Raw genomic sequence first — 458,543 nt, 5'->3', positions numbered from 1 at the left:
GGCGGCCTCGTGCCGGAGGGAGTGGGGGTCGTCCTCGTTGACGAACTCCTCCGGGTCCCGGCCGTCGCGGTACAGGGTGAACCGTTCGGGGAAGAAGAAGCCGCGCGGCAGCTCGATCCGGCCGAGCGTGCCCGTCACGGACGCGGTCAGCGGGGTGTCCGCGACCAGCGAGCAGGACAGCAGCGCCGACGCCCCCGTGTCCCAGCCGAGCAGCATGCCCGTGTTGAGGTCGACGCCCTCCGGCGAGAGCAGCGCGTGGGCCTGGACGGTGTCCGGCTCGCCCAGGAGCAGCTGCGCGAACGACACGGGGTACACGCCCAGGTCGAGCAGCGCCCCGCCGCCCACCGCGGGGTCCCGCAGCCGGTGGTCCGCCGTGAACGGGCCGACGAGCCCGAAGTCCGCCTGGACGGACCTGATCTCACCGATCACCCCGCCGCGGACCAGCTCCACGAGCCGCCGGACGAGCGGGTTGCAGTACATCCACATGGCCTCCATGAGGAAGAGGCCACGGTCCCGGGCGCTGGTGACCAGCTCCTCCGCCTCGCGGGCGTTGAGGGTGAGAGCCTTCTCGCAGAGGACCGCCTTGCCCGCCTCCAGGGCGCGGCCGGCCGCCTCCCGGTGCGCGTGGTGCGGCGTCGCCACGTACACCACGTCGACGTCCTCGTCGGCGAAGAGCCCTGCCCAGTCCCCGTACGCCCTCGGGATCCCGAACCGGTCGGCGAAGGCCTTCGCCGACGCCTCCGTCCGGGAGGCCACCGCGACCACCTCCGCGCCGTCGAGCGTCAGCAGGTCCGTCGTGAACCGCTCCGCTATGCCGCCGGTCGCCAGGATTCCCCAGCGCACCTTCTCGCTCATGTTCCCCACCCATCAAGAGAGGCCTCGACCATGCCGGTCGAGCTGAGAGCATAGGCAAGGTTTCAACGAAATGGAGCGGTCGATGCCGGAAAGCGGCCAGAAAACAACACAAGAACACATAACCGAAACCGCCCCCGGCGAGGCCGCCCGGCGGACCGGGCTGCTGGTCACCCTCGTCCTGGGCGGACTGACCGCCCTGCCGCCGCTCTCCATGGACATGTACCTGCCGGCGCTGCCGGAGGTCACCGGCGCCCTGCACGCCCCCGCGGCCACCATCCAGCTCACCCTCACCGCCTGCCTCGCCGGCATGGCCCTCGGCCAGCTCGTCGTCGGCCCCATGAGCGACCGGTGGGGCCGCCGCCGCCCCCTGCTCATCGGCATGATCGTGTACGCCCTCGCCACCGCCGTCTGCGCGCTCGCGCCCACCGCCGAACTGCTCATCGGCTTCCGGCTGCTCCAGGGACTCGCGGGCGCCGCCGGCATCGTCATCGCCCGCGCCGTCGTCCGTGACCTCTACGACGGCGTGGAGATGGCCCGCTTCTTCTCCACCCTGATGCTGATCTCCGGCGTCGCCCCGATCATCGCGCCCCTCATCGGCGGCCAGATCCTGCGGATCACCGACTGGCGGGGCGTCTTCCACGTCCTGACCGTGATCGGCGTCCTCCTCACCGTCGTCGTCTGGCGCTTCCTCGACGAGACGCTGCCCCCCGAGCGGCGCCACGAGGGCGGGGTCGGCCAGGCCCTGCGGACCATGCGGGGCCTGCTGGCCGACCGGGTCTTCGCCGGCTACATGCTGACCGGCGGGCTCGCCTTCGCGGCCCTCTTCGCGTACATCTCGGCCTCCCCGTTCGTCGTCCAGGAGATCTACGGCGCCTCGCCGCAGACCTTCAGCCTGCTCTTCGGGCTCAACTCGATCGGCCTCGTCGCCGTCGGCCAGATCAACGGCAAGCTGCTCGTCGGCCGCGTCAGCCTCGACAAGGCGCTCGGCTGGGGCCTCGGCACCATCGTCCTCGCGTCGCTCGCGCTGCTCCTCATGACCAGCGGTGTCTTCGGCGAGGTCGGGCTCGTGCCCGTCGCCGCCGGACTGTTCGTCCTCATGTCCGCGATGGGCCTCGCCATGCCGAACACCAACGCCCAGGCTCTGATGCGCACCCCGCACGCCGCCGGGTCGGCCTCCGCGCTCCTCGGCACCACGTCGTTCCTCGTCGGCGCCGTCGCCTCCCCGCTCGTCGGCATGGCGGGCGAGCACACGGCCGTTCCCATGGCGGTCGTCCAGCTCTCCTGCGCCGTCCTCGCCGTCGCCTGCTTCCTCGGTCTGTGCCGCCCGTGGCAGGCCGCCCCGGGAGCCGAAGGGGCCCGGCGTACGGCGGCCTAGACTGTCTCGGTGAACGCCTCGCTCCCCTCCGCCGACTCGCTGCGCGCCGCCCTCGCCGGGCTCCTCGACGGGCTGCCGCCCACCCGGGCCGCGCAGGCCGTCGAGCGGCTGATCGCCAACTACCGGGGCACCACCCCGACGGACGCCCCCGTGCTGCGCGACCGCTCCGACGTCGCCGCGTACGCCGCGTACCGGATGCCGGCGACCTTCGAGGCGGTACGGGGCGCCCTCGGCGCCCTGCGCGAGGCCGCGCCCGACTGGGAGCCGCGTACCCACACCGACGTCGGCGGCGGTACGGGCGCGGCGAGCTGGGCCGTCGCCGAGGCCTGGGAGGAGCGGCCGCCCCGCACCCTGGTCCTCGACTGGGCCGAGCCGGCCCTCGCGCTCGGACGCGAGCTCGCCGGCGGGACCCTGGACGCCGAGTGGCGCACGGCCAGGATCGGCGGCGCGCTGCGGCTCGCGGACACCGACCTCGTCACCGTCTCGTACGTGCTCAAGGAGCTCACCGAGGCCGACCGGGCGGCCCTCGTGACCGAGGCGGCGCGCGCCGCGCGGACGGTGGTGATCGTGGAGCCCGGCACCCCCGACGGCTACGAGCGGATCATCGCCGCCCGCACCCTCCTGATCGACGCCGGGTTCACCGTCGCCGCGCCCTGCCCCCACAGCGGGGCCTGCCCGATCGCGCCGGGCACGGACTGGTGCCACTTCTCGGCCCGGGTGAGCCGCTCCTCGCTGCACCGGCAGGTGAAGGGCGGCTCGCTGCCGTACGAGGACGAGAAGTACAGCTACGTGGCGGCGACCAGGGAGCCGGCGACCCCGGCGGTCTCCCGCGTCACCCGCCGGCCGCAGATCCGCAAGGGTCTGGTCCTCCTCGACCTCTGCGGACCCGACGGGCTCGCCCGCGAGACGGTCACCAAGCGCCACGGGCCCCTGTACAAGCAGGCCCGCGACGCCGAGTGGGGCGACTCCTGGCCGCCGGCGGACGCTCAGGCCTGACGGCGGTCCTTTCCAGGCTGGCGGAGGTACTTTCCGGACCCGGCCTAGGGCCGCAGCTCCTGGGTGCAGCACTTCACGCTGCCGCCGCCCTTGAGGAGCTCGCCCAGGTCCATGCCGATCGGCTCGAAGCCGCGACGGCGCAGCGGCTCGTAGAGACCCACCGCCGCCTGCGGCAGCAGCACGTGACGCCCGTCGCTCACCGCGTTCAGACCGAGGGCCGCCGCGTCCTCGGCCGTCGCGATCAGGGCGTCGGGGAAGAGCCGGGCGAGGACGCGACGGCTGCCGGGCGAGAAGGCGTCCGGGTAGTACATGACCTCGTCGCCGGCGTCGTCCAGGACGCACAGCGCGGTGTCCAGGTGGTAGTAGCGCGGGTCCACCAGTTCGAGGCCGATCACCGGGCGGCCGAAGAACTCCTGCGCCTCGTCGTGGGAGAGCGGGCTGGAGCGGAAACCGCGCCCGGCGAGGATCCAGGAGGCGGTGACGGCGAAGTCGCCCTCGCCCTCGTTCACGTGCTCCGGGGCCCGCACGTCCTCGTCCGCCCAGCCGTTCCCGCGGAACCAGGCCAGGTGCGCCTCGGCCTCGGCCGCGCGCTCCGCGTGGGCGAACCGCGCGCCGAGGACCCGGCCCTCGACGACTGTGGCGCCGTTCGCCGCGAAGACCATGTCCGGCAGCGCCGGGTCGGGGGTGAGCAGCTCGACGGTGTGGCCGAGCGCGCGGTAGCGGTCGCGCAGGTCCTCCCACTGGGCGAGGGCGAGCGGCAGGTCGACCGGTTTCGTGGGGTCCATCCACGGGTTGATGGAGTACGTCACCGTGAAGTGCGCGGGTGGGCACATCAGGTAACGGCGGGGCGAGGACGAGCGCGGAGTGGGGCGCAATGAGGGCTCCTCACGGACGGGTGGGCGGAAGAACCGAAGAACGGTGGACCCCATGGTCCGCCTTCGGAGCCCCGCACGCTGTGGACCGTTCGGGTGGTTCGGAATCAGCCACCTCAGACGAGACGTGACGTCTCGCTGGCTGTTAGATTGGGCGCATGTCCGAGACCAAGGCCCCCGACGCCTCCCGCCGCAGCGAACGCTCCCGCCGCGCCATCTTCGACGCCGCCCTCGCCCTCGTCACCGAGACCGGCTACGCGAAGACCACCATCGAGGGCATCGCCGCCCGCGCCGGCGTCGGCAAGCAGACCATCTACCGCTGGTGGCCCTCCAAGGCGGCCGTCCTCCTCGACGCCTTCCTCGACCTCCAGACCCGCACCGCCGAAGCCCAGGGCGGCGACCCCGACAGCGGGATCCCCGACACCGGCGACCTCGCCGCCGACCTCAAGCTCGTCCTGCGCGCCACCGTCGACGAGCTGAACGACCCCGCCGTCGACGGCCCCACCCGCGCCCTCGCCGCCGAGGGGGTCGTCGACCCCGAGCTCGGCGCCCGCTTCACCGCCGCGCTCCTCGAACCCCAGCTCCAGTACTACGCCCGCCGTATCGAGGCCGCCCAGGCCGCCGGTGACGTCGACCCGGACATCGACCCCCGCACCGCCCTCGAACTGCTGGTCGGCCCCCTCCACCACCGGTGGATCCACCGCACCCTGCCCCTCACCCACGCCTACGCCGACACCCTCGTCGACCTCGCCCTGCGCGGCCTCGCCCCGAGACGCCCCTGAGGCACCGAGGGGCACCCCGGTTCCGCACTCCGGTCACCCGAGGCGCAGGATGGTGGGACCATGGGAAGAGCCGAACGGGCGAGCATGAGGTGTGAGGGGATAGATGGGCGACGGCATCGGCCGCTACCGCGGCACGGAGAGCAAACTCGCACAGTGGCTGCGCAGGCGCCCCAAACGCACCGCGGCCGAAGACGAGAACGACCGCGAGAAGCTGCTCCTGGCCACCGCCGCCGCCGGGCTGCCCCTCGCCCCCGCCGCGTATCCCGTCGGCTACAGCTGTTCCTGTGAGCGGATCGGCTGTCCCACCCCCGGCCGGCACCCCGTCTCCTTCGCCTGGCAGACCCAGTCGACCACCGACCGCGCCCAGATCGAGCGCTGGGCGCGGAACGCGCCGGAGGCGAACTTCATCACCGCCACCGGCATGGTCCACGACGTCCTCGACGTACCGCTGGCCGCCGGCCGCGCCGCCCTCGACCGTCTCCTCGCCGAGGGCGTCGAGGTCGGGCCGGTCGCCGAGTCCGCCGACGCCGACCCCCAGGCCGGGCGGATGCTCTTCTTCACCGCCACCCGTGGCACCCCCGAGGACGAGGACGAGTGGTGGCCGTGTGAGCTCGACTGCCACCCCGAGACCATGGACGAGCACCCGGGGCTCCGCTGGCACTGCCGCGGCAGCTACGTCCTCGTACCGCCCGCCCGCCTCCCCGGCGACGAGAGCGCCCACCCGGTCGTCTCCTGGCTCCGCGGCCCCGAGCACCCCCTGCCCGACCCGCTGAACCTCCTGGAGACCCTCCAGGACGTCTGCGCGCGCCACGTGGCCGAGCGCCAGGCGGACGGCGACGGGGAGCACCCGGCCCACGAGATCGCCTGGCCGCTCACCCGCTGACCGGCCGCGCATGGACCGGCGTACCCGCTGACCGGCCCCGCGTGCCCGCCCACGTACCGGCGGACCCGCTGATCGACCGGCCGCCCGCGCCCGCGTATGGGCCGGCGGACCCGCTGATCGGCCGCGCGTGCCCGCCCGAAGGCGCGCGCCGGGCGGCCGACTCCCGCGGCTCGTGCGCTACGAGCCCTGTGCGCCGACCACGCCCTGGAGCCGGCCCGTGATCGTGACGCCGTCGCCGGCCGCGCCGGCCGGCGGCACCAGGGCCACCTGGTTCGACACCCACTCCCGGGTGACCGTGTTCTTGACCTCGCCGGTCAGCAGCGCCTTGACGCCGGGGTCGACCTTGGGCCGGTAGCCCGGCGCCGCCGTCTGCCGCTCGAAGAACCGGGTGGCGAAGAAGACGAACGCGCCACCGTCCTTCGTCCGCAGCCCGAGCGGCGCGAAATCGCCCTGGTTCGCGGACCGGTCGAGGTACTGCGTGGCGAGTCCCGGCCGCTTGGCCGACTTCTGCCGCTGCTCCCGCCACTGCGAGGTGTGCGGCCCCGCCGCGAACGTCTCCGGCTGCCCGTCCTTCAGATACGAGACGTACCGCTCGCCGAGGTCCGCGGGCGCGACCGCGAGGGCCCCGGCGTCCGCGGCGACCGGCACCGCGTACCCGTCCTCCTCGGCGAACTCCGGTACCGCCGACGGGCCGAGGACCACCAGATGCGCGACCTCCCACAGCTGCTGCGGTCCGTTGCGGACGAAGACGAGGAGCCAGCGCTGGTCACCCGCGCCCTCGTCGTCGTCCCGGTTGGGGTCGGTGTCCGCGAGGAACCAGCGCGGCCAGCCCGCCTTCCGGGGCAGGACGAAGCGCGCGTCCGTCAGTTCGAGGGGCTTGTGGTCCGGGTTGCCCCCGGGGGTGGTGATCGCGCGTGCGCGCAGACCCGCCTGGTTGATCTCCCCCAGCGGACCCGTGACCCTGGCGGCGTCCAGGGCCGGGTCGTGGGCCTTGTCGGCCCGGTTGTAGGCGCTCGTGAAGTCCGCGAGGGCCTGCGCCGCCTCGGCCTCCGTCGCCGGCGGCAGCAGGGCGAGTTCGCCGTGCACCGTCACGCAGCCGCTCGCCGTCAGCGCCAGGACGGTCGCCGCCGCCGTGGCCGCGAGGAGCCTCGCCGGCCGTGCCGACAGCCGCTCAAGCGGTCTCGGCGTTCGCCTCAGCCTCAGCCTTCTCATCGGTCGCCTTCTGCTTCTTCACCCGCACGGACGGACCCGACCCTATCGGGGCGAGGAACAGCGCGAGCGTCGGGACCAGATACAGCGCCCACACCGTGACCTGAAGCACCGTCGGGTTCGGCTGGAAGTTGAAGACGCCCTTGAGGAGGGTGCCGTACCAGCTGTCCGGCGGGATCGTCGCCGAGACGTCGAAGGCCTTGTCCGCGAGGCCGCCGAGGAAGCGGGCCTCCTGGAGGTCGTGCACGCCGTACGCGAGGACGCCCGCCGCCACCACGACCAGCATCCCGCCGGTCCAGGTGAAGAACCTCGCCAGGTCGATCCTCAGCGCCCCCCGGTAGAACAGCCAGCCGAGCAGCACCGCGGTGAGCAGACCGAGCAGGACCCCGGTCAGCGGCGCGTACGTGCCGTCGGACGAGGCCCGGACCGACGCCCACACGAACAGCGCCGTCTCCAGGCCCTCCCGGCCCACCGCGAGGAAGGCGGTGGCGACCAGGGCGCCCGTCCCCATCCGCAGGGCCTCGTCCAGCCTGCCGTGCAGCTCCGCCCTCAGGTGCCGGGCCGTGCGCCGCATCCAGAACACCATCCAGGTCACCAGGACCACCGCGACGACCGACAGCGAACCGCCGAGCAGCTCCTGCGCCTCGAAGGTCAGCTCCTGGGAGCCGAACTCGAGACCGGCGCCGAAGGCCAGGGCGACGCCGACGGCCACGCCGATGCCGGTCCAGATCGGCCGGAGCGCGTCCCGGCGCCCGGTCTTCACCAGGTACGCGATGAGGATGCAGACGACCAGACTGGCCTCGAGGCCCTCGCGCAGGCCGATCAGATAGTTGCCGAACACGTCGGCTCCCTCCCTGGGATCCGTGAAGAGCTACGAGAACAGCGCCCGGCCCCACCAGTCGTCCTTGTCCCGGACGCCCGGCGGGATCGCGAACAGCGCCGAACCCACGTGCTGGATGTACTCGTTGAGGGCGTCGGCGCGGCCGAGCGAGGTCTGCACCGGGATGAAGCCGGTGCGGACGTCCCTCTGGTACGCCAGGAAGAACAGCCCCGCCTCCAGGCGCCCGAGCCCGTCCGTGCCGTCGGTGAAGGAGTAGCCGCGCCGCAGGAGCGTCGCCCCGCCGTTGGTGTCGGGGTGGGCGAGCCGGACGTGCGAGTCCGGCTTCATCGCCTTCAGGAACGGCTCGTCGTGCTCCCCGGCCTTGCCGACGGGGGCGCCCACGCGCTTGTCGCGGCCGAAGATGTCCTCCTGCTCGGCGAGCGGCGTACGGTCCCAGGTCTCGATGTTCATCCGGATGCGGCGGGCGACGAGGTACGAGCCGCCGTCCATCCAGGCCGCGCCGCCCTCGGCGTCCTTGCCGGACACCCACACGTGCCGGGCGAGCCGCTCGGTCTCGGTGCCCGCGATGTTGCGGGTGCCGTCCTTGAAACCGAACAGGTTGCGCGGGGTCTGGGCGTCCGGGGTCGTCGACGAGGTCTTGCCGAAGCCCAGCTGCGACCAGCGCACCGCGACCGTGCCGAAGCCGATCCGCGCGAGGTTCCGGATGGCGTGCACGGCGACCTGCGGGTCGTCCGCGCAGGCCTGGACGCACAGGTCGCCGCCGCTGCGCGCCGGATCCAGGTTGTCGCCCGGGAACCTGGGCAGCTCCACCAGGGCCCCGGGACGCCTGTCCTTCAGCCCGAACCGCCCGTCGAAGAGCGTGGGGCCGAAGCCGATCGTGAGGGTGAGGCGGGACGGCTTGAGGCCCAGGGCCTCGCCGGTGTCGTCGGGCGGCGCCTCCGGCAGTCCGCCGTAGGCGCCCTCACCGACCTCGGCGCCGGCCGTCATGCGCTCGGCGGCCCGTGTCCAGTCCTTGAGGAGTTGCACCAGCTCGGCGCGGTCCTCGGTGCGTACGTCGAAGGCGGCGAAGTGCAGCCGGTCCTGGACGGGGGTGGCGATGCCGGCCTGGTGCGGGCCGTGGAACGGCACGGCCGCGCCGCTGTCCCCGGCCGGGACCGGGGCCGCGCTGTCCCGGGCCAGCAGGGCGGCGCCACCGGCCGCGGCGGCCCCGAGCGCGAGCCCGGCTCCACCCCAGCCGATGACCGTACGACGGGAGGGCGTGACGCTCTCCGGCACGGCGTTCTCCGGTGCGGCGGCCTCCGCCACGGCCGGCTCCGGCGCGGGCGACTCCGGCACGGCGGTCTCGTCGGCGGGCTCGCTCATGTCGGGGGTCCCGTCCCTTACTTGACGACGGCGGCGGCGAGCTTGGAGAGCGGCTCGGCCAGCGCGTTGACGCCGTCCGACAGCTCCTTGCGCTCGGCCTTGCCGACCTTCTCGTACGAGGTGAAGACGTAGCCGCTCTTGTCCGTGCGGTACTTGTCGAGCAGCGCGTTCAGGGCGGCGAACTGCTTGTCCAGTTCGGCGACGAGCTTCGGGTCGTTCTTCGAGGCGACCGGCTTCAGCAGGTCGAAGGACTTGTGGGCGCCCTCGACGTTCGCCTTGAAGTCGACGAGGTCGGTGTGCGAGTAGCGCTCCTCCTCGCCGGTGACCTTGCCGGTGGCGACCTCGTCCAGGAGTTCCTTGGCGCCGTTGGCCATGGAGGTCGGGGTGATCTCGGCCTTGCCGACCCGCTTCACCCAGTCCGCGAGGTCCTTGTCCAGGGTGTCGGCGAGGGCCTTCTCGGCGGCGCCGATCTTCTTGTCCTGCCAGAGCGCCTTCTCCAGGCGGTGCCAGCCCGTCCAGTCCTTCGCCGGGTCCTGGCCCGCTTCCAGGCCGTCCTCGCGGACGTCGACCTTGGGGTCGATGTCGCCGAAGGACTCGGCGACCGGCTCGGTGCGCTCCCAGCCGATCCGGGACTCGGCGTAGGCCTTCTTCGCGGCCTCGACGTCACCGGCGCGGACGGCGTCGGTGAAGACCTTCGCCTTGGGGAGGGTCGCGTCCGCCTGCGCCTGGACGTACTGGCGGTAGGCGGCGACGGCTGCGTCCATCTCGGGGGAGCGCTTCGGGCCGGCGGCGCCGGCGCCGGTGACCTCCACCTCCTGCCGGATGCCCGCGCCGGTCATGCCGGGCTTGCAGACGATCGCGTAGGCACCGGCCTTGATCTCGGCGGTGACGGTGGCCTTGGTGCTGGGGCCGATGTTCTCGCGCTCGGTGACGATCCGGTCGTCCGGGTAGAGGACGTAGACCTCGGTGACCTTGGAGCCGCGGTTCTCGACGGCCAGCTTCACGTGGCCGGCCGGGAACCGCTTCTGCGACACCTCGCAGGAGTCGTCCTTGGCGACGACGGTGATCGCGCCGTCCCCCGCCTTGGCGTCGCTCTTCTCGGTGCAGCCCGTGACGGCGGTCAGAGCGGCCGCGGTCGCGGCGGCGGTGACGACGGAGAAGCGGACGGCGCGCATGAGTACTCCAGGAGCGGGGGAACGGGGCTGAGGCGGACCTAACTTAACCGAGGCTTACCTCAGTCATACCGGCCCGTCCAGTGATTCGGCTCTCACATCCGGCGACCGGACACGGTCAGGTCACAGGGACTCCACGGGGCCCTCATCACCTGGTCAAGTCCCGGTCAAGGAGGAGGATTCGCCCCGCTTCCGGTGACCGTCGGGCAGGCGGCCCGACGACGGTCCGGTACGACGCGGGGGACCCCGGTCCGCGGGCCGTACGAGGGCCCGGGACTCGGTGACCGTCGGCCACGGCCCCCTCGTTCCCGCGCGGTCGGCACACCGACCCGGCTTCGAATGCTTCAATTCCGCCATGAACACGACCGCCACTGACATCGACGTCCTCCGGGTCTTCTGTGCGGGCGACGGCCGCCACGGCAACGCCCTCGGCGTCGTCAGGGACGCCCGCGACCACCCCGACGAGGCCTCCCGGCAGGCGCTGGCCAAGGAGCTCGGCTTCAGCGAGACGGTGTTCGTGGACGACCCGGAGCGCGGTCACGTCGACATCTACACCCCGGGCCTGCGGCTGCCGTTCGCCGGACACCCGCTCGTCGGCGCCGCCTGGCTGCTCGACCTGGAGGTCGTCTGCCCGCCCGCCGGCGAGGTGTGGGTGCGCGGCGACGGGGAGTTCACCTGGATCGAGGCGCGCGCCGAGTGGGCGCCGCCGCGGACCCTCCGGCAGTACGGCTCCGCCGCCGAGGTGGACGCGCTCGACGTGCCCGAGCCGGGGGAGTGGATCTACGCCTGGGCCTGGGAGGAGGAGGCCGCGGGCCGGGTCAGGGCGCGGGCGTTCCCGGGGCGCGGCGACGGCATCGACGAGGACGAGGCGACCGGCGCGGCGGCGCTGCTGCTCACGGCGGAGCTGGGCCGGGCCCTGAACATCACGCAGGGCCGGGGTTCGCAGCTGCTCACCGCCCCCGGCCCCGACGGCATCGTGGAGTTGGGCGGACGGGTCCGCCTGGAGCGCACGCTCACGCGCTGAGCGGGAACTCGCCTCCCAACTGCTGGAAGACCGCGCTGTTGAAGGCGAAGGCGCGCTTGCACTCGTCGACGATCCGCTGCTTCTCCAGGTCGTCGGCGTTCACCCCGTCCAGCAGCTCCCGGTACGCCCGCTTGAACGCGGCCGGGTTGGAGATCTCCTCGAAGACGTAGAAGCGGACGCCGTCGCCCTTGCGCGAGAAGCCCCAGGTGCGCTCCGCCTTGTCGCGGATGATCTGGCCGCCCGACAGGTCGCCCAGGTAGCGCGTGTAGTGGTGGGCCACGTACCCGGCGGGCCAGTCACGGGCGCACTCCGCGACCCGCTCGGCGTACGCGGCGGTGGCGGACAGCGGTGAGAGTCCGACGCGCCAGTCGGGACCCCGCAGATGGGCGAGGTCCTGTTCGAGCGCGGCCGTGCGGAACAGCTCGGGCTGGACGAACGGTCCGGCGACGGGGTCCCCGCGCAGCGCCTCCGCGCCCTCCTCCAGGGCCTGGTACACGAACCAGAGCTGCTCGGTGTACCGCGCGTAGGCGTCGACGCCCAGGCGCCCGCCCAGGAGGTCGCCCATGAACGACGAGGTCTCCGCCTCGGAGTGCTGCTCGTGCGAGGCCGTGCGGATGAGCGTCGAGAAGGGCGTGTCCAAGGTAGGCCTCCGGGACCGATGGGACGGGAACCAGTGACGATCGTGCCAAGTAAGGCTTACCTAAGTCAACTGGTTCCCGACGTCCTGTCGGTAAGAACGTACCCAGCGGGAGGGTCAGGGCAACGTGAGGATCTCGGCCCCGCTCTCCGTCACCACGAGCGTGTGCTCGAACTGCGCGGTCCGCTTCCGGTCCTTGGTGACGACGGTCCAGCCGTCGTCCCACATGTCGTAGTCGTGCGTGCCGAGCGTCAGCATCGGCTCGATGGTGAAGGTCATGCCGGTCTTGATCTCGGTGGTGTGGTGGGGCGAGTCGTAGTGCGGGACGATCAGGCCCGAGTGGAAGGACGAGTTGATGCCGTGCCCGGTGAAGTCACGGACGACGCCGTAGCCGAAGCGCTTGGCGTACGACTCGATGACCCGCCCGATGATGTTGATCTGACGGCCGGGCTTCACCGCCTTGATGGCTCGGTTCAGGGACTCCCGGGTCCGCTCGACGAGCAGCCGCGACTCCTCGTCGACGTCACCGCAGAGGTAGGTGGCGTTGTTGTCGCCGTGCACGCCGTTGATGTACGCCGTGACGTCCAGGTTCACGATGTCGCCGTCCCGCAGGACGGTGGAGTCCGGGATGCCGTGGCAGATGACCTCGTTGACCGAGGCGCACAGCGACTTCGGGAACCCGCGGTAGCCGAGGGTGGAGGGGTACGCGCCGTGGTCGCACATGAACTCGTGCGCGACCCGGTCGAGCTCGTCGGTGGTGACGCCCGGGGCGATGTGCTTGGCGGCCTCCTCCATCGCCCGAGCGGCGATGCGGCCCGCGATCCGCATGCGTTCGACGGTGTCGGAGTCCTGCACCTCGGGCCCGGTGTACGGGGTCGGGGCGGGCTTCCCGACGTACTCGGGGCGGCGGATGGAACCCGGAACGGAGCGATGGGGGGAGAGCTCCCCCGGTACGAGAAGCGACTGGCCAGACATGACAGCGAGTCTAACGACCGGGTCTGGGGCAGCATGGTTCTCGGAGGAAGGAGCCGACCACGATGGCCCTGTTCAAGAAGCGCACGGTGGGCAAACCGGGCGAGTGGTACTACTGCCTGGAGCACAAGAAGGTCGAAGAGGGCCCCGATTGCCCGGCGAAGAACCGCTTCGGCCCGTACACCAGCCGCGAGGAGGCCGCCCACGCCATGGAGACCGCCCGCGAGCGGAACCTGGAGTGGGAGACCGACCCGCGCTGGCACGACGAAGGCAGGAAGCAGGAGCCTCCGGACTAGGGGGCACCCGCCGGGCCCGCGTCCGGAACGGGTGCGCCCGCCGGAACGGGTGTCCGCCGGACCGGGTACGTCCGCGGACCACGGCCGGGACCGTTCACACGGTCCCGGCCGTGTCCTGTCGCGCCGCGTCCCGCTGGGCTTCCTGCTGGGCCTTGCGGCGCAGGGAGTCCTCGTCGGTGTCGGCGTCGTACGTGAGGAGCTTGGGCAGCGCCAGGCAGAGCAGGCCCACCGAGGCGACGCAGACCACGCCGCCCGTCCAGACCGCCGCCCTGGTGCCGGTCCAGCCGGCCATCGCACCCGCGCGGACCTGGCCCAGTTGCGGGCCGACGCTGTAGGAGAGCACCTCGATGCCGGCGAGCCGGCCGCGCAGCTCCTCGGGGATCGTCTGGTTCCAGATCGTGGCGCGGCCCAGCCCGCTCAGCATGTCGCCCGCCCCCGCGAAGGCCAGACAGAGCAGCACCGCCCAGATGTTCCCGAACCAGCCCGCCGCCGCGATGGCGAGACCCCAGCCGGCCGCGCCCCCGACCACGAGCAGTCCGTGCCGCCGCACCTTCGAGGTCCAGCCGCTGGTCAGCCCGAGCACCAGGGAGCCGACCGAGCCCGCCGCGTACATCAGGCCGAGCGACCAGTCCGCGTCCAGCTCGTCCGCGAGGAACGGGAAGATCGTGTTCGGGAACGCGAAGAACATCGCCGCGAGGTCGATCGCGTACGTGCCGAGCAGCACCGGCCGCGACCAGGCGTACCGCGCCCCCTCCGCGATGCCCCGCAGCGAGGGCTTCTCCGCGTCGTGCGCGGGCGGCGCGGGGGAGAGCCGGCGGCACATCAGCACCGAGGCCGCGAATCCGGCGATCGTCACCCCGTACGCGGGCGCGTGACCCGCGTACGCCACGACCAGACCCGCGAGGGCCGGGCCCGCGATCGAGCCCATCTGCCAGCGCAGCGAGTTCAGCGCGGCCGCCGCCGTCTGCTGCTCGTGCGGCACGATCCGGGCCAGCAGCGAGTCGAGGGCGGGACGCTGGAGCCCGGCGAGCGCCGAGACACCGGCCGCGACCACGTACAGCGGCCAGAGCATCGGCTCCGGCAGCAGCGCGTTGACCAGCAGGATCAGGGCGAGGACGCCGAGGCCCGCCTCGGTCGCGAGGATCACCTTCCGCCGGTCGACGGCGTCGGCGAGCGCCCCGCCGTACAGGCCGAACACCACGAGCGGCACCAGCTCGACCGCGCCCATCGCACCGACCGCGAGCGGCGAGCCCGTCATCTCCTTGATCTGCAACGGCAGGGCGATCATCGCCATCGCGCTGCTGAAATACGTGACGAGCCCCTGGACCCACAGGAGCCGGAAGTCGGGGGACGAGCGCCACGGCGCCAGATCCGGAAGCAGGGCGGAGAACTTCGCCGAGGGAGAGGCCACGAGGGGCCATGCTCCGTCGGCGGGGTGACGCGGGCAACCGAATTTGCGCGGAGCCGGCCCGGATCGGCCGGGGTGCGCGGACCGGGGAGGCCCGGGCGCCCCGCCCCTACCAGCGGGCCGGCGGTGGCGCCGTCAGGCGGTCCGCGAGGCCTGCGAGACGGTCGCGGAGGCGTCGGTTCCCTCGCGGTGACGGCAGGCTGTTCTCCCCGGCCGCCGCGCTCACCAGGTGCTGCACCGTGTCCAGGTCCACCTCCGCCGCCTCCGGCACCGAGAGTGTCTCGTGCGCGAGCCCCCGCACCTCCTCGTCGCCCCCGTCGAGCGAGAGCACCGTCGCCCCCGCCCGCCGGGCGTCGTGCACCCGCTGGAGCAGGCCCGCGTCCGGCCGCTCAGGCGCCACCATCAGGAGCGTGGCCCCGCGCCCCGCCGACCGCAGCCGGCCGAGGCCGACCGCCAGATGCGCCGGGTCCCCCGGCCGCACCCGGTGCCGTACCAGCGTCGGCGCCAGCTCCGGCAGCCCCGACCACGCCGACTCGTCGACCAGGTGCGCCGCCAGGTGCCAGGGCTCGTACTCCTCCGTGCCCACCAGGAGCAGCCCGTCCCGGTGCCGGACGACCGAGGACCGGAGCGCGCCCGCGAAGCGGCGGGCCGCCCCCGGCCACTCCGTCCCGGCGAGCACTTCCCGCAGCGACGCGACCCGTACGGCATCCATGAGCCCGCATCATGCACCAGCCGGAGGCGGCGCGAGGCCGGTCGGGACGGATCCACCCGTACGGGAGCCCTCGCGCCCCGACCGGTCGGTAATGTCGGGGCCATGACTTCCTCCAGCGACTCCACCGCCGCCCCCGCCGCGCCCGCCACGCCCAAGGCGGCGGCCAAGGACCCGTGGGACCTCCCCGACGTCTCCGGCCTCGTCGTCGGCGTCCTCGGCGGCACCGGCGAGCAGGGCCGCGGCCTGGCCTACCGGCTCGCCAAGGCCGGCCAGCAGGTGATCATCGGCTCCCGGGCCGCCGACCGCGCGCGGGACGCGGCCGGGGAGATCGGCCACGGCGTCGAGGGCGCCGACAACGCCGAGTGCGCCCGGCGCAGCGACGTCGTGATCGTCGCCGTGCCGTGGGACGGTCACGCCAAGACCCTGGAGTCCCTGCGTGAGGAGCTCGCCGGCAAGCTCGTCGTCGACTGCGTCAACCCGCTCGGCTTCGACAAGAAGGGCGCCTACGCGCTCAAGCCCGAGGAGGGCTCCGCCGCCGAGCAGGCCGCCGCGCTCCTGCCGGACTCCCGGGTCGCCGCCGCCTTCCACCACCTCTCCGCCGTCCTCCTCCAGGACACCTCCCTGGAGGAGATCGACACGGACGTGATGGTCCTCGGCGAGGAGCGCGCCGACGTCGAGCTGGTGCAGGCCCTCGCCGGCCGCATCCCGGGCATGCGGGGCGTCTTCGCCGGCCGGCTGCGCAACGCCCACCAGGTCGAGTCGCTCGTCGCCAACCTGATCTCCGTCAACCGCCGCTACAAGGCCCACGCCGGGCTCCGCGTCACCGACATCTGAGCCGGTCCCGGCCGGGCGGCCGGCATGGGGGACACTGGACGGGCACAGCAGCCGTACCCGGACAGGAGCCGACCCCCATGCCCCGCCTCGCCCTCTACGCCCTCGTGGTCTGCGCCCTGGCCGTCGCCGCGGCCGTCGTCTCCTTCGTCGAGGGCAGCTTCCTCGGCGTCGTCTGGGTCCTGATCGCCGGCCTCTCCTCCAACATGGCCTGGTACTACCTCCGCCGCGCGAAGGTCGAGAAGGCGGCCGCGGCCGAGGGCTAGCCGGAACGCCGGCCCCGGCCGAGGGCTAGACCTGGCAGAACTCCGGCGTCTCCTGCCAGAACCGGAACAGCTGCGAGCCGCAGTAGCGGGTCGCCTCCGGCACCCCGAGCGACCGCATCAGCGCGTCGATCGCGTCGAAGAAGGCCCCGTTGACCGCGGGCACGAAGAGCAGCGCGATCACGATGAAGAAGCCGTACGGCGCGTACGGCTCGATCTGCCGCTTCACCTTGTACGACAGCCAGGGCTCCACCACTCCGTACCCGTCGAGCCCCGGCACCGGCAGGAGGTTCAGGAGCGCGGCCGTCACCTGGAGGAACGCCAGGAACGCCAGCGCGAACCGGAACGCGGGCGGCACGCCGTCCAGCGCGTCCAGCCAGAACGGGGCCGTGCACACCAGGGCGAACAGCACGTTCGCCAGCGGTCCCGCCGCCGAGACCAGGCTGTGCTTCCAGCGGCCCTTGATCCGCCCCTGCTCGATGAAGACCGCGCCGCCGGGCAGACCGATCCCGCCCATGATCACGAACAGCACCGGAAGCACGATGCTCAGGACGGCATGGGTGTACGCGAGCGGGTTCAGGGTCAGATAGCCCTTCGCGCCGACCGTGATGTCCCCGCCGTGCAGGGCGGTGCGGGCGTGCGCGTACTCGTGCAGACAGAGCGACACCACCCACGCCGAGGTCACGAACAGGAAGACGGCCAGACCGGGCGAGGCGGCGAAGTCCGTCCACACCGCCCAGCCGGTGACGGCCATGACGGCGAGGATCGCCAGAAAGACGGGACTGATCCGTCGTTCGTGGCGCCGGGTGGTGGCCGTGGTCATCGCAGAAGCTCCCAGGGGGGCGGGTACGGAGGGCCGACAGAGGTGTCTGACGGGGTGTTGCCGGTCCTGATGTGCGGGAAACGTACCGGGAGCCGGGGCGAGTTCCGGAGTCGGGGACCTTCTCACGGAGAATGGGCCCGTGCGCTACTCCGTCCTCGGCCCCACCCTCGCCCACGCGCCCGACGGCACCGACGTGGCCGTCGGCGGCCCCCGGGTCCGTGCGCTGCTGACCGTCCTCGCCCTCCGGGCCGGCCGGACCGTGCCCGTGGCCGACCTGGTCGACGAGGTCTGGCACGGCGACCAGCCGCCCGCCGACGCCGTCGCCGCGCTCCAGGCCCTCGTCGGCCGGCTCCGCAAGGCCCTCGGGCGGGACCGGGTGATCTCCGCCGAGGGCGGCTACCGGCTCGACGCCCGACCCGGGGACGTCGACGTCCGCCGCTTCGAACGCCTCGCCGCCGAGGGCACGGCCGCGCTCGGCGCCGCGGACCCGGCCCGGGCCGCCGCCCTCCTCGACGAGGCCCTCGGGCTCTGGCGCGGCCCCGCCCTCGTCGACCTCCCGGACCGGGACGCCGAGGCCGCCCGCTGGGAGGCCCGCCGCCTCGACGCCCGGCGGGCCAGGCTCGACGCGGCCCTCGCGCTCGGCGAGGCCCCCGCCGCCCTCCCCGAGCTGACCGCCCTCTGCGCGGCCCACCCCCTGGACGAGCCGCTCCAGGCCCTGCGGATCCGCGCCCTGCGGGACACCGGCCGCGCGGCCGAGGCCCTCGCCGCGTACGAGGCGGTCCGCCGCTCCTTCGCCACCCGCCTCGGCACGGACCCCTCCCCGGCCCTCCGGGCCCTGCACGCGGAGCTGCTGTCCCCGGAGCGGCCCGCGCCCGTGCCCTCGCCTGCGGCCGCGCCGGGGCCGACGGCCGGTCCGGCAGCGGCGCCACGGGCGGCCGCGGGACAGGGCGCCGGCCCCGCACCGGCGCCACGGGCGGCCACCGGACCGGGCGCCGGCCCCGCGACGGAGCCCGCGTCCGGCCCCATGCCGCTCACGACGGTCCCCGCGACGGAGCCCGCGCCCGGCCCCGGCCCCGTCCCCGGCCCCGCGCCCGGCTTCGTGCCGCCCCCGACGGTCCCCGTGCCCGGCAACCTGCGCGCCCGGCTCACCAGCTTCGTCGGACGGGACGCGGAGATCACCGCACTCCAGGACGACCTGCGGACCGCCCGGCTCGTCACCCTGCTCGGGCCCGGGGGAGCCGGCAAGACCCGGCTCTCGCAGGAGGCCGCCGAGCGCGGGGCCGACGCCTGGCCGGACGGCGTCTGGGTCGCCGAGCTCGCCCCCGTCACCGACCCGGAGGCCGTCCCCGAGGCGGTACTCGCCGCCGTCGGCGCCCGCGAGACCGTGCTGCGCGGCGCGGGAGCCGAGGAGCTGCGGGCCGGCGACGACCCGCTCGTCCGGCTCGCCGAGCACTGCGCCGGGCGCCGGATGCTGCTGCTCCTCGACAACTGCGAGCACCTCGTCGCGGCCGCCGCCGAACTCGCCGAGGCCCTCCTCGCCCGCTGCCCCGGGGTGCGGGTCCTGGCGACGAGCCGGGAGCCCCTCGGGGTGCCGGGGGAGAGGGTGCGGCCGGTGGGACCGCTCCTCACGGAGCCGGCCCTGCGCCTGCTCGGCGAGCGCGGCGCCGCGGTCCGGCCCGGGTTCCGGACCGAGGAGGACCCGGAGGCGGCCGCAGAGATCGTGCGCCGCCTGGACGGCCTGCCCCTGGCGATCGAGCTCGCGGCGGCGAGGCTGCGGATGCTGACCCTGCGCCAGATCGCGGAGCGGCTCGACGACCGCTTCCGGCTGCTCACCTCCGGCGCGCGGACGGTACTGCCCCGTCAGCAGACCCTGCGCGCCGTCGTCGACTGGTCCTGGGACCTGCTCGACGACGCCGAACGCGCCGTCCTGCGCCGCCTCTCCGTGTTCACCGGCGGCACCGACCTGGAAGCGGCGGAGGCGGTGTGCGCGGTCCCGGACGGCGGGGGAGCACCCACCCCGTCCGGCCCCGCCCCCGCCGACGTGCTCGATCTCCTCGGGTCCCTCGTCGACAAGTCGCTCGTCGTCGCCGCGCCCGGCGAGGCCGGGATGCGGTACCGGCTCCTGGAGACCGTGGCCGAGTACGCGGGGGAGCGGCTCGACGAGGCCGGGGAGCGGGACGCCGTCGAGCGGCGCCACCTCACGTACTACCGGGAGCTGGCCCGCCGCACCGACCCCGAGCTGCGCGGGCCGAAGCAGGTCGCCGCCATCGCCCGCTTCGAGACCGAGTACGGCAACCTCCGCACCGCCCTGCGCCGGGCCGTCGACGCCCGCGACGAGGACGAGGCGCTCGTCCTCGTCCACTCCGTGCTCTGGTACTGGCAGATGCGCGACCTGCGCACCGACGCCCTGCACTGGTCCATGGCCGCCGCCGCCCTCGGGCCCGACCCGTTCGCGCAGCCCTCCGCCCCCGTCGTACCGCTGTACGAGCCGTGCACGGCCGGGCCGCCGCCGCTCTCCGAGGAGCAGCGCTGGGAGGCCCGGCGCGGGGTGCGGCTGGTCGAGCTGATCAACATGAACCACGAGACCAGCCGCTGGACCAGCCCCGAAGGCATGCGGCGGCTGCGCGAGATGACCGCGGGCTACGAGCCCGGCCTGCCCCAGACCTGCCGGGTGCCCGGCTCCTTCGCGTTCTTCGCGGTCCTCCTCATCGGCGAGGCAGGCCGGCTCAACGAACTCCTCGACACGACCGTCGAGGCCTGCCGCCGCTACCACTACGACTGGGACCTCGCCAACGCCCTCCAGCTGCGCGCCAACATGCTCGCCAACCGGGGCGACCTGGCGAGCGAGGCGATCCGCGACGCCGACGAGAGCCTGGAGATCTTCGTCCGGCTCGGGGACGCCTGGGGCGCGGCCGAGGCGCTCTCCTCCCGCGCGGAGGCCCGGGAGCGGCGGCTCGAGTTCGAGGAGTCGGCCGCGGACTTCGCCGCCGCCATCGGTTACGCCGAACAGATCGGCGCCCAGGCGCAGATGGCGCTCCTCCGGGTCCGGTACGCCGGCACGCTCGTCGAGACCGGACGGTTCGCGGAGGGCGAGGCGATCCTGCGCGCGGTCCTGGACGGCGCCCATGGCCGGGGGCACGAACCGCAGCTCGGCACCCGCTTGTTCCTCGGTCTCGCGCTCGGGCGCAGCGGCCGCACCGCCGAGGCCCGCGAGCACCTGCTCGCGCTGCGGCGGGAGTTCGACTCCGAGACCCTCTCCCTCTTCGAGGGCTTCACCCTCGGCTGCCTCGGCTGGCTGGACGACCTGGACGGCCGGTACGGCTCCGCGCTCGCCCTCGCCGCGCAGGCGTACGAACGCTCCCTCGCCTCGTTGTCCATGACGGTCGCCCCGCAGATGCCCGCGGTCCATCTGGTCACCGCCGCCTGGGCGCTCGCCGGGCTCGGAGGTCCGCGGGCGCGGACCGGGGCGGTGCTGCTCGGCGCCCGGGAGGGGCTGCTGCCGCCGGGCCACCTGTCGCCGCCGATGGAGCGGGAGAACCTGGAACGGGCCACCGAGCTGGTCCGCTCCGTCCTCGGCGAGGAGGTGTTCGCCGCGGCGTACGCCGAAGGCGACGGCCTCTCCTTGGAAGAGGCCGCCGCCCTGCTCGGTCGCGCCGCCGACGCGATCAGTGAGCGCGCCGAGTCCTGACCCCCGTCGTGGTCCCCCGTACCGGACTCAGGTCTTCTTGCGGAACTTGGTCACGGCCAGCGGGGCGGTGACGACCGTGATGACGAGGGCCCAGCCGAGGGTCATCCACACGGAGTGGGCGACCGGACCGCCGTTGATGAGGTTCCGTGCGGCGTCGGCGAGGTTCGACAGCGGGTTGTAGTCGGTGAAGGACTTCAGCCAGCCGGGCATCGACGTCGGCGGCGCGAAGATCGACGAGCCGAACTGCAGCGGCATCAGGACGAGCATGGCCATGCCCTGGACGGCCTGCGCGGTCTTCAGGGTGAGCCCGAGCAGGATGAAGATCCACATCAGCGACGCTCCGAAGACCATCGACAGGCCGATCGCGGCGAGCAGGTGGAAGAACGAGGTGTGGATCTCCAGGCCGAGCAGGAAGCCCATGCCGAGGAGGATCGCGGTGGCGATCAGCATCCGGCCGACCTCGACGACGATCTTCGCGATGAGGACGGAGGACCGGGCGATCGGCATCGTCCGGAACCGGTCCATGACCCCCTTCTTGAAGTCGTCGTTGATGCCCACGCCGACGGCCATGGCGATGTTCATGCCCATCATCGCCATCAGGCCCGGGGTCACGTAGTTGACGTAGACCTCGTTGTTGCCCTTGCCGGCGATGGCTCCGCCGAAGACGTACACGAACAGCAGGATGAAGATGATCGGCATCAGGACGGCGTCGAACATCGACTCCGGGTCCTGCTTGATCTGCAGGGCGTTGCGCCGGGCCAGGGCGCCGATGTGGCGCAGATTGCCGCGGAGGCCGATCCGGCCCTCGTCGACGGGCGCGACCCGCGCCGGGGCCGCACCAGGACCGGGAGCGCCGACGGGGGACTTGGTGACCGTGGTCGTGCTCATGCGGCGACCTCCTCGTTGATCTCGTCGGAGACGGCGGTCTTCTGGCCGGTGATCGCCAGGAACACCTCGTCCAGGCTGGGCAGGTGGGTGCCGATGTGGGCGAGGCCGAAGCCGCGCGCCCCGAGCAGGGCGACGACGGCCGTCAGCTGCTGGTCGGTGAGGATCGGCACGTACAGCGCGCCCTCGTCGGGCACGACCGTCGCGCCGGCGACACCGTCGAGCCCGGTCTCGCGGAGCGCCGCGGCCATCGCCGACAGCTGGTCCGGGTCCACCGGGCGGACCTTCAGGGTCCGGCCGCCGACCTTGGCCTTCAGCTCGTCGACCCCGCCCTTGGCGATGACCTTGCCCCGGTCGATGACGGTCAGCTCGCTCGCGAGCTGCTCCGCCTCCTCCATGTACTGGGTGGTGAGGAGGACGGTGACGCCCTCGGAGACCATCCGCTGGACCTCGTCCCACACCTCGTTGCGGGTGCGGGGGTCGAGACCGGTGGTCGGCTCGTCCAGGTAGAGGACGGCGGGCTGCCCGATCATCGAGGCGGCGAGGTCGAGGCGCCGCCGCATACCGCCGGAGTACGTCATGGCGGGCCGCTTGGCGGCGTCGGTGAGGGAGAAGCGCTCCAGCATCTCGTCGGCCCGGCGGCGGGCGTCGGCGCGGGAGAGATCGAGCAGCCGCCCGATCATGTACAGGTTCTCCCAGCCGGACAGCTTCTCGTCGACCGAGGCGTACTGGCCGGTGAGCCCTATGGTGCGGCGCAGCTGGCGGGGGTGCTTCACCACGTCGTACCCGGCGACGGTGGCGGTCCCGGAGTCCGGGACGAGGAGGGTGGACAGACAGCGGACGAGGGTGGTCTTCCCGGCGCCGTTGGGGCCGAGCACCCCGAGGACCGTGCCCTCCCGTACGTCCAGGTCGACCCCGTCGAGGGCCTTGGTGGCGCCGAAGTGCTTCACGAGGCCCCGGACCTCGACGGCGTTGGTGTGTGATCGCGTCATGGCCACCACTAGACCAGGTGCCACCGACAATCCCCCGACAGACGACCGACAGCCCGCCGATGGGGGATGTCGGCGGGCTGTCGGCCTTCTCGGTGGAACCGCGGTGGACTAGTGGAAGGTGTGCTCCTCGGCGGGGAACACACCGCCGCCGACGTCCTCGGCGAAGGCGCGCGCGGCGTCGCCGAGCGTCTCGCGGAGGTTGGCGTACTGCTTGGTGAAGCGCGGGACCTTGCCGCCGGTCAGACCGGCCATGTCGGTCCAGACGAGGACCTGGGCGTCGGTGCCGGCGCCCGCGCCGATGCCGATGGTCGGGATGTGCAGCGAGCGGGTGACCTCGGCGGCCAGCTCGGCCGGCACGAGCTCCAGGACGACCGCGAACGCGCCCGCGTCCTGCGCCGCCTTCGCGTCGCGGAGCAGCTTGTGCGCGGCCTCGTCGGAGCGGCCCTGCACCCGGTAGCCCATGGTGTTCACGGACTGCGGGGTCAGACCCAGGTGGGACATGACGGGGATGCCGGCCTGGACGAGCAGCTCGGTCTGCGGCAGCGAGCGCTCGCCGCCCTCCAGCTTGATCGCGCCGACGCCCGCGTCCTTGACCAGCCGGGTGGCGTTGCGCAGGGCCTGGACGGGCCCCTCCTGGTACGAGCCGAACGGCAGGTCGCCGACGACGAGGGCGCGCCGGGTGCCCCGTACGACGGCGGCGGAGAGCAGCGTCATCTCGTCCATCGTGACGGGCACGGTGGTGTCGTAGCCGAGGTGACAGTTGCCCATGGAGTCGCCGACGAGGATCACCGGGATGCCGGCCTCGTCGAAGACGGAGGCGGTCATCGCGTCGTAGGCGGTGAGCATGGGCCACTTCTCGCCGCGGGCCTTGGCGGCGGCGATGTCGTGGACGGTGATGCGGCGGGTCCCCTTGCCGCCGTACAGCGCCTTGCTGCTGTCGGCGGGCGGCTTCTGGGCAGCCTGAAGCGTCATGGTGAAGCTCCTTGTGTCATCTCGAGGCGCCCTGACGGCGTCCCCGGACCACATCCATGGTGGCACTTCGCCGGGCGGGCGGGGAAGTGGGCCGGAGTGGCGCTGTTCACACCGGCGCGTCGCGGGCGCCTCCGCCCTCGCGGGGCGTCCGTACGGGCACTGGCCTGAACCCGTCGAATGTGCGCGTTCTGTCACAGCCCGCCCGCCCGCGTCACCAGCAGGAACCCGCCACGCCGTCGGTGTCGTCCTTCAGGCGTACGCGGGACCCGGCATCCCCTAGTGTCGACGTCGGGTCAGGAGCAGGACCGCAAGGCAGCACGGCAGCAAGGCAGTGAGGACGGACGATGGCGCGGGTGGACATGACGGAGACCGAGCAGGGCCGCCAGGAGAACGAACGCTCCGGCTCCCGCTTCCGGACCACCCTCGACGGGCTCCGCCGCGACCGCGGGATCTGGCGCCGCGGCATCCTGATCGCCCTGTGCGCGGTGGGCCTCACCCTGCTGATGGTCCTCCACGCCGACATCCCCAACCGGATCGGCAACCTGGGCAGCCTGACCGAGACGTTCCTGCCCTGGCTGGGCCTCTTCGTGCCGCTGCTGCTCGTCCTCGCCCTGCTGCGCCGCTCCGCCACCGCCCTGATCGCGCTGCTGCTGCCCGCCGTGGTGTGGCTCAATCTCTTCGGTGGCCTCGTCGCCGACAAATCCGCCGCGGGCGGTGACCTGACCGTCGCCACGCACAACGTGAACGCCGACAACCCGGACCCCGAGGGCACGGCCCGCTCGCTCGCCGCGTCCGGCGCCGACGTGCTGGCCCTGGAGGAGCTGAAGGGCGACGTGGTCCCGGCGTACGAGCGCGGTCTCGCGGAGACGTACCCGTACCACTCCGTCCAGGGCACGGTCGGTCTGTGGAGCAAGCTGCCGCTGCGGGCCGCGCAGCCCGTCGACATCCGGATGGGCTGGACCCGTGCCATGCGGGCCACCGTCGTCACGCCGAAGGGCGAGATGGCCGTGTACGTCGCCCACCTGCCGTCCGTGCGGGTCAAGATGAACGCCGGGTTCACCGCCAACCAGCGTGACGTCAGCGCCGACGCCCTCGGCGAGGCCATCTCCGACGACCCGCACGAGCGGCTCGTCCTCCTCGGCGACCTCAACGGCACCATGAACGACCGCGCGCTCAACGCCGTCACCTCCCAGCTCCGCTCCACCCAGGGCGCGGCCGGAGACGGCTTCGGCTTCAGCTGGCCGGCCTCCTTCCCGATGGCCCGCATCGACCAGATCATGGTCAAGGGCGTCGAGCCGATGTCCTCCTGGGCCCTCCCCGAGACCAGGAGCGACCACCTCCCGGTCGCCGCCCGCGTGAGGCTCGACGCCTCGTAGGGCGCGTCTCGGCAGTGGCGTCGACGAGGGCCGGGTGACGCGGAGGGCCGCCGGGCCGAAACCCTCCCGTCACCCCCCGGAAGCCGCCGGGAAGAAAACACCTGAGAGTCTTTGTTCCGACGAAGAACTTACTTCTGGAAGGCTCTCCCATGCCCCTGGCGCTGCTCGCGCTCGCCGTGTCCGCCTTCGGTATCGGCACCACCGAATTCGTCATGATGGGCCTGCTCCCCCAGGTCGCCGACGACCTCGGCACCTCCGTCCCCACCGCGGGACACCTCGTCTCGGCGTACGCGATCGGCGTCGTCGTCGGCGCCCCGCTGCTCACCGCCCTCGGCTCCCGCATCCCGCGCAAGCGGATGCTGCTCCTCCTGATGGCCCTGTTCACGGTCGGCAACCTCGCCTCCGCGTTCGCCCCCGGCTTCGGCTGGCTGATCGCGGGCCGGGTCCTCGCCGGGCTCCCGCACGGCGCGTTCTTCGGCCTCGGCGCGGTCGTCGCCGCCCGGCTCGTGCGGGAGGACCGGCAGGCGCGGGCGGTCGCCACCATGTTCCTCGGTCTCACCGTCGCCAACATCCTCGGCGTACCGGCCGCGACCCTGCTCGGACAGCACCTCGGCTGGCGGGCCACCTTCCTCGTCGTCTCCGTCATCGGCCTCGTCGCCGTCGCCGCCCTCGCCCGGCTCGTGCCGCACATCCCGGTGGACGGGCGGCAGGGCCTCGGCCGCGAGGTGCGCGCCCTCGGCCGGCCCCAGGTGCTGCTCGGGCTCCTCACCGCCGTCTTCGGATTCGCGGGCGTCTTCGCCGTCTACTCGTACCTGGCCTCGATGACCACCGAGGTGATGGGCTTCGGCGACTCCACCGTGACGATCGTCCTCGCCCTCTTCGGCCTCGGCATGACCGGCGGGGCGCTCGCCGCGGGCCCGCTGACCGACCGGGCGCTCCGTCCCACCCTGTACGGCTCGCTCGCCGCCCTCGTCCTGGCCCTGGTCGCCTTCCGCTTCACCGTCCACGTGCCCTGGCTGGCCCTGGTCACGGTCGTGGTGCTCGGCGCGGTCGGCTTCATGACGACCACCCCGCTCCAGATGCTGGTCATGAACAAGGCCAAGGACGCGCCCACGCTCGCCTCCGCCTCCAACCACTCCGCCTTCAACCTGGCCAACGCGGGCGGCGCCTGGGCGGGCGGCGCCGCCGTCGCCGCCGGCTGGGGCTGGACCTCGCCGACCCTCGTCGGTGCGGGCCTCACGGTGGTGGGCCTGGCGATCGCGGCCGTCGCGGGCCTGCTCGACCGCCGTACGCCGGAGGGGACCTCCCGCGTCGTCGCGGGAAGCCCCCTCAAGCAGACCGGCGCGGAGGTCACTCCGACACCGGCGTCTCCCGCCAGCGGTTCGTGATCGGCAGCCGGCGGTCCTTGCCGAAACCCTTCGCCGAGATCTTCGTGCCCGGCGGGTACTGGCGCCGCTTGTACTCCGCCGTGTCCACCATCCGCAGCGTCCGCGTCACGAGCTCCTCGTCGAACCCGGCCGCCACGATCGCGTCCCGGCCCTGGTCCTGGTCCACGTACAGGGCGAGGATCGCGTCCAGGACGCCGTAGTCCGGCAGCGAGTCCGTGTCGACCTGGCCGGGGCGCAGCTCGGCGCTGGGCGGCTTGGTGATCGAGCTCTCCGGGATCGGCGGGGTCTGGCCGCGCTCCTCGGCCGCCCGGTTCCGCCAGCGCGCGAGCCGGAACACGGTCGACTTGTACACGTCCTTGATGGGCCCGAACGCGCCGACGGAGTCGCCGTACAGCGTCGAGTACCCCACCGCCAGCTCGGACTTGTTGCCGGGCGCGAGGACGATGTGGCCCTCCTGGTTGGAGATCGCCATCAGCGTCGTGCCGCGCAGCCGCGACTGGAGGTTCTCCTCCGCGAGCCCGGTGAGACCGAGCGCACCCATGTACGCGTCGAACATCGGCTCGATCGACACGGTACGGAAGTTGAGCCCGGTGCGGCGGGCCAGCTCGGCCGCGTCGCCGCGCGAGTGCTCGGAGGAGTACTTCGACGGCATCGACACCCCGTGGACGTTCTCCGCCCCGAGCGCGTCGCAGGCGATGGCCGCGACGAGCGCCGAGTCGATACCGCCGGAGAGGCCGACGAGCACCGAGCGGAAACCGTTCTTCGCGACGTACGCCCGCACCCCGATCACCAGGGCCGAGTACACCTCCTCGTCGTCGTCGAGGCGGTGCGCGTACCCGCCCGCCAGCTCCGGCTCGTAGGCGGGCAGCGGCTTCTCGGAGAGCACCACCCGGTCGATCCGCAGCCCGTCGTCGACGACGCCCTCGGGAGCGTCGGGGGCCGCGGCGGGCAGCTCCAGATCGAGGATCACGCTGCCCTCGACGAACTGCGGGGCCCGCGCGATCACCTCGCCGTCCGCGTCCACGACGATCGAGTCCCCGTCGAAGACCAGCTCGTCCTGACCGCCCGTCATCGCCAGATAGGCCGTGACGCAGCCGGCCTCCCGGGCCCGGGCGCGGACCAGTTCGAGCCGCGTGTCGTCCTTGTCCCGCTCGTACGGCGAGGCGTTGACCGACAGGAGCAGCCCGGCCGCCGCGCTGCGCGCCGCCGGCACCCGGCCGCCGTCCTGCCACAGGTCCTCGCAGATCGCCAGGGCCACGTCGACCCCGTGGACGCGGACGACCGGCAGGGTGTCGCCCTGCACGAAGTAGCGGTACTCGTCGAACACGCCGTAGTTGGGGAGGTGGTGCTTGGCGAAGCGCAGCACCACCTCGCCGTGGTGCAGCACGGCGGCGGCGTTCTCCGGGGAACCGGCCGGCCTGCCGAGCCGCGGCTCGGCCCGCTCGGAGCGGTCCAGATAGCCGACGACGACCGGCAGCTCGCCGAAGCCCTCGTCCGCGAGCCGGCGGGCGAGGCCGCGCAGGGCATCCCGGGACGCCTCGACGAACGAGGAGCGCAGCGCGAGGTCCTCGACGGGGTATCCGGTCAGCGCCATCTCGGGGAACGCGACGAGATGCGCGCCCTGTCCGGCGGCGTGCCGGGTCCAGTGCACGATCGCCTCGGCGTTCCCGGCGATGTCTCCGACGGTCGAGTCGATCTGATTGAGGGCGAGGCGTAGTTGAGGCACGCGCCCAGTGTAATCGTCAGACCGACGCTATGTCCTGGGATACGCGGCCCGAGTCCCGGAGCGCCTCCGTGCGGGGCGGTCACGCCCCTCTGATCATGTCCCCATGACGACCCTCGACGACCCGGCGGGGCCACACCCGGCCCGCCCCGCCCCGGGCCCCGGCAACCCTCCGGCACGCCGTGGCGTCTGACCCACCGTGCCCCGGACGGTGACACGCGCCTCGGCCGCCCTGACGGCCCTCGGCGCGGCCGCGTACACCGCCTGGGTCCTCGAAGTCCTCGTCGACACCGGACTCGACCCGGTCCGGACATACGTCTCCGAACTCGCCGCGTCGGACCAGCCGCTCGGCGGCCTCTTCCGTGCGACGGACCTGGCGGCGGGACTCCTCGTCCTGGCGGGCGCGACGGTCCGGCTGCTCCAGCGGAGGAACACGCGGACGGGCAGCCGCGGAGCCCGGGCCCGTGCCCCCTGGGACCTCGTCGGATGGATCGCGCTCCTCGTCTTCGGCGCCGCCACCGCCGTCGACTCGCGGCTGCCGCTGAGCTGCGCCCCGACCGCCGACCCCGTCTGCGCGGCGCGCGAGACCGCCGGGCTCGTGCCCGCCACCCATACGGCCCACGCGGTCAGCTCCACCCTCGCCATGACCGGCGCGCTCGTCGCGATGACCGCCCTCACCGCGGCCGCCCGCCGCCACGGCCACCCGCGGCCCCTCGCCCGTACCGGCCCGGTCCTCGTCGCCCTGGAGCTCGCCGCGACCGGCTGGACCCTGGCCGCCGTCGCCGCGTTCGAGGCCGGGAAGGGCACCTGGGCCCTCGGCGCGGGCCAGCGCCTCCAGGTGCTCCTGGTCGCGCTGTGGCTCGCGGTCCTGGCGTACTCCCTGGCCACCACCGAGGAGGAACGATGACCTTCGTACGGATCGGGGGAGTGGCCCACCACGTCACCGTCGACGGCTCGGGCCCCGTCTGCGTCCTGAGCGCGGGACTCGGCCTGAGCTGGTTCGACTGGGACCCGCTCGTCCCGCTCCTCGCCCCGCACCGTACGGTCGTCCGCTTCGACCGGCCCGGCCACGGCCTCTCCGCGCCCGCCGCCGTCCCGCCCACCGCCGCCGGCGAGGCCCACCGGATCGCCGGCCTCCTCTACGCGCTCGGGCTCCCCGGGCCCGTCACCGTCGTCGGGCACTCCCTCGCCGGGTTCCACGCGGAGGCCTTCGCCCGGCTCCACCCCGCCAGGACCGCCGCCCTCGTCCTCGTCGACTCCTCGGTGGAGGAGCACCCGCGCCCCGGCCGCACGACCGCCCTGGCCGGGCTCCTCGGGGCCGCCCTGGGCGCCGCCGGGGTGCCGGCCGCCCTCGGCCCGCTGGTCCGCCGCGCGACCGTACGCCACCACCCGGCCCCCGCCGAGCTCGTCCGCCGCGTCTACCGCACCTCACGCGTGCTGCGCGGCGCCCTCCTGGAGAACGCCCGCTACGGGGCCGTCGCCGCCGAGCTCCTCGCCCTGCGCGAGCGCCACCCCCTCCCGCCGGACCTCCCCGTCACCGTCCTCGCCGCCCCCGACGGCTCCGCCCGCTGGGAACGGCGCCAACGCGCGCTGGCCCGGCGGCTCGGCGCCCGCTACGAGGCGGCCGTGCCGTCGGGCCATCTGGTCATGCTCGACCGCCCGGACGCGGTGGCCCACGCGGTCCTGCACCCGGGTCAGGAAGCGGCGTAGACGCTCGTACAGAACGCCTTGATCTGCTCGTCCGACAGATGCGCGGCCAGATCCGCCTCGCTGATCATGCCGACGAGCCGCTTGTCCTCGATGACGGGGAGGCGCCGGATCTGGTGGCTCTGCATCTCCTCCAGGACGGCGCCCACGTCCGCGCCCGCCTCGACCCAGCGCGGGGTGCCCTTCGCCATCTCGCCACAGGTGATCCGGGACGGGTCGTGGCCCATGGCCACGCAGCCGATCACGATGTCACGGTCCGTGAGGATGCCGCAGAGCCGTTCGTTCTCGTCGGCGATGGGCAGGGCGCCCACGTTCATGTCGCGCATCATCTGCGCGGCGCGGTCGAGCGTCTCGTGAGCCGGGATCCACCGGGCTCCGGGGTGCATGATGTCCTTCGCCGTGGTCATGAGCTGCGTACCTTTCGTCGAGGTGGTCACGCCTACGTCCCCGAGCAGACCCATTCTCGGCGCACGGAGAGGCCCCCGCGACCGCACGGGGTCACGGGGGCCGGAGGTCCGCCGGCTCACCGGCCGTCAGGCCGTGGCACCACGCTTCCGCAGCATGTCCGCCATCAGCAGGATCTCGGACTCCTGCGCGTCCACCATGCCCTGGGCGAGGCCGCGCTCGACCTCCACGGAGCACTTCCGGACACAGCCCTCGGCCATGTGCACCCCGCCCCTGTGGTGCTCGGTCATGAGCTTCAGGTACAGGACCTCGGCCTCGCGGCCGCTCGCCTTCCGCAACGCGTCCAGCTGCGCGTTGGTCGCCATGCCCGGCATGAGCGCCCCGTCGAGCGGACCGGTGTCCCCGGAGCCGCCCATGCCCATCCAGGTCATCGGCTCGACACCGGACTCGACCTTGGGCAGATCCCACAGGTCGAGCCAGCCGAGCATCATGCCCCGCTGGTTGGCCTGGGTGTTCGCGATGTCGTACGCGAGGCGGCGCACCTCCTCGTCCTCGGTTCGGTCCCGGACGATGAACGACATCTCGACGGCCTGCTGGTGGTGGACGGACATGTCCCGGGCGAAACCGGCGTCGGCCGACGCGGTGGACGGCGTACGCGGCGCCTCCTCGCGCTCGGCGGAGGCGACGGTGACGGCGCCCCCGGCGAAGAGCAGGGCGAGCGCGACGGCGGTGACCGCCGCCCACCGCGTCCGGTTCGGCCGCCGCGCCGGGGAAGGCGTCGGGACGTCCTCGTCCCCGCTCACTTGTCGAGCCCGCCGGTGCAGGCCGCGCCGGGCTCGGGGGTCTGCTTCCCCTGGACGTACTTCGTGAAGAAGGCGTCGATCCGCGGGTCCTCGGCGTCGTCCACGGTCACCTGCTTGCCCCAGGCGGACAGCATGATGGCGCCGGCCTGGTCGTCGACCGGGCTCATCAGCGTGTACTTGGTCTTGCCGACCTTCTCCTCCAGCGCCTTCACGTCGTCGGCGGCGGCCTTCTTGCTGTACGTCACCCAGACGGCGCCGTGCTCCAGCGAGTGCACGGCGTTCACCTCGGGGATGGCCTTCTTGTAGACCACACCGTCGCAGTTCATCCAGACCGGGTGGTGGTCACCGCCGACCGGCGGCTTCATGTCGTACTTCACGGCCGTCTCGACGTGGTTGCGGCCGAGCTTCGCCGCGTCCCAGGACTTCTCGGCGGCGATCGGCGCCTTCGCGGCGGCGTCCTTCCGGTCCTGCTCGTCGGACTTCTTCATCAGCACGAAGGTGCCGAAGCCGACGAGACCGAGGACGACGACCCCGGAGACGCCGATGGTGATCAGACGGTTGCGGCGCTCACGGGCCTGCTCGGCGCGGCGCATCTCCTCTATTCGGGCGCGGCGGTCGGCGTTGGCGGAGCGGTTGGCGGCCATGGTGATGTCGTCCTTCTTCGGGGGTGGGGTGGAGTTCGGGGGTGGACGTGCGGGGGCGGGAGGACCGCCGCCCGCTACGTCCGGAGAACTTGAAGGACGTGCAGGTCCGGTGCGCGCGGCTCGGCGCCGGAACGCCGCGCCGGCCCGTCACCGGACGGCGCGCCGGGGCGCGGCGCCCCGCCCTCCGCGTGCAGCGGCGGGTCGAGCGGGGGCGCGCTGAGCACCGCCGGGGAGAGGGAGGGGAAGAGGGAGCAGCCGCCCCGGTCGTACGGGCAGACGTACTCGCTCACGGAGGCGGCGCTCTCGGCGGTCGCGCGCGGGTGCGGGCCCGGCTGCGGAGCGGCCTCGTGATGCCCTTCGGGCCCGGCGCCCAGACAGAAGAAGAGCGCGGCGAGGAGCGTCGCCACGGCACTCACCAGTGCCATGGGACGCACGTGCCGGGACGGGCGTACGAGCCGTGGGGCCCCCATGGGCGCAGATCGTAGTGTGCGCGGGGCCTCCGTGGGCCGAACGGGGTACCACACGGTACCGAGACGGAGGGGCCCACCGGGTGGACGGACCCCGGATCGAGGCGCTCCCGCGTTACCTGAGTCACACCCGAGCAGGCACTATGGGTGTGCAACGTGCGCGAAACCATGTGGTGGGATGCTCAGGTGCCCCCCGATGTACCCGAGGCGGTGGGAGCAGGCGGCCTGACCAGCGAGGATGGGTGTGGAAATGGACAAGCAGCAGGAATTTGTGCTCCGTACGCTCGAGGAGCGCGACATCCGCTTCGTACGTCTGTGGTTCACCGACGTGCTCGGCTTCCTCAAGTCGGTGGCCGTGGCGCCCGCCGAACTGGAGCAGGCCTTCGACGAGGGCATCGGTTTCGACGGCTCCGCGATCGAGGGCTTCGCCCGCGTCTACGAGTCGGACATGATCGCCAAGCCGGACCCGGGAACCTTCCAGATCCTGCCGTGGCGCGCCGAGGCCCCCGGTACGGCGCGGATGTTCTGCGACATCCTGATGCCGGACGGCTCGCCGTCCTTCGCCGACCCGCGTTACGTCCTGAAGCGGGCCCTGGCCAAGACCTCGGACCTGGGCTTCACCTTCTACACCCACCCCGAGATCGAGTTCTTCCTCCTGAAGGACAAGCCGCTCGACGGCTCGCGGCCGACGCCCGCCGACAACTCGGGGTACTTCGACCACACCCCGCAGAACGTGGGCATGGACTTCCGCCGGCAGGCGATCACCATGCTCGAATCGATGGGCATCTCGGTGGAGTTCAGCCACCACGAGGGCGCCCCGGGCCAGCAGGAGATCGACCTCCGCTACGCCGACGCCCTCTCCACGGCCGACAACATCATGACCTTCCGCCTCGTCATGAAGCAGGTCGCGCTCGAACAGGGCGTGCAGGCCACCTTCATGCCGAAGCCGTTCTCGGACTACCCGGGCTCGGGCATGCACACCCACCTGTCCCTCTTCGAGGGCGATCGGAACGCGTTCTACGAGTCGGGAGCCGAGTACCAGCTCTCGAAGGTCGGCCGCTCCTTCATCGCGGGCCTCCTGAAGCACGCGGGCGAGATCTCCGCCGTCACCAACCAGTGGGTCAACTCGTACAAGCGCATCTGGGGCGGCTCCTCCCGCACGGCCGGCTCGGGCGGCGAGGCCCCCTCGTACATCTGCTGGGGCCACAACAACCGCTCCGCGCTCATCCGCGTCCCCATGTACAAGCCGGGCAAGACGGGTTCCTCCCGCGTCGAGGTCCGCTCCATCGACTCGGGCGCCAACCCCTACCTGACGTACGCGGTCCTCCTGGCCGCCGGCCTCAAGGGCATCGAGGAGGGCTACGAACTCCCGGCGGGCGCCGACGACGACGTCTGGGCCCTCTCCGACTCGGAACGCCGCGCGATGGGCATCGAACCGCTCCCGCAGAACCTCGGCGAGGCGATCTCCCTGATGGAGAAGAGCGAACTGGTCGCGGAGACCCTCGGCGAGCACGTCTTCGACTTCTTCCTCCGCAACAAGAAGCAGGAGTGGGAGGAGTACCGCTCCGAAGTCACCGCCTTCGAGCTCCGCAAGAACCTGCCGGTCTTGTAGTCGCAGGTCAGGCTCAGTAAAGTCCTGGAGCAGTACTCAGGGCCGACGTTCGCAAACCGTCGGCCCTGAGTCGTCCCGCCCGCGTCTCCGGCGAGGTGCTCCCGGCCCTGGTCCCGGAGGCCGGTGGGGGGCGGGAAATGCGTTGCCCCAGTACGAGGGGCCGTTCAGACTGCCCCGGTGAAGATCCCTTACGCCGCCACCGCGCGGCTTCTGTTGCATCCGTTGAGCGTGGACGAGGCCGAGCGGGTCGTCGCCCGGGAGCCCGGGGGCGGTGACCGGTGGGCGGAGGGGTATCCGCAGGACGGGGACGTCCGTGGGGTCACCGGGTTTCTGCGGGGAGTCGCCGAGCGCGGCGATCCCGGGGTGTACCGGGCGTACGAGATACGGCTCCGGGAGAGTGGCGTCGTCGTCGGCGGGATCGGGTTCCACGGGCCGCCGGACGACCTCGGGGTGGCGACCGTCGGCTACGGGGTCGTGCCGGGGGAGCGGGGCAGGGGGTACGCCTCCGAGGCGCTGCGGGCGCTCGTCGAGATCGCCCGGGTGGCCGGCGCCGCCGGGCTGAAGGGCGACGCCGACCTGGACAACGTGGCCTCGCACCGCGTGATGGAGGCCGCCGGGATGCGGTGCGTGGCGGAGGACGAGCGGCTCCGCCACTTCTACGTGGAGTTCTGAGCCCCGCCCTCAGCGCTCCGACAGGTCCGACGGGGCCTCCTGGACGACCCAGCCGTTGCCGTCCGGGTCCTCGAAGGCCATGAACGAGTTCCACGTCTCGCCCTTGCCGTCCTCCCAGCCCGTCGCGCCGACGTGCCGGATCGGGGTGACGTCGACGCCCCGGTCGACCAGGTCCCGGCGGGCCGCCTCGATGTCCGTGACGCAGATCTGGAGGCCCTGGAGGCTGCCCGGCGTCATCGTCTTCGTGCCGGGCATCGGCGGCATCCCGCTCAGCATCGCGATCGAACAGCGCGAGCCCGGCGGGGTCGCCTGGACGATGCGCACGCCCGGCGCCACCTCGTCGTCCAGGTCGATCTTGAAACCGCACTTGTCGCCGTAGAACTCCTTCGCCCGGTCCATGTCGGTGACCGGTACGGGGACGACTTCCAGGGTCCAGTTCACGGGGGTTCTCCTCAGAAACGCCAGCGGGTCTGACCGAAGGGATCGCCCTTGGCGAAGCCGAAGACCGTACGAGGCGCGACCGCGAACACCAGGGCCGTACCACCGTCGCCCACGAACGCCCCCTCGCGCACCTCGAACCGCCATTCCGGCCCGTACTTCCCCACGTACGCCTCCGCGAGCACCGCCAGCCGGCCCTCGTCCTCCACCCGCGCCGCCTCGCCCTCGACCACCAGGTCGAAGCCCTCGCCGAGCGTGGGCGTGCCCGTGGTGAGGACGACCGCCGGGTTGCCCGTCAGATTGCGCGCCTTGCGTTCGTCGGGGCCGGTGCAGAAGCAGAGTTCGTGGTCCGACCAGACCGCGATCAGCGGGGTGACATGGGGGCGGCCGTCCGGACGTACGGTCGTCAGCCAGTAGACCTCGGCCGCCGCGAGCCGGCCGGCGGCGTCGGGCCAGGACGCCGGGGCCGCCTTCGGGTCGCTGTAGCGGGGGTCGAGGGATGTCCGCGGGTCCATCGCCGTTCCTTTCGCCGGGCCGGGAGGCGTACCCGCCTCTCCCTTACGACCGGTCCGCGCTCAGGAACTCATCGGCCCGCCGGCGTCCAGTGCAGCCTGCCGTCCAGACCGATCGCCGCCACCCCGTCCGTCCCCGCGTCCGGCGCCCCCGCGAACAGGAACCGCTCCAGCCGCCACACCGGCCGCGCCCCCGCCCTGCCGTGCGGCGCCGTCGCCAGGAACCCGGCGCGCGACCGGACCGCGAGCAGGCCGTCGCCGCCGCTCACCGGGCCGAAGCCGGCGACACCGGCGCCCGGCAGCTCCGTGACCAGCGAGACCGGCCCCGCGCCCGAGAAGTCGGCGCTCCGCAGGTCGCCGGAGGCCGGCTTGCGGAACCAGAGCCGTACGCCGTCGCCGTCCGGGGCCGCGCTCGCGCTCAGCGCCAGCGTCGTCGCCGGCAGCCCGGTCGGCGCCGGCCCGGCGAGCGGCCCGCCGGGGCGCTGCTGCGCCCACGTCAGGACGGTGCTCGGGGTGCTCGCGAAGACGTAGCCGCGCCCGGCCGCGTCCGTCGCCGCCACCGGGTCGCCGAACACGTCCCCGCCGCCGAGCGTCCGCCACGGGCCCCAGCCGCCGTCCGCGCGCTGCTCACGGGCGGTGAGCCGGTGGCGGCTGTCCCGCAGGACGAGGGTGGCCCGCCCGTCGGCGGCGACGGTCACTGCGGGCGCGCTGATGTCCGAGGTGCCCCGGTCGTCGTCCCGCTCGGGCGTCCCGAGCGAGGACCACGGGCCGAAGGCGCCGCCCGGCGCCGTCTGCGCGGTGGTCACCACCTCGCGGCCGTAGTCGGCGGGCCCGCCTCCGAACACCGTGCGGGTGCCGAAGACGGCGATGCGTCCGTCGGGCAGCGTCACGGAGGTGACGCCGCTGTCCAGGCCGCCGCCGGGCAGCAGCACCGGGCCGCGCCAGGCGCTGCCGGCCGCCGGCTTCCGCCAGGCGGCGAGGTGTCCGTCGAGCACGGAGAAGGCGTGGAGCCCGCCGTCCCGGTCCCGCTGCACCCACGAGGTGGAGGTGCCACGGGCGTACCGCACGGTCCGGGTCCAGCCCCGCCCGGCGGGCCGCGCCGCCACCTTCAGGTCACCGCAGCCCGCGGCCGTCCCGCAGTCGTTGACGCCGTCCAGCCAGGCGTACGTCTCCAGCGTCTTCAGCTTCGCGCCGGCCGTCTCCGGGTCCAGGGTGTGCGGCAGGACGCTGGTGGGGTAGCCGAGGTAGTTCTGCACGCCCACGTGGGGCCGCCCGGGGACGTCCGTGTACCGGGCGAGCGCGGCCTGGGTGAACCTCGCCCCGTACAGGTGGTCCTGGTGGTCCCGGAGCTTCCCGCTCCGCGGGTCCTTGCCGGGGCTCGGGTCCTGCATCCGGACGAAGGTCGGCCGGAAGCGGTCGAGGAGCCCCGCGACCGTGTCGACGACCTGGTCCTTCGTGTACGTGAAGTCGGCGCCGACCGGGGTGTCGGAGGAGCGCTGGGACTCCAGGGCGGTGATCCGCCCGTTCCAGAGGCCGTTGAGGCTGTGCGGGCGGTCGCCGTTGATCGAACCGGCCTCGCGTATCTGCAGCCACACCAGCTTCACCTGCGGCTGTGCGCGCAGGGTGTCCAGTTCGGCCGTGGCCCCGCCGGCCGTGGGTATCGCGACCCGCTCCCAGGGGCTGGTGCGGCTGCCGGTCGCCATCTCGGCGTACGCGGCGCGGATGCCGTTCTGCCGGGCCTCGGCGTACCGCGCCTTGTCGGGCTCGGCCGCCGCCGCGTCGCTCGGGCGCGCGTTGACACCGTCCGACTCGCCGGCCGTGAGGTAGACCGAGGTCAGGGGGTGGCCGGAGCGGATCGACTGGGAGATGTCCGGGTTCATGAAGAACAGGTCGTCGTCCGGGTGCGCCACGACCTGCACCACGGAGGTGGGAGCCTTCCCGCCCCGCGCGGGCACGGACGGCGCGACGGACACCGCCGCCGGAGCCTTCGCCTTCGGCTGCGCCGCGTGGGCCGTCGGCGTCCGTGGCGCTCCCGTCACCGACAGCAGCCCGGCGAACGTGCCGCCCACCAGGGCGGCCGTCACCGCCACGGAGGCGGCCCTGCGACGGGACGGAAGGGGACGGCGGCGGGGGCGGACGGGCATGTTCGGCGGCGCGCTTTCAACGGGGACGGACAGGCGGAGGAGGCCCGTCCCGGGCGGGACGGACCTTCGGAGCAGCAAGACGGTCTTTCAAGAAATACGGTTCATCGGGCCCGAAAAGCGATGGATGTGCGAGACATCACGTGTGATCCTCTGCGAACCGAAGGCCCCGACGCCCCTGCTCACCACTCCGGATAGGCTCGATCCGCCCGGGCCCGAACCCGGGCGGACCAGCTCGGAGGGAGCGGCGGAATGACGGTGCCCGGTCGTAGGAGCAGCACCTTCTCCCGTCTGCTCCGGCACGGATTCACCGACCCCTCCGGCGCCGAACGGCTCCTCGACGTGCCCGAGCTGTCCGCCCTGCGCGGCGACTCCGTCCTCCTCGACGCCCTCGGCGCCACCGCCGACCCCGATCTGGCCCTGCGCGGCCTGGTGCGTCTGGCCGAGGCACAGGGCGAGACCGAGCGGCAGACCTTCACGACCACGCTGCTCTCCGCGAAGCCCTTCCGGGACCGGCTCCTCGGGGTGCTCGGCGCCTCGGAGGCGCTCGCCGACCACCTGGCCCGCCACCCCCGCGACTGGGAGTCCCTCGTCACGTACGAGGCGGTGGACCTGCACCCGGGGGTCCCCGAGTTCGAGCGGGGGCTCGCCGGGGCCGCCGACGCGGTCTCGCTGCGGGTCGCCTACCGCCGCTGCCTCCTCGCCATCGCCGCCCGTGACGTGTGCGGCACCATCGACGTCGCCGAGACCGCCGCCGAGCTCGCGGATCTGGCGACGGCGACCCTGCGCGCCGCGCTCCGCATCGCCCGTACCGCCGCGCCCGACGACGACGCCCTGTGCCGGCTCGCCGTCATCGCGATGGGCAAGTGTGGCGGCCACGAGCTGAACTACGTCTCGGACGTCGACGTGATCTTCGTCGGGGAGCCGGTGAAAGAGGCCGGCGACCGGGAAGGAGACGAAGGCAAGGCGCTCCAGGCGGCGACCCGGCTGGCCTCCCATCTGATGCGGATCTGCTCGGAGACCACGGTCGAGGGCACCATCTGGCCGGTCGACGCCAACCTGCGCCCCGAGGGCCGCAACGGCCCCCTCGTCCGCACCCTCTCCTCCCACCTCGCCTACTACCAGCGCTGGGCGAAGACCTGGGAGTTCCAGGCGCTCCTGAAGGCGCGCGCCGTCGCGGGCGACCCCGAGCTCGGCGCCCAGTACATCGAGGCCGTCTCCCCGCTCGTCTGGCAGGCCGCCGAGCGGGACAACTTCGTCCCCGACGTGCAGAAGATGCGCCGCCGGGTCGTCGACAACATCCCCGCCGCCCAGGTCGACCGCGAGCTGAAGCTCGGCCCCGGCGGTCTGCGGGACGTCGAGTTCGCCGTCCAGCTCCTCCAGCTCGTGCACGGCCGCAGCGACGCCGGACTGCACAGCGGCACCACCCTCGACGCGCTCGCCGCCCTCGCCGCCGGCGGCTACGTCGGCCGGGCCGACGCGGCCCAGCTCGACGAGGCCTACCGCTTCCTGCGGGCCATGGAGCACCGGATCCAGCTGTACCGGCTGCGCCGCACCCACCTCGTCCCCGAGGACGAGGCCGACCTGCGGCGCCTCGGCCGCTCGCTCGGCCTGCGCACCGACCCGGTCGCCGAGCTGAACAAGGAGTGGAGGCGGCACGCGGCCGTCGTCCGCCGCCTGCACGAGAAGATCTTCTACCGGCCGCTGCTCGACGCGGTGGCCCAGCTCGCCCCCGGCGAGATCCGGCTCAGCCCGAAGGCGGCCGGGCAGCGGCTCGAAGCGCTGGGGTACGAGGACCCCGCCGCCGCCCTGCGGCACCTGGAGGCGCTGGCCTCCGGGGTGAGCCGGAAGGCCGCGATCCAGCGGACGCTGCTGCCGGTGCTGCTCGGCTGGTTCGCGGACTCGGCGGACCCGGACGCCGGGCTGCTGGGCTTCCGCAAGGTCTCGGACGCCCTCGGCAAGACCCCCTGGTACCTGCGGCTCCTGCGCGACGAGGGCGCCGCCGCCGAGAACCTGGCTCGGGTGCTGTCCGCCGGGCGGCTCGCCCCCGACCTGCTGCTCCGCGCCCCCGAGGCGGTCGCGCTGCTCGGCGACCCGGAGGGGCTGAAGCCGCGCGGCCGGGACCATCTGGAGCAGGAGGTCCTGGCGGCGGTGGGCCGCGCGGGCGACGCCGAGCAGGCCGTGGCGGCGGCCCGCGGGGTGCGCCGCAGGGAGCTCTTCCGTACCGCCGCGGCCGACCTGATCGGCTCGTACGGCACCGAGGACAGCCCCCGCGAGCTCGATCCGGGTGAGCTGGTCGACCGGGTGGGGGAGTCCGTCACCGACCTCAACGCGGTGACGATCGCGGGCGCCCTGCGGGCCGCCGTGCGCGCCGAGTGGGGCGAGGAGCTGCCGACCCGCTTCGCGGTCATCGGCATGGGCCGCTTCGGGGGCCACGAGCTGGGATACGGCTCCGACGCCGACGTCCTGTTCGTGCACGAGCCGCGCGAGGGCGTCGACGAGCAGGAGGCCGCGCGGGCCGCGAACCGGGTGGTCACGGAGATGCGCCGGCTCCTCCAGCTGCCGACCGCCGACCCGCCGCTGCTGATCGACGCGGATCTCAGGCCGGAGGGCAAGAGCGGCCCCATGGTCCGCACCCTGAAGTCGTACGCGGCCTACTACCACCGCTGGTCGCTCGTCTGGGAGAGCCAGGCGCTGCTGCGCGCCGAGCCCATGGCGGGAGACCTGGAGCTGGCAGGCCGGTTCATCGAGCTCGTCGACCCGCTGCGCTATCCGGCCGAGGGCCTCGGTGAGGACGCGGTCCGCGAGATCCGCCGCCTCAAGGCCCGGATGGAGTCGGAGCGGCTGCCGCGCGGCGCCGATCCGACGCTCCACGCGAAGCTGGGGCGCGGCGGTCTCAGCGACGTGGAGTGGACGGTCCAGCTGTTCCAGATGCGGCACGGCTGGGCGGAGCCGGGGCTGCGGACCCCCCGTACCCGTGAGGCGCTCCGGGCGGCGCACTCCGCCGGTCTGATCCCGACGGAGGAGGCGCAGACCCTGGACGAGGCGTGGGTCCTCGCCAGCCGGGTCCGCAACGCGGTGATGCTGGTACGCGGCCGGCCCGGCGACACCTTCCCCTCGGACCCGCGCGAGCTCGCGGCGGTGGGCCGCTACCTGGGGTACGGCCCGGGCCGCGTCGGCGAGATGGTTGACGACTACCGGCGGATCACCCGCCGGGCCAGGGCGGTCGTCGAGGAGCTGTTCTACGGGGCGTAGGGCCGGCCCGAAGGCGTTGCCCGCGCGGCCTCGCGGGCGGCCGGAGTCATCTGCCGGAGCTGACGCGCGGCTGCTCGGTCGTCTCGTCGGCCGAGCCGGCAGTCTCCGTCCCGTCGGCCGTCCTGGTCGCGGACGCCGTCCCCGCCGCCCGGGACGACCCGCCCCGGGCCACCGCGCCGGGCGCGGGTTCCACCAGCTTGGGCAGGTGGTGCGGCCGGGAGCCGTACCAGAAGTACGAGACGAGGAAGCCGAAGGCGAGGCAGATCATGCCGCCGACCGCGTCCAGCCAGAAGTGGTTCGCGGTGGCGACGATCACGACCAGCGTCGCCATCGGGTAGAGCAGGCCCAGGATCTTCGCCCACGGCGCCTTGGCGAGGAGGAAGATCGTCAGACCGCACCAGAGCGACCAGCCGATGTGCATCGACGGCATCGCCGCGTACTGGTTCGACACGTGCTTGAGGTTGCCCGAGGCCATCGAGCCCCACGTCTGGTGGACGAGGACCGTGTCGATGAAGTTCTGGCCGTTCATCAGCCGGGGCGGCGCGAGCGGGTACAGGTAGTAGCCGACCAGGGCCACACCGGTGGTCGCGAACAGCACGGTGCGGAACGCCGCGTAGCGGCCCGGGTGCCCTCGGTACAGCCACACGAGCACACCGATGGTCACGATGAAGTGCAAGGTGGCGTAGTAGTAGTTCATCGACACGATCAGCCAGGTCACCGAGTTCACGGCGTGGTTGACGGCGTGCTCGAAGGCGAGGCCGAGGGACTCCTCCGCCTGCCAGATCCAGTCGGCGTTCCTGAGCGCCTGGGACTTCTGCTCCGGCACCGCGTTGCGGATGAGGGAGTACGTCCAGTAGCTCACCGCGATGAGCAGGATCTCGAACCAGATCGTGGGTCGCCGCGGTGTGCCCGCGCGCAGGCGCGCGAGCCTTCCGTCGGCCACGATGGGTGACGACGGGGTCGTCCGGTCGTCCAAACTCTTCACGGTCGTTTCACCCATAGGGAGAGAGTCTGCCAGATCCCGTCCCCCCGACCGATCATCCCCCGGACGGGTTCGGGGCGCACCTGGTCCCCCTCAGGAATGACGTCCTGGGGCGGGTCGCTTCGGGGGTGTGGGTCAGGCAGAGGGGCGGACGGCGGGCGGGGCCGAGGCGGTCGACCCACGGACGACCAGCTCGGGCATGAACACGAACTCGGAGTGCGGGGCGGGGGTGCCGCCCACCTCTTCGAGCAGCGCACGGACCGCGGCCTGCCCCATCGCCTGCACGGGCTGGCGGATGGTGGTCAGCGGCGGATCGGTGAACGCTATGAGGGGCGAGTCGTCGAAACCGACGACGGAGACGTCCCGGGGGACGTCGAGCCCCTGCTGCCGGGCGGCCCGGATCGCGCCGAGCGCCATCATGTCGCTCGCGCAGACGACCGCGGTGCAGCCCCGGGAGATCAGCGCCCCGGCGGCGGCCTGGCCGCCCTCCAGGGTGTACAGGGAGTGCTGGATCAGCTCCTCGGACTCCTCGGGGCCGAGACCGAGCCGCTCCTCCATGCCCTTCTGGAAGCCCTCTATCTTGCGGAGCACCGGCACGAACCGCTTCGGTCCGACGGCCAGCCCGATCCGGGTGTGCCCGAGCGCGGCCAGGTGCGTCACCGCGAGACGCATCGCGGCCCGGTCGTCGGGGGAGACGAAGGGCGCCTGGACCTTGGGGGAGAAGCCGTTGAGCAGGACGTACGGGACGCCCTTGCCGCGCAGCTGGTCGTAGCGCGTCATGTCGGCGGTGGTGTCGGCGTGCAGTCCGGAGACGAAGATGATGCCGGCGACGCCCCGCTCCACCAGCATGTCGGTGAGCTCGTCCTCGGTGGACCCGCCGGGGGTCTGGGTGGCGAGGACCGGCGTGTACCCCTGCCGGGTCAGGGCCTGCCCGATGACCTGCGCGAGCGCGGGGAAGATCGGGTTGTCGAGCTCGGGGGTGATGAGGCCGACGAGCCCCGCGCTGCGCTGGCGCAGTCGTACGGGCCGCTCGTAGCCGAGCACGTCGAGCGCGGCAAGGACGGACTCGCGGGTGGCCCCGGCCACACCGGGCTTGCCGTTGAGCACGCGGCTGACTGTGGCCTCACTGACCCCCGCCTGGGCTGCGATGTCGGAGAGCCGCGCGGTCATGAGGATGGACTGTACCGGTCACGGGGCGTATTGCCCACCGGCCTGGTGATGCAAGCCACCTCGCAAGGTCTTGCAGGTCTTGCGGGGCGCACGAAGGGTGGATGAGGCGCGCGCGAGGGGCCGCGCGCCCTCCGAGAGCCCTGTGTCAGCCGCTGTCAAGCGATCCGATGGCAACCTTAGGGACACGTGGATGTAACGATCCCCCGGTCTTGCAGAAAGTTCCCGCAAGCTCTTTCGGCTCGTTTTCATCCCTGTTACGTTCCTGGCAACCCGGAGCGCCGCGAGGGAGCGGTCGCATGAGGAAGGTTCCAGCCCCTCGTCCCCCCGGGATCATTGAAGGAGTTCACATGCGGCGTGGCATAGCGGCCACCGCGCTGGTCGCGGCCCTGGGCGTGACCCTGGCGGCGTGCGGGAGCGACAGCGGTTCGGACGGCGGCTCGAAGAGCTCGGGCGAGCTTTCCGGCACCGTGACCTGGTGGGACACCTCCACGGTCGGTTCCGAGGACAAGGTCTTCAAGAAGGTCGCCGAGGACTTCAAGAAGAAGCACCCGAAGGTCACCGTCAAGTACGTGAACGTGCCGTTCGGTGAGGCGCAGAACAAGTTCAAGAACGCCGCGCAGTCCGGCTCCGGCGCGCCCGACGTCATCCGCTCCGAGGTCGCCTGGACCCCCGAGTTCGCCGACCTCGGCTACCTGGCCCCGCTCGACGGCACCCCGGCCCTCAAGGGCGCCGAGGACTTCCTGGAGCAGGCCGCGGCCTCCACCAAGTACAACGGCAAGACGTACGCGGTGCCGCAGGTCATCGACTCCATGGGCATCTTCTACAACAAGAAGATCTTCAAGGAGGCCGGCGTCACGGTCCCCAAGACCATCGACGAGCTGAAGACCGTCTCCGCCAAGATCAAGCAGAAGACCGGCAAGCCCGGCCTGTACCTGCGCGGCGACGACGCCTACTGGTTCCTCTCCTTCCTGTACGGCGAGGGCGGCGACCTCGTCGACGCGGAGAAGAAGACGATCACCGTCGACAACCCCGCCGGTGTGAAGGCGTTCAAGGTCGTCAAGGACCTGGTCGACTCGGGCGCGGCCAAGACCGACGCGACCGACGGCTGGAACAACATGCAGACGGCCTTCAAGGACGGCAAGGTCGCCATGATGATCAACGGCCCGTGGGCCGTCTCCGACACGTACGCCGGCAAGGAGTTCACGAACAAGGCCAACCTGGGCATCGCCCCGGTCCCGGCCGGTTCGGCCGGCCAGGGTGCCCCGCAGGGCGGTCACAACCTCGCCGTCTACGCGGGCTCCAAGAACCTCGACGCCTCCTACGCCTTCGCCGAGTACATGACCTCGGCCGAGACGCAGGCGACGGTCGCGAAGGAGCTGAGCCTCCTCCCGACCCGTCAGTCCGTCTACATCAAGCCGGACGTGGCGACCAACGAGATGATCACCTTCTTCAAGCCGGTCGTCGACAAGGCCGTCGAGCGCCCCTGGATCCCGGAGACCGGCAGCCTCTTCGCGCCGCTCGTCACCGAGTACACCAAGGTCCTGACCGGCCAGACCACCCCGGACGCGGGAGCCAAGGCGACGGGTGACTCCTACCGCAAGCTCCTGAAGGACTGGAAGTAGCAATGGGAAGGCAGGCCGGCTGATGGCTGTGGACACCCCCAGCCAGTCGGTGGTGAAGGCCGCGGGCGACCACGTCGCCCGCGGCCGGAGCCGCGGAACTGGTAAGCCCCGGGGCGCGGCGAAGCGCTCCCGCTCCACCCACTGGTACGCCTGGGCGATGATCGCCCCGGTGACCGTGGTGATCGCCGTGATCATCGGCTACCCGCTGGTCCGCGGCATCTACCTGTCCCTCACCGACGCCAACGAGCGCAACGTGGCGCGGTCGATCGGTGTCAACGAGATCCCGGCCACCTATGAGTTCGTCGGACTCGACAACTACGCCGACGCGCTCACCGGCGGCCAGTTCCTCGGGACGCTCGGCTGGACGATCGTGTGGACCGTGTCCTGTGTGGCGATCACCTTCGCCCTCGGTCTCGGACTCGCCAACATCCTCAACCGCAGGATCGCCGGCCGCTCCGTCTACCGGATGCTGCTGATCCTGCCCTGGGCCGTGCCCGGCTTCGTCTCCGTCTTCGCCTGGCGCTTCCTCTACAACCAGGACAACGGTCTCCTCAACAAGCTTCTCGCGGGCGGCGGCATCGACGCCGTGCCGTGGCTGAACGACCCCACCTGGGCCAAGTTCTCGGTCATCCTCGTGAACGTCTGGCTCGGCGTCCCCTTCATGATGGTCGCCCTCCTCGGCGGGCTCCAGTCCATCCCCGGCGAGCTGTACGAGGCCGCCGAGATGGACGGCGCCAACGCGTGGCAGCGCTTCCGGCACATCACCATGCCCGGGCTCAGCTCGGTGTCGACGACGGTGATCCTGCTCTCCACCATCTGGACCTTCAACATGTTCCCGGTGATCTTCCTGCTCACCCGGGGCGGACCCGGCGAGGCCACCCAGATCCTCGTCACCCAGGCGTACAAGTTCTCCTTCGAGATCAGCCCGCGCGACTTCGCCCAGTCGTCCACGTGGGGCGTCCTCATCCTGGTCCTGCTGATGATCTTCGCCGCGATCTACCAGCGCGTCCTCCGCAAGCAGGGAGAAGTCTGGTGACCACCACGACCCCCACCCCGCCGACCGCGAACCTCCCGGTCCGCGGCCGCCGTTCGCCGCTCGCCTCGGTCGCGCTGCACGTCACGCTCGTCGTGGCGTCGGTGATCGCCGTCTTCCCGGTCCTCTGGGTCCTGCTGACCTCGCTGAAGCCCGCGAAGTTCGCGACCACCACGGACTTCTTCAAGGAGACGACGGTCGAGAACTACACGAACCTGCTGAACGACACCCCGTTCCTCACCTGGTTCGCGAACTCGCTGCTCGTCGCCGGTCTCACCACCGTCATCGGCGTCTTCATCTCCGCCACGACGGGCTACGCCGTCAGCCGCTTCCGCTTCCCCGGAAAGCGCGGCCTGATGTGGACGCTGCTCATCACCCAGATGTTCCCGGTCGCCGTCCTCATCGTGCCGATCTACAACATCATGGCGTCGATGGGCCTGCTCAACCAGCCGGTCGGCCTGGTCATCACGTACCTGACCATCGCCGTCCCCTTCTGCGCGTGGATGATGAAGGGCTTCTTCGACACCATCCCGCGCGAGATCGACGAGTCCGGCTACGTCGACGGCCTCACCCCGTTCGGCACGTTCTGGCGGCTGATCCTGCCGCTGGCCAAGCCGGGCATCGCCGTCACCGCCTTCTACTCCTTCATCACCGCATGGGGCGAGGTCGCCTACGCCTCCGCCTTCATGGTCGGCGACGAGAACCTCACCCTGGCCGGCGGACTGCAGAAGTTCGTCAACCAGTACGGCGCCCAGTGGGGCCCGATGGCGGCGGCCTCCGTGCTCATCGCCATCCCCGCCGCCCTGGTGTTCCTCTTCGCCCAGCGGCACCTGGTCACCGGCATGTCCGCCGGTGCCGTCAAGGGCTGACGGCCCTGAGCGCCCCTCCCGTACGCACCTCCTTACCTCCCAGGGAAGACATGACCCAGCATCTCGCCACCCCGGCCGACGCCCCGACCACCGGCACGCACACGGGCTGGTGGAGAGACGCCGTGATCTACCAGGTCTACCCGCGCAGCTTCGCCGACGGCAACGGCGACGGCATGGGCGACCTGGAGGGTGTCCGCAGCCGGCTGCCGTACCTCAAGGAGCTCGGCGTCGACGCCGTCTGGCTCTCCCCGTTCTACGCCTCGCCGCAGGCCGACGCCGGCTACGACGTCGCCGACTACCGGGCCATCGACCCCATGTTCGGCTCGCTCCTCGACGCCGACGCGCTGATCCGCGAGGCCCACGCCCTGGGCCTGCGCATCATCGTCGACCTGGTGCCGAACCACTCCTCCGACCAGCACGAGTGGTTCCAGCGCGCGCTGCGCGAGGGCCCCGGGTCGCCGCTGCGCGAGCGCTACCACTTCCTCCCCGGCAAGGGGAAGAACGGTGAACTGCCGCCCAACGACTGGGAGTCGATCTTCGGCGGCCCGGCCTGGACCCGTACCGAGAACCCGGACGGCACCCCCGGCGACTGGTACCTCCACCTCTTCGCCCCGGAGCAGCCCGACTTCAACTGGGAGCACCCCGCCGTCCGGGACGAGTTCCGGTCGATCCTCCGCTTCTGGCTCGACATGGGCGTCGACGGCTTCCGCGTCGACGTCGCCCACGGTCTCGTCAAGGCCGAGGGCCTGCCCGACCTCGGCGCCCACGACCAGCTGAAGCTGCTCGGCAACGACGTCATGCCCTTCTTCGACCAGGACGGCGTCCACGAGGTCTACCGCTCCTGGCGGAAGGTCCTCTCCGAGTACGACGGCGAGCGCGTCCTCGTCGCCGAGGCCTGGACCCCCACCGTCGCGCGCACCGCGAACTACGTGCGCCCCGACGAGATGCACCAGGCCTTCAACTTCCAGTACCTGGGCACCCACTGGGACGCCGCCGAGCTGCGCCGCGTCATCGACGAGTCGCTGGAGGCGATGCTCCCCGTCGGCGCGCCCACCACCTGGGTCCTCTCCAACCACGACGTCACCCGGCACGCCACCCGCTTCGCCAACCCGGCGGGCCTCGGCACCCAGCTGCGGACCCCCGGCGACCGCGAACTCGGCCTGCGACGGGCCCGCGCCGCGACGCTCCTGATGCTGGCGCTGCCCGGCTCGGCCTACGTCTACCAGGGCGAGGAGCTCGGTCTGCCGGACGTCACCGACCTGCCCGACGAGGTGCGCCAGGACCCGTCGTTCTGGCGGGCCAGCGGCCAGGACGGCTTCCGCGACGGCTGCCGGGTCCCGATCCCGTGGACCGTCGAGGGCTCCTCGTACGGCTTCGGCGGCGGCGGCTCCTGGCTGCCGCAGCCGGCGAGCTGGGGCGCGCTGAGCGTCGAGGCGCAGACCGGCGACCCCGGCTCCACCCTGGAGCTGTACCGCAGCGCCCTCGCCGTACGGCGGGAGCGTCCCGAGCTCGGTGCGGGCGAGGCCGTCGAGTGGCTGGAGGCGCCCGAGGGTGTGCTCTCCTTCCGCCGCGACGGATTCGTCTGCACCGCCAACACCACCGGCCGGGCCATCTCCGTCCCGCTGCCCGGCCGGTATCTCCTCTCCAACGAGGACGTCAAGATCGTCGCCGCCGACGGCGAGGGCACAGCCGAGGTGCCCGCCGACACCACCGTCTGGTGGGCGGTGTGACGATCCCCCTGCCGCGGGGCGCCGGGAACGGCGCCCCGCGGCTCGCGGACATCGCGGCCCAGTCCGGCGTCAGCGAGGCCACCGTCAGCCGTGTCCTCAACGGCAAGGCGGGCGTGGCCGGCGCGACCCGGCACAAGGTGCTCGCGGCGCTCGACGTCCTCGGCTACGAGCGTCCCGTACGGCTCAAACGCCGCAGCGCGGGCCTCGTCGGACTCGTCGTGCCCGAGCTGACCAACCCGATCTTCCCGGCCTTCGCCCAGGTCGTCGAACAGGTCCTCGCCGGCCACGGCTACACCCCGGTGCTCTGCACCCAGATGCCAGGCGGCGCCACCGAGGACGAGCTCGTCGAGCAGCTCGTGGAGCGCGGGGTGGCCGGCATCGTCTTCCTCTCCGGGCTGCACGCGGACGCCTCCGCCGACCCGGCCCGCTACGCCCGGCTGACCGCCCGGGGCGTGCCGTACGTCCTCATCAACGGCTACAACGAGAACATCGACGCCAACTTCGTCTCCCCGGACGACCGGGCCGCCGCCCGCATGGCCGTACGCCACCTGGTCGAGCTGGGCCACGAGCGCATCGGCCTCGCCATCGGCCCCACCCGCTACGTCCCCTCACGCCGCAAGGCCGAGGGCTTCACCGCCGAGCTGTACGAACTCCTCGGCGTCGAACGGGCCGAGGCGGAGCGGTTCATCAGACCCACGCTCTTCGGCGTCGAGGGCGGCCACGCAGCCGCCGACATCCTGCTCCGCGAGGGCTGCACGGGCATCGTCTGCGGCTCCGACCTGATGGCGCTCGGCGTCATCCGCGCCGTCCGCGCCCGGGGCCTCGACGTGCCGGGGGACGTCTCCGTCGTCGGCTTCGACGACTCGCCCCTCATCGCCTTCACCAGCCCCCCGCTCTCCACCGTGCGCCAGCCCGTCCAGGCCATGGCGACGGCGGCGGTCGGCGCGCTCCTGGAGGAGATCGAAGGCAATCCGGTGCAGCGCACGGAGTTCGTGTTCCAGCCGGAGCTGGTGGTGCGCGGCTCCACGGCGCAGCCTCCCGCCCCCGCTCACCCCGAGCCGCAAGTCCTTTCGTAACAACTTGCGTTGGGGTGTCCGGAGGGTTGACCGGGCGCCGGGGCACTCGTACGGTCACGGCTGAAAACAGTTGCTGAAGTTTTCGGCAACTTCTTGCGACACCGACGTCGTACAGGAGGAAGCATGGCCAGTAGAACCGTGGCCGCTGCACTCGCCCTCGTGGCGGGAGCCGCCGCTGTGGCCGTCACGGGAAACTCCCCCGCACAGGCCACCCCGCCCGGCGAGAAGGACGTCACCGCGGTGATGTTCGAATGGAACTTCGCCTCGGTCGCCCGTGAGTGCACCACCCGCCTCGGCCCCGCCGGATACGGATACGTCCAGGTCTCCCCGCCCCAGGAACACCTCCAGGGCGGCCAGTGGTGGACCTCCTACCAGCCGGTCAGCTACAAGATCGCCGGACGCCTCGGCGACCGCGCCGCCTTCAAGAGCATGATCGACACCTGCCACGCGGCAGGCGTCAAGGTCGTCGCCGACTCCGTCATCAACCACATGGCGAACGGCTCCGGCACGGGAACGGGCGGGACCCCGTTCTCCAAGTACGACTACCCGGGCCTGTACTCCGGCTCCGACATGGACGACTGCCGGTCCACCATCAGCAACTACCAGGACCGCGGCAACGTCCAGAACTGCGAACTGGTCCAGCTGCCCGACCTCGACACCGGCGAGGAGTACGTCCGCGGCAAGATAGCCGGCTACCTCAACGACCTCCTCTCCCTGGGTGTCGACGGCTTCCGCGTCGACGCCGCCAAGCACATGCCGGCCGCCGACCTCGCGAACATCAAGTCGCGGCTGACCAACCCGAACGCGTACTGGAAGCTGGAGGCCATCCACGGCGCCGGCGAGGCCGTCTCCCCGAGCGAGTACCTCGGCAGCGGAGACGTCCAGGAGTTCCGCTACGCCCGCGACCTCAAGCGCGTCCTCCAGAACGAGAAGCTCGCCCACCTGAAGAACTTCGGCGAGGCCTGGGGCTACATGCCCTCCGCCCAGTCCGGCGTCTTCGTCGACAACCACGACACCGAGCGCGGCGGGGACACCCTCTCCTACAAGGACGGCGCGAACTACACCCTCGCCTCCGTCTTCGCGCTCGCCTGGCCCTACGGCTCCCCGGACGTCCACTCCGGCTACGAGTGGACCGACAAGGACGCCGGCCCGCCCAACGGCGGCCAGGTCAACGCCTGTTACACCGACGGCTGGAAGTGCCAGCACGCCTGGCGCGAGATCTCCTCCATGGTCGCCTTCCGCAACACCGCACGCGGCCAGGCCGTCACCAACTGGTGGGACAACGGCAACAACGCCATCGCGTTCGGCCGCGGCTCCAAGGCGTACGTGGCCATCAACCACGAGTCCTCGGCGCTCACCCGCACCTTCCAGACCTCCCTGCCCGGCGGCGCCTACTGCGACGTCCAGTCGAACACGCCCGTGACGGTGAACGCGTCCGGCCAGTTCACGGCCACCCTCGGCGCCAACACCGCCCTGGCCCTGCACGTCAACGCCACCGGCTGCGGCACCACCCCGACGACGCCGCCGACCACGCCGCCCGCCACCTCGGGCGCCTCGTTCAACGTCACCGCCACCACCGTGGTCGGCCAGAACATCTACGTCACCGGCAACCGCGCCGAACTCGGCAACTGGAACCCGGCCGCCGCCCTGAAGCTCGACCCGGCCACGTACCCGGTCTGGAAGCTCACCCTCGGCCTCCCCGCCGGAACGTCCTTCGAGTACAAGTACGTCCGCAAGGACGCCGCCGGAAACGTCACCTGGGAGTCCGGCGCCAACCGCACCGCGACCGTCCCCGCCTCCGGCCAGACCGTCCTGAACGACACCTTCCGCAGCTGAGCCTCCTCCCTCCGCAGGGCCGCCCCGACCGGGGCGGCCCCCTCTTCCCGTACCTCCAGGGAGCACCCCCGTGACACGCAAGAGAACGGCGGTCGCGCTCGCCGCCGCCCTGTGCGCCGCCCTCGTGCCCGGCGTCCCCGCGGCCGCCGCGCCCCGGCCCCCCGCCCCGCCGTCCGACCGCGCCCTCGCCGCCGAGCCCGCCCGGCAGGACCTCACGCGCGAGCAGTTCTACTTCGTCCTGCCCGACCGCTTCGCCAACGGCGACACCTCCAACGACCGGGGCGGCCTCACCGGCAGCCGCACCCAGACCGGCTTCGACCCCACCGACAAGGGCTTCTACCAGGGCGGCGACCTCAAGGGCCTGACCCAGCGGCTCGACTACATCAAGGGCCTCGGCACCACCGCCATCTGGATGGCGCCGATCTTCAAGAACCGGCCCGTGCAGGGCACCGGCAAGGACGCCTCGGCCGGCTACCACGGCTACTGGATCACCGACTTCACCCAGGTCGACCCGCACTTCGGGACCAACGAGGACCTGGAGAAGCTGATCGCCGCCGCCCACGCCAAGGGCATGAAGGTCTTCTTCGACGTCATCACCAACCACACCGCCGACACCGTCGACTACGCCGAGCAGACCTACGGCTACCGCCCCAAGGGCGCCCACCCCTACCTCGACACCGCGGGCCGTCCCTTCGACGACCGGACGAGGATGGGGAAGGTGGACGCGGACTCCTTCCCGTACACCCCCGTCGAGAAGGCGAACACCAAGGTCCCGGCCTGGCTCAACGACCCCACGATGTACCACAACCGGGGCGACTCCACCTGGGCCGGCGAGTCCGCCGAGTACGGCGACTTCGTCGGCCTCGACGACCTGTGGACCGAGCGCCCCGAGGTCGTCGAGGGCATGAAGAGGATCTACGAGACCTGGGTCCGCGACTTCAAGATCGACGGCTTCCGCATCGACACCGTCAAACACGTCGACCTGGACTTCTGGACGCAGTGGGCCACCGCCCTCGACGCCTACGCCAAGAAGCGCGGCCGCGAGGACTTCTTCATGTTCGGCGAGGTGTACTCCGCCGACACCACCGTCACCTCCCCCTACGTCACCCGGGGCCGGCTCGACGCCACCCTCGACTTCCCCTTCCAGGACGCCGCCCGCGCCTTCGCCTCCCAGGGCGCCGGAGCCGACCGCCTCGCCAAGGTCTTCGCCGACGACTACCGGTACACCACCGACAAGGCCAACGCCTACGAGCAGGTCACCTTCCTCGGCAACCACGACATGGGCCGCATCGGCACCTTCCTCAAGCAGGACAACCCGAACGCGACCGACGCCGAACTCGTCCAGCGGGCCCGGCTCGCCAACGAGCTGATGTTCCTCTCCCGGGGCAACCCGGTGATCTACTCCGGCGACGAGCAGGGCTTCACCGGCGCGGGCGGCGACAAGGACGCCCGCCAGCCCCTCTTCGCCGCGCAGTCCGCCGACTACCTCGACGACGACCAGCTCGGCACCGACCGCACCCACGCCACCGACGCGTACGACACCACGCACCCCGTGTACCGGTCCGTCGCCGCCCTGTCGAAGCTGACCCGCGAGCACCCGGCCCTCCGCGACGGCGTCCAGCAGGAACGGTACGCCGAGGGCTCCGTCTACGCCTTCTCCCGTACGGACGCGGCCAGGCGCACCGAATACCTGGTGGCCTCCAACAGCGCCACCACCGCGAAGACCGTGACCGTGCCCGTCGACTCCGCCGACTTCCGCTTCCTGTACGGGGGTCAGGGCGCCGTCGCGGCGAAGGACGGCAAGGTCACCGTCACCGTCCCGGCCCTCTCCTCCCTCGTCCTCAGGGCCGCGGCGCCCCTGGCGGCCCCCGCCGCGAAGCCCGCCGTGTCCCTGAAGGCCCCGGCCGCCGGAGCCACCGGCACCGTGGAACTCACCGCCGACGTCACCGGCGGCGGCCTCAACCGCGTCGTCTTCGCCGCGCAGACCGGCAACGGCCGCTGGCAGACCCTCGGCACCGCCGACCACGCCCCCTACAAGGTCACCCAGCACGTGACCGCACCCGCCGGCACCGCCCTGCGCTACAAGGCCGTCGTCGTCGACAGCACGGGCCGCACCGCGAGCGCCACCGCCGCGAGCACCGCGGGCCGGACCCCCGCCCCCGAGAAGCCCGTGGCCGTCGAGCGCACCCACGCGATCGTCCACTACAAGCGCGAGGACGGGAACTACGCCGGCTGGACCCTGAAGGCCGCGGGCCAGGAGGCCGCGTTCACCGGCCGCGACGCCCACGGCGCCTTCGCCTGGGTCAAGGTCCCCGAAGGCGCCTCCACCGTCACGTACACCGTCGAGAAGGACGGCGCCGCCGACGGTCCCCAGCGCAGCATCATCCTCGGCCGCACCGGCGAGGTCTGGATCACGCAGGGCCAGGACGGCCAGTCCGACACCAACCCGGCCCCCGCCACCCCCGACAAGACCAAGGCCGTCATCCACTACCAGCGCCCGGACGGGAACTACGACGGCTGGGGCCTCCACACCTGGACCGGCGCGGCCCAGCCCACCGACTGGTCCAAGCCGCTGATGCCGGTCCGCGTCGACGCCTACGGCGCCGTCTACGAGGTGCCGCTCACCGAGGGCGCCGGCTCCCTCTCGTACATCCTCCACAAGGGCGACGAGAAGGACCTGCCCACCGACCAGTCCCTCGACCTCGCCACCTACGGCCACGAGGTCTGGCTGCTCTCCGGACAGCAGAAGTACCTGCTCCCGACCGTCGGCGGAGCCCCGAACCTCGACCTCGGCAAGGCCGAGGCCCAGTGGATCGACCGGAACACCGTCGTCTGGAAGGTCAAGGCCACCGACGCCACCAGCCAGCAGCTGGTGTACGCCAGGTACGGCGGGATCACCGTCACCGACGGCGCCCTGAACACCGAGGGCCAGTGGCTCCGGCTGAACCGGACCGCGCTCACCGACGCCCAGAAGGCGGCGTTCCCCCACCTCCGGGAGTACCCGGCCTTCACCGTCGACCCGCGCGACGCCGACCGCGTCCGCGACTCCCTGCGCGGCCAGCTCATCGCCACCCAGCGCGCCGCCAACGGCGCCCTGCTCGCCGCCACCGGCGTCCAGACCGCCGGCGTCCTCGACGACCTGTACGCGAAGAAGGCCACCGGCGCGAACCTGGGGCCGACGTTCCGCGCGGGCCGCACCACGCTCTCCGTCTGGGCCCCCACCGCCCAGTCCGTCGCCCTCGAACTCGACGGCAGGACCGTCCCCATGCGGCGCGACGACACCTCCGGCGTCTGGTCCGTCACCGGCCCCACGTCCTGGAAGGGCAAGCCCTACCGGTACGCCGTGAAGGTCTGGGCCCCCACCGTCCAGCAGATCGTCACCAACAAGGTCACCGACCCGTACTCCACCGCCCTCACCACCGACTCCGCCCGCAGCCTCGCCGTCGACCTCACCGACACCCGGCTCGCGCCCAAGGGCTGGACCTCGCTGAAGAAGCCGGCCGCCGTACCGCTGCGTGACGCCCAGATCCAGGAGCTGCACGTCCGCGACTTCTCGATCGCCGACCCGACGGCGAAGGCCGACCACAAGGGCACCTACCTCGCCTTCACCGACAAGGCCAGCAAGGGCTCGAAGCACCTCAAGGCCCTCGCCGACTCCGGCACCTCCTACGTCCACCTCCTGCCGGCCTTCGACATCGGCACCATCCCCGAGAAGAAGTCCGCGCAGACCACCCCCGCCTGCGACCTGAAGGTCTACGCCCCCGACTCCGAGGAGCAGCAGGCCTGCGTTGCCGCCGCCGCGGCCAAGGACGCCTACAACTGGGGCTACGACCCCCTGCACTACACCGTCCCCGAGGGCTCCTACGCCACCGACCCGAACGGCACCCGCCGCACGGTCGAGTTCCGGCAGATGGTCCAGGCCCTCAACGGCCAGGGCCTGCGCACGGTCATGGACGTCGTCTACAACCACACCGTCGCCGCGGGACAGTCCGACAAGTCCGTCCTCGACCGGATCGTGCCCGGCTACTACCAGCGCCTCCAGGCAGACGGCTCCGTCGCCACCTCCACCTGCTGCGCCAACACCGCGCCCGAGAACGCCATGATGGGCAAGCTCGTCGTCGACTCCGTCGTCACCTGGGCGCGCGACTACAAGGTCGACGGCTTCCGCTTCGACCTCATGGGCCACCACCCCAAGGAGAACATCCTCGCCGTCCGCAAGGCCCTCGACGCCCTGACGGTCGAGAAGGACGGCGTCGACGGCAAGGCGATCGTCCTCTACGGCGAAGGCTGGAACTTCGGCGAGATCGCCGACGACTCCCGTTTCGTCCAGGCCACCCAGAAGAACATGGCCGGCACCGGCGTCGCGACCTTCTCCGACCGGGCCCGCGACGCCGTCCGCGGCGGCGGCCCCTTCGACGAGGACCCCGGCGTCCAGGGCTTCGCCTCGGGCCTCTACACCGACCCCAACACCTCCACCGCCAACGGCACCCCGGAGCAGCAGAAGGCCCGCCTCCTCCACTACCAGGACCTGATCAAGGTCGGCCTGACCGGCAACCTCGCCGCGTACACCTTCACCGACACCTCGGGCCGCACGGTCAAGGGCTCCGAGGTCGACTACAACGGCGCCCCCGCCGGATACGCCGCCGCCCCCGGCGACGCCCTGGCCTACGCCGACGCCCACGACAACGAGACCCTCTACGACGCGCTCGCCTTCAAGCTCCCGGCGGGCACGTCCCCGGCCGACCGGTCGAGGATGCAGGTCCTCGCCATGGCGACCGCGACCCTCTCGCAGGGCCCCGCGCTCTCCCAGGCCGGCTCCGACCTGCTCCGCTCCAAGTCCCTCGACCGCAACTCGTACGACAGCGGCGACTGGTTCAACGCGATCCACTGGGACTGCCGCGACGGCAACGGCTTCGGCATCGGCCTCCCGCCCGCCCCCGACAACAAGGCCAAGTGGGGATACGGCAAGCCGCTGCTCACCCAGCCGTCGCTGAAGGTCGGCTGCGCGGAGATCGACGGCGCCTCCGCCGCCTACCGCGACCTCCAGAAGATCCGTACCACCGAGCCGGTGTTCTCCCTCGCCACCACCGGACAGGTGCAGTCCGCCCTGTCCTTCCCGCTCTCCGGCCGCGACGAGACCCCCGGCGTGATCACCATGCGCCTCGGCGACCTGGTCGTCGTCCTCAACGCGACCCCGAGCGGCACCACGCAGAAGATCACCGACCTGGCGGGCAGGGGCTACGGCCTCCACCCGGTCCAGGCGGCCGGCTCCGACCCCGTCGTCAAGTCCGCCTCCTACGAGGCCGGTTCGGGCACCTTCACGGTCCCGGCGCGGACGGTGGCGGTGTTCAAGGCCGGGTGATCACCCGCTCCATCAGGGTGACCCCGTAACGCGTGCCGTCGGCGGCGAGCTTTCCCGGCTCCTCGCCGACGGCACGGTAGCCCGCGGCCTCGTAGTACGTACGGAGCCGCGGGTTCCCCGTCAGACAGTCCAGACGGACGACCGCCCGCCCACCGGCCGCGATCCGCCCCTCCGCGTGCGAGAGCAACGCCCGCCCGGTCCCCGCGGGCGCCGCGCCCCGGACCGTCATCAGCCGGTGGACGTACCCGGCCACCGGAGGCTGCGGGCCCCACGCCTCCTCGTCCTCCCACCAGAGCTCGTACGCGCCGACGGCCAGGCCCTCCCCGTCCGTCGCGAGCCACACCTCACCGGCGGCGACACGCGCCCCGAAATGCTCCGCGCTCTTCCCGCCGGGCTTCCACTGGTCGATCCCGTTCCGCGCCATCCAGCGCGCCGCCCCGTCGTACATTCCCACCAGCAGGTCCAGGTCGCCCGTGTCCGCCTGCCGAAAGGTCACTTGTGCCGTCATGGCGATCACCGTAAAGGTGTGGCCAGACATCCGACAGCCGTATCCCTCTGGCCGGGAGTGACCCATGCCGCAGATCACCGTCGACTACTCCGCCCCCCTCGACCGGCGCGGCTTCGCGCTGGCCCTGCACCCGTTCGTCGTGGAGACGGTCGACACGGCGCTCGACGCCTGCAAGACCCGCTTCCGCGAGGTCGAGGAACTCGTCGCAGGCGACGGCACGGACCACGACGTCATCGTGCACGTCGAGATCGCCCTGCTGCCCGGCCGCACCGACGAGCTCAAGGGCCGGCTCTCGGAAGGCGTGCTCGACCTGCTGCCCGCGCACCTCAAGACGACCGACGGCGTACGCCTCTCCGTCGAGGTCCGTGACCTCGAACCGTCCTACCGCAAGCGCTGATCGGGCACCTGGAGCACGAACGCGGAGAGCCGGGCCACCAGCTCCCCGAACGGGCCGTCCGCCGGCTCGTCCGCCAGGATCCGGACCAGGGTCTCCGCCATCTCCTCGTCGTACGCGGCACTCACCGCCGCCAGCGCCGCGAAGTCGTGCACCAGCTGCAACTCCAGCTCCGCGCGCGGCACCCTGCGCCCGTCCAGCCAGAGCAGCGCCGTCGACTCGGCGAGCGACACCCAGGAACGGACGACCAGTTCGAGCCGGGCGGACGGCTGTTCGACCTCCAGATGGGCCACGATCTGCTCGTACGCGGCCTGCCGCACCTCGTCGATCATCGCGTTCGTCGTGGACGAACCCACCGCCGGCCCGCCCCGCATCAGCGCCGCGAACCCCGGACCGTGCTCGTCCACGAAGTCGAAGAACCGGCCCATCACCCGTAGCAGCCGCGCCCCGAGGGGTCCCTGTGGCGGCTCCACGAACCGCGCCGCCAGCTCGTCGGCCGCCCGCCGCAGCGCCGCCTCGTAGAGGCTCTGCTTGCCGGGGAAGTAGTGGTAGACCAGCGGCCGCGAGATGCCGGCGGCCGCGGCGATCTCGTCGATGGACACCTCGTCGGGAGAGCGATGGCTGAAGAGTTCGAGGGCGACCCCGATCAACTGCTGCTTGCGCTCCTCGACGCCCATCCTGCGGCGCACCCCGGTCGTCATACGAACAGCCTAACGGGGTCCGTTACGCTGCTGCCTCATGAGCGCTTCCGACCAGGACACCAAGGCCGCCGAGACCGCCGGGGCCCCGGAGGCCCCAGAGGCCGGCGAGACCTCCGGGGAGGAAGCCGAAGAGGAAGCCGCAGAGGACGGCGAAGACGAAGCCGCAGAGGACGGCGAGGTCGCCGTCGAGGTCTGCGTGGACGAGGACGAAGCCCCCTCGACGGGTCTCACCCCCAAGCAGGCGCGCCGGCTGCGGGTCGCCGTCGCCTCCGTCCTGCTCGTGGCGATGGCCGTGGTGCTCGCCGTCCGCCTCGCGAGCCGGACGTCGGTCCTGGTCGTCGGGGTGTACGGCCTCGCCATGATCCTGTGCGGGATCGTGATCGAGCTGTCCCGCAACGGCCGTACGCGGCTCGGCACCTGGCTCCTCGTGGGAGGCCTCCTCGCCGCGCTGGCCTTCGACTGGCTGATCCTGCCCTGACCGTCAGAGGTCGAGTACGAGCCGCTCTCCCGCGCAGCGCGAGACGCAGATCAGCATCGAGTCCTCCCGCTCGGCGTCGGTGAGCAGCTCGTCCCGGTGATCGACCTCGCCCTCCAGGACCCGCTGCCGGCAGGTCCCGCAGAACCCCTGCCGGCAGGAGTACATGAGGCCGGGGACCTCCTCGCGCACCGCCGCCAGGACCGACTGGTCGGCCGCCACGGTGACCGTGCGCCCGGAGCGGCGCAGTTCGAGCGCGAAGGCGGTGCCGCCGGTCGTCGCCGCCGCCGAGAAGCGTTCGAGACGCGGTGCACGTCCCTCCGGCATCGCGGCCGCCACCGCGTCCATCAGACCGTCGGGGCCGCAGCAGTACACGAGGGCCTCGGCGGGGGTGTCCGCGAGGAAGTCGAGGTCGGGGCGGCCCGACTCGTCCTCCGCGACGACCGTCACCCGGTCGCCGCCCAGCGCCTCGACCTCCGCCAGATACGGCAGGGTGGCCCGGCTCCGCCCGCAGTACACCAGCCGCCAGTCCGCCCCGGCCGCCTCGACGGCACGCAGCATCGGCAGGACGGGCGTGATGCCGATGCCACCGGCGACGAAGACGTACGCGGGGGCCTCGACCAGCGGGAAACGGTTGCGGGGGCCCCGGATCTCGATCTCCGCGCCCGCGTGCAGCTGCTCGTGGACCTCGCGCGACCCGCCCCGGCCGCCCCGCTCCTCCTCGATCAGCCGGGTCGCCACGGTGTACGCGGTCGGGTCGGCCGGATCGCCGCAGAGCGAGTACTGCCGTACGAGGCCGGAGGGCAGGACGAGGTCGACATGGGCGCCCGGCTGCCAGGCGGGCAACCCGCGCCCCTCCAGGCGCAGTTCGACGACGCCCTCGGCGGGCGTGGTGCGCGCGGCCACCAGGACCTTGCGGGGGACGGTGCTGCCCCGGCCGTACCCGGACACGGGCTCGTCGAGGGCGGGCATCGGCCACAGGGGGGCGGTGGACATGCGGCGGCGGACGGCGCGGCGGGCGAGCAGGGCGGCGCCCGCCGCGAGGGCGACGGTGGTGAACCGGGGCATCAGCGGCCTCCGTTGGTGCCGGGGGAGGAGGCCAGATAGGCCATCGCCTGCGCGGTGTCGCCCTCCTGGGAGGGGTGGTAGGAGCGGCTCAGATAGCGGGGTATCGAGCGCAGCATGGCGGGCGTGGAGGGCAGCACGCCCTGCCGGCCCTTGCGGACGAACTGGGCGAAGGAGGCCTTGCCGTCGACGAGGCTCGGGTCGTTCTCCATGAAGAAGCGGACGCCCCGCTGCCAGAGGAAGACGAGGGCGGAGAAGGCGAGGGCCCAGGTGCGGGCGCGGCGCCGGTAACCGCCGTCGAGGTGCATGAACAGCTCGAAGGCGACCGAGCGGTGCTCGACCTCCTCCGCGCCGTGCCAGCGCAGCAGGTCCAGCATCGTCGGGTCGGCGCCGACCCGGTCGAGCGCGTCGGCGTTGAGGACCCAGTCGCCGAGGAACGCGGTGTAGTGCTCGATGGCGGCGATCATCGCGACCCGCTCCATCAGCCACCAGCGGCGCGGCCGCCCCGGCGGCAGGGTCCGGTCCCCGAGGAGCTTCTCGAAGAACCAGTCGACCTGGGCGGTGTACGGGGTGGGGTCGAGGCCCTGCTCGCGGAGATGGGGGAGGACGTCGTCATGGGCCTGGGAGTGGACGGCCTCCTGGCCGATGAAGCCGATGACGTCCGTGCGCAGCCGGTCGTCGGTGATGTACGGCAGCGCCTGCTTGTAGACGTGTACGAACCAGCGTTCACCGGCCGGGAGCAGCAGGTGCAGCACGTTGATGGTGTGCGTGGTGAAGGGATCGCCGGGCACCCAGTGGAGCGGGGTCGCCTCCCAGTCGAAGGAGACCTTGCGGGCTCTGAGCTCGACGTGCTCCGACGCCACCGGTGCGGGCTGCGTATTAGACATGTCGTCAATGTACTGAGGGGTAGGCGAGGGGAACAGGTGTCTGCGGGCTCTTTCTGCGGGTGAAGGCGGAGACGGGGGAGCGGGAGACGGTCGCCGTGGGGAAGGGCTCGGCGTGGGGGAGGGCTCGGTGTGGGGGAGGGTTCGGCGCGGGGGAGCAGGAGCGCGACGGAGCGGGTCCTTGGCCGGGCCCCGCACCGATCAGCGCAAGGCGCCCACGCGCCTCCCGTCCCGGAGGGTGCCGTCGAGGTCCGCGCGGGCCCCGGGCGCGGCCTTCACCGCGAGCACCGGCCCCTCGGACCGGCCCTTCACCCCGCCGGAGGTCTCCAGGGCGGCGAAGTCGGGACTCCCCGCCGCCAGGACGTACCACCCGCCGCTCGGCGCCTGCCACAGCACGCCCGCCAGGACCCGGGGATCGCGCACGCCGCAGGCCGGTGAGCCCTCGGAGCGGGCCGCGAGCGCGGCCGGGACCGTGGGCGACGGGACCAGGAACTGGGCGAGGACCCTGCTCCCCGTGCCCCGCCAGGTCTCCGCGCGGGTGCACAGCCAGGTCCCCCGCCCGGCGCCCTCGGGGAGCGGCTGCGACGCGAACCGCCAGGCGTTCACCGACCGCACGCCGTGCGCCCGTACCGCCGTCAGCCGGCACCCCGTCCTGGCCCACGCCTCCCGCGCCTCCTGCCCCGTCGCGTCGACCGGCGCGTCCGGCGGGCCCCACAGGAGCCGGGCGGGGGTCAACTCGCCCAGGTCGGAGAGGACTCGTACGTCCGAGCCGTCCCGCACCTCAAGGGCGTTCCAGCGCGTGCAGCCCTTCGCCAGCGCGGGACTCGCGAACGGCTCGGTCGCCCCGTGCGCGTCCCGGGCCAGCGGCCAGGGCTCCTTCGCGGGCCTGAGGAGATCCCGTACCGCCGTCCCCGTCACCCAGGGGGCGGTCAGGTAGCGGACGTTGCCGGCCGCGCGGGACAGGACGAGCGCGGCCGAGCCGGCCGAGTCGGCCCCGTCGGTCCGCGCGAAGTCGAGCGCCGCGCCCGCCGTGCCCTCCACCGGCTCCGCGTACCGCACCGCCCGCAACCCGTCATGGAGGAGCACCACCCGGGCCCCGTCCACCACACCGGCGAACAGCAGTTGCGGGGGCCCCATCGGCGGGCCCACCGGCGTGCCGGGCGTGGCCGACGACCGCACGGAGGCGCCGGGCCTGGCCCACACGGCGAGCGCCCGCCGCAGCAGCGCGCTGTCCCCGGTCAGACCGCCGCGCGCGGGCCACACGGAGAAGTCTCGCCGCGTCGAACCCGGCCAGGCCGCCGGGGCGACCCGCTTGAGCGCGCCGGGGTCGAGCGCGGCCTCGGCCGCGGGGTTACGGGCGTACGAGGGCGCCGCCGCACCGTTTCTGCCCCAGCCGTCCCCCGGCAGCCCGAGCAGCGTCCCGCACACGACGAGCGCGGCGACGGCGACCGCCGCGGCCCGGGCGTGCTGCCGTCGCCGCAGCAGATCGGTGGGCCGCGCCTGCAACGCACACGGATCGAACTCGTCGGACTCGAGCAGACCGACCCCACCCAGCCGCCGCGCGGCGCCGGGTCGCTCGGCCCCCGCCCCGCTCCCCGCCCCGGACTCCAGCTCCTCCAGCTCCTCCAGCGCGTCCGCCTCCGCCAGCGCCGCCGAGGGGTCCTCCACACCGACCGACGCGAGCACCCGCAGCACCTCCGGGTCACCCTGGCGTTCCAGGCCCCGCAGGACGTAGGCCGCGCGGCCAGGGCCCGAGAGCCGGGCCAGCCGCTGGTCCAGGGCGAGTTCGTCGGCGCCGCCCACCCGGGGGAACAACCGCAGCCCCCACACGTGCGGGAGCAGCGGCGGAAGCTGCGCCCGGCGCGGCAGCGCGAGCCGCCGCAACGGCAGCCCGGCGACGAGCGCCTGCCGCAACACCTCGCCCCGTACGTACGCGTAACCGGGATCGACCGCGTCCTCCGCGAGCCGCTGCTCCGGTACCGCCGGGCCCGCCACCCGCCGGCGCGGCAGCGACCGCTGGACGAGCGCGTGCGCGGTCAGCACCCGGCGGTTCCGGCCGAGCGACGGCGGCAGCACGAGGTACGCGATGCGGACGAGACGCGGATACCGCTCGACGAGCGCCGCCTCGGCCTGCTCGACGTCGACGGGGCCCACGGGCGAGGGAACGAGATCCTGGGTGCTCACGTTCAGCAGAACGAGCGATTCTTCCGATGGTCACCCCGGCACCCGGCACCGGCACCCGGCACTCCGGGCCGCCCCGCCCCGCCCGGCACGGTTCAGGCGCGGCCGGCCGTCAGCCGCTCCCGGATCACCGCCGTCACCTCGTCCGGAACGCCGAGACCCTCCCGTACGTACTTCTCCATCGACCCGTGCCGGACCGCCACCTCGTCCAGCGCCGCCTCCAGGTACTCCGGCAGGACCCCGATCAGGTCGAGCGCGAGGTCGGGGTCGCCGCCCTGGGCCGTGAAACCCTCGATCATGGGCGCGAACGCCTGCCGTACCGCCGCGTTGACCGACAGGTACTCGCTCCGCACGGTCTCCTCGTCCGCGCCGAGCAGGCACAGGACGACCGTCGCCGCCCAGCCCGTCCGGTCCTTGCCCGCCGTGCAGTGGAAGAGCAGCGGCCCGGCGCCGGGAGCCCCCAGCTCGGTGAGGAGCGCGCGGTACGAGGCACGGCCCGAGTCGCTGGAGACGAAGGTCCGGTAGGTCTGGGCGAACGCCGTCCGGACCTGGCCCCCGCCGAGATACTCCTCGGCGAGCGCCGGGTCCGTGAGCAGCTCCTTGAGCCGGGCGGCGGGCGGCAGCCCGCTGATGGCCAGGTGGTCGGCGAGGACGTCCGCGACGAGCTGCCGCGCCCCGGTGGGCAGCCGGTCGGGCCGCTCGCCGCGCTCGGTCTCCGTACGGAGGTCGACGACCGTACGGATGCCGAGACCGGCCACGACCGGTTCGTCCGGGTCGAGCCGGTCGAGCTGGGCGGAGCGCAGGACCAGGCCGGGGCGGACGGACCGCCCGCCGCCGAGCGGCAGACCGCCGAGGTCGCGGAGGTTGGCGACGGAGGCGGCGGGGATGGCGGGCATGCGGCGACTCCTCCGGTTCGTACGCTCCTCGGCGGCGCGTTCGTCTCGACCGTGTTCGTCTCGACCGTAAGGGATCACCCTGCTTCGGGCAGGTCCGGGCGATTCGTCACCCTGCCGGAAAGCCCCCGAGCCGCCCGCACCCCGCCGCGCCTCCCGCGAGCCGCCCGCACCCTGCCGCGCCTCCCGCCTACCGCGAGACGCCCGGCCCCGGGAACACCCGCCCCCCGGACGCCCCCTACAGCTTCGCGACGAGCTCCGCCTCGCGTGCCGCGGAGAGTCCCACCTCCGGCCGGTCCGGGCGACGCGGCGCGACTCCGCCGAGCGACGCGAGCCACGCCCACGTGTCGGCGACCGTCTCCTCCGCGGGCCGGCACCGCAGCCCGGCCGCGAGGGCCCGGGACACGTCGGCGGTGTGCATCGCGTCGTACATCTCGCCCGGCGGCAGCCACACCGGCAGCTCCGACCACGGCTCCGCCCCGGCCGCGAGCAGCGCCTCGGGTGCGGTCCAGCGGAGCTCGGCGTCCGATCCCGTGACCCGCACGCACGCGTCGAGCAGCTCGCCCATGGTCGTGTGCCCGGGCGGCGAGACGAGGTTGTACGGACCGGAGAGCCCGGCGGCCACCGCGTCGAGCGTCCACTCGGCCAGGTCGCGGACGTCGATGTACTGGATCGGCAGGGCGGCGGGCCCCGGGGCCAGGACCGGGCCGCCGCGAGCGATCCGGCCGAGCCACCAGGGCAGCCGGCCCACGTTCTCGTACGGACCGATGATCAGGCCCGCGCGGACGAACAGCGCCCGGTCCGCGCCGAACGCGTCCGTGACGGCGAGCTCCCCGCCCCGCTTGGCCTCCGCGTACGGCACGTCCCCGGCGTCCGGCGAACCCTCCACCAGCGGCCCGTCCTCCGCCAGTCCGGCGGCGGGCGGCCACGCGTACACGGAACGGCTCGACACGTACGCGTACCGCCCGGCCCGCCCGGCGAGCAGCCGTGCCGCGTCCCGCACCGCCGAGGGCGCGGCCGACCAGGTGTCCACGACGACGTCCCACGAACCCTCGGCGAGCGCGGCGAGACCGTCGGGACCGGTGGTGCGGTCGCCGAGCAGCGAGGTCACCCCCGCCGGCGCCGCGTGCCGGCCCCGGTGGAAGACGGTCACCTCCCAGCCGCGTCCGAGCGCCGCGTCGACGATCGCGCGGCCGACGAACTCCGTACCCCCGAGCATCAGTAGCTTCATGATCCGATCCTCTCCGGCGCCATGGCGCGCGGCCAGGAATTTCCGCTCCCGGAGGATTCCGCCACGGGAGGAACGCCACCGTCGGCGCGGAGAACGCCATCGGACCAGGTGCGGGTCTCGTGCCCCGCGCGACGGGATGACACCATGACGGACGATGACGGATGTCCGGTCGCCTCTGCGCGCGTTGCGAGCCGCCTTGTTCGCGGTGGTGTGCGTGACCTTGGCCGCCGTGGGGCATTCGTCCATGTCTGCCCACCAGCTTCCGGCCCTCGCCCTGCTCGCCGCCTTCGCCGGCACGGCGGCGGCCGCCTGGGCCGCGGCGGGCCGCCGCAGGGGCGCGCCGACGATCGCGGGCGCGCTGTTCGCCCTCCAGGGCGGCCTGCACCTGCTCTTCTCGGCGGCGGGATCCCACGTCGGGGACACGGGCCACCGGCCGACGACCCACCCGCACCACACCACCACGACCGGCTCGACCGGCATGCACGCGACGCACGGCGCGGCCACGACGCCGGGCGCGACCACGGCCCAGGCCGCCGGACACGCACCCGCCCTGCCCGCCCCCGCCGGACACACCGCGGCGCTCCCCGACGCACCCCTCCCCGACCCGTCCCCGCTCGACCTCGTCCTCGCCCCGGCCCTCGCGCCCGGCGCCGGGATGCTCGCCGGGCACCTGCTCGCCGCGCTGCTCTGCGGGCTCTGGCTGGCCCACGGCGAGGCCGCGTTCTTCACGCTGGCCCGCGCCGCCCTCGCGTACGCCTTCACCCCGCTGCGCCTGCTGTCCGCACGCGTCCGCGTGCCCGACGCCCCGCGCCTCCCGGTCCGCGGGGCCCGGCGCGCCGCCCACCGGCCGCACACCGTCGTCCTCGCGCACGCCCTCTCCCGGCGCGGCCCGCCCCGGCCGTCCCCGTCCCACGCCACGGCCCTCGGAGCGCACGTCTGACACCGGGGGTCCTTTCCCCCTGTCTGCACCGAGTCCTAGGACAGCCATGACCATCGACGATCCCGCCCGCCCGGAGACGTCCGAGGCGCCACCGTCGGAGACCACCCCCGACACGGCCGCCCCCACCCCTCAGAAGGCCGGAACCTGGAGCGCCCTGCGCCCCCTCGTCCTCCGCCTCCACTTCTACGCGGGCGTCCTCGTCGCCCCCTTCCTCCTCGTGGCCGCCGCCAGCGGTCTGCTCTACGCGCTCTCCTTCCAGGCCGAGAAGGTGGTGTACGCGCACGAGCTGGAGGTCCCCGTCGGCGAGACGACCCTGCCGCTGTCGCAGCAGGTGACCATCGCCCGCAAGGTCAACCCGAACGGCACCGTCACCGCCGTCTGGCCCGGCGCCGAACCCGGGGCGACCACCCGGGTCCTGATGGCCGACCCCGACGTCCCCGAAGGCACCTCGCTGGCCGTCTTCGTGGACCCGTACACCGGGGACGTACGCGGTCAGCTGCCCAGCTACGGCAGCTCGGGCGCACTCCCGCTGCGCACCTGGATCGACGGCCTCCACCGCGACCTGCACCTCGGCGACCTCGGCCGCAACTACAGCGAACTCGCCGCGAGCTGGCTGTGGGTCATCGCGCTCGGCGGCCTGCTGCTCTGGCTGGGCCGCCGCAGGAAGAGCCGCCGCGCCCTGTTCGTCCCCGAGGGCGGCCCGGCCTCCCGCCGCCGCACCCTGTCCTGGCACGGGTCGGTCGGCCTGTGGGCGGTGACGGGACTCGTCCTGCTCTCGGCGACGGGTCTGACCTGGTCGCGGTACGCGGGCGAGAACATCGGCGCCGTCCAGGACGGACTCGGCGGCGCCACCCCCACGCTCTCCGCGACCGTCGGCGGAGCGGCCGGCGGCTCCTCGGAGCACGAGGGCCACGGCGCGGCCCACACCGGGGGCGGCACCGGCGTCCAGGGCCCGGACATCGGCCTCGACCGGGCGCTCGAAGCGGCCCGCGCGGCCGGCGTGGACAGCCCGCGGATCTCGGTGGTCCTGCCCGCCGAGGGCAAGGGGTACGTGGTCAAGGAGACCGACACGCAGTTCCCGCTCCAGCTGGACTCGGTCGCCGTCGATCCGGCCGACGGCGCGGTCCTCGACCGGCTCGCCTTCGCCGACCACCCGCTGCTCGCGAAGCTCACCCGGATAGGCATCGACGCCCACACCGGCGTCTTCCTGGGCCTGTTCAACCAGGTGGCCCTCGCGGTCCTGGCGCTCGCCCTGATCCTGCTCATCCTCTGGGGCTACCGCATGTGGTGGCTGCGCCGCCCGGGCCGCCCCGTGGCGCGCGGGACGTGGCGGCGTGTCCCGGTGACCCTGCTGCTGCCCCTCGCCGCGGGCGCGGCGGTCGTGGCCTGGTTCGTGCCGCTGCTCGGCCTCAGCCTGCTGCTGTTCCTGGCGGCCGACCTCGTCCTGGCCCTGGTGGCGCGGGCGCGGACGAGGTCGCGAACCGTCTGATCAGGGCGTGTACTTGTAGCCGACCCGCCGCACGGTCTGGATCGTGTGGCGGTGCTCGGCGCCCAGCTTGCGGCGCAGCCGGGCCACGTGCACGTCGACCGTACGCCCGTCGCCGACGTGTCCGTACCCCCACACGGTGGTGACCAGCTGGTCGCGGGTGTGCACCCGGTGGGGGTTCGCCACGAGATGGGCGAGGAGCTCGAACTCCAGGTACGTCAGGTCGAGCGCCCGCCCGTCGACGACGGCGATCCGCCGCACGTCGTCGATGGCCACGGGCCCCTGCTCCTCCACCGGGTCGGCGACGGGCGCGGGAGCGGCGACGGGCAGCGGCGGCTGCTGATCGGCCGGCAGGAGCACCAGGTAGCCGACCATCGGCGGACGCCCCGGCAGCGTCGGCAGGGTGTGCGGGGGAGCGGGCAGCAGGGTCGCGCCGGGCGGCAGGAAGTCCGCGACCCGGGAGAAGTCGACGGATTCGTCGGGATCGACGGCGCGCAGTCGGTGGCGGCCGGGACGGACGGCGGTGAGGGAAGCAGTCTGGGTGTGGGCCATGAGAGGTCAGCTCTTTCGCGCGGAGAAACGGACGGACAGGAGTCGTACGTCGTGCGCGTCGGCCGAAGGCCGCTGGATCGGACCGTACCGATCGGGGCGTTAGAGGGCCGACGCGTTCCTCGCGCGGCAACACACCCGGTCGAAGTCGTGATGCTGCCGGGAAGGCCAGAACGGCTCGAGGTCATGGCGACCTGTCGCGCTGTCGTTCCGTGTGAAGGCCATATCCCTATTGAACCAGAAGGGAATAGCGCTGAGCAGCCCTTGCGCGCCAAATCCCGTGTCGCTTTCCCCACATGACGGAAGGGGCGCCCACCGTGAGAAACGGTGGGCGCCCCTTCCGGAGAGCTGCGGATCAGACCTGGCCGGCCTTCTCCAGGGCCTCGCAGCAGGTGTCCACCAGGAGGCGGGTCACCACGTACGGGTCCACGTTCGCGTTCGGGCGACGGTCCTCGATGTAGCCCTTCTGGTCCTGCTCGACCTGCCACGGGATGCGGACCGAGGCGCCGCGGTCCGAGACGCCGTAGGAGTACTGGTCCCACGGGGCGGTCTCGTGCAGGCCGGTGAGGCGGTCGTCGATGCCGGCGCCGTAGTTCTTGACGTGGTCGAGCGGCTTCGAGCCCTCGCCGAGGGACTCGGCGGCGGTGATGATCGCGTCGTAGCCCTCGCGCATCGCCTTCGTGGAGAAGTTGGTGTGCGCGCCCGCGCCGTTCCAGTCGCCCTTCACCGGCTTCGGGTCCAGCGTCGCCGAGATGTCGAAGTCCTCGGCCGTGCGGTAGAGCAGCCAACGGGCGATCCACAGCTGGTCGGAGACCTCCAGCGGCGCCAGCGGGCCGACCTGGAACTCCCACTGGCCGGGCATGACCTCGGCGTTGATGCCGGAGATGCCCAGGCCCGCCGTGAGGCAGTTCTCCAGGTGCGCCTCGACGACGTCACGGCCGAAGATCTCGTCGGCGCCGACACCGCAGTAGTAGCCGCCCTGCGCGGCCGGGAAGCCGGCCTCGGGGAAGCCCAGGGGGCGCGAGCCCTTGAAGAAGGTGTACTCCTGCTCGATGCCGAAGATCGGCTCCTGAGCGGCGTACTTCGCGGCGACCTCGGCCAGCGCGGCGCGGGTGTTGGACTCGTGCGGCGTCATGTCCGTGTTGAGGACCTCGCACAGCACCAGGATGTCGTCGCCGCCGCGGATCGGGTCCGGGCAGGAGAAGACCGGCTTGAGAACGCGGTCGGAGGCGTGGCCCTTGGCCTGGTTCGTGCTGGAACCGTCGAAGCCCCAGATCGGCAGCTCGTCGAGCGCGAGCGCTCCACCCGTGATGATCTTCGTCTTCGAACGAAGCTTCGCGGTCGGCTCGGTGCCGTCGATCCAGATGTACTCAGCCTTGAAGGTCACTGGCCTCATCCTTTGAGCGTGCTGCTGCGGGAGTCGCAACGGCTCGCGGCGCTGCGAGAAGCTGCGGTGTCTGTGTCCGGTCGCAGCTTCGCAACACGGGATTTCCCGTCGGTTGCCCGAATGTGAACCCCGTGTTACTCAGCTTTCCTGTGGATGCCGCGGCCGCTGTGCGAGCGCACCCGCGCGCGCCCCCCGTTCCGCGCGGCACCAGGCTCTCCGGTCGACCGGCACACCGAACGGGCGACCTCGCGAGGCCCGCCCGCATCCGCGCGATCCGGGAGCCGGGACGCGCGCGGGGTGGGCCGGCGCGGTGGATTCCCCGCGTCGTATACGGGGTCCGGTGTCGTCCGGCGGCAGCCCGGCGGGCCGGGAAGCGGGCGCGCGCGGGGGCCCGGGACGGCGGCCGGCACCGCCGTGGAGCCGGTTGTCACCGCCGCCCGGCAGACTGGGGGCATGGCGAAGAACCCGGGCGCGAAGCCCCGTATCGGACTCCTCGGCACCGGCCCCTGGGCCGGTCGCACGCACGCGCCCGCGCTGGCCCGGCATCCGGGGATCGAGTTCAGCGGGGTGTGGGGCAGGCGCCCCGAGGCGGCGGCCGCGCTCGCCGCCGCGTCCGGCACGCGCGCGTACGACGACGTGGACGCCCTCTTCGCCGCCAGCGACGCCGTCGCCCTCGCGCTCCCGCCGGACGTGCAGGCCCCGCTGGCGGTGCGGGCGGCGGAGGCCGGGTGTCACGTCCTCCTCGACAAGCCGGTCGCGACGACGGTCGCGGGGGCGCGCGAGGTGGCCGACGCGGTCGAGGCGGCGGGGGTCGCCTCGGTGGTCTTCTGCACGCTGCGGTTCGCGGAGCCGACGGCCCGCTGGATCGAGGACCAGGCCGCGAAGGACGGCTGGTTCCTGGGCGAGGCGCACTGGCTGGGCTCGCTGTACGGGACCGGTTCGTCCAGTGCGTACGCGGCCTCCCCCTGGCGGAGGGAGAAGGGCGGCCTGTGGGACGTGGGCCCGCACGTCCTCTCCGTCTACCTGCCGGTCCTCGGCGACGTCACGGCGATCACCGCCGTGCCGGGCCAGGGCGACACCCACCACCTGGTCCTGCGGCACACCTCGGGCGCGAGCAGCACCGCCACGCTCACCCTCAGCGCCCCGCCGGAGGCGGCGGAGGCGGCCCTCACGCTGTACGGCACCGGTGGCAGAGCCGAACTGCCCCGCTGGGACGGGGCGGTGGACGCCTTCGGCGCGGCCGTGGACGCGCTCGTCACGGCGGCCCGCACGGGCCGGCCCCACCCCTGCGACGCCCGCTTCGGCCTCCGCCTCACGGAGATCCTGACGCAGGCGGAGACGGAGGCGGCCCGGGGCGCGGAGGAACGGATCTAGGCCGTGGCCGGAGAGTCCCGCCTGGCTCGCGACGCCTGGCACGCACGCTCGCCGCGTCATCGGGATCGCCCGGGTACGCCCGGTACGAGGGCGTCCCCCGGCCGTGCGATCGCGCGCACCGGACGCCGCGAGCCCCGCCCTGCGGGCGGACGGCGCTACGTTCCGGACACGGCCCGGGCCGTGTCCGGCAGAGCGTCGCCCAACGCGTCGCACAGCGCGCCGAGCGCCGCCCCGTACAGCCGTTCCGGCGGGGTGGCGTAGCCGACGACCAGTCCGGCCGGGTGGGCCGGGCCCCGGGCGTCGGGGTGGCGGTAGGAGGCCAGGCCCTCCACGGCGACCCCGTGCCGGGCCGCCGCCGCCAGGGCCGTCCGCTCCGTGCCGGGCGGGAGTTCCAGCACGGCGTGCAGCCCGGCGGCGATCCCCGTCACCCGCACCCCCGGCGCCCGCTCCGCGAGCACCGCCGTCAGCCGGTCGCGGCGCGCCCGGTGCCGCTGGCGCATCCGCCGGACGTGCCGGTCGTACCCGCCGGAGGCGAGGAAGTCGGCGAGGGTGAGCTGCTCGGTCGCGGCGGCGTACGGCTCGCGCTCGCCCTTCGCCGTGACGACCCCGTCGACGAGCGCGGCCGGCAGGCACATCCAGCCGATCCGGAGCGCGGGGGAGAGGCTCTTGCTGACCGAGCCGATGAGGACGGTCTGTTCGGGGTCGAGGCCCTGGACGGCGCCGACCGGCCGCCGGTCATAGCGGAACTCGCCGTCGTAGTCGTCCTCGACGACCAGGCCGCCGGAGGTCCGCGCCCACTCCAGGACGCCGGCCCGGCGCTCGGGGTGCAGCGGCCCGCCGGTGGGGAACTGGTGGGCGGGGGTGAGCAGCACGGCCGACGCGGGGCGGGGGATATCCGCGACCCGGGCCCCGTCCTCGTCGACGGCCACCGGCACGGTGACGACCCCGGCCTCGGCGAGGAGACCGCGGTGGAACGGCAGTCCGTACGCCTCGACCGCCCAGGGCCCCGCCGTGCCGAGCACGCGCGCGAGCAGCCGCAGGGCGTGCGCGGCGCCGGAGCAGATCACGATCCGGTCGGGCGAGGTCCGCACGCCCCGCGCCCGGGCGAGGTATTCGACGAGTGCCCGGCGCAGTTCGATCCGGCCGTGCGGGTCGCCGATGCCGAACGCCTCGTGCGGCGCGGCGGTCAGCGCCCGCCGGGCCGACGCCAGCCAGGTGGCGCGGGGGAAGGCTCCCGGGTCGGGCTTGCCCTGGACGAGGTCGTACGGGAGCGGTGGCGGCGCGGTCGGCCGCACGGGCCCGGGGGCGGGCGCGGCGACGCGGTCGGCGACCCGGGTCCCGGAGCCCTGGCGGGAGGTGAGCCAGCCTTCGGCGACGAGTTCGGCGTACGCGTCGGCGACGGTGTTGCGGGCGATCCCGAGGTCGGCGGCGAGCGTGCGGTAGGGCGGCAGCCGCGTCCCGGGCGCGAGCCGCCCGCCGCGGACGGCGTCGCGCAGCGCCCCGATGAGCGCGGCCCGCCGCCCGCCTCCGGCACCGAGTTCCAGGTGCAGGTCGTTCCCGAGGTCCATGCCCTGGCTCCGTGTCAGCGGGACAGCGCGTCCCGTACGGCCTCCTCCGACCGGCCGACGACGGCGGTGCCGTCCTCGGCGGTGATGATCGGGCGCTGGATCAGCTTGGGGTGCGCGGCGAGCGCCTCGATCCACCGGTCGCGGTTCCCGGCGTCTCGGGGCCAGTCCTTCACGCCGAGTTCCTTGGCGACGGCCTCCTGGGTCCGGGTGATGTCCCACGGTTCGAGGCCGAGCCGTTCGAGGACGCGCGCGATCTCCTCGGGCGAGGGCACGTCCTCCAGGTACCGCCGGACGGTGTAGTCGGCGCCCTCGGCGTCGAGAAGGGTGAGGGCGCTGCGGCACTTGGAACAGGCGGGATTGATCCAGATCTCCATGCGCACCACGGTACCCGCCAGACCGCGCTCCACCACCCCCCAAACCCTGCCTGGCCAGGGGCGATTGTCAGTGCGGGCCACTAAAATGGGGGGTGAAGGTGAGGGTCCCGGGGAGGGCCCGCACCCCACCGTTCGCCAGGAGGTAGCCCATGGCTCTCGCCGTGATCCGGACGCCGTCCATCGAACCCTGGAAGCCCCTCCAGAGGAAGCCGCTTCCCGCGGGCCGGCCGCGCGAGTGGTACGTGACGCACAACCGGCGCCTGAAGGCGATGCGCCTCGCGATCGCCCTCCTCGACGCCGGCGTCTACGTCCCGTCGAAGGCGACGAACGCGACGATACGCACCACCGCCACCCAACTCGGCATCCACCCGCCCTCGGACACCACCTGCCGCATGGTCCGCACGTTCATCCGCCACGGCCGCTGACCGGACGACAGACCGCGTCGCGGGTACGGCGAAGGCCGCCACCCCGAGAGGGATGGCGGCCTTCACGCGGAATCCGCGGCTTAGAGGTCGAAGTACAGCTCGAACTCGTGCGGGTGCGGGCGCAGCTGGATCGGGGCGATCTCGTTCGTGCGCTTGTAGTCGATCCACGTCTCGATCAGGTCGGAGGTGAAGACACCGCCGGCCTGGAGGTACTCGTTGTCCGCCTCCAGGGCGGAGAGGACGGCCTCGAGGTTGGTGGGGACCTGCGGGACGTTGGCGTGCTCCTCGGGAGCCAGCTCGTACAGGTCCTTGTCGATCGGCTCCATCGGCTCGATCTTGTTCTTGATGCCGTCGAGGCCCGCGAGGAGCAGCGCCGAGAAGGCGAGGTACGGGTTCGAGGACGGGTCCGGCGCGCGGAACTCGACGCGCTTGGCCTTCGGGTTCGAGCCCGTGATCGGGATGCGCATGGCCGCGGAGCGGTTGCGCTGCGAGTACACCATGTTGACCGGCGCCTCGAAGCCCGGGACCAGGCGGTGGTACGAGTTCACCGTCGGGTTGGTGAAGGCGAGCAGCGACGGCGCGTGCTTGAGGATGCCGCCGATGTAGTAGCGGGCGGTGTCCGAGAGGCCCGCGTAGCCCGTCTCGTCGTAGAACAGCGGGTCGCCGTTCGACCACAGCGACTGGTGGACGTGCATGCCCGAGCCGTTGTCGCCGAAGATCGGCTTCGGCATGAAGGTCGCGGTCTTGCCGTTGCGCCAGGCGACGTTCTTCACGATGTACTTGAAGAGCATCAGGTCGTCGGCCGCGGCGAGCAGCGTGTTGAACTTGTAGTTGATCTCGGCCTGGCCGGCGGTGCCGACCTCGTGGTGCTGGCGCTCGACCTGGAGGCCGACGTTCTCCAGCTCCAGGGAGATCTCGGAGCGCAGGTCGGCGAAGTGGTCGACCGGCGGGGCCGGGAAGTAGCCGCCCTTGTAGCGGACCTTGTAACCGCGGTTGTTCTCCTCCGCACCGGTGTTCCAGGCGCCGGCCTCGGAGTCGATGTGGTAGAAGCCCTGGTTCGCGGAGGTCTCGAAGCGCACCGAGTCGAAGACGTAGAACTCCGCCTCGGGGCCGAAGTACGCGGTGTCGGCGATGCCGGTGGAGGCGAGGTACGCCTCGGCCTTCTTCGCGATGTTCCGCGGGTCACGGCTGTACTGCTCGCCCGTGATCGGGTCGTGGATGAAGAAGTTGATGTTCAGCGTCTTGTCGCGGCGGAAGGGGTCCACGCGGGCCGTCGACAGGTCGGCGCGGAGCGCCATGTCGGACTCGTGGATCGCCTGGAAGCCGCGGATCGACGAGCCGTCGAAGGCGAGCTCCTCCGCCGGGTCGAAGGCCGTCGCCGGGATCGTGAAGTGCTGCATCACGCCCGGGAGGTCACAGAAGCGGACGTCGACCATCTTGACGTCGTTGTCCTTGATGAACTTCTGGACCTCGTCGGCGTTCTGGAACCCGTGCTTCTCGGACATCCAACTCCTCCTACTCCCGGCCCGGGGAGGGGCGGGGTTGCAGCTCGGTCGTGCGGCCAGTGCGGTGGCACACGCTGGACCCGACCATAGGCAGACGGGATTTCTCAAGCATGACCCATTTGTTTCGTCCAAGTTAACCGGGCTGGGTGGCGCCGCGCAGTCCGGCGCTCCGCGCCGACGGGTCCGGCGCGTCTTCGCCGACCCGGGCCGAAGTGATCAAAATCGGGCGCAGTACCGTGGTCGGGTGGACAACAGGCAAGCACTCGGATCTTGGCTCTCCGGCCCCCGCGCGGCGGCCGAGGACGCAGGCGTCGACTTCGGCTACCGCGGTCAGCAGCTGGGGCTGCCCGAGGAGGGCCCCGGTTCCATCGCCCGCCCCGGGCGGCGCCTCGGCGCGCTGGCCGTCGACTGGGCCCTCTGCACGCTGATCGCATACGGCTTGATCACCGACGGCTACAACCAGGCGACGGGCAACTGGGCCCTCGGCATCCTGCTCGTCCTGAGCGTGCTGACCGTCGGCACCATCGGCTCGACGCCCGGCAAGCGCCTCTTCGGCCTCGCGGTCGTCTCGGCGCGCGGCGGCCGCCTCGGCCTGCCCCGCGTGGCGCTGCGCTCCCTGCTGGTCTGCCTGGCGATCCCGGCCCTCATCTGGGACCGCGACGGCCGCGGCCTCCACGACCGCCTCTCCGGCGCCGTCCAGGTCCGTATCTGACCCGTACCGGCGGGCGAGGCCCGTACGGCAGATGCGCGAGGGGCCCCGGACCGTTGTCACGGTCCGGGGCCCCTCGCGTTCGAGCGTTCGATCGGTCGGGCGCGTCAGCGCATCTTTCCGCCCCGCGGCATCCGCATGCCCTTCGGCATCGGACCCTTCGGCAGCGGCATGTTGCTCATCAGGTCGCCCATCGCCCGCAGCCGGTCGTTGGCCGCCGTCACCTGCGGGCCGGTGAGCACCCGAGGCAGCTTGAGCATGGTCGTACGGACCTTCTTGAGCGGCACCTGGCCCTCGCCGTCGCCGACGACGATGTCGTGCACCGGCACGTCCACCACGACGCGGCCCATCCGCTTCTTCTCGGCCGCGAGCAGCGTCTTGACCCGGTTCGGGTTGCCCTCGGCCACCAGCACGATGCCGGCCCGGCCGACCGCCCGGTGCACGACGTCCTGGCTGCGGTTCATCGCGACCGCGGGGGTCGTGGTCCAGCCGCGTCCGACGTTCTGCAGGACCGCCGCCGCCGCGCCCGGCTGGCCTTCCATCTGCCCGAAGGCCGCGCGCTCGGCGCGCCGCCCGAACACGATGGCCGCCGCCAGGAGCCCCAGGACGAAGCCCAGGATGCCCAGGTAGACCGGGTGACCGATCAGGAAGCCGATCGCGAGGAGGACACCGAGTACGACGATGCCCACGCCTGCGACGACAAGTCCGACCTTAGGGTCGGCCTTTCGGGTCATCTTGTACGTGAGGGCGATCTGCTTGAGCCGCCCCTGGTTCGCAGCGTCAGCGCTGCCCGTGTTTGCCTTCCTCGCCATGTCCTGAAGTTTACGTGGCCCGGGAAGTCCGGCCCGACGCGACCTCCATCACGTGCTGGGCCTCGACCCTGTCCTTGGCGCGGCGGCGGTCCTCCAGGACGGAGTTCCAGGCGTTGCGCCGTGCGGTGCGCTGCCCGGAGCCGAGGAGCAGCGACTCGACGGCCTTCAGGGCGTCGGTGACGGACGGGATCGCGGTGACGCGGACGTGCGTCGATGCGGGCGGCATGGCGGGGTCCTCCCTCGATTGCGGGTGAGACGAGGCGGGGGTGTGAGCAGGTGATGGCGGTGAGTGAAACCAGGCTCACAGATCGGTGTTACCAGGGCGTGACCCGGTGGTCAAACACTGATGAAAGGTCGATGCGGCCGAGCGGGCGTACGCACGACGTCGGCGCGGCCCGTACGTCCCCGCTGAGCTGCGGGAGCGTACGGGCCGCGCCGGATCAGGCCACTACTGGCCAGTAACTACTTGTGCTTGGATTCACACGGCCTGGGTGGCGTTGTCCACGGCGCCGCGCTTCTCGATCGCCTGCTGGTACAGCCGTCCCGCGCGGTACGAGGAACGGACCAGCGGGCCCGACATCACGCCGGAGAAACCGATCTCGTCGGCCTCCTCCTTCAGCTCCACGAACTCCTGCGGCTTCACCCAGCGCTCCACGGGGTGGTGCCGGACCGAGGGGCGCAGGTACTGGGTGATCGTGATCAGCTCGCAGCCCGCGTCGTGCAGCTGCTGGAGCGCCTCGCTGATCTCCTCGCGGGTCTCGCCCATGCCGAGGATCAGGTTCGACTTCGTGATCAGACCGTAGTCCCGCGCCTGGGTGATGACGTCGAGCGAGCGCTCGTAGCGGAAGCCGGGGCGGATCCGCTTGAAGATCCGCGGCACCGTCTCCACGTTGTGCGCGAAGACCTCGGGACGGGAGGCGAAGACCTCCGCGAGGAGCTCCGGCACGGCGTTGAAGTCGGGCGCGAGCAGCTCGACCTTCGTCCGGCCGTCGGCGCGGTCCGCCGTCTGCTGGTGGATCTGGCGCACGGTCTCCGCGTACAGCCAGGCGCCGCCGTCCTCCAGGTCGTCGCGGGCGACGCCGGTGATGGTGGCGTAGTTCAGGTCCATCGTGACGACGGACTCGCCCACACGGCGCGGCTCGTCACGGTCGAGCGCCTCGGGCTTGCCCGTGTCGATCTGGCAGAAGTCACAGCGCCGGGTGCACTGGTCGCCGCCGATGAGGAAGGTCGCCTCGCGGTCCTCCCAGCACTCGAAGATGTTGGGACAGCCCGCCTCCTGGCAGACCGTGTGCAGGCCCTCGCTCTTCACGAGACCCTGCATCTTCGTGTACTCGGGCCCCATCTTCGCCCGGGTCTTGATCCACTCGGGCTTGCGCTCGATGGGGGTCTGGGCGTTCCGGACCTCCAGGCGCAGCATCTTGCGTCCGTCGGGTGCGACTGCGGACACATCGGCTCCTGTAGCTTCGATTCTTCGGCGCACACCAGGGTACGCCGTTGCTTCCCATGCCTTACTACCTCTGGCCAACCTCTGGCCAGCGCCCCGCATTCCTCGGGACGCCTCAGGCCGAGGCCGTCTCCGCCGGACGCTCGATCTCGCGCGGCTTCAGTTCCGCGCCCTCGAGGACGTCCCGCAGGTGGCGCTCCACCACCGGCAGCACCTCCGCGATCGAGATGTCCCGGCCCAGCTCGTTGGCGAGCGAGGTCACCCCCGCGTCGCGGATGCCGCACGGGATGATCCGGTCGAACCACGCGTTGTCCGGGTTCACGTTGAGCGAGAAGCCGTGCATGGTGACGCCCTTGGCGACCCGGATGCCGATGGCGGCCAGCTTGCGGTCCTCGCGGCGCTGGCCGGCGTTGGACGGCGCGTACTCCGGACCGTTCAGGCGGGCGTCGAACTCCTCGTCGTGCAGACGGGGGTCGAAGTCGAGCGACAGACCGCCGAGGAACGGCCGCTGCTCCACCGGGTCACCGAGGACCCAGACGCCGCTGCGCCCCTCGATCCTGGTCGTCTCGAGACCGAACTCGGCGGCCGTGAGGATCAGCGCGTCCTCCAGCCTGCGGACGTGCGCCACGACGTCCACCGGGCGCGGCAGCTTCATGATCGGGTAGCCGACGAGCTGGCCGGGTCCGTGCCAGGTGATCTTGCCGCCGCGGTCGACGTCCACCACCGGCGTCCCGTCGAGGGGGCGCTCGCTCTCCGCCGTGCGCCGGCCGGCCGTGTAGACCGGCGGGTGCTCCAGCAGCAGGCAGGTGTCGTCGATCTCGTCCGCGAACCGCGCGGCGTGCACCTGGCGCTGCTTGTCCCAGGCCACCTGGTAGTCGACGGCTTCCTCGCCGAATCCAAGGCGGACGAATCGCAGCTCACTCACGGCCATGCCTCCTCCTGGGTACCGGGCCGGGAACCGGGGATCATCCCGGGCCGACTCGGCGCCGAATGGGTCATTCGCGCCCATGCCACTGTACGGCGGTGCCCGGGACACACCTCCGGCAGGTGGACGGGGGCGCCTACGTCAGCGGTGCCGTCAATCCTCACACGATCGGATGAATGTGGGGCGAAGGTGGCGGTACGGGCCGTGAGGACCGCTAAATTCACGCCGTTCCATGAGGGTCCTACGGGGCTGCCGCCCGGACCCGGAAGGCAGGAGACCGCACAGCTGATGACGGAACGACCACCGCAGCGCATCCCGAACCGCCAGCTCGCCGCGCTCATCGCCGAAGCCGGGTTCTCCCACGCCGGGCTCGCGAGACGGGTGGACCAGCTCGGTCTGGAACACGGTCTCGACCTGCGGTACGACAAGACCTCCGTGACCCGCTGGCTCCGCGGGCAGCAGCCGCGCGGCACCACGCCCGCCCTCATCGCCGAGGTCTTCACCCGCCGTCTCGGCCGACGCCTCTCCGCCCAGGACCTCGGCCTCGACGCCTGCGCGCCCGTCTACGCGGGCCTGGAGTTCGCCGCGACCCCCGAGGAGGCCGTCGACATCGTCAGCGGTCTGTGGCGCAAGGACTCCGGCAGCCACGCCGAGCTCCGGAAGATCGCCTTCACCCCGGCGGGCCTGGTCGTCCCCAGCCGCGACTGGCTGATCGGACGGGCGGACGACCGGGTGGCGCGCGGGGACCACCCGTCGCCCGGCCACCGCACCTCCGCCGTGACGGCGACCGCGACCGCGACCGTGCCCGCCGAGGGCCGGCTCGGGCACGATCCCCGGGTCCCGCCGCAGGGCCGCTTCTCCGTGCCCCGGCAGCGCGGTACGGACCGCGGCCCCGGCCAGCGGGTCTCCAGCGGCGACATCGCCGCGCTCCGCTCCGTCGGCGAGCTCTTCCGCACCCTCGACCACGCCTACGGCGGCGGCCACGCCCGCCAGGCCCTCGTCCGCTACCTGGAGCACGAGGCCGAGCCGATGCTCCGCGGGACGTACGGGGAGGCCGTCGGGCGCCGCCTCTTCGCCGCCGCCGCCGACCTCACCCGGCTCGCCGGCTGGACCTCGTACGACATCGCCGCCCACGGCCTCGCCCAGCGCTACTTCGTCCAGGCGCTGCGTCTCGCCCAGGCCGCCGGGGACCGGGCCTACGGCTCGTACGTGCTCCTCACCATGAGCTGCCAGGCCGTCTACCTCGGCCACGGCAGGGAGGCCGTCCAGCTCGCCCGGGTCGCCCAGCAGGGCGTCGGGCCCGCCGCGCCGCCCGTCGTCCAGGCGATGCTGCACGCGGTGGAGGCACGGGGGCACGCGGTCCTCGGCGAGGCGCGCGCGTGCAGTGCCTCGCTCGTCCGGGCCGAGCGGGCCCTGGAGGCGGCCCGGCCGGGCGACGAGGTGCCGTACTGGGCCCGGATGTTCGACGAGGCCCAGCTCGCCGACGAGCTCGGGCACTGCCACCGCGACCTCCAGCAGTACCGGCCCGCCGCCCAGCACGCCGAACGCGCCCTCCAGCTCCGCGCCCCCGGCTTCGCCCGCAGCCGGCTCTTCTGCCGGGTCGTCCTGGCCACGTCCCGGCTCGCCCTCGGCGAACTCGACCAGGCGTGCGCGCTGGGGGCGGAGGCGGCGCAGCAGGCGTCGGAGATGCGGTCGGCGCGGGCGGTGGAGTACGTACGGGACTTCGAGCGTCGCCTGGAGCCGTACCGCGACGCGGCGGCGGCCCGCACCTACCGCGACCGAGTAGCAGCCATCGGCTGACCCCCACGGGCCGCGCCCACCGCTGCCCGGAGCCCAGGTCTCGCGCCCGTCGCCCCTGACGCCCGGTGCCCGTGGGTTGGGCCCGGAACGTCTGACCGCGACGGGCGGGCCCAGACCCGGGGCGCCGTCCAGATGGGGCCACGTCTCAGGCCGCCTCGTCGTGCGCCTCCTCGCCTCCGGGGACCCGGACGCCCAGGTCCGTCAGGAGGGAGCGGGCGGCTCGGTGGCCCGAGGAGAGGGCGCCCCGGGGGGTGGCCGTCGCGCGGTGGTCGCCGCAGACGTAGAGGCCCGACAGCACCCGGACCGAGCGCCGCGCGTCGTGCGGCGGCGTCATCGCCGGGAAGGCGTCCCGGGTGTGGTGGAGCCCGAGCAGCTCCCACTCGTCGGTCGACGTGCCGTACAGCGTGGCGAGGTGCTTGCGGACCCGCCGTTCCGTGTCGTCCGGCGGCGTCCCCAGCACCGTCGAGGTGATGAGCGCCCGCCCCTCCGGCGCCCGGCGCGGGTCGACCGCGCTCATCACGGCGGTGTGCGCCACCGGCCCTCCCGGGTCGGACTCCAGGAGCAGCGTCGGGTCCCCGGCGGGCGCCACGGGCGCCGTGTGGTGCAGCACCGTCACGGAGTGGAAGGCGGGCGTCCGCAGGCCGGGAAGCAGCGCGGCCGCCGTCCGCGCCCCCGTCGCGAGGACCACCGAACGGCACCGGAACACCCCGTGCTCCGCCGTGGTGACCCGCGCGATCGACGCCTCCGTGACCCGTACGCCGGTACGGACCGTGCCCACCGGCAGCGCGGCGGCGAGCCGCTCCGGCAGCGCCCCCGCGCCGCCCTCGGGGACGGCCGCCCAGCCCCGGGCGAAGGCGCGGAGCGCCAGGTCCGCCTGGCGGCTGGACATGCCGAGGTCCGGGTCGCCGAGGAGCGCCGCGAGCAGCGGCCGCAGCACCCCCTGCACGGTCCTGGCGGGCAGCCGGGCGGTGAGCGCCTCGCGCGCCGTCCGCTCCGGCCGGGCCAGGAGGCGCTGCGACGGGGTCGCGGCGAGCCGGACGAGCGACGCGCCGAGCCGCGCCTGGTCGAGCGAGGCCGCCGGATGCCGGGGGGCGCTCGCGAGGGCGCGTGCCACGCTGAACGCTCCCCCCACGCTCCGGGGGCCCCCGCCCCGGACGGCGACGGCGGCCCGGCGCGGATGCGGTGCGCCCCACCGCGCGTACCGGCCGTCGCTGTGCACGAGCACCCCCGGGGCGAAGGGGCGCAGGACGAGGCCGTCGAGCCCCGGGGTGGCCCGCAGCTCCTCCGGCGACAGGGTGAGCACGGGCCCGACCCGGTCGAGGAGGAAACCGTCGACGGCCTCGGTCGCCATCCGGCCCCCGATCCGGGGCTCCGCCTCCAGGACGGCGACGGAGAGCCCCGCGCCGGTCAGCCGGTGTGCGGCCGCGAGCCCCGCGACCCCGGCTCCCACGATCACGACGTCGACGGCCTCCACGACGTCCGTACGCTGTGCGGTCCTTGCGCTGTCTGCGCTGCTGAGCACGTGCCCCTCCCCAGGTCGGCGCGGCCGGTGGGAGGCCTATGCCCCCAACGGGCCCCCGGAATGCCCGAGTTCGCGGTTCGGGTCGAGCCTAGGCAGCGCTCCCACGGGTGCCAGCCGCGCGCACCGGGGGTGCGTGCGGCACGGGGGAGCGCAGAGGCGCGGGGCCCGGCGGCCCACGGGGTGCGCGGGGAGCGCCGCGCTCAGCCGGCCGCCGCCCTGATCGAGTCGTCGATCGTCGGGAACGCGAAGTCGAAACCGGTCTCCAACAGGCGCCCCGGCAGCACCCGCTGACTGCCCAGCACGTCCTGCGCGAAGTCCCCGAGCACCGCCTTCAGGGCCGGCGCCGGCACGGCGAAGAGGGTCGGTCGGCGCAGGACCCGTCCCATCGCCGCCGTCACCTCGCGGTTGGTGACCGGTTCGGGGGCCGTCAGGTTCACCGGGCCCGAGAGTGACGGGGTGTCGACGAGATGGCGCAGGGCGGCCACCTCGTCGTGGAGGGAGATGAACGACCAGTACTGGCGGCCGTCGCCCATCCGCCCGCCGAGCCCGGCACGGAAGAGCGGGAAGAGCCGGCCCCAGGCCCCGCCCTCGCTCGCCACCACCAGGCCGGTCCGGGCGTAGGTGACCCGGATCCCCGCCTCCTCCGCGGGAGCGGCCGCCGCCTCCCACTCCACGCACACCGAGGGCAGGAAGCCCGTTCCCGCGGGGGCGCTCTCGTCGACCGCCCGGCTGCCGGTGTCCCCGTACCAGCCGAGCGCCGTGCCGCACACCAGGCTCTCCGGGGGCTGCGCGAGCGAGGCGAGGGCCTGGGAGATCGCTGTCGTGCCGAGCACCCGGCTCTCCCGGATCTCCCGCTTGTACGTCTCGCTCCACCGGCGTTCGCCGACGCCGGCGCCCGCCAGGTGCACGACCGAGTCGACGCCGACGAGGCCGGCGGCGTCGACGTACAGCCGCTTGGGGTCCCATTCGACCTCGTCGGCCGCCCTGGCCGGGCGGCGGACGAGCCGGAGGACGTCATGGCCGTCGGCGCGCAGGGAGCGGACGAGGGCCGAGCCGATGAGCCCGGAGGCGCCGGTGACGGCGACACGCTTGCGGGTGGCGGAACGCTGCATGGGGCCATCCTGCCCCCCTCCGCCCCTCACATGGCACAGTGGGCGGCATGAGGGTGTCGGAGACGTACATACGCGCGGCCGGGGCCGCTGACGACGACGCCCTGGGCGCGCTCGACCGCGCCACCTGGTCGCCCCTCCACGCGGTGCTGCCCCCGCCCGTCCCGCCGTACGGGCCGTTCTTCGACGAGCGCCACCGGGCCGAGGACTACCTCGTGGCCGTGTGCGAGGGAGCCGTCGTGGGCTACGTACGCGTGGTGCCGCCGACCCCGCTCGCGTCCAACGCCCACGTACGCCAGATCCAGGGCCTCGTCGTGGCCGAGTCCGTCCGGGGGAGGGGCGTGGCGCGGGCGCTGCTGCGGGCCGCGATGGACAAGGCGTGGGCGGACGGGGCGGTCCGGATCACGCTCCGGGTGCTCGGCCACAACGCCCCCGCCCGCGCGCTCTACGCCTCCGCGGGCTTCGCGGTCGAGGGCGTGCTGCCGGGCGAGTTCCTGTTCGACGGCGTACCCGTGGACGACGTCCTCATGGGCCGCTCACTGACCGGCCCTGCCGGGACGGCGTAGCCGAAGGCGCGTCGCTCCCACGCCCCGGTCTACGGGAGCGCGCCCGCCCCCGGTCGACGAGCCCGCCGCTCACCCGTCCCCCTCCCCCCGCAACAGCCTCATCCCGCCCATCAGTTCCCGCAGGCAGCGGACGGCGAGCTCCGCCGGCGCGCCCGCGCCGCGTACCGGGGCGTCCGTCTCCGACCAGGTCTCCAGGGCGATCCGGATGGCGTCCGTGGCCGCCGCCGCCGCGAGCCGTACCTCCAGCAGGTCGGCGTCCGGCCCCGCGAGCCCGGCGACGACCTCGCGCAGCCGCTCCTCCGACTCCTGGTTCACCCGGTACCAGACGGCCCGCAGCGCGGGGTCCTCGGCGGCCGCCCGCAGCAGGCCGCGCGTCCACCGCAGACCCTCCTCCATCGACTCGTCCGCCGGGGTCAGCGACGCGGCGATCGAGCGCTCCAGGGCCTCGGGCAGGCCGGCGCCCGGCTCCGTCGCGGCCAGGGTCCGCCGCCAGCGGTCGGCTCCGCCCGCGAGGAGCGGGGCCACGGCGTCCTGCTTGGAGCGGAAGTACCGGTAGAAGGTGCGCAGCGCGACCCCGGCCCGCAGGGCGATGTCCTCTGCCGTGGTGCCGTCGGGGCCGTGCTCGGTGAAGAGCTCGGCGGCGGCGCGCGCGATGTCCAGCTGCGTGGCGGCCTTGCGCCGCTCCGTCAGCGTCGGGGTGGGGGGCGTGCCGCCCTCGGGCTTGGTGCTCACCGTACGAAGCGTACGCCCGCGGTCGCCGGATGTGCACGATGTGCAGCGATGGCAAAACGTGCCACCTAGGCGTACGGTGGCAGCATTCCGCACCGCATGACCACGAGAGGTTGCCGCCATGAACCAGCTGACCCGTTACGAAGGACGCCGCGCCCTCATCACCGGTGGCGGCTCCGGCATCGGCCAGGCCACCGTGCTCCGCCTGCTCGCCGAGGGCGGCCGGGTCGTCGCCGCCGACATCAGCGAGGACGGGCTCAAGGACACCGTCGCCAGGGCGGGCGACGCCGCCGACCGCCTCGGCACCGTCGTCCTGGACGTCGCCGACGAGACCTCCGTCCGTGCTGGCGTCGCCGCCGCCGTCGAGGCGCTCGGCGGCCTGGACGTCCTGGTCAACGCGGCCGGGGTGCTGCGCTCCTCGCACACCCACGAGACGAGCCTCGACGCCTTCGAGCAGGTCGTACGGATCAACCTCACCGGCACCTTCCTCGTGATCCGCGAGGCGATCCCGGCGCTCCTGGAGGGGGAGGGCCCGGCCGTCGTGAACTTCTCCTCCACCTCCGCGATGTTCGCCCACCCCTACATGGCGGCCTACGCGGCCAGCAAGGGCGGCATCCAGTCCATGACCCACGCGCTCGCCGCCGAGTACGCCAAGCAGGGCATCCGGTTCACGGCCGTCCAGCCCGGCTCCATCTCCTCGGGCATGACCGACGGCTCCGGCGCCAGCCGGCAGAGCGTCGGACCCGGCCTGCCCGAGGACACCGACTGGACCCTCTTCGCGAAGCTCGCCCCCGCCCTCGGCCAGGGCTTCGCGGGCGCCGAGACCGTCGCGGGCGTCGTCGCGATGCTGGCGAGCGAGGACGGCGCGTTCATCACCGGCACCGAGATCCGCGTCGACGGCGGCACGCACTTCTGACGAGCACCGGGGCGGCCCGCCGCCCCGACCCGGTCCGCCCCTCTGCCCGGTCCACCCCCCAGCCCGGCCTATCCGGCGCCGAACCGCTCCCAGAGCCGCGGGAAACGGCTCGCGAGCACGTCGTCGTCCGCCAGGTCGAAGGGAGTGCCGAGCGGCTCACCGCCCGGCACGGGGATGCCCAGATCGGGGGTCTCGGCGCCGGTCAGCCGCTCGTACGCCTCGTCCGCCGCGAAACCGATCTCCTCACCGTCCCCGTCGATCTCCACGTCGAAGTCGCCGAGCAGCTCCGCCAGCGCGTCCGGATCGTGCACCGCGCCCTCGTAGACCTCCCGGCCCTGGCCGATGAGCCAGCAGCGGAACGAGTCGAAGGTCTCGTCCCCCGCCCCGTCGAACAGCACGGCCGCCGCGCCCCACAGGTCCCACAGATACGCGCGGTTGAAGCGGGCCTCGAAGTGGCGCGCGTAGTCGAGGACGGAGTCGGGGTCGAGACGGGTCAGCCGTTCCACGAGCAGATCGGCCTGCTCCTCGGGGTCGCCCTCGGCTTCCTCGCGGCTGGTGTCGATGATCTGCCAGAACTCCGTCTCGTCCATCACGGGACCAAGCATCGTGGCTCGGAGGACGCGACGCACCCGGAAAGCCCGAAATCAATCCGGACAGAAGGTGTCGTACTTTCCTGCCAGGGTGATCCCATGACGACTGAGACGAAGCCCCTGCACGGACGGATCTGCCTGGTCGCGGGCGCCACCCGAGGAGCCGGACGGGCCATCGCCGTCCAGCTGGGAGCCGCCGGCGCCACCGTGTACGTCACCGGACGCACCACCCGCGAGAAGCTCAGCGAGGTCGGCCGGGCGACCGAGACCATCGAGGAGACCGCCGAACTGGTGACGGCCGCGGGCGGCGAGGGCATCGCCGTCCCCACCGACCACCTGGAGCCGGATCAGGTCCGGGCCCTCGTCGACCGGATCGACCGGGAGCGGGGACGGCTCGACGTCCTCGTCAACGACATCTGGGGCGGCGAGCACCTGGTCGTCGCCGGCTTCGGCAAGAAGATCTGGGAGATGGAACTCGCCGACGGCCTGCGCATGCTGGAGCTGGGTGTGAAGAGCCACCTCGTCACCAGCGCGGCCGCGACCCCGCTGCTCGTCCGGCACCCCGGGAGCCTCCTCGTCGAGGTCACCGACGGCACGGCCGAGTACAACGGCACCCGGTACCGCGAGAACCTCTACTACGACCTCGCCAAGAACGCCCCGATCCGGATGGCGTTCGGCCTCGCGCGCGACCTGGAGCCGTCCGGCGGCACGGCGGTCGCGATCACCCCCGGCTGGCTCCGCTCGGAACAGATGCTGGACCACTTCGGCGTGACCGAGGACAACTGGCGCGACGCGGCGGAGAAACTGCCCGACTTCGCCGTCGCCGAGTCCCCGGTCTACGTCGGCCGCGCCGTCGCCGCCCTCGCCGCCGACCCCGACCGGGCCCGCTGGAACGGCCGGTCCCTCTCCAGCGGACAACTGGCGAAGGAGTACGGCTTCACCGACGCGGACGGCTCACGGCCGGACGCCTGGGGCTTCATCATCGCGAAGGAGACGGACGAGAACGCGTCGGTGGACGACTACCGCTAGGAGCCCCCCGCCGAACCCGCCCTACGGCAGGTCCTCCCCGTACAGCTCTCCCAGGCCCCGGGCCGCCTCCGCGAACCGCTTCCGGAGCGTGTCCGGGGCCAGGACCTCCGCCTCCGGGCCCAGGCCCAGGAGCTGGCCGAAGGCGACCTCCTCGTTCTCGACGCGGAGAACCACCCGGAGGCGGCCGTCGGCGTCGGTGGTGCCCGCCGCGATGGCCTCCTCGGCCGCCGCCCGGTCCGTCACGTACGGCAGCCGCCGGGCTCCCGCCGCCGTGAGGCGCAGGACCGTCTCGGCCCGCAGGAGGGAGCGCGCGAACTCGTGGGAGCGGTCGGACCAGAACGCGGCCAGGTCGAAGTCCGGATCCCGCTCGAAGCGGTCCTCGCCCACCGCCACCGCCGTGAAGCGGTCCACCCGGTACGTACGGAAGGCGTCGGCCGCACCCGCGCACACGTACCAGACGCCGGCCTTCAGGACGAGCCCGTACGGCCGCAGTTCCCGCTCCACCTCCGTGCCGTCCCCGCGCCGGTAGCGGGCGGCGATCATCCGGTCGTCCCAGACCGCCTCCGCGATCGGCGCCAGCATCTCCGGCGTCTCCGGCTCCTGGTACCAGCCCGGCGCGTCCAGCAGAAAGCGCCGCGCCACCGAGTCCGGGGCGTCCCGCAGCGAGGGCAGCAGAGCCGCCGACACCTTGAGCCGGGCCGCCGACGCCGCGTCCTCCAGACCCATGTCCCGGAGCGCGCCGGGCAGTCCGGACAGGAACAGCGCCTCGGCCTCGCCGCGCGCCAGGCCCGTGAGACGGGTGCGGTAGCCGCCGACGAGGCGGTACCCACCGGCCCTGCCCCGGTCCGCGTACACCGGAACCCCCGCCTCGGAGAGGGCGAGGGCGTCACGGGTGACGGTCCGTTCGGACACCTCCAGCTCCACGGCCAGTTCGGCCGCCGTCATCGAGGGACGGGACTGGAGCAGCAGGACCATCTTGATCAGCCGGGCGGCACGCATGACCCCATCATGCGTGCCGTCACCGACAGTCGGGCCTCAGAGGCCGTAGCGCTCGCGCGCCTCCTTCACGGCCGAGGCCGGGACCTCGCCGCGACGGGCGAGCTGCGCGAGGGCCGCGACGACGATCGACTGGGCGTCGACGCCGAAGTGGCGGCGGGCCGCGTCACGGGTGTCCGACAGGCCGAAGCCGTCGGCGCCCAGCGAGGACCAGTCCTGCTCGACCCACTGCGCGATCTGGTCCGGGACCTGGCGCATGTAGTCGGAGACGGCGAGGACCGGGGAGTCGACGCCCTCCAGGGCGGTGCGGATGTACGGCACCTGCTCCTCGCCGCGCAGCAACGCCGCGTCCGCCTCCAGGGCGTCGCGCCGCAGCTCCGTCCAGGAGGTCGCGGACCACACGTCGGCGCCCACGCCCCACTCGGCGGCGAGCAGCTTCTGCGCCTCCAGGGCCCAGTGGATGGCCGTACCGGAGGAGAGGAGCTGGATGCGCGAGGCGTTCGCGGGCAGGTCGAGGCCCGCGGACTCCGCCGTGTTGAAGCGGTAGAGGCCCTTGACGATGCCCTCGTCGACGCCGGCCGGCTTGGCGGGCTGCGGCATCGGCTCGTTGTAGACGGTGAGGTAGTAGAAGACGTTCTGGTCCTCGCCCTCGGCGGCCTCGCCGTACATCCGGCGCAGCCCCTCCTTGACGATGACCGCGACCTCGTAGGCGAACGCCGGGTCGTACGTCAGCGCCGCCGGGTTGGTCGCCGCGATCACCGGCGAGTGGCCGTCGGCGTGCTGGAGGCCCTCACCGGTCAGGGTGGTGCGGCCCGCGGTGGCGCCGACGAGGAAGCCGCGGCCGAGCTGGTCGCCGAGCTGCCACATCTGGTCGGCGGTCCGCTGCCAGCCGAACATCGAGTAGAAGATGTAGAACGGGATCATCGCCTCGCCGTGCGTGGAGTACGCGGTGGAAGCGGCGATGAAGTCGGCCATCGAACCGGCCTCGGTGATCCCCTCGTTGAGGATCTGGCCGTTGACGGCCTCCTTGTAGTACATCAGCTGGTCGCGGTCGACCGGCTCGTACGTCTGGCCCTTCGGCGAGTAGATGCCGAGCGACGGGAACAGCGACTCCATACCGAAGGTACGGGCCTCGTCCGGGACGATCGGGACCCAGCGCTTGCCGGTCTCCTTGTCGCGGATCAGGTCCTTGACCAGGCGGACGAACGCCATCGTCGTCGCCATCGACTGCGCGCCGGAGCCCTTGTCGAAGGCGGTGAAGGCCTTCTCGGCCGGGGCCGGCAGCGGGGCGATCGCGTGGGTACGGCGGGCCGGGGCCGGGCCACCGAGGGCCGCGCGGCGCTCCTGCAGGTAACGGACCTCGGGGGAGTCGGCGCCGGGGTGGCCGTAGGGCACCTGGCCGTCGACGAACTGCGCGTCCGAGATGGGCAGGTCGAGCAGGTCCCGCATGTTCTTGAACTCGTCGTTCGAGAGCTTCTTCATCTGGTGGTTCGCGTTCTTCGACGCGAAGCCCTCACCGAGGGTGAAGCCCTTGACGGTCTGCGCGAGGATGACCGTCGGCGCGCCCTTGAACTCCACGGCGGCCTTGTACGCGGCGTACACCTTGCGCGGCTCGTGGCCACCGCGGGAGAGGTGGAAGCACTCAAGGATCTTGTCGTCGCTCAGCAGCTGCGCCATCGCGACGAGCGCCGGGTCCTTGCCGAAGAAGTCCTGGCGGATGTAGGCGGCGTCGCGGGTCTGGTACGTCTGGACCTGCGCGTCCGGCACCTCGCGGAGGCGGCGGACGAGGGCGCCGGTGGTGTCGAGCGCGAACAGCTCGTCCCAGGCGTTGCCCCACAGCGACTTCACGACGTTCCAGCCGGCGCCGCGGAACTGGGCCTCCAGCTCCTGCACGATCTTGAAGTTGGCGCGGACCGGGCCGTCGAGGCGCTGCAGGTTGCAGTTGATGACGAAGGTCAGGTTGTCCAGACCCTCGCGGGCGGCCAGGGCGAGGGCCGCGGTCGACTCGGGCTCGTCCATCTCGCCGTCACCGAGGAACGCCCACACGTGCGAGGCGGAGACGTCCTTGATGGCGCGGTTGGTCAGGTAGCGGTTGAAGCGCGCCTGGTAGATCGCGGAGAGCGGGCCCAGACCCATGGAGACGGTGGGGAACTCCCACAGCCAGGGGAGACGGCGCGGGTGCGGGTAGGAGGGCAGGCCGTTGCCGCCGGACTCCTGCCGGAAGTTGTCGAGGTGGGCCTCGTTCAGGCGCCCGTCCAGGAACGCGCGGGCGTAGATGCCGGGGGCGGCGTGACCCTGGATGTAGAGCTGGTCGCCGGAACCGTCGGCTTCCTTGCCCTTGAAGAAGTGGTTGAAGCCGGTCTCGTACAGCCAGGCGGCCGACGCGAAGGTGGCGATGTGGCCGCCGACGCCGTACTTGGAGCCGCGGGTGACCATCGCGGCCGCGTTCCAGCGGTTCCAGGCGGTGATCCGGCGCTCCATGTCCTCGTCGCCGTCGAAGTCGGCGCCCGTCGGCTCGGCGGAGGTCGGGATGGTGTTGACGTAGTCCGTCTCCAGGAGCTTGGGCAGGGCCAGGCCCGCGCCCTCGGCGTGCTGGAGCGTGCGGCGCATCAGGTAGGCGGCCCGGTGGGGGCCGGCGGCCTTGGTGACGGCGTCCAGGGAGGCCGCCCACTCGGCGGTCTCCTCGGTGTCACGGTCCGGGAGCTGGTCGAGCTCGCTCGGAATCTTGCCTACGGGATCGGTCATGATCGCCGCCTTCCGGACAGGTGGGGGTGGAGAAGGGGTGCCTTGTCGGGCAGGACAGGGCGAAGGGCCGGGTAGCGGCCCGCCGAAGACTGTAAGCCGCCGATCGATGATCGATCAAAGGGTTGAAGGGGAAAACCTCTTCAGATCGAGAAAGTCGGCACAGGGTGCCGCGAAACAGGGCACCCGGTGCCTCGTTTTCACCCTGTTTTCGCAGGTGGGAGCCGCTTTATGAGAGGGTGCCCGCACGAATGAGCGGGCCCACCGGACGGTGGACCCGCTCACTGTGCGTCAAGCCGGGGGTCAGGCTCTCGGTGCGCAGCCCAGCACGTGCGCCTTCACCAGCGCACCGATGTTCGGGTCGCCCCGGCGGAAGGCCTCCACCAGCTCCTGGTGCTCCTCCGCGTACGACTTCTGGACCGTGCCGAGCCAGCGGATCGACAGGGCCGTGAAGACCTCGATGCCCAGCGTCTCCCAGGTGTGGAGCAGCACGCCGTTCCCCGCGGCCTTCACCAGCTCCCGGTGGAACGCCACCGTGTGCCGCACCTGCGCGGTCCCGTCGGAGGTCGCGTCCGCCTCGTACAGCGCCGCCACGTGCGGCTCCAGGGCCGAGCAGTCCGCCGCGAGACGCCGGGCCGCAAGCTCGGCCGCGATCTGCTCCAGACCGGCGCGGACGGGGTAGCTCTCCTCCAGGTCCGCCGCGGTCAGGTTGCGGACCCGGACGCCCTTGTTCGGCGCCGACTCGATCAGGCGCAGCGACTCCAGCTCACGCAGCGCCTCGCGGACGGGGGTCTGGGAGACCTCCAGCTCCGTCGCGATCCGGCGCTCCACGATCCGCTCTCCCGGCTTCCAGCGGCCGCTGACGATCCCCTCCACGATGTGCTCGCGGATCTGTTCGCGCAGCGAGTGGACGACGGGGACGGTCATGAAGGCTCCTCGGGGAGTGTTGACCCTTAGACAATACGGCGGCGCCCCCGCCCGGAAACACTTCCGGACGGGGGCGCCGCAGGTGAGGCTCGTTACGTTGCCACTCGGCGTACGGGCCTCACAGGGCCTTACAGACCGAGGTCGACCTCGAACTCGCCGGCCTCCAGGATCGCCTTGACCGCCGTCAGGTAGCGGGCGGCGTCGGCGCCGTCCACCAGACGGTGGTCGTAGGACAGCGCGACGTACGTCATGTCGCGGATCGCGATCGTCTCACCCAGGTCCGGGTGGTTGATGACGACCGGACGGCGCACGGTGGCGCCGATGCCCAGGATGGCGACCTGGTTCGGGGGCACGATGATCGTGTCGAACAGCGCGCCGCGCGAACCGGTGTTGGAGATGGTGAAGGTCGCGCCGGCCAGGTCGTCCGGCGTGATCTTGCTGGCGCGCACGGCGCCGGCCAGCTCCGCGGTCTTCTTCGAGATGCCGGCGATGTTGAGGTCGCCCGCACCCTTGATGACCGGGGTCATCAGACCCTTCTCGGAGTCCACCGCGATACCGATGTTCTCGGTGTCGAAGTAGGTGATCGTGCCCTCGTCCTCGTTGATCCGGGCGTTGATGACCGGGTGGGCCTTCAGCGCCTGGGCCGCGGCCTTGACGAAGAACGGCATCGGGGACAGCTTGACGCCCTCACGGGCGGCGAAGGCGTCCTTGGCGCGGCCGCGCAGCTTCATCAGCTTGGTGATGTCGACCTCGACGACCGAGGTCAGCTGGGCCTGGCCGTGCAGCGCCTTCATCATGTTGTCGCCGATGACCTTGCGCATGCGGGTCATCTTGACGGTCTGACCGCGCAGCGGGGAGGTCTCCAGGGCCGGAGCCTTCGCGGCGGCGGCCGGGGCGGCGGGGGCCGGGGCGGCCTTCTTGGCCTCGGCGGCCGCGATGACGTCCTGCTTGCGGATACGGCCACCGACGCCCGAACCCTTGACGGCCGCCAGGTCGACACCGTTCTCGGTGGCGAGCTTGCGGACCAGCGGGGTCACGTACGCGCCGTCCTCGGCCGGAGCCGCGGGCGCCGCAGGGGCGGGAGCCGGAGCCTGGGCGGCCGGGGCCGGGGCCGGAGCGGCGGCCGGAGCCGGCGCCTGGGCGGGCGCGGCCGGAGCCGCCGGGGCGGGAGCCGGCGCGGGGGCCGCGGGGGCGGCCGGGGCCGGGGCGGCAGCAGCCGGGGCCGGAGCCGGGGCGGCGGCGGGGGCGGCCGGAGCCGGGGCGGCCGGAGCGGCCGGAGCGGCACCCGCGGCGCCGATGACGGCCAGCTTGGCGCCGACCTCGGCGGTCTCGTCCTCGGCGACGACGATCTCCAGGAGCACACCGGAGGCCGGGGCCGGGATCTCGGTGTCGACCTTGTCCGTGGAGACCTCGAGCAGCGGCTCGTCCTCCGTGACCTCCTCGCCGACCGACTTCAGCCAGCGGGTGACGGTGCCCTCGGTGACGGACTCGCCCAGCGCGGGCAGCACGACGTCGGTGCCCTCGGCGGAACCGCCACCGGCGGCGGCCTCGGCCGTCGGGGCCGGAGCCGGGGCCTCGGCCTCGGTGGACGGGGCGGCGGCCTGCGGCGCGGGGGCCGGGGCCTCCTGCTGCGGGGCGGCGGGGGCCGGGGCGGCCTCGGCGGCCGGGGCGGCGGTCTCGGCCGGGGCGCCGGAGCCGTCGTCGATGATGGCCAGCTCGGCGCCGACCTCGACCGTCTCGTCCTCGGCGACCTTGATGGAGGCCAGGATGCCCGAGGCGGGGGCGGGGATCTCGGTGTCGACCTTGTCGGTCGAGACCTCGAGCAGCGGCTCGTCGGCCTCGACACGCTCACCCTCGGCCTTGAGCCAGCGGGTGACGGTGCCCTCGGTGACGCTCTCGCCGAGCGCCGGCAGGGTTACGGAAACCGACATGGTTTCAGTTGCTCCTAACGAATTGCGGGAAGTGGTCGTCGCGCCCTGTGATGACGTGAGCGTCAGTCGTGGGAGTGCAGCGGCTTGCCGGCCAGGGCCAGGTGGGCCTCGCCGAGCGCCTCGTTCTGCGTCGGGTGGGCGTGGATGAGCTGCGCGACCTCGGCCGGCAGCGCCTCCCAGTTGTAGATCAGCTGCGCTTCGCCGACCTGCTCGCCCATGCGGTCACCGACCATGTGGACGCCGACCACGGCACCGTCCTTGACCTGGACGAGCTTGATCTCGCCCGCGGTCTTGAGGATCTTGCTCTTGCCGTTGCCCGCGAGGTTGTACTTCAGGGCGACGACCTTGTCCGCGCCGTAGATCTCCTTGGCCTTCGCCTCGGTGATGCCGACGGAGGCGACCTCGGGGTGGCAGTACGTCACCCGGGGCACGCCGTCGTAGTCGATCGGGACGGCCTTGAGGCCGGCCAGGCGCTCCGCGACGAGGATGCCCTCGGCGAAGCCGACGTGCGCGAGCTGGAGCGTCGGGACGAGGTCGCCCACGGCCGAGATCGTCGGCACGTTGGTGCGCATGTACTCGTCGACCAGGACGTAGCCGCGGTCCATCGCGACGCCCTGCTCCTCGTAACCGAGACCGGCGGAGACCGGGCCGCGGCCGATCGCGACGAGCAGCACCTCGGCCTCGAAGGTCTTGCCGTCGGCGAGGGTGACCTTGACGCCGTTGTCGGTGTACTCGGCGGACTGGAAGAAGGTGCCGAGGTTGAACTTGATGCCGCGCTTGCGGAACGCGCGCTCAAGAAGCTTCGAGCTGTTCTCGTCCTCGACGGGGACGAGGTGCTTCATGCCCTCGATCACCGTCACGTCGGTGCCGAAGGACTTCCACGCGGAGGCGAACTCGACGCCGATGACACCGCCGCCGAGGATGATCGCGGACTCCGGGACCCGGTCCAGGGTCAGCGCGTGGTCCGAGGTGATGATCCGGTTGCCGTCGATCTCCAGGCCGGGCAGCGACTTAGGTACGGAGCCCGTGGCGAGGAGGACGTGACGGCCCTCGACGCGACGGCCGTCCACGTCGACGGAGGTCGGGGAGGACAGGTGACCCGCGCCCTCGATGTAGGTCACCTTGCGGGAGGCGACGAGACCCTGCAGGCCCTTGTACAGGCCCGAGATCACGTCGTCCTTGTACTTGTGCACGCCCTTGATGTCGATGCCCTCGAAGGAGGCCTTGACACCGAACTGCTCGGCCTCGCGAGCCTGGTCGGCGATCTCGCCGGCGTGGAGCAGGGCCTTCGTCGGGATGCAGCCGTTGTGCAGGCAGGTGCCGCCGAGCTTGTTCTTCTCGATCAGTGCGACGTCCAGGCCCAGCTGCGCTCCGCGCAGCGCCGCGGCGTAACCGCCGCTACCGCCGCCGAGGATCACTAGGTCGAAAACGGTGCTGGCGTCGTTCGCCACGTCACGTCCTCCATGCATGTGCGCTCGTCGCCGGTCCTCGATGACCGGGCGGCGGCTGGTGTTCGGCCGCTTATTTTCGGCCCTGTGGTGGGGGCCCTGTCCTGCCGAGAACCCATCTTCGCACTTGTTGACGGATGGCGGGACGCGGGGCCGGGCTCTGAGACGGCCGATCGTCCGTACGGAGGGCGGACCCGGGCGTACGAACCTACGGATTTCGTCGCGAGCGGAGGTCGGGGACGGGGGACGGCCCCGGGCGCGAGGCCCGGGGCCGTCCCCGTCACGGTGTGCGCGGAGCGGCGGCTCAGAGCTCGCCGGTGGCCGTGCGCTCGGCCAGCCTCACCAGGGTGCGGACCGAGGAGCCGGTGCCGCCCTTCGGGGTGTAGCCGTACGGGGCGCCCTCGTGGAAGGCCGGGCCCGCGATGTCCAGGTGGGCCCAGGTGATGCCCTCGCCCACGAACTCCTGGAGGAAGAGCCCGGCGACCAGGCCGCCGCCCATCCGCTCACCCATGTTGGCGATGTCGGCGGTGGGGGAGTCCATGCCCTTGCGCAGGTCCGCGGGGAGCGGCATCGGCCAGGACGCCTCGCCGACCTCCTCGGCGATCTCGTGGATCGTCGAGCGGTAGTCGTCGTCGTTGGCCATGATGCCGAAGGTGCGGTTGCCGAGCGCCAGGACCATGGCGCCGGTCAGGGTCGCCACGTCGACGATCGCGTCCGGGTGTTCCTCGGAGGCCCGGGTCAGCGCGTCGGCCAGGACGAGACGGCCCTCGGCGTCGGTGTTGAGGACCTCGACGGTCTTGCCGCTGTACATGCGCAGCACGTCACCCGGGCGGGTGGCGGAGCCGGACGGCATGTTCTCGGCGAGGGCGAGCCAGCCGGTGACGTTGACCTCGAGGCCGAGGCGGGCCGCAGCGACGACGGACGAGAACACGGCGGCGGCACCGCTCATGTCGCACTTCATCGTCTCGTTGTGGCCGGCCGGCTTCAGGGAGATGCCGCCCGAGTCGTAGGTGATGCCCTTGCCGACGAGGGCGAGGGTCCGCTCCGCCTTCGGGTGGGTGTACGCGATCCGGACCAGGCGCGGCGGGTTCTCGGAGCCGTTGCCGACGCCGAGGATGCCGCCGTAGCCGCCCTTGGCGAGCGCCTTCTCGTCGAGGACCTGCACCTTGAGGCCGTGCTCCTTGCCGGCGGCCTGGGCGGCGGCGGCGAAGGCGGCCGGCGTCAGGTCGTTCGGCGGCATGTTGATCAGGTCGCGGGCGCGGTTGATCTCCTCGGCGACGGCCTGGGCGCGCTCGGCGGCCGCCTTGTGGGCCTTGTCGCGCGGCTTGGCGCCGAGCACGGCGACCTCGGCCAGCGGCTTCTTCGCGTCCTTGCCGTTCTCCTGGTACGCCGTGAAGGCGTACGCGCCGAGCAGGGCGCCCTCCGCGATGGCGCCGGCGTCCTCGGCGGCGGCGATCGGCAGCGCGAACGCGGCCTTCTTCGAACCGGTCAGGGTGCGGGCGGCGGTGCCGGCGGCGCGACGCAGGGTCTCGGCGCCGAAGGACTCGCCGTCCTCGGGGGCGGAGCCCAGGCCGACGGCGAGGACGACCGGGGCCTTGAGGCCGGTGGGGGCGGGCAGCTTGATCGCCTCACCCTCGGCACCCGAGGCGCCCAGGGTCTCCAGGACGGCGGCGAGCCGGCCTTCGAAGGCCTTGTCGACGGCCTCGGCGCCCGGGGCGACGACGAGCGTCTTCCCGGACTTCGCGACGCCGACGACGAGGGCGTCGGCGCGCAGCGTCGCCGCGCCGGCAGTGCTGAGAGTGAGAGCAGTCACGGTGGTGAAATCTCGCTTCCATTGAGTTCTGTGCGGTCGAGGGATGGGCCGACCGTGCCCGCCGCATCGTATTTCGGCCCGGAGAGCGCCGAGAACGAGCCTACGCTCGCTCATCCGGTTCGCTCACGGCGGCGGTGATTCACTCATCCGTGGTGTCTCTTTCATGTTTACCGTTCAGGCTCGGACCGCTCCTTCACACTCGCCTCAGTCACGCGAGGACGACGCGCTCGTCTTCGCATCATCTGCAGCATCTCCACAGGTCCTCCGTTCCGTGCGCCGGTGCGGGCGGACCTGCCGAGGGGGGACACCACCTGATGGACTCCGGCCGAATCCGTACGCCCAGAACCGCTCCGCGCGGCGCCCGCACCGCCAGGGTCGCGGCCCTCGCCGCCGCCGCGTTGCTCGTCACCGTCGTCCCGTCCGCACAGGCCGTCGCGGCCCCCGTGCCCCGGATCGACCTCACCGTCCTCGTCGTCGACGACGGCGGCAGCGCCGTCGAAGCGATCACCGCCGAGCTCAAGGGCTCCGGCGTCCCGTACCGCAGGATCGACCTCGACGACCCGAACCGGCCGGTCCTCGACGCGGCCTTCCTCAGCGACACCGTCGACGGACGCCCCCGCGCCAAGTACCAGGGCGTCGTCCTGCCGCACGAGACCGCCTTCGGGCCCGACTCCGCCGAGCACACCGCCCTGCGGACGTACGAGCGGACCTTCGGGATCCCGCAGGTCGACGCCTACACCTGGTCGCACCCCGGAGTCGGTCTCGACTACACGAACGAGGGAGGCTGGTCCGGCGTCCTCGACGGCACCACGGCCGGCGTCACCGCGGCGGGCCGGGCGGGCCCCTTCCGCTATCTGTCCGGAGCGCTCGCCTTCGAGGACAACGACCCGTCCATCGCCGAGAGCTACGGCTACGCGGGCCGCCCCCGCGCCGGCTACACCAGCTACCTCGACGTCCCCGTCGACGGCGGCGGCCGGGCCAGCCTCGTCGGCGAGTACACCGCCGACGGACGCCGCGAGCTCGTCGTCACCTTCGCCTACAACCAGTACCAGCGGCAGTTCCGCGCCCTCGCCCGCGGCATCGTCGAATGGCTCACCCAGGGCGTCCACCTCGGACAGAGCCGCAACTACCTGTCCGTCCACGTCGACGACGTCTTCGCGCCCGACGCCCGCTGGGACACGGCCCGCAACTGCACCCCCGGCGACTTCGACTGCGTCGGGGACGAGGGGGAGGGCGCCGACCCGATCCGGATGACGGTCGCCGACGCCCAGTACGCCGCCGCCTGGCAGAAGGCCTCCGGATTCACCCTCGACATGGTCTACAACGGCGGCCAGGGCGAGCAGTGGAAGACCGAGCACGGCGGCAGCGACCCGCTCACCGACCGGCTCGTCGCCGACCGCGCCCAGTACCGGTGGATCAACCACACCTACACCCACCCCTTCCTGGGCTGCGTCCAGGACAACACCGTCGTCCCGTGGCGGTGCGCCACGGACGCCTCCGGCAACACCCTCTGGGTGGGCCGCTCCGAGCTCTCCGGCCAGATCCGCAACAACCACAACTGGGCCGTCGGCAAGGGCATCTCCGTCGACCGGAGCGAACTCGTCACCGGCGAGCACTCCGGCCTCAGGACCTTCCCGCAGCAGCCCGCCGACAACCCCCACCTGGCCGGCGCCCTCGCCGACAACGGCGTCAAGTGGCTCGCCAGCGACAACTCCCGCGAACCGCAGCAACGTTCCCTCGGCACCGCCACCGGCGCCGCGAAGACCGTGCCCCGCCACCCCATGAACGTGTACTACAACGTGGGCACCGCCGCCGAGATGACCGACGAGTACAACTGGGTCTACACCTCCCGCGCCGACGGCGGCAGCGGCATCTGCGAGTCCAACCCGGCCTCCACCTGCCTGCCCGCCCCCCTCCCCGTCGCCACCGGGTACGCCGGCCACATCGTCCCGCAGGAAGCCAGGACCGCCCTCTCCCACGTCCTGGGCAACGACCCGCGCCCGCACTACGTGCACCAGTCCAACCTCGCCGAGGAACGCCTGCTCTACCCCGTCCTCGACCGGGTCCTGGCCGACTACCGCGCCCTTTTCGCTCCCAGCGCCCCCGTGGTGAACCCGCGTCAGAAGGACGTCGGCACCGAACTGAACCGCCGCGCCGCCTGGGACCAGGCCCTCGCCGCCGGAAAGGTCACCGCCTACCGCATCGGCGCCACCGTCACCGTCAAGGCGCCCGCGGGCCTCGCCGCCCCGATCACGGCCCCCGAGGGCACCCGCAAGCAACTCCTCCTCGGCACCGCCGCCTTCGGATCGCCGTACGCGGGCACCCGCTCCGCCTGGACCACGCCCGAAGTGCTCCAGACCAGCGTCACACTCACGCTCCCGACCGCCTGACCAGCACGTTCTGGGGGGAACGCACATGCCGAGCAGTGGCCGTCACGTCACCATGCTCACCGAAGGCACCTACCCGCATGTCCACGGCGGCGTCAGCACCTGGTGCGACCAGCTCGTCCGGGGCATGCCCGAGGTCGACTTCGAGATCCTCGCCCTCACCGGCAGCGGCCGCGAACCCGTCACCTGGGAACTGCCGGCCAACGTCACCCGGCACACCGCGTTCCCCCTCTGGGGACTCCCGCAGGGACCGGCCGCGCCCCGCCTGCTCGCCAGGGCGCGCCGGCCCCTGCGGGGGCGCGCCCGCCGCCGCTTCCTCGACGCGTACGAACGCCTCCTGCTCTCCCTCCTCGACCCGGAGGCGGGCTGCGACTTCGGCACCGGCCTGTACGAACTGGCCGAACTCGCCCGGCGGGGACAGCTGACCGCCGCGCTGCGCTCCGAGGCGGCCCTGCGCTCCCTGATGTGGATCTGGACCATGCCGCACCTGCCGACCCTCGCGGCCCGGCCCACCGTCCACGACGCACTCACCGCCACCGACCTGCTGGAACACGCCCTGCGCCCGCTCGCCGCCCGGATAGCCACCGACGGCGTCGCCCACGCCGTCTCCAGCGGCCTCGCCACGCTGCCGGCGCTCGCCGCACAGCACTTCGAAGGAGTGCCCTTCCTGCTCACCGAACACGGCATCTACCTCCGCGAGCGCTACCTCGGCTACCGCACCGAGGCCCAGCGCTGGCCCGTCAAGGCCCTCATGCTCGGCTTCTACCGGGAGCTCAACACCCTCGGCTACCGCAAGGCCGACCTCATCACCCCCTGCAACCAGTACAACCGGCGCTGGGAGGAACGCGGCGGCGCCCCCGCCGACCGCATCCGCACCGTCTACAACGGCGTCGACCCGGCCGCCTTCCCCGAGGCCGGACCCGAACCGGAGACGCCCACCCTCAGCTGGTGCGGACGCGTCGACCCCATCAAGGACCTCGAGACCCTGATCCGGGCGTACGCGATCTGCCGCGCCGAACTCCCCGCGCTGCGGCTCCGCCTGTTCGGGCCGGTCCCCGCCGGGAACGAGGACTACCTGACCCGCCTGGAGAAGCTCGCCGCCGAACTCGGCGTCACCGACGGCGTCAGCTTCGAGGGCCGGGTCTCCGAGGTGCCGCGCGCCTACGCGGCCGGCAGCGTCGTCATGCTCTCCTCCATCAGCGAGGGCTTCCCCTTCTCCCTCATCGAGGCCATGTCCTGCGGCCGCGCCACCGTCTCCACCGACGTCGGCGGGGTACGGGAGGCCGTCGGCGACACCGGGATCGTCGTCCCGCCCCGCGAACCGGCCGTCATGGCCGCCGCCGTCAGCGAACTCCTCCGCGACGGGGCCCGGCGCGCCGAGCTCGGCCGCCGGGCCCGGCAGCGGGTGATCGACCGGTTCACCCTCCACCGCTCGGTGGACGGCTTCCGGCAGATCTACCGCGAACTGGCGGGCGAGCGGACGACCCGCCGCCTCGACCCGAAGGCCTGGACGGTCCGCCTCCCCGCGCCGCTGCGCGCCGCCCCGACGCTCGTCGCGGGAGGCACCCCGGCATGAGTGGCTCCCTCTGGCTCAAGGCCCCGACCACGGGGACCCCGCTCCCCTCCATCCCCCGCCCCCGCCGCACGGAAGCCCCACCGCGCACTCCGGGGGAGCCGCCGACCGAGGTGTCCCCGCGTGCCCCGGGGGAGCCGCCGGTCGACGTGTCCCCGCGTGCCCCGGGGGAGCCGGCGACCGATGAGGCCCCGCGTACCCCTGGGGAGGCGCCGACCGCCATGTCCCCGCGCCCTCCGGGCGAGCAGTCGGCCCCGGGCGGCCCACATCCGGTCTCGGCCCCGAACGGTTCGTATCCGCATCCCGTCGGGGACGCCCTCGCGGCCGATCCCCTCGACGAACTCGTCGCGCGCCTCGAAGGGTTCGCCGCCGTCGCCGTCCACCCGGACGAGATCGCCGCCCTCCTCGAGTCCGACGGCATGACGGACGACCACATCCGGCTCACCTACGGCCGTGCCGACTCCTTCGCCCTCGGCGAGGACCTCTACGCGCGCGTGGAGCGGCGCCACCCCGCACCGGCGGCGTCATCCGGCGGCGCCTGGCACACCGGCCTCGCCGGCTGCCTCCTGCGCGGACTCGTCTTCGCACTGCCCGGCCTCGCGTACGTCCTCGCCGCACCGCTCCTCGCCGGGGAGCCGGGCCGCTTCGGGCTCCCCGGCGGAACGGTTCCCCTGCTGGCGGGCGCCGTCACCGGCTGGGTGTGGAACCAGGCCCTGTCCCACCGCGCGTACACCTGGCTCGGTCTCGGCGACCGGCCCGCCGCCGCCCGCGCCCTGCTCACCGGCGCCCCGGCGGGCGCCCTCGCCGGTACGGCCGTCGCCTTCGCGGCCGCCGCGCCCGGCGAGGCCCCGGCGGCCCTGTTCGCCGCCGGACAGTCGCTCTACCTCGCCGCCGCGACCGTCCTCCTGGTCCTCGGCCGCGAACGGGCCCTGCTCTGCGCCCTGCTGCCGCTCGCCGGGGCCCTTCCCGCCTTCCGCTGGGACCTGCCCGGCCCGCTGCGCGCCGCGCTCCTCCTCGCCGCGCTCACCGCGAGCGTCGTCCTCGCCGCGCTCGTCCTGCGGCCGGGCGCGCGGCGCGGCGCGGCCGGACGCGGCGGGCCCCCGCGTGCCGCGTCCCTCCCGTACGGACTCTTCGGCCTCGGCAGCGGACTGCTCGTCCTCCAGGCGGGCATCGGCGACACCCTGGTCAGCGGCGCGGGCGCCGTCATCGCGCTCACCCTCTCCATGGGGCCGGCGGAGTGGCTGCTGCACCGCTTCCGGGGCGGGAGCCTGACCCGGCTGCGGACCCTCACCACCGCCCGCGAGTTCCGCCGGGCCGTCACGGGCACCCTCGTGCTCTGCCTCGGCGGCTACCTCACCGTCCTCGTCTCCCTCACCCTCGCCGCGACCCTGGCCTGGCCGGGCGCGGCCTGGCCCACCGCGGCACGGCTGGCCACCCTGCTCCTGATCGGCACGGTGCTCTGGCTGGGGCTGCTGCTCCAGGCCTTCGGCGCGGTCCTCAGCGCGGCGGTCGTCTGTCTCCTCGCGGCGGCGGCGCAGACCCTGGAACCCGCGGCGGGCCCGATGGCGGCCGGGGGAGCGGCGGCGGTGCTCGCCGTCCTCACCTGTGTTCTGCTGGTACGACCGACCGCCCACCGCGTCTAGGGGACCACGGCCCGTGAATCGTCTCCTCCTGGTGCCGTTCTACGAGCACCCCGCCGACCGCCCCGAGGCGTGGTCGGCGCTCGTCGACGCGGCGCCGTCCCTGTACGGCGTCGTCGTCAACCCGGCGAGCGGCGCGGGCGAGGCCGCCGACCCGGCGTTCGCCGAGGTCACCGCGCGGCTGCGGGCGGCCGGGGTACGGCTCCTCGGCTACGTGGACACCGCCTACGGGCGGCGCCCGCACGCCGAGGTCGTCACCGACCTCCTCCGCCACCGCGACTGGTACGGCACCGACGGCGCCTTCCTCGACCAGGTGTCGACCGCACCCGGAGCCCTCGCCCACTACCGGCGGATCGCGGTCGCGGCCCGGTCCGCCGGTGCCGCGACCCTCGTGCTCAACCACGGCGCGCACCCCGACCCGGGGTACGAGGAGCTCGCCGACCTCCTCGTCACCTTCGAGGGCCCCTGGGACACGTACCGCACCCTCGACCTGCCGGCCGCCGCCCACCACTGCCACCTCGTCTACGCGGCCCCGCCCGACGCCCGCCCGGTCACCCCCGTGCACTGCGCGGTCCCCGGCACCGGCGCGCATCCCTGGGGCACCCTTCCGCACCTCCTGGAGCCCGCCCGATGAGACGACTTCTGCCACTGCTCGCGGGCCTGCTGCTGCTCGCCACGGCCTGTACGGCGGCCCCCGACCCGGACCCCAAGCCCAGGGGCGAGCGGTGGCTGCCGAAGCCGGGGCTCGCCTGGCAGTGGCAGCTGAGCGGTCGTCTGGACCCGACGGTCGACGTCCCGGTGTACGACATCGACGGCTTCGACCACCCGGCGTCCGCGGTCGCCGACCTCCACCGCCGCGGCCGCAAGGTCATCTGCTACCTCTCCACCGGCGCCTGGGAGGACTTCCGTCCGGACGCCGACCGCTTCCCGAAGGCCGTCCTCGGCGAGGGCAACGGCTGGAAGGGAGAACGCTGGCTCGACATCCGCCGTACCGACGTCCTCGAACCCCTCATGGCCGCCCGCCTCGACATGTGCCGCACCAAGGGCTTCGACGCCGTCGAACCCGACAACATGGACGGCTATCTGAACCGCACCGGCTTCCCCCTCACCGCCGCCGACCAGCTCCGCTACAACCGCCTCATCGCCCGACTGGCCCACGACCGGGGCCTCGCGGTGGGCCTCAAGAACGACCTGGACCAGATCCCGCAGCTGCTCCCCGACTTCGACTTCGCGGTCAACGAACAGTGCGCCCAGTACACCGAATGCGACCGCCTCGCCCCCTTCGTGGCGGCGGGCAAGGCGGTCTTCCACGTCGAGTACGAGCTGAAGACGGCCGAGTTCTGCCCGCAGGCCCGGGAACTGGGCCTCAGCTCCATGCTCAAGCGGTACGAGCTGGGGGCGTGGCGCCAGGCCTGCTGACGGCGTAGCAGGTCGCCCGGCCCTCGCCCCGTGCCGCCCAGTCGTGCCGGGACGACCACGTGTACCAGAGGTCCCCGGGCCGGGAGCCGTCCCGGGCGCCGGCGCAGGCCCGTCCGGCCCGGTCCCGGGCGTCCTCGGTCCCGGGGTAGGCGCCGGTCAGCGGGTGCTGGGCGAGGACCTTCCCGTCGTGGGGGCCCGCGCAGGGCACCCGCGCCACCAGCCGGCTGTACCGCATGCCGGTGTTGAAGTCCATGCACTCCCCGGCGCGTGCCTCGGAGGCGGGGGTGACGGCCGATGCGGCGTCGAGGACGCGGCCGTCCGGGAGGGCGATGGCCCCGGCCTCCGGTGCGCCGAAGCCGTCGAGCACCAGATCGGCGTGGAGCGCGGTCACCCCGGCGAGCGCGCCCTCCGTCTTCCTGTCGAGCAGGACCGTCAGATCGGCCCGGGCCCGGGTGATCCGGCCCTCGCGGTCGACCTCGACGGTCAGGGGCACGGGGGCGCTCGGCATGTGGTCGTAGAGGGGTGCGGGGACGAACTCGCCGCGCAGGTCGTACGGGAAGAGCTCCAGGGCCTCGGTGAGCGGGAAGTCCGCGCGGTAGGAGCGCCCGCCGCCGTCGAGGGCCCGCTGCGCGGCCGGCCGCACCCCGCTGAGGACCTCCAGGAGCGTCCCGCCGATCGCGCCCTCGGTGCCCCGGAGGTGGCTGATCGAGTCGATCCCCCAGAGCGGCTTGATGTCGCCTGTGTACCGGAGCCAGTATCCGGCCGAGCCGGCCCGGTAGTGGATGGTCTGGGTGTCGACGGTGTAGCGGCCGACGGCGTCACCCGTGCCGGGTCCCTGCGGGGTGCCGAGGATCGTCTCCCGGGCGGCCCGGGGAAAGTCGGGGGTCAGCTGCCAGCGGCTCGTCGCCGACCCGCGCGAGCCCGCGAAGTCCAGCCGTCCGGTGAGGGTCTGGACGGCCCTGCCCTTGCCGGAGAAGGTGACGGTCTGCCGGAGTCCGGCCCCGCCCGCCTGCTGGGTGTGCCGGAGGGCGAGGTTCACCTGCCGGGCGAGCGGCTCGGAGAAGACGGGGTGGGGGGCGGGGCGGGCGGCGCCGGGACCGCTGTCGCAGGCGCTGAGCAGCAGGACCGCTCCGGCGAGTGCGGCGGCGGTACGGGTGAGGGGTCTGATCACTCCTGCATGACCGGGCAGCGGCCCCGATGGTTGCCCGGGGTCCGGTCACGGATGTGTCACCCCACGGCCAGCGCCATCAGCGCCGCCGTCGCGGCCGTCTCCTCCACCGCGCCGAACACGTCGCCGGTCACCCCGCCGAAGCGCCGTACGCACCGGCGGAGCATCAGGGCGGCAGCGGCCAGGGCAACGCCCGCCGCGAGGACGCCGTGGACCGCGTCGTACGGGGACAGCAGGAGGCCCGCCGTCGCGCACGCCACCAGGACGAGCGCCGTCGTGAGGGTCGCGGAGCGGACCGGGACCGTGGCGGCGACGATCGCGCCGAGGCCCTCGGGGCGGGCCGCCGGGACACCGTGGCGGGAGGCGTGGGTGAGGGCGAGGCGGGCGACGGTGGCGGCGAGCACGGCGCCGGCCGCGCCGTGCGCCGCGCTCTCCCCGTACAGCTCGAAGAGCGCGGCGACCTGCGCGAGCAGCACGAGGAGCAGCGCGATGACACCGAAGGGGCCCACGTCCGACTGCTTCATGATGCGCAGCGCGTCCTCCGCGGGCTTGGCGCTGCCGAGGCCGTCGGCGGTGTCCGCGAGGCCGTCGAGGTGGAGGCCCCGGGTGAGGACGGCGGGGACGGCCGTGGTGACGACGGCGGCGAGCAGCGGGCCCGAGCCGAGCAGCAGGAACGTCCCGCCGAGCGCGGCGGCGCAGAGACCGACGGCCAGCCCGGCCAGCGGGGCGCAGAGCATGCCGGCGCGCGCCGCGTCCCGGTCCCAGCGGGTGATGCGGGCGGGGAACACGGTGAGGGTGCCGAAGGCGAAACGCAGGCCGTCCATCCGGGCAGGGTAATCGCCGCCCCCGGACGGTAGATTGCCCATACGCCGCATACCACGCATATCCGATCGGGGTGGCATGGGTCACTGGTTCTCCCGCAACATCGTCGAGCCGGGGAAGCTCCCGATGCTGCTCGCGCTGACCTCGTTCGTCGTGACGTTCCTGGTCACACGGACCGTCACCCGGCTCATCCGGGCGGGCAAGGGCCCCTTCAAGAACGTGTCCTCCGGCGGGCTCCACATCCATCACGTCGTGCCGGGGGTCGTCCTCACCGTCATCGGCGGTTTCGGGGCGGTGGGCAGCGACCGGCACGGGGTCGGCGCGGTCGTCTTCGCCGTCGTCTTCGGGATCGGCGCGGGCCTCGTCCTCGACGAGTTCGCGCTGATCCTCCATCTCGACGACGTGTACTGGACGGACCAGGGACGCAAGAGCGTCGAGGTGGTCGTCCTCACCGCCGCCCTGGTCGGGCTGGCCCTGAGCGGCTTCTCCCCGCTGGGGGTCGACGACATGACCGCCGACGAGCGCCAGGACCGGGTCACCTTCCTCCTCACCCTGGCGCTGAACTTCCTCCTCATCCTGATCACCCTGGTGAAGGGGAAGTTCCGGATGGCCGTCCTCGGGGTCTTCGTCCCGTTCGTGACGATCGTCGGCGCCGTCCGCCTCGCCCGCCCCGGCTCCTGGTGGTCACGGCGGTTCTACGGGCGCCGCCACCGGGCACGGGCCCGTTCCCGGATCCGTACGTACCGCCACGACAAGCGCTGGACGAAGGTCCGGCGCCGCGCTCAGGACCTGATCGGCGGCTTCCAGGAGCGGGTCCCGGGGCGGGACTCCACCCCCTCCTGACCGCGCTCCCGCCAGGCCACCACCGCGATCAGGACGAGGACGCCGGCGATGGCCGCCAGGTGCTCCCTGCCCGCCAGGTTCGGTTTGACGATCACCTCCACGACCATCGCCACGACCACCGCCCCGCCGGTCCAGTAGGCCCCGTACCGCCAGCAGACGTAGACGGCGAGGCCCACCACGGCCGCCGAGGGCCCGGTGTCGACGACCCGCGCGTCGGAGGCGGGCAGCCCGAGCGGGCCGTCCGGACCGAGGGCGATGCCCACGCGCGCGTACAGCGTCCCCGCGAGGGTCGCCAGATAGGCGATGCCGAGCGTCCGCCACCGCCCGAGACAGATCTCGGCGATCCCGAACACCAGCAGGACCTGCGCCAGCGCGCCCCACACGGGCAGGTCGAGCGCCGGCACGAAGAGCGAGAGCGGGGTCCGCAGCAGCGCGAGCCACAGCGGGTCCTCGGCCCGTACGGAGCCGATGTCCTGGACCGGCTGATACCCCCAGTCCTGGTTCTGGACGCCCTGGAAGAGGGCGGTCAGACAGACGGCGGCCAGGGTCATCGGGACCGCGCGCCACCTCCTCGTGACCAGCGCCGCCCTGACGGTGCCGAACAGCGGGCCCCACTCCCGGCGGGCGAAGCCGCCGAGGGCGCCGCTCAACGCCCGCTCTCCAGATGCCTGCGGTGCAGCCACTTCGGCAGCCCCGGCGCCTCCAGGAAGCCTTCGGCCCGACCGGCCGCCAGACCGATGCGCAGCAGGTCGGCACTCTTCTCGAAGAGCATGAATCGGGGCTCCCAGATCGGTCGGTACTTGGCGTTGGCGCGGTACAGCGACTCGATCTGCCACCAGCGGGAGAAGAAGCTGAGCAGCGAACGCCACATGCGCAGCACCGGCCCCGCCCCGAGCTTCGAGCCACGTTCGAAGACGGAGCGGAACATCGCGAAGTTCAGCGAGACCTGCGTGATCCCGATCTCCCTGGCGCGCTGGAGGAGTTCGATGACCATGAACTCCATCAGGCCGTTCTCGGACTCCCGGTCACGGCGCATCAGGTCGAGCGAGAGCCCCTTCGGACCCCAGGGGACGAAGGACAGCACCGCCCGCAGCTCGCCCGTGCCCTCCCCGTCGCCGCCGTCCCGGCACTCCAGCATCACGCAGCGCCCGTCCCGGGGGTCGCCGAGCCGGCCGAGCGCCATGGAGAAGCCGCGCTCGGTCGCCCCGTCCCGCCAGTCGTCGGCCTTGCGGAGCAGCGAGGCCATCTCCTCGGCCGGGATGTCCTCGTGGCGCCGGATGCGCACCTCGTAGCCCGCCCGCTTGACCCGGTTGAACGCCTGCCGGACCGTCCGCATGGCCCGCCCGTCCAGGGTGAACTCGGCGGTCTCCACGATCGCCTCGTCGCCCAGCTCCAGGGCGTCGAGGCCGTGCCGGGCGTAGATGGTGCCGGCCTCCTCGCTCGCACCCATCACCGCCGGGATCCAGCCGTGCTCGCGCGCCTCGGCCAGCCAGGGCTCGATGGCGCCCGGCCAGGCCTCGGGGTCGCCGATCGGGTCGCCCGAGGCGAGCGAGACCCCGCCGACGACCCGGTAGGCGATGGCCGCCTTCTCGCTCGGCGACCACACCACGCTCTTCTCGCGGCGCAGCGCGAAGTAGCCGAGAGAGTCGCGCTCCCCGTGCTTGTCGAGCAGCGCCCGCAGCCGCTCCTCGTCCCCCTCGGTCAGCGGGTCGACGGCCCGCCGCGAGCGGAAGGCGGCGAACAGCACCGCGAACAGCAGCAGTGTGGAAAGGACGTTGATGGTGACGTCGACCCAGCCGGGGGTGGAGATCCCGGGGATCCGCGAGTCGTCGGCGGCCAGGGTGATGAGCCGCATCACGCCGTACCGCCAGCGCTCCAGGAAGGTGGAGGGGACGGTGGAGGTGTTGGTGACGGTGACCAGGACGGCCGCGAGCAGCGAGGTGACGAGCAGTCCGCCGACGGCCACGGCCGCCGCGAGCAGCGGGTTGGAGCGGTCGCCCTTCGCGTAGAACTCCTTGCGGCCGAGGAGCAGCGCCAGGACGAAGGCGGCGGTCAGGACCAGCGAGATCCAGTTCTGGGCGTGCTGCCGGATCTCGGGGAAGAACATCACCAGCGCGAACAGCAGCAGGAACAGGCCGCCGAGGACCAGGTTCAGGATCCACGCGGCCCGTTTGCGGCGCCGCATGGTGATCGCCAGGAAGAGGGTGAAGACCCCCGAGGCGAAACCGGCCGTCAGCAGGTACGGGGTGAAGTAGTTGTCCTCGTTGTGGCGGCGCAGGTCCTGGCCGAGCGAGACCCAGACGGCACTCAGCAGATTGATGAACGTGACGACGCGCAGGTACCAGACGGCGAACGCGGCGCTGCGGCGCGAACGGGCGCTGGTGCCACGGGGTGTTGCTTCGGCAGACAAGCGGACTTCTCCCATGAAAAGCGATCATATGGGGCATCGCTTGTCGTGCGGAGACGCCGGAGTCGATCTGTCCGCCCCGCTCCCCCTCAGGAGTCCGACGCGCCCTCGCCGTCCGGAGTGGTCGGATCCGGACGCTCGGGCAGCTCCGCCGCGAACGCCGCGGCGGCCCTGACGAGGGGAAGCGCGAGCAATGCCCCGGTTCCCTCACCCACATGGACGCCGTGATCGAGGAGAGGGTTGAGCGCCATCCGGTCCAGCGCCTTCGCCTGCGCCGGCTCCCCGCTGACCTGACCCGCCAGCCACCAGTCCGGCGCCCGGAACGCCGCCCGCTGCGCCACCAGCGCGCAGGCCGCCCCCACCACACCGTCCAGGATCACCGGCATCCGCCGCACCGAGGCCTGGAGCAGGAACCCGGTCATCGCCGCCAGGTCCGCCCCGCCGACCGCCGAGAGCAGCGCCAGCTGATCGCCCAGGACCGGCCGCGCCCGCCGCAGCGCGTCCCGGATCGCCGCGCACTTCCGCATCCACGCCAGATCGTCGATCCCGGCCCCGCCCCGGCCCGTCACCACGGAGGCGTCCGTCCCGCAGAGGGCGGCGATCAGGGTCGCCGCGGGCGTCGTCCCGCCGACGCTCAGATCCCCGAGCACCACCAGATCGGTGCCCGAGTCGGCCTCCTCGTCGGCGATCGCGACACCGAGGCGGACCGCCGCCTCCGTCTCCTCCGCCGTCAGCGCGTCCTCCACGTCGATCCGGCCGCTGCCGCGCCGCACCCGGTGGCGCACCACCTCGGCCGGCAGCAGCTCCGGGTCGCAGTCGAGACCCGCGTCCACCACCCGTACCGGCACGTCCGTCGACCGGGCGAGCACCGCGACCGGGCTCGCCCCGTCCAGGACGGCCCGCACCAGCTCGTGCGCGGTGCCCGCCGGGCGGCCCGACACACCGAGCGAGGCGACCCCGTGGTCGCCCGCGAAGAGCACCACCTTCGGCTGCCCGATCGCCCGCACCTTGACCGAGGCCTGCGCGGCCGACAGCCACTCACCGAGCTCGTCGAGCCGGCCGAGCGCCCCCGGCGGCACGGTCAGCCGCTCACGGCGCTCCTCGGCGTCACGCCGGATCCCCCCGTCGGGGCGCTCGATCAGATCGGAGAAGTCGTCCAGATTCACGGGTTCCGCCTTGAGACAAATCAGCGAGGGCCATCGGTGCTCGCACCCTACCCGCGCAGCACCAGGCCCTGACCGGCGACCACGAGGACGACCTCCTCGCACTCGTCGGCGAACGCCGCGTTCAGCCGGCCCAGCTCGTCCCGGAACCGCCGCCCCGCCGCCGTACCCGGCACCACCCCCGAACCGACCTCGTTCGTCACCGCCACGACCGTACGGCGGGTGGCCCGCACCGCCGCCACCAGCTCCGCCGTCCGCTTCCGCAGCGCCCGCTGCCCCCCGGCCGCCCACCGCGCGTCGTCCCAGGCGTCCACCCGGTCCATGGCGTCCGTCAGCCACAGCGACAGACAGTCGACCAGCAGCGCGGGCCCCTCCTCCGCCAGGAGCGGTACGAGGTCACAGGTCTCGGCGGTACGCCAGGAACCCGGCCGCCGCTCCCGGTGCAGGCCCACCCGCTCCGCCCACTCCGGATCCCCCTCGCGGGTGCCGCCCGTCGCCACGTACAGCACCTCGGGGAAGGACTCCAGCCGCCGCTCGGCCTCCACGGACTTCCCCGACCTGGCCCCGCCGGTCACCAGGGTCCGCCGGGGCACGTCCGGCACCTCGTGGTACTCGCCCACGTACAGCGTCGTCCCGTCCGGCACCGCCCGGGCGCCCGCCGCCGCGAGCCGCCGGTCCAGCTCGGCCCCCGTCGGCACGTCGTGGTCCAGATGCACCGCGATCACCTCGGTGGCCGGGCCGATCGCCCCGGTGCCCCGCAGCCGGGCCAGCCCGTCCGGACGGCCCGTCACATCGGCGACCACCATGTCGTACGGCACCTGGTGGTTCTCCGGCAGCCCGGCCACGGCCCCGCCGGGCGGCAGGTACAGCAGCCGCTCGCCGTCCGCCGACGTCACCTCGTACCCGGTCCCGGGGGAGTCCATCGGGACGGCCCGCACCCGGTGCCCGCTGATCAGCGTCAACTCCCGGCCGTCCGGCACCCGCCCGGCCGTCGGGAGCCCCGCGGGCACCTCGACCGCGGGCCCGTCGTGCGGATGCGTCAGCAGCACCTGCCGTACGCCCACGAGCGAATGGCCCGAACGGGCCGCGGCGAGCGCGGCCCCCGGGGTCAGATCGAGCAGCAGGGCCCCGTCGATGAGCAGCGCCGTCGCGGCGCGGACCCGGGGCCCGCGGGAGAGCGCGCACACGGCGCAGGGGCAGTCGGGGCGGGGGAGCCCGAGGGGGGCGCCGGTGCCGAGCAGAGTCAGTTCCACCCTCAGATCCTCCCGCGCCACCGCGAGCCGTGCGCGCCCGGCTACGCTGCGGGCAGGAAACCGATCATCCGGTGAGCGCCAGGAGGCGGACATGGCATGGACGTGGCGGTTCGAGAAGTCCGACGGCACGGAGGTCGAGCCGGTGGTGACTCCGGAGGAGTTCACCACCCAGGGCGACGCGGAGAGCTGGATCGGCGAACACTGGCGTGACCTCCTGGGCGGCGGCGCGGACCAGGTGACCCTCTCGGAGGACGGGACCAAGATCTACGGCCCGATGCCCCTGAACGCGGAGGGCTAGAGCGCCCCGGCGTCACACAGGGTGCGGGGGCACGCCCCCGCACCCGCTCGCGCGACCGGGGAGCCGCGTCCGGCTTCTGCCGGGTCCCGGACCCCGCGCAGGTGCGGCAACGCCCGGCGCCGGTCTCAGCCCCGTACCCCGCACAGGTGCAGCAGGGCCGCGACCCGGCGGTACGGTTCCGTGCGGCCCGCGCGGTCCTCGGCGGCGAGGAGGCGGTCCAGTTCCTCGGCGGCCGGCAGGCCCGCCTGGGCAGGGATGCCGTCCGTGAAGACCCGCACCCCGTACCAGGCGTGCAGCGGCGCCGCGATCCCCGCGAGCGTCGCCGTCAGCGCGTCGAGGCGGTCGGCCCGCACCTTCGCGCCGTGGTCGTCCGTGTAGACCTCCGAGTCGAAACCCGAGAGCGCCCCCGGCCAGTCGCCGGCGAGCCCCGGCCGCATGGCCAGGGCGTCCGCGTTCCGCACCACGAGCGACAGCAGCCCGCCGGGCGCCAGCATCCGGGCCAGTCCGGCGAGCAGGGCGTCCGGCTCGTCCGCGTACATGAGCACGCCGTGGCAGAGGACCACGTCGAAGCTGCCGGGCAGGAAGTGCACCCCGGTCTCGCGGCCGTCGCCCTCGATCAGCCGGACCCGCTCACGGATCCCGGCGGGCTCCGTCGCCAGCGACTCACGGGCGGCCTTCAGCAGGTCGGGATCGGATTCGAGGCCGGTCACCGTGTGTCCCGCGCGCGCGAGGCGCAGGGCCTGGGTGCCCTGGCCCATGCCCGCGTCCAGGATCCGCAGCCGCTGCCCCACGGGGTAGCGGCTGGATATCTGCTCGTCGAGCTGCCGGGCGACGATCTCCTGCCGGATGGTGTCGCGCAGCCCGCCGGATCCGGCGGGCCAGTGCGCGACGGCGGGCAGCACCGGGTGGCCCGCTTCCGCGGTCACCACGCCATGAGCGCTTCCGACGGACTCCGAGCTGTCGGCGCTCAGGGCCGCTCTCCGCGCTTGACCTGCGGCTTCGGCAGTCGCAGTCGGCGCATCTGGAGCGTGCGCATCAGGCCGTAGGCGATGGCGCCGCGCTTCGGCTCGTCCGGGAAGCGCGCGTTGAGCTGCTTCCGCAGGCGGACCCAGATGCCGATCGAGTCGATGACGATCAGGATGATCACACCGAGCCAGAGCAGCAGGGAGATGTTCTGCAGCGACCGGTTCGTGTTGCCGAACAGCGACAGCACGAGGATCACCACGGCCATCGGCAGGAAGAACTCGGCGATCGCGAACCGCGAGTCGACGAAGTCGCGCACGAAGCGGCGGACCGGACCCTTGTCGCGGGCCGGCAGGTAACGCTCGTCGCCGCTGGCCAGCGCCTCGCGCTGACGGGCCAGGTCGGAGCGGCGTGCCTCGCGCTGGCGCTTGGCGGCCTCCTTGCGGTCGGTCGGCACCGTCGCGGCGCGACGGCGCTGGGTCTGCGCCTCACTCCGCTTCGGGGTCGGGCGGCCCTTGGGGGCCTCGGGGTCGCGGGGCTGCTTGGTGGAGAGGTCCGCCGTCACCTTGTCGGTGGGGGCCTTCTCGTCCTTCGAACGGCTACGGAACACAAAACCCAAGGGTACGGGGTGGTGGGCATGAACCCCATGCCGGGCGGGAACGATCCGCTAACGGAGTGCGTCTACGGCGGTGTGCACAGCGGGACGGGCACGGCTTCCCTGAGATCCCTCTACTCCCTGGGCGGGAGGGAAGGCCGACCGCAGTCGTCCTTGGGGAGGAGCGCATCCCGCTCCGAACAGTGCGGTAATGGAGACAGGGCCCGTACTGTGGATCCTGTCGAAGAGCTGGAGCCGAAGTCCGTCAGAAGGGGGCGCGCGAAGCCCATGAGCGGTGTCATGAAGCGTATGGGGATGATCTTCCGCGCGAAGGCGAACAAGGCCCTTGACCGGGCCGAGGATCCGCGCGAGACGCTCGACTACTCCTACCAGAAGCAGCTGGAGCTGCTGCAGAAGGTGCGACGGGGCGTCGCCGACGTCGCCACCTCCCGCAAGCGGCTCGAACTCCAGCTGAACCAGCTGCAGGGCCAGTCCGCCAAGCTGGAGGACCAGGGCCGGAAGGCGCTGGCGCTCGGCCGCGAGGACCTGGCGCGCGAGGCGCTGTCCCGGCGCGCCGCCCTGCAGCAGCAGGTCAGCGACCTCGAGGTCCAGCACCAGACGCTGCAGGGCGAGGAGGAGAAGCTCACCCTCGCCTCCCAGCGTCTCCAGGCCAAGGTCGACGCCTTCCGCACCAAGAAGGAGACCATCAAGGCGACCTACACGGCGGCCCAGGCGCAGACCAGGATCGCCGAGTCCTTCTCCGGCATCTCGGAGGAGATGAGCGACGTCGGTCTCGCGATCCAGCGGGCCGAGGACAAGACCGCCCAGCTCCAGGCGCGCGCGGGCGCGATCGACGAGCTGCTCGCCTCCGGAGCCCTGGACGACCAGTCCGGTCTCGCGAAGGACGACATCCAGGCGGAGCTGGACCGGCTCTCCGGCGGTACGGACGTCGAGCTGGAGCTCCAGCGGATGAAGGCGGAGCTGGCCGGCGGCCCGTCGGCGCAGCAGCAGGCTCTCGAAGGCGGCGGCACGGCGGCGCCGCAGCAGAACCAGCAGCAGAACCACCCGCGCTTCGAGAAGTGAGCGGCGGCTCCTCGGAGGACCGGCAGACAGGACGCGTCATGATCGTACGGATCATGGGGGAGGGCCAGTGGAAGCTGGCCGACAGCCACCTCGTCGAGCTGAACAAGCTCGACGACGAGCTGCTCGAAGAGATGGAGTCGGGGGACGAGGCGGGGTTCCGGCGCACGCTGGGCGCCCTCCTCGACGCCGTCCGGCGTCTCGGTGAGACGCTGCCGGACGACGCCCTCGAACCCTCGGAGCTCATCCTCCCCGCCCCGGGCGCGAGCCTCGACGAGGTCAGGGAGATGCTCTCCGACGACGGCCTGATCCCAGGCTGACGCGCCACCACCGCTGTCCCGTCACCCGGGCCGGCGCGCCACCACCGCTGTCCCGCCGCCCCACCGGGGAGGCGGGACACCGTGCTTTCCGATCGCGCTCCGCCTCCCCGTACCGTTGTCCCCCGTGACCCCCACCGGCCCCGCCACCGGCACGCCCTACGTCCGCCTCCGCGACTGGTTCCGCGCCCACCCCCTCGCCTTCGACGCGACGGTCGCGGCCGGCGCGCTCGTCTGCATGGTCGCCGGGTCCTTCACGGACCCCCACGGCAGCCCCGACGGGCCGACCTTCGGCGACCACACACCCGACACCCTGAGCGTGCTGGTCATGGTCGCCGGGGCCGCCGCGCTCGTGCTGCGGCGACGCCACCCCCTGCGGGTGCTCTGCTTCACCGTGGCGATCAGCCTCTTCGAGCTCGTCGACGACACCCGGCCGGCTCCCATCGCCATGAGCGCCGTCGTCGCGCTCTACACGGTCGCCTCCCGCACCGACCGCCCCACCACCTGGCGCGTCGGGCTCGTCACCATGGCGGTGCTCACCGCCGCCGCCATGACCTTCGGCCCGACCAACTGGTACGCGCAGGAGAACCTCGGCGTCTTCGCCTGGACCGGCATGGCGGCCGCCGCGGGCGACGCCGTCCGCAGCCGCCGGGCTTTCGTCGACGCGATCCGGGAGCGGGCCGAGCGGGCCGAGCGGACCCGCGAGGAGGAGGCCGGGCGCCGGGTCGCGGAGGAACGGCTGCGGATCGCCCGCGACCTCCACGACGTCGTCGCCCACCACATCGCCCTGGTGAACGTCCAGGCCGGCGTCGCCGCCCACGTCATGGACAAGCGCCCCGACCAGGCCAAGGAGGCCCTCGCGCACGTACGGGAGGCCAGCCGCTCCGCCCTGGACGAGCTGCGCGCCACCGTCGGCCTGCTGCGCCAGTCCGGCGACCCCGAGGCGCCCACGGAACCGGCCCCCGGCCTCGCCGTCCTCGACGGGCTGCTCGACAGCTTCCGCAAGGCCGGGCTCCCGGTCGTCCTCGCCCGCACCGACGGGGACAGGCCGCTGCCCGCGACCGTCGACCTGGCCGCGTACAGGATCGTGCAGGAGGCCCTGACCAACGTCCGCAAGCACGCGGGACCCGACGCCGAGGCGGAGGTGAGCGTCGTCCGGGTGGGCCGTACGGTCGAGATCACCGTCCTCGACAACGGCACACCCCCGTCCGCCCCGGCCCCCGCCCCCACCGGCGGCCACGGACTGCTCGGCATGCGGGAACGGGTCGGCGCGCTCGGCGGCACCCTGACCGCCGCCCCCCGGTACGGCGGCGGCTTCCGGGTCCAGGCGATACTGCCGGTGACGTCCCGCACGGGGGAGGACACATGACCATCCGGGTGCTGCTCGCCGACGACCAGGCCCTGCTCCGCAGCGCCTTCAAGGTCCTGGTGGACTCCGAACCGGACATGGAGGTCGTCGGCGAGGCCGCCGACGGCGCCCAGGCCGTGACCCTCGCCCGCTCGGAGCGGCCCGACGTCGTCCTGATGGACATCCGGATGCCGGGCACGGACGGCCTCGCGGCCACCCGTCTGATCACCGCCGACCCCGAGCTGTCCGACGTGCGGATCGTCATGCTGACCACCTTCGAGGTCGACGAGTACGTCGTGCAGTCGCTGCGCGCCGGGGCCTCCGGCTTCCTCGGCAAGGGCGCCGAGCCCGAGGAGCTGCTCGGCGCGATCCGGATCGCCCACGCGGGCGAGGCGCTGCTGTCCCCCGCCGCCACCAAGGGCCTGATCGCCTCGTTCCTCGCGCAGGGCGCCGGCGCGGCCGTCGACGGCGGCGGCAGGGCCAGGACCGAGCGGCTGGCCGCGCTCACCGCCCGGGAGCGGGAGGTCCTGGTCCTCGTGGCGGGCGGACTGTCCAACGACGAGATCGCCGAACGGCTCGACGTCAGCCCCCTCACCGTGAAGACGCACGTCAACCGGGCCATGGCCAAGCTCGGCGCCCGCGACCGGGCCCAGCTGGTGGTCACGGCCTACGAATCGGGACTGGTCCGCCCCCGGGTGGAGTGACCCCGGGCCCCGGCGTACTCCAGACGCGGTATGCGCGGGATAAGGATGTGGACCCGGGGGCCGAGGACTTCCGGCCGCCGATGGCAGATCGTAGGGAGGGGGGCGTCTCTCCGGCGGATCCAGCGGGTCCGGGCCGGGGTCCTGGCTGCTCCCGCCTGCCGACGAGTACGCCACAGAAGAGAGACCCCATGTCCTGGCTGTCCAGATTCAGCCTCGCGCAACGGGCCCTGATCGGGCTGATGTCCATCGTCGCGATCGTGTTCGGGGCGATCGCGATACCGCAGCTGAAGCAGCAGTTGTTCCCCTCGATCGAGCTGCCGATGGTCTCGGTCCTCGCCCCCTACCAGGGCGCCTCTCCCGACGTGGTCGAGAAGCAGGTCGTCGAGCCGCTGGAGAGCAACCTGAAGGCCGTCGACGGCCTCACGTCGATCACCTCCACCGCCTCCGAGGGCATGGCCGTCGTCATGGCCTCCTTCGACTACGGCGACGAGTCGACGAAGCAGCTCGTGGCCGACGTCCAGCAGGCCGTCAACCGGGCCCGCGCGCAGCTGCCCGACTCCGTCGACCCGCAGGTGATCGCCGGTTCGACGGACGACATGCCGACCGTCGTGCTCGCGGCCGCGTCCGACAAGGACCCGCAGGCCCTCGCCGACCAGCTGGAACGGACCGTCGTCCCCGCCCTCGAAGGCATCGAGGGCGTCGGCCAGGTCTCCGTCTCCGGCGTCCAGGACCTCCAGGTCTCCGTCACCCCGGACGAGCGGAAGCTCGCCGCGGCCGGACTCACCACGATGAAGCTCGCCGAGGCCCTCCGCTCCGGCGGCGGCACGATGCCGGCCGGCTCCTTCGCGGAGGACGGCAAGAACCGCACGATCCAGGTCGGCGGCGGCTACACGTCGCTGCGGCAGATCCAGGACCTGCGCATCCCGGCGGCCGTCCCCGGCAAGGGCAAGGCCGTCCGTCTCGGTGACGTGGCCACCGTGCGGCAGGAGGAGTCGCAGCGCGTCTCCCTCACCCGTACCAACGGCAAGCCCAGCCTCGCCGTCATGGCCACCATGGACAAGGACGGCAGCGCCGTCGCCATCTCCGACGCCGTCGAGGAGAAGCTGCCCGAGCTGCGCCGCGACCTCGGCGCGGGCGCCGAGCTGACCGTCGTCTCCGACCAGGGCCCGGCCGTCGCCAAGGCCGTCTCCGGACTGACCACCGAGGGCGCCCTCGGTCTGGTCATGGCCGTCCTGGTCATCCTGGTCTTCCTCGCGTCGATCCGCTCGACCCTGGTGACCGCGGTCTCCATCCCGCTCTCGGTCGTCCTCGCCCTGATCGTGCTGTGGACCCGCGACCTCTCGCTCAACATGCTGACGCTCGGCGCGCTGACCATCGCCATCGGCCGGGTCGTCGACGACTCGATCGTGGTCCTGGAGAACATCAAGCGGCACCTCGGCTACGGCGAGGAGCGCCAGGCGGCGATCCTCACCGCGGTCCGCGAGGTGGCGGGCGCCGTCACCTCCTCGACCCTCACCACCGTCGCCGTCTTCCTGCCCATCGGGCTCACCGGCGGCATGATCGGCGAGCTGTTCGGCTCGTTCTCGCTGACGGTCACGGCGGCCCTGCTCGCCTCGCTGCTCGTCTCCCTGACCGTGGTCCCGGTCCTCTCGTACTGGTTCCTCCGCGCCCCCAAGGGCACCTCCGAGGACCTCGCGGAGGCTCGCAGGCTGGCCGAGGAGAAGGAGGAGAAGAGCCGCCTCCAGCGCGCGTACGTGCCGGTCCTGCGGTTCGCGACCCGGCGCCGGCTCGCCAGCCTGGGCATCGCGCTCGCCGTCCTGGTCGTCACCTTCGGCATGGCCCCGCTCCTGAAGACCAACTTCTTCGACCAGGGCGAGCAGGAGGTCCTCAGCATCCAGCAGGAGCTGCCGCCCGGCACCGGTCTCGACGCCTCCGACCAGGCCGCGAAGAAGATCGAGAAGCTCCTCGCGGAGACCGAGGGCGTCAAGGACTACCAGGTCACCGTCGGCTCCTCCGGCTTCATGGCGGCCTTCGGCGGCGGCACCGGCACCAACCAGGCCTCCTACAAGGTGAGCCTGGAGGACTCCGCCGCGTACGAGAAGACCCGCGCCGCCATCGAGAAGGGCCTCGGCGCCCTCGACGGGATCGGCGACACCACCCTCGCGGCCGGTGACGGCTTCGGCAGCCAGGACCTGAGCGTGGTCGTCAAGGCCGCCGACCCGGAGGTCCTCAAGAAGGCGTCCGAGCAGGTCCGGACGGCGATCGCCGGGCTCGACGACGTCACCGACGTGCAGAGCGACCTCGCGCAGTCCGTACCGCGCGTCTCCGTCACGCCGAACGCGAAGGCGGCCGACGCCGGCTTCGACTCCGCCTCGCTCGGCATGATCGTCGCCCAGGCCGTCCGGGGCACCCCGGCCGCCAAGGCGATCCTCGACGACAGCGAGCGGGACGTCCTCATCACCTCGGCGCGCCCCGTCACCACCCTGGCCGGGCTCAGGGCCCTGCCCCTCGGCCCGGTGAAGCTGGGCGACATCGCCACCGTCGAGCTGGTTCCCGGCCCGGTCTCCATGACCAGGATCGACGGCGCCCGCGCCGCGACGATCACGGCCAAGCCGGTCGGCGACAACACCGGCGCGGTGAGCAGCACCCTGCAGACGAAGATCAGCGCGCTCGACCTGCCCGAGGGCGCGACCGCCACCATCGGCGGTGTCTCCGAGGACCAGTCCGAGGCCTTCCTCAACCTGTTCCTCGCGATGCTCGCGGCCGTCGCGATCGTCTTCATGCTGCTGGTCGCGACCTTCAGGTCGCTGATCCAGCCGCTGATCCTGCTGGTCTCGATCCCGTTCGCGGCGACCGGCGCGATCGGTCTCCTGGTCGTCACCGACACCGCGATGGGCGTCCCGGCGATGATCGGCATGCTGATGCTCATCGGCATCGTCGTCACCAACGCGATCGTCCTGATCGACCTGATCAACCAGTACCGGGCCCAGGGCCTGGGCGTCGTCGAAGCGGTGATCGAGGGCGGCCGGCACCGGCTCCGCCCGATCCTGATGACGGCCCTGGCGACGATCTTCGCGCTGCTGCCGATGGCCCTCGGCATCACCGGCGAGGGCGGCTTCATCGCCCAGCCGCTGGCCGTGGTGGTGATCGGCGGTCTGATCACCTCGACGCTGCTGACCCTGCTGCTCGTCCCGACGCTGTACGCGATGGTCGAGCTCCGCAAGGAGCGCCGCGCCGGGAAGAAGGCGGCGAAGAAGGCCGGGAAGGCGTCGAAGGACGACAAGTCGAAGGGGAAGAAGAAGGACGAGGCGACGGGCGACCCGGACCAGCCGGACGTCTCCCCGCTCGACGCGACCCTGCTGAACCTCCTGGACTGAGCCACGGACGGCGAAGGGCGCCCCGCGGCCGTGCGGGGCGCCCTTCGGCGTGTTCGGCGTATTCGGCGGAGAACCCTCCGGAGAACCGTTACGGCAGAGCCAGCATCCGTTCGAGGGCCAGCTTGGCGAAGCTCTCCGTCTCCTTGTCGACCTGGATCTGGTTGACGAGGTTGCCCTCGGCCAGGGACTCCAGGGTCCACACCAGGTGCGGCAGGTCGATCCGGTTCATCGTCGAGCAGAAGCAGACCGTCTTGTCGAGGAAGACGATCTCCTTGCCCTGGTCGGCGAACCGGTTCGCCAGCCGCCGGACCAGGTTCAGCTCCGTACCGATCGCCCACGAGGAACCGGCCGGGGCCGCCTCCAGGGTGTTGATGATGTACTCGGTCGAGCCCACGTAGTCCGCGGCGGCGACGACCTCGTGGCGGCACTCGGGGTGGACCAGCACGTTCACCCCGGGGATGCGCTCGCGCACGTCGTTCACCGAGTCCAGCGAGAAGCGGCCGTGCACCGAGCAGTGACCCCGCCACAGGATCATCTTGGCGGCGCGCAGCTCCTCGACGGTCAGTCCGCCGTTGGGCTTGTGCGGGTTGTAGAGCACGCAGTCGTCCAGGGACATCCCCATGTCGCGGACGGCGGTGTTGCGGCCCAGGTGCTGGTCGGGCAGGAACAGCACCTTCTCGCCCTGCTCGAAGGCCCAGTCCAGGGCCCGCTCGGCGTTGGACGAGGTGCAGATGGTGCCGCCGTGCTTGCCGGTGAAGGCCTTGATGTCGGCGGAGGAGTTCATGTACGAGACGGGCACGACCTGCTCGGCGATGCCGGCCTCGGTCAGCACGTCCCAGCACTCGGCGACCTGCTCGGCGGTGGCCATGTCGGCCATCGAGCAGCCGGCCGCCAGGTCGGGCAGGACGACCTTCTGGTCGTCACCGGTGAGGATGTCGGCCGACTCGGCCATGAAGTGCACACCGCAGAACACGATGTACTCGGCCTCGGGCTTGGCCGCCGCGTCGCGCGCGAGCTTGAAGGAGTCACCCGTGACGTCGGCGAACTGGATGACCTCGTCACGCTGGTAGTGGTGGCCGAGCACGAAGACCTTGTCCCCGAGCTTCTCCTTGGCCGCGCGGGCACGCTCCACGAGGTCGGGGTCGGAGGGCGACGGCAGATCGCCGGGGCACTCCACTCCGCGCTCGCTCTTCGGGTCGGCCTCGCGGCCGAGCAGGAGCAGGGCGAGCGGCGTCGGCTGTACGTCGAGTTCCTGACGGGCTTGGGCCGTGGTCACGTCACGCACCCTTTCTTCGGGGAGCTTCGGGGATGCTTTTCGTCGAAATGACGTTATCTATCATAACCGCTTCACGTCACGATGACGACGGCCATAGTGTCGATGTGACGAATTCGCGGTCCCCGCAGCTGGACTTCACCGTCCCCGCTCCTGGACAGGGTGTGCGAGCATGAAGGAGTAAAGACCCACTCGGCCCGGAATGAATCCGGGGCACCGTCGGTTGCAACCGTCGGCAAGCAGTCTCCGTACACACCGGGAGAGAAGCAGATGTCCGTATCGGACGAGAAGACCACTGTCAGCGACGGCATCCTCCTGTCCGACGCCGCCGCGGCCAAGGTCAAGGCCCTCCTCGAACAGGAAGGCCGCGAGGACCTGGCCCTGCGCGTCGCCGTTCAGCCCGGCGGCTGCTCCGGCCTGCGTTACCAGCTGTTCTTCGACGAGCGCTCGCTCGACGGCGATGTCGTGAAGGACTTCGACGGCGTCAAGGTCGTCACCGACCGCATGAGCGCCCCGTACCTCGGCGGCGCGTCGATCGACTTCGTCGACACCATCGAGAAGCAGGGCTTCACCATCGACAACCCGAACGCCACGGGCTCCTGCGCCTGCGGTGACTCGTTCAGCTAAGTCGCACACGGCGTATGCGTGAGGGCGGCGGCCCGGGATCCAGTCCCGGGCCGCCGCCCTCACGCATGCCTGCTGTCCCGTCCGAGCCGCCGGTTCAGCGGCGCGGCACCGCCTCCCCACTGGCCGCGTCCACCACGGGCCGGTCGCCCAGCGGGTCCTGGAGCGTCACGGTCTGCGTGATCTGCTTGGCGACCATGATGCACATCCGGCCCGGGTCGATCGGCTTCTCGGTGATCCGCACCGACACCTTCGAGGCGCTCTCCTCGGCCGTCACGGTGAACGTGCTGCACACCCCGCCCCAGAAGCTGACCGTCAGCTTCCGGCCGGCCGCGTCCGTACGGAACGACTCGACCTGCCGCGCCGGCGCCGTCCCCTCCTCCGGCGGGGGCGTCGGCTCCGGCGAGGGCTTCGCCGGCGGCTGCACGTGCTCCGGCGCCACCGCCGTCCGCACCACCGTGTACGGCGCCGCGTCCGCCGGATCGGCGGTGAACAGCCACGACGGTACGAGCACCCGCCCGTCGGCCGTGTCCTGAGCGGCCAGGCCCAGCACCGCGCCCGTCACCGGCACCTGGTCCGGAGCCGCCATGTCCACGATCGTCTGGCAGGGCTCGGTCGGCTCGGCCGTCCGCGAGGCCGGCGCGCGCTCCCCGTCCGTACCGGCACCGGGCACGTCCGCCGCAGGCGGGGCCGTGGGGCAGTGACCGATGCCGATCGGCCCGGTGCCCTTCGAGTCCTCGTTCAGCGCGGCCAGCGCCTTCGCCGCGCCGACCACCGGATACGTGGCGCCCTCGACCGGCTCCTTGAGCGTCCCGCTCCCGGCGACCGTCCGGCCGTCCCGGGCGATGTGCAGCCCCGTGGACCAGCCGTAGGTCGGCAGGCCGCCGACGACCGGATCGGCGTTGACCACCCGTACCGAACCGTTCGTCACCCCGGTGGCCGAGACCTTCGCGTCGTCCTGCCCGAGCGCCTTCAGGACGGGCGCGGCAGCCGCCTTCGCCGCGGCCTCGCTCAGCGGCGTACCGCCGGGCGAGGGCTTCGTCTCCCCCGGCGGCGGACAGGCCTTGCCCTTGAGGCAGGTGTCACCGGCGGGGCCGCCGTCGTACCAGGAGTACGTCCAGTTCCCCGGGGCCTTGCGCGTCACGTCGAGCCGGGGCCCCGAACCGTCCTTCTCGGGCCGGATCGTCCAGACGTCGCCCACCAGGGCGGGACTGCCGGAGATGCCCAGCGCCGCGGCCAGCCTGGTCACCTCCGCCGAGGTGACCAGGCCCTCGGGCCGGTGGACCGCGGCCGAGGAGGGCCCCTGGGGGAGTGGGCCCTTGGCTGTGTAGACGGTCCCGTTCGGACCGCCTCCGGGGTCGGGCTCGCCGGGAGCGATCCCGGGGCCTCCCGATGTACCGCCGCTGCCGCCGTCGCCCTCCAGGCGCAGCGGCGGGGGCGGCCCGCCGGCGTCGGCGGCCCGGGCGGCGGGGCCGTCGCCGCCACCGGACGCCGCGGTGGCGAGGTACACGCCACCGCCGCCGGCGATCAGCACACCCGCCGCCACCGAGGTCGCCAGGACGTTCCGCCGCCTCCGTACGTTCTCCGTACCGCTCACCACAACGCTCCCTCGTCTCGACCGGACGCCGATGGGACGGAGCGGGCGGGCTAGCGGTTCCGTCCGTCAGCCCCCGTACTCCGCGGTGGCGTCGATCAGCCGCGCCGAAGCGGCCGGTACGACGACCCCGTGGATCAGTGCCGGGGAGACGGGAGCGGGGGCGGGGGAGACCGGGGTCACCCAGTGCGGAGCCATGCGCGCGCTGTCGCCGCGCAGGTCGGCGAGGCTCAACTCCGGCTCGTGACGCTCGCGGGGAGCGGGGTACGTGGTCATGGGCGCACCGTATGCACCACACGCCCCCGGGGAAAAGACCTACTCTGGGGTAGTTTCCACTGGTCGGCAGCCGCGTCCCCAGCCGGTAGCGTGAAGTGCCGGCCTTCCGTCGGCCACGACGCCCCTCAACCGAATCCCGCAGGAGCACCCCGCCGTGCGTATCGCAGTCACCGGCTCCATCGCCACCGACCACCTCATGACCTTCCCCGGCCGGTTCGCCGACCAGCTCGTGGCCGACCAGCTCCACACGGTGTCCCTCTCCTTCCTCGTCGACAACCTCGACGTCCGGCGCGGCGGCGTCGGCCCCAACATCTGCTTCGGCATGGGGCAGCTCGGCGGCACCCCGATCCTGGTGGGCGCGGCCGGGTACGACTTCGACGAGTACCGCGGCTGGCTCGACCGGCACGGCGTCGACACCGGCTCGGTGCGCATCTCCGAGGTGCTGCACACCGCCCGCTTCGTCTGCACCACCGACAAGGACCACAACCAGATCGGCTCCTTCTACACGGGCGCGATGAGCGAGGCCCGGCTGATCGAGCTCAAGGCCGTCGCCGACCGGGTGGGCGGGCTCGACCTGGTCCTGATCGGCGCCGACGACCCCGAGGCGATGCTCCGCCACACCGAGGAGTGCAAGACGCGGGGGATCCCCTTCGCCGCCGACTTCTCGCAGCAGATCGCCCGCATGGGCGGCGACGAGATCCGGACCCTGCTCGACGGGGCGACCTACCTCTTCTCCAACGAGTACGAGAAGGGCCTCATCGAGTCCAAGACGGGCTGGACCGACGCCGAGATCCTCTCCCGCGTCGGCCACCGGGTCACCACCCTCGGCTCGCGCGGTGTGCGCATCGAGCGCGTCGGCGAGACGCCGATCGAGGTCGGCTGCCCCGAGGAGAACGCCAAGGTCGACCCGACCGGCGTCGGCGACGCCTTCCGCGCCGGCTTCCTCACCGGCCTGTCCTGGGGCGTCGGCCTGGAGCGTGCGGCGCAGGTCGGCTGCATGCTGGCCACGCTGGTCATCGAGACGCTGGGGACGCAGGAGTACACGCTGCGGCGGGCGAACTTCATGGAGCGCTTCACCAAGGCCTACGGCGACACGGCCGCCACCGAAGTCCACTCCCACCTGAACTGACGGCACCGAGCCCCGCCGCCGACGGCACCGGTCGCCCCCACGGGGCGGAGCCCCCGTAGTGGGCACCCGCCCCGCGGGCCGGAGCCCACCACCGTCGTGGCCCTCGCTGGGCCGGCCCGGCCCGCCCCGTTGCGGGCATGGCCCCCCACCGGACGGCGCCCCCGCCGTTGTGGGCAACTGTTCCGCTGGGGCGGAACGGGTGGGCACAACGGAACGGCGCCCCGTGCCGGGCCTAGGCTCCCGCGCCTGAACCCGCACCCGATGCGCGCCGCACATGTGGTGCGGGTCAAGGCGCAGGGGGCGGAGGCGCCGCCGAGGGCGCCGTCCCGTGTGCCCACCCGTCCCGCCCTGCGGGACGATTGCCCACACGGGGGTGGGCGGGGCGCCAGCCGTACGGGCGGGCCCGGACACCACGTCGTAGGCGCGAACCCGGGCCCCGCCCACGGCCAGGCCCGGGCACCAAGCCACGCGGGGGCAGGCCCAGGTACCAAGCCGCACGGGCAGGCCCGGGCGCCCAGTCGCGCGGGGCGGGCGCGGGCACCATGCCGTAGGGGCAAGCCCGGGCCCCGTCGCACGGGCAGGCCCGGGCACCCAGCCGCGCGGGCAGGCCCGGGCGCCCAGTCGCGCGAGGCAAGCGCGGGCGCCAAGCCGTGCAGGCAGGCGCGGGCACCAAGCCGCGAGGACAGGACCGGGTGCCCAGTCGCGGGGGCAGGCGCGAGTACCAAGCCACGCCGCACAGGCGTCGCGCGCCCGGTGTCATGTCAGCCGGCGGACCACGTACGCCCGGCCGCCCCGGGGCGAGTCCCGTTCGCCCACGTACTCCTGGCCCCGCATCTCGCACCACGCCGGAATGTCGAGCCGCGCCGCCTCGTCGTCCGACAGCACCGTCACCGTCGCGCCCACCGGGACCTCCCCGAACATCTTCGCCAGTTCGATCACCGGGATCGGGCACCGCTTGCCCAGGGCGTCCACGACGAGGGGGCCGGCGGTGGCCGCCGGGGCCGGGGACGCGACCGGGGCGCCGAGCCGTTCCCGTACCCCCGCGACCAGCCCCGGCAGGACGTCGAGGAAGCGGTCCACGTCGTCCGCCGAGGTGCCGGCCGGCAGCGACACCCGGACGTTCCCCTCGCTCAGCACCCCCATCGCGCGCAGCACATGGCTGGGCGTCAGCGTGGAACTCGTACACGACGAACCGGATGAAACGGAGAAACCCTCCCGGTCCAACTCGTGGAGGAGCGTCTCCCCGTCGACGTACAGACAGGAGAAGGTGACCAGATGCGGCAGCCGCCGCACCGCGTCGCCCACCACCTCCACGTCCGGCACCAGCTCCGGCACCCGCGCCCGGATCCGGTCCACCAGGGCCCGCAGCCGCGCCCCCTCCGCCTCCGCCTCGGCCCGGACCGCGCGCAGCGAGGCCGCCGCCGCCACGATCGCCGGCAGGTTCTCGAAGCCGGGCGCCCGGCCCGACTCCCGCTCGTCCGAGGGGCCTTGCGGCGCGAACCGGACCCCCTTCCGCACGGCGAGCAGCCCCACCCCCGCCGGCCCGCCCCACTTGTGCGCGCTCGCCGCGAGGAGCGACCACGCGCCGTCCACCGGCCCCCAGCCCAGCGACTGGGCCGCGTCCACGAGCAGCGGCACGCCCACCGCCCGGCAGGCATCGGCCACCTCCGCCACCGGCTGCGCGGTCCCCACCTCGTGGTTGGCCGACTGGAGACACGCCAGGGCCGTCCCCTGGTCGAGGGCCGCCGCGAAGACGGCCGCGTCGACCGCCCCGGACCGGTCCACCGGCACCTCGGTCACGGCCCCGCCGGCCGCCGTGTGCGCCTCGGCCGCGTGCAGGACGGAGGAGTGTTCGACCGCGGAGACCACGAGCCCGCTCCCGACACGCCGCCGCCCCGCGAGAGCTCCGGAGATTCCCGCGTGAACCGCACGCGTCCCCGAAGGAGTGAACACCAGCTCGTCCGGGCGGCAGCCCACGGCCTCCGCCGCCGCCTCCCGCGCCGCGTCGAGGAGCAGCCGGGCCCGCCTGCCCTCCCGGTACAGCCGGGCCGGGTCGGCCCAGCCCTCGTCCAGGGAGGCGAGCATCGCCTGACGGGCGACGGGGTGCAGCGGGGCGGCGGACGCGGCGTCGAAGTACGGCATCCGCCCACGGTAGAGGCTTACGGCCGAGGAGTTCCGTCCGCCCGTGGCGAGTCCTCCGTCCGCCCGTGGCGCGACCTCGGTCCGCCCGCCGCCCGCCCCCGCGCCGCCCCGCCGCCCGCGCCCGCCCCACCCCTGGTGAGCCCCCGTCAGAGGGGCGGCCCGGCGCACCGCCGGACGGCCGAACGGACGCGCCCGACCCCCCTGCGGAACCCCGGAGTCCACCCCTTCGGGGACTCGGACGGCGCGTTGGGCACCCTCCCCGCGCGACCCCAAATAGCGTCCAGTAGGGTTTGGTCCGCATAAACATCCAAACCCCTGCCCGCGGCCGGGGCGGCGACCGACCAGCGAGACGGACGGCCGTGGCCGACCACTGCGGGCCGAGACTCTCGGGAAGGCGCTACGTGAGTCCCAACGGCTCCGACCGCTCGTCGCGGCGCCCGATGCGGCGGAAGCTGCCGCAGGTGCTGACTGCGGGCCTGATCCTGGCGACAGCCACGGGCTGCTCGTACAACTGGGAAGACTTCCCCCGCCTTGGCATGCCCACCCCCGTCACGGAAGAGGCGCCTCGGATCCTCTCCCTGTGGCAGGGCTCGTGGGCTGCCGCGCTCGTCACGGGCGTCCTGGTGTGGGGCCTGATCCTCTGGGCCACGATCTTCCACCGGCGCAGCCGGACCAAGGTCGAGGTACCTCCGCAGACCCGTTACAACATGCCCATCGAGGCGCTGTACACGGTCACCCCCCTCATCATCGTCTCGGTGCTCTTCTACTTCACCGCGCGCGACGAGTCGAAGCTCCTCGAGCTCACCCCGAAGCCGGCCCACACGATCAACGTGGTCGGCTACCAGTGGAGCTGGGGCTTCAACTACGTCGAGAACGTGCCCGGTGTGAAGGGTGACGCCAAGACGGACAAGAACCTCGCCTCGATCCCGGACAAGTTCCTCGCGGACTTCCCGGAGAACGCCGGCGGCGTCTACGACGCCGGTATCCCGGGCGACCGCAACCCGCAGAACGGCAACCCGGGCCCGACCCTGTGGCTGCCGAAGGGCGAGAAGGTCCGGTTCGTCCTGACCTCCCGTGACGTCATCCACTCCTTCTGGGTGGTCCCCTTCCTGATGAAGCAGGACGTCATCCCGGGTCACACCAACTCCTTCGAGGTGACTCCGACGCGCGAGGGCACCTTCATGGGCAAGTGCGCCGAGCTCTGCGGCGTCGACCACTCCCGGATGCTCTTCAACGTCAAGGTGGTCTCCCCGGAGCGCTACCAGCAGCACCTGAAGGAGCTGGCCGAGAAGGGGCAGACCGGCTACATCCCGTCTGGCATCGAGCAGACGGACCCGGCCAGGAATGCGGAGAAGAACCAACTGTGAGCATCCACAACGAAACCCAGGGTGCCGCCGCAGCTGAGGACTCGTACGAGAACGAGCTGCCCGTACGGCGCAAGCAGCCCGGCAATGTCGTGATCAAGTGGCTGACCACCACCGACCACAAGACGATCGGCACGCTCTACCTGGTCACGTCGTTCGTCTTCTTCTGCATCGGCGGACTCATGGCGCTCTTCATGCGCGCCGAGCTGGCCCGTCCGGGTACGCAGATCATGTCGAACGAGCAGTTCAACCAGGCGTTCACGATGCACGGCACGATCATGCTGCTGATGTTCGCGACGCCGCTGTTCGCCGGATTCGCGAACTGGATCATGCCGCTGCAGATCGGCGCGCCCGACGTGGCGTTCCCGCGGCTGAACATGTTCGCGTACTGGCTGTACCTCTTCGGCTCGATCATCGCGGTGGCCGGCTTCCTCACCCCGCAGGGTGCGGCCGACTTCGGCTGGTTCGCCTACTCCCCGCTGTCGGACGCCGTCCGCTCGCCGGGTGTCGGCGCCGACATGTGGATCATGGGTCTGGCCTTCTCCGGCTTCGGCACGATCCTCGGTTCGGTCAACTTCATCACCACGATCATCTGCATGCGCGCTCCGGGCATGACGATGTTCCGCATGCCGATCTTCACCTGGAACGTGCTGCTGACCGGTGTCCTGGTCCTGCTCGCCTTCCCGGTCCTGGCGGCCGCGCTGTTCGCCCTGGAGGCGGACCGCAAGTTCGGTGCCCACGTCTTCGACGCGGCCAACGGCGGTGCCCTGCTGTGGCAGCACCTCTTCTGGTTCTTCGGACACCCAGAGGTGTACATCATCGCCCTGCCGTTCTTCGGCATCGTCTCCGAGGTCATCCCGGTCTTCAGCCGCAAGCCGATGTTCGGCTACATCGGCCTGGTGGCCGCGACCATCGCGATCGCCGGTCTGTCCGTGACCGTGTGGGCCCACCACATGTACGTCACCGGCGGCGTCCTCCTGCCGTTCTTCTCCTTCATGACGTTCCTCATCGCCGTACCGACAGGCGTGAAGTTCTTCAACTGGATCGGAACGATGTGGAAGGGCTCGTTGTCCTTCGAGACACCGATGCTCTGGACGATCGGCTTCCTGGTCACCTTCACCTTCGGTGGTCTGACCGGTGTCATCCTGGCCTCGCCTCCGATGGACTTCCACGTCTCCGACTCGTACTTCGTCGTCGCGCACTTCCACTACGTCGTCTTCGGCACCGTGGTCTTCGCGATGTTCGCCGGCTTCCACTTCTGGTGGCCGAAGTTCACGGGCAAGATGCTGGACGAGCGCCTGGGCAAGATGACCTTCTGGACGCTGTTCATCGGCTTCCACGGCACCTTCCTGGTGCAGCACTGGCTCGGTGCCGAGGGCATGCCGCGTCGTTACGCGGACTACCTCGAGGCCGACGGCTTCACCGCCCTGAACACGATCTCGACGATCTCCTCCTTCCTGCTCGGTCTGTCGATCCTGCCGTTCCTCTACAACGTCTGGAAGACCGCCAAGTACGGCAAGAAGATCGAGGTCGACGACCCGTGGGGCTACGGCCGCTCGCTCGAGTGGGCGACCTCCTGCCCGCCGCCGCGGCACAACTTCCTCACCCTGCCGCGGATCCGTTCCGAATCCCCGGCGTTCGACCTGCACCACCCTGAGATCGCCGCTCTCGACCAGCTCGAGAACAAGCCGCACGAGGCCGAGGCCCTCACGGGCAGCAAGGAGGCCGGCAAGTGAAGATCCAAGGCAAGATGTTCATCTGGCTGAGCATCTTCATCCTTGCCATGGCGGTCCTGTACGGCGTCTGGTCCAAGGAGCCGGTCGGTACGACGGCGCTGTTCCTGGCGTTCGGACTGTCCATCATGATCGGCTACTACCTGGCCTTCACGGCCAAGCGTGTCGACGCCATGGCGCAGGACGACAAGGAGGCCGACGTCGCGGACGAGGCCGGTGAGGTCGGCTTCTTCGCCCCGCACAGCTGGCAGCCGCTCTCGCTCGCCGTCGGAGGCGCGCTCGCCTTCCTCGCCGTCGCGATGGGCTGGTGGATCCTGTACTTCTCCGCCCCGCTGATCCTGGTCGGCCTCTTCGGCTGGGTCTTCGAGTTCTACCGCGGCGAGAACCAGAACCAGTAGCTGTACCCCGCTCCGTACCGGAGCACACCGAGGGGCCCGGACACTTCGTCACCGAAGCGTCCGGGCCCCTCTTTCGGAGCACCCGGCGCGCTGCCGCCGAGGATTGTTCTTACGGTGAGTCCATGAACGACACGCCGCGCATTCGGACTGTTCTGAGCTGCACTCTTCTGGCGGTCACCGTCACCGTGGTCGCCTCCGCCTGCACGGAGACCGACGGCCATCCGCTGTCGGCGAGGGCGTACGACGCGGCGGACCAGCTCGCGGTCAGCGCCCCGGCCGACGGCGCCAAGGCGGACCCCGAGAAGCCCCTGGAGATCACCGCCAAGGGCGAGGGCCGGATCACCGACGTCACCGCCACCGACGCCTCAGGACACCACCTGGCCGGCGAACTCACCGCCGACGGACAGCGCTGGCGCTCCACGGCCGCCCTGGCGGCCGGCGCCCGCTACACCGTCCGTGTTTCCACCGAGGACGACGACGGCGCCCCAGGTACGCGTACGTACACCTTCGAGACGGCCCCGGCCAAGAGGGCCCTGACCGCGACCTTCGGCCCGGAGGCGGGCACGTACGGCGTCGGGCAGCCCATCACGGCCGAGCTCAGCCTCCCCGTCAAGGACCGCAAGGCGCGCGCCGTCGTCGAACGGGCCCTCAAGGTCCGCTCCACGCCCGCCGTCGAGGGCTCCTGGTACTGGGTGGACGACAAGAAGCTGCACTTCCGTCCGAAGGAGTACTGGCCCGCGGGCGCGAGCGTCACGGTCACCGGCAACCTGGACGGCCTCAAGGTCGGCGACAAGCTCTACGGCGGCGCGTCCAAGCCGCTGAAGCTCACCATCGGCGACCGGATCGAGGCCGTCGCGGACGCCGGATCGCACTACATGACCGTGAAGCGCAACGGAGAAGTGATCAACACCATTCCGGTGACCACCGGAAAACCGGGCTTCTCCACCCGTAACGGCATCAAGGTGATCCTGGGCAAGGAGTACTACGTCCGGATGCGCGGCACCAGCGTCGGTATCGCCGAGGGCAGCTCCGAGTCGTACGACCTGCCCGTCTACTACGCGACCCGGGTCACCTGGAGCGGTGAGTACGTCCACGCCGCGCCCTGGTCCGTCGGCTCACAGGGCGTGGCGAACGTCAGCCACGGCTGTGTCGGCATGTCGACGGGGAACGCGGCCTGGTTCTACGAGACGGTCCGCCCCGGCGACATCGTCAGGACCGTCAACAGCATCGGCGACATGATGGACCCCTTCGGCAACGGTTTCGGCGACTGGAACCTGTCCTGGGACAAGTGGCGTCAGGGCAGCGCCCTGGTGGAAGCCGCCGGAAGTCCGGTGGCCCCCACCGAGAAGGCCCGCCTGAGGCCCTCGATCTGATCAGCCTACGAGGCGATCGACAGACGCGAGCGCAGAAGCGCCGCGAGGGACGCCGCGAACTCGACCGGTTCCACCGGAAGGGTGACCGCGGCGTCCGCACGGCTCCAGGTGGCCAGCCAGGCGTCCTGCGGGCGGCCGATCAGGAGCAGCACGGGCGGGCAGTGGAAGACCTCGTCCTTGAGCTGCCGGCAGACGCCCATGCCGCCCGCCGGCACCGCCTCCCCGTCCAGGACGCACACGTCGACGCCGCCCTCGTCCAGGCGCTTCAGCACCGCCGGAAGCGTCGCGCACTCCACGAACTCGACCGGGGGGACGTCCGACGCGGGCCTGCGCCCGGCCGCCAGCCGTACCTGCTCGCGGGTGTTCGCGTCGTCGCTGTAGACCAGGACCGTGGCACTCGACTGCATCGTTCCTCCGGCTGGGAAGGCGGGTGGGTCGTCGTCGACCGATGCGCGGATGCTACTCCGGTCCACACCTCGTCAACACCCGTTCAACACCTGTTCGAAGGGTGCCCGGGGGCCGTCGCACTGGGCCGTATGGGCTGGACACACCCCTCTGACACTCCGAACGGCACCCCCCGGAGTGAGGGCGGGATAAGCGACCGACATAATGTCGGTCGTGGCGACAGTAACGACAGTAGAAACAGGGCACGCGCACCCGTCGGTCAATCGACCGAACCTCACCAGCGTCGGAACCATCATCTGGTTGAGTTCCGAGCTGATGTTCTTCGCGGCCCTCTTCGCGATGTACTTCACCCTGCGATCGGTGACGGGTGCCGACTATTGGAAGGCCCAGGCGGAACACCTGGCCTTCCCGTTCTCGGCGACCAACACCACGATCCTGGTGCTCTCCTCCCTCACCTGTCAGCTCGGCGTCTTCGCCGCCGAGCGGGGCGACGTGAAGAAGCTCCGGACGTGGTTCATCATCACGTTCGTGATGGGTGCGATCTTCATCGGCGGCCAGGTCTTCGAGTACACCGAGCTGGTCAAGGACGCGGGCATGTCGCTCTCGTCCGGGCCGTACGGCTCCGTGTTCTACCTGACCACCGGCTTCCACGGCCTGCACGTGACGGGCGGTCTCATCGCCTTCCTGCTGGTCCTGGGCCGGACATACGCCGCCAAGAGGTTCACTCACGAGCAGGCAACCGCCGCCATCGTCGTGTCCTACTACTGGCACTTCGTCGATGTCGTCTGGATCGGCCTCTTCGCCACGATCTACATGATCAAGTAATCGGCGCCGCCGACACGGCGGACCGAGACATCCAGCAAGCATCGACGCAGAAGATCCTGACACCGGGGTAATCCGTGAAAAAGCTCTCCGCACGACGACGCCATCCGCTGGCGGCGGTCGTCGTCCTACTTCTCGCGCTGGCGGCCACGGGGGGGCTGTACGCCGCCTTCGCGCCCGCGGGCACGGCGAAGGCCGATGAAACCGCCCAGTCCCTGGCCATCGAGGAGGGGAAGAAGCTCTACACCGTCGGCTGCGCCAGCTGCCACGGAACCGGCGGTCAGGGCACCTCCGACGGCCCGTCCCTCGTGGGCGTCGGTTCGGCCTCCGTCGACTTCCAGGTCGGCACCGGCCGTATGCCGGCCCAGCAGCCGGGCGCTCAGGTCCCGAAGAAGAAGGTCATCTACTCGCAGGCTGAGATCGATCAGCTCGCGGCGTACGTCGCCTCTCTCGGTTCCGGCCCGATCACGCCGAACGAGAGCCAGTACGACACGGCCGGCGCCAACATCGGCCGCGGTGGCGAACTGTTCCGCAACAACTGTGCCCAGTGCCACAACTTCACCGGTGAGGGTGGCGCGCTGACCTACGGCAAGTACGCCCCCAACCTCGAAGGCGTGAGCCCGAAGCACCTCTACGAGGCCATGCAGACCGGCCCGCAGAACATGCCCTCCTTCCCGGACACGACCATGCCGGAGAAGGAGAAGAAGGACATCATCGCGTACGTCCAGGCCGTCAACAGCGACAAGGCCGACAACCCGGGCGGTCTCAAGCTCGGTGGCCTCGGCCCCGTCAGCGAGGGCCTGTTCGCCTGGGTCTTCGGTCTGGGTGCGCTGATCGCAGTTGCCATCTGGGTCGCGGCCCACACCGCTAAGGCCAAGAAGTCATGAGTACCCAAGAGATTCCAGAAGAGAACCTGCCGGCAGGGCAGGACACCGCGCACGGCGCGGTGAAGGTCGCCGACGACCCGTTCGCCGACCCGGGCCTCCCGCCCCACAAGCCCCGCATCCAGGACATCGACGAGCGGGCCGCCCGTCGGTCCGAGCGCGCGGTCGCCTTCATGTTCACGCTGTCGATGCTGGCCACGGTCGGCTTCATCGCGTCGTACGTGATCTTCCCGGTCGACAAGATCGTGTACATCTGGCCCTTCGGCCGGGTGTCCGCGCTCAACTTCGCGCTCGGCTGGACCCTCGGTCTCGCCCTCTTCTTCATCGGCGCGGGCGCGGTCCACTGGGCCCGCACCCTGATGTCCGACGTCGAGATCGCGGACGAGCGGCACCCGATCCAGGCCGACGCCGAGACCAAGGCGAAGGTCATGGCGGACTTCGCGGCCGGTGCCGCCGAGTCGGGCATGGGCCGCCGCAAGCTCATCCGCAACACGATGTTCGGCGCGCTGTCGCTCGTACCGCTCTCCGGCATCGTGCTGCTGCGTGACATGGGCCCGCTGCCCGAGAAGAAGCTCCGGACCACGATGTGGGCCAAGGGTCTTCAGCTCATCAACATGAACACGCACGAGCCGCTGCGTCCCGAGGACGTGGCCGTCGGTTCGCTGACCTTCGCGATGCCCGAGGGCCTCTCGGAGCACGACCACCACTTCCAGACCGAGATCGCCAAGGCCGCCCTGATGATCGTCCGGATCCAGCCGGAGGACATCAAGGACAAGCGCGAGCTCGAGTGGTCGCACGAGGGCATCGTCGCCTTCTCGAAGATCTGCACCCACGTGGGCTGCCCGATCTCCCTGTACGAGCAGCAGACGCACCACGTCCTCTGCCCGTGCCACCAGTCCACCTTCGACCTCTCCGACGGCGCCCGCGTCATCTTCGGCCCGGCCGGTCACGCCCTCCCGCAGCTGCGGATCGGCGTGAACGACAAGGGCTTCCTGGAGGCGCTCGGCGACTTCGACGAGCCCGTCGGCCCTGCCTTCTGGGAGCGCGGATGAGCACCGTGACCGACACATCGAAGAAGGCGCCCGCGGGTGAGCGGGTCGCCGACTGGGCCGACGGTCGCCTGGGGATCTACTCGCTGGCCAAGGCCAACATGCGGAAGATCTTCCCGGACCACTGGTCCTTCATGCTGGGCGAGATCTGCCTCTACAGCTTCCTCATCATCATCCTGACGGGCGTCTATCTGACGATGTTCTTCCACCCGTCGATGAACGAGGTGGAGTACGCCGGACCGTACGTCCCGCTCCAGGGACAGCTGATGTCCGAGGCGTTCAACTCGACCATGCACATCTCGTTCGAGGTGCGCGGTGGTCTGCTCATCCGGCAGATCCACCACTGGGCGGCGCTGATCTTCCTCGCCGGCATGTTCGTGCACATGATGCGCGTGTTCTTCACCGGCGCGTTCCGCAAGCCGCGTGAGATCAACTGGCTGTTCGGCTTCCTGCTGTTCTTCCTGGGCATGTTCACCGGCTTCACCGGTTACTCGCTCCCGGACGACCTGCTCTCCGGCACCGGTGTCCGCTTCATGCAGGGCGCGATCCTGTCCGTGCCGGTCATCGGCACGTACCTCTCGATGTTCCTGTTCGGCGGCGAGTTCCCCGGCGGCGACTTCGTGGCCCGGTTCTACTCGGCCCACGTGCTGCTGCTGCCCGGCATCATGCTCGGCCTCGTGGTGGCCCACCTCATCCTGGTGTTCTTCCACAAGCACACGCAGTTCGCCGGCCCCGGCCGCACGAACAACAACGTCGTGGGCATGCCGCTGCTGCCGGTCTACATGGCCAAGGCCGGAGGCTTCTTCTTCCTGGTCTTCGGTGTCATCGCCGTCATCTCGGCGATCGCCTCGATCAACCCGATCTGGGCGCTCGGCCCGTACCGCCCGGACCAGGTGTCCACCGGCGCCCAGCCCGACTGGTACATGGGCTTCGCCGAGGGTCTGATCCGTGTCATGCCGGGCTGGGAGATCAACCTCTGGGGCCACACGCTGGTCCTCGGCGTGATGATCCCGCTGGCCATCTTCCCGGCCGTCCTCGCGGCGATCGCGGTCTACCCGTTCATCGAGTCCTGGATCACGGGCGACAAGCGCGAGCACCACATCGCGCAGCGCCCGCGCAACGCTCCGACGCGCACCGCCTTCGGTGTCGCCTGGATCACCGCGTACATGATCATGCTCGTGGGTGGTGGAAACGACCTCTGGGCGACGCACTTCCACCTGTCGCTCAACTCGATCACCTGGTTCGTGCGGATCTTCTTCTTCGTCGGCCCGGTCATCGCGTTCATCGCCACCAAGCGGATCTGCCTCGGCCTCCAGCGCCGCGACAAGGACAAGGTGCTGCACGGCCGCGAGTCCGGCATCATCAAGCGCCTGCCGCACGGTGAGTTCGTCGAGGTCCACCAGCCGCTCAGCCAGGGCGAGCTGCACCGCCTCACCGCGCACGAGCAGTACGCGGCCGCGGAGCTTCCGCCGGCCGTCGACGAGAACGGTGTGGAGCGCAAGATCGGGCGCATGGAGAAGCTCCGGATCAAGCTCAACAAGGGCTACTACGGCGACGACAGCCAGATCGCCAAGCCCACGGTCGAGGAGTACAAGCAGATCCAGGACGGCCACGGCCACCACTGATCACCTGAACTCCTGACCCGACAGGTCGCCACGGCGAGAGCCCCGTCCATTCGATGGACGGGGCTCTTTGCCGTCCCCGGGGATCGATAGGGTGGCCTCGTACCCGTCACGTGACGACCAGGAGCTGCCATGAGCGCTGTGACCCCCGCTGGAGGACCTACGTCGGCGGGCCGCTCCTGGCCCGTCGTCCTGGACGGTCTGCTGACCGGCCGCGACCAGAGCGCCGAGGACACCGCCTGGGCGATGGACCGGATCCTGCGCGGCGAGGCCACCGACGCCCAGATCGCCGGCTTCGCGGTCGCCCTGCGCGCCAAGGGCGAGACCGTCGAGGAGATCTCCGGCCTCGTCCGCACCATGTACGAGCACGCCAACACGATCGAGGTGCCCGGCCCCTCCGTCGACATCGTCGGCACCGGCGGCGACGGCGCCAAGACGGTCAACATCTCCACCATGTCCGCGATCGTCGTGGCCGGCACGGGCGCCAAGGTCGTCAAGCACGGCAACCGGGCCGCCTCCTCCGCCTCCGGCGCCTCCGACGTCCTGGAGAAGCTCGGCGTCAACCTGGAGCTGACCCCGCAGCGGGTCGCCGAGGTGGCGGAGGAGGCCGGGATCACCTTCTGCTTCGCGGTGAAGTTCCACCCGGCGCTGCGTCATGTCGCCGCGGCCCGCAAGGAACTCGGTATCCGGACCACCTTCAACTTCCTCGGTCCGCTCACCAACCCCGCCCGGGTGCGGGCCCAGGCCACCGGTGTCGCCGACGCCCGCATGGCGCCGATCATGGCCGGGGTGCTCGCCGAGCGCGGTTCCTCCGCGCTCGTCTTCCGCGGCGACGACGGGCTCGACGAGCTGACCACCACCGCCACCTCGCGGGTCTGGGTGGTCCGCGACGGCACGGTCCGCGAGGAGGCCTTCGACCCGCGGGACGTCGGCATCGACCTCGTACCCGTGGAGGCCCTGCGCGGCGCGGACGCCTCGTACAACGCGGACGTCGCCCGCCGGCTGCTCGCGGGGGAGACCGGCCCGGTACGGGACGCGGTGCTGCTCAACTCGGCGGCGGCGCTGGTCGCGCTCACGCCGGGGGAGGGCACCCTGGCGGAGCAGATCCGCGCCGGCATCGCGAAGGCCGCCGAGGCGATCGACTCCGGTGCGGCCCGGCGGGTCCTGGAGCGCTGGATCGCCGTCAGCAACGCGTGACCCCGTGTCGTACGACCCCGGTCCAGCATCCGGACCGGGGTCTTGCGCTTCGGCGATCATGTGGCAGGATGCTCTACAGGTCACGAGTGACAGCGTTTTGGCCCCGGCTTGCTGTCCGGCAACCCTCCGTCCGTGGCGGGGTGCCCCGGGTGATGACCAGGCCGTAGGCAGCGAGGTCTACGGCAAGCGCGGACCCCTCGAACACCAGGGGTCCTGGTCTCTCGAGGAGCTTTTTCCGTGAGCAAGCGAATGCGATAGGGCGAATCCGCCCCTTCTTCACCCTCGGAACAGGGTCACTTCCGCGTACCCGGACACCTGCGTACGCCCCCCTCCGTCTCCGGGGCATCACCCGTACCCCGCCGTCTCCGGCCGCGTACGGGATCACCGAAGCCATTCCGCACCGCCCGCCGGGAGATACCGCCATGTCCGCACACACCCATGCCGCCGTCGACACCGCCGCCGTCGAGTCCGCCGACCCCTGCTGCGCCGCCCCGCTGCCCGTCCTCGGCCGGGACGTCACGGTCCCGCTCGTCACCGGCGGCGAGGTGACCTACGCGGCGCTCGACTACGCGGCCAGCGCCCCGGCACTCCAGCGGGTGTGGGACGACGTCGCCGCGTACGCCCCGTACTACGGCTCCGTCCACCGTGGCGCCGGCTACCTCTCCCAGCTCTCCACCGACCTCTTCGAGAACAGCCGCGCCACCGTCGCCGAGTTCCTCGACTGCCGCCCCGCCGACCAGGTCGTCTTCACCCGCTCCACCACCGACTCGCTCAACCTGCTCGCCGCCGCGCTCCCCGCCGACTGCCAGGTCTTCGTCTTCGAGACCGAGCACCACGCCTCGCTGCTGCCGTGGCAGGACGCCCGGGTCACCTACCTCAACGCCCCGCGCACCCCGCAGCAGGCCGTCGCCACCCTGGAGCGCGCCCTCGCCGACCGGGAGCCCCACGGCCCCGCCCTGGTCTGCGTCACCGGCGCCTCCAACGTCACCGGCGAGCTGTGGCCGGTGAAGGAACTCGCCGCCGCCGCCCACGCGCACGGCGCCCGGATCGTGCTCGACGCCGCCCAGCTCGCGCCCCACCACCCGGTCTCCGTCCAGGACCTCGACGTCGACTGGATCGCCTTCTCCGGGCACAAGCTGTACGCGCCCTTCGGCTCGGGCGTCCTCGCCGGCCGCGCCGACTGGCTCCAGGACGCCGAGCCCTACCTCGCGGGCGGCGGCGCCTCCCGCACGGTGGCGCGCCGCGCGGACGGCGGCGTGGACGTGGAATGGCACACCACCGCGGCCCGGCACGAGGCCGGCTCCCCGAACGTCATCGGCGTGTACTCCATCGCCTCCGCCTGCAAGGCGCTCACCGAGGCCGGCTTCGACGCCCTCGTCGCCCGCGAGCGGCACCTGATCGCCACGGTCCGCGAGGGCCTCGCCGAGGTCCCCGAGGTCAAGGTGCTGTCGCTGTTCGGCGACGACGCGCCCCGGGTCGGCGTCATCTCCTTCGTCGTGGAGGGCTGGAACAGCTCCCACTTCGCCGCCGCGCTCTCCGCCGAGTACGGCATCGGCGTCCGCGACGGACTCTTCTGCGCCCACCCGCTGGTCCGCACGCTGCTCGGCAGCGACCCGCAGACCCAGGGGGAGTGCGGCGCCCCCGAGGCCGCTCCCGGCGAGCGGTCCCTCAACGCCATCCGGGTGAGCTTCGGCGCCGGTACGCCCGACGAGCACGTGGAGCGGTTCGTCGGCGCCGTGAAGGAGCTCGTCCGCGACGGCGCGCAGTGGAAGTACCGCACCGAGGACGGCCGCTGCGTCCCCGACCGCGGCTGAGCACTCACTCGTACGGGTGAAGGGGGCCTCCCGGTCGGGAGGCCCCCTTCAGTGCTGCGGTGCCGCGGGTGGCCCGGGTCTCAGGACTCCAGACCGATGGCGAAGGCCGCCTCCAGGTCGTGCTGGGAGTACGTACGGAAGGCGACGTGGGTGTCCGTGGCCTCGACGCCCGGGATCTTGCTGATGCTGCCGGGGATCACGTCCGCCAGGTCGTCGTGGCGCGGCACCCGGACCATGGCGATCAGGTCGTACGTACCGGTCACCGAGAAGACCTCGCTGACGCTGTCGAGCGCGGCGATCGACTCGGCGATCTCGGGGATGCGGTCCACGCTGGTCTTGATGAGCACGATCGCGGTGATCACGGCTGGCTTTCTCCCTCGGTCGCCGCGGCTTGGGCTTTCACTCTATCCCCACCCCGGTAGCGCCCCCAGGCGTAGAGGAAGCCGACCGAGAAGCCCACCACATGGGCCAGATAGGCGACGCCGGGTCCGGCGCCCGCCGCCCGCGCGGCCAGCCACTGGAGCACGAACCAGAAGATCAGCACGATCCAGGCGGGAAAGCGCAGCGGAAGGAAGAAGAGGAAGGGGAAGAGGCTGGTGACCCGGGCGCGCGGGAAGAGGAAGAGGAAGGCCCCCAGCACCCCGGAGATCGCCCCCGACGCCCCGACGAGCGTCTGCTCGCTGTGCGCGTGCGCCGCCGCGTACCCGAGGAGCGCGAGGTAGCCCGTGCCCAGGTAGAAGAGGGCGAACGCGAACCTGCCCATGCGTTCCTCGGTCATCGCCCCGAAGACGTAGAGGAAGAGCATGTTCCCCAGCAGGTGGAGCCAGCTGCCGTGGACGAAGAGCGCGGTCAGCGGGGTGAGCAGGGCCCGTGGCTCGCCGCTCATCAGCTCGGTGGGGACGACCCCCCAGCGGCGGAAGTACGTGCCCTGCGCCGCGAGGAGCTCGTCCCCCGTGCCGAACCCCGGGTTGAATCCGGACACCGGACTGATCACGAAGAGGAGGCAGCAGGCGGCGATCAGCCCGTACGTCACCGTGGGTCCGCCGCGGGCGCCGCGCCAGACACCGAGGAGCGCTCCTCGCCGATCGATCATGGACAGATCATGGCGTACCCGGGCCCTCCTGGACAGAGTGCCTCGCCGTGCCTCCGCCGACCCGTGAGGCCGTAGGGTTACGGGCAGTACAACCGCAGTTCGACGGCGCACCGCGGCTCCCGCACCTGGTAACCCGCAACAGGAAGAAGGACGGCACGATGACGACGGTTCCCCTGCCGACCGCCGAGACCCGCTGGCGCTGCACGCTCTGCGGCAATCTGACCCGCTTCGACGTGACCCGCTCCTCCAAGGTCGTCGAATACGTCCATCTGGACCTCGCGGGAGAGCCGACGGTCGAGGAGCGGCAGGTGGTCAGTGAGACCATCGAGTCGGTCCGCTGTCGCTGGTGCAACGCGGTGGACCAGATCGAACTGGTGGACAGGCCGGGCGCCGCCTCCTGAGGGACGGCGCGGACGACATAGGGGTGACGGATCGTGGAGCAGCCCGCGCACGGTGGTGAGCCGGCCGGCGCGGCAGGTGACGCTGCCGAGACGCTCGACCACCCACTGCCGGAAGGCGTACGGCGGCGGGTCGTCGCGCTGGTCGCGGACGCCTTCGGCGGGCTGACCGTCGCGGAGCTGCCCGCACCCCTGAGGCAGTACGCCCGCTTCACCGCGAGCCGGCGGGCCAAGTTCGCCGGCAACGCGATGGCGGCCGCCCTGGAGAGCGACCCGCTGTTCCGGCAGCGGATCGGCGAACGGTTCAAGCAGGGCCAGCCCGAGCTTGCGGGCGCCGTCGAGACCGGCACCCCGCCGGCCGCCGCCGACCCCGTCGACGTGGCCGCGGCCGCCTATGTGCTGCGCCCGCCCGGCTGGGTCAAACTCGTGGCCGCCGCGGGCGAGGAGGCCCTGCGCGCCGACGCCGAGCGGGCCGACGAGGCGGGCCGGCGCGAGCTGGAGCGGCTGCGTGAGGAACTCGCCGCCGCCCGCGACCGCTCCCGGGAGGAGACCGAGCAGCTGCGGCGCGACCTGGAGGCGGCCAGGAAGGAAGCGGAATCGCTTCACCGCAAGCTGCGCAGCGCCCAGAGCGACGTGAAGCGCGGCGAGGCCGCGCTGCGCCGCGTGCAGGGCGAGATCGAGAGCGCGCGGGCGGAGTCGGCCGCCCAGGTCTCCTCGGCCGAGAGCGAGAGCCGACGGCTCAAGGCCCGGCTCGGCGAGGTCGAGGCGGCCCTGGAGGCCAGCCGCAGGTCCGCCCGTGAGGGGCGCTCGGTGGAGGACATGCGGCTGCGGCTGCTGCTCGACACCGTCCTCGACGCCGCCCAGGGGTTGCGCCGCGAACTCGCGCTGCCGCCCGTCTCGACGCATCCCGCGGACACGGTGGACGCGGTGGAGCCGGGACGGATGTCCCCGAAGGACATCGCGGCGCGGGCGCTCTCCGAGACCGATCCGGCGCTCCTCGACCAGCTCCTGGCGCTGCCGCAGGCCCACCTGGTGGTGGACGGCTACAACGTCACCAAGACCGGCTATCCGACGATGCCGCTGGAGAAGCAGCGGTTGCGGCTGCTCGGCTCCCTCTCGGCCCTCGCGGCCCGCTCGGGCGCCGAGGTCACCTGTGTCTTCGACGGGGCGGAGCTGGCGGCCCCGGTGCTGCTCGCGCCGCCGCGCGGAGTGCGGGTGCTGTTCTCCAAGCCCGGTGTCACGGCCGACGAGTTGATCCGGCAGCTGGTGCGGGCGGAGCCGCCGGGCCGGCCGGTCGTGGTGGTCTCCACGGACCGCGAGGTGGCCGACGGGGTGGCGAAGGCGGGGGCCCGGCCGGTCGCGTCCGCCTTGTTGCTGAAGCGGCTTTCGCGGCTCTCGTGAAGCATCGCAACTCGTGGGTCTTTTGCCCGAATTCTGGATGGCGGACCGTCAAGTGGTCATCACTGCCCGTGCGATGCGTGTAAATAAAGTGGTGCCTGAGCGATAATTTTGCCAGCGGGATTTGAACTGATCACAACTTGGTCACTAGGGTCGGCCTTCGAACCTTCGCGCGGTTGATCATCCATCCGGGATGGCAGCGGAGGAACCGCCTGCCCCTGACCGGTTGGGCGGCTCGAGGAAGAAGGAGCTCGCCTTCGTGGCGTCCCACCGTCGACCCAAGCAGCCGAGCCGCACCCGCGTGACCGTGCTCACCGTGACCGCGGCCGCCGCCGTCGCACTCACCGCACAGTCCGGTGCCCAGGCGGCCCCCGCCAAGCCCAAGATCGACGAGGTCAAGTCCAAGGTCGAGGACCTGCGCCACGAGGCCGAGGAGGCCACGGAGCAGTACAACCTCGCCGACGAGCGCCGGGGCAAGCTGCAGAAGGAGATCGGCCAGCTCCAGGACAAGGTGGCCCGCGGCCAGCAGGAGCTCAACACCCTGCGCGACCAGATCGGTTCGGTCGCCAGCGCCCAGTACCGCTCCGGTGGCATCGACCCGGCCCTCCAGCTCTTCCTCTCCGCCGACCCGGACACCTACCTCGACAAGGCGTCCGCGATCGACCAGGTCAGCGCCCAGCAGGCCGAGGTCCTCACCTCGATCCAGGCCAAGCAGCGCACGCTCGCCCAGCAGCGCGCCGAGGCCACCTCGAAGCTGGCCGACCTCGAGGACGTCCGCAAGACCCTCGGCGCCAAGAAGAAGAAGTTCCAGGGCAAGCTGGCCGAGGCCCGCGCGCTCCTCAACACCCTGACCGCGGCCGAGCGCGAGAAGATGGAGCAGCAGGAGCAGCGCGCCAGCCGCGCCGCCGGCGAGCGCGTCGACCTCGGCAACGAGGCGCCCGCGTCGGCCTACGGCGCCGCCGCGCTCGCCGCCGCCGGCACCCAGGTCGGCAAGCCGTACGCCTCGGGCCAGGAAGGCCCCAACTCGTACGACTGCTCCGGTCTGACCATGTGGGCGTACGGCCAGGCCAACGTCCAGATCACCCGCACCACCTACACCCAGCAGAACGACGGCACGAAGATCGGCCGCAGCCAGCTCAAGCCGGGCGACCTGGTCTTCTTCAACGGCCTCTCCCACGTGGGTCTGTACGCGGGCAACAACACGGTCCTGCACGCCCCCTACCCGGGTGCCTACGTCCGCTACGAGTCCATGAACACCCTGGGTTCGTTCCAGTTCGGTGTCCGGGTCGGCGGCTGACCCACGACGAAACCCCGCGGCATGCCGCCCGAACGGGTGGTTCGCCGCGACGCGCACTGACCTGACGCCCCGCCGGTGACCTGTGTTCTCCGGCGGGGCGTCACTGTGTGTGCCCATCGGCTTCGTTGGACGCGGACTGATCAACGGCTACTGTCTGCCGCGCCAGTCTGCGTCGAGCCGAACGGAGCGCGATTCGTGGCGTCCCACCGCCGACCCGCCAGGGTCACCGTCCTCACCGCCGCCGCGGCCACCGCGGCGGCGTCCCTCGGGGCCGTCCCCGCGAGCGCCGACCCCGGAGCCGGGATCGAGGCCACCCGCGCCACGGTCGACCGCCTCTTCGAGGAGGCCGAGCGGGCCACCGAGGGCTACAACAAGGCGGACGAGAAGGCGGACGCGCTGCGCCGGACGGTCTCCCGGGCCAGGGACGGCCTCGCCCGCGGTCAGGAGCGCATCAACCACATGCGGGGCGCGCTCGGCTCGGTCGCCGGCGCCCAGTACCGCTCCGGCGGCATCGACCCCGCCCTCGCCCTGCTGCTCTCCTCCGACCCGGACAACTACCTCGACCGGGCCGCCGCCCTCGACCGGCTCACCGCCCGCCAGGGCGCCGCGCTCACCGAACTCCAGCGGGAGCAGCGCCGGCTGGACCAGAAGCGGTCCGAGGCGCGTACGGCCCTGGTCGAGCTCGACCGCAGCCGGGCCGAGGTCGCCCGCCACAAGCGCACCGTCGAGCGCAAGCTGGCCGAGGCCCGCCGGGTGCTCGCGAGCCTCACCGCCGAAGAGCGCGCCGACTTCGACCGGGCCTCCAGGTCCGGCGGACGCGAGGGCGGCCCCGCCGAGGCCGTGCCGCCCATGGCCGACCTCGGTCCGGCCTCCTCGCGGGCCTCCGCCGCGGTGATCGCCGCCCGCAGCGCGATCGGCAAGCCGTACGTGTGGGGAGCGACCGGACCCTCGGCCTTCGACTGCTCGGGCCTGATGGTCTGGTCGTACCGGCAGGCCGGGATCAGCCTGCCGCGCACCTCGTCGGCGCAGCGGTACGCGGGGCGTCAGGTGCCGCTCTCGCAGGCGCAGCCGGGCGACCTCGTCACGTACCGCGGCGACGCCAGCCACGTCGGGATCTACGCGGGCGGCGGCCAGGTCATCCACGCCCCCTACCCGGGTGCCCGGGTCCGCTACGACCCGGTGAACATGATGTCGCACGTGACGGTGACCCGGGTCTGACCCAGGGGCCTCCGCGACCCGTCCCCGTACGGGGAGCGGGGCCGGCCGTTCCGACCGTACGATCGGGGCGTGGCAGGTCAGGGAGGTGGAGCGGCGCGCGGCGCGACCGGGTGTCTGCTGGCCGCCCTCCTCGCCGTCGGCGGGTGCACCGCCCCCGCGCCGGCCGACCCGTCGCCCCGGGAGATCCAGAGCCTGCTCGACCGGCACGCGCGGGCGCTCCTCGACCGTGACGAGGCCGGCTACCTCGCGGCCCTCGACCCCTCGCTCGTCCCGGCGGCGCGCACCCAGTTCGACCGGCTCGCGGAGGTCCCGCTGGGCGGCCTGAGCTACCGGGTCACCGACGTCGACCGCACCGGCGGGGACACGGTCACCGCCGAGGCCGAGCTGGGGTACCGGATCGAGGGCTACGACCCGGCGCCCGTCACCACTGGACGGATCCTGGACCTCACGGAGCGGGACGGCCGCTGGTACGTCACCGGCGACCGCGCCGCCGAGGGCTCCCCGCAGCAGCTGTGGCAGCAGGGCGACGTCGACGCGGTGACCGGCCGGCGCAGCCTCGTCCTCGGCGTCGGCCAGAGCGACGAGCGGCTGCGGGAGATCGCGGCGGCGGCGGACCGGGCCGTGCCGGCGGTCGGGGACGCCTGGGACGGGACCTGGGCGGGCCGCGTCGTGGTCCTCGTACCGGCGTCGGTCGAGGCGATGGGACGGCTCCTCGGCGGACCGGCCGCCTCCTATCGGGGCATCGCGGCCGTCACGACCGGCGAGACGGGCGGCGGCCCCCAGGCGCCCGCCGACCGGGTGATCGTGAACCCCGAGGCGTACGCGGTGCTCGGCGCGTTCGGCCGGCAGCTGGTCCTCACCCACGAGGCCACCCATGTCGCCACCCGGGTCCAGACCACCAGGGCCACCCCGATCTGGCTCTCCGAGGGCCTCGCCGACTGGGTCGCCTACCGAGGCACCGGCCGCAGCGCCGTCCAGGCGGCGCCGGAGCTCGCCCGCGCGGTCCGGGCGGGCGAGCTGCCCGCCGGGCTCCCCGAGGACCCGGAATTCGGCTTCGGCGGCGACGCGGAGGCCCTGGCCCGGGCCTACGAGGGCGGCTGGCTGGCCTGCGAGCTGATCGCGGACCGCTGGGGCGAGGAGAAGCTGACGGCCTTCTACCGGGCGGTGGGGGCGCACCCGGGCCGCGCGGGCGCGGTCGAGAAGGCCCTCCAGGAGGTGCTGGGCACCACCCCGGAGGACTTCACCGCCGACTGGCAGGCCTATCTGCGCGAGCTGCTGGGCCAGGACGCGGCCTAGCGGGGCGATGCCGATCAGGCCCGGGCCCGGCCGTCAGAACGTGCCGGACAGGGCCTTCTCGCGCTCCGGCTGGACCGCCTGCGCGGGGATCGTCGCGGTCGCGGCGACGCGGGGTTCCGTGACCGTCTGCCGCCACAGGATCCGGCAGGCCATGAGGGTCGCGGCGATGAGCAGACCGTTCCGCGTGAAGAGCACCGCCACACCCAGCGGATCGCTCCGCGTCACGTGCGAGAACCACACCGGGAACTCGAACTGCGTCACCGCCGTCGCCCACACGATCAGATGCACCGGCTTCTCCATCCGGCTCGCCCGGTACGCGAGGCACACGGCCGCCAGACCGACCAGCCACAGCATGTACTGCGGGGAGAGCACCCGGCTGGTCGTCGTGAACAGCAGCACCGCGACGAAGGCCGCGTCCGCCACCGTCGACGAGGTGAAGCGGCGGGCCTTGAACCGCCACAGCAGCAGCCAGCCGAAGGCGACGAAGGTGAGCACCATGGCGGCCGTCGACACCGTGGAGACGTACGGGCCGAGGAACTCGATCGAGCCGTAGTTCATCCGCGCCTCGCCCTCCCAGCCGAAGTGCCGGGCCACATGGAAGACCATCGCGCCGAGCGACTCGACCTCCGTGCCCCGGTCGCGCTGGAAGGAGAGGAAGGCCAGCGCCCCCGGCATCCACACCATGCAGAGCAGCAGCACGGCCGCCGCCGCGCCCACCGCCGTCGGCCAGGCGCGGAAGGTCGCCCGCCCCTTCGGGGTGCCCGCGAGCAGCAGCACCGGCCACACCTTCAGGACCGCGCCGAACCCGGCGAGGGCGCCGAGGACGCGCGGGCTGCGGCCCGCCGCGAGCAGCGCCGCCACCGCGACGGCCGTCACCATCACGTCGTATCGGGCGTAGGTGGTCGGGCCGAACAGCGCGACGCCCGCGATCCAGATCCAGGCGCCGCGCATCGAGCGCCCGGCCCGGCGGCCCGTGTGGAGGAGCAGCCCGAAGACGAACGCGTCACAGAGGAGGGCGAGGACGAAGAAGGCGGCCGAGTAGCCGAGGAAGGGCAGCAGCCCCGGGGCGAGGATCGCGAACGCGGCGGCCGGCGGATACTGCCAGGTCACGTCGTCCAGCGGATACGTGCCCGTCCGCAGGACCTCGTACCAGCCCTGGTAGATGTCCTCGATGTCGGACGTGATGTCCGGCCCGGGGATCACGATGATCTTGAAGACGACCACCAGCAGGATGATCCGGGTCAGCGCCCAGAGTCCGATCGGGAGCCGCAGCTCCGCGAGTGACCGTGACCACTTTCCCACTGCGCCCGTCATCACTGGCTCGTCCTTGTCCTGTCGGCCCGCTCACGCGGGGGAGTGGTGGTGCTGGGCGGTGGGTGCGCTCGCGGTACTGTCGGCCACGATGCACAAGACCCTGATCGTAACCAACGACTTCCCGCCGCGTCCCGGCGGAATCCAGGCCTTCCTGCACAACATGGCACTCCGCCTGGATCCCGACCGGATCGTCGTCTACGCCTCCACCTGGAAGCGCAGCCGCGAAGGGATCGAGGCGACGGCCGCGTTCGACGCCGAACAGCCTTTCACGGTCGTGCGGGATCGCACCACCATGCTGCTGCCGACCCCCCGGGTCACCGCCCGGGCCACCGCGCTCCTCCGCGAGCACGGCTGCGAGTCCGTGTGGTTCGGCGCCGCCGCCCCCCTCGGCCTGATGGCGCCCGCGCTGCGCCGCGCGGGCGCCCGGCGGCTCGTCGCCACCACCCACGGCCACGAGGCGGGCTGGGCCCAGCTGCCCGGCTCCCGGCAGTTGCTGCGGCGGATCGGCGAGGGCACGGACACGATCACCTACCTCGGCGAGTACACGCGCTCCCGGATCGCGGCGGCCCTCACGCCCGCCGCCGCCGGCCGGATGACCCAGCTTCCGCCCGGGGTCGACGAGAAGACCTTCCACCCCGGCTCGGGCGGCGACGAGGTCCGCGCCCGCCTCGGTCTCAGCGACCGCCCCGTCGTGGTCTGCGTCTCCCGGCTGGTCCCGCGCAAGGGCCAGGACACCCTGATCCGGGCGATGCCGCGGATCCTCCGCCGGGTCCCGGACGCGGTCCTCCTGATCGTCGGCGGCGGCCCGTACGAGAGCGACCTGCGCCGCCTGGCAGCCGAGACCGGTGTCGCCGGGTCCGTGCGCTTCACCGGCGCCGTCCCCTGGTCCGAACTCCCGGCCCACTACGGGGCCGGCGACGTCTTCGCCATGCCCTGCCGCACCCGGCGCGGCGGCCTCGACGTGGAGGGCCTCGGCATCGTCTACCTGGAGGCCTCCGCCACCGGCCTCCCGGTCGTCGCCGGCGACTCCGGCGGCGCCCCCGACGCCGTCCTCGACGGCGAGACCGGCTGGGTCGTCCGCGGCGAATCCGCCGAGGACACCGCCGACCGCGTCACCACCCTCCTGCTCGACCCCGAGCTCCGCTCCCGCATGGGCGAGCGGGGCCGCGCCTGGGTCGAGGAGAAGTGGCGCTGGGACCTGCTGGCCGAGCGGCTGCGCGCCCTGCTCTGAGAGGCCACGCCGAGAGGGGCCCGGGACGGTGATCGTCCCGGGCCCCTCCGTACGTCCGGCCTGTCGGCTCAGACGGTGTAGATCGCCTCGATCTCGTGCGCGAAGTCCTTCGCCACCACGTTCCGCTTCAGCTTCAGGGACGGCGTGATGTGGCCCGCCTCCTCCGTGAACTGGGCGGGGAGGATACGGAACTTGCGGACCGACTCCGCCTTCGAGACGGCCGCGTTGCCGTCGTCGATCGCGCGCTGGACCTCCGCCACGAGCTCCGCGTCGTCGCGCAGGGTCGCCGCCGTCGAGCCCGCCGGCTTGCCGTGCTCGGAGGCCCAGCGGCCGAGGAACTCCTCGTCGATCGTGACCAGCGCGCCCACGAACGGACGCCCGTCGCCGACCACCATGCACTCCGCGACCAGCGCGTGCGCCCGGATCCGGTCCTCGATGACCGCGGGGGCGACGTTCTTGCCGCCCGCCGTGACCAGGATCTCCTTCTTCCGGCCGGTGATCGCCAGATAGCCGTCCTCGTCGAGGGTGCCGATGTCACCCGTGTGGAACCAGCCGTCGGCCAGCGCCTCGGCCGTCGCCGTCTCGTTGTTCCAGTACCGCGAGAAGACGTGCTCGCCGTGCAGCAGCACCTCGCCGTCGTCGGCGATCCGCACCACCGAACCCGGCAGCGGCTGGCCGACCGTGCCGATCTTCTGCCGGTCCCAGGGGTTGAACGCCGTCGCCGCGCACGACTCCGTCAGGCCGTAGCCCTCCAGGACCGTGAAGCCGATGCCCCGGAAGAAGTGGCCGAGCCGCTCACCGAGCGGCGCGCCCCCCGAGATCGCGTACTCGCCGCGCCCGCCGAGCACCGCCCGCAGCTTGGAGAAGACCAGCTTGTCGAAGACCTTGTGCTTCAGCCGCAGGCCGAAGGACGGACCCTGCGGGGTGCCGATCGCCCGGCTGTACGCGATCGCCGTGTGCGCGGCCTTGTCGAAGATCTTGCCCTTGCCGTCGGCCTGCGCCTTCGCCCGAGCCGAGTTGTAGACCTTCTCGAACACCCGGGGCACGCCCAGGATCAGCGTCGGCCGGAACGAGGCAAGCTCGTCGGTGAGGTTCTTGATGTCCGGGACGCAGCCCAGCCGGATCGGCGCCATCACGGACGCGACCTCGACGAGCCGACCGAAGACGTGCGCGGCGGGCAGGAACAGCAGCACCGAGCACTCACCGGTACGGAAGAGGGGCTTCAGCCGCTCCACCACGTTGCCGCACTCGGCGAAGAAGGCCCGGTGGGTCAGGACGCAGCCCTTGGGGCGGCCCGTCGTGCCCGAGGTGTAGACGATCGTCGCCGGGTCGTCCGCGTTCGCCGCCGACATGCGCTCGTCGAGCAGCTCGTCGGAGACGTCCGCGCCGGTCGCCGTGAGCCGCGCGACCGCGTCGTCCTCGATCTGCCACACGCCCTTGAGCTCCGGGAGGTGCGCCCGTACGGACTCCACCGACGCCTGGTGCGCCGCGCTCTCGACCAGCACCAGCGTCGCGCCCGAGTCGCCGAGGATCCACTGGATCTGCTCCGGCGAGCTCGTCTCGTACACCGGTACGGTCACGCCGCCCGCGCTCCAGATGGCGAAGTCGAGGAGCACCCACTCGTACCGCGTGCGCGACAGCAGCGCGACCCGGTCACCCGGCTCCACGCCGGCGGCGATCAGACCCTTGGCGGCCCCGCGGACCTCCGCGAGGAACTCCGTGGCGGTCACGTCCGTCCACGTCCCGCCGACCTTGCGGCCCATCACGGCGACGTCTGGGTGCTGGGAGGCGTTGCGGCGGATGAGATCCGTCAGGTTGCCGTCCGCGGGGACCTCGTACAGGGCCGGAAGGCTGAACTCGCGCAAGACTGCTGCTCCTCATCGGGCGCCGGCGCCACGGCTCTGTGTGATGCACCGGTGAAGTCCAAGAAACTGGCGGGTGCTCCGTGGGGGTGAGCACGACTGGACTGCCCGGACGTTACCCATCAGTACATGGTTCCCGATAGGGGGTCCCGGCCAGATGTTCGGTGCGTCACACATGTATGGCGGTGCTCTGCGCAGAGTAATCCACAGGTTTCCCGACTTGGAAGTAACCGCAGGTCGCACCCCCTAAGGTAGGGCCCATGCGAGTCCATGTGGTCAGTGACGTGCACGGGAACGCCGACGACCTCGCCCGGGCGGGGAACGGTGCCGACGCCCTCATATGCCTGGGGGACCTGGTCCTCTTCCTCGACTACGCCGACCACAGCCGCGGCATCTTCCCCGACCTCTTCGGCGTCGAGAACGCCGACCGGCTCGTGGAACTCCGCACCGCCCGCCGCTTCGACGAGGCCCGTGACCTGGGCCGTCGCCTCTGGGCCGAGCTCGACGTCGACCGCGACACCGCGATCGAGGCCGCGGTCCGCCGTCAGTACGCCGAACTCTTCGCCGCCTTCCCCACCCCCACCTACGCCACCTACGGCAACGTGGACATCCCCCGCCTCTGGCCCGACTTCGCCCGGCCCGGGACGGCCGTCCTCGACGGCGAGCGGATCGAACTGGGCGGACTGGTGTTCGGCTTCGTCGGCGGCGGCCTGCGCACCCCCATGCGCACGCCGTACGAGATCTCCGACGAGGAGTACGCGGCGAAGGTCGAGGCCCTCGGCGACGTCGACGTCCTCTGCTCCCACATCCCGCCGGAGGTGCCGGAGCTGACGTACGACACCGTCGCCCGCCGCTTCGAGCGGGGCAGCCGCGCCCTGCTCGACGCCATCCGGCGCACCCGGCCCCGCTACTCCCTCTTCGGCCACGTCCACCAGCCGCTGGCCAAGCGGATGCGGATCGCTTCGACCGAGTGCGTGAACGTCGGCCACTTCGCCTCCACGGGCAGGCCCTTCGCACTGGAGTGGTGACAGGCGGCCCGTCGCGGCGCGATAGCCTTCCGTCGGCACGTCGGATGTCTGCGGACCGCACAGTGGAGGAGCCACCACGATGGCCGAACACACCAGCTCGAGCATCACCATCGAGGCGGCGCCGGCCGACGTCATGGGCGTGATCGCCGACTTCGCCCGCTACCCCGAGTGGACGGGCGAGGTGAAGGAGGCCGAGGTCCTGGAGACCGACGCGTCCGGGCGCGCCGAGAAGGTGCGGCTGCTCCTCGACGCCGGGGCGATCAAGGACGACCACACCCTCGCGTACACGTGGACCGGCGCCGACGAGGTCAGCTGGACGCTGGTCAAGTCCCAGATGCTCCGCTCCCTCGACGGCTCCTACCGGCTGGCGCCGCTCGGCGGCGACCGGACCGAGGTCACGTACCAGCTGACCGTCGACGTCAAGATCCCCATGCTCGGCATGATCAAGCGCAAGGCGGAGAAGGTCATCATCGACCGCGCGCTCGCGGGCCTGAAGAAGCGCGTGGAATCGGCCAAGTAACTCCGCACGCCCGGACCCGACCCGTCCGGGGCCCACCGCGGCCACGGGCGAGTGGGCTCGGAGCGACTGCCCGCAGCGGGCCGCGTCGGCCCATGGCGGGGCCGACGTGGTGGGGCGGTAACGTTCGGCGGCATGCGGATCATCCTTGTCACCGGCCCCGGCGGCGCCGGCCGCACCACCGTCGCCGCCGCCACCGCCCTCGCCGAGGCACGGGCCGGCCGCCGCGTCCTGCTCGTCTCCGAGGACGCCGACCCGCTCCTGACCGGCGACGGCGAACCCGGACTGCGGGTCACCCGCCCCGAGCCCGCCGCCGACTTCCGCCGTGAGTTCCTCGCCCTCCAGGCCCGCTCCGGCACCGCCCTCGACCTGCTCGGCGCCTCGCCCTTCGAGGAGGCCGAGCTCACCGAACTCCCCGGCAGCCGCCAGTTCGCCCTGCTCCGCTCCCTGCGCGACGCCGCCCAGGGCGACCACGAACTCGCCGTCGTCGACCTGCCGCCGCTCCCCGAGGCCCTCGCCGTCCTCGCCCTGCCCGAGCAGCTCCGCCGCTACCTGCGCCGCCTCCTGCCCACCGAACGGCAGGCCGCCCGCGCCCTGCGCCCGATGCTCGCCCAGCTCGCCGGGGTCCCCATGCCCGCGCAGTGGCTGTACGAGACCACCGCCCGCTGGGAGGAGGAGCTCGCCGCCGTCCAGGCCGTCGTCGAAGCCCCCACCACCAGCGTCCGGCTCGTCCTGGAACCCGGCCCCGCCGCGGGCCGCGCCCTGCGCACCGCCCGGCTCGGCCTCGCCCTCCAGCGCCTCGCCCTCGACGCCGTCGTCGCCAACCGGCTGCTGCCCGCCGACTCGGAGGACCCCTGGCTCGCCGGCCTCACCACCCAGCAGCACCGGCACCTCGCGGAGCTCCGTACCGGCGCCGCCGGGGTCGTCGACGAGCTCCCCCACCTCGGCCGGGACCCGCGCGGCCCCGAGGACCTCACGCTCCTCGCGCCCGCACGGCCCGCCGCCCTGCCCGCCCCCGTACCGGAGTGGTCCGTCGAGGACCGGCGGGAGGAGGACGGCGTGCTCGTCTGGCACATCGCCCTGCCCGGGGCCGTCAAGGACGACCTTTCCCTCGTCCGCCGCGGTGACGAACTGCTCCTGACCGTCGGCGGCTTCCGCCGCAACGTGCCCCTGCCGGGCGCCCTGCGGCGCTGCGCCGTCAGCGGAGCCGGCCTCGTCGACGGCGACCTCCGGGTGCGGTTCACGCCGGACCCCGGCCTCTGGCCCCGTACTCCCTGAGCGGGCGTGTACCGTCGAAGTACCAGCCACTGAGGAGTACGCCATGAGCGATTCGGACGCCTGGGCCAAGGCGTGCGCAGAGGACCTGGAGGCGGAGAAGGCCCGCCGCAGGGCCCAGCGCGGGGACGGGACCGGTTCGCCCGCCGAGGAGTTCCGCAAGCTCTTCGAGGCCGTCGCCGACAAGGTCTCCGGCGGCCTCGGGAACCCGCTGCTCGGCGGCCAGGCCGTCGACACCGTGCAGCACCTCGTCAACCAGGCGAAGGCCGCCGTCGAGCCCGTCATGGAGCGCAACCCGCAGGTCTTCGACCACCTCGCGGCCGCCGGGAACGAACTGCTCGCCGCCTACCGCTCCGCCGTCGAGGGCCACGAGCGCCGCTGGACCCGCGACGAGAAGGTGTCCCCGGACGACCCGCGCGACCCCCGCCGGGACGCCGACGGCCCGCGCGAGGGCGACCGCGGCGACGGCCGCGAGGACGGCGAAGGGCCCGGAACCGGCCAGCCCATCGACCTTGACTGATCAGTAGCCCCTTTCCCCTCGGGTACGGTGGGCCTTAGCGGGGCTCGACCGAAAACTGAGGGACACATGGGACTCACCATCGGCGTCGACATCGGCGGCACGAAGATCGCGGCCGGCGTGGTCGACGAGGAGGGCAACATCCTCGACACGCACAAGGTGCCCACCCCGCCGACCCCCGAGGGCATCGTCGACGCGATCTGCGCGGCCGTCTCCGAGGCCGGCAAGGGGCACTCGATCGAGGCCGTCGGCATCGGCGCCGCGGGCTACGTCGACGACAAGCGTGCCACCGTCCTCTTCGCGCCGAACATCGACTGGCGGCACGAGCCGCTCAAGGACAAGGTCGAGCAGCGGGTCGGCCTGCCCGTCGTCGTCGAGAACGACGCCAACGCGGCCGCCTGGGGCGAGTACCGGTTCGGCGCCGGCCAGGGCCACGAGGACGTCATCTGCATCACCCTCGGCACCGGCCTCGGCGGCGGCATCATCATCGGCAACAAGCTGCGCCGCGGACGCTTCGGCGTGGCCGCCGAGTTCGGCCACATCCGGGTCGTCCCCGACGGTCTGCTGTGCGGCTGCGGCAGCCAGGGCTGCTGGGAGCAGTACGCCTCCGGTCGCGCCCTCGTCCGCTACGCCAAGCAGCGCGCCAACGCCACGCCGGAGCGCGCGGAGGTGCTCCTCGGCCTCGGCGACGGCACCCCCGAGGGCATCGAGGGCAAGCACGTCAGCCAGGCCGCCCGCGCCGGCGACCCGGTCGCCGTCGACTCCTTCCGCGAGCTGGCCCGCTGGGCGGGTGCCGGTCTCGCGGACCTGGCCTCGCTCTTCGACCCCTCGGCGTTCATCGTCGGCGGCGGCGTCTCGGACGAAGGCGACCTCGTCCTCGACCCGATCCGCAAGTCCTTCCGGCGCTGGCTGATCGGCGGCCAGTGGCGTCCGCACGCCCAGGTCCTCGCGGCCCAGCTCGGCAACAAGGCCGGTCTGGTCGGCGCCGCGGACCTGGCCCGCCAGGGCTGAGCAGCGTCCTTTCGCCACACGCCCGTCGCGTCCCCCCGGACGCGGCGGGCGTCTGTCGTACGTTACGTGGCATGGCGATCAGTGAGCTGCCCAACTCCCGGACCGAGGCGGACGGTTCGGCCGTCCTGCGGGTCCTCAGCTACAACGTCCGCTCGATGCGCGACGACGAGGACGCCCTCGCCCGGGTGATCCGGGCCTGTGCCCCGGACCTCGTCTTCGTCCAGGAGGCCCCCCGCTTCTTCCGCTGGCGCAAGCACGCCGCCCGGCTCGCCGCCAAGAGCGAGCTCGTCGTCCTCAGCGGCGGCGCCACCGCGGCCGGGCCGCTGCTGCTCTGCTCCCTGCGGGCCACCGTGGAACGCACCGAGGACGTGCTGCTGCCCCTCACCCCCGGCCTCCACCGGCGCGGTCTCGCGACCGCCGTCGTCCGCTTCGCGGGGGCCCGTGTCGGCCTGGTGAGCTGCCATCTGAGCCTGCGGAAGGAGGAGCGGTACGCCCAGGCCGGGATGGTCCTCGACCGGGTCGCCGCCCTGGGGACCCCGTACACCCTGGTCGGGGGCGACCTCAACGAACGGCCCGACGGCCCCGCCTTCCGCCGGCTCGCCAAGGAGCTCCAGGACGGCTGGGAGGTCAGCCCCTGGGGAGGCGAGAACACCTCGACCCCCGCCGACCCGCACCAGCGGATCGACGCGATCCTGGCCACCCCGGGCGTCGAGTTCCTCGGGTGCGGGGTGCCGACCGGCCTCGACCCGGCGGACCTGCGGGCCGCCACCGATCACCTTCCGGTGCTCGCGGCGGTCCGCGTCCCCGCGTCGTGATGGACGGGCGTCCGGCGGGCGGGCGTCTCAGACGACCGCGCCGCGGCCCGGGTCGTCGAAGCCGTCGTCATCGTCGTCGTCGTGCTTCATCCGCCCCACCAGGGTGGCGAAGCCGCCCAGGAAGCCGCCGACGCAGAGCGTGGTCAGCCACCAGGTCATGTCCCAGCGCAGCAGGACGGCCACCAGCATCAGCACCGGGCCGCCGACCACGGCGAGCCAGGCGAACTTGGTCGTGGTGTCCGCGTCGGGCAGCGGGGGCGGCTCCGGCGGGACGAAGTGGCCCTCGTCGGAGCCGCCGGGGGCGTCCTCCGGGTCCGCGGGCGAGTAGTCCCGGGGGCCGCTGGGCCGCACCCCGGGGGCGAACACGACGGAACTCCCGAGCGCGGGCCGCGCGGGACCGTCCTCCGGCCTCCCGCCTTCCGGCTCCGCGTCCCCGCGCTCCGTCGCTCCGGGCTCGGCCCCCTCCGGCCTCGCGTCCGCCGGCTTCGCGTCCGACGCGGGCCGGGACGGCTCGATCCTGAACTTCTCGTTCAGGGACTTCTCGGTGGGGGACCTCTCGGCCGGGGATCTCCCGGGCGAGGAGTCATCGCTGCCGGTCACCCCGCTCCCCGGCTCGTCCGCCGAGGCCTTCGCGCCGCGCGCCTTCGGACCGCTCGGCCCGGACGCGTCGGAGGCGTCCGGCTCCTCGTCCTCCGGCTCCGGCAGCGACAGGGTCTCGATGGTCCGGAACGGCTTGGCCCCCGGCGGGTCCACGGGCTCCTCGCCGTACCCGGCGACGATCGCGGCCCAGGCCGCCTCCTCGTCGATGGGCTGCGGGTCCCGCTCGCCGCCGTCCTGCTGCTCAGCCACCGCTCCTGCTCCCCTTTCCGCCGACCAGACCCGGCGCGAGACGCTCGACGAAGGCCAGGCTCTCGTCGAAGATCCGCTCCGCGTCATGGTCCAACGTCGCCACGTGGTAGCTCTGTTCCAGCAGGACCTCGCGGACGTCCGTCGAGGAGATCCGGGAGAGGATCCGGGCCGAGTCGGCCGGCGGCACGACATGGTCCTGGGGGCTGTGCAGCAGCAGCACCGGCTGCGTGACCTGCGGAAGCTCCCGGTCCACGGTCCGGAAGAACTGCCGCAGGGAGTACGCGGCGTGCAGCGGCACCCGGTCGTAGCCGATCTCGGTCACGCCCTCCTTGGCGATGTCGCTGGCGATTCCGTTCGTCGACGGGACCAGGTGCCGCACGACCGGCAGCGCGTGCGCCGCCACACCGTGCACCTTGTTGCCCGGGTTGACCAGGACGAGGCCCTTCACGGCGTCCCCGTGCTGGGAGGCCAGCCGCAGTGCCAGCGCCCCGCCCATGGAGAGGCCGAAGACGAAGACGGTCTCGCACCGCTGCAGAAGCTCGCGCAGCGCCCGGTCGACCTCCGCGTACCAGTCGTGCCAGGTGGTGAGCTGCATGTCCCGCCACCGGGTGCCGTGCCCGGGCAGCAGGGGCAGCGACACCGTGAGCCCGCGCTCGGCGAGATACTCGGCCCACGGGCGCAGTGACTGCGGGGAACCGGTGAATCCGTGACAGAGAAGGACGCCGACCTCTCCGCCCTCGTGGCGGTACGGCTCGGCTCCGGGAAGGACCGGCACCGGGGTCTCCTGTTCGTTCGACTTCGGGTGCGCCGAAGCGACGGAAAATGGGGAAGGACCTTCACGGTACGCGACCGGACCGACACCGACCAGGGCCGTAGCGGGGGGCGTGCGCCGGTACGGGATAAAGTCGTCGCCACGGCACACGGAAGGCATGGCGAGTTGATCTACGGCGCAATGAAGTTCTCCCTCGGAGGGTCCCTCAAGCTTGCCTTCCGGCCCTGGGTGGAGGGTCTGGAGAACATTCCCGCCGAGGGGCCGGCGATCCTGGCGAGCAACCACCTGTCGTTCTCCGACTCCTTCTTCCTGCCCGCCGTCCTCGACCGCAAGGTCACCTTCATCGCCAAGGCGGAGTACTTCACCTCGCCGGGCGTGAAGGGCAAGCTCACCGCCGCCTTCTTCAAGGGCGTCGGACAGCTCCCGGTGGACCGCTCGGGCGCCCGGGGCGCGGGCGAGGCCGCGATCAAGGCCGGCATCGACGTCATCGAGAAGGGCGGCCTCTTCGGGATCTACCCCGAGGGCACCCGCTCGCCCGACGGACGCCTCTACCGGGGCAAGCCCGGCGGTCTCGCCCGGGTGGCGCTGGCCACCGGAGCGCCCGTGATCCCGGTGGCCATGATCGACACCGAGAAGATCCAGCCGCCCGGCAAGGTCGTCCCCAAGCTGATGCGCCCGGGGATCCGGATCGGCAAGCCGCTGGACTTCACCCGCTACCAGGGCATGGAGGGGGACCGCTTCATCCTGCGTTCGGTGACCGACGAGGTCATGTACGAGATCATGAAGCTGTCCGGCCAGGAGTACGTCGACATCTACGCGACCGCGGCCAAGCGGCAGATCGCGGACGCGGAGAAGGCGGCCAAGGAGGCCGTGAAGGCCGAGATCGCGGCGCGGCAGGAGTCCGGCGCGTAGACGTTCCCGAGAGGGACGTCCGGGGGGTGGGGGAGATGGCCGAGCGCGAGCGTGTCGTCCGCATGTCGGTCGAGCAGCCGCTGTGGCGTGCGCTGACCGGCTACCGCGTCCTGACCATGGTCTACGCGGTCCTGATCTTCGGCTTCGGCCGGGAGGCGTTCGAGCGGCCCTGGGTCGCCGTCGGCTACCTCGCGGTGCTGTGCGTCTGGACCTTCGCGACCCTGCCCAAGGTGGCGAACGCGGCCAGCTGCACCAGGCGCTTCCTGGGCGCCGACCTCACCGTCGCCCTCGTCGGCATCCTGCTCACCCCGCTCGCCGACACCGACGCCCAGACGTTCGACGGCCCGACGCTGCCGTCGATATGGACCGCCGGATCCGTCCTCGCGTACGCGATCAAGGGCGGCTGGCGCTGGGCCGGCCTCGCCTCCTCCCTCGTCGCCGTCGCCAACATCGTGGAGCGCGGCCACCCCAGCCGGGACACCCTCCACAACGTCCTGCTCGTCTGGGTGGCCTCCATCGCCATCGGATACGTCGTCGAGGTCGCCCGCGCCTCCGAGCGCACCCTCGCCCGCGCCCTGGAGATCGAGGCCGCGACCCGCGAGCGCGAGCGACTGGCCCGGGACATCCACGACAGCGTCCTCCAGGTCCTCGCCATGGTGCAGCGGCGCGGCACGGCGATCGGCGGCGAGGCCGCCGAGCTGGGCCGGATGGCGGGGGAGCAGGAGGTGGCCCTCCGTACCCTGGTCGCGGGCGGTCTGACCCGGCCCAGCCTGGTCTCCGAGGACGAGTCGGAGGGCGCGGTCGTCCGGGTCGTCGACGTGGACGACGAGGACGACGACTCACCCGTCGACCTGCGCCTGCTGCTCGCCCCGCGCGCGGGGGCCCGCGTCACCCTCTCCGATCCGGGCGCCCCGGTCCTGCTGCCGCCGCCCGCCGCCCGGGAGCTGGCCGCCGCCGTCGGCGCCGCCCTGGACAATGTGCGGGTGCACGCGGGGGACACCGCCCAGGCCTGGATCCTGGTCGAGGAGTGGCCGGACGAGGTGATCGTCACCGTCCGGGACGACGGTCCCGGCATCCCGGACGGCCGCCTCGCCCAGGCGGAGGGCGAGGGACGGATGGGCGTCGCCCTCTCCATCCGGGGGAGACTGCGGGAGCTCGGCGGCACGGCCGAGCTGATCTCGGTCCCCGGACAGGGCACGGAAGTCGAGTTGAAGGTCCCACGGGGGAAGGCAGGACGAGGAAGATGAGCGAGCAGCGGGCCGAGCGGCCGATCAGGGTGATGGTCGTCGACGACCATCCGATGTGGCGGGACGCGGTCGCCCGCGACCTCGCCGAGGCGGGCCTCGACGTGGTGGCCACCGCCGGTGACGGCGAGCAGGCCGTGCGCCGCGCCCGGGCGGTCACCCCGGACGTCCTCGTCCTGGACCTGAACCTGCCGGTGAAGCCGGGCGTCCAGGTGTGCAAGGAGCTCGTCGGCGACCGGCCCGAGCTGCGGGTCCTCGTGCTCTCCGCGAGCGGTGAGCACGCCGACGTCCTGGAGGCGGTCAAGTCCGGCGCCACCGGCTACCTCCTCAAGTCGGCCAGTACCGAGGAGCTGATCGACGCCGTGCGGCGGACGGCGGTCGGCGACCCCGTCTTCACCCCCGGTCTCGCCGGTCTGGTCCTCGGCGAGTACCGCCGGCTCGCCTCGGAGCCCGCCCCGGCGCCCGGCGCCGACGAGCCGAAGGCCCCGCAGCTGACCGAGCGGGAGACCGAGGTGCTGCGGCTCGTCGCCAAGGGTCTCAGCTACAAGCAGATCGCGGAGCGCCTGGTGATCTCGCACCGCACGGTCCAGAACCACGTGCAGAACACCCTCGGCAAGCTCCAGCTGCACAACCGGGTGGAGCTCGTCCGGTACGCCATCGAGCGCGGCCTCGACGACGCCTGAGCCCCGGCCGGTGCGCCCCCGCCCGGTACCGGCGTGCCGGGCGCGGGGACGGGAGGGGTCGTATATTCGCGATGATCGCGCGTATCCGGCCATCACCGTCCTGAGGGGAATTTCCGTGGAAATCCTGGCATTCGGCGTGCAGGCGGACGAGAAGCCCCTCATCGAGCAGGCGTTCGCGGGCCACCACGACGTCCGCTGTCTGACCGTCTTCCTCACCGAGGACACCGCCCCCATCGCCGCCGGCTACGAGATCGTCTCCACCAGCGTCAACGCCGTCCTGGACAACCACGTCCTGCAGACCCTCGCCGCCGGCGGGACCCAGATGATCGCCCAGCGGTCCACGGGCTTCAACAACATCGACCTGGAGGTGGCCGAGCGACTCGGCCTCACCGTCGCCCGGGTCTCGTCCTACTCGCCGTACTCCGTCGCCGAGTTCGCCTGGACCCTCGCCACCGCCGTCAACCGCCGGATCGTCCGCGCCTCCAACCGGACCCGCGACTTCGACTTCCGCCTCGACGGACTGATGGGCCGTGACCTGCGGGGCCGCACCGTCGGCGTCCTCGGCACCGGCAAGATCGGGGAGGCCTTCACCCGCATCGCCCACGGCTTCGGCATGAACCTGCTCGGCTGGGACGTCGCCGAGAACCCCGCCTGCCTCGCGCTCGGCATGACGTACGTCGAGAAGGAGCGGCTCTTCGCCGAGGCCGACGTGATCAGCCTGCACGTGCCGCTGCTCCCGTCGACCCACCACCTCGTCGACGCCGCCGCCCTCAGTTCCATGAAGGACGACGCCATCCTGGTGAACTCCAGCCGGGGCGGGCTCGTCGACACCGAGGCGCTGGTCGTCGAGCTCCGGGCCGGACGCTTCGCCGGGGTCGGCCTCGACGTGTACGAGGCGGAGGCCGGGCTCTTCTTCCTCGACAAGTCCCTGGAGGTCGTCGAGGACGACACCCTGGCCCGGCTCGTGACCTTCCCGAACGTGGTGGTCACCTCGCACCAGGCGTACTACACAGTGGACGCGGTCGGCCAGATCATCGACACCACGGTCCAGAACGTCCTCGACTACACGGCGGGGCGGCGCAGCGAGAACGTCCTGGTCCCGAGGGTCTGATCAGACAAGCACCCCGGCGAGCAGCGAGGCCGTCAGGGCCGCGCCGTCCGTCGTCAGCACCGACTCGGGGTGGAACTGGACCCCGGCGAAGCCCGGCCCGCGCAGCGCGTGGACCTCACCGGTCTCCGCGTCCCGGCTCACCTCGATCCGGTGCAGCGCCAGTTCCGTCGCCGTCCGTTCGTCGCAGCGGGCGGTGAAGCTGTTGTAGAAGCCGACCGTCCGCTCCTGCCCGAAGAGGTCGATCCGCAGCTGGGCCCCCTGGAACGGGGTCCGCTTGCGGACGATCTCCAGGCCCAGCTCGGCGGCGATCAGCTCGTGCCCGAGGCAGACGCCCAGCAGACCGTGGCGGTGGTCCCGCACCAGCTCGGCCGTCAGGGAGCGCAGGAAGCGCATCTTCGGGTCGGCCGCGTCTGAGGGGTTCCCGGGACCGGGGCCCAGGACCACCGGCCCCTCGTGGGCGAGCGCGAGCTCCCGCAGCCCCGGCTCGTCGTACCGCAGCACCGACACGTCGAGGCCCGAGGAGCGCAGGACGTGCGCCAGCATCGCCGTGAACGTGTCCTCGGCGTCGACGACCAGGGCGTGGCCCGCCAGTTCCGCCGAGCGGACCTGCATCTTCAGCCAGAACGGCGCGAGGTCGGCGCGCCGGGCGTCCAGGGCGGCCCGCACCCGGGGATCGTCGGCGAGCCGCGCCGGAGCCGCCGGGTCCGAGGCACCCGCCACCGGCCGGCCCTCCCGCGCCCCGAGCGCGGTGAGCACCCCGGCCGCCTTGGCGTGGGTCTCGGCCACCTCGCCCGCCGGGTCGGAGTGCCGTACCAGGGTCGCGCCGACGGGCACCCGCAGCCGCCCCCCGGCGTCGATGTCGGCGGTGCGGATGAGGATGGGGGAGTCCAGGGTCTGGGCGCCGCTCTCGTCGGTGCCGAGCAGGGCGAGCGCCCCCGCGTAGTAGCCCCGGCCGCCGACCTCGTGACGCTCGATCACCCGGCAGGCGTTCTGCACGGGCGAGCCGGTCACGGTCGCCGCGAACATGGTCTCCCGCAGCACCTCCCGCACGTCCAGGCTGGACCGGCCCCGCAACTCGTACTCGGTGTGCGCGAGATGGGCCATCTCCTTGAGCCGAGGCCCGATCACCACCCCGCCCATGTCGCCGACCGTGCACATCATCTTGAGCTCCTCGTCGACCACCATCGACAGCTCCTCCGTCTCCTTGCGGTCGGCGAGGAAGGCGAGGAGTCCCTCGGCGGTCGGCGCGGCCCCGGCCGGGTAGCGGTACGTGCCGCTGATCGGGTTCATCACGACCGTCCCGCCCGACATCCGCACGTGCACCTCCGGGCTGGCCCCGACGAGCGTCCGGTCCCCGGTGTGCACGACGAAGGTCCAGTACGCGCCCCGCTCGCCCGTGAGCAGCCGCCGGAACAGGGCGAGGGCGTCGGCGCGCCCGAAGCCCGGGATCTCGCCGGTGTACGTCCGCCGGACGACGAAGTTCGCTCCCTCGCCGGCGCCGATCTCCTCGTCGATGACCCGCCGCACGATGCCGGCGTACTCCTCGTCGGAGACGTCGAAGCCGCCGTCCTCGACGGTCACGTCGTGCGCGGGAAGCCGCTCGACGGCCTCGGCGAGCGGCAGCTCGTACACCTCGTCGGCGACGAGCACGGAGAGCGGGGTGCCGTCGTCGCGCACGTCGAAGCCGCGCTCCCGGATCTGCCGGAAGGGCACGAGGGCGAGCGTCGGCAGCGGGCCCACGGGCAGCTCCGCGAGGCGCTCGGCCTCGTGGACCCGGCCGATCAGCACCTCGACGGTGTCGTGGTCACGGCCGGGGGTGCGGCGGCGCAGCAGGGCGAAGGGCGGGGCGGACTCGTCGAGGAGACGGGAGAGGTCCATGGGTCCGTGGTTCCTTCCGGCGGAGTGCGGGGAGGAACGGCCCGGGCATGAGAAAGGCCGCCCCTCGGGCGGCCTGTGCAAGCGTGGATGTACGCGCAGTCAGTGGGCCGCCGGATGAGCGGTCCACCACCAGTTCTGGATCTGAGGCGCGAACATGCGAGCACTCTAGCCCAGAGGGACACGGAAACGGGGCCCGGTCCGCACCGTGGACGGTGCGAGCCGGGCCCCGGAGGCCGTCTCTCGACTACCCGATCAGAAGATCAGGTTGTAGATCTGCCAGCCGCCGCCCACGCGCACGCGGGGCGAGAAGAGCGTGCCCGTGCCCGTGCCCGGGAACATCCACAGCACGCCGGTCGAGTCACGGGCGGTGAAGTCGACCTTGCCGTCACGGTTCAGGTCGCTCGGACCGACCAGGCTGCCGTAGATCTGCCAGCCCGCGCTGATCTTCACCCGGGGGGAGAAGAGCGTGCTCGTGCCGGTGCCCTTGAAGATCCACATGTTGCCGGAGGTGTCCCGGGCCATGACGTCGGGCTTGCCGTCACCGGTCAGATCGCCGGTGCCTATGAGCTCGTTGTAGATGGTCCAGCCGGCGCTGACCTTCACCCGCGGGGCGAAGGGGGTGGCCGGAACGCCCGTGCCCTTGAAGAGCCAGAGCACGCCCGACTTCTCGCGCGCGAGCAGATCGGCCTTGCCGTCGCCGGTGATGTCACGGACACCCACCATGCGGTCGTAGATCTGCCAGCCCGCGCTGACCTTGATCCTCGGCTTGAACGGCATGGAGGCCTTGCCGCTGCCCGGGAAGTACCACATGACTCCGGTGGTCTCCCGCGCCATCACGTCGCCGGTCCCGTCCGCGCGCAGGGCGGTCATCGGGGTGACGGTGTTGTACGCGTTCCACCCGGCGCTGATCCGGTACCGGGTCAGGAACGGCGCGGAGACACTGCCGGTGCCCTGGTACTGCCAGAGGACACCGGAGGCGTCACGGGCGAGGAGGTTGTAGCGGTTGGTGGCGGTGACGGCCGGCCTGGTCGCCACCTCCTTGACGTCGCTCGCCTTCACGAAGCCCAGGCGGTGGTTGTAGCGGATCGGGATGAAGATGTTGGTCTTGCCCGCGACCCGGGTGCCGTCGGTGTTGTAGGCGCTGGAGTAGTAGTCGCCCGCCACGGGCTCGCCGGCCTTCGTGTACACCTGCCCGGCCGGGAGGCTGTACTTGGTCAGCGACGCGCTGTTGCTGGGCTGGACCGACACGCCGGTGCCCGTGTAGGCGGCGTCCTCGGGGTAGGCGCGGCCGTAGACCGGGATCGAGGTGGCGCCGTCCTTGGCGGTGATCGCCGTCTTCACGCCCACGGGAGCCGTGTACTGGCCTCCCGGGTTGCGGAACCAGGCCTTCTTGCCGCCGTACCAGATGGCGGTCCAGTCGGGCCGCGACTCGGCGACGACATGGGTGCTGCCGGCCGTGACCTTGTTGGCCCAGTTGGAACCGTACTGCCAGTTCGCGGTGAAGTACGGGTCGGTCAGCGCCTTGGTCTGGTCGGCGACCGGCTCCGAGTAGAGGTAGCCGAAGTTGACCGGCAGCGGGACGGTCGTCTTGACGACCCCCCCGTCCGAGTACTTCATCGCCTGCTGGTTGGCCGAGGTGAACGGCGGGACGACACGGACCAGCTGGCCGGCCTGGAGGACGTCACCCGCGCCACCCGCGCCGGTGGGGGCGCCGACCAGGGACATGAAGTGGTTCCAGTCCCAGAACGGCCCGGCGTCCCAGTGGTCCTGGACCTTGGTGTCCAGGACGCTCGGCACCTCGTCGTGGCCGATGATGTGCTCGCGGTCCAGCGGGATGGAGTACTTCGCCGCCAGGTGCTTCACGAGGGCGGCTGAGGACTCGTACTCCGGCTCGGTGTACCAGCCGGCGTCGCCCTTGATGGCGTAGCCCTCGTGCTCGATGCCGATCGAGTGCATGTTCACGGTCTTGTTGCCCGCGTGGAACGCCTCGTTCTTGGTCTCGACCATCTGGGTCACGCGACCGTCGGCACGCACGATGTAGTGCGCGCTCGCCCACTTGTTCGGGTTCTGGAAGACGCTTACGGCGCCGTCGTGAGTGCCCTCGATGTCGTGGATGACGATCTGGCGGATGTCGAAACCGCCGCTGCCGTTGGCGGTGCGGCTCGCGATGTTGTAGTTGCCCAGGTCCTGCTGGTACGCGGCGGGGATGAACCCGCAGACCGTGATCAGGTTCTCCGGGCATTCGACGGCCGGGGTGTCGTTCGTGGCGGCACCGCTCGCGGCCAGCGGCACGTTCGCCGGCTCGACCGGGTCCACCGACGGGTTCGCCGGCAGGACGACCTGCTCGCCGTCCGTCGTGATCTCCCGCTCACCGGTCCTGATCGAGTCGAAGACGCGCTTCGCGAACAGGTCGGCGCCCTCGCGGTCCTCGGACTGGCTGTATCGGGCCACGGCGGGGTACCAGTCGCCCGGGTCCTCGGACAGCTCGGCTCCGGCCTGCTTCTGGTACTCGGCGAGGAGCGCCGCCCCGGCCCGGATCGACGCGGCCGTGTCCTTCTGGACGGTGTCCGTCGAGCCGTCGATCAGCTCCGCGGCCTTGTCCAGGGTGTGCAGCTTCGGGTCGTCGGTGTCGACCGCCGCCTCGGCGACGGGCGCCAGCGCCTTCTTCTTGTCGATCTTCTTGTCGACCGACGGGTCGCCGGTGCCGTTCACGAGGTGCTCGAGGAGATGCTCGCTCGCGTCGGCCTCGACGTCCTCGGGGTCGACCTTGGTCAGACCCATGACGTTGTACGCCCCGGTCGTGCTCGGCAGCCCGTCGTGGGACTCCCACCGCGTCTGCCGGTACGACACGGCCATCAGCACGCTCTGCGGCACATCGAACTCGCGCGCCGCGTTTGCGAACTGCGACTGGAGGGAAGTTGTCCCGGCAGCCTTGTCGTCGCCCGCCGCGCCGAGGAGGCCGGGAGACGCGACCGCGATCGTGCCGATCGTGGCTGTGGCCACGACGGCCGCTGCGGCTCCGTACAAGATTCGTTTCTTCTTACGGTCCCTGCGGTGACTCCGGGTCACGCCCACCCCTGTGATTCGACTGTGTTGCGACTGTGTACGTGTGAAACGGGCCAGAGGGTAACACCACTCGATGGCATGAAGATCGGCGGCGGACATAACGGGCGCGCGTCTCAGTCACTGGGCAGGGGGACAGGACCGGACGAAGAACCCCGTAATGTGGTGTGCGTGACCGTGAACGCTGATTCCCACGCCGTCGCCAAGGCGACCTGGCGAGACCTGCCCGCGGCGCAGCAGCCCGAGTACCCCGATGCCGAGGCTCTGCGCGATGTGATCGCGGACCTCGAGTCGTATCCTCCGCTCGTCTTCGCCGGCGAGTGCGACCAGCTGCGCGCCCGGATGGGAGCCGTCGCCCGTGGCGAGGCGTTCCTGCTCCAGGGCGGCGACTGTGCCGAGGCCTTCGACGGTGTGTCCGCCGACCACATCAGGGCCAAGCTCAAGACGCTGCTCCAGATGAGCGCCGTCCTCACCTACGCGGCCTCCGTGCCGGTGGTGAAGGTCGGCCGCATCGCCGGCCAGTACTCGAAGCCCCGCTCCAAGGGGACCGAGACCCGCGACGGCGTGACCCTGCCCACGTACCGGGGCGACTCGGTCAACGGCTTCGACTTCAACGAGAAGGCCCGCATCCCGGACCCCGAGCGCCTGAAGCGGATGTACAACGCGTCCGCGTCCACGCTCAACCTGGTGCGCGCCTTCACCACCGGCGGTTACGCCGACCTGCGCCAGGTGCACGCCTGGAACCAGGACTTCGTGAAGTCGTCCCCGTCGGGCCAGCGCTACGAGGCGCTCGCCCGCGAGATCGACAACGCCCTGAACTTCATGAAGGCCTGCGGCACCGACCCGGCCGAGTTCAAGGCCGTCGAGTTCTACGCCTCCCACGAGGCGCTGCTGCTCGACTACGAGGGCGCCCTGACCCGTACGGACTCGCGCACCGGCAAGCTGTACGACACCTCCGGCCACATGGTCTGGATCGGTGAGCGCACCCGCCAGCTCGACCACGCCCACATCGAGTTCGCCTCGCGGATCGCGAACCCGATCGGCATCAAGCTGGGCCCGACCACCTCGGTGGACGAGGCGCTGACGTACATCGACCGTCTCGACCCCGAGCGCGAGGCCGGCCGGCTGACCTTCATCGTCCGCATGGGCGCCGACAAGGTCCGCGACAAGCTCCCCGAGCTCGTCGAGAAGGTCACCGCCTCCGGCGCGGTCGTCGCCTGGGTCACCGACCCGATGCACGGCAACACCTTCGAGGCCGCCTCCGGCCACAAGACGCGCCGCTTCGACGACGTGCTCGACGAGGTCAAGGGCTTCTTCGAGGTCCACAAGGCCCTCGGCACCCACCCGGGCGGCATCCACGTCGAGCTCACCGGTGACGACGTCACCGAGTGCGTGGGCGGCGGCGACGAGATCTTCGTCGACGACCTGCACCAGCGCTACGAGACGGCCTGCGACCCGCGCCTCAACCGCAGCCAGTCCCTCGACCTGGCCTTCCTGGTGGCGGAGATGTACCGCGATCAGTAAGTAGGTACCTACGACGATGGGGCGCGGATCCATGTGATCCGCGCCCCATCGTCGTTTCCAGGGCTTTTGCCGGCCCGCGCCGCCGGGTAAGGTTAGGTTAGCCTAATCGATCACGGCGGGAGGTGAACCGCGTTGTACGTCTGCTCATGCTTCGGTGTGACGGAGAAGCAGGTCAAGCAGCATGCGGACGCGGGCGCCTGCACGCCGCGCCAGATCGCCTCGGCCTGCAAGGCCGGCACGGACTGCGGTTCCTGCGTCCGTCGCATCCAGGCCATCCTCGGGCGCGGCAACTGCCCCCGGCGTGAACTCCTGGACCAGGGGATGCCCGCGCTGTCGACGGAGGTCGTCGCGGAGCTCGGGGAAGCCGCTCAGCTCGGGGAAGCCGCTTAGCTCGGCTGCTCGATGAGCGTCGAGATGTAGAGCGCCTCACCCAGGGACTCGATCAGCTCCAGCTGCGTGTCCAGGTAGTCGATGTGGTGCTCCTCGTCGGCCAGGATCTCCTCGAAGAGGTTCGCCGAGGTGACGTCGCCCTTGGCCCGCATGACCTCGATCCCGCGCTTCAGCCGGTCGATCGCCTCGACCTCGACCTGGCGGTCCGCCTGGAACATCTCGGTGAGGGTCTGGCCGACCCGTACGTGGAAGAGTCGCTGGTAGTTAGGCAGGCCGTCGAGCATCAGGATGCGCTCGGTCAGCTTGTCCGCGTGCTTCATCTCGTCGATGGACTCTTCGCGGGTGTACTTGGCGAGCTTCGTCCACCCCTTGTTGTCCTGGATGCGATAGTGCAGCCAGTACTGGTTGATGGCCGTCAGCTCGCCGGTCAGCTGCTCGTTGAGGAACTCGAGGACCTCGGGGTCGCCCTGCATCGCAGAGGCTCCTTCCACGTTACGTGTCTACGCCGTCACTGGGCAGGATGGCCGCATCCTCGCACCCCGAATGGGGGGCGTCCAGTAAGTGCAGGCTTAGTCGGAGATGCCCGGATCCATCGGTGCGGGTGGTCTCCTGGTCATGACCACCCCTCGCCGTCTGTCACCATGGATGACATGGGTCAGCCGGAGAGCGGAGTACACCGGGAAGCGGGGCAGCCGGATCGTTCACCGGACCTTCCGCCGGGCCAGCGGCTCCAGCGCGGCTGGCCGGTCACCCACTACGGGCCCGTGCCCAAGTTCAAGCCCGACCGCTGGGAGTTCCGCGTCTTCGGGGCGACGGCCGACGGCGACAAGCGGTGCTGGAACCACGAGGAGTTCTCGGCCCTCCCGTTCTCCACGGTCGAGGCCGATCTGCACTGCGTCACGAAATTCAGCATGCTCGGGGCCGAATGGGGTGGCGTCCCGGCCCGCACGGTCCTCGACCTCGCCCCACCCGCACCGCAGGTCACCCATGTGATGGTCTGGGCCGAGTACGGCTACAGCGCCAACATGCGGCTCGCCGACTTCTCCGCGGACCGCACGATCTTCGCCACCCACAAGGACGGCGAGCTGCTCACCGCCGAGCACGGCTTCCCGCTGCGCCTCGTCGTCCCGCACCTGTACGCCTGGAAGGGCCCGAAGTGGGTCAGGGGTGTGGAGTACATGGCCGCCGACCGGCGGGGCTTCTGGGAGGAGCGCGGCTACCACAACCTCGGCGACCCCTGGACCGAGCAGCGCTACTCGTACCAGGAGGAGCCGGGAGACGGCCCGGAGCTCTGACCGCTCCGGACCGTCCGTCGATCCTGCTGGTGCCTGCCTTCGCCGTGGTCAGTGGTGGTACTGGTGGACCACCGCGTGGCCCTTGCCCCGGCCGATCATCCACTTGTTGACCGGCGTGGTGATCACGAACGCGGCGGCGAGGGCGATGGCGAGCACGATCCAGAAGAGCGGCGCGGTGAGGTGGGCGTCCATGGCGCCGGGCCAGAGGGCGATGACGCCGTTGTCGATGATCTCCATGACCGTGATGGAGAGGGTGTCGGCGGCGAGGGCGACCTTGAACGCGGTCCGGAAGTCGAGGCCGGCGGCCAGGACGCCGCGCAGGGTGAGCGCGTAGCCGAAGAAGAAGGCCAGGACGATCGCGAGAATCATCGTCTGCACGTTGCCCCAGCCGAGCGCGGTGCCGATCACCATGCCGAGCACCTCGCCGATGGCACAGCCGGTGAGGCAGTGCAGCGTGGCCTTGGCGGCCATGGACCAGGAGACCTTGCCCGAGTGGTCGGAGTGGCCGGTGTGTCCCGCGTGGCCCGTCCGGCCCACGTGTCGCGTGTGGGGGTCGTGGTCGTGGTGGGTGTGTGCGTCGTGCTCCATCGGGTGCCCCCAACGTCGGGTAGCGGTTCCTGCCGTTACAGGAACGGTATACCCCCTAGGGGTATTCCTCAACGGGAGACGACATCCCGGAGCTTCTTCAGCAGCTCCACGTCCGCGAGGTGACCCTCCTTGCCGCCCGGCGTCTCGATGATCAGCGGCACCCCGTCGGTCGCCGGATGCCGCAGGAGGTTCCGGAAGCCGTCCTCGCCGATGTGACCCACGCCGATGTTCGCGTGCCGGTCCTTGCGGGCGCCGACCACGTCCTGGGAGTCGTTGGCGTGGATCAGCTTCAGCCGGCCCTCGCCCACCACCTCCACCAGCTGGTCGAGGGTCTGCGTCGCGCCGTGCGGACCGGTCAGGTCGTGGCCGGCGGCGAAGATGTGACAGGTGTCGAGGCAGATCCCCAGCTTCGGATGACGGTCGAGAGCGTCGAAGTACGGCCCGAAGTCCTCCGCGCGCGAGCAGAGCGAGAACCCCTGGCCGGCCGTGGACTCGAGCAGCAGATACGGGTCGTCGTCGTGCGTCAGCTCGTCGAGGAGCGGCAGCATCCGCTCGCGCACCTGGGCGAGTGCCTCCGCGCGCGGGCGTCCCCCGGTCGCCGAGCCGGTGTGCACCACCACGCCCCGCGCGCCGATCTCCCGGCCCCGCCGCAGCGAGTGCCGCAGCGACTCCACCGACCTCTCCACGGTGGCCTCCGTGTGGGAGCCGAAGTTGATCAGGTACGGGGCGTGGACCCAGGCCGAGATCGACCCGGCGGCGCACTCGGCGCGGAACCGCTCGTCCTGGGCGGGGTTGCCGGGCGGGGTGGCCCAGCCGCGCGGGTTGGCGACGAAGACCTGCACGGTCTCGGCGCCCAGTTCACGGGCGTAGCCGAGGCCGATGGTGGCGAGGCCACCGGCCACGGGGACATGACCGCCGACGGGGTTGCGCATGAGTCTCTAGAGTCCCTTGATCGTGAGGGTGATGGTGGAGCCCTCGGGCGCGGTCTCGCCGCCCTCCACGGACTGCCCCGAGACCTCGGTGCCGAGGTAGGGGAAGGACTTCTTGACCTCCACCTCGAAGCCCGCTTCCTCCAGGGCCGTGCGGGCGTCGTCGGCGGTCTCGCCGGTGACGTCCGGGACCTCGACGAGCTTCGGGCCCTTCGAGACGGTGAGCGTGATGGTGTCGCCCTCGGCGGCACGGCTGCCCTCGGCGAGGGACTGCGCGGCGACGGCGCCGGCGTCCTCGGGGGAGTTGATCCGCTCCGGGGCGACCCGCACGGTGAGCCCGGCCTCCTGGAGGAGGGCCGTGGCGTCGCCGACGGTCTCGCCGGTGACGTCGGGCACGTCGATGGGCGCGCCCCTGCTGACCACCAGGGCGATGGCCGAGTCGGGTGCCCGCTCGGTGCCGGGCTCGGGGTCGGAGCTGATCACGGAGCCCTGGGCGACGGAATCGCTGAACGCGGTGGTGACCACCCCGGGGGCCAGGCCCTCCTTCTCCAGGAGGCGCTTGGCCTCGGCGAGCGGCTTGTTCCTGAGGTTGGGGACCTTCACGATCTGCGGGCCCCGGGAGAGGGTCAGGGTGACCGTGCCGTTGCCCCGCAGGCGCTCGCCCGGTGCCGGGTCGGCGGCCATGACGGTGCCGCGCTCGTACACGTCGCTGAACGCGCGTCTCGTCGTGCCGACCTCCAGGCCGGCGTCGGTGATGCGCTTCGTCGCGGCCGCCTCGGTCTGGCCGAGGACGGCGGGGACCCGGGTGAACTGGCCGGAATTGATGTACCAGACGCCGGCCCCGAGGCCGAGGGTCAGCAGGACGCCGAGGACGATCAGGAGGGGACCGCGCGGCGGCCGTCGGCGGGCGGGGGTCGGGGACGCCGGGGGCTCCGGCGCGGGCAGTCGGTTCGTGTGCAGCACCGGCTGGGGGTCCGCCGGCTCGGTAGCCGGTACGGCCGCCGGTACGGGCCTGGCGATCACGCTCGTCCGGTCCTCGGCGGTGTCCCGGGCCCCGGGCCGGGCCTGCGGGGGTACGGCGTCCAGCTGCTCCTCGCCGAGCGTGGCGCGGGCATCCCGGGCGAGGGCCAGCAGGGCGACGGCGTCGTGCGGGCGGACCTCGGGGTTGCGGGCCGTGGCCGTCGCGACCAGCTCGTCGAGCTCCAGGGCGAGCCCCGGGACGGCGGCGGAGGGAGCGGGTACGTCCGTGTGGAGGTGCTGGTAGAGCACTTGGGCGGGCGTGTCGCCGTCGTGGGGCTTGCCGCCGGTCAGCATCTCGTACAGGACGACACCGCAGGCGTAGACGTCGGCGCGGGTGTCGGCGGTGCCGTGCTCGATTTGCTCGGGCGCGAGGTACGAGACCGTGCCGAGGACCGAGCCGGTGGTGGCGGTCGCCGAGCCCACGGCCCGTACGAGACCGAAGTCGGCGACCTTGACCCGGCCGTCGTCCCCTATCAGGACGTTCTCCGGCTTCATGTCCCGGTGCACGAAACCGGCCCGGTGCGCGGCGCCGAGCGCGGCGAGCACGGGCTCCAGGATGTCCAGGGCGGCGCGGGGCGCGAGGGCGCCGCGCTCGCGCAGGACGTCGCGGAGGGTGCAGCCCTCGACGTACTCCATCGCCAGGTAGACGTACGCGCCCTCGGCGCCCTGGTCGAAGACGCCGACGACGTTGGGGTGCGCCAGGCGGGCGACGGACTTCGCCTCCCGGATGAAACGCTCGACGAAGGCGGCGTCGGTCGCGAGGGCGGGGTGCATCACCTTGAGCGCGAGGACGCGGTCGAGGCGGGTGTCCACGGCCCGGTAGACCGTGGCCATCCCGCCGACGGCGATGCGCGCGTCGACGCGGTAGCGGCCGTCGAGCAGCCGCCCGACGAGGGGGTCCTGAAGGGTCGTGTCCACGGCCACGAGTCTACGAGCCGGGGGGTGGGGGCCCGTGCGGGTGCCCGCGCACTGCAGCCCACCTGTGACGACCCCCGCCCCCACGCCCCCCGAATCACCTGCGACGCGCCCCCCGTGCGAGACCCCCAACCCGGGCCGATCCCCTGCCCGCGGGCCCGCAAACCGGTCCGGCCGCCGTGGGGGCCATCACCCACCCCCCGTGTGGGCATTCGTTCCTCCCCCAGACGGAGTCTGGGGGAGGAACGAATGCCCACAACGCGGGGCCGGGTCAGAAGGCTGGGCGTTCGGGGTCCAGGTGGGGGCGGCCGGTCGTGGGGGAGGACGGTTCCGCGAAGTGGCGGCGGGGGATCCGCCCCGCCCGCCACGCCAACCGCCCCGCCTCCACCGCATGCCGCATCGCCCCCGCCATCAGCACCGGCTCCTGCGCCCGCGTCACCGCCGACGCCAGCATCACCGCCGCGCACCCCAGCTCCATCGCGAGCGCCGCGTCGGACGCCGTGCCCGCCCCCGCGTCGAGGATCACCGGCACCCCGGCCCGTTCCGCGATGAGCTGGAAGTTGTGCGGGTTGCGGATGCCGAGCCCGGAGCCGATGGGCGAGCCGAGCGGCATGATCGCCGCGCACCCCACGTCCTCCAGCTTCCGCGCGAGGACCGGATCGTCGTTGGTGTAGGGGAGGACGGTGAAGCCGTCGTCCACGAGGGTCTCGGCCGCGGCGAGCAGCTCCTCCCCGTCCGGCAGCAGCGTCCGCTCGTCGGCGACGACCTCCAGCTTGATCCAGTCGGTGCCGAGCGCCTCCCGGGCGAGCCGGGCGGTGAGGACCGCCTCGCCGGCCGTGAAGCAGCCCGCGGTGTTGGGCAGGACACGGATGCCGAGCCGTTCGAGGACGGAGAGGACCGAGCCCTGGACGGTCGGGTCCAGGCGCCGCATGGCGACGGTGGTCAGTTCCGTACCGCTGGCGATCAGCGAGCGCTCCAGGACGTCGAGGCTGGGCGCCCCGCCGGTGCCCATGATCAGGCGCGAGGAGAACTCCGTACCGCCGAGGACGAAGGTGTCGTCGGACATCGCGTTCAGCCTCCCTGCACCGCGGTGAGGACCTCGACCCGGTCGCCCTCGCCGAGGAGCGTGGACGTCCACTCCCCGCGCGGCACGACCGTCTCGTTGAGGGCGGCGGCGACCCCGGAGCGGGCCGTGGTCAGGGTGGCGACGAGGGCGTCGAGGGTGAGCGGGCCGGAGAGCTCGCGCGGTTCTCCGTTCACGGACACGTTCATGCGGGCTGCTCCTGACGTACGGGAGGGGTGGGGGAGAAGCGGCGGGGGGTGAAGGGGCGCGCCTCGTCGGGCAGGACGCCCGTGGTGAGCACCTCGGCCATGACATCGCCGGTGACGGGCGTGAGCAGGACCCCGTTGCGGTAGTGCCCGGTGGCCAGGTGGAGGCCGGGCAGCGCGGTGGGGCCGAGCAGTGGCGCGTTGTCGGGGGAGCCGGGGCGCAGGCCCGCCAGGGTCTCGGTGAGCGGCAGCTCGGTGATCCCGGGGACCAGCTCGTGGGCGTCGCGCAGCAGCTCGTACACCCCGCCCGCCGTCACCGTGGTGTCCCAGCCGAGCTCCTCGCTGGTGGCGCCCACGACGAGCTCGCCGTTCGCGCGGGGCACCAGGTAGACGTGGCTGCCGCGGACGACGGCCCGGACCGTCCGGGACAGGAAGGGGGCGTACGGGGCCGGCACGCGCAGCCGCAGCACCTGGCCCTTCACCGGGCGCACCGGCGGAAGCACCTCGTCCGGCACGCCCGCGAGCCGGCCGCTCAGGCTGCCCGCGGCGAGGACGACCTGGTCGGCCGTCAGTTCCCGGCCGTCGGCGAGTACGGCGCCGCGCGCCCGGTCCCGTACCACCGTCAGGCTCTGCGCGAGGGCGCGGTGGAAGACCACACCGGCCCGTTCGCAGGCGACGAGGAGCGCGGCGGCCAGGCGGCGCGGGTCGACCTGGTGGTCGCCGTCGACGCGCAGCCCGCCGCGCACGCCCGGGGCGAGCATCGGTTCGAGGCGGCGGCACTCCCGGCCGCTGAGCCACTCGGAGGCGAGCCCGCAGCGGGTCTGCAGGGCGTGGAGTTCGCGCAGGTGGGCCCGGTCGTCGGCGTCGAGGGCGACGGCGAGGGTGCCGCAGGCGCGGTAGCCCACGTCGTGGCCGGTCGCCTCCTCCAACTCGGCGACGAAGGCGGGATAGCGGGAGGCGGAGGCGAGGTTGAGCCCGAGCAGGGTCTCCTCGCCGTAGTGGAGTTCGGTGACGGCGGCGAGCATCCCGGCCGCGACCCGGGCGGCGCCGCCGCCGGGGTCCGGGTCGACGACGGCGGTGCGCAGTCCGCGCCGCGCGGCCCGCCAGGCCGTGACCAGACCGATGATGCCGCCCCCGACCACGAGGACGTCGGAGACGTCGGAGACATCGGAGGAACGCATGGGCGTCCAGCCCCTCCCTTCGCCGGCATGACCCGGATCAGGTTCGTACGGTCGGAGGCCGTCCCAGCCTCCCTCTCAGCCCGGTGCGTCCGGGCTCCCGCGAGTGCTTTACGCCCGCCAGACTAGCTTCCGTCTCCGGGGGGGCCACAGACCCCTCCCGCGGCCCCGTATTCCTGATGGATCGTCAGATGCGTAAGGTGGTCGGGTGAGCGAGCAGAAGCAGGCCCAGCAGCATGTCGTGATCGTCGGCGCCGGGATGGCGGGCGTCCAGACCGCCGTCGCCCTGCGCGAACAGGGCTTCGCCGGCCCCGTGACCCTCATCGGGGCCGAACCCCACCAGCCCTACGACCGGCCCCCGCTCTCCAAGGCCGTCCTGCTCGGCAAGGCCGAGAACTCCGCCTTCGACGTCGACTTCGAGGCCCTCGGCATCGAGCTCCGCCTCGGCCTCGACGTCACCGGCCTGCGCGCCGCCGACCACGAGATCGACACCGAGGCCGGGCCCGTCCGCTACGACACCCTGGTCGTCGCCACCGGCGCCCAGCCGGTCACCCTGCCCGGCGCCGAGGGCGTCCCCGGCGTCCATCTGCTGCGGACCCTCGACGACGCCGAACGGCTCGGTCCCGTCCTGGCCCGCCGCCACACCGTCGTGGTCGTCGGCGCGGGCTGGATCGGCGCCGAGTTCGCCACCGCCGCGCGCGAGGCGGGCTGCGCCGTCACCGTCGTCGAGGCCGCCGACCGCCCCCTCGCCGGCGCCCTGCCCGCCGAGGTCACCACCCCCATGGCCGAGTGGTACGCGGCGAACGGCGCCGAACTCCTCACCCACGCGCGCGTGGACACCGTCGAGCCCGGCCGGGTCCTCCTCGCCGACGGCCGCGAACTCCCCGCCGACGCCGTCGTCGTCGGCATCGGCGCCCACCCCGCCACCGGCTGGCTCACCGGCTCCGGCATCGCCCTCGACCCGAGCGGGGCCGTCACCGCCGACGAGCGGCTGCGCACGTCCCTGCCCGACGTGTACGCCGTCGGCGACTGCGCCTCCTTCCCCTCCGCCCGCTACGGCGAGCGCCTCCTCGTCCACCACTGGGACAACGCCCTCCAGGGCCCCCGTACGGTCGCCGCGACGATCACCGGGGCGGCGGACGCGCCGTACGACCCCGTCCCGTACTTCTGGTCCGAGCAGTTCGGCCGCTTCGTCCAGTACGCCGGCCACCACGCGGACGCGGACGAGCTGCTGTGGCGCGGCGACCCGGCCGACGAGACCTGGTCCGTGCTCTGGCTGCGCGCCGGCGTCCCGGTGGCCCTCCTCGCCGTCGGCCGCCCCCGTGACCTGGCCCAGGGCCGCAAGCTCATCGAGACGGGTGCCGCCGTCGACCCCGCGCGCGCCGCCGACCCGTCCATCCCCCTGAAGGGCGCGCTCCGGTAGGGGTGTGTCCCGGGTGTCCCGCGGGGCCCGACTACCGGCTGTCAGTCCGGGATGGCAGGCTTGTCCCGTGACCGAGATTGACGTAAAGATCGATGCGCTCGTCCCCGCCTGGCTCTACGTGCCCGACATCGCGGAGATGCTCGATGTCGAGGTGACGCGCGTGCGGCAGCTGATCAAGGAAGGTCAGCTCATCGCCGTGCGCCGTGGAGAGAACAACGCCCTGCAGATCCCCGCCGCCTTCATCCAGGGCGACAAGATCGTCAAGGGGCTCGTCGGGACCCTGACCCTGCTGCGGGACGACGGCTTCACCGACGAGGAGATGCTGGAGTGGCTCTTCACCCCGGACGAGAGCCTGCCGGGCACGCCCGCGCAGGCGCTCGCTGAGAACCGCGGCACGGAGGTGAAGCGCCGCGCCCAGGCGCTCGCCCTCTGAGCCCCGCCCTCCGACGCTCACCCGCCGGGACACGGACGGCGGCGCGCGCCCGCACGGGCGACGCGGGTACCTGAGCACCGCAGACACCACCGGCGGATGCCGCGGCGGCCGGCCCCCACGGGCCGGCCGCCGCGGCCGCCGCGCCACCGGCGGGGGAGCACCCCGCCACCACCGACGGGGGATCACCCCGCGACACCGACGGGGGAACCACCCATGCCCACGCCTCGTGAGCGGCTCGCCGACGCCCGGCTCTACCTGTGCACCGACGCCCGGAAGCGCCAGGGCGACCTGCCCGACTTCCTCGACGCCGTGCTCTCCTCCGGCGTCGACATCGTGCAGCTCCGCGACAAGGGCATGGAGGCCGGTGAGGAGCTGGAGCACCTCGCCGTCTTCGCCGAGGCCGCCCGACGGCACGGCAGGCTGCTCGCCGTGAACGACCGGGCCGACGTCGCCCATGCCATCGGCTCCGACGTGCTCCACCTGGGCCAGGGTGACCTGCCCGTGCCCGCCGCCCGCGCGATCCTCGGCGGTGAGGTCCTGATCGGCCGGTCCTGCCACGCCGAGAGCGAGGCGGCCGCGGCCGCCGCCGAACCGGGCGTCGACTACTTCTGCACCGGCCCGTGCTGGCCCACCCCGACCAAGCCCGGACGGTACGCACCGGGCCTCGACCTCGTGCGGTACGCGGCGGGCCTGGCCCAGGACCGGCCCTGGTTCGCCATCGGCGGCATCGACGAGACCAACCTCGACGAGGTCCTGGACGCGGGCGCGCGCCGGATCGTCGTCGTCCGGGCCATCACCGAGGCCGACGACCCGGCCGCCGCCACGGCCGCCCTCGCCAAGCGGGTCAGGGAGCGCGCGGGGGCGTAGGCCCCCCGGTCGGAGCCACCGGCGGGCATCTGCTGGTGGTGGCGAGGGGCTCGGCGGTTCGTCCAAGGATCCGCCCGGCCACCTGTCCGAAAAGGTGTCCATCAGCCGGACACCGTTTACGCCGCCCGGCGCACCCCGTCTAACCTGCCCGTATGGCCCTTGGTACCGCTTCCGTCCGCTCGGACCGCGCCCGCACGGTCCGCGACATCCTCGCCTCCGGCGGCACGTCGTACTCCTTCGAGTTCTACGCGCCCCGGACCGAGAAGGGCGAGCAGGGCCTGTGGAACGCGATGCGCCGGGTCGAGGCGGTCGGACCGAGCTTCGTCTCCGTAACCTACGGCGCCGGCGGTTCCACCCGCGGCGGCACCGTCAAGGCCACCCAGAAGATCGCCTCCGACACCACGCTCACCCCGGTCGCCCACCTCACCGCCGTCGACCACTCGGTCGCCGAGCTGCGGAACGTCCTCGGCCAGTACGCCGACGCCGGTATCCGCAACATGCTCGCGCTCCGCGGCGACCCGGCCGGTGACCCGCTCGGGGAATGGATCGAGCACCCGGAGGGCGTCCGGTACGCGGCCGACCTCGTCCGGCTGATCAAGGAGTCGGGCGACTTCTGCGTGGGCGTCGCCGCCTTCCCGGAGATGCACCCCCGCTCCACCGACTGGGACACGGACATCCGGCACTTCGTGGACAAGTGCCGCGCGGGCGCCGACTACGCGATCACCCAGATGTTCTTCGACCCGGAGAACTATCTGAGGCTCCGCGACAGCGTCGCCAAGGCGGGCTGCGAGACCCCGATCATCCCCGAGGTCATGCCCGTCGTGAACGTGAAGACCCTCGGCCGGCTGCCCCAGCTGAGCAACGCGGCCTTCCCCGACGATGTGAAAGAGCGCATCCTCGCCGTCAAGGACGATCCCACCGCTGTACGCTCCATCGGTATCGAGTTCGCGACGGAGTTCTGCGCGCGTCTGCTCTCCGAGGGTGTCCCCGGACTGCACTTCATCACGCTGAACAGCTCCACCGCGACGCTCGAGATCTACGAGAATCTCGGACTGCACCAGCAGTCGTGACCGGTCGTACCCGCCCCGACCCGCGGCGGTGACCGTGGAGAGGGGCGGCGGGGCATGGGGTGGACGGTCCTCTACATCGCGTTCGGAGTGGTCGCACTGTGGCTGCTGGGGGAGGTGCTCCTCCAGTACAAGGCGCGGCTGCGCTGGCGGGTGCTCGCCTTCTGCGGCTTCCTCGGTGTGGTCATGGGCGTACTCATGTCCCTGGTGGCGGTGATCATCGCCGGGGCGGTCGCCTTCGCCGTCGGCCAGACGTACGTGACGCTGTCCTTCCGCCGCGGCTTCTCCACCGGCTGGGCCATCGGCGGCAACCCGGGCGCGAGCCGTCGCCGCAGGTCCGGTCCGCCCGCGCAGGCCGGGCCCACCCTTGAGGTCACCGAGCTCTCGTACAGCGGCGAGGACGCCCCGTACGACGGGCGGGAGGGCGCCGGCGAGCAGCCCGCCGCGGAGACCACCGCGGTCTACGAGCCCCTGCCGATGCCCGACGACACCGGCCAGTACGGGGTCTACGGCACGGGACAGGACACCGCTCACGGCGGCACGGGCCACGACGCCCACGGCACCGGCTACGACCCGGCGTACGACCCCTACGCGCAGTCCTACGAGCAGCAGCAGCCGGCCTACGACTACGGTGCCGCGGCCGCGCAGCAGCAGTACGCCGCCTACTCCGACCCGTACATCGGGCCGGGCACGGACGGCCAGCAGTACGGCGCCTACTACGCCGACCCGTACGCCGCCTCCTCGTACTCCTACGACACGCCGCCCGGTGGGGTCTGGGTCCCGCAGCAGCGCGACACCGAGCCGGCGCCGCAGCCGCAGCCGGGGACTCCGGGCCCGTTCGGCTACGAACCGCACCAGGACGACCAGCAGCAGTACCGCTACTGAGACACCGTCGAGGGCCCCGGCACCGCCGGGGCCCTCTGCCGTGCCCTACCGCGAGCCGCGGAAGTCCGCGCCCTCCACGATGAACCCGGCCACCAGCGCGCCCGACATGCCCGCGTGGGCGAGCCCGCCGCCCGGGTGGGACCAGCCGCCCGCGAACCAGAGGCCCGGCAGCGGGGAGCGGTTGTCGGCCGGGAGCAGCCGCCCACCGGCCCCGGCGAGCGCGGGCCCCGGCACCTCGGCGGCGCCGGTCTCCCGCCGTACGTCCTCCGGGGTGCGGACGTGCTGCCACAGCAGCCGCCCCCGCAGCCCCGGAACCGCCCGCCCGGCAGCCTCGACCATCCGCTCCGCGAAGGCCTCCCACCCGGCCGCGTCCCGCTCCGGAGCCGTGGGAACGGTCGCCGTGACCGTCACCGACTCGTGGTCCGCGTCGGGCCGCAGCGCCGGATCGTCCGGGCGCAGCACCGTCACCGTCGGCCGCTCGCCCTCCGCGTGCACCACGGTGCGGTGGACGGCCTCCGACTCGCGGGGCCCGCGCAGCGCCAGACAGGCCGTCACCCGGCTCGTCCCGATCGCCTGGTGGCCCGGCAGGCCGTCACCGGCGCCCCCCTCGACGACACGGTCCCGGTAGAGGGCGGGCACCGGGGCGCCGGAGACGACGTGATCGGCCTCCACGATGTCGCCCCCGGCCGTCCGGATGCCCACCGCCCGGCCGTCCTTCTCCAGGACGGCCTCCACGGGCGTGTCGAAGACGAACGCGACACGCCGCTCACGGCACCGCTCGTACACCGCGTCGGCGAGCGCCCGCAGCCCCCCGCCCACGTACCAGCTGCCGAAGGTCTGCTCCATGTACGGCAGGACGGCGGCCGACGCGGGGGCGGTGGCCGGGTCGAAGCCGTACGACCACGCGTACGCGTCGAGCAGGGCGGCGAGCCGCGGCTCGCGCAGCTCCCGCGCCCCGACCTGCGCGAGCGTCGTCGTCGGCCGCCGCAACAGGCCCGGCTTCAGGGCCGGGTACGGCTCACGGGCCAGGGGGGCCGGATCGGCCGGCCGCGGCTCCTCCAGGAGCGGGCGGCGGGTGCGGTCCCAGGCCTCGCGGGCCCGCACCAGGAAGTCGCCCCAGCGCTCGCCCGCGCCCGCGCCCAGCGCCGTGTCCAGGGCGGCGACCGTGCCGGCCCTGGAGGCGTTCGGCAGGTCCACGCGCGTGCCGTCGGCGAAGACATGACGGGCCGCCGGGTCGACCTGCGTCAGCGCGACGCGCTCCTCCAGCGGCTCCTTGCCGGTCTTCACGAACAGGTCCCGGTACACGGCGGGCAGATGCAGCAGCCCCGGGCCCGTGTCGAAGGCGAAGCCGTCCCGCTCGAAGCGGCCGACCGCGCCGCCGTACGTCGAGCCCCGCTCGTACACCGTCACCCCGTGGCCCGCCACGGCCAGTCGGGCCGCCGTCGCCATGGCGCCGAGTCCCGCGCCGATCACCACAATCCGTGCCATGCCGGCGACTTTATCCGGCCGCTCCGACAGCGGCGGCGGCCGCCGGCGGCAGCCCGGCCGGACGTCGGAGAGCGGCCCGGCCGGACCCCGGGGAGCGGCCCGTCAGAAGTGCTCCGACCCGTCGTCGGAGGGGGGCCGTGACCGCGCCCCGGCCGTCACGCCGGCGAGCCGCCTCTCCTCACGGCGCTGGGACCTGCGGCGCAGGAAGCGGCGGATCCGCTGCGCGAGGAAGACCAGTACGGCCAGACCGAGGGCGAGCAGGACGGCCGCGACGACGGCCGCGGCCACCGGGTGGAAGACCGCGAAGGTGATGATCGCCGCCACCCCGAGGTCCTCCGCCAGGCTCAGCGCGACATTGGAGAACGGCTCGGGCGACGAGTTGACCGCCATCCTCGTCCCCGCCTTGACGAAATGGCTCAACAGGGCCGTCGAACCGCCGACCGCGCCCGCCGCGAGTTCGGGCAGCGAACCGTTCTGACCGGCGAGCAGGGCGCCGACGACGGCTCCCGCGACCGGTCGGATCACCGTGTGGACGGAGTCCCACACCGAGTCGACGTACGGGATCTTGTCGGCCACCGCCTCGCACAGGAAGAGCACGCCGGCGACGACGAGGACATCGGTGCGCTGCAAGGACTCGGGCACCTCGTCGGTGAGCCCGGTCGCGCCGAAGACGCCGAACAGCAGGACCACCGCGTACGCGTTGATCCCGCTCGCCCAGCCGCTGGTGAACACCAGGGGGAGTACGGACACGCCCGCGATGGTAACCACGTCTGAGTACCCGTACCTAGAGGTCGAGATGAGTAGGTGCGCGGATGGGCCGGGGCGGGCCGGGACGGCAGAGTGGGGTCCACGGAAGGGGCGCGGCTCCGGCACCGCCGGCACGGGGCTGCGGAACGGGGCCGTGCACCTGCCGGTACGGGGGAGCGGGAAAGGGACCGGTGCGGCGAGGCTCGGGGGGATCGAGCCTCGCCGCCCGGTCCACGCGCGTGTGCCGCCCGGTTCCCGTATGTGGCCGGTCCCTACCGCCCGCCCACGCGCCCGTGCAGCAGCCGGGACAGCGCCGCGTGCACGTCGTCGAGCGAACGCTCGCTCTGGAAGGCCTGCCAGTCGAGCGCCGCCACCAGCACCATCCCGACCAGCGCCGCCGCCGTGAGCTGCACGTCGATGTCGTCGCTCAGCTCCCCGGCCGCGACCGCCTCGCGCAGCACCCCCTCGACCACCGCGACGGCCTCCTGGCGGACCACCAGGAGCGTCGAGTTCCAGGCCCGGTTGGTGCGCCACAGCTCGGCCACGTACAGCTGGGTGAAGGCCGGGTAGCGGTCGATGAAGACGAGGCCCGCGCGGATCATCGCGTCGAGCGCGTCGACCCGGCTCCCACCGCGCTCGGCGGTCTCCTCGGCCGCCGAGCGCAGCGAGGCCGTGAGCAGCGACACGCCATGGCGCAGCAGCTCCTCGAAGAGCTCGGTCTTGCTCTTGAAGTTGTAGTAGACCGTGCCCTTGGCCACCCCGGCCCGCTCGGCGATCTCGTCCACCGTGGTGGCCGAGAAGCCCTGCTCCGCGATGAGGGTGACGGCCGCCTCGTAGAGCTTCGCGCGCGTGGCCTGGCGTCGGGTGCTGCTGCTGTCCATGGGGTCGATTCTCACAGGTGTCGCGGGTGTCACCGGCCCCGATTCACAGGGTCAGTTCGGGGTGGAGCCGGTCGAGCGTCCAGACCTGCCGCTTGCGCGCCGAGACCGCGGTCAGGGCCAGGGCGCCCACGGTGAACGCGGTCAGGACCGCGCAGGCCTGCCAGACGGGCCCGATCCCGCCGCCGGTGATCAGCCGGCGCAGCGCGTCGACCACGTAGGTCATCGGCAGGAAGGGGTGGACGGCGTTGAAGAAGCCCGGACTGGTCTGGACGGGGTACGTGCCGCCCGCCGAGGTCAGCTGGAGCATCAGGACCGCGAGGACCAGGATCCGGCCGGCGGCGCCGAACCGGGCGTTGAGCCACTGGATGATCGCGGCGAAGCAGCAGGTGACCAGGGTGAGGAAGCCGACCGTGCCGGCGGCCCTGGCCATCTGGAGGCCGAGGCCCCAGTGCAGGACCGACATGAGGGCCGCGACCTGGAGGACGCCGATCGCCGCCACCGGGAACCAGCCCGCGAGCGCGATCCGCCAGGCGGAGGCGCCGGCGGCGAGGGCGCGCCGGTTCAGCGGCTGGATGATCATGTAGGCGACCATCGCGCCGACCCAGAGGGAGAGCGGGATGAAGTACGGGGCGAAGCCGGTGCCGTAGTTCGGCGCCTTGTGCAGGGACTGGGAGGCCAGCCGCACCGGGTCGGCCATGACCTCCGTACGCCGGTCACGGTCCTGTTCGTCGTAGTCCGGGATCCGCTCGACGCCGTCGCGCAGGCCGCCGGCCAGTTCACCGGAGCCGTCGGCGAGCTTGAACAGGCCGCCGTCGAGGGCGCCCGCGCCCTTCTTGAGCTTGCCGACGCCGGTGTCGAGGCTGACGGAACCGGACTTGGCCTCGGTGATGCCGGAGTGGAGCCTGTCGGCGCCCGCCGCGACCTTCTTCGCACCCGCGTTGAGCTCGTTGATCTTCCGGATGGCGTCCTCGACGTCCTCGTCGAGGTGCGGGGCGCGGGCGGCCAGCTCGTCGGCCTGCTTCGTGAGCGTGACGAGCCGCGCGTCCAGGGTCTTGATGTCGCCCTTGCTGTCCTTGGTCAGCTCGTGCACGTCGTCCGCGATGGTGGCCACGTCGCCGGCGGTGACCGAGGCCTCCTTGAGCCTGGCGCAGATCCGCTCGTCGGCCCCCGGCTTCAGCTCGCACTCCTCCCGGTGGATCGCGGCCAGGCCGTCGTCGGCCTTGTGCGCGGCCGTACGGAGCACCGGGGCGCGCTCGACCAGGTCGTCGAGCCGGTGCCGGACGGCGGTGGCGGAGTCGGAGACGAGCCGGGCGGTGTCGCGGATCGACCTGCCGTTGTTCGCCAGGTACGGGCGGACCTTGTCGGCGGTGCCGTTCACCTTGTCGGCGAGCGACTGCGTGCCGTCCGCGACCTTGCGGGAGCCGCTCTCCAGGTCCTTGGCGCCCTTGTCCAGCTTCTTCAGGCCGGCGGCCAGGTCACCGCTGCCGGTCTTGGCGGTCGTGAGACCGTCGGCCAGGTCCTTGGAGCCCTTCTTCGCCTTGTCGACGCCCTGCTTGAGGTCGGTCGCGCCCTTGGCGGCCTTCTCGGTGGCGTCGTGGATGTCGGAGAAGGAGATGAAGATCTTGTCGAGGAAGGACCGCGAGGACTTGGTGGAGGCCGCGGTGCGCACCTCGGAGAAGACCGTCCGGGAGATCTGCCCGACGATGTAGTTGTTGGCGTCGTTCGTCCGCACCCGCAGGGCGCCGGTCTCGGGCGAGTCGCCCGAGCTGGACGCGATGCGTGAGCTGAAGTCGGCGGGCATGGTCAGGGACAGGTAGTACGTCCCGTCCTCGACGCCCCGGCGGGCCTCGTCGTCGCTCACCCGGTGCCAGGCGAAGGTGTTGCTCTCCAGGAGCCCCTGGGTGAGGTCGTCGCCGGCGTTGATCCTCTTGCCGTCGGTGGTGGCCCCCCGGTCCTCGTTGACGAGGGCGACGGGGATCTTGTCGAGCCTGCTGTACGGGTCCCAGAACGAGTACAGGTACAGGGCGCCGTACAGCAGGGGCAGCAGCAGGATCGCGACGAGCGCGGCGCGCGGCAGCTTTCCCCTGCCGAAGCGCTTCAGCTCAAGCGCGGCCAGTTTCGGCGAGCGCATCGGCCGCCCCCTCCTCGGTCGTGTGGTCGGTGCTGGTGCTGGTGCTGGTTCCGGTGCCGGTGCCGGTGCCGGTTCCGGTGTCGGTCTCGGCCGCGTCGGGGGTGGCGGCGTCGGTGTCCGCGTCGGGCGCGGGCTTCTCGGCCGGCGCCTTCGGCTCCGCCGCGTCCGCTTCCGTCGCGTCCGGATTCGCCGCCGCTTCCGTCACGTCCGCTTCCGTCGCGCCCGGATCCGGCTCGGCCGGATCCGTCGTGGCCGCGAGCGTGGTGATCCGCAGGGCGTCCTCGGGAGCCTCGCTGCAGACGGCGAGGACGGTCGTCCCGGCGGCGGCCACCGAGCGCAGCAGGGCCCAGGCCTCGGCCCGGTCGGCGTCGGAGAGCTTCAGGTCCGCGTCGTCCACGGCGAGGAGCCGGGGGCGGCCGATCAGGGCCAGGGCGGTCGAGAGCCGCAGCGCTTCCAGCCGCTCCAGATCGCGTACGGAGGTCCGCTCGCCCTTCGGCAGCGCGGAGAGGTCGAGCCCGGCGGCCGCCACGGCCTCATCGATCCGGGCCCGGGTCGCCGCGGCCCGTTCGGCCGGGCGCCGCAGGAGGGCCCGGACGGAACCGTCGTAGCGGCGCTGGAGCAGGGCCCGCTCGCGCAGGTGCTCGGCGACCGTGAACGCGGGATCCAGCTCGCTGACGCCTGGCACCTGCCCGAGGGCGCTGATCCTGCGGACCGCGGCCATCTTCCGGGGCAGCGGGAGGCCGCCCACCTCGGCGGAACCCTCCTGGGCCTTCATCCGGCCCGTGAGCGCGAGCAGCAGACAGGTGCGGCCCGAACCCGAGGGTCCCTCGATCGTCACCAGCGAGCCCGGCTCGGCCCGGAAGGAGACCTCCCGGAAGGCCCAGCCGCGCGGCCCCTTCAGTCCGAAGCCGTCCGCGACGACGGCGGCACCGTGCGGTCGCTCCTCGGCTTCCGCTCCCACGGGCCCACCCCCTGTTCCCCATTTTTGAACTGACTGGTCAGTGCAAAAACTACCCCGGACCCGGTTTCCAGGCAAAAGCCCAGGTCGGCGGCGTTGTCAGTGGGGTCGGGCACGATGGACACATACGGCCACAGCGCCGTCACGCGACGACAGGAGGACTCGTCATGGCAAGCCCTTCCGCAGCAGCCGCGCCCCGCCGCCACCCCGGGGGCCGTACCGTCCCCGCGCAGTCCGGGCCCGCGTCCGACATCCACCCCGTCCCGCGCCGCACCGCCGCCCCGCCCGCCGCCCTCGACCTCCTCGCCAAAGCCCGTGCCGGACTGGCCGAGGCCGCGACCCTCGACCGTCCCCACGAGCGGTACGCCGCCGCGCACCTGGCCGCCCTGCGGGCCGCCGCCGCCGTGCTCGCCGCCCGCGCCCTGCCCGAGACCGGCCGCCGCCGACAGCGGATACGGAGCGCCTGGGAGCTCCTCGCCGAGCTGGCCCCCGAGCTGACCGAGTGGAGCGCCCTCTTCGCCTCGGGCGCCGAGCGCAGGGCCCGCGCCGAGGCCGGCATCGCGAGCGCCGCCACCCGGCGCGAGGCCGACGACCTCCTCAGGGACGCCTCCTTCTTCCTGCGCCTGGTCGAGCGGCTGCTCGCCCTCCAGCCGGTCCCGCCCCGCCGACCGGGGCCGGACGGGGCCGGCGGATGATCCGAAAGCCGAGGCTGAGGCCATAGGGTGGGGAGCGTCCGTACCCGTCACCGAGGAGTCAACAGCCGTGCCGGACCCTTCCCCTGCCTTCGGCCGAGAGACGTCGTCGCGCCCGTCGCGCGCCTCCCTGCGTACCGCCGTCGTCTGGGACGTCCTCAAGGAGGCCCTCGACCGCCGGGTCGAGGCCACCGGCGAGGACAGCCTCGACGTCCTCGACACGGGCGGCGGCTCCGGGAACTTCGCGGTGCCGGTCGCCCGCCTCGGCCACCGGGTCACCGTCGTCGACCCCAGCCCCAACGCGCTCTTCGCGCTGGAGCGCCGGGCCGCCGAGGCCGGCGTCGCCGACCGGGTGACCGGCGTCCAGGGCGACATCAGCGGCCTCTTCGACGTGGTCGGGCGCGAGAGCTACGACACCGTGCTCTGCCACGGCGTCCTGGAGTACGTCGACGACCCCGCCGAGGGCGTGCGGAACGCGGTCGCGGCCCTCCGGCCCGGCGGCAGCCTCAGCCTGCTCGCCGCCGGGTTCGGCGGCGCCGTCCTCGCCCGCGCCCTCGCCGGGCACTTCACCGAGGCCCGCCACGCACTCGACGACCCGGCGGGCCGCTGGGGCGCAGGTGACCCCGTGCCCCGGCGCTTCACCGCCGAGCAGCTCACCGAACTCGCCGACGCGGCGGGACTCGCGGTCGGCGCCGTGCACGGCGTCCGGGTCTTCGCCGACCTCGTCCCCGGCGTCCTCGTCGACACCGAACCCGGTGCGGCGGAGGCCCTGCTGAAGCTGGAGGCGGCCGCCGCCGAGCTGGCCTCCTTCCACGCGATCGCCACGCAACTGCACGTGCTGGGCGAGAAGCGGGCCTGAGCAGGACGGCCACCCGTTCGGCGTCGCGGGCGACGGCACTCCATGGAGTAGGCCACAGCCCGCCCCGTTACGGGCTGCGCCCCGTATGATCGGGGGACAGCATCCGGCATGACAGGTGAGGGGCTGGGGAATCAACGCCTCAGCAACCGATCCGCATGGCGGCCCGGATTGGCTATTCGGCATTGAGGGCGGGTTTCACGGGGGCGATTCCCTGCCTATCCTGAAAGGGCCGCAAACCGGTCGCCCCCGCGACCGACGACTAGGAGGACTCCGTGCCGCTCTCGGAGCACGAGCAGCGAATGCTCGAGCAGATGGAGCGAGCGCTGTACGCCGAAGATCCCAAGTTCGCGACAGCGCTCGAGGGAAGCGGACTGCGTACGTACACCCGGCGACGGGTCTACCAGGCAGTCGCCGGCTTCCTGGTGGGTATCGCGCTCCTCATGGCCGGAATGGTCGCACAGCAGATCTGGATCAGCGTGGTGGGATTCCTCGTCATGCTGGGCTGCGCGGTCCTGGCGGTCACCGGATGGCGCAAGGCGCCGAAGCCCGGTGAGCAGCCGGCCCAGGGCGGGGTGGCGGCCGGTGGCCGTCAGACCCGGCAGCGACGCTCCATGATGAACCGGATCGAAGAGCGGTGGCAGCGCCGCCGCGACGAACAGCAGGGCGGCGGCCACTGACGGGCCGCGAGCGGTAGCCCCGCACACACCTGACGAGGCCGAGCCCCGTAGGACCCGCACCCCGAGCGCGCGCCCTACGGGGCTCGCCCATGTCCAGCCGCTGTGCCGGCACCCGGCCGCGCCGCCCCCGCCCGTCCCGCCCCGCGGGACGGGACCACTCGCGGGACGTCCACACGGGCGGGTGGTGAGTCCCGCCCGTGTGGAGGTCGGTCAGCCCGTCTTCGGGGCCGTGCGGCGCAGGCGGGAGAGGGCCGCGTGGCGGCGTACCGCCCAGTTCGTCGACCATGCCGACCAGCGGGCCGACGCCGTCCACCGGACCCGCGCCGCCGAGCGCGGTGCCAGGCTCGCCCGGAGCCGGCCGCGCCGGTCCGCAGCGGCGTGGAAGCCCGCCCGTACCCGCGCGGCATCCTCCGCGAGACCTGCCGCCGGGCGCGGACGAGGCGCGTACAGGACCTCCTCCACCGCCCCCGCCACCCGGTGCACCGCGTCCGCCGCCTCGTCCCGCAGTCCGCCCAGGCGGACGATCCGCGCCGCCGTGTTCCTCGGCGTCCGCGACTCGTCCGGCTCGACCCCGTAGTCCCAGGCGGTGTCGTTGATCTCCCGCCAGACGGCGAGCGTCCGCGCCGCCGTCTCCCCGGGCCCGCGCGCACCCTCCGAACCGAGCCGCCGGGACCGGACCCGGGTCCGCCAGAGCAGGGGAAGGAAGGGGAGGGAGAGCACGACCAGGGCCCCCAGCGTCAGCAGGACCACCGTCAGGTGATCGGGGCCGGAGCCGTCCGAGGACACCCCGCCCACCGCCGCCTCCGGACCGCAGTCGCCGAGCCGCCGCATCTGCGCGGTGCAGCTCTCCGAGGCGCTGGGCACGGCGGACGGCTGCGCCGAGGCGCTCTGCTGGGGCTGCGCGGGACCGGTGGCCGTACCGGAGGGCGTGGTCTCACGGGTGTACGCGGGGGTGGAGCCCCGCGACGGGGTCGGCTCGAACCGGGTCCAGCCGGCGCCCTCGAAGTACAGCTCGGGCCAGGCGTGCGCGTCCCGGATGCCGACCGAGACCGATCCGTCGGTCTGCGTCGTGCCCGGCATGAAGCCCACGGCGACCCGGGCCGGGATGCCGAGCGAACGGGCCATCGCCGCCATGGAGAAGGAGAAGTGGACGCAGAAGCCCTCCTTGTCCTTCAGGAAGCGGGAGATCGCCTGCACCCCGGTGCCGGACTCCACCTCGACGTCGTAGCGGAAGCCCCCGTCCCGGGCGAACCAGTTCTGGAGCTTCACCGCCTGCTCGTAGTCGTTCGCCGCGCCCTGGGTCACCCGCAGCGCGGTCGCCTTCACATCGGCCGGGAGCGAGGGCGGGACCTTGGTGTACTCGGCGAGCAGCTTCTCCGGTGCGGGCCCGGCCGCGGCGAGCCGGTCCGGCGTCGGCCGCACGTCCAGGCTGGAGACCTGGTAGCGGGCGCCCCGGGTGGTCTGCTTGTCGTCGCCGACGAGCATCCGGCCGGCCGGCTCGTACCGCCAGCGTCCGTCGATCTCGACGCGGCCCGCCGGGTACGGCATCGGCAGCCACTTCTGCTCGTAGCCCTCGGAGGCGACGAAGTTGGTGGTCACCTCGGTGATCTCGACGTCCTGGGAGAGCCCCTGCGGCCAGGGCAGCTGCTCGGGGACGTCCTCGATCGGCCGGACCGAGGACTTCCACGAGGTGCCGTCGAACTGGTCGAGCGCGACGAGCCGCAGGTACATGCCGGAGGTGTCGCGGGCGTTGGTGCGGTAGCGCAGGACCTCCCGGTCCTCCTGCTGGCGCAGGTTGTCCTGGAGGGAGACCAGCGGGTTCACGGCCGAGATCGTGCCGCCCTTGCCGACGCCCCCGGTGCCCTCGCCGTCGCCGTTGCCGAACAGCCCGCCGGTGAAGCCGGGCAGCGCGAGCGGGACCACCAGGGCGACGCCCATGGCCACGGCGCCGATCCGGCGGCCGGTGCGGGCCGGCGCGAAGGTGGGGCCGCCGCTCCCGACGGCCGAGCCGGGCCGCCCGGAGCGCTGGGCGCCGCCGAAGACCCGCCCCCACTGGGAGAGCCGGTCGCGGGCCTCCGCGAGGAGCAGCAGCAGATAGCCGGAGGCGGCGAGGAGGAACCAGAGCCAGCCCGCGCCGCCGCCGGAGAGCCCGGCCGCCACCGAGTACAGGGCGAGCAGCGGAAGACCGGCCGGGGCCGCCTTGCGGAAGGTCACCGACAGGGCGTCCACGAGGAGACCGATCATGACCACACCGCCGACCAGCATGAGCCGGATCCCCTCGGTGTCCGGCGCGGGGATCGCGTACCGGCCGACGTCCTCGGCGCCCGCCCGGAACAGCTCGGCGGCATGGCTCCAGACCTGCGGGCCGGGGAGGAACCAGAGGACGGCCTGCTCCCGGGCGAAGATCACGGTCAGCGCGAGCAGCGCGACGACGATCTGGGCGAGCAGGGTCAGCGGCCGGGCGAGCGGCGCCCGCCTGGCCAGCGTGCCCGCTCCGCTCACCAGGGCGAGGACGAAGGCCGCGGTGAAGATCCAGGTGGCCGGCTTCACCAGCGGGAGCAGTGCTCCGGCCCCCATCAGGGTGGCGGCCCAGGCGGCCAGGGTCAGCCGTGCGCGCCCGCTCATGACCATCCTCCGTAGGTGTCGGCGGAGGCGGACTCCGCGCGGACTCCGGCCGCCTGCTGCCACAGGTCGGCGAGCCGCGCGCCGGGCGGTACGGCCAGCGCCGTCCAGCCCGCCTCGCGCAGCTGCTGTACGCGGTCCTCGACCGCCCCGGCGACCGAGCCGCCGGTGAGCCAGGCCCCGGAGTCCAGGACGAAGGCGACGGCCGCTCCGGCGCGGCCGCGCATCCGGGCGGCGAGGGCGGCCTGTTCCTCGTCGAGGTCGCCGACGAAGGCGATGAGCAGTCCTTCGTCGCCGCCCCGCAGGACGTCGGACGCCCGGGAGAGCCCGCCGCCCTCGGAGTGGTCGACGACCGCGAGGGTGTCCATGAGGAGACCGGCCGATTCGGCCGAGTCCAGTGCCGAGGCGGCGAAGCCGTCGGAGCCCTCGCCGGGCACGGCGCTGCCGGTGTCGGTGACCAGCCGGACGGCGTAGCCGCGCTCCAGCATGTGGACCAGCGAGGAGGCGGCTCCGGAGACCGCCCACTCGAAGGCGGAGTCGGGGCCGGAACCCTGGTAGGCGACCCGGCGGGTGTCGAGGAGCACCGTGCAGCGGGCCCGCTGCGGCTGCTCCTCGCGGCGGACCATCAGCTCGCCGTAGCGGGCGGTGGAACGCCAGTGCACCCGGCGCAGGTCGTCACCGTGGCGGTAGGCGCGCGGGATGATGTCGTCGTCTCCGGCGAGGGCGAGCGAACGCTGCTGCCCGTCGCCGTACCCCGAGGTCTCGCCGACGAGCTTCACCGGCGGCAGGCTCTCGGTCCTCGGCACGACGGTGAGGGTGTCGTACGCGCTGAACGAACGGGTCAGCTCGCACATCCCGAACGGGTCGTTGAGCCGCAGCTGGAGCGGACCGAGCGGGAAGCGGCCGCGCAGGTCGGAGCGGACCCGGTAGGACACCTCGCGCCGCCCGCCCGCCTCGACCCGGTCGAGGACGAAACGGGGGCGGGGCCCCAGCATGTACGGCACGTGGTCCTGGAGCATCAGCAGCCCGGTGGGCAGCTTGGAGACGTTCTCCATCCGCAGCTGGACCCGGGCCTCGGTGCCCGCCTCCACCCGCTGGGGGGTGAGCCGGCGGGAGGCGGCGACCCGGTAGCGGGTGCGGTGCAGCACGAGGACGCAGATCAGCGGCAGCGTGGCGAGCAGCAGCCCGACGCGCAGCAGGTCGGCCTGGCCGAGGACGTACGCGCAGACGGCGGCGGCCACCCCGGCGGCGAGGAAGGAGCGGCCACGGGTGGTGAGACCGCCGAGGGCGGTCCGCAGACCGCCCCGGTCGTCCTCGTCGTCCCGCTGTCCGTCCGGCACGGCAGCGCCTCCCATCACAGCCGCCGGGCGCCGGGCTGCTGGCCGTAGAGCGGTCCGGCGGGCGGGGCCGCGGCCGGGACGGGGGTGCGCTGCAGGATGTCCTGGACGACCTGCTCGGCGGAACGGCGGTTGAGCTGGGCCTGCGCCGTCGGCAGCAGCCGGTGGGCGAGGACGGGCGCGGCGAGGGCCTGGAGGTCGTCGGGCAGCACGTACTCGCGTCCGCTGAGCGCGGCGGAGGCCTTGGCGGCCCGCAGCAGGTGGAGCGTGGCGCGCGGGGAGGCGCCGAGCCGCAGGTCCGGGTGGGTGCGGGTGGCGGAGACGATCTCGACCGCGTACCGGCGTACGGCGTCGGCGACGTGGACCGCGCGCACCGCCTCGATCAGCTTCAGGATGTCGTGGGCGTGGGCGACCGGCTGGAGGTCGTCGAGCGGGGAGACCGAGCCGTGCACGTCGAGCATCTGCAGCTCGGCCTCGGGGCTCGGGTAGCCGATGGAGACCCGGGCCATGAAGCGGTCGCGCTGGGCCTCGGGCAGCGGGTAGGTGCCCTCCATCTCGACCGGGTTCTGCGTGGCGACCACCATGAACGGGCTGGGCAGCTCGTAGGTCTGGCCGTCGACCGTGACCTGTCGCTCCTCCATGGACTCGAGCAGCGCGGACTGGGTCTTCGGCGAGGCGCGGTTGATCTCGTCGCCGATGACGATCTGCGCGAAGATCGCGCCCGGCTTGAACTCGAAGTCGCGGCGCTGCTGGTCGAAGATCGACACGCCGGTGACGTCCGAGGGCAGCAGGTCGGGGGTGAACTGGATGCGGCGCACCGAGCAGTCGATGGACCGGGCCAGAGTCTTGGCGAGCATGGTCTTGCCGACGCCGGGGACATCCTCGATGAGGAGGTGCCCCTCGGCGAGCAGCACGGTCAGAGAAAGCCGTACGACCTCGGGCTTGCCCTCGATCACGCTCTCCACCGATCTGCGCACCCGCTCCACAGTGGTGGTCAGATCAGTGAGGCTCGCTCGATCGTCATAGGTCGTCACCCGGCCCTCCTCGGCCTTCCGGAACACGGACACCTGCCCCCGTGGAAACATTCGGGGGGTGTCACCCGAGCATTCTTGTTCGCCGTGCGGGGTCGTGTCACTCGCCTGCGGACAAGTGCGAGGGATATGCCGGGCTTGAGGTGTTTACGCCGGGCCGGTCGCCGGCCGACCCGCTGCGAGAGGGGGCGGAGGACGCCGTCGCGCCCCGTGGCGAGCTGAGCCCCGGACGTCGGTGGACAGGCCCCGAACAGGCCGGTCGCCCGGAATGTCCGGGCGGCCGCCGGCGCCGTGCGACGCGCCAGCCGGTTGATTGACCGGCGCGCCCCGTGGACTAAAGTGACGCGGAGTTCACGGAGACAACGAGCGATTCCCGCGGTTTCTCCCCCCGTGTGTGCGGCGGTACCTACGGCTCGGCCTCCTCCCGCTCGCCCCGTACCTCCGCGCCGGATCTGAGAGGGCGCATTGAGCAACGACCGACACGTCCCGGTCATGCTCCAGCGGTGCCTGGACATGTTGGCCCCCGCCCTGGAGCGCCCCGGCGCGGTCGTCGTCGACTGCACCCTGGGCCTCGGCGGCCACAGCGAGGCACTCCTGAAGCGGTTCCCCGAGGCGCGGCTCGTCGCCCTCGACCGGGACAAGGAGGCCCTGCGGCTCTCCGGCGAACGGCTCGCCCCGTACGGGGAGCGCGCCACCCTCGTCCACGCCGTGTACGACGAGCTGCCCGAGGTCCTCGACCGGCTCGGCATCCCCACGGTGGACGGCATCCTCTTCGACCTGGGCGTCTCCTCCATGCAGCTGGACGAGGCCGACCGCGGCTTCGCCTACGCCCAGGACGCCCCGCTCGACATGCGCATGGACCAGACGACCGGGATCAGCGCGGCCGAGGTCCTCAACACCTACCCGGCCGGCGAACTCGTCCGCATCCTCCGCGCGTACGGCGAGGAGAAGCAGGCCAAGCGGATCGTCTCCGCGATCGTGCGCGAGCGCGAGAAGGAGCCGTTCAGCAACAGCGCCCGGCTCGTCGAGCTCATCCGCGACTCCCTGCCGCAGGCGGCCAAACGGACCGGCGGCAACCCGGCCAAGCGCACCTTCCAGGCCCTGCGCATCGAGGTCAACGGCGAGCTGAGCGTCCTGGAGCAGGCGATCCCGGCGGCCGTGAAGGCCCTCGGCCTCGGCGGCCGCATCGCCGTCCTCTCGTACCACTCCCTGGAGGACCGGCTGGTCAAGCAGGTCTTCGCGGCCGGCGCGGCGACCACCGCCCCGCCCGGCCTGCCGGTCGTCCCGGAGAAGTACCAGCCCCGGCTGAAGCTGCTCACCCGAGGCGCCGAGCTGCCCACCGAGGAGGAGGTCGCCGAGAACCGGCGCGCTGCCCCGGCCCGGCTCCGGGGCGCGGAGCGGATCCGGGAAGACGTCCTGTGAGTACGGCGAAGGGGCCGCTCAAAGGACGGGCCGCGCGGCTCGGACGGCTCATGCCGTCGGGGCCCAGCTCGGCCGCCCGCACCCCCTTCGTCCTGCTCGTCGTGGTGCTGCTCGGCGGCGGTCTGATCAGCCTGCTCCTGCTGAACTCCGCCCTCAACCAGGGGTCCTTCCAGCTCAACGAGCTCAAGAACAGGACCACCGAGCTCACCGACGAGGAGCAGGCGCTCCAGCGGGACGTCGACGACTACGCGGCGCCCGACGCGCTGGAGCGGCGGGCCCGCGAGCTCGGCATGGTGCCGGGCGGCAGCCCCGCCTTCCTCGGCCCGGACGGCAAGGTGCTCGGCGAGCCCTCGGTCGCGGTGGCGCCGAAGCCGAGCCCCACGCCGAGCGCGTCGGCCACGCAGACGCCCCCGCCGCCCGCCACGACCGGCTCCCCGAGCCCGCGGGCGAACGCCGCCGCCCCGGGGCCCGACACCGGCACGGCCGCCGCGGACCCGGTCACCGCCGTCGCCGGTACGGCTGCCCCGGCCACCGGGCCCGCTGCCGGGACCGGCACCGGCACGGGCGTCGACACGGCCGTGGACGCCGCCACCACGGAGGCCGACACGCCGGTCACCCCGGCCGGCACCGGGGCCGACACGCCCGGCGCCGCCGCGGACACCGGGACCGTCCCGCGGACCGGCACCCCGCCCACCGGAAGCGATCCCGTTCCCGGCCCCGACGGCGCCGACCAGGCACGGACCGAGCCCGCCCCCGCGCTCCCCGAGACCGCAGCAACCGCCCCGACGACCTCCGGCAGGTGACCGAGCAGTGCCCTCGAAGGAGCCCCCGCGCCGCCGCGTCCCCGGCCCCGCCCGGCCCGCGCGCCCCCGGCCCGCCTCCGCGGGAGCCCGCCCGGCCCGCCCCGCCCCGCGCCGGCCGGCCGCGAAGCGGACCGCGCCCCGGCCCCCGGCCCGGCAGCCCCGCACCATCCGGCTCGGCAGCCCGCGGCCCCGGCTGCGGCTGATCTCCCTCGGCCTGACCCTCGTCATGGTGGCCTTCGTGGTGCGGCTGCTCCAGGTCCAGGCCGTCGACGCCAGCGCCTACGCCGCCAAGGCCGACAAGTACCGCTTCCAGGAGTACACGCTCTCCGCCGAGCGCGGCGAGATCACCGACCGCAACGGCATCGCGCTCGCCGCCAGCGTCGACGCGTACGACATCACGGCCGACCCCAAGCTCTTCACGCCCGAGGAGTCCAAGGTCCCCGACGCGCCCGAGCAGGCCGCCGCCCTCCTCGCCCCGCTCCTCGGCAAGGAGCCCGCGGAGCTCGCGAAGAAGCTCCGTACCCCCAAGTCCCGCTACACCCTGCTCGCCCGCAAGCAGACCCCGCAGGTCTGGAACCAGATCAAGGACCTCCGGCGGGTCTACGGGCAGAAGGCCCAGCGCTCCGAGGGCGGCAACGGGATCAACCTCCTCGGCGGCATCCTCAGCGAGCCCAGCACCAAGCGCGTGTACCCCAACGGCGAGCTCGCCGCCGGGATACTGGGATACGTCAACGCCGAGGGCCGGGGCGCCGGCGGCGTGGAGTCCATGCTCGACCCGGAACTCGCCGGCAAGGACGGCAAGATCCGCTTCACCCAGTCCGGCGGCCGCCAGGTGCCGACCGCGGGCTCCCAGGGCACCCCCGCCGTCCCCGGCTCCGACATCGAGCTGACCATCGACCGGGACATCCAGTGGGCCGCCCAGCAGGCCATCACCGAGCAGGTGAGGAAGTCCAAGGCCGACCGGGGCTACGTCATCGTGCAGGACACCAGGACCGGCGAGGTCCTCGCCATGGCCAACGCCCCCGGCTTCGACCCCAACGACCTCTCCGCCGCCAACGCCGCCTCCATGGGCAACGCCGCCCTCCAGGACGCCTACGAGCCCGGCTCCACCAGCAAGGTCATGTCCATGGCCGCCGTCCTGGAGGAGGGCAAGGCGACCCCGGACACCCATGTCACCGTCCCCAACCGGCTCCACCGCGGCGACCGGCTCTTCAAGGACGACGTCGACCACAAGACCTGGTACCTGACCCTCAACGGCGTCCTCGCCAAGTCCAGCAACATCGGCACGATCCTCGCCACCGGCCAGCTCGGCGCCACCCAGGCCGAGTCCAACCGGATCCTCGACTCGTACCTGCGCAAGTTCGGCATGGGCAGCCCCACCGGCCTCGACTACCCGGGCGAGACCGCCGGCATCCTCGCCAAGCCCCAGAACTGGTCCACCTCGCAGCAGTACACGATCCCCTTCGGCCAGGGCCTCTCCGTCAACGCCATGCAGGCCGCCTCCGTGTACTCGACCATCGCCAACGGAGGCGTACGCGTCGAACCGACCCTCGTCCGCGGCACCAAGGGCCCCGACGGCCGCTTCACCCCCGCGCCCAAGCCCAAGGAGAACCGGGTCGTCAGCGAGAAGACCGCCAAGACCCTCGCCCAGATGCTGGAGTCCGTCGTCGACGACCGGGAGGGCACCGGCACCAGGGCCGCCATCCCCGGATACCGCGTCGCCGGCAAGACCGGTACCGCCAACCGCGTCGACCCCGAACTCGGCCGCTACAAGGGCTACACCGCCTCCTTCGCGGGCTTCGCGCCCGCCGACGACCCCCGGATCACCGTCTACTGCGCCATCCAGAACCCCACCAAGGGCAGCTACTTCGGCGGGCAGATCTGCGGACCCATCTACAAGAAGGTCATGGAGTTCGCCCTCAAGACCCTCCACGTAGCCCCCACGGGCAGGGAACCCGCCCGACTGCCGGTCACCTTCGAACCCACCCCGTGACACTCCGGGAGCACCAGTGACAACGATCACCCCCGATTCCGGGAACCGGAAATCGAACTCCGGCGAGGCCCCGGGCCGTTTTGGCCCCCCACAGGGTGCGCCCGGTACGCTCACCGCCGTGCCACACGCTGATCAGTACCGAACCGCCCCGCCCCGGCCGGAGCAGGCCCGCCCGACACCCCTGGGCGACCTGGCCGCACTGCTGGGGGTCGACGCCCCCCGGGCCGCCGAGATCTCGGGCATCACCCACGACTCGCGGGCCGTGCGCCCCGGTGACGTGTACGCGGCCCTGCCCGGCGCCCGCATGCACGGCGCCGACTTCGTCGCCCAGGCCGCCGGGCTCGGCGCCGCCGCGATCCTCACCGATCCGACGGGCGCCGAGCGCGCCGCCGCGACCGGCCTGCCGGTCCTGGTCGTCGAGAACCCGCGGGGCCGGATGGGCGAACTCGCCGCCGAGATCTACGGGCGGCCCGGCGCCGACCTGCTCCAGATCGGCATCACCGGCACCTCGGGCAAGACCACCACCGCCTACCTCGTCGAAGGCGGACTGCGCGGCTCCGGACACCACACCGGCCTCGTCGGCACCGTCGAGATGCGGATCGGCGACGAGCGCATCAAGTCCGAGCGGACCACCCCCGAGGCCACCGACCTCCAGGCGCTCTTCGCCGTCATGCGCGAGCGCGGCGTGGACGCGGTCGCCATGGAGGTCTCCAGCCACGCCCTCGTGCTCGGCCGGGTCGACGGCTGCGTCTTCGACGTCGCCGTCTTCAACAACCTCAGCCCGGAGCACATGGAGTTCCACTCCGACATGGACGACTACTACCGGGCGAAGGCCGGGCTCTTCACGCCCCAGCGCAGCCGCCTCGGCGTGGTCAACCTCGACGACGCCTACGGCCGCAGGCTCGTGACGGACGCGACCGTCCCGGTCGTCACCTTCTCCGCCGAGGGCCGCGCCGACGCCGACTGGCGCGCCGAGGACCTCGTCCTCGGCTCCCACGACTCCACGTTCACCGCCGTCGGCCCCGAGGGCGTGCGGATCCCCGCCACCGCGCCGCTGCCCGGCCCCTTCAACGTCGCCAACACCCTCGCCGCGATCGCCACCCTCGCCGCCGCGGGCGTCGACCCCAAGAGCGCCGCCGAGGGCGTCGCCGCCGTCCCCGGCGTACCGGGCCGCCTGGAGCGGGTCGACGCCGGCCAGCCGTACCTCGCCGTCGTCGACTACGCGCACAAGACGGACGCCGTCGAATCGGTCCTGCGCTCCCTGCGCGAGGTCACCGAGGGCCGGCTGCACGTGGTCATCGGCTGCGGTGGCGACCGGGACACCACCAAACGCGGCCCGATGGGCGCCGCCGCGGCCCGGCTCGCCGACACCGCCGTCCTGACCTCCGACAACCCCCGCTCCGAGGACCCGCTCGCGATCCTCACCGCCATGCTCGCGGGCGCCGCCGACGTGCCCGCGGAGGAGCGCGGTGACGTCCTGGTCGAACCCGACCGGGCCGCCGCCGTCGCCGCCGCCGTCGCCCGCGCGCGGCCCGGCGACACCGTCCTCGTCGCCGGCAAGGGCCACGAGCAGGGCCAGGAGATCGCCGGGACGGTCCGCCCCTTCGACGACCGCGAGGTCCTGCGCGCGGCGATCCTCGAACGAAACGCCCCGGCCGCCCCCTCGGGCAGCAGTGCCGAAGTCAGCCACCAGAACAGTCAGGGATGAAGCAGTGATCGCCCTCTCCCTCGCCGAGATCGCCGAAATCGTCGGCGGGCAGGCGCACGACATACCGGATCCGGCCGCCCGGATCACCGGGCCCGTCGTCATCGACTCCCGCGAGGTGCGGGCCGGCAGCCTCTTCGCGGCCTTCGCCGGTGAGCACGTCGACGGCCACGACTACGCGGAGCGCGCCGTCGCCGCGGGTGCGACGGCCGTCCTGGCCGCCCGCCCCGTCGGCGTCCCCGCCCTCGTCGTGGACGACGTCCAGGCCGCTCTCGGGGCCCTCGCCCGCGCGGTCGTCGAACGGCTCGGCACCGATGTCGTCGCCCTCACCGGCTCGGCGGGCAAGACCTCCACCAAGGACCTGATCGCCCAGGTCCTCGACCGGCACGCGCCCACCGTGTGGACGCCCGGCTCGCTCAACAACGAGATCGGCCTGCCGCTCACCGCGCTCCGCGCGAGCGACGAGACCCGGCACCTGGTCCTGGAGATGGGCGCCCGCGGCATCGGGCACATCCGCTACCTCACCGGCCTCACCCCGCCGCGGATCGGACTCGTCCTCAACGTGGGCAGCGCGCACATCGGCGAGTTCGGCGGCCGGGAGCAGATCGCCCAGGCCAAGGGCGAACTCGTCGAGGCGCTGCCGTCGGCCGAGGAGGGCGGGGTGGCGGTCCTCAACGCCGACGACCCGCTCGTCCGCGCCATGGCGAGCCGCACCAAGGCCCGCGTGATCCTGTTCGGCGAAGCGGACGAAGCGGCCGTACGGGCCGAGAACGTCCACCTCACAGAGACCGGACAGCCCTCTTTCCGTCTTCACACACCCACCGGGTGCAGTGACGTGACCTTGCGCCTGTACGGTGAGCACCACGTGTCGAACGCGCTCGCAGCGGCCGCCGTCGCGCACGAGTTGGGCATGCCTGTCGAGGAGATCGCCACCGCGCTCTCCGAGGCCGGCACCCTGTCGCGCTGGCGCATGGAGGTCACCGAGCGTCCGGACGGCGTGACGATCGTCAACGACGCCTACAACGCGAACCCCGAGTCCATGCGAGCCGCCCTGCGCGCGCTCGCGTCCATGGGCAGGGCCGCACAGGCCCGAGGGGCTCGTACGTGGGCGGTGCTCGGCAAGATGGCCGAGCTCGGTGACGCATCGCTCGTCGAGCACGACGCGGTCGGACGGCTCGCCGTCCGGCTCAACGTCAGCAAGCTCGTCGCGGTCGGGGACAGGGAAGCGTCCTGGCTGCAACTGGGCGCATATAACGAGGGTTCGTGGGGTGAGGAGTCGGTGCACGTGTCCGACGCGCAGGCGGCTGTCGACCTGTTGCGCAGTGAGCTGCGCCCGGGGGACGTCGTCCTTGTGAAGGCTTCCAGGTCGGTCGGTCTCGAACAGGTCGCCCTGGCTCTCCTCGACACCGAGGGTGAGGTCACCGGCCGATGAGGCAGATCCTCTTCGCGGGGGCCATCGGGCTCTTCCTGACCCTGATCGGCACCCCGCTGCTCATCAAGCTCCTCGCGCGCAAGGGGTACGGGCAGTTCATCCGGGACGACGGCCCGCGCGGCCACGCCGGGAAGAAGGGCACGCCCACCATGGGCGGCATCTCCTTCATCCTGGCCACGCTCATCGCGTACGCCCTGGCCAAGGTCATCACCGGCGAGCCCATCTCGTACTCCGGGATCCTGGTCCTGTTCCTGATGGCCGGCATGGGTCTGGTCGGCTTCCTCGACGACTACATCAAGATCGTCAAGCAGCGGTCGCTCGGTCTGCGGGCCAAGGCGAAGATGGCCGGACAGCTGATCGTGGGCATCGCGTTCGCGGTGCTCGCGCTCCAGTTCTCCGACGCGCGTGGCCTCACCCCGGCCTCCGAGAAGCTCTCCTTCATCACGGACTTCGGCTGGACCATCGGTCCGGTGCTCTTCGTGATCTGGGCGCTCTTCATGATTCTCGCCATGTCCAACGGCGTGAACCTGACGGACGGTCTGGACGGTCTGGCCACCGGCGCCTCCGTCATGGTCTTCGGCGCGTACACCTTCATCGGGCTGTGGCAGTTCCAGGAGTCCTGTGCGAACGCCCTGACCCTGACCAACCCCAACGCCTGCTTCGAGGTGCGCGACCCGCTGGACCTCGCGGTCGTCGCCTCCGCCCTGATGGGCTCCTGCTTCGGCTTCCTCTGGTGGAACACCTCACCCGCCAAGATCTTCATGGGTGACACCGGCTCGCTCGCCCTCGGCGGCGCCCTCGCCGGTCTCGCCATCTGCTCCCGTACGGAGCTGCTGCTGGCCCTGCTCGGCGGCCTGTTCGTCCTGATCACGATGTCCGTGGTCATCCAGGTCGGCTCGTTCAAGATGACCGGCAAGCGCGTCTTCCGGATGGCACCCCTCCAGCACCACTTCGAACTCAAGGGGTGGTCCGAGGTCCTTGTCGTCGTCCGGTTCTGGATCATCCAGGGCATGTGCGTGATCGTGGGCCTGGGCCTCTTCTACGCGGGATGGGCATCGGAGAAGTGACAGAACAGCTCGACTGGAACGGCAAGAACGTCACCGTCGCGGGGCTCGGGGTGTCCGGCATCCCGGCCGCCCGCGTCCTGCACGGGCTCGGCGCGCGGGTGACCGTCGTCAACGACGGCGACGACGAGCGCTCCCGGGCGCAGGCCGCCGACCTGGAGGCGGAGGGCATCACCGTCCGCCTCGGCGACGGCGCCACCCTGCCGGCCGGCACCGAGCTGATCGTCACCACCCCCGGCTGGCGGCCCGACAAGCCGCTGTTCACGGCCGCCGCCGAGGCGGGCGTGGAGATCTGGGGCGACGTCGAACTCGCCTGGCGGCTCAGGGGGCCCGACGCGGCCCCCTGGCTGGCCGTCACCGGCACCAACGGCAAGACCACGACCGTGCGGATGCTCGCCTCGATCCTGGAGGCGGCAGGGCTGCGGACCGCCGCCGTCGGCAACATCGGGGTCTCGCTCCTCGACGCCGTCCTCGGCGACGAGCCGTACGACGTGCTCGCCGTCGAACTGTCCAGCTACCAGCTGCACTGGGCGCCCTCCGTCCGCGTCCACTCGGCCGCCGTGCTCAACCTGGCGCCCGACCACCTCGACTGGCACGGCTCCATGGAGGCGTACGCCGCCGACAAGGGCCGGATCTACGAGGGCAACCAGGTCGCCTGCGTCTACAACGTCGCGGACAAGGCGACCGAGGACCTGGTCCGCGAGGCCGACGTCGAGGAGGGCTGCCGGGCCATCGGCTTCACCCTCGGCACCCCCGGCCCGTCCGAACTGGGCGTCGTCGAGGGCCTCCTCGTCGACCGCGCCTTCGCCCCGAACCGGCAGAAGAACGCCCAGGAGCTGGCCGAGGTCGCCGACGTCCAGCCGCCGGCCCCGCACAACATCGCCAACGCGCTCGCCGCCGCCGCCCTCGCCCGCGCCTTCGGCGTCGACGCCAAGGCCGTACGCGACGGACTGAAGGCCTTCCGGCCCGACCCGCACCGCATCGAACTGGTCGAGGAGGTCCAGGGAGTCACGTACGTCGACGACTCCAAGGCCACCAACACCCACGCGGCGGAAGCCTCGTTGGCGGCCTACGACCCGATCGTCTGGATCGCCGGCGGACTCGCCAAGGGCGCGACCTTCGACGAGCTCGTCCAGAAGTCCGCCAAGCGCCTGCGCGGGGCCGTCCTGATCGGCGCCGACCGCGCGCTCATCCGCGAAGCCCTGGCGCGACACGCCCCGGAGGTCCCGGTGGTGGACCTCGACCGGACCGACACTGGGGCGATGTCCGAGGCGGTCCGCGAGGCGGCCCGGCTGGCCCGCCCGGGAGACACGGTGCTCCTCGCCCCGGCCTGCGCCTCGATGGACATGTTCACCAACTACAACAAGCGCGGCGAGGCCTTCGCGGACGCGGTCCGTGCCCTCGCCGCCACCGGGGACGCCTGACCTGACCAGTGGGAAGGTCCGGCCGGACCGGGCTCGACCGGAGGGGGCAGCGACCATGCCGAGCAAGATCGCCGGGACACGCCGGCCTTCCGCCGTACGCGGCGGAGGGCGGGTCCCCGCGCCCCCGCGGCGGCCGCGCGGGGGAGGCGTACGGCGGCTGTACGAGCGGGCGCTGAAGGCCTGGGACCGGCCTCTCACGGCGTACTACGTGATCATCGGCGCGGGGATGCTCATCACCGCCCTCGGCCTCGTGATGGTCTACTCCGCCTCGATGATCACGGCGCTCACCTACGAGCTGGTGCCGTCCTACTTCTTCCGGAAGCAGTTCTTCGCCGCGCTCCTCGGCACCGGACTGCTCCTGGCCGCCTCACGGATGCCGGTGAAGCTGCACCGGGCCCTCGCCTACCCGATCCTGGTCGGCGCGGTCTTCCTGATGGTGCTGGTGCAGATCCCGGGGATAGGGCACGCGGTCAACGGCAACCAGAACTGGATCTCCCTCGGCGGGCCCTTCCAGCTCCAGCCCAGCGAGTTCGGCAAGCTCGCGCTGATCCTGTGGGGCGCCGACCTGCTCGCCCGCAAGCACGACATGCGGCTCCTGACCCAGTGGAAGCACATGCTGGTGCCCCTGGTCCCCGGCGCCTTCATGCTGCTCGGGCTGATCATGCTCGGCGGCGACATGGGCACCTCGATCATCCTCGCCGCGATCCTCTTCGGCCTCCTGTGGACCGCGGGAGCGCCCACCCGGCTCTTCGTCGGGGTGCTCGCGGTGGCCGGCGTGATCGGCATGCTGCTGATCAAGACGAGCGACAACCGGATGAAGCGCTTCGACTGCATCGGCGCGACCGACCCCGGTGGCGAGGGAGCCCCCTGCCTCCAGGCGGCGCACGGAATCTATGCTCTGGCCTCGGGTGGATGGTTCGGTTCCGGACTCGGTGCGAGCATCGAGAAATGGGGCCAACTGCCGGAAGCGCACACCGACTTCATCTTCGCGGTCACCGGTGAGGAACTGGGTCTCGCGGGGACGCTGTCGGTACTCGCCCTGTTCGCGGCTCTAGGCTATGCGGGTATCCGCGTGGCCGGAGGCACGGAGGACCCCTTCGTGAGGTTCGCCGCGGGAGGTGTGACCACCTGGATCACGGCTCAGGCCGTGATCAACATCGGTGCGGTGCTCGGTCTGCTGCCGATCGCCGGGGTCCCGCTCCCGTTGTTCTCCTACGGTGGGTCGGCCCTGCTGCCGACCATGTTCGCCGTCGGGCTCCTCATCGCCTTCGCGCGACAGGAACCCGCCGCGAAAGCGGCCCTGGCCATGCGCCGCCCCGGCTGGGGTAAGCGGGCCGGGGTGAGATGGAAGTCGATGCGACGGCGCGTCAAGAAGCGCCCGTCCGGAGAGCGGTGAATTTCGGTGCATGTCGTACTCGCCGGCGGGGGGACCGCCGGCCACATCGAGCCGGCGCTGGCCCTCGCGGACGCCCTGCGCAGGCAGGACCCCAGCGTGGGGATCACGGCGCTCGGCACGGAGAAGGGTCTGGAGACCCGGCTCGTGCCCGAGCGGGGCTACGAGCTGGCCCTCATCCCCGCCGTACCGCTGCCCCGCAAGCCCACCCCCGAGCTGATCACCGTCCCCGGACGGCTGCGCGGCACGATCAAGGCGGCCGAGCAGGTCCTGGAGCGCACCAAGGCGGACTGCGTGGTGGGCTTCGGCGGCTACGTGGCCCTGCCGGGCTATCTCGCGGCCAAGCGGCTCGGGGTGCCGATCGTGGTCCACGAGGCCAACGCCAGGCCCGGTCTCGCCAACAAGATCGGTTCGCGGTACGCGGCCGGGGTCGCCGTCGCCACCCCCGACAGCAAGCTCCGCAACGCCCGCTACATCGGCATCCCGCTGCGGCACACCATCGCGACCCTCGACCGGGCCCGGGTGCGCCCCGAGGCGCGTGCCGCCTTCGGGCTCGACCCGAACCTGCCGACGCTGTTGGTCTCCGGCGGCTCGCAGGGCGCCCGGCGGCTCAACGAGGTGGTCCAGCAGATCGCCCCGGTGCTCCAGCGCTCGGGCATCCAGATCCTGCACGCGGTCGGCCCCAAGAACGAGATGCCGCGCGTCGACAACATGCCCGGTATGCCGCCCTACGTGCCGGTACCGTACGTGGACCGGATGGATCTCGCGTACGCGGCGGCCGACATGATGCTCTGCCGGGCGGGCGCGATGACCGTCGCCGAGCTCTCCGCCGTCGGGCTGCCCGCCGCGTACGTACCGCTGCCCATCGGCAACGGCGAACAGCGGCTCAACGCCCAGCCGGTGGTCAAGGCGGGCGGCGGACTCCTCGTCGACGACGCGGAGCTGACGCCGCAGTGGGTGCAGGGCAACGTCCTGCCCGTACTGGCCGATCCGCACCGGCTGTACGAGATGTCCCGCGCCGCCGCCGAGTTCGGCCGCAGGGACGCCGACGAGCTGCTCGTCGGCATGGTGTACGAGGCGATCGCCGCCCGCCGACAGGCGTAGCGGCGGCGAAAGGCGGGAAGCGTGGCAGCCGGACCGACGACCGCCGAGAAGAGCGGCGCGAGCACGTCGAAGGGGTCGTCGCGGGGGCCGTCCCGTACGGGCGCCCGGAATCCAAAGTTCCGGGTGCCCGGCACCCGGGTGCTCCTGATCGCGTTCGGCGTCCTCGCCCTCGTGGTCGGCGGCTTCTGGGCGCTCTACGGCTCGACCTGGTTCCGTGTGGAAGATGTGAAGACTTCCGGCGCCGGGGTCCTGACCGCGCGTGAGATCGAGACGGTCGCCGCCGTCCCGATGGGCGCCCCGCTCGTCTCGGTCGACACCGAGGCGATCGAGGCCCGGCTCCGGCAGAAGCTGCCCCGCATCGAGACGGTGACCGTCGAGCGGTCCTGGCCGCACGGGATCGGGCTGAAAGTGACGGAACGGAAGCCCGTTCTGCTCATCGAGAAGGGCGGAAAGTTCATCGAAGTGGACGCGACCGGTGTCCGGTTCGCCACCGTGGACACCGCCCCCCGCGGCGTCCCCCGGCTGGTCCTCGACACCGCCTCCTCTCCGAGCCTGCGCCGCTTCCCCGCGGACCGGCTGCTCCGGGAGGCCGTCCGCGTCCGGGGTGAACTCCCGGCGGAAATCGCCCGGGACACTCGTGTCGTACGCGTCACCTCGTACGACTCCGTCACTCTGGAGCTGACCGGCGGGCGCACCGTCCTCTGGGGCAGCGGCGAGCACGGCCCGGTCAAGGCCCGGGTCCTCACCGCGCTCCTGAAGGCCACTCCCAAAGCGGGGCACTTCGATGTAAGTGCCCCCACGGCGCCCGCATCGTCCGGGAGTTGACGGGTATCGCCCCTGGCCAGCACCCTGGTTGGCCAGCGCTACGGGTGATCACATAGGGTGAAAAGAAAAACGGGAGGTTCGGCGTGTTCGTTGAACGTGCGCCGCTTGTCGACTTAGTGTCTCGTTCGGAAGAGTCCAGCGAACAGAGACACTGGTAACCCTAAACTTCAACGTTAGGGTTTGGGTCGGCGTTTCGGACCGTCCCAATCGGCATCCGTCGGAGCGGCGCGACCAACCGCGCAGCGACGACACGTAACTCGAGGCGAGAGGCCTTCGACGTGGCAGCACCGCAGAACTACCTCGCAGTCATCAAGGTCATCGGTGTCGGCGGCGGTGGTGTCAATGCCATCAACCGAATGATCGAGGTCGGTCTCAAGGGCGTCGAGTTCATCGCGATCAACACCGACGCGCAAGCGCTGTTGATGAGCGACGCCGACGTCAAGCTCGACGTCGGCCGTGAACTCACCCGCGGCCTCGGGGCCGGGGCCAACCCGGCCGTCGGTCGCAAGGCGGCAGAGGACCACCGTGAGGAGATCGAGGAGGTCCTCAAGGGGGCCGACATGGTCTTCGTCACCGCCGGCGAAGGCGGCGGCACCGGCACCGGCGGCGCACCCGTCGTCGCCAACATCGCACGCTCGCTCGGCGCCCTGACGATCGGTGTGGTCACCCGGCCGTTCACCTTCGAAGGCCGTCGGCGCGCCAACCAGGCGGAGGACGGCATCGCCGAGCTCCGCGAAGAGGTCGACACCCTCATCGTCATCCCCAACGACCGACTCCTGTCGATCTCGGACCGTCAGGTCTCCGTGCTCGACGCCTTCAAGTCGGCCGACCAGGTGCTGCTGAGCGGTGTCCAGGGCATCACCGACCTCATCACCACCCCGGGTCTGATCAACCTCGACTTCGCCGACGTCAAGTCGGTCATGTCCGAGGCCGGTTCGGCCCTCATGGGCATCGGCTCCGCCCGCGGCGACGACCGCGCGGTGGCGGCGGCGGAGATGGCGATCTCCTCGCCGCTCCTCGAGGCCTCCATCGACGGCGCCCGCGGCGTCCTGCTCTCCATCTCCGGCGGCAGCGACCTCGGTCTCTTCGAGATCAACGAGGCCGCGCAGCTGGTCAGCGAGGCGGCCCACCCCGAGGCCAACATCATCTTCGGCGCCGTCATCGACGACGCCCTCGGCGACGAGGTCCGGGTCACCGTCATCGCGGCCGGCTTCGACGGCGGCCAGCCGCCGGCCCGCCGGGACAACATCATCGGCTCCGTCTCGGCCAAGCGCGAGGAGCCGGCTCCGGCGCCCCGTCACACCGAGACCTCCCGCCCGCTGGGCGGTCTGGGCACGGTCGCCCCGCGCGAGGAGCCGGCCCCGGCTCCGGTCGAGCCCGCTCCGGCGGTCAACGAGACCCCGCTCTCGCCGGCCCCGCCGGTCGTCCCGCCGGCCCGCCCGTACGGGGACAGCCAGGCCGAAGAGCTGGACGTCCCGGACTTCCTGAAGTGATAGGACAGCGCTTCGACGCGAACGGCGCGCACTTCGCCTTCACCGACCGGTGGGGCGGGGTGAGCGCCGTTCCGTACGAGGAGCTCAACCTGGGTGGCGCGGTGGGGGACGCCCCCGAGGCCGTGACGTCCAACCGGGCGCTCGCCGCCGGCGCCCTCGGGCTCGACCCGGCGCGGGTGGTCTGGATGAACCAGGTGCACGGCGCGGACGTCGCCGAGGTCGAAGGGCCGTGGGGCACCGCCGGGATCCCGGCGGTGGACGCGCTCGTCACCGCCCGGCCGGGGCTCGGCCTCGCCGTCCTCACCGCGGACTGCGTCCCGGTCCTCCTCGCGGACCCGGTCGCGAAGGTCGCCGCCGCCGCCCACGCCGGGCGTCCCGGCATGGTGGCGGGCATCGTCCCGGCCGCGGTCGCGGCCATGATCGAACTCGGCGCCGAGCCCGCCCGCATCGTCGCCCGCACCGGCCCCGCCGTCTGCGGGCGCTGCTACGAGGTCCCGGAGGCCATGCGGGCCGAGGTCGCCGAGACCGAACCCGCCGCCTGGGCCGAGACGAGCTGGGGCACCCCGGCCGTCGACGTCGCCGCCGGGGTGCACGCCCAGCTCGAACGGCTCGGCGTGAAGGACCGGCAGGCCAGCACGGTCTGCAGCCGGGAATCCGGTGACCACTACTCGTACCGCCGCGATCGCACCACGGGGCGACTCGCGGGATATGTCTGGTTGGACTGAGAAGAGACATGACGGACCGCACGTCGGAACTCGCCGAGAACCTGGCCCGGGTGGAGGAGCGGATCGCCGCTGCCTGCGCCGCGGCCGGGCGCGCGCGGGAAGAGGTGACGCTCATCGTGGTCACCAAGACCTACCCCGCGAGCGACGTGAGAATCCTCCACGGGCTCGGCGTGCGAAACGTCGCCGAGAACCGGGACCAGGACGCCGCCCCCAAGGCGGCGGCCTGTGCCGATCTTGATCTGACCTGGCACTTCGTGGGCCAGTTGCAGACCAACAAGGTCAGGTCCGTGGTGGGTTATGCCGATGTGGTGCAGTCTGTCGACCGCTTGAAGCTCGTTTCCTCTCTCTCCGCGGCCGCGGAGAAGGAGGGCCGCGAGCTCGGCTGCCTGCTCCAGGTCGCGCTCGACGCCGAGTCCGGTGAGCGGGGTGACCGCGGCGGGGTCGCGCCGGACGGGATCGAGGAGTTGGCGGCCGCGGTGGAGGCCGCGCCCGGTCTGCGGCTCGGCGGACTGATGACGGTCGCCCCGCTCGCCGGCCCGTACGCGGGTCGGCGGCGTGAGGCCTTCGACCGGCTGATGGATTTGTCGACTGCCCTGCGCGCGACCCGTCCGGCTGCGAACATGGTGTCGGCAGGGATGAGCGCGGACCTCGAGGAGGCCGTCGCGGCCGGGGCGACACACGTACGCGTCGGTACGGCGGTACTCGGCGTCCGCCCGAAGCTCGGGTAACGTCGCGAAGCAGGTCGGACCACAGCAGAAAATATGGTCATTTCGCAAGACGGCGGAATGACCCGTGGATCGCGGGCACTTGGTGACGCTGCGACATTGGCCAGTAGGGCGATCCACCACAGAGCGGAGGACTCAGAGAATGGCCGGCGCGATGCGCAAGATGGCGGTCTACCTCGGCCTCGTGGAGGACGATGGGTACGACGGCCGGGGCTTCGACCCCGACGACGACTTCGAACCCGAGCTGGAGCCGGAGCCCGAGCGCGAGCGGCGCCACACCCCTCCGCGCCAGGTGGAGCGTGAGGAACCGGTGCGCGTGGTGCAGCCGCCGGCTCCGCGGGAACCACTCGCCCATTCCGTCCCGGTACTCGCCGAAAGTGGACGTCCGGCCCGAATTGCCCCCGTGGCATCCATCACACCCGAACGCCCGAGCATGGAGAAGAACGCACCGGTGATCATGCCCAAGGTCGTGTCCGAGCGGGAGCCCTACCGCATCACCACGCTGCACCCGCGGACCTACAACGAGGCCCGTACCATCGGGGAACACTTCCGTGAGGGCACCCCGGTGATCATGAATCTCACGGAGATGGACGACACGGACGCGAAGCGACTTGTCGACTTTGCCGCCGGACTCGTCTTCGGGCTCCATGGCAGCATTGAGCGCGTGACGCAGAAGGTGTTCCTGTTGTCGCCTGCTAACGTCGATGTCACGGCGGAGGACAAGGCCCGGATCGCAGAGGGCGGATTCTTCAACCAGAGCTGAGAACACGAGAACCGGACGGACCGGTCGCGAAGCGGCCGGACGAGCAAGAGCACGAACACAGGGGAGAGGGAAACGCGGGATGGGCGTCGCACTACAGGTGGTCTACATCGTGCTGATGTGCTTCCTCGTCCTCCTGATCGTCCGACTCGTCATGGACTACGTCTTCCAGTTCGCCCGTTCATGGCAACCCGGTAAGGCGATGGTGGTCGTCCTTGAGGCCACCTACACTGTCACCGATCCACCGCTCAAGCTTCTGCGGCGACTCATCCCGCCGCTGCGTCTCGGGGGCGTGGCACTCGACCTGTCCTTCTTCGTTCTGATGATCATCGTCTACATCCTGATCTCCATCGTGAGCAGCTTCGCGAGGTGAAAGTGGACGATACGGTCTTGCCGACTGCCGACGACTACGTAGAGGTGAAGAAGAGATGCCGCTGACTCCCGAGGACGTGCGGAACAAGCAGTTCACGACCGTCCGCCTTCGAGAAGGCTATGACGAGGACGAGGTCGATGCCTTCCTCGACGAGGTCGAGGCCGAGCTGAACCGCCTGCTCCGCGAGAACGAGGACCTGCGCGCCAAGCTGGCCGCCGCGACGCGTGCCGCCGCGCAGAACCAGCAGCAGCAGGGGATGCGCAAGCCCCCGGAGCAGCAGGATCGTCCCGTCGGTCCCGGCGCGCCCGTGCCCGCCGCCATATCCGGACCGCCGGTCCAGCAGCAGCCGCCGCAGATGGGCCCGCCGCAGCTGCCTTCCGGTGCCCCGCAGCTTCCCGCGGGCCCCATGCAGGGCGGGCCCATGGGCCCCGGCCCGATGCAGGGCGGCCCGATGGGTCCCGGCCCGATGCAGGGTGGCCCCATGGGGCACCCGCAGCAGCAGATGCAGCAGCAGATGCCTCCGCAGATGCAGCAGCAGCAGCCTGCCCAGGGCCCCGGTGGCGACAGCGCCGCGCGTGTCCTGTCGCTGGCCCAGCAGACGGCCGACCAGGCGATCGCGGAGGCCCGCTCCGAGGCCAACAAGATCGTCGGCGAGGCGCGCTCGCGCGCCGAGGGCCTGGAGCGGGACGCCCGCGCCAAGGCCGACGCCCTGGAGCGGGACGCGCAGGAGAAGCACCGCGTCGCGATGGGCTCCCTGGAGTCCGCCCGCGCCACGCTGGAGCGCAAGGTCGAGGACCTGCGCGGCTTCGAGCGCGAGTACCGCACGCGGCTGAAGTCGTACCTGGAGTCCCAGCTGCGTCAGCTGGAGACCCAGGCCGACGACTCGCTGGCCCCGCCGCGGACCCCGGCGACGGCCTCGCTGCCGCCGGCCCCGTCGATGGCCTCGGCCGGCGCGGGTGCCCCGTCCTACGGAAACAACGGCGGGATGGGCGGTGGACCGTCCATGGGCGGCGCCCCGTCCTACGGCGGTCAGCAGCAGATGTCCCCGGCGATGACCCAGCCGATGGCTCCGGTCCGTCCGCAGGCACCGCAGCCGATGCAGCAGGCGCCCGCGCCGATGCGCGGTTTCCTCATCGACGAGGACGACAACTGACGGCGCGTGGTCGCGCGATGAGCGCGTAGCCGTCGGCAGGCTAGAAGGGCCGGTTCCCTCCGGGGGGCCGGCCCTTTGCCATGCGCCGGACCCACCCGCGCGTGCTCGCGACGGGGAGTACGGCGAAGGGCCCGGCACCCCCGCGGGGGAACCGGGCCCTTCGTGGCGTCCCTACGCCTTGCGGAGGCGGAACGTCAGGCCCAGGACGTCGTCCGTGAACGGGGCGCCGTACGTGGTGTCCGCCTCGCCCTGGCCGTGGTCCGTCGCCAGGACCTCGTCCGCGATCAGGTCCGCGTGGGCCGTCAGGGCCTCCGCCGTCTCCGGGGAGTCGGCCTGCCAGCGCAGCGCGATCCGGTCGGCGACGTCGAGGCCGCTGTTCTTGCGGGCCTCCTGGATGAGCCGGATCGCGTCACGGGCGAGGCCGGCCTTGCGGAGCTCGGGGGTGATCTCCAGGTCGAGGGCGACCGTGGCGCCCGCGTCCGAGGCGACCGACCAGCCCTCACGGGGGGTCTCCGTGATGATGACCTCCTCGGGGGTGACGGTGATCGTCTCGCCGTTCACCTCCAGGGTCGCCTCGCCGGACCGCAGGGCCAGGGAGAGCGCCGCCGCGTCGGCCGCCGCGACGGCCTTGGCGACGTCCTGGACGCCCTTGCCGAAGCGCTTGCCGAGGGAGCGGAAGTTCGCCTTCGCCGTCGTGTCGACGAGCGAGCCGCCCACCTCCGACAGGGACGCGAGGGAGCTGACGTTCAGCTCCTCGGTGATCTGGGCCTGGAGCTCCGGTGACAGGGCGGTGAAGCCCGTCGCCGCCACCAGCGCGCGCGACAGCGGCTGGCGGGTCTTCACGCCCGACTCCGCCCGCGTCGCCCGGCCCAGCTCGACCAGGCGCCGGACCAGCAGCATCTGCTCCGAGAGCGTCTTGTCGATCCGGGCCGTGTCCGCCTCCGGCCAGGTGGCCAGGTGGACGGACTCCGGGGCCTCCGGCGTCACGGGCACCACCAGGTCCTGCCAGACCCGTTCCGTGATGAACGGGGTCAGCGGGGCCATCAGGCGGGTGACCGTCTCGACGACGTCGTGGAGGGTGCGCAGGGCCCCCTTGTCGCCCTGCCAGAAGCGGCGGCGGGAGCGGCGCACGTACCAGTTGGAGAGGTCGTCGACGAAGGACGAGATCAGCTTGCCGGTGCGCTGGGTGTCGTACGACTCCATCGCCTCGGTGACCTCGGCCACCAGGGTGTGGAGCTCCGAGAGCAGCCAGCGGTCGAGGACCGGGCGGTCGGCCGGGGCCGGGTCCGCGGCGCTCGGCGCCCAGCCCGCGGTACGCGCGTACAGGGCCTGGAAGGCGACGGTGTTCCAGTACGTCAGGAGGGTCTTGCGGACGACCTCCTGGATCGTGCCGTGGCCCACCCGGCGGGCCGCCCACGGCGAGCCGCCGGCTGCCATGAACCAGCGGACCGCGTCCGCGCCGTGCTGGTCCATGAGCGGGATCGGCTGGAGGATGTTCCCCAGGTGCTTGGACATCTTGCGGCCGTCCTCGGCGAGGATGTGGCCCAGGCAGACCACGTTCTCGTAGGACGACCTGTCGAAGACCAGGGTGCCGACGGCCATCAGCGTGTAGAACCAGCCCCGCGTCTGGTCGATGGCCTCGGAGATGAACTGCGCCGGGTACCGGGACTCGAACAGTTCCTTGTTCTCGTACGGGTAGCCGTACTGCGCGAACGGCATCGAGCCCGAGTCGTACCAGGCGTCGATGACCTCCGGCACGCGCGTCGCCGTCTTCGAGCAGCTCGGGCACGGGAAGGTGACCGCGTCGATGTACGGGCGGTGCGGGTCGAGCTCGGACTGGTCGGTGCCGGTCAGCTCGGTCAGCTCCGCGCGCGAGCCCACGCACGTCAGGTGGTCGTCCTCGCAGCGCCAGATCGGCAGCGGGGTGCCCCAGTAGCGGTTGCGGGAGAGGGCCCAGTCGACGTTGTTCGTCAGCCAGTCGCCGAAGCGGCCGTGCTTGACCGAGTCCGGGAACCAGTTCGTCCGCTCGTTCTCGGCGAGCATGCGGTCCTTGACCGCGGTCGTCCGGATGTACCAGGACGGCTGCGCGTAGTACAGCAGCGCCGTGTGGCAGCGCCAGCAGTGCGGGTAGCTGTGCTCGTACGCGATGTGCTTGAAGAGCAGCCCGCGCGCGTCCAGGTCCGCGGTGAGCGCCTCGTCGGCCTTCTTGAAGAAGACGCCGCCGACCAGCGGCACGCCCTCCTCGAATGTGCCGTCGGGGCGGACCGGGTTCACGACCGGCAGGCCGTACGCCTTGCAGACCTTGAGGTCGTCCTCACCGAAGGCGGGGGACTGGTGGACCAGACCAGTACCGTCCTCGGTGGTCACGTACTCGGCGTTGACGACGTAGTGCGCCGGGGCGTCGAAGGGGACCAGCTCGAAGGGGCGCTGATAGGTCCAGCGCTCCATCTCCGCGCCCGTGAAGGACTCGCCGGTGGTGACCCAGCCCTCGCCGAGGGCCTTCTCGACCAGCGGCTGCGCGACGACGACCCGCTCGTCGCCGTCGGTGGCGACGACGTAGGTGACCTCGGGGTGGGCGGCGACCGCCGTGTTGGACACCAGGGTCCACGGGGTCGTCGTCCAGACGAGGAGCGCCGCCTTCCCGGCCAGCGGGCCGGAGGTCAGCGGGAAGCGGACGTAGACGGAGGGGTCGACGACCGTCTCGTAGCCCTGGGCCAGCTCGTGGTCGGAGAGGCCGGTGCCGCAGCGGGGGCACCAGGGGGCGACCCGGTGGTCCTGGACCAGGAGGTCCTTGTCGAAGATCTGCTTCAGCGACCACCAGACCGACTCGATGTACGAGGGGTCCATGGTCCGGTACGCGTCGTCGAGGTCGACCCAGTAGCCCATGCGGGTCGTCAGCTCGGCGAAGGCGTCGGTGTGCCGGGTCACCGACTCGCGGCACCGGTCGTTGAACTCGGCGATGCCGTACGCCTCGATGTCCTTCTTGCCGGAGAAGCCGAGCTCCTTCTCGACGGCGAGCTCGACCGGCAGGCCGTGGCAGTCCCAGCCGGCCTTGCGGGCCACGTGGTAGCCGCGCATGGTCCGGAAGCGGGGGAACACGTCCTTGAAGACGCGGGCCTCGATGTGGTGCGCGCCGGGCATGCCGTTCGCGGTGGGCGGGCCCTCGTAGAACACCCACTCGGGGCGTCCTTCGGACTGCTCCAGGGTCTTGGCGAAGATCTTGCTTTCGCGCCAGAGATCGAGCACGTCGTGCTCCATCGCGGGCAGGTCGACCTGGGCGGGCACCTGGCGGTACTGCGGCGGTGTCATCGAGTTCCTCCGGCGGACTGTCGTCGTTCCGTCGGAGGGACGAGAGCACTGCTCCCGCGGTACCACCCTCCTTGGCCCGGGGCGCACACGCCCTGAGCCCCCTCATTGGGGTCGCGACGCCGGGTCTAGTCACCGCGCTGTCCTGCGGCTTTCTTCCGACGGCTCCGGGGTGATGCTTCACATCGGGCTCGCCCCCGGGCTCTCACCGTCCCCGGGTCGCTCATGGCTGCGTACGACGCTACTCGTCCCCATCCAAGCCTTTCGCTCCGCCCAGTGTACGGGGCTCGGCACGGGGCGGCAGACCGGTTTTCCCGTGACCCGAATGGCCACACGGGGCCGGGCCGACTGCCGTACGGCCATGTGGGGGAGGACCGCGGCGGATAACCCGGCGGGGAGCTGGGCACAACCGAGGCAGGCCCGCCCCGAGGGGCGCGGGGGCGGGTGGGAACGGCGGCGAGCCCCGTTGCCGCGGGCCCTGGGCCGATTTATCGTCCCAGCACGATGCGCGAGCAAGATCACAAAATGTGAAGGGGCCGCGACATGGTGGCGAAGAAGACCGCCGCGAAGAAGACCTCGGCCGCCGGTTCCACCGGTTCGGCCGAGGGCGCCAAGGACGTGGCCGGTAAGAGGACGACGGTCACGGAGCCGCCGGCGGTCGCCAGGAAGACGCCCGCCGTGAAGAAGACGGACGCCCGCACGACGGCCGCTGTGAAGAAGACGGCCGCCCCGAAGACAGCTGTGAAGAAGACGGTCGCCGAGAAGTCGGTCGCCAAGAAGGCCGCGGCGAGGAAGACGGCCGCCAAGAAGGCGCCCGCCAGGACGCAGACAGGAGCCAGTACGGTGGCAGCGAAGAAGATCGCGGGTGTCGTCACGACCGCCGGGGACGAGGTCGCGGTGCCTCCGGCCCGGGCCGGCGAGCTGGCCGTGCGGCCCGGCGAGGACCCCTGGACCCCGGCCGAGGTCACCGAGGCCCGCACCGTCCTCCAGACGGAGGTGCTCAGACTCCGCAGCGAGCTCGCGCACTCCCAGGAGGAGCTCACCGGCCTCATGCGGGACTCGGGCGACGGCGCGGGGGACGACCAGGCCGACACCGGCACCAAGAACATCACCCGGGAGCACGAGCTGGCCCTGGCCGCCAACGCCCGGGAGATGCTGGAGCAGTCCGAGCACGCCCTGGAGCGGCTCGACGCCGGCACCTACGGTCTGTGCGAGGTCTGCGGGAAGCCGATCGGCAAGGCGCGGATGCAGGCCTTCCCCCGGGCCACGCTCTGCGTCGAGGACAAGCAGCGCCAGGAGCGGCGCGGCTGACGTTCTCGCACGCCTGTGCCGTACCCTCGGTGCACGGTCAGGCATCGAGGTCGAGGGACTCACTCACGTGGCAGAGGCGGAGCGCATCATCGGTACGCCGGATTCAGCAGGGGCCGACGAATCGGCCGCCTCCGACGAGGCGGCCGCCGACGGCACGGCCACGCCCGACGGGTCGGCCGCTCCCGAGGAGCGGCCCAGGGGCAGGCGCAGGATCCTCGCGCTCTTCGTGGTGGCGGTCGTGGCCTACCTGCTCGACCTGGGCAGCAAGATGCTGGTGGTCGCCAAGCTGGAGGGCCGCGAGCCGATCCGGGTGATCGGCGACGTGCTCCGCTTCGACGCCATCCGGAACCCGGGTGCCGCCTTCGGCATGGGCGAGGCCTTCACGATCATCTTCACCTGCATCGCCGCCGCCGTGATCGTCGTGATCATCCGGCTCGCCCGCAAGCTCTACAGCCTGCCCTGGGCGATCGCGCTCGGCCTGCTGCTCGGCGGCGCGCTGGGCAACCTCACGGACCGGATCTTCCGCTCGCCGGGCGTCTTCGAGGGCGCGGTCGTCGACTTCATCGCTCCCGCGCACTTCGCCGTCTTCAACCTCGCAGACTCGGCGATCGTCTGCGGCGGCATCCTCATCGTGATCCTGTCCTTCCGCGGTCTGGACCCGGACGGGACCGTCCACAAGGACTGAGCCGGACGGAGTACTCCCCGCACAAGGCATACTCGACGGGTGAGTACAAGTCCCGAGATCCGCACGCTGCCCGTTCCCGATGGCCTGGAGGGCGAGCGCGTCGACGCCGCCATCGCCCGTATGTTCGGGTTCTCCCGTACGAAGGCGGCCGAGCTGGCCGCCGCAGGGAAGGTCCAGGTCGACGGCTCCGTCGTCGGCAAGTCCGAGCGGGTCAGCGGCGGCGCGTGGCTCGAGGTCGAGTTGCCGGGCGCCGCCGCGCCCGTGCAGATCGTCGCCGAGCCCGTCGAGGGCATGGAGATCGTCCACGACGACGACGACATCGTCGTGATCATGAAGCCGATCGGCGTGGCCGCGCACCCCAGCCCCGGCTGGACCGGCACCACGGTCATCGGCGGTCTCGCCGCCGCCGGGTACCGCATCTCGACCTCCGGCGCCGCCGAGCGCCAGGGCATCGTCCACCGTCTCGACGTCGGCACCTCCGGTCTGATGGTGGTCGCCAAGTCGGAGTACGCGTACACCTCGCTCAAGCGCCAGTTCAAGGAGCGCACGGTCGACAAGCGCTACCACGCGCTGGTGCAGGGGCACCCCGACCCGATGAGCGGCACCATCGACGCGCCCATCGGCCGGCACCCCAACCACGACTACAAGTGGGCGGTCACCGCCGAGGGCAAGCCCTCGGTCACCCACTACGACCTCATCGAGGCGTACCGCTCGGCCTCGCTGCTCGACATCAAGCTGGAGACGGGCCGCACCCACCAGATCCGGGTGCACATGTCCGCCCACCGCCACCCCTGCGTCGGCGACCTCACCTACGGCGCCGACCCGACGCTCGGCAAGCGCCTCGGCCTGACCCGGCAGTGGCTGCACGCCGTCCGCCTGGGCTTCGAGCACCCCGGCGACGGATCCTGGGTCGAGTTCGCCAGCACCTACCCCGAGGACCTGCAGAAGGCCCTCGACCGGATCGCGTCGGAGAGCCGGTGAGCACCGCGTACACCGTCCGTGAGGCGGTCGGCGCCGAGGACCGGGAGGCCTGCTTCGCGGTCCGCCGTGAGGTCTTCGTCGAGGAGCAGGGCGTTCCGCGGGAGCTGGAGTACGACGCGTACGACGCGACCGCGGTGCATGTGCTCGCCGTGGGCGAGGACGGGCTGCCGCTGGGCACCGGACGTCTGCTGTTCGGCGCGGACGCGCTCGGGAAGACCGGCGGCGACGCCTCGGTGGGCTCGCTCGGCCGGCTGGCGGTCGCCAAGGCGGCCCGCGGCCTCGGCGTCGGCGCGGCGCTCGTACGGGCCGTCGAGGGCGTGGCGCGCGAGCGCGGTCTGACCGCCGTCGACCTGCACGCGCAGACGCACGCGCTCGGCTTCTACGAGCGCCTCGGCTACGAGGCGTACGGCCCCGAGTTCCCGGACGCGGACATGCCGCACCGGGCGATGCGCAAGGCTCTGCACGCGTAGCCGCGGCGGACCCGTCGGTCCGCCGCCGGGCCGGACCCAGGGGGCAAGGGCGGCCAAAACGGGCATGCGTGGCAGGGTGGGGCCGTGGATCAATTGGCCCTGTTGTTCTTGCTGCTGCTCGGCGCGCTGCTCACCGTCCCCCTCGGTGAGCGGCTCGGACTGCCCGCGCCCGTCCTGATGACCCTCATCGGGATCGTGCTGGCCTTCCTGCCCTTCGTGCCGAACGTCGAGATCCCGCCGGAGCTCATCCTCCCGCTGGTGCTGCCGCCCCTGCTGTACGCCTCCGTGCAGCGCACCTCCTGGCGACAGTTCGCGGCGAACAGACGGCCCATCTTCCTGCTCGCGGTCGCCCTCGTCTTCGTCACCACGGCCGCCGTCGGCGCGGCGGCGAACGCGCTCGTCCCCGGGCTCCCGCTGGCCGCCGCCATCGCGCTCGGCGCCCTCGTCGCGCCGCCCGACCCGGTCGCGGCGACCGCCGTGGCCGGCTCGCTGGGACTGCCCCGCCGGCTCGTGTCGATCCTGGAGGGCGAGGGCCTCTTCAACGACGTCACCGCGATCGTGCTCTACCACGTGGCGATCGGCGCCGTGGTCAGCGGTTCCTTCTCCTGGCCCGAGGCGGCCGGCCAGCTCGTCCTCTCCGCCGTGGTCGCCATGGCCGTCGGCCTGGGACTCGGCTGGCTCGCCAACAAGCTGATCGGGCTCCTGGGGGACGCCACCCTCCAGACCGGTCTCACCCTGCTCGTGCCCTTCGTGAGCTACGTCCTGGCCGAGGAACTGCACGGCTCCGGTGTCCTCGCCGTCCTTGTCACCGCCCTCTTCCTCGCCGAGCACGCGACCGACGCCGACGACGTCATGGGCCGGCTGGCCGGGCAGACCTTCTGGCAGATCGTCGACACCCTGGTCACCGGCATCGCCTTCGGCCTCATCGGTCTCGAACTCGTCCACGTCTTCGGGGTCGCGGAAGGACACGGCCTGGAGATGCTCGGCTGGGGAGCCGTCGTCGTCGCCGTGGTCGTCGGGGTCCGCCTCCTGTGGCTGCTGCCCGCCACCTGGCTCGCGAAGCGGCTGCACACGCGCCGGGACGTCGACGAGGAGATCCCGACGAGCTGGCGGGAGACCATCGTCATGTGGTGGGCGGGGATGCGCGGGGTGGCCTCGGTGGCGCTGGCGCTCGCGATCCCGCTCCGTACGGACGACGGCTCGCCCTTCCCCGCTCGCGACGAGATCGTCTTCATCGCCTTCTGCGTGATCATCGCCACCCTCGTCTTCCAGGGGCTCACCCTGCCCTGGCTGGTCCGACGGCTCGGGGTGCGGGCCGACGCGGACGCCGAGCGCGCGCTGGAACGGGACCTCGCGATCCGGGCCGCGAAGGCGGCCAAGCGCAGACTCAAGGAGATCGAGGAGGTCGAGGAGCTGCCCGAGGAGGTCCAGGAGCGGCTGCTGCGCGGCGCGTACGACATCGGGGCCCGGATCAGCCCGGACATGGTGGACGAGGAGCGGAGGGCCGCGTTCGTCGAGCGGACGAAGCGGTTCAAGTCGGTGCAGCGGATCCAGCGGGAGCTGATGTCGGCCGCCCGGCACGAGGTGCTCGCGGCGCGCAGCGAGCCGGGCGCCGATCCGGAGGTGGTGGACCGGGTGCTGCGGCAGCTGGACGTCCGCAGCATGCGGTGACGGCGGGCGGGCTCGGCGGGCGGTCGCGTCGGACGGCTCGGCGGGCGGGCTTCTTCGAACGGTTCTGCGGGCGGTGGCACGGGGCCTCCACGCCCCCTCCACAGGGCCGCCGGGACCGCGGGCCTCGCGACGGGCGGTGGCAACGGTCCTGCGCGGGGGCCGCCGGGGCTTTCGGTGACTTCCGGTGGCGGGTGGCAGGATGGCGCGTATGGACATCATGCTTTTCCACTCGGTCCACGGGCTGCGCCCGGCCGTCGAGGCGGCGGCCGACCGGCTGCGGGCCGCCGGGCACCGGGTGTGGGTGCCGGACCTCTTCGACGGCTGGACCACCGAATCGGTGGAGGAGGGCATGGCGAAGCGGGACGAGATCGGCAAGGACGAGCTGCTCAAGCGGGCGATCCTGGCCGCCGCCCCCTACTCGGAGCGCGGTCTGGTCTACGCGGGCTTCTCCTTCGGCGCCTCCGTCGCGCAGACCCTGGCCCTCGGCGACGAGAAGGCGCGCGGCCTGCTGCTGCTCCACGGCACCTCGGACCTCGCGCCGAACGTGTCGGTGGACGAGCTGCCCGTACAGCTGCACGTGGCCGAGCCCGACCCGTTCGAGACGGACGACTGGCTGTCCGCCTGGTACCTGCAGATGCGCAAGGCGGGGGCGGACGTGGAGATCTACCGGTACCGGGGCGCGGGGCACGTGTACACGGACCCGGAGCTGCCGGACTGGGACGCGGAGGCGGCCGAGCGGACCTGGTCGGTGGCGCTGTCCTTCCTGGAAGGCCTGTAGGGGCTCTTTCCGGCCGCCCGTGGTGAACGGGGTGTGGCCCCCGGGGAGTCCCCGGGGGCCACACCTGTGTCCTGGACGGTCCGTCAGGCGCGGTACGCGGTCCAGTACTCGTTCATCCGGGTCACCTGGCCCGAGGTGAACTGGTACATGCAGGCGTCGTACGTGTAGTCCATGAAGTTGTGGATCGGGTCCACGCCGGTCTTGGAGGCGCAGGAGTCACGGCCGGTCGGGCACTCGTACGCAGGGCTCTTCTCGGCCGGGGTGTCGGTGACGTAGTCGCCGTTGCCGTTGCAGCCGCCCTGGAAGGTGTGGTAAAGGCCCATCCAGTGGCCGACCTCGTGGGTGGCGGTGTCGCCCTCGTTGTAGTTGGCCGCAGAGCCGCCCGGGAGCGAGGTGTCGAGGACGACGACACCGTCCATGGACGGGTTGGACTGGTACGAGGACGGGAAGGTCGCCCAGCCGAGGAGGCCGCCGCTGAGGTTCGCGGTGTAGAAGTTCAGCGCGCCGGCGCCGCCCTTGCGGAGGGTCTGCTTCATCTGCTTCTCGGCGGTGGAGCCGGAGGCCAGGTTGTACCAGGAGGCGTTGTCCGTGTAATCGGTGCTCGCCAGCGTGAACTGGAAGTTGGTGTTCACGTTGCCGGTGCCCTGGCCGGCGTAGGCCGCGTTCAGGACCGCCATCTGGTTGTTGATGGCGGTGGCGGAGAGCTTGCCCGTCGTGCCGGAGTGGATGACGTGGAAGTAGACGGGGATGTTCACCACGGCGGCGGCGCCGGTCGCGGCGGAGGCGCCGAGGCGGCTCTCGGCGCGGGCCGCGGACAGCTTCTTCTTGAAGTCCTCGTCCATGGCCTTGGCCTGGGTGGCCGTGACCTCGTTGGGCTCATGGGCGTGGGTCTCGGCGCCACGCGCCTTGCGGGCCCCGGAGAGGGAGGCGTGGTCGTCCGCGCACTCCTCGGCGGTGGAGCCGGCCAGGGTGGTGGCGGCGGCGCCGGTGGCTACCGGGGCGGACAGGGGGGCCAGGGCCAGGGTTCCGGCCATGACGGCAGTGCCGAGCATACGACGTGACATACGCGGCGATATACGGACAAGAGCACGCACGGTGACTCCTCGCGGGGGGTGGTGGGAGGAACTTCCTCGCCACGGCGGGGAGATTACGCGTCCATGTCAGAGGCTGTTGAGGAGTGATCAGGCCCAATCATCCATGGAGCAATTCGGGGCATCGGGAAGAAAATCTTTTGCATGGCCCGGAGTTTGAGATGTCGACGTAACAGTCGAGGTGGCTGAGGCGGGTGGTGTGTCCGGATTCGATCTCCGAAACCAGCCACCCGCCGTAGCCATGTGATCTCCCGTTAACAGAAGGGATCATGGCTGAAAATCGACCATGAGAGGCCGTCAGTCACCCCTCAGCGCACCGGCTGGTACACCCGCTCGACACGCTGCGTTCCGTTCAGCGTCCGGTAGGAGCGCTCCCAGGCCGTCGTCGCGGCCGGATCCGCCTTGTCGGAGACCGTGTAGTAGTCCATCTGCGAGCGCTCGCCCGTCACGTCGAGCACGCCGTAGCCGTGGTGGTCCATGTCCACCCACTTCACATGCCGGTTGGCGGCCTTCACGGCGCCCGCGGCCACCACCGAGAGCGTTCCCGGGGCCACGTGCAGCAGGTCGTCGAGGTTGTCCGAGGTCACCGAGGTGACGACGAACTCGGTCGCCGCCGACGCCGAGAAGGGGTACGTCGCCGCCTTGACCGGCACGTCGTTGGCCCAGGCCATGTGGATGTCGCCGGTCAGGAACACCGTGTTGCGGATGCCCCGGGAGGTCAGGTGCGCGAGCAGCTCCCTGCGGTCGTCCGTGTGCCCGTCCCACTGGTCGACGTTGACGGCCAGGCCCTCCTTCGGCAGGCCCATCAGTTCGGCCAGCGGCTCCAGGAGGTGGGCCGGCAGCGCGCCGAACGCCACCGGCGAGATCATCACCGAGGTGCCCACCAGCTGCCAGGTGGCGTCCGAGCCCGCGAGGCCCGACTTGAGCCAGTCGAGCTGGGCCCGGCCCGTGATGCTCCGCTCCGGGTCGTCGACCGAACCGCTGCCCGCCTTCGCCGGGGCCGAGCGGAAGGAACGCAGGTCGAGCAGGTGCAGATCGGCCAGTCTGCCGAAGCGGATGCGGCGGAAGACCGTGCCCTCGGTGGAGGTGCGGACCGGCATCCACTCGAAGTACGCCTGCTTGGCGGCCGCCACCCGGGCCGCCCAGTCGCCCTCGGCGCCCGGGGTGTGGTTCTCGGCCCCGCCCGTCCAGGCGTCGTTGGCGAACTCGTGGTCGTCCCAGATCGCGATCACCGGGTGGGCCGCGTGCAGCGCCTGGAGGTCCGGGTCCGTCTTGTAGTGGCCGTGCCGGGCGCGGTAGTCGGCGAGCGAGACGATCTCGTGGCGCGGCTCGTGCTGCCGGACCGTGTACTTCGCCTCCGGGTAGGTGCCGGTGGCGTACTCGTACACGTAGTCGCCGAGATGGAGGACCGCGTCCAGGTCGGCGCGGGCGGCGAGGTGGCGGTACGCGGAGAAGTGGCCGGCCTCCCAGTTCGCGCAGGAGGCCACACCGAAGCGGACCCCGGGCACGGCGGCGTCGGCGGCCGGCGCGGTACGGGTGCGGGCGGCGGGGGACACGGCGGAGTCCGCGGTGAAGCGGAACCAGTAGGAGGTCGCCGGGCGCAGGCCGCGGACGTCCGCCTTCACCGTGTGGTCGGAGGCCGCGGTCGCCGCGATCGTGCCGGAGGCCACGATCCGGGCGAAGGCCCGGTCCTCGGCGAGCTCCCAGCCCACCTGGACGTCGGGGCCGAGGCCCGAGCCGGGCACGGCTTCGGGGGAGGGGGTGACGCGCGTCCAGAGCAGGACGCCGTCGGGCAGCGGGTCGCCGGAGGCGACGCCGTGGAGGAACGCGGTGGCCCCGGCGGCCGCCTGGGCCTGGGAGGCGGCGCCCAGCAGGGCGGGCGCGGCGACGGCGGTGACGGCGGCGGCCTTGACGACCGTGCGCCGGCTGGGGGCGGAGGATATGAAACGACTGGTCACGGCCAGTCAGATTACTGGCGGGTACGCCCGAGTGGCAGGCGATATCCGGAAGTTCGCCGGCTCGTCGCCCACCGGTCGCCCCCGTCGGCCCGGACGCCTTCGCCCCCTGACCCGTCGGCGACGGACCAGGGGGCGAAGGCGGTACGGAAGAGGTGGGTGCGGGTCAGCCCTTGAGGGCCGCGTCGATCGCCGTGGTGAACTCGGTGGCCGTCATCGGCGGGTTGTCGCTGCCCGCCACCGTCACCGGCTTGCCGTCCATCTTCAGTGTCGGGGTGCCCTTCACCCCGCTGTCGTCGAAGGCCTTCGACATCTTCATCGCCCAGGCGTCGAAGGTGCCGTCCTCGACGTTCTTCTTGAACGCGGCGTTGCCCTTGAGGGCCGGTACCGAGTCCGCCACCTCCAGGAGGTAGGAGTCCTTGGCGAACTTGTCGTCGTTCTCCTCCGGGTGGAACTTCGTCGAGTACAGCGCCGCCTTGTACTTCAGGAAGGCCTCGGGGCTCACGTCCAGGGCGGCGCCGAGCGCCGAGAGGGCGTTCTTCGAGCCCTCTCCCGTGGCGGCGTCGTCGATGAACGTGGCACCGACGTACTTGATCCTGTACTTGCCCGCGGCCACGTCCTTCTCGACCGTGGCGCCCACGGACTGCTCGAAGGTCGCGCAGACCGGGCAGCGCGAGTCCTCGTACAGTTCCAGGGTCTTCTTCGCGGACTCCTTGCCGACGACGACGTCCGTGCCGTTCGTGCCCGAGGTGTTCTTCGGGGCCGTCACGGTCGTCGCCTTCGCCGCCGCCTCCCACGCGGAGGGCTTGTTGGACTGCACCACGGCGTAGCCGATGCCGCCGGCGGCGGCGAGCACGGCCAGGGCCGAGACGCCGACGACGAGCTGCCGGCGCGCCCGGTCCTTCTTCGCCTGGCGCTCGCGCTCGACGCGAAGCCGCTCGCGGGCGGCAGCCTTGTTGGCCTGGGAGTTGCGTGCACTCATGATCGTGATCTCCGTGGGACGAGGCCCGGCAGGGCCGGAAAGGGTGAGGGGGACTGCGTGCCTGGAAGCCTGTCGCCGCTCAGACGAGAGCGGAGGCCGGGCACGGCGGTCCCCGCCGACCCACGGAGTGCGTGAGCAGCCGGGTGCGGGAGGGCCGGGGCCGCCCCGCGGCACGACCGGCGCGCCGCGGCGCCGGACCACCGGTACGGAAGAGGGCCGCCACGAGCAGCAGCGGCCGGAACGCGAAGGCCGCCACCGCGCCGAGCAGCCGGGCGAGCGCCCGCTCCCCGCCGCGCAGCCAGACCGCGGCCGACAGGCCCACGCCCACGTGCGCCAGGAGCAGCAGCCACGGCAGCGCCGGGTCGGGGGAGTCGAGCAGGGCGCCGGCCGTGCCGCTCTCGGGGACCACCACGCCCGGCAGCGGGGTGCCGACGGCGCCGCCGCAGAACACCTCCACGCCCACCGTGCGCAGGGAACCGGCGACCGGTCCGCCGGCGGCGCCGTAACAGACCGCCTGGCCGCTGGTGAAGAGCGTGTCGGCCGCCAGCTCCAGCGGGACCAGGAGCCCCGCGATGGGGCCGAGCCCCCGCTCGCGTCCGGCCAGCGCGTACGCCACCGCGAAGACGCCGACCGCGACCGGGACGACCGTGCCGAGCGGCAGCGGCACGCGGGAGAGCAGCACGTGGGACGCCACGGACAGCGTCACGACCAGTGTCGTGAAGATCGCCGCCCGCAGCGCCCTCAGCTGCGTCCCTGCCATGTCCATCGTCGTGGAGTGTGCCATGCCGGGCCGTAAGGGGTCCTTAAGGGCAAGCTGTGGAACGCCTCACGCGTCCCACGGCGGCCGGATCGCGACCCTCACCGACACCCGCCGGCTCCTCAGAGCCCCGGGATCCGCCCGTTGCGGAAGAGGTCCACGAAGATCTGGTGGTCGGCCCGCGCCCGCGCCCCGTAGGAGTGCGCGAAGTCCACCAGGAGTGCCGCGAAGCCCTCCTCGTCGGCGGCGATGGCCGCGTCGATGGCCCGCTCCGTGGAGAACGGTACGAGGGAGTGGCCGCTGGAGTCGTCCGCCGCCGCGTGCATCGTGGCCGTCGCCCGGCCCAGGTCGGCGACGGTGAGCGCGATGTCCTGCGGATCGTCGATGTCCGACCAGTCCAGGTCCACCGCGTACGGCGAGACCTCGGCGACCAGCTGCCCGGAGCCGTCGAGCTCCGTCCAGCCCAGCCACGGGTCGGCGTGCGCCTGGAGCGCCCGCTGCGAGATCACGGTGCGGTGCCCCTCGTGCTGGAAGTACTCCCGCACCGCCGGGTCCGTGACGTGGCGGGAGACCGCGGGGGTCTGCGCCTGCTTCAGGTAGATCACGACGTCGTTCTCCAGGGCGTCGCTGTTGCCCTCCAGGAGGATGTTGTACGAGGGCAGGCCGGCCGAGCCGATGCCGATCCCGCGCCGCCCCACCACGTCCTTGACCCGGTACGAGTCGGGGCGGGCGAGGCTGGACTCCGGCAGGGTCTCCAGGTAGCCGTCGAAGGCCGCCAGGACCTTGTACCGGCTGGCCGCGTCCAGCTCGATCGCGCCCCCGCCGCCGGAGAAGCGCCGCTCGAAGTCCCGGATCTCCGTCATCGAGTCGAGCAGCCCGAACCGGGTCATGGCGCGGGCGACGCGCAGCGCGTCGAGCAGCGCGCCCTCGGCCGTGTCCAGCGTGAACGGCGGCAGATCGTCGTTCTTCGCGCCGGTCGCCAGGGCGTGGATCCGCTCCCGGTAGGACGCCGCGAAGATCCGGACCAGGTGGGTGATCTGCTCGTCGCTGAGCGCCTTCGCGTACCCGATGAGCGCCAGGGAGGCCGCGAGCCGCTTGAGGTCCCAGGTGAAGGGGCCCACGTACGCCTCGTCGAAGTCGTTGACGTTGAAGATCAGCCGGCCGTTGGCGTCCATGTAGGTGCCGAAGTTCTCGGCGTGCAGATCGCCGTGGATCCAGACCCGGCCGGTGCGCTCGTCCAGGTAGGGGCCGCCGTGGGCCTCCCGCTCCAGGTCGGCGTAGAAGAGGCAGGCGGTGCCCCGGTAGAAGGCGAAGGCGGACCCGGCCATCTTGCGGAACTTGACGCGGAAGGCCGCCGGGTCGGCGGCGAGGAGCTCGCCGAAGGCGGTGTCGAAGACGGCGAGGATGTGCTCACCGCGCTCGGCGGCGGTGGGCTGGGGGACCGACATTCGAGGTGCCTCCTGGTACCGGACGTGCTGACAGGCTGTTCATGACAAATGGGACAGGCGTTCCCTGCCTCTCAACGCGCGACCCTAGCCGTGAGTGCCCCTCCGCTGTCACTCGCGCGACGTAGACTTCCACGGTCCCCCCAGCCACCCCTGTGACCGCTACGGAGACCTCTCGCCGTGACCAAGCCGCCCTTCACGCACCTCCACGTCCACACCCAGTACTCGCTGCTGGACGGTGCCGCGCGGCTCAAGGACATGTTCAACGCGTGCAACGAGATGGGCATGACCCATATCGCCATGTCCGACCACGGCAACCTGCACGGGGCGTACGACTTCTTCCACTCGGCGAAGAAGGCCGGGGTCACGCCGATCATCGGCATCGAGGCGTACGTGGCGCCCGAGTCCCGGCGCAACAAGCGGAAGATCCAGTGGGGCCAGCCGCACCAGAAGCGGGACGACGTCTCCGGCTCCGGTGGCTACACCCACAAGACGATCTGGGCGGCGAACGCCACCGGACTGCACAACCTCTTCAAGCTGTCGTCCGACGCGTACGCCGAGGGCTGGCTGCAGAAGTGGCCCCGGATGGACAAGGAGACCATCTCGAAGTGGTCGGAGGGGCTCATCGCCTCCACCGGCTGCCCCTCGGGCGAGCTCCAGACCAGGCTCCGCCTCGGCCAGTTCGACGAGGCCCTCAAGTCGGCCTCCGAGTACCAGGACATCTTCGGCAAGGAGCGGTACTTCCTGGAGCTGATGGACCACGGCATCGAGATCGAGCGCCGGGTCCGCGACGGGCTCCTGGAGATCGGCAAGAAGCTCGGCATCCCGCCGCTGGTCACCAACGACTCGCACTACACGTACGCGCACGAGGCCGGCGCGCACGACGCCCTGCTCTGCATCCAGACCGGCAAGAACCTCTCCGACCCGGACCGGTTCAAGTTCGACGGCACCGGCTACTACCTGAAGTCCACGGACGAGATGTACGCCGTGGACTCCTCGGACGCCTGGCAGGAGGGCTGCCGCAACACCCTCCTGGTCGCCGAGCAGGTCAGCACCGAGGGCATGTTCGTCGAGAAGAACCTCATGCCGAAGTTCGACATCCCGGAGGGGTACACCGAGGTCACCTGGTTCCGCGAGGAGACCATGCGGGGCATGCACCGGCGGTTCCCGGACGGGATCCCCGAGGACCGCATGAGGCAGGTCGAGTACGAGATGGACACGATCATCTCGATGGGCTTCCCCGGCTACTTCCTCGTCGTCGCCGACTTCATCATGTGGGCGAAGAAGCAGGGCATCGCCGTCGGCCCCGGCCGAGGCTCCGCGGCCGGTTCGATCGTCGCGTACGCCATGGGCATCACCGACCTCGACCCCATCCCGCACGGTCTGATCTTCGAGCGCTTCCTCAACCCCGAGCGCATCTCGATGCCCGATGTCGACATCGACTTCGACGAGCGCCGGCGCGTCGAGGTGATCCGGTACGTGACGGAGAAGTACGGCTCCGACAAGGTCGCCATGATCGGCACCTACGGCAAGATCAAGGCGAAGAACGCCATCAAGGACTCCGCGCGCGTCCTCGGCTACCCGTACGCCATGGGCGACCGGCTCACCAAGGCCATGCCCGCCGACGTCCTCGGCAAGGGCATCGACCTCAACGGCATCACCGACCCCTCGCACCCGCGCTACAGCGAGGCCGGCGAGATCCGCGCGATGTACGAGAACGAGCCGGACGTCAAGAAGGTCATCGACACCGCCCGGGGCGTCGAGGGCCTGGTCCGCCAGATGGGCGTCCACGCGGCCGGCGTGATCATGTCCAGCGAGCCGATCGTCGACCACGCGCCGATCTGGGTGCGGCACACCGACGGCGTCACCATCACGCAGTGGGACTACCCCCAGTGCGAGTCGCTCGGCCTGCTCAAGATGGACTTCCTGGGCCTGCGCAACCTCACCATCATGGACGACGCCGTCAAGATGGTGAAGGCCAACAAGGGCATCGACCTCGACCTGCTCGCCCTGCCGCTCGACGACCCGAAGACCTTCGAACTGCTCCAGCGCGGTGACACCCTCGGCGTCTTCCAGTTCGACGGCGGGCCCATGCGCTCGCTGCTGCGGCTGATGAAGCCCGACAACTTCGAAGACATCTCCGCCGTGTCCGCCCTGTACCGGCCGGGCCCGATGGGCATGAACTCGCACACGAACTACGCCCTGCGCAAGAACGGCCAGCAGGAGATCACCCCGATCCACCCCGAGCTGGAGAAGCCGCTCGAAGAGGTGCTCGCGGTCACCTACGGCCTGATCGTGTACCAGGAGCAGGTGCAGAAGGCCGCCCAGATCATCGCCGGCTACTCGCTCGGCGAGGCCGACATCCTCCGCCGCGTGATGGGCAAGAAGAAGCCCGAGGAACTGGCGAAGAACTTCGTCATCTTCGAGGCCGGCGCCAAGAAGAAGGGCTTCAGCGACGAGGCCATCAAGGCGCTCTGGGACGTCCTGGTCCCCTTCGCCGGCTACGCCTTCAACAAGGCCCACTCGGCCGCGTACGGCCTGGTCTCCTACTGGACGGCCTACCTCAAGGCCAACCACCCCGCCGAGTACATGGCGGGACTGCTCACCTCCGTCAAGGACGACAAGGACAAGTCCGCGGTCTACCTCAACGAGTGCCGCCGCATGGGCATCAAGGTGCTGCCGCCCAATGTGAACGAGTCCGAGTCGAACTTCGCCGCCCAGGGCGACGACGTGATCCTCTTCGGCCTGTCCGCCGTCCGCAACGTCGGCACCAACGTCGTCGAGTCGATCATCAAGACGCGCAAGGCGAAGGGGAAGTACTCCTCCTTCCCGGACTTCCTCGACAAGGTCGAGGCCGTCGTCTGCAACAAGCGCACCATCGAGTCGCTGATCAAGGCCGGCGCCTTCGACGAGATGGGCCACACCCGCAAGGGCCTGGTCGCCCATCACGAACCGATGATCGACAACGTGGTGGCGGTCAAGCGCAAGGAGGCCGAGGGACAGTTCGACCTCTTCGGCGGCATGGGCGACGAGGCGACCGACGAGCCCGGCTTCGGCCTGGACGTCGAGTTCTCCGACGTCGAGTGGGAGAAGTCTTACCTGCTCGCCCAGGAGCGCGAGATGCTCGGCCTGTACGTCTCCGACCACCCGCTCTTCGGCATCGAGCACGTCCTGTCCGACAAGACGGACGCGGCGATCTCCCAGCTCACCGGCGGCGAGCACTCCGACGGCGCGGTCGTCACCATCGGCGGCATCATCTCCGGCCTCCAGCGGAAGATGACCAAGCAGGGCAACGCCTGGGCGATCGCCACCGTCGAGGACCTGGCCGGCTCCATCGAGTGCATGTTCTTCCCGGCCACGTACCAGCTGGTCTCCACCCAGCTCGTCGAGGACACCGTCGTCTTCGTCAAGGGGCGGCTCGACAAGCGCGAGGACGTGCCCCGTCTCGTCGCGATGGAGCTGATGGTCCCCGACCTGTCGAACGCCGGGACCAACGCGCCCGTGATCCTCACCATCCCCACCGTCAAGGTGACCCCGCCCATGGTCACCCGGCTCGGCGAGATCCTCGGCCACCACAAGGGCAACACCGAGGTACGGATCAAGCTCCAGGGCCCCCGGAAGACGACCGTGCTCCGCCTCGACCGGCACCGGGTGCAGCCCGACCCGGCGCTCTTCGGCGACCTGAAGGTCCTGCTCGGCCCGTCCTGCCTGGCGGGGTAGCCGCCGGATCCCTCCCCGCATGCGCTAGGGGCGCGCCCGTCGTCACGGGCGCGCCCCTTCGCCGTTGTGTCGCGTCGGCCACGCGGAGGTGCGTCAGTTGTGGCCGAAGCGCTTCTGACGGCCCTTGCGCGCCATGTCACCGGGCGTGACCTGGCTCGCGCGCTGGTCGGCCTGGGACTCCATCGCCGACTGCTTCGCCTGCTGGGTGCCACGCTCGGCCTGCGACGGCTGCTTCTGATCGCGGTTCTGATTGCGGTTCTTGGCCATGGGATGCCTCCTCAAAAGGTCCTAGGTGCCAGGGCCGCTGTCAGACTCACATACCGAGTGAACCGTCGCATGTTGGATCATTACGGAGCGTAAGGGTGCCGGGAACGTGACATCCGCCACGCCGATGATCCAGTTCCGACCGTTGAGCCCCCGGCCTTCGGGCAGACTCGAAGGAAATCCGAAGCAACTCCGATCCCGAGGTTCCCGAAAGAGGGTGGAACACGTGGACCGCTGCGTCGTCCTGGTGGACGCCGGCTATCTGCTGGGCGCCGCCGCCAGTCTCCTCGCCGGGGAACCGGCCCGCTCCCGGATCACCGTCGACCACGCCGGGCTCATCCAGCAGCTGCGCCAGCGCGCCGAGGCCGAGACCGCGCTGCCCCTCCTGCGGATCTACTGGTTCGACGGCGCACCCGACCGGGTGCCCCAGCCCGAGCACCGCAGACTGCGGGTGATGCCCCGGGTCACCGTCCGGCTGGGTGCCCTGACCCGGAGCGACGGACGCTGGGCCCAGAAGGGCGTCGACGCGGCCATGCACACCGAGCTGACCGAGCTCGCCAGGAACAGGGCCTGCTCCGACATCGTGCTCGTCACCGGCGACGGCGACCTGCTGCCCGGTCTGATGTCCGCCAAGGAGCACGGCGTCGCCGTCCACCTCTGGGCCGTCCAGGCCGCCGACGGCGACTACAACCAGTCCGAGGACCTGGTCGCGGAGGCCGACGAACGCCGGGTCCTCGACCGGGCCTGGATCACCCGGGCCGTCCGCGCCAAGGACCTCACCGGCATCTGCGCGCCCCCGCCCGCCCCGCGCCCCGAGATCGCCGCCATCCTCTCCGCGCCGCTCCCGGAGGCCGCCCTCGCCGCCTCCGCGGGACGGGCCGCCGAGGCGACGGCCGCCGGGGAGAGCCCCGCCGCCCACGGCAACGGTCACGTCCACCACGGCAACGGACACACGCACGGAAACGGTCACGCGCACGGCGACGGCGACCGCGACGGCCACGTCCGGGAGGACGGCCACGGCCACGGACCGGCCGCCTCGGCCGCCCCGCCCGCGGGCAAGGGGGTCCCCACCCCCAAGGACCTCGCGGCCCTGCGCGCCCCCGGCGCCACCCCCGCCGGCGCTGCCGCCTCGCAGGGCGCGAGCGCGCTCCGCTGGTCCTCCGACCGGGGCTGGGTCGAGCGCCCCGCCCCCACGCTCGGCGAACCGGCCGAGACCGCGTCCCTGCCCACCCTCGCCACCCTCACCAGCGCCGAGCAGCGCTGGGCGGACCGCGAGGAGGACATCACCATCGTCGGCGGCGACCCCTTCGAGGTCGGGCAGGTGTTCGCCCGCCGATGGATGGAACGGCTCCCCGAGCAGAGCCACGTCCAGAAGCTGTCCACCCTCTATCCCCGCATCCCGCACCGCATCGACGGCGAACTCCTCCGGTACGCGGCCCGGTTCGGCCTGCTGGCCCACAAGGACGACCAGATCGACGAGCACGACCGGTACGCGATCCGGGCGGGGTTCTGGCGCGAGATCGACGTCCGGGCCGCCACCGAACACGCCCCCGCGCCCGGGGCCGGCCCGGCGACCCCGTAGGCTCTTCCCCCGTGAGTACGGTGTGCGCGGTGCGGGATCTGGTCAAGACGTACCCCGCCACGCGCGGCAGGCGCGGTGCGCCCGCGACACCCGAGGTGCGGGCCACCGACGGGATCAGCCTCGACGTGCGCGGCGGCGAGATCTTCGGCCTGCTCGGCCCCAACGGAGCCGGCAAGTCCACCCTCGTCCGCCAGCTCACCGGCCTCATGCGCCCCGACTCCGGCACCGTCGAGCTCCTCGGCCACGACCTGGTCCGCCACCCCGAGCGGGCCGCCCGCCTCCTCGCCTACCTCGGGCAGGAATCCACCGCCCTCGACGAGCTGACCGTCGCCCTCGCCGCCGAGACCACCGGACGGCTGCGCGGCCTCACCGCCCGCGACGCGCGCGCCGAGCGCGACGCCGTCCTCGCGGAGCTCGGACTCGGGGAGCTCGCCTCCCGGCCCCTCAGGAAGCTGTCCGGCGGACAGCGACGGCTCGCCTGCTTCGCCACCGCGCTCGTCGGCCGCCGCCCCGTCCTCGTCCTCGACGAGCCCACCACCGGCATGGACCCCGTCGCCCGCCGCGCCGTCTGGGCGGCCGTCGACCGGCGGCGCGCCGAACACGGCACCACCGTCCTGCTCGTCACCCACAACGTCATCGAGGCCGAGACCGTGCTCGACCGGGTCGCCGTCCTCGAACGCGGCAAGGTCATCGCCTGCGACACCCCGGCCGGGCTCAAGGAGCGTGTCGCGGGCGAGGTCCGCGTCGAGCTCGTCTGGCGCGAGTCCGCCCCCCTCCACCTGCCCGAGGTGACAGCCCTGCGCGGGCTCGCGCAGGAGACCGGGCGGCGCTGGATCCTCCGGCTCGCCCCCGACGCGGCCCGCGCGGCCGTCGCCACCGTCACCGGCGGGGCCGCCTTCGCCGCCCTCGACGACTTCACCCTGGCCACACCCAGCCTGGAGGACGTCTACCTGGCGCTGGGCGGCGCGACGGAAGGACTGGTGAAGGCGTGACCCGCCGCCTCGTGGGCCCGACCGCGACCGTCTTCTCGCGCCGGGCCGCGACCCTCTTCCGGCGCCCGGCCGCGACCCCCTTCGCGCGCCCGGCCGCGACCTCCTTCGCGGGCCCGGCCGCGACCTCCTTCGCGGGCCCGGCCGCGACCCCCTTCGCGGGCCCGGCCGCGACCCCCTTCGCGGGCCCGGCCGCGACCTCCTTCGCGGGCCCGGCCGCGGCCCCCGGCGCCCGCCGTGCCACGCACGCCGCCGGGCGCCCCCTCGTGCCCCACGCCCCCCGTGGCCACCGCGTTCCGTACGTGACCGTCAGGAGCTGTACGCAGTGAGCACCGTGCCCGCCGAGGCCCTGCCGACCGGCGCGCTTCCCGCCCGGGCCCGCGACGGCGAGGACGCCGCGGCGCCCCTCGCCCCGCGCGCCCGGCTGCTGCCGTCCCTGGCCGCCGTCTACCGCGCGCAGCTCTCCCGCGCCCGGGTCGCCCGGATCCCGCTGCTCTTCGTCGCCACCTTCCAGTCCATCGGGATCATGGTCCTGATGCGCGGGGTCGTCGACGGCGGCTCCGAGGCGCGCGCCGTCGTGGCCGGCTCCACCGTCCTCGTCGTCGCCTTCGTCGCGCTCAACCTGCTCGCCCAGTACTTCGGGCAGCTGCGGGCCAGCGGCGGCCTCGACCACTACGCCACCCTGCCCGTCCCGCCCGCCGCCGTCGTGCTCGGCGCCGCCGGGGCGTACGCCTCCTTCACCGTGCCCGGCACCGCCGTCACCGCCGTCGCCGGCTCCGTGCTCTTCGGGCTGCCGCTCGGCCACCTGTGGATCCTCGCCGCCGTCGTCCCGCTCGCCGGGGCGGCGCTCGCCGGGCTCGGAGCCGCCCTCGGACTCCTCGCGCCCCGGCAGGAGCTGGCCACCCTCCTCGGTCAGCTCGGCATGTCGGCCGCCCTGCTCCTCGGCGTCCTGCCGGCCGAGCGGCTCCCGGAGCCCGTCGGCTGGGCACGGGACCTGCTTCCGTCGACGTACGGCGTGGAGGCCCTGGCCCGCACCTTCGAGCCGCGCCCCGACTGGGCGGCCGTCGCCCTCGACCTCGCCGTGTGCGGGGTCGTCGGCGTGGTGTCGCTCGCGGTCGCCACCTGGGCGTACCGGCGGGCCGCCGTCCGCTGAGGCGGGACACGGGCGCACCTGGCACGATGGCGGGGTGACCGCACCTCTGACTCCGCCTCACCAGCCGCCGCCGCACGACCCCGACTGGCCGCCGCCGCCCCCGCCGACGCTCGGCCCGGACGGGGACCCCATCACGGCGGCCGAGGTCGTGCAGGGCGTTCTGGTGACCCTCGTCTCGGCGGTCGCGGGGGCGCTGCTCGGAGTGCTGTGGCTGAACCTGGCCCCGCGCGTCCTGCTCATCTCGGACGGCAAGGGGGTCTACCTCCGCAACTCGGAGGGGGAGTCGGCGATCGGCACGGACGGGACGTTCGTGCTCCTCGCGCTGGCCTTCGGCGCGGTCGCCGCGCTCGTCGTCTTCCTGCTGCGCCGCAAGGGCGGTGTCCCGCTGGTGCTCGGTCTCGCGCTCGGCGGCGTGCTCGGCTCGCTGCTCGCCTGGGGCCTCGGGACGTACTTCGGTCCGACGCGGGACGTGGTCGCCCACGCGAAGGAGGTCGGCCCCGGTATCGCCTTCGAGGCGCCGCTCGAACTGAACCTGGCGGCCGCCGCGATGCTGGCCTGGCCGCTCGCCGCGATGATCGTGCACCTGGCGCTCACGGCCCTGTTCGGGCCGCGCGACCCGGAACCGGAGCCGTGGGACCGGCCGAAGGCGTACTGAACCAGGGCCGACCCGGACCGTCGGGCGCGTCCGGCCACGCGCGGCCAGGAGCCGGTCCCGCCCGCACGACCGTCAGGCGCGGCCGATCGGAGCCACGACCGCCGAGGTGAGGGCGGCCAGGTCCGCCGGGGACAGCTCCACCTCCAGGCCCCGGCGGCCCGCCGAGACGCAGATGGTCGCGTGGTCCGAGGCCGAGGCGTCGAGGACGGTACGGAGCCGCTTGCGCTGGCCGAGCGGGGAGATGCCGCCCCGGACGTAACCCGTGGTGCGCTCCGCCGCCGCCGGGTCCGCCATCGACGCCCGCTTGCCGCCGACCGCCGAGGCCAGCGCCTTCAGGTCGAGCTGGCCCGCCACCGGGACCACCGCGACCGTCAGCTCGCCGTCGACGTCCGCCACCAGCGTCTTGAAGACGCGGCCCGGGGACACCCCGAGGGCCTCCGCCGCCTCCTCGCCGTACGAGGGGGAGGCAGGGTCGTGCTCGTACGCGTGCAGGGTGAACGGGGTGCCCGCCGCCGTCAGGGCCACCGTCGCCGGGGTGCCCCCGTTGTTCTTCTTCTGCTTCTTCGCCACGCGCTCGCTCTTCCTCGGCTCGGCCCGCCGGACGGGGGCCGGTCAGTTCGGGTACGTCGGGCCCTGCGTCAGGTCCACCGCCGGCAGCGACGGCAGATGCCGCAGCACGGCCGTCTCCGCGCGCAGCAGCGTCAGCTCCTCACGCAGCCGGGTCGCGGTGTCCGGCGCCTGGAGCAGCCGCTGCTTCGACGGGGTGTCGAGCACCGCCGCCGCCGCGACCAGGTACGACACCACCGAGGGGTCGTCCGGCAGCTCGCTCGTCGTGAGCGAACGCTCCCGTGCCCCCGCCAGGCGCTTCTGGTAGCTCCGGAAGGCCCGCAGCACCCCCTCGGAGAGGGTGCCGGCCTCCTCGCCCTGCTCCTCCGGGATCTCCTCGACCTCGGCGACCAGGAACGGACCGCTCGCGTCGACGGACAGCAGCTTCACCCGGGTCGTCCCCGTGGCCATCACCTCGAAGCTGCCGTCCGAGCGCTCCCGGATCGACGCCGCGTCGGCCACGCAGCCGACCCGGTGGAAGGCCTGGACGGGGTCGGAGCCGAAGCCCGCCGCCGGGCCCTTCTCCGGCAGCGCCGTCTGGTCCGGCAGGCCGGGAAGAGTCGGCGCGACCTCGCGGCCGTCGCGGATGGCGACGACGGCGAAGCGGCGCGGTTCGGCGTCGTCGATCGTGAGCAGCTCGCGCATCATGGCGCGATAACGCTCCTCGAAGACGTTCAGCGGCAGCACGAGGCCCGGGAACAGCACCGCGTTGAGCGGGAAGAGAGGCAGGCGAGCGGTGGTCACAGCGGTCAGCCTAATGGCCGACGGGCCCGCCCCGTCCGGTCTGTCCACGTCCGGGGTCCCACAGGGGCGTCCGGCGGGCCAGCTCCCCGCGGACCCGGTCCCGCGCGGTGAGGAACCGGCGCAGAGGATCCTCCCGTACGGCACCCCGCCCCGCGCCCGGCGCGACCCCCCACGGGAACGAGGTCGCGTGGGCCCCGATCCGGCCGAACTCCTGCCGCGCCTCCTCCCAGCGCGCGCGCTCCACCAGCACGTACGCGAGCAGGTTGCGGACCTCCGCCGGCCACGGGTCGCCCGGCGGGAAGGTCGCCGACAGGGCCAGGGCGCGGTCCGCCGCCCGGTCGATCCGCGGCTCCGGCACGGACGGGTCCCGGCGCGGCGGCACCCGGAGGCGGTCGTAGGCGGCGCGGACCGGCAGCGCCCGCACGAGAGAGTCCGGTTCGGCGTCGTCGGCCGCCTGCTCGGCGAAGTCGAACGCGGCGCGGTGCGAGCCGTACCACTGCGCGGAGAGGTACTTGAGCGCCGCGACATGGCAGCCGTAGTGATGGGGGGAGCGGCGCACGGCCTGCTCCCAGAGCGACTCGAAGACGGTGTGCCCGGCGTGCGCCCCGCGCGCGTGGTCCAGGGCGAGCCGCCACGGCACCGGATCGCGCGGAGCCGTCTCGGCGACCGCGGAGATCAGCGGGCCGAGCTCGCGCAGCCGCTCGGCGCGCGCGGGGGATTCCCAGGCCCTGCGGACGGCGAGCTGCGCCGTGACGAGCAGGGCGTCGGGGTCGCCGGGCGCGACGGAGATCCAGTGGGTCAGCCAGTCGCCCCTGCTGTACGCGAAGGTGGCGAGCCGGGTGACGTACCGGTCGCGGTCCTCCCACTCGCCGGCGTCCCGGGTGGTGGCGAGCAGTTTCGCGGCGGGCTCCGGATCGGCCAGGGCGGCGGCGACCAGGGCGGGGGCGAGCCGCTCGTCCGGGGCGTCGAGCAGCACGTCGTCGTCCGGGACGAACCCGGCGGCGAGCCGAGGGGCGTGCCGGGTCGTGCGGACGGCGCCGATCAGGACACGGAGCAAGGAGGACATGGTGCGACGTATTGTCTCCCGGCTCCTCCGGCCGCCGCAGCACGTCTCACACGCCGTACACCAAACCTCCGCCGCCTCAGCCCCTGCTCAGGAGCCGGGTCGCGCCCGCCGCCACCGTCGTCGCCAGGATCCAGCCCAGCAGGATCAGCACCGCCGCCGCCCACTGCCACATGCCCTCCAGCCGCCAGTAGCCGTCCTGGCCCAGGTTGATCACCGGGATCAGCAGGTCCAGGGCGTACAGCGTGCCGTTCCACGCGGGGGCCTCGTCCGGCTTCAGCGGTATCGGGCGGTAGTGGGAGAAGGCCACCGTGCCCGCGGCCCACAGGACCGCCATCCACAGCGCGGCCCGCCCCGGCCGGTAGCCGTACGCCACGGTCCAGTCCTGGAGGTACCCCCAGAGCTTGCCGGCGAGGGGCAGGGTCTCGCGTCTGCGCCGCTGCTTGGCGAGCAGCACCTCGCGGGCGTCGGCGTCCTCCCCGCTGCCGCGCAGGACCGTCGCGAGCCGCTCGTACGGCTCGGGGGCGTACTCCGGGGTCGCCGCCGCCACCCACTCCAGGCGCCGGGCCAGCGGGAAGTGCCCGTACGGCACGAGGTTCTCGTAGACGAAACCGCCCATCGCGAGCCCGCCCGGTCCCGGCCAGCTGGTCGACAGGTCGATCAGGGTGACGACCTTGGCACCGTTGAGGACGACCCGGCCCTCCTCGGGGCGCTCGCCGTTGAACCTCAGCTCCGGGGTGACTATCCGGCGCAGCGAGACCTCCTCCCGGCGGGACCCGTCCAGCAGGAACCGGGCGTGGTGCAGGTCCACCGCGTCACCGAACCGGCCGTCGTCGAGCCTCACCCCGCCGTGGAACTCCACCGGCTTGCGCCGGGCGTCCTGGGCGGGCGACACGCCGTACGGCGGGGTGGCCGTGGTGCTGCCGGTGAAGCCCGCGTCCTCGTAGACCCAGGCCGCGTTCAGATAGAGCGAGCGCTCCACCGTCAGCTGCGGCGCGTTCAGCGCGCGGCGGCCCTGGGCGCCGCGCAGCACGCTGCCCCGCAGGCTGAGCGAGACGCCGATCTTCGCCCCGCGCAGGCTCAGCTCGCCGTGCGTCTCGATCAGCTCGGCCTGGAGGTCCTGGGCGACCACCAGGCCGTCCGCGGTGATGGCCCGCCCCCGTCGGTCCGGCCACACCTGGATCTGGTTGACGAGCAGGTCCGTGCCGATCTGCGCGTCGGTGAGCCGGATGCCCCGTGCCACCCGGCAGCGCGGCAGGTGCAGATCACCCTCGGTGTGCAGCCGCGCGGCCTCCAGGCGCGGCAGCGCGCACTCCACCATCCGCAGCGTGCCGAACCGGGCCTCGGGCAGCACCACCTCGTCGTCGAACCGGCAGCCGTGCAGCTCGACGTACGGCCCTATCGTCCCGCCCGCCAGGTTCAGCACGCCCGTGATCCTGACCCCGCGCAGCTTCAGCGCGGCCACCCGCCCCGACCTGGCCTCCGGCCCCGCGAGCAGCAGCAGCGCCACCACGTCGGCGCGGACGCTCCGCTCCGGTCCCCACTCCCGTCCCCCGAAAGGGTCGTCCAGCTCCGCGATCCCCTCCCTCAGATCGCACGTCCTGCCGACGCGGAACGCCCGCCACACGGCCCGCTCCGGGCCCGTGAGACCGTCCGGCGTCCCGTCCTCGTGCGGCTCGGTCACTGCCGCCCCCCTCGCTTTCCACGATCCGCTCCCACGATTCCGCGACTCCGCTCGGCGGCGTTCGTGGATTCGTACAGCCGTTCTTCCCGCTGTGTGACGGGCTGAACGCTAACGGTCAGGAGTGGCGACAAGACGCCAGTGAGACGTGTATCAGCCAGTGATACGGGCGTCCGACGCTGTGGGGCGTCTGAGAGAATTGACCCGTGATCTCTCGAATCGATCTGCGCGGCGAGGCCCTCCCCGAGGGTTCCGCCCTGCGCGACCTGCTGCCCCGTGCCGAGTTCGACGTGGAAGCCGCCCTGGAGAAGGTGCGGCCGATCTGCGAGGACGTCCGGCATCATGGCGCGGCCGCGGTGATCGACTACGGGGAGCGGTTCGACGGCGTCCGCGTCCCGGGCCTGCGCGTCCCCGCCGAGGCGATCACCCGCGCCCTCGACGAGCTCGACCCGGCCGTCCGCGCCGCCCTCGAGGAGTCCATCCGGCGCGCCCGCCTCGTCCACCGCGAGCAGCGCCGCACCACCCACACCACCCAGGTCGTCCCCGGCGGCACGGTCACCGAGAAGTGGATCCCGGTCGAGCGCGTCGGCCTGTACGTGCCGGGCGGCCGCGCGGTCTACCCGTCCTCCGTCGTGATGAACGTCGTCCCGGCCCAGGAGGCCGGCGTCGAGGGCGTCGCCCTCGCCTCGCCGCCGCAGAAGGAGTTCGGCGGACTCCCGCACCCCACGATCCTCGCCGCCTGCGCCCTGCTCGGCGTGGACGAGGTCTACGCGGCCGGCGGCGCCCAGGCGATCGCCATGTTCGCGTACGGCACCGAGGGCCCGGAAGGCTGCGCCCCGGTCAACCTGGTCACCGGCCCGGGCAACATCTACGTCGCCGCCGCCAAGCGCCTCCTCAAGGGCCGCATCGGCATCGACGCCGAGGCCGGCCCCACCGAGATCGCGATCCTCGCGGACTCCACCGCCGACCCCGTCCACGTCGCCGCCGACCTGATCAGCCAGGCCGAGCACGACCCGATGGCCGCCTCCGTCCTCGTCACCGACTCCGAGGAGCTGGCCGAGGCCACCGAGGCCGAGCTGAAGACCCAGGTCGCCGCCTCCAAGCACGTCGACGACCGGATCGTCCCGGCCCTGGCCGGCCGCCAGTCCGCGATCGTCCTCGTCCGCGACCTCGCCGACGGCCTCACCGTCGTCGACGCGTACGGCGCCGAGCACCTGGAGATCCAGACCCGCGACGCCGCCGCCGTCGCCGACCGGGTCCGCAACGCGGGCGCGGTCTTCGTCGGCCCCTGGGCCCCCGTCTCGCTCGGCGACTACTGCGCCGGCTCCAACCACGTCCTGCCCACCGGCGGCTGCGCCTGCCACTCCTCGGGCCTCTCCGTGCAGTCCTTCCTGCGTGGCGTGCACATCGTGGACTACACGCGCGACGCGCTCGCCGACGTCGCCCACCACGTGGTGACCCTCGCCGAGGCCGAGGACCTCCCGGCCCACGGCGCGGCGATCAAGGCCCGGTTCGGGTGGAAGGTGCCGGAGAGCAAGTGACCGAGATCCGCATCGACGACCTCCCCGTCCGGGACGAGCTGCGCGGCAAGTCCCCGTACGGCGCGCCCCAGCTCGACGTCCCCGTCCAGCTGAACACCAACGAGAACCCCTACCCGCTGCCCGAGCCCCTGGTGGCCCGGATCGCGGAGCGGGTCGCCGAGGCCGCCCGCGGCCTCAACCGCTACCCCGACCGGGACGCGATCGAGCTCCGCACCGAACTCGCCCGCTACCTGACCCGTACCGGCAAGCACCCGGTCGCCGTCGAGAACGTGTGGGCGGCCAACGGCTCCAACGAGGTCCTCCAGCAGCTGCTCCAGACCTTCGGCGGCCCCGGCCGCACCGCGATCGGCTTCGAGCCCTCGTACTCGATGCACGCCCTGATCGCCCGCGGCACCGGCACCGGCTGGATCTCCGGCCCGCGCGACGAGGACTTCCGCCTGGACGTGGCGGCGGCCGAGAAGGCGATCGCCGAGCACCGGCCCGACGTCGTCTTCATCACCTCGCCCAACAACCCCACCGGTACCGCGGTCGCCGCCGACACCGTCCTCGCCCTGTACGAGGCGGCCCAGGCGGCCCGGCCCTCGCTGGTGGTCGTCGACGAGGCGTACGTGGAGTTCAGCCACCGCGACTCGCTGCTGCCCCTCATCGAGGGCCGCCCGAACCTGGTGGTCTCCCGGACCATGTCCAAGGCCTTCGGCGCCGCCGGGCTGCGCCTCGGCTACCTCGCCGCCCACCCCGCCGTGGTCGACGCCGTCCAGCTGGTCCGGCTGCCGTACCACCTCTCCGCCGTGACCCAGGCGACCGCGCTCGCCGCCCTCGAACACACCGACACCCTCCTCGGGTACGTCGAGCAGCTCAAGGCCGAGCGCGACCGGCTCGTCACCGAGCTGCGCGCCATCGGCTACGAGGTCACCGACTCGGACGCCAACTTCGTGCAGTTCGGGAAGTTCCCCGACACGCACGCGGCCTGGCAGCGGATCCTCGACCGGGGCGTCCTGGTCCGGGACAACGGCGTACCGGGCCGGCTGCGGGTCACCGCCGGCACCCCCGAAGAGAACGACGCGTTCCTCGACGCGGTTCGTGAATTGATGAAGGAGCAGCAGCGATGAGCCGCGTAGGCCGTGTTGAGCGCACCACCAAGGAGACCTCCGTCGTCGTCGAGATCGACCTCGACGGCACCGGAAAGGTCGACGTGTCGACCGGGGTCGGCTTCTACGACCACATGCTCGACCAGCTCGGGCGGCACGGTCTGTTCGACCTGACCGTCAAGACCGACGGCGACCTCCACATCGACTCGCACCACACGATCGAGGACACCGCCCTCGCCCTCGGCGCCGCCTTCAAGCAGGCCCTCGGCGACAAGGTCGGCATCTACCGCTTCGGCAACTGCACGGTCCCCCTGGACGAGTCGCTCGCCCAGGTCACCGTCGACCTCTCCGGCCGCCCGTACCTCGTGCACGAGGAGCCCGAGAACATGGCGCCGATGATCGGCTCGTACGACACGACGATGACCCGGCACATCTTCGAGTCCTTCGTCGCCCAGGCCCAGATCGCGCTGCACATCCACGTCCCGTACGGGCGCAACGCCCACCACATCGTGGAGTGCCAGTTCAAGGCCCTCGCCCGCGCCCTCCGCTACGCCTCCGAGCGCGACCCGCGTGCCGCCGGCATCCTCCCGTCCACGAAGGGCGCCCTCTAGTCGTGAACGGCCTCTCCACCATCCTCATCGTCGTCGGGCTCTTCCTGCTCGGCGGCATCTACTCCTTCGCCAAGCAGCAGATGCCCAAGGGCGTCATCGTGCTGCTCTCCGTCGCCGCGGCGATGTGCCTCGCCGCCGGCGTGCTCCGACTGGACGTGTGGGCGTGACGATGAGCACCTCCCCGAAGAAGGTCGTCGTCTTCGACTACGGCTTCGGCAACGTCCGCTCCGCCGAGCGCGCGCTCGCCCGCGTGGGCGCCGACGTCGAGATCACCCGTGACTACGAGAAGGCCATGAACGCCGACGGGCTCCTCGTCCCCGGCGTGGGCGCCTTCTCCGCCTGCATGCGCGGGCTCAAGGAGGCCCGCGGCGACTGGATCGTCGGCCGCAGGCTCTCCGGCGGCCGCCCGGTCATGGGCATCTGCGTCGGCATGCAGATCCTCTTCGCGCACGGCATCGAGCACGGAGTGGAGAGCGAGGGCCTCGACGAGTGGCCCGGTACGGTCGAGCCCCTGAACGCCCCCGTCGTCCCCCACATGGGATGGAACACGGTCGACGCGCCCGAGGACACCGAGATGTTCGCGGGTCTCGGCGCCGACGACCGGTTCTACTTCGTGCACTCCTACGGTGTGCGCGAGTGGAGCCTGGAGGTCGGAAACCCCAACATCCGCGCCCCCAAGGTCACCTGGGCCACCCACGGCGAGCCCTTCGTCGCGGCCGTCGAGAACGGCGCCCTGTGGGCGACCCAGTTCCACCCCGAGAAGTCCGGCGACGCCGGCGCCCAGCTCCTCACCAACTGGATCGGAACCCTGTGACTGTGTCGCCCACAAGCGTGCTCGAACTGCTCCCCGCCGTCGACGTCCGCGACGGCCAGGCCGTCCGCCTCGTGCACGGCGAGTCCGGCACCGAGACCTCCTACGGCTCGCCCCTGGAGGCGGCCCTCGCCTGGCAGAGCTCCGGCGCCGAGTGGCTGCACCTGGTCGACCTCGACGCCGCCTTCGGCACCGGTGACAACCGGGAGCTGATCGCCGAGGTCGCCAGGGCCATGGACATCAAGGTCGAGCTCTCCGGAGGCATCCGCGACGACGCCTCCCTCGCCGCCGCCCTCGCCACCGGCTGCACCCGCGTCAACCTCGGCACCGCCGCCCTGGAGACCCCCGAGTGGGTCGCCAAGGTCATCGCCGAGTACGGCGACAAGATCGCCGTCGGTCTCGACGTGCGCGGCACGACCCTGCGCGGCCGGGGCTGGACCCGCGACGGCGGCGACCTCTACGAGACGCTCGCCCGTCTCGACTCCGAGGGCTGCTCCCGGTACGTCGTCACCGACATCGCCAAGGACGGCACCCTCCAGGGCCCCAACCTGGAGCTCCTGAAGAACGTCTGCGCGGCCACCGACAAGCCCGTCGTCGCCTCCGGCGGCGTCTCCTCCCTGGAGGACCTGCGGGCCCTGTCCGGCCTGGTCCCGCTGGGCGTCGAGGGCGCGATCGTCGGCAAGGCGCTGTACGCCAAGGCCTTCACCCTGGAAGAGGCGCTCGCGGCGGTGAAGCCGTGACCTCCGAGGTCCGCAAGGTGGTGACCGGCGCTCCCTGGGAGGACCAGTTCGGCTACTCCCGCGCGGTGGAGCTGCCGAACGGCCTGGTCCTGGTCTCCGGCTGCACGTCGGTGGTCGGCGGCCAGATCGCCGGCGGCGGCCCGTACGAGCAGGCCATCAACTCCTTCAACGTGGCCTTCGCCGCGCTGAAGCAGCTGGGCCTGGGCCCGGAGCACGTCGTACGGACCCGGATGTACATCACGCACGCCCGGGACGTGGACGAGGTCGGCCGCGCGCACAAGGAGCTGTTCGACGCCGTCCGCCCCGCCGCCTCGATGATCATCGTCTCCGGGTTCGTCGACCCGAGTCTGGTGGTCGAGGTCGAGGTCGAGGCCTTCCGGGGGGACGCGGCATGAGCCTCGCCGTACGGGTGATCCCCTGCCTGGACGTCGACAACGGCCGGGTCGTGAAGGGCGTCAACTTCCAGAACCTGCGGGACGCGGGCGACCCCGTCGAGATGGCCAAGCTGTACGACGCCGAGGGCGCCGACGAGCTGACCTTCCTCGACATCACCGCCTCCTCCGGCAACCGCGAGACCACCTACGACGTGGTGCGCCGCACCGCCGAGCAGGTCTTCATCCCGCTCACGGTCGGCGGCGGTGTCCGCGCGGCCGAGGACGTCGACAAGCTGCTGCGTGCGGGCGCCGACAAGGTGGGCGTCAACACCGCCGCCATCGCGCGCCCCGAGCTGATCCAGGAGATCGCGGAGCGCTTCGGCCGCCAGGTGCTCGTCCTGTCGGTCGACGCCCGGCGCACCGCCTCGGGCTCCTTCGAGGTGACGACGCACGGCGGCCGCAAGGGCACCGGCATCGACGCCGTCGAGTGGGCGCACCGGGCCGCCGAGCTCGGCGCGGGGGAGATCCTGCTCAACTCGATGGACGCGGACGGGACGAAGGACGGCTACGACACCGAGATGATCGCGGCCGTGCGCAAGCACGTCACGGTCCCGGTGATCGCCTCCGGCGGCGCCGGGAAGCTCGCCGACTTCCCGCCGGCCGTGGCGGCGGGCGCGGACGCGGTGCTCGCGGCCTCCGTCTTCCACTTCGGTGATCTGCGGATCTCGCAGGTCAAGGACGCGCTGCGGGAGGCGGGCCACCCGGTCCGCTGACGCGTGTGCGTGCCGAGGGCCCCTTCGGGGGCCCTCTTCCTTTTGGCCAGACGTGCAGGAATATTTGTGCAATTCATGTTGTACAACTTTTCTTTCGTATCTAGGGTCGCTGTCATGACCTCGCCGGAGACCCGCCGGATCACCGATCTCGGCACCCTCAAGGCCCTCTCGCACCCGCTGCGGATGCGCCTCTACCGCGCCCTCTTCGTGGCCCGCACCGCCACCGCCTCCCAGCTCGCCGAGCAGGTCGGCGAAGCCGTCTCCCTCGTCAGCTACCACCTGCGCAAACTCGCCGAGCACGGCCTCGTCGAAGAGGCAGAGCCCCAGTCGGCGGACGGCCGCGAGCGCTGGTGGCAGCCCAGCTCGTACGGCTTCAGCGTCCAGGACGAGGACCTCCGCGACGCCCCCGAGCTGCTCGCCGCCGGCACCGCCCTCGGCCGCACGGTCGACGAACAGCGCGCCGAACTGCACAGCCGCTTCCTCGAAGAGCGGCTCACCTGGAGCGGCGAGTGGCGGGCCGCCTCCGTCAGCTCCGAATGGCTGCCCCGCCTCACCGCCGCCGAACTCGCCGCACTCGGCGAGGAACTCGAAGCCGTCCTCAGGAAGTACGACCAGGCCGCCCGCGCCGCCGAAGCGGCCGGCGACACCGAGGGACGCGAGAACGTCGCCGTCCACGTCCACGCGTTCCCGTACCGCTCATGACCGCCGCCGCCCTCACCACCGTGGAGCGCCCCGCCCACCGTGACCCCGGCGTCCTGCGCTGGCTCGGCGCGTACACCGCGTCCGCCACCGGCGACATGGTCTACCACCTGGCCCTCTCCTGGGCCGCCGTGCAGGGAGGCACCCCCGCCCAGGCCGGGCTCGTCCTCGCCCTCAGCGCCGTGACGCGCGCCCTGCTGATGCTCGTCGGGGGAGTGGTCGCCGACCGTTTCGGGCCCCGGCTCATCGTCATATCCTCCGACGCCGTCCGCTGCGTCGTCGTCCTCGGACTCGCCGCGCTGCTCGCGCTCTCCACCCCCGGACTCTGGGTCCTCGCCGCCGTCGCGCTCGTCTTCGGCGCCGTCGACGCCCTGTTCATGCCGGCCGTCGGGGCCCTGCCGCCACGGATCACCACCTCCGGACAGCTCGCCAGGGTCCAGGGGATGCGGGGCCTCGCCTACCGGGTCTCCGTCCTCGCCGGCGCCCCGCTCGGCGGGCTCGCGGTCGCCCTCGGCGGCCCGGCCGCCGCCTTCGGCGCCGCCGGGCTGCTCTTCGCCTTCTCGCTGCCCCTGCTCCTGGCCCTCCGCATCGCCCCGCTCCCCTCCGACGAGGGCGCGCGGGAGAGGACCACCGCCCTGCGCGACCTCACCGACGGCCTGCGCCACATCCGCCGCCACCGCGTCCTCGGCCCGCTGATGATCGTCGTCGCCCTGAGCGACCTGGGCTTCGTCGGCCCCCTCAACGTCGGCCTCGCGCTCCTCTGCGAGCAGCGCGGCTGGGGCGCCGCCGGAATCGGCTGGATCCTCGCCGGCCTCGGTACGGGAGCGGGGGCCGCGTCCCTGCTCCTGACCGTCCGGGGCCGCGTCCCCCGGGCCGGCCGGGTCCTCTCCTGGACCATCGCCCTCGGCGCGGGGTCGATCGCCGTCCTCGCGTACGTACCGGCGCTGCCGACGGCCGTGGCCGCGGCGGTCACCGTCGGACTGCTCGCCGGCCTCAGCGGCGCCCTGTGCGGAGCGCTCACCCAGACCGCGTGCGACCCCGCCTACCTGGGCCGGGTCACCTCGGTGTCCACCTTCTTCAGCCTCGGCGTCGCACCGCTGAGCTTCCCGCTGACCGGCGCGGCCGTCGGACTGTGGGGCCCCGCGCCGGTCTTCACCGCCAGCGCCGCCGTCTGCGCCCTGGGCGGGCTCTACGGCCTCTCGGTCACGAGCCTCCGCCACGCCGAACTGCCCCGCTGAACCGTTCGGGCCCCCCGCGGCGCCAGGTGCGTCAGAGCCCCAGCTGCTTCGCCTCCCGCAGCCGTTCGAGCGCCTCCGGCTCGCCGTCCAGGTCGACCTTGGCCACGTCGCGGCGCCCGTACAGGTACATCGTCAGCTCGCCCGGCTCCCCGGAGGCCGTCACCACCGGGGTGCCGCGGCGGGCCACCACCGTCTGTCCGTTCGGGCGGCGCAGCACCAGGCCCACCGGGACCTTGCGGCTGAGGAGACGGGCGGTGCGCTCCAGCCGGGACCAGAGGGCGTCCGCGAAGACCGGGTCGAGCTCGCGCGACGACCAGTCGGGCTGGGCACGCCGCACGTCCTCGGCGTGGACGTAGAACTCGACGACGTTCGCCCCCTCGTCCACCTGCTTGATGGTGAACGGCGAGAAGCGAGGGGGACCCGTACGGATGAGCTGGACCAGCTCCTCGTACGGCTTGTCGGCGAACTCCGCCTGCACCCGGTCCTGCCGGTCCTTCAGCGCCGGTACGAGCGAACCGGCCGCCGCGTCCGGGCGCCGCTCCCGCACCACCACATGGGCGGCGAGGTCCCGGGTCCGCCACCCCTCGCAGAGCGTCGGGGCGTCCGGACCAGCCGCTTCCAACAGGTCCGCGAGCAGAAGGCGTTCACGTGTGGCATGGGTCGACATGCCCGCCAGCGTACGACCGTCGCCGCCGGTCCGCCCAGTGGACGCTCCGCCGGACACCACCCAAGGGCGCGGCACAATGGCGCCATGAGCAGCAATCTCGACCCGGCCCTCTCCGCCCGGCTGAAGCGCAGCCCCGACGGGCTCGTCCCCGCCATCGCCCAGCAGTACGACACCGGCGAGGTGCTGATGCTCGGCTGGATGGACGACGAGGCCCTGCACCGCACCCTCACCACCGGCCGCTGCACCTACTGGTCCCGCAGCCGCCAGGAGTACTGGGTCAAGGGCGACACCTCCGGGCACGTCCAGCACGTCAAGTCCGTCGCCCTCGACTGCGACGCCGACACCGTCCTCGTCAAGGTCGACCAGGTCGGGGCCGCCTGCCACACAGGCGCCCGCACCTGCTTCGACGCCGACGTGCTCCTCGCATCCGAGTAGGGTCTGGCGCCATGGATCTCGACACCTTCCGCAAGCTGGCGGCCGACCGCCGCGTCATCCCCGTCAGCCGCAGGCTCCTCGCGGACGGCGACACCCCGGTCGGGCTCTACCGCAAGCTCGCCGCCGAACGGCCCGGCACCTTCCTCCTCGAATCCGCGGAGAACGGCCGCAGCTGGTCGCGCTACTCGTTCATCGGAGTCCGCAGCGACGCCACCCTCACCGTCCAGGACGGCGAGGCCCACTGGCTGGGCACCCCGCCCGTCGGCGTCCCCGTCGACGGCGACCCGCTCCAGGCCCTGCGCGCCACCATCGAGACCCTCCACACCCCGCGCGACCTCGCGTCGGGGATGCCCCCGTTCACCGGCGGCATGGTCGGCTACCTCGGCTACGACATCGTCCGCCGCCTGGAGCGCATCGGCGAGCACGGCCGCGACGACCTGCGGCTCCCCGAGCTGACCATGCTCCTCACCAGCGACCTCGCGGTCCTCGACCACTGGGACGGCTCGGTCCTGCTGATCGCCAACGCGATCAACCACAACGACCTGGAGACCGGCGTCGAGGAGGCGTACGCGCACGCCGTCGCCCGCCTCGACGCGATGGAGGCCGATCTGGCCCGCCCCGTCGCCACCGCCCCCACCGCCCTTCCGGCCTCCGAGCTGCCGGAGTTCTCCGCGCTCTGGGGCGGGACGGCCTACCAGGAGGCCGTCGAGGACGTCAAGGAGCGCATCCGGGCCGGCGAGGCCTTCCAGGTCGTGCCCTCGCAGCGGTTCGAGACCCCCTGCACGGCCTCCGCGCTCGACGTCTACCGGGTCCTGCGGGCCACCAACCCCTCCCCGTACATGTACCTGTTCCGCTTCGAGAACGGCTTCGACGTCGTCGGCTCCAGCCCCGAGGCCCTCGTCAAGGTCGAGGACGGGCACGCGATGCTCCACCCCATCGCCGGCACCCGGCACCGCGGCGCCACCCCGCAGGAGGACCACGACCTCGCCGAGGAACTCCTCGCCGACCCCAAGGAACGCGCCGAGCACCTCATGCTCGTCGACCTCGGCCGCAACGACCTCGGCCGGGTCTGCGCCCCCGGCTCCGTCGAGGTCGTCGACTTCATGTCCGTCGAGCGCTACTCGCACGTCATGCACATCGTCTCCACCGTGACCGGCAAGGTCGCCGAGGGACGGTCCGCCTTCGACGTCCTCACCGCCTGCTTCCCGGCCGGCACGCTCTCCGGCGCGCCCAAGCCCCGCGCCATGCAGATCATCGAGGAGCTCGAACCCTCCCGGCGCGGCCTGTACGGCGGATGTGTCGGTTATCTCGATTTCGCCGGGGACGCGGACACGGCCATCGCCATCCGTACCGCCCTGCTCCGCGACGGGACCGCGTATGTGCAGGCCGGAGCGGGTGTCGTCGCCGACTCCGACCCCGTCGCCGAGGACAACGAGTGCCGGAACAAGGCCGCGGCCGTCCTCCGCGCCGTCCACACCGCCAACCGGATGAACGGCGGCTGAGCCCGTAGGGGATAGTGGGGTACGTGAGTGCCGTACCCGTACCCCAGCCCCGGGCCGCCCGCGCGGCCGTCCCCACCGGCGGCCGCCGCAGCCTGGCCGCGGCCCTCCTCCTCGGCGCCCTCGGCGCCACCGTCGTCCTGCTCTCCGCCGGCCAGATCTGGGCGGAGGGCACCGCGTCCGTCGGGGGCGGCACCGTCCCCGTCGAGGCCGACGGCGGCAGTGTGACCGGCGTGCCGACCGCCCTCGCGATCGTCGGCCTCGCCGCGCTCTTCGCCGTCTTCGCCGTCCGCCGCACCGGCCGCACCCTCGTCGCCGCGCTCCTCGCGCTCAGCGGCGCGGGCGCCGCGCTCGCCGCCGTCCTCGGGGCGTCCGACAGCGCCGCGCTGAACGCCGAGGCCGCCCGGATCAGCGGCGACACCGCCGCCGCCGTGGCCGGCCTCACCCACACCGTCTGGCCGTACGTGACCGCGGCCGGCGCCGTCCTCATCCTGCTCGCCGGCCTCTTCGCGCTGCGCTTCGGCAAGAGCTGGCCCGCGATGGGCGGCCGCTACGAGCGCTCCGGAGCCCCCCGCGCCGGGCGCAAGGCCCCCACGACCGACCCGGACCGGCCCGAGGACCTGTGGAAGGCCCTGGACCGCGGCGAGGACCCCACCCGCGGAGCGTGACGGGGACCCTGACCGCGACGCGTGATCGTCCCGGCACCCCCGATTCATCCCCGCGCGCCCACGTGCGGGACAATGAGCGCAGAGTGTCCGCGCACGCGAGACCTCACCATCGAGCAACTGCAACGAGGAGCAACTCATGGCGGGCAGCGCCCACGGACACACCCCGGCCGCCTGGACCGGTGTCATCATCTCCTTCATCGGCTTCTGCATCGCCGGAGTCTTCATGGTGGCCGCCAACCAGACCGGTTTCTGGGCCGGCATGGGTGTCGTCGTGCTCGGCGGCGTCGTCGGCGGAGCGATGAAGGCGGCGGGCCTCGGCATGCCGAAGGAGTCGGAGGCCGTCGCCCGGGCCCGCGAGGCCGCGGCCCTGCAGGCCCGTTCCTGACACGCCACGACGCACCCGAGAGCGCAGTCCGGCCGCGCCGGGCTGCGCTCTCGCGCGTCCGGGGCGAGAATCACCGCGTGGACCCGCAGCCGACGGCCGGAGCCGTGACCGACGCTTCCCCCACCCGACCGGGTGAACCCACCCCACCGGGTACGCGGCCGAACGCCCCCGCGCCCCCCGACGCGCCGCCGGGCCCGGAAGCCTCCGCACCACACGCGCCCGTGCGGCCGGAGGGACCGACGGGTCCCGGGGACTCCGTACGCCCCCCGCACGCGCCCGCGTGGCCCGGGAGCCCGGCGGGGGCCGACGCCTCCGTACGCCCCCCGCACGCGCCCGCGTGGACCCACCCCGCCGGTGCGCCGTTCGCTGCCGTACCGCCCGCTCCCCGGTCGCTCGCGCGGCGGCTCGCCGCGCCGGTCGCCGTCCTCGGCGGGGTCGCCGCCGCCTTCGCGTACGTCGGGACCGTCGACCCCAACGAACCGGGGCACTACCCGGTCTGCCCGCTGCTCCGCTTCACCGGCGTCTACTGCCCCGGCTGCGGCGGGCTCCGCAGCGCCCACGCCTTCGTCCACGGCGACCTCCCGGCCGCCCTCGGCGCCAACGCCCTCGCCGTCGTCGGCTACGGACTCTTCGGCGTCGTCATGGTCCTCTGGCTGATTCGCGCCCTCCGCGGGGTGCCCATGCGCCTCGCGATCTCCCCGGCCTGGTGGTGGGGGATCGGGGCCGTCCTCGCCCTGTTCACCCTGGTCCGGAACCTTCCCTTCGGCTCCGCGCTCGCCCCCTGAGGGGCCGGCGAGGCGCCGGGGCGACCCCCGTGGGAGTCCCAGCAGATAAGACGCCACCGCCGCCGATGCGAGTACGGAGCCGTCCTGCGGATAGGATCGAAGTGGCTGAACCTGGTTCATCATCACCATCACCGTCCCGGAAGGGGGCCCCTCGCGTGAGTGTGCTCGACGAGATCATCGAAGGCGTACGCGCCGACCTCGCAGAGCGGCAGGCGCGGGTCACCCTCGACGAGCTCAAGGAGCGCGCCGCCAAGGCGCCGCAGGCCAAGGACGGCGTCGCCGCACTGCGCGGGGACGGCGTCAAGGTGATCTGCGAGGTCAAGCGCTCCAGCCCGTCCAAGGGCGCGCTCGCAGCGATCGCCGACCCGGCCGGACTCGCCGCCGACTACGAGGCGGGTGGCGCCGCCGTCATCTCCGTCCTCACCGAGCAGCGCCGCTTCGGCGGCTCCCTCGCGGACCTGGAGGCCGTCCGCGCCCGGGTCGACATCCCGGTCCTGCGCAAGGACTTCATCGTCACCGCGTACCAGCTCTGGGAGGCCCGGGCGTACGGAGCGGATCTCGCGCTCCTCATCGTCGCCGCCCTGGAGCAGGAGGCGCTGGTCTCCCTCATCGAGCGCGCCGAGTCCATCGGGCTCACCCCGCTCGTCGAGGTGCACGACGAGGACGAGGTCGAGCGGGCCGTCGACGCGGGCGCCCGCATCATCGGCGTCAACGCGCGCAATCTCAAGACCCTCAAGGTCGACCGCTCCACCTTCGAGCGCGTCGCCCCCGAGATCCCCGCGGGCATCGTCAAGATCGCCGAGTCCGGCGTCCGAGGCCCGCACGACCTCATCGCCTACGCCAACGCGGGCGCCGACGCGGTCCTGGTCGGCGAGTCCCTCGTCACCGGCCGCGACCCGAAGGCCGCCGTCGCCGACCTGGTCGCCGCGGGCGCCCACCCGGCGCTCCGGCACGGCCGGAGCTGACCGCGCCATGACCCTCCGCCGCGCCACGCCGACCTCCCGGGCCACCGCCCCGGGCCCGGTCGGCATGGCGTCGGCGACCCCGGGGAGCCGGCGCCGCATGCTCCGCACCGCCGCGTCCGTCCCCGCCCACGCCCCGCTGGCCCGCGGCTGCCGGCCGCGTGGCTGCCGCGCACCCGCCCGCCGTGTCCACGGCCGCCGGGTCCGGTACGTCATCGGCTCCGAGCCGGGCCAGGTCAACGGCATGCGATGGCGCCCGCGCCTCGCGCGCACACTCCCCTGAACCTCGCCATCACCTGACCCGGCCACGCCCTGTTCGCGGGCACACGGGAGGGCGCCCCCGGCGGCGCCTCCACCCCTTGTGCCGCACAGCGCGGCGCCCGGGTGCGGGATGCCCACAACGGCCGACGGCGAGTGGCTCGCGCGCATAACGTGACCATCGACCGCACGTCACACGGGGCACCGCCCCGCGAGGAGCAGCCGCATGTCCAGCGAGTTCTTCATTCCCGACCTGGAGGGCCAGGTCCCCAGCCCCGAGGGCTACTTCGGCGCCTACGGCGGCAAGTTCATCCCCGAGGCCCTCGTCGCCGCCGTCGACGAGGTGGCCGTCGAGTACGACAAGGCCAAGTCCGACCCCGAGTTCGCCCGCGAGCTCAACGACCTGATGGTCGACTACACGGGCCGCCCGAGCGCCCTCACCGAGGTCCCCCGGTTCGCCGAGCACGCCGGCGGCGCCCGGATCTTCCTCAAGCGCGAGGACCTCAACCACACCGGCTCGCACAAGATCAACAACGTGCTCGGCCAGGCCCTGCTGACCAAGCGCATGGGCAAGACCCGGGTGATCGCCGAGACCGGCGCCGGCCAGCACGGCGTGGCCACCGCCACCGCCTGCGCCCTCTTCGGCCTCGACTGCACCATCTACATGGGCGAGATCGACACCCAGCGCCAGGCGCTCAACGTCGCCCGGATGCGGATGCTCGGCGCCGAGGTCGTCGCCGTGAAGTCCGGCAGCCGTACCCTCAAGGACGCCATCAACGAGGCGTTCCGCGACTGGGTCGCCAACGTGGACCGCACCCACTACCTGTTCGGCACCGTGGCCGGCCCGCACCCCTTCCCCGCCATGGTCCGCGACTTCCACCGGGTCATCGGCGTCGAGGCCCGCCGCCAGCTCCTGGAGCGCGCCGGACGCCTGCCCGACGCGGCCATCGCCTGCGTCGGCGGCGGCTCCAACGCCATCGGCCTCTTCCACGCCTTCGTCCCGGACACCGGCGTGCGCCTCATCGGCTGCGAGCCGGCCGGCCACGGCGTCGAGACCGGCGAGCACGCGGCCACCCTGACCGCGGGCGAGCCCGGCATCCTGCACGGCTCGCGCAGTTACGTCCTCCAGGACGAGGAGGGCCAGATCACCGAGCCGTACTCGATCTCGGCGGGCCTCGACTACCCGGGCATCGGCCCCGAGCACGCGTACCTCAAGGACAGCGGACGCGGCGAGTACCGCGCCGTCACCGACGACGCCGCCATGCAGGCGCTGCGGCTGCTGTCCCGTACCGAGGGCATCATCCCGGCCATCGAGTCGGCGCACGCCCTCGCCGGGGCGCTGGAGGTCGGCAAGGAGCTCGGCAAGGACGCCCTGCTGCTCGTCAACCTCTCCGGGCGCGGCGACAAGGACATGGACACCGCCGCCCGCTACTTCGGGCTGTACGACACCGACGCCGAGGTCGCCGCGGACGCCGGCACCACGGCGGAGATCGAGGGGGACGCCAAGTGACCGGCAACATCCAGCTGCTCGGCGACACCCTCGCCAAGGCGAAGTCGGAGGACCGGGCCGCGCTCATCGCCTACCTCCCGGCCGGCTTCCCGACCGTCGACGGCGGCATCGCGGCGATCAAGGCCGTCTTCGACGGCGGCGCGGACATCGTCGAGGTCGGGCTCCCGCACAGCGACCCGGTCCTCGACGGGCCGGTCATCCAGACCGCCGACGACATCGCCCTGCGCGGCGGCGTCAAGATCGCCGACGTCATGCGCACGGTCCGCGAGGCCCACGAGGCCACCGGCAAGCCGGTCCTCGTCATGACCTACTGGAACCCGATCGACCGGTACGGCGTCGAGCGCTTCACCGAGGAGCTCGCCGCCGCGGGCGGCGCCGGCTGCATCCTGCCCGACCTGCCGGTCCAGGAGTCCGCCCTCTGGCGCGAGCACGCCGCCAAGCACGGTCTCGCCACCGTGTTCGTGGTCGCGCCCAGCAGCAAGGACGAGCGCCTCGCCACCATCACGGCGGCCGGTTCCGGCTTTATCTACGCCGCCTCCCTGATGGGGGTCACCGGCACCCGCGAGTCGGTCGGCAACCAGGCCGCCGACCTCGTCCGCCGCACCCGTGCCACCGCGGACCTCCCCGTCTGCGTCGGGCTCGGCGTCTCCGACGCCGCCCAGGCCCGGGAGGTCGCGGCCTTCGCCGACGGCGTCATCGTGGGGTCCGCGTTCGTGAAGCGGATCCTCGACGCCGACGGCGACGAGGCCGCGGGACTCGCCGCCGTAAGGGAACTGGCGGCCGAACTCGCCGAGGGTGTCCGGCGCGTCTCGTAACCCATCCGGGTGGATCTGCGACCGGGGAGGCACGCACGTGCCTCCCCGGTTCGTTCCTGAGGCGTGAGCGAGAACAGTGGTGACGGTAACCGGAGCGCGCGGGAGCGCCTCCAGCAGCAGCGCGAGCGCGAGAAGAGCCGCGAGAAGCAGCGACGTGTCCTGATCGTGTCGGCGGCGGTGGTCGGCGTCCTCGGCCTGGCCGCGGTCGTCGGAGTGATCGCCGCCGGCGGCGACAAGGACGGCGGGTCGGACAAGGCGGGCCCGGTGGTCGCGCCGAGCGGGGCGACCGACGAGGACGACAAGCCCGCCATCCCGACGGGCAAGGCGGACGCGCCGTCGACGCTCGCGATCTGGGAGGACTTCCGCTGCCCGGCGTGCGCCCAGTTCGAGAACGTCATGCGGGACTCGATCCACGAGCTGGAGGCGTCCGGCGCCCTCAGGACCGAGTACCACCTCGCGACCCTCATCGACGGGAACATGGGCGGCAGCGGCTCGCTGCGCGCGGCGAACGCGGCCGCGTGCGCGCAGGACGCGGGGAAGTTCACCGCGTACCACGACACGCTCTACATCAACCAGCCGCAGGAGACGGACGACGCCTTCGGCAAGAACGAGAAGCTGATCGAGCTGGCGGCGAAGGTGCCGGGGCTCGACACGCCCGCGTTCCGCAGCTGTGTGAACGACGGCGCGCACGACAGCTGGGTGGTCAAGTCGAACGAGGCCTTCCAGAACGGCGGCTTCCGCGGCACACCGTCCGTCCTCCTCAACGGAGAATCGATCTTCCCGACCAAGGGGAACGAGCAGATCTCCCCGGAGAACCTGAAGAAGTGGGTCACCGAGGCCAACAAGGGCAAGAAGCCCGGCACGGCCTCGCCCTCGGCGGGTTAGTTACCCAGACGTTGCCGGGCGGGCTGCCGTCCCGCCCGCCCGGCAGGGTAGCGTCGGACCTGCCATGGACCTTGCCTACATTCCCAGCCCGTCGACCGGCGTGATCAATCTCGGACCGATCCCGCTGCGCGGCTATGCCTTCTGCATCATCATCGGTGTCTTCGTCGCCGTCTGGTACGGCAACAAGCGGTGGATCGCCCGGGGCGGCACCGCCGGCACCGTGGCCGACATCGCCGTCTGGGCGGTGCCCTTCGGCCTCGTCGGCGGACGCCTCTACCACGTGATCACCGACTACCAGCTGTACTTCAGCGAGGGTGAGAACTGGGTCGACGCCTTCAAGATCTGGGAGGGCGGCCTCGGTATCTGGGGCGCCATCGCGCTCGGCGCGGTGGGTGCCTGGATCGGCTGCCGCCGCCGGGGCATCCCGCTCCCGGCGTACGCCGACGCCATCGCCCCCGGTATCGCCCTCGCCCAGGCCATCGGCCGCTGGGGCAACTGGTTCAACCAGGAGCTGTACGGCAGGCCGACCGATCTGCCCTGGGCCCTGAAGATCACCGAGAGCGCTAACCGCGAGGCCGGGACGTACCACCCGACCTTCCTGTACGAGTCGCTCTGGTGCGTCGGCGTCGCCCTCCTGGTCGTCTGGGCCGACCGCCGCTTCAAGCTCGGCCACGGCCGCGCGTTCGCGCTCTACGTCGCCGCGTACTGCGCCGGCCGCGCCTGGATCGAGTACATGCGCGTCGACGAGGCGCACCTCGTGCTCGGCCTGCGGCTCAACGTGTGGACGGCGATCGTCGTCTTCCTGCTCGCGGTGGTCTACATGGTCGTCTCGGCACGGGTCCGTCCCGGCCGGGAGGAGATCGTGGAGCCGAAGACCGACAAGACCGAGAAGACGGACGCCGCCACGGCCGGGAAGGCCGACGACGCGGACGCGGGCGACGAGCCGGAGGACACCGCACCGAAGGCGGGCTCCGACGAGGACGTGGAGCACGGGGCCGGCAACGGCGCCGGATCGGCCGCCAAGAGCTGATCCGCCCGGATCTTCCACAGCAGGCAGGAGGGCCGCCGGGACCGTGAGGTCCCGGCGGCCCTTCCGTCTGCCGGGGTACGGGCGTCAGCCCGTCCGGGCCGCGAGGGCGAGGACCCGGTGGGCACCCTCCACCACCGCCGCGTCGACGAAGCGGCCGTCCGGCAGGGCGAGCGCGCCCCGTCCGGTCTCGGCCGCGGTGACGACCTCCCGCGCCGCGTCGACCTCCTCCGGGGTGGGGAGATAGGCGCGCTCGATGACCGGGAGCTGGCGGGGGTGGATGGCCGCCCGGCCGAGGAAGCCCATGGCCCGGCCCCGGGCGCAGCCGGCGGCCAGCGCGTCCAGGTCGCCGATGTCGGGGTGGACCGACTGGGCCGGCGGGGGGAGGGCGGCCGCGCGGGCCGCGACCACCACCCGGCCGCGCGACCAGTCCAGGGCGCTGTCCTCCCGTACCCCCAGGTCGGCGCGGAGGTCGGCTTCGCCGAGCGCGACGCCCCGCACGGCGGGGTGGGCGGTGGCGATGGCGTACGCGTGCTCCACGGCGAGGGCGTTCTCCAGGAGCGGGTACAGGGGGACGTCCGGGGCCAGCCCGGCGATCCGGTGGATGTCGGTGGCGTGTGTCACCTTGGGAACCCGGAGACCTCGGAGGCCGGGGAGGGGGGCCAGGGTGGGGATGTCGTGCACGGAGTGGACACGGACATGGACCGGGACGGGGTGGGGGTCCGCGAGCAGATCGGCCGTGGCGTCGAGGGCGTACGCCTTGCGGTGCGGGGCGACCGCGTCCTCCAGGTCGACGATCACCACGTCGGCGCCGGAGGCCAGGGCCTTGCGGACGACGTCGGGACGGTCGCCCGGGGCGTACAGCCAGGTGAGGGGCGTGCGGACCCGGTGGAGAGCCTCGACGGCCGGCGCGCTCATACCGCCCCCTGGTCGCGGAGACGGTCGATCTCGGCGGAGGTGAGGCCGAGTTCGGTGAGGACGGCGGTGGTGTCGGCGCCGTGGGGGCGGCCGGACCAGCGGATGGCTCCGGGCGTCTCGGAGAGGCGGAAGAGGACGTTCTGCATCTTGATCGGGCCGAGTTCGGGGTCCTGTACCTCGGTGACGGTGCCGAGCGCCCGGTACTGCGGGTCGTCGACGACGTCACGGATGTCGTAGACGGGGGCGATGGCCGCCTCCGCCTTCTCGAAGGCCGCCATCGCCTCCTCGCGGGTGCGGCGGGCGATCCAGGCGCCGACCGCCTCGTCCAGGACGTCCGCGTGCTCGGCCCGGCCCGTGCCGTCGGCGAACCACGGCTCGTCGATCAGGTCCGGGCGGCCGACGAGCCGCATCACCCGCTCGGCGATCGACTGGGCGGAGGTGGAGACGGCGACCCAGGAGCCGTCGGCGGTCCGGTAGGTGTTGCGCGGCGCGTTGTTGCGGGAGCGGTTGCCGGTCCGGGGCTGGACGTAACCGAGCTGGTCGTACCAGAGGGGGTGGGGGCCGATGACGGCGAGCATCGGTTCGATGATCGCCATGTCGACGACCTGGCCGCGTCCGGTGGTCGTCCTGGCGGTGAGCGCGGTCATCACCGCGTACGCCGTGGCCAGGGCGGCGATCGAGTCGGCCAGACCGAAGGGGGGCAGGGTGGGCGGGCCGTCGGGCTCGCCGGTGATCGCGGCGAACCCGCTCATGGCCTCGGCGAGGGTGCCGAAGCCGGGACGGTGGGCGTACGGGCCGAACTGGCCGAAGCCGGTGACGCGGGCGAGGACGAGGCGCGGGTTGACGGTGGAGAGCTCCTCCCAGCCGAGGCCCCAGCGCTCCAGCGTGCCGGGGCGGAAGTTCTCCACGATCACGTCGGCGTCGGCGGCGAGCGCCAGCAGGGTGTCCCGGCCTCCCGGCGAGGACAGGTCGAGGGTGATCGCCCGCTTGTTGCGGCCGAGGACCTTCCACCACAGGCCGACGCCGTCCTTGGCGGGGCCGTGGCCACGGGACGGATCGGGCTTGCGGGGGTGCTCGACCTTGACGACGTCGGCGCCGAAGTCGCCGAGCATCGTGGCGGCGAGCGGACCGGCGAAGAGGGTCGCGAGATCGAGGACGCGCAGCCCGCGCAGGGGCGGCGCGGGGGCGGCGGGCGCGGTGACGGGTGCGGTGACGGTCATACGGGGTCGGCCTCCAGGGAGTCGGGGGAGTGGAAGGCCGCCTCGATCTCGACGCGGTACGGCATCGAGGTCGACGCGCCCTCGCGCCGCACGGAGAGCGCGGCGGCGGCCTGCGCCCAGGCCAGGGCCTCCGGGGCGGGGCGGCCCTCGCCGAGGGCCACCGCGAGCGCGCCGACGAAGGTGTCGCCCGCCCCGGTGGTGTCCACGGCCCGGACGCGGGGGGCGGGCACCTCGACCGGATCGGCGCCTCGCGCCGCGTACAGGCTGCCGGCCGCCCCCAGGGTGACGACCACCTCGGGGACGTCCCGGAGCAGGGCTCGGGCGGCCTCGCGCGGGTCGGTGAGGCCGGTGAGCGCGGCGGCCTCGTGCTCGTTGGGCACCAACAGGTCGATCGAGGCGAGGAGTTCGGGCGGGAGCGGCCGGGCGGGGGCGGGGGTGAGGACGGTGCGGACGCCAAGCCTGCGGGCGGTCGCGGCGCCCTCCACGACGACGGAGAGGGGGAGTTCGAGCTGGAGGAGCAGGGTGTCCGCGGTGCCGATGAGCGCCTCGTCGCCGTGGGTCAGGGAGGTGACGGTGCCGTTGGCGCCGGGGACGACGACGATCGCGTTGCCGCCCTCGTCGTCGACGACGATGTGCGCGGTGCCGGACGAGCCCTCGGCGGTGCGCAGCAGGTCGGTGTCCACCGCGCAGTGCTCCAGGGTGGCGCGGAGCCGCGCCCCGAAGTCGTCCGCGCCGACGGCGCCGATCATCGCCACCTCGCCGCCCGCGCGGGCGGCGGCGACGGCCTGGTTGGCGCCCTTGCCGCCGGGGATCGTGCGGAAGGAGCGGCCGGTGACGGTCTCGCCGAGCGCCGGGGCCTGCGGCACGTAGGCGACGAGGTCCATGTTCGTGCTGCCGAGAACGACGATGCTGGTCATGGGCGTACTGCCTCCCGATGGGTCAGTTCGGCCAGGGTGTCGAATCCGATGCCGTCGAAGGACGGCACCGAGGTCGAGAGCCGGTTCTTGAGGGGGGACGTCCAGTGCTCGGGGAGCCGGTCGGGGTGACCGGCGAGCAGTCCGGCGACGGAGCCGGCGGTGGCGCCGTTGGAGTCGGTGTCCCAGCCGCCGGAGACGGCCGCGCAGACGGAGCGGGAGAAGTCGCCGTCGGCGTGGGTGAGGGCGGCGGCGACCAGGGCGGCGTTCGGGACGGCATGCACCCAGTGGTACCCGCCGAGTTCGGCGTGCAGCCGGTCGACGACCGTGTCGAAGTCGGGTGTGGCGCGGGCGGACGCGATGCCGAGGCGGACGGCCCCGGCGAGGCGTGAGCGGGGCGGGATCACCGCGAGCCCGGCGGCGAGCGACCGGTGGACGTCGGCGGTGCCGGTGGCGGCCGTGGCGAGGGTGGCGGCGACGAACATGGCGCCGTAGACGCCGTTCGCGGTGTGGGTGAGCACCGCGTCCCGATGGGCCTGTCCAGCGGCGGCGACCGGGTCGCCCGGGCAGGTCCAGCCGTGGACGTCGGCGCGGATCTGGGCGCCGATCCACTCACGGAAGGGGTTGCGGTGGACGGCGGTCAGCGGGGGTTCCACGCCGTCGAGGAGGTTGCGGTAGGCGACGCGCTCGGCCGTGAAGGTGCGGCCGGCGGGAAGCTCGTCGAGCCAGAGGCGGGCGACGTCGGCGGTGGTGAAGTCGCGGCCGTGCCGCTGGAGGAGCAGCAGATCGAGCAGGGGGTAGTTGAGGTCGTCGTCCTCGGGCATGCCGTCGATGTTCTCGGCGAGGGAGGTGGTGGCGGAGCGGCGGTTCCAGGGGTGTGCGTCGAGCAGCTCGCCGGGGACGCCTCGGGCGGTGAACCAGGTGGAGAGGGGCCAGTTGCCCGCGGCGCGCGCGAGGTCGCGGATGGCGGACAGGGGCAGTTTCTCGACGGGCTTGCCGAGCAGGCATCCGACGGCGCGGCCCAGCCAGGCGGCGTGCAGGCGGTCGCGGAGGCCCTCGGGGGCTTCGCCCGCGAGACCGGTGGGCCTCCGCGCGCTCGGGGCCGCCGCGCACGCCGCGGGCGGCGTGGTGTGGGGGGTCGTCAGCGCCCGGATGTCGGGGAGCGCGGTCGGTTCGCGCTCCCCGAGGGGGGTGGGGAGGGCCGCCAGGGCGTCCAGGAGTTCCGTCGCCAGGGGGCGCAGGTCGGGGCGGGCCACCGTGGACGCGCCGGCCGACTCCGGGGCCGGAGGGCCGCCCGCCGCCGCCCAGCGGGCCGCGAGGGCGCTCGCGTCGCGCCCGTCCTCGCGTGCCTGCCGGAGCTCGTGGCCCACCAGGTCCTCCGGCTGGACCCAGGTCAGGCGGAGGTTCACCGGGCGCCGCTCGTCAGGGCGGTGAACGCGGCCTCGTGGGCCCGGCGGCGCTCCGCGTCCCGTGCGAACACCTCGCGGGTCACCTCGGTCAGCGCCCGCGCCGGGGCGTGCAGGTCGAGGCGGCTCGCCTCCGCCACCCGCTTCGCCCAGTCGGCGGGCACCGCGGACTCGCCGTGCAGCGCGCCCGCGATCGCGCCCGCCATCGTCGCGATCGAGTCGCAGTCGCGGCCGTAGTTGACCGCGCCCAGGACCGTACGGCGGTAGTCGCCCTCGCCGACGAGGAGCATGCCCAGGGCGACGGGAAGTTCCTCGATCGCGTGCAGGCGGGAGGGGCGGCGGGCGCCGAGGGAGGGGGAGCGGTAGTCGGGGCCGACCGAGTCGAAGGGCGCCACCGCCTTGCGGAGCGGGGTCAGGGCCGACTCGAAGTCCGTGTGGCGCTCGGCCACTTCGGCGACCGCCTCGATCGCCGAGCGCGTGCCGTCCTTGGCCAGGGCCAGGGCCGTCCCCACCACCGAGGACGCCGTGGCCCCCGGCGCGCACGCCGCCGCCACCGCCGCCGCGAACACGCCGGCCGCCTCACGGCCGTACGAGGACTGGTGCGCCCCCGCGACGTCGAGGGCCTCGGCGTACGCGGCCTCCGGATGGGCCGCGTTGACGAGCCCGACGGGGGCCATGTACATCGCCGCGCCGCAGTTGACGATGTTGCCGCTGCCGGCCTCGCGCGGGTCCACATGGCCGTAGTGGAGCCGGGCCACGATCCACTTCTCGGCCAGGAAGATCCGCTGGAGCGGCAGCGCCTCCGCCTCCAGTTCGGGGATCCAGACGGGGGAGCCCATGAGTTCGGGGACGAGGTGGTCCGCGACCGCGTACGCGTCGAGGTGGCCGCGGACCTTCTCGTACACCCGGATCAGGGCGTGGGTCATCAAGGTGTCGTCGGTGACGTGTCCGTCGCCCTTGTGGTACGGGGCGATGGGGCGGGCGGTACGCCACTCGCCGCCGTTCCAGGGGCCGACGACGCCGGTGACGCGGCCGCCGTGGCGTTCCAGGATCTGCTCGGGGGTGTAGCCCTCGACGGGGCCGCCGAGCGCGTCGCCGACGGCGGCCCCGACGAGACTGCCGGTGATCCGGTCATCCAGTGTGGGTGTCATGTCGGAATTGTCCACCCGGGGTGGCCGGTTCCGTGGCTGCGAGCAGCCCGGCGAGTTCGACCAGATCCGTGCCCGCGAGCCGGGGCAGCGCGCAGCCCGCGAGCGTCCGGCACGCCTCGCGCCAGGCCGGCGGCACCGAACGGCCGCCGCCCAGCGCCCCCGTGAGCGCGCCCGCGAGCGCCGGGGCGGAGTCGGCGACCCGCGAGAGGCAGACGGCGGCCGGCACGGCGGCCGTCATCTCGCCGCGCGCGGCGGTGGCGAGCGCGAGCGCCACGGGCACGGTCTCGGCGGCGGCGATGCCGTAGCTGTAGACGTGGTCGACGATCTGGTGCTCCAGGAGCGGGACGAGCGCGAAGGCCGAACCGGCGGTGTGGGCCAGCTTCACCGCGTGCCGGGAGTTGCGGCCGATCTCCGTGGCGGGCGGGAGTTCGTCGAGCGCCGCCTCGACGCTCTCGTCGACCGTCGCCCCGCCGAAGGCCGCGGCGACGGCCGCCGCCATCGCGCGGGCGCCGTGGACGCCGTCGCCGTCCTGGGTGTACCGGGCGTCGAACTCCGCCAGTTCGGCGGCGGCGCGCGGGTCGCCGGGGTGGACGAGGGCGAGGACCACGGCCCGTACACAGGCGGCGTCGTCGAAGAAGTGCGGGTTGTCGTGGCCGGTCGCGGGGGGACGCAGGCCGGTGGCGAGGTTGCCGAGGCCCGCGCGGACGGAGATCCGGGCGCGGAGCGGGAGGACGGCCGACTCGATCTCGGGAGCGCGGTCCGCCGCGGCGGCGACCTGGTCGGCGAGGGCGTTCCAGGCGAGGTTCACGGAGGCGCGGAGGCGGCGCTCCGGGGGGAGGCCGGCGAAGCCGGGGCCGGAGGCGGTGAGGACCGCCTCGGCCGTGAAGACCGCCCACTCGGCGTCGTCGGAGGGGCCGAGGCGGAGGGGCTCGGGGGGCTGGTTGAGGGCGATGGGGACGGGGAGGGTGGTCGTGGCGTTCTGCTCGGCGAAGGTGTCGAGCTCGCGGGTGAGGCGGCGGGTCCACTCGGGCATGCGGGCGGCGCGGTGCCTGGCGGCGGGCCAACCGGCGGCGTCGCCCGCGGCGAGGCCGAGGAGGAGGCCCTCGATCGCGTCGCGGGGCGGTCGTGCTCCGGCCGGTGCGGCCGGTGCGGGGGCGACGTGGTCGCGTGCGCCGCCCCGCGCGGGGGAGGGGCGGCCGCCGGGCTGGGACGCCGGGTCCTCGGGGTCGGCGAGCAGGGGGCCGGGGCCGGGCGGTGGGGTCGGGTCCTCGGGGTCGGCGAGCAGCGGGCCGGCACCCGGCGGTGGGCTCGGGTCCTCGGGGTCGGCGAGCAGCGGGCCGGCACCCGGCACCGTGAGCTGTGCCCACCCGTCCCGCCCTGCGGGACGACTGCCCACAGCGGTGCCGGCCGTGTCTCGGCCCGGAGCTGCGGCGGTGCCGGCCGTGTCTCGGCCCGGAGCTGCGGTGGTGTCGGTCGGGGCGGGGCTGACGGCCGCTGCGAGGAGGGTGTCGGTGGCGGGGCTGGTGCTTGCCGTGAGGGGGGTGTCGGCGGCGGTGTTGGCCGTGCCTCGGCTCGGGGCCGCGGTGGTGTCGGTCGGGGCGGGGCTGACGGCCACTGCGAGGAGGGTGTCGGTGGCGGGGCCGGTGGCTGCCGTGAGGGGGATGTCGACTGCGGGGCCCGCGCCTGCCATGAGGGCGGTGCCGCCGGTGGGGGCTGAGCCCGCTGCGAGAGGGGTGGCCACGGTCGTGTCGGTGGGGGGTGTCGTGTCGTGGGGGTTCATCAGGTGTCCGCCTCCGGGGTCAGAAGGTCCGCTACGTCCAGGACGTGGTAGCCGCGCATCGACGGGAGGCAGCTGCCCGTCACCGGGGTGATGGCCGAGGCCCAGGCCTCCGGGATCGCGCGCAGGCCGCCGGCCGCGCCTGCCAGCGCGCCCGCCACCGCCGCCGTGGTGTCGGCGTCGCGGCCCATGTTGACGGCCGTCAGGACGGCCGTACGGAAGTCGCCGCGCGCCGCGGCGAACGCGCCGAACGCCAGGCCCACCGCCTCCGGGGCCAGGTCCGTCCAGGGGTAGCCGCCGATGACGACCGCCGAGCGGACCTGGCGTTCCCGGGTGAGCGGGTCCGGCTGGACCCGCTGGGCGGCCACCACCGCGCGGCGCAGCGAGCGGGCCGTCCACGAGTCCATCGGGACGACCGAGAGGGCCGCCGCGATCACCGAGGTCACGCCCGCCCCCGCCATCGCCGCCGCGACCCCCGCCGCGACCGCCTGCCCGCCGTAGATGCCCTCGCCGTCGTGGCTGACGCTGCCGTCGATGGCGACGAGCCGCGCCGCCTCCGCCGGGCGTCCGGCCGCGAACACCCCGAAGGGCGCCGCGCGCATGGCGAGCCCGTCGCTCCAGGCGTGCCGGTGCTGGGCGGAGATGGGCGCGGCGAGGCCCCGGCGGAGGTTCTCCAGAGTGCCGCGCTCGGAGAACCCCGCGCCGCGGAACGGCCCCTCGTCGAGGTCGGCGATCCAGTGGTGCCAGGCCCGTTCGACGTGCCGGACGGTGAGGGCGGAGCCGTGCCGCGCGAGGAGCAGCGCCGAGAAGATGGCGTACTCGGTGTCGTCCGTCCCGGCCGGGCTGTCCGTCACGAAGCCCTCGATCCGGCCCCAGCGGCGGCGGATCTCGGAGGGCCGCATGTTCTCGGCGGGCGCGCCGAGCGCGTCGCCGACGGCGAGGCCGAGGAGCGCCCCTCTCGCCCGTTCACGCGTGTCGCATGCCGTGGTGGTCACCATCTCGCGGCCCCTTCCTCGGGAGAGGCGCACCGATGGCGCCCCGATGCCTGGATCTGTGCCACCACGGGCCGCGAACTCGCCGAAGAAACGTCTCTGTCACCCGCCTGACACCACGCCAGAACCGGTTCCCACAGCAAGGCAGACCTTAGTAAGTACGGCCTGCCTTGCTGGCGCGCCCCTTACATCGCGCGTATTTTCGAAGGTGTTGGGGGCGGCGGGTGCGACCCGGCCCGCCGGAACGAGGGGAGAGCCATGTCCATCATCGAAGCTCAGGCGCCGCTGCACGAGGCCCACCGCGACAACCACACGCACCGCGACGTGAACGGCGGCTGGCTGCGCCCCGCCGTGTTCGGCGCGATGGACGGCCTGGTGTCCAACCTCGCCCTGATGACCGGTGTCGCCGGCGGCGCGGTCTCCACGCAGACCGTCGTCATCACCGGCCTCGCGGGGCTCGCGGCCGGCGCCTTCTCGATGGCGGCGGGCGAGTACACCTCCGTCGCCTCGCAGCGCGAACTCGTCCAGGCGGAACTGGACGTCGAGCGCCGCCAGTTGCGCAAGCACCCCGTCGACGAGATGGAGGAGCTGGCCGCCCTCTACGTCTCCCGTGGTGTCGAGCCCGCGCTCGCCCGCGAGGTCGCGATGCAGCTGTCGAAGGACCCCGAGCAGGCCCTGGAGATCCACGCGCGCGAGGAGCTCGGCATCGATCCGGACGACCTCCCGTCGCCGACGGTCGCCGCGGTCTCGTCCTTCGGTTCGTTCGCGCTCGGCGCGCTGCTCCCCGTGTTGCCCTACCTGCTCGGGGCGACCGCGCTCTGGCCCGCCGTGCTGCTCGCGCTCGTCGGCCTCTTCGCCTGCGGCGCGCTCGTGGCCCGGGTGACCGCCCGGGGCTGGCTCTTCAGCGGGCTGCGCCAGCTCGTGCTCGGCGGCGCCGCGGCGGCCGTCACGTACGGCCTCGGCATGCTCCTGGGGGCCGCGCTGTAGCCACCCGTACGGGAGACGTACCCCCCCTCCCGTACCGGAACGGATTCCGTACCCCTCGCGCGCGACCAGGAGGCCCCCTCATGGGGCCTTTCGGTCGTTCCGGGGCGCCATTGCGGGATGAAGGCCGCATATCCCCTGTGACGTATCTCCCTGGCCCGATCCGCCGCTGCAATGAGACAATATGCAGGACGCCACATATGTAGCCGGTTACCCGGCGGTTTCGAACCCGTGACCATCGGGAATGAGGCATGAGCGCCGCTGGGCAACGAAGCCCACTCAGCGACGGGCCGCCATGGGTCCGGAGATCATCCGGACCGCCGTGATCCGTCCCCGCGGGACAGCTCCTGTCGCCGCACCTCACAGGTGAACCCCAGGTGAACCCCACAGGTGAACCCCCACCACCGCTGCGTGTCCGCGGTGTCCGCATGCTGGAATGAGCTATCCACTTCGCGAGAAGCCAGCCATCATGTAACCTGCACGAAATTTCGCGGAGGGCCAACGTCGTCCCTCGGCAGTCGCACCCCCAGACCCGTCTGGGAGATGCCCCCAGCCACGACGACGACGGGAGAGCCGATGCGTTCCGACGCCTGGTCGCCCATGGACGGTCGCCCCACTCCGCAGGGGATGTACGACCCCCGTAACGAACACGACGCCTGTGGTGTCGGGTTCGTGGCCACCCTCACCGGTGTAGCCAGCCACGCGCTGGTCGAGCAGGCGCTGACCGTACTGCGCAACCTCGAGCACCGCGGCGCCACCGGCTCCGAGCCCGACTCCGGTGACGGCGCCGGCATCCTGCTCCAGGTCCCGGACGCCTTCCTGCGCGAGGTCACCGACTTCGAGCTCCCCGCCGCCGGCGCGTACGCCGTCGGCATCGCCTTCCTGCCCGCCGACGCCCCCGCACAGGCCGTCGAGCGGATCGAGGCCATCGCCGCCGAAGAGCGCCTGACCGTCCTCGGCTGGCGCGAGGTCCCTGTCGCCCCCGAGCTGCTCGGCGCCTCCGCCCGCTCCACCATGCCGGTCTTCCGCCAGCTCTTCGTGACGGACGCGGACACCGCGGCCACCGGCATCGCGCTGGACCGCAAGGCCTTCGTGCTGCGCAAGCGCGCCGAGCGCGAGGCCGCGACGTACTTCCCGTCGCTCTCCGCCCGCACGATCGTCTACAAGGGCATGCTGACCACCGGCCAGCTGGAGCCCTTCTTCCCGGACCTGTCGGACCGCCGCTGTGCCACCGCCGTGGCCCTGGTCCACTCCCGGTTCTCCACCAACACCTTCCCGAGCTGGCCGCTGGCCCACCCGTACCGGTTCGTCGCCCACAACGGTGAGATCAACACCGTCAAGGGCAACCGGAACTGGATGACGGCCCGCGAGGCCCAGCTCGCCTCCGACGTCTTCGGCGAGGGCTCGCTGGAGCGGATCTTCCCGATCTGCACCCCGGACGCCTCCGACTCGGCCTCCTTCGACGAGGTCCTGGAGCTCCTCCACCTCGGCGGCCGCTCGCTGCCGCACGCGGTCCTGATGATGGTCCCGGAGGCGTGGGAGAACCACGAGACCATGGACCCCGCCCGCCGCGCCTTCTACCAGTACCACTCCACGATGATGGAGCCCTGGGACGGCCCGGCCTGCGTCACCTTCACCGACGGCGTCCAGGTCGGCGCGGTCCTCGACCGCAACGGTCTGCGCCCCGGCCGCTACTGGGTCACCGACGAGGGCCTCGTCGTCCTCTCCTCCGAGGTCGGCGTCCTCGACATCGACCCCGCCAAGGTCGTCCGCAAGGGCCGCCTCCAGCCCGGCAAGATGTTCCTCGTCGACACCGCCGAGCACCGCATCGTCGAGGACGACGAGATCAAGGCCGCCCTCGCCGCCGAGAACCCGTACGCGGAGTGGCTGGAGACCGGCGAGATCGAGCTCTCCGACCTCCCCGAGCGCGAGCACATCGTGCACACCCACGCCTCGGTCACCCGCCGCCAGCAGACCTTCGGCTACACCGAGGAAGAGCTCCGCGTCATCCTCGCCCCGATGGCCCGCACCGGCGGCGAGCCCCTCGGCTCCATGGGTACGGACTCGCCGATCGCGGCCCTGTCCGCCCGCCCGCGGCTGCTCTTCGACTACTTCACCCAGCTCTTCGCGCAGGTCACCAACCCGCCGCTCGACGCGATCCGCGAAGAGCTCGTGACCTCGCTGCGCTCCTCGCTCGGCCCCCAGGGCAACCTCCTGGAGCCGACTCCCGGGGCGTGTCGCAGCGTCACCCTGCCCTTCCCGGTGATCGACAACGACGAGCTGGCCAAGCTCATCCACATCAACGCCGACGGCGACATGCCCGGCATGAAGGCCGCGACCCTCTCCGGCCTCTACCGGGTCTCCGGCGGCGGTGAGGCCCTCGCCGCCCGCATCGACGCGATCTGCGCCGAGGCCGACACCGCCATCGAGGGCGGCGCCCGCCTCATCGTGCTCTCCGACCGGCACTCCGACGCCGAGCACGCGCCGATCCCCTCGCTGCTGCTCACCGCGGCCGTCCACCACCACCTCATCCGCACCAAGCAGCGCACCAAGGTGGGCCTGCTCGTCGAGGCCGGTGACGTCCGCGAGGTCCACCACGTCGCCCTGCTCATCGGCTACGGCGCCGCGGCGGTCAACCCGTACCTCGCCATGGAGTCCGTCGAGGACCTCGTCCGCGCCGGCACCTTCATCGAGGGCCTGGAGCCCGAGCAGGCCATCCGGAACCTGATCTACGCCCTCGGCAAGGGCGTCCTCAAGGTCATGTCCAAGATGGGCATCTCCACCGTCGCCTCCTACCGCGGCGCCCAGGTCTTCGAGGCCGTCGGCCTCGACGAGACCTTCGTCGCCACGTACTTCAACGGCACGGCCACCAAGATCGGCGGCGCCGGTCTCGACGTCGTCGCCAAGGAGGTCGCCGCCCGCCACGCCAAGGCGTACCCCGTCTCCGGCGTCCCCTCGGCGCACCGCGCCCTGGACATCGGCGGCGAGTACCAGTGGCGCCGCGAGGGCGAGCCGCACCTGTTCGACCCGGAGACCGTCTTCCGTCTCCAGCACGCCACGCGCAACAAGCGGTACGACATCTTCAAGCAGTACACGGAGCGGGTGAACGAGCAGTCCGAGCGCCTGATGACGCTCCGCGGCCTCTTCGGCTTCACCTCCGACCGCCCGTCGATCCCCCTCGACGAGGTCGAGCCGGTCTCCGAGATCGTCAAGCGCTTCTCCACCGGCGCCATGTCGTACGGCTCCATCTCCCGCGAGGCGCACGAGACCCTCGCCATCGCCATGAACCAGCTGGGCGCCAAGTCCAACACCGGTGAGGGCGGCGAGGACCCGGACCGCCTCTACGACCCGGCCCGGCGCTCCGCGATCAAGCAGGTCGCCTCCGGCCGCTTCGGCGTGACCAGCGAGTACCTGGTCAACGCCGACGACATCCAGATCAAGATGGCCCAGGGCGCCAAGCCCGGCGAGGGCGGCCAGCTGCCCGGCCACAAGGTCTACCCGTGGGTCGCCAAGACGCGTCACTCGACGCCCGGCGTCGGCCTCATCTCGCCGCCGCCGCACCACGACATCTACTCCATCGAGGACCTGGCTCAGCTGATCCACGACCTCAAGAACGCCAACCCGGTCGCCCGCATCCACGTGAAGCTGGTCTCCGAGGTCGGCGTCGGCACGGTCGCCGCCGGTGTCTCCAAGGCCCACGCGGACGTCGTCCTCATCTCCGGCCACGACGGCGGAACGGGCGCCTCCCCGCTGACCTCGCTGAAGCACGCGGGCGGTCCCTGGGAGCTCGGCCTCGCCGAGACCCAGCAGACCCTGCTGCTCAACGGCCTGCGCGACCGGATCGTCGTCCAGACCGACGGCCAGCTCAAGACCGGCCGTGACGTCGTCATCGCCGCGCTGCTCGGCGCCGAGGAGTTCGGTTTCGCGACCGCGCCGCTCGTCGTCTCCGGCTGCGTCATGATGCGCGTCTGCCACCTGGACACCTGCCCGGTCGGCATCGCCACCCAGAACCCGGTCCTGAGGGACCGTTTCTCCGGCAAGGCCGAGTTCGTCGTCAACTTCTTCGAGTTCATCGCCGAGGAGGTCCGCGAGCTCCTCGCCGAGCTGGGCTTCCGCACCCTCGAAGAGGCCGTCGGCCACGCCGAGCTGCTCGACACCAGCCGCGCCGTCACCCACTGGAAGGCGCAGGGTCTCGACCTGGAGCCGCTCTTCTACGTGCCGGAGCTGCCCGAGGGCGCGGTCCGCCACGCCCTGGTCGAGCAGGACCACGGGCTGGAGAAGGCCCTCGACAACGAGCTGATCCAGCTCGCCGCCGAGGCCCTGAACGCCGCCTCCGCCGAGGAGGCCCAGCCGGTCCGCGCCCAGGTCGCCATCCGCAACATCAACCGCACGGTCGGCACCATGCTCGGCCACCAGGTGACGAAGAGGTTCGGTGGCGCCGGTCTCCCGGCCGACACCATCGACATCACCTTCACCGGCTCCGCCGGCCAGTCCTTTGGCGCCTTCCTGCCGAGCGGTGTCACCCTCCGCCTGGAGGGCGACGCCAACGACTACGTCGGCAAGGGCCTCTCCGGCGGCCGGGTGATCGTCCGTCCCGACCGGGGCGCCGACCACCTCGCCGAGTACTCCACCATCGCGGGCAACACCATCGGCTACGGAGCGACCGGCGGCGAGCTGTTCCTCCGCGGCCGCACCGGCGAGCGCTTCTGCGTCCGCAACTCCGGCGCCCTCGTCGTCTCGGAGGGCGTGGGCGACCACGGCTGCGAGTACATGACCGGCGGCACGGCGGTCGTCCTCGGCGAGACCGGACGCAACTTCGCGGCCGGCATGTCGGGCGGTGTCGCCTACGTCGTCGACCTCGACCGGGACAACGTCAACTCCGGCAACCTGGGCGCGATCGAGGCCCTGTCGGACACCGACAAGGCGTGGCTGCACGACGTCGTGCGCCGTCACCACGAGGAGACGGGCTCCACGGTCGCGGAGAAGCTGCTCGCCGACTGGGACGCCAACGCCGACCGGTTCAGCAAGATCATCCCCACCACGTACAAGGCAGTGCTCGCCGCCAAGGACGCCGCTGAGCTCGCCGGTCTCTCCGAGGCCGAGACCACCGAGAAGATGATGGAGGCGGCGACCCATGGCTGACCCCAAGGGCTTCCTGACCACCGGACGCGAGGTCGCCGAGACCCGCCCCGTGGCCGAGCGCGTCCGGGACTGGAACGAGGTCTACGTCCCCGGCTCCCTGCTGCCGATCATCAGCAAGCAGGCCGGCCGCTGCATGGACTGCGGCATCCCGTTCTGCCACAACGGCTGTCCCCTCGGGAACCTGATCCCCGAGTGGAACGACTACGCCTACCGCGAGGACTGGTCGGCGGCGCAGGAGCGCCTGCACGCCACCAACAACTTCCCGGAGTTCACCGGCCGCCTGTGCCCGGCGCCGTGCGAGTCCGCGTGCGTGCTCGGCATCAACCAGCCGGCCGTCACGATCAAGAACGTCGAAGTCTCCATCATCGACAAGGCCTGGGACGGAGGCGACGTCAAGCCGCAGGTCCCCGAGCGCCTGTCCGGCAAGACCGCCGCCGTCATCGGTTCGGGCCCGGCGGGTCTCGCCGCGGCCCAGCAGCTGACCCGGGCCGGCCACACCGTGGTCGTGTACGAGCGCGCCGACCGCATCGGCGGCCTGCTGCGCTACGGCATCCCCGAGTTCAAGATGGAGAAGCGGCACATCAACCGCCGCATCGAGCAGATGCGCGCGGAGGGCACCAAGTTCCGCACCGGCATAGAGATCGGGCGCGACCTGACGGCGACGGACCTGCGCAAGCGGTTCGACGCCGTGGTGATCGCCGCCGGCGCCACCACCGCCCGCGACCTGCCCGTCCCGGGCCGCGAGCTGAACGGCATCCACCAGGCCATGGAGTACCTGCCGCTCGCGAACAAGGTCGTCGAGGGTGACTTCGTCGCCCCGCCGATCACCGCCGAGGGCAAGCACGTCGTCGTCATCGGCGGCGGCGACACCGGCGCCGACTGCGTCGGCACGGCCCACCGCCAGGGCGCGGCCTCGGTCACGCAGCTGGAGATCATGCCCCGCCCGGGCGAGGAGCGGAACGCCGGCCAGCCCTGGCCGACCTTCCCCATGCTGTACAAGGTCACCTCCGCGCACGAGGAGGGCGGCGAGCGGGTCTACTCCGTCTCCACCACCCACTTCGAGGGCGACGAGGACGGCAACGTCCAGTCCCTCCACCTCGTCGAGGTCGAGTTCGTCGACGGCAAGCTGACCCAGAAGCCGGGCACGGAGCGCAGCATCCCCGCCCAGCTGGTCACGCTCGCGATGGGCTTCACCGGCACGGACGTGGAGAACGGCCTGGTCGCGCAGTTTGGTCTGGACCTCGATGAGCGGGGTAACATCGCCCGAGACGCGGACTTCGCCACCAACGTCGATGGCGTGTACGTCGCCGGCGACGCCGGCCGAGGCCAGTCGCTGATCGTCTGGGCCATCGCCGAGGGCCGCTCCGCCGCCCGTGGCGTGGACCGCTACCTGACCGGTGCCAGCTCCCTGCCGGCCCCGATCCGCCCGACGGACCGTTCCCTGACGGTCTGACCGGCCCCCTGAGAACGTCCCGTACAACGACGTGCGGAACTGAGCGCGGCGCCCCCCGAATGTCCCCGACCGGACGACTGGGTGGGCGCCGCGGCGCGTTCCGGGACGGGGCACTCCGCCCCGGACCCCCGTCGATTCCGGACCCGTATCCTCGACACGTCGCGTGAGCACGAGGGGGATACGGTGGCACTGAGCCTGCGGAAGATCGAGGAGACCGCGCCCGCGCTGGTCAGCCTGTACAAGGAGGCCGGGGCGTCCCTCCAGCGGTGCGGGATCGGGGGGCAGCGGGTCGCCGTCTACCTCGTCGTCGACTACTCGGGGTCGATGAAGCCGTACTACGCCAGCGGCGCCGTGCAGGCACTCGCCGACCGGGTGCTCGGGCTCTCCGCGCAGCTCGACGACGACGGGCGCGTGCCGGTCGTCTTCTTCTCCACCGACGTCGACGCCGAGACCGACATCCGGATCGACGACCACGCCGGCCGGATCGACCGGATCGTCGCCGGCCTCGGCCACATGGGGAAGACGAGCTACCACCTCGCCATGGACGCCGTCATCGACCACTACCTGGACAGCGGCTCCACCGCGCCCGCGCTCGTCGTCTTCCAGACCGACGGCGGGCCGATCAACAAGCTCGCCGCCGAGCGGTACGTGTGCAAGGCGGCCCGGCTGCCGATCTTCTGGCAGTTCATCGGCTTCGGCGACCCGGGCAGCCGGCAGTTCGAGTTCCTGCGCCGGCTCGACGAGCTGGACGTCCCCGCGAAGCGGCCCGTCGACAACGCGGGCTTCTTCCACGCCGGTCAGGACCCGAGCCGGGTCCCGGACGGCGAGCTGTACGACCGGATCGTCGCCGACTTCCCCGCCTGGCTCGCCGCCGCCCGGGGGCAGGGCATCGTCCGCTCCTGAGACGGGAGCGGGCGGGGCACGACCCTTTCCGGGCACGGGAGTTATTCGCTGGCCGGCCGGCGGGACGGAAGGGGACCATGGCGCCATGAGCTCTCTCGTACGACACGTGACCATCGACTGCGCCGACGCCTACGCCCTCGCCACCTTCTGGGCCCAGGCGCTGGACGCCAAGGTCTCCGACGACGATCAGCCCGGCGACGAGGAGGCGCTCGTCGAGTCGGCCGGCGCCGGCCTCCTCTTCATCCAGGTCCCCGAGCCGAAGGCGGTCAAGAACCGCGTCCACCTGGACCTCCAGCCGCAGGACCGGACCCGTGACGAGGAGGTCGAGCGGCTGCTCGCCCTCGGCGCCACCCTGCTCGACGACCGGCGGAACCCGGACGGCACCGGCTGGGCGACCCTCGGCGACCCGGAGGGCAACGAGTTCTGCGTCGAGCGCAGCGCCGCGGAGCGTGCCGCCACCTCCTGAAGTCCGCCGCCCCCGCCACCCGGGGAACGTCCGGAGTAATCCGGACAGTGGCTGTCTGGTATCCGGTGTTTCCTGAACGTATGGGAGACATCGGAACCAACTGGTCGGCCTTCGAGGCCGCCGAACCCGCCCTCGCCGCGACCGTGCGCGAGCGCTTCGGGCAGTACACCCACCACGCCCTCGCCACCGTGCGGCAGGACGGCTCGCCCCGGCTCAGCGGCATCGAGGCCGACTTCCGCTTCGGCGAGCTCTGGTTCGGCATGATGCCGAACTCCCGCAAGGCCTTCGACCTGCGCCGCGACCCCCGGTTCGGGCTGCTCGCCAACCCGGGCTCCGGCACCGGAATGGGCGGCGGCGACGTCCGGATCTCCGGTCGGGCGGTCGAGGTCACCGACCCCGAGACCGTGGACCGGTACGCGGCCGACGCGGGCGCGCCCCGGCCCTTCCACCTCTTCCGGGTGGAGCCGACCGAGGTCGTACGGACCTGGGTGGACGGAGACGAGATCGTCCTCCACAGCTGGGTCCGGGGGCGACCGACGCGGATCTTCCGCCGCGGCAACGACGACGGCCCGCCGCGCCTGGAGCCGGCGCGGTAGGACCAGAATGGGCGTGTGTCAGCCACCAAGAAGAAGACCCAGGCGAGTGCCGCGCCCGAGCGGCGCCGTGAGCTCCTCGACACCGCGGCGGAGGTGTTCGCGGCCCAGGGCTACAACGCCACCACCGTCCGCAAGATCGCGGACGCCGCAGGGATGCTCGCCGGCAGCCTCTACTACCACTTCGACTCCAAGGAGTCGATGCTCGACGAGATCCTCTCCACCTTCCTCGGCGAGCTGTGGGAGGGGTACGACGCCGTCCTCGACGCCGGGCTCGGGCCGCGCGAGACCATCGAGGCCCTCGTCACCGAGTCCTTCCGTGAGATCGACCGGCACCGTGCCGCCGTCGCCATCTACCAGAAGGAGTCCCGGCACCTCACCGACCAGCCCCGCTTCCAGTACCTCACCGCCTCGCAGCACAAGTTCGAGCGGGCCTGGCTCGGCACCCTGGAGCGCGGCGTCGAGGCCGGCGTGTTCCGGGCCGACCTCGACGTCCGCCTCACCTACCGGTTCCTCCGCGACACCGTCTGGGTCGCCGCGTCCTGGTACCGGCCGGGCGGGCGGCACAGCCCCGAGGAGATCGCCCGCCAGTACCTGTCCATGGTCCTGGACGGAGTCGCCGTACGGACCTGAGAGAAGTCCTGTCGACCAGGCCGGGCCCGCCGTCCCGGCCGCCCGTACGGCTGTGAGGTCGCCCACGTCGCGGGGCGCCGGCCTGGTCTGATCCGTCCGGGCATCGGTCGGGCGGGGCGGGAAGGTCCGGGGGCGCACTATTGTTCCGGTAGAGACATCCGGGGCTCGTACCACGCGTTCCGGGAGACATCCGGGGCCCGTATCGCGTGTTCCGGGTAAAGCAGCCGGGGCCCGCATCGCCAGGTGCGGGCCCCGCCTGTGCCGCGAGCACCGGCCAGAAAGGCACGCATGACCCGCTCCGAACGCCCTCACAAGCGCAGCCCCCGCACCGCCCAGGCGAAGTCCACGTCACAGCCGAAGGCCTCCCGCGGCGGGCGCCGTCCCACCGCGCCCCCGCCGCCGAGCGAGTTCACGCCGCCGGAGACCCTGACGCCCGCGCTGCCCGCGGTGGCCGCCTTCGCCGACCTCGACATGCCCGAGGGCCTGCTGCGGACCCTGGGTGAGCAGGGCGTCACGGAGCCGTTCCCGATCCAGGCCGCGACCCTCCCGAACTCGCTGGCCGGCCGCGATGTGCTCGGCCGGGGGCGTACCGGATCCGGCAAGACCCTCGCCTTCGGCCTCGCGATCCTCGCCCGCACCGCGGGCCGCCGCGCCGAGCCCACCGCGCCCCTCGCGCTCGTCCTGGTGCCCACGCGCGAGCTCGCGCAGCAGGTGACCGACGCCCTCACCCCGTACGCCTCCGCGCTCCGGCTGCGGATCACCACGGTCGTCGGCGGCATGTCGATCAGCCGGCAGTCCTCCGCGCTGCGGCGCGGCGCCGAGGTCCTCATCGCCACCCCGGGCCGGCTCCACGACCTCATCGACCGGGGCGACTGCCGGCTCGACCAGGTCGCCGTCACCGTCCTCGACGAGGCCGACCAGATGGCCGACATGGGCTTCCTGCCGCAGGTCACGAAGCTGCTGAAGCAGGTCGAGCCGGGCGGGCAGCGGCTGCTGTTCTCGGCCACCCTCGACCGGAACATCGACCGGCTCGTCAAGATGTTCCTCGACGACCCGGTCGTGCACTCCGTCGACCCCTCGGCCGGCGCGGTCACCACCATGGAGCACCACGTCCTGTACGTGGCCGACGAGACCGACAAGAAGGCCGTCACGCTGCGGATCGCGGCCCGCGACGGCCGGACGATCCTCTTCATGGACACCAAGCGGTCCGTGGACCGGCTGGTCAAGCGGCTCCTCGCCAACGGCGTACGGGCCTCCGGCCTGCACGGCGGCCGTTCGCAGCCGCAGCGCAACCGGACCCTGGACCAGTTCAAGACCGGCCAGGTGACCACGCTGGTGGCGACGAACGTCGCGGCGCGGGGCATCCACGTCGACAACCTCGACCTCGTCGTCAACGTCGACCCGCCGACCGACCACAAGGACTACCTCCACCGCGGCGGCCGCACCGCCCGCGCGGGTGAGTCCGGCAGCGTCTTCACCCTGGTCCTGCCGGAGCAGAAGCGCGACATGGGCCGTCTGATGACGAACGCGGGCATCAGCCCCCGTACGGCCCAGATCAAGTCCAGCGACGAGCAGCTGGCCGAGCTGACCGGCGCGCGGGAGCCCTCGGGCGTCCCGGTCGTCATCGAGACCCCGCAGCCGACCCCGCCGCGCAAGGCCACCGCCTCCGGCAGCGGCGGCGCCTCCGGCAGCCGCCGACGCCGCCGTCCGGCCCCCGCCGGCGGGTCCACCGGCACGGCCGGCTCCGGCTCCGGGCGTTCCGCGGCCACGGGCACGGCCTCGGGCCGCGCCGCCGGATCCACGACCCGCGCCGCCGGAACCACCGGTGGTTCGGGACGCGGCTCGGGCCGGGGTTCCGGCTCCGCCGGCGGCGGCGGTCGCGGTGCCGCGACCGCCGCCGGCCGCGCCGGACGCCAGGCCTCGGGCACCGGCCGCGCACGGAGCGCCGGCAGTGCCCGCGGCTCCCGGCCGAGGCCGACCGACTCGTAACGAGCCCCCGGCCGATACGTCTGATCGCCGGGGCCCGCAAGGGGCCCCGGCGATGCACACGGGATCCGCACCTTCGGGAACACGCGGTCGACGTCCGGCGAGATGAGGGGCGTTCGGCTTCCCGGCCGGGGTCTACGCGCATCATCATCGCTGCCATGCGCATCCCCCCACGGTTCACCCTCGCCGGCGGTGTCGCCACCGCCCTCCTCTCCTCCCTCCTCCTCGGCGCCGCCGCCACCGCCGTCCCCGCGCCCGCCGACCCCGTGTCCGCGCTCGCGGCGCGCGCCGCGGCCGTCGGCGACATCTGCTCCTCCGACCTGCCGAGCCAGGCCCACGACACCCTGCGGCTGATCGACGCGGGCGGCCCCTTCCCGTACCGCCAGGACGGGGACGTCTTCCAGAACAGGGAGCGGATCCTGCCCGACCACGCCCAGGGCTACTACCACGAGTACACGGTCAGGACCCCGGGCGAATCCACCCGCGGCGCCCGCCGGATCGTGACCGGGAACGCGGCGGAGGACTACTACACCGCCGACCACTACGCGTCCTTCGACCTGATCGACCACGGCTGCTGAGCCGTCCCGGGGTGCTGCGGGGCCGCAGGCTCGCGGGCCAGGCCCGCGAGCTGCCCACTCCCGGCGGTACGCCCCCGGCCCGTCAGGTGCGGCGCGGTGACGTCCACTCCAGCCGGGTCCTGACCCGGGGGTCGTGGACGTACTCGAGGGCGGCGAGTGCCGTCTCCCGCGCCGCGCCCTCCGGGTCGCCGTCCGCGAGGGCCGACGCCAGCGCGTCCACGGCGCGCGGGTCCTGACGGATCGCCAGCCCGCGCGCCGCCTCCGCCGCCGTCTCCGGATCGGGGTCGCCGAGCCGCTCGGCCAGCCCCTCCCGTACGAGCGGGGTGTCGTCCGGCAGCTCCGCCAGCGCGAGCGTCGCCCAGTCCCGGACCCGCGCGTCACCGTCCCTGCTCAGCGCGAGCAGCACCCCGAGCGCCTCCACGTGCCCGGCCGGCACGATCCCGGCGAGTGCCCCGGCCACCGCCCGCCGCACCGCCGCGTCGGGGTGCCCGGCCGCCGCGAGGAGTTCGGGCACGGCGGCCGGGTCCGCGCACTCCCCGAGCGCCGACACCACCGAGAGCACCGGCTCCCGCGCCTGCGTCGCCCCCTCCGCCGCGAGCCGCCGCAGCACCGGGACCGCGCTCGGCGCGAAGCCGGGCAGGGCGCCGAGCACCCGCGCGCCCAGGGCCCGCCGCAGCGGGTCGCGGTAGGCGCACCACGCGGCAGCCGCCACGAAGGTCTCCTCGTCGGCCCGGCCGGCCAGTTCGGCCACCGCCGTCGTCCAGTCGTCGAGCTCCGGGTCGCCGCAGCGCAGGGCCCGCGCCGCCAGCTCCTCGTGCGAGGTGCGCAGTCCGAGCGCGGACTCCAGGAGCGTGGCGATGGCCGCGTGGCCGGTCTGGCGATCGTCGCCGCGCCCGGGGGAGCCGTCCTCCCGCAGCAGGTCCACGACGACCGTGATCCCGCCGTCCTCCCGGACCCGGCGGACCACGGCCTCGTACGTCTGCCCGCCCTCGTTCCCCGCGACGAGCCCGCGCCGCAGCTCGGCCGCGATGTCGGCGCCGATCCACCGCCGGGCCTCCCGCAGCGCCGCCTCCCGCGCCGTCGCGCCGTGGTCGAGGAGCGCCCTGACGCAGCCGCTGGAGCCGCGCCGGGCGGCGGCGACGAGCGGGAGGATCCCGTCGGGCCCGCGCCGGTCCGGGTCCGCCCCGTACTCCAGGAGGGCCCGTGCCGTGTCGGCGTGCCCCAGCCGCAGCGCCCACGCGAGGGCCGTGAAGCCGTACGCCTCCTCCTGGTCCGCCGCCGCGCCCGCCGCGAGGAGGGCCCGCGCCACCTCGGTGTGCCCGCCGACGGCCGCCCCGCAGAGCGGCAGGTCGCCGCCGTCCTCGCCGCTGCCCCGGCCCGGGTCCGCCCCGGCGGCCAGCAGCACCCGTACGATTCCGGCCTCGTCGCCGACGGCCGCGCGGTACAGGGCGGTCTCCCCGTCCTCCCGGGACTCGGGGTCGGCCCCGTCGCGCAGGGCTCGTACGGCCCCGTCCTCGTCCCCGTCCCGGATGGCGTCGAACAACATGCTCATGCGCCGACCCTGACCCGCCGTCCGGCTCTGGCGCAAATCCGATACCCCGGCCCGTCCCGCGGGGGCTCCTCGCGTCCCCGCGCCCGGTTCCGCGGGTGTGGCCGTGTCAGAATCGGTTCGCATGACGCACGATCACGACGAGTCGGCGCTGAGCGTCGGCCACGGCGACGCCGCACTCGCGAAGCTCCTGGAGCAGGGACTCGAGGCGTTCAACTTCGCGGCCACCGGAACCACCCCCGGGGACCAGGGCGAGCTGTCGGTGAAGGCCGTCGACGAGCGGGGGGACCTCATCGGCGGGCTCACCGGCTGGACCTGGAGCGGGCTCTTCGGGATCGACCTGCTGTGGGTGCGCGAGGAGAGCCGGAAGGGCGGCTGGGGGAGCCGGCTCCTGCGCGCCGCCGAGGCCGAGGCCCGGCGGCGCGGCTGCGACCGGGCGACCGTCTCCTCGTTCACCTTCCAGGCCCCGGACTTCTACCGGCGGCACGGATACGTGGAGACCGGCCGCGTCCCGGGCATCCCGGGCGGCGCCGAGGACGTCTACTTCTTCAAGAGCCTGAGGACCGAGGACGGTCCAGGGCCCACGCCCTAGCCCGCGCACTCCAGGACCGTGCGGCACACCCCGCACCGGGCCCGCAGCGGCCGTCCCGCCGGGACCCTCAGGCGCTGGCGGCAGACCGGGCAGAGGAACGACACGCCCGTCGCCGGCGCTCCGCCCTCGAAGGCGTAGGGGGCGCCCGGCGCCGCCCGGCCCCGGCGCCGGTCCCTGCCGTACCGCCGGCGTTCGGCCCAGCCCGCCCCGGCGAGCGGGGGCGGTGTCCGCTCCCGCTCCGCCTCCGCCCGGCCCCGTCCCCACGCCTCGTACGCCACCGCGCTGGTGAACCACGGCGACGGGTCCTCGCCGAAGACCACGGCCCGCTTGGCGAGGACGTAGCCGAACTCCTCCGGCGTCAGATAGCCCAGCTTCTGGCTCTCCACGCCGTCCTGCCGGTACGCGTCGAGCAGCAGCCATCCGGCACCCAGATAGGCGGTGACGACATCGGTGAGGATCTCGTTCTCCTCGGTATCGGGGAAGCCGAGTCCGAGCCGGTGCAACAGAACATGGGTGATCTCGTGGGCGAGAGCGGCGCCGATGTCCCGGCGACGGGTCCGAAAACGGTCGTTGAGTTCCACGAAGTACTCGGGGCCGGCGGCGAGTTCGACGGTGGCCGCGTGCTCCATCGAGCGGAAGCTCACCACCATGCGGGCCTCCGGCAGCCTCAGGTGCCGGACGAGGGCGCGGGCCACCCGCTGGGTGCCGAGGTGAAGGTCCTCGTCGTCGCCGAAGGCCACGTCGGCGGCCGGGACGCTCACCGGATAGCGGTCCACGCCGTCCGGGGAGAGGCGTCGGTACAGCGCGGTGAGCGAGGCCCCGATCGCGGCGCGGTGCGGAAAGCCGTGGGCGACGCGGTCACCCTCGTGGCGGTTCGGCATGCCGGTTTCCCCTCTCCGTCCCACTGTACGGGCCGGCCACTGGATCTGGCCGAAAAGCCTTTCTTGTGGCGGCAGTTGGTCCCTGCCCATAATCCGGACACGACTTGACGGGCGCATGTCATCACCCGTCGGGTTCACCCCCCATGAAAGAAGGCAGACACGTGAAGCAGAACAGAATGGTCCGCGCGCTGCAGAAGCTCGCCGCGGCCGGCGCCGTCGTCCTGGCGGCCGTCAGCCTCCAGCCCACCAGCACCGCCTCCGCCGCCCCCGCGCCCGTCGTCGGCGGCGTCCGCGCCGCCCAGGGCGAGTTCCCCTGGATGGTCAGGCTCTCCATGGGCTGCGGCGGCTCGCTGATCACCCCGCAGATCGTGCTCACCGCGGCCCACTGCGTGAGCGGCTCCGGCAACAACACCAGCATCACCGCCACCGCCGGTGTCGTGGACCTGCAGAGCAGCAGCGCCATCAAGGTCCGGTCCACCAAGGTCCTCCAGGCCCCGGGCTACAACGGCAAGGGCAAGGACTGGGCGCTGATCAAGCTCGCCAGCCCCATCACCTCGCTGCCCAACCTGAAGATCGCCGAGACCACCGCGTACAACAGCGGCACCTTCACGGTGGCCGGCTGGGGCGCCGCCCGTGAGGGCGGGGCGCAGCAGCGCTACCTGCTCAAGGCGAACGTCCCGTTCGTCTCCGACGCCTCCTGCCAGGCGTCGTACGGCAGCGACCTCGTCCCGTCCGAGGAGATCTGCGCCGGCTACAGCCAGGGCGGCGTCGACACCTGTCAGGGTGACTCCGGCGGCCCGATGTTCCGCAAGGACAACGCCGGAGCCTGGATCCAGGTCGGCATCGTGAGCTGGGGCGAGGGCTGCGCGCGGGCCGGCTACCCCGGCGTCTACACGGAGGTCTCGACCTTCGCCGCCGCGATCAAGTCGGCCGCGGCCACGCTGTAACGGCGACACGTGAACGGGTGCCCCGGAGCGGCCTCGGCTCCGGGGCACCTCCATGCGCGCGCTCCCCCTCTACCGCGCGTCCCCCAGGACGTCGAGGACGACGGCCTCGCCCGCCCCGCCCTCCAGCTCCAGCACCCACACCTCGTTCGCGCCCTCCCGGAGCACCGGCCCCGGCACGAACAGCGCATCCTGCGGGCCCACCGCCCAGTACCGGCCCAGACAGAAACCGTTCACCCACACGAAGCCCCGGGTCGCGCCCGGCAGCCGCAGGACCGCGTCCCCGGCACCGGTGACCTCCAGCGTCCCCCGGTACAGACCCGGCCCGCGCGAGTCCGCCGCGGACCCGAACCGCACCTTGTCCACCGCCGCCGCCTCGAAGGCGTCAAGGCGCAGCCCCCGGGCCCGTACCCCGTGCACATACTGCCGCTCGTGCCGTACGCCCCCCGTGATCCCCTTCGGCTCCCCGAGCCGGGGCCCGTAGTTGACCCGGCCCAGCGACTCCACCCACAGATCGACGACCGCCGACCCCGGCACCGGCTCGGCGAGCACCGCCTCCTCGGCGTCCAGGACACCCGCCGGGAGCCCGTCGACGTACACCACCGCCCGGTCCCGCAGCCCCGTCACCGAGAGCGGATACGGCTGCCGGGGACCCGGCACCGTCAGCCGGTAGCGCACCAGACCCCGGTCCACACCCAGCTCCTCGAAGGTCGGCGGCACCGGCGTCACCGTCTCCTCGTCACCGAGCACCCCCAGGACCCGGCCCAGCGGCGCCCAGTCGCCGAGCGCGGCGGAGACCGGCGCCCCCAGCCGCGCCGGCGGCTCGGGGACCTCCGGCAGCGGCCCCTCCGCGTACGCCGCGAGCACCTCGCGGAAACGCCAGAACTTCTCCGTCGGCCGCCCCGCCTCGTCCACCGGAGCGTCGTAGTCGTACGAGGTCACCGTCGCCCGCAGCGGCCCGTCGTGCAGCTCACCGGCCCGGTTCGCGCCCGCCCAGCCCGCGAAGTTCGTGCCCCCGTGCGCCATGTACACATTGACCGAGGCCCCGCACTCCAGGACCTCCCGCAGCGCGTCCGCCGCGTCCCGCGCGTCCCGCACCGCGTGCCCCGTGCCCCAGTGGTCGAACCAGCCGCACCAGAACTCCATGCACATCAGCGGCCCCGACGGCTGGTGGCGCCGCAGCGTCGCGAACCCCTCCCGCGCCCCCGAACCGAAGTTCGCCGTCGCCAGCACCCCCGGCACCGACCCACCCGTCAGCATGTGGTCCTCGGGACCGTCCGAGGTGAACAGCGGCACGCTCACGCCGCAGTCGCGCAACAGCTCCGCCGACCACTCCAGATAGCCCCGGTCGCTGCCGTAACTCCCGTACTCGTTCTCCACCTGGACCAGGACCACCGGCCCGCCCCGGTCGACCTGCCGCTCCACCACCTGCGGCAGCAGCCGCCGGAACCACGCCTCCACCGGCTCCAGGAACTCCGGGTCCAGGGTCCGCACCCGCCGCCCCAGCGGACCGGTCAGCCAGTGGGGCAGCCCGCCGTTCTCCCACTCGGCGCAGATGTACGGCCCCGGGCGCACGATCGCCCACATCCCGGCCCGCTCCACCGCGTCCAGGAACCGGCCGAGCGCCCCCACGTCCCCGTACCGGCCGGGCTCCGGCGCGTACAGATTCCAGGGGACGTACGTCTCGACACAGTTGAGGCCCATCGCACGCAGCATCCCGAGCCGGTGCGCCCACTGGTCCTCGTGCACCCGGAAGTAGTGCAGCGCCCCCGACAGCAACCGCACCGGCCGCCCGTCGAGCAGAAAGTCCTCGTCACCCACAGCGAACGTGCTCATACGGCCACCCTCACCCCCTGGCGGCGAACCGGTCCATGGACAAAGATCGTCGCAGTTTGGACCTTACGGATCGGACGCCACGGAGGGGCCCACCGCATGTACCACACCTGGATGCGCTACTTCACGCCCAGCCCCGTCCACCACCGCCTCGGCCTCGTCTGCCTCGGCGTCGGCCTCCAGCACGGCACCCTGCCCACCGTCGGCCCCCGCACCCTCGACCACCACGTGGCCGTCGTCGTCTCCGCGGGCAGCGGCTGGTACCGGTCCGCCGACGGCCGACGCGCCACCGTCACCGCCCCCGCCCTGCTCTGGCTCACCCCCGGCGTCCCCCACCACTACGGCGCCGACCCCGGCACCGGCTGGGACGAGGCCTTCGTCGACTTCGCCGGACCCGCCACCGCCACCTACACCGAACTCGGCTACATCGAGCCCGACCGGCCCGTCGTCCCCCTCTCCGACGCCGCCCCCGCCCGCGCCGCCATCAGCCGGATCGCCCGCGCCGCCCGCCCCGGCAACCCCCTCCTCGAAGTCGAGACGGGAGCCGCCGTCCACGAACTCCTCGTCGCCCTGCGCCGCGCCCGCGCCGACACCAACGCCGACGGCGACCCCGTCCTCACCGCCCTCGCCCGCGACGCCTTCCAGCCCCTCACCATCGCCGACCACGCCACCCGGCACGGCATGACCGCCGCCGAACTGCGCACCGCCGTCCGCCGCGCCGCCGGCTGCAGCCCCAAGGACTACCTGCTCACCGTCCGCCTCGGCCGCGCCAAGGAACTCCTCGCCGCCACCGAACTGCCCGTCGCCGCCGTCGCCCGCCGCGTCGGCTACGACGACCCGGCCTACTTCTCCCGGCTCTTCACCCGCCGGGTCGGCACCGCCCCCATCCGCTTCCGCGAGCAGCAGGGACGGTCCGTGCACGGAGGCTGGAGCGACCGCGTTCCGGATCCCGAACACCCGCCCACCATCCTCCCCGGATCCGTCTAAGCTCGCAGATCATGAGTGACCCCACCGATCCCCACGCCATCGACGAGTCCGTACGGGCCGAACTGACCCGGCTGCGCGAAAGCATCGACAACATCGACGCGGCGGTCGTGCACATGCTCGCCGAGCGCTTCAAGTGCACCCAGCAGGTCGGCGTCCTCAAGGCCCGGCACCAGCTGCCGCCCGCCGACCCCGCCCGCGAGTCACGCCAGATCGCCCGGCTGCGGGAACTCGCCGAGAACGCGAAACTGGACCCGGCCTTCGCGGAGAAACTCCTGAACTTCATCATCGCCGAGGTCATCCGCCACCACGAGACGATTGCGGACGGAGCACGCTGATGGCCCGCGTCACGGTCTTCACCCTCGGAGGGACCATCTCCGCACGAGGCGGTGACGCGGCCCGCATGAGCGGCCAGGAGGTCCTCGCCGAGCTCGGCGCGGACCACGACGTCGTCCTCAAGGACTTCCGCCGCGTCCCCAGCTCCACCCTCAGCCACGAGGACCTCGCCGCCCTCGCCGCCGAGGTCCGCGCCACCGTCGCCGCCGGCTCCGGCGTCGTCGTCGTCCAGGGCACCGACACCCTGGAGGAGACCGCCTTCACCCTCGACCTGCTCTGCACCACCGAGCAGCCGATCGCCGTCACCGGCGCCATGCGCCGCCCCGACCTGCCGGGCGCCGACGGACCCGCCAACCTCGCCGCCGCACTCGCGGTCGCCGCCGACCCGGCCTGCCGGAACCTCGGCGTCCTCGTCGTCGTCGGCGACGAGATCCACACCGCCCGCCTCGCCCGCAAGACCCACACCACCTCCGTCGCCACCTTCGCCTCACCCGGCGCGGGACCGATCGGCGGCGTCGTCGAGGGCGAGCCCCGCATCCTGCTCCGCCCCGCCGTCCCGGCCGCGCTCTGCCCCCTCCGGCTCGACCCCGACGTCCGGGTGGCGCTCGTGACCCTCTCCCAGGGCGACCGCGGCGAACTCCTCGACGCCGTCGACCACCGCTTCCAGGGCCTCGTCGTCGCCGCCTTCGGCGCCGGACACGCCCCCGCCTGGCTCGTCGACCCGCTCGCCGAGCTCGCCCGCCGCATCCCGGTCGTCCTCGCCTCCCGTACGGGCGGCGGCACCACCCTCTCCCGCACCTACCGCGGCCCCGGCTCCGAGTACGACCTGCTCCACCACGGACTGATCCCGGCCGGCCCCCTCGACCCCGCCAAGGCCCGGATCCTGCTCCACACCCTGCTGTCCAGCGGCGCCGCGGGCCCCCACGGCTACGACCGCCCCCGCATCACGGCCGCCTTCGCCCACCTCGACGGCACCGGCGTCGCCTGACGGCCGGCCCCGCCCACCCGGCCGTCCCCCTCCGGCGGTTCCCCACCGCCCCTCCCCGGCGCCCGGAGGCATCGGGCAGCATAGGGCCCATGTCCGTACTGACGCGCGACGAAGCGCAGACCCGTGCCCAGCTCCTCGACGTCCACCGCTACCTGGTGGACATCGACCTCACCACCGGCGCAGAGACCTTCGAGTCGACCAGCACCGTCCGGTTCACCGCCCGCGCCGCCGGGGACACCTTCGTCGAGCTCAAGCCCGTCACCCTGCACTCCGCCACCCTCGACGGAGAAGCCCTCGACCCGGCCTCCCTCAGCGGCAACCGGCTCCCGCTGAGCCTCAGCGAGGGCGAGCACGAGCTGCGCGTCACCACCACCATGCGCTACTCCCGCACGGGCGAGGGCATGCACCGGTTCACGGACCCCACCGACGGCGAGTCGTACGTCTACACCCAGCTCTTCATGGAGGACGTCCAGCGCGTCTTCGCCGCCTTCGACCAGCCCGACCTCAAGGCCGTCTTCGAGCTGACCGTCACCGCCCCCGACGGCTGGACCGTCCTCTCCAACAGCGTCACCGAGCGCCGGCCCGACGGCACCTGGAAGGCCGCCCCCACCCCGCTGCTCTCCACCTACTTCGTCTGCGTCGCCGCCGGACCCTGGCACTCGATCCGCACCGAACACGCCGGGCTCCCCTTCGGCATCCACTGCCGCCGCTCCCTCGCCCCCCACCTCGACGCCGACGCCGACGAGATCCTCGCCGTCACCAGGGCCTGCTACGACCGGTACCACGAGAAGTTCGACGAGCCCTACCCCTTCGACTCGTACGACCAGGCCTTCGTCCCCGAGTTCAACGCGGGCGCCATGGAGAACCCCGGCCTCGTCACCTTCCGCGACGAGTTCGTCTTCCGCTCCGCCGTCACCGTCACCGAACGCCAGACCCGCGCCATGGTCATCGCCCACGAGATGGCCCACATGTGGTTCGGCGACCTCGTCACCCTCCGCTGGTGGGACGACATCTGGCTGAACGAGTCCTTCGCCGAGTACATGGGCTTCCAGACCGTCAACGAAGCCTGCGCCGACCTCTTCCCCGACACCTGGGTCGACTTCGGCATCGCCAGGAAGGCCTGGGGATACGAGGCCGACCAGCGGCCCTCCACCCACCCCGTCGCCCCCGACCCGGAAGCCGTCCCCGACACCGCCTCCGCGCTCCTCAACTTCGACGGCATCTCCTACGCCAAGGGCGCCTCCGCCCTCCGCCAGCTCGTCGCCTGGCTCGGCGAGAAGGACTTCCTCGCCGGCATCAACATCCACTTCAAGCGCCACCGGTTCGGCAACGCCACCCTCGCCGACTTCATCGACAACCTGGCCGCCGCCACCGACCGCGACGTCCACGCCTGGGCCGAGCGGTGGCTGCGGACGACGGGCGTCGACACCCTGACGCCCGTCGTCGAGGAGGCCGACGGACAATGGCACCTGACCGTCGCCCAGGACGGCAGCCGCCCCCACCGCGTCTCCGTCGGCGCCTACGACCACGACCTGGTCGACGCCCGCCGCCTCGTCCTGCGCGAGCGCTTCGAACTCGACGTACCCCAGGAAGGGGCGGCCGCCCCGCGCGCCGGCCGCCGCCCCGCCCTCGTCGTCCTCAACGACCAGGACCTCACCTACACCAAGCTCCGCTTCGACGAGGAGTCGCAGGAAACCGCCCTCCGGGGCCTCTCCCGCATCCCCGACCCGCTGACCCGCGCCGTCATCTGGAACGCGCTCCGCGACATGGTCCGCGACGGCGACCTCGAACCCGGCGCCTACCTGGAGATCGCCCTCGCCCACCTCACCGAAGAGACCGAACTCGCCATCGTCCAGGGCGTCCTCGGCTTCGCCCGCACCCAGATCGCCGACCGCTACGTCGCCGACGACGAACGCCCCGCCGCCCTCGCCAAGATCAGCGAGATCGCCCGCGACCTGATCCGCCACACCGAGGACGGCGAAGCCCCCGGACTGCGCCTCACCGCCGTCCGCGCCTTCATCGACAGCGCCACCACCCCCGCCAAGATCGCCTCCTGGCTCGACGACGGCACCGTCCACGGCGGCCCCGAACTCGACCCCGAACTGCGCTGGCGCATCCTGGCCCGCCTCGCCGTCCTCGGCGCCACCGACGAGACCGTGATCGCCGCCGAACTCGAACGCGACCCCAGCGCCACCGGCCAGGAGGGCGCCGCCCGTTGCCGGGCCTCCCTCCCCACCCCCGACGCGAAAGCCGAAGCCTGGGCCGCCCTCTTCGACTCCGACGCCCTCTCCAACTACCTCTTCACCGCCACCGCCCAGGGCTTCTGGCAGCCCGAGCAGGCCGACCTCGTACGCGAGTACGTACCCCGCTTCTACGAGGCCGCGACCGCCCTCGGCGCCCGCAGGGGCCCCGCCATGGCCGAGGCCGCGGGCCGCTACGCCTTCCCCGCGTACGCCATCGACCCGGAGTCCCTGTCCCTGGGCGAACGCCACCTCGACGACGACACCCTCATCCCGGCCCTCCGCCGCAAGCTGGTCGACCAGCTGGACGACCTCCGCCGCGCCCTCGCGGTCCGCACCTCCTGACCCACCGGACGGCGCCCCGACACCGGGGCGCCGTTCCCTCGTTCGGGTCACAACCCCCCACTCCCCGGACAGCCCCCACCACGGCCCGCCACCCTGTCGTCCATGCGTGCCGCACCCCCACCTCTCGCCGCCGACCCCACCCCCCTGAGCCGCTTCCTGGGCACCGCCCTCGACGCCCTCCGCGAAGGAGCGCAGACCAGGGGCGGACCCCTCCCCGCCGGCGGCCCCGAGGCCGTGGCGCGCCGGGTGCGCGAGGCGCTGGGCGAGGCCCTGCCGGAGCGCGGCACCGGCCCGGACGAGGCCCTCCGCACCCTCGTCCGCGTCCTCGCGGAAGGCGCCGCCGACCCCGCCCACCCCCTCTGCGCCGCCCACCTCCACACCCCGCCCCTCGCCCTCGCCGCCGCCGCGGACCTCGCCGCCTCCGCGCTCAACCCGTCCATGGACTCCTGGGACCAGGCCCCCGCCGCCTCCGCCCTCGAAGCCGCGGTCACGGCGGCCCTCGCCGCCGAGGTCTTCCCCGGAGCGGCGACCCCCGACGCGCTCGTCACCACCGGCGGCACCGAGTCCAACCAGCTCGCCCTGCTCCTGGCGAGAGAACGCCACGGCGCCGCCCTCCGCACCGTCGTCGGCGCGAACGCCCACCACTCCCTCCGCCGCGCCGCCTGGCTCCTCGGCCTCCCCGAACCGGTCACCGTCCCCACCCCGAACGGCACCCTCGACCCGGCCGCCCTCGCCGAAGCCCTGGCGCGCACCGAAGGCCCCGTCCTCGTCGCCGCCACCGCGGGCACCACCGACGAGGGCCTCATCGACCCACTGCCGCAGCTCGCCGACACCTGCGCCGCCCACAACGCCGAACTCCACGTCGACGCCGCATACGGGGGCCCCGTCCTCCTCAGCCGCACCCACCGCCACCTCCTCGACGGCCTCGACCGTGCCCGTACCGTCACCGTCGACCTGCACAAACTCGGCTGGCAGCCGGCCGCCGCCGGACTCCTCGCCGTACGCGACCCCGCCGACCTCGCCGCCCTCGGCCACACCGCCGCCTACCTCAACGCCGACGACGACACCGAAGCCGGCCTCCCCGACCTCCTCGGCCGCTCCCTGCGCACCACCCGCCGCCCCGACATCCTCAAGACGGCCGTCACCCTCCGCGCCCTCGGCCGCACCGGCCTCGGCGCACTCGTCGACACCTGCATGGACCTCGCCCAGGACCTCGCCGACCTGGTCGAGAAAGCACCGGAACTCGACCTGCGCGCCCGCCCCACCCTCACCACCGTCCTCTTCCGCCCCACCGGCGCCGACGACAAGGCCGTCGCCACGATCCGCCGCACCCTCCTCACCGAAGGCCGCGCCGTCCTCGGCCGCGCCGAGGCCGACGGCCGCCTCTGGCTCAAGGCCACCCTGCTCAACCCCCACACCACCCCCGGCGACCTCGCCCAGATCCTCACCCTCGTGGAAGGCAGCACGCACCGATGACCGGCAACACCCCCAAGGACGACCTCGACCGGCCCCACGACCTGGTGGGCGTCGGCATCGGCCCCTTCAACCTCTCACTCGCCGCCCTCGCCCAAGGCGTCCCCGGCGGCCTCGCCACCACCTTCTACGAGCAGCGGCCCGCCTTCCACTGGCACCCCGGCCTCCTCCTCGACGGCGCCACCCTCCAGGTCCCCTTCCTCGCCGACCTGGTGACCCTCGCCGACCCCGCCAGCCCCTGGACCTTCCTCAACTACCTCAAAAGCCGGGAACGCCTCTTCCCCTTCTACTTCGCCGAGAAATTCCACATCCAACGCGCCGAATACGACGCCTACTGCCGCTGGGTCAGCGAACGACTCCCCGGACTGCACTTCGGCCACCAGGTCGACTCCGTCCGCTGGAACCCCGAGCGGCGCCTCTTCGAAGTCGACTTCACCCAACTCGACACGGACGGTGAAGCCGAGGCACTGGGCCGCGCCTACACCCGCAACGTCGTCCTCGGCGTCGGCACCGAACCGTACGTCCCCGAGCCCCTCAAGCCCCTCGCCGACGCCCCCGGCGTCCCCGTCTTCCACTCCGCCGACTACCTCGCCCACCGCGAGACGCTGCTCGCCGCCGGACACGTCACCGTCATCGGCTCCGGCCAGTCCGGCGCCGAGGTCTTCCTCGACCTCCTCAGAGCCCGCCCCGCCGGAGCCGAGAAGATCCACTGGCTCGCCCGCACCGAGGCCTTCGCCCCCATGGAGTACTCCAAGCTGGGCCTGGAGCACTTCACCCCCGACTACACCCGCTACTTCCACGCCCTCCCCGAACCCGTACGCGGCGACCTCGTCCCCCGCCAATGGCAGCTCCACAAGGGCATCGACACCGACACCATCGCCGCCATCCACGACGAGCTCTACCGACGCACCCTCCACGGCGGCTGGCCCGACGCCGTCCTCACCCCCGGCGTCCACGTCCGCACCGCCGGCCGCGTCGCCACCACCCAGGTCGAACTGCACCTCGAACACCGCCAACAAGGCACCCGCTCCCGGCTCACCACCGACGCCGTCGTCCTCGCCACCGGCTACCGCGAACGCCCCGTCGACCGCATGCTCGCCGGCCTCGACCCCTACCTCCGCCACGACTCGGCCGGCCGCGCCCGCATCGACGAGCGCTACCGCCTCGTCCTCGACCCGTCCGTCACCGGCGCCGTCCACGTCCAGAACGCCGAGAAGCACACCCACGGCGTCGGCGCCCCCGACCTCGGCCTCGCCGCCTGGCGCAGCGCCACCATCCTCAACTCGATCACCGGCAAGGAGCCGTACCCCCTCCCGCGCCGCACCGCCTTCACCAGCTTCGGACTGGAGACACGAGAGGCGCCGAGCATCCCGGCCCAGAGCCAGAAGCTGACGCCCCTCGTACAGCAGTGACGACCCGGCGCTCTAGAACACCGGCACACCGTCCCGGGTCAGCCTCCAGTCCACCGACGCGAACAGAGCCGGGTCGACCGTCCCCTTCGCCCGCACCCACTGGATGATGGTGTTACGGATCTCGTCCGAGTTGGACCACAGCTGCGGGGCGTTCGCCACGTGCGGGAACGCCCCGCCACCGCTCGCCCGGTAGTTGTTGACCGCGAGCACGAACTTCGCCGCCGGGTCGATCGGCGCGCCACCGAAGGCCAGACCCACGATCCGCGAACCGGCCGGCCGCGCGATGTCGATCTCGTACGTCAGACCCGACACGGCGTCGTAGTTGTAGTCCGGGATGCCGTCCGCGTTCGTCAGCTTCCCGGTGTCGACCGGCGCGCCCGCCGGCGTCAGCACGTAGTACCGCGCCGAGTACTCCAGGTACTCCTTCAGCTGGGCGCCCGTCATCAGACGGGCCTCCATCGTGTTCTCGAAGGGGTAGAGCCCGGCGGCGTCCTTGATCGTGATCCGGCCGGCCGGGATCCGGGCCGTCCGGGAGAAGCAGGACGCCTGCGAGAGCACCGGCAGGTCCGCGTACGCGCCCCCCGCCAGAGCCGCCTTCACCGTCTCCGACTGGACCACGTTGATCAGGTCGATGATCGGCTCGTCCTTCCACGGCGCGTCGGCCGTGGTCATCGCGGCGGTGGACGTGCCGATGACCTGATTGACGTACGCCACCACCTTCGTGTGCTCGTCCGCGAGCAGCCCCGTGATCTCCGGGTCCTCCGCCACCGTGTTGGAGTTCAGGACCTGCGCGCCGACCTTCTCCACCACCCAGCGACCCTTCTCCCACACCAGGTCGAAGTCGAAGAGGGTGAGGCGCTGGCCCCACTTCAGCGGCTCGGACAGGACGACGTCCTTGCCCGTCTCCTTGTTCTTCACCCGGTACTCGGGAATCTCGGTGTGCGCGTGACCGACGAGGATCGCGTCGATACCCGGCACCTGCTCGGCGACCAGCCCGGCCGCGTTCTCGATGTGGGGGAGCTGGTCACCGTACGAGGACGTGCCGCTGGAACCGGAATGCGCCGAGACGACCACCACGTCCGCGCCCATGGACCGCAGCTTCGGCACCCACTTCGCCGCCTGCTCCTCAAGGCCGGGGAACACCATCTTCCCGCTGACGTTCGCCTTGTCCCAGATGGCGATGCCCGGATTGGTCAGACCGAGTATCGCGACCTTGACGTCCCTGCCGTGCGGGGTGCGCATCCGGTGCATGCTGTACGGCGGGAAGGCCGGACGCAGCGTCTTCGCGTCCAGCGCGTTGGCGCCGAGCAGCGGGAAGTCACACTGCTCCTCGAACTTCCGCAGCACCGGGATGCCGTAGTTGAACTCGTGGTTGCCGAGGGCGGCCGCGTCGTACCCGATGGCGTTCATGGCCTGGGCCATCGGGTGGACCGGCCCGCCGGTCTTCGTGATCGGGTCGACCTTGGCGTAGTAGTAGGACAGCTGGGTGCCCTGGATCGTGTCGCCGGCGTCGATGAGCAGGGTGTTGCAGCGGCCCTTCGCCGCGCGGACCTGGTCGACCAGAGTGGAGATCTTGGCGAGACCGACGTCGTTGTGCGCCTTGTCGTCGAACTCCTTGTCCGTGAAGTAGTCCCAGTTGAAGACGTTCCCGTGCAGGTCGGTGGTGCCCATCACGGTGAAGGAGTACCGCTTGGCCGGCTTGGGGCGCCGCTCCTGGGCCTCGGCGGGGGCGACGGCCCCGGCGGTGAGGGCGGCTCCCGCCCCGACGGCGACGGAGCTCTCCAGGAAGGTCCGGCGGTTCAACGGCATGTGCTCTCCTCGGTTCGTTCGGCGTCGGCCCACTGGCGCACAACGCGCGTAGATTCTGGCCCAGGCCTCCCCGTGGGCAACAGCCCTTTCCGGTTACGGAGTGGGAAAGTGTTCGGTGACGCTGTCGTCGAACGCGGAGGAGCCAGGACGTGACGCAGGAACACGCGACCCCCGAAGCCCCCCAGGTGACGGTCCGTGGCGAAGGACGCCTGGAGGTCGACCCGGAGCTCGCCCGGATCGGCGTCACCGTCTCCGCGAGGGGAACGGACCGGCCGACGGCGCTCGCCGACCTGACCCGACGCAACACCCGGGTCCTCGACCTGCTCAAGGCCCAGGGCAACGCGCTCGGCTCACTGGAGACCGGCAGTCTCTCGATCGCCCCCGAGCTCGGCCGGCGCGGCCGGGGCGAGCGCGTGCAGTCCTACCGGGGCCGCGTCCGGGTGACCGCCGAACTCACCGACTTCACCGCGCTCGGGGAACTCGTGACCCGACTCGCCGACCTGGAACTGACGAGCGTCGACGGCCCGTGGTGGGCGCTGCGCCCCGACTCCTCGGCCTACGCGGAGGCGCGCCGGCTCGCGGTGACGGAGGCGGTCCAGCGGGCCCGGGCCTACGCGGAGGCGCTCGGCACCTCCCTCGCGTCACTCCTCGAACTCTCCGACGCGGGACTGGTGGGCCCCGGGACGCCGATGGCGCCGGTCTTCGCCGGGGCACCGGCGGCCTTCGCGGCCGAAGGCGTCGGCGAGGCGCCCGCACTGGACCTCGAACCGCAGCGGCAGACGGTCACCGCCGAGGTCGTCGCCCGCTTCACGATGCGACCGCCCGCACTCTGAGACGGGCGGCGCGAGGGCGTGGAAATCGCTCATCGGAGCACCCCCGCGCACAGATTCAAGTCTTGTCAACAGCCTTTCACGGAAAGGTTGTTGCCTAGTCATGTCCCACCAACTCGCTACTGGTGGGTAAGCCCTAGGCTCGACTCATGCGCCGAGCGAAAATCGTTTGTACCCTTGGGCCCGCCACCGAAACATACGACCAGATCAAGGCGTTGATCGAGGCCGGAATGGACGTGGCCCGATTCAACCTCAGCCACGGCTCCTACGCCGAGCACGAGGAGCGGTACCGACACGTACGCAAAGCCTCCGACGAGACCGGCCGCAGCGTCGGCGTCCTCGCCGACCTTCAAGGCCCGAAGATCCGCCTCGGCCGCTTCCGCGAAGGCCCCGTACTCCTTGAACGCGGCGACGAGTTCGCCATCACCGTCGAACCCATGGAAGGCGACCGCCACGGCTGCGGCACCACCTACTCCGGCCTCGCCGAGGACGTCACCGCCGGCGAGCGCATCCTCGTCGACGACGGCCGCGTCACCCTGGAGGTCGTCTCCGTCGAAGGACCCCGGGTCAACACCCGCGTCATCGAGGGCGGCATGGTCTCCGACCACAAGGGCCTCAACCTCCCCGGCGTCGCGGTCTCCGTCCCCGCCCTCTCCGAGAAGGACATCGATGACCTCCGCTGGGCCCTGCGCATCGGCGCCGACGTCATCGCCCTCTCCTTCGTCCGCAACGCCCACGACATCGTGGACGTCCACCGGATCATGGACGAGGAGGGACGCCGGCTGCCCGTCATCGCCAAGGTCGAGAAGCCCCAGGCCGTCGACAACATCGACGAGATCGTCGCCGCCTTCGACGGCATCATGGTCGCCCGTGGCGACCTCGGCGTCGAGATGCCGCTCGAACAGGTCCCGATCGTCCAGAAGCGCGCCGTCAAACTCGCCAAGCGCAACGCCAAACCGGTCATCGTCGCCACCCAGATGCTCGACTCGATGATCGACAACTCCCGCCCCACCCGCGCCGAGGCGAGTGACGTCGCCAACGCGGTCATCGACGGCACCGACGCCGTGATGCTCTCCGGCGAGACCAGCGTCGGCCGCTACCCCATCGAGACCGTCCGCACCATGAGCCGCATCGTCGAAGCCGCCGAGGAAGACGTCCTCGCCAAGGGCCTCCCGCCCCTCACCGACCGCAACAAGCCCCGCACCCAGGGCGGCGCCGTCGCCCGCGCCGCCGCCGAGATGGGCGACTTCCTCGGCGCCAAGTTCCTCGTCGCCTTCACCCAGTCCGGCGACACGGTCAAGCGCCTCTCCCGCTACCGCTCCCCGATCCCCCTGCTGGCCTTCACCCCCGACCCGGCCACCCGCTCCCAGCTCAACCTCACCTGGGGCGTCGAGACCTTCCTCGGCCCCCACGTCGACTCGACGGACGCGATGGTGGCCCAGGTCGACGAGGAACTGCTGCGCATCGGCCGCTGCAAGAAGGGCGACACGGTGGTCATCACGGCGGGCTCCCCGCCGGGAGTCGCGGGCTCGACGAACCTGGTGCGGGTGCACCACATCGGGGATCCGCTGACGTAGTCAGGACGTGGGTCCCACGTGGAGGTCCATGGCCGCGACGGAGAGGTCGTCCAGTTGACGAGCGAAGATCGCCACCCGTTGAGCGACCTTGGAATCGAAGGGAAAGTGCCCCGAGTCGGATTCGAACCGACGCTGTCGGTGGTTTGAGCACCGTGTCTCTACCGCTGGACTACCGGGGCATCCTTCAAAAGGAAGGCTAGCGGAGACCCGCCGTGCCTCAAACATACAGGACCTAGGTAGGCTCAGGTAGCAGTACCTGCCCGCAACAAGGAGCCCCCGTGACCGCCCCCGAGTCGCCCCAGCCCGCCGACGACGCCGAGGCGTCGCACGTTCCGCCGCTGACGACCCGCGTCGTCATCGCCGAGGACGAGGCCCTCATCCGCCTCGACCTCAAAGAGATGCTGGAGGAAGAGGGCTACACGGTCGTCGGCGAGGCCGGTGACGGTGCCACGGCCGTCGAACTCGCCCGTGAGCACCGGCCCGACCTCGTCATCCTCGACGTGAAGATGCCCGTCCTCGACGGCATCTCGGCCGCGGAGAAGATCGCCGGCGAGTCCATCGCCCCGGTCCTCATGCTCACCGCCTTCTCGCAGCGCGAACTCGTGGAGCGGGCCCGGGACGCCGGCGCCATGGCGTACCTGGTGAAGCCGTTCAGCAAGAGTGACGTGGTGCCGGCCATCGAGATGGCCGTCTCCCGCTTCGCCGAGCTGCGGGCCCTGGAGAAGGAGGTCGCCGACCTCTCCCTCCGCCTGGAGACCCGCAAGCTGGTGGACCGCGCCAAGTCGATCCTGCAGACCCAGTACGGGCTGACGGAGCCGGCCGCGTTCCGCTGGATCCAGAAGACGTCGATGGACCGCCGCATGTCGATGCAGCAGGTCGCCGAGGCCGTCATCGAGGACGCCGAGGAGAAGAAGGCCGCCAAGGGCCAGTAGGCCCGGCTCGCGCCCCGTACGGAAGAAGGCCCGCCCCACGTCGCTGTGGGGCGGGCCTTCGGTCCGTGGTGCGGACCGGGTGACTCAGTCCTCGCCGAGGTACGCCTTGCGGACGGACTCGTCGTGGAGCAGGTTCTGCCCGGTGCCGGACAGGACGATCTTGCCGATCTCCATGACGTGACCGTGGTCCGCCAGGGCGAGCGCGGCCTGGGCGTTCTGCTCGACGAGCAGGATGGTGGTGCCCTGGGCCTTCAGCTCGGAGATCGTCGCCATGATCTTCTGCATCATGATCGGGGAGAGGCCCATGGAGGGCTCGTCGAGCATGAGCAGCTTCGGCTGGGACATCAGTGCCCGGCCCATGGCGAGCATCTGCTGCTCACCGCCGGAGAGCGTGCCGGCGGCCTGCTTGCGACGCTCGCCCAGGATGGGGAAGAGGTCGTAGGCGCGCTGGACGTCCTTGGCGATGCCCGCGGTGTCCTTGCGGAGGAAGGCGCCGAGGAGGAGGTTCTCCTCGATCGTCATGCGGGGGAAGATGTGCCGGCCCTCGGGGGAGTGGGCCAGACCCAGCGAGACGATCTTGTGTGCGGGGATCTTGCGGAGGGACTTGCCCTCGAACTTGATCTGGCCGCCGACCGGCTTGAGGAGGCCGGAGAGGGTCCGCAGGGTCGTGGTCTTCCCGGCGCCGTTGGTGCCGATGAGGGTGACGACCTCACCGGCGTCGACGGAGAAGGAGATGCCCTTGACGGCCTCGATCTTTCCGTAGGCGACCCGCAGGTTCTCGACTTCGAGCAGTGCGGTCATGCGTCGTTCTCCTTGCCCGAAGCAGGGTCGTGCGGGGTGTCCTGCGAGGCCGGGGTCTTCTTCGGGGCGTCCTCGGCGGCCGGGGCGTCCTCGGCGGCGGGCGCCTCGGTGGCCGGGGTCTCCTCGCCGGCGGCCTCGGCGGTGGCCGGGGCTGCCTCGGCGGCGGGGGTCTCCGGGGCCTCCGGGGCGTCGTCGGCGGCCGCGGCGGGCTCGTCGGCCTGGACGGGCTCGCCCAGGTACGCGGCGATGACCCGCTCGTCGCTCTGGACGGTCTGGCTGTCGCCCTCGATCAGCTTCTGGCCCTGGACGAGCACGGCGACCCGGTCGCAGAGGTTGAAGATGAACCGCATGTCGTGCTCGATGACGAGCACGGCGATGCCCATGTCCCGGATGGCGAAGATGAGTTCCTCGGCCGCCCGCGTCTCCTGCGGGTTCATGCCGGCGGTGGGCTCGTCGAGCAGGATGAGGCCGGGGTCGCTCGCGAGGGCGCGGGCGATCTCCAGCTTGCGCTGCTCACCGTACGGGAGGTTCTTGGCGAGGTGCTGCGCCTTGTCCTGGAGTCCGATGAACTCCAGGAGTTCCATCGCCCGCTGCGACGCCTCCGCCTCGGCCTTCTTGAAGCCGGGCAGACGCAGCAGGGCGGACCAGAGGCCCTGCTTCATCCGGGTGTGGCGTCCGACGAGGACGTTCTCCAGGACGGTCATGTTGTGGAAGAGGCGGATGTTCTGGAAGGTGCGGGCGATGCCGGCGTCGGTGACCTTGTACGACGTCGGCGGCAGCACCGTGCCCTTGTACCGGACCTCGCCCTCGGTGGGGATGTAGAGACCGGTGAGGCAGTTGAAGAAGGTGGTCTTGCCGGCGCCGTTGGGGCCGATGAGTCCGACGATCTCGCCGCTGTTGACGGTCAGGTTCACGTCGCGGACGGCGGTGAGGCCGCCGAAGCGCATGGTGACCCCGCGCGCGTCGAGAACGGTCTCGCCGGCGGCCGGCGCGGTGGTGGCGTCGGCGGTCTTCGTGGTGGTCGTCATGGTTCAGGCACCTGCCTTGGCGAGCGTGGCGGGCGTCTCGTCCTTCTCGTGGAACTCCAGCTGGTTGCGCCGGTTGGCGATGATGCCCTCCGGGCGGAAGCGCATGAGGAGGATGAGCGCGACGCCGAAGGCGAAGAGCTGGTACTCGCCCATGAACTGGAGCTTGTTGGGGATGAGGAAGAGCAGCGAGGCGCCGACCAGGGGGCCGCTCATCGTGCCCATGCCGCCGAGGACGACGGCCGCGAGCAGGAAGGCGGAGTTGGGCGGGATGGGTCCGGCGAAGAGGTACTGCTCCGGGGTCACCGTGTAGGTGACGTGGGCCTGCACGGTGCCGGCGAGGCCGGCGAGCGAGGCTCCGAGCGCGAAGGCGATGAGCTTGACCCGGAAGCCGTTGATGCCCATGGCGAGCGCGGCGGTCTCGTCCTCGCGGATGGCGACCCAGGCGCGGCCGATGCGGGAGTCGCCGCTGCGCCGGAAGACCAGCACGACGACCGCCATGATCAGCAGCATGAGGAAGAAGTAGTTGGCGAAGCGGCCGATCGTGAAGCCGCCGAGCACGTGCTCGGCGCCGAAGTCGAACCCGAGGATGTTGAGGTTCGGGATGGACGCGATGCCGTTGGAGCCGTTGGTGATGTCCGGTCCGGAGGTGCCGTCGGTGTTCATGACGGCGATGCGGAAGATCTCACCGAAACCGAGCGTCACGATGGCGAGGTAGTCGCCGCGCAGGCGCAGGGTCGGGGCGCCGATGAGGACACCGAAGACCAGGGAGGCTCCGGCGCCGACGAGGATGGCGGCCCAGAAGGGGAGGTGGACGCCGAACGGGGAGGTCGGGGCGCCCGAGACGAGGGCGGCCGCGTAGGCGCCGACGCCGAGGAAGGCGACGTAACCGAGGTCGAGGAGACCGGCGAGGCCGACGACGATGTTCAGGCCCAGGGCGACCGTGGCGAAGATCAGGATGTAGACGCCGAGCGTCGCGTACTGGTCGTCGGTCTGGGTGAACGGGAAGAGCGCCGCGGCGATGAACGCGCCCGCGATGGAGAGGTTCTGGTGCTTCTTGGTGAGCTGGGTGGCCTGGGCCATGAGGCCCGACTTGTTGACCGCGGCGAAGCCGATGCCGGCGGTGATGAGGAAGCCGAGGAACAGCTCGTCGTACTCGGTGCCGACACCGTAGGTGAAGACGCCGAGGGCCGCCGCGAGGACGCCCGTGATGATCAGGATCTCGAGGGAGGAGTGCATCGGGGGCACTCGGCGCGCGGTGCCGGTGGAGGCGAAGGCGGCCTTGAAGGAGGCCCAGTCGTTGCCGGCGCGGTGCTTGAACTGGTCCCAGGAGGTGTCCTCGGGGTCCACGGGCAGCACCTTCGGCCGCTCGTAGGGGAGGGCGAGGGCGCCGAGGAGGGCCAGCAGGGAGGCGAGTGCGACGACCGCGCCGCCCGGCTCCAGGTTGACCGGGCCGCCGAGTTCGATGCTGATGGCGGCGACGGTGAACCAGGCGATGGCGAAGTTGGCGAGCGCGGCGAGTTTGAGGGCCGCGTCGCCGCCGGCGGGGGTGAGCCAGCGGGTGCCCTTGACGCCGTACGAGGAGAGGGCGAAGAGGACGGTGAGCAGGCCTGTGACCAGGACCTGCATCTGGAGGCCGCCGGGGGAGCCGTAGAACGTGAGGTCGCCCGGGAAGCGGGGGGTCCAGGTCCAGGCGAGGAAGCAGCTGGCGATGGTGAGGGCGCCGCCGCCCAGGGTGAGGGCGCGGGCGGCCTTGGCCGGGACGAAGCCGATGAGGCCGGTCGCCTCGGCCGTGGGGGCCGCGGGGGCCTGGGGGTTCTCGGAGATGGTGGTCATGGTGCTCACGCCCTGTCCGCGACGCGCTCGCCGAGGAGGCCTTGGGGCCGGGCGAGGAGTACGACGATGAGGAGTACGAAGGCCCAGACGTCGGCCCAGGACTGGCCGCCGAGCTGCTCCATACCGGGGATGTGGCTGATGTACGCCGTCGCCATGGTCTCGGCGATACCGAGGACGACTCCGCCGATCATGGCTCCGTAGATGTTGCCGATGCCGCCGAGGACGGCGGCGGTGAAGGCCTTGAGTCCGAGGAGGAAGCCCATCTTGTAGTCGACGACGCCGTACTTGAGGCCGTAGGCGACGGCGCCGACGGCGGCCATCGCGGCGCCGAGGGCGAACGCGATCACGATGATGCGGTCGGTGTTGACACCCATGAGCTTCGCGGTGTCCGGGTCCTGCGCCGTGGCCTGCATGCCGCGACCGGTGCGGGTGCGCATGACGAAGAAGGCGAGGAAGGCCATGCAGATGGGGGCGGCGATCAGCAGGAAGACGTCACCGGTCTGGATGGTGACCGGGCCGAGTTCGATCGCGCCGCCGGGGATCTGCGGGAAGGTCCGGGCGGACTTGGCCTCCGGGTACCAGACCCAGACGGCGTACTGCAGGGCGAGCGACAGGCCGATGGCCGTGATGAGCGGGGCCAGGCGGGGGCCACCGCGCAGCGGACGGTAGGCGAACCGTTCCGCCCCGATGGCTATGGTGGTCGCGACGAGCACGGCACCGATGATCATGAGGGGCAGTGCGACCCACATGGTGGTGCCGCCGGGAAGGATGAGCCAGACCGTGAGGGCCCCGAAGCCGCCGGTCATGAAGATCTCGCCATGGGCGAAGTTGATGAGCTGGACGATGCCGTAGACCATCGTGTAGCCGACGGCGACCAGCCCGTACATGGATCCCAGTAGCAGGCCGTTGACCAGCTGCTGCGGCAGTTCGTTCACCGCATTGTCCTCCGAGACTTTCGACGGATGTGACACCGCGCGGGGAGCCTGGTGCGGCCCCCCGCGCGGTGAAGGTGGTGCATGGTGGTGGGGTTGATCAGCCGCCGAAGGTGCCGGACTTGACGGGCTTGTGGGCGCCGCCCTCGACCTTGTAGACGGTCAGCTGCTTGTTGGTGGTGTCACCGAACTCGTCGAAGGAGACCTTGCCGGTCACACCCTCGAAGGAGACGCCCTGCAGGGCCTCGACGACCTTGCCGCGGGCGCCCTCGGGGAGCTTGCCGCTGTTGCCGTCGACGACCTTCTTGACGGCCTCGATGATGGCCCAGGTCGAGTCGTACGCGTAGCCGCCGTAGGCCTCGTAGGCCTCCTTGTAGCCACCGGTCTTGTAGTCCGCCAGGAAGTCCTTGGCGGAGGCGAGGGACTCGATGGGCGCGCCGACCGAGGTGGCGATGTCGCCGTTGGCCGCCGCGGCGCCCGCCAGCTTCACGTACTCGGGGCTGAAGAGCGCGTCACCGCCGACGACGACGACCTTCGCGCCGGCTTCCTTGATCTGCTTGGCCAGCGGGCCGCCGGCCGGGTACTCGCCGCCGTAGTAGACGACGTCGGCGCCCGAGGTCTTCACCTTGGTGGCGACGGCGGAGAAGTCCTTGGTGTCGGGGTTGATGTGCTCGGTGCCGACGACCTTGCCGCCGAGCTTCTCGAACTCGCCCTTGAAGGTGCCCGCGAGGCCGGCGCCGTAGGTCTTCTTGTCGTCGATGATGAAGGCCTTGGTCTTCTTGGCCTCGTTGTAGACGTACTGCGCGGCGAACGGGCCCTGGATGGCGTCCGTGGTGGCGGTGCGGAAGTACGACTTGTAGCCGCGCTTCTTGTCGCCGGTGCTCCAGTTGACGCCCTGGGTCAGGGCCGGGTTGGTGTTGGCCGGGGAGACCTGGGCCAGCTTGGCGTCGTCGAAGACCTTCTGCATCGACTCGGCGACGGAGGAGTTCAGCGGGCCGACGACGCCGAGGACGCCCTTGTCGGCGACGAACTTGGTCGCGTTCTGCTGGCCGGCGGAGGGCTGGGCCTGGTCGTCCAGGGACTCCAGCTTGAAGGTCACGCCCTTGACGTAGCTCTTCTTGTTGGCCGTCTTGACCGCCAGGTCGGCCGAGTTCTTGATGCCGAGGCCGAGGGCCGACAGCTCGCCCGTGAGGGGCGCGTCGAGACCGATGGTCACGGTGACGTTGCCGCCGTCACCGTTCTCGGCCGCGCCGCCCTTGTCGTCGCGCGAACCACAGGCGGTGAGGGTGAGTGCTCCCGCGGTGACCGCGGTGGTGAGTATGAGCAACGAACGGTTTCGCACGAAGGGTCCTTTCCCTGGCGCGGCCCCCTCGGAATGAGGCGGTGCCGTGAAGCTGCGGAGCGAGGGGTGCCGTTTTGGAACGCCGGGCCGTACTGGGTGGTACTAGGCCGTGCAGTAGGACGCGCCCGGCGGCGCGGTGACTGGCGGTGACTCTAAGCGCAGGTGGGGAGGGTCGGGGAGCGCCGAGGACATGATGTGACTGTCTTGTTATGCCGACGGGGAAAGAGTGTGCGCAGCGAGTGGGAAAACCGGGGCAAAGCGGGCTGTAATACGGTGTTCACATAGTGAGAACGTGCAGTTCCGCTAAGGGGCTTGAGTGAATCTTGCTCCTGTCCGGGCGCTCGGCCGACTCTCCGGATATCGGACAGGGGCAGAAACCTCAGCGGACGGAACCGCTCCGTCACTCCGATCCGCTCCCACTCGCGCGTCCGTCACCGAGGGTGACGAGAGACGTCAGGGAAGCTGGACGTACGGCTTCAGAAAGTCGCGCGCACCAGGACTGTCCAGTCGATATGTCACATTCGTCGCGTAGCAGGGTGTATCGCCGGTGATGGTGGTGGACACCAGGGTGCGGGTCCCGTTCAGCGTGGCGAAGTTCGGGCCGCCCGAGTCGCCGTAACAGGCTCCGCCGTTCCCCTGGGGCGCGGTCATGGCGAGACGGATCCAGGCGTCGTTGAGCGCGTTGAAGGTGACCGGCGCCTTCAGGCGGACGCCGCCGCCCGGGTGGGTGTGTCCGCCGGGGCCGCGCTTCGACTCCTCGGTGCCGTAGCCGGCGACCACGAAGGAGGTGGCGTTGAGGCCCTGCGCGCCGAGCGCGTCGAGAGCGCCCGCGCGGGGGAGGGTCGCCGGGGTGAAGGACCAGCGGGCCTTCATGGCGGCGGCGGGCACCTCGATCACCGAGATGTCATGGGTGTCGGAGGCCGGGCCGGGGAACGCCGGGTGGCTGTGGGCTGTGCCCTCGACGGCCACGCTCCGGGCCTGGGCGGCCGGGTCGCCCGGGTGGGCGGCGGCGGCCCGGTCCAGGCCGGCCTGGACGTCCTGGTCGAGCGAGACGTGGAAGCGGACGTTCGCCGGCCAGTCCGTCGTGCAGTGGGCGGCCGTCAGGAAGGTGTTCGTGTCGATCATGGTGCCGGAGCAGACCCAGTCGACGCGGTCGGGAGTCGCCGGATCCTCGTCGTGGTCCCAGGTCGCGACGAGCGCGCCGACCTCGGTGCGCTCGGGGGCGGGGGCCGCGTTGTACGAGTTGATCGCCGTGGCCGGGATCGCGGTGGCGAGGACGGCGGCGCAGGCGGCGGCGGTGACGGTGGTCATCGCGTAGGTGGTGCGAACGGCGGTCACGAAGAACCCCTCGGTGTGTGAGTGGATCGGGTGTTCTCCTGTGGGGGGAGGTTCGCCAGTGAAGCGGCTACGGCTCTGTGGGGCAAGAGGGCGGAGAGGTAAGGGAGTTGATACGCCAAAGGCGCTGGAGGTGGGGGGAGGGGGGCGCCCGCAGGCGATGCGGGAGGCGGTACGCGAACGGCGCGGCGCGGGAGGCGGTACGCGAACGGCGCGGCGCGGGAGGCGGTACGCGAACGGCGCGGCGCGGGAGGGTCGCCCCGTCCCGCGCCGCGCCGTGTCGGTCGGCCCGCCCCGCCTCAGGCGCCCTCGGTCCGGCCCGCCTCCGGCAGGTCGCCCGCGTCCTTGGCGGTGATCTCGCGCAGCATGCAGGTCAGCCGGGCCGAGCAGACCCGCTTGTCCTGCTCGTCGGTGATCACGATCTCGTACGTGGCGGTGGACCGCCCGCGGTGCACCGGCGTCGCCACACCGGTCACCAGGCCGCTGCGCGCCCCGCGGTGATGGGTGCAGTTGAGGTCGACGCCGACCGCGATCTTCGAGACGCCGCCGTGCAGCATGGAGCCGATGGAGCCCAGCGTCTCGGCGAGGACCGCCGAGGCTCCGCCGTGCAGGAGGCCGTACGGCTGCGTGTTCCCCTCGACCGGCATCGTGCCGACGACCCGCTCGGCCGAGGCCTCGAGGATCTGGACGCCCATCCGGTTCCCGAGGTGCCCGGCCGAGAACAGGGCCGGGAGGTCGACGCCCAGCGCCGCGTACTCGTCGATGACCTCCTGCGGGAACTTCACATGCTGCTGTTCACCCATGGCCCGGCTCCGTTCGTCTTCGTACGGCTGCTGATCGCATGATCACTCGACTCCGCCTGAGCAAACGCTTAGGCGGAGGGTGATTGTTCCAGACGGACGATCACGGACTTGCTCGCGGGGGTGTTGCTGACGTCGGCCGTCGACTCCAGCGGCACGAGGACGTTCGTCTCCGGGTAGTAGGCGGCCGCGCACCCCCGGGACGTCGGGTAGTGCACCACCCGGAAGCCGGGCGCCCGCCGCTCGCTGCCGTCGGTCCACTCGCTCACCAGATCCGTGTACGCCCCGTCGGCGAAGCCGAGCTCCGCCGCGTCCTCGGGGTGGACCAGGACGACCCGGCGGCCGCCCTTGATGCCCCGGTAGCGGTCGTCGAGACCGTAGATCGTGGTGTTGTACTGGTCGTGCGAGCGCAGTGTCTGCAGCAGCAGCCGGCCCGCCGGCACCCTCGGGTACTCGACCGGCGCCGCCGTGAAGTTCGCCTTGCCGGTCTTCGTGGGGAAGCGGCGCTCGTCACGCGGGCCGTGCGGCAGCGCGAATCCCCCGGGGTTCGCCGCGAGACGGGCGTTGAAGTCCTCGAAGCCGGGGACCACGCGCGCGATGCGGTCCCGGATCGTGGCGTAGTCCGCCTCGAACTCCTCCCAGGGCGTGGCCGATCCGGCGCCCAGGACGGCACGCGCCAGACGCGCCACGATCGCCGGCTCGGACAGCAGGTGCGGGCTCGCCGGCGGCAGGTTGCCGCGCGAGGCGTGCACCAGGCTCATCGAGTCCTCGACGGTCACGAACTGCTTGCCGCTCTTCTGCACGTCCTTGTCGGTACGGCCGAGCGTGGGCAGGATCAGCGCGCGCGTGCCCGTGACGGCGTGCGAGCGGTTCAGCTTCGTCGAGACGTGGACGGTCAGGCGCGCGGTGCGCATCGCCGCTTCCGTCACCTCGGTGTCGGGGGTCGCGCCGACGAAGTTGCCGCCCATCGCGAAGAACACCTTCGCCTCGCCGTCGCGCAGCGCCTGGATCGCACGGACCACGTCGAAGCCGTGGTGGCGCGGCGAAACGATCCCGAACTCCTTGTCCAGGGCGTCGAGGAACGCGGGCGAGGGCCGCTCGAAGATGCCCATCGTGCGGTCGCCCTGCACGTTCGAATGCCCGCGCACCGGGCACACCCCGGCACCCGGTCGGCCGATGTTCCCCCGGAGCAGCAGGAAGTTGACGACCTCGCGGATGGTCGGCACGGAGTGCTTGTGCTGGGTCAGGCCCATGGCCCAGCAGACGACGGTCCGCTCCGATGCGAGCACCATCTCCAGGGCCCGCTCGATCTCGGCCCGGTCGAGGCCGGTCGCGGCGAGCGTCTCGTCCCAGTCGGCCGCCCCGGCCGCCGCGACGAACTCCTCGTACCCATGGGTGTGCTGCCGTACGAACTCCTCGTCGACCGCCCCGGGCGTCTCCAGGACCAGCCGGTTGAGGAGCCGGAACAGGGCCTGGTCGCCGCCGATCCGGATCTGCAGGAAGAGGTCGGTCAGGGCGGTGCCCTTGACCATGCCCTGCGGCGTCTGCGGGTTCTTGAACCGCTCGAGCCCCGCCTCCGGCAGCGGGTTCACCGAGATGATCCGGGCGCCCGCCCCCTTCGCCCGCTCCAGGGCCGAGAGCATCCGCGGATGGTTCGTGCCCGGGTTCTGCCCGGCCACGATGATCAGGTCCGCCTGGTGCAGGTCCTCCAGGGAGACGCTGCCCTTGCCGACGCCGATGGTCTCCGTGAGGGCCGAGCCGGAGGACTCGTGGCACATGTTGGAGCAGTCCGGCAGGTTGTTCGTGCCGAACTCGCGGGCGAAGAGCTGGAGCAGGAACGCCGCCTCGTTGCTCGTCCGGCCCGAGGTGTAGAAGAGCGCCTCGTCCGGTGAGCCGAGCGCTCGGAGCTCCTCGGCGATGATCGCGAAGGCCCGCTCCCAGGTCACCGGCTCGTACCGCTCGCCGCCCTCCGGCAGGAGCATCGGCTGCGTGATCCGGCCCTGCTGTCCCAGCCAGTACCCGCTGCGGGTCGCCAGGTCCGCCACCGGGTGCGCGGCGAAGAACTCCGGGGTCACCCGGCGCAGCGTCGCCTCCTCGGCGACCGCCTTCGCCCCGTTCTCGCAGAACTCCGCCACGTGTCGCTTGTCCGCCTCGGGCCAGGCGCAGCCGGGACAGTCGAAGCCGTCCTTCTGGTTGACCTTGAGCAGGGTCCGCGCGGTGCGCACCGTCCCCATCTGCTCCTGCGCCATCCGCAGGGTGTGCCCGATGGCGGGCAGGCCGGCCGCGGAGTGCTGCGGCGGCGTGACCTGCGGTGCGTCCTGGACCGGGTCACCGACCGGCGGCTTGCTGACCATCGCGCTCTCCCTTGAGCGGTAATCCTGTGGCGTACGTCTCCGATCCTGTCACGCGGCACCGACAGCCGGGCACCTCCGCCGTGTGGACGGGATTGTCGGTGGTCCGTGGCAGGATCGTCATGTGGCCGAGACAGCATCGAAGAACCCCGCAGACACCCGCCCCCGCCTGCTCCTCATGGACGGGCACTCGCTCGCGTACCGGGCGTTCTTCGCGCTGCCCGCGGAGAACTTCACCACCGCGACCGGTCAGCCGACGAACGCGATCTACGGGTTCGCCTCGATGCTGGCGAACACGCTCCGCGACGAGGCGCCCACGCACTTCGCGGTCGCCTTCGACGTGTCCCGCAAGACCTGGCGGTCCGAGGAGTTCCCGGAGTACAAGGCGACCCGCTCGAAGACCCCGGACGAGTTCAAGGGGCAGGTCGAGCTGATCGGCGAGCTCCTCGACGCGATGAACGTGCCGCGCTTCGCCGTCGACGGCTTCGAGGCCGACGACGTCATCGCGACGCTCACCACGCAGGCCGAGGCCGAGGGCTTCGACGTCCGGATCTTCACCGGTGACCGGGACGCCTTCCAGCTGGTCTCCGACCGCACCACCGTGATCTACCCCACCAAGGGCGTCTCCGAGGTCACCCACTTCACCCCGGAGAAAGTCCAGGAGAAGTACGGCCTGACGCCCTCGCAGTACCCCGACTTCGCCGCCCTGCGCGGCGACCCGTCCGACAACCTCCCCGGGATCCCCGGCGTCGGCGAGAAGACCGCCGCGAAGTGGATCAACCAGTTCGGCTCCTTCGCCGAACTCGTCGAGCGCGCCGAGGAGGTCAAGGGCAAGGCCGGGCAGAACTTCCGGGACCACCTGGAGTCGGTCAGGCTCAACCGCCGTCTCACCGAGATGGTCCGGGACGTCGAGCTGCCGAGGACCGTCACGGACCTCGCCCGCGAGCCCTACGACCGCGGGGCCGTCGCGCTCGTCCTCGACACCCTGGAGATCCGCAACCCCTCGCTGCGCGAGCGGCTCCTCGCCGTCGACCCGGGTGCCGCGGAGGAGGCCGCTCCGGCCCCCGCCGCCGGCGTCGAGCTGGACGGCACCGTCATCGGCTCCGGCGAGCTCGCCCCCTGGCTGGCCGAGCACGGCACCGGGCCCCTCGGCATCGCCACCGTCGACAGCTGGGCCCTCGGCACGGGGAACGTGAGCGAGATCGCCCTCGCGGCCGCCGGAGGCGCCGCCGCCTGGTTCGACCCCAGCGCCCTCGACGAGGCCGACGAGCGGGCCTGGTCCGCGTGGATCGCCGACCCCGCCCGCCCGAAGGTCATGCACAACGCGAAGGGCGCCCTGCGGGTCTTCCCGGAGCACGGCTGGACCATCGCGGGCGTCACCATGGACACCGCCCTCGCCGCCTACCTCGTCAAGCCCGGCCGGCGCTCCTTCGCCCTCGACGCGCTCTCCGTGGAGTACCTCCACCGTGAGCTCGCCCCGGCGGCGGCCGCCGACGGGCAGCTCGCCTTCGGCGCCGACGACACCGCCGAGGCCGAGGCCCTCATGGCCCAGGCGCGGGCCGTCCTCGACCTCGCCGACGCCTTCGACGAGCGGCTCGGCGAGGTCGGCGCCCGCGAGCTCCTCCACGACGTCGAGCTGCCCACCTCCGCCCTCCTCGCCCGCCTGGAGCGGCACGGCATCGCCGCCGACCGGGACCACCTGGAGGCGATGGAGCAGCAGTTCGCCGGCGCCGTGCAGCAGGCGGTGAAGGAGGCGCACGCCTCCGTGGGCCACGAGTTCAACCTCGGCTCGCCCAAGCAGCTCCAGGAGGTCTTCTTCGGTGAGCTGAACCTGCCGAAGACCAAGAAGACCAAGACCGGCTACACGACGGACGCCGACGCGCTCGCCTGGCTTGCCGCGCAGACCGAGCACGAGCTGCCCGTGATCATGCTCCGCCACCGTGAGCAGGCCCGGCTCCGCTCCACCGTCGAGGGTCTGATCAAGACCATCGCCGCCGACGGCCGGATCCACACCACCTTCAGTCAGACCGTCGCCGCCACCGGACGCCTCTCCTCCACCGACCCCAACCTGCAGAACGTGCCGGTGCGGACGGACGAGGGCCGAGCGATCCGGCACGGCTTCGTCGTCGGCGAGGGCTTCGAGGCCCTCATGACCGCCGACTACAGCCAGATCGAGCTGCGTGTCATGGCGCACCTCTCCGAGGACGAGGGCCTCATCGAGGCCTTCACCTCCGGCGAGGACCTGCACACCACCGTCGCCTCCCAGGTCTTCGGCGTCGAGCGGTCCGCCGTCGACGCCGAGATGCGCCGCAAGATCAAGGCCATGTCGTACGGCCTGGCCTACGGTCTCTCCGCCTTCGGTCTCTCCCAGCAGCTGAACATCGACCCGGGCGAGGCCCGCGGCCTGATGGACACCTACTTCGAGCGCTTCGGCGGGGTGCGGGACTATCTGCGCCGCGTCGTCGACGAGGCCCGGGCCACCGGGTACACCGAGACGATGCTGGGCCGCCGGCGCTACCTGCCCGACCTCAACAGCGACAACCGTCAGCGCCGCGAGTCCGCCGAGCGGATGGCGCTCAACGCGCCGATCCAGGGCACGGCCGCCGACATCGTGAAGGTCGCCATGCTCAACGTCGACCGGGCGCTGACCGAGGCGGGCCTCGCCTCCCGGATGCTCCTCCAGGTCCACGACGAAATCGTCCTTGAGCTCGCCCCCGGGGAGCGCGAGCGGGTCGAGGCCCTCGTCCGGGAGCAGATGGCCGGCGCGGTCCATCTGCGCGCCCCGCTCGACGTCTCGGTCGGAGTCGGCCGGGACTGGGACTCCGCCGCCCACTGACCCGGCCCCGCCCCGGCCCCTGCGGCATCGGTCCGCAGGGACCGGGGCGGGCGGATGCCCGGAGACGTCAGCGGGATCCCTGCCGGGAGCGCTCCGGCCGGGGCCCCCGGCCCTCCGCGCCCGACGTCGGGACCGGGTCGGCCGAGGCCTCCCCGTCCGCCTCCGGGCCGCCACTGGCCGGGGTCTCCGATGCCGCCTCCGGGCCGCCACTGGCCGGGGTCTCCGATGCCGCCTCCAGGTCTCCGGTGGCCGGGGTCTCCGCCGCCGGAGCGGGCGACGCCGCGCGCAGCCCCGCTCCCGCCGCCGTACGCGATGCTCCGCGCAGCCGCGCGCCCGTCCCGTACAGCACGAGGCCCACGGCGAGCCCCGCACCGGCCCCGAAGCAGGCGGTCGGAATGACGTCCAGGGGCGTCTCGATCCTCCCCCAGCCCCAGTACGCGGCCCAGCGCAGCACCCGGTGGGCGACCCCGGCGAGGACACAGCCGCCGATCACCCCGGCCGCGAGCAGGCGTCCACGCCGTCCCGGGACCGGCACCCGGGACGGGAGTTCCAGGCCCGGCCCTGCGGAGCGCAGCGCCCGCGCGACGAACCACCCGAGCAGGCCGAGCGCCAGCGCCGAACCCCCGTACTGCGCGTAGAGGTAGACGGGGAAGCCGCCCACGACGTCACCGAGGACCGGGATCATCCGGGTGCCCCAGCGGTCGAGGTGGGTGAAGGAGTCCCACACCACATGGGTCGTCGCACCGACGACCGCGGAGAGCCCGAACCACCCGGCGAGCACGGCCGGATGCCGCTCGCGCCAGGGACGGCCCCGCACCAGCCCGTACACCCGTCCGCGCCACCGCGCGGGCAGCAGGACCACGAGCGGCTCACGCACAATCAGCCACAGGCCCACCAGCGCGGCGGCGATCAGGACGTCGGCGGTGACGATCCCGACGGGGGAGTGGGTGATGTCCCCGAGGGTCATCGCCCCGGGGAACGCCGTCGCGGCGAAGTAGGTCATGTCGGGCGCGAAGGAGCCCGCGACGAGAGCGGACGCGACCAGGGGGCCGCGGGCGGTCCCGTTCCGGTGCAATCCGGGCAGCACGGCAACGGCATGGCTCAGCGTGAACGGCAACGGGAGTTCCCCCAGGGTCCGGTGGTGACGGCCGGGGTGTGACCTCGGCCGCTGTGCAAGAGGGCCCCGGAGCTCCGCCCGGTTCCCGTCCGCACCGGGCCGGCAGGCGGCCGAGTGGTGACGAAAGCGTGAAACCCGGTCAGGCCCCGGTGCCGGGTGGGCCGCAGGTGGCATAGGGTCGCCTGAGGTCTGACGCGGGGAGCGTGGGGCCGCAGTCGAGGGGGAAGGGACCACCGACATGTCAGCGCACTTGGGCCGCAGGCTGCGCAAGGGAGCCACCAGCGGTGCGGTGGTGGCGGCCGCGGTCGCCGCGCTCGCCGCCTCGCAGGCGCCGGAGATGACTCCGCCGCCCACGGACAACGCCGGCGGTGACCGCGCCATCGGCGCGGAGGACACGGCATCGCCGTCCGGCGACGGCTCCGCCACGGGTGGCTCGCCGTACTACACGGAGCTCCCGACGCTGAACACGCCGAACAAGCCCGGGGCGCCCACCTCCCTGCTGCCGGTGATCGCCGGGCCCGCCGAGGCCGGCATACCCGCGTCCGTGTTCTCCGCCTACCAGCGCGCCGAGCAGTCCATACGCTCGACCGACCCCGGCTGCAACCTGCCCTGGCAGCTGCTCGCCGGGATCGGCAAGGTCGAGTCCGGACAGGCGAGCGGTGGCAGGGTCGACGCCAACGGCACGACCCTCACCCCCATCCTCGGCCCCGCCCTGAACGGCGTCGGATTCGCGAACATCTCCGACACCGACGGCGGCGCCTACGACGGCGACAAGATCCACGACCGCGCCGTCGGCCCGATGCAGTTCATCCCGTCCACCTGGGCCACCTGGGGCCAGGACGCGAACAGCGACGGGAAGAAGGACCCGAACAACATCTACGACGCCGCGCAGGCCGCCGGTCTCTACCTCTGCGCGGGCGGCCGGAACCTCGCGCTGAAGGCCGACCTCGACCGGGCGATCCTCAGCTACAACCGCTCCCGGGAGTACCTGAACACGGTCCTCTCCTGGTTCGAGTTCTACCAGCGCGGCACCCACCAGGTCCCGGACGGCACGGGCGTGCTGCCGGTCGACCGGAGCGACGGCCGTCACCAGGGCAACCGTCCGACCTCGCCGCTCCTGCCCCTCCCGACCTCCCCCGTGACGAAGCCCTCCACGCCGGTCTCCCCGGAGCCGACGGAGCCGGGCAAGCGGCCGGAGGTCACCCCGACGCCGACGAAGCCGGCCCCGACCACCCCCACCAAGCCGCCGGTCACCCCGCCGAAGCCGCCCACCGTGCCGCCCGCCGTCAAGGTCGCGCGGCTCGCGCCCGTCGCTCCCGGGCCGCTGACCGCCACCACCGAGAGCGCCTTCGCCAAGGCTCCGACGGTCGCGGCGCTGGACGCCTCGGGCGCCCCGGTCACCGGGGTCACCATCCGCTTCGAGATCACCGGCACGACGGACGCCCGCTTCGCCGGCGGCGCGACGTCCGCCACCGTGACCGTCGGCTCCGCTGGCCTCGCCAAGGCCCCCACCCTGCGGGCGGGCGAGAAGACCGGGTCGTTCAAGGTCAGGGCCACCGTCGTCGGCAACCCCGCGGCCGCCGCGGAGTTCGGCGCCACCGTCACCGCCCGCGAGGCGGACACCCTCGCCCGCGTCGCCGGTGACCCCCTGTCGGCCACCACCGGCACCGCCTTCACCCAGCAGGTGCGGGTGAAGGCCACCGAGGAGGACGTGCTCGCCCCCGGTGTGCTCGTCACCGCCAAGATCGTCGCCTCCGCGACGGGCGCCGAGGAGAGCGCCGACGGCCCGTACTTCAAGGACGCCGCGGGGGCCGCCGTCCGCACGCTGGTCCTCAAGACCGACGCGAACGGCCTCGTCACGCTCCCCGAGCTCTTCGCGGGCGACAAGGCCGGCGAGTACGTGATCCGCCTCAGCGCGCCCGGCGGCGGCAGCACGGAGGTCAAGCTCACCGTCACCGCTCCCGACCCGACCCCGACGCCGGAGCCGACCCCCGATCCGACGCCCACCGGCACCGGCTCGCCCGAGGCCACCGCCTCGGCCTCCCCGTCGGCCTCCCCTTCGGCCTGATCCCACCGCGCCCTCGCGCCGCGTATCTCCGCGCCGTCCCCTCCGTCCCCACCGGACGGAGGGGACGGCGCTTCGCGTTCCCGCCCCCACGGTGCCGCGGTGGTACGACGTGTTCTCATCTCGCGGTCGCGTTGCTACGGTGCCCCCGCCCTGACGAGCCATCAGATCGCACCTCCGGGAGGCCGACCATGCGCGCCCTCGTCGCCGCCGCCATCGGACTCGCCCCAGTCCTCCTCTTCGTCCTCCTCGTCTCCGTGGTCGATCTCCCGCCCGACGGCCCCACCTCGCCCAAGCCGCTGCTCACCGCCGACCCCGGCCCCAAGAAGTAGGGGGCCGACCGTGCGCCGCCGAGCCAGCCTCGTCCTCCTCGCCCTCGCCGTCTTCTGCGCCGCGATGGCCCCCACCCTGCGCTGGTACGCCTTCCCCCGGCTGGCGAAGATCCCGCCGAACCAGTACCAGGAGACCGTCCTGGAGGCGAGGCCCGCGACCCTGCTCAACTACTCCACCCTCAAGGCCGAGAAGGTCGACAGGATCACGATCATCCAGACCCTCAAGGGCAACGTGGAGGAGTCACGGCGCATCGAGCGCGACGCCGGACGCGACGTCGTCGTCTGGGACGCCCTCGCCCACATCACCGGCCCGGACGGCGCGATGGTCTCCCAGATCCCCGAGCGGTACATCTTCGACGCCCACACCCAGGACCCCGTCCACGCCACCGGCGAGATGGTCGACGGCGACCCCGTCCGGCGCGACGGCATCGAGTTCAAGTGGCCCTTCCTCACCGAGAAGAGGGACTACCGGTACTTCGACGCCCAGACCCGCACCTCGGCCCCCATCCACTACAAGGGCACCCGCACCTTCCGCGGCACGGAGGTCTACTACTTCGAGCAGACCATCCCCTGGACCCAGGTCCCCATGCCCAAGACCATGCCGGTCAAAGGCATCACCCCGAAGCTCCTCGCCGACTCCGGCCTCACCCGCTGGTACACGACCAAGCGCATGTTCTGGATCGAACCGGTCACCGGAGCCCCCCTCAACGGCGAGGAGATCCACAAGGAGGAACTCCGCAACGCCGGGGCGCTGATGGGCCAGGACACCCTCACCGTCTTCGAGGGGCACGTGAAGATGCGCGAGGACTACATCGAGAGCGTCGGCGAGATGGTGTCCTCCAACCGCCTCATGGTCCTCCTGCTCGTCTCCTACCTCCCCCGGAGCCTCACCCTGCTCGCCCTGCTCCTCCTCGGACTCGCCCTCTGGCTGGAGGCCCGCTCCCGCCGCCCGGCACCGGAAGCCGACACCACCCCGGTCACCCCTCCCGTCTGAGCCGCGCGCTCGTGTACCGGGTCGCCTCCGCCGCCGAGGGATCCTCCGGCCACGGGTGCTTCGGATACCGCCCCCGCAGCTCCGCCCGCACCGCCCGGTAACCGTCCCGCCAGAACGACGCCAGGTCGGCGGTCACCGCGGCCGGCCGTCCCGCGGGGGAGAGGAGATGGACGAGCACCGGGACCCCCGCCACCCGAGGCGTCTCGGCGAGCCCGAACATCTCCTGGAGCTTCACCGCGAGAACCGGCCGCTCACCCCCGTACTCCACCCGGATCCGCGATCCGCTCGGCACCTCGATCCGCTCGGGCGCCAGCTCTCCCAGTCGCCCCGCCTCACCCGACGCCCACGGCAGCAGCCGCCGCAGCGCGTCACCGGCGTCGATCCGCCCCAGATCCGCTCGGCGCGAGGCCCGGGACAGCTCCGGCTCCAACCACTCACCCGCCCGGTCGACCAGCGCCCCGTCCGCCACGTCCGGCCAGGGATCCCCCAGCTCCCGGTGCAGGAACGCGAGCCGCTCGCGCAGCTCCCCGGCCTCCCGGCTCCACCGCAGCAGACCCAGTCCCTCCCGCCGCAGACCGTCGAGCAGCGCCGCCCGCACCAGCTCGGGCCCCGCCCCGGCCCCGAGCGGCCGGACCGTCAGCTCGACCGCGCCCAGCCGGTCCACCGAGCGCGCCACCACGTCCCCGTCCTCCCAGCGGACCTCGTCACCGGTGGACCGCAGATGCCCGGCCGCCCGCCGCGCCATCTCCTCGTCCACCACGGCCGCGAGCCGCACGCGAGCCGTGGCGTCCCGCGCCGTACGGTCCGCCACCGCCACGGCGAGCCACGGCGTGGCGCGCAGCGCGGAGCCCTCGGCGAGCCTGGCCCCGCTCCCCGACACCATCAGATAGCCCCCCTGCTCCCGGGCCCTGGCCACCCGCTCGGGAAAGGCCAGCGCCGTCACGAGCCCGGCCACGGCGTCCTCACCGACCACCGACCCACCCCCTGTGCCCACGGGCGCCCCGCCCGGGCCCAGCGCGTCGGCGACCGACCGTTCCAAGCGGCGTGCCTCCGCCTTCCAGCGGGCGCCGTACCCGTCGGAGCCCCGGCGGGCCGAACGCCAGGCCGCCGCCAGATCGTCCCCGTAGTCGCGCGGCGGCTCCTCGCTGAGCAGCGCCACCACCTCCGCCGCCCGCCGCCCCCCGACCTCCGGCGCACCGTCCAGGAGGGCGCGGCCGAGCCGGGGATGGAGCCCGAGCCGGGACATGCGCACCCCCCGCTCCGTGGCCCGGCCGGCCGCGTCCACGGCTCCGATCGACGCGAGGACCGATCGCGCCGCGGCCATCGCGCCGGCGGGAGGCGCGTCGAGCAGCGCGAGCCCCTCCGCCGTCGGATCGCCCCAGCAGGCGGCCCGCAGGGCGAAGTCCGCCAGATCGGCGACCTTGATCTCCGGGGACGGGAAGCGCGGCCTGCCTCCGTCGCTCGCCTCCGCCCAGCAGCGGTACACGAACCCGAAGTCCTCGCGGCCCGCCCGGCCGAGGCGCTGGGTCGCCGTCGCCTCGGAGACCGTCACCGTCGCCAGCGAGCCAAGCCCCCGGGCATGGTCCGTGCGCGGCTCGCGGGCGAGCCCGGAGTCCACGACGATCCGCACCCCCGGCACCGTCAGGCTGGACTCCGCCACCGAGGTCGCGAGGACCACTCGGCGCCGTCCACCGGGCTCCGGACCGCGCAGCACCGCGTCCTGCACCGCCGCCGGGGCCCGCCCGTGCAGCTGGAGCACCTCGGCGTCGACACCGGCCAGCAGGCCGGCCGTCCGCGCGATCTCCCCCGTACCCGGCAGGAAGCAGAGGACGTCCCCCTCGTGCCGCTCCATCGCGAGCCGGACCGTCGCGGCGACGTGCCGCAGCAGCGCGGGGTCCACCCAGGTGCCGTGGGCCGGCCGGACGCCGGGGGGCGGCGCCGCGAAGTGGACCCGGCAGCCGTGGCCCTCACCCTTGCTCCACACCACGGGCGCGGGCCCGCTCCCGTCCAGGACCGTGAGGAGATCCGCCCACGCCGCCGCGTCGCTCGTCGCCGACGCGGCGATCAGCCACAGCTCCGGACGCAGGGTGGCCCGCACGTCCACCAGGAAGGCCATCGCCGTGTCGGCGTCCAGGTGGCGCTCGTGGCACTCGTCGAGCAGGACCACGTCCACACCCGCCAGCTCCGGGTCGCGCTGCAGCCGCTGGAGCAGGATGCCCGTGGTCACCACCTCGACCCGGGTCGAGGGACCGGCCCGCCGCTCGCCGCGCACGGAGAAGCCGACCGCGCCGCCGACCTCCTCGCCGAGCAGCCACGCCATCCGCCGGGCCGCCGCCCGCGCCGCCATCCGCCGGGGCTCGGCCACCAGCACCCGCCGCCGCGGTCGGTCCCCTATGAGGCCCGCGAGCGCGAGCGGCACCAGCGTGGTCTTGCCGGTGCCGGGAGGCGCGGACAGCACGGCCGTGCCGCGCAGGTCGAGTGCGGCCATCAGCTCGGGGACGGCATGGCGGACGGGAAGACGGTCGAGTGCGTCGGTTCGGATCACGCACTCAGTCTCGTACGCCCCGCGAAAAGGTGGGCCCTGTTGTCCACAGGGCCCACCTATAAGTAAGACAAGCGCACCGCTGCGCTACTCCGCGCGCTCACAGACGAAGACGGCCGTCCCCGGGATCAGGTTCCCCCGCAGCGGGGACCAGCCGCCCCACTCCTGACTGTTCCACGCCGGCCACTCCGGCTCGACCAGGTCCACCAGGCGGAAACCGCCGGCCACCACGTCCCGCACCCGGTCACCGAGGGTCCGGTGGTGCTCCACGTACACGGCCCGCCCCTGTTCGTCCTGCTCCACATAAGGGGTGCGGTCGAAATAGGAGGCCGCGACCGACAGGCCCTCGGGGCCCGGCTCGTCCGGGAACGCCCAGCGGATCGGATGCGTCACCGAGAAGACCCACCGGCCGCCCGGCCGCAGCACCCGCCGCACCTCCCGGAACACCCGCACCGGGTCGGCGACGAACGGCACCGCGCCGTACGCCGAGCACGCCAGGTCGAAGGAGCCGTCCCGGAAGGGCAGCGCCCCGGCGTCGGCCTCCACCAGCGGCACCTCCCCGCCGATCCGCAGCGCGTGCTGGAGCTGCCGGTGCGAGAGGTCCAGGGCCACCGGCCGCGCCCCCTGCGCCGCCAGCCACCGCGAGCACTGGGCCGCGCCCGCGCCGATCTCCAGGACGTCGAGGCCCTTGAGCGAGGAGGCGGGTCCGAGGAGCCCGGCCTCGGCCTCGTCGAGCCCCTCGGGACCCCACACGAACCGGTCGTCGCCGAGGAAGGAGCCGTGGTCGCTCTGGTACTCGTCGGCGTTCCTGTCCCACCAGCCGCGGCTGGCCCGGCTGCTCTCCGCGTCCCCGGCGTCACGCCGGGTCGCCTCCGCCCCGTCCTCGCCCGAGTCCTGGGGGACTTCGTGTTCGTACTCTTGGTTCATCTCGCCCGCCGATGTAGTTTGCGCTCAGTGCCGCCCCGCGGGGGACCCCGCCGTCGCGGCGCGTAAAGACGTGAGTGGTGCCGGAGTTGAGCGGATCTGCCCCGGGTGCGCGCTTCGCGCATTGACCCTGTCCGGCCGCCCCCGTATGCTAAAGGTTGCGCTGCGGGCCTGCGCGCCTCAGACGGAGCAGGCCGCGCTCGTACCTGTTGTATGTCCCCTCGGTTTTCGAGGCTCCTGCCGTTCGCGGAAGGTGCCTCATTGGCTGTCCGGCTTCTTGGTGCGATACGGGCTCTCGGCGTAGCAGTACCTACGACTTTCTGTCCGTAACCGGAGCCCTTTCCCACATGACGAGCAGCACCGAGACCACCGCCACCAGCACCACCCCGCAGGTTGCGGTCAACGACATCGGTAACGAGGAAGCCTTCCTCGCCGCGATCGACGAGACGATCAAGTACTTCAACGACGGCGACATCGTCGACGGCGTCATCGTGAAGGTCGACCGGGACGAGGTCCTGCTCGACATCGGTTACAAGACCGAAGGTGTCATCCCGAGCCGCGAGCTCTCGATCAAGCACGACGTCGACCCGAACGAGGTCGTCAAGGTCGGCGACGAGATCGAAGCCCTTGTTCTCCAGAAGGAGGACAAGGAAGGCCGCCTGATCCTCTCGAAGAAGCGTGCCCAGTACGAGCGCGCCTGGGGCACCATCGAGAAGATCAAGGAAGAGGACGGCATCGTCACCGGTACCGTCATCGAGGTCGTCAAGGGTGGTCTCATCCTCGACATCGGCCTCCGTGGCTTCCTGCCGGCCTCCCTCGTCGAGATGCGTCGCGTCCGCGACCTCCAGCCCTACGTGGGCAAGGAGCTCGAGGCGAAGATCATCGAGCTGGACAAGAACCGCAACAACGTGGTCCTGTCCCGCCGCGCCTGGCTCGAGCAGACCCAGTCCGAGGTTCGCCAGACCTTCCTCACGACCCTCCAGAAGGGTCAGGTCCGCTCCGGCGTCGTGTCCTCGATCGTCAACTTCGGTGCCTTCGTGGACCTGGGTGGCGTCGACGGCCTCGTGCACGTCTCCGAGCTGTCCTGGAAGCACATCGACCACCCCTCCGAGGTTGTCGAGGTCGGCCAGGAGGTCACCGTCGAGGTCCTCGACGTGGACATGGACCGCGAGCGCGTCTCCCTGTCGCTGAAGGCGACCCAGGAGGACCCGTGGCAGCAGTTCGCCCGGACCCACCAGATCGGTCAGGTCGTCCCGGGTAAGGTCACCAAGCTGGTTCCGTTCGGTGCGTTCGTCCGCGTGGACGAGGGCATCGAGGGTCTGGTCCACATCTCCGAGCTGGCCGAGCGCCACGTGGAGATCCCGGAGCAGGTCGTCCAGGTCAACGACGAGATCTTCGTCAAGGTCATCGACATCGACCTCGAGCGTCGTCGCATCAGCCTCTCGCTGAAGCAGGCCAACGAGTCCTTCGGTGCCGACCCGGCCTCGGTCGAGTTCGACCCGACCCTGTACGGCATGGCCGCGTCCTACGACGACCAGGGCAACTACATCTACCCCGAGGGCTTCGACCCCGAGACCAACGACTGGCTCGAGGGCTTCGAGACCCAGCGCGAGGCCTGGGAGACCCAGTACGCCGAGGCGCAGTCCCGCTTCGAGCAGCACCAGGCTCAGGTCATCAAGTCCCGCGAGGCCGACGAGGCCGCCGCTGCCGAGGGTGCTGCCGCCCCGGCCGCCGGTGGCAACGCCGGTGCGGGCATCTCGGGTGGTTCGTACTCCTCGGAGTCGGACGACAACTCCGGCGCCCTGGCGTCGGACGAGGCGCTCGCCGCCCTGCGCGAGAAGCTGGCCGGCGGCCAGAGCTGAACAGGCTCTCCGCTGAGCGCTAGCCGCTAGCGAACCGAGGCCCGTTCCCCTTCGGGGGAGCGGGCCTCTGTCGTTCCCCGACGGTTCTCCCCGGCCGCCCCGTTTCCCCACCGGAAGATCACGTGACACGGGAATGGCGGTGCCGCGCGAGACGTTCCCAGAGAGAACACGAGGAGGAGCGGTAATCGTGCTTGAGCCCCAGGATTTGTACGAATGGGACCCGAAGGGCCTGGCCGTCGTCGACCTGGCCCTGGCGCAGGAGTCGGCCGGGCTGGTCATGCTGTACCACTTCGACGGATACATCGACGCGGGCGAGACCGGTGAGCAGATCATCGAGCGCCTGCTGGACACCCTGCCCCATCAGCTGGTGGCCCGCTTCGACCACGACCGGCTCGTGGACTACCGGGCCCGTCGACCGCTGCTGACGTTCCGGCGCGACCGCTGGACCGCCTACGAGACCCCGTCCATCGAGGTCCGTCTCGTCCAGGACGCCACCGGTGCGCCCTTCCTCGTCCTCTCCGGCCCCGAGCCGGACGTGGAGTGGGAGCGGTTCGCCGCAGCCGTCCGGCAGATCATCGAGCGCCTCGGCGTCCGCCTCTCCGTCAACTTCCACGGCATCCCCATGGGCGTCCCGCACACCCGCCCCGTCGGACTCACCCCGCACGGCAGCCGCACCGACCTCATGCCCGGCCACCGCAGCCCGTTCGACGAGGCCCAGGTCCCCGGCAGCGCCGAGGCGCTCGTCGAGTACCGGCTCACCGAGTCCGGGCACGACACCCTCGGTGTCGCCGCGCACGTGCCGCACTACGTCGCCCGCTCCCCGTACCCGGACGCGGCCCTGACCGCGCTGGAAGCCATCACGGCCGCCACCGGACTCGTCCTGCCGGCCGTCGCCCACTCCCTGCGGACGGAGGCCCGCCGCACCCAGACCGAGATCGACCGCCAGATCGGCGAGGGCGACGAGGAGCTGGTCGCGCTCGTGCAGGGCCTTGAGCACCAGTACGACGCGGTGGCCGGAGCCGAGACCCGTGGCAGCCTGGTCGCCGAGGCGGTCGACCTGCCGTCGGCGGACGAGCTGGGCCGCGAGTTCGAGCGCTTCCTCGCCGAGCGGGAGGGTGACTCCTAGCCCTCGCCGGGCAGGCCCTAAGCTGCCGCTCATGCTGAAGGTGGGCCTGACCGGCGGGATCGGCGCCGGCAAGAGCGAAGTGTCACGGCTGCTCGTCTCGTACGGAGCCGTGCTGATCGACGCGGACCGCATCGCCCGCGAGGTCGTCGAGCCCGGTACGCCGGGGCTCGCGGCCGTCGTCGAGGCCTTCGGGGACGACGTCCTCACCGCGGAGGGGACGCTCGACCGGCCGAAGCTCGGATCCATCGTGTTCGCCGACGCCGACCGCCTGGCCACCCTCAACGCCATCGTCCACCCCCTGGTCGGGGCCCGGTCGGCGGAGCTGGAGAGCCACGCCGGGGCGGGAGACGTGGTCGTCCACGACGTACCCCTGCTCACCGAGAACGGGCTCGCGCCGCTGTACGACCTGGTCGTGGTGGTGGACGCGTCCCCGGAGACCCAGCGCGACCGGCTGGTACGGCTCCGTGGCATGGCCGAGTCCGAGGCCGCGGCCCGGATGGCGGCGCAGGCCACGCGCGCGCAGCGGCTGGCGGTCGCGGACCTCGTGATCGACAACGACGGCCCGCTCGACGCCCTCGCACCGCAGGTGCGGAAGGTCTGGGACGAGCTGGAGCGCAGAGCCGCGGGCGCCGCGTAGGGCACTGTGCCGTGCGGCCGACGGAATGCCTCCGCCGGGTCCGGTGTTCAACCACCGCAGCGAGGGGAAGGATGCCATGGTGGCCGACAGAAACCCGGAAACGCACGTCATCGACTTCCGCGCCGCCGAGCACCTGCTGGCCGCGCGGGACCCCCGGGGCGCCGTGAAACTGCTGGACTCGGTGATCGCCGCCCATCCCGAGAACACGGCGGCCCGCCTGCTGCGTGCCCGTGCGTTCTTCGCCGCCGCGCAGCTGCGTCCCGCACAGCTGGAGTTCGAGCTCGTCCTGGAGCGGGAGCCGGACAACGCCTTCGCGCACTTCGCGCTGGCCCGCACCTTCGAGCGATCGGGCCAGACGGCCCAGGCCACCCGGCACTTCCGCCTCGCCGCCGCTCTCGACCCGAAGCCGGAGTACCTCCAGGCAGCGGGGTTCGACTCGGAGAAGTGAGGCGGGGCGCCGCCGCCCCCGCACCGGCCGCAACCGCATGCCACCGCACCCGCCGGCCGTCGCCGCCGCGCGCTCAGCGTCCGGTGCCGCCGTGGTCGGGTTCGTACGGGGGGATGTTCCGGCCGGGCTGCCAGTGCGGGCCCTGGCGGAGGTGGCGCACCACCACTCCCAGGTCGAACGCGACCACCAGGAAGAGGACGCCGCAGGCCGCGGCCCAGCCGGGGCGGCCCACCAGCGTGAACGCGGTCGTACCGAAGGCGGCCCAGAGCAGGCCCCACACGCTCAGCCAGAACCGCATCCGCAGGGCGCTGCGGGCGGTCGCCGGTTCGTTCCCGGTACGCATGACGGTCACCCTCCCCGTCGAAGCCCCTCCAGGCACTTCCAGGATGGACCCTCGGGCGGGGGAAGGGAACCGGCCCTGCCCGGGGCGGCACCCGGCGGGACACCACCCGGTCGCGCGACTAGTGGACGACGGTGTAGCTGCGCCACGGCAGGCTGCCCGGCGCGATCTTGTCTCCGCTGTTGCTGGGCAGGTAGATGGAGTCCTGGCCCTTACAGTCGCGCGTCCGGTACAGCACGATGTCGTTCAGGGTGTTGTTCTCGATCTTGGTCACCCCGGTGGGGGCGAGGCGGTGGCAGCCCTTCACCGAGGGGCTGGTGACCAGCACCGCCACGTCACGTTCCGTCTCGTACAGGAGCGTGCCCACCGCGGTGCGGCCCAGGCCCGAGCAACCGGCGAGGGCGAGAGTGAGCAGCACGGACCCGGTGGCGGTCGTGAGACGCCGGCGTACGGACATGGCGGATCCTCTTCTGTGGTGGAGGCGTTCCAGGCCACCTTCCCGCCCCCCGGGCCGGGTGTCATCCGGTGCTGGGCCGCCCGGGGGAGCGGGCCCGGCGGCCGTTGTCAGACCCCACCCGTAAGGTCGGACATCAGTCGACATCCGTCACCCGGTGGAAGGAGCGCGGAGCCGTGACACATGCCTGGATCACCAGCGCCGCCGTCTTCCTGCCCGCCGGCCTGCCCCGGGAGGGCAGGGTCGCCTTCTGGGCCCCCGACGGCGGGGTGCTGCCGGACCCGGAGGACAGCCGGGCGGAGCGCGTCGAGCTGACCGTCGCCAGGCGCCACGGCAGCGGCGTCCGTGGCCGTGCGGTGCCTGCCCTGAGCCTTCCCGTCGACGCCGCCCTGCCCCATCTCGTCGCGGCCCGCCACCACCCGGCCGCGCACCCCGCCGCCGCCGGCTGGGGCGCCGCCGCCCTGCACGCCCTGCATCTGGCGGCCCGCGGCCGGATGCTGCCGGGCCTGACCGCCGACGACCTGGACGCCTGGCGGGCGGGGCCCCTGGACGCCGACGACATCGCCCATCTGCGGGCCGTCGCCGCGGCCCTGCCCTACGAGGCGCACGCCGTGCCCGTGCCCGGGCAGGGCCCGCTGCGGCTGCCCGATCCCGAGGCCCTCGTGCGGGCCTTCCTCGACGCGGTCGCCGACGTGCTGCCCCGCACTCCGGCCGCCGCGCACGCGGTCGGGGCGCCGTTCGCCTCCCGTGCGCCCCAGCACCTGCCCCGCGCGCGGGCCTGGGCCGCCGAGGCGGCGGCCGGCATGGACGCGGGCGTGCGGGTCTCGCTCCGCCTCGACCTCTCGCCGTACGACCTCTTCGACACGGCCGCCGACAGCGAGCCGGCCTTCGACGGGTCCGTCGGCGGCGATCCCTCCGAGGACGCGACCGCCGGCAGCGACCGGGCCTCCGAGAGGGCCCCAGGCACCGCTGTAGGCCTCGGTCCATCCGGGGACGCCGGGAAGAGGCGCGCCGGTGAGCGCCACGCGGCCGCCGCGCTCCTCCAGATCCACAGCCTCGCCGACCCGACCCTCGTCATCGACGCCACCGCGCTGTGGGCGGGGGAGGGGGAGCACTTCGGGCCCCGGGCCCGGATCGACGCCGTCCTCGCGCTGCGCCGGGCCGCCCGCGTCTGGTCCCCCCTCGGCCGGCTCCTGGAGCGGGACGTGCCCGACGTCCTCGCCGTGACCGAGGACGAGCTGTACGAGCTGCTCGGACCCGCCGCCGCCCGGCTCGCCGACGCCGGAGTCGCCGTCCACTGGCCGCGTGAGCTCGCCCGCTCGCTCAGCGCCTCCGCCGTGGTCCGGGCCGCCCACTCCGCGCCCGGCTCCGCGACCGACGGCACGGCCTTCTTCGACAGCGAGGAACTCCTCCGGTTCAACTGGCAGCTGGCCCTCGACGGCGACCCGCTCACCGAGCGGGAGATGGACCAGCTCGCCGAGGCGCACCGGCCCATCGTGCGCCTCCGTGACCAGTGGGTCGTCGTCGACGCCGATCTCGTCCGCAAGGCGCGCAAGCGGGAACTGGGTTTGCTCGAACCGGTGGACGCGCTCGCCGTCGCACTCACCGGCACCGCCGAGGTGGACGGCGAGACCGTGCCCGCCGTCCCCGTCGGGGCGCTCGCCGCGCTCCGCGACCGGCTGCTCGCCGGCCCGGAGGAGGTGCAGGCCCCACCCGGCCTCACGGCCACCCTCCGCGACTACCAGCTGCGCGGCCTCGCCTGGCTCGACCTGATGACCTCGCTCGGTCTCGGCGGCTGCCTCGCCGACGACATGGGACTCGGCAAGACCGTCACCCTCATCGCCCTGCATCTGCGCCGTGCCCGCCGCGCCCCGACCCTCGTCGTCTGCCCGGCGTCCCTGCTGGGCAACTGGCAGCGGGAGGTGGGGAAGTTCGCCCCCGACGTGCCCGTGCGCCGCTTCCACGGCGCCGACCGCGACCTCGACGGAGCCGAGGGAGGGTTCGTCCTCACCACCTACGGCACCCTGCGCACCAGCGCCGCCCAACTGGCGGAGCGGGAGTGGGGGATGGTCGTCGCCGACGAGGCCCAGCACGTCAAGAACCCGTTCTCCGCGACCGCGAGGGCGCTGCGCGAGATCCCCGCCCCCGCCCGGGTCGCCCTCACCGGCACCCCCGTGGAGAACAACCTCTCCGAGCTCTGGGCGCTCCTCGACTGGACCACGCCCGGTCTCCTCGGCCCGCTCAAGGCCTTCCGCTCCCGGCACGCCCGCGCGGTGGAGAACCACGAGGAGATCGAGCACGAGGAGGCGGTCGAGCGGCTCGCCCGGCTCGTGCGGCCCTTCCTGCTGCGCCGCCGCAAGTCCGACCCCGGCATCGTCCCCGAGCTGCCGCCCAAGACGGAGTCCGACCACCCCGTCGCCCTCACCCGGGAACAGGCCTCGCTCTACGAGGCGGTCGTCCGCGAGACCATGGCGCGGATCGAGGAGGCCGAGGGCATGGCCCGCCGGGGCCTCGTCATGAAGCTGCTGACCTCCCTCAAGCAGATCTGCAACCACCCCGCGCAGTACCTGAAGGAACAGGCACCGTCCGGCAGGGGCACCGCACGGCTCGCCGGCCGCTCGGGGAAGCTCGCCCTGCTCGACGAGCTCCTCGACACGATCCTCGCGGAGGACGGGGCGGTGCTCGTCTTCACCCAGTACGTGTCGATGGCGCGGCTCCTCGCCGACCATCTGGCCGCGCGCGGCATCCAGGCCCAACTCCTGCACGGCGGCACCCCGGTGGCCGAGCGGGAGCGGATGGTCGACCGCTTCCAGGCCGGTGAGGTCCCCGTCTTCCTGCTCTCCCTCAAGGCCGCGGGCACCGGCCTCAACCTCACTCGGGCCGGCCATGTCGTCCACTACGACCGCTGGTGGAACCCGGCCGTCGAGGAGCAGGCCACCGACCGGGCCTACCGCATCGGGCAGACCCAGCCGGTGCAGGTCCACCGGCTCGTCGCCGAGGGCACGGTCGAGGACCGGATCGCCGAGATGCTCCGCGCCAAGCGGGCCCTCGCCGACGCCGTCCTCGGCTCCGGCGAGGCGGCCCTCACCGAACTGACCGACCGGGAGCTCGCCGACCTGGTGTCCCTGAGGAGGCCCGCGTGAACACCATCAGGGGCGCGCGCGGAGCCGCCCCCCGCCACGACGACCGCCGCCGCAGCTTCCCGCAGGTCGCGCCCCGCGAGGCCCCCGACGGACGGTTCGCCGCCACCTGGTGGGGCAACGCGTGGGTCGAGGCCCTGGAGGACACCGCCCTCGACCCGGCCCGCCTCGCCCGCGGCAAGGCCTACGCGGGACGCGGCCATGTCGACGCGATCACCGTCACCCCCGGCCGGGTCGTCGCCTACGTCCACGGCAGCCGCGCCCGGCCGTACCGCGCCGAGATCCGGATGCGGACGCTCGGCGACGACGGCTGGGAGCGGTTCCTCGACGAGGCCACCGCCCGGCCCGACCACATCGCCGCCCTCCTCGACAAGGACGTGCCGCACGCCCTGGGCACGATCACCGGACTGCTGCCCGTGCCGGGCGATCTCGTCCCCGACTGCACGTGCCCGGACGACGGTTACCCCTGCAAGCACGCCGCCGCCCTCTGCTACCAGGCGGCGCGGCTGCTCGACGAGGACCCGTTCGTCCTCTTCCTGATGCGCGGCCGCGGGGAGCAGGAGCTCCTCGCCGAACTGACCCGGCGCAACGCGGCCCGGTCCGCCGCCGAGACCATCGCGGCCGCGCCCCCGATGCCCACGGTCCCCGCCCGTGCCGTGCTCGACGCGACGGACCGGCCCGCGCCGCCGCTGCCCCCGCCCCTGCCCCTTCCGGAGCGGCCGGGGCGCCCGCCCGTCTTCCCGCCCGACCCCGACGCGCCCGACCCGCTCGCCCTCGATCTCCTCGCCACCGAAGCCGCCGCCCGCGCCCATGTGTTCCTCAGCACCGGGCGCGACCCCGTCGCCGCGCTCACCCCCTGGCAGGACGCCGTGCGGCTCGCCGCCGCGCACCCCGGCTCCGGGCTCACCGCCTCGACCCGCGCCCTCTACCGCGACCTGGCCTACGCCCTCGACCGCACCCCCACGGACCTCGCCCGCGCCGTCGCGGCCTGGCGCCAGGGCGGAGCCGCGGGCCTCGTGGTACTCGAAGAGCCCTGGGATCCGCCGGCGGGTCCTTTCGACCGTGCCCGGCCCGCGCTGATCGCCGCCGACTTCCCCGCCTTCAGACCCTGGCGCAACCGGCTGTCCACCGAGTCCCTCCAGCTCCGCCTCGGCCGCGACGGCCTCTGGTACGGCTACGAGTCGGACGCCGGCCGCGAGGACTGGTGGCCGCGCGGCGCCCCCGATCCGGACCCGGTCGGAGCCCTCACCGACCTGCTGGGGCGCTGACCCACACTCGAACAGAGCCCACTCGATGGAGTGAATCCGGTCAACGGCCGGATCCGGCACGTGCGTTTGTCGCGTTGATTCCGGTACGGGCACTTGCCCGTGTACACCTCCGGAAGGCAGGAAGCCATGAGGCAGATTCGCCGAAGTGGTCTGGCCACACTGTTGGTCACGGGTGGGGCGCTCGCGCTCTCGGCGGGCGCCGCGCACGCCGACTCCGGCGCACAGGGCGCCGCGGTCGGTTCGCCGGGCGTCGGCTCCGGCAACACGGTTCAGTTGCCGGTGCACGTGCCGGTCAACGTCTGCGGGAACACGGTCAACGTCGTCGGCCTGCTCAACCCGGCCTTCGGCAACGGCTGCGCCAACCGCTCCGCCGCGCCCGAGCCCAGGGGCTACGGCTCGGAGGACGGCGGCGGCCGGTCCCACAAGGACCTGCCCGGCACCCCGCGCGGCGGCGAGCACGGCGGCGGCTCCCACGGCTCCCACGGGGGCGGTGCGCAGGGCGGATCCTCCACCGGCGGCGGATCCACGGCCGAGGGCCACGCCGAGGGCTCCCCGGGCGTCCTCTCCGGGAACGGGCTCCAGCTCCCGATCGACCTCCCCGTGAACGTCAGCGGGAACTCGGTCAACGTCGTCGGCCTGCTCAACCCGGTCTTCGGCAACACCTCGGTCAACGGCCCCTCGAAGCCGGCCCAGCCGATCGAGAAGCCGACGCCGCGCCCGCAGACCCCCGTCCGGAACGTGCCGGTCCCGCAGACCGAGACCGAGACCGAGCCCGAGGCGGAGAAGCCCGCTCCGGCCCCCGCGCCGCAGGGTGAGACGCGCCCGGTCGCGCTGGCCGAGACGGGTGCCGACACCACCGGCTACGCCGCCGGGGCGAGCGCCGCGCTGCTCCTCGGCGGAGCCCTGCTCTACCGTCGCGCCCGCCGCGCCGGGGACCAGGCCTGAGGACACCCACCCTCGCGGTCCGGCCGAGGCGCGCTGACACCCGAGCGGTCAGCCGTGTCCCCGGCCGAAGGCGTCCTCGCCGCCGCGACGCCAGGCCCGGAGCACCGCCTCGATGGCGGGAGCGACCCTCGTCCGGGCCTGGTGCCGAGGAACTCCCCGCATGAGCAGGGTGTCGTACGGCGTGTCGACATGCCGTACGGAGGCGCGCACCGCGGCCGTGACGGCGCCCCGGTCGAGCGAGCGGCCCGCTGCCGTGCGGCCCACCCGTCCGCTGCCCTTCGCGGAGGCGTGGACGGCGATCTCCGTGGCCCGGTCCGCCGGGCAGGAGGGGAAGAGCCGCAGGATCTCCGTCCGGAGGACCTCGGTGATCTCCGCGTCGAGCGCCGCGCGCCGGGCCGCGTCCCTGGCCCGGCGTCTGGCCCGTGCCTCCGCGTCGGCCAGGCAGGCCAGCTCGGCCTCGGCCAGCGCCGCCTCCTCCACGAGGAGGCCCTGGCGCTCGTACCGCGTACGGCGCCGGTTGTGCCGTACCACCACCGCCCACAGCGCACTGCCCTCGCGGGCGCGGCGGGTGAGCGCCGTGTCGCCCCGGCGCAGGAAGACCAGATGGCCGAGGTCGGCGCAGTCCAGGCAGACCGGCGCGTTGTACTCGACGATCATCCGTTCCAGCGGCCCCCGCAGGCATTCCGAGCAGCGGCGGCGCCTGAGCGGTTCGACGACGACGGGCGCGACGAGGTCCATGTCGGCCGTCCCGCTCAGCGGACGCCGGGCGCGGCGGCCGAGATGAAGAGGGCCAGCGCCTCTTTCGCCTGCTCGGACCGGTGGGCCCGCTCCGTCTCTCCCACCGCCTCGTGCATGCAGTGGGTCTCCTTGAAGGCGGCCTCGGCGAGTCGGCGGATGTGGGGGTCGTCGCACACCAACTGGACGCGGAAGAGCGCCTGTCGCGCGGCGGTCCGCTGCCGGTAGGAGGCGTGACGGGATTCCTCCGCCTCCTCGGAGCCGGGCTGCTGGGCGGCCCGGAACCAGCGGTCGTTCTGGCTGTGCCGGTAGTCGACGACCGCGCTCGCGTAGGCGCTGTAGGTCGCGATCCGCTCCTGGCGGAGCTGCTCGGTGCGGGCGAGCGAGGCCGTGCGCTCGGTGGCCCGCGCCTGGAACCAGTGGGTGGCGACGACACCCAACAGGGTCCCCGCCACCGCTATCAGCGCCACATCCATGACCGGCCGCCCCTCCCGCCTGTCCGGGCCGCCTTCGCGGCCGGTTCCCTCGTCGGGTCCGAAGATCTTTCAGACCCTCAGATCATGACAGCCGAGGGGGTGGGACGTCACTGCCGGTAGCCGCTCAGGAAGCGGCCGATGCGGCTGATCGCGGCGTCGAGGTCGTCGGCGTACGGCAGGGTCAGGATGCGGAAGTGGTCCGGGCGCGGCCAGTTGAAGCCGGTCCCCTGGACGACCTGGATCTTCTCCCGCAGGAGCAGGTCGAGGACGAACTTCTCGTCGTCGTGGATCTTGTGCACGGCGGGGTCGAGACGCGGGAAGGCGTACAGCGCTCCCTTCGGCTTCACACAGGAGACGCCGGGGATCTCGTTGAGCTTCTCCCAGGCCCGGTCGCGCTGTTCGCGGAGCCTGCCGCCCGGGGCGGTCAGCTCGTGGATGGACTGGCGGCCGCCGAGCGCGGCCTGGATGGCGTACTGGGCGGGGGCGTTGGGGCAGAGCCGCATGGAGGCCAGCATGGTGAGGCCCTCCAGATAGTTCCTGGCGTGCTGCTTCGGGCCGGTGACGACCAGCCAGCCGGAGCGGAAGCCGGCCACCCGGTACGTCTTGGAGAGGCCGCCGAAGGTGAGGACGACCAGGTCGGGGGCGAGGGAGGCGGCCGGGTAGTGGACCGCTTCGTCGTAGACGATCTGGTCGTAGATCTCGTCGGCGAAGACCATCAGGTGGTGTCGGCGGGCGAGATCGAGGATGCCCTCGACGATCTCCTTCGGATAGACCGCGCCGGTGGGGTTGTTGGGGTTGATGATGACCACGGCCCGGGTCCGGTCGGTGATCTTCGACGCCATGTCGTCGAGGTCCGGGTACCAGTCGGCCGACTCGTCGCACAGGTAGTGCACGGCCTTGCCGCCGGCGAGGGTGGTGACCGCCGTCCACAGCGGGAAGTCGGGGGCGGGGATCAGGACCTCGTCGCCGTCCTCCAGGAGGGCCTGCACGGCCATGGAGACGAGCTCCGAGACGCCGTTGCCGAGGAAGACGTCGTCGACGTCGACGTCCGCGAGCCCCATGCCCTGGTAGCGCTGGGCCACGGCGCGGCGGGCCGAGAGGATGCCGCGGGAATCGGTGTACCCGTGGGCCTTCGGCAGCATCCGGATCATGTCCTGGACGATCTCCTCGGGCGCCTCGAAGCCGAAGAGCGCCGGGTTGCCGGTGTTGAGGCGCAGCACGCTGTGGCCCGCCTCCTCCAGCGCGTCGGCGTGCTCGATCACCGGCCCCCGGATCTCGTAGCAGACCTCGCTCAGCTTGCTCGACTGCCGGAACTCCATGTCCGACCTCCCCAGGTCCCCGGAATCAGTGTTGCTTGGTTTTACCAAGTTCGAGCTTGGAAAGTCCAACAACATGTCTAGACTGCGTCGCATGCCACGTCAGCCACGCCGCCGCAGCTACGACCAGCACTGCGCCGCCGCGCGCGCCCTCGACCTCGTCGGCGACCGCTGGACCCTGCTGGTCGTCCGCGAACTCCTCGCCGGGCCGCGCCGCTACACCGACCTCCACGCCGACCTGCCGGGCGTCAGCACGGACATGCTCGCCGGCCGCCTCAAGGACATGGAGGGCGCCGAGCTCGTCACCCGGCGCCGACTGCCCCCGCCCGCGTCGGCGTCCGTGTACGAACTCACCCCGCGCGGCCGCGACCTGCTGCCGGTCTTGCGCGCCCTCGCCGCCTGGGGGGCGCCGGAGCTCGGCGATCCCCGGCCCACCGACGCCGTCCGCGCGCACTGGTACGCGATCCCGCTGCTCGGCGCGCTCGCCGGACTGGGCGCGGGCGTCGTCCAGGTGAGCCTGGACGAGGGCGAGTTCCACGTACGGGTCGGGGACGACGGGAGCGTCGCGTACGGGGACGGGGTGTACGGGGCCGGGACCGCGACGGTGCCGGACACCCGGCTCCGGACCGACGCGGCGACCTGCCGGGCCCTCGCGGGCGGGGAACTGACGCTGGCCGAGGCGATCGAGGCGGGCCGCGCCACCTGCGTACGGACCGAGCCGGCTGCCGCGGTCCGCTGATCCCGCCGCCCTGCCCGCGCGGGGTTCAGACGCCGCCGGTCGCCGCGGCCAGGCTGCGCGCGAGCCGGTCCCGGGCCGCGGTCTGCGCCGCGATCCGCGCGTCGAGCACGGCGAGGCGCTCGCGGGCGATCTCGAGGCCGAGGGCGGACGGCGGGGTGGACGGCATGTCCCCGTCGAGGCAGGAACGGAACGCGGACACGTCGTCGAGCGTGAGCCCCGCGTCCAGGAGGTACCGGATGTTCGACACGCGGCCGACCGCGTTCTCCGCGTACACCCGGTACCCGTTCGCCGCGCGGTCCGAGGTGATCAGCCCCGCCGCCTCGTAGTGGCGCAGCGCCCGGGGCGACACCCCCGTCCGCCGGGCCAGTTCACCGATGCGCAAGGGCCCCACCTCCTCACGCAGTGGTATCACGCGACCAGCGCGCCCCCGTCGACGGGCAGCACGGTGCCGGTCAGGAAGGAGGCGTCCGGCGCGGCGAGCGCGGTGATCGCCCAGGCGACCTCCTCGGGCCTGCCGATCCGGCCCAGCGGCGTGTGCGCGAGCTGCCACGCCCGCACCGCCTCCAGCTGCTCGGGGGAGAGGCCCATGTGGTCCCCGATCGGGGTCTCGATCGCGCCGGGGGCGACCGCCACCACCCGGACGCCCGCGGGCGCGAGCTCCACCGCCCAGCAGCGGGTCAGGGTCTCCAGGGCGCTCTTGGTCGCCGGATAGAAGGAGTTGGCCGGCCAGCCGCGCTGCCCGATGGTCGTCGTCACGTTCACGACGACACCCCGGGCCTCCCGGAGCGCGGGGACGGCGGCCTGGGTGAGCAGGACCGGGGCGACGAGGTTGGTCTCCAGGAGCGGGGCGATCACCGAGCGGTCGAGGGTGCCCAGCGGACCGCCGGCGGAGATACCCGCGTTGTTGACCAGCACGTCGAGGCGGCCGTGGCCGGTGAGGGCGGCGCGGACGATCTCCTCGGCCGCGCCCCGCGCGGTGATGTCGGCGACGTACGGGCGGATGCCGGGGTGCCCCTCGGCGGTCTCCCGCAGCGGCCCTTCCCTGCGGCCGACGGCGACGACCGTCGCCCCCTGCGCGGCGAAGGCCCGAGCGGTGGCGCGGCCGATGCCGGTGCCCGCGCCGGTGACGACGACGACCCTGGTGGGTGTGGTGGTGTCCATGCGCCCGATGGTCGGACCGTGACGCCAGTGACAAGGTCAAGCCGTGACGACCACCCGGGCGCGGACACGCGGGAGCACGTGGTCCGACGGACCGGGGCCTGCAGGTTCGGGCCCCGCGACGGCGGACCCGCGGGTCTGCGGGCAGGATGAGGGGGATGAGCGGGACGCGATACGAGGCGATCACCTGGGAACGGCTGGCGGAGGCGCTCGCCGGACACCTCGACACGGCCACCCCCGGCGACGGTGGCGACTGGCTCAAGGTCGGCCTCGACGGGCCGCCCGCCGCGCCCGGCGCCGAACTCGCCGCGCTGCTCGCCGAGGCGCTGCGGGCGCGCGGCCGCGCCGTCCATGTCGTCGGCACCGCCGGCTTCCTGCGGCCCGCGTCCCTCCGGTTCGAGTACGGGAAGCAGGACCCCGACGCGTACTTCGACGGCTGGACCGACATCAAGGCCCTGTGGCGGGAGGTCTTCGCTCCGCTGGAGCCCGGCGGCTCCGGGCGCGTCCTGCCCGACCTGTGGGACCCGGTGCGGGACCGCGCGACCCGGAGCCCGTACGCCACGCTGCCGCCCGGCGGGATCCTCGTGGTCCACGGGCCCTTCCTGCTCGGCCACTGGTTCCCCTTCGACCTCGCCGTGCACCTGCGCCTCTCGGCCGCCGCCCTCGCCCGGCGCACCGAGGACGCCTGGACCCTGCCCGCCTTCGCCCGGTACGAGTCGGAGGTCGACCCCGGCACGGCCGCCGACGCCGTCGTACGCGCCGACGACCCCCGCCACCCGGCCTGGACGGGCCTCGGGCGGTGACGCGCGGGGCGGTACGACGTCGGGCGGTGACGCGCGGGGCGGCGCACGACCTCGGGCGGTGAGGCACGGCTTCGAGCGGAGTGCCTCCGGCGGTGTCCGCTCGGGCGGTGCGTCAGGGGCCGGGTGTCAGACGACCGGCGGCCGGTCCGGTGGGCGCCCGCCCACCTCCGTGACCGCCTCCGCGCCCGCGCGGCAACCCGCCTCGGCGGCCTTCGCCGGGTCCGCGCCCGCGAGCCGCGCGGCCAGGAACGCCCCGGTGAACGCGTCGCCCGCGCCCGTCGAGTCCACCGGCCGCACCGGGGGCGCCGCCACCCGTGTGGTGACCGCCCCGTCCTCGGCGACCAGCGCGCCCGCCGCCCCGAGGGTGACCACGACCAGCGGGAACAGCCGGCTCAACGCGGCGGCCGCCGCCTCCGGTTCGCCGAGCCCGGTGAGCGTCCGGGCCTCGTCGGCGTTGGGCAGCAGGATCTCTGCGCCGTCCACCGACGCCAGGAACCGGTCCACCCCCAGCTCCGCGAGGAACCCCGCCGACGCCGGGTCCACGCTCACCGGCACGCCCGCGTCCCGTGCGTCCCGCAGCGCGCGCACGGCCGTCTCGCGGCTCGGCGCGGCGAAGAACAGATAACCCGACAGATGGAGCCGGCTCACGCCGTCGAGCAGGGCGGCGGACCAGTCCTCGGGGGAGAGGCGCAGGGCTGCCCCGCTGTCGGTGAGGAAGGTGCGCTCCGCCGAGGCGTCCACCAGCGCGATCACGGTGGCCGTCGCCGCGTGCGGGTCCGGCACGAGCAGGGGGCGTACGCCCGCGCGGAGCAGCGCCCGCTCGTGCCAGGCCGCCGCGTCCGTGCCCACGCGGCCGAGGAGCCGCACCTCCCCGCGCCCCGAACGGGCCGCCCAGCAGGCCGCGTTGGCCCCGGCGCCGCCGGGGAGGGTCCGGATCGTCGCCGCCGTGTCCGTGGCGGGGGCGAGCGGGGTCCGGTGCCGGGCGACGACGTCCGTGACGACGTCCCCGACGACCAGCAGGGCGCCCGGCGTCGGGCTCACCGGCCGACCGAGCCGGGCGCGGCCCCGGTGGCGGGCGCGGACGTCGAACCGGGCGCGGCCGAGCCGGGCGCCGCCGTCGGACCGGGCTTACTCGAACCGGGCGCCGTCCCCGCACCCGCCTCCGTCCCGGGCGCCGGCCCCGGGCCGTACGCCGCCGCGATGCCCGCCGCGAGCCGTACATTGCCCCGTACCGCCGCCAGATTGGCCTCCAGGGACGCCCCTTCCGTGTGCACGGTCAGATACTCCAGCAGGAACGGCGTCACACCCTGCCCCGTGATCCCCTTCTCCCTCGCCGCCGCCAGGCCGCCCGCGAGCACCCGGTCGTGGAGCGCGGGATCCAACTGCTCGGCCACCGGTACGGGGTTGGCGACCACGAGCGCCGCCCGGGGCTCGCCGAGCCGGTCCTGCGCCCGTATCACCTCGGCCACCTCCTCCGGGGTCCGGAGCGTCCAGTCGACCGGCTCGCCCGAGGAGGAGAGGTAGAAGCCGGGGAAGTGCTCCGTGCCGTACCCGACGACCGTCACCCCCAGGGTCTCCAGGCGCTGGAGCGTCGCGGGCACGTCGAGGATCGACTTGACCCCGGCGCACACGATGGTGATCCCGACCCGGGCGAGCAGCCGCAGGTCGGCGGACTCGTCCTGGGTGTCGGTCCACTCACGGTGCACGCCGCCGAGGCCGCCGGTCGCGAAGACCCGTATGCCGGCGGCGTCCGCGAGCCGGGCCGTCGCCGAGACCGTCGTCGCCCCGGTGGCGCCCGTCGCCAGGGCCGGGGCCAGGTCGCGGTGGCCGAGCTTGCGTACGGCCGGGTCCTCGGCGATCCGGGTCAGAGCCGCCCGGTCCAGGCCGACCCTGGCCGTGCCGTCGACCACGGCGATGGTGGCCGGGACGGCGCCCCCGGCCCGTACCAGCTCTTCCAGTTCCAGAGCGACGGCGAGGTTGCGGGGGCGCGGCAGACCGTGGGCGATGATCGTCGATTCCAGCGCGACGACGGGACGCCCCTCGTGCAGCGCTTCTCGTACCTCTTCGGACACCTGTGTGGACATGTCCCATTCCTGGCGCGGCCACGTGCCCCGCAAACCTCGGCGGCGATCACCCGCCACCCGGGAACCCGGCGCCTTCGGAATCCGTCACGGCGGGCCCGGCAGCGCCTCCCGAGCCGGTCGCCCCACCCGCCGGACGCTGCGCGGAAGGGGGGTACGGATTTCGTCGTCCTCGCGCAGATCGGGCATCGTGCCTGGTGAGAGGGGAAGCGGAAGGGTCTCGTCCAGCAGGTCCCGGCCTCGGGCCGGCCCCGGACCCCCGCTACAGTCACCGCCCATGACGACACATGACCAGCCCTCCTTCGCCGTGCACATCCCCGACGAGGAACTCGAAGCGGAACCGCTCGACCCCGGCCAGATCGTCTCCGGCACGCCCGAGGTGACGGGCAAGGTGCTGTGGGAGTCGGCCGACGGCAAGCAGCTGCGCGGCATCTGGCAGATCACCCCCGGCGTCGTGACCGACACCGAGGCCAACGAGCTCTTCGTGGTGGTCTCCGGCCGGGCGACCGTGGCCGTCGAGGGCGGGGACACCCTGGAGATCGGACCCGGCGACGCCTGTGTGCTGCGCGAGGGCGACCGCACCACCTGGACCGTGCACGAGACCCTGCGCAAGGCGTACCACATCAGCCTCTGAGGCCCGCCGAGCCCTCGGGGGAGGGTCTCCGGCGTCCTGGATCCCGCCCTGTCGAGAGTCTGGTAGGAAACCTTCCTATCGGATAGCCTCCACGGCGGCGGCTTGGCGCGGCGCCCTCCCCGGAGGGCGTGACGCGCTCAGCGAGAGCTCTGACCCGGCCGCCGAGCACCGCCCCGCCGCGTGGCGCCCGGATCGCCACCCGGTCGGTCGCCCGTCTCCGCACCCGCGGCGCGGGCGCCGTCCGTGCCGCGCGGCCGGTCCGTGGTGCGCCGCACCGGTGTCCAGCTCTCGCCACCCCACAGGCCAGGGAGCCAGGTATGCGCCTGAACGCCTCCGCCCCACCCCGTCGCTCCACCGACCGACTTCCCCTCGTCCTCACCGCCGTCCTGCTGCTCGTCGGCGGCCTCCTCCTCGCCCTCCCGGACCGGGCGGGCGCCGCCGCCGACGTCCTGATCTCCCAGGGCCGGCCGGCCACGTCCTCCTCCGTGGAGGACGGCACGTTCGGCCCCGAGAAGGCCTTCGACGGCGTCTCCACCACCCGCTGGGCCAGCGCCGAAGGCGTCGACCCGCAGTGGATCCGGGTCGACCTCGGCCCGTCCGCCACCGTCTCCCGCGTCAAACTCGTCTGGGAGGCCGCCTACGCCAAGGCCTACCGCGTCGAGATCTCCGCCGACGGCACCACCTGGACCCGCCTCGCCACCGAGACCGCGGGCAACGGCGGCACCGACGACTGGACCGGGCTCACCGGAACCGGCCGCCACCTGCGCGTCTACGGGACGGCGCGCGGCACCTCGTACGGCTACTCGCTCTTCACGGTGGAGGTCTACGGCACCACCGGCACCACGCCCCCGCCCACCGGTGCCTTCACCGTCGTCGCGGCCGGCGACATCGCCGCCCAGTGCACGGCCTCCAGCAGCTCCTGCGCCCACCCCAAGACCGCGGCCCTCGCCCAGCGGATCGCGCCGTCCTTCTACCTGACGATGGGCGACAACCAGTACGACGACGCACGGCTGTCCGACTTCCGCACCTACTACGACAAGACCTGGGGCGCCTTCAAGGCGAAGACCCGGCCCGTCCCCGGCAACCACGAGTCCTACGACCCGGCCGGCGCGTTCGCCGGCTACAAGTCGTACTTCGGCGCGATCGCCTACCCCCAGGGCAAGCCCTACTACAGCTACGACCAGGGCAACTGGCACTTCATCGCCCTCGACTCCAACTCCTTCGACGACGCCGCGCAGATCCAGTGGCTCAAGGACGACCTCGCCCGGAACACCAGGGGCTGCGTCGCCGCCTACTTCCACCACCCCCTGTACTCCTCCGGCGGCCACGGCAACGACCCCGTCTCCAAGCCCGTCTGGCAGATCCTCCACGCCGCCAAGGCCGACCTCGTGCTCAACGGCCACGACCACCACTACGAGCGGTTCGCCCCGCAGAACGCCAACGGACAGGCCGCGGCCGACGGCATCGTCGAGATCGTCGGCGGTATGGGCGGCGCCGAGCCCTACGACATCGAGACCGTCCAGCCCCACAGCCAGAAGCGGATCAGCGGCTCGTACGGCGTCCTGAAGCTCGACCTCACCGACACCACCTACACCTGGCAGTACGTCGGCGTCGACAACCAGGTCAAGGACTCCGCCCCGACCTACACCTGTCACTGATGTACCTCGCGACCACCGGTCGCCGCGACGCGCCGCCCACCCCCTCGGGGGTCCGGCGGCGCGTCCCGGGCACCGTCCTCGCCCTGGGCGCGGTCAGCCTGGTCACCGACGTCTCCTCGGAGATGGTGACCGCGGTCCTGCCGCTCTACCTGGTCCTCGGACTGGGCCTCTCCCCCCTGCAGTTCGGGCTGCTCGACGGCCTCTCCACCGGCGCCACCGCACTCGTACGGCTCCTCGGCGGCGCCGCCGCCGACCGCGGCGGCCGCCACAAGCAGGTCGGTGGGCTCGGCTACGCCCTCTCCGCCTGCTCCCGCCTCGGTCTCCTCCTCGCGGGCGGCGCGACCGGCTGGATCGCCACCTCCCTCGCCGCCGACCGGCTCGGCAAGGGCGTCCGGACCGCTCCCCGCGACGCCCTCATCACCCTGCACAGCCCGCCCGAGGACCTGGGCCGCGCCTTCGGCACCCACCGCGCCATGGACACCACCGGCGCCCTCCTCGGACCCCTGGCCGCCTTCGCCCTGCTGTGGGCGACGACCGACGCGTACGACGCCGTCTTCGCCGTCAGCTTCTGCGTCGGGACGTTCGGCGTCCTGCTGTGGCTGCTGCTCGTCCCCGGGCGACGGGAGGCGCCGGAGGGCACGACGAGACCGACGGCCCCGGCGCCACGCGCGCGTGGCGGCCTCCTCACCGGGCCGCGCTCACCCGCCTACCGGCGGATCGTGCTCTGCGCCGCGCTTCTCGGCGCCGCCACCGTCGGCGACTCCTTCCTGTACCTGCTGCTCCAGCGGCGGCTCGCGTTCGACGCCGGCTGGTTCCCGCTGCTCCCGCTCGGCGCCGCCGTCGTCTATCTGCTGCTCGCCGTCCCCGCCGGACGCCTCGCCGACCGGGTGGGACGGCGACGACCGCTCCTGTACGGGCACGGGTCCCTGCTCCTCGCCTACGGCCTGCTCCTGACCCCGCTGCCCGACACCGCCGTCCTCCTGGGCGTCCTCGCGCTGCTCGGAGTCTTCTACGCAGCCACCGACGGCGTCCTGATGGCCCTGGCCGGCCCCTTCCTGACCGAGGGGCGGCGGGCCGGCGGCCTCGCGCTCGTCCAGACCGCGCAGGCGCTCGCCCGGCTGGGGGCCGCCGTCGCGTTCGGCGCCGTCTGGACCGCGAGCGGTCCCGAGACCGCCCTCGTCGCCGCCCTCCTCGCCCTCACAGCGGCCCTCTGCTGCGCCGCGCGTCTCCTCCCCACCGCCCCCGCCGAACAGGGCCCCGCCCCCGCCGAGCAGGGCCCCGCCCCCGCCGAGCAGGGCCGCACGCCCGCCGAGCCCGTCGAGAGGACCGACTGACCCATGCCTGCCCCGACCGGCGCCCGCCCGACCGTCCGCACGCGCGTGTGGATCCTCGTCCTCGCCCTCCTGCTGCTCGGCGGCGGGGCCACCGCCTACACCCTGCGGGCGGCCTCGGGACGGGAGGCCGCGGCCACCGGGACCGCCGACCCCGGCTTCACCCTCGACGCCCCCGCCGCCGCGCTCTACGTCCGCGACACCGCCAGCGGCCGCGTCGCGCGCGTGGACCCGGCCGCGCCCGGCGGCCGGGTCGTGGGCGGGCCCTCCTGCGACCGCTTCCACGCGGCCGGCGGGACCGCCCTGTGCCTCCAGCGCCGACCGGGCGTACCGGCCCGCTCGTACGCCCTCGTCCTCGACCGGCGCCTGCGCGAGGTGCGCCGCATCGGCCTGCCGGGCATTCCCAGCCGGGCCCGCGTCTCGGCCTCGGGGAACGTGCTCTCCTGGACGATGTTCGCGACCGGTGACTCCTACGCGCGCTCGTCCTTCTCGACCCGCACCTCGATCCTCGACCTGCGCACCGGCTACCTCGTGAAGAACATGGAGCAGATCCCCCTCACCCTCGGCGGCCGCCGCCACCACGCCCCCGACGTCAACTACTGGGGCGTCAGCTTCGCCGCGGACGACAACCGCTTCTACGCCACCGTCTCGACGGCCGGCCGCACCCATCTCGTCGAGGGCGACCTCGGGAACTGGTCGGCCAGGACCCTGCGGGAGAACGTCGAGTGCCCGTCGCTCTCCCCGGACGGCACCCGGATCGCGTTCAAGAAGCGCGTCTCCGACGGCCCCCGCGAACCGTGGCGGCTGTACGTGTACGACCTGGGCAGCGGGCGCGAACACCCGACCGCCGAGCGGCGCGGCATCGACGACCAGGCGCTGTGGACGGACGGCGGGAACCTCGCCTACGGATACGGGGGAGAGGTCTGGACGGTGCCCGCCGACGGCACCGGGGCCCCGCGCCGGCTCGCCCGGGCGGCCTCCTCCCCGGCGGTGCCGCAGCGACCGGGGCCGTGACGGATCGGCCCGTCGACCCGCACCGACCGGGGGCGTGACGGCCCGGGCCGTCAGGCCTTCCGCGACGAGCCGCGGATCGCCAGCGCCGCCATCGGCAGCAGCAGACACGCGGCGATGGCGTTCAGCGGCCCGTACCCCGCCTTCGCGACGATCAGGCCCGCCGCCAGGCCCCCCAGGCCGGCGGAGGTGTTCATGATGAAGTCCGAGAGCCCCTGGACCGCCGCCCGCGCGGCCTGCGGCACCGAGTCCGTGAGCAGCGCCGAGCCCGACACCAGACCGGCCGACCACCCCAGGCCGAGGACGAAGAGCCCGAGGGCGGTCCGGCCGTGGTCGGCTCCCGCCGTGCCCGCGATCAGCGCCGCCACGGCGATCAGCCCGACCGCGAGCCCGATCACCGACAGCCTCCCCAGCCGGTCGGACAGCCAGCCCATCAGGGGCGAGAAGGCGTACATGCCGGCGATGTGCCCGCTGATCACCAGACCCACCAGCCGGATGTCCGCCCCGTGGTGGGTGAGGGCCACGGGGGTCATCGACATGATCGACACCATCGCGGTGTGCGAGGCGGCGACGGTGACCAGGGCGAGGCGGGCCCGCGGGGACTCCCGGACGATCCGCATCCCGGCCCGGAGCGAACGCCCCTCCGCCTCGGCGCCCGCCCCGGGGTCGGTCAGCGCGCGGGCGGTGAGGAGCGGATCGGGGCGCAGCAGCAGCGCCACCACGGCCGCCGCGATCACGAAGACGCCGGCGGCCCAGACGAAGGGCCCGGCGGTGGCCGGTATGCCGAGCCCCGAGACGCTCTCCCCGGCCGGGGCGGCGATGTTCGGGCCCAGCACCGCCCCGATCGTGGTCGCCCACACCACCGTGGAGATGGCCCGTGCCCTGTGGTCCGGCGCGGCCAGGTCGGCGGCCGCGAACCGGGCCGCCAGGTTCGCCGAGGACCCGGCGCCGAAGCCGACGAGCCCGACGAGGAGCAGCGGGAAGCTGCCGACGACGGCCCCGAGCACCGTCACCCCGGCCCCGAGGGCCCCGATGAGGTACGCGAGGACGAGCCCGGCCCTGCGGCCCCGCGCGGCCATCAGGGCGGCCAGCGGCATCGCGAGAAGCGCGGGACCGGCCACCGTCGCCGTCGCCGCCAGTCCGGAGAGGGCCTCGGAGCCGCTGACGTCCTTGGCGAGGACGGCGGACAGCGCGACGCCGGTGGCGATACCGAGACCCCCGAGGATCTGGGTGGCGATGAGCACGGCCTGGATCCGGCGGCGGAGCGCGGGCAGTCCCGCTCCGGTCGCGGCGAGGCGCCCGGGCAGGGCGGCGTCAGGGGCGTCGGGGGTGTTGGTCACTGACATGAGTGTGCCAGCCACCCCACCCGGGGGAAACGCCGCCGGGGCGCCCGGCTCCGCCCGGGCCGGCGCCCGTCCGGCGTGCCTCTCGCGCGTGCCGGCGCCGCTCAGAACAGCGGCGCCGGCAGTACCCCCTCCAGGGCCAGCAGCTGGCGCTTCGTCTCCAGGCCGCCCCCGAAGCCGCCGAGACCGCCGTCGCTCTCCACCACGCGGTGGCACGGCACCACCACCGGCAGCGGATTCGAGCCCATCGCCGCCCCGACCGCCTGTGCGGCGCCCGGCTGCCCCACGCGCCGCGCCAGCTCCCCGTACCCGACGACCGTGCCGTACGGGACGGTCGTCGCCAGCTCGCGCAGCACCTGCCGGTTGAACCCGGCCGTGAGGCTCCAGTCCAGGGGCAGTCCCACATCGCCGGGCTCGCCGGCGAAGTACCGGTCGAGCCGGCGTATCGCGCCCGCGAGCAGCCCCGAGGACCGCTCCACGGGCTCCGCGCCGAGCTGCCCCGACAGCCGCGCGAGCATCTGCTCCCGGCGCGCTGTGTCGGCGTGGAACTCCACCCGCACCAGCCCCCGGCCGGTCGCGGCGACGAAGAGCGGACCGATGGCGCTCTCCATGACCGTCCACTCCACCGGGACGGCCCGCCCGCCGCCCGTCGGCCCCGCTTCGATCTCCATGCCGCCCACCGTACGACCCGGCACCGACAGTCCGGAGGGGAACGAGCCCACGGCCCGGAAGAGAACCGTTTCCGCCGTCGGCGCACCCACGGGGCCCGAGACCGCGGCGGAGGTCACGGGCCGGTATCGCTCCGGTCTCACGACCGGTAATTCCCCGGTCACGTGGTCGCGAGGCCCGCGGCGCGCCATAATCTCGCCCGGTAGCACTACCCAGCGGTACCGACTGTTTTCGGACGACGTGGCACCACGGGTGGAGGACTCACGCTCATGCACGGGACGGTCGACGGATTCAGCTACGGCCTCGTCACGCCGGTGGCCGCCTTTCTCATGGCGTGCCTGGGCGGCGCCCTCGGCCTCCGGTGCACCACGAGATCGCTCCGCCACCGCGACAGCTTCAAGGCGGGCTGGCTCGCCCTCGGCGCCACGTCGATCGGCACCGGCATCTGGACCATGCACTTCATCGCCATGATGGGCTTCTCCGTCCACCAGGCGCCCATCAACTACGACCGCCCGATCACCTTCGCCAGCCTGGGCGTCGCCGTCCTCATGGTCGGGATCGGCATCTTCATCGTCGGATACCGGGGGGCCACCGCCCTCACCCTGGTCACCGGCGGCACCATCACCGGCCTCGGCGTGGCCACCATGCACTACCTGGGTATGGCCGGGATGCGACTCCAGGGGCGCGTCGAGTACGACACCACCACCGTCGCCCTCTCCGTGGTCATCGCCGTCGTCGCCGCCACCGTGGCCCTCTGGGCGGCCGTCTCCGTACGGGGATTCCTGGCCAGCCTCGGCGCCAGCCTGGTGATGGGCGTCGCCGTCAGTGGTATGCACTACACCGCCATGGCCGCGGTCAGCGTCCGGCTGCACAGCACCGAGCCCGCCACCAACACCGGCGACGCCGCCACCTCGCTCCTGCTGCCGATGCTGCTCGGCCCGGCGGTCTTCCTCATCCTCGCCGCCGTCGTCGTCATGTTCGACCCGCTGCTCGTGATGGGCGACCCGGACTGGCGCGGCGCCGCCGCCCGGGCCCCGCACCGGCCCGGCGTGCCCGCCCCCCGCCACGTCCCGTCCTACGGCGAGCCCGCGAACTGGACCTCCCGGCCCGCCGGCCGCGCCGCCCGCAGGACCGTCGCCCGGGGCGGCCACCGCTCCCAGGACTGGTGATCACCGCCCGCCTGTCAGTGCCGAGTCGTACGGTGGTTGCATGCGGCCCGTTTCCAAGATCGAACGTTCGGTGGCGCCCTTCGAGGTCGTCAGCTCCTACCAGCCCAGCGGCGACCAGCCCACGGCCATCGCCGACCTCGAGCGGCGCATCCGCGCGGGTGAGAAGGACGTCGTGCTCCTCGGTGCCACCGGCACCGGAAAGTCGGCCACCACCGCGTGGATGATCGAGAAGCTCCAGCGCCCCACCCTCGTGATGGCGCCGAACAAGACGCTGGCCGCCCAGCTGGCGAACGAGTTCCGCGAGCTCCTGCCGAACAACGCGGTGGAGTACTTCGTCTCGTACTACGACTACTACCAGCCCGAGGCGTACGTGCCGCAGTCGGACACGTACATCGAGAAGGACTCCTCCATCAACGAGGAGGTGGAGCGGCTCCGCCACTCCGCGACCAACTCCCTGCTCACCCGCAGGGACGTGATCGTGGTCGCCTCCGTCTCCTGCATCTACGGCCTCGGCACGCCCCAGGAGTACGTGGACCGGATGGTCCCGCTCAAGGTCGGCGAGGAGGTCGACCGCGACCAGCTGCTCCGCCGCTTCGTCGACATCCAGTACACGCGGAACGACCTGGCGTTCACCCGCGGCACCTTTCGCGTCCGCGGCGACACCATCGAGATCTTCCCGGTGTACGAGGAGCTGGCCGTCCGCATCGAGATGTTCGGTGACGAGATCGAGGCCCTCTCCACCCTCCACCCGCTCACCGGCGAGGTCATCAGCGAGGACCGCGAGCTGTACGTGTTCCCCGCCAGCCACTACGTCGCCGGCCCCGAGCGCATGGAGCGCGCGGTCAACGACATCGAGCGCGAGCTGGAGGGCCGTCTCGCCGAGCTCGACAAGCAGGGCAAGCACCTGGAGTCGCAGCGGCTGCGCATGCGGACCACGTACGACATCGAGATGATGCGGCAGATCGGCTCCTGCTCCGGCATCGAGAACTACTCGATGCACTTCGACGGCCGCGGACCCGGCACGGCGCCCAACACGCTGCTCGACTACTTCCCCGAGGACTTCCTGCTCGTCATCGACGAGTCGCACGTCACCGTCCCGCAGATCGGCGCCATGTACGAGGGCGACGCCTCCCGCAAGCGGACCCTGGTCGACCACGGCTTCCGGCTGCCGTCCGCCCTGGACAACCGGCCCTTGAAGTGGGAGGAGTTCCAGGAGCGGATCGGCCAGACCGTCTACCTCTCCGCGACCCCCGGGACGTACGAGCTGTCCCGCGGCGACGGCTTCGTCGAGCAGATCATCCGCCCCACCGGCCTCGTCGACCCCGAGGTCGTCGTCAAGCCCACCGAGGGTCAGATCGACGACCTGGTTCACGAGATCCGGCTGCGCACCGAGCGCGACGAGCGGGTCCTCGTCACCACCCTCACCAAGAAGATGGCCGAGGACCTCACCGACTACTTCCTGGAGCTCGGCATCCAGGTCCGCTATCTGCACAGCGACGTCGACACCCTGCGCCGCATCGAACTCCTCCGCGAGCTGCGCGCCGGTGAGTACGACGTCCTCGTCGGCATCAACCTCCTCCGCGAGGGCCTCGACCTGCCCGAGGTGTCCCTCGTGGCCATCCTCGACGCCGACAAGCAGGGCTTCCTGCGTTCCGGGACCTCCCTGATCCAGACGATCGGCCGCGCCGCCCGAAACGTCTCGGGCCAGGTCCACATGTACGCGGACCGGGTCACCCCGGCGATGGAGCAGGCCATCGACGAGACCAACCGGCGCCGCGAGAAGCAGATCGCGTACAACACGGAGCACGGCATCGACCCGCAGCCGCTCCGCAAGAAGATCAACGACATCGTCGCGACCATCGCGCGCGAGGAGATCGACACCGAGGAACTGCTCGGCACCGGCTACCGCCAGGCGAAGGAGGGCAAGGGCGCCAAGGCCCCGGTCCCCTCGCTCGCCGCCCACGGCGTCAAGGCCAAGGGCAAGGGCAGGGCCGGATCCACCGTGGAGCTCGGCGACCGGCCCGCGACCGAACTGGCCGCGATCATCGAGGAGATGACCGACCGGATGCGCGCCGCCGCCGCCGAGCTGCAGTTCGAGGTGGCCGCCCGGCTCCGGGACGAAGTGGGAGAGCTGAAGAAGGAGTTGCGCCAGATGAAGGAGGCGGGACTCGCCTGAGCGGACGCGGTCCGGTGTGTTGCAAGACCGACACAAAACCGGACCGCGCCTCCCTCGGTGTCAGTGGCGCTGCGTAGGGTGACCGACAACCGCACGCACCGGAACAGCGGGCGCGGGGAACGCTAACGAGAGGGGCATACGCGTGTCGGTCAACATGACCAAGGGTCAGGCCATCAGCCTGGAGAAGAAGGGCGGGGGCAGCCTCACCCAGGTACGGATGGGTCTCGGCTGGCAGGCCGCGCCGCGCCGCGGTCTCTTCGGTTCGCGGACCCGGGAGATCGACCTGGACGCCTCGGCCGTCCTCTTCGCCGACAAGCAGCCGGTCGACGTGGTCTTCTTCCGCCACCTGGTCAGCGACGACGGCTCGGTCAAGCACACCGGTGACAACCTCGTGGGCGGCGCCGGACAGGGCGGCGACGACGAGGCGGTCCTCGTCGACCTGGAGCGGGTCCCGGTCCACATCGACCAGATCGTCTTCACGGTGAACTCCTTCACCGGCCAGACGTTCCAGGAGGTGCAGAACGCCTTCTGCCGCATCGTCGACGAGACGAACGGGCAGGAGCTCGCGCGCTACACCCTCGACGGCGGCGGCAACTACACCGCGCAGATCATGGCGAAGGTCCACCGGGTCGGCTCCGGTTGGCAGATGACCGCCCTGGGCAACCCGGCCAACGGGCGCACCTTCCAGGACCTGATGCCCGCGATCCTGCCGCACCTGTAGCAGGCCCGCGCAGCACGCACCACAGCTCCCGGAGGCGGCAGGCCACCGGGAGCTGTCCCGCATGAACCACACGATCGCTTCACACCGAGCCCGGTAGCGCTGAGGGGAACAGAGTCGATGACGGCCGAGCTGGTCCGGGGGCAGAACCACCCCCTGCCCGACACCCGCCTCGAGATCCGGGTGTCGGCCGGTCACCCCGTCCTCGCCGGAGCCACCCTCGCCGACGAGCAGGGCAGGGTCCCCGGCCCGGAGTGGATCGCCCACCCCGGCTCGCCCTCCCTCCCCGGCGTCGACGTCCCCGGACAGGCCGCCGCCGACCACCGGCTCACCGTCGACCTGGAGGGCGTCCCCGGCGCCGTCCACCGCGTCTCGGTCCTCCTGGCGCTGTCGGGCGCGCGGGCCGGGGGAGCCGCCCGGTTCGGAGCCCTCGCCGCCCCCTTCGTCACCGTCGCGGGCCCCGACGGCGCCGAGATCGCCAGCTACACGATCACCGGCCTCGACAGCGAGTCCGCCGTCGTCGCCCTGGAGCTGTACCGGCGGCAGGGCGCCTGGAAGGTCCGCGCCATGGGACAGGGGTACGAGGGCGGTCTCGCCGCCCTCCTCGCCGACCAGGGCCTGGAGCGCCCCGCCGATGTGGCCGCGTCGATCCTGGAGACGGTCGCGCCCGGTCCCGTCCCGGTGGCCGCTCCGCCCCAGCACGCCCCGGAGGCGGAGCGCGTACGCCACCCGGCGCCCGTGCCGGCCCAGGACCCGGCCCCGACCGCCCCGACGACCCCGCCGCCGGTCCCGGGACCGAGCACGGCCGCACCCACGCCCGTGGCGGGCACGGCCGCACCCACGCCCTCGGCGGGCACCCCCACCGGTGGCCCCGTCGACTACGCCCACCCCCGCCGTCAGGCCGCCCCGGCGGCCGAGCCCCGGCAGGCCCCGCCCACGCCGGTCGCCGGGGACGCCTCGGGCTGGTCCATGGACGAGCGGCTGTACAACCAGGTGTGGGGCATGTTCGAGGACCTGGCCCGTACCACCGCCGCCTACCGCAGCGCCTGCGACTTCGCGGAGTCCCGGCTCGACCGGGAGCTCGACCAGACGCTCTCCGACTACCGGGCCCGCGCCGACGGAGCCAACGACGCGGCGCGCGCGGCCGCCCGGGCCCGGCACGACGAGCTGGTGGAGCGGGCGCAGGCGGTCCTGGACCGGGACCTCGCGCAGCTCGTGGCCGAGTCCGAGGTCGTCGAGCCGGCCCTGCCCGCCGCGTACGCCCGCTGGGACAGCCCCGTCTGGCAGGCCTACCGCGTTCCGGCCGAGGAGCCGATGGCCGTCCGCCTGGGCGACCTCCACCTCCCCGAGCGGACAGATCTGCGGATCCCCATGCTCGTCCGGCTGCCCCTCGAACGCGGGCTCTGGGTGGACAGCGGCCGGGGGCGCTCGGAGGCGGCCGGTCTCCTCGACGAGACCGAGCTGCGACGGCTCGCCCTGGACAGCGCGGTCGCGCACGCGGCCCGGCTGCTCGCGGCGCACCCGGCCGGCGCCTTCACCCTCCATGTCGTGGACGCGGCCGGCGCGGGAGCCGCCTCGCTCGCACCCCTGGTGGAGTCGGGTGTCCTCGCGGCCCCTCCGGCCCGGGGCGCGGCCGGTGTGTCGGCGGCCCTCGAACAGCTCACCGAGCGGGTCGACCTGCTGCAGATGGCGGTGCGCGGCGGCGCCGCCGACGCCCTGCCGCCCGGTCTGGACGCGGCGCGGCAGCTGCTGCTCGTGCACGACTTCCCGCACGGCTTCGACGACCGGGCGGTCACCCGGCTCCGGTACCTCGCCGACGAGGGGCCGTCGGTCGGCGTCCATCTGCTGATGGTCGCGGACCGGGAGGACGCGTCGGCGTACGGGCCCCTGCTCGACCCGCTGTGGCGTTCGCTGCTGCGGCTCACCCCGGTCGCGGACGATCACCTCGCCGACCCCTGGGTGGGCCACGCCTGGTCGTACGAGCCCCCGCTCGTTCCGCCGGGCAGCGGAGTGCTCCGTCAGGTGCTCGCGCAGGTCGCGGACGCTCGCCGTGGAAAGCGGTTCTGACCTGCTCTTTTGGTCGCTCTTTACCCTGCCCTTTACCTTTTCTTGGTCATTCGGGTAGTCTTCTTGGTGCGGAGGGGAGTACTCCCCAAGCGCGGCGTACCCGTCAGTACGGACGGATCATCATGGATCCGATCCCGGGGCGTCGGCCCGGCGGCGATCGTCCGTCCCCGGGTGGAAGAGACCTCCGGCAGCGACGACGCTGATCAGTAGCCGTACGACGCCGGAGGCGCAGTGGACGTTTCTATGACCCTGTGGGTAGTGACCATTCTCGGTCTCGCTGCCCTGATCGGTGCCGACTTCTTCATCGGGCGCAAGCCCCATGACGTGTCGGTCAAGGAAGCCGGGATCTGGACGATCGTCTGGATCGTGCTGGCCGGGCTCTTCGGCCTCGGCCTGCTGCTCTCCGGCAACAGCCAGGCGTCCGGCGAGTTCTTCGCCGGATACATCACCGAGAAGTCGCTCAGTGTCGACAACCTCTTCGTCTTCGTCCTGATCATGGCGAAGTTCGCGGTCCCCTCCCACCTCCAGCAGCGCGTGCTGCTCGTGGGCGTGGTGATCGCCCTGGTGCTCCGCACGATCTTCATCGCGGCGGGCGCCGCGATCATCGCGAGCTTCTCGTGGGTCTTCTACATCTTCGGCGCGTTCCTGATCTACACCGCCTGGAAGCTCATCCAGGAGGCGCGCGCGGACGAGGACGAGGACGACTGGGAGGAGAACCGCCTCCTCAAGAGCGTCGAGAAGCGGTTCGGCGTGGCCGACCGGTACCACGGCACCAAGCTGTTCATCCGGGCCAACGGCAAGCGGGTGATGACCCCGCTGATGGTCGTCATGCTCGCCATCGGCACCACGGACATCCTCTTCGCCCTCGACTCGATCCCGGCGATCTTCGGTCTCACCCAGGACCCGTACATCGTCTTCACCGCCAACGCCTTCGCCCTCATGGGTCTGCGGCAGCTGTACTTCCTGATCGGCGGCCTGCTCAAGAAGCTGGTCCACCTCAGCTACGGCCTGTCGGTGATCCTCGGCTTCATCGGCGTGAAGCTGGTGCTGCACGCCCTGCACGAGTCCGGGGTGCACGTCCCGGAGATCTCCATCCCGTTCTCGCTGGCGTTCATCGGCGGTGTCCTGGTCATCACCACGATCACCAGTCTGATCGCCTCCAAGCGGCAGGCTGAGCGGGAAGCCGCCGAGAGCGTGGCCGACGCCGACGGAGCCGAGAAGGACAGCATCGGCGCCTGACGACGCGGTACACACGGCGACGGCCGGCCGGGGTCTCCCCGGTCGGCCGTCGCCGTATCCGGCCTCCGGACGGTGCCTACACGGGGTCGAGATCGCCCACGGCCTCCGGGACGGCCTCGGGCGCGGACCGCGCCGGCAGGGTCTCCGGCAGCAGGGCGAAGCAGCCCAGGCTGACGAGGGCGACCAGGGTCAGATAGGCGGCGACCCCCCAGGGCGGGCCGGACCCGCCGTCGGAGAGGGTGGTGGCGACCAGCGGGGTCAGGGCGCCGCCGAGGACCCCCGCGAGGTTGTAGCCGACGGCCGCGCCGGTGCAGCGGACGCGGGGCTCGTACAGCTCCGGGAGATACGCGGCGACCACGGCGAACATGGTGATGAACGCGAGGAGCGCGCCCAGGAACCCGAGGAACATCAGGAACGGCCGCGCCGTGTGCAGCAGCGCCACCATCGGGAACATCCAGAGCGCGGAGGCCGCGCATCCCGCGAGACAGAGCGGCCGGCGGCCCCAGCGGTCGGCCAGGAGGGCCACGAACGGAGTGGTCGCGCCCTTGATCGCCACCGCCGCCATGATGCAGGTCAGCATCACGGTGCTGCTCACCCCGAGGTGCTCGGTGCCGTAGGCCAGGGCCCAGGTGGAGACCGTGTAGAAGGTGGCGTACCCGACCGCGAGCGCCCCGGCCGTCAGCAGGACGAGCCGCCAGTGGTCGCGGGCGACCTCGGCCAGCGGGGCGCCGGACCGCTTCCCGGACGCCGACAGCTCCTCGAACTGCGGGGTCTCCGCGAGCGAGGAGCGCAGCAGCAGCCCGGCCGCCGCGAGCAGGCCCGCCGCCCAGAACGGCACCCGCCAGCCCCAGGACCGGAACTCCGCGTCGCTGAGGCCCGCCGTGAGCGCCAGCATCACGCCGTTCGCCAGGAGGAAGCCGATCGCCGGGCCGATCTGGGGGAAGCTCGACCAGAGCGCGCGCCGGTGCGCCGGGGCGTGCTCGGCGGTGAGCAGCACGGCCCCGCCCCACTCGCCGCCCAGGCCCAGGCCCTGGAGGAAGCGCAGGACGAGCAGCAGGACGGGGGCGGCGATGCCGAGCGTCGCGTACGTGGGGACGCAGCCGACCGCCACCGTCGCGCAGCCGGTCAGGAACAGCGAGACCATGAGGACGGGGCGACGGCCGTACCGGTCGCCGACATGGCCGAAGAGGGCCGAGCCGAGCGGGCGGGCCACGAAGCCGACGGCGAAGGTGCCGAAGGCGGCCAGCGTCCCGGCGAGCGGGGAGAAGGTCGGGAAGAAGAGCGGCCCCAGGACGAGGGCGGCGGCGGTCCCGTACACGAAGAAGTCGAAGAACTCGATGGCGGTGCCGACGAGCGAGGCCGCGGCGAGCCGTCCCATCGACGGGACGGCAGGGCCGTCCGGGGGAGCGGATGGCGACGGAGCGTGACTGAGGCGCATGTCGCGCCAACTACCCCGCGGACCTCCCGGTTACGGGGGCGTGCGGGAGCGCGCCGCTGCTCGGCCGCGCGCTCCCGGTGCCGCGGGGCGTCACCAGCCGCGCTCGCGCCAGGTCGCGAGGGAGGGGCGCTCGTCACCGAGGGTGGTGTCCTTGCCGTGGCCCGGGTAGATCCAGGACTCGTCGGGGAGGACCGCGAACAGTTTGGTCTCCACGTCGTGGAGGAGGCTCGCGAAGGCCTCCGGGTCCTTCCGGGTGTTGCCCACGCCGCCGGGGAAGAGGCAGTCGCCGGTGAAGACGTGCGGGTGGCCGTGCGGGTCGTCGTAGACGAGGGCGATGGAGCCCGGGGTGTGACCGACCAGGCGCCGGGCGGTCAGCTCCACCCGGCCCACGCGGATCGTGTCGCCGTCCTCGACGGGCACGTCGGTCGCGACCGGGATGCCCTCCACGTCGTACGCGCCCGCGTACGTCACGGCGCCGGTCGCGGCGACCACCTCGGCGAGCGCCTGCCAGTGGTCGCCGTGCCGGTGGGTGGTGACGACGGCCTTGACGCCGTCGTCACCGATCAGCGTGAGCAGCGTGCCGGCGTCGTTGGCCGCGTCGATCAGGAGCTGCTCGTCGGTGGCCCGGCAGCGCAGCAGATACGCGTTGTTGTCCATCGGGCCGACCGCGACCTTCGAGATCATCAGGTCCGTCAGCTCGTGCACGTCCGCCGGTCCGCCGACCTTCACCACTCCGCTGTACGTCATGCGCTCAGCCTAGCTCCGCCCACCGACACCGGCGGCTAGAGCGCCGGGAGTTCCGGCAGCGGTCCCCCCTCGGTCTTCAGGGCGGTGCCGTCGCGGCGGCCGGCCAGCCAGCCGAGGAGGTCGGCGGCCGGGCCCGTGACGGTGACGCCGCCGGACCCGCCGCCGGTGGTCCACGTCCCGCCGTCGTCGGACCGGAGGACGGTCGCGGGCACGTTCTCCAGGCCGGTGAAGCGGTCGGCGAGGAACTCGATCTCGCGGATCGTGAACTCCTCGGACAGGTTTTCGAGCTCGTAGCCGACGCCCAGGTCGACGTGGTGCAGGTCCACCTCCACCCAGCGGCGGAACGGGATCCGGGAGGCGCTGTCCGTGACGCCGTTGCGGAGCTCGACCGTGCGGCTCCAGTCGGCGGGCTCGGCGCCCACGGCCTGGAAGCGGGCGGCGGTCTCGCGCAGGTCGGCGAGGTGGACGGCCGGCGGCCGGCCGGAGTCGCGCTCGATGTCGGCGTCCCGGGTGGCGGCGTCGGGGTACATGGGACGGCCCTGGAGGACGTTCACCAGTGCGTCGGCGTTGCGGGCGACGTGGGCGAGCACATGGCCCCGGGTCCAGCCGGGCAGCCGTGACGGCCCGGCCGTCGCCGCGTTGTCCAGGGAGGCGGCCGCGTTCAGCAGCCTTTCGGTGGCTTCGCGGACGTGAGCGAGGTCGCTTTCGTGGTCGATCATGGCGCCGACCCTAGTGCCACCAGGGGTCTCGCCACTCGTTCGGGTGAAGCGGTCTCCGCGAGGCCGGAAATCGAATGTGCGTGCTATACGCTCGGAGGAAGCATCCGGCATCCTTGGTTGTTGGGTGTTCATGCACATCCGCTCTCTGAAGAAAGGTGCGGACCGGCGTGGCCGACCGTCTCATCGTCCGTGGCGCTCGTGAGCACAACCTCAAGAACGTCTCGCTCGACCTCCCCCGCGACTCCCTGATCGTCTTCACCGGGCTCTCGGGGTCGGGCAAGTCCTCCCTCGCGTTCGACACGATCTTCGCCGAGGGGCAGCGCCGCTACGTCGAGTCGCTCTCCTCCTACGCACGGCAGTTCCTCGGCCAGATGGACAAGCCGGACGTCGACTTCATCGAAGGTCTGTCGCCCGCCGTCTCCATCGACCAGAAGTCGACCTCGCGCAACCCGCGCTCGACGGTCGGCACCATCACGGAGGTCTACGACTACCTCCGGCTGCTCTTCGCCCGCATCGGCAAGCCGCACTGTCCCGAGTGCCGCCGGCCCATCTCCCGCCAGTCGCCGCAGGCCATCGTCGACAGGGTCCTGGAGCTGCCCGAGGGCAGCCGCTTCCAGGTGCTCTCCCCGCTCGTGCGCGAGCGCAAGGGCGAGTTCGTCGACCTCTTCGCCGACCTCCAGACCAAGGGCTACAGCCGCGCCCGGGTCGACGGCGTGACCGTACAGCTGAGCGAACCGCCGACGCTGAAGAAGCAGGAGAAGCACACGATCGAGGTGGTCGTCGACCGCCTCACCGTGAAGGACAGCGCCAAGCGACGCCTCACCGACTCGGTCGAGACCGCGCTCGGGCTCTCCGGCGGCATGGTGGTGCTCGACTTCGTCGACCTCGCCGAGGACGACCCCGAGCGCGAGCGGATGTACTCGGAGCACCTCTACTGCCCGTACGACGACCTGTCCTTCGAGGAGCTGGAGCCGCGCTCCTTCTCCTTCAACTCGCCCTTCGGCGCCTGCCCCGACTGCACCGGCATCGGCACCCGCATGGAGGTCGACCCCGAGCTGATCGTCCCCGACGAGGACAAGTCCCTCGACGAGGGCGCCATCCACCCCTGGTCGCACGGCCACACCAAGGAGTACTTCGGCCGGCTCATCGGCGGTCTCTCCCAGGCGCTCGGCTTCCGCACGGACATCCCGTACGCGGGGCTGCCGCAGCGCGCCAAGAAGGCCCTGATGCACGGGCACAAGACCCAGGTCGAGGTCCGCTACCGCAACCGGTACGGGCGGGAGCGGGCGTACACCACCCCCGCCTTCGAGGGCGCCGTCTCCTTCGTCAAGCGGCGTCACACCGAGGCCGAGAGCGACTCCAGCCGCGAGCGCTTCGAGGGCTACATGCGCGAGGTGCCCTGCCCCACCTGCGAGGGCACCCGCCTCAAGCCGATCGTCCTCGCGGTCACGGTGATGGAGAAGTCCATCGCCGAGGTCTCCGCCATGTCGATCAGCGACTGCGCCGAGTTCCTCGGCCGGCTGACGCTCAACGCCCGCGACAAGAAGATCGCCGAGCGGGTCCTCAAGGAGGTCAACGAGCGGCTGCGCTTCCTCGTCGACGTCGGCCTCGACTACCTCTCGCTCAACCGCGCGGCCGGCACCCTCTCCGGCGGCGAGGCCCAGCGCATCCGGCTCGCCACCCAGATCGGCTCGGGCCTGGTCGGCGTGCTGTACGTGCTCGACGAGCCGTCCATCGGCCTCCACCAGCGCGACAACCACCGGCTCATCGAGACCCTCGTGCGCCTCCGCGACATGGGCAACACGCTCATCGTCGTCGAGCACGACGAGGACACCATCAAGGTCGCGGACTGGGTCGTCGACATCGGCCCCGGCGCCGGTGAGCACGGCGGCAAGGTCGTCCACTCCGGCACCTTGAAGGAGCTCCTCGCCAACGAGGAGTCGATGACCGGGCAGTACCTGTCCGGCCGCCGGGCGATCCCCACCCCGGAGATCCGCCGCCCGGTGGACCCCGGGCGCATGCTCACCGTGCACGGGGCCCGTGAGAACAACCTGCGGGACATCGACGTCTCCTTCCCGCTCGGCGTCCTCACCGCCGTCACCGGCGTCTCCGGCTCCGGCAAGTCGACCCTGGTCAACGACATCCTCTACACCCACCTGGCGCGCGAGCTGAACGGCGCCAAGTCGGTGCCCGGCCGGCACACCCGCGTGGACGGCGACGACCTCGTCGACAAGGTCGTGCACGTGGACCAGTCCCCGATCGGCCGCACCCCGCGGTCGAACCCGGCGACGTACACCGGCGTCTTCGACCACGTCCGCAAGCTCTTCGCCGAGACGATGGAGGCCAAGGTCCGGGGCTACCTGCCCGGCCGGTTCTCGTTCAACGTCAAGGGCGGCCGCTGCGAGAACTGCTCCGGCGACGGCACGATCAAGATCGAGATGAACTTCCTCCCGGACGTCTACGTCCCGTGCGAGGTCTGCCACGGCGACCGGTACAACCGGGAGACCCTGGAGGTCCACTACAAGGGCAAGTCCATCGCCGAGGTCCTGAACATGCCCATCGAGGAGGCTCTCGACTTCTTCGAGGCCGTCCCGACGATCGCGCGTCATCTGCGCACGCTCAACGAGGTCGGCCTCGGGTACGTCCGGCTCGGGCAGTCGGCGCCGACGCTCTCCGGTGGTGAGGCGCAGCGCGTGAAGCTCGCCTCCGAGCTCCAGAAGCGCTCGACGGGCCGCACGGTCTACGTCCTGGACGAACCGACCACCGGTCTGCACTTCGAGGACATCTCGAAGCTGATCAAGGTCCTGTCCGGACTGGTCGACAAGGGCAACTCGGTGATCGTCATCGAGCACAACCTCGATGTCATCAAGACCGCGGACTGGCTCATCGACATGGGTCCCGAGGGCGGCAGCGGCGGTGGCATCGTCGTCGCCGAGGGCACGCCCGAGGAGGTCGCCTCGGTGTCCACCAGCCACACCGGCAAGTTCCTCCGCGAGATCCTCGGCGCGGACCGGGTCAGCGACGCCGGCAGGACCGTCCCGGCGGCCCGCGGGGCGAAGAAGACGGCGGCGAGGAAGACGACGGCGGCGGCGAAGAAGACGACGGCGGCGAAGAAGGCCCCGGCCAGGACCGCCGCCCAGCCCGCCACGAAGAAGACCGCTGCCACGAAGGCGACCGCCACCAAGGCGACCGCCACCAAGGCCGCGGCCAAGAAGGCGACGGCGGCCCGGGCCCGCAAGGCCTGAGGTCAGAGTCCACCTCGGGGGCCTGCCAGGGACCGACGTCCGTGGCAGGCCCCGCTCCGGGTCCTGCCACGGACCGACGCCGGAGGCAGGGCCCCCGCCCCGGGGCCCCGCCTCCCCGCCGGTATCGTCGGTTCGGTCACGCCTTGCCCCGATCCACCGTGGAGCGCTCATGTCCGGCCAGTCCAGCCGCCGCACCGTCCTCAAAGGCGCCGCCCTCGCCGGTGCCGCCGGGCTGGGAGTCGCCGCCTGCTCCACCGAGTCCAAGCTCGGTCACGCCGGGGTGCCCACCCCGACCGCCCCGGTCGCCCTCGGCGCCCCCGACGAGGTCCCGGTCGGCGGCGCCAAGCTCTACCGCGAGCAGCGTGTCCTGGTGAGCTGCCCGGCCAAGGGCCAGTACAAGGCGTTCAGCGCCCAGTGCACCCACGCCGGCTGCGTCCTCGACAAGATCGAGAACAACGAGGGCAACTGCCCCTGCCACGGCAGCCGCTTCGACGTGACGACCGGCAAGGCGCTCAAGGGCCCGGCCACGGTGCCGCTCCCCGAGGTCCCGGTCCGCGTCGAGAACGGCACACTGGTCGCGGGCCCCGAGGCCTGAGCCTCCGCCCCCGGCGCGGTCCTCGCCCTCAGTCCCAGTCCCAGTCGATCCCCAGGATCCCCGGCCGCACCCCCTGCTCCACGGTGTGCACCGTGCGGTGCACACCGCTCAGGGTCAGCTCCGCCCGGCCCCCGCGTGGCGCGCCCGCGGAGGTCTGCGAGAACCTCCGGCACCGCACCGGAAGCGCCGCCTCGTCGAAGCGCACCTGCAGCGCGTACTGCCCGCCCGCGAAGCTGAACCCGCGCACGTACTCCCCGCTCGGCCCCGCCGTACCGTCCTCGAAGCCGTACGAGAACAGGTACGTGTCCCCGGACCGCAGCCGCGCGTCGAAGAGCAGCTCCGCGATCAGCACCCCCGTCGCCGCGCGCCACCGCACCCGCCCCGTCCGGCAGTTCTCCACCGCCCGCACCACCACCCGCGACGGATCACAGCCGGGATCCCCGTGGTGGATGGCCAGATAGCGGTCCACACCGTCCCGATGAGCCCGCACCACATGCTGGGACTCGCGCCCCACCAGCTCCCGCCCCGCCCCGATCCGCACCCGCTCGTGGTGCCCCACCGTGTGCAGTCCGCCGTCCACCGGCGACTCCAACTCCGCGAGGAGCTCCTCGACCGAGCCGGACGCCTCCACCAGTGAGCGGTACGAACGGGCCGCCGGGCGCTCCCCGCCGGACCGCGCGGCCGCGTCCCCCGCGAGCAGACCCAGCAGCGAGTTCCCCGGCAGCTGGAGCACCTCCTCCAGGGCGCGGACGGCCTTCAGCGACTCCGGCCGCTGCGGACGGCGGGCGCCCTGCTGCCAGTAACTCAGACTCGTCACCCCGACCTTGACGCCCCGGTGCGCGAGATGGTGCTGGACCCGCTGGAGCGGCAGCCCGCGCACGGCCAGCGCGGTGCGCAGCGCCAGATGGAAGGGGCCGGTCCGCAGCAGCCGCGTCAGATCGGCCTCGGTGTGGCTCACGAGGACTCCTCGGTGAACATTCACGACGGGGATGCGGACCGTCGCGCCGCGGGGGGTGGGCGGGCAGGTGGGCCGAGGGTGTCCGTTCACACCCGGGTCACACCGTTCACAGTCCGATGTCACCCCGCATTGAAGCGTGTTGACCTGATCCCGACAACGGCCGATGCTCCTGACCAGCGTCCGGACGCGCTCCTCCACCCCCCACACCCCCACACCCCCCGCCCCAGGGAGGAACGCGATGCGCAGAAGGAAACTGAACCTCGCGGCACTCGCCGCTGCCGCCCTCTTCCTCGTCCCCGGCACCCCGGCGTCCGCCGTCCCCGTCGCCGAGGACTCCGCCGCCCTCGGCTCCAAGCGGCTGAACATCACCATGCAGGCCCAGCAGAAGACCAACTGGTGCTGGGCGGCCGGCGGCAACACCATCGCCACCTGGTTCGGCCGGAACCACAGCCAGAACCAGTTCTGCAACGCCGCCTTCGACCGGCAGCAGGGCTACGACTGCCCCAACTGGCAGGCCACGCTCGGCAACGTCCAGACGGGACTCAGCTGGGCCGGAGTCCGCCCCGGCTCGTACGTCACCGGCTGGCTCCGCTACTCGACCGTCCAGACCGAGATCAACGCCGACCGGCCGATCGAGACCCGCATCCAGTGGTCCGGCGGCGGGGGGCACATGCACGTCATCCACGGCTACGACGACGCCGGAAGCTGGGTGTACTGGGGCGACCCGTGGCCCTCCAGCAACCGCTACAACTGGGCCTCCCACGCCTGGTACGTCGACAACGACTCCTTCTCCTGGACCCACTCGCTCTACCGGATAGGGGCGTGACGACGATGCGCGCACGAGCCACGGCCGCCGGGCTCCTCACCACCGCGGCCCTCGTCCTCCTCGGCGCGCTCCCGGCGGCCGCCGCCGAGGGCCCGCCGCCCGCGCCGACCCCCGAACGGGCCGCCTCCGCGCCGGGGACCCTGGACACCCTGTCCCGGTTCTTCGCCCGGGACGGTGCCGTCGCCCGCTCGGCGGCCGCGCCGCGCGTCGAGGGAGGGTCCGTGCCGGTACGGATCCTCTCGCCGGACTTCGTCGCCGGGAAGGCCGGCGCCGCCGTCGCCCGGGTCGAGTTCCGTGCCAGCCGGGCCATCTCCTCGGACGGGCAGAAGGCCTCCCTGTGGACGGTGCGGGGGGTGGACGGCTGGCGGGTGGTGAACATCGCCACCGGCGACGACGAGATCCGCTACGCGGAGCAGGGCGGCCGGCTCCTGCCCGGGGGCCTCGTCTTCCGTGAGCCGCAGATCGACGCCTGGTACGTCCAGAAGGGGGCGAAGGTGCTTCCGCTGGACGAGGACGCGGTGCGGGCGGTCGGGCCGAACGGGACGAGCCTCACCGCGTATCGGGAGCGGGTCGGGCGGGCGTACGGGGACAAGCTTCCCGGGTCCGCCTACGCGAGGAGGGGGGCGGCCGGGGGGTACGACGCGGGGCCCGCGCCGGCGCCCGAGGCGGGGCGGTTCACGACCGCCACGGTGGCCGGGGCGGGGGCGCTGCTGGTCCTCGCCGTGACGGCCACGACAGCGACCCACCGCCGCCGAACCCACCAGATAACCTGAGCCACCCCGCCTGCGAGCGAACCTCCGCCCCACGGACCGTGCCCGCCCGGGCCCGAACCCCACCGGAGGGCGCCCCCCGTTGTGGGCATTCGTTCCTCCCCCAGACTCCGTCCGGGGGGACCCCCAGGGCGGAACGGGTGGGCACAACGGAACGGCGCCCCATGCCGGGCCTAGGCTTCCGCGCCTGAACCCGCACCCCGTGAGCGGCGCGCTGCTGGCCGCGGGTCCAGGCGCCGGGCCTGGGTTCCCGCCTGAACCCGCACCCGGTGCGCGCCGCACACCTGGTGCGGGTCAGGACACAGGGGGCGGAGGCGCCGCCAAGGGCGCCGTCCCGTGTGCCCACCCGTCCCGCCCCGCGGGACGATTGCCCACACGGCGGGGGCGGGCGGGCGGACGGCCCGGTCCCGGCCCGTTCGTCCGCTGAGGGCGCCGCCCCGTGCCTTGCGGCAGGTCCGGCTTCGGGCGTGTGGGGCGGGCCCGTGGGCGGGGGCGGCAACGTGTGGGGGCGGTGGGGGTGTCGGTGGCCGCCAGTAGGGTGGGGAGCATGGCAGACCCCTCCAGCTACCGCCCCAAGCCGGGTCAGATCCCCGACTCCCCGGGGGTCTACAGATTCCGCGACGAGCACCGCCGGGTGATCTACGTGGGCAAGGCGAAGTCCCTGCGCCAGCGGCTCGCCAACTACTTCCAGCCGCTCACGAGCCTGCACCCGCGCACCGCCACCATGGTGACCACCGCCGCCTCCGTGGAGTGGACCGTCGTGTCGACCGAGGTCGAGGCGCTCCAGCTGGAGTACTCCTGGATCAAGGAGTACGACCCCCGGTTCAACGTGAAGTACCGGGACGACAAGAGCTACCCGTACCTCGCGGTGACCATGAACGAGGAGTTCCCCCGCGTCCAGGTCATGCGCGGCCACAAGAAGAAGGGCGTGCGCTACTTCGGGCCGTACGCGCACGCGTGGGCGATCCGCGAGACCGTCGACCTGATGCTGCGGGTCTTCCCGGTCCGGACGTGCTCCGCGGGGGTGTTCCGGAACGCCGCGTCGGCCGGCCGCCCCTGCCTCCTCGGCTACATCGGCAAGTGCTCGGCGCCCTGCGTCGGCCGGGTCACCCCCGAGGAGCACCGTGAACTCGCCGAGGAGTTCAGCGACTTCATGGCCGGCCGTACCGGTACGTACATCCGCCGGCTGGAGAAGCAGATGATGCTGGCGGCCGAGGACATGGAGTACGAGAAGGCGGGGCGGCTCCGTGACGACATAGGGGCGCTGCGCCGGGCCATGGAGAAGAGCGCCGTCGTGCTCGCCGACGCCACCGACGCCGACCTGATCGCCCTCGCCGAGGACGAGCTGGAGGCCGCGGTGCAGATCTTCCACGTGCGCGGCGGACGCGTCCGCGGCCAGCGCGGCTGGGTCACCGACAAGGTCGAGGCCGTCGACAGCGCCGGACTCGTCGAGCACGCCCTCCAGCAGCTGTACGGGGAGGAGAGCGGCGACGCGGTCCCCAAGGAGGTCCTGGTCCCGGCGCTGCCCGACGACACGGACGCCGTGACCGCCTGGCTCTCCGGCCGCCGAGGGTCCAACGTCTCCCTGCGCATCCCGCAGCGCGGTGACAAGAAGGACCTGATGGAGACCGTCGCGCGCAACGCCCAGCAGGCGCTCGTGCTGCACAAGACGAAGCGCGCCAGCGATCTGACCACCCGGTCCCGGGCCCTGGAGGAGATCGCCGACGCCCTGGACCTGGACTCGGCGCCGCTGCGGATCGAGTGCTTCGACATCTCCCACCTCCAGGGCGAGGACGTGGTCGCCTCGATGGTGGTCTTCGAGGACGGGCTGCCCCGGAAGAGCGAGTACCGCCGCTTCCAGATCAAGGGCTTCGAGGGCCAGGACGACGTCCGGTCCATGCACGAGGTGATCGGGCGCCGCTTCCGGCGCTATCTCGCCGAGAAGGAGAAGACGGGGGAGTGGGACCCCGAGGGTGTCGTCGAGGACCCGGAGGAGAGCGGCCGGCCCAGGCGCTTCGCGTACCCGCCGCAGCTCGTCGTGGTCGACGGCGGACAGCCCCAGGTCGCCGCGGCCCGGCGCGCCCTCGACGAGCTGGGCATCGACGACATCGCGGTCTGCGGGCTCGCCAAGCGGCTGGAGGAGGTGTGGCTGCCCGGCGACGACGACCCGGTGGTGCTGCCCCGCTCCAGCGAGGGCCTGTACCTCCTCCAGCGGGTACGTGACACGGCTCACGACTTCGCCATCCGCTACCAGCGGTCCAAGCGGACCAAACGTATCCGGACCAGCCCTCTCGACGTGGTCCCCGGCCTCGGCGACACCCGGAAACGCGCGTTGATCAAGCATTTCGGCTCGGTGAAGCGGCTCCGGCAGGCGACAATCGAGCAGATCTGCGAGGTTCCCGGCATGGGCCGCAAGACCGCGGAGGCGGTCGTCGTGGCCCTCGCCCAGGCGGCCCCGGCCGCACCCGCCGTGAACACGGCGACAGGAGAGATCATGGAAGACGACGGGGGCGGCACGGCATGACCGCGCACGAGCAGGACCGGAACGAAGAGCAAGACCAGCACGACCGAGAAGACGGAGCAGGACACGTGAGTACGGGCACGAAGGAGACCCCCGGCGACAACGGCGCCGAGGCGGCCATTCCCGAGCTGGTGATCATCTCCGGCATGTCCGGGGCCGGCCGGTCCACCGCGGCGAAGTGCCTGGAGGACCTCGGCTGGTTCGTCGTGGACAATCTGCCGCCCGCGCTGATCCCCACCATGGTGGAGCTCGGCGCCCGCTCCCAGGGCAATGTCGCCCGGATCGCCGTCGTCGTGGACGTCCGCGGCCGGCAGTTCTTCGACAACCTCAGGGAGTCCCTCGCCGACCTCGACGCCAAGCAGGTCACCCGCCGGATCGTCTTCCTGGAGTCGTCCGACGACGCCCTGGTCCGGCGCTTCGAGTCGGTCCGCAGGCCGCACCCCCTCCAGGGCGACGGCCGCATCACCGACGGCATCGCCGCCGAGCGCGATCTGCTGCGCGAGCTGCGCGGCGACGCCGACCTGGTGATCGACACCTCCAGCCTGAACGTCCACGAACTGCGCGCCAAGATGGACGCCCAGTTCGCCGGGGACGAGGAGCCCGAGCTGCGGGCCACCGTGATGTCCTTCGGCTTCAAGTACGGCCTGCCGGTCGACGCCGACCTCGTCGTCGACATGCGCTTCCTGCCGAACCCGCACTGGGTCCCCGAGCTGCGCCCCTTCACCGGCCTCAACGAGGAGGTGGCGAACTACGTCTACAACCAGCCGGGCGCCAAGGAGTTCCTCGACCGCTACACCGAGCTGCTCCAGCTGATCGCCGCGGGCTACCGTCGCGAGGGCAAGCGGTACGTGACCATCGCCGTGGGCTGCACCGGCGGCAAGCACCGCTCCGTGGCCACCGCCGAGCGGCTCGCCGCCCGCATCGCCGCCGAAGGGGTCGAGACCGTCGTCGTGCACCGGGACATGGGGCGCGAGTGAAGCCGTACCGCCGGCGTGCCTCCACCCTCACGGCGCGGCGCACGCTCCGCAGGCGGGGTGCCCAGCCCAAGGTGGTCGCCCTGGGCGGCGGCATGGGCCTCTCGGCCTCCCTCGCCGCGCTCCGCCGGATCACCGGCGATCTCACCGCCGTCGTCACCGTCGCCGACGACGGCGGTTCCAGCGGCCGGCTCCGGGAGGAGCTGGGCGTACTGCCCCCCGGTGACCTCCGCAAGGCGCTCGCCGCGCTCTGCGGCGACGACGACTGGGGCCAGACCTGGGCCCGGGTGATCCAGCACCGCTTCCAGTCCAAGGGCGAGATGCACGGCCACGCCGTGGGCAACCTGCTGATCGTCGCCCTCTGGGAGCAGCTCGGCGATCCCGTGCAGGCCCTCGACCTGGTGGGCCGGCTGCTCGGCGCCCAGGGCCGGGTGCTGCCGATGTCCGCCGTCCCCCTGGAGCTCCAGGCGCTGGTCAAGGGCCATGACCCGGAGCGGCCGGACGACGTGGACACCGTGCGCGGTCAGGCGACCGTGGCGCTCACCCCGGGAGAGGTGCAGTCCGTGCACCTGGTGCCGCACGACCCGCCGGCGGTGCCGGAGGCGGTCGAGGCGGTCCTGGACGCGGACTGGGTAGTCCTCGGACCCGGCTCCTGGTTCTCCTCGGTGATCCCGCACCTGCTCGTCCCCGAACTGCTCGACGCCCTGGCCGGCACGAAGGCCCGGAAGGTGCTCTCGCTGAACCTCGCGCCGCAACCCGGAGAAACAGAGGGCTTCTCCCCGCAGCGTCATTTGGAGGTTTTGGGACGACACGCCCCTAAACTCGCCCTGGACGTGGTGCTGGCCGACGAGGCCGCCGTGCCCGATCGCGAGTCCCTCTCCGATGCCGCCAAGCGGCTCGGTGCCGCGGTCGAGCTGGCGCCGGTGGCCGGGCCCGACGGCTCCGCGAAGCATGACCCGGAGCTGTTGGCCGCCGCGTACGACCGTATTTTTCGGATGCATGGAAGGATCGGCCCATGGCGATGACGGCAGCGGTGAAGGACGAGATCTCCCGGCTTCCCGTCACCCGGACCTGCTGCAGGAAGGCAGAGGTCTCGTCGATCCTGCGGTTCGCGGGCGGGCTGCACCTGGTGAGCGGCCGCATCGTGATCGAGGCAGAGCTCGACACCGCGATGGCGGCCCGCCGCCTCAAGCGGGACATCCTGGAGATCTTCGGGCACAGCTCGGAGCTCATCGTGATGGCCCCCGGCGGGCTGCGGCGCGGTTCGCGCTTCGTGGTGCGGGTGGTGGCCGGAGGCGACCAGCTGGCCCGGCAGACGGGTCTCGTGGACGGCCGGGGCCGCCCCATCCGGGGCCTTCCCCCGCAGGTGGTCTCCGGGGCGACCTGCGACGCGGAGGCGGCCTGGCGGGGTGCCTTCCTGGCGCACGGTTCGCTGACCGAGCCCGGCCGGTCCTCCTCGCTGGAGGTCACCTGCCCCGGGCCGGAGGCCGCGCTCGCCCTGGTCGGCGCGGCGCGCCGGCTCTCCATCGGGGCGAAGGCCCGCGAGGTGCGGGGTGTGGACCGGGTCGTCGTCCGTGACGGCGACGCGATCGGCGCCCTCCTCACGCGGCTCGGCGCGCACGAGTCCGTGCTCGCCTGGGAGGAGCGGCGGATGCGGCGCGAGGTCCGCGCCACGGCCAACCGTCTGGCCAACTTCGACGACGCGAACCTGCGCCGCTCGGCCCGCGCCGCGGTCGCCGCCGGGGCCCGGGTCCAGCGCGCCCTGGAGATCCTCGGCGAGGAGGTGCCCGAGCACCTCGCGGCGGCCGGCCGGCTCCGCATGGAGCACAAGCAGGCCTCCCTGGAGGAGCTGGGCGCGCTCGCCGACCCGCCGCTGACGAAGGACGCGGTGGCCGGCCGGATCCGCCGGCTGCTGGCGATGGCCGACAAGCGGGCGCAGGACCTGGGGATCCCCGGGACCGAGTCCAATCTGACGGAGGAGCTCGACGACAGCCTCGTCGGCTGATCCGTACGGAAGAGTGAACTCCGGGCTGCCGGTGCCTTTCTGAGGCGCCGGCAGCTTTCTCGTACGTCCGCGAGGCACCCTTGACAGGCCCATGGGCGGCCATGAGCCTGGCGTCTGTTCACCTTCGTGGCAGACGACAACAAGGGGGGCTCATGAGACGCAGAGCGAGATCGATCCTCGCCGCGGCTTCACTGTTGATCGCGGGAGTGGCGGCGGCACCCGTCGCCGGAGCGACGCAGTCGGACGACCGGGACGGCGGCGACGCCCTCTCCGTATGGCGGGCCGAGGTCACCAGGGCGCAGGTCCCGCTGCTCCTGGAGGCCGGCGCCGACGCCCACGAGATGACCGAGCAGGTCCCCGACCGGGGTTCCGCGACGGTCGAGCTCTTCCTCACCGACCGGCAGGCCGGGCAGCTGCGCGGCAAGGGCGTCCGCCTCGCCGAGCACGACCTGTCCGCCCAGGCCGAGAAGCGGGTGGCCGCCGCGGGGGACGGCGTCTTCCGCCCGTACGGCGGTCCGAACGGCCTCAAGCAGGAGATCCTGGACACCGCCCGGGCCAACCCCGGGATCACCAAGGTCGTCTCCATCGGCAAGACCCTCAAGGGCCAGGACATCCTCGCCCTCAAGGTCAGCAAGGGTGCCCAGCGCCTCAAGGACGGCTCGAAGCCCGCCACCCTGTACATGTCCAACCAGCACGCGCGCGAGTGGATCACGCCGGAGATGACCCGGCGGCTGCTCCACCACTACCTCGACGGTTACGGCAAGGACGAGCGGATCACCCGGATCGTCGACACCACCGAGCTGTGGTTCGTGCTCTCCGCCAACCCGGACGGCTACGACCACACCCACGCCGACCCCGCCAACCGGCAGTGGCGCAAGAACCTCCGCGACAACGACGGCGACGGGAAGATCGCCCCGGGCGACGGCGTCGACCTCAACCGCAACTTCGCCTACAAGTGGGGCTACGACAACGAGGGCTCGTCGCCCGACCCGGCCGACGAGACCTTCCGAGGCAAGGGCCCCATGTCGGAGCCCGAGACCAAGGCCCTCGACGCCTTCCAGAAGCGCATCGGCTTCGAGTACGGCATCAACTACCACTCGGCCGCCCAGCTCATCCTGTACGGCGTCGGCTGGCAGGTCGCCACCGACACCCCCGACGACGTGGCCCTCAAGGCCCTCGCCGGCACCCCGCAGAAGCCCGCGGTGCCCGGCTACCGGCCGCAGGTCTCCTCCGAGCTGTACATCACCAACGGCGAGGCGGACGGACACGCCGCCAACGTCAACGGGACGCAGATGTTCACCCCGGAGATGTCGACCTGCGCCACCGCCTCCCGGGTCGACCCGAACGACGCCTGGAACCCGGCCGACTGCGCCTCCGTCTTCACCTTCCCCGACGACGAGAAGCTGATCCAGGCCGAGTTCGCCAAGAACGTCCCCTTCGCGCTCGCCGTCGCCGAGACCGCCGCCCACCCGGACCGGCCCGTCTCCCCCGTCGGCATCGAGGCCCCCGACTTCACCCCGAAGACCTTCACCACCTCCTACGCCCGCGGCGGGGAGCAGGAGGTCGCCGTCACCGCCCGCAAGTCCCTGCGCGGCAAGACGCTGAAGTACCGGATCAACGGCGGCCGCACCCACAGCGAGCGGCTCGACGCCTGGAAGGGCGGCGAGACCTTCGGCGGCGAGGACAACCTGTACTTCGACGAGTACCGCGCCGAGATCGAGGACGCGCGGCCCGGCGACTCCGTCGAGGTCTGGTTCACCGCCCGCACCCGCGAGGGCCGGGCCACCGCCTCCGCACCCTTCACCTACAAGGTGGCCGAGCGCCCCCGCGGCGACGTGCTCGTCCTCGCGGACGAGGGCGGCACCACGGCCGCCCGGCACACCGCCGCCTACGTGAAGGCGCTCGCCGACAACAAGCGCGGGGCGGCCGTCTGGGACGTCGCCACCCAGGGCACCCCGGACGCCCTCGGCGTGCTCGCGCACTTCCGTACCGTCGTCTGGTACACGGGCGCCGAGCGGCCGTCCGGTGCCACCCAGCTCGCCGTCCGCGCCTACCTCAACGAGGGCGGCAAGCTGATCAACGCGGGGGAGAAGTCCGGCGGCCTCACCCGGGTCGGCCTGGCCGAGACCAACGACTTCGCCCAGTACTACCTCGGCGCCTACCACCGGGCCGGCCTGGGTGACCCGCCCGCCTATGCCGGGGCCGGCGCCCTCGCCGGCACCGGCGCGCCCCTCGGCGCCGCCGCGGGCAACCCCCTCGACGACGCCGGCGCGTACACCGTCACCTCGGACACGCTGCGGCCGAAGGAGTTCCCGCAGTTCGCGAGCAGCGCCTCCGCCGGTGACTACCCGGGCGTCCGCACGCCCTTCGAGCCCGCCGAGGGCACGTCCTTCGCGGCCGTCAAGCACGCCGACGACACCTGGGCCCGGCTCAGCAGGACCGTCGACCTCACCGGCGTCGCGGCCGGCGCCGCGCCGCGCCTGGACTTCCAGGTCAGCTACGACACCGAGCCCGGCTACGACAACCTCGTCGTCGAGGCCCACACCGTCGGCCAGGACGACTGGACCACCCTGCCCGACGCCAACGGCGGCACCTCCGCCGAGCCCCCCGCCGACTGCGGCGAGGGCTACTACGTCAGGGGCCACCCCTTCCTCGCCCACTACCTCACCGTCGGCGAGGACGGCTGCGCCGCCACCGGCACCACCGGCTCCTGGAACGCCTTCACCGGCCCCTCCAACGGCTGGCGCCAGGCCTCCTTCGACCTGAGCGCCTGGGCGGGCAAGCAGGTCGAGCTGTCGATCTCGTACGTCTCCGACCCCGGCACCGGCGAGACGGGCGCCTTCGTCGACGACACCCGCCTCGTCCTCGGCACCACCACCGAGGCGGAGGGCTTCGAGAAGGACCTCGGCGCGTGGACCGTACCCGGCGCCCCGGCCGGCAGCCCCGGCAACGGCACCGACTGGACGCGCTCCCCGGCGCTCTTCCACTCGCAGGCGGCGGTCACCACGCGTGACACCGTCCTCCTCGGCTACGGCCTGGAGCACGTGCCCGGCACGAGCGAGCGGGCGCGACTCGTCGGCCGGGCCCTCGGGGCGCTCCGGCGCTGACGGAGAGTAGTCGGGACAAAGGTCCCATGGCGGCCCGTACCCGTTGGTAGGTACGGGCCGTCGGCCGTTTTCCCTCACTTTCCGGGCATGTGGCGATGCGGCCGATGTCACTCCCGGGCGGCTGTGGGGGTAGGGTCGTAAGCGGTCGGGGACATCCCAAAAAACAAAAATCTCGCCGGCGTCGAGCACACCGGCGTACCTAACGAGGAGATCGGTTCGTGACGATCCGCGTAGGCATCAACGGCTTTGGCCGCATCGGCCGGAACTACTTCCGCGCGCTCCTTGAGCAGGGTGCGGACATCGAGATCGTGGCTGTCAACGACCTGGGCGACACCGCGACCACGGCGCACCTGCTGAAGTACGACACCATCCTGGGCCGCCTCAAGGCCGAGGTCACCCACACCGCCGACACCATCACGGTCGACGGCCACACCATCAAGGTGCTCTCCGAGCGCAACCCGGCCGACATCCCCTGGGGTGACCTGGGCGTCGACATCGTCATCGAGTCGACCGGCATCTTCACCAAGAAGGCCGACGCCGAGAAGCACATCGCCGGTGGCGCCAAGAAGGTCCTCATCTCGGCTCCGGCCAAGGACGAGGACATCACCATCGTGATGGGCGTCAACCAGGACAAGTACGACGCCGCCCAGCACCACGTCATCTCCAACGCGTCCTGCACCACCAACTGTGTGGCGCCGATGGCCAAGGTTCTCGACGAGAACTTCGGCGTCGTCAAGGGCCTGATGACCACGGTCCACGCGTACACCAACGACCAGCGCATCCTGGACTTCCCGCACTCCGACCTGCGCCGCGCCCGCGCCGCCGCGGAGAACATCATCCCGACCACGACGGGCGCCGCCAAGGCCACCGCCCTGGTCCTCCCGCAGCTCAAGGGCAAGCTGGACGGCATCGCCATGCGCGTCCCGGTCCCGACCGGCTCCGCCACCGACCTGGTCGTCACCCTCGACCGCGAGGTCACCAAGGACGAGGTCAACGCCGCGTTCAAGAAGGCCGCCGAGGACGGCGACCTCAAGGGCATCCTCTACTACACCGAGGACCCGATCGTCTCCTCCGACATCGTCAGCGACCCGGCGTCCTGCACCTTCGACGCCTCCCTGACGATGGTCCAGGAGGGCAACACGGTCAAGATCCTCGGCTGGTACGACAACGAGTGGGGCTACTCCAACCGTCTCGTCGACCTCACCGTCTTCGTCGGCGGCCAGCTCTAAGCTTCAGGGCGGGCTTTCGATGTGAGCAGGGCTCGGGCAGCGCAACGCCGCGCTGTGCGAGCCCTGTTTGTGTGCTCCACCGCGTACCAAGGAGTCAGTTAACAGATGAAGACGATCGACGAGCTTCTCCACGAGGGCGTCGAAGGCAAGCGCGTGTTCGTCCGCGCCGACCTCAACGTGCCGCTCGACGGCACCACCATCACCGACGACGGCCGCATCCGCGCCGTCGTCCCCACGGTCAAGGCGCTCGCCGACGCGGGCGCCCGTGTCGTGGTCGCCTCGCACCTGGGCCGCCCCAAGGGCGCCCCGGACCCCGCGTTCTCGCTCGCCCCGGCCGCCGCGCGCCTCGGTGAACTGCTCGGCGCCGAGGTGGCCTTCGCGACGGACACGGTCGGCGACTCCGCCACCGCCACCGTCGCCGGCCTCACCGACGGCCGCGTGGCCGTCATCGAGAACCTCCGCTTCAACGCCGGTGAGACCTCCAAGGACGACGCCGAGCGCGGCGCCTTCGCGGACCAGCTGGCCGCCCTCGCCGACCTGTACGTCGGCGACGGCTTCGGCGCCGTGCACCGCAAGCACGCCTCGGTCTTCGACCTCCCGGCGCGCCTGCCGCACGCCGCCGGCCACCTCATCGCCACCGAGGTCGGCGTCCTGAAGAAGCTCACGGACGACGTCCGGCGGCCGTACGTGGTCGCGCTCGGCGGCGCCAAGGTCTCCGACAAGCTCGGCGTGATCGACCACCTCCTGGAGAAGGCCGACCGCATCCTCATCGGCGGCGGCATGGCGTACACCTTCCTCAAGGCCCAGGGCCACGAGGTCGGCATCTCGCTGCTCCAGGAGGACCAGATCCCGGCGGTCCTGGACTACCTGAAGCGCGCCGAGGAGCGCGGCGTGGAGTTCGTCCTCCCCGTCGACGTCCTCGTCTCGACGGAGTTCCCCGACCTGAAGACCAAGGCTCCGGCCCACCCCACCACGGTCACCGCGGACGCCATCCCGGCGGACCAGGAGGGCCTGGACATCGGTCCGGAGACCCGTAAGCTCTACGCCTCGAAGCTCGCCGACGCCGGCACCGTCTTCTGGAACGGTCCGATGGGCGTCTTCGAGCACCCCGACTACGCCGAGGGCACCCGGGCCGTCGCCCAGGCGCTCGTCGACTCGCCGGCCTTCACCGTGGTCGGTGGTGGCGACTCCGCCGCCTCCGTCCGCATCCTGGGCTTCGACGAGAAGGCATTCGGCCACATTTCGACCGGCGGCGGCGCCTCCCTCGAGTACCTCGAGGGCAAGACGCTGCCCGGCCTCGCCGCACTGGAGGACTGACCTTTCCATGAGCACCCGCACCCCGCTGATGGCGGGCAACTGGAAGATGAACCTCAACCACCTCGAGGCCATCGCCCACGTCCAGAAGCTCGCCTTCGCCCTGACCGAGAAGGACTACGACGCCTGTGAGGTCGCGGTCCTGGTCCCCTTCACCGACCTGCGGTCCGTACAGACCCTGGTCGACGGCGACAAGCTGAAGATCAAGTACGGCGCCCAGGACATCTCGGCGCACGACTCCGGTGCCTACACCGGCGAGATCTCGGGCCTGATGCTGTCCAAGCTGAAGTGCGCCTACGTGGCCGTCGGCCACTCCGAGCGCCGCCAGTACCACGCGGAGAACGACGAGGTCTGCAACGCCAAGGTGAAGGCCGCCTTCAAGCACGGCGTGACCCCGATCCTCTGCGTCGGCGAGGGCCTGGACATCCGCAAGGCCGGCCAGCAGGTCGAGTACACCCTCGCCCAGCTCGACGGCGGCCTGAAGGACGTCCCGGCCGAGCAGGCCGAGTCCATCGTGATCGCCTACGAGCCGGTGTGGGCCATCGGCACCGGCGAGGTCGCCACCCCCGAGGACGCCCAGGAGGTCTGCGGTGCGATCCGCGGCCGTCTCGCGGAGCTGTACTCGCAGGAGCTGGCCGACAAGGTCCGCATCCAGTACGGCGGCTCGGTCAAGTCCGGCAACGTCGCCGCGATCATGGCGCAGCCGGACGTCGACGGCGCCCTCGTGGGCGGCGCGGCGCTCGACGCCGACGAGTTCGTCAAGATCGCGCGCTTCCGCGACCAGTGAGTATGCGGTAGCGGAGTTACGTCGTACCCTTGCGGGGGTCGGGCAGGTGCCCGGCCCCCGTCCGTATAAGTCCGAGGAAGTTGGTCCAGCCGTGGTTATGGGGTTCTCGATCGCCCTCATCGTCTTCAGCGGGCTGCTGATGCTGCTCGTGCTGATGCACAAGGGGAAGGGTGGCGGCCTCTCCGACATGTTCGGTGGCGGAATGCAGTCCTCCGTCGGTGGTTCCTCGGTCGCCGAGCGCAACCTGGACCGCATCACCGTCGTGGTCGGTCTGCTCTGGTTCGCCTGCATTGTGGTACTTGGTCTGCTGATGAAGTTGGACGGGTAACTCCAATCACTGGACGCGCGTTGGGCCTTACGTAGACTGGGGCATCTTCGAGCACCATCACGCAGGGAGTTACGACCGTGGCAAGTGGCAACGCGATCCGGGGAAGCCGGGTCGGGGCGGGGCCGATGGGCGAGGCCGAGCGGGGCGAATCGGCGCCGCGCGCCCGCATCTCGTTCTGGTGCTCGAACGGGCACGAGACCCAGCCGAGCTTCGCCAGCGACGCGGCGATCCCGGAGACCTGGGACTGCCCGCGCTGCGGGTTCCCGGCAGGTCAGGACCGGGACAACCCGCCGGACCCGCCGCGCACGGAGCCGTACAAGACCCACCTCGCCTATGTGCGTGAGCGACGCAGCGACGCGGACGGCGAGGCGATCCTCGCCGAGGCGCTCGCCAAACTGCGCGGCGAGATCTGAGCGTGGTGTGACGGTGTGACGAAAGGGCCTCGGCCGCGAACCGGATTCGCGGCCGAGGCCCTTTCGCGTTCTCCTCGTCGACCCCTCACCGCCGCTCGCCGTCGCGTCGCCGGGCCCTCTGATCAATTAGGTTGGAGGCGCAGCGGGGCAGACAAGCAGTACGAGAAGAAGTGGGCGATGTCCGAGATGAACAACGAAGGCCGCACCAGGCTCAACCGGCTGCCCGAGTGGGCGGCCCTCGGCAAGCACCGTGAGCAGCTGGGCGAGACCCATCTGCGCGACCTGTTCGCCGCCGACCCCGAGCGGGGAGCCGGTTACACCCTGCGGGTCGGCGACCTCCACCTGGACTATTCCAAGCACCTCGTCACCGACGAGACGCTGACGCTGCTGCGCGAACTGGCCGCCGCCACCGGCGTGGCCGAGCTGCGCGACGCCATGTTCCGCGGCGAGAAGATCAACACCACCGAGGACCGGGCGGTGCTGCACACGGCGCTGCGGGCCCCCCGCGAGGCCGTGATCGAGGTCGACGGGGAGAACGTCGTCCCCGCCGTCCACGCCGTCCTCGACAAGATGGCCGTCTTCGCCGACACCGTCCGCGCGGGCGGCTGGACCGGCCACACCGGCAAGCCGATCAAGAACATCGTCAACATCGGCATCGGCGGTTCCGACCTCGGCCCCGCCATGGCCTACGAGGTCCTGCGCTCCTACACCCAGCGGGACCTGACGTTCCGTTTCGTCTCCAACGTCGACGGGGCCGACCTCCACGAGGCCGTCCGCGACCTCGACCCCGCCGAGACGCTGTTCATCGTCGCCTCGAAGACCTTCACCACCATCGAGACGATCACCAACGCCACCTCGGCCCGTGACTGGCTCCTCACCGAGCTCCGGGCCGGCCAGGAGGCCGTCGCCAAGCACTTCGTGGCCCTCTCGACCAACGCCGAGAAGGTCGAGGAGTTCGGCATCGACACCACGAACATGTTCGAGTTCTGGGACTGGGTCGGCGGCCGCTACTCCTACGACTCCGCCATCGGCCTCTCCCTGATGATCGCCGTCGGACCGGAGCGCTTCCGCGAGATGCTCGACGGCTTCCACCTCGTCGACGAGCACTTCCGCACCGCCCCGCCCGAGGAGAACGTGCCGCTGCTCCTCGGCCTGCTCGGCGTCTGGTACGGCGCGTTCTTCGACGCCCAGTCGCACGCCGTGCTGCCGTACTCGCACTACCTGTCCAAGTTCACCGCCTACCTCCAGCAGCTCGACATGGAGTCCAACGGCAAGTCGGTGGACCGCGAGGGCAACCGGGTCGACTGGCAGACCGGGCCCGTCGTCTGGGGCACCCCGGGCACCAACGGCCAGCACGCGTACTACCAGTTGATCCACCAGGGCACCAAGGTCATCCCGGCCGACTTCATCGGCTTCGCCCGGCCCGTCGCCGACCTGCTGCCCGGCCTCGTCGCCCAGCACGACCTGCTCATGGCCAACTTCTTCGCCCAGACCCAGGCGCTCGCCTTCGGCAAGACGCCCGAGGAGGTACGGGCCGAGGGCGTCCCCGAGGAGCTCGTCCCGCACAAGACCTTCCGGGGCAACCACCCCACCACCACGATCCTCGCCGAGAAGCTCACCCCGTCCGTCCTCGGCCAGCTGATCGCGCTCTACGAGCACAAGGTCTTCGTCCAGGGTGCCGTCTGGAACATCGACTCCTTCGACCAGTGGGGCGTCGAGCTCGGCAAGGTCCTCGCCAAGCGGATCGAGCCGGTCCTGACGGACGGCGAGGGCGGCGAGCAGCTCGACAGCTCCACCGCCGCCCTGGTGGCCACCTACCGTTCGCTGCGCGGACGGTAGAAGCATGACGGGGGAGAACGCGGTGCGGCTGCGGCCGCCGAGGAACGCCGTGGCCGAGCGGGCCGTCACCTGGTGGCGGTGCCAACTGCTGGTGGCCACCGCCGTACCGGTGGTGGTCCTCGCCGTCCTCGGTGTCGTCATCGGGCCCGCCCGGTCCTGGCTGCTGGTCTCGGCCGCGGCCGTGGCGGCCGTGGGCCTCGCCTGCACCGCGTTCTTCCCCGCCTGGTGGTACCGGGTGCACCGCTGGGAGGTCACCGACGACGCCGTCTACGTCCGCACGGGGGCCCTCTGGCAGGAGTGGCGGATCGCGCCGATGTCCCGGATCCAGACCGTCGACACCTCACGCGGCCCGCTGGAGCAGTACTTCCGGCTCGCGACCGTCACGGTCACCACCGCCTCCTCCAAGGGCGCGATCCGGATCGAGGGCCTCGACCACGAACTGGCCGCCGGACTCGCCGAGCGGCTGACCGTGATCACCCAGGCCACCCCCGGGGACGCCACATGAGCGAGGCACCGGAGGACCGGGGACCTGACTGGCTGCGCCTCGCCCCCCGTACCGTCCTCGCCCGGGTGGTCCTCTTCGCCGGCGTCCTCGCCGGAGCCGCGCTGCCCACCGGGTTCGCCCTCGCCGGGTCACGTCCGCCGGGACAGGCCTTCGCCTGGGTCGCCGCCGGTGTCACGCTCGCCCTCGCCGCCGACGTCGTCGCCGAGACGGTCCGCTACCGCCGCACCCGCTACCGCGTCGGCGCCGAGCGCGGCGGGACCGAAGGCGAGGGGAGGGTGGAACTCCACACCGGACTCCTCGTCGTCCAGCGCCGCTCGCTCGCCCGCGAGCGGATCCGCAGCGTCGACCTCACGGCCAACCCCCTCCAGCGCGTCCTCGGCCTGGTCAAGGTCCGCATCGGGACCGGCGAGCGGTCCGGCGGCGAGTCCACCCTCGAACTCGACCTGGTCACCCGGGCCGAGGGCGAGCGGCTCCGCCACGAGCTCCTCCGCCGCGCCGCCGCCCCCGAGGACCCGGACCACGACGGGGCCCTGGCCCTTCTCGACCGGCGCTGGATCCGCTACGCGCCCGTCTCCTTCGTCGCCCCCGCCCTCGGCGGCGCGGCGGCCGGCGCCGTCATGCAGGTCAGCGAGTGGTTCGGCGCCCAGGGGGAGGTCATCGACTGGATAGGGGACCGCTTCCAGGGCGTCTCCGTGACCTGGATGATCGTGGACCTGGTCCTTCTCGCCACCGTCGTCGGAGCCGTCGGCGCCCTCGGCCTCTGGGTCGAGATGTGGTGGAACTACCGCCTGGAGCGCGCGCCGGGCGGCACCGTGCGGGTCTCCCGCGGCCTCCTCACCGCCCGCTCGGTCTCCCTGGAGGAACGCAGGCTGCGCGGCGTCGAACTCGTCCAGCCGCTCGGCGTCCGGATGTGCGGAGCCGCCCGCCTCGACGCCGTCGCCACCGGTCTCGCCGAGGACGACGGAGACCGGCACGGCGACCTCAAGACCCTCCTGCCGGCGGTGGAGCGGGACATCGCCGACCGCGTCGCCGCCCAGGTCCTGCGCGAGCCGGAGCCGCCCACCGGGGCGCCGCTCGCCGCCCACCCCCGGGCCGCCCGCACCCGGAGGCTGCGCTGGGCGCTGTGGAGCGCCCTCCTGCCGGCCGCGGTCCTCGCCCTCCTCGGGCTCCTCCTCACCCCGGTCCTGCTGTACGTGGCGGCCGGCTGGGCGGTGGTCCTCGTACCGGTCGCCGTGCTGTTCGCCCTGGACGCCTACCGCGGACTCGGACACGGCGTCAGCGGCGCGTACCTGGTGACCCGTTCGGGGACGGTCCGGCGTGCCACGGTCGCCCTCCAGCGGTCCGGAGTCATCGGCTGGACCGTCAAGCAGTCGTACTTCCAGCGGCGCGCCGGGATCCTGACGCTGTCCGCCACGACGGCGGCGGGGGCGGGCGCGTACGACATCCTCGACGCCGGTGAGAGCCAGGGCCTGGTCTTCGCGGCGGAGGCCGTACCGGACCTCCTCGGGCCCTTCCTGGAGCCCGTACGAACGCCGGAGGCCCGGCCCACCCTCAGGTGAACCGGGCCTCCGTGCGCGGGCGTCAGGCCGAAGCCGGCGGGTACAGGCTCCGCGGCAGCTCCGAGGCGGCCGCCGCGTCGAGCAGCCACAGCGTCCGCGAGCGGCCGTAGGCCCCCGCCGCCGGGGCCTGGACCTCGCCCGCGCCCGACAGCGCGATCGCCGCGGCCTTCGCCTTGTCCTCACCGGCCGCGAGCAGCCAGACCTCCTTCGCCGCCCGGATCGCCGGAAGGGTCAGCGAGACCCGCAGCGGCGGCGGCTTGGGCGCGCCGTGCACACCGACCACCGTCCGCTCGGTCTCGCGGACCGCCGGCAGCTCGGGGAAGAGCGAGGCCACGTGGGTGTCCGGGCCGACGCCCAGCATCAGCACGTCGAAGGTCGGCACCCCGGCGTGGTCGCCGGGACCCGCCGCGGCGGCCAGTTCCGCCGCGTACGCGCCGGCCGCGGCGTCGACGTCACCGCCGTGCGGGCCGTCCGAGGCCGGCATGGCGTGGACCCGGGCCGGGTCGAGCGGCACCGCGTCGAGCAGTGCCTCCCGCGCCTGGGTCACGTTCCGCTCGGGGTCTCCCTCGGGCAGGAAGCGCTCGTCGCCCCACCACAGGTCGAGCCGCGACCAGTCGATCGCGTCCCGCGCGGGCGCCGAACCGAGCGCCGCGAGCAGGCCGTTGCCGTTGCGGCCGCCGGTGAGCACCACCGAGGCCGTGCCACGGGAGGCCTGGGCGTCCACGATCCGGGTGATCAGCCGGGCCGCGGCCGCCTGCGCCATCAGCTCCTTGTCACGGTGGACGACCAGCTGAGGGGTGCTCACTTGGCCGCCGCCTTCTTGGCCGGTGCCTTCTTCGCGGCGGGCTTCGCCGCCGGCTCCGCGGGGGCTGCCTCCGGGGCCGGGGCGGCCTCCGGCTCGGGCGCCGGGGCGGGAGCGGTGACGGCGGCCTGCTCGTCCAGCCGTTCGATGCCGAACTTGAGCGCCGTCGCGTAGGTGTCGTCCGGGTCGAGCCGGCGCAGCTCCTCGGCGATCAGCTCGGCCGTGTCGCGGCGCTTGAGCGCCACGGCGCGATCGGGCTGTCCCTCTATGGAGAGCGTCGCGAGCGAGCCGTCCGGCCGGTCGAGCACGATCGGGCCGGAGCTGGTCTCCATCCGTACGGAGGTGAGACCGGGGCCCGTCGACGTGGCGCGCCGCACCGGCACCTTCAGCCGGTCCGCCAGCCACATCGCGAGCAGTTCGACGCTCGGGTTGAACTCCTCGCCCTCCACCTCGGCGGAGGTGACCTCGCACACGACCTGGTCGAGCGCGGCGGCGAGCATGGAGCGCCACGGGGTGATCCGGGTCCACGAGAGGTCCGTGTCGCCCGGGGTGTAGGCGTCCGCGCGCGCGGTCAGCTCGTGGATGGGCTGCTCGGCGGCGTAGGTGTCGGTCACCCGGCGCTGGGCGAGGGCGCCCAGCGGGTCGTTCGCCGGGTCGGTCGGCGCGTTCACCGGCCACCAGACGACGACGGGGGCGTCCGGGAGGAGCAGCGGCAGTACCACCGACTGGGCGTGGTCGCCGACCTCGCCGTACAGCCGGAGCACCACCGTCTCGCCGGTGCTCGCGTCGGCGCCGAGGCGGACCTCGGCGTCGAGTCGTGCCTTGGAGCGGTCCCGCGGCGAGCGCGAGACCCGCTTGATGACGACGAGGGTCCGCGAGGGGTGCTCGCGGGATGCCTCGTTCGCCGCCTTCAGCGCGTCGTAGGCGTTCTCCTCGTCGGTGACGATGACGAGGGTGAGTACCATGCCGACGGCCGGCGTACCGATCGCCCGCCGCCCGAGCACCAGCGCCTTGTTGATCTTGGAGGACGTGGTGTCCGTCAGGTCGGTCTTCATGGCCGGCGCCAGCTCCGTCCGTCTCGTGCGAGCATCTCGTCCGCCTCGACCGGACCCCAGGTCCCGGACTGGTACTGCGCGGGCTTGCCGTGCTTGTCCCAGAACTGCTCGATCGGGTCGAGGATCTTCCAGGACAGCTCGACCTCCTCGACGCGCGGGAAGAGGTTCGAGTCGCCGAGCAGGACGTCGAGGATGAGCCGCTCGTACGCCTCGGGGCTGGACTCCGTGAAGGACTCGCCGTACGCGAAGTCCATCGACACGTCCCGGATCTCCATCTGGGTGCCGGGCACCTTGGAGCCGAACCGCACCGTCACGCCCTCGTCCGGCTGGACCCGGATGACGATGGCGTTGCGGCCGAGCTCCTCGGTCGCGGTGTGGTCGAAGGGGGAGTGCGGGGCGCGCTGGAAGACGACCGCGATCTCGGTGACGCGGCGGCCGAGCCGCTTGCCCGTCCGCAGGTAGAAGGGGACGCCCGCCCAGCGGCGGTTGTCGATCTCCAGCTTCACGGCCGCGTAGGTGTCGGTCTTCGACTGGGGGTCGATACCGTCTTCCTCGAGGTAGCCGACGGCCTTGGCGCCGCCCTGCCACCCGGCCGCGTACTGGCCGCGGACCGTGGTCCTGCCCAGGTCCGTGGGGAGCTTCACGGCGCCGAGGACCTTGGTCTTCTCGGCGGCGAGCGCGTCGGCGTCGAAGGAGGCGGGCTCCTCCATCGCGGTCAGCGCGAGCAGCTGCAGCAGGTGGTTCTGGATGACGTCACGGGCGGCGCCGATGCCGTCGTAGTAGCCGGCGCGGCCGCCGATGCCGATGTCCTCGGCCATGGTGATCTGCACGTGGTCGACGTACGACCGGTTCCAGATCGGCTCGAAGAGGGTGTTGGCGAAGCGGAGCGCCAGGATGTTCTGGACGGTCTCCTTGCCGAGGTAGTGGTCGATCCGGAAGACCTCGTGCGGCGGGAAGACCTCGTGGACGACCTCGTTGAGCTCCTTGGCGGAGACCAGGTCGTGCCCGAAGGGCTTCTCGATGACCGCGCGGCGCCAGGAGCCGTTCTTCTGGTCGGCGAGCCCGTGCTTCTTGAGCTGCTGGACGACCTTGGGGAAGAACTTCGGCGGGACCGACAGGTAGAAGGCGAAGTTGCCGCCGGTGCCCTGCGCCTTGTCCAGCTCCTCGATGGTGGACTTCAGCTGCTCGAAGGCCTCGTCGTCGTCGAAGTCGCCCTGGACGAAACGCATCCCCTGGATCAGCTGCTGCCACACCTCCTCGCGGAACGGGGTGCGGGCGTGCTGCTCGACGGCGTCGTGGACCTCCTGCGCGAAGTCCTCGTCCTGCCACTCGCGGCGCGCGAAGCCGATGAGCGAGAAGCCCGGCGGCAGCAGGCCGCGGTTGGCCAGGTCGTAGACGGCAGGCATCAGCTTCTTCCGGGACAAATCGCCCGTGACGCCGAAAATCACCAGGCCCGACGGCCCCGCGATACGCGGGAGCCGTCGGTCTGCGGCGTCACGGAGCGGGTTGGCTCCGTGGACTGCGCTCACAGTTGCTTACGCCTCCGAAGGTGCGAGGCGCTTCAGCTCTGCCTCGGTGGACTTGAGCAGGTCGTTCCAGGACGCCTCGAACTTCTGGACGCCCTCGTCCTCCAGGAGCTGGACGACCTCGTCGTAGCCGATGCCCAGCTTCTCGACGGCCGCCAGCTCGGCGCGCGACTGCTCGTACGTGCCGCGCACGGTGTCACCCGTGACCTCGCCGTGGTCGGCGGTGGCCTCCAGGGTGGCCTCCGGCATGGTGTTGACCGTGCCGGGGGCGACCAGGTCCACCACGTACAGGGTGTCCTTGTACGCCGGGTCCTTGACGCCGGTCGAGGCCCACAGCGGACGCTGCTTGTTGGCCTGCGCCTTGTCGAGGGCGGCCCAGCGCTCCGAGGAGAAGACCTCCTCGTACGCCTCGTACGCCAGACGCGCGTTGGCCAGGGCGGCCTTGCCCTTGAGGGCCTTGGCCTCGTCGGTGCCGATGCCGTCCAGGCGCTTGTCGATCTCGGAGTCCACGCGGGACACGAAGAAGGACGCCACCGAGTGGATCTTGGAGAGGTCGAGGCCGCGCTCGCGGGCCTTCTCCAGACCCGCCAGGTAGGCGTCCATGACCGCGCGGTAGCGCTCGAGCGAGAAGATCAGCGTCACGTTGACGCTGATGCCGAGGCCGATGACCTCGGTGATCGCCGGCAGACCCGCCTGGGTGGCCGGGATCTTGATGAGCGTGTTGGGGCGGTCCACGAGCCAAGCCAGCTGCTTGGCCTCCGCGATGGTGGCGGTGGTCTCGTGGGCGAGACGGGGGTCGACCTCGATGGAGACCCGGCCGTCCTGGCCGTCGGTCGCGTCGAAGACCGGCCGCAGGATGTCGGCGGCGTCACGGACGTCCGCCGTCGTGATCATGCGGATGGCCTCGTCGACGGTCACCTTGCGGGCGGCGAGGTCGGCCAGCTGCTGGTCGTAGCCGTGCCCCTCGGAGATCGCCTTCTGGAAGATCGACGGGTTCGTGGTCACGCCGACCACGTGGCTCTGGTCGAGGAGCTCGGCCAGGTTGCCGGACGTGATCCGCTGGCGCGAGAGGTCGTCCAGCCAGATCGCGACGCCTTCGTCGGAGAGGCGCTTGAGAGCGTCTGTCATGAGAGTTGCATCTCCAATAAGTCGTACGTATGGGCGTCAGCGCGCGGCGGCGTCGATCGATTCCCGCGCGGCGGCGACGATGGCCTCCGGCGTGAACCCGAACTCGCGGAACAGGACCTTCGCGTCCGCCGAGGCACCGAAGTGCTCGAGCGAGACGATCCGGCCGGCGTCCCCGACGTACCGGTGCCAGGTGAGACCGATGCCGGCCTCGACCGCGACCCGGGCCCGGACCGACGGCGGCAGGACGGAGTCCTTGTACGCCTGGTCCTGCTCCTCGAACCACTCCACGGACGGCATCGAGACCACCCGGGTCGGGACGCCGGCGGCCTGGAGCTGCTCACGGGCCTCGACGGCCAGGTGCACCTCGGAGCCGGTCGCGATCAGCACGACCTCCGGCTCGCCGTTCTCGGCGTCGAAGAGCACGTAGCCGCCCTTGACGGTGTCCTCGTTCGGCGCGTACGTCGGCACGCCCTGGCGGGTGAGCGCCAGACCGTGCGGGGCGCCCTTGCCGAAGACCTTGGTGTGGCGCTGCATGATCTCGCGCCAGGCGATGGCCGTCTCGTTGGCGTCGGCGGGACGGACCACGTTCAGACCGGGGATCGCGCGCAGCGACGCGAGGTGCTCCACCGGCTGGTGCGTCGGGCCGTCCTCGCCCAGACCGATCGAGTCGTGCGTCCAGACGTACGTCACGGGCAGGTGCATCAGCGCGGACAGGCGCACGGCGTTGCGCATGTAGTCGGAGAACACCAGGAAGGTGCCGCCGTAGACGCGCGTGTTGCCGTGCAGCGCGATGCCGTTCATCTCCGCGGCCATGGAGTGCTCGCGGATGCCGAAGTGGATCGTGCGGCCGTACTTGTCGGCCTCCGGCAGCGGGTTGCCCTCGGGCAGGAACGACGAGTCCTTGTCGATCGTCGTGTTGTTGGAGCCGGCGAGGTCGGCCGAGCCGCCCCACAGCTCCGGGATGACCGCACCGAGCGCCTTGAGGACCTGGCCCGAGGCGGCACGGGTGGCGACACCCTTGCCCGGCTCGAAGACCGGGAGCTTCTCGGCCCAGCCGGCCGGCAGCTCGTTGGCCTGGATGCGGTCGAACTCGGCGGCACGCTCCGGGTTGGCCGTACGCCACTCGGCGAGCGACTTCTCCCACGCGCCGCGGGCCTCGCGGCCGCGGTCGCCGAGCGAACGGGTGTGCGCGATGACCTCGTCGGAGACCTCGAAGGTCTGCTCCGGGTCGAAGCCGAGGACGCGCTTGGTGGCCGCGATCTCCTCGTCGCCGAGCGCCGAGCCGTGCGCGGCCTCGGTGTTCTGCGCGTTCGGCGCGGGCCAGGCGATGATCGAGCGCATCGCGATGAACGACGGACGCTCGGTCTCGGCCTCGGCGGCCCTGATCGCCGCGTACAGCGCGGCCGGGTCCAGGTCGCCGTTGGCCTGCGGCTCGACGCGCTGGACGTGCCAGCCGTACGCCTCGTACCGCTTCATCGTGTCCTCGGACACGGCCGTCTCGGTGTCGCCCTCGATCGAGATGTGGTTGTCGTCCCACAGCAGGATCAGGTTGCCGAGCTTCTGGTGGCCCGCGAGGGAGGAGGCCTCGGCGGAGATGCCCTCCTGGAGGCAGCCGTCACCGGCGATCACGTAGACGTGGTGGTCGAACGGGGAGGCGCCGGTGGCGGCCTCCGGGTCGAACAGGCCGCGCTCGTAGCGGGCGGCCATCGCCATGCCCACGGCGTTGGCGACACCCTGGCCCAGCGGGCCGGTGGTCGTCTCGACGGCGGCGGTGTGACCGTACTCCGGGTGCCCGGGGGTCTTCGAACCCCAGGTGCGGAAGGACTTCAGGTCGTCCAGCTCGAGACCGAAGCCACCCAGGTACAGCTGGGTGTAGAGGGTCAGGGACGAGTGGCCGGCGGAGAGGACGAACCGGTCGCGTCCGACCCACTCGGGGTCGGCCGGGTCGTGCCGCATCACCTTCTGGAAGAGGGTGTACGCGGCGGGCGCCAGGCTCATCGCCGTACCAGGATGGCCGTTGCCGACCTTCTGTACGGCGTCCGCGGCCAGGATGCGGGCGGTGTCGACGGCCCGCTGGTCCAACTCGGTCCACTCGAGGTCTGTGGTGGTCGGCTTAGTGCTCACCCTGGGTCAGGGCTCCTCTCCACATGTCTGAAGCCGGTGACTGAGGGTGTACCGGCGGTGTCGAGCCTACCCCCGCCGGAACCTCCCTCTTTTCGTGTGCATGCCCCTCAGATGAGCGGATACGGCAAGACTGCCGCCGCCCGTGTGAGTTCGCCTCCCGGAGCGTGTCCACGCCTTGGGACACACCCCCTCAACACGACCCCACCCCCGCGAAGATCGGTGTCTGGGCAACGTCTACAGTGGCGTGGTACGCGCAAGCTTCACCCCGCCTTCATCCGGGGAGCTTGCTGGGAATTTCTCTGTCAGGGGTGTGCGTGACGGCCGTCGAGTCCCGACCCGCAGGGGTCGTCTTGACTCCCAGCCCGGGGGGCCATCGGCCGTTCGGGGCCCGCGTCAAGGCATACGTGGCGCTGACCAAGCCGCGGATCATCGAACTGCTGCTCATCACGACCGTCCCGGTGATGTTCCTCGCCGAGCAGGGTGTGCCCGACCTGTGGCTGGTGCTCGCCACCTGCTTCGGCGGCTACCTCTCAGCGGGCGGCGCAAACGCCCTGAACATGTACATCGACCGCGACATCGACGCGCTGATGGACCGCACGTCCCAGCGTCCGCTGGTCACCGGCGTCCTGACGCCGCGCGAGGGCCTGGTCTTCGGCCTCACCCTCGCCGTGGTCTCCACGCTCTGGTTCGGCCTGCTCGTCAACTGGCTCTCCGCCGCGCTCTCGCTCGGCGCGCTCCTCTTCTACGTCGTGATCTACACGATGATCCTGAAGCGGCGCACCGCGCAGAACATCGTCTGGGGCGGGATCGCCGGCTGCCTGCCGGTGCTCATCGGCTGGTCCGCCGTCACGAACTCGATGTCCTGGGCCGCGGTCATCCTCTTCCTCGTCATCTTCTTCTGGACGCCGCCGCACTACTGGCCGCTGTCGATGAAGGTGAAGGACGACTACGCGCGCGCGGGCGTGCCCATGCTCCCCGTCCTCGCCTCGAACAAGGTCGTCGCCAAGCAGATCGTCCTCTACAGCTGGGTGATGGTCGCGGTCTCGCTGCTGCTCACCCCGCTGGGATACACGGGCTGGTTCTACCTGGCCGTGGCCCTGCTCACCGGCGGCTGGTGGCTCTGGGAGGCGCACGCGCTCCTCAACCGCGCCAAGGCCGGCGCGACGGGCGCGAAGCTCAAGGAGATGCGCCTCTTCCACTGGTCCATCACCTATGTCTCGCTGCTCTTCGTGGCGGTCGCGGTGGACCCCTTCCTCCGCTGACGCCACCGGTGCGTCCTCCGCTCATCTGATCTGCTCGGCCGGCGGCCGGGTCACGTGGGATAGGCCACGTGACCCGGCCGTCGTCAGTCGATCTACGCGTCGGTAGCATCGATGGCATGGCAGAAACGAAGCAGGAAGAGCGCAAGGCGGCCAAGCTCGCCAAGGAGATCCAGGCCTTCTCCAAGGAGCACGGCGGCTCCGAGGGACACCTCGCGCACATCGGCCAGGCGGGCACCCGGATCGTCCTCGTCGGCACCGACGGCGGCTGGGGCGACCTCGTCGCGCCGACGTACGCGATCGCGCGGCAGGCCGCCGAGAAGGCCGGCCTGACCCTCCACGAGGAGTTCGACGGCGAGATCGCCGCCAAGGTCGTCACCGGACCGTACGAGTGGAGCCGGATGGCCGGCATCCAGATCGGCGGCCCCTCCAACGGCTGAGGCAACAACCTCGCGCGGGGCTCACCCGTTAGGACGTGTGGAGACGCGACACGTCCACACAGGGAGCCCCCCGAGATGATCGACACGCCGAGCCTGGTGGACCAGTACTGCCACGGGGTGCTCCGTACGGAGCTCGGCCTCGGCACCTTCGAGGCCCGCCTCGGCGCCCAGCTCGGCGGAAGCACCACGCTGCCCGCCGCGGGCACCACCTTCTTCGACACCCAGACCGGCTTCGCCGTGCGCCGCTGGTGCCCGCCGCTCCTCGGCCTCGAACCCCACTGCCCGCCGGCCCGCTACCTCGCCCGCCGCCGTGAGCTCGGCGCCGCCGAGGCGGGCCGCCGCCTCCTGCGCTCCTCCGGGATCTCCACGTACCTGGTGGACACCGGGCTCCCCGAGGACCTGACCGGGCCGGCCGAGATCGCCGTCACCGGCGCGGCCGAGGCCCACGAGATCGTCCGGCTCGAACGCCTCGCCGAACAGGTCGCCGACACCTCGGGCACGGTCGAGGGCTTCCTCGCCAACCTCGCCGAGGCCGTCCACGGGGCCGCCGTCCACGCCGTGGCCTTCGCCTCCGTCGCCGGGGTGCGCCAAGGGCTCGCGTACGCGCCCGAACCGCCGGGGCCCGGGGAGGTGCGGGGGGCGACGGGACGCTGGCTCGCCCGGCGCCCGGCAGGCGGCCGGCTCACCGACCCCGTCCTGCTGCGCCATCTGCTCTGGATCGCGGTCACCGCCGGACGCCCCCTCCAGCTGCACACCGGGGACCGGGACCCGGCCCCGGTCGCCGCCTTCGCCGCCGCCACCGCGGGCCTCGGCGCCGACCTGGTGCTGCTGCACTCCTACCCGTACCACCGCGCCGCCGCCCGGCTGACCGGCGCGCACGCGCACGTGTACGCGGACCTGGGCCCCGTCCTCGCGCACACGGGGGCGCGGGCGGCGGCCGTCCTCGCCGAGGTCCTGGAGCGGGCGCCGTTCGGCAAGCTGCTGTTCTCCAGCGGCGCCCACGGCCTGCCCGAACTGCACGTGGTGGCCGCCAGCGTCTTCCGCGCCGCCGTCACGCGGGTGCTCGGCGAGTGGGTCATGGACGGCGCCTGGTCCCGTACGGACGCCCAGCGGGTCGCCGCGATGATCGCCGGGGACAACGCGCGCCGGGTCTACCGGCTCGCGGGGAGCCGGTAGACCCGGGAGGTGTGGGGGCGCGGGAGCGGGAGCCGGAGGTCCGCCGCGTCAGGCCCTCGCCGGCACCGGCTCGGACGGCGCCGGGATGTCGGCGGTCGGCAGGGGCCGCTCGCGCAGGCTCAGGGCGAGCCGCAGCACCGCGATCCACATCAGCGAGGAGCCGAGCATATGGGCGGCGACCAGGAGCTCCGGGACCCCGGTGAAGTACTGGACGTAGCCGATGCCGCCCTGCGCGAGCAGCACGACCAGCAGGTCACGGGCGCGGGCCCGGGTGTCGAGCGGGGCGTCGACCACGCGCAGGACCAGCCACATCGCGAGCGCCAGGGCGCAGACGACCCAGGCGGCGATGGCGTGGACGTGCGCGGCGTTCGTCCAGTCCCAGGGCATGCGCGGGACGTCACTGCTGTCGCCGGCGTGCTTGCCGGAGCCGGTCACAGCCGTGCCGAGCGCGATCAGGAGGGCGGAGACGATCATGATCGCCCAGGACAGCTTCCGCACCGGGCGGGGTACGCGGGGGCGGGGGGCGGTGTCGCCCTCGCCGGTCCGCTGCCAGGTGATGACGGCGACCGTGAGCAGGGCGTTCGCGGCGAGGAAGTGGCCGGCCACCGTCCACGGGTTGAGGCCCATCCACACCGTGATGCCGCCGAGGACGGCGTTGCTCATCACGATCCAGAACTGGAGCCAGCCGAGCCGGGTGAGGCCGCGCCGCCGGGGCTTGGTCGAGCGGGCCGCGACGATGGCCCAGCCGACGGCCGCCGACAGCACGTACGTGAGCATCCGGTTGCCGAACTCGATGGCGCCGTGGAGGCCCTGCTCGGGTGTGGCGAAGAGGCTGTCGTCGGTGCACTTGGGCCAGGTGTCGCAGCCGAGACCGGAACCGGTCAGCCGGACCGCGCCACCCGTGACGATGATGAGGACGCTCATCACGACGGCGGAGAGCGCGGCGCGCCGGAGCGTCCCGGGGGACGGGGTCCAGCGCCTGGCGATGAAGGCGAGGGGGTTCAGCACGGGCCCCATCGTAGGCGGGGGCTTGTGCACGCTTTCACGAGGGGGTGGGTTGTCGTGAAACATCACCCTCTGAACCGCTTCGGCTACTCCCAGCGGAAGAACTTCGCCGCGGCTCCGAGCCCGAGGACCGCCCAGACGGCCAGGGTGAGCGCGTCGCCCCAGGGCATCGCCGCGCCGTCCTGGAGGACGGAGCGCAGGCCGTCGGAGAGGGCCGAGACCGGCAGCAGCTCCAGGACCGAGCGGGCCGCGTCCGGGAACTTCTCCAGCGGGACGATGACCCCGCCGCCCACCAGGAGCAGGAGGAAGACCAGGTTGGCGGCGGCCAGGGTGGCCTCCGCCCGCAGCGTGCCCGCCATCAGCAGGCCCAGGCCGGAGAAGGCGGCCGTGCCGAGGACCAGCAGCACCAGGACGGACAGCGGGTCGCCGTGCGGGTTCCAGCCGAGCGCCAGCGCGATCGCCGTCAGGAGCGCGACCTGGAGCACCTCGGTGACCAGGACGGCGAGCGTCTTGGCCGTCATCAGGGCCCAGCGGGGGAGCGGTGAGGCGCCGAGGCGCTTCAGCACCCCGTACCGCCGCTCGAAACCGGTGGCGATGGCCTGGCCGGTGAAGGCGGTCGACAGGACGGCGAGCGCGAGCACGCCCGGGGCGAGGAAGTCGACGGCCTGGTCCGCGCCCGTGTCGATGATGTCGACCGTGGAGAAGAGGACCAGGAGCAGCGACGGGATGATCACCGTGAGCAGGAGCTGCTCGCCGTTGCGCAGCAGCATCCGGGTCTCCAGGGCCGCCTGCGCCGCGATCATGCGGCCGACGGGGGCGGCGCCGGGCCGGGGGGAGAAGGTGCCTGCACTCACGACCGGAGCTCCTTGCCCGTCAGTTCCAGGAAGACGTCTTCGAGGGTGTGGCGCTCGACGGAGAGGCCGTCGGGCATGACGCCGTGCCGGGCGCACCAGGTGGTGACGGTGGCGAGCAGCTGCGGGTCGACGGCGCCGGTGATCCGGTACGTGCCGGGGAGCGGCTCCGCCGCGGCCGTGCCGTCCGGCAGGGCCTTGAGCAGGGAGCCCAGGTCGAGTCCGGGGCGTCCGGTGAAGCGCAGGGTGTTCTCGGCCCCGCCCCGGCACAGCTCCTCGGGGCTGCCCTGGGCGGCGACCCGGCCGGCGTCGACGATGGCGACGTCGTCCGCGAGCTCCTCGGCCTCCTGCATGAAGTGCGTGGTGAGGACCACGGTCACCCCGTCGGCGCGCAGCTCTCGCACCAGCTCCCAGGTGGCGCGGCGGGCCTGCGGGTCGAGACCGGCGGTCGGCTCGTCGAGGAAGACGAGCTCGGGGCGGCCGACGACGGCCATGGCGAGCGCGAGGCGCTGCTGCTGGCCGCCGGAGAGGCGCCGGTAGGTCGTACGGCCGCAGGAGCCGAGGCCGAGCCGCTCGATCAGGGCGTCCACGTCCAGGGGGTGGGCGTGCAGCTTCGCCATGTGGCGGAGCATCTCGTCGGCCCGCGCGCCGGAGTAGACGCCGCCGGACTGGAGCATGACGCCGATCCGGGGGCGGAGGGCCGCCGCGTCGGCGATCGGGTCGAGGCCGAGGACGCGGACGGTGCCGGCGTCGGGTCTGCGGTAGCCCTCGCAGGTCTCGACGGTGGTGGTCTTGCCCGCCCCGTTGGGTCCGAGGACGGCGGTGACGGTGCCCGCGCGCACGTCGAGGTCGAGGCCGTCGACGGCGGTTCTGCTTCCGTACCGCTTGACCAGGCCGCGGACCTGGACGACGGACTCACTCGTGGTGGACTTGCCGCGCATGTCCGGAAGTCTAGAGAGGGCTCGGGGGACCCCCGGGCGCGGGGCGGGCGCGGGGCCCCTGAGGTGGGCTCATTCGTCCTACGAATGATCGTTTCCGCAGGTCAGGTAAGCCTTACCTGAGTGACGCACGGCACCGCCCACGCCGTGGACGCCGCTTGTCAGTCCGAGATTAATTACGCAACAATGGCGTTGTGAAAAACGTTGGCGCGGCTCCTGTGGAGGAACTCGCGACCCGTGAGCGTTCCACACGCAACCGGGTCGCGCGGTCGATCCTGGACCACGGGCCGTCGACCGTCGCCGATCTGGCCGGGCGGCTCCGCCTCACCCAGGCGGCCGTCCGCCGCCACCTCGACTCGCTGGTCGCCGACAATGTCGTCGAAGCCCGGGAGAAGCGGGTCTACGGGACCCGGGCCCGCGGTCGCCCCGCGAAGGTCTTCGCGCTCACCGACTGCGGCCGGGACGCCTTCGACCAGTCGTACGACTCCCTCGCCGTCGAGGCGCTCCGCTGGATCGAGCGGAACGCCGGCGGGGAGGCGGCCGTCGCGGCCTTCGCCCGCGACCGGATCGAGGCCCAGGGCGACGCCTACCGCGAAGCCGTGGAGGCGGCCGAGCCCGCGCAGCGGACCGAGGCGCTCGCCAAGGCCCTGACGGCGGACGGGTACGCTGCCACTGCGCGGAACGCGCCGGTCGGCGAGCAGCTCTGCCAGCACCACTGCCCGGTCGCCCACGTCGCCGAGCAGTACCCACAGCTGTGCGAGGCGGAGACGGAGTTCTTCTCCCGCCTCCTGGGAACACACGTCCAGCGCCTGGCCACCATCGCGCATGGTGACGGCGTCTGCACCACGTTCATCCCGCACAGCGCCCCACAGGCCACCCCATCAGCATCCGCCAGTACCGCCGGGAGGAACCCCGCATGACCACCGAGATCAGCCACCCCGAGCTTGAGGGCCTGGGTCGGTACGAGTACGGCTGGGCCGACTCCGACACGGCCGGTGCCACCGCCAAGCGTGGCCTCAACGAGGACGTCGTCCGCGACATCTCCTCGAAGAAGAACGAGCCCGAGTGGATGCTGAAGCTGCGTCTCAAGGGTCTGCGGCTCTTCGGCAAGAAGCCCATGCCGACCTGGGGCTCCGACCTCTCCGGCATCGACTTCGACAACATCAAGTACTTCGTGCGGTCCACCGAGAAGCAGGCCGAGTCCTGGGAGGACCTGCCGGAGGACATCAAGAACACGTACGACAAGCTCGGCATCCCCGAGGCCGAGAAGCAGCGCCTCGTCGCCGGTGTCGCCGCCCAGTACGAGTCCGAGGTCGTCTACCACCAGATCCGCGAGGACCTGGAGGAGCAGGGCGTCATCTTCGTCGACACCGACACCGCGCTGAAGGAGCACGAGGAGCTCTTCCGCGAGTACTTCGGCACCGTCATCCCGGTCGGCGACAACAAGTTCGCCTCCCTGAACACGGCCGTGTGGTCCGGCGGCTCGTTCATCTACGTGCCGAAGGGCGTGCACGTCGAGATCCCGCTCCAGGCCTACTTCCGTATCAACACGGAGAACATGGGCCAGTTCGAGCGGACGCTGATCATCGTCGACGAGGACGCCTACGTCCACTACGTCGAGGGCTGCACCGCCCCGATCTACTCCTCGGACTCGCTGCACAGCGCCGTCGTCGAGATCATCGTCAAGAAGGGCGGCCGCTGCCGCTACACGACCATCCAGAACTGGTCGAACAACGTCTACAACCTGGTGACCAAGCGCGCCGTCGCCTACGAGGGCGCCACCATGGAGTGGGTCGACGGCAACATCGGCTCCAAGGTCACCATGAAGTACCCGGCCGTCTACCTGATGGGCGAGCACGCCAAGGGCGAGACCCTGTCCATCGCCTTCGCGGGCGAGGGCCAGCACCAGGACGCCGGCGCCAAGATGGTCCACATGGCCCCGAACACCTCCTCCAACATCGTCTCCAAGTCGGTGGCGCGAGGCGGCGGCCGCACCTCCTACCGCGGTCTCATCGAGATCGGCGAGGGTGCCCCGGGCGCCAAGTCCAACGTGCTCTGCGACGCGCTGCTCGTCGACACGATCTCCCGCTCCGACACGTACCCCTACGTGGACGTGCGCGAGGACGACGTCTCCATGGGCCACGAGGCCACCGTCTCCAAGGTCTCCGAGGACCAGCTCTTCTACCTGATGAGCCGCGGCCTCACCGAGTTCGAGGCCATGGCGATGATCGTCCGCGGCTTCGTCGAGCCCATCGCCAAGGAACTCCCGATGGAGTACGCCCTGGAGCTCAACCGGCTGATCGAGCTGCAGATGGAGGGTGCGGTCGGCTGATCGCCGCCCCGCCGTCCGTACCCCCCTGGTCTTTGCGTAGTTACGTAGGAAGAGAGCAACACGACAGCCATGGCTGAGGCTCAGAACATCCCGGCGGGTTCCACCACCGCCGGCTCGATCGCGGTGGCCGCCGAGTCCACCGTCGCCACGCGCATGAGCGCGCCCCCGTCCTTCGACGTCGCGGACTTCCCCGTCCCGCACGGCCGCGAGGAGGAGTGGCGGTTCACGCCGCTCGAGCGCCTGCGCGGCCTCCACGACGGCACCGCCGTCGCCTCCGGCGAGGGCGTCAAGGTCGAGATCGAAGCCCCCGAGGGCGTCACCGTGGAGACCGTCGGCCGCGACGACGAGCGCCTCGGCAAGGCCGGCACGCCCGTCGACCGCGTCGCCGCCCAGGCGTACTCCTCCTTCGAGAAGGCCTCGGTCGTCACCGTCGCCAAGGAGACCGTCCTCACCGAGCCGATCCGCATCGCGGTGCACGGCCAGGGCGGGGTCGCCTTCGGCCACCAGGTGATCGAGCTCGGCGCCTTCGCCGAGGCCGTCGTGGTCATCGACCACACCGGTGACGCGGTGCTCGCCGCCAACGTCGACTACGTCCTCGGTGACGGCGCCAAGCTGACCGTCGTCTCCGTCCAGGACTGGGACGAGAAGGCCGTCCACGTCGCCCAGCACAACGCCCTGGTCGGCCGCGACGCCTCCTTCAAGTCGGTCGTCGTCACCTTCGGCGGCGACGTCGTCCGCATCCACCCGCGCGTGGCGTACGCGGCCCCCGGCGGCGAGGCCGAGCTCTTCGGCCTCTACTTCACCGACGCCGGCCAGCACCAGGAGCACCGCCTCCTGGTCGACCACAACACCCCGCACTGCAAGTCCAACGTGGCGTACAAGGGCGCGCTGCAGGGCCAGGGCGCGCACGCCGTCTGGATCGGTGACGTGCTCATCCAGGCCGCGGCCGAGGGCACCGACACGTACGAGCTCAACCGGAACCTGGTCCTCACGGACGGCGCCCGGGTCGACTCCGTGCCGAACCTGGAGATCGAGACCGGCGAGATCGCCGGCGCCGGTCACGCCTCGGCCACCGGTCGCTTCGACGACGAGCAGCTCTTCTACCTGATGTCCCGCGGTATCCCGCAGATCGAGGCCCGTCGCCTCGTCGTCCGCGGCTTCTTCGCCGAGCTGGTCCAGCAGATCGGTCTGCCGGACGTCCAGGAGCGCCTTCTCGCCAAGATCGAGGCCGAGCTGGAGGCCTCCGTCTGATGGCCTTCGTCCGAGTCTGCGCACTGAGCGAGCTGGAGGCCGACACCCCGAAGCGGGTCGAGGTCGACGGCACGCCGGTGTCGGTCGTCCACACCGAGGGCGAGGTGTACGCGATCAACGACATCTGCTCGCACGCGAACGTCTCCCTCTCGGAGGGCGAGGTCGAGGACTGCGCCATCGAGTGCTGGCTGCACGGGTCCAGCTTCGACCTCCGCACCGGCAAGCCCTCCGGCCTTCCCGCGACGCGCCCCGTCCCCGTATACCCCGTAAAGATCGAAGGGGACGATGTGCTCGTCTCCGTCACCCAGGAGTCCTGAGTCACCCATGGCAACGCTTGAAATCCACGACCTGCACGTCTCCGTCGAGGCCGAGAACGGCCCCCGGGAGATCCTCAAGGGTGTCGACCTGACCATCAAGCAGGGCGAGACCCACGCCGTCATGGGCCCCAACGGCTCCGGCAAGTCGACCCTGGCGTACTCGCTCGCCGGCCACCCGAAGTACACGGTCACCGGCGGCACCGTCACCCTCGACGGCGAGGACGTCCTGGAGATGTCGGTCGACGAGCGCGCCCGCGCCGGCGTCTTCCTGGCCATGCAGTACCCGGTCGAGGTCCCCGGTGTCTCGGTCTCCAACTTCCTGCGCACCTCCGCCACCGCCGTCCGCGGCGAGGCCCCCAAGCTGCGCACCTGGGTGAAGGAGGTCAAGTCCGCGATGGAGCAGCTCCAGATGGACCCGGCCTTCGCCGAGCGCAACGTCAACGAGGGCTTCTCCGGCGGTGAGAAGAAGCGCCACGAGATCCTCCAGCTGGAGCTCCTCAAGCCGAAGATCGCGATCCTCGACGAGACCGACTCCGGCCTCGACGTCGACGCCCTGCGCGTCGTCTCCGAGGGCGTCAACCGCGTCCGCGAGACCGGCGAGGTCGGCACGCTGCTGATCACCCACTACACGCGCATCCTGCGCTACATCAAGCCCGACTTCGTGCACGTCTTCGCGAACGGCCGCATCGCCGAGTCCGGCGGCGCCGAGCTCGCCGACGTGCTGGAGAACGAGGGCTACGACAAGTACGTGAAGGGTGGCGCATCCGCGTGACTTCTGCCCATCAGGGGCTCTCCGGCCTCCTCGACACCGAGGCGATCCGCAAGGACTTCCCGCTCCTGGATCGCGTGGTCCACGACGGCAAGAAGATCGTGTACCTCGACTCCGCGGCGACCTCGCAGAAGCCGCGGCAGGTCCTCGACGCGCTCAACACGTACTACGAGCGTCACAACGCCAACGTCCACCGCGGCGTCTACACGGTCGCCGAGGAGGCGACGGCGCTGTACGAAGGCGCCCGTGACAAGGTCGCGGCCTTCATCAACGCCCCGAGCCGCGACGAGGTGATCTTCACCAAGAACGCCTCGGAGTCGCTCAACCTGGTGGCCAACATGCTGGGCTGGGCCGACGAGCCCTACCGCGTGGACCACGAGACCGAGATCGCCATCACGGAGATGGAGCACCACTCCAACATCGTGCCGTGGCAGCTGCTCTCGCAGCGCACGGGCGCGAAGCTGAAGTGGTTCGGCCTCACCGACGACGGCCGTCTCGACCTCTCGAACATCGAAGAGGTCATCACCGAGAAGACCAAGATCGTCTCGTTCACGCTGGTCTCGAACCTGCTGGGCACGGTCAACCCGGTCGAGACGATCATCCGCCGCGCCCAGGAGGTCGGTGCGCTCGTCTGCATCGACGCCTCGCAGGCGGCCCCGCACATGGTCCTGGACGTGCAGGCGCTCCAGGCCGACTTCGTGGCCTTCACCGGCCACAAGATGTGCGGCCCGACCGGCATCGGCGTGCTGTGGGGACGGCAGGAGCTCCTGGAGGACCTGCCGCCCTTCCTCGGCGGCGGCGAGATGATCGAGACCGTCTCGATGCACTCCTCGACGTACGCGCCGGCCCCGCACAAGTTCGAGGCGGGTACGCCCCCGATCGCCCAGGCCGTCGGCCTCGGCGCGGCCGTGGACTACCTGTCGGCGATCGGCATGGAGAACATCGCGCGCCACGAGCACGCGATCACCGAGTACGCCGTCCGACGCCTCCAGGAGGTCCCGGACCTGCGGATCATCGGCCCCACCACGGCCGAGGACCGCGGCGCCGCGATCTCCTTCACGCTCGGCGACATCCACCCGCACGACGTGGGCCAGGTCCTCGACGAAGAGGGCATCGCGGTCCGGGTCGGTCACCACTGCGCGCGGCCGGTCTGCCTGCGGTACGGAATTCCCGCGACGACGCGAGCGTCGTTCTATCTGTACTCCACCCCGGCCGAGGTCGACGCCCTGGTCGCTGGTCTGGAGCACGTACGGAACTTCTTCGGGTAGGGGATTCTCGTGAAGCTGGATTCGATGTACCAGGACGTCATCCTGGACCACTACAAGCACCCCCACGGGCGCGGTCTTCGGGACGGCGACGCCGAGGTGCACCACGTCAACCCGACGTGCGGCGACGAGATCACGCTCCGCGTGAAGTACGACGGCTCGCGGATCGAGGACGTGTCGTACGAGGGCCAGGGCTGTTCCATCAGCCAGGCCTCGGCCTCCGTCCTCAACGAGCTGCTCGTCGGCAAGGAGCTGGCCGAGGCGCAGAAGATCCAGGGCACCTTCCTGGAGCTGATGCAGTCCAAGGGCCAGATCGAGCCCGACGACGCGATGGAGGAGATCCTGGAGGACGCGGTCGCGTTCGCCGGAGTCTCCAAGTACCCGGCCCGTGTGAAGTGCGCGCTGCTCAGCTGGATGGCGTGGAAGGACGCGACCGCCCAGGCGCTGGGAGACTCCGACAAGTCTGTGAGGAAGTCGGCATGACCGAGAACGCCGAGGCCACGATGAAGCCGGCCTCCGAGGAAGAAGTCCGCGAGGCGCTGTACGACGTCGTCGACCCCGAGCTGGGCATCGACGTGGTCAACCTGGGCCTGATCTACGGCATCCACATCGACGACTCGAACGTCGCGACGCTGGACATGACCCTGACGTCGGCGGCCTGTCCGCTGACCGATGTGATCGAGGACCAGGCGAAGTCCGCGACGGACGGCATCGTCAACGAGCTCAAGATCAACTGGGTCTGGATGCCCCCGTGGGGTCCGGACAAGATCACGGACGACGGCCGCGAGCAGCTCCGCGCGCTCGGCTTCAACGTCTGATCCACGACGACGTGGGAACGGCCGTGCCCCTGGGGGCACGGCCGTTTCGCGTACGCGATCGGTGAGCGTGCGCGTGTCCTCCGGCGCCCTCAGAGGAGGCCGGAGGCCCGGGCGAGCTCCGGAGCCAGGTTCTCCTTGCGGATGCGCAGGTCGACGTAGAGCAGGGCCGCCACCAGCGGGGGGAAGACCGAGACGACCAGCTGGCTGACGAGCTGTCCGACGAGCAGGAACGCGAAGAGCACCGCGAAGGCGGCGATCACGGCCGCCCCGTCGTCGGCGGTGAAGTCGAGGGCTGCTATCGGCGCCGACATCAGCAGGGAGAGGATCTGCTGGATCACCCAGCCGGCGATGGTGGTCATCAGTCCGATCAGCAGGAGGACGCCGAAGGAGCGCCACCAGAAGCCGCGGATCAGGGCCGAGGAGCGGCGCATCGAGGCGATCACGCCCTGACCCTCCATCACCGCCGCCGCCGGGGCCAGGCTGAACTTCACCCAGAGCCAGAGCACGAGGGGGGTGAGGGGCAGAGCGGCGAGCCCCGCGCCGACGAAGGCCGTGAGCACCAGGGACACCGGGCCGCCGCCGAGGTTGGCCAGCAGGGCGATGAACGTCGCCGCGAACACCGCGGCCATGAGCAGCATCGGCAGGCTCGACAGGATCACCGCGCCGAGGACGGCCGGCATCCGGGCCCAGGCGCGGCGCCAGAGGGTGCCGAAGGTGATCCGGCGGCCGAGGACGGCCTCCTGGATCACGGCCGGGCAGGCCGCGGCCATCACGGCGTTGGCGCAGAGGATCGCGATCAGGCCGCCGATCCAGACGAGGACGAAGGCGACGATCAGCGGCTGGGCGTCGTCCCAGCGCGGCTCCTGGCCGGGCGGCAGGTCGAACACGGCGGGGAGGAGGTCGCCGACGGCGGCGTACGCGATGCCGATCGACGCTCCCACGAACAGGAGCGCCGTGCCGTAGACGGCGGCGGTGACACCGAGCAGTTGCTTCCAGTGCCGGCCGAGGGCGCTGAAGGCGCCGCCGAGGATGGAGCCGAGGGTGAGCGGCGCCAGGGGTATGACCCCGGGTCTCGGAGGCGGTGGCGGATAGCCGTAGCCGTAGGGCGGCGGGCCAGGGGGGTACGTCATGCGGGACACCGTATCGGTAGCTGTTGTGTACGGTCGTACACAGTGCTGTGTACGCTTGTACGCATGGGATACGGACTGCTGGCGGGCGCCATCGCGGCGGAGATTCTCGCCACCACCTCGATGAAGTACAGCGAGGGCTTCACCAAGCTCTGGCCCTCGATCGTCACGGGCGTCGGCTACCTGGTCGCCTTCGCGCTCCTCGCGCAGGCGCTCAAGACGCTCCAGGTCGGCACCGCGTACGCCATCTGGTCCGGGGTCGGCACCGCCGCCGTCGCCACCATCGGCATCCTCTTCCTCGGCGAGACCCTCAGCCTCGCCAAGGTCGCCGGGATCGTCCTCATCGTCGCCGGGGTCGCCGTCCTCAACCTCGGCGGCGCGCACTGATGGGCCGCCCGCGCCGCCACGACCCCGAACGGCGGGAGCGGATCGTCGACGCGGCCCTCCGGGTGGTCGGCCGGTCCGGGATCGCCGGGCTGAGCCACCGCACGGTGGCCGCCGAGGCGGACGTGCCGCTCGGCTCGACCACGTACCACTTCGCCTCCCTCGACGAACTCCTCGTCGCCGCGCTCCGCAAGACCGACGAGGGCCTCGGGCGGATGCTCCGCGAGAGCCCCGCCCTCGCCGCGCGCGACGCCGACCTCGGGGCCGCGCTCGCCCGGCTCCTGGGGGAGTGGATGGGCGGCGAACGCGCCCGCGTGGAGCTGGAGTACGAGCTCTACCTCGCCGCCCTGCGCCGCCCCGCGCTCCGCCCGGTCGCCGCCGAATGGACCGAGTCCGTCGTCGCCGCGCTGTCCCACCGCACCGACCCCGCCACCGCCCGCGCCCTGGTCGCCCTCATGGACGGCCTCTGCCTCCAGGTCCTGCTCACCGGCGGCTCGTACGACGAGGAGCACGCGCGCGTGATGCTGACGCGGGTGCTGGTGCCGGGGGACGGCACGCCTCTGTAGGCGCACGGGTGCGCCGTGCGGTCCCCTCTGCCGGGTTCCTTCGGCTCATCCGTGGAGAGAGGCGGGGACGGCACCGAGGTGCTGGGCCAGCTGGGCGGGATGCGTCAGCTGGGGGTGGTGGCCGGCCCCGGCGACCTCGGTCACAGGATGATCGACGGCCACGACCAGGGGGTCCGTCGAGCCCACGACGATCCGGACCGGGACACCCACCCGGTCGAGGAGCGCCCGTGACCGCCGGCGCTCGGCGACGTCCGTGCGCAGCGCCGCGGCCACCCGGCGGGCCACCCCCCGCCGGCCCAGGTCGGCCGCCGCGCTCTCCACCTCCGGCCCTTCGGGAACACCCAGGGTCCGGGCCAGTCGGGCGGCGGACATGTGACGCAGCAGCGGCGCGGCCAGGGCCGAGCGGGCGAGCCGCGCCGGAGGTGCCTGCAGGAACGCCGGGGAGACGAGGACGAGCCCGCTGACGCGCTCCGGGTGGTCGACGGCGAAGCGGAGCGCGGGTCCGCATGCCGCCGAGTGCGCGACCAGGACGGGACGGGTCGACACCGGGCTCAACAGGTCGGCCAGCCACGCGTCCACCGACCGGTCCGTCGGTCCCGAACGACCGAGACCCGGCAGGTCGGGGGCGAGGACGGGGCCGGGAAGGTGGGCGGCGAGGGGCGCCCAGAGGTCGGCGTTCATCGGCAGGCCGTGCAGCAGGACATGGGCGGGACGGTGCCGCTCCCCGGTCACCCAGGTGCGACTGCCCGCCACGGCGTGGAAGCCGTACGGGCGAAGCCAGGGCGAGGCCGCGCCGAACCGTGCGGCCACCAGGTCGTCGGCCCACTCGCGTAGGGCGTCGACGGCCGGGGGCATCTCCAGACCGACGCTCGCGGCGAAGGCACGGGCCGGGGCCGTCGGGTAGCGGTCGCTCGACAGGAAGGAGAGCGTCTCCGGATCGGCGCCGGTCAGCGTGCGCGGCAGGCGCCGCAACAGGCCGACGGGGACGGTCCGGCGCGGTGCGCGTACACCGGTGTGCTCGGCGATCGTGCGCATCACGGCGGGCAGCAGGGGGGTGCTGTCGTCGAGCACCCAGTAGTGCTCACCCGCGGGCGCCGCGGGGACCTCCGCCAGGAACCGGGCGAAGTAGTCGATCGTCGCGATCGGCAGGAACGTGTCGGGGCCGCCGGGCAGCGCGGGGAGCCGCCCGCGCCACAGGTCCTCGACGAGGGAGGCGAGGCCCACGTACTGGCCCGGCCCGATCACGGTGCTGGGATTGGCGATCGTCAACGGGACCCCCAGCTCACGGGCCCGGGTGCGCACCGCGAGATCGGCCTCGCTCTTGGACGCCTCGTAGGCGCCGAGGGCGGCGTAGTCGGCCGTGCTCACGCCGGACCGGCCGCCCGTCGTGCTGACCCGGTAGCCGCTGATGTGCACCAGACGCCGCAGGTTGGGCAGCGTGGCGGCCCATTCGAGCACGTGGAGCGCCCCGGTGACATTGGTCGCCCGCGCTTCCTGGGCGCCGAGGCCGAAGGCGTAGCGGGCGGCGGCGTTGTACACGTCCCGCGCCTCGGGCAGCCCCGACAGAGGCCGGGTGATGTCGGCGGTGACGACCACGAGGCGGGTGGTGTCCACGTCCTGGGAGGCCAGCCACGGGGTCAGGGTGTCCGTGCGCACGGCCGCCGCCACCTGTCGGCCGCGTGTGAGCAGCTCGGCGACGAGGGAGCGGCCGATGAATCCGGTCGCGCCGAAGACGATCGCGTCCATGAGACTCCTAGAATAGATCGGTCTACATATTTTCTGGATCGGAAGAAGGCCCGCCGTCGACCGGCGGGCCGGAGTCAGCCCAGCAGGGTGTGGATCTGGCGGGCGACGCGCTCCAGTGGGTCCCTGCTGCGATGTGCGCGGGCCAGCAGAAGTGCCCCTTCCACCAAGGCCAGGACCGTGACGGCGAGGTCGTCGGCGTCCGGGCGGCCCGCCAGGCGGGCGCGCAGTGCCGCTTCCCAGGACGTGTAGACCTCCGAGCACACCTTCTGCAGTGGCTCGTTGGCGGCGGCCGTCTCCAGTGCCACGGTGGCCACGGGGCATCCCTTGCGCCAGTCCGACTCGGCGAGCCGGTCGCCCAGCCGGCGCAGCACCCCCTCGGCGAACTCGGCCGCGGAGAGGTCGGTGCCGGCGGGATCCGCCAGGGCGTCGCCGATGGCCTGCCCCGCCCGCCGGACGGACTCGCCGACCAACTGGTCCTTGCCGCCGGGGAAGTGGAAGTAGAGCGAGCCGCGGGGGGCACCGCTGACCGCGATGACCTGGTTGAGCCCCGTGCCGAAGTAGCCCGCCGTCTCCACCAGCTCCTGTGTCGCGTCCAGCAGTCGGTCCCGCGTCTCGGCGCCCTTCTGTCCCATGAGGTCAAGGTAGACCGATCTATATATTCTTTCAACCCTTCCCGGGAGTCGGTGGGAACGTCCGACCCCGCCGCGGTCGCCTTCGGGCGTTCCGCCGGAACCGGCCCGCGACTCGACCGGCACCTGAGACCGGTTGGCCCGCGCGGGGCCTCGGCGGTTAGGTTTTCCGTCATGACCACTGCTCCTCGCACCACCGGCGCCGTCGCCGCCGGCCTCGCCACCATCGCCGGCGACGGCACCGTTCTCGACACCTGGTTCCCCGCCCCCGCGCTGACCGACGCGCCCGGCCCCGCCGGCACCGAGCGGCTCACCCCCGACGAGGCCGTGAACGCCCTCGGGGAGGGCGCCGCCAAGGCCCTCGGCGTGGACGCCCGCCGTGGCGTCGAGGTGGTCGCCGTCCGCACCGTCATCGGCTCGCTGGACGAGAAGCCGCTCGACGCCCACGACGCCTACCTGCGGCTCCACCTGCTCAGCCACCGCCTCGTCAAGCCGCACGGCCAGAGCCTGGACGGCGTGTTCGGCCTCCTCGCCAACGTCGCCTGGACCTCGCTCGGTCCGGTCGCCGTCGACGACATCGAGAAGGTGCGGCTCAACGCGCGCGCCGAGGGCCTGCACCTCGCCGTGACGAGCATCGACAAGTTCCCGCGCATGACCGACTACGTCGTGCCCGCCGGCGTCCGCGTCGCCGACGCCGACCGGGTCCGCCTCGGAGCCCACCTCGCCGCCGGCACCACCGTCATGCACGAGGGCTTCGTCAACTTCAACGCCGGCACCCTCGGCACCTCGATGGTCGAGGGCCGGATCTCCGCCGGAGTCGTCGTCGGCGACGGTTCCGACATCGGCGGCGGCGCCTCCACCATGGGCACCCTCTCGGGCGGCGGCAACGTCGTCATCTCGATCGGCGAGCGCTGCCTGATCGGGGCCGAGGCGGGCGTCGGCATCGCCCTCGGCGACGAGTGCGTCGTCGAGGCCGGTCTGTACGTCACCGCGGGCACCCGGGTCACGATGCCCGACGGCCAGATCGTGAAGGCCCGCGAGCTCTCCGGCGCCTCCAACATCCTGTTCCGCCGCAACTCGGTCACCGGCGCCGTCGAGGCCCGCCCGAACAACGCGGTCTGGGGCGGGCTCAACGAGGTTCTCCACAGCCACAACTGATCCTCGGCGGCCCCGTGAGCCGCAGCCGCCCCGACCGACGAGGCGGGTGGCATCGTCGAGCGCCCTCCCGGCCCGTGAGAAGGCCGGGAGGGCGCTCGCGTGCGGGTCCCTCCGTGTCCGTGCGGCGCTATCCCGTCACGGCGACCACGTGGGTCCAGCCGGTGGAGAGTCCTCCGCCGGTGGTGAGTCCGGTGAAGTTGCCGTCGGTGCTGAGGCGTCCGGCGGCGCATGCGCCGGTGGACGCGTTGTAGAAGAACAGTTCGCGGCCGACGGCGTCCATGTGGGTCCAGTCGGTGGAGAGTCCTCCGCCGGTGGTGAGTCCGGTGAAGTTGCCGTCGGTGCTGAGGCGTCCGGCGGCGCATGCGCCGGTGGACGCGTTGTAGAAGAACAGTTCGCGGCCGACGGCGTCCATGTGGGTCCAGTCGGTGGAGAGTCCTCCGCCGGTGGTGAGTCCGGTGAAGTTGCCGTCGGTGCTGAGGCGTCCGGCGGCGCATGCGCCGGTGGACGCGTTGTAGAAGAACAGTTCGCGATCGACGGCGTCCATGTGGGTCCAGTCGGTGGAGAGTCCTCCGCCGGTGGTGAGTCCGGTGAAGTTGCCGTCGGTGCTGAGGCGTCCGGCCGCGCATGCGCCGGTGGACGCGTTGTAGAAGAACAGTTCACGGCCGACGGCGTCCATGTGGGTCCAGTCGGTGGAGAGTCCTCCGCCGGTGGTGAGTCCGGTGAAGTTGCCGTCGGTGCTCAGTCGTCCGGCCGCGCATGCGCCACTGGACGCGTTGTAGAAGAACAGTTCACGGCCTACCGCTGCCACGTGGGTCCAGGGGGACAGCCCTCCGCCGGTGGTGAGTCCGGTGAAGTTGCCGTCGGTGCTCAGTCGTCCGGCCGCGCATGTGCCGGTGGAAGCGTTGTAGAAGAAAAGCTCCCGAGTCATGACGCGAAGTGCGTGTGCCATGACGTGCTCCTTGGGGAGAAGAACGTGATGCCACCCGGAAACCAACCTGCTTTTACTCTATCGGCATATGGATCGACCGACACCTGGCGAAAAGGCCGTTGTTCGACGCCATTCCCTTTCCCGCTTGTTTGACGCGGTGACAATTGAGGCCGGAATTCGTTGCCATTGAAATGAGCGTTCACCGTGTGCGATGGCCTCCCGCGCGGTGGGCCGGACTTCCGCGGAGCCGGTGACTCTGCGTCACGGTCGGCGTTAGACACGCGCAGAGTCACTGCGCGCAGGCAAGGCGAGGAGTCGACATGAGGATCAAGCCCACGGTCGTCGGGGTGCTCACGGTGGCGGCGGTGCTGCTCCAGGCCGGCGCGGCCCGCGCGGACGAGACGCACACGCGCAACGGGCCCACGGTGAACAACGGCCCGAGCCTCTCGCTCCACACCGGGCAGATCGACGACCCGCTGGAGGACGTCCTGGAGCATGCCGCCATCCTCGGCAGGACCTACACCACCGACGCCGCCTGAACCAGCCTCTCGTGCACCGCCCGCAGCCCGTCGGCCGTCTCCCGGTCGGCGGGCTGCAGAGGTTCGCGCGGCGACCCGCCGAGCAGCGCCTTGGCGGTCACCGTGCCGGGCAGGCCCGAGGCCATCATCAGTTCGGCCAGCGGCAGCGTCAGGGCGTTGAGCCGCGCCGCCTCCGCCGGGTCGCCGGCGTCGAAGGCGTCCAGGACCGCGCGGAGCTGACGCGGCGCCACGTTGGCCACCGTACTGATGTAGCCGGCGCCGCCGACCGCGTACAGCGGCAGGTTCAGTTCCTCGCAGCCCGAGTAGTACGCCAGCGGGGTCTCCGCGATCAGCCGGGCCGAGGCCAGCAGGTCGTACGAGCAGTCCTTCACGGCCACGATCCTCGGGTGCTCCGCGAGGCGGCGCATCGTCGCCGGTTCGACGCGGGTGCCGGTCCGGCCGGGGATGTCGTAGACCGTCACCGGCAGTCCGGTCGCGTCCGCCACCTTCAGGAAGTGCGCCTCGACGGCGGCCTGCGGGGGGCGGCTGTAGTACGGGGTGACGACGAGCAGCCCGTCCGCCCCGGCCCGCTCGGCCTGCTGCGCCAGCTCGACGGTGTGCCGGGTGTCGGCGGTGCCGACGCCCGCGAGGAGGGAGGGGCCGGGCCCCACCGCCTCCCGGACGGCCCGGACGAGCGCGGCCTTCTCCGCGTCCGTGGTGGTGGGGGACTCGCCCGTGGTGCCGTTGAGGAGCAGGCCGTCGCAGCCGTCCGCGACGAGGCGGACGGCGAGATCACCCGCCGCGTCGAGGTCGAGAGCGCCGGCGGGCGTGAAGGGGGTGATCATGGCGCACAGGGCGCGGCCGAAAGGGCGTTCAGTGCTCATCCCGGAAGTCTGGCCGTAGCGGACGGTGAAGGTCCACTTAGATCTTCTTGGTTCGAGAGGTAAGCAGCCGTGAAGAGTGTGGCGGGTGCGGCCGACGCCGGACCTGTGCCGGGCCGGCCGGTGTCGCCACGCCGGACGGGTGCCCGGCCGGCCGGTGTCGTCTAGAGCGCCCGCTTGAAGCCGTCGTGGCTGCGCGCGAACCCCAGGGAGGCGTAGAAGCGGTGGGCCTCCGTCCGCTCCTTGGCGCTGGTCAGCTGGACCAGGGCGCATCCGCGCTCCCGGGCGCGCGCCACGGCCCGCTCCATCAGCTCCCGGCCGAGACCGCCGCCGCGCCGGTCGGCCCTGATCCGGACCGCCTCGATCAGGGCCCGCTCGGCGCCGCCCTTGCCGAGCCCCGGGATGTACGTGACCTGGAGGCAGCCCAGGACCAGGTCCCCGTCCGCCAGGACCAGCATCTCGTTGCGCGGATCGGCCTCGATGGCGGCGAAGGCCCGCTCGTACGCCTCGGTGACCGTGATCGAGGCGGGGTCCACCACCGACCGCTCGTCGGCCAGCAGGGCGAGGATCGACGGCAGTTCGGCACGGGTGGCGGGGCGGAGGATCATGGCCCGCAGTCTCGCACGACACCGCCACTTGACCTCAAGCATGGTTGAGGGACGACGGTGGAGGCATCCGAGAGCGAGAACAGGAGACCTCCCCATGAACGCCGTCGCACATCCCGAGGCCCGCACCGACTTCCACCGCCCCGGCGTCGGCGCCGTCCTCGCCAGCACCTGGCGGGTCGGCACCCCCGAGCGCCAGCGGGCCGCCGTCGACGCGATCCGCACGACCTGGGAGAGCCGGGAATGGCCCGACCTGGGACTGCTCTCGTACAGCGTCTACACCGGCACCGACGGGGACACCCTGCTCCACTACTCGCAGTGGACCTCCGAACGGGCCTACGAGGACTTCGTCCGCACCTACCGCGACGACCGCAACGCCGAGATCGACGCGGCCGTGCCCGGCATCGAGCGGGTGGTGCTCCACCGCTACGCGCCGCCGCGCTCCCGCGTCCTCGACGAGCCGACCGCGCGGGCGCTGCCCGGGGCCGTCGCGGTCGTCGAGGTCGACTTCGACGGGCCGGACCAGGAGCGCCAGAAGGCCTGGGTGGACGCCGTGTTCACCGCCCTGGACGGCGACGCGGCGAAGCGGCCCGCGCGCGGAGGGATCGGCGCGCACTTCCATCTGTCCACCGACGGCACCCGCGTCCTGAACGTGGCCGAGTGGGCGAGCGAGCGGGCTCACGCGGAGTGGCGGGCGGACGCGCCGCTCGACGAGGCCTGGACACGGGTGCACCGGTGCCCGGGGATCGCCGGCAGCCGGGTGCGGCGGTACGCGCCCGCGCTCAGCCTGAGCGCGGGCGCCTGACCGGCCGGGCGCGCCCTTACGGGCGGAAGCGCAGCACCTGCGGGTCGTGGTCGCTGTCCTGGTCGGCGAACTCCGCGTTGATGTGGACGCTGTCGTACTCGAAGTGGTGGACGCCGGGGCTGGTCAGGATCTGGTCGAGCACCTGGCTGTTGCCCTGGTAGACGTACGAGTAGCGCTCACCGCGCGGCAGCGACTTCACGGCCGGGTACAGCGCGCCGCCGTCGGTGAGCGCCTGCGTCGTCCCGGAGAACTCGAAGTCGTTGATGTCGCCCACGACCAGGACGTCGGCCTGCTTCTCCAGGGCGACGATGTCCTTCACGAAGGCGTTCACGGCCTGCGCCTGGAGCAGACGCTTCGCCTCGGAGGAACGGTTCGGCGGCTGGTGGTGCGAGACGAGGGACTCGTCGCCGCCCTTCGAGCCGAAGTGGTTGGCGATGACGAAGACCGTCCGGCCGCGGAACACGAACTCGCCCGCGAGCGGCTTGCGGCTGCTCTCCCAGGCGCTGTTCGCCGGGTCGATCCGGCCGGGGGAGACGGTGAGGGCGGCGTCGCCCTTGCGGCCCGTCACCGCGGTGGCGGTGGTCGCGTCGCCGCCCGCGCGGTCCGTGAAGGAGACCCGCTCGGGGTTGAAGAGGAAGACCTGACGGATGTTGCCGCCGGGCTCGCCGCCGTCCTTGTTGTTCTCCGGGTCGACCGAGCGCCACGCGTACGCCGGGCCGCCGGCCGCCACGATGGCGTCCGTGAACTTCTTGACCGTCTGGTCGGCGGCGACCGTGCCGTCGTTCTTGGCCCCGGTGTTGTCCTGGATCTCCTCCAGGGCGAGGATGTCCGGCGAGGCCAGGTTGTCGACGACGGCCTTCGCCAGCGCGTCGAACTTCTCCTGCGGGTCGCTCGGGTCGAGGTTCTCCACGTTGTACGTGGCCACGGCGAGCTCGTTCCTGTGCTGCCGGTCCGTGGTCTCCCGCTCCAGGCCCCGGTCGACGACGGTGCCCAGGGTGCGGGCCGTCAGCGTGTAGCCGCCGAACTGGTTGAAGTCGAGAGGGCCCTCGGTCGTGCCGGTGAGCCGGTCGCCGACGTTCGCCTTGGGGAACGGCTGCTGGGCGAGCGGGGTCAGCGACTGGATCTGGAGCCGGCCGGTGTTCTGCGACTCGTACGAGCCGTAGACCGTGCCGCCGCGCCGGTTGGCGTTCTCCCACGGCTTCACGGTCACCCACAGCTCCGCGTACGGGTCGGTGGCGCCGACCACGCGCGAGGAGCCGATCCGGACGTTGGTGCCCTCCAGGGACTCGTAGTAGTCCAGGGCGTACGTCTCCGGGTCGAGCGTCAGGCCGTTGACCGAGCCGCCGGCCGCCGGGTCGCCCTCGGGGGCGTACGCGTCGGGCACGGACCAGGCCGAGATCGTCACCGGGGCCGGGACGGCGTTGCCCTGGGAGAGCACGGTGACGACCGGCTTCGAGAGCTGGGTCAGCGACTGGTTGCCCGAGTTCAGACCACCGGGGACGTACTCGGTGACCGTGCCGCTCAGGCTGACGGCGTCACCGACGGCGACCGTCGGGACGGAGCTGGTGAAGACGAAGAGGCCCTCGCTGGTCGCCGGGTTCGCGTCGGCCTCGGGGTCCTGGATCCAGAACCCGCGCGAGCCGTAGGTGCGGACGCCGGTGACGATGCCCGTGACGCCCGTGACCTGCTTGCCGACCAGCGGCGAGACGCGGGTCGTGCCCTGGATGTCGTGGACGCGGACACCGGCGGCGTCCTCGGCCGCGGCGCTCGACGAACCGGCGAGCAGCCCCGCGGCGAGGGCCGAGGCGACGACGGCGGAGACCGCGGCGGATCGCGCCACGGTACGACCGGCAGATCTCGGTATGGAGGAAGACATCAAGGGACTCCGAGGGTAATGGGAGGAACGACAGAAGGATCTACGCGCGTCAATCTCTTTGCAGAGCGCCCTCCTTGTCAAGAGTCGACGGGTGTACGAAGGCTGACGGATCGGTGAACCGCCTGACGTCCCCCCGGATGCGTCTACGCTGAGAGCCGCTGTTCGCGCCCCCCTTCACCCACCCACGCGCCGAGGAGACCCCCGAGATGTCGGAGCACCCCACCCTTCCCCCCGTTCGGCTCCTTGCGGACGCGGAGCTGGCGCGGGACGCCCTGGCCGCCCCCCTCCTCGCCCACGCGGTGCGCCTCGCCCGCTGGGCCGGGCCCGACACCCGGGTCGACGCCGGCGGCGAACTCGTCGACGAGCAGCTGCCCGAGGCCGTCGAGGTCCTGGGCCTCGGCGACGACGAGGACGGCGAGATGTGGGCGGGCGACGCCTGGCGGCTCGCCGTCGACACCGGCCTGGTGGCCGTCGAGGACGGCCAGGAGGGGGAGGAGGGCGACACGGCCGGCCGGGCCGCGCCGGGCGAGAACCTCGCGATCATCACGGGCGGCTCGCCCCAGGACGTCCTCGCGCTCTGGCTGGAGGGCTTCGACACGGTCTTCGCCGACGCCGTCGCCCCCGTCCTCGACGACCTGGACGCCATCCTCGGCGAGGACGGCGAGATCGACATCGAGTCGCTGGACTGGGACCCCGAGGTGGAGGCCGAGTTCCTCGAAGGCGTCCTCGGCAACCTCTACCTGCTGACCGTCAGCGAGGCCGGGCCCGGCGAGGGTCCCGTGCCGCTGCCCGCGCTCGCCGCCTCGATGGTCGTCCCCGACGACATGGGCGAACCCACCGACGACGTACTGGAGCAGGTCTCGGACGCGATGATGCGGCTCGACGAGCAGTTCCGGCTCCTGGAGCCGATCGGCCTCGTCGAGTACCAGCCCGTCGACGAGGCCCTCATGGCCGAGGAGGGCGAGGAGCCCGCGCCGCCGGTCGACGAGGAGGACGTCACCCGGTACGGCATGGTCCGGCTCACCCCGCTCGGTCTCTACGGCGTCCGGGCCAGGCTGCTGGAGGCCGGCGTGGACGCGCCCGCCGTCGGCGACCTCGCGGAGAAGGGCGCCGACGCGCTCCTCGACGGGATCGCCGCCTACCCGGAGGCCGCGGCCCGGGAGGAGACCGCCGGCTGGCTCGCCGGACGCGACACCCTCGGGGCGGCCCGGGAACTGCTTCACGCCGCGCGCGGCGCGGACGCCGGCTCGCCGCTCCGCCGCCTGCACTGCCAGCAGACGCTCTCCCTGGTGGGCCCAGAGGCGGAGCCCGCGCTGCGGGAGGTCCTGGACGACGCGGAGCTCGGCGGGCTCGCGCGGGTCTGGCTCGCCGAGCGGGGCGCGGCGGACGTGCCCGCGCCGCCGGAGTCGATGATCTTCTGGCTGGCGGTCGACACGATCGCGGCCCAGCTCGACGCGGACGGCGACCTGGAGGAGCTCCAGGAGCTGATCGAGGGCCTGACCGGGCGTCACAGCGGCTTCTTCGAGGCGGCCTGGCGGGTGGAGCACCCGGCGACGGCGGAGGTCCTGGAGGCGATGGGACGCCTGCACCGGGACAAGACCGTGGCGAAGGAGGCCCGCAAGGCCGCCTTCAAGGCGCGCTCCCGCTCGGGTTCCTGACCCCGGACCGGCGGTAGCGGCCCGTCCGGGCGGAGGCAGCCGTGGCCTGTCCGGGTGGGGGCAGCCGTGGCACGTCCGGGCGGGGCAGTCGTGGCCTGTCCGGGGCGGACGCAGTCGTGGCCGTCCGGGCCAGGCAGTTGTGGCCTGTCCGGGTGGGGGCAGCCGTGGCCTGTCCGGGCGGGGGCGGTCGTGGCACGTCCGGGCGGAGGGAGCTGTGGCCTGTCAGGGCGGGGGCGGACGCGGCACGTCCGGGCGGGGCAGCCGTGGCCTGTCAGGCCGGACGCAGGCGCGGCCCGTCCGGGCGGAGGCAGCCGTGGCCCAGCCTTGGCTTGGCAGCCGGTCCGCGTGTCGGGCCGGTCCCGTCGTTCCCGGTGGCGGGTGCCCGGCGGTGTTCCCGTGGCGTTCAGGCGGTGTTCGTGGTGGCGCGGGAAGGTGACGCGCGACATCCGGCCACACAGGGAGAACGCCACACCATGCCCCTCAACCGCAGAGAGTTCACCAAGCAGTCCGCCGTCGCCGGTGCGGGGCTCGCCCTCACCGGTGTCGTCGGCGCGCTCGCCACCGCGCCCGAGGCGCTCGCCTCCGACGACGTGGAGGCGTACGGCGGCCACGACCACGAGCACGGCCAGGGTCACGGCCACGGCCACCGGCTCGGTTACGGACCGCTCGTCGCCGACCCCGAGGGCATCCTCGCCCTGCCCGCCGGGTTCACCTACCGCGTCGTCACCCGCACCGGCGTGACCCGGCTCGAATCCGGCGAGTTCACCCCCTCCAACCACGACGGCACCGCCGCCTTCGCCGGGCCGCGCGGCACCACGTACCTGGTCAACAACCACGAGCTCAAGGGCACCCGCGACAAGTGGGCCCACCCCGTCCCGCTCACCGAGGGGCTCGTCTACGACCCCGCCGCGGCAGGCGGCTGCACGGTCGTCGAGGTGCACCGCGACGGCACCGTCGCCGAGTGGGTCGGCATCGCCGGCACCTCCACCAACTGCGCGGGCGGCAGCACCGCCTGGGGCACCTGGCTGACGGGCGAGGAGAACTCCGACCGGGCCGGCGTCAACGGCATGACCAAGGACCACGGCTACATCTTCGAGGTCGACCCGCGCGACCGCCGCGCCAACCGCGACCCGAAGCCGATCAAGGCCTTCGGCCGGTACGACCACGAGGCCGTCGTCATCGACCCGAAGCGGGGCCACGCCTACCTCACCGAGGACGCGTCCAACCCCAACGGACTGCTCTTCCGCTGGGTGCCGCCGAAGGGCTTCGAGCACGGCCGCGGCAAGCTCCGTACCCTCGCCGACGACGCCGGTGTGCTCCAGGCCGCCAAGTGCGTCGACTCCGCGGGCCGCTTCGTGGACGACCTCTCCCGCGCGAGCCGGATCGGCACCGTCTACGGCGTGGACTGGGTCGACGTCCCCGACCGCGACGGCCGCACCACCCCGGTCCGCAAGCAGTTCACGGACGGGCAGATCACCCGCGCCCGCAAGCTGGAGGGCATGTGGTGGGCCGACGGCGGCGCCTACGTCGTCTCCTCCTACGCGCGCGCGGAGAGCCCCGGCGCCGCCCACGACGGCCAGGTCTGGTTCTACGACCCCAAGCGCCGCACCCTCACCCTGAAGGTGCTGCTCGGGGTGAACGCGAACCCGGACGAGGACGGCGCCTACGACGGCCCCGACAACATCACCGTCTCCCCGTACGGCGGGCTCGTCATCGCCGAGGACGGCGAGGGCGTCCAGCACCTCTTCGGCGCCACGGACTCGGGCCGCACCTACCCGATCGCCCGCAACGACCTCAATGACAGCGAGTTCGCCGGGGTCACCTTCTCGCCCGACGGCGACACGCTGTTCGCCAGCATCCAGAACCCGGGCATCATGGTCGCGATCACCGGACCCTGGCGGCGCCAGCCGCGCCGCTGACCCCTGGTCGGTTCCATGGGTTGACATCTAACATGTCAACCCATGGACGCATTACGGCCCGTGGGCCGGACCCTGTTGCGCGACCGGGCGTACGAGGCGCTCCGTGAGGCCATCGTGCGCGGTGACCTCGCCCCCGGCGCGCCGCTCAAGGACGCCGATCTCGCCGAGCGGCTCGGGCTCTCGCGCGCACCCGTGCGCGAGGCCCTGGCCCGGCTCGGCGACGAGGGGCTCGTCGAGTCCAAGCCGCAGAGCTACACCCGGGTCACCCGGCCGGTCAGCCGGGTCGTCCGGGACGCCGCCGCGGTGGTGCGGGTGATGCACGAACTCGCCGCCAGGACCGGCGTGCCCCTCCTCGGCCCCGAGGGCATCCGGGCCATGCGCGCGGCCAACGAGCGCTTCACGGCGGCCGTCCGGGCCTCGGACGTGGAAGCCGCCCTGGCCGCCGACGACGAGCTCCACGAAGTCCTCGTCATCGCCAGCGGCAACCACGCCGCCGCCGCCACGATCGCGCGCTACACCCCGCTGATCCGCCGTGTCGAGCGGCGGCTGTTCGGCGACGCCGGAAGCTGCGGATCGGCCGAGCTGCACACCCGGCTCATCGACGCCTGCGAGGCGGGGGACACGGCCGAGGCGGTACGGGTCACCACGGAGATCTGGGCGGCGCTCGAACAGCTCGCGGACGACGCCATCGAGGTCGCCGAGGTCACGGGCATCCCCGGGCCCACCCCCGACACGGCCCCGTAGCGCGCCGCCGCTCGCAGCCGTACGCCGAAGGTGCGCCGCCACAGCTGTGGTGCGCCGCCGCATGCCGGAGTGCGCCCCCACACCCCGCCGCCCACCGCCCACCGCCCACCGCCGAGCCTCCTCGCACGCCGTCCAGCAGCCGTCACTCACCGGGAGCCGCTTTGCCGATCACCGACTTCGACCGCTACCCGCTCCTCTTCGGGCCCTCGCCGGTCCACCCGCTCGAACGGCTCACCCATCACCTCGGCGGCGCCACCCTCTGGGCCAAGCGCGAGGACTGCAACTCCGGTGTCGCGTACGGCGGGAACAAGACCCGCAAGCTGGAGTACCTGGTCGCCGACGCCCTCGCCCGGGGCTGCGACACCCTCGTCTCCATCGGCGGCGTCCAGTCCAACCACACCCGGCAGGTCGCCGCGGTCGCCGCCCGCGCCGGACTGCGCTGCGTGCTCGTCCAGGAGAGCTGGGTCGACTGGCCCGACCCCGTCTACGACAAGGTCGGCAACATCCTGATCAGCCGTCTCGCGGGCGCCGACGTGCGGCTGGTCCGGGCCGGCTTCGGCATCGGCTTCAAGGAGAGCTGGGAGCAGGCCCTGCGCGAGGTCGAGGAGGGCGGCGGCACGCCGTACGCGATCCCCGCGGGCGCCTCCGACCACCCTCTCGGCGGCCTCGGTTTCGCGAACTGGGCGTACGAGGTGGTCGAGCAGGAGCGTGAGCTCGGCGTCTTCTTCGACACCGTGGTGGTCTGCTCGGTGACCGGCTCCACCCAGGCCGGCATGGTCGCGGGCTTCGCCGCGCTGGCCGAGGAGGGCGGACCGGCCCGCCGGATCATCGGCGTCGACGCCTCGGCGAAGCCCGGTCCGACGCAGGAGCAGATCACCCGGATCGCCCGGGACACCGCGGCCCTGATCGGGGTCGAGCGGCCGGTGACGGCGGCCGACGTCGAGTTGGACGAGCGCTACCACGCCGGGGTGTACGGCGTCCCGGACGAGACCACCCTCGACGCGATGCGGCTCGCCGCCCGCACCGAGGGCATGGTCACCGACCCCGTGTACGAGGGGAAGTCGATGGCGGGTCTGATCGACCTGGTGGACCGGGGGGAGATCGGCCGGGACTCGACCGTGCTCTACGCCCACCTCGGCGGCCAGCCCGCCCTCAACGCCTACAGCGCGCTCTTCTAGACACGCGCCGCGGCCGGTCGCTCAGAGTGCCTGGGCGGCCGGCTTCACCATGCCCCGGACGGTCCGGGACTTCACGAACTCGCCCAGCGCCGTCATCTCCCACTCACCGGAGAACTGCTTGATCAGCTTGGCCATCATCACGCCGGTCTGCGGCTCCGCGGTGGTCAGGTCGAAACGGACCAGTTCCTCGTTCGTCGCCGCGTCGATCAGCCTGCAGTAGGCCTTGGCGACCTCGGTGAACTTCTGGCCGGAGAAGGAGTTGACCGTGAAGACCAGGCCGGTGGCCTCGGCCGGCAGCCGGCCGAGGTCGACGACGATCACCTCGTCGTCGCCCGCGCCCTCGCCCGTGAGGTTGTCGCCGGAGTGCTTGACCGAGCCGCCCAGGATGGTCAGCTTGCCGAAGTAGCAGCTGTCCAGGTGGTTGCGCTGGGGTCCGTACGCGATGACGGAGGCGTCCAGGTCGATGTCCTTGCCCCGGTAGGCGGGCTCCCAGCCGAGGCCCATCTTGACCTGGGAGAGCAGCGGGCGGCCGCCCTTGACCAGGGAGACGGTCTGGTTCTTCTGGAGGCTGACCCGGCCCTTGTCGAGGTTGATCTTGCCGGTGGAGACGGGGGCGGCGGCGGGTGCGGCGGCCGCGACGCGGGGGTCCACCGGGGCGGGCGCCGGCGGGGCCGGAGGCGCGACGGGGGCGGGCGGGGCGACGGGGGCGGCTGCCGGGGTGGCGGGGGCTGCCGGGGCGGCGGCGGGCGCGTCGTCCACGGAGACGCCGAAGTCCGTCGCGATGCCGGCCAGCCCGTTCGCGTACCCCTGGCCCACGGCGCGGGCCTTCCACGCGCCGTTGCGCAGATAGATCTCGACGACCACGAGCGCGGTCTCGGTGGCCAGCTGCGGCGGGGTGAAGGTGGCGAGGACGCTGCCGTCGTCCGCGTTGCGCAGGGTAGCCGTGGGCTCGATGCCCTGGAAGGTCTGGCCCGCGGCGTCGGGGCTCGCGGTGACGACGATCCTCTCGATGCCCGGCGGGAGGGCGCCGGTGTCGACCTGGATCGCGTCGGGGGCGGTGCCGCCGCCGGAGCGGTAGGTGACACCGGGGCCTGACGGCTGGTTGTAGAAGATGAAGTCGTCGTCCGAGCGCACCTTGCCGTTGGCGCCGAGCAGCAGGCCCGAGACGTCGAGCCGCACCGGGGCGGCGACGTCCACCGCCACGCGCGTGGCGGTGAGAGGGATGTTCGAGCCGGGGGTCATAGCGGTCATGCCAGGGGTAACGATCCGCGCCCCTTTGCCGTTCCCTTACCCTCGCCGGGTTGGGCCACCCCGGTGACGCGGCGGTCACCTCGGCCGCCCCATGCCGGGCATCCCGCCGTTCCCGGTCAGATCCGTCATATGAATATTCTTACGACCCATGGGTGTGGTGGGGGTGGAGGGGCCCGTGGGTCCTGTGGGGGCAGGAGAAGTCATGGCCGGGAGCCGTTTCCGCACGCGGGACGTCGACGAGGCGCGTGAGGAGCTCGACGTCCGCTACTACGCGAGCCGGATGGACGTCGTCGACCGGGAGCGGCGCCCCTTCGCGGCGCGCTTCGACACCGTCGCGCTCGGCCCGCTGGTCATCGGCGACCTGAGCTGCGGGGCCGATGTGCGGATGAGCTTCGGTGAACTCGGCGCCTACCACCTGAACGCGCCGCTCAGCGGCAGGATGGAGATGCGTCAGGGCGGGGCCTCGATCGTCGCGACGCCCGCCGAGGCGCTGCTCCTGGACCCGGCGGGGGAGACCGTCCTCGACCGCTGGAGCGGGGACTGCCGGGCGCTGTCGGTGAAGGTGGGGGCGGCCGAGCTGCGCGACCGCCTGGAGCGGCTGATGGGCCGCCCGCCCCGGGGCCCGCTGGTCTTCACGCCCGGCCTGGACATCACCCGCGGGCCGGGCCTGAGCTGGGTGCGCTTCGCCCGCCAGGTCGCCGCGGAGGCGCTCGCCGGCGACGGCCTCGCCCGGCACGAGCTGGTCGCGCGCCCCTTGCAGGAGGCGCTGCTCAACGGGCTGCTGCTGGCCGCCGAGCACCCCTGGCGCGAGGCGCTCGCCCACCCGGGGGAGCCGCGCCGCCCGGCCCCGGTCAAGCGCGCGATGGACGCGGTACGGGAACGCCCCGAGCACCCCTTCACCACCACCGAGCTCGCGGCCCTGGCCCGGGTGAGCGTGCGCCGCCTCCAGGAGTCGTTCCGGGAGTACGTGGGGATGTCCCCGATGGCGTACGTACGGGAGGTCCGCCTCGACCGGGTCCGGGAGGAGCTGCGGTCGGCGGCGCCGGACGAGGTGAGCGTCAGCGAGGTGGCCTGGCGCTGGGGCTTCGCCCACCAGGGCCGGTTCGCGGCGCGCTACCGGGAGAAGTACGGAGAGTCGCCGTCCTCCACCCTGCGCGCGTCCGGCTGAGGGCGGCGCGCGCCGGTCCGTGCCTCCGTGCGTCGACCCGCCGCGCATTCCGGACAGGGGTCGCGTTCAGCGGCTCGCGATGATCTTCGTCGGGGCCTACGGTGAGCAGGTCCGGTCTGCCAGCGCGCACCCGTGACCCGGGCCCCGGCCGGCTCCCCCGTATCAGTCCGGCCGGGTCCTGCGTATCTCCGCTCAGGCCAGTCCGCCGTTGCTCATCAGCAGCTGCCCGTTGATCCATTGGCCCTCGGGGGAGCAGAGGAAGTCCACCAGGTGCGCGGTGTCCCGGGGTGTGCCGAGCCGGCCGAGCGGGGTCTGCCGGGCCATCTCCTCGCGGAGGTCCTCCGTCATCCAGCCGGTGTCCACCGGGCCCGGATTGACGACCCCGGTCACGAGGGCGAGGGGGCGGTCGTCCATGGTGCGGATCCTGTCGTCGCGTCCGTCGTTCAGTGCGGCCACCGGGGCGGGTCCACGCAGAAGTGGCCGCCCAGGTAGAGGTCGTCGGCGCTGCCCTCGGGCGGGAGGCCCTTCTCGGCGATGAGCTTCTCCGCGTACGCCTCCGAGTCGTCCCGCGGCTCGAAGCCGAGCGCCCGGGCGGTGGAGAGGTCCCACCACGCGCGCGTGTTGGCGGAGGAGCCGTACACCACCGTGTGGCCGACGTCCGGGGCGGTGAGCGTGGCGTGCAGGAGCCGGGCGCAGTCGGCGGGGCTGAGCCACATCGACAGCATCCGCACCGAGGTGGGCTCCGGGAAGCAGGAGCCGATGCGGACGGAGACGGTCTCGATGCCGTGCTGGTCCCAGTAGAGCTGCGCCAGGTCCTCGCCGAAGCACTTGGAGAGGCCGTAGAAGGTGTCGGGGCGGTGCGGGGTGTCGACCGGGACGAGCGGCTCGCCCTCGCGGGGGCGGCGGGTGAAGCCGACGGCGTGGTTGCTGGAGGCGAAGACCACGCGCCGGACGCCCTCCTCGCGGGCGGCCTCGTAGAGGTGGTACGTCCCGGCGATGTTGGCGGCCATGATCTTCTCGAAGCTCGCCTCCAGGGAGATGCCCGCCAGGTGCACGATCGCGTCGACGCCCCTGACCGCCTCGCGCAGCGCCGCCCGGTCCGCGAGGTCGGCGACGATCGCGTCCGGCGCCCCCGGCACCGGGGCGACGTCCAGGAGGCGGAGCTCGTAGCCGTACGGGGGCAGCAGCTCCCGCATCAGCGTGCCGACGCCCCCGGCGGCGCCGGTGAGCAGGACGGTGCGGGGTGCGGACATGGAGCGGGTCTCCTCTGCTGAGTGGCATTCACAACCGTGGACACGCTAGGGAGCGGTCCGATGGAGCGTCAAGGGTGTGAGATACGGCGCGTTCGCTTCTTGACCGGTCGTTCCGCGCTGTTCTAGCGTGCGGAACGACGCTGTTCAAGAATATGGATGACAGTCATACCTGTGCACGATGGCCCTGCACGACGGACTTTCTGGGAGCGCCCGTGACCACTGCCCCGCTCGCCGGCCGGCTCGACGGCCTGCTGTTCTTCCCCGTCACCGCCTTCGCGCCGGACGGCTCCGTCGACCTCGACACCTTCCGCGCCCATGTACGCGCGGGGATCGACGCGGGCGCCGCGGCCGTGTTCGCCTGCTGCGGCACCGGCGAGTTCCACGCCCTCACCCCCGAGGAGTTCAGGGACTGCGTCGCCGCCGCCGTCGACGAGGCCGCCGGCCGCGTCCCGGTCGTCGCGGGCGCGGGCTACGGCACCGCCCTCGCCGTGCGCTACGCCCGGCTCGCCGAGGAGGCCGGCGTCGACGGACTCCTCGCCATGCCGCCCTACCTCGTCGTCGCCGACCAGGCCGGCCTGCTGCGCCACTACACCGAACTCGCCGCCGCCACCGCGCTGGACGTCATCGTCTACCAGCGCGACAACGCGATCCTCACCCCCGACACCGCCGTCGCCCTCGCCCGCACCGACGGGATCATCGGGCTCAAGGACGGCCTCGGCGACCTCGACCTCATGCAGCGGATCGTCAGCGCCGTCCGCTCCGAGGGCCTCGACCTGCTCTACTTCAACGGCCTGCCGACCGCCGAACTCACCGGCGCCGCCTACCGGGGCATCGGCGTCACCCTCTACTCCTCCGCCGTCTTCTGCTTCGCCCCCGACCTCGCCCTCGCCTTCCACCGCGCCCTCACCACCGGCGACGACCCCACCGTGGACCTCCTCGTCGACGCCTTCTACCGGCCCCTCGTCGAACTCCGCGCCCAGGGGAAGGGATACGCCGTCTCGCTCGTCAAGGCCGCGGTACGGAGAGGAGGCCTGGACGTCGGCGAGGTACGCCCGCCGCTCAGCGAGCCCGCCCCCGAGCACGTCGACACGCTCGTCCGGCTCGTCGAGCACGCCCGCTCGCGCCTCAAGGAGGCCGGAGCGTGAGGACGGGAGCCTTCGTCTACCCCTGGGACGTCGACGGCGACCCCGCCGCGCCCGAGCTCCTCGCCGGCCTCGGCCTCGCGCAGGTCACCCTCGCCGCCGCCTACCACTCCACCCGGGCCCTGACCCCCCGCCACCCCGCCCACCGGATCGTCACCGCCGAGCACGCCGCCGTGCTCTACCCGCCGGACCCGGACCGCTGGGCCGACCGCCCCCTCCGCCCCTACCCGGCGGGGCGGTGGGCCCCCGGCGACTCCTTCGGGCGGGCCGCGGACGCCCTCGCCGCCACCGGCGTCGAGGTGCACAGCTGGGTCGTCCTCGCCCACAACTCCCGCCTCGGCGCCGAACACCCCGAGACCTCCGTCGTCAACGCCTACGGCGACCGCTACCCCTGGGCCCCCTGCATCGGACGCCCCGAGGTCCGCGCCCTGCTCGTCGACCTGGCCGCCGAGGCCGCCGTACGGCCCGGCGCGGCCGGCACCGAACTGGAGTCCTGCGGCTGGTACGGCCTCGCCCACCTGCACGCCCACGACAAGACCGGCGGCGTCGCCCTGGGGGAGCGGGAGCAGTACCTGATGTCGCTCTGCTTCTGCGCGTCCTGCCGCGAGGGGTACGCGGACGGGGGCGCCGACCCCGACGAACTGGCCGCCGCCGTGCGCCGCGCCCTGGAGCCGGTGTGGACGGGAGCGGGACCGGCCGGCGGCCTCGGCGCGCCGGAAGGCCCCGCCCTGGCCTGGCGCGCCGCCACCGCCCGCACCCTCCAGGAGGACGCCGTGGCCGCCGTACGGGCCGCCGCGCCGCCGGGCTTCCGGGTCCTGCTGCACGCCGACCCCGACCCGTACCGCTGCGGCGCCGACGCCGGCACGGACCCCGCCCACGTCCTGGGCCTCGCCGACGGGGTGGTCGCCCGCCCGCCCCGGGTCGGTGACTTCGCCGCCCACGCCCGCCCCGACACCGTCCTCGCCGCGAACCTGTCCGTCGTCGCCGGCATGGGCGGCGCCCCCGACCGGCTGACCGAGGACGCCGAACGGACCCGCGACGCGGGCGCGACGGAACTACGGCTCTACCACGCCGGTCTCGCCTCCGACGAGGACCTGACGGCCGTCCGGACGGCCCTGAGGAAACTCGGCTAGCCCCGGGCGTCCGCCGGTCCGGGGCGGGCGGCCCGGCCGCCCTCACCAGGCCAGGTCCTCCAGCGCGTCCATGTCGGGCAACGGCACCGGCGCCGGCTCACCGCCCACGCCCGGCCGCAGCTCCGCCCAGATCGTCTTGCCGCGCCGGGCGTACCGGGTGCCCCAGCTCTCCGCGTACTGCGCCACCAGGTACAGCCCGCGCCCGCCCTCGTCCGTCGTCGCCGCGTGCCGGAGATGCGGGGAGGTGCTGCTGCCGTCCGAGACCTCGCAGATCAGCGTCCGGTCGTGGAGCAGCCGTACCCGGACCGGATCGGCCCCGTACCGCACCGCGTTCGTGATCAGCTCGCTCAGGATCAGCTCCGCCGAGAACGCCAGGTCGCCCAGCCCCCACTCGGTCAGCTTCGCCGCCGCCGCGTTCCGCACCGGCGACACCGCAGACGGGTCCCGTGACACCTCCCACTCGGCGATCCGGTCCCGTTCGAGAAGCCGCGTCCGGGCCACGAGCAGCGCGATGTCGTCCCGCGGCGAGGGGGAGAGCAGGGTCGCCAGGACGTCCGCGCAGATCTGCTCCGGGGTCCGGTCCGGGCGGGCCAGCGTGGACCGCAGCAGCCCGAGCCCCGTGTCGAGGTCCCGGCCCCGGTCCTCCAGGAGCCCGTCGGTGTAGAGCACCAGCTTGCTCCCCTCCGTCACCCGCAGCTCCGTCGCCTCGAACGGCACGTCGCCCAGACCGAGCCCGAGCGGCAGCCCCGGCGACAGCTCGGGGAACTCGACCCGCCCGTCGGGACCCACGAGCGCCGGCCCCGGATGCCCCGCGCTCGCCACCGTGCACAGCCCCGACGCCGGGTCGTAGATCGCGTACAGACAGGTCGCGCCCGTGATGCCCTCCTCCCGCCGCCGCCCCTCGCCCTCCGGCCCCTCCGACCGGTCGTCGATCCGGGCCGTCAGCTCGTCGAGATGGCCGAGCAGCTCGTCCGGCGGCACGTCGAGCGTCGAGAAGTTGTGCACCGCCGTCCGCAGCCGCCCCATGGTCGCCGCCGCGTGCAGCCCGTGCCCCACCACGTCCCCCACCACCAGCGCCACCCGCGCCCCCGGCAGCGGGATCACGTCGAACCAGTCGCCGCCGACCCCCGCCTTCGCCGGGAGATAGCGGTACGCCACGTCCACCGCGCTCTGCTCCGGCAGCACCCGCGGCAGCAGGCTCCGCTGGAGCGTCACCGCCATCGAGTGCTCCCGGGTGAACCGGCGCGCGTTGTCGATCGCGACCGCCGCCCGCGCCGCCAGCTCCTCCGCGAACGAGAGGTCCTCCTCCCCGAACGGCTCCGGGGTGTCCGCGCGCCAGAAGTTGGCCATCCCCAGCACCACGCCGCGCGCGAGCAGCGGCACCGTGAGCAGCGAGTGCATCCCGAAGGCGAGGGCCTGCGCCGCCCCCTCCGGATCCTGCGCCCGCCAGCCCTCCGCCGCCGCCAGCTCCGGCTCCACCACCGCGTGACCGGCGCCGAGCGCCCTCGCCATCGGAGTGCTGCGGACGTCGAACCGCACGGTGTCCCCGACCGGCTGGAGCGGCTGGTCGGGACGCAGCCCGCTCAGCGCCGTCCGCCGCATCTCCGTCGTCGCCGCCGCGGCCCCCGGCGGCTCCTCGCCGCGCAGCACCGGTTCGAGCAGCTCCACCGTCGCGAAGTCCGCGAACCGCGGCACCGCCACCTCCGCCAGCTCCTCCGCCGTCCGTACGACCTCCAGCGTCGTCCCGATCCGCACCCCCGCCTCGTACAGCAGCTGGAGCCGGCCACGGGCCACCGCCGCCCGACCGGTGAGGGCGGCCAGCTCGGTGGTGTCCCGCATCGTCATCACGCAGCCGGACTCGTGCCCGTCCGGCATCGTGGGCCGCACGCTCACCGCGAGCAGCCGGTCGCCCGCCCGGTGCACCTCGTCGGTCGCCGCCCGGCCCGACTCCAGGAGCTCGACCGTCCTCGGGTCGAGCCCGAGCTCCGACACGTGCTGCCGCTCCGCGTCCGCGGAGAGCCCGAGCAGCCGCCGCGCCTCGTCGTTGGCGAGCAGCAGCCGGCGGTCGGAGCCCATGATCAGGACCCCTTCGCGCACCGCGTGCAGGACCGCCTCGTGGTGCTCCTTCATCCGGGTCATCTCGGCCGGACCGAGGCCGTGCGTCTGCCGCCGCAGCCGCCGGCTCACCAGCGCGGCCCCGCCCACGGCGATCACCAGCGCGCCGCCCGCCGCGCCCGCGAGCAGCGGCAGCCGCCCCTCCACCGCGTGCGTGACGCTCTCCAGCTCGATGCCGCTGGTGACCATGCCGATGATCCGGCCCCGCTCGTCCACGACGGGCACCACGGCCCGTACGGCGTCGTTGGGGGCACCCCGGAACAGCTCGGTGTAGGACTCGCCGTCCACCGTCGCGCGCGTGAAGTCACCGGTCGCCCTGCGGCCGATCAGCTCGGGCTCCGAGTCGGTGTACCGCACCCCGGACAGGCTCAGGACCGCGATGAAGTCCACCCCCGTCGCCCGCCGGGTCGCCTCCGCCCGGTCCTGGAGCTCGGCCGTCGGATCGCGCGAGGCCAGCGCCTCGTCGACACCGGGCGACTTCGCGAAGGCCTCCGCGACCGCGAGCGAACGGATCCGGGCGTCGTGCTCGGTGTCGCTGCGCGCCTGGTGCAGGGTCACGAACACGGCCGCCGCGATCACGAGCAGCGCGATCAGCGCCTCCAGGGCGAACACCTGCCCGGCGACGCTCCGGAGCCCGGTCCCGCGCTCCCGCTGCCCCGGCCGCGACTCCCCTGTCGGCCGCCGGCCCCGCCGCTGCTCCCGGCCGGTGCCGGAGGCGGCGTCGTCCCGCCGATCCCGGGCCCTCATCCGGTGCTCCGGGCGATGAGCAGCGCCACGTCGTCCGCGGCGCCCGGTCGCCGCAGCGCCCGCAGCAGCAGGTCGCAGGTCTCCTCCAGGGGCCCGCGCGCCTCGTCGAGGAGGCCCACGAGCAGCGCGAGCCGGTCGTCGATCGCCTCGTCGCGGGTCTCGACCAGACCGTCCGTGTACAGCACGAGCACGTCTCCGGGCCGGAAGGGCACCCGGGTCGTACGGAACGTGGCACCGCCCACCCCGAGCGGCAGCCCCGGCGGCACGTTGACCAGCTCGGCCGGTCCGTCCGCCGGGACCCGCACCGGCGGCAGATGGCCCGCGTTCGAGATCCGGCACCGGCCACGGGCCGGGTCGTGCACGGCGAAGAGACAGGTCGCGATGTAGTGCTCCAGGCCCGACGTGATCCGGTCCAGATGCCGCAGCACCTGGGCGGGCGCGAGATCCAGGTCGGCGAACGCGCAGGTCGCGGTCCGCAGCCGCCCCATCGTCGCCGCCGCGTCGATCCCGCTGCCCATGACGTCACCGACGACCAGCGCCGTCTTGTCGTCGGAGAGCGGGATCACGTCGTACCAGTCGCCGCCGACCTCGCTCGACGCCTGCGCCGGCTGGTAGCGGGCCGCGACCTCGAGTCCCGCCCGCTCCGGCGGCGTGCCGGGCAGCAGACTGCGCTGGAGGGTCACCGCCGAGTTCCGCACGCTCTGGTACCAGCGCGCGTTGTCGATGCTGACCGCCGCGCGCGCCGCGAGCTCCGTCGCGAGCAGCACGTCGTCGCCGTCGAAGGGCAGCGCGTTCCGGTCCCGCTTGAGGTCGAGCGCCCCCAGCACCTCGCCGCGCGCGATCAGCGGCACCGCCAGGTACGAGTGCACCCCGGCCTTGGCGAGCAGCTCCGCCGCCTCCGGGCTCCGCGCGATCCGGGCCAGGTCACCGGGTCCGACGTGCTCCACCAGGACCGGCAGGCCGGTGTGCACGCAGCGGGTGACCAGCCGGTCCGCCCCGTACATCGTGATCGCCCCCGGCGGGTCCGCGGCCGGCAGGGCCTCCGTCCGCGCCCCGGCCTTCACCGCGAGCGCCCGGAACAGCTCGGGTCCGTGTTCCGGCGCGCCGGGCCTGCGCAGGGTCAGGACGGAGTCGAGGACGTCGACGGCGGCGATGTCCGCGAGCGCCGGCACCACCACGGAGGCCAGCTCGTCGGCGGTCTGCTCCACCTCCAGGGTGGTGCCGACCCGGGCCGAGGCGTCCGCGATGAGCGCGAGCCGCCGCCGTGACCGGTCCGCCACCGCGTCCGCGAGGTGCCGCTCGGTCACGTCGATGATCGAGGCCGCGACCCCCAGGACCCGGTCCTCGGCCCCTTCGAGCCGGTAGAAGGACACCGACCAGGCGCGGTCGCGGTCCGGGTCCGCCGGGGTCCGCCCGACGATGGGCTGGTCGAGCAGCGGGATGCCGGTGGCCAGGACGTCGCGCAGCGAGGCCTCCAGGGCGGCCGCGTCGACCAGCGGCAGCATCTCGCTGATCCGCCGCCCGATGTGCCCCGCGGCCGGGAGACCGTTGATCCGTTCGAGGGTCGGGTTGACCAGGACGTAGCGCAGGTCGGTGTCCAGGACGGCCAGGCCGATCGGTGACTGGGAGACCAGCCGGTCGGAGAGGGCCAGCTCGGTCTCGACCCGCTCGACGGCCGTGCGGTCGGCGGCGATCCCCAGCGCGTACAGGCCGCCCAGGTCGTCGGTGAGCCGCATGTTGCGGAACTCCACCCGCCGGACGGTGCCGTCCTTGTGCCGTACGGGGAAGGTGCCGGCCCAGGACGTGCCCTCGCGCAGCACCTCGGCGAAGAGGCGCATCGCCTCCTCCCGGTGCTCCTCGCCGACGATCAGCCGGGCCACGTACCGCCCGAGCGCCTCGTCGGCGCGGAACCCGAAGAGGGCCTCCGCCTGCGGACTCCACAGCACGATCCGGCCCCGCGCGTCCACCACGACCGCGGCGACCCCGATCACGTCGAGGAGGCCTCTGCCGTCGAGGGGTACGCCCACCCGCCCCGTCGCCCCCGGGAAGGAACCGGCCGTCACACTGCCCTCCTCCCGCCGCGCGCGCCTCCTTCCATGCTCGCCGCCCACCGGGCGCCCCGCACCGCGAGCGGCGCACGAGGGGAGGGTCAGCCCTGGGCGGACGGCTCCCCGGCGGGCTTCGGCGGGGCGGCCCCGTCCTGGGCGGACGGCTCCCCGGCGGGCTCGGCGGCCCGCTTCTCGTACCGGAGCGCCGCCCCCGTCACCACCGCGCCGAGGCCCTCCCACAGGCCCACGCCCAGGAACCCGGCCGGGGCGCGGCCGGTGACGACCGCGAGGGTGAAGACCGCGCAGGTGAGGAGGCGGAAGGGGACCGTCCAGCGGAAGAAGGGCTTCCAGTCGGCGAGCGCGGCCAGGACGTAGTAGACGCCCATGTTGAGCGCGGCCATCGAGGACGCCGTGAGGAAGACGAGGGTGTGGTCGCCGTCCGCGCGCCCGCCGTCGGGCACCGGCTCGAAACCCATCACCGTGAGCAGCGCGTCCGGTACGACCAGGCCCACCACCCCCAGCGCGGCGGCCAGCACGCCGAAGACCGCCATGGTCCAGCCGGAGACGGAACGGGGCAGGCGCACGGGGGTCCTCCGCGAGGTGAGAGCAGGATCGCTGGTTCGAACGGGTGCTCGGAGACGAGCGGGATCCTGCATATCGCGTGGCGGGGTCCGACGGCCAATCCGGTCCGCCCGACCCCGCCCCGCGTCCGGCTCACTTCAGGGCCGCCGCCATCATCTTCTGCGCCACCGGGGCCGCCAGACCGTTGCCGCTGACCTCGGAGCGGGCCGCGCCCGAGTCCTCGATCATCACCGCGACGGCGACCTGCTTCCCGGTCGAGGCGTCCTTCGCGTACGACGTGAACCAGGCGTACGGCGTCTTGCTGTTGTTCTCGCCGTGCTGCGCCGTGCCCGTCTTGCCGCCGACCTCGGCCCCCGCGATCGCCGCGTTGGTGCCGGTGCCCTCGTCCACCACGGTCCGCATCGCGCTCCGCAGCTGCTCGGCCGTCGAGGAGGAGACGATCCGCGTGGTGTCGCCGTCCTCGTACGTCCGGAGCGCGTCGCCGTCGGAGTCGACGACCTTTGAGACCATGTGGGGGGCCGCGAGCAGACCGTCGTTGGCGATCGCCGCCGACACCATGGCCATCTGGAGCGGCGTGGCGGTCACGTCGAACTGCCCGATGCCGGTGAGCGCCGTCTGCGCCGCGTCCATGCCCGAGGGGTACACGCTCGCGTACGCACGCACCGGCACGTCCAGCTCGTCCTCGTTGAAGCCGAACTTCTCCGCCATCGCCTTCACCTTGTCCTGCCCCAGGTCGGCGGCCATCTTGGCGAAGACGTTGTTGCAGGAGTACCGGAGCGCGGTGCGGATCGTGGCGTCCTCGCAGGGCGCCGAGGCGTTCTCGTTCCTCAGCACCGTCCGGGTGTTCGGCAGGGTGTAGGGGTCGGGGCTCCTCGTCGCCGTGTCCACCGAGCCGTACAGGCCGTCCTCCAGGGCGGCCGCCGCGACGACCAGCTTGAACGTGGAGCCGGGCGGCAGCGGCTGCCGCAGCGCCCGGTTCACCAACGGCTTGTCCTCGTCGGTGGTCAGCGCCTTCCAGGCGTCGCCGTCCGTCGTCCCGGCGATCTTCGACGGGTCGTACGAAGGGGTGGAGACCATGCCGAGGATCCGGCCGGTCGCCGGGTCGACGGCGACGGCCGCGCCCTTCTTGTCCCCGAGCGCCCGGTAGGCGGCCTTCTGGACGTCCGGGTCGATCGTGGTGACGACCGTGCCCGGCTCCTGCTGCTTGCGGGTGAGGGCGTCGAGCGGGTTCTTCAGCCGGTCGTCGGTGCCGTCGAGGACGTCACCGTAGATGCCCTCCAGCTGGGTGGCGCCGTACGCCTGCGAGCTGTATCCGGTGACCGCCGCGTACAGCTCGCCGTCCGTGTACGTGCGGCGGTACTCGAGGTCCGTTCCCTCCGTCTTCTTCGAGCCGGTGACCGGCGAGCCGGCCACGACGATGTTGCCGAGCGGTTGCGCGTACTGCGCGATGGTCTTCCGCCGGTTCTTCGAGTCGTCCGCGAGCGCCGTGCCTTCGTACGCCTGCACCCAGGTGGCCCGGCCGAGCAGGGCGAGCACCAGGAGCAGCACGAAGACCGACGTGTGCCTGATCGTCTTGTTCATCGCACCCGGTGGGACGAACGGGCCGGTGGGGGACGTTCCGGATGTGGCCCGTTTCTCAGCGAACCTTCATCCCGGCGGACCGTTCGCCCCGTGACGGCCGGACCCGTCACCCCGCCCGTACGAAGCCCGACTCGTACGCCAGGATCACCGCCTGGGTACGGTCGCGGGCGCCCGACTTCGCCAGGACCGCCGCCACATGGGTCTTGACCGTGGCCGCGCCGACGCCCATCCGATCGGCGATCTCCGCGTTCGCCAGGCCCGTCGCCACCAGCCGCAGCACCTCCGCCTCCCGCTCGGTGAGGCGCCCCACCCACGGCGGCGCCACCGGCGGCCGGTGGCGGGCGTGCTCGGCGGCCAGGCCCCGCACCGCCGCCGGGTAGAGCAGCGAGTCGCTCCGCGCGACCAGCCGGACGGCGGCGACCAGCTCCTCCGCCGCCGCCCGCTTCAGCAGGAAGCCGGCCGCGCCGACCCGCAGCGCGTCGTACACATAGGAGTCGTTCTCGAAGGTGGTCACCACCACGATCCGGGGCGGCTCCGCCATCCCCGCGAGGATCTGCTCGGTGGCCCGGATCCCGTCGATCTCCGGCATCCGCACGTCCATCAGGACGACGTCCGGCCGCTCGGCCCGCACCACCGACACCGCCTCGGCGCCCGTGGACGCCTCGCCGACGACCTCGATGCCGGGCTCCGCGTCGAGGATCACCCGCAGGGCCGTCCTGACCATCCGCTCGTCGTCGGCGACGACCACCCTGACCACCGCGTCCGGGGCCGCGCTCATCGGGGGATCCTGACCGCGAGGCGCCAGACGCCGTCCGCCGGCCCCGCCTCGGCGGTGCCGCCGAGCAGCCGGGCCCGTTCCGCGATGCCGCGCAGACCGCGCCCGCCGTTCGGACGGGCGACCGGGGGCCGCTCCGGCAGGGGGTTCTCCATGGTGATCTCCACCTTCTCGGTACGGGCGTCGAGCCGTACGGTGACGGGCTTCCCGCCCGCGTGCCGGGCCGCGTTCGTCAGCCCCTCCTGGACGATCCGGTACGCCTCACGGGACAGCGCCTCCGGTACGGGGGCGAGGTCACCGGAGACCCTCAGCGCCACCTCCGGCCCCGCGCCCCGCACCAGGGCCTCCAGGGCGTCGAGCCCCGGGCCCACGCCCTCCTCGACGTCCCCGCCCCGGCGCAGCAGCCCGAGGGCCCGGTCCAGCTCGCCGACCGTACGCCGGGTGGTCTCCTCGATCGCGGTCAGCGCCTCCCGGACGAACTCCAGGTCCGCCCCCGCGCCGCCGTCCAGGACCCGGCGGGCCGCACCCGCCTGGAGGGTGGCGGCGCTCAGCGCGTGACCGACGGAGTCGTGCAGCTCCCGGGCGAGCCGGTTGCGGGACTCCGCCTCCGCCGCGCGCCGCTCGGCCGCCGCGATCCGGTCCGCCGGACTGGGCCCGAGCAGCCGGGGCGCCAGCCGGGCCAGCAGGGCTCCGGTCGCGGCGGCCACGGCGGCGAGCGCGAGCAGCATCAGGAACCCCAGCGGAAGCGCCGCCCAGTCCCACCACGGCCGGTCGAGGCCCCAGAAGCGGCCGAGCTCCGACCGCCTGAGCGCCGGGGAGAAGGGCAGTGCCATCACCGACACCGCGAACGGCGGCAGGGCCAGGCTCGCCCCGCTGACCAGTGCTCCGGCGCCCAGGTGCAGGGTCAGCCAGCCCGCCGTCCGCGCCCTGGCCGCCGCGCCCCGGGCGGGGCCGTCCGCGAACCGCTCCGCCGGCACCCCGCACAGGGTCCGCGCGGCGGCGACCGACATCGGCCGGGCCGGCGGGAAGAGCGCGCTGACCGCGACGAGCGGCAGACCCACCGCGTACGCCCCGAACTGCACCCCGAGCCCCCCGGAGAACATGCCGCCGTCGTCGAGCAACGGCCCCAGGACGAGCGTGCCGACCATCCAGAACGGCATGAACAGGGCGCCGCCCACGATCAGATGGAGCCAGCGCCGCCTGGCCCGCTGCCCGAGGAGGGCGACCGCGCACCGTCTCACGCCTCGGTGCTCCGGCACCGCAGGAAGGCGGCCACGCACGCGGCGAGGAGGAACCCGGTGATCATGTCGCCAGCGTAGGACAGCTGTACGAGTCCGGGGACGTGCTTGGTGGGATCCGTCTCCGGGAGCAGGGCGACGAGCGACATGTACGCGCCCCAGCAGCCCACGGCGGCCGACGCCGTCCAGGCCAGGGCGAGCGCGGTGCGGACCCGCAGCCGGGCCGGCCGGCGCAGGACCAGGGCGAGCGTGGCGACCGCGGCGACCGTGAGGAAGCCGGTCCACTGGGCCTCCAGGACGAAGAAGTCGGCGCCGCGCTCGGAGATCCGCCGGGCGGAGAGGCCGGTGGTCGCGCCCGCGGCCCACAGCAGGTGGGGCGCGGCCGCCACGAGCGCGGTCACCGACCCGGCCAGAGCGGCCGCCCGTACGCCGGGCCCGGCCGCGCGGGCGGCCGGGTCGCCGAGCCGGCCGCTCCAGAGATGACCCCAGCGGTCCCGCGCGTACCAGGTGAAGAGGGTGCCGAGGGCGAGGCCCTGGAGGATGAACCCGCCGTAGACGACACCGAAGACCCAGGGGTCGAGGAAGGGTTCGCCGGCCGCGTCGGCCTGCCCGTCGCCGCCGGTGAGGGCGGCGACCACGAGCTGGGTCGGGTAGCCGGTCATGATCGGGGTGAGCAGGCCGGTCGCGGCCCACATGGGGAGAGCCAGAAGCCACGCGGGGAACCGGCGGCCCCAGGCCTGGGTGAGCAGCAGGGCCAGGACGACGACGAGCACGTCGGCGAGCACCGTCACCGCGTTGGCGACCGCCATCAGCCGCGGGTGCTCCAGGAGGACGCTCCCGGCCGGGATGCCGATCTCGCTGCCCGCCACCCAGGCGACCTTGAGCGAGACGTACGGGACACAGGCGAGGATCGCGAGCGCGCGCAGCGCCCGGCGGGCGGCGGTCGGACGGTGGGGAGGGGCCGGCCGGTCGGCACGGGGGAGGGGAGCGGTCTCTGTCATGGCTCCACGCTCGCGCGCAGACCCCCCGCGCCACCTCCTGCCGAGCGGTGAACCGCCTCCGCCGCACGGGGGAGACGGCCTCCCCCGGGGGCCTCATGGGGCACCGCGACTGCCGGACGGCCGCCCGGACGCACGGGAATTGACCCATTATTCCGAAGATCGATTGACCCATCACCAGGGGTCAATGGGCCTCTAGGGTAGTGATCATGAACGAGAACGCGACCTTCGCCCCGCTCCTGACCCGCGCCGCCGACGCCGAGACCACCGCCGACCCCAGCAGCGTGATGACCCTGCTCGCCGACTCCGACACCACCGGCGGACAGCTCACCAGCTACCGCTCCTCCTTCGCGAAGGGCGCGGTCGGCGCCCCGGCGCACTTCCACACCAAGGCCTCGGAGATGTTCTTCGTCCTCGGCGGCTCGCTCCAGGTCCTGGTGGGCGAGGAGCTGTCCGTCCTGGAGCAGGGCGACTTCCTCCTCGTCCCGCCGCACACCCCGCACGCCTTCGCGGCGGCCCCCGGCGCCGAGGCCGACGTGCTCTTCGTCTTCACGCCGGGCATGGCCCGCTTCGACTACCTGCGCCTGCTCGGCCGGGTGATGCGGGGCGAGGCGAGCTCCGAGGAGATCAGGGCCTCCTCGGAGCAGTACGACAACCACTACGTGGACAGCCCGGTCTGGCAGAGGGCGCTCGCCGACCGCGCGTGACGGCGCGATCGAGCGGCGGGGTCGCTGCCGGCCGCGTGCGAAGACGTGATCGAGACGGCCGGTCGCCGCCGACCGCCCGTGACGGTGTGATCAGAGGCGGCGGGTCGCCAGGGTCAGCCGGTCCCGCGCGTCGAAGAGCGCGTCCTTGATCATCTGCTCGTGGGCCGGGGTGAGCCGCGCCACCGGCACCGAGCAGCTGATCGCGTCCCGCGCCGGGGTCCTGTAGGGGATCGCGATGCCGAAGCAGCGCAGTCCGAGGGTGTTCTCCTCGCGGTCCACCGAGAAGCCCTGCTCGCGGATGACGTGCAGCTCCTCGATGAGCCGCTCGCGGTCGGTGATCGTGTGCTCGGTCAGCGCCGGGAGGGTCTCCGGGAGCAGCTTGCGCACCTGCTCGTCGGTGTGGGTGGCGAGCAGTGCCTTGCCGAGCGAGGTCGAGTGCGCCGGCAGCCGGCGTCCGACCCGGGTGAACGGCCGCAGGTAGTGCTGGGACTGGCGGGTCGCCAGGTAGACGACGTTGGTGCCGTCGAGCCGCGCCAGGTGGATGGTCTCGGTGGTGTCGTCGCTGAGCCGGTCGAGCGTGGGCCGGGAGGCGGCCACCACCTCGTCGCCGTCGATGTACGAGGTGCCGACGAGCAGTGCCCGCACCCCGATGCCGTACCGCGTGCCGGTCGAGTCCGTCTCCACCCAGCCCAGCTCGACCAGTGTGCGCAGCAGCATGTACAGGCTGGACTTGGGGTAGCCGACGGCCTCCTGGACGGCGGCCAGCGAGTGCATCCCGGGGCGTCCGGCGAAGTATTCGAGCAGCTCCACGGTCCGCACCGCGGACTTCACCTGCGCTCCGCCCGCGTCGGCAGTCGCCATGACCCTCGCCCCTTTTCCGTCGTCCGGCCGTCCGGCGGCCACCTGGCTGAACGGCGCCCCTTGTGGAGACGGCCACGCCGTCCCTAGAGTCCCGGAGAGAACGTTCATCTACGGGAACTGTGTTCAGAATAGCGAACAGGGGCGTGGCGGTGGCGGCAGAACCAGTGTGGAGTGTGGACCCCCGGACGGGGAAGCCGCGCGAACAGGTCGCGGTGGAGGCCGCGGCGGAAGACGTCGACCGGGCCGTACGGGCCGCCCACGGCGTGCGGGAGAGCCTCGCCGACCGGACGGTACGGGCCTCCTTCCTCCGTACCGCGGCCGACGTCCTCGACGGCGCGCGCGAGCAGATCGTCGAGACGGCCGACGCCGAGACCGCCCTCGGGCCCGTCCGCCTCACCGGCGAACTCGCCCGCACCACGGCCCAGCTGCGGGCCTTCGCCGACGTCGTCGAGGAGGGCTCCTTCCTCGACATCCGGATCGACGCGCCCGACCCCGACGCCACCCCTCCCCGGCCCGACATGCGCCGCTGGAAGATCCCGCTCGGCGTCGTCGCCGTCTACGCCGCGAGCAACTTCCCGCTCGCCTTCTCCGTCCCCGGCGGCGACACGGCCAGCGCCCTCGCGGCCGGCTGCCCCGTGGTGGTCAAGGCCCACCCCGACCACCCGGCCACCTCCGAGCTCAGCGCCGCCCTGCTGCGCAGGGCCGCCGCCAAGGCCGGCCTCCCCGAGGACGTCGTCGTCCTCGTCCACGGCTTCGACGCGGGCGTGGCACTCGTCCGCCACCCGCTCGTGGCCGCGGCCGGCTTCACCGGCTCGGTACGCGGCGGCCGGGCCCTCTTCGACGCGGCCGCCGCCCGGCCCGTACCCATCCCCTTCCACGGCGAGCTCGGCTCCCTCAACCCGGTCGTGCTCACCACCGCGGCCGTCGACGAGCGGGCCGAGGAGATCGGCGCGGGCCTGGCCGGCTCGATGACCCTCGGCCAGGGCCAGTTCTGCACCAAGCCCGGCTTCGTCCTGGCCCCCGCCGGCGAGCCGGGCGACCGCTTCGTCGACGCCCTCGGCGCCGGGGTGGCCGCGGCCGGACCCGGCCCGATGCTCGACCACCGGATGCGGGACGCCTTCGTCGCCGGGGTCACCGAACGCGCCGCGCTCGCCGGGGTGCGGACCCCCGTCGCCCCCGGCGCGGGCGACGCGCACACGGTCAGCGCCGGCGTCCTCGCCGTCGACGCCTCCCTGCTCACCGAGGGCGAAGGGCACGACCTCCTCCTGGAGGAGTGCTTCGGCCCGGTCACCGTCGTCGCCCGCTACACCTCCCGTACGGAGATCACCGAGGTCCTCTCCCGGCTGCCCGGCAACCTCACCGCCACCCTCCACATCGCCACGGAGGGCACCGAGGACACCGACGCCGCCTCGCTCCTCGCCGAGCTCACCCCGCTGGCCGGCCGGGTCCTCGTCAACGGCTGGCCCACCGGCGTCGCCGTCGCCCAGGCCCAGCACCACGGCGGCCCCTACCCGGCCACCACCTCCACCTCCACCTCCGTCGGTGCGACCGCGATCGAGCGCTGGCTGCGCCCGGTCACCTACCAGTCGACCCCCGACCACCTGCTCCCGCCGGAACTCCGCGACGGCAACCCGCTGGGACTCCCGAGGCGCTGACCCCCGGGGCCGTGATCCGCCGGATCACGGCCCCGGGACTCCGCACGCACCGCGGCGACCCTCAGTGCTCCACCCGCACCACGATCTTCCCGAGGTGTGCGTGGCGGACTCCATCAGCCGATGGGCGTCGGTGACCCGCTCCAGACCCCCGAAGGTCTCGGCGATCACCGGCGCGAGGGAGCCGTCCCGCAGCCCCGAGCCGATGAGACCGGCCGCGCGGCGCCGCCCCTCCTCGGTCGCGGCGAGCACACCGTTGGCGTACGTGTGGACGGTCTGCGGCCAGTTCCTCGACAGGGCGACCGGCCGCGGGTCCAGCCATCCGTACAGCACGGCCGTGCCGCCCGGCCCGGCCGTCGCCGAAGCCCTCCGCGCCCTCCACGGCGACCCCGCGAAGGCCTGGACGGTCGAGGAGCTGGGCGCCCTCGGCGGTCTCTCCCGTGCCGCCTTCGCCCGCCGGTCCACCGCCCTCGTCGGACGCGCACCGCGCGCCTACCTCACCTGGGGCGGATGACGACCGCGGGCCGCCTCCTGCGCTCCCGCGACCTGCCGCTCCGCGCGGTCGCCCAACGCACCGGCTCCACGTCGGAGTTCGCCTTCGCCAAGGCCTTCAAGCGGGAGTACGGGGTGGCACCGGGGCAGTACCGCAAGGGCGCCTGAACCCGTGCCGGCCGGAGACCCGGGAGACGGGCCCCCGCGGGCTCAGGCCCGAGGCCCCGGCAGGCGCAGCGACGCCAGGGCCGTCAAGGTCAGGAGGCCGGCGCTGATCAGCAGGCTCGCCGGCAGCGCCGTCTCCATCGACCGGGCCGCGAGCGATCCGAAGACCGCGACGGCGAGCGCGCCCGCCGTCTGCCGCACCGCGTTCAGGAGCCCCGCGGCCGTACCCGCCCGCTCCGCCGGAACGGCCTCCATCATCGAGGCAATTAGCGGCGGCAGCGAGAAACCCACCCCGAGCGCCGGCGGTACGAGCAGCAACGCCTGTGCCACCCGCGAGGACTCCGCGTCCACCGTGAGCAGCCCGAGCAGTCCGGCCACCGCGACGACCTGACCGAGGACGATCGGCAGCCGCGCCCCGTACCGCGCCGCCACCCGCGCCGACAGGATGTTCACCCCGGCGAGGAGACCCGTCATCGGCAGGAACATCAGCCCGGCCGCCAGCGCCGAGAGCCCCAGCACCTGCTGGAAGAAGAGACTGAACACGAACAGCGTCCCGTAGAAGGCCACGCTGTTCGCCGAGCCCGCCGCCACCGCCACGGCCACCGTCGTGTTCCGGAAGAGCCCCAGCGGCACCATCGGATGCCGCCGCCGCGACTCGACCACCAGGAACGCCGCGAAGGAGCCGCCCGCGAGCCCCAGCGCCCACCAGGCCTCCGTACCGCCTTCGACGGCCGCGAAGGTGAGCGCCCCGAGCGCCGTCATCGCCGTCAGCTGCCCCGGCAGGTCGAGCGGGGCCGTCCCGCGCGACGAACGCGCCACCCGGGTCAGCGGAACGAGCGCGAGCAGCCCCAGCGGCAGGTTGACGAAGAACACGCCCCGCCAGCTCCACACCGTGGTCAGCGCCCCGCCCACGACCGGCCCGAGCGCCACCGCGACCGTGCCGCCCGCCGCCCACAGCGACACCGCCCGGGCCCGCCGCCGCGGATCGCCGTACGCCTCCCGTACGAGCGCGAGCGATGCCGGAAGCATCACGGCCGCCGCCGCTCCCTGCACCGCCCGGGCCGCGAGGAGCGCCGGAAGCCCCAGGGCGAGACCGCAGGCCGCAGAGGCGAGGACGAAGACGGCGACCCCGGCCCCGTACGCCCGGCTCGCCCCGACCCGGTCGGCGAGAGCGCCGCTGGACAGCAGCAGCGCGGCGAGCACGAGCGTGTACGCGTCGACCACCCAGGCGAGCCCGGACATCCCCGCCCCCAGGCCGGCGCCGATCGCCGGCAGGGCCACGTTCACGACGGAGGTGTCGAGGGTGAGGAGGGCGAATCCGAGCATCGCGGCGACCAGGGCGGGACGGGGAGACACGGGCCGGCTGGCGGGGGTTTCGGTGAGGAGCGTCGAGGACATGCCCCCAGCTTCATGATCGACGGAGCCGTACAGTAGCGGCCCGAATGCCATACGTCCGGAGGTTCTGGCCATGACGGTCCCGTCCCGTCCCCGGCGCGTCGCGGTGATCGCCGCCCCGCCCGTCTCGATGTTCAACCTCGCCATCCCGGAGATGCTGTTCGGCAAGGTGGAGATCGACGGCGCACCCGGGTACGAGACGGTCATCTGCGCCCCCGACCCCGGGCCCGTGCCGACCACCGGCGGGCTCGACCTGGTCGTCCCGCACGGCCTCGACGCCGTCGCGGAGGCCGACACCGTCGTCCTCGCGGGCAGCGGCTCCGTCACGGACCCCGACCCGCGCATCCTCGACGCCCTGCGCGGCGCCGCCGCCGGCGGTCGGCGGATCGCCTCCATCTGCACCGGAGCCTTCGCGCTCGCCGAGGCCGGACTGCTCGACGGCAGGGCGGCGACGACGTACTGGGAGTACCGCTCGCTGCTCGCCGCCCGACATCCGGCCGTCGACCTCCAGGACGACGTCCTGTTCGTCCAGGACGGGCCCGTGCTCACCTCCTCCGGGTACGCGGCGGGCATCGACCTCTGCCTGCACGTCATCCGGACCGACTACGGCGCCGCCGTCGCCAACACCGTGGCCCGGCAGGCCCTCGTCGCCCCCGTACGCCCCGGCGGCCAGACCCAGTTCACCCAGACCCCGCTGCCGCCCGAGCGAGGCGTCTCCTTCGCCGACACGCGCGCGTGGGCGATGGGACACCTCGACGAACCCCTCGGCCTCACCGACCTCGCCCGGCACGCCGGGGTCTCCGTCCGCACCCTCTCGCGCCGCTTCCACGCCGAGACCGGGGTCAGCCCCCTCCAGTGGCTCCTGCACCAGCGCGTGGAGCGGGCGAAGGAACTTCTGGAGACGACCGGACTCCCCATGGACGGGGTGGCCCGCGCCAGCGGGCTCGGTTCGGCGGACTCCCTCCGCCACCACCTGCTGCGCCGCACGGGCCTCACCCCGAGCGCGTACCGGTCGAGCTTCACCCGCCTGCCGACGCCTCCCGCTGCCGCACCGGAGGGACCCACGCGCCCGCGTACCGCCACCGTCGCGACCGAGAGGCCCGCGCGCCCGCGTACCGCCACGGAGGGCCCGGCGCGCTCCGGGGCCGCAACCGGCCCGTCCTCCCGTGCGTCCTGAAGGACCATGATCAGATTCGCCACTCCCGCCGACCTCGACGCCGTCGTCGCCCTCCACACCGAGGCCCGCGCCACCTACTACCGGGGTCATCTCCCCGACGCCGACTTCCTCGGCCCCGAGGAGGTCGCCCGCTGCCGGGCGGGCTGGGCTGCGGCCGTCGGCCGCGGGGCCGTCCTGTGCGCCGAACGCGACGGGGAGGTCGCCGGCGTCGCCGCGTACGGGGAGCGCGACGGCCTCATGCACCTCACCCAGCTCCATGTGCTGCCCGCCCGCTGGCGCGCGGGCGTCGGAACCGCGCTCCACACGGCCTGCACCGACGCCTGGCGGGCCGCCGGCGTGACCGAGGCCCGCCTCGAGGTCTTCGAGAAGAACGCACGCGCCCGGGCCTTCTACGCGGCCCACGGCTGGTCCCCCGACCCGGAGAACCCGCGCGACGGCGACCACCTGGTGCTCCGGCTCACACTGGCGCCGCAAACGGAATGAACTCGGCCGGTGGGGACGTTGTCACGGCCGAACACCCCACCGGCAACCCTCGGAGAGAAGTCACATGCGCGTCGAGATCTGGAGCGACATCGCCTGCCCCTGGTGCTACATCGGCAAGGCCCGCTTCGAGAAGGGGCTCGCGGACTTCGCCCACCGCGAGGGCGTCGAGGTCGTGCACCGCTCCTTCGAGCTCGACCCGAACCGCGCCAAGGGGGACACCGGACCCGTCCTGGAGATGCTGGCCAGGAAGTACGGCCGTACGCTCGACGAGGCCCGCGCCATGGAGGCCCACGTCGCGTCGAACGCGCACGCCGAGGGACTCGACTACCGCACCGAGGGCCGCGACCACGGCAACACCTTCGACATCCACCGGCTGCTGCACCTCGCCAAGGACCGCGGCCTCCAGAACGAACTCCTCGACCTGGCCTACCGCGCCAACTTCGCCGAGGAGCGCTCCGTCTTCGACCCGGAGACCCTGGTGACGCTCGGCGTCGAGGCCGGGCTCGACGAGACCGAGGTCCGGGCCGTGCTCGCCGACGACTCCGCCTACGCCGAGGCCGTACGCGCCGACGAGCGCGAGGCCGCCGAACTCGGCGCGAACGGCGTGCCGTTCTTCGTCCTCGACCGCCGCTACGGCATCTCCGGCGGCCAGCCCGCCGAGGTCTTCACCCAGGCCCTGGAGCAGGCCTGGCAGGGCCGTGTCCTCCAGCCCGTCGGCTCCGGCGCCGAGGTCTGCGGCCCGGACGGCTCCTGCGAGGTCCCGGGGGCCTGACCGTCCTGCCTGCCCCTCTGACCTGCGGAGATAAGCGCACCTTGGGTCTCCCCACGGGCGAATCGCCATTGACGGGCGATCGTGGGGAATCCAGGGTGAGGACATGGATTCCCTGGACCAGCCGCTCGGCGGCGCCGAGTTCGCGCCCAAGCAGACCTATCTGAACACCTCGGCCTGCGGGCTGCTGCCCCGCCGGACCGTCGAGGCCGTGACGCTCCTCGCGCAGCAGACCGCCGACGGCCGCCCCGACGGCGCCGGAAGCTTCGACCTCGTCGACGAGGCCCGCGCCGCCTTCGGCCGCCTGGCCGGGGTCTCCCACGAGCGCGTCGCCGTCGGCAGCTCGGTCGCCGTCCACTGCGGCCTGATCGCCCAGTCGATGCCCGCCGGAGCCGAGATCCTCTTCCCCGAGGGCGACTTCTCCTCCGTCATCACGCCCTTCACGATCCGCGGCGACCTCAAGACCCGCTTCGTGCCACTGGAGCGGCTCGCCGAGTCGGTCCGCCCCGAGACCGCGCTGATCGCGTTCTCCGCCGTCCAGTCCGCGGACGGCAGGACGGCCGACTTCGCGGCGGTCCGGGCCGCGGCCGCCGCGCACGGCGCCCGTACGCTCCTCGACGCCACCCAGTCGGCGGGGTGGCTGCCGCTGCGCGCGGGGGAGTGGGACTACACGGTCGCCGGCGGCTACAAGTACCTGCTCTGCCCGCGCGGGGCGTCCTTCCTCACCGTCACCGAGGAGGCGCAGGACTCGCTCCTCGCGATCCACGCCAACTGGGTCGCGGGCGAGGAGCTGTGGGTGAACAGCTACGGCCCGGTCCGCGAACTGGCCCGCACCGCACGCCGCTTCGACGAGCCCACGGCCTTCCTCTCGTACCACGGGGCCGCCCGCTCGCTCGCGCTCCTGGAGGAGATCGGCATCGAGCGGATCGAGGCCCACGACAAGGGGCTCGCGGCCCGCTTCCGCTCCGGACTCCTCGCCCTGGGCCACGAGCCCGTCATGGACGACTCGACGGTCGTCGCCGTCCCCGGCCTCGGCCACCGCGCGGAGGCCCTGCGCGAGGCAGGCGTCCTGCTCTCCGCCCGCGCGGGCAACCTGCGCGCGTCCTTCCACCTGTACAACACGGCGGCGGACGTGGACCGGGCCCTGGACGTCCTGGCGGGCTGACCACGCCCCGACGCGGCCCCGCTCACCAGGCCCGCACGGGCGGCATCGGGGGCCGGACCGCACGGAGGGGCGGGAGCTCGGACCCGGACCCCCGCGCGGCGAAGGGGCGCAGGGCTCCGAACGCCGGACCTCCGCGCGGCGAACAGGCGGGGCTCCGAACGCCGGACCCCCGCCCCTTTCCGTACCGCAGGTCAGGCCCACGCCTCCGTGACCGCCCTGCGCGCGCCCTCCAGGTCCACCGCGCGGCCCGTCTCGCCGAGCGCCGCGCCCAGGGCGGCCAGCGAGGACTGCACGGCGCCCGGCGTCGCGTCCACCCCGTAGTGGTTGACCCGGATCATCTCCCCGGCGAGCGCCCCGCCGCCCGCGATCAGCGGCAGCGACGGATCGGCGGCCAGCGCCTTCGCCACGAGCTCGGAGGCGTCCACGCCGGCCGGCGTCCGCAGCGTGGTCGCGACCGGAGCCGCGTCCTTCGCCTCGTACACATACGGTGCGAGACCGCCGCCGAGCGCCAGCGCGCCCGCCCGGGTGGCCGCCGCCGCCGAGGCGTGCCGCGCCATCAGGGCGTCCAGGCCCTCCGCCTCGATCCGCTCCACACACGCCTCCAGGGCCAGCATCTCCAGCTGCGCGGGAGCGTGGAGCAACGCCTTCCGGCCACCGTCGATCCACCGCTCCTTCCAGTCGAGGAGGGACAGGTACGAGCGGCGCGGCGCCGCCGGGTTGGCGGCGAACCGCTCCCAGGCCCGCGCGCTCACCGACACCGCCGACACACCCGCGGGCCCGCCCATCGCCTTCTGCGCGCCGATGATGCACATGTCCACGCCCCACGCGTCCGGCAGCACGGGCTCGGCGCCGATCGACGCCACCGCGTCCAGGTAGAACAGCGCGCCGTGCGCCCGTACGACCTCACCGATCTCCGCCACCGGGTTGGTGTTGCCGGTCGCCGCCTCCGCGTGCACCAGGGACACGAAGTCGATCTCCGGGTGCTCGGCGAGCGCCCGCTCCACCTGCTCCGCCGTCACGGCCGTGTGGAACGGCACCTCCAGGTCGACGACGGTCGCGCCGCAGTCCCGCAGCCAGTTGCCGAAGGTCTGCCCGTACGGACCGGTGACGACGTTCAGGGCGGTCGAACCGGCCCGCGCCCCGCTGCGGATGCACCCCTCCAGGGGCAGCAGCGCCTCGCCCTGGGTGATCACCACGTCCTGCTCCGTGGAGAGCAGCGCGGCCACCCGCCGCTCGATCGACGCGAAGTGCGCGGCGGTCAGCGGGGCCAGGTCCAGGAGCGGATGTGTCACGGTCACGGTGGTGCCTTCTTCGACTCGGTGCGGTGCGGGTGGGCTCCCGCTCAGGGTACCGAGGCACCCCCGGCCGCAGCCGCCAGGAAGCCTCCGGCCCGGGCTCCCCGCCGGGCATCCGCCCCTCGTACAGTGCAGGCATGAGCGATCACGCGGTGCTGCACGTGAAGGGACGGGTGCTCGTCGGCCCCGAGGACGTACGGGACGAACTGTGGTGCGTCGACGGGCGGATCACCTTCGACCGGCCCGCCGCCGAGACGGTCACCGTCGAGGGCTGGGTGCTGCCCGGACTCGTCGACGCCCACTGCCACGTCGGCCTCGACCGGCACGGCCCCGTCGACGAGGCCACCAGCGAGAAGCAGGCCCTCGCCGACCGGGACGCGGGCACCCTGCTCATCCGGGACGCGGGCTCGCCCTCCGACACCCGCTGGATCGACGAGCGCGAGGACCTGCCGAAGATCATCCGTGCGGGTCGGCACATCGCCCGCACCCGCCGCTACATCCGTAACTACGCCCATGAGATCGAGCCCGCCGACCTCGTGGCCTACGTCGGCCGCGAGGCCCGGCGCGGGGACGGCTGGGTCAAGCTCGTCGGCGACTGGATCGACCGCGAGGTGGGCGACCTCACCGCCTGCTGGCCGCGCGCCGAGGTCGAGGCCGCCATCGCGGAGGCGCACCGGCTCGGCGCCCGCGTCACCGCGCACTGCTTCGCTGAGGACTCGCTCCGCGACCTCGTCGAGGCCGGGATCGACTGCGTCGAGCACGCCACCGGGCTCACCGAGGACACGATCCCGCTCTTCGCCGAGCGGGGCGTCGCGATCGTGCCGACCCTGGTCAACATCGCGACCTTCCCGCACCTCGCCGACGGCGGCCAGGAGAAGTTCCCCCGCTGGTCGGCCCATATGCGCCGGCTGCACGAGCGCCGGTACGACACCGTGCGCGCCGCCTTCGACGCGGGCGTCCCGGTCTTCGTGGGCACCGACGCGGGCGGCTCCCTCGCCCACGGGCTCGTCGCCGAGGAGGTCGAGGAGCTGACCCGGGCGGGCATCCCGCCGATCGACGCGCTCGCCGCCACCGCCTGGGGGGCCAGGGCCTGGCTCGGCCGCCCCTCCCTGGAGGAGGGCGCCCCGGCCGACCTGGTGGTCTACGGCGAGGACCCGCGCGCGGACGTCCGCGTCCTCGCGGCGCCGCGCCGGGTCGTCGTCGACGGCCGGGTGGTGGGCTGACGGGAGCGGGTCAGCGCCGGGTCAGGAACGCGAGCCGCGCCTTCTTCTCCGGGATGAAGACCTCCGGCAGGTCCACCTCGGGCAGGACGACCTCGGGGCCCAGCTCGAACCCGGCCCGCACCATGCGGGTGATCGCCTTCTCGTTGGCCGCGTCCGGGTCCACCACGACCCGGTCGTGGTCCCGCAGCGCGAAGGCGACGAGCGCGGTGAGCAGGCGGCCCGTCCAGCCGGGCTGCGGGGCGGTGCCTGGGGCGACCAGCAGGTGCACGCCGATGTCCCCCGGCAGCGCCTCGTAGCACTCGCTCACGCGGTCGGCGGCGGGTTCGTAGGTCTGGAGGAGCGCGACCGGCTCGTCGTCCAGGCTGACGAGGAAGCCGTGGTGGGTGGTGAGCGAGTCGAGGTGGGCGTAGATGTCCCGGACCTGCTCGACGGTGGTGCCGACCATGCCCCAGAAGGCGGCCCGCTCCTCGTTGACCCAGCCGTGCAGGAGCGGGGCGTCGCCCTCGGGCTCGACGGGCCGGACCGTGACGGTGCCGAAGCCCTCGACGCGGTGGACGTATACGGGGGTGGTCATCCCTGCTCCTTGGTGAGGTACTGCCAGTCGGTGGTGACGGGGGCGAGGTCGCCCCGCAGCCACAGGGGGAGTTGGTCGCGGTGGTGCGGGTCGCCGGGGACGCCGGACGCGCCGAACGGCACGATCCAGCCACTGCGCTCGCGGTCGGCGAGGTCCCAGACGTACCGCGCGGCGGAGGCGCGGGCGCTGCGGTCGGTCCACCCGGGCACGCTGGACGAGGAGAGGACGCAGTCGTGGTCGCCGCCGAGCCCCGGCCACTGGGCGTCGTCGGGGTCGGGCAGCGCCTGCCAGGGCGCGAGGCGGTGCGTCACACCCCAGGCGGCGGGCGGTTCGCCGGCGCCGACCTCGTCGAGCGCCTCCCGGACGATCCGGTCGACGTCCCCGGCGGGCACGGGCCCGGCCACGAGCAGGGTCTCCAGGGCGTACGCGACGCGCGGCCCGAGGGCGAGCCAGGGCCGGAACACCTCGGGGTACGGGGCGGGTTCGCGCAGCGCCGCGAAGGCCTCGTGGGCGGCGAGTCGGCGCACCACGGCGCCGCGCACGGCGGCGTACAGACCGGCGTCGGTGCTGTCCGCGTCCATCCGCCGGTCCCAGGCGAGCAGCCGGTCCCGCACGGCGGCAGCGCCGGGGGAGAGCCGGGCGCCCGCGCCGGTGCCGCCCGTCGCGGCGTCGTCCGCTCCCGCGTCGTCCGCCTCCGCCCCGCCCGCCCGCGCCACGGCGGCGAGGAGGCGGGCGGCGGAGGCGTTGTCGGTGTCCCGGTGGACGGCGGTCGTGGTCTCCGGGGTCCAGTCGGCCGAGGCGCCGAGCAGCGCGTCGATACGGGCCGCCCGGTGCGGCGGGGCGAACTCGACGCCCAGGGGCGCGGCCAGGCCCCGGGCGTTGGCCATCACGGCGTGGCCCCGCACCTCGGCCCGGGGCAGCGGCGCCGGAGCGGCCTCCCAGGCGTGCGCCGGGTCCCAGGCGGGCACGATCCGCAGGGAGTTGGCCCGGGCCCGTACGGGGACGTGGCCCGCGACCCGGTGCAGCAGCCCGCCCCGGGTGTCGGCGGCCAGGACGACGTTCACCGGCTCGACCCAGCCGTCGAGGGCGGCGTCGACGTCGGCGACGGTCCGGGCGCGCAACAGCGCGGGCAGCCCGCCGAAGCCGAGCTCACCGGTGACGCGGGGCGGGTACCGGAGGCTGACGGCCTCCCACGCGGAGGAGCCGTCCCCGGCGCCGTCGTCGAGCCCGATGATCACCGGGCCCCGTTCCGTCTCGACCACCTCGACGACGACCGGCTCCCCGCCCGCCACCTCGATCGTCTCGGTGTGCGCCGCCGCCGGGCGCCATCCCTCGGGGCCGTACGCCTCCACCCCTCCGTCCGGGAGGCGCCGCAGCCGCTCGCGGTAGAGGTCCTGGTAGTCCGCCATGGCGTTGGTGATCGCCCACGCCACCGGACCGGCGTGGCCGAAGTGGGCGAGGCCCGGGATGCCGGGGACGGCGATGCCGACGACGTCGTACGCGTCGCAGGCGAGCCGGATCTGCTGGTAGACGCCGGGCGCCTCGATGAACCGGTGCGGGTCGCCGGCGATCAGGGCCGCCCCGCTCGTGGTGCGCTCGCCCGCGACCATCCAGCCGTTGGAGCCGGCGGTACCGGGTCCGTCGGTCGCGAAGAGCTCCGTCCACTCCTCGCCGAGCCGGCCGGCGACCTCCTCGCGCCACAGTTTGGTGGGGAAGCCGGCGAACAGGATGTGGGTCGAGAGCCAGACCGCGAGCGGGGTCCACGGTTCCCACCGTCCGGGCGCGAGGCCGGTCTCGTCGAACTCGGGTGCGCGTCGCGCGCCTTCCGCCAGAGCGTCGTTGACCCCGGCCACGTACGCGCGTACCCACGCGGCGGTCGGTGCGTCGTCGCGTTCCAGCCGCTCGAAGCAGCGGCGGGCGGTGTCGGCGAGCCGGGAGCGGCGGGCGAAGGTGTCCCAGCCGAGTTCGGCGGCGCCGAGGAAGGCGGCCGTGGTGCCCTGGGCCCGGTGCCGTTCGACCTCCAGCTGCCAGGCCCGGTCGCGGGCGGTGACCCGGCCTTGGGCGAAGGCGAGTTCGTCCGGGTCCGCGGCGCGCAGATGGGGGACGCCCCAGGCGTCCCGGTAGACCTCGATGCTCACGGAGACCCCGATCCCGTCCATGTCCGTTGAGAGTTTCTTAGGTTAGGCTGACCTAAATTAATCTACAGGAGTTCAGGGGTGGGGATCGCGGTGGGTCACGGTTGGCAGGGTGCCGTTCTCAAGCTGATGCGCGGCAAGGACTTCACGTTCACCGTGACGGGCGCCGAGCAGGTCACGGAGGACTACCGCCGGGTGCACTTCACGGACGGCGGGCTGCTCGCCGCCGCCGGGGTCCACCCGACGATGTGGGTACGGATCTGGTTCGACAACGCGGGCAAGCCGCACCAGCGCGCCTACACGCTGGTCGACCCCGACGTGGAGGCCGGTACGTTCAGCCTGGAGTTCGCCCTGCACGACGGCGTCGCCAGCCACTGGGCCCGCCGCTGCGCCCCCGGCGACACGGTGGACGCGACCCTCCAGGGCACCGGCTTCGAGGCCCCCGACCCGGCCCCCGCGCGGCTGCTCGTGGTCGGCGACCCGGCCTCCCTGCCCGCGGTCAACTCCCTGCTCGACGCGCTGCCGGACGTCCCGGCCACCATCTGGTTCGAGACCCAGAACGCCTCGGACGAGGACCTGCCGTTCCGGCTCGACCCCGCACGGCACGAACTGCGCCGGGTGCCGCGCCGGGACGGCGGCGCCGACCTCGTCGCCCGGGTGAAGGCCGAGTTGCCGGCGCTCGCCGACCCCGCCTCGTACGTCTGGATCGCCTGCGACACCGCGACCACCCGCACCCTCGCCACGTACGCGCGCAAGGAGCTCGCCCTGCCCAAGGAGCGCGTCCACGCGCTCGGGTACTGGCGCGCCGACTGAGCGCACCGCGTTGACGATCCGTTACCTCGGCCGAGCGCGGATCGTTCTCACCCTTCCCGCGCGCCCCCGCTCCCGCCCGCTCGTGCGAGAGACGCGGGGCGCGCGTGAACGGTTGTGTCGAAAAAAATCGAAAACGAACACGGAAACCCCCCTTTGGAGTGAACTCACGCCAGGCGACTGCCGGTTCACTCTCCGTGCGTAAGGATTCCGGTGTCTCAAGTCGCCGAGGCCGCGCCGACCCACCGTCCCCGTGGTGAGCGGCCGGCGACGCCATGTCTCTTGTGGGGGTTCCACCACCTTGAACAGCAACACCTTCCGCATGCCCGTACGCCGTACCGCCGCCGCGACCGTCGCCGCCCTGACCGTCGGCCCCGCGCTCCTGGCGGCTCCGGCGGCGCACGCCACGGGCGACGAAGGGCGTGCCACCGCCGTCGTCCTGCGGACCGGCCTCGATGTCTCCCTCCTCGGCAAGGCGGTCCATGTGCCCCTGCGTACCTCCCTCAACGAGGTCAAGGCGCCGGAGACGGAGACCGAGACCGCGCTCACCGTGAAGGTGCAGGGGGCCGAGGGCGGCGAACCGATCGACATCCTCGCCGCGGACGTGGCCACCTCGAAGGCCACCGTCGACGAGAAGAAGGCCGAGGGGTACGTCAACATCGTCAAGGCGCAGGTGCACGTCCCCGGCATCCCGCTGCTCTCCCTCATCGAGGTCGAGAAGGTCACGTCCAAGGCGCTCTGCGAGGTGGGCGAGCGGCCGGTCGCCGAGTCCAACGTCCTCGGGCATGTGACGGTCTTCGGCAAGAAGACCACCCTGTCCACGGGCGGCCGGACCCAGGTCACCGTGCCCGAGATCGGTCAGGTCACCCTGGACCTCTCCCGTACCTCCACGACCTCCCGCACCGCCGCGGCGACGGCCCTCGAACTCACGGTGGAGGTCGACCCGCTGAAGCTCGGCGTCGCCGCGGTCAACGGCACCGTGACGCTCGCCGAGGCGACCTGTGAGACGCCCAAGGGCACGGCCCCGACCGAGAAGCCCACGGAGAAGCCGACCGGGAAGCCGACGGAGCGGCCCACCCAGAAGCCCAGCGAGCAGCCCACGCAGCAGCCCTCGGTCAAGCCGAGCGACGCCGGCGGCATCAAGACGAACAACGGTGGCACCACGCCCACCGAGAACCTCGCCGAGACCGGCGGCAGCTCCACCACCCCGTACATCGCGGCCGGAGCGATCGCCCTCGTCGTGGCCGGCGGCGGCGCCCTCGCGCTGACCCGCTCGCGCGCCCGCTCCCGGGGCTGACGGCCCGAGGGGGACGGCCCGAGGCTCCGGGGGGAGCCGAGAAGGGGACGGGGCCCCGTAAGGGCACCCAGGGGAAAGCGGGGGAAAGCAGAGGGAACGCGGGGGAACGAGAGGGGACCGGGGGGCCGGGGAGGGCGACGGTGACGACGTCGCCCTCCCCGGACCCGCGTCCGCTGTCAGCAGCCCATCAACAGGGCCTGGTCGAGGGCCTGCAGGAAGCGGTTCGTCGTCGCCCGCTCCCGCACCGCGAGCCGCAGCCAGTTCCGGTCCAGCCCCGGGAACGTGTCACCCCGGCGGGCCGCGAAGCCGAGCGACCGCAGCCGCTCCCGCACCACGTCCGCCCCGTCGATCCGGAGCAGCACGAACGGGCCCTCCGAGCCCTCCACCGTCCGCACCTCGTCGAACTCCGCGAGACCGGCCAGCAGATGGGCCCGCTCCACCCCGATCCGGTGCGCCGCGTGCTCGGCCTCCGCCAGCGCCACCCGCGACATGCACGCCTCCGCTGCCACCAGGGCCGGCGTCGACACCGGCCACAGCGGCTGCGCCCGCTCCAGGGCCGCGACCGTGTCCGGTTCGGCCAGCACGTACCCGATCCGCAGCCCGGCGAGCCCCCAGGTCTTGGTGAGGCTGCGCAGCACCACGAGCCCCGGCACGTCGGTCCGTCCGGCCAGCGACTCGCGCTCGCCCGGCACCGCGTCCATGAACGCCTCGTCCACCACCAGGATCCGCCCCGGCCGGGCGAGCGCGGCGATCGACGCGGCGGGGTGCAGCACGGACGTCGGGTTCGTGGGGTTCCCGATCACCACCAGGTCCGCGTCCTCCGGGACCGCCGCCGGGTCCAGCAGGAAGCCGTCCTCCTCGCGCAGCAGCACCCGGCCCACCTCGTGGCCGACGTCACGCAGCGCCGCCTCCGGCTCGGTGAACTGCGGATGCACCACCACGGGTCTGCGGACCGGCAGCGCCCGCGCGAGCAGCACGAAGGCCTCCGCCGCGCCGGCCGTGAGCAGCACCCGGTTCGAGGGCAGGTCGTGCCGCTCGGCGACCGCCGCCCGCGCGGCCCGGCCGTCGGGGTAGGCCGCGAGCCCGGTCAGGGAGTCGGTGATGCGCTCGCGCAACCAGTCGGGTGGGGTGTTCGTCCGGACGTTGACCGCCAGATCGATGAGCTTGTCGTCCCTGACCTCGGCGTCACCGTGGTGGCGCAGGTCGTGGGCGTCGGTATGCGTATGCATGTCCATGGCCGCCGTCGTGTGGGGGGTGGGGATGGTGGGGGGTGAGCCGGGCTCGCCTGCGATGTACCCGTGCGCCAGGGGCAACAACCGTACGCCTGGGGCGTCTTCGTTCGGACGAAACGGGACGGAAGCGGCGAGGGCGCACGTTACGCGCGGGGATTTCCGCTTGGGGACGAGCAGGACGGCCCTCTCCGCACGCGCCCGCGTGGCCCCGTCCGCCGCCGCCGGCAGCGCCTCCTCCGTCGCCGGCACAAGCAGCGCGGCCTCCTCCGCCGCCGGCAGCGCCGCCGCCTCCGCCACAAGCAGCGCGGCCTCCGCCGCCGCCAGCAGTGCCGCCGCCTCCGCCACCGACGCCGTGCCCGTCGCCGCCAGCGGCAGCGCCGAGGGATGCGGTACGGAGACGGCCGCCAGCTCCTCGGCCGCGAACCCCCGCACCGGCACGCCGAGAAGCGCCGCCGCCCCCGCGAGACCCGGTTCCGGCGCACGGGCGTCGAGCGTGGCCAGCGACCGGACGTCGGCGCGCGTCAGGCCCGCCTCCCGCAGCACCGCGTCGGCCAGGGCGAGCACCTCGTCCACCGGGGTCCCCGGCCTTGCCCCGACACCGAGGTGCGCGGACGGCCCCCGATCCGGTACCAAAGGCCCATGGCAGTGGTCGTCGCGCTCGGCGCGTTCCTCATGACGCTCTTCGGCGGCTGGGTCGCAGGGCGCGTCACCGACCGGCGCCACCTCGTCCTCGGTCTCGCCGGCGGACTCATGCTCGGCGTCGTCGGACTCGACCTGCTGCCGGAGGCACTGGAGGCCGCGGGCACCGAGGTGTTCGGCGTCCCGGAGGCCCTGCTGCTCTTCGTCGGCGGCTTCCTCTTCGCCCATGTCGTGGAGCGCCTGCTCGCCGTCCGCCGTGCGGCACACGGGGTCGGCGCCGACGAGAGGGTCCCGCAGGTCGGGCTCACCGCGGCCGCCGCGATGGTCCTGCACAGCCTCATGGACGGCATCGCCCTCGGCGCCGCCTTCCAGGTCGGCGGCGGGATGGGCGCCACCGTCGCCGTCGCCGTCATCACCCACGACTTCGCCGACGGCTTCAACACCTTCACCATCACGAGCCTCTACGGGAACGCCCGCCGCAAGGCCGTCGGCATGCTCGTCGCGGACGCCCTCGCCCCGATCGCCGGTGCCGCCTCCACTCTCCTGTTCACCCTTCCGGAGGAACTTCTCGGCAGCTATCTGGGCTTCTTCGGCGGCGCCCTGCTCTATCTGGCGGCCGCCGAGATCCTGCCGGAGGCCCACCACGAGCACCCCGCCCGCTCCACCCTGCTGTGCACGGTGGCGGGCGTGGCCTTCATCTGGCTGGTGGTGGGAGTCTCCGGCGGCTGACCTCACGCGACCGGCCCGCCCGCGCACCGCCCGACGAACCGCGCGGCCACCTCGGGGGCACCGGCCCAGTGCGTGTGCACGTAACTGGCGTGCACACCCCCCTGGACGAAGCCCTCCACCCGCCGCTCCGGCTGCCGCAGCCCCCACGCGGCCGACGCCCCGGCGCCCGGCTCGATGACCGTCCGGTGGAACTCGTGCCCCCGCATCCGCGCCCCGGCGGGCGCGAGCACGCTGTCGCTCACGGCGACGGCGTCCCGGTAGCCGAGCGTCAGGCGCGACGACATGCGCGCCTCCGCGTCGAGCACCCCGCACATGGGGGTGCCGTCGAGCGACCGCGCGAGATACAGCAGCCCGGCGCACTCGGCGGCGACGGGCGCCCCGGAGGCGGCGAGCGCGGCGACGGCCTTGCGCAGGGGCTCGTTGGCGGACAGCTCGCTCCCGTACATCTCGGGGAACCCGCCGCCTATGACGAGCCCGGACGTGCCCTCCGGCAGGGCCTCGTCCCTGAGCGGATCGAAGGTGACGACCTCGGCCCCGGCGGCGGTGAGCAGTTCGGCGTGCTCGGCATAGGAGAACGTGAAGGCGGCCCCACCGGCGACGGCGACCACCGGTCTGGGCATGCGTTCCGCCGGGGCGGAACGGGTGGGCACACCGGAGCCACAGGCGTGCAGCCGCTCCCCGACCTCGGCCACCCACGGCTCGGCGTGCAGTTCCGGCGCGCTGCGCGCCAGCGCGAGCAGCGCCTCCATGTCGCACCCGGCGAGAACCTGTTCCGCCTGCGCCGCGACGGCGGACACGGCCGCCGCCTGCCGCTCGGCCACCGGTACGAGCCCGAGGTGGCGCGAGGGGGTCGCGACGGCCGGAGCCCGCCGCAGCACCCCGAGCACCGGCACGCCGGACTCCCCGAGTGCCTCCCGCAGCAGGTGCTCGTGCCGGTCCGTCGCGACCTTGTTGAGGATCACGCCCCCGATCCGCACCTCCGGGTCCCACGAGGCGAACCCGTGCACGAGCGCCGCCACCGACCGCGACTGCGACGAGGCGTCGACGACGAGCACCACCGGCGCCTTGAGGAGCTTCGACACCTGCGCGGTGGAGGCCAGTTCACCCTGGTCGGCGGCTCCGTCGTACAGGCCCATCACCCCCTCGACCACGGCCAGGTCACAGCCGCGCGCCCCGTGCGCGAAGAGCGGCGCGACCAGCCCCGTCCCGCACATGTACGCGTCGAGGTTCCGGCCAGGCCGGCCGGTCGCCAGGGCGTGGTAGCCGGGGTCGATGTAGTCCGGTCCGACCTTGTGCGGGGAGACCGCCAGGCCACGGCCGGCGAACGCGGCCATCAGGCCGGTCGCGACCGTGGTCTTGCCCGCGCCCGACGACGGCGCGGCGATGACGAGACGTGCTACCACTCGATGCCCCGCTGGCCCTTCTGACCGGCGTCCATCGGGTGCTTGACCTTGGACATGTCGGTGACGAGGTCCGCGAAGTCGACGAGCTCCTGCGGCGCGTTGCGGCCGGTGATGACGACGTGCTGCTGTCCGGGACGGTCGCGCAGCACCTCCACGACCTCCTTGACGTCGATCCAGCCCCAGTGCAGGAGGTAGGCGAACTCGTCGAGGACGTAGAACTTGTACCGCTCGTCGGCGAGGTCCCGCTTGACCTGCTCCCAGCCCTCGCGGGCCTTCTCCTCGTGCGACTGCTCGCCCTCGGCGACCTCGCGCTGGATCCAGGACCAGCCCTCACCCATCTTGTTCCAGGTGACGGTGCCGCCCTTGCCGGTCTCGCCGAGCGCCTTGAGGGCGTTCTCCTCGCCGACCTTCCACTTGGCGGACTTGACGAACTGGAACACCCCGACGGGCCAGCCCTGGTTCCAGGCGCGCAGCGCCATGCCGAACGCGGCGGTCGACTTGCCCTTGCCGACGCCCGTGTGCACCATCACCAGCGCGCGGTTGCGGCGCTGGCGGGTGGTGAGACCGTCGTCGGGTACGACGGTCGGCTGTCCCTGCGGCATTAGGCGGCCCTCCTGGCAGTGGTGTTCCGGTTTCCCTGTACGTCCCTGACGAGGCCGGCGATCGAGTCGGCCCGCAGCTCGTCCAAGGTGACGGCGGTGCCGCCGAGTTCGCGGGCGAGTTCCCGTGCGAGCCCGAGCCGCACCGGTCCGGTCTCGCAGTCCACGACGACGGAGGCCGTGCCCTCGGCGGCGTGCAGCCGCGCCGCGCGTGCGGCGAGCGCCACCGGGTCGGCGCCGCCGCCGGTGGCCCGCCCGTCGGTCACGACGACGAGCAGCGGGCGCCGCGAGGGGTCCCTGAGCCGCTCGACCCGCAGGACGTCATGGGCCTTGAGGAGCCCGGCCGAGAGCGGGGTACGCCCTCCGGTCGGGAGCTTCTCCAGGCGCGCGGCGGCCGCGTCGACGGACGAGGTCGGCGGCAGCGCGACCTCGGCGTCCCGGCCGCGGAAGGTGATCAGACCGACCTTGTCGCGCCGCTGGTAGGCGTCGAGCAGCAGCGACAGGACGGCGCCCTTGACGGCGCTCATCCGCTGCCGGGCCGCCATCGAACCGGAGGCGTCCACGGCGAACAGGACCAGGTTCCCCTCCCGCCCCTCCCGGGTCGCCTGCCGCAGGTCGTCCCGCCGCACCACGAGCCCGGTGCCGGTCCGGCCGCGGGCCTTCTGGTGCGGGGCGGCGGCCTGCACGGTCGCGGCCAGGTGCAGCTTGGTCAGCGCCCCGCGCGGGCGTACGGACCCGGTCGTCCGGCCGTGTTCGGTACGGGCCCGGGAGCGGCGCCCGGCCGCTCCCTCGCCGAGACCGGGCACGCTCAGCACCTTCGTACGGAAGGGCTCGGCGGCCTTGACCGCGGCGCGCTCGCCGGCTCCCGGGTGGGAGCCCTGCGGGGCGGGCGCGGGTTCCGGGGTCTCCTCGGGGGCCGGGACGTCCTCGGGCGCGGGCCCCTCGCCCTGCGGCGGAATGCCCCCGCCGGGACCGCCGTCACCCGGTCCGCCGGGACCGTCGTCCCCGGGCCCGCCGTCGCCCGGGCCGTCCGGCTCCGGGTCCTCGTCGGGCTCCTCGCCCTTGAACCGCTCCAGGGTCTCGTCGAGCTTCTCCTCGTCGAGGCCGGGAGCGTCGAAGGGCGAGCGCCGCCGCCGGTGGGGGAGGGCGAGCAGCGCGGCCTGCCGCACGTCGTCGGAGGTGACGTCGGTGCGTCCCGCCCACGCGGCGAGCGCGCTCGCGGTGCGGGCCATGACGATGTCGGCGCGCATGCCGTCCACCTCGAAGGCGGCGCAGGTGGCGGCGATCTGGAGCAGGACGGCGTCCCCGAGCGCCACCCGCGGCAGCAGGTCGCGGGCGGCGGCGATCCGGCCGCGCAGCGCGGTCTCCTCGTCCGCCCAGCGCGCCGCGAACGCGGCCGGGTCGTCCTCGAAGGCGAGCCGCCGCCGGACGACCTCGACCCGCTGCTCGGGCTCGCGCGACGCGGCGACCTCCACCGTGAGCCCGAACCGGTCGAGCAACTGCGGCCGCAGCTCGCCCTCTTCGGGGTTCATGGTCCCGACGAGCAGGAAGCGGGCGGCGTGCCGTACGGAGACGCCCTCGCGCTCGACGTACGAGGAGCCCATGGCGGCGGCGTCCAGCAGGAGGTCGATGAGGTGGTCGTGGAGCAGGTTGACCTCGTCGACGTACAGGATGCCGCGGTGCGCGTCGGCGAGGAGGCCCGGTTCGAAGGCCTTCACGCCCTCGGCGAGCGCCCGCTCGATGTCGAGCGCGCCGACGAGCCGGTCCTCGGAGGCGCCGACGGGCAGTTCGACCATCCGCGCGGCCCGTTCGGCGCCGGGGCCGTCGTCGTGCGGTCCGTCGGGGCAGCCGGGGTCGGGCGCGCCCGGGTCACAGCTGAACCGGCAGCCCGGCACGACCGGCACGGCCGGCAGCAGATCGGCGAGCGCCCGGACGGCGGTGGACTTCGCGGTCCCCTTCTCCCCCCGCACGAGCACACCGCCCACGGCGGGGCTGACGGCGTTCAGCAGCAGCGCGAGCCGCAGATCGTCCATGCCGACGACGGCGGTGAACGGATACCGGATGCTCATCGGTCGGTCCTCTCCTCGAGTTCGATCGGCTGCCACGCACGGGACGGCCGTCCCGCGACGCACACGACGGCCGAGCCCGCACGGCCCCGGCCCCCGTTCACGGCGCACCTGGCGGCACGAACGGCAGCCCCGCCGGGGCGCCCTCCTCGATCAGCCGCAGCAGCGCGTCGGTGTCCGCGTGTTCCTCGATCAGGTCGCCGAGCCGGTCGAGCTGCTCCTCCCGCAGCGCGCCGAACGACGTGTCCGGAGCCGGCACGAACCGCCGCCCGGACGCCGCCGCGACCTCCCGCAGGAACGCCCGCCGGAACCCGTCGCTCTCCAGGGACCCGTGCCAGTGCGTGCCCCACACGGAGCCGACCCGGCACCCGTCGAGGAACGCCTCCCCACCGTCCACCGAGGCGACGCCGTGGTGGATCTCGTAGCCCTCCACGCGCTCCCCGAGGGCCTCGCCGACCGGCCGCGCCAGCGTCTTCTCGCGCGCGAACCGGACCCGTACGGGCAGCAGTCCGAGCCCGTCGACGGCGCCCGCCCGCGACTCGACCTCGTCCTCGATGTGCTCGCCGAGGACCTGGAAGCCGCCGCAGATGCCGAGCACCGGCCGCCCCGCGGCCGCGCGCCGGGCCAGCTCGTCGGCCAGGCCCCGCTCCCGCAGCCACGCCAGCGCCTTCACCGTGCCGCGCGTGCCGGGCACGACGACCAGGTCGGCGTCGACGAGCTCCTCGGGCCGGTCGACGAACCGGACGACCACGCCCGGCTCGGCCGCCAGCGCGTCGACGTCCGTGAAGTTGGACATCAGCGGTACGGCGCAGACGGCGACCCGCAGGACGTCCGCGCCGACCGGCGGCGCCACGACCGACTCGCGGACGGTGCCGCGCAGCGAGACCCGCAGCCCGTCCTCCTCGTCGATGCCGAGCCCGTGCGCGTACGGCAGGACGCCGAAGGTCCTGCGCCCGGTCAGCCCGTGGAGCATGTCCAGCCCCGGTTCGAGCAGGGTCACGTCACCCCGGAACTTGTTCACGAGGTACCCGGCGACGAGCGACTGGTCCTCGGGACCCAGCAGGGCCGTCGTGCCGAAGAACTGGGCGAAGACCCCGCCCCGGTCGATGTCCCCGACCACGACCACGGGCAGCCGCGCGGCCCGGGCGATGCCCATGTTCACGATGTCCGTGCGCCGCAGGTTGATCTCGGCCGGGCTGCCCGCGCCCTCGCAGATCACCGCGTCGTACGTGCTCCGCAGCTCCTCCAGGCAGGCGAGGACCGGCTCGAACAGCTCCTTCTGCCGCCCCCCGTGGTAGCCGCGCGCGGACAGTTCGCCGACCGGCTTGCCCATCAGGACGACCTGGCTGGAGCGGTCGCTGCCGGGCTTGAGCAGCACCGGGTTCATCAGCGCGGTCGGCTCGACGCGGGCGGCCTGCGCCTGCATGGCCTGGGCCCGCCCGATCTCGGCGCCCTCGCGGGTCACGAAGGAGTTGAGGGACATGTTCTGTCCCTTGAACGGCGCCACCTTCAGGCCCTTGCGGACCAGCCAGCGGCAGATGCCGGCCGTCACGACGCTCTTGCCGGCGTCGGACGTGGTCCCGGCGACGAGCAGCCCCCCACCCCTCATGCGTTCCTCCGCTTCAGCGCGCTCACGATCAGCCGGCCGCCCGCGCAGGCGGCCAGGGTCAGTCCGGTGACCCGGCGGGACAGCCGGACCGCCCGGTCGATGTCGGCGACCTCGACGGCACGCCCCTCCCCGTTGAGCACCGGCCGGTGCTCGACCCGCCCGCCGTACGAGAGGGTCCCGCCGAGCCGTACGCCGAGCGCGCCCGCGAAGGACGCCTCCACCGGACCGGCGTTGGGGCTCGGGTGCTTCGAGGCGTCCGCGCGCCAGGCCCGGACGGCGCCGCGCGGGTTCCCGCCGGCGACGGTCGCGAGCGCGGCCGTCAGCCGGGCGCCGGGCCAGCCGGCGAGGTCGTCGAGCCGGGCCGAGGCCCAGCCGAAGCGGCGGTACCGGGGCGACCTGTGGCCGACCATCGCGTCCAGGGTGTTGACGGCCCGGAAGCCGAGCAGCCCCGGTACGCCCGCGACCGCGCCCCAGAAGAGGGCGCCGACCACGGCGTCGGAGGTGTTCTCGGCGACCGATTCGACGACGGCGCGGGCCATCGCCGGTCCGTCGAGGGACTGCGGGTCGCGCCCGCACAGGTGCGGCAGCCGCTCCCGGGCCACGTCCAGGTCCCCGGCGGCGAGCGCCCCGCCGATCGCGCGGGCCTCCCGGCCCAGGGTCGTACCGCCGACGACGGCCCAGACGGAGGCGGCGGTCAGCGCGGCGGTGGCGGCCGGCCGGTTCCGTACGGCCCGTGCGGCGAGCGCGCCGAGGGCGGCGGTGGAGCCGGCGCAGACGGCGGTGTGCAGGGCGCCCCAGCCGCGGTGGTCGTGGTGGAGGCGCTGTTCGACCGCGGCGGCCGCCCGGCCGAACGCGGCGACGGGATGTCCGCGGCGGGGGTCTCCGACGAGCAGGTCGACGGCGAGACCGGCGGCCGCTCCGTACGCGAATCCGTCCGGGAAAAGGCGGCTGGGTCTGCTGCGGCCGGGCATGGCGCATGTCCTCACTCAGGGTCCGCGCCCTGGATCGACGTGACCGGCGGCGAGAGTTCCTGGCTCCCGGACCCTTCGGATCCGGTCACAGTGGCGGGACCGCGCCGGATTCGCACCGGACTTCCTCTACTGCCGCCGTATTGGCCTCGGCAGTCCACCACGCCCCGAGAACAGCCGTCAACTCACCCTTGACCTGCACCGCGTCACTGTGCGAAGCACCACAGACACGACGGACGGGCGGTCCGCACCCGAGGGTGCGGACCGCCCGTCCGATGGATGTACCGCGCGACCGTCAGACGACGATCAGGTAGATGCCGTACGCCACGGCCGCGAGGCACAGGGCGAAGCAGGCGTAGGCGCCGGTGCGGGCCAGGGTGGCGGAGCCTCCCTGGGCGGCGGCCTGCTCCTGCTTGGAGAGGCCGATGATGCCGAGGGTGAAGAGGCCCACCAGCGCGACGGTCGCCACGAGGCTGACTCCGAAGACGGAGCCGAGGGCTGCCCAGTCGATCTTCATGTCGTTCGTTCCTTACACCGCTGCGGCGGGGGCCTGGGGAGCGGCCGGATCGGTGGGAGCCGGCGCGGGGATGGTGGTCTTGAGGTCCTCGTCCGCGACGGCGGCGACGGAACCGGCCGGCGGCGGCGGGGTGACGGCCGCGATGGCGGTGGTCACCACGCCCGCGGGCTCGGCGTCGAGGTCGTCGGCGGTGACGTTGTTGTGGTCGACCGGCTTGCGGCGGGACAGCGACCAGATGACGGCCGAGCCGCCGACCAGCAGGACCGCGACGGCGGCGATGCCCCAGGGGCCCTGCTTGGTGAGGAACTCGGCACCGGCGCCGACCAGACCGGCGGCGGGCAGGGTCAGACCCCAGGCGACGAACATCCGGGTGGCGGTCGACCAGCGGACGACACCGCCCTTGCGGCCGAGACCGGCGCCCATCACGGCACCCGAGCAGGACTGGGTGGTGGAGAGGGAGAAGCCGAGGTGCGAGGAGGCCAGGATGACCGTCGCGGCGCTGGTCTGGGCGGCGAAGCCCTGCTGCGGCCGGAGGTCGGTGAGGCCCTTGCCCATGGTGCGGATGATGCGCCAGCCACCGAGGTAGGTGCCGAGGGCGATCGCGACGCCGGCGGAGACGATGACCCAGAGGGGAGGGTTGGAGCCGGGGGCGACGACGCCCTGGGTGACCAGCGCCAGGGTGATGATGCCCATCGTCTTCTGGGCGTCGTTGGTGCCGTGGGCGAGGGAGACGAGACCGGCGGAGGCGATCTGGCCGACCCGGTAGCCCTTGGCGGTGTGCTTCTCGTCGGTCTTCGCACCGATCTTGTACGTCAGCCTGGTGGCCAGCATCGCGGCGAGACCGGCGACGACCGGCGCGGCGATCGCGGGGATGAGGACCTTGGTGACGATGGTCGGGCCGTTGACCGCGGACCAGCCGGCCGACATGACCGCGGCGCCGATGAGGCCGCCGAAGAGGGCGTGGGAGGAGCTGGACGGCAGACCCAGGAGCCAGGTCAGCAGGTTCCAGAGGATGGCGCCCACGAGCGCCGCGAAGATCACTTCTGTGCGAATGCCCTCTTCGTTGATGATCCCGCCGGAGATCGTCTTGGCGACCTCCACGGACAGGAACGCGCCGACGAGGTTCAGCACGGCGGACATGGCCACCGCCGTCTTCGGCTTGAGTGCACCGGTCGAGATGGTCGTGGCCATCGCGTTGGCGGTGTCGTGGAAACCGTTCGTGAAATCGAACACGAGAGCTGTCACGACCACAATGGCGAGCAGCAGCGTGATGTGTTCCATTTACCCAGGCAATCGTTTGACGTCAGTGGCTGGTCGAACGTAAGCAACCTGAGTGAACGGAAGGTGAACTGGGTCGGGCGTTGTGGTGTCCCGATCCGGTGTCGAGGGATTCCGTTTACGGTTCCGGCCCACGAGCTGTCCACGATGCGGTCGCCCCGCAACCCCGGGTAATCCGGGCCTTCACCGGACACTTGCGACCTGCCCCGGTTCCTCCCGCGGACACCCGTTCCGCTCCCTGGACCGCGCCACCCGACCGGGCGACCCGCCGGAGGAGACCCATGTCACTCCCCGGAGTGGCGGTACGGGCCCGCGTCACCCAGCGCAGTGGCCGAAAGCAGTCCCTCTCCCGCCCCGGCCGGGTCCGTCCGGTGGCAGGTCCTCCCCACCCTGCCGACACTGGGAGCGTGCGCCCGGCTACAGCGACGGCAGCGGCCGTCACCACCCTGCTCGGTGTCGGCGCGGTCGCGGTCGCGGCCGGCCGGTACGCCAGCGACGTCGCCCTCAAGGCGCCGTCCGGACGTCCCCTGCCCGGGGACCCACGCCTCACCGTGCACACCGTCGGCCCCGAGCGCATCACCCTCACCCGCAGCCTGGCCTCGCTGCGCCCCGGCACCTACGGCCTCGAAGGCCCCGGCCTGCACGCCGTGGTCGGCCCCGTCCTCGACCGGGTCCCGCACACCGCCGACACCGTCGTCCGGCGACTCGAACGGGTCGAGCTGGGCGCGCTCGGCCCCGGCGCCCGTGTCCGGTTCACCCCCCAGCTGCACCGCGGCACACCGCTCGGCGCCCTGGGGCTCGCCCACGAGGACGTCGAGATCCCCGGCGAACTCGGCCCCCTCCCGGCCTGGCTCGTGCCCGGCCCCCGGCCGACCTGGGTGATCGCCCTGCACGGCCTCGGCACCACGCGCGAGCACCCGCTGAACGTCGTCCCCTTCTACGCCCGCCGCAAGATCCCCGTCCTCGTCCCCACCTACCGCGGCGACGACGGGGCACCCGCCACGGCGGACGGCCTCGCCCGGCTCGGCGACTCCGAGTGGCGCGACGTCGACGCCGCCATCCGCTACGCCGTCCGCAGGGGCGCGGCCGGCGTCGTCCTGCACGGCTGGGGGACCGGGGCCTCCATGGCCCTGCGCGCCGCCGCCGAGTCAGGGGTGCGCGACCGGATCTCCGGCCTCGTCCTCGACTCCCCGGTCCTGGACTGGGAGGCCACCCTCCGCAACCTCGCCGCGGCCCGCCACGTCCCGGCACCGCTCCTCCCGCTCGCCGTCCGCGCCGCCCAGGGCAGGACCGGTCCGCACGCCGACCTGCTCCGGGCCGCCTCCGCGCCCGACGCCCTGCGCGTCCCGGTCCTCCTCCTGCACGGCCCCGACGACACCATCGCCCCCTGGGAACCCTCCCTGGAACTCGCCGCCCGCCGCCCCGATCTGGTCTCGTCCCAGACCGTCCGGAACGCCCCGCACGCGGCCATGTGGAACGCGGACCCCGTCCGCTACGAGGAGTTCCTGCGCCGCTTCCTCACCCCGCTCCTCTAGGGGGTGTCCTGTCGATCCGGTAGAGCGCCCGTTCGATCCGGCCATGTTCCACCGGACGCCCCACCGGACCCCGCGCGCCCGCCCCACGCCCCCCGCCCGCGCCCGCCCGCGCCCCATCTCCGGGCCCGTTCCGGCGGGCCGGTCGATTCCGATTGGGCTTTCGGGCCGTCAGCGGGAAGACTGCCCCCGTGACGTCTCGAAAGCCCGATGAACCATTGGCGCGCAACTCCAGACTCCGACTCGTCCGCCCACGGGCGCTGGCCACCGCCCGACGGGCCGTGACGACCCGGCGCACCCGGCCGGCGCCGAGGCCGCCCGAGGGCACTCCGCCCCGCGCGGAACTCGCCCGCCAGGCCCGGCTCGTCCTCGCCGACGCCGTACGGATCGCCCGCTGGGCCGCCGTCGAGCGCGGTGCCGACGCGGCCCCCCGCCCCGGCTCCGGGCCCGTCACCGCCCGGGAACGGGCCGCGGCCGCGCTGAACCTGACGCCCGGCCAGGTCCGGGCCGGCTGGGACCGCGCCCGGCTCGCCGGGCTCGTCGAGCTCCACGGCGACACCGCCCGCCCCGGCTGGCGGCTGCACGCCTGGGACCGCGACGACTCCGCCGTGCTGCGCGGCTGGGTCGCCCTCTTCGACGCCTGGTCCCTGGTGCACCCGGCTTCCGAGGGCGTCGAGCCGAGCGCCGTCGCCGAGGTCGTCGAGGCCGTCCCCCAGGTGCTCTCGCTCCTCCAGCTCTCCCAGGGCCCGGTCCTGGTCCCCGCCCTCCTCGACCTGCTCGGCCAGCGCGTCGAGGAGCTCCGCGAGGAGCGCTGCGAGGTCCCGGCGGCCGGCCCGGCCCCCGAGGCCGCCGCCACCACCGGCGCGGTCGACGGCACCGACGGGCTCCCGGCCCTCCTCGACTGGGCGCTCGAAGGCCTCGCGGCCGTCGGCGCGCTCACCCTCGACGCCGGCGCGGAGGGGCGTCACGCCACCCTGACCCCGCTCGGCAACTGGGCGGTCTGGGTCAAGCTGGAGCAGATCTGCGTCGCCGCGCAGAGCCCCGCGGGCAACATCGAGCAGTCCGCCGAGGACATGCTCCGGGGCTGCGCCCGGCTCACCCCCGGCCCGGCCCGCGCCGAGTACCGCGCCTGGCTCGCGGCCCGCACGCTCTCCAGCGCCGTGAGCGAACTCCTCGCCGTCGCCCGGGGCGAGGACGCCCTGCTGCGCGGCCTGGCCTTCGAGGCGCTCCGGGTCGTCGGGGCCCCCGCGGAGGCCGAGGTGCGCGCCACCGTCTCCGAGCCCTCCCTGCGCCCGTACGCCCTGCTCTGGCTGGCCGAGTACGAGGGCGCCGACCCCGACGACGCCCAGGAGGTCCTCACCCGCGAGGAGTCGACCTGGCTGTGGGTGGACACGGCGGCGGCCGTCGCCGACCACGGCGAGAGCGAACTCCTCGTCCGGCACCTCGACTCCGCCGTGCAGGGCACCGTCCCGGCCCTGCTCGACGAGATCCGGGCGGTCGGTCACCCCCGTACGGTCCAGGTCCTGGTCGCCCTCGCCGCCGCCCACCCGGACCCGGCCCTGGCCAAGGCGGTCCGCCGGGCCGCCTTCCAGGTCCACACCGGGGGAGCGTGACGCGCCGGGGGAGCGCGACGGCGTCCGTGCCGGGCGCGCGCCCCCGCCCGGCGCCCGGCTACTCCGCGGCGCCGGGGACGTACGTCCCGAAGCTCCAGATGTTGCCCTCGGCGTCCCGGGCCATGTAGTCCCGGG

403 protein-coding genes, 1 tRNA gene, 2 pseudogenes and 3 riboswitches (2 of these 409 cut by a window edge) are annotated in these 458,543 nt (G+C 72.7%); of the genes and pseudogenes, 229 read left to right on the top strand and 177 right to left on the bottom strand.

All coding sequences use genetic code 11. The features are described from left to right. Nucleotides 1–855, bottom strand: the 5' portion of a protein-coding gene (locus tag AMK29_RS02290) for a Gfo/Idh/MocA family protein (protein WP_073806904.1). The gene continues 147 nt to the left of window position 1, outside the view; only the first 855 of its 1,002 coding nucleotides appear in the window; the start codon lies at nt 853–855; its stop codon lies off the left edge, out of view. An 82-nt stretch (nt 856–937) separates the two neighbouring features. On the opposite strand from AMK29_RS02290, the gene AMK29_RS02285 reads away from it, so the two are divergent. Together AMK29_RS02285 and AMK29_RS02280 are read left to right on the top strand one after the other, a co-directional pair. Beyond that, on the top strand, nt 938–2,230 hold the full coding sequence (locus tag AMK29_RS02285) for a Bcr/CflA family multidrug efflux MFS transporter (RefSeq protein ID WP_073806903.1): 1,293 nt from the start codon (nt 938–940) through the stop codon (nt 2,228–2,230). Nucleotides 2,231–2,239: 9 nt separating this feature from the next. Further along, the gene (locus AMK29_RS02280; protein WP_073806902.1) at nt 2,240–3,226 is read left to right on the top strand and encodes a small ribosomal subunit Rsm22 family protein; all 987 of its coding nucleotides are present in this window, start codon (nt 2,240–2,242) and stop codon (nt 3,224–3,226) included. Nucleotides 3,227–3,270: 44 nt separating this feature from the next. On the opposite strand, the gene ddaH is transcribed toward AMK29_RS02280, so the two are convergent. Next, the gene (ddaH, locus tag AMK29_RS02275; RefSeq protein WP_338012725.1) at nt 3,271–4,101 is read right to left on the bottom strand and encodes a dimethylargininase; all 831 of its coding nucleotides are present in this window, start codon (nt 4,099–4,101) and stop codon (nt 3,271–3,273) included. 155 nt (nt 4,102–4,256) lie between these two features. Here ddaH and AMK29_RS02270 point away from each other — a divergent pair, with 155 nt between their 5' ends. Both AMK29_RS02270 and AMK29_RS02265 read left to right on the top strand, forming a co-directional pair. Continuing rightward, nucleotides 4,257–4,880 (top strand): TetR/AcrR family transcriptional regulator, encoded by a 624-nt coding sequence (locus tag AMK29_RS02270; RefSeq protein ID WP_073806901.1) that lies wholly within the window; start codon nt 4,257–4,259, stop codon nt 4,878–4,880. Between the two features lie 103 nt (nt 4,881–4,983). Continuing rightward, nucleotides 4,984–5,763, top strand: a complete 780-nt coding sequence (locus AMK29_RS02265; protein WP_073806900.1) for a bifunctional DNA primase/polymerase — start codon at nt 4,984–4,986, stop codon at nt 5,761–5,763. Between the two features lie 177 nt (nt 5,764–5,940). Here the strand turns inward: AMK29_RS02265 and AMK29_RS02260 are convergent, their stop codons facing one another. From AMK29_RS02260 to efeO, 4 genes are read right to left on the bottom strand one after another with little or no spacing between them, the layout of a single operon-like run. Continuing rightward, nucleotides 5,941–6,975 (bottom strand): hypothetical protein, encoded by a 1,035-nt coding sequence (locus AMK29_RS02260; protein ID WP_073806899.1) that lies wholly within the window; start codon nt 6,973–6,975, stop codon nt 5,941–5,943. Next, complete coding sequence (gene efeU, locus AMK29_RS02255; RefSeq protein WP_073806898.1) at nt 6,935–7,813, bottom strand: iron uptake transporter permease EfeU; 879 nt, start codon at nt 7,811–7,813, stop codon at nt 6,935–6,937. Before efeU ends, AMK29_RS02260 begins: the two co-directional genes overlap by 41 nt. 30 nt (nt 7,814–7,843) lie before the next feature. After that, a complete protein-coding gene (efeB, locus tag AMK29_RS02250; protein WP_241845063.1) occupies nt 7,844–9,175 on the bottom strand; it encodes an iron uptake transporter deferrochelatase/peroxidase subunit in 1,332 nt (443 codons plus the stop codon). Nucleotides 9,176–9,192: 17 nt separating this feature from the next. Next, on the bottom strand, nt 9,193–10,350 hold the full coding sequence (gene efeO / locus AMK29_RS02245) for an iron uptake system protein EfeO (RefSeq protein WP_073806897.1): 1,158 nt from the start codon (nt 10,348–10,350) through the stop codon (nt 9,193–9,195). A 352-nt stretch (nt 10,351–10,702) separates the two neighbouring features. On the opposite strand from efeO, the gene AMK29_RS02240 reads away from it, so the two are divergent. Then, nucleotides 10,703–11,371 carry a PhzF family phenazine biosynthesis protein gene (locus AMK29_RS02240; RefSeq protein ID WP_073808200.1) on the top strand — a complete coding sequence of 223 codons (669 nt, stop codon included), beginning with the start codon at nt 10,703–10,705 and terminating at the stop codon, nt 11,369–11,371. Here the strand turns inward: AMK29_RS02240 and AMK29_RS02235 are convergent. Both AMK29_RS02235 and map read right to left on the bottom strand, forming a co-directional pair. Continuing rightward, entirely contained in the window at nt 11,361–12,011 is a 651-nt protein-coding gene (locus AMK29_RS02235; RefSeq protein ID WP_073806896.1) for a biliverdin-producing heme oxygenase, read from the bottom strand. The two genes, AMK29_RS02240 and AMK29_RS02235, sit on opposite strands and share 11 nt — an antisense overlap. 114 nt (nt 12,012–12,125) lie before the next feature. Next, nucleotides 12,126–12,983 (bottom strand): type I methionyl aminopeptidase, encoded by an 858-nt coding sequence (gene map / locus AMK29_RS02230; protein ID WP_073806895.1) that lies wholly within the window; start codon nt 12,981–12,983, stop codon nt 12,126–12,128. A gap of 62 nt (nt 12,984–13,045) precedes the next feature. Between map and AMK29_RS02225 the strand changes: the two genes are divergently transcribed. Continuing rightward, nucleotides 13,046–13,276 carry a hypothetical protein gene (locus tag AMK29_RS02225; RefSeq protein ID WP_073806894.1) on the top strand — a complete coding sequence of 77 codons (231 nt, stop codon included), beginning with the start codon at nt 13,046–13,048 and terminating at the stop codon, nt 13,274–13,276. A gap of 94 nt (nt 13,277–13,370) precedes the next feature. Here the strand turns inward: AMK29_RS02225 and AMK29_RS02220 are convergent, their stop codons facing one another. Together AMK29_RS02220 and AMK29_RS02215 are read right to left on the bottom strand one after the other, a co-directional pair. After that, on the bottom strand, nt 13,371–14,687 hold the full coding sequence (locus AMK29_RS02220) for an MFS transporter (RefSeq protein ID WP_073806893.1): 1,317 nt from the start codon (nt 14,685–14,687) through the stop codon (nt 13,371–13,373). 106 nt (nt 14,688–14,793) lie between these two features. Then, nucleotides 14,794–15,396 carry a hypothetical protein gene (locus AMK29_RS02215; RefSeq protein WP_073806892.1) on the bottom strand — a complete coding sequence of 201 codons (603 nt, stop codon included), beginning with the start codon at nt 15,394–15,396 and terminating at the stop codon, nt 14,794–14,796. 102 nt (nt 15,397–15,498) lie between these two features. Here AMK29_RS02215 and npdG point away from each other — a divergent pair, with 102 nt between their 5' ends. Together npdG and AMK29_RS02205 are read left to right on the top strand one after the other, a co-directional pair. Next, entirely contained in the window at nt 15,499–16,230 is a 732-nt protein-coding gene (npdG, locus tag AMK29_RS02210; protein ID WP_073806891.1) for an NADPH-dependent F420 reductase, read from the top strand. Nucleotides 16,231–16,307: 77 nt separating this feature from the next. After that, nucleotides 16,308–16,493, top strand: a complete 186-nt coding sequence (locus AMK29_RS02205) for a hypothetical protein (protein WP_073806890.1) — start codon at nt 16,308–16,310, stop codon at nt 16,491–16,493. A gap of 25 nt (nt 16,494–16,518) precedes the next feature. On the opposite strand, the gene AMK29_RS02200 is transcribed toward AMK29_RS02205, so the two are convergent. Beyond that, nucleotides 16,519–17,313 carry a site-2 protease family protein gene (locus AMK29_RS02200; RefSeq protein WP_073806889.1) on the bottom strand — a complete coding sequence of 265 codons (795 nt, stop codon included), beginning with the start codon at nt 17,311–17,313 and terminating at the stop codon, nt 16,519–16,521. 139 nt (nt 17,314–17,452) lie between these two features. Here AMK29_RS02200 and AMK29_RS02195 point away from each other — a divergent pair, with 139 nt between their 5' ends. Next, the gene (locus AMK29_RS02195; RefSeq protein WP_073806888.1) at nt 17,453–21,001 is read left to right on the top strand and encodes an AfsR/SARP family transcriptional regulator; all 3,549 of its coding nucleotides are present in this window, start codon (nt 17,453–17,455) and stop codon (nt 20,999–21,001) included. A 27-nt stretch (nt 21,002–21,028) separates the two neighbouring features. Here the strand turns inward: AMK29_RS02195 and AMK29_RS02190 are convergent, their stop codons facing one another. From AMK29_RS02190 to panB, 3 genes are all read right to left on the bottom strand, one after another. Beyond that, nucleotides 21,029–21,889 (bottom strand): ABC transporter permease, encoded by an 861-nt coding sequence (locus tag AMK29_RS02190; RefSeq protein ID WP_073806887.1) that lies wholly within the window; start codon nt 21,887–21,889, stop codon nt 21,029–21,031. Beyond that, complete coding sequence (locus AMK29_RS02185) at nt 21,886–22,878, bottom strand: ATP-binding cassette domain-containing protein (protein ID WP_073806886.1); 993 nt, start codon at nt 22,876–22,878, stop codon at nt 21,886–21,888. Before AMK29_RS02185 ends, AMK29_RS02190 begins: the two co-directional genes overlap by 4 nt. A gap of 108 nt (nt 22,879–22,986) precedes the next feature. Continuing rightward, entirely contained in the window at nt 22,987–23,850 is an 864-nt protein-coding gene (panB, locus tag AMK29_RS02180) for a 3-methyl-2-oxobutanoate hydroxymethyltransferase (protein ID WP_073806885.1), read from the bottom strand. Between the two features lie 344 nt (nt 23,851–24,194). Here panB and AMK29_RS02175 point away from each other — a divergent pair, with 344 nt between their 5' ends. Together AMK29_RS02175 and AMK29_RS02170 are read left to right on the top strand one after the other, a co-directional pair. Beyond that, nucleotides 24,195–25,226 (top strand): endonuclease/exonuclease/phosphatase family protein, encoded by a 1,032-nt coding sequence (locus AMK29_RS02175; RefSeq protein WP_075806959.1) that lies wholly within the window; start codon nt 24,195–24,197, stop codon nt 25,224–25,226. A gap of 149 nt (nt 25,227–25,375) precedes the next feature. After that, nucleotides 25,376–26,614 carry an MFS transporter gene (locus AMK29_RS02170; RefSeq protein ID WP_073806884.1) on the top strand — a complete coding sequence of 413 codons (1,239 nt, stop codon included), beginning with the start codon at nt 25,376–25,378 and terminating at the stop codon, nt 26,612–26,614. Here the strand turns inward: AMK29_RS02170 and AMK29_RS02165 are convergent. Beyond that, complete coding sequence (locus tag AMK29_RS02165; RefSeq protein ID WP_073806883.1) at nt 26,577–28,340, bottom strand: NAD+ synthase; 1,764 nt, start codon at nt 28,338–28,340, stop codon at nt 26,577–26,579. The genes AMK29_RS02170 and AMK29_RS02165 overlap by 38 nt on opposite strands. A gap of 196 nt (nt 28,341–28,536) precedes the next feature. On the opposite strand from AMK29_RS02165, the gene AMK29_RS02160 reads away from it, so the two are divergent. Beyond that, a complete protein-coding gene (locus tag AMK29_RS02160; protein ID WP_073806882.1) occupies nt 28,537–29,244 on the top strand; it encodes a DUF998 domain-containing protein in 708 nt (235 codons plus the stop codon). Beyond that, a complete protein-coding gene (locus AMK29_RS02155) occupies nt 29,241–30,047 on the top strand; it encodes an alpha/beta fold hydrolase (RefSeq protein WP_073806881.1) in 807 nt (268 codons plus the stop codon). The genes AMK29_RS02160 and AMK29_RS02155 overlap by 4 nt, the downstream gene beginning before the upstream one ends. Here AMK29_RS02155 and AMK29_RS02150 read toward each other — a convergent pair. The 4 genes from AMK29_RS02150 to AMK29_RS02135 form a co-directional block, all read right to left on the bottom strand. Next, on the bottom strand, nt 30,032–30,451 hold the full coding sequence (locus AMK29_RS02150) for a CBS domain-containing protein (protein ID WP_073806880.1): 420 nt from the start codon (nt 30,449–30,451) through the stop codon (nt 30,032–30,034). The genes AMK29_RS02155 and AMK29_RS02150 overlap by 16 nt on opposite strands. Before the next feature lie 126 nt (nt 30,452–30,577). Beyond that, a complete protein-coding gene (locus AMK29_RS02145) occupies nt 30,578–31,252 on the bottom strand; it encodes a DUF305 domain-containing protein (RefSeq protein ID WP_241845058.1) in 675 nt (224 codons plus the stop codon). Further along, on the bottom strand, nt 31,249–31,896 hold the full coding sequence (locus tag AMK29_RS02140) for a DUF3105 domain-containing protein (RefSeq protein WP_198942168.1): 648 nt from the start codon (nt 31,894–31,896) through the stop codon (nt 31,249–31,251). The genes AMK29_RS02145 and AMK29_RS02140 overlap by 4 nt, the downstream gene beginning before the upstream one ends. A gap of 74 nt (nt 31,897–31,970) precedes the next feature. Further along, complete coding sequence (locus AMK29_RS02135) at nt 31,971–32,321, bottom strand: hypothetical protein (RefSeq protein WP_241845056.1); 351 nt, start codon at nt 32,319–32,321, stop codon at nt 31,971–31,973. 292 nt (nt 32,322–32,613) lie between these two features. On the opposite strand from AMK29_RS02135, the gene AMK29_RS02130 reads away from it, so the two are divergent. Then, nucleotides 32,614–33,975: a glutamine synthetase family protein gene (locus AMK29_RS02130; RefSeq protein WP_073806877.1), complete on the top strand. Its 1,362-nt coding sequence runs from the start codon at nt 32,614–32,616 to the stop codon at nt 33,973–33,975. Nucleotides 33,976–34,152: 177 nt separating this feature from the next. Continuing rightward, nucleotides 34,153–34,647, top strand: a complete 495-nt coding sequence (locus AMK29_RS02125) for a GNAT family N-acetyltransferase (RefSeq protein WP_073806876.1) — start codon at nt 34,153–34,155, stop codon at nt 34,645–34,647. A gap of 9 nt (nt 34,648–34,656) precedes the next feature. Here AMK29_RS02125 and AMK29_RS02120 read toward each other — a convergent pair whose 3' ends face one another. The 3 genes from AMK29_RS02120 to AMK29_RS02110 all read right to left on the bottom strand — a co-directional run bounded on the left by AMK29_RS02120 (nt 34,657) and on the right by AMK29_RS02110 (nt 37,741). Further along, nucleotides 34,657–35,088 carry a VOC family protein gene (locus tag AMK29_RS02120; protein ID WP_073806875.1) on the bottom strand — a complete coding sequence of 144 codons (432 nt, stop codon included), beginning with the start codon at nt 35,086–35,088 and terminating at the stop codon, nt 34,657–34,659. An 11-nt stretch (nt 35,089–35,099) separates the two neighbouring features. Next, nucleotides 35,100–35,600: a pyridoxamine 5'-phosphate oxidase family protein gene (locus tag AMK29_RS02115; protein ID WP_073806874.1), complete on the bottom strand. Its 501-nt coding sequence runs from the start codon at nt 35,598–35,600 to the stop codon at nt 35,100–35,102. A 68-nt stretch (nt 35,601–35,668) separates the two neighbouring features. Continuing rightward, on the bottom strand, nt 35,669–37,741 hold the full coding sequence (locus AMK29_RS02110; RefSeq protein ID WP_073806873.1) for a PIG-L family deacetylase: 2,073 nt from the start codon (nt 37,739–37,741) through the stop codon (nt 35,669–35,671). Between the two features lie 249 nt (nt 37,742–37,990). Between AMK29_RS02110 and AMK29_RS02105 the strand changes: the two genes are divergently transcribed. After that, nucleotides 37,991–40,993 carry a bifunctional [glutamine synthetase] adenylyltransferase/[glutamine synthetase]-adenylyl-L-tyrosine phosphorylase gene (locus tag AMK29_RS02105; protein ID WP_073806872.1) on the top strand — a complete coding sequence of 1,001 codons (3,003 nt, stop codon included), beginning with the start codon at nt 37,991–37,993 and terminating at the stop codon, nt 40,991–40,993. A gap of 46 nt (nt 40,994–41,039) precedes the next feature. Here the strand turns inward: AMK29_RS02105 and AMK29_RS02100 are convergent, their stop codons facing one another. Together AMK29_RS02100 and AMK29_RS02095 are read right to left on the bottom strand one after the other, a co-directional pair. Continuing rightward, on the bottom strand, nt 41,040–41,993 hold the full coding sequence (locus tag AMK29_RS02100; protein WP_073806871.1) for a phosphatase PAP2 family protein: 954 nt from the start codon (nt 41,991–41,993) through the stop codon (nt 41,040–41,042). 117 nt (nt 41,994–42,110) lie between these two features. Beyond that, nucleotides 42,111–43,145 carry a LacI family DNA-binding transcriptional regulator gene (locus AMK29_RS02095; RefSeq protein ID WP_073806870.1) on the bottom strand — a complete coding sequence of 345 codons (1,035 nt, stop codon included), beginning with the start codon at nt 43,143–43,145 and terminating at the stop codon, nt 42,111–42,113. Nucleotides 43,146–43,492: 347 nt separating this feature from the next. Between AMK29_RS02095 and AMK29_RS02090 the strand changes: the two genes are divergently transcribed. The 7 genes from AMK29_RS02090 (at nt 43,493) to pulA (ending at nt 56,673) form a co-directional block, all read left to right on the top strand. Further along, the gene (locus tag AMK29_RS02090; RefSeq protein WP_073806869.1) at nt 43,493–44,767 is read left to right on the top strand and encodes an extracellular solute-binding protein; all 1,275 of its coding nucleotides are present in this window, start codon (nt 43,493–43,495) and stop codon (nt 44,765–44,767) included. 22 nt (nt 44,768–44,789) lie between these two features. Continuing rightward, the gene (locus AMK29_RS02085) at nt 44,790–45,803 is read left to right on the top strand and encodes a carbohydrate ABC transporter permease (RefSeq protein WP_073806868.1); all 1,014 of its coding nucleotides are present in this window, start codon (nt 44,790–44,792) and stop codon (nt 45,801–45,803) included. After that, nucleotides 45,797–46,669 (top strand): sugar ABC transporter permease, encoded by an 873-nt coding sequence (locus tag AMK29_RS02080; protein WP_073808191.1) that lies wholly within the window; start codon nt 45,797–45,799, stop codon nt 46,667–46,669. The genes AMK29_RS02085 and AMK29_RS02080 overlap by 7 nt, the downstream gene beginning before the upstream one ends. A 50-nt stretch (nt 46,670–46,719) precedes the next feature. Next, complete coding sequence (locus AMK29_RS02075; protein ID WP_073806867.1) at nt 46,720–48,399, top strand: glycoside hydrolase family 13 protein; 1,680 nt, start codon at nt 46,720–46,722, stop codon at nt 48,397–48,399. After that, nucleotides 48,387–49,475: a LacI family DNA-binding transcriptional regulator gene (locus tag AMK29_RS02070; protein WP_073806866.1), complete on the top strand. Its 1,089-nt coding sequence runs from the start codon at nt 48,387–48,389 to the stop codon at nt 49,473–49,475. Before AMK29_RS02075 ends, AMK29_RS02070 begins: the two co-directional genes overlap by 13 nt. 123 nt (nt 49,476–49,598) lie before the next feature. Then, a complete protein-coding gene (locus AMK29_RS02065; RefSeq protein ID WP_073806865.1) occupies nt 49,599–51,311 on the top strand; it encodes a carbohydrate-binding module family 20 domain-containing protein in 1,713 nt (570 codons plus the stop codon). Between the two features lie 70 nt (nt 51,312–51,381). Further along, nucleotides 51,382–56,673: a pullulanase-type alpha-1,6-glucosidase gene (pulA, locus tag AMK29_RS02060; RefSeq protein WP_073806864.1), complete on the top strand. Its 5,292-nt coding sequence runs from the start codon at nt 51,382–51,384 to the stop codon at nt 56,671–56,673. Here the strand turns inward: pulA and AMK29_RS02055 are convergent. Further along, nucleotides 56,660–57,181, bottom strand: coding sequence for a GNAT family N-acetyltransferase (locus tag AMK29_RS02055; RefSeq protein WP_073808188.1), 522 nt, complete (start codon nt 57,179–57,181; stop codon nt 56,660–56,662). The two genes, pulA and AMK29_RS02055, sit on opposite strands and share 14 nt — an antisense overlap. Before the next feature lie 64 nt (nt 57,182–57,245). Here AMK29_RS02055 and AMK29_RS02050 point away from each other — a divergent pair, with 64 nt between their 5' ends. After that, nucleotides 57,246–57,578, top strand: coding sequence for a 5-carboxymethyl-2-hydroxymuconate Delta-isomerase (locus AMK29_RS02050; RefSeq protein ID WP_073806863.1), 333 nt, complete (start codon nt 57,246–57,248; stop codon nt 57,576–57,578). Here AMK29_RS02050 and AMK29_RS02045 read toward each other — a convergent pair. After that, nucleotides 57,563–58,276, bottom strand: a complete 714-nt coding sequence (locus AMK29_RS02045; RefSeq protein WP_073806862.1) for a TetR/AcrR family transcriptional regulator — start codon at nt 58,274–58,276, stop codon at nt 57,563–57,565. The genes AMK29_RS02050 and AMK29_RS02045 overlap by 16 nt on opposite strands. Nucleotides 58,277–58,313: 37 nt before the next feature. Here AMK29_RS02045 and AMK29_RS02040 point away from each other — a divergent pair, with 37 nt between their 5' ends. After that, nucleotides 58,314–58,754 (top strand): hypothetical protein, encoded by a 441-nt coding sequence (locus tag AMK29_RS02040; RefSeq protein WP_073806861.1) that lies wholly within the window; start codon nt 58,314–58,316, stop codon nt 58,752–58,754. Between the two features lie 3 nt (nt 58,755–58,757). On the opposite strand, the gene AMK29_RS02035 is transcribed toward AMK29_RS02040, so the two are convergent. From AMK29_RS02035 to AMK29_RS02015, 5 genes are all read right to left on the bottom strand, one after another. Continuing rightward, the gene (locus tag AMK29_RS02035; protein ID WP_073806860.1) at nt 58,758–59,819 is read right to left on the bottom strand and encodes a PDR/VanB family oxidoreductase; all 1,062 of its coding nucleotides are present in this window, start codon (nt 59,817–59,819) and stop codon (nt 58,758–58,760) included. Then, the gene (locus AMK29_RS02030; protein WP_073806859.1) at nt 59,819–60,703 is read right to left on the bottom strand and encodes a metal-dependent hydrolase; all 885 of its coding nucleotides are present in this window, start codon (nt 60,701–60,703) and stop codon (nt 59,819–59,821) included. Before AMK29_RS02030 ends, AMK29_RS02035 begins: the two co-directional genes overlap by 1 nt. A 198-nt stretch (nt 60,704–60,901) precedes the next feature. Then, nucleotides 60,902–62,884 (bottom strand): hypothetical protein, encoded by a 1,983-nt coding sequence (locus tag AMK29_RS02025; protein WP_073806858.1) that lies wholly within the window; start codon nt 62,882–62,884, stop codon nt 60,902–60,904. 92 nt (nt 62,885–62,976) lie between these two features. After that, entirely contained in the window at nt 62,977–63,777 is an 801-nt protein-coding gene (locus tag AMK29_RS02020) for a tyrosine-protein phosphatase (RefSeq protein ID WP_073806857.1), read from the bottom strand. A 235-nt stretch (nt 63,778–64,012) separates the two neighbouring features. Then, entirely contained in the window at nt 64,013–65,005 is a 993-nt protein-coding gene (locus AMK29_RS02015) for an NAD-dependent epimerase/dehydratase family protein (RefSeq protein ID WP_241845053.1), read from the bottom strand. Nucleotides 65,006–65,249: 244 nt separating this feature from the next. On the opposite strand from AMK29_RS02015, the gene AMK29_RS02010 reads away from it, so the two are divergent. Both AMK29_RS02010 and AMK29_RS02005 read left to right on the top strand, forming a co-directional pair. Beyond that, nucleotides 65,250–65,945: a hypothetical protein gene (locus AMK29_RS02010; RefSeq protein WP_079196714.1), complete on the top strand. Its 696-nt coding sequence runs from the start codon at nt 65,250–65,252 to the stop codon at nt 65,943–65,945. Nucleotides 65,946–65,991: 46 nt separating this feature from the next. Beyond that, a complete protein-coding gene (locus AMK29_RS02005; protein WP_073806854.1) occupies nt 65,992–67,434 on the top strand; it encodes a PepSY-associated TM helix domain-containing protein in 1,443 nt (480 codons plus the stop codon). On the opposite strand, the gene AMK29_RS02000 is transcribed toward AMK29_RS02005, so the two are convergent. Beyond that, entirely contained in the window at nt 67,435–67,983 is a 549-nt protein-coding gene (locus AMK29_RS02000; RefSeq protein WP_073806853.1) for a winged helix-turn-helix domain-containing protein, read from the bottom strand. 352 nt (nt 67,984–68,335) lie between these two features. After that, nucleotides 68,336–69,367 carry a glutamine synthetase gene (glnII, locus tag AMK29_RS01995; RefSeq protein ID WP_073806852.1) on the bottom strand — a complete coding sequence of 344 codons (1,032 nt, stop codon included), beginning with the start codon at nt 69,365–69,367 and terminating at the stop codon, nt 68,336–68,338. Nucleotides 69,368–69,820: 453 nt separating this feature from the next. Between glnII and AMK29_RS01990 the strand changes: the two genes are divergently transcribed. Then, nucleotides 69,821–70,741, top strand: a complete 921-nt coding sequence (locus AMK29_RS01990) for a Gfo/Idh/MocA family protein (RefSeq protein WP_073806851.1) — start codon at nt 69,821–69,823, stop codon at nt 70,739–70,741. 155 nt (nt 70,742–70,896) lie between these two features. On the opposite strand, the gene pdxR is transcribed toward AMK29_RS01990, so the two are convergent. Together pdxR and AMK29_RS01980 are read right to left on the bottom strand one after the other, a co-directional pair. Next, the gene (gene pdxR / locus AMK29_RS01985; protein ID WP_073806850.1) at nt 70,897–72,309 is read right to left on the bottom strand and encodes a MocR-like pyridoxine biosynthesis transcription factor PdxR; all 1,413 of its coding nucleotides are present in this window, start codon (nt 72,307–72,309) and stop codon (nt 70,897–70,899) included. 14 nt (nt 72,310–72,323) lie between these two features. After that, nucleotides 72,324–72,683, bottom strand: a complete 360-nt coding sequence (locus tag AMK29_RS01980; RefSeq protein WP_073808185.1) for an arsenate reductase family protein — start codon at nt 72,681–72,683, stop codon at nt 72,324–72,326. A 149-nt stretch (nt 72,684–72,832) separates the two neighbouring features. Between AMK29_RS01980 and AMK29_RS01975 the strand changes: the two genes are divergently transcribed. Further along, nucleotides 72,833–73,108 carry a hypothetical protein gene (locus AMK29_RS01975; RefSeq protein WP_073806849.1) on the top strand — a complete coding sequence of 92 codons (276 nt, stop codon included), beginning with the start codon at nt 72,833–72,835 and terminating at the stop codon, nt 73,106–73,108. An 80-nt stretch (nt 73,109–73,188) separates the two neighbouring features. On the opposite strand, the gene glnA is transcribed toward AMK29_RS01975, so the two are convergent. Then, nucleotides 73,189–74,613, bottom strand: coding sequence for a type I glutamate--ammonia ligase (gene glnA, locus AMK29_RS01970; RefSeq protein WP_073806848.1), 1,425 nt, complete (start codon nt 74,611–74,613; stop codon nt 73,189–73,191). 244 nt (nt 74,614–74,857) lie between these two features. Between glnA and AMK29_RS01965 the strand changes: the two genes are divergently transcribed. Next, the gene (locus tag AMK29_RS01965) at nt 74,858–75,325 is read left to right on the top strand and encodes an RDD family protein (protein ID WP_073806847.1); all 468 of its coding nucleotides are present in this window, start codon (nt 74,858–74,860) and stop codon (nt 75,323–75,325) included. A gap of 104 nt (nt 75,326–75,429) precedes the next feature. Here AMK29_RS01965 and AMK29_RS01960 read toward each other — a convergent pair whose 3' ends face one another. The 4 genes from AMK29_RS01960 to lipB form a co-directional block, all read right to left on the bottom strand. Continuing rightward, nucleotides 75,430–76,134 (bottom strand): DUF4191 domain-containing protein, encoded by a 705-nt coding sequence (locus AMK29_RS01960; RefSeq protein ID WP_073806846.1) that lies wholly within the window; start codon nt 76,132–76,134, stop codon nt 75,430–75,432. Between the two features lie 10 nt (nt 76,135–76,144). After that, on the bottom strand, nt 76,145–76,360 hold the full coding sequence (locus AMK29_RS01955) for an SCO2195 family GlnR-regulated protein (RefSeq protein WP_073806845.1): 216 nt from the start codon (nt 76,358–76,360) through the stop codon (nt 76,145–76,147). Nucleotides 76,361–76,612: 252 nt separating this feature from the next. Next, entirely contained in the window at nt 76,613–77,581 is a 969-nt protein-coding gene (gene lipA, locus AMK29_RS01950; RefSeq protein ID WP_073806844.1) for a lipoyl synthase, read from the bottom strand. A gap of 112 nt (nt 77,582–77,693) precedes the next feature. Continuing rightward, entirely contained in the window at nt 77,694–78,503 is an 810-nt protein-coding gene (gene lipB, locus AMK29_RS01945) for a lipoyl(octanoyl) transferase LipB (RefSeq protein ID WP_073808182.1), read from the bottom strand. 288 nt (nt 78,504–78,791) lie between these two features. Here lipB and AMK29_RS01940 point away from each other — a divergent pair, with 288 nt between their 5' ends. Next, nucleotides 78,792–80,303, top strand: coding sequence for a regulator (locus AMK29_RS01940; protein WP_073806843.1), 1,512 nt, complete (start codon nt 78,792–78,794; stop codon nt 80,301–80,303). Nucleotides 80,304–80,448: 145 nt separating this feature from the next. On the opposite strand, the gene AMK29_RS01935 is transcribed toward AMK29_RS01940, so the two are convergent. Beyond that, nucleotides 80,449–81,825, bottom strand: a complete 1,377-nt coding sequence (locus tag AMK29_RS01935) for an NAD(P)/FAD-dependent oxidoreductase (protein WP_079196713.1) — start codon at nt 81,823–81,825, stop codon at nt 80,449–80,451. A gap of 200 nt (nt 81,826–82,025) precedes the next feature. Then, nucleotides 82,026–82,937 carry a TIGR01777 family oxidoreductase gene (locus AMK29_RS01930; RefSeq protein WP_073806841.1) on the bottom strand — a complete coding sequence of 304 codons (912 nt, stop codon included), beginning with the start codon at nt 82,935–82,937 and terminating at the stop codon, nt 82,026–82,028. Nucleotides 82,938–82,984: 47 nt separating this feature from the next. On the opposite strand from AMK29_RS01930, the gene AMK29_RS01925 reads away from it, so the two are divergent. Further along, complete coding sequence (locus AMK29_RS01925; RefSeq protein WP_073806840.1) at nt 82,985–83,500, top strand: GNAT family N-acetyltransferase; 516 nt, start codon at nt 82,985–82,987, stop codon at nt 83,498–83,500. A gap of 69 nt (nt 83,501–83,569) precedes the next feature. Here AMK29_RS01925 and AMK29_RS01920 read toward each other — a convergent pair whose 3' ends face one another. Then, a complete protein-coding gene (locus AMK29_RS01920; RefSeq protein ID WP_073806839.1) occupies nt 83,570–84,232 on the bottom strand; it encodes a TetR/AcrR family transcriptional regulator in 663 nt (220 codons plus the stop codon). A 118-nt stretch (nt 84,233–84,350) separates the two neighbouring features. On the opposite strand from AMK29_RS01920, the gene AMK29_RS01915 reads away from it, so the two are divergent. Beyond that, nucleotides 84,351–85,145 (top strand): SDR family NAD(P)-dependent oxidoreductase, encoded by a 795-nt coding sequence (locus AMK29_RS01915; RefSeq protein ID WP_107422501.1) that lies wholly within the window; start codon nt 84,351–84,353, stop codon nt 85,143–85,145. 68 nt (nt 85,146–85,213) lie between these two features. Here AMK29_RS01915 and AMK29_RS01910 read toward each other — a convergent pair whose 3' ends face one another. Next, nucleotides 85,214–85,735, bottom strand: a complete 522-nt coding sequence (locus tag AMK29_RS01910) for a DUF4240 domain-containing protein (RefSeq protein WP_073806838.1) — start codon at nt 85,733–85,735, stop codon at nt 85,214–85,216. Nucleotides 85,736–85,834: 99 nt separating this feature from the next. Between AMK29_RS01910 and AMK29_RS01905 the strand changes: the two genes are divergently transcribed. Then, the gene (locus tag AMK29_RS01905; RefSeq protein ID WP_073806837.1) at nt 85,835–86,764 is read left to right on the top strand and encodes an SDR family oxidoreductase; all 930 of its coding nucleotides are present in this window, start codon (nt 85,835–85,837) and stop codon (nt 86,762–86,764) included. Between the two features lie 21 nt (nt 86,765–86,785). Here AMK29_RS01905 and AMK29_RS01900 read toward each other — a convergent pair whose 3' ends face one another. The 6 genes from AMK29_RS01900 to AMK29_RS01875 all read right to left on the bottom strand — a co-directional run bounded on the left by AMK29_RS01900 (nt 86,786) and on the right by AMK29_RS01875 (nt 96,621). Next, nucleotides 86,786–87,763, bottom strand: a complete 978-nt coding sequence (locus tag AMK29_RS01900) for a helix-turn-helix transcriptional regulator (protein WP_073806836.1) — start codon at nt 87,761–87,763, stop codon at nt 86,786–86,788. A gap of 36 nt (nt 87,764–87,799) precedes the next feature. Next, nucleotides 87,800–90,505: a pyruvate dehydrogenase (acetyl-transferring), homodimeric type gene (gene aceE, locus AMK29_RS01895; protein ID WP_073806835.1), complete on the bottom strand. Its 2,706-nt coding sequence runs from the start codon at nt 90,503–90,505 to the stop codon at nt 87,800–87,802. A gap of 300 nt (nt 90,506–90,805) precedes the next feature. Continuing rightward, entirely contained in the window at nt 90,806–91,429 is a 624-nt protein-coding gene (locus tag AMK29_RS01890; protein ID WP_073806834.1) for a GntR family transcriptional regulator, read from the bottom strand. Between the two features lie 128 nt (nt 91,430–91,557). After that, a complete protein-coding gene (gene sucB, locus AMK29_RS01885; RefSeq protein WP_073806833.1) occupies nt 91,558–93,360 on the bottom strand; it encodes a 2-oxoglutarate dehydrogenase, E2 component, dihydrolipoamide succinyltransferase in 1,803 nt (600 codons plus the stop codon). Nucleotides 93,361–93,422: 62 nt separating this feature from the next. Continuing rightward, nucleotides 93,423–94,811, bottom strand: coding sequence for a dihydrolipoyl dehydrogenase (gene lpdA / locus AMK29_RS01880; protein WP_073806832.1), 1,389 nt, complete (start codon nt 94,809–94,811; stop codon nt 93,423–93,425). 301 nt (nt 94,812–95,112) lie between these two features. Continuing rightward, nucleotides 95,113–96,621 carry a leucyl aminopeptidase gene (locus tag AMK29_RS01875; protein ID WP_073806831.1) on the bottom strand — a complete coding sequence of 503 codons (1,509 nt, stop codon included), beginning with the start codon at nt 96,619–96,621 and terminating at the stop codon, nt 95,113–95,115. Nucleotides 96,622–96,935: 314 nt separating this feature from the next. Between AMK29_RS01875 and AMK29_RS01870 the strand changes: the two genes are divergently transcribed. The 5 genes from AMK29_RS01870 (at nt 96,936) to AMK29_RS01850 (ending at nt 103,640) form a co-directional block, all read left to right on the top strand. Then, a complete protein-coding gene (locus AMK29_RS01870; RefSeq protein WP_073806830.1) occupies nt 96,936–99,011 on the top strand; it encodes a hypothetical protein in 2,076 nt (691 codons plus the stop codon). Nucleotides 99,012–99,036: 25 nt separating this feature from the next. Further along, nucleotides 99,037–100,584, top strand: a complete 1,548-nt coding sequence (gene pelF / locus AMK29_RS01865; RefSeq protein WP_073806829.1) for a GT4 family glycosyltransferase PelF — start codon at nt 99,037–99,039, stop codon at nt 100,582–100,584. 218 nt (nt 100,585–100,802) lie between these two features. Then, entirely contained in the window at nt 100,803–102,224 is a 1,422-nt protein-coding gene (locus AMK29_RS01860; protein ID WP_241845052.1) for a hypothetical protein, read from the top strand. Nucleotides 102,225–102,237: 13 nt separating this feature from the next. Then, on the top strand, nt 102,238–102,855 hold the full coding sequence (locus AMK29_RS01855; RefSeq protein ID WP_073806828.1) for a spherulation-specific family 4 protein: 618 nt from the start codon (nt 102,238–102,240) through the stop codon (nt 102,853–102,855). Next, a complete protein-coding gene (locus AMK29_RS01850; protein ID WP_073806827.1) occupies nt 102,852–103,640 on the top strand; it encodes an endo alpha-1,4 polygalactosaminidase in 789 nt (262 codons plus the stop codon). The genes AMK29_RS01855 and AMK29_RS01850 overlap by 4 nt, the downstream gene beginning before the upstream one ends. Here the strand turns inward: AMK29_RS01850 and AMK29_RS01845 are convergent. Both AMK29_RS01845 and AMK29_RS01840 read right to left on the bottom strand, forming a co-directional pair. Beyond that, on the bottom strand, nt 103,600–104,811 hold the full coding sequence (locus tag AMK29_RS01845) for a hypothetical protein (protein WP_073806826.1): 1,212 nt from the start codon (nt 104,809–104,811) through the stop codon (nt 103,600–103,602). The two genes, AMK29_RS01850 and AMK29_RS01845, sit on opposite strands and share 41 nt — an antisense overlap. 56 nt (nt 104,812–104,867) lie before the next feature. Continuing rightward, entirely contained in the window at nt 104,868–105,632 is a 765-nt protein-coding gene (locus tag AMK29_RS01840; protein ID WP_073806825.1) for an adenosylcobinamide-GDP ribazoletransferase, read from the bottom strand. A 76-nt stretch (nt 105,633–105,708) separates the two neighbouring features. Between AMK29_RS01840 and AMK29_RS01835 the strand changes: the two genes are divergently transcribed. After that, on the top strand, nt 105,709–106,473 hold the full coding sequence (locus tag AMK29_RS01835; protein WP_073806824.1) for a hypothetical protein: 765 nt from the start codon (nt 105,709–105,711) through the stop codon (nt 106,471–106,473). Here AMK29_RS01835 and AMK29_RS36630 read toward each other — a convergent pair. From AMK29_RS36630 to AMK29_RS01815, 4 genes are all read right to left on the bottom strand, one after another. Then, nucleotides 106,413–107,123 (bottom strand): hypothetical protein, encoded by a 711-nt coding sequence (locus AMK29_RS36630; RefSeq protein ID WP_198942167.1) that lies wholly within the window; start codon nt 107,121–107,123, stop codon nt 106,413–106,415. The two genes, AMK29_RS01835 and AMK29_RS36630, sit on opposite strands and share 61 nt — an antisense overlap. After that, nucleotides 107,120–108,898 carry a phosphatidylglycerol lysyltransferase domain-containing protein gene (locus AMK29_RS01825; protein ID WP_073806823.1) on the bottom strand — a complete coding sequence of 593 codons (1,779 nt, stop codon included), beginning with the start codon at nt 108,896–108,898 and terminating at the stop codon, nt 107,120–107,122. Before AMK29_RS01825 ends, AMK29_RS36630 begins: the two co-directional genes overlap by 4 nt. 71 nt (nt 108,899–108,969) lie before the next feature. Beyond that, the gene (cobT, locus tag AMK29_RS01820; RefSeq protein ID WP_073806822.1) at nt 108,970–110,046 is read right to left on the bottom strand and encodes a nicotinate-nucleotide--dimethylbenzimidazole phosphoribosyltransferase; all 1,077 of its coding nucleotides are present in this window, start codon (nt 110,044–110,046) and stop codon (nt 108,970–108,972) included. 47 nt (nt 110,047–110,093) lie between these two features. Beyond that, entirely contained in the window at nt 110,094–111,296 is a 1,203-nt protein-coding gene (locus tag AMK29_RS01815; protein WP_073806821.1) for a bifunctional adenosylcobinamide kinase/adenosylcobinamide-phosphate guanylyltransferase, read from the bottom strand. A gap of 91 nt (nt 111,297–111,387) precedes the next feature. On the opposite strand from AMK29_RS01815, the gene AMK29_RS01810 reads away from it, so the two are divergent. After that, nucleotides 111,388–111,594: a hypothetical protein gene (locus AMK29_RS01810; protein ID WP_030205728.1), complete on the top strand. Its 207-nt coding sequence runs from the start codon at nt 111,388–111,390 to the stop codon at nt 111,592–111,594. Nucleotides 111,595–111,719: 125 nt separating this feature from the next. Here AMK29_RS01810 and AMK29_RS01805 read toward each other — a convergent pair whose 3' ends face one another. Further along, nucleotides 111,720–112,496 carry a class I SAM-dependent methyltransferase gene (locus tag AMK29_RS01805; protein WP_241845118.1) on the bottom strand — a complete coding sequence of 259 codons (777 nt, stop codon included), beginning with the start codon at nt 112,494–112,496 and terminating at the stop codon, nt 111,720–111,722. A gap of 65 nt (nt 112,497–112,561) precedes the next feature. Beyond that, on the bottom strand, nt 112,562–113,167 hold the full coding sequence (locus AMK29_RS01800; protein WP_073806820.1) for a DUF3043 domain-containing protein: 606 nt from the start codon (nt 113,165–113,167) through the stop codon (nt 112,562–112,564). A 273-nt stretch (nt 113,168–113,440) separates the two neighbouring features. Here AMK29_RS01800 and AMK29_RS01795 point away from each other — a divergent pair, with 273 nt between their 5' ends. From AMK29_RS01795 to AMK29_RS01775, 5 genes are all read left to right on the top strand, one after another. Further along, on the top strand, nt 113,441–114,235 hold the full coding sequence (locus AMK29_RS01795) for a PspA/IM30 family protein (protein ID WP_073806819.1): 795 nt from the start codon (nt 113,441–113,443) through the stop codon (nt 114,233–114,235). Between the two features lie 38 nt (nt 114,236–114,273). After that, nucleotides 114,274–114,552 (top strand): PspA-associated protein PspAA, encoded by a 279-nt coding sequence (gene pspAA / locus AMK29_RS01790; protein ID WP_073806818.1) that lies wholly within the window; start codon nt 114,274–114,276, stop codon nt 114,550–114,552. 124 nt (nt 114,553–114,676) lie between these two features. Continuing rightward, nucleotides 114,677–115,918, top strand: a complete 1,242-nt coding sequence (locus AMK29_RS01785) for a sensor histidine kinase (RefSeq protein WP_073806817.1) — start codon at nt 114,677–114,679, stop codon at nt 115,916–115,918. After that, nucleotides 115,915–116,601, top strand: a complete 687-nt coding sequence (locus AMK29_RS01780; RefSeq protein WP_073806816.1) for a response regulator — start codon at nt 115,915–115,917, stop codon at nt 116,599–116,601. Before AMK29_RS01785 ends, AMK29_RS01780 begins: the two co-directional genes overlap by 4 nt. Before the next feature lie 188 nt (nt 116,602–116,789). After that, complete coding sequence (locus AMK29_RS01775) at nt 116,790–119,978, top strand: efflux RND transporter permease subunit (RefSeq protein WP_073806815.1); 3,189 nt, start codon at nt 116,790–116,792, stop codon at nt 119,976–119,978. 88 nt (nt 119,979–120,066) lie between these two features. Here AMK29_RS01775 and nadA read toward each other — a convergent pair whose 3' ends face one another. Next, the gene (nadA, locus tag AMK29_RS01770) at nt 120,067–121,263 is read right to left on the bottom strand and encodes a quinolinate synthase NadA (RefSeq protein ID WP_073806814.1); all 1,197 of its coding nucleotides are present in this window, start codon (nt 121,261–121,263) and stop codon (nt 120,067–120,069) included. 258 nt (nt 121,264–121,521) lie between these two features. Here nadA and AMK29_RS01765 point away from each other — a divergent pair, with 258 nt between their 5' ends. After that, the gene (locus AMK29_RS01765; RefSeq protein ID WP_073806813.1) at nt 121,522–121,878 is read left to right on the top strand and encodes an iron-sulfur cluster assembly accessory protein; all 357 of its coding nucleotides are present in this window, start codon (nt 121,522–121,524) and stop codon (nt 121,876–121,878) included. Between the two features lie 94 nt (nt 121,879–121,972). Here the strand turns inward: AMK29_RS01765 and AMK29_RS01760 are convergent, their stop codons facing one another. Both AMK29_RS01760 and AMK29_RS01755 read right to left on the bottom strand, forming a co-directional pair. After that, nucleotides 121,973–123,472: a hypothetical protein gene (locus tag AMK29_RS01760; RefSeq protein ID WP_073806812.1), complete on the bottom strand. Its 1,500-nt coding sequence runs from the start codon at nt 123,470–123,472 to the stop codon at nt 121,973–121,975. A gap of 66 nt (nt 123,473–123,538) precedes the next feature. Then, on the bottom strand, nt 123,539–123,745 hold the full coding sequence (locus tag AMK29_RS01755) for a hypothetical protein (RefSeq protein WP_073806811.1): 207 nt from the start codon (nt 123,743–123,745) through the stop codon (nt 123,539–123,541). A 154-nt stretch (nt 123,746–123,899) separates the two neighbouring features. On the opposite strand from AMK29_RS01755, the gene AMK29_RS01750 reads away from it, so the two are divergent. Beyond that, nucleotides 123,900–124,874 (top strand): carbohydrate kinase family protein, encoded by a 975-nt coding sequence (locus AMK29_RS01750; protein ID WP_073806810.1) that lies wholly within the window; start codon nt 123,900–123,902, stop codon nt 124,872–124,874. A 756-nt stretch (nt 124,875–125,630) separates the two neighbouring features. Here the strand turns inward: AMK29_RS01750 and AMK29_RS01745 are convergent. Beyond that, nucleotides 125,631–127,016 carry a cysteine desulfurase/sulfurtransferase TusA family protein gene (locus tag AMK29_RS01745; RefSeq protein WP_073806809.1) on the bottom strand — a complete coding sequence of 462 codons (1,386 nt, stop codon included), beginning with the start codon at nt 127,014–127,016 and terminating at the stop codon, nt 125,631–125,633. A 401-nt stretch (nt 127,017–127,417) separates the two neighbouring features. On the opposite strand from AMK29_RS01745, the gene ctaC reads away from it, so the two are divergent. The 4 genes from ctaC (at nt 127,418) to AMK29_RS01725 (ending at nt 131,884) form a co-directional block, all read left to right on the top strand. After that, nucleotides 127,418–128,383, top strand: coding sequence for an aa3-type cytochrome oxidase subunit II (ctaC, locus tag AMK29_RS01740; protein WP_073806808.1), 966 nt, complete (start codon nt 127,418–127,420; stop codon nt 128,381–128,383). Then, nucleotides 128,380–130,116 carry an aa3-type cytochrome oxidase subunit I gene (ctaD, locus tag AMK29_RS01735; RefSeq protein ID WP_073806807.1) on the top strand — a complete coding sequence of 579 codons (1,737 nt, stop codon included), beginning with the start codon at nt 128,380–128,382 and terminating at the stop codon, nt 130,114–130,116. The genes ctaC and ctaD overlap by 4 nt, the downstream gene beginning before the upstream one ends. After that, complete coding sequence (locus tag AMK29_RS01730; protein WP_073806806.1) at nt 130,113–130,511, top strand: cytochrome c oxidase subunit 4; 399 nt, start codon at nt 130,113–130,115, stop codon at nt 130,509–130,511. Before ctaD ends, AMK29_RS01730 begins: the two co-directional genes overlap by 4 nt. 122 nt (nt 130,512–130,633) lie before the next feature. Then, nucleotides 130,634–131,884, top strand: coding sequence for a L,D-transpeptidase (locus AMK29_RS01725; RefSeq protein ID WP_073806805.1), 1,251 nt, complete (start codon nt 130,634–130,636; stop codon nt 131,882–131,884). Nucleotides 131,885–131,889: 5 nt separating this feature from the next. Here the strand turns inward: AMK29_RS01725 and AMK29_RS01720 are convergent, their stop codons facing one another. Further along, nucleotides 131,890–132,291, bottom strand: coding sequence for a response regulator transcription factor (locus AMK29_RS01720; protein WP_073806804.1), 402 nt, complete (start codon nt 132,289–132,291; stop codon nt 131,890–131,892). A gap of 202 nt (nt 132,292–132,493) precedes the next feature. Here AMK29_RS01720 and ctaE point away from each other — a divergent pair, with 202 nt between their 5' ends. The 6 genes from ctaE to AMK29_RS01690 all read left to right on the top strand — a co-directional run bounded on the left by ctaE (nt 132,494) and on the right by AMK29_RS01690 (nt 139,677). Next, a complete protein-coding gene (gene ctaE, locus AMK29_RS01715) occupies nt 132,494–133,114 on the top strand; it encodes an aa3-type cytochrome oxidase subunit III (RefSeq protein ID WP_073806803.1) in 621 nt (206 codons plus the stop codon). Nucleotides 133,115–133,188: 74 nt separating this feature from the next. Further along, entirely contained in the window at nt 133,189–133,998 is an 810-nt protein-coding gene (gene qcrC, locus AMK29_RS01710) for a cytochrome bc1 complex diheme cytochrome c subunit (protein WP_073806802.1), read from the top strand. After that, complete coding sequence (gene qcrA, locus AMK29_RS01705) at nt 133,995–135,047, top strand: cytochrome bc1 complex Rieske iron-sulfur subunit (protein ID WP_073806801.1); 1,053 nt, start codon at nt 133,995–133,997, stop codon at nt 135,045–135,047. Before qcrC ends, qcrA begins: the two co-directional genes overlap by 4 nt. After that, entirely contained in the window at nt 135,044–136,669 is a 1,626-nt protein-coding gene (gene qcrB / locus AMK29_RS01700) for a cytochrome bc1 complex cytochrome b subunit (RefSeq protein WP_073806800.1), read from the top strand. The genes qcrA and qcrB overlap by 4 nt, the downstream gene beginning before the upstream one ends. A gap of 129 nt (nt 136,670–136,798) precedes the next feature. Beyond that, complete coding sequence (gene trpD, locus AMK29_RS01695; protein WP_073806799.1) at nt 136,799–137,863, top strand: anthranilate phosphoribosyltransferase; 1,065 nt, start codon at nt 136,799–136,801, stop codon at nt 137,861–137,863. A gap of 78 nt (nt 137,864–137,941) precedes the next feature. Continuing rightward, a riboswitch (SAM riboswitch) is annotated at nt 137,942–138,058 on the top strand. A 227-nt stretch (nt 138,059–138,285) separates the two neighbouring features. After that, entirely contained in the window at nt 138,286–139,677 is a 1,392-nt protein-coding gene (locus AMK29_RS01690) for an aminotransferase class V-fold PLP-dependent enzyme (RefSeq protein ID WP_073806798.1), read from the top strand. 80 nt (nt 139,678–139,757) lie between these two features. On the opposite strand, the gene AMK29_RS01685 is transcribed toward AMK29_RS01690, so the two are convergent. Further along, nucleotides 139,758–140,039: an Lrp/AsnC family transcriptional regulator gene (locus tag AMK29_RS01685; RefSeq protein ID WP_030205672.1), complete on the bottom strand. Its 282-nt coding sequence runs from the start codon at nt 140,037–140,039 to the stop codon at nt 139,758–139,760. Next, nucleotides 140,036–140,770 carry a rhomboid family intramembrane serine protease gene (locus AMK29_RS01680; RefSeq protein ID WP_073806797.1) on the bottom strand — a complete coding sequence of 245 codons (735 nt, stop codon included), beginning with the start codon at nt 140,768–140,770 and terminating at the stop codon, nt 140,036–140,038. The genes AMK29_RS01685 and AMK29_RS01680 overlap by 4 nt, the downstream gene beginning before the upstream one ends. Before the next feature lie 158 nt (nt 140,771–140,928). On the opposite strand from AMK29_RS01680, the gene AMK29_RS01675 reads away from it, so the two are divergent. The 5 genes from AMK29_RS01675 to AMK29_RS01655 all read left to right on the top strand — a co-directional run bounded on the left by AMK29_RS01675 (nt 140,929) and on the right by AMK29_RS01655 (nt 146,377). Further along, nucleotides 140,929–141,171, top strand: a complete 243-nt coding sequence (locus AMK29_RS01675; protein WP_015033005.1) for a hypothetical protein — start codon at nt 140,929–140,931, stop codon at nt 141,169–141,171. Between the two features lie 33 nt (nt 141,172–141,204). Continuing rightward, on the top strand, nt 141,205–142,569 hold the full coding sequence (locus AMK29_RS01670) for an NYN domain-containing protein (protein WP_073806796.1): 1,365 nt from the start codon (nt 141,205–141,207) through the stop codon (nt 142,567–142,569). Nucleotides 142,570–142,825: 256 nt separating this feature from the next. Next, on the top strand, nt 142,826–143,863 hold the full coding sequence (locus AMK29_RS01665) for a C40 family peptidase (RefSeq protein WP_073808170.1): 1,038 nt from the start codon (nt 142,826–142,828) through the stop codon (nt 143,861–143,863). Between the two features lie 195 nt (nt 143,864–144,058). Continuing rightward, on the top strand, nt 144,059–145,081 hold the full coding sequence (locus AMK29_RS01660) for a C40 family peptidase (RefSeq protein WP_073806795.1): 1,023 nt from the start codon (nt 144,059–144,061) through the stop codon (nt 145,079–145,081). A gap of 69 nt (nt 145,082–145,150) precedes the next feature. Next, on the top strand, nt 145,151–146,377 hold the full coding sequence (locus tag AMK29_RS01655) for a hypothetical protein (protein WP_073806794.1): 1,227 nt from the start codon (nt 145,151–145,153) through the stop codon (nt 146,375–146,377). Between the two features lie 33 nt (nt 146,378–146,410). On the opposite strand, the gene AMK29_RS01650 is transcribed toward AMK29_RS01655, so the two are convergent. Next, complete coding sequence (locus tag AMK29_RS01650; protein ID WP_073806793.1) at nt 146,411–147,691, bottom strand: glycosyltransferase family 87 protein; 1,281 nt, start codon at nt 147,689–147,691, stop codon at nt 146,411–146,413. Between the two features lie 88 nt (nt 147,692–147,779). Here AMK29_RS01650 and AMK29_RS01645 point away from each other — a divergent pair, with 88 nt between their 5' ends. After that, nucleotides 147,780–148,922, top strand: a complete 1,143-nt coding sequence (locus AMK29_RS01645) for a glycosyltransferase family 4 protein (protein ID WP_073808167.1) — start codon at nt 147,780–147,782, stop codon at nt 148,920–148,922. 68 nt (nt 148,923–148,990) lie between these two features. Here the strand turns inward: AMK29_RS01645 and AMK29_RS01640 are convergent, their stop codons facing one another. Further along, the gene (locus AMK29_RS01640) at nt 148,991–150,787 is read right to left on the bottom strand and encodes an AMP-dependent synthetase/ligase (protein WP_073806792.1); all 1,797 of its coding nucleotides are present in this window, start codon (nt 150,785–150,787) and stop codon (nt 148,991–148,993) included. 257 nt (nt 150,788–151,044) lie between these two features. On the opposite strand from AMK29_RS01640, the gene AMK29_RS01635 reads away from it, so the two are divergent. The 6 genes from AMK29_RS01635 to AMK29_RS01610 all read left to right on the top strand — a co-directional run bounded on the left by AMK29_RS01635 (nt 151,045) and on the right by AMK29_RS01610 (nt 155,947). Beyond that, complete coding sequence (locus tag AMK29_RS01635; RefSeq protein ID WP_073806791.1) at nt 151,045–151,812, top strand: metallophosphoesterase family protein; 768 nt, start codon at nt 151,045–151,047, stop codon at nt 151,810–151,812. 79 nt (nt 151,813–151,891) lie between these two features. Next, complete coding sequence (locus AMK29_RS01630; protein ID WP_073806790.1) at nt 151,892–152,332, top strand: SRPBCC family protein; 441 nt, start codon at nt 151,892–151,894, stop codon at nt 152,330–152,332. 132 nt (nt 152,333–152,464) lie between these two features. After that, nucleotides 152,465–153,607 carry an ArsA family ATPase gene (locus tag AMK29_RS01625; protein ID WP_073806789.1) on the top strand — a complete coding sequence of 381 codons (1,143 nt, stop codon included), beginning with the start codon at nt 152,465–152,467 and terminating at the stop codon, nt 153,605–153,607. A gap of 43 nt (nt 153,608–153,650) precedes the next feature. Beyond that, a complete protein-coding gene (locus tag AMK29_RS01620) occupies nt 153,651–154,124 on the top strand; it encodes a DUF5304 domain-containing protein (protein WP_073806788.1) in 474 nt (157 codons plus the stop codon). Between the two features lie 66 nt (nt 154,125–154,190). Continuing rightward, nucleotides 154,191–155,132, top strand: coding sequence for an ROK family glucokinase (locus AMK29_RS01615; protein ID WP_073806787.1), 942 nt, complete (start codon nt 154,191–154,193; stop codon nt 155,130–155,132). 71 nt (nt 155,133–155,203) lie between these two features. Continuing rightward, nucleotides 155,204–155,947 carry an endonuclease/exonuclease/phosphatase family protein gene (locus AMK29_RS01610; RefSeq protein ID WP_073806786.1) on the top strand — a complete coding sequence of 248 codons (744 nt, stop codon included), beginning with the start codon at nt 155,204–155,206 and terminating at the stop codon, nt 155,945–155,947. 27 nt (nt 155,948–155,974) lie between these two features. Here AMK29_RS01610 and AMK29_RS01605 read toward each other — a convergent pair whose 3' ends face one another. Both AMK29_RS01605 and AMK29_RS01600 read right to left on the bottom strand, forming a co-directional pair. Beyond that, nucleotides 155,975–156,796 (bottom strand): hypothetical protein, encoded by an 822-nt coding sequence (locus AMK29_RS01605; protein WP_073806785.1) that lies wholly within the window; start codon nt 156,794–156,796, stop codon nt 155,975–155,977. Continuing rightward, nucleotides 156,789–157,571 (bottom strand): alpha/beta hydrolase, encoded by a 783-nt coding sequence (locus AMK29_RS01600; RefSeq protein WP_073806784.1) that lies wholly within the window; start codon nt 157,569–157,571, stop codon nt 156,789–156,791. Before AMK29_RS01600 ends, AMK29_RS01605 begins: the two co-directional genes overlap by 8 nt. Before the next feature lie 177 nt (nt 157,572–157,748). Between AMK29_RS01600 and AMK29_RS01595 the strand changes: the two genes are divergently transcribed. From AMK29_RS01595 to AMK29_RS01580, 4 genes are all read left to right on the top strand, one after another. Next, nucleotides 157,749–158,480: a lysophospholipid acyltransferase family protein gene (locus tag AMK29_RS01595; protein WP_073806783.1), complete on the top strand. Its 732-nt coding sequence runs from the start codon at nt 157,749–157,751 to the stop codon at nt 158,478–158,480. Between the two features lie 35 nt (nt 158,481–158,515). Next, a complete protein-coding gene (macS, locus tag AMK29_RS01590) occupies nt 158,516–159,727 on the top strand; it encodes a MacS family sensor histidine kinase (protein ID WP_073808164.1) in 1,212 nt (403 codons plus the stop codon). Then, nucleotides 159,724–160,407, top strand: a complete 684-nt coding sequence (locus AMK29_RS01585) for a response regulator (protein ID WP_073806782.1) — start codon at nt 159,724–159,726, stop codon at nt 160,405–160,407. Before macS ends, AMK29_RS01585 begins: the two co-directional genes overlap by 4 nt. Nucleotides 160,408–160,522: 115 nt before the next feature. Then, nucleotides 160,523–161,518, top strand: a complete 996-nt coding sequence (locus AMK29_RS01580) for a 2-hydroxyacid dehydrogenase (RefSeq protein WP_073806781.1) — start codon at nt 160,523–160,525, stop codon at nt 161,516–161,518. On the opposite strand, the gene AMK29_RS01575 is transcribed toward AMK29_RS01580, so the two are convergent. The 3 genes from AMK29_RS01575 to AMK29_RS01565 all read right to left on the bottom strand — a co-directional run bounded on the left by AMK29_RS01575 (nt 161,519) and on the right by AMK29_RS01565 (nt 166,423). Continuing rightward, entirely contained in the window at nt 161,519–163,396 is a 1,878-nt protein-coding gene (locus AMK29_RS01575; protein ID WP_073806780.1) for an anthranilate synthase family protein, read from the bottom strand. A gap of 99 nt (nt 163,397–163,495) precedes the next feature. After that, nucleotides 163,496–163,552, bottom strand: coding sequence for a trp operon leader peptide (locus AMK29_RS37855; RefSeq protein ID WP_071892416.1), 57 nt, complete (start codon nt 163,550–163,552; stop codon nt 163,496–163,498). 96 nt (nt 163,553–163,648) lie between these two features. Then, on the bottom strand, nt 163,649–166,423 hold the full coding sequence (locus tag AMK29_RS01565) for an N-acetylmuramoyl-L-alanine amidase (protein WP_241845050.1): 2,775 nt from the start codon (nt 166,421–166,423) through the stop codon (nt 163,649–163,651). Between the two features lie 207 nt (nt 166,424–166,630). Between AMK29_RS01565 and AMK29_RS01560 the strand changes: the two genes are divergently transcribed. Next, a complete protein-coding gene (locus AMK29_RS01560) occupies nt 166,631–167,983 on the top strand; it encodes a class II 3-deoxy-7-phosphoheptulonate synthase (protein ID WP_107422499.1) in 1,353 nt (450 codons plus the stop codon). A 132-nt stretch (nt 167,984–168,115) separates the two neighbouring features. Beyond that, nucleotides 168,116–168,373, top strand: coding sequence for a (2Fe-2S)-binding protein (locus AMK29_RS01555; RefSeq protein WP_073806779.1), 258 nt, complete (start codon nt 168,116–168,118; stop codon nt 168,371–168,373). On the opposite strand, the gene bfr is transcribed toward AMK29_RS01555, so the two are convergent. Further along, nucleotides 168,370–168,846 (bottom strand): bacterioferritin, encoded by a 477-nt coding sequence (gene bfr, locus AMK29_RS01550; protein ID WP_073806778.1) that lies wholly within the window; start codon nt 168,844–168,846, stop codon nt 168,370–168,372. The genes AMK29_RS01555 and bfr overlap by 4 nt on opposite strands. 177 nt (nt 168,847–169,023) lie before the next feature. Here bfr and AMK29_RS01545 point away from each other — a divergent pair, with 177 nt between their 5' ends. Continuing rightward, on the top strand, nt 169,024–169,668 hold the full coding sequence (locus tag AMK29_RS01545; protein WP_073806777.1) for a sulfite oxidase-like oxidoreductase: 645 nt from the start codon (nt 169,024–169,026) through the stop codon (nt 169,666–169,668). A gap of 48 nt (nt 169,669–169,716) precedes the next feature. Here AMK29_RS01545 and AMK29_RS01540 read toward each other — a convergent pair whose 3' ends face one another. The 6 genes from AMK29_RS01540 to thiO form a co-directional block, all read right to left on the bottom strand. Continuing rightward, complete coding sequence (locus tag AMK29_RS01540; RefSeq protein WP_073806776.1) at nt 169,717–170,256, bottom strand: DUF4396 domain-containing protein; 540 nt, start codon at nt 170,254–170,256, stop codon at nt 169,717–169,719. A gap of 68 nt (nt 170,257–170,324) precedes the next feature. Next, nucleotides 170,325–171,188: a deoxyribonuclease IV gene (locus tag AMK29_RS01535; RefSeq protein ID WP_073806775.1), complete on the bottom strand. Its 864-nt coding sequence runs from the start codon at nt 171,186–171,188 to the stop codon at nt 170,325–170,327. 6 nt (nt 171,189–171,194) lie between these two features. Next, complete coding sequence (pknB, locus tag AMK29_RS01530; RefSeq protein ID WP_198942166.1) at nt 171,195–173,123, bottom strand: Stk1 family PASTA domain-containing Ser/Thr kinase; 1,929 nt, start codon at nt 173,121–173,123, stop codon at nt 171,195–171,197. A gap of 268 nt (nt 173,124–173,391) precedes the next feature. Next, a complete protein-coding gene (locus AMK29_RS01525; protein WP_073806774.1) occupies nt 173,392–174,186 on the bottom strand; it encodes a thiazole synthase in 795 nt (264 codons plus the stop codon). A gap of 5 nt (nt 174,187–174,191) precedes the next feature. Then, nucleotides 174,192–174,392 (bottom strand): sulfur carrier protein ThiS, encoded by a 201-nt coding sequence (gene thiS, locus AMK29_RS01520; RefSeq protein ID WP_073806773.1) that lies wholly within the window; start codon nt 174,390–174,392, stop codon nt 174,192–174,194. Further along, nucleotides 174,389–175,570 (bottom strand): glycine oxidase ThiO, encoded by a 1,182-nt coding sequence (gene thiO / locus AMK29_RS01515; RefSeq protein ID WP_073806772.1) that lies wholly within the window; start codon nt 175,568–175,570, stop codon nt 174,389–174,391. Before thiO ends, thiS begins: the two co-directional genes overlap by 4 nt. Continuing rightward, a riboswitch (TPP riboswitch) is annotated at nt 175,568–175,681 on the bottom strand. (Overlaps the previous gene by 3 nt.) 94 nt (nt 175,682–175,775) lie before the next feature. Between thiO and AMK29_RS01510 the strand changes: the two genes are divergently transcribed. The 5 genes from AMK29_RS01510 to AMK29_RS01490 all read left to right on the top strand — a co-directional run bounded on the left by AMK29_RS01510 (nt 175,776) and on the right by AMK29_RS01490 (nt 180,242). Then, nucleotides 175,776–176,990 (top strand): NAD(P)/FAD-dependent oxidoreductase, encoded by a 1,215-nt coding sequence (locus AMK29_RS01510; RefSeq protein WP_073806771.1) that lies wholly within the window; start codon nt 175,776–175,778, stop codon nt 176,988–176,990. 67 nt (nt 176,991–177,057) lie between these two features. Further along, entirely contained in the window at nt 177,058–177,423 is a 366-nt protein-coding gene (locus AMK29_RS01505) for an Rv2175c family DNA-binding protein (protein WP_073806770.1), read from the top strand. 213 nt (nt 177,424–177,636) lie between these two features. Next, on the top strand, nt 177,637–178,290 hold the full coding sequence (thiE, locus tag AMK29_RS01500) for a thiamine phosphate synthase (protein ID WP_073806769.1): 654 nt from the start codon (nt 177,637–177,639) through the stop codon (nt 178,288–178,290). A gap of 152 nt (nt 178,291–178,442) precedes the next feature. Then, nucleotides 178,443–179,360, top strand: a complete 918-nt coding sequence (gene metF, locus AMK29_RS01495; RefSeq protein ID WP_073806768.1) for a methylenetetrahydrofolate reductase [NAD(P)H] — start codon at nt 178,443–178,445, stop codon at nt 179,358–179,360. A 54-nt stretch (nt 179,361–179,414) separates the two neighbouring features. Then, entirely contained in the window at nt 179,415–180,242 is an 828-nt protein-coding gene (locus AMK29_RS01490) for a hypothetical protein (protein ID WP_073806767.1), read from the top strand. Between the two features lie 45 nt (nt 180,243–180,287). On the opposite strand, the gene AMK29_RS01485 is transcribed toward AMK29_RS01490, so the two are convergent. The 5 genes from AMK29_RS01485 to AMK29_RS01465 form a co-directional block, all read right to left on the bottom strand. Then, the gene (locus tag AMK29_RS01485) at nt 180,288–181,730 is read right to left on the bottom strand and encodes a phytoene desaturase family protein (RefSeq protein WP_198942165.1); all 1,443 of its coding nucleotides are present in this window, start codon (nt 181,728–181,730) and stop codon (nt 180,288–180,290) included. Nucleotides 181,731–181,832: 102 nt separating this feature from the next. Next, the gene (locus AMK29_RS01480; protein WP_073806765.1) at nt 181,833–182,480 is read right to left on the bottom strand and encodes a DUF4126 domain-containing protein; all 648 of its coding nucleotides are present in this window, start codon (nt 182,478–182,480) and stop codon (nt 181,833–181,835) included. 269 nt (nt 182,481–182,749) lie between these two features. Then, entirely contained in the window at nt 182,750–183,358 is a 609-nt protein-coding gene (locus AMK29_RS01475) for a TetR/AcrR family transcriptional regulator (RefSeq protein ID WP_073806764.1), read from the bottom strand. A 43-nt stretch (nt 183,359–183,401) separates the two neighbouring features. Then, nucleotides 183,402–185,489 (bottom strand): YhgE/Pip domain-containing protein, encoded by a 2,088-nt coding sequence (locus AMK29_RS01470; protein WP_073806763.1) that lies wholly within the window; start codon nt 185,487–185,489, stop codon nt 183,402–183,404. Next, on the bottom strand, nt 185,461–186,450 hold the full coding sequence (locus tag AMK29_RS01465) for an ATP-binding cassette domain-containing protein (RefSeq protein ID WP_073806762.1): 990 nt from the start codon (nt 186,448–186,450) through the stop codon (nt 185,461–185,463). The genes AMK29_RS01470 and AMK29_RS01465 overlap by 29 nt, the downstream gene beginning before the upstream one ends. 164 nt (nt 186,451–186,614) lie before the next feature. On the opposite strand from AMK29_RS01465, the gene AMK29_RS01460 reads away from it, so the two are divergent. The 3 genes from AMK29_RS01460 (at nt 186,615) to AMK29_RS01450 (ending at nt 188,675) form a co-directional block, all read left to right on the top strand. Then, a complete protein-coding gene (locus AMK29_RS01460; protein ID WP_073806761.1) occupies nt 186,615–187,142 on the top strand; it encodes an SAV_6107 family HEPN domain-containing protein in 528 nt (175 codons plus the stop codon). 67 nt (nt 187,143–187,209) lie between these two features. Continuing rightward, a complete protein-coding gene (locus AMK29_RS01455) occupies nt 187,210–187,998 on the top strand; it encodes a class I SAM-dependent methyltransferase (RefSeq protein ID WP_073806760.1) in 789 nt (262 codons plus the stop codon). A 272-nt stretch (nt 187,999–188,270) separates the two neighbouring features. Then, nucleotides 188,271–188,675 (top strand): DUF3040 domain-containing protein, encoded by a 405-nt coding sequence (locus AMK29_RS01450; RefSeq protein WP_073806759.1) that lies wholly within the window; start codon nt 188,271–188,273, stop codon nt 188,673–188,675. A gap of 210 nt (nt 188,676–188,885) precedes the next feature. On the opposite strand, the gene AMK29_RS01445 is transcribed toward AMK29_RS01450, so the two are convergent. The 3 genes from AMK29_RS01445 to AMK29_RS01435 are packed head-to-tail and all read right to left on the bottom strand — an operon-like array spanning nt 188,886 to nt 193,668. After that, nucleotides 188,886–191,300, bottom strand: a complete 2,415-nt coding sequence (locus AMK29_RS01445) for a transglutaminase TgpA family protein (protein ID WP_073806758.1) — start codon at nt 191,298–191,300, stop codon at nt 188,886–188,888. Further along, complete coding sequence (locus AMK29_RS01440) at nt 191,297–192,652, bottom strand: DUF58 domain-containing protein (protein WP_073808151.1); 1,356 nt, start codon at nt 192,650–192,652, stop codon at nt 191,297–191,299. The genes AMK29_RS01445 and AMK29_RS01440 overlap by 4 nt, the downstream gene beginning before the upstream one ends. Further along, a complete protein-coding gene (locus tag AMK29_RS01435) occupies nt 192,652–193,668 on the bottom strand; it encodes an AAA family ATPase (protein WP_073808148.1) in 1,017 nt (338 codons plus the stop codon). Before AMK29_RS01435 ends, AMK29_RS01440 begins: the two co-directional genes overlap by 1 nt. Nucleotides 193,669–194,130: 462 nt before the next feature. Between AMK29_RS01435 and rsmH the strand changes: the two genes are divergently transcribed. The 16 genes from rsmH to AMK29_RS01350 all read left to right on the top strand — a co-directional run bounded on the left by rsmH (nt 194,131) and on the right by AMK29_RS01350 (nt 212,059). Beyond that, nucleotides 194,131–195,087 (top strand): 16S rRNA (cytosine(1402)-N(4))-methyltransferase RsmH, encoded by a 957-nt coding sequence (gene rsmH / locus AMK29_RS01430; RefSeq protein WP_073806757.1) that lies wholly within the window; start codon nt 194,131–194,133, stop codon nt 195,085–195,087. Next, entirely contained in the window at nt 195,084–195,890 is an 807-nt protein-coding gene (locus tag AMK29_RS37850; protein ID WP_073806756.1) for an FtsB family cell division protein, read from the top strand. The genes rsmH and AMK29_RS37850 overlap by 4 nt, the downstream gene beginning before the upstream one ends. A gap of 7 nt (nt 195,891–195,897) precedes the next feature. Continuing rightward, entirely contained in the window at nt 195,898–197,883 is a 1,986-nt protein-coding gene (locus AMK29_RS01420) for a peptidoglycan D,D-transpeptidase FtsI family protein (protein WP_073806755.1), read from the top strand. 16 nt (nt 197,884–197,899) lie between these two features. Next, the gene (locus AMK29_RS01415) at nt 197,900–199,591 is read left to right on the top strand and encodes a UDP-N-acetylmuramoyl-L-alanyl-D-glutamate--2,6-diaminopimelate ligase (protein ID WP_073806754.1); all 1,692 of its coding nucleotides are present in this window, start codon (nt 197,900–197,902) and stop codon (nt 199,589–199,591) included. A gap of 4 nt (nt 199,592–199,595) precedes the next feature. Then, nucleotides 199,596–201,020 (top strand): UDP-N-acetylmuramoyl-tripeptide--D-alanyl-D-alanine ligase, encoded by a 1,425-nt coding sequence (locus tag AMK29_RS01410; RefSeq protein WP_073806753.1) that lies wholly within the window; start codon nt 199,596–199,598, stop codon nt 201,018–201,020. Continuing rightward, a complete protein-coding gene (mraY, locus tag AMK29_RS01405; RefSeq protein ID WP_073806752.1) occupies nt 201,017–202,087 on the top strand; it encodes a phospho-N-acetylmuramoyl-pentapeptide-transferase in 1,071 nt (356 codons plus the stop codon). Before AMK29_RS01410 ends, mraY begins: the two co-directional genes overlap by 4 nt. Then, nucleotides 202,069–203,508 carry a UDP-N-acetylmuramoyl-L-alanine--D-glutamate ligase gene (murD, locus tag AMK29_RS01400; protein WP_073806751.1) on the top strand — a complete coding sequence of 480 codons (1,440 nt, stop codon included), beginning with the start codon at nt 202,069–202,071 and terminating at the stop codon, nt 203,506–203,508. Before mraY ends, murD begins: the two co-directional genes overlap by 19 nt. A 55-nt stretch (nt 203,509–203,563) precedes the next feature. Then, entirely contained in the window at nt 203,564–204,904 is a 1,341-nt protein-coding gene (ftsW, locus tag AMK29_RS01395; protein ID WP_073806750.1) for a putative lipid II flippase FtsW, read from the top strand. 6 nt (nt 204,905–204,910) lie between these two features. Further along, nucleotides 204,911–206,005 carry an undecaprenyldiphospho-muramoylpentapeptide beta-N-acetylglucosaminyltransferase gene (murG, locus tag AMK29_RS01390; protein ID WP_056560603.1) on the top strand — a complete coding sequence of 365 codons (1,095 nt, stop codon included), beginning with the start codon at nt 204,911–204,913 and terminating at the stop codon, nt 206,003–206,005. Nucleotides 206,006–206,026: 21 nt separating this feature from the next. Further along, a complete protein-coding gene (locus AMK29_RS01385; protein WP_073806749.1) occupies nt 206,027–206,830 on the top strand; it encodes a cell division protein FtsQ/DivIB in 804 nt (267 codons plus the stop codon). 278 nt (nt 206,831–207,108) lie between these two features. Then, nucleotides 207,109–208,323, top strand: a complete 1,215-nt coding sequence (gene ftsZ / locus AMK29_RS01375; RefSeq protein ID WP_073806747.1) for a cell division protein FtsZ — start codon at nt 207,109–207,111, stop codon at nt 208,321–208,323. Next, complete coding sequence (pgeF, locus tag AMK29_RS01370) at nt 208,320–209,048, top strand: peptidoglycan editing factor PgeF (protein WP_073806746.1); 729 nt, start codon at nt 208,320–208,322, stop codon at nt 209,046–209,048. The genes ftsZ and pgeF overlap by 4 nt, the downstream gene beginning before the upstream one ends. Nucleotides 209,049–209,056: 8 nt before the next feature. After that, complete coding sequence (locus tag AMK29_RS01365) at nt 209,057–209,776, top strand: YggS family pyridoxal phosphate-dependent enzyme (RefSeq protein WP_073806745.1); 720 nt, start codon at nt 209,057–209,059, stop codon at nt 209,774–209,776. 139 nt (nt 209,777–209,915) lie between these two features. Then, nucleotides 209,916–210,536, top strand: coding sequence for a cell division protein SepF (locus AMK29_RS01360; RefSeq protein ID WP_073806744.1), 621 nt, complete (start codon nt 209,916–209,918; stop codon nt 210,534–210,536). Nucleotides 210,537–210,615: 79 nt separating this feature from the next. After that, the gene (locus tag AMK29_RS01355) at nt 210,616–210,906 is read left to right on the top strand and encodes a YggT family protein (RefSeq protein ID WP_017238790.1); all 291 of its coding nucleotides are present in this window, start codon (nt 210,616–210,618) and stop codon (nt 210,904–210,906) included. Between the two features lie 55 nt (nt 210,907–210,961). Continuing rightward, the gene (locus AMK29_RS01350) at nt 210,962–212,059 is read left to right on the top strand and encodes a DivIVA domain-containing protein (protein WP_073806743.1); all 1,098 of its coding nucleotides are present in this window, start codon (nt 210,962–210,964) and stop codon (nt 212,057–212,059) included. A 171-nt stretch (nt 212,060–212,230) separates the two neighbouring features. Here AMK29_RS01350 and ileS read toward each other — a convergent pair whose 3' ends face one another. Beyond that, complete coding sequence (gene ileS, locus AMK29_RS01345) at nt 212,231–215,368, bottom strand: isoleucine--tRNA ligase (RefSeq protein WP_073806742.1); 3,138 nt, start codon at nt 215,366–215,368, stop codon at nt 212,231–212,233. 540 nt (nt 215,369–215,908) lie between these two features. Between ileS and AMK29_RS01340 the strand changes: the two genes are divergently transcribed. The 6 genes from AMK29_RS01340 (at nt 215,909) to AMK29_RS01315 (ending at nt 221,261) form a co-directional block, all read left to right on the top strand. Continuing rightward, complete coding sequence (locus tag AMK29_RS01340; RefSeq protein ID WP_073806741.1) at nt 215,909–216,676, top strand: TraR/DksA family transcriptional regulator; 768 nt, start codon at nt 215,909–215,911, stop codon at nt 216,674–216,676. 67 nt (nt 216,677–216,743) lie between these two features. After that, entirely contained in the window at nt 216,744–217,361 is a 618-nt protein-coding gene (lspA, locus tag AMK29_RS01335; RefSeq protein WP_073806740.1) for a signal peptidase II, read from the top strand. Nucleotides 217,362–217,400: 39 nt separating this feature from the next. Beyond that, nucleotides 217,401–218,342 carry an RluA family pseudouridine synthase gene (locus AMK29_RS01330; RefSeq protein WP_073806739.1) on the top strand — a complete coding sequence of 314 codons (942 nt, stop codon included), beginning with the start codon at nt 217,401–217,403 and terminating at the stop codon, nt 218,340–218,342. Next, nucleotides 218,339–218,812: a GNAT family N-acetyltransferase gene (locus AMK29_RS01325; protein WP_073806738.1), complete on the top strand. Its 474-nt coding sequence runs from the start codon at nt 218,339–218,341 to the stop codon at nt 218,810–218,812. The genes AMK29_RS01330 and AMK29_RS01325 overlap by 4 nt, the downstream gene beginning before the upstream one ends. A gap of 84 nt (nt 218,813–218,896) precedes the next feature. Then, nucleotides 218,897–220,483, top strand: a complete 1,587-nt coding sequence (locus tag AMK29_RS01320) for a Na+/H+ antiporter (RefSeq protein WP_073806737.1) — start codon at nt 218,897–218,899, stop codon at nt 220,481–220,483. 208 nt (nt 220,484–220,691) lie between these two features. Next, nucleotides 220,692–221,261, top strand: coding sequence for a dienelactone hydrolase family protein (locus AMK29_RS01315; protein ID WP_073806736.1), 570 nt, complete (start codon nt 220,692–220,694; stop codon nt 221,259–221,261). A gap of 83 nt (nt 221,262–221,344) precedes the next feature. Here the strand turns inward: AMK29_RS01315 and AMK29_RS01310 are convergent, their stop codons facing one another. The 5 genes from AMK29_RS01310 to AMK29_RS01290 all read right to left on the bottom strand — a co-directional run bounded on the left by AMK29_RS01310 (nt 221,345) and on the right by AMK29_RS01290 (nt 227,494). Next, the gene (locus tag AMK29_RS01310; RefSeq protein ID WP_073806735.1) at nt 221,345–222,313 is read right to left on the bottom strand and encodes a zinc metalloprotease; all 969 of its coding nucleotides are present in this window, start codon (nt 222,311–222,313) and stop codon (nt 221,345–221,347) included. Between the two features lie 347 nt (nt 222,314–222,660). Continuing rightward, a complete protein-coding gene (locus AMK29_RS01305) occupies nt 222,661–224,310 on the bottom strand; it encodes an alkaline phosphatase D family protein (protein ID WP_073806734.1) in 1,650 nt (549 codons plus the stop codon). Nucleotides 224,311–224,473: 163 nt separating this feature from the next. Then, complete coding sequence (locus tag AMK29_RS01300) at nt 224,474–225,289, bottom strand: DsbA family protein (RefSeq protein ID WP_073806733.1); 816 nt, start codon at nt 225,287–225,289, stop codon at nt 224,474–224,476. Nucleotides 225,290–225,368: 79 nt separating this feature from the next. Beyond that, nucleotides 225,369–226,055, bottom strand: coding sequence for a hypothetical protein (locus tag AMK29_RS01295; RefSeq protein WP_073808145.1), 687 nt, complete (start codon nt 226,053–226,055; stop codon nt 225,369–225,371). Between the two features lie 113 nt (nt 226,056–226,168). Then, nucleotides 226,169–227,494, bottom strand: a complete 1,326-nt coding sequence (locus AMK29_RS01290) for a DUF2252 domain-containing protein (RefSeq protein WP_073806732.1) — start codon at nt 227,492–227,494, stop codon at nt 226,169–226,171. A 177-nt stretch (nt 227,495–227,671) separates the two neighbouring features. Here AMK29_RS01290 and dnaE point away from each other — a divergent pair, with 177 nt between their 5' ends. Further along, the gene (gene dnaE, locus AMK29_RS01285) at nt 227,672–231,211 is read left to right on the top strand and encodes a DNA polymerase III subunit alpha (protein ID WP_073806731.1); all 3,540 of its coding nucleotides are present in this window, start codon (nt 227,672–227,674) and stop codon (nt 231,209–231,211) included. 93 nt (nt 231,212–231,304) lie between these two features. Here dnaE and AMK29_RS36625 read toward each other — a convergent pair whose 3' ends face one another. Beyond that, nucleotides 231,305–231,478, bottom strand: a complete 174-nt coding sequence (locus tag AMK29_RS36625) for a hypothetical protein (RefSeq protein ID WP_198942164.1) — start codon at nt 231,476–231,478, stop codon at nt 231,305–231,307. A gap of 214 nt (nt 231,479–231,692) precedes the next feature. Here AMK29_RS36625 and AMK29_RS01280 point away from each other — a divergent pair, with 214 nt between their 5' ends. From AMK29_RS01280 to AMK29_RS01260, 5 genes are read left to right on the top strand one after another with little or no spacing between them, the layout of a single operon-like run. After that, on the top strand, nt 231,693–233,057 hold the full coding sequence (locus AMK29_RS01280; RefSeq protein WP_073806730.1) for an NYN domain-containing protein: 1,365 nt from the start codon (nt 231,693–231,695) through the stop codon (nt 233,055–233,057). Between the two features lie 20 nt (nt 233,058–233,077). Further along, complete coding sequence (locus AMK29_RS01275; protein WP_198942177.1) at nt 233,078–234,049, top strand: ABC transporter ATP-binding protein; 972 nt, start codon at nt 233,078–233,080, stop codon at nt 234,047–234,049. Then, a complete protein-coding gene (locus AMK29_RS01270) occupies nt 234,046–234,375 on the top strand; it encodes a hypothetical protein (RefSeq protein WP_073806728.1) in 330 nt (109 codons plus the stop codon). Before AMK29_RS01275 ends, AMK29_RS01270 begins: the two co-directional genes overlap by 4 nt. Beyond that, nucleotides 234,372–235,199 (top strand): ABC transporter permease, encoded by an 828-nt coding sequence (locus tag AMK29_RS01265; RefSeq protein ID WP_079196710.1) that lies wholly within the window; start codon nt 234,372–234,374, stop codon nt 235,197–235,199. The genes AMK29_RS01270 and AMK29_RS01265 overlap by 4 nt, the downstream gene beginning before the upstream one ends. A gap of 34 nt (nt 235,200–235,233) precedes the next feature. Further along, nucleotides 235,234–235,854 (top strand): DUF2567 domain-containing protein, encoded by a 621-nt coding sequence (locus AMK29_RS01260; RefSeq protein WP_073806727.1) that lies wholly within the window; start codon nt 235,234–235,236, stop codon nt 235,852–235,854. A gap of 72 nt (nt 235,855–235,926) precedes the next feature. Here the strand turns inward: AMK29_RS01260 and ybaK are convergent, their stop codons facing one another. The 4 genes from ybaK to AMK29_RS01240 all read right to left on the bottom strand — a co-directional run bounded on the left by ybaK (nt 235,927) and on the right by AMK29_RS01240 (nt 239,951). Then, nucleotides 235,927–236,424, bottom strand: coding sequence for a Cys-tRNA(Pro) deacylase (gene ybaK, locus AMK29_RS01255; protein ID WP_073806726.1), 498 nt, complete (start codon nt 236,422–236,424; stop codon nt 235,927–235,929). Between the two features lie 42 nt (nt 236,425–236,466). Continuing rightward, the gene (locus AMK29_RS01250; RefSeq protein WP_073806725.1) at nt 236,467–237,204 is read right to left on the bottom strand and encodes an LON peptidase substrate-binding domain-containing protein; all 738 of its coding nucleotides are present in this window, start codon (nt 237,202–237,204) and stop codon (nt 236,467–236,469) included. Between the two features lie 10 nt (nt 237,205–237,214). Then, nucleotides 237,215–238,270: a hypothetical protein gene (locus AMK29_RS01245; RefSeq protein ID WP_073806724.1), complete on the bottom strand. Its 1,056-nt coding sequence runs from the start codon at nt 238,268–238,270 to the stop codon at nt 237,215–237,217. Nucleotides 238,271–238,346: 76 nt separating this feature from the next. Further along, nucleotides 238,347–239,951 (bottom strand): oxidoreductase, encoded by a 1,605-nt coding sequence (locus AMK29_RS01240; RefSeq protein WP_073806723.1) that lies wholly within the window; start codon nt 239,949–239,951, stop codon nt 238,347–238,349. Between the two features lie 203 nt (nt 239,952–240,154). Here AMK29_RS01240 and hisD point away from each other — a divergent pair, with 203 nt between their 5' ends. The 10 genes from hisD to AMK29_RS01195 all read left to right on the top strand — a co-directional run bounded on the left by hisD (nt 240,155) and on the right by AMK29_RS01195 (nt 247,823). Continuing rightward, nucleotides 240,155–241,489, top strand: a complete 1,335-nt coding sequence (gene hisD / locus AMK29_RS01235) for a histidinol dehydrogenase (protein WP_073806722.1) — start codon at nt 240,155–240,157, stop codon at nt 241,487–241,489. Further along, the gene (locus AMK29_RS01230) at nt 241,486–242,598 is read left to right on the top strand and encodes a histidinol-phosphate transaminase (protein ID WP_073806721.1); all 1,113 of its coding nucleotides are present in this window, start codon (nt 241,486–241,488) and stop codon (nt 242,596–242,598) included. Before hisD ends, AMK29_RS01230 begins: the two co-directional genes overlap by 4 nt. Further along, entirely contained in the window at nt 242,595–243,188 is a 594-nt protein-coding gene (gene hisB, locus AMK29_RS01225; RefSeq protein WP_073806720.1) for an imidazoleglycerol-phosphate dehydratase HisB, read from the top strand. The genes AMK29_RS01230 and hisB overlap by 4 nt, the downstream gene beginning before the upstream one ends. Nucleotides 243,189–243,190: 2 nt before the next feature. Further along, nucleotides 243,191–243,355, top strand: a complete 165-nt coding sequence (locus tag AMK29_RS36620; protein WP_198942163.1) for a hypothetical protein — start codon at nt 243,191–243,193, stop codon at nt 243,353–243,355. A 2-nt stretch (nt 243,356–243,357) separates the two neighbouring features. Then, nucleotides 243,358–244,002 carry an imidazole glycerol phosphate synthase subunit HisH gene (gene hisH / locus AMK29_RS01220; protein WP_073808139.1) on the top strand — a complete coding sequence of 215 codons (645 nt, stop codon included), beginning with the start codon at nt 243,358–243,360 and terminating at the stop codon, nt 244,000–244,002. Nucleotides 244,003–244,004: 2 nt separating this feature from the next. Further along, on the top strand, nt 244,005–244,739 hold the full coding sequence (priA, locus tag AMK29_RS01215) for a bifunctional 1-(5-phosphoribosyl)-5-((5-phosphoribosylamino)methylideneamino)imidazole-4-carboxamide isomerase/phosphoribosylanthranilate isomerase PriA (protein ID WP_073806719.1): 735 nt from the start codon (nt 244,005–244,007) through the stop codon (nt 244,737–244,739). After that, complete coding sequence (locus AMK29_RS01210) at nt 244,736–245,134, top strand: RidA family protein (protein ID WP_073806718.1); 399 nt, start codon at nt 244,736–244,738, stop codon at nt 245,132–245,134. The genes priA and AMK29_RS01210 overlap by 4 nt, the downstream gene beginning before the upstream one ends. Then, the gene (hisF, locus tag AMK29_RS01205) at nt 245,131–245,886 is read left to right on the top strand and encodes an imidazole glycerol phosphate synthase subunit HisF (RefSeq protein WP_073806717.1); all 756 of its coding nucleotides are present in this window, start codon (nt 245,131–245,133) and stop codon (nt 245,884–245,886) included. The genes AMK29_RS01210 and hisF overlap by 4 nt, the downstream gene beginning before the upstream one ends. 114 nt (nt 245,887–246,000) lie before the next feature. Next, nucleotides 246,001–246,588, top strand: a complete 588-nt coding sequence (locus AMK29_RS01200; RefSeq protein WP_073806716.1) for a helix-turn-helix domain-containing protein — start codon at nt 246,001–246,003, stop codon at nt 246,586–246,588. Further along, nucleotides 246,585–247,823 carry an MFS transporter gene (locus AMK29_RS01195; protein WP_073806715.1) on the top strand — a complete coding sequence of 413 codons (1,239 nt, stop codon included), beginning with the start codon at nt 246,585–246,587 and terminating at the stop codon, nt 247,821–247,823. Before AMK29_RS01200 ends, AMK29_RS01195 begins: the two co-directional genes overlap by 4 nt. Nucleotides 247,824–247,854: 31 nt before the next feature. Here the strand turns inward: AMK29_RS01195 and AMK29_RS01190 are convergent, their stop codons facing one another. After that, nucleotides 247,855–248,490, bottom strand: a complete 636-nt coding sequence (locus tag AMK29_RS01190; RefSeq protein ID WP_073806714.1) for a TIGR03085 family metal-binding protein — start codon at nt 248,488–248,490, stop codon at nt 247,855–247,857. A gap of 84 nt (nt 248,491–248,574) precedes the next feature. Here AMK29_RS01190 and hisI point away from each other — a divergent pair, with 84 nt between their 5' ends. The 11 genes from hisI (at nt 248,575) to lgt (ending at nt 257,722) form a co-directional block, all read left to right on the top strand. Then, on the top strand, nt 248,575–248,925 hold the full coding sequence (gene hisI, locus AMK29_RS01185) for a phosphoribosyl-AMP cyclohydrolase (RefSeq protein ID WP_073806713.1): 351 nt from the start codon (nt 248,575–248,577) through the stop codon (nt 248,923–248,925). Nucleotides 248,926–248,936: 11 nt separating this feature from the next. Beyond that, nucleotides 248,937–250,427, top strand: a complete 1,491-nt coding sequence (locus AMK29_RS01180) for an anthranilate synthase component I (RefSeq protein WP_073806712.1) — start codon at nt 248,937–248,939, stop codon at nt 250,425–250,427. A 14-nt stretch (nt 250,428–250,441) separates the two neighbouring features. Next, nucleotides 250,442–251,092 carry a TIGR02234 family membrane protein gene (locus tag AMK29_RS01175; protein ID WP_073806711.1) on the top strand — a complete coding sequence of 217 codons (651 nt, stop codon included), beginning with the start codon at nt 250,442–250,444 and terminating at the stop codon, nt 251,090–251,092. A gap of 136 nt (nt 251,093–251,228) precedes the next feature. Beyond that, nucleotides 251,229–251,477: an HGxxPAAW family protein gene (locus AMK29_RS01170; RefSeq protein ID WP_073806710.1), complete on the top strand. Its 249-nt coding sequence runs from the start codon at nt 251,229–251,231 to the stop codon at nt 251,475–251,477. 221 nt (nt 251,478–251,698) lie between these two features. Continuing rightward, the gene (locus AMK29_RS01165) at nt 251,699–252,262 is read left to right on the top strand and encodes a DUF2752 domain-containing protein (protein ID WP_079196709.1); all 564 of its coding nucleotides are present in this window, start codon (nt 251,699–251,701) and stop codon (nt 252,260–252,262) included. A gap of 155 nt (nt 252,263–252,417) precedes the next feature. Beyond that, nucleotides 252,418–253,227 carry an indole-3-glycerol phosphate synthase TrpC gene (gene trpC / locus AMK29_RS01160; protein WP_073806709.1) on the top strand — a complete coding sequence of 270 codons (810 nt, stop codon included), beginning with the start codon at nt 252,418–252,420 and terminating at the stop codon, nt 253,225–253,227. Between the two features lie 64 nt (nt 253,228–253,291). Then, complete coding sequence (gene trpM / locus AMK29_RS01155) at nt 253,292–253,507, top strand: tryptophan biosynthesis modulator TrpM (protein ID WP_198942176.1); 216 nt, start codon at nt 253,292–253,294, stop codon at nt 253,505–253,507. Between the two features lie 201 nt (nt 253,508–253,708). Beyond that, nucleotides 253,709–254,992 carry a tryptophan synthase subunit beta gene (trpB, locus tag AMK29_RS01150; protein WP_073806708.1) on the top strand — a complete coding sequence of 428 codons (1,284 nt, stop codon included), beginning with the start codon at nt 253,709–253,711 and terminating at the stop codon, nt 254,990–254,992. Beyond that, the gene (trpA, locus tag AMK29_RS01145) at nt 254,989–255,807 is read left to right on the top strand and encodes a tryptophan synthase subunit alpha (RefSeq protein ID WP_073806707.1); all 819 of its coding nucleotides are present in this window, start codon (nt 254,989–254,991) and stop codon (nt 255,805–255,807) included. Before trpB ends, trpA begins: the two co-directional genes overlap by 4 nt. A 63-nt stretch (nt 255,808–255,870) precedes the next feature. Continuing rightward, nucleotides 255,871–256,692, top strand: a complete 822-nt coding sequence (locus AMK29_RS01140; RefSeq protein ID WP_073806706.1) for a DsbA family protein — start codon at nt 255,871–255,873, stop codon at nt 256,690–256,692. 64 nt (nt 256,693–256,756) lie between these two features. Next, the gene (gene lgt / locus AMK29_RS01135) at nt 256,757–257,722 is read left to right on the top strand and encodes a prolipoprotein diacylglyceryl transferase (RefSeq protein ID WP_073806705.1); all 966 of its coding nucleotides are present in this window, start codon (nt 256,757–256,759) and stop codon (nt 257,720–257,722) included. 84 nt (nt 257,723–257,806) lie between these two features. Here the strand turns inward: lgt and AMK29_RS01130 are convergent, their stop codons facing one another. From AMK29_RS01130 to AMK29_RS01100, 7 genes are all read right to left on the bottom strand, one after another. After that, nucleotides 257,807–258,637, bottom strand: coding sequence for an HpcH/HpaI aldolase/citrate lyase family protein (locus AMK29_RS01130; protein WP_073806704.1), 831 nt, complete (start codon nt 258,635–258,637; stop codon nt 257,807–257,809). Then, entirely contained in the window at nt 258,634–259,857 is a 1,224-nt protein-coding gene (locus AMK29_RS01125) for a CaiB/BaiF CoA transferase family protein (protein ID WP_073806703.1), read from the bottom strand. Before AMK29_RS01125 ends, AMK29_RS01130 begins: the two co-directional genes overlap by 4 nt. Continuing rightward, nucleotides 259,854–260,774 (bottom strand): ribokinase, encoded by a 921-nt coding sequence (gene rbsK, locus AMK29_RS01120; RefSeq protein ID WP_073806702.1) that lies wholly within the window; start codon nt 260,772–260,774, stop codon nt 259,854–259,856. Before rbsK ends, AMK29_RS01125 begins: the two co-directional genes overlap by 4 nt. Beyond that, the gene (locus AMK29_RS01115) at nt 260,771–262,180 is read right to left on the bottom strand and encodes an ADP-ribosylglycohydrolase family protein (RefSeq protein ID WP_073806701.1); all 1,410 of its coding nucleotides are present in this window, start codon (nt 262,178–262,180) and stop codon (nt 260,771–260,773) included. The genes rbsK and AMK29_RS01115 overlap by 4 nt, the downstream gene beginning before the upstream one ends. Continuing rightward, the gene (locus AMK29_RS01110) at nt 262,177–263,328 is read right to left on the bottom strand and encodes an ADP-ribosylglycohydrolase family protein (RefSeq protein WP_073806700.1); all 1,152 of its coding nucleotides are present in this window, start codon (nt 263,326–263,328) and stop codon (nt 262,177–262,179) included. Before AMK29_RS01110 ends, AMK29_RS01115 begins: the two co-directional genes overlap by 4 nt. Then, a complete protein-coding gene (locus tag AMK29_RS01105; RefSeq protein ID WP_443334051.1) occupies nt 263,309–264,565 on the bottom strand; it encodes an ADP-ribosylglycohydrolase family protein in 1,257 nt (418 codons plus the stop codon). The genes AMK29_RS01110 and AMK29_RS01105 overlap by 20 nt, the downstream gene beginning before the upstream one ends. A gap of 542 nt (nt 264,566–265,107) precedes the next feature. Further along, complete coding sequence (locus AMK29_RS01100) at nt 265,108–266,103, bottom strand: ADP-ribosylglycohydrolase family protein (protein ID WP_073806699.1); 996 nt, start codon at nt 266,101–266,103, stop codon at nt 265,108–265,110. A 252-nt stretch (nt 266,104–266,355) separates the two neighbouring features. Here AMK29_RS01100 and AMK29_RS01095 point away from each other — a divergent pair, with 252 nt between their 5' ends. The 9 genes from AMK29_RS01095 to AMK29_RS01055 all read left to right on the top strand — a co-directional run bounded on the left by AMK29_RS01095 (nt 266,356) and on the right by AMK29_RS01055 (nt 278,835). Next, a complete protein-coding gene (locus AMK29_RS01095) occupies nt 266,356–267,084 on the top strand; it encodes a VIT1/CCC1 transporter family protein (RefSeq protein ID WP_073806698.1) in 729 nt (242 codons plus the stop codon). A gap of 573 nt (nt 267,085–267,657) precedes the next feature. Then, entirely contained in the window at nt 267,658–272,223 is a 4,566-nt protein-coding gene (gene gltB / locus AMK29_RS01090; RefSeq protein WP_073806697.1) for a glutamate synthase large subunit, read from the top strand. Then, on the top strand, nt 272,216–273,676 hold the full coding sequence (locus tag AMK29_RS01085; protein ID WP_073806696.1) for a glutamate synthase subunit beta: 1,461 nt from the start codon (nt 272,216–272,218) through the stop codon (nt 273,674–273,676). Before gltB ends, AMK29_RS01085 begins: the two co-directional genes overlap by 8 nt. A gap of 183 nt (nt 273,677–273,859) precedes the next feature. Further along, nucleotides 273,860–274,579: a VWA domain-containing protein gene (locus AMK29_RS01080; protein WP_073806695.1), complete on the top strand. Its 720-nt coding sequence runs from the start codon at nt 273,860–273,862 to the stop codon at nt 274,577–274,579. An 85-nt stretch (nt 274,580–274,664) separates the two neighbouring features. Then, the gene (locus AMK29_RS36290; RefSeq protein ID WP_158071297.1) at nt 274,665–275,045 is read left to right on the top strand and encodes a VOC family protein; all 381 of its coding nucleotides are present in this window, start codon (nt 274,665–274,667) and stop codon (nt 275,043–275,045) included. Nucleotides 275,046–275,125: 80 nt separating this feature from the next. After that, nucleotides 275,126–275,641, top strand: a complete 516-nt coding sequence (locus tag AMK29_RS01070; protein ID WP_073806693.1) for a pyridoxamine 5'-phosphate oxidase family protein — start codon at nt 275,126–275,128, stop codon at nt 275,639–275,641. A 15-nt stretch (nt 275,642–275,656) separates the two neighbouring features. Then, nucleotides 275,657–276,271, top strand: a complete 615-nt coding sequence (locus AMK29_RS01065) for a TetR/AcrR family transcriptional regulator (protein ID WP_073806692.1) — start codon at nt 275,657–275,659, stop codon at nt 276,269–276,271. A 288-nt stretch (nt 276,272–276,559) separates the two neighbouring features. Then, complete coding sequence (locus tag AMK29_RS01060; protein ID WP_073806691.1) at nt 276,560–278,260, top strand: DEAD/DEAH box helicase; 1,701 nt, start codon at nt 276,560–276,562, stop codon at nt 278,258–278,260. A gap of 155 nt (nt 278,261–278,415) precedes the next feature. Next, a complete protein-coding gene (locus AMK29_RS01055) occupies nt 278,416–278,835 on the top strand; it encodes a ribonuclease domain-containing protein (RefSeq protein WP_073806690.1) in 420 nt (139 codons plus the stop codon). Between the two features lie 82 nt (nt 278,836–278,917). Here the strand turns inward: AMK29_RS01055 and AMK29_RS01050 are convergent, their stop codons facing one another. Then, on the bottom strand, nt 278,918–280,387 hold the full coding sequence (locus AMK29_RS01050) for an ankyrin repeat domain-containing protein (RefSeq protein ID WP_073806689.1): 1,470 nt from the start codon (nt 280,385–280,387) through the stop codon (nt 278,918–278,920). A gap of 121 nt (nt 280,388–280,508) precedes the next feature. Between AMK29_RS01050 and AMK29_RS01045 the strand changes: the two genes are divergently transcribed. Further along, nucleotides 280,509–280,976 (top strand): GNAT family N-acetyltransferase, encoded by a 468-nt coding sequence (locus AMK29_RS01045; RefSeq protein WP_073806688.1) that lies wholly within the window; start codon nt 280,509–280,511, stop codon nt 280,974–280,976. Here AMK29_RS01045 and AMK29_RS01040 read toward each other — a convergent pair. After that, nucleotides 280,973–281,857 carry a hypothetical protein gene (locus AMK29_RS01040; protein ID WP_073806687.1) on the bottom strand — a complete coding sequence of 295 codons (885 nt, stop codon included), beginning with the start codon at nt 281,855–281,857 and terminating at the stop codon, nt 280,973–280,975. The two genes, AMK29_RS01045 and AMK29_RS01040, sit on opposite strands and share 4 nt — an antisense overlap. A 176-nt stretch (nt 281,858–282,033) precedes the next feature. On the opposite strand from AMK29_RS01040, the gene AMK29_RS01035 reads away from it, so the two are divergent. Next, a complete protein-coding gene (locus tag AMK29_RS01035) occupies nt 282,034–282,804 on the top strand; it encodes a S1 family peptidase (RefSeq protein ID WP_241845115.1) in 771 nt (256 codons plus the stop codon). Nucleotides 282,805–282,873: 69 nt separating this feature from the next. Here AMK29_RS01035 and AMK29_RS01030 read toward each other — a convergent pair whose 3' ends face one another. Then, complete coding sequence (locus tag AMK29_RS01030; RefSeq protein WP_073806685.1) at nt 282,874–284,637, bottom strand: glycoside hydrolase family 35 protein; 1,764 nt, start codon at nt 284,635–284,637, stop codon at nt 282,874–282,876. Nucleotides 284,638–284,733: 96 nt separating this feature from the next. On the opposite strand from AMK29_RS01030, the gene AMK29_RS01025 reads away from it, so the two are divergent. From AMK29_RS01025 to AMK29_RS01000, 6 genes are all read left to right on the top strand, one after another. After that, the gene (locus AMK29_RS01025; protein WP_073806684.1) at nt 284,734–285,621 is read left to right on the top strand and encodes a helix-turn-helix transcriptional regulator; all 888 of its coding nucleotides are present in this window, start codon (nt 284,734–284,736) and stop codon (nt 285,619–285,621) included. Between the two features lie 11 nt (nt 285,622–285,632). After that, the gene (locus AMK29_RS01020) at nt 285,633–285,956 is read left to right on the top strand and encodes a chorismate mutase (protein WP_073806683.1); all 324 of its coding nucleotides are present in this window, start codon (nt 285,633–285,635) and stop codon (nt 285,954–285,956) included. Beyond that, a complete protein-coding gene (locus AMK29_RS01015) occupies nt 285,956–286,942 on the top strand; it encodes an asparaginase (RefSeq protein WP_073806682.1) in 987 nt (328 codons plus the stop codon). Before AMK29_RS01020 ends, AMK29_RS01015 begins: the two co-directional genes overlap by 1 nt. 89 nt (nt 286,943–287,031) lie before the next feature. Further along, on the top strand, nt 287,032–289,527 hold the full coding sequence (gene pepN, locus AMK29_RS01010) for an aminopeptidase N (RefSeq protein WP_073806681.1): 2,496 nt from the start codon (nt 287,032–287,034) through the stop codon (nt 289,525–289,527). Nucleotides 289,528–289,629: 102 nt separating this feature from the next. After that, entirely contained in the window at nt 289,630–291,003 is a 1,374-nt protein-coding gene (locus tag AMK29_RS01005; RefSeq protein ID WP_073806680.1) for a pyridoxal phosphate-dependent decarboxylase family protein, read from the top strand. Next, entirely contained in the window at nt 291,000–292,412 is a 1,413-nt protein-coding gene (locus AMK29_RS01000) for a lysine N(6)-hydroxylase/L-ornithine N(5)-oxygenase family protein (protein WP_073806679.1), read from the top strand. The genes AMK29_RS01005 and AMK29_RS01000 overlap by 4 nt, the downstream gene beginning before the upstream one ends. A 12-nt stretch (nt 292,413–292,424) precedes the next feature. Here AMK29_RS01000 and AMK29_RS00995 read toward each other — a convergent pair whose 3' ends face one another. Continuing rightward, complete coding sequence (locus AMK29_RS00995; RefSeq protein ID WP_073806678.1) at nt 292,425–294,221, bottom strand: bifunctional metallophosphatase/5'-nucleotidase; 1,797 nt, start codon at nt 294,219–294,221, stop codon at nt 292,425–292,427. Nucleotides 294,222–294,370: 149 nt separating this feature from the next. On the opposite strand from AMK29_RS00995, the gene AMK29_RS00990 reads away from it, so the two are divergent. Then, the gene (locus AMK29_RS00990; RefSeq protein WP_073806677.1) at nt 294,371–295,054 is read left to right on the top strand and encodes an SIMPL domain-containing protein; all 684 of its coding nucleotides are present in this window, start codon (nt 294,371–294,373) and stop codon (nt 295,052–295,054) included. Nucleotides 295,055–295,200: 146 nt separating this feature from the next. Beyond that, a complete protein-coding gene (gene pyk / locus AMK29_RS00985; RefSeq protein WP_073806676.1) occupies nt 295,201–296,628 on the top strand; it encodes a pyruvate kinase in 1,428 nt (475 codons plus the stop codon). Nucleotides 296,629–296,734: 106 nt separating this feature from the next. Here the strand turns inward: pyk and AMK29_RS00980 are convergent. Beyond that, nucleotides 296,735–296,807: transfer RNA gene (locus AMK29_RS00980), tRNA-Leu, on the bottom strand. Nucleotides 296,808–296,906: 99 nt separating this feature from the next. On the opposite strand from AMK29_RS00980, the gene AMK29_RS00975 reads away from it, so the two are divergent. Beyond that, on the top strand, nt 296,907–297,560 hold the full coding sequence (locus tag AMK29_RS00975) for an ANTAR domain-containing response regulator (RefSeq protein ID WP_073806675.1): 654 nt from the start codon (nt 296,907–296,909) through the stop codon (nt 297,558–297,560). 84 nt (nt 297,561–297,644) lie between these two features. On the opposite strand, the gene AMK29_RS00970 is transcribed toward AMK29_RS00975, so the two are convergent. The 8 genes from AMK29_RS00970 to AMK29_RS00935 form a co-directional block, all read right to left on the bottom strand. After that, complete coding sequence (locus tag AMK29_RS00970) at nt 297,645–298,361, bottom strand: ABC transporter ATP-binding protein (protein ID WP_073806674.1); 717 nt, start codon at nt 298,359–298,361, stop codon at nt 297,645–297,647. Next, nucleotides 298,358–299,389 carry an ABC transporter ATP-binding protein gene (locus AMK29_RS00965; RefSeq protein WP_073806673.1) on the bottom strand — a complete coding sequence of 344 codons (1,032 nt, stop codon included), beginning with the start codon at nt 299,387–299,389 and terminating at the stop codon, nt 298,358–298,360. Before AMK29_RS00965 ends, AMK29_RS00970 begins: the two co-directional genes overlap by 4 nt. Before the next feature lie 3 nt (nt 299,390–299,392). Further along, nucleotides 299,393–301,231, bottom strand: coding sequence for a branched-chain amino acid ABC transporter permease (locus AMK29_RS00960; RefSeq protein WP_079196708.1), 1,839 nt, complete (start codon nt 301,229–301,231; stop codon nt 299,393–299,395). After that, nucleotides 301,228–302,157, bottom strand: coding sequence for a branched-chain amino acid ABC transporter permease (locus AMK29_RS00955; RefSeq protein ID WP_073806672.1), 930 nt, complete (start codon nt 302,155–302,157; stop codon nt 301,228–301,230). The genes AMK29_RS00960 and AMK29_RS00955 overlap by 4 nt, the downstream gene beginning before the upstream one ends. A gap of 97 nt (nt 302,158–302,254) precedes the next feature. Beyond that, nucleotides 302,255–303,496: a branched-chain amino acid ABC transporter substrate-binding protein gene (locus AMK29_RS00950; protein ID WP_073806671.1), complete on the bottom strand. Its 1,242-nt coding sequence runs from the start codon at nt 303,494–303,496 to the stop codon at nt 302,255–302,257. A 453-nt stretch (nt 303,497–303,949) separates the two neighbouring features. After that, entirely contained in the window at nt 303,950–304,834 is an 885-nt protein-coding gene (locus tag AMK29_RS00945; RefSeq protein ID WP_198942161.1) for a trypsin-like serine protease, read from the bottom strand. 296 nt (nt 304,835–305,130) lie between these two features. Beyond that, on the bottom strand, nt 305,131–305,634 hold the full coding sequence (locus AMK29_RS00940; RefSeq protein WP_073806670.1) for a PaaI family thioesterase: 504 nt from the start codon (nt 305,632–305,634) through the stop codon (nt 305,131–305,133). Nucleotides 305,635–305,702: 68 nt separating this feature from the next. Further along, nucleotides 305,703–307,985 carry an FdhF/YdeP family oxidoreductase gene (locus tag AMK29_RS00935; RefSeq protein WP_073806669.1) on the bottom strand — a complete coding sequence of 761 codons (2,283 nt, stop codon included), beginning with the start codon at nt 307,983–307,985 and terminating at the stop codon, nt 305,703–305,705. 121 nt (nt 307,986–308,106) lie between these two features. On the opposite strand from AMK29_RS00935, the gene polA reads away from it, so the two are divergent. Then, on the top strand, nt 308,107–310,818 hold the full coding sequence (gene polA, locus AMK29_RS00930) for a DNA polymerase I (protein ID WP_073806668.1): 2,712 nt from the start codon (nt 308,107–308,109) through the stop codon (nt 310,816–310,818). Nucleotides 310,819–310,885: 67 nt separating this feature from the next. On the opposite strand, the gene AMK29_RS00925 is transcribed toward polA, so the two are convergent. Further along, nucleotides 310,886–311,935: a DUF4184 family protein gene (locus tag AMK29_RS00925; protein WP_073806667.1), complete on the bottom strand. Its 1,050-nt coding sequence runs from the start codon at nt 311,933–311,935 to the stop codon at nt 310,886–310,888. A 238-nt stretch (nt 311,936–312,173) separates the two neighbouring features. Here AMK29_RS00925 and AMK29_RS00920 point away from each other — a divergent pair, with 238 nt between their 5' ends. The 3 genes from AMK29_RS00920 to AMK29_RS00915 all read left to right on the top strand — a co-directional run bounded on the left by AMK29_RS00920 (nt 312,174) and on the right by AMK29_RS00915 (nt 315,326). Beyond that, nucleotides 312,174–314,003 carry a lytic transglycosylase domain-containing protein gene (locus AMK29_RS00920; RefSeq protein WP_073806666.1) on the top strand — a complete coding sequence of 610 codons (1,830 nt, stop codon included), beginning with the start codon at nt 312,174–312,176 and terminating at the stop codon, nt 314,001–314,003. Nucleotides 314,004–314,191: 188 nt separating this feature from the next. Further along, nucleotides 314,192–314,332, top strand: coding sequence for an SPW_0924 family protein (locus AMK29_RS35435; protein WP_106975990.1), 141 nt, complete (start codon nt 314,192–314,194; stop codon nt 314,330–314,332). Nucleotides 314,333–314,342: 10 nt separating this feature from the next. After that, entirely contained in the window at nt 314,343–315,326 is a 984-nt protein-coding gene (locus AMK29_RS00915; protein WP_073806665.1) for a DUF3068 domain-containing protein, read from the top strand. Here AMK29_RS00915 and hrpB read toward each other — a convergent pair. Together hrpB and AMK29_RS00905 are read right to left on the bottom strand one after the other, a co-directional pair. After that, nucleotides 315,310–317,871 (bottom strand): ATP-dependent helicase HrpB, encoded by a 2,562-nt coding sequence (gene hrpB, locus AMK29_RS00910; protein WP_073806664.1) that lies wholly within the window; start codon nt 317,869–317,871, stop codon nt 315,310–315,312. The two genes, AMK29_RS00915 and hrpB, sit on opposite strands and share 17 nt — an antisense overlap. A gap of 84 nt (nt 317,872–317,955) precedes the next feature. Further along, nucleotides 317,956–318,795: a class I SAM-dependent methyltransferase gene (locus tag AMK29_RS00905; protein ID WP_073806663.1), complete on the bottom strand. Its 840-nt coding sequence runs from the start codon at nt 318,793–318,795 to the stop codon at nt 317,956–317,958. A 344-nt stretch (nt 318,796–319,139) separates the two neighbouring features. Between AMK29_RS00905 and rpsA the strand changes: the two genes are divergently transcribed. The 4 genes from rpsA to AMK29_RS00885 all read left to right on the top strand — a co-directional run bounded on the left by rpsA (nt 319,140) and on the right by AMK29_RS00885 (nt 322,865). Then, nucleotides 319,140–320,654 (top strand): 30S ribosomal protein S1, encoded by a 1,515-nt coding sequence (gene rpsA / locus AMK29_RS00900; RefSeq protein ID WP_073806662.1) that lies wholly within the window; start codon nt 319,140–319,142, stop codon nt 320,652–320,654. A gap of 187 nt (nt 320,655–320,841) precedes the next feature. Next, nucleotides 320,842–321,780 (top strand): PAC2 family protein, encoded by a 939-nt coding sequence (locus AMK29_RS00895; protein WP_073806661.1) that lies wholly within the window; start codon nt 320,842–320,844, stop codon nt 321,778–321,780. Between the two features lie 31 nt (nt 321,781–321,811). After that, nucleotides 321,812–322,417 carry a dephospho-CoA kinase gene (coaE, locus tag AMK29_RS00890; RefSeq protein WP_073806660.1) on the top strand — a complete coding sequence of 202 codons (606 nt, stop codon included), beginning with the start codon at nt 321,812–321,814 and terminating at the stop codon, nt 322,415–322,417. Nucleotides 322,418–322,496: 79 nt separating this feature from the next. Next, on the top strand, nt 322,497–322,865 hold the full coding sequence (locus AMK29_RS00885; RefSeq protein ID WP_073808125.1) for a tetratricopeptide repeat protein: 369 nt from the start codon (nt 322,497–322,499) through the stop codon (nt 322,863–322,865). 73 nt (nt 322,866–322,938) lie between these two features. Here AMK29_RS00885 and AMK29_RS00880 read toward each other — a convergent pair whose 3' ends face one another. Together AMK29_RS00880 and AMK29_RS00875 are read right to left on the bottom strand one after the other, a co-directional pair. Further along, entirely contained in the window at nt 322,939–323,208 is a 270-nt protein-coding gene (locus AMK29_RS00880) for a DUF6343 family protein (protein ID WP_073806659.1), read from the bottom strand. Nucleotides 323,209–323,326: 118 nt separating this feature from the next. After that, entirely contained in the window at nt 323,327–323,662 is a 336-nt protein-coding gene (locus tag AMK29_RS00875) for a hypothetical protein (RefSeq protein WP_073806658.1), read from the bottom strand. 173 nt (nt 323,663–323,835) lie between these two features. Here AMK29_RS00875 and AMK29_RS00870 point away from each other — a divergent pair, with 173 nt between their 5' ends. The 3 genes from AMK29_RS00870 to AMK29_RS00860 all read left to right on the top strand — a co-directional run bounded on the left by AMK29_RS00870 (nt 323,836) and on the right by AMK29_RS00860 (nt 329,012). After that, nucleotides 323,836–326,802, top strand: a complete 2,967-nt coding sequence (locus tag AMK29_RS00870) for a DEAD/DEAH box helicase (RefSeq protein WP_073806657.1) — start codon at nt 323,836–323,838, stop codon at nt 326,800–326,802. After that, the gene (locus AMK29_RS00865; RefSeq protein ID WP_073806656.1) at nt 326,799–328,067 is read left to right on the top strand and encodes an SWIM zinc finger family protein; all 1,269 of its coding nucleotides are present in this window, start codon (nt 326,799–326,801) and stop codon (nt 328,065–328,067) included. The genes AMK29_RS00870 and AMK29_RS00865 overlap by 4 nt, the downstream gene beginning before the upstream one ends. Before the next feature lie 126 nt (nt 328,068–328,193). Continuing rightward, complete coding sequence (locus tag AMK29_RS00860) at nt 328,194–329,012, top strand: chaplin (protein ID WP_073806655.1); 819 nt, start codon at nt 328,194–328,196, stop codon at nt 329,010–329,012. 48 nt (nt 329,013–329,060) lie between these two features. Here AMK29_RS00860 and AMK29_RS00855 read toward each other — a convergent pair whose 3' ends face one another. From AMK29_RS00855 to AMK29_RS00845, 3 genes are all read right to left on the bottom strand, one after another. After that, nucleotides 329,061–329,750, bottom strand: coding sequence for a DUF2293 domain-containing protein (locus AMK29_RS00855; protein ID WP_073806654.1), 690 nt, complete (start codon nt 329,748–329,750; stop codon nt 329,061–329,063). Nucleotides 329,751–329,764: 14 nt separating this feature from the next. Continuing rightward, nucleotides 329,765–330,223, bottom strand: coding sequence for a hypothetical protein (locus AMK29_RS00850; protein ID WP_073806653.1), 459 nt, complete (start codon nt 330,221–330,223; stop codon nt 329,765–329,767). Nucleotides 330,224–330,330: 107 nt separating this feature from the next. Beyond that, nucleotides 330,331–331,542 carry a pyridoxal phosphate-dependent aminotransferase gene (locus AMK29_RS00845; RefSeq protein ID WP_073806652.1) on the bottom strand — a complete coding sequence of 404 codons (1,212 nt, stop codon included), beginning with the start codon at nt 331,540–331,542 and terminating at the stop codon, nt 330,331–330,333. A gap of 91 nt (nt 331,543–331,633) precedes the next feature. Here AMK29_RS00845 and AMK29_RS00840 point away from each other — a divergent pair, with 91 nt between their 5' ends. Next, the gene (locus AMK29_RS00840; RefSeq protein WP_073806651.1) at nt 331,634–332,278 is read left to right on the top strand and encodes a winged helix-turn-helix transcriptional regulator; all 645 of its coding nucleotides are present in this window, start codon (nt 331,634–331,636) and stop codon (nt 332,276–332,278) included. A 25-nt stretch (nt 332,279–332,303) separates the two neighbouring features. Here the strand turns inward: AMK29_RS00840 and AMK29_RS00835 are convergent, their stop codons facing one another. Together AMK29_RS00835 and AMK29_RS00830 are read right to left on the bottom strand one after the other, a co-directional pair. Beyond that, the gene (locus AMK29_RS00835; protein WP_198942160.1) at nt 332,304–332,660 is read right to left on the bottom strand and encodes a MerR family transcriptional regulator; all 357 of its coding nucleotides are present in this window, start codon (nt 332,658–332,660) and stop codon (nt 332,304–332,306) included. A 26-nt stretch (nt 332,661–332,686) separates the two neighbouring features. Further along, the gene (locus AMK29_RS00830; protein WP_073806649.1) at nt 332,687–333,439 is read right to left on the bottom strand and encodes an SDR family NAD(P)-dependent oxidoreductase; all 753 of its coding nucleotides are present in this window, start codon (nt 333,437–333,439) and stop codon (nt 332,687–332,689) included. A gap of 155 nt (nt 333,440–333,594) precedes the next feature. On the opposite strand from AMK29_RS00830, the gene AMK29_RS00825 reads away from it, so the two are divergent. After that, entirely contained in the window at nt 333,595–334,239 is a 645-nt protein-coding gene (locus AMK29_RS00825; RefSeq protein WP_073806648.1) for a uridine kinase, read from the top strand. A gap of 126 nt (nt 334,240–334,365) precedes the next feature. Here AMK29_RS00825 and AMK29_RS00820 read toward each other — a convergent pair whose 3' ends face one another. Continuing rightward, a complete protein-coding gene (locus AMK29_RS00820) occupies nt 334,366–335,280 on the bottom strand; it encodes a carbohydrate kinase family protein (protein ID WP_073806647.1) in 915 nt (304 codons plus the stop codon). Further along, complete coding sequence (locus AMK29_RS00815; protein WP_079196707.1) at nt 335,277–336,323, bottom strand: pseudouridine-5'-phosphate glycosidase; 1,047 nt, start codon at nt 336,321–336,323, stop codon at nt 335,277–335,279. Before AMK29_RS00815 ends, AMK29_RS00820 begins: the two co-directional genes overlap by 4 nt. 274 nt (nt 336,324–336,597) lie before the next feature. On the opposite strand from AMK29_RS00815, the gene AMK29_RS00810 reads away from it, so the two are divergent. The 4 genes from AMK29_RS00810 to AMK29_RS00795 all read left to right on the top strand — a co-directional run bounded on the left by AMK29_RS00810 (nt 336,598) and on the right by AMK29_RS00795 (nt 340,957). After that, nucleotides 336,598–336,954 carry a cupin domain-containing protein gene (locus AMK29_RS00810; RefSeq protein ID WP_073806646.1) on the top strand — a complete coding sequence of 119 codons (357 nt, stop codon included), beginning with the start codon at nt 336,598–336,600 and terminating at the stop codon, nt 336,952–336,954. A gap of 317 nt (nt 336,955–337,271) precedes the next feature. Continuing rightward, nucleotides 337,272–338,612, top strand: coding sequence for a discoidin domain-containing protein (locus AMK29_RS00805; RefSeq protein WP_073806645.1), 1,341 nt, complete (start codon nt 337,272–337,274; stop codon nt 338,610–338,612). Beyond that, nucleotides 338,612–339,946, top strand: a complete 1,335-nt coding sequence (locus AMK29_RS00800; RefSeq protein WP_073806644.1) for an MFS transporter — start codon at nt 338,612–338,614, stop codon at nt 339,944–339,946. The genes AMK29_RS00805 and AMK29_RS00800 overlap by 1 nt, the downstream gene beginning before the upstream one ends. A gap of 3 nt (nt 339,947–339,949) precedes the next feature. Next, nucleotides 339,950–340,957, top strand: coding sequence for a TolB family protein (locus tag AMK29_RS00795; protein WP_073806643.1), 1,008 nt, complete (start codon nt 339,950–339,952; stop codon nt 340,955–340,957). 50 nt (nt 340,958–341,007) lie between these two features. Here the strand turns inward: AMK29_RS00795 and AMK29_RS00790 are convergent, their stop codons facing one another. Both AMK29_RS00790 and AMK29_RS00785 read right to left on the bottom strand, forming a co-directional pair. Next, a complete protein-coding gene (locus AMK29_RS00790; RefSeq protein ID WP_079196706.1) occupies nt 341,008–342,300 on the bottom strand; it encodes an MFS transporter in 1,293 nt (430 codons plus the stop codon). 101 nt (nt 342,301–342,401) lie between these two features. Beyond that, nucleotides 342,402–342,968 carry a methylated-DNA--[protein]-cysteine S-methyltransferase gene (locus tag AMK29_RS00785; protein ID WP_073808119.1) on the bottom strand — a complete coding sequence of 189 codons (567 nt, stop codon included), beginning with the start codon at nt 342,966–342,968 and terminating at the stop codon, nt 342,402–342,404. Nucleotides 342,969–343,235: 267 nt separating this feature from the next. Here AMK29_RS00785 and AMK29_RS00780 point away from each other — a divergent pair, with 267 nt between their 5' ends. From AMK29_RS00780 to AMK29_RS00760, 5 genes are all read left to right on the top strand, one after another. After that, nucleotides 343,236–344,135 carry an MHYT domain-containing protein gene (locus tag AMK29_RS00780; RefSeq protein WP_073806642.1) on the top strand — a complete coding sequence of 300 codons (900 nt, stop codon included), beginning with the start codon at nt 343,236–343,238 and terminating at the stop codon, nt 344,133–344,135. A gap of 40 nt (nt 344,136–344,175) precedes the next feature. After that, nucleotides 344,176–346,311: an excinuclease ABC subunit UvrB gene (gene uvrB / locus AMK29_RS00775; RefSeq protein WP_073806641.1), complete on the top strand. Its 2,136-nt coding sequence runs from the start codon at nt 344,176–344,178 to the stop codon at nt 346,309–346,311. A 142-nt stretch (nt 346,312–346,453) separates the two neighbouring features. Then, nucleotides 346,454–347,032 (top strand): TerD family protein, encoded by a 579-nt coding sequence (locus AMK29_RS00770; RefSeq protein WP_073806640.1) that lies wholly within the window; start codon nt 346,454–346,456, stop codon nt 347,030–347,032. A gap of 117 nt (nt 347,033–347,149) precedes the next feature. Then, nucleotides 347,150–349,096 (top strand): TerD family protein, encoded by a 1,947-nt coding sequence (locus tag AMK29_RS00765; RefSeq protein WP_073806639.1) that lies wholly within the window; start codon nt 347,150–347,152, stop codon nt 349,094–349,096. A 231-nt stretch (nt 349,097–349,327) separates the two neighbouring features. Further along, nucleotides 349,328–350,335, top strand: coding sequence for a TerC/Alx family metal homeostasis membrane protein (locus AMK29_RS00760; protein ID WP_073806638.1), 1,008 nt, complete (start codon nt 349,328–349,330; stop codon nt 350,333–350,335). Nucleotides 350,336–350,411: 76 nt separating this feature from the next. Here the strand turns inward: AMK29_RS00760 and AMK29_RS00755 are convergent, their stop codons facing one another. From AMK29_RS00755 to AMK29_RS00745, 3 genes are all read right to left on the bottom strand, one after another. Continuing rightward, nucleotides 350,412–351,713, bottom strand: a complete 1,302-nt coding sequence (locus AMK29_RS00755) for an MFS transporter (RefSeq protein ID WP_073806637.1) — start codon at nt 351,711–351,713, stop codon at nt 350,412–350,414. Between the two features lie 150 nt (nt 351,714–351,863). After that, nucleotides 351,864–352,520, bottom strand: coding sequence for an MBL fold metallo-hydrolase (locus AMK29_RS00750; protein WP_073806636.1), 657 nt, complete (start codon nt 352,518–352,520; stop codon nt 351,864–351,866). Nucleotides 352,521–352,555: 35 nt separating this feature from the next. Then, a complete protein-coding gene (locus AMK29_RS00745; protein WP_073806635.1) occupies nt 352,556–353,239 on the bottom strand; it encodes a maleylpyruvate isomerase family mycothiol-dependent enzyme in 684 nt (227 codons plus the stop codon). 167 nt (nt 353,240–353,406) lie between these two features. Between AMK29_RS00745 and uvrA the strand changes: the two genes are divergently transcribed. Then, nucleotides 353,407–356,484, top strand: a complete 3,078-nt coding sequence (gene uvrA / locus AMK29_RS00740; RefSeq protein WP_073806634.1) for an excinuclease ABC subunit UvrA — start codon at nt 353,407–353,409, stop codon at nt 356,482–356,484. 169 nt (nt 356,485–356,653) lie between these two features. Next, entirely contained in the window at nt 356,654–357,079 is a 426-nt protein-coding gene (locus tag AMK29_RS00735; protein WP_073806633.1) for a Rieske (2Fe-2S) protein, read from the top strand. A 28-nt stretch (nt 357,080–357,107) separates the two neighbouring features. On the opposite strand, the gene AMK29_RS00730 is transcribed toward AMK29_RS00735, so the two are convergent. Next, entirely contained in the window at nt 357,108–358,037 is a 930-nt protein-coding gene (locus AMK29_RS00730) for a hypothetical protein (RefSeq protein WP_073806632.1), read from the bottom strand. A gap of 238 nt (nt 358,038–358,275) precedes the next feature. Between AMK29_RS00730 and AMK29_RS00725 the strand changes: the two genes are divergently transcribed. From AMK29_RS00725 to AMK29_RS00655, 15 genes are all read left to right on the top strand, one after another. Continuing rightward, nucleotides 358,276–358,863 carry a papain-like cysteine protease family protein gene (locus AMK29_RS00725; RefSeq protein ID WP_073806631.1) on the top strand — a complete coding sequence of 196 codons (588 nt, stop codon included), beginning with the start codon at nt 358,276–358,278 and terminating at the stop codon, nt 358,861–358,863. Nucleotides 358,864–358,868: 5 nt separating this feature from the next. Further along, nucleotides 358,869–359,636 carry a hypothetical protein gene (locus AMK29_RS00720; RefSeq protein WP_073808116.1) on the top strand — a complete coding sequence of 256 codons (768 nt, stop codon included), beginning with the start codon at nt 358,869–358,871 and terminating at the stop codon, nt 359,634–359,636. Nucleotides 359,637–360,180: 544 nt separating this feature from the next. After that, the gene (gene uvrC, locus AMK29_RS00715; protein WP_073806630.1) at nt 360,181–362,157 is read left to right on the top strand and encodes an excinuclease ABC subunit UvrC; all 1,977 of its coding nucleotides are present in this window, start codon (nt 360,181–360,183) and stop codon (nt 362,155–362,157) included. After that, nucleotides 362,154–363,131, top strand: coding sequence for an RNase adapter RapZ (gene rapZ, locus AMK29_RS00710; protein WP_073806629.1), 978 nt, complete (start codon nt 362,154–362,156; stop codon nt 363,129–363,131). Before uvrC ends, rapZ begins: the two co-directional genes overlap by 4 nt. Continuing rightward, a complete protein-coding gene (locus AMK29_RS00705) occupies nt 363,128–364,153 on the top strand; it encodes a gluconeogenesis factor YvcK family protein (RefSeq protein WP_073806628.1) in 1,026 nt (341 codons plus the stop codon). Before rapZ ends, AMK29_RS00705 begins: the two co-directional genes overlap by 4 nt. Further along, on the top strand, nt 364,144–365,133 hold the full coding sequence (whiA, locus tag AMK29_RS00700) for a DNA-binding protein WhiA (protein WP_073806627.1): 990 nt from the start codon (nt 364,144–364,146) through the stop codon (nt 365,131–365,133). Before AMK29_RS00705 ends, whiA begins: the two co-directional genes overlap by 10 nt. A gap of 152 nt (nt 365,134–365,285) precedes the next feature. After that, nucleotides 365,286–368,240: a M14 family metallopeptidase gene (locus AMK29_RS00695; RefSeq protein WP_073806626.1), complete on the top strand. Its 2,955-nt coding sequence runs from the start codon at nt 365,286–365,288 to the stop codon at nt 368,238–368,240. Nucleotides 368,241–368,458: 218 nt separating this feature from the next. Beyond that, nucleotides 368,459–369,469, top strand: a complete 1,011-nt coding sequence (gap, locus tag AMK29_RS00690) for a type I glyceraldehyde-3-phosphate dehydrogenase (protein WP_073806625.1) — start codon at nt 368,459–368,461, stop codon at nt 369,467–369,469. A gap of 105 nt (nt 369,470–369,574) precedes the next feature. After that, the gene (locus tag AMK29_RS00685) at nt 369,575–370,786 is read left to right on the top strand and encodes a phosphoglycerate kinase (RefSeq protein ID WP_073806624.1); all 1,212 of its coding nucleotides are present in this window, start codon (nt 369,575–369,577) and stop codon (nt 370,784–370,786) included. 7 nt (nt 370,787–370,793) lie between these two features. Next, nucleotides 370,794–371,570: a triose-phosphate isomerase gene (gene tpiA, locus AMK29_RS00680; protein WP_073806623.1), complete on the top strand. Its 777-nt coding sequence runs from the start codon at nt 370,794–370,796 to the stop codon at nt 371,568–371,570. 97 nt (nt 371,571–371,667) lie between these two features. Continuing rightward, entirely contained in the window at nt 371,668–371,898 is a 231-nt protein-coding gene (gene secG / locus AMK29_RS00675) for a preprotein translocase subunit SecG (RefSeq protein WP_017238647.1), read from the top strand. 77 nt (nt 371,899–371,975) lie between these two features. After that, nucleotides 371,976–372,311, top strand: a complete 336-nt coding sequence (locus AMK29_RS00670; protein WP_071891222.1) for an RNA polymerase-binding protein RbpA — start codon at nt 371,976–371,978, stop codon at nt 372,309–372,311. 186 nt (nt 372,312–372,497) lie between these two features. Then, on the top strand, nt 372,498–374,150 hold the full coding sequence (gene pgi / locus AMK29_RS00665; RefSeq protein ID WP_073808114.1) for a glucose-6-phosphate isomerase: 1,653 nt from the start codon (nt 372,498–372,500) through the stop codon (nt 374,148–374,150). A gap of 4 nt (nt 374,151–374,154) precedes the next feature. Next, the gene (locus tag AMK29_RS00660) at nt 374,155–374,655 is read left to right on the top strand and encodes a PH domain-containing protein (RefSeq protein ID WP_073806622.1); all 501 of its coding nucleotides are present in this window, start codon (nt 374,155–374,157) and stop codon (nt 374,653–374,655) included. Further along, entirely contained in the window at nt 374,652–376,214 is a 1,563-nt protein-coding gene (locus AMK29_RS00655) for a PH domain-containing protein (RefSeq protein WP_073806621.1), read from the top strand. Before AMK29_RS00660 ends, AMK29_RS00655 begins: the two co-directional genes overlap by 4 nt. Before the next feature lie 22 nt (nt 376,215–376,236). Here AMK29_RS00655 and pgl read toward each other — a convergent pair whose 3' ends face one another. The 5 genes from pgl to tkt are packed head-to-tail and all read right to left on the bottom strand — an operon-like array spanning nt 376,237 to nt 382,849. Beyond that, nucleotides 376,237–377,019, bottom strand: coding sequence for a 6-phosphogluconolactonase (pgl, locus tag AMK29_RS00650; protein ID WP_073806620.1), 783 nt, complete (start codon nt 377,017–377,019; stop codon nt 376,237–376,239). Beyond that, nucleotides 377,016–378,071 carry a glucose-6-phosphate dehydrogenase assembly protein OpcA gene (gene opcA / locus AMK29_RS00645; RefSeq protein ID WP_073806619.1) on the bottom strand — a complete coding sequence of 352 codons (1,056 nt, stop codon included), beginning with the start codon at nt 378,069–378,071 and terminating at the stop codon, nt 377,016–377,018. The genes pgl and opcA overlap by 4 nt, the downstream gene beginning before the upstream one ends. Continuing rightward, nucleotides 378,068–379,600: a glucose-6-phosphate dehydrogenase gene (gene zwf / locus AMK29_RS00640; RefSeq protein ID WP_073806618.1), complete on the bottom strand. Its 1,533-nt coding sequence runs from the start codon at nt 379,598–379,600 to the stop codon at nt 378,068–378,070. The genes opcA and zwf overlap by 4 nt, the downstream gene beginning before the upstream one ends. A 6-nt stretch (nt 379,601–379,606) precedes the next feature. Continuing rightward, nucleotides 379,607–380,725 (bottom strand): transaldolase, encoded by a 1,119-nt coding sequence (gene tal / locus AMK29_RS00635; RefSeq protein WP_073806617.1) that lies wholly within the window; start codon nt 380,723–380,725, stop codon nt 379,607–379,609. A 36-nt stretch (nt 380,726–380,761) separates the two neighbouring features. Continuing rightward, on the bottom strand, nt 380,762–382,849 hold the full coding sequence (gene tkt / locus AMK29_RS00630) for a transketolase (RefSeq protein ID WP_073806616.1): 2,088 nt from the start codon (nt 382,847–382,849) through the stop codon (nt 380,762–380,764). A gap of 314 nt (nt 382,850–383,163) precedes the next feature. Between tkt and AMK29_RS00625 the strand changes: the two genes are divergently transcribed. The 3 genes from AMK29_RS00625 (at nt 383,164) to AMK29_RS00615 (ending at nt 385,724) form a co-directional block, all read left to right on the top strand. Then, a complete protein-coding gene (locus AMK29_RS00625; protein WP_073806615.1) occupies nt 383,164–384,111 on the top strand; it encodes a heme o synthase in 948 nt (315 codons plus the stop codon). A 116-nt stretch (nt 384,112–384,227) separates the two neighbouring features. Next, nucleotides 384,228–384,548 (top strand): hypothetical protein, encoded by a 321-nt coding sequence (locus tag AMK29_RS00620; RefSeq protein ID WP_073806614.1) that lies wholly within the window; start codon nt 384,228–384,230, stop codon nt 384,546–384,548. Between the two features lie 75 nt (nt 384,549–384,623). Next, on the top strand, nt 384,624–385,724 hold the full coding sequence (locus tag AMK29_RS00615) for an amidohydrolase family protein (protein ID WP_073806613.1): 1,101 nt from the start codon (nt 384,624–384,626) through the stop codon (nt 385,722–385,724). 48 nt (nt 385,725–385,772) lie between these two features. Here AMK29_RS00615 and AMK29_RS00610 read toward each other — a convergent pair whose 3' ends face one another. The 3 genes from AMK29_RS00610 to AMK29_RS00600 form a co-directional block, all read right to left on the bottom strand. After that, nucleotides 385,773–386,741, bottom strand: a complete 969-nt coding sequence (locus tag AMK29_RS00610; protein ID WP_198942159.1) for a COX15/CtaA family protein — start codon at nt 386,739–386,741, stop codon at nt 385,773–385,775. A 74-nt stretch (nt 386,742–386,815) separates the two neighbouring features. Beyond that, the gene (locus AMK29_RS00605) at nt 386,816–387,583 is read right to left on the bottom strand and encodes an ABC transporter permease (protein WP_073806611.1); all 768 of its coding nucleotides are present in this window, start codon (nt 387,581–387,583) and stop codon (nt 386,816–386,818) included. Continuing rightward, complete coding sequence (locus AMK29_RS00600) at nt 387,580–388,521, bottom strand: ABC transporter ATP-binding protein (RefSeq protein ID WP_073806610.1); 942 nt, start codon at nt 388,519–388,521, stop codon at nt 387,580–387,582. Before AMK29_RS00600 ends, AMK29_RS00605 begins: the two co-directional genes overlap by 4 nt. Nucleotides 388,522–388,712: 191 nt before the next feature. Here AMK29_RS00600 and AMK29_RS00595 point away from each other — a divergent pair, with 191 nt between their 5' ends. From AMK29_RS00595 to AMK29_RS00560, 8 genes are all read left to right on the top strand, one after another. After that, the gene (locus AMK29_RS00595; RefSeq protein WP_073806609.1) at nt 388,713–389,438 is read left to right on the top strand and encodes a helix-turn-helix transcriptional regulator; all 726 of its coding nucleotides are present in this window, start codon (nt 388,713–388,715) and stop codon (nt 389,436–389,438) included. Further along, a complete protein-coding gene (sufB, locus tag AMK29_RS00590; RefSeq protein WP_056561066.1) occupies nt 389,435–390,850 on the top strand; it encodes a Fe-S cluster assembly protein SufB in 1,416 nt (471 codons plus the stop codon). Before AMK29_RS00595 ends, sufB begins: the two co-directional genes overlap by 4 nt. A 69-nt stretch (nt 390,851–390,919) precedes the next feature. Continuing rightward, nucleotides 390,920–392,101, top strand: a complete 1,182-nt coding sequence (gene sufD / locus AMK29_RS00585) for a Fe-S cluster assembly protein SufD (RefSeq protein ID WP_073806608.1) — start codon at nt 390,920–390,922, stop codon at nt 392,099–392,101. After that, entirely contained in the window at nt 392,101–392,418 is a 318-nt protein-coding gene (locus tag AMK29_RS00580) for a bifunctional 3-phenylpropionate/cinnamic acid dioxygenase ferredoxin subunit (RefSeq protein WP_030692512.1), read from the top strand. Before sufD ends, AMK29_RS00580 begins: the two co-directional genes overlap by 1 nt. Nucleotides 392,419–392,425: 7 nt before the next feature. Then, nucleotides 392,426–393,190 carry a Fe-S cluster assembly ATPase SufC gene (gene sufC / locus AMK29_RS00575; protein WP_073806607.1) on the top strand — a complete coding sequence of 255 codons (765 nt, stop codon included), beginning with the start codon at nt 392,426–392,428 and terminating at the stop codon, nt 393,188–393,190. After that, nucleotides 393,187–394,455 (top strand): cysteine desulfurase, encoded by a 1,269-nt coding sequence (locus AMK29_RS00570; RefSeq protein WP_030322528.1) that lies wholly within the window; start codon nt 393,187–393,189, stop codon nt 394,453–394,455. Before sufC ends, AMK29_RS00570 begins: the two co-directional genes overlap by 4 nt. 9 nt (nt 394,456–394,464) lie before the next feature. Beyond that, nucleotides 394,465–394,935 carry a Fe-S cluster assembly sulfur transfer protein SufU gene (gene sufU, locus AMK29_RS00565; RefSeq protein ID WP_073806606.1) on the top strand — a complete coding sequence of 157 codons (471 nt, stop codon included), beginning with the start codon at nt 394,465–394,467 and terminating at the stop codon, nt 394,933–394,935. Next, nucleotides 394,932–395,270: a metal-sulfur cluster assembly factor gene (locus AMK29_RS00560; RefSeq protein WP_017238620.1), complete on the top strand. Its 339-nt coding sequence runs from the start codon at nt 394,932–394,934 to the stop codon at nt 395,268–395,270. Before sufU ends, AMK29_RS00560 begins: the two co-directional genes overlap by 4 nt. 89 nt (nt 395,271–395,359) lie before the next feature. On the opposite strand, the gene AMK29_RS00555 is transcribed toward AMK29_RS00560, so the two are convergent. Further along, on the bottom strand, nt 395,360–396,400 hold the full coding sequence (locus tag AMK29_RS00555) for an oxidoreductase (RefSeq protein WP_073806605.1): 1,041 nt from the start codon (nt 396,398–396,400) through the stop codon (nt 395,360–395,362). Between the two features lie 63 nt (nt 396,401–396,463). Between AMK29_RS00555 and AMK29_RS00550 the strand changes: the two genes are divergently transcribed. Beyond that, on the top strand, nt 396,464–396,784 hold the full coding sequence (locus tag AMK29_RS00550) for a DMT family transporter (protein WP_073806604.1): 321 nt from the start codon (nt 396,464–396,466) through the stop codon (nt 396,782–396,784). Then, a complete protein-coding gene (locus AMK29_RS00545) occupies nt 396,784–397,347 on the top strand; it encodes a TetR/AcrR family transcriptional regulator (protein ID WP_073806603.1) in 564 nt (187 codons plus the stop codon). Before AMK29_RS00550 ends, AMK29_RS00545 begins: the two co-directional genes overlap by 1 nt. A gap of 45 nt (nt 397,348–397,392) precedes the next feature. Here AMK29_RS00545 and AMK29_RS00540 read toward each other — a convergent pair whose 3' ends face one another. Continuing rightward, a complete protein-coding gene (locus tag AMK29_RS00540; RefSeq protein WP_073806602.1) occupies nt 397,393–399,093 on the bottom strand; it encodes an alpha/beta fold hydrolase in 1,701 nt (566 codons plus the stop codon). 74 nt (nt 399,094–399,167) lie between these two features. Further along, entirely contained in the window at nt 399,168–399,725 is a 558-nt protein-coding gene (locus AMK29_RS00535) for a TetR/AcrR family transcriptional regulator (protein ID WP_073806601.1), read from the bottom strand. Nucleotides 399,726–399,896: 171 nt separating this feature from the next. Here AMK29_RS00535 and dapD point away from each other — a divergent pair, with 171 nt between their 5' ends. Continuing rightward, a complete protein-coding gene (gene dapD, locus AMK29_RS00530) occupies nt 399,897–400,880 on the top strand; it encodes a 2,3,4,5-tetrahydropyridine-2,6-dicarboxylate N-succinyltransferase (protein ID WP_073806600.1) in 984 nt (327 codons plus the stop codon). A gap of 127 nt (nt 400,881–401,007) precedes the next feature. Here the strand turns inward: dapD and AMK29_RS00525 are convergent, their stop codons facing one another. Further along, a complete protein-coding gene (locus AMK29_RS00525; RefSeq protein WP_143202877.1) occupies nt 401,008–401,829 on the bottom strand; it encodes a hypothetical protein in 822 nt (273 codons plus the stop codon). Between the two features lie 299 nt (nt 401,830–402,128). Between AMK29_RS00525 and AMK29_RS00520 the strand changes: the two genes are divergently transcribed. Next, nucleotides 402,129–402,347, top strand: coding sequence for a hypothetical protein (locus AMK29_RS00520; protein ID WP_073806598.1), 219 nt, complete (start codon nt 402,129–402,131; stop codon nt 402,345–402,347). On the opposite strand, the gene dapA is transcribed toward AMK29_RS00520, so the two are convergent. Together dapA and AMK29_RS00510 are read right to left on the bottom strand one after the other, a co-directional pair. Beyond that, complete coding sequence (gene dapA / locus AMK29_RS00515) at nt 402,326–403,210, bottom strand: 4-hydroxy-tetrahydrodipicolinate synthase (RefSeq protein WP_073806597.1); 885 nt, start codon at nt 403,208–403,210, stop codon at nt 402,326–402,328. The genes AMK29_RS00520 and dapA overlap by 22 nt on opposite strands. Before the next feature lie 161 nt (nt 403,211–403,371). Next, nucleotides 403,372–403,815 carry a GNAT family N-acetyltransferase gene (locus AMK29_RS00510; protein WP_073806596.1) on the bottom strand — a complete coding sequence of 148 codons (444 nt, stop codon included), beginning with the start codon at nt 403,813–403,815 and terminating at the stop codon, nt 403,372–403,374. A 94-nt stretch (nt 403,816–403,909) separates the two neighbouring features. Here AMK29_RS00510 and AMK29_RS00505 point away from each other — a divergent pair, with 94 nt between their 5' ends. Beyond that, on the top strand, nt 403,910–404,617 hold the full coding sequence (locus AMK29_RS00505) for an antibiotic biosynthesis monooxygenase (protein WP_073806595.1): 708 nt from the start codon (nt 403,910–403,912) through the stop codon (nt 404,615–404,617). A gap of 16 nt (nt 404,618–404,633) precedes the next feature. Here the strand turns inward: AMK29_RS00505 and AMK29_RS00500 are convergent, their stop codons facing one another. After that, nucleotides 404,634–406,493: an endonuclease/exonuclease/phosphatase family protein gene (locus AMK29_RS00500; RefSeq protein WP_073806594.1), complete on the bottom strand. Its 1,860-nt coding sequence runs from the start codon at nt 406,491–406,493 to the stop codon at nt 404,634–404,636. Between the two features lie 206 nt (nt 406,494–406,699). Here AMK29_RS00500 and AMK29_RS00495 point away from each other — a divergent pair, with 206 nt between their 5' ends. The 4 genes from AMK29_RS00495 (at nt 406,700) to AMK29_RS00480 (ending at nt 411,992) form a co-directional block, all read left to right on the top strand. After that, nucleotides 406,700–408,151, top strand: coding sequence for a hypothetical protein (locus AMK29_RS00495; protein WP_073806593.1), 1,452 nt, complete (start codon nt 406,700–406,702; stop codon nt 408,149–408,151). Nucleotides 408,152–408,624: 473 nt separating this feature from the next. Then, a complete protein-coding gene (locus AMK29_RS00490) occupies nt 408,625–410,070 on the top strand; it encodes an alkaline phosphatase PhoX (protein WP_073806592.1) in 1,446 nt (481 codons plus the stop codon). 42 nt (nt 410,071–410,112) lie between these two features. Then, the gene (locus AMK29_RS00485) at nt 410,113–410,814 is read left to right on the top strand and encodes a GntR family transcriptional regulator (protein WP_073806591.1); all 702 of its coding nucleotides are present in this window, start codon (nt 410,113–410,115) and stop codon (nt 410,812–410,814) included. Nucleotides 410,815–410,975: 161 nt separating this feature from the next. Further along, complete coding sequence (locus tag AMK29_RS00480; RefSeq protein ID WP_073806590.1) at nt 410,976–411,992, top strand: 1-aminocyclopropane-1-carboxylate deaminase; 1,017 nt, start codon at nt 410,976–410,978, stop codon at nt 411,990–411,992. 21 nt (nt 411,993–412,013) lie between these two features. Here the strand turns inward: AMK29_RS00480 and AMK29_RS00475 are convergent, their stop codons facing one another. Then, complete coding sequence (locus AMK29_RS00475; RefSeq protein ID WP_073806589.1) at nt 412,014–413,243, bottom strand: TerD family protein; 1,230 nt, start codon at nt 413,241–413,243, stop codon at nt 412,014–412,016. A 202-nt stretch (nt 413,244–413,445) separates the two neighbouring features. Here AMK29_RS00475 and AMK29_RS00470 point away from each other — a divergent pair, with 202 nt between their 5' ends. Further along, nucleotides 413,446–414,411 carry an AraC family transcriptional regulator gene (locus AMK29_RS00470; protein WP_073806588.1) on the top strand — a complete coding sequence of 322 codons (966 nt, stop codon included), beginning with the start codon at nt 413,446–413,448 and terminating at the stop codon, nt 414,409–414,411. 192 nt (nt 414,412–414,603) lie between these two features. Here AMK29_RS00470 and AMK29_RS00465 read toward each other — a convergent pair. Together AMK29_RS00465 and AMK29_RS00460 are read right to left on the bottom strand one after the other, a co-directional pair. Beyond that, a pseudogene (locus AMK29_RS00465) lies at nt 414,604–414,795 on the bottom strand (SDR family oxidoreductase); the annotation flags it as partial. A 59-nt stretch (nt 414,796–414,854) separates the two neighbouring features. Then, nucleotides 414,855–415,664 carry an NAD-dependent epimerase/dehydratase family protein gene (locus AMK29_RS00460; protein WP_073806587.1) on the bottom strand — a complete coding sequence of 270 codons (810 nt, stop codon included), beginning with the start codon at nt 415,662–415,664 and terminating at the stop codon, nt 414,855–414,857. A gap of 212 nt (nt 415,665–415,876) precedes the next feature. Here AMK29_RS00460 and AMK29_RS00455 point away from each other — a divergent pair, with 212 nt between their 5' ends. Further along, entirely contained in the window at nt 415,877–416,809 is a 933-nt protein-coding gene (locus AMK29_RS00455) for a 5-dehydro-4-deoxyglucarate dehydratase (RefSeq protein ID WP_073806586.1), read from the top strand. Next, complete coding sequence (locus AMK29_RS00450; protein WP_073806585.1) at nt 416,806–417,939, top strand: hypothetical protein; 1,134 nt, start codon at nt 416,806–416,808, stop codon at nt 417,937–417,939. Before AMK29_RS00455 ends, AMK29_RS00450 begins: the two co-directional genes overlap by 4 nt. 42 nt (nt 417,940–417,981) lie before the next feature. Here the strand turns inward: AMK29_RS00450 and AMK29_RS00445 are convergent, their stop codons facing one another. From AMK29_RS00445 to AMK29_RS00415, 7 genes are all read right to left on the bottom strand, one after another. After that, nucleotides 417,982–420,801, bottom strand: coding sequence for a SpoIIE family protein phosphatase/ATP-binding protein (locus AMK29_RS00445; protein ID WP_073806584.1), 2,820 nt, complete (start codon nt 420,799–420,801; stop codon nt 417,982–417,984). After that, nucleotides 420,798–422,864: a SpoIIE family protein phosphatase gene (locus AMK29_RS00440; RefSeq protein WP_073806583.1), complete on the bottom strand. Its 2,067-nt coding sequence runs from the start codon at nt 422,862–422,864 to the stop codon at nt 420,798–420,800. The genes AMK29_RS00445 and AMK29_RS00440 overlap by 4 nt, the downstream gene beginning before the upstream one ends. 86 nt (nt 422,865–422,950) lie before the next feature. Continuing rightward, nucleotides 422,951–423,400, bottom strand: coding sequence for a hypothetical protein (locus tag AMK29_RS00435; RefSeq protein ID WP_073808111.1), 450 nt, complete (start codon nt 423,398–423,400; stop codon nt 422,951–422,953). Nucleotides 423,401–423,563: 163 nt separating this feature from the next. After that, nucleotides 423,564–425,012 carry a peptidoglycan D,D-transpeptidase FtsI family protein gene (locus AMK29_RS00430; protein WP_073806582.1) on the bottom strand — a complete coding sequence of 483 codons (1,449 nt, stop codon included), beginning with the start codon at nt 425,010–425,012 and terminating at the stop codon, nt 423,564–423,566. A 106-nt stretch (nt 425,013–425,118) separates the two neighbouring features. Beyond that, the gene (locus tag AMK29_RS00425) at nt 425,119–425,790 is read right to left on the bottom strand and encodes a response regulator transcription factor (RefSeq protein WP_073806581.1); all 672 of its coding nucleotides are present in this window, start codon (nt 425,788–425,790) and stop codon (nt 425,119–425,121) included. After that, on the bottom strand, nt 425,787–427,028 hold the full coding sequence (locus tag AMK29_RS00420; RefSeq protein ID WP_073806580.1) for a sensor histidine kinase: 1,242 nt from the start codon (nt 427,026–427,028) through the stop codon (nt 425,787–425,789). The genes AMK29_RS00425 and AMK29_RS00420 overlap by 4 nt, the downstream gene beginning before the upstream one ends. Next, nucleotides 427,025–428,026 (bottom strand): hypothetical protein, encoded by a 1,002-nt coding sequence (locus AMK29_RS00415; protein WP_073806579.1) that lies wholly within the window; start codon nt 428,024–428,026, stop codon nt 427,025–427,027. Before AMK29_RS00415 ends, AMK29_RS00420 begins: the two co-directional genes overlap by 4 nt. 206 nt (nt 428,027–428,232) lie before the next feature. On the opposite strand from AMK29_RS00415, the gene AMK29_RS00410 reads away from it, so the two are divergent. After that, a complete protein-coding gene (locus tag AMK29_RS00410) occupies nt 428,233–428,730 on the top strand; it encodes a cupin domain-containing protein (RefSeq protein ID WP_073806578.1) in 498 nt (165 codons plus the stop codon). A 90-nt stretch (nt 428,731–428,820) separates the two neighbouring features. On the opposite strand, the gene AMK29_RS00405 is transcribed toward AMK29_RS00410, so the two are convergent. Continuing rightward, nucleotides 428,821–429,591, bottom strand: coding sequence for an IclR family transcriptional regulator (locus AMK29_RS00405; RefSeq protein ID WP_073806577.1), 771 nt, complete (start codon nt 429,589–429,591; stop codon nt 428,821–428,823). Between the two features lie 149 nt (nt 429,592–429,740). On the opposite strand from AMK29_RS00405, the gene AMK29_RS00400 reads away from it, so the two are divergent. Continuing rightward, nucleotides 429,741–431,246: an aldehyde dehydrogenase (NADP(+)) gene (locus tag AMK29_RS00400; RefSeq protein ID WP_073808108.1), complete on the top strand. Its 1,506-nt coding sequence runs from the start codon at nt 429,741–429,743 to the stop codon at nt 431,244–431,246. 24 nt (nt 431,247–431,270) lie between these two features. Here AMK29_RS00400 and AMK29_RS35430 read toward each other — a convergent pair whose 3' ends face one another. Continuing rightward, entirely contained in the window at nt 431,271–431,576 is a 306-nt protein-coding gene (locus AMK29_RS35430; RefSeq protein WP_073806576.1) for a hypothetical protein, read from the bottom strand. A 10-nt stretch (nt 431,577–431,586) separates the two neighbouring features. On the opposite strand from AMK29_RS35430, the pseudogene AMK29_RS35425 reads away from it, so the two are divergent. Further along, nucleotides 431,587–431,903: pseudogene (locus tag AMK29_RS35425) on the top strand (helix-turn-helix transcriptional regulator); the annotation flags it as partial. Between the two features lie 42 nt (nt 431,904–431,945). On the opposite strand, the gene AMK29_RS00385 reads toward AMK29_RS35425, so the two are convergent. After that, nucleotides 431,946–433,349 (bottom strand): MFS transporter, encoded by a 1,404-nt coding sequence (locus AMK29_RS00385; protein WP_443334042.1) that lies wholly within the window; start codon nt 433,347–433,349, stop codon nt 431,946–431,948. A 19-nt stretch (nt 433,350–433,368) separates the two neighbouring features. Between AMK29_RS00385 and AMK29_RS00380 the strand changes: the two genes are divergently transcribed. The 4 genes from AMK29_RS00380 to AMK29_RS00365 all read left to right on the top strand — a co-directional run bounded on the left by AMK29_RS00380 (nt 433,369) and on the right by AMK29_RS00365 (nt 436,889). Next, nucleotides 433,369–434,472: a GlxA family transcriptional regulator gene (locus AMK29_RS00380; RefSeq protein ID WP_241845045.1), complete on the top strand. Its 1,104-nt coding sequence runs from the start codon at nt 433,369–433,371 to the stop codon at nt 434,470–434,472. 6 nt (nt 434,473–434,478) lie between these two features. Continuing rightward, nucleotides 434,479–434,955 carry a GNAT family N-acetyltransferase gene (locus AMK29_RS00375; RefSeq protein WP_073806574.1) on the top strand — a complete coding sequence of 159 codons (477 nt, stop codon included), beginning with the start codon at nt 434,479–434,481 and terminating at the stop codon, nt 434,953–434,955. 64 nt (nt 434,956–435,019) lie between these two features. After that, entirely contained in the window at nt 435,020–435,727 is a 708-nt protein-coding gene (locus AMK29_RS00370) for a DsbA family oxidoreductase (RefSeq protein ID WP_073806573.1), read from the top strand. Nucleotides 435,728–435,830: 103 nt separating this feature from the next. Then, entirely contained in the window at nt 435,831–436,889 is a 1,059-nt protein-coding gene (locus tag AMK29_RS00365) for an aminotransferase class V-fold PLP-dependent enzyme (RefSeq protein ID WP_073806572.1), read from the top strand. Between the two features lie 191 nt (nt 436,890–437,080). Here the strand turns inward: AMK29_RS00365 and AMK29_RS00360 are convergent, their stop codons facing one another. Continuing rightward, nucleotides 437,081–438,181, bottom strand: a complete 1,101-nt coding sequence (locus tag AMK29_RS00360; protein ID WP_073808105.1) for a pyridoxal-phosphate-dependent aminotransferase family protein — start codon at nt 438,179–438,181, stop codon at nt 437,081–437,083. Nucleotides 438,182–438,321: 140 nt separating this feature from the next. On the opposite strand from AMK29_RS00360, the gene AMK29_RS00355 reads away from it, so the two are divergent. Further along, a complete protein-coding gene (locus AMK29_RS00355) occupies nt 438,322–439,407 on the top strand; it encodes an amidohydrolase family protein (protein WP_073806571.1) in 1,086 nt (361 codons plus the stop codon). Nucleotides 439,408–439,417: 10 nt separating this feature from the next. Here the strand turns inward: AMK29_RS00355 and AMK29_RS00350 are convergent, their stop codons facing one another. Then, nucleotides 439,418–439,981 (bottom strand): GNAT family N-acetyltransferase, encoded by a 564-nt coding sequence (locus AMK29_RS00350; RefSeq protein ID WP_073806570.1) that lies wholly within the window; start codon nt 439,979–439,981, stop codon nt 439,418–439,420. Beyond that, nucleotides 439,978–442,140, bottom strand: coding sequence for a penicillin acylase family protein (locus tag AMK29_RS00345; RefSeq protein WP_073806569.1), 2,163 nt, complete (start codon nt 442,138–442,140; stop codon nt 439,978–439,980). The genes AMK29_RS00350 and AMK29_RS00345 overlap by 4 nt, the downstream gene beginning before the upstream one ends. Before the next feature lie 69 nt (nt 442,141–442,209). Here AMK29_RS00345 and AMK29_RS00340 point away from each other — a divergent pair, with 69 nt between their 5' ends. Together AMK29_RS00340 and AMK29_RS00335 are read left to right on the top strand one after the other, a co-directional pair. Further along, nucleotides 442,210–442,929, top strand: coding sequence for a siderophore-interacting protein (locus AMK29_RS00340; RefSeq protein ID WP_073808102.1), 720 nt, complete (start codon nt 442,210–442,212; stop codon nt 442,927–442,929). Between the two features lie 298 nt (nt 442,930–443,227). Further along, a complete protein-coding gene (locus tag AMK29_RS00335) occupies nt 443,228–444,223 on the top strand; it encodes an SCO1860 family LAETG-anchored protein (RefSeq protein ID WP_073806568.1) in 996 nt (331 codons plus the stop codon). Nucleotides 444,224–444,399: 176 nt separating this feature from the next. Here AMK29_RS00335 and cobC read toward each other — a convergent pair whose 3' ends face one another. After that, entirely contained in the window at nt 444,400–446,178 is a 1,779-nt protein-coding gene (cobC, locus tag AMK29_RS00330) for an Rv2231c family pyridoxal phosphate-dependent protein CobC (RefSeq protein ID WP_443334041.1), read from the bottom strand. Between cobC and AMK29_RS00325 the strand changes: the two genes are divergently transcribed. Then, a complete protein-coding gene (locus AMK29_RS00325; protein WP_073806566.1) occupies nt 446,095–446,823 on the top strand; it encodes a ZIP family metal transporter in 729 nt (242 codons plus the stop codon). The genes cobC and AMK29_RS00325 overlap by 84 nt on opposite strands. A 2-nt stretch (nt 446,824–446,825) precedes the next feature. Here the strand turns inward: AMK29_RS00325 and AMK29_RS00320 are convergent, their stop codons facing one another. The 7 genes from AMK29_RS00320 to AMK29_RS00290 form a co-directional block, all read right to left on the bottom strand. Beyond that, a complete protein-coding gene (locus AMK29_RS00320; protein ID WP_073806565.1) occupies nt 446,826–448,226 on the bottom strand; it encodes a cobyrinate a,c-diamide synthase in 1,401 nt (466 codons plus the stop codon). Then, complete coding sequence (gene cobO / locus AMK29_RS00315; protein ID WP_073806564.1) at nt 448,220–448,828, bottom strand: cob(I)yrinic acid a,c-diamide adenosyltransferase; 609 nt, start codon at nt 448,826–448,828, stop codon at nt 448,220–448,222. Before cobO ends, AMK29_RS00320 begins: the two co-directional genes overlap by 7 nt. Beyond that, on the bottom strand, nt 448,828–450,894 hold the full coding sequence (locus AMK29_RS00310; RefSeq protein WP_073806563.1) for a putative cobaltochelatase: 2,067 nt from the start codon (nt 450,892–450,894) through the stop codon (nt 448,828–448,830). The genes cobO and AMK29_RS00310 overlap by 1 nt, the downstream gene beginning before the upstream one ends. Before the next feature lie 97 nt (nt 450,895–450,991). Further along, nucleotides 450,992–452,500 (bottom strand): cobyric acid synthase, encoded by a 1,509-nt coding sequence (locus AMK29_RS00305; RefSeq protein ID WP_073806562.1) that lies wholly within the window; start codon nt 452,498–452,500, stop codon nt 450,992–450,994. Then, nucleotides 452,497–453,471 carry a cobalamin biosynthesis protein gene (locus tag AMK29_RS00300; protein ID WP_073806561.1) on the bottom strand — a complete coding sequence of 325 codons (975 nt, stop codon included), beginning with the start codon at nt 453,469–453,471 and terminating at the stop codon, nt 452,497–452,499. The genes AMK29_RS00305 and AMK29_RS00300 overlap by 4 nt, the downstream gene beginning before the upstream one ends. Before the next feature lie 31 nt (nt 453,472–453,502). Further along, nucleotides 453,503–453,645: riboswitch (cobalamin riboswitch) on the bottom strand. A 118-nt stretch (nt 453,646–453,763) separates the two neighbouring features. Next, entirely contained in the window at nt 453,764–453,985 is a 222-nt protein-coding gene (locus AMK29_RS00295; protein ID WP_073806560.1) for a hypothetical protein, read from the bottom strand. 12 nt (nt 453,986–453,997) lie between these two features. Beyond that, entirely contained in the window at nt 453,998–455,266 is a 1,269-nt protein-coding gene (locus AMK29_RS00290) for an inorganic phosphate transporter (protein ID WP_073806559.1), read from the bottom strand. Nucleotides 455,267–455,670: 404 nt separating this feature from the next. On the opposite strand from AMK29_RS00290, the gene AMK29_RS00285 reads away from it, so the two are divergent. Both AMK29_RS00285 and AMK29_RS00280 read left to right on the top strand, forming a co-directional pair. Continuing rightward, nucleotides 455,671–456,798: an alpha/beta hydrolase gene (locus tag AMK29_RS00285; RefSeq protein WP_073806558.1), complete on the top strand. Its 1,128-nt coding sequence runs from the start codon at nt 455,671–455,673 to the stop codon at nt 456,796–456,798. 188 nt (nt 456,799–456,986) lie between these two features. After that, nucleotides 456,987–458,408: a hypothetical protein gene (locus tag AMK29_RS00280; RefSeq protein ID WP_079196705.1), complete on the top strand. Its 1,422-nt coding sequence runs from the start codon at nt 456,987–456,989 to the stop codon at nt 458,406–458,408. A gap of 58 nt (nt 458,409–458,466) precedes the next feature. Here the strand turns inward: AMK29_RS00280 and AMK29_RS00275 are convergent, their stop codons facing one another. Further along, a protein-coding gene (locus AMK29_RS00275; protein WP_073806557.1) for a VOC family protein crosses the window boundary here: on the bottom strand, nt 458,467–458,543 show its final stretch. 325 nt of this gene lie beyond the right edge of the window; 77 of the gene's 402 nt are visible here — the last part of the coding sequence; its start codon lies beyond the right edge, outside the window — the gene reads right to left on this strand; its stop codon occupies nt 458,467–458,469.

This window comes from Streptomyces sp. CB02261, assembly GCF_001905665.1.
Taxonomy (GTDB): Bacteria; Actinomycetota; Actinomycetes; order Streptomycetales; family Streptomycetaceae; genus Streptomyces.
This window is presented reverse-complemented; position numbering and strand designations above follow the sequence as displayed.

Excerpts from the sequence above, each read along its gene's own strand:
- sufD (WP_073806608.1), top strand. The coding sequence starts at position 390,920 with ATGGCTGAGGCTCAGAACATCCCGGCGGGTTCCACCACCGCCGGCTCG.
- AMK29_RS02010 (WP_079196714.1), top strand. The coding sequence starts at position 65,250 with ATGTCTGCCCACCAGCTTCCGGCCCTCGCCCTGCTCGCCGCCTTCGCC.
- AMK29_RS01610 (WP_073806786.1), top strand. The coding sequence starts at position 155,204 with ATGGCGATCAGTGAGCTGCCCAACTCCCGGACCGAGGCGGACGGTTCG.
- AMK29_RS01245 (WP_073806724.1), bottom strand. The coding sequence starts at position 238,270 with ATGTCCTCCTTGCTCCGTGTCCTGATCGGCGCCGTCCGCACGACCCGG.
- AMK29_RS01680 (WP_073806797.1), bottom strand. The coding sequence starts at position 140,770 with ATGATCGATCGGCGAGGAGCGCTCCTCGGTGTCTGGCGCGGCGCCCGC.
- AMK29_RS00350 (WP_073806570.1), bottom strand. The coding sequence starts at position 439,981 with ATGACCACCCCCGTATACGTCCACCGCGTCGAGGGCTTCGGCACCGTC.
- AMK29_RS02200 (WP_073806889.1), bottom strand. The coding sequence starts at position 17,313 with ATGACCACGGCCACCACCCGGCGCCACGAACGACGGATCAGTCCCGTC.
- AMK29_RS00615 (WP_073806613.1), top strand. The coding sequence starts at position 384,624 with ATGATCGACACGCCGAGCCTGGTGGACCAGTACTGCCACGGGGTGCTC.
- secG (WP_017238647.1), top strand. The coding sequence starts at position 371,668 with ATGGGGTTCTCGATCGCCCTCATCGTCTTCAGCGGGCTGCTGATGCTG.
- qcrB (WP_073806800.1), top strand. The coding sequence starts at position 135,044 with ATGAGCACCGTGACCGACACATCGAAGAAGGCGCCCGCGGGTGAGCGG.
- AMK29_RS01575 (WP_073806780.1), bottom strand. The coding sequence starts at position 163,396 with ATGGACCTCTCCCGTCTCCTCGACGAGTCCGCCCCGCCCTTCGCCCTG.
- AMK29_RS01070 (WP_073806693.1), top strand. The coding sequence starts at position 275,126 with ATGGGAGACATCGGAACCAACTGGTCGGCCTTCGAGGCCGCCGAACCC.
- uvrC (WP_073806630.1), top strand. The coding sequence starts at position 360,181 with ATGGCAGACCCCTCCAGCTACCGCCCCAAGCCGGGTCAGATCCCCGAC.
- AMK29_RS01630 (WP_073806790.1), top strand. The coding sequence starts at position 151,892 with ATGGCCGAACACACCAGCTCGAGCATCACCATCGAGGCGGCGCCGGCC.
- AMK29_RS01650 (WP_073806793.1), bottom strand. The coding sequence starts at position 147,691 with ATGACGGGCGCAGTGGGAAAGTGGTCACGGTCACTCGCGGAGCTGCGG.
- AMK29_RS00845 (WP_073806652.1), bottom strand. The coding sequence starts at position 331,542 with ATGGAGTTCCGGCAGTCGAGCAAGCTGAGCGAGGTCTGCTACGAGATC.
- AMK29_RS00940 (WP_073806670.1), bottom strand. The coding sequence starts at position 305,634 with ATGGGTGAACAGCAGCATGTGAAGTTCCCGCAGGAGGTCATCGACGAG.
- AMK29_RS01775 (WP_073806815.1), top strand. The coding sequence starts at position 116,790 with ATGTCCTGGCTGTCCAGATTCAGCCTCGCGCAACGGGCCCTGATCGGG.
- AMK29_RS01125 (WP_073806703.1), bottom strand. The coding sequence starts at position 259,857 with ATGACCGTCACCGCACCCGTCACCGCGCCCGCCGCCCCCGCGCCGCCC.
- AMK29_RS00600 (WP_073806610.1), bottom strand. The coding sequence starts at position 388,521 with ATGCGCGGCAAGTCCACCACGAGTGAGTCCGTCGTCCAGGTCCGCGGC.
- AMK29_RS00430 (WP_073806582.1), bottom strand. The coding sequence starts at position 425,012 with ATGAACAAGACGATCAGGCACACGTCGGTCTTCGTGCTGCTCCTGGTG.
- AMK29_RS02265 (WP_073806900.1), top strand. The coding sequence starts at position 4,984 with ATGGGCGACGGCATCGGCCGCTACCGCGGCACGGAGAGCAAACTCGCA.
- AMK29_RS00970 (WP_073806674.1), bottom strand. The coding sequence starts at position 298,361 with ATGACCGCACTGCTCGAAGTCGAGAACCTGCGGGTCGCCTACGGAAAG.
- AMK29_RS01040 (WP_073806687.1), bottom strand. The coding sequence starts at position 281,857 with ATGCCGAACCGCCACGAGGGTGACCGCGTCGCCCACGGCTTTCCGCAC.
- AMK29_RS01890 (WP_073806834.1), bottom strand. The coding sequence starts at position 91,429 with ATGACCGTCCCCGTCGTCCACTCGCTGCGCGAACAGATCCGCGAGCAC.
- AMK29_RS02045 (WP_073806862.1), bottom strand. The coding sequence starts at position 58,276 with ATGACGACCGGGGTGCGCCGCAGGATGGGCGTCGAGGAGCGCAAGCAG.
- AMK29_RS01780 (WP_073806816.1), top strand. The coding sequence starts at position 115,915 with ATGACCATCCGGGTGCTGCTCGCCGACGACCAGGCCCTGCTCCGCAGC.
- dapD (WP_073806600.1), top strand. The coding sequence starts at position 399,897 with ATGACCACTGCTCCTCGCACCACCGGCGCCGTCGCCGCCGGCCTCGCC.
- pyk (WP_073806676.1), top strand. The coding sequence starts at position 295,201 with ATGCGCCGAGCGAAAATCGTTTGTACCCTTGGGCCCGCCACCGAAACA.
- AMK29_RS00380 (WP_241845045.1), top strand. The coding sequence starts at position 433,369 with ATGACGGTCCCGTCCCGTCCCCGGCGCGTCGCGGTGATCGCCGCCCCG.
- AMK29_RS00300 (WP_073806561.1), bottom strand. The coding sequence starts at position 453,471 with ATGCCCGGCCGCAGCAGACCCAGCCGCCTTTTCCCGGACGGATTCGCG.
- AMK29_RS01900 (WP_073806836.1), bottom strand. The coding sequence starts at position 87,763 with ATGCGTGCCGCCCGGCTGATCAAGATGGTCCTGCTGCTCCAGTCCCGT.
- AMK29_RS00325 (WP_073806566.1), top strand. The coding sequence starts at position 446,095 with ATGGCAGTGGTCGTCGCGCTCGGCGCGTTCCTCATGACGCTCTTCGGC.
- ileS (WP_073806742.1), bottom strand. The coding sequence starts at position 215,368 with ATGACACCGCCGCAGTACCGCCAGGTGCCCGCCCAGGTCGACCTGCCC.
- pepN (WP_073806681.1), top strand. The coding sequence starts at position 287,032 with ATGTCCGTACTGACGCGCGACGAAGCGCAGACCCGTGCCCAGCTCCTC.
- AMK29_RS01295 (WP_073808145.1), bottom strand. The coding sequence starts at position 226,055 with ATGGACATGGCAGGGACGCAGCTGAGGGCGCTGCGGGCGGCGATCTTC.
- AMK29_RS36625 (WP_198942164.1), bottom strand. The coding sequence starts at position 231,478 with ATGGCCAAGAACCGCAATCAGAACCGCGATCAGAAGCAGCCGTCGCAG.
- AMK29_RS00855 (WP_073806654.1), bottom strand. The coding sequence starts at position 329,750 with ATGGACCTCGTCGCGCCCGTCGTCGTCGAACCGCTCAGGCGCCGCCGC.
- AMK29_RS00765 (WP_073806639.1), top strand. The coding sequence starts at position 347,150 with ATGACGGCCGAGCTGGTCCGGGGGCAGAACCACCCCCTGCCCGACACC.
- metF (WP_073806768.1), top strand. The coding sequence starts at position 178,443 with ATGGCCCTTGGTACCGCTTCCGTCCGCTCGGACCGCGCCCGCACGGTC.
- dapA (WP_073806597.1), bottom strand. The coding sequence starts at position 403,210 with ATGAGCACTGAACGCCCTTTCGGCCGCGCCCTGTGCGCCATGATCACC.
- AMK29_RS02135 (WP_241845056.1), bottom strand. The coding sequence starts at position 32,321 with ATGGCACTGGTGAGTGCCGTGGCGACGCTCCTCGCCGCGCTCTTCTTC.
- thiO (WP_073806772.1), bottom strand. The coding sequence starts at position 175,570 with ATGCGTTCCTCCGATGTCTCCGACGTCTCCGACGTCCTCGTGGTCGGG.
- AMK29_RS00780 (WP_073806642.1), top strand. The coding sequence starts at position 343,236 with ATGCACGGGACGGTCGACGGATTCAGCTACGGCCTCGTCACGCCGGTG.
- AMK29_RS01870 (WP_073806830.1), top strand. The coding sequence starts at position 96,936 with ATGGACTCCGGCCGAATCCGTACGCCCAGAACCGCTCCGCGCGGCGCC.
- AMK29_RS00750 (WP_073806636.1), bottom strand. The coding sequence starts at position 352,520 with ATGACGTACAGCGGAGTGGTGAAGGTCGGCGGACCGGCGGACGTGCAC.
- hisI (WP_073806713.1), top strand. The coding sequence starts at position 248,575 with ATGAGCAGCAATCTCGACCCGGCCCTCTCCGCCCGGCTGAAGCGCAGC.
- AMK29_RS01850 (WP_073806827.1), top strand. The coding sequence starts at position 102,852 with ATGAGACGACTTCTGCCACTGCTCGCGGGCCTGCTGCTGCTCGCCACG.
- AMK29_RS02115 (WP_073806874.1), bottom strand. The coding sequence starts at position 35,600 with ATGGACCCGCGGACATCCCTCGACCCCCGCTACAGCGACCCGAAGGCG.
- AMK29_RS02085 (WP_073806868.1), top strand. The coding sequence starts at position 44,790 with ATGGCTGTGGACACCCCCAGCCAGTCGGTGGTGAAGGCCGCGGGCGAC.
- AMK29_RS00310 (WP_073806563.1), bottom strand. The coding sequence starts at position 450,894 with ATGAGCATCCGGTATCCGTTCACCGCCGTCGTCGGCATGGACGATCTG.
- AMK29_RS00445 (WP_073806584.1), bottom strand. The coding sequence starts at position 420,801 with ATGAGGGCCCGGGATCGGCGGGACGACGCCGCCTCCGGCACCGGCCGG.
- AMK29_RS00535 (WP_073806601.1), bottom strand. The coding sequence starts at position 399,725 with ATGGGACAGAAGGGCGCCGAGACGCGGGACCGACTGCTGGACGCGACA.
- AMK29_RS01980 (WP_073808185.1), bottom strand. The coding sequence starts at position 72,683 with ATGGAGATCTGGATCAATCCCGCCTGTTCCAAGTGCCGCAGCGCCCTC.
- AMK29_RS00505 (WP_073806595.1), top strand. The coding sequence starts at position 403,910 with ATGAACGCCGTCGCACATCCCGAGGCCCGCACCGACTTCCACCGCCCC.
- opcA (WP_073806619.1), bottom strand. The coding sequence starts at position 378,071 with ATGAAGACCGACCTGACGGACACCACGTCCTCCAAGATCAACAAGGCG.
- AMK29_RS00965 (WP_073806673.1), bottom strand. The coding sequence starts at position 299,389 with ATGACGACCACCACGAAGACCGCCGACGCCACCACCGCGCCGGCCGCC.
- trpB (WP_073806708.1), top strand. The coding sequence starts at position 253,709 with ATGTCCAGCGAGTTCTTCATTCCCGACCTGGAGGGCCAGGTCCCCAGC.
- AMK29_RS00795 (WP_073806643.1), top strand. The coding sequence starts at position 339,950 with ATGCCTGCCCCGACCGGCGCCCGCCCGACCGTCCGCACGCGCGTGTGG.
- AMK29_RS01675 (WP_015033005.1), top strand. The coding sequence starts at position 140,929 with ATGACGACGGTTCCCCTGCCGACCGCCGAGACCCGCTGGCGCTGCACG.
- AMK29_RS00410 (WP_073806578.1), top strand. The coding sequence starts at position 428,233 with ATGAACGAGAACGCGACCTTCGCCCCGCTCCTGACCCGCGCCGCCGAC.
- pspAA (WP_073806818.1), top strand. The coding sequence starts at position 114,274 with ATGATCGTACGGATCATGGGGGAGGGCCAGTGGAAGCTGGCCGACAGC.
- AMK29_RS01810 (WP_030205728.1), top strand. The coding sequence starts at position 111,388 with ATGGCATGGACGTGGCGGTTCGAGAAGTCCGACGGCACGGAGGTCGAG.
- AMK29_RS02140 (WP_198942168.1), bottom strand. The coding sequence starts at position 31,896 with ATGGCCGCCAACCGCTCCGCCAACGCCGACCGCCGCGCCCGAATAGAG.
- AMK29_RS00470 (WP_073806588.1), top strand. The coding sequence starts at position 413,446 with ATGGCCGGGAGCCGTTTCCGCACGCGGGACGTCGACGAGGCGCGTGAG.
- AMK29_RS02020 (WP_073806857.1), bottom strand. The coding sequence starts at position 63,777 with ATGCCCGCCATCCCCGCCGCCTCCGTCGCCAACCTCCGCGACCTCGGC.
- AMK29_RS00805 (WP_073806645.1), top strand. The coding sequence starts at position 337,272 with ATGCGCCTGAACGCCTCCGCCCCACCCCGTCGCTCCACCGACCGACTT.
- AMK29_RS02110 (WP_073806873.1), bottom strand. The coding sequence starts at position 37,741 with ATGCCCGTCCGCCCCCGCCGCCGTCCCCTTCCGTCCCGTCGCAGGGCC.
- AMK29_RS00385 (WP_443334042.1), bottom strand. The coding sequence starts at position 433,349 with ATGGCATTCGGGCCGCTACTGTACGGCTCCGTCGATCATGAAGCTGGG.
- AMK29_RS02185 (WP_073806886.1), bottom strand. The coding sequence starts at position 22,878 with ATGACGCGATCACACACCAACGCCGTCGAGGTCCGGGGCCTCGTGAAG.
- AMK29_RS01060 (WP_073806691.1), top strand. The coding sequence starts at position 276,560 with ATGACCCGCTCCGAACGCCCTCACAAGCGCAGCCCCCGCACCGCCCAG.
- AMK29_RS01300 (WP_073806733.1), bottom strand. The coding sequence starts at position 225,289 with ATGAGTGCACGCAACTCCCAGGCCAACAAGGCTGCCGCCCGCGAGCGG.
- AMK29_RS00790 (WP_079196706.1), bottom strand. The coding sequence starts at position 342,300 with ATGTCAGTGACCAACACCCCCGACGCCCCTGACGCCGCCCTGCCCGGG.
- whiA (WP_073806627.1), top strand. The coding sequence starts at position 364,144 with ATGGCGATGACGGCAGCGGTGAAGGACGAGATCTCCCGGCTTCCCGTC.
- AMK29_RS00540 (WP_073806602.1), bottom strand. The coding sequence starts at position 399,093 with ATGGACGCGATCGTCTTCGGCGCGACCGGATTCATCGGCCGCTCCCTC.
- AMK29_RS00415 (WP_073806579.1), bottom strand. The coding sequence starts at position 428,026 with ATGACAGAGACCGCTCCCCTCCCCCGTGCCGACCGGCCGGCCCCTCCC.
- AMK29_RS02150 (WP_073806880.1), bottom strand. The coding sequence starts at position 30,451 with ATGACCACGGCGAAGGACATCATGCACCCCGGAGCCCGGTGGATCCCG.
- AMK29_RS01290 (WP_073806732.1), bottom strand. The coding sequence starts at position 227,494 with ATGTCGGTCCCCCAGCCCACCGCCGCCGAGCGCGGTGAGCACATCCTC.
- pgi (WP_073808114.1), top strand. The coding sequence starts at position 372,498 with ATGAACAACGAAGGCCGCACCAGGCTCAACCGGCTGCCCGAGTGGGCG.
- sufC (WP_073806607.1), top strand. The coding sequence starts at position 392,426 with ATGGCAACGCTTGAAATCCACGACCTGCACGTCTCCGTCGAGGCCGAG.
- AMK29_RS01310 (WP_073806735.1), bottom strand. The coding sequence starts at position 222,313 with ATGCTCGGCACTGCCGTCATGGCCGGAACCCTGGCCCTGGCCCCCCTG.
- AMK29_RS02155 (WP_073806881.1), top strand. The coding sequence starts at position 29,241 with ATGACCTTCGTACGGATCGGGGGAGTGGCCCACCACGTCACCGTCGAC.
- AMK29_RS01925 (WP_073806840.1), top strand. The coding sequence starts at position 82,985 with ATGAGGGTGTCGGAGACGTACATACGCGCGGCCGGGGCCGCTGACGAC.
- AMK29_RS02285 (WP_073806903.1), top strand. The coding sequence starts at position 938 with ATGCCGGAAAGCGGCCAGAAAACAACACAAGAACACATAACCGAAACC.
- qcrA (WP_073806801.1), top strand. The coding sequence starts at position 133,995 with ATGAGTACCCAAGAGATTCCAGAAGAGAACCTGCCGGCAGGGCAGGAC.
- AMK29_RS02015 (WP_241845053.1), bottom strand. The coding sequence starts at position 65,005 with ATGAAGCTACTGATGCTCGGGGGTACGGAGTTCGTCGGCCGCGCGATC.
- AMK29_RS00880 (WP_073806659.1), bottom strand. The coding sequence starts at position 323,208 with ATGCGTACCGGGAACGAACCGGCGACCGCCCGCAGCGCCCTGCGGATG.
- AMK29_RS02095 (WP_073806870.1), bottom strand. The coding sequence starts at position 43,145 with ATGACCGCGCGGCTCTCCGACATCGCAGCCCAGGCGGGGGTCAGTGAG.
- AMK29_RS01725 (WP_073806805.1), top strand. The coding sequence starts at position 130,634 with ATGAACGACACGCCGCGCATTCGGACTGTTCTGAGCTGCACTCTTCTG.
- AMK29_RS01460 (WP_073806761.1), top strand. The coding sequence starts at position 186,615 with ATGGCAAGCCCTTCCGCAGCAGCCGCGCCCCGCCGCCACCCCGGGGGC.
- AMK29_RS00695 (WP_073806626.1), top strand. The coding sequence starts at position 365,286 with ATGAGACGCAGAGCGAGATCGATCCTCGCCGCGGCTTCACTGTTGATC.
- AMK29_RS01795 (WP_073806819.1), top strand. The coding sequence starts at position 113,441 with ATGAGCGGTGTCATGAAGCGTATGGGGATGATCTTCCGCGCGAAGGCG.
- bfr (WP_073806778.1), bottom strand. The coding sequence starts at position 168,846 with ATGCAGGGCGACCCCGAGGTCCTCGAGTTCCTCAACGAGCAGCTGACC.
- tpiA (WP_073806623.1), top strand. The coding sequence starts at position 370,794 with ATGAGCACCCGCACCCCGCTGATGGCGGGCAACTGGAAGATGAACCTC.
- AMK29_RS00435 (WP_073808111.1), bottom strand. The coding sequence starts at position 423,400 with ATGGCGGTCTTCGGCGTGCTGGCCGCCGCGCTGGGGGTGGTGGGCCTG.
- tal (WP_073806617.1), bottom strand. The coding sequence starts at position 380,725 with ATGACAGACGCTCTCAAGCGCCTCTCCGACGAAGGCGTCGCGATCTGG.
- AMK29_RS01195 (WP_073806715.1), top strand. The coding sequence starts at position 246,585 with ATGACCGCCGCCGCCCTCACCACCGTGGAGCGCCCCGCCCACCGTGAC.
- AMK29_RS01360 (WP_073806744.1), top strand. The coding sequence starts at position 209,916 with ATGGCCGGCGCGATGCGCAAGATGGCGGTCTACCTCGGCCTCGTGGAG.
- AMK29_RS00720 (WP_073808116.1), top strand. The coding sequence starts at position 358,869 with ATGCGCGCACGAGCCACGGCCGCCGGGCTCCTCACCACCGCGGCCCTC.
- AMK29_RS00355 (WP_073806571.1), top strand. The coding sequence starts at position 438,322 with ATGAGCGATCACGCGGTGCTGCACGTGAAGGGACGGGTGCTCGTCGGC.
- AMK29_RS00550 (WP_073806604.1), top strand. The coding sequence starts at position 396,464 with ATGGGATACGGACTGCTGGCGGGCGCCATCGCGGCGGAGATTCTCGCC.
- AMK29_RS02170 (WP_073806884.1), top strand. The coding sequence starts at position 25,376 with ATGCCCCTGGCGCTGCTCGCGCTCGCCGTGTCCGCCTTCGGTATCGGC.
- AMK29_RS00920 (WP_073806666.1), top strand. The coding sequence starts at position 312,174 with ATGTCAGCGCACTTGGGCCGCAGGCTGCGCAAGGGAGCCACCAGCGGT.
- AMK29_RS00850 (WP_073806653.1), bottom strand. The coding sequence starts at position 330,223 with ATGGATGTGGCGCTGATAGCGGTGGCGGGGACCCTGTTGGGTGTCGTC.
- AMK29_RS01840 (WP_073806825.1), bottom strand. The coding sequence starts at position 105,632 with ATGGACGGCCTGCGTTTCGCCTTCGGCACCCTCACCGTGTTCCCCGCC.
- AMK29_RS01975 (WP_073806849.1), top strand. The coding sequence starts at position 72,833 with ATGGCTCTCGCCGTGATCCGGACGCCGTCCATCGAACCCTGGAAGCCC.
- sufB (WP_056561066.1), top strand. The coding sequence starts at position 389,435 with ATGACCACCGAGATCAGCCACCCCGAGCTTGAGGGCCTGGGTCGGTAC.
- AMK29_RS01825 (WP_073806823.1), bottom strand. The coding sequence starts at position 108,898 with ATGGGAGAAGTCCGCTTGTCTGCCGAAGCAACACCCCGTGGCACCAGC.
- AMK29_RS01180 (WP_073806712.1), top strand. The coding sequence starts at position 248,937 with ATGGATCTCGACACCTTCCGCAAGCTGGCGGCCGACCGCCGCGTCATC.
- AMK29_RS00425 (WP_073806581.1), bottom strand. The coding sequence starts at position 425,790 with ATGAGCGCGGCCCCGGACGCGGTGGTCAGGGTGGTCGTCGCCGACGAC.
- AMK29_RS00525 (WP_143202877.1), bottom strand. The coding sequence starts at position 401,829 with ATGGCACACGCACTTCGCGTCATGACTCGGGAGCTTTTCTTCTACAAC.
- AMK29_RS00800 (WP_073806644.1), top strand. The coding sequence starts at position 338,612 with ATGTACCTCGCGACCACCGGTCGCCGCGACGCGCCGCCCACCCCCTCG.
- AMK29_RS00655 (WP_073806621.1), top strand. The coding sequence starts at position 374,652 with ATGAGCGAGGCACCGGAGGACCGGGGACCTGACTGGCTGCGCCTCGCC.
- AMK29_RS00510 (WP_073806596.1), bottom strand. The coding sequence starts at position 403,815 with ATGATCCTCCGCCCCGCCACCCGTGCCGAACTGCCGTCGATCCTCGCC.
- pelF (WP_073806829.1), top strand. The coding sequence starts at position 99,037 with ATGCCGAGCAGTGGCCGTCACGTCACCATGCTCACCGAAGGCACCTAC.
- AMK29_RS00685 (WP_073806624.1), top strand. The coding sequence starts at position 369,575 with ATGAAGACGATCGACGAGCTTCTCCACGAGGGCGTCGAAGGCAAGCGC.
- AMK29_RS01000 (WP_073806679.1), top strand. The coding sequence starts at position 291,000 with ATGACCGGCAACACCCCCAAGGACGACCTCGACCGGCCCCACGACCTG.
- AMK29_RS02190 (WP_073806887.1), bottom strand. The coding sequence starts at position 21,889 with ATGAGCACGACCACGGTCACCAAGTCCCCCGTCGGCGCTCCCGGTCCT.
- AMK29_RS01930 (WP_073806841.1), bottom strand. The coding sequence starts at position 82,937 with ATGCAGCGTTCCGCCACCCGCAAGCGTGTCGCCGTCACCGGCGCCTCC.
- macS (WP_073808164.1), top strand. The coding sequence starts at position 158,516 with ATGGCCGAGCGCGAGCGTGTCGTCCGCATGTCGGTCGAGCAGCCGCTG.
- AMK29_RS01860 (WP_241845052.1), top strand. The coding sequence starts at position 100,803 with ATGTCCCCGCGCCCTCCGGGCGAGCAGTCGGCCCCGGGCGGCCCACAT.
- AMK29_RS02205 (WP_073806890.1), top strand. The coding sequence starts at position 16,308 with ATGCCCCGCCTCGCCCTCTACGCCCTCGTGGTCTGCGCCCTGGCCGTC.
- AMK29_RS01490 (WP_073806767.1), top strand. The coding sequence starts at position 179,415 with ATGGGGTGGACGGTCCTCTACATCGCGTTCGGAGTGGTCGCACTGTGG.
- AMK29_RS00745 (WP_073806635.1), bottom strand. The coding sequence starts at position 353,239 with ATGATCGACCACGAAAGCGACCTCGCTCACGTCCGCGAAGCCACCGAA.
- pdxR (WP_073806850.1), bottom strand. The coding sequence starts at position 72,309 with ATGGACCTCGGGAACGACCTGCACCTGGAACTCGGTGCCGGAGGCGGG.
- AMK29_RS01020 (WP_073806683.1), top strand. The coding sequence starts at position 285,633 with ATGAGTGACCCCACCGATCCCCACGCCATCGACGAGTCCGTACGGGCC.
- AMK29_RS00580 (WP_030692512.1), top strand. The coding sequence starts at position 392,101 with ATGGCCTTCGTCCGAGTCTGCGCACTGAGCGAGCTGGAGGCCGACACC.
- AMK29_RS00545 (WP_073806603.1), top strand. The coding sequence starts at position 396,784 with ATGGGCCGCCCGCGCCGCCACGACCCCGAACGGCGGGAGCGGATCGTC.
- AMK29_RS00840 (WP_073806651.1), top strand. The coding sequence starts at position 331,634 with ATGCCACGTCAGCCACGCCGCCGCAGCTACGACCAGCACTGCGCCGCC.
- AMK29_RS02055 (WP_073808188.1), bottom strand. The coding sequence starts at position 57,181 with ATGACGGCACAAGTGACCTTTCGGCAGGCGGACACGGGCGACCTGGAC.
- trpM (WP_198942176.1), top strand. The coding sequence starts at position 253,292 with ATGGCGTCGGCGACCCCGGGGAGCCGGCGCCGCATGCTCCGCACCGCC.
- AMK29_RS01910 (WP_073806838.1), bottom strand. The coding sequence starts at position 85,735 with ATGGACGAGACGGAGTTCTGGCAGATCATCGACACCAGCCGCGAGGAA.
- AMK29_RS00495 (WP_073806593.1), top strand. The coding sequence starts at position 406,700 with ATGTCGGAGCACCCCACCCTTCCCCCCGTTCGGCTCCTTGCGGACGCG.
- AMK29_RS02035 (WP_073806860.1), bottom strand. The coding sequence starts at position 59,819 with ATGCCCCGGTTCACCACCGTCGCCCTCGCGGCGGGCGCCGCCCTGCTC.
- AMK29_RS00995 (WP_073806678.1), bottom strand. The coding sequence starts at position 294,221 with ATGCCGTTGAACCGCCGGACCTTCCTGGAGAGCTCCGTCGCCGTCGGG.
- AMK29_RS01635 (WP_073806791.1), top strand. The coding sequence starts at position 151,045 with ATGCGAGTCCATGTGGTCAGTGACGTGCACGGGAACGCCGACGACCTC.
- AMK29_RS00905 (WP_073806663.1), bottom strand. The coding sequence starts at position 318,795 with ATGAACCAAGAGTACGAACACGAAGTCCCCCAGGACTCGGGCGAGGAC.
- AMK29_RS00460 (WP_073806587.1), bottom strand. The coding sequence starts at position 415,664 with ATGTCCGCACCCCGCACCGTCCTGCTCACCGGCGCCGCCGGGGGCGTC.
- AMK29_RS01340 (WP_073806741.1), top strand. The coding sequence starts at position 215,909 with ATGGTGGCGAAGAAGACCGCCGCGAAGAAGACCTCGGCCGCCGGTTCC.
- AMK29_RS01055 (WP_073806690.1), top strand. The coding sequence starts at position 278,416 with ATGCGCATCCCCCCACGGTTCACCCTCGCCGGCGGTGTCGCCACCGCC.
- AMK29_RS01025 (WP_073806684.1), top strand. The coding sequence starts at position 284,734 with ATGTACCACACCTGGATGCGCTACTTCACGCCCAGCCCCGTCCACCAC.
- map (WP_073806895.1), bottom strand. The coding sequence starts at position 12,983 with ATGTCTGGCCAGTCGCTTCTCGTACCGGGGGAGCTCTCCCCCCATCGC.
- AMK29_RS02065 (WP_073806865.1), top strand. The coding sequence starts at position 49,599 with ATGGCCAGTAGAACCGTGGCCGCTGCACTCGCCCTCGTGGCGGGAGCC.
- AMK29_RS02175 (WP_075806959.1), top strand. The coding sequence starts at position 24,195 with ATGGCGCGGGTGGACATGACGGAGACCGAGCAGGGCCGCCAGGAGAAC.
- AMK29_RS00305 (WP_073806562.1), bottom strand. The coding sequence starts at position 452,500 with ATGAGGGGTGGGGGGCTGCTCGTCGCCGGGACCACGTCCGACGCCGGC.
- trpD (WP_073806799.1), top strand. The coding sequence starts at position 136,799 with ATGAGCGCTGTGACCCCCGCTGGAGGACCTACGTCGGCGGGCCGCTCC.
- glnA (WP_073806848.1), bottom strand. The coding sequence starts at position 74,613 with ATGTCCGAGAAGCACGGGTTCCAGAACGCCGACGAGGTCCAGAAGTTC.
- AMK29_RS00755 (WP_073806637.1), bottom strand. The coding sequence starts at position 351,713 with ATGGGACGGCTCGCCGCGGCCTCGCTCGTCGGCACCGCCATCGAGTTC.
- hisH (WP_073808139.1), top strand. The coding sequence starts at position 243,358 with ATGAGCACCTCCCCGAAGAAGGTCGTCGTCTTCGACTACGGCTTCGGC.
- ftsW (WP_073806750.1), top strand. The coding sequence starts at position 203,564 with ATGCCGAGCAAGATCGCCGGGACACGCCGGCCTTCCGCCGTACGCGGC.
- AMK29_RS00620 (WP_073806614.1), top strand. The coding sequence starts at position 384,228 with ATGGCAGAAACGAAGCAGGAAGAGCGCAAGGCGGCCAAGCTCGCCAAG.
- AMK29_RS01540 (WP_073806776.1), bottom strand. The coding sequence starts at position 170,256 with ATGGAGCACGACGCACACACCCACCACGACCACGACCCCCACACGCGA.
- AMK29_RS00875 (WP_073806658.1), bottom strand. The coding sequence starts at position 323,662 with ATGTCCGTACGCCGGCGTCTCACGACCGCCACCGGGTCCGTGCTGCTC.
- AMK29_RS00660 (WP_073806622.1), top strand. The coding sequence starts at position 374,155 with ATGACGGGGGAGAACGCGGTGCGGCTGCGGCCGCCGAGGAACGCCGTG.
- AMK29_RS00785 (WP_073808119.1), bottom strand. The coding sequence starts at position 342,968 with ATGGAGATCGAAGCGGGGCCGACGGGCGGCGGGCGGGCCGTCCCGGTG.
- AMK29_RS01595 (WP_073806783.1), top strand. The coding sequence starts at position 157,749 with ATGAAGTTCTCCCTCGGAGGGTCCCTCAAGCTTGCCTTCCGGCCCTGG.
- AMK29_RS00725 (WP_073806631.1), top strand. The coding sequence starts at position 358,276 with ATGCGCAGAAGGAAACTGAACCTCGCGGCACTCGCCGCTGCCGCCCTC.
- AMK29_RS00345 (WP_073806569.1), bottom strand. The coding sequence starts at position 442,140 with ATGGACGGGATCGGGGTCTCCGTGAGCATCGAGGTCTACCGGGACGCC.
- npdG (WP_073806891.1), top strand. The coding sequence starts at position 15,499 with ATGACTTCCTCCAGCGACTCCACCGCCGCCCCCGCCGCGCCCGCCACG.
- AMK29_RS36290 (WP_158071297.1), top strand. The coding sequence starts at position 274,665 with ATGAGCTCTCTCGTACGACACGTGACCATCGACTGCGCCGACGCCTAC.
- AMK29_RS00935 (WP_073806669.1), bottom strand. The coding sequence starts at position 307,985 with ATGGTCAGCAAGCCGCCGGTCGGTGACCCGGTCCAGGACGCACCGCAG.
- AMK29_RS00370 (WP_073806573.1), top strand. The coding sequence starts at position 435,020 with ATGCGCGTCGAGATCTGGAGCGACATCGCCTGCCCCTGGTGCTACATC.
- AMK29_RS01035 (WP_241845115.1), top strand. The coding sequence starts at position 282,034 with ATGGTCCGCGCGCTGCAGAAGCTCGCCGCGGCCGGCGCCGTCGTCCTG.
- AMK29_RS01045 (WP_073806688.1), top strand. The coding sequence starts at position 280,509 with ATGACGCACGATCACGACGAGTCGGCGCTGAGCGTCGGCCACGGCGAC.
- AMK29_RS01535 (WP_073806775.1), bottom strand. The coding sequence starts at position 171,188 with ATGCGCAACCCCGTCGGCGGTCATGTCCCCGTGGCCGGTGGCCTCGCC.
- AMK29_RS00860 (WP_073806655.1), top strand. The coding sequence starts at position 328,194 with ATGAGGCAGATTCGCCGAAGTGGTCTGGCCACACTGTTGGTCACGGGT.
- AMK29_RS01200 (WP_073806716.1), top strand. The coding sequence starts at position 246,001 with ATGACCTCGCCGGAGACCCGCCGGATCACCGATCTCGGCACCCTCAAG.
- AMK29_RS01015 (WP_073806682.1), top strand. The coding sequence starts at position 285,956 with ATGGCCCGCGTCACGGTCTTCACCCTCGGAGGGACCATCTCCGCACGA.
- AMK29_RS02105 (WP_073806872.1), top strand. The coding sequence starts at position 37,991 with ATGACGGTGCCCGGTCGTAGGAGCAGCACCTTCTCCCGTCTGCTCCGG.
- panB (WP_073806885.1), bottom strand. The coding sequence starts at position 23,850 with ATGACGCTTCAGGCTGCCCAGAAGCCGCCCGCCGACAGCAGCAAGGCG.
- AMK29_RS01350 (WP_073806743.1), top strand. The coding sequence starts at position 210,962 with ATGCCGCTGACTCCCGAGGACGTGCGGAACAAGCAGTTCACGACCGTC.
- AMK29_RS01615 (WP_073806787.1), top strand. The coding sequence starts at position 154,191 with ATGGGACTCACCATCGGCGTCGACATCGGCGGCACGAAGATCGCGGCC.
- AMK29_RS02215 (WP_073806892.1), bottom strand. The coding sequence starts at position 15,396 with ATGGATGCCGTACGGGTCGCGTCGCTGCGGGAAGTGCTCGCCGGGACG.
- rpsA (WP_073806662.1), top strand. The coding sequence starts at position 319,140 with ATGACGAGCAGCACCGAGACCACCGCCACCAGCACCACCCCGCAGGTT.
- AMK29_RS00560 (WP_017238620.1), top strand. The coding sequence starts at position 394,932 with ATGACCGAGAACGCCGAGGCCACGATGAAGCCGGCCTCCGAGGAAGAA.
- coaE (WP_073806660.1), top strand. The coding sequence starts at position 321,812 with ATGCTGAAGGTGGGCCTGACCGGCGGGATCGGCGCCGGCAAGAGCGAA.
- AMK29_RS02225 (WP_073806894.1), top strand. The coding sequence starts at position 13,046 with ATGGCCCTGTTCAAGAAGCGCACGGTGGGCAAACCGGGCGAGTGGTAC.
- thiE (WP_073806769.1), top strand. The coding sequence starts at position 177,637 with ATGCCCACGCCTCGTGAGCGGCTCGCCGACGCCCGGCTCTACCTGTGC.
- AMK29_RS01445 (WP_073806758.1), bottom strand. The coding sequence starts at position 191,300 with ATGAGCGGGCGCGCACGGCTGACCCTGGCCGCCTGGGCCGCCACCCTG.
- AMK29_RS00825 (WP_073806648.1), top strand. The coding sequence starts at position 333,595 with ATGAGCGGGACGCGATACGAGGCGATCACCTGGGAACGGCTGGCGGAG.
- AMK29_RS02030 (WP_073806859.1), bottom strand. The coding sequence starts at position 60,703 with ATGTCTAATACGCAGCCCGCACCGGTGGCGTCGGAGCACGTCGAGCTC.
- AMK29_RS02050 (WP_073806863.1), top strand. The coding sequence starts at position 57,246 with ATGCCGCAGATCACCGTCGACTACTCCGCCCCCCTCGACCGGCGCGGC.
- mraY (WP_073806752.1), top strand. The coding sequence starts at position 201,017 with ATGAGGCAGATCCTCTTCGCGGGGGCCATCGGGCTCTTCCTGACCCTG.
- gltB (WP_073806697.1), top strand. The coding sequence starts at position 267,658 with ATGCGTTCCGACGCCTGGTCGCCCATGGACGGTCGCCCCACTCCGCAG.
- AMK29_RS01355 (WP_017238790.1), top strand. The coding sequence starts at position 210,616 with ATGGGCGTCGCACTACAGGTGGTCTACATCGTGCTGATGTGCTTCCTC.
- AMK29_RS00405 (WP_073806577.1), bottom strand. The coding sequence starts at position 429,591 with ATGGCGACTGCCGACGCGGGCGGAGCGCAGGTGAAGTCCGCGGTGCGG.
- AMK29_RS01485 (WP_198942165.1), bottom strand. The coding sequence starts at position 181,730 with ATGGCACGGATTGTGGTGATCGGCGCGGGACTCGGCGCCATGGCGACG.
- uvrB (WP_073806641.1), top strand. The coding sequence starts at position 344,176 with ATGCGGCCCGTTTCCAAGATCGAACGTTCGGTGGCGCCCTTCGAGGTC.
- AMK29_RS02075 (WP_073806867.1), top strand. The coding sequence starts at position 46,720 with ATGACCCAGCATCTCGCCACCCCGGCCGACGCCCCGACCACCGGCACG.
- AMK29_RS01030 (WP_073806685.1), bottom strand. The coding sequence starts at position 284,637 with ATGAGCACGTTCGCTGTGGGTGACGAGGACTTTCTGCTCGACGGGCGG.
- efeB (WP_241845063.1), bottom strand. The coding sequence starts at position 9,175 with ATGAGCGAGCCCGCCGACGAGACCGCCGTGCCGGAGTCGCCCGCGCCG.
- AMK29_RS01645 (WP_073808167.1), top strand. The coding sequence starts at position 147,780 with ATGCACAAGACCCTGATCGTAACCAACGACTTCCCGCCGCGTCCCGGC.
- AMK29_RS00365 (WP_073806572.1), top strand. The coding sequence starts at position 435,831 with ATGGATTCCCTGGACCAGCCGCTCGGCGGCGCCGAGTTCGCGCCCAAG.
- AMK29_RS00810 (WP_073806646.1), top strand. The coding sequence starts at position 336,598 with ATGACGACACATGACCAGCCCTCCTTCGCCGTGCACATCCCCGACGAG.
- AMK29_RS02090 (WP_073806869.1), top strand. The coding sequence starts at position 43,493 with ATGCGGCGTGGCATAGCGGCCACCGCGCTGGTCGCGGCCCTGGGCGTG.
- AMK29_RS01745 (WP_073806809.1), bottom strand. The coding sequence starts at position 127,016 with ATGCCGTACTTCGACGCCGCGTCCGCCGCCCCGCTGCACCCCGTCGCC.
- murD (WP_073806751.1), top strand. The coding sequence starts at position 202,069 with ATGGGCATCGGAGAAGTGACAGAACAGCTCGACTGGAACGGCAAGAAC.
- AMK29_RS01545 (WP_073806777.1), top strand. The coding sequence starts at position 169,024 with ATGGGTCAGCCGGAGAGCGGAGTACACCGGGAAGCGGGGCAGCCGGAT.
- hisB (WP_073806720.1), top strand. The coding sequence starts at position 242,595 with ATGAGCCGCGTAGGCCGTGTTGAGCGCACCACCAAGGAGACCTCCGTC.
- rbsK (WP_073806702.1), bottom strand. The coding sequence starts at position 260,774 with ATGACCAGCATCGTCGTTCTCGGCAGCACGAACATGGACCTCGTCGCC.
- aceE (WP_073806835.1), bottom strand. The coding sequence starts at position 90,505 with ATGACCGATCCCGTAGGCAAGATTCCGAGCGAGCTCGACCAGCTCCCG.
- AMK29_RS01095 (WP_073806698.1), top strand. The coding sequence starts at position 266,356 with ATGTCCATCATCGAAGCTCAGGCGCCGCTGCACGAGGCCCACCGCGAC.
- thiS (WP_073806773.1), bottom strand. The coding sequence starts at position 174,392 with ATGAACGTGTCCGTGAACGGAGAACCGCGCGAGCTCTCCGGCCCGCTC.
- AMK29_RS01905 (WP_073806837.1), top strand. The coding sequence starts at position 85,835 with ATGACGACTGAGACGAAGCCCCTGCACGGACGGATCTGCCTGGTCGCG.
- AMK29_RS01835 (WP_073806824.1), top strand. The coding sequence starts at position 105,709 with ATGGGTCACTGGTTCTCCCGCAACATCGTCGAGCCGGGGAAGCTCCCG.
- AMK29_RS02005 (WP_073806854.1), top strand. The coding sequence starts at position 65,992 with ATGACCATCGACGATCCCGCCCGCCCGGAGACGTCCGAGGCGCCACCG.
- AMK29_RS01005 (WP_073806680.1), top strand. The coding sequence starts at position 289,630 with ATGCGTGCCGCACCCCCACCTCTCGCCGCCGACCCCACCCCCCTGAGC.
- hisF (WP_073806717.1), top strand. The coding sequence starts at position 245,131 with ATGAGCCTCGCCGTACGGGTGATCCCCTGCCTGGACGTCGACAACGGC.
- AMK29_RS01470 (WP_073806763.1), bottom strand. The coding sequence starts at position 185,489 with ATGCGCTCGCCGAAACTGGCCGCGCTTGAGCTGAAGCGCTTCGGCAGG.
- efeO (WP_073806897.1), bottom strand. The coding sequence starts at position 10,350 with ATGCGCGCCGTCCGCTTCTCCGTCGTCACCGCCGCCGCGACCGCGGCC.
- AMK29_RS02240 (WP_073808200.1), top strand. The coding sequence starts at position 10,703 with ATGAACACGACCGCCACTGACATCGACGTCCTCCGGGTCTTCTGTGCG.
- AMK29_RS01365 (WP_073806745.1), top strand. The coding sequence starts at position 209,057 with ATGACGGACCGCACGTCGGAACTCGCCGAGAACCTGGCCCGGGTGGAG.
- AMK29_RS01130 (WP_073806704.1), bottom strand. The coding sequence starts at position 258,637 with ATGAGCGCGCCGGCCGTCGAGGCTCTCCACCGGGTCCGCACGCCCCTC.
- AMK29_RS00830 (WP_073806649.1), bottom strand. The coding sequence starts at position 333,439 with ATGGACACCACCACACCCACCAGGGTCGTCGTCGTCACCGGCGCGGGC.
- AMK29_RS00490 (WP_073806592.1), top strand. The coding sequence starts at position 408,625 with ATGCCCCTCAACCGCAGAGAGTTCACCAAGCAGTCCGCCGTCGCCGGT.
- AMK29_RS00485 (WP_073806591.1), top strand. The coding sequence starts at position 410,113 with ATGGACGCATTACGGCCCGTGGGCCGGACCCTGTTGCGCGACCGGGCG.
- AMK29_RS01755 (WP_073806811.1), bottom strand. The coding sequence starts at position 123,745 with ATGACCACGTACCCCGCTCCCCGCGAGCGTCACGAGCCGGAGTTGAGC.
- AMK29_RS00375 (WP_073806574.1), top strand. The coding sequence starts at position 434,479 with ATGATCAGATTCGCCACTCCCGCCGACCTCGACGCCGTCGTCGCCCTC.
- AMK29_RS00475 (WP_073806589.1), bottom strand. The coding sequence starts at position 413,243 with ATGACCGCTATGACCCCCGGCTCGAACATCCCTCTCACCGCCACGCGC.
- AMK29_RS01475 (WP_073806764.1), bottom strand. The coding sequence starts at position 183,358 with ATGGACAGCAGCAGCACCCGACGCCAGGCCACGCGCGCGAAGCTCTAC.
- AMK29_RS01440 (WP_073808151.1), bottom strand. The coding sequence starts at position 192,652 with ATGGGAGGCGCTGCCGTGCCGGACGGACAGCGGGACGACGAGGACGAC.
- AMK29_RS01990 (WP_073806851.1), top strand. The coding sequence starts at position 69,821 with ATGGCGAAGAACCCGGGCGCGAAGCCCCGTATCGGACTCCTCGGCACC.
- AMK29_RS35435 (WP_106975990.1), top strand. The coding sequence starts at position 314,192 with ATGCGCGCCCTCGTCGCCGCCGCCATCGGACTCGCCCCAGTCCTCCTC.
- AMK29_RS00610 (WP_198942159.1), bottom strand. The coding sequence starts at position 386,741 with ATGGGGCCCGTGCTGAACCCCCTCGCCTTCATCGCCAGGCGCTGGACC.
- AMK29_RS00500 (WP_073806594.1), bottom strand. The coding sequence starts at position 406,493 with ATGTCTTCCTCCATACCGAGATCTGCCGGTCGTACCGTGGCGCGATCC.
- AMK29_RS01720 (WP_073806804.1), bottom strand. The coding sequence starts at position 132,291 with ATGCAGTCGAGTGCCACGGTCCTGGTCTACAGCGACGACGCGAACACC.
- sucB (WP_073806833.1), bottom strand. The coding sequence starts at position 93,360 with ATGTCGGTTTCCGTAACCCTGCCGGCGCTCGGCGAGAGCGTCACCGAG.
- AMK29_RS01190 (WP_073806714.1), bottom strand. The coding sequence starts at position 248,490 with ATGTCGACCCATGCCACACGTGAACGCCTTCTGCTCGCGGACCTGTTG.
- rapZ (WP_073806629.1), top strand. The coding sequence starts at position 362,154 with ATGACCGCGCACGAGCAGGACCGGAACGAAGAGCAAGACCAGCACGAC.
- AMK29_RS00815 (WP_079196707.1), bottom strand. The coding sequence starts at position 336,323 with ATGTCCACACAGGTGTCCGAAGAGGTACGAGAAGCGCTGCACGAGGGG.
- AMK29_RS02130 (WP_073806877.1), top strand. The coding sequence starts at position 32,614 with ATGGACAAGCAGCAGGAATTTGTGCTCCGTACGCTCGAGGAGCGCGAC.
- AMK29_RS01085 (WP_073806696.1), top strand. The coding sequence starts at position 272,216 with ATGGCTGACCCCAAGGGCTTCCTGACCACCGGACGCGAGGTCGCCGAG.
- AMK29_RS01050 (WP_073806689.1), bottom strand. The coding sequence starts at position 280,387 with ATGAGCATGTTGTTCGACGCCATCCGGGACGGGGACGAGGACGGGGCC.
- cobO (WP_073806564.1), bottom strand. The coding sequence starts at position 448,828 with ATGCCGCAGGGACAGCCGACCGTCGTACCCGACGACGGTCTCACCACC.
- AMK29_RS01940 (WP_073806843.1), top strand. The coding sequence starts at position 78,792 with ATGACGGAACGACCACCGCAGCGCATCCCGAACCGCCAGCTCGCCGCG.
- AMK29_RS02270 (WP_073806901.1), top strand. The coding sequence starts at position 4,257 with ATGTCCGAGACCAAGGCCCCCGACGCCTCCCGCCGCAGCGAACGCTCC.
- AMK29_RS01625 (WP_073806789.1), top strand. The coding sequence starts at position 152,465 with ATGCGGATCATCCTTGTCACCGGCCCCGGCGGCGCCGGCCGCACCACC.
- AMK29_RS01315 (WP_073806736.1), top strand. The coding sequence starts at position 220,692 with ATGGACATCATGCTTTTCCACTCGGTCCACGGGCTGCGCCCGGCCGTC.
- AMK29_RS01110 (WP_073806700.1), bottom strand. The coding sequence starts at position 263,328 with ATGACACCCACACTGGATGACCGGATCACCGGCAGTCTCGTCGGGGCC.
- AMK29_RS00290 (WP_073806559.1), bottom strand. The coding sequence starts at position 455,266 with ATGGAACACATCACGCTGCTGCTCGCCATTGTGGTCGTGACAGCTCTC.
- ctaE (WP_073806803.1), top strand. The coding sequence starts at position 132,494 with ATGTCGGTCGTGGCGACAGTAACGACAGTAGAAACAGGGCACGCGCAC.
- AMK29_RS00555 (WP_073806605.1), bottom strand. The coding sequence starts at position 396,400 with ATGACGTACCCCCCTGGCCCGCCGCCCTACGGCTACGGCTATCCGCCA.
- AMK29_RS01100 (WP_073806699.1), bottom strand. The coding sequence starts at position 266,103 with ATGGTGACCACCACGGCATGCGACACGCGTGAACGGGCGAGAGGGGCG.
- AMK29_RS01525 (WP_073806774.1), bottom strand. The coding sequence starts at position 174,186 with ATGTCCGACGACACCTTCGTCCTCGGCGGTACGGAGTTCTCCTCGCGC.
- AMK29_RS01690 (WP_073806798.1), top strand. The coding sequence starts at position 138,286 with ATGTCCGCACACACCCATGCCGCCGTCGACACCGCCGCCGTCGAGTCC.
- AMK29_RS01955 (WP_073806845.1), bottom strand. The coding sequence starts at position 76,360 with ATGCCGCCCGCATCGACGCACGTCCGCGTCACCGCGATCCCGTCCGTC.
- AMK29_RS00735 (WP_073806633.1), top strand. The coding sequence starts at position 356,654 with ATGTCCGGCCAGTCCAGCCGCCGCACCGTCCTCAAAGGCGCCGCCCTC.
- AMK29_RS02040 (WP_073806861.1), top strand. The coding sequence starts at position 58,314 with ATGAGCGCTTCCGACCAGGACACCAAGGCCGCCGAGACCGCCGGGGCC.
- AMK29_RS01585 (WP_073806782.1), top strand. The coding sequence starts at position 159,724 with ATGAGCGAGCAGCGGGCCGAGCGGCCGATCAGGGTGATGGTCGTCGAC.
- AMK29_RS02100 (WP_073806871.1), bottom strand. The coding sequence starts at position 41,993 with ATGGGTGAAACGACCGTGAAGAGTTTGGACGACCGGACGACCCCGTCG.
- AMK29_RS01765 (WP_073806813.1), top strand. The coding sequence starts at position 121,522 with ATGTCCGTATCGGACGAGAAGACCACTGTCAGCGACGGCATCCTCCTG.
- AMK29_RS00520 (WP_073806598.1), top strand. The coding sequence starts at position 402,129 with ATGAGGATCAAGCCCACGGTCGTCGGGGTGCTCACGGTGGCGGCGGTG.
- lgt (WP_073806705.1), top strand. The coding sequence starts at position 256,757 with ATGGACCTTGCCTACATTCCCAGCCCGTCGACCGGCGTGATCAATCTC.
- AMK29_RS01915 (WP_107422501.1), top strand. The coding sequence starts at position 84,351 with ATGAACCAGCTGACCCGTTACGAAGGACGCCGCGCCCTCATCACCGGT.
- AMK29_RS02000 (WP_073806853.1), bottom strand. The coding sequence starts at position 67,983 with ATGGCCCACACCCAGACTGCTTCCCTCACCGCCGTCCGTCCCGGCCGC.
- AMK29_RS01170 (WP_073806710.1), top strand. The coding sequence starts at position 251,229 with ATGGCGGGCAGCGCCCACGGACACACCCCGGCCGCCTGGACCGGTGTC.
- AMK29_RS01960 (WP_073806846.1), bottom strand. The coding sequence starts at position 76,134 with ATGGCGAGGAAGGCAAACACGGGCAGCGCTGACGCTGCGAACCAGGGG.
- AMK29_RS00295 (WP_073806560.1), bottom strand. The coding sequence starts at position 453,985 with ATGAAGATCGACTGGGCAGCCCTCGGCTCCGTCTTCGGAGTCAGCCTC.
- AMK29_RS02260 (WP_073806899.1), bottom strand. The coding sequence starts at position 6,975 with ATGAGAAGGCTGAGGCTGAGGCGAACGCCGAGACCGCTTGAGCGGCTG.
- AMK29_RS01620 (WP_073806788.1), top strand. The coding sequence starts at position 153,651 with ATGAGCGATTCGGACGCCTGGGCCAAGGCGTGCGCAGAGGACCTGGAG.